The sequence below is a fragment of the Geovibrio ferrireducens genome (assembly GCF_026226615.1).
Classification (GTDB): domain Bacteria; phylum Chrysiogenota; class Deferribacteres; order Deferribacterales; family Geovibrionaceae; genus Geovibrio; species Geovibrio ferrireducens.
Genome location: NZ_JAJAPB010000002.1, coordinates 1 through 385049 on the forward strand (window position 1 = coordinate 1; position 385049 = coordinate 385049).

Sequence of the window (385049 nt, forward strand, 5' to 3'; positions counted from 1 at the left end):
GACGTAAGCTGCTGTCATTGCGAACCCTGAAAGGGGGAAGCGTCTGTACTGACAACATAAATCCGGACATCCTGTCGGATTTATGTACACGCTCGCGGCGGGGTAAACCCGCCTTCGCTGCGCACGGCGCAGCCCCTGTCCGTGGGGCTGTTTACGTCATTTTGAACCCTGAAATCTCTATACATATTGAGAGACTGCTTCGTCACTTTGCTCCTCGCAGTGACGTAAGCTGCTGTCATTGCGAACCCTGAAAGGGGGAAGCGTCTGTACTGACAATCCAAAATTTGCCATACATGGAGTTGATGGAATTGCATGGTTAATTTCTGTTAATCATCACCATCTTAATCGTCATCATATCTTCCATGGCGAATTTAACGCCCTCTCTGCCGAGACCGGAGAGCTTGTTGCCGCCGTACGGCAGATGATCGACCCTGAAAGTGGATGTATCATTTATCATCACTCCGCCAACATCAAGTTCATCAACGGCTTTCATCGCCTTATTTATATCTGTGGTGTATATACCCGCCTGAAGTCCGAAGTCCGAATCGTTCACTTTTGCCAGTGCATCGTCAAAGTTATCATACGCAACAATGGACACTACAGGTGCGAAGGTTTCCATGCACATTACCTTCATGTCCTCCGTAACGTTCGTAAGCACTGCGGGGTAATAAATCATGCCTTCCGCCCTGCCGCCTGCCGCCAGTACAGCACCCTGAGCGACTGCCTCCTTAACCCACGCATCTATACGGTTAAGCTCTTTTGCATCTATCATGGGCCCAACATCGCACGCCTTATCCATTGGATCACCGACTTTCAGAGCTTTTGTCTTTTCCACAAACAGCTTAGTGAACTCATCCGCACATTTGCTGTTTACATATATCCTCTGGAGGGAGATGCACACCTGACCGGAGTTTGAAAAAGCGCTGACAACGCATCTGGCGGCGGTTTTCTCAAGATCCGCATCCGGCTCAATGATTGTTGCCGAGTTGTTGCCGAGCTCCAGCGTAACCTTCTTGATTCCGGCCTTGCGCATTATCTGATCCCCTACTCCGGGCGAACCGGTAAAGGTAATCTTCTTGGTTTTCGGGCTTATAACTATAGTGTCTCCCACAGTTGCGCCTGAACCTATAACCACATTCAGCACTCCTGCGGGCAGGCCTGCTTTTTCCATTATTTCAGCGAGAATTATGGATGAGAGAGGAGTTGATGAGGCAGGTTTCAGCACCACAGTGTTTCCTGTGGCAATAGCCGGAGCAACCTTATGAGCCACAAGGTTAAGGGGGAAGTTGAAGGGGGTTATGGCGCCTATTACACCTACAGGCTCACGCAGAAAGTAGCCCATGCGGTTTTCGCCGAACTTGCTGGCATCCACCTGAATTGTTTCGCCGTGGATGTGCTTTGCTTCCTCGGAGGCGAACTTGAATGTCTCCGCACTGCGAAGAACCTCGTTCATGGAGAACTTCCAAGCCTTGCCGGCCTCAAGGCAGATTATCTCTGCTATCTCATCTGCACGTTCAAGTATGCCCTGCGCTGTCTTTTCCAGTATATCGGAACGCTTGTGCGCAGGCATTCTGCGGAAAAGCCTGAACGCCGCTTCCGCTGCGTCTATGGCCTCGTTGGTGAGCGTTTCATCAGCCTGAGGAACATAAGCAAAGGTTTCACCGCTGAATTTATTCTTTACTTCCAGTCCCTTACCAGTTTCAATCCATTTTCCGTTTACAAGTGTTCTGTAATGTTTGGGCATCTTTTCACCTCTCACGCTGTTTAACTTACAGCGTTATCAGGTGCAATAAACATGCCAGATCAGGGAGTGCGCTTTTTAAGACGTTTGTGGAGAGCCTGTTTTGATATGCCTAAGAGCTTTGCGGCCTGACTCATGTTTTCGGAAACCGCAAGAGCCTCGTTAACTGCGTATTCGGAAACCTCGTCCAGAGTGGGAAAGCGCCCGAAGATTTTTTCAAGGGAACTGACGGTCTTATCATCCGGAGTCTGTAAAGCTTCGGCTCCGCCCAAGCGTCCGGCTATGATATTCTCTGTGATTACGCCGTCTGTGCAGCGCACAACAGCGTCATAGATATATGTTTTTAATTCTCGGATATTTCCCGGATACGCATGGGAGGTGAGCAGGCTCATAGCTTCCCTGCTGATTTCCGGCTTAGGCTTGCTGACGGTTTTAGCTGCCTCTTCCGCCAGATAATCCGCTATCAGCGGAATATCCTCCCTTCTCTCGCGAAGGGGAGGAACCTTTATGAGATGAGTGCTCAGCCTGTAATATAAATCCCTGCGGAACCCGCCGGAGGAAGCGGCGGAGCTGAGGTCTTTATTCGCCGCAGCGATTATTCTCGCCTCGCATCTTTTCGGTTTGTCAGAGCCGAGGGGATAATATATCCGCTCCTGCAAAAGACGCAGAAGCTTCACCTGAGAAACCTCGCTGAGATCCCCTATTTCATCCAGAAAGATTGTGCCCTGCCTTGCCCTTTCTATCAGTCCCGAACGCACGCCGTCCGCGCCGGTGTAGGCTCCTTTGGCGTGACCGAACAGGGTATCGGAGAAAAGCGTATCATCCAGACCGGAAACATCCACAGCCACAAACTCACCAGTGAAGCCGCTGACATCATGCACTGCACGGGAAAGCATCTCCTTGCCGGAGCCTGTTTCACCCAGAATAAGCACAGGCTGACCGCTGACCGCTATGGCTTCGATATACTGAAAAATACTGTGCATTTCGGCACTTCGGGTGACAATGCGGCTGAAAACATCTCTCCTGCGCAGACCGCCGCCGAAGTTAACCCCTTTCATTGTGAGAAGCTCGGAACGAAGAGCGCCTATCTCATGGGCATTTCTCAGCGCAGAACTGAATGTGTTCATATTTATCGGTTTTACAAGATAATCATGGGCGCCCAGCTTGAGACACTCAACAGCCACCTCGATCTCCGAATTGGCGGTGCAGATTATGACGGGAACCTGCGGCATCTGCTCTTTTATCTCACGCAGGACATCCTGTCCGGACTTGTGAGGCATATTGAGATCCAGAAAAACCACAGGAAAAGACATTCCCCGCAGGGTGTCCATAACCTCCCTTGAATCCTCAAGGGTCGTAATATTTTTAATTCCCATTGTCTGAAGCAGAAAGGAATATGCCTCAAGCTCGTCCTTCTCATCATCCACCAGAAGAATGCTTGAGCCGTAGTTGTTGAAATTTATCATTCAGCCTCTGAGTGCTTCGGCAGGGACACAGTGAAAACTGTTTTCCCGTCACCGCTTTTTACGGTTATTGTGCCGTGCATTTCATTCTCGACAATCATCTTCGCCATGTAAAGCCCCATGCCGGTGCCGGAGGCTGTGCCTTTTGTTGTAAAATAAGGATTGAAAATCTTCGGCATCATGCTTTCCGTTATGCCGCAGCCTCTGTCTGTGATGTGTATCATAACATTGTTTGCGAGGTTCTCAACATCGATTTTTATCTCTCTCGAATCCGCATCAGGATCAGAAGATAATTTTTCAACAACTGCATCCCGTGCGTTGGCAAGGATATTCACTATGACATGCACAAACTCACTTCTGTAGCCGTATACCACAAGTGCCGCATCATCAGGCACATTCAGCTTCATTACGATTCCGCTCTGCTTGAAGTTTGGCTGCATGAGCTTCACCGAACTGTCCACAACATCCGCTATGCTGAAATGCTCCTTATTCTTGCTGGGTTTGAAGAAGTGACGGAAATCGTCTATGGTTTTGGACATAAATTGAATCTGTGAGTCTGCCGCGGTAACAAGCTTCTCAACAAATTCCTTAGAAATCATATTGTTGTAAAAGGCGGACTGTATGCTGACGACATAGGTGGAAAGAGTGTTAAGCGGCTGACGCCACTGGTGGGCTATAGCGCCCAGCATTTCGCCCATTGCTGCCATTTTCTGCGCCTGCCTGAGCTGCTGCTCGGCATTCACACGTTTTGATATATCCCTGATACTTATGAGGATAAACTCCTCCTTATTAAGATGCTGGCTCTTGAGGTTAACCTCGCAGGGAAACTCTGTCCCGTCAGAGCGGAGAAAGCTCCACATGAATGACTGCTGCTCACCTTCACTGGCTTTGTTAATGATCCGCCGAACCTTTTCAAGGCTTACCTCGCCGTCAGGCTGAATCTCAGGAGAGAGATCAAGCATGTTATTTCCGATTATGCCGTAGTGGTTTACTCCGAAGACTTCCTTCGCCTTCTCGTTGCACTCGACAATGATCATCCCCTTGCTGATGAGTATCGCATCATTTGCGACATGGAAAAGGGTCTGATAATGGGTTTCAACCTCCTTGCGCCTGTTTATGTTCCACGCAAGATCCTGATTCATACCGCTTATCTGTTCAGCATGCTGCAGCACTGTTGACTTATAGCGGCGGTTGTAAATAAAAAGCAGAAAGGCACTCACGCCCACAACAGACATAGTGAGCAGAACCATAAACCCCACAGCCCTGAGAGCGGATTCCGCAGCAAAAAGCATGGAAGTGCGCTCAGACAGGGCGTATGCCTCTTCCTTTGTCATGGTGGTGCAGAGATACCAGCCGACACTTGAGATAAGCTGATAGGCGAGGATATTCTCCTGTCCGCCGATTTTATATGAAAAAGTGCCTGAATCAGAGCTTTTGAAGTGCTCCATCACCCTTCTGAGAGTCGGGTCTGTGTCCTGAAGACTGTGAGTAAGCAGGAGCTCCTGATCAGGGTGCACCATGAATGTCCCTTCGGAGTTGACTATGAAGGAGTAGCCTGTTTCCGCCGCCTTCACGTTCATTACGTTCTTCACCAGCATGTCCAGAATAATGTCGTTGCTGATTACGCCTATTACCCTGTCGTCCCTGTAAAGCGGCGCAGACAGGGCTATAACCATCTCTCTGGTTGTCATGTCTATATACGGGGGTGAAACTGCCATCTTGCCCTTTTCCACCGCATTTATGTACCATGGGCGGACTCTGGGGTCGTACCCGGCAGGGGGAACCCACTCCGCTCCGTCTATCATGGTTCCGTCCTCAAGACCTATGTAAACATCGCTGAAATCCCCTGCGGCCAGCGCCATTTTCAGAACAGGCATGGAACTGGCTTCTGTTATGGGGTCTATTTTATTGATTTGGTCAATGGCAGAATCCACAACTTGCATCTGATGTTTAAGCCACATTTCAGTTGTGGCCGCAGCCTGAGCCGCCACATTCTGCTGGTGGGCAAGCACGGTGCTTTCTATTACCACATTGGCACTGTGATAGGTTACGCTCACCAGAACAATTATGGCGGCGAGAAGAACAGCAAGAACAATTAATGAATTTCTCAGTTTGATTATCATCGGTTTACCTGTCCGTTTATTCAGGTATTTTGATGCAAATAGCGTGCCAGTTTTATTTTTCAAGGCAGATCTATTCCTGCTTTTTTTGCCTGAGATCTGTGGAGCTCACGGCGGAGAGTGTACAGTTTTCCGCCCTTGCGGAAGTGTCTGCCCGTCTGCCTGAAATTAAATGATATGCCCGCCGCCCTGCACTGCTCGCGTATTGAGAGCACCCAGTCATAGCTGCATTCCCTCGCCTCAATGCCTGACTCACCGCCGACTATGACGCACTCGATGGAAGGTTTCAGGTAAGCAGATAAGTCTATAGCTTCAAGCAGCGGTTCGCATATGACAGACTTATGCTTCACCGGAACTTCCAGAAATAAGGGCAGACGGAAGTCAGCCATTTTCTGATTCTCCGTGGTGCAGGCGATATGAACATTTTCATAGCCCTCACCCCAGTCCTCCGGGAGAGAGACATGGAAACGGTCAATACGCTTGGTTATGATGAAGAATGTGAGATCCGAACGGAAGCGGATCATCTCCCATATATCCCTGCGCCACTCATCCGCCTCTTCCAGAAAAAAGTCAGATGTGAAACAGGTGTACACCAAATCGCTCCCGGTGAGCTTATAGTCTCCGCTTCTGGTGCATTTCAGCGGCAGGTTGAAGTTTCCCGTTTTTTCAACCTTGGAGCTGTCTTTATTGTGAACGGCATCCATGCGGTAAACGTAGCAGTTATCGCATCCGGGGCTGATTTTTGTGCATCCGTGCCATGGGTTCCAGATAGGCAAAGGGGTTTTCTCCGTAAAAAGTCCTGAGATAATGTATAGTTCAAAAAAACCGCCCTTTACACGGGCGGTTTCGAAATCTCTGTCTGTTACTTTATGAAAGAGCAGCAGTAGTCAGCAGGCTTGGAGACTCTCAGTGTGAAGCTTGAGTTTGCGGGCACTTCAAATGTGCATTCGCCGTTTATTATCAGAGGTTCTCTCCTGTCAGGCAGATCAACCTCCAGTTCGCCGCTCATAAACTCCATAATCTCCGCCTCAGCAGTGTTGAAGGTGTATTCCCCTGCCTGCATGAAGCCAAGAGTTTTCACTGAGCCGTCCTCAAACCTAACCGTGCGGCTCACTACCTTGCCGCCGAAATATACGTTAGCTTTTTTCACCACAGAAACATTTTTAAATTCGTCCATTATCTCCCCCTGCTAAGAGTTTTATTCAGGAAAAGATAGCCTGAATCACGGGAATAATCATCATTTATTTGCTGAATATGCCCGCTGTGCCGCCGCTGATCAGGCTGGCCACGCTCTTAAGGGCGGCAGGCAGGGCAAAGATGCTCTGCACGGCTATGTATCTCGGTTCCCACTGCGGCTTGAACTTTTCCTTATAGCTGCGCAGACCTTTGAAGTTGTAGAACCTTTCCCCGTGTCTGTACATCACCCCAGCAAGCCTGTTCCAGAAAGGGGAGAAGGAGTGAAGCTCAAAGCCGGAAAGAGGCGCCATGCCAAGGTTGAAAAACTCATGGCCTTCATCCTTTGCATACAATATGAGCTTGATGAACAGGTATTCCATAACCCCTTTAGGCGCATCATTTCCGTAGCGCATAAGGTCTATTGAAAGTTCATGCTTTGAGTCTGTCATCCATATATTTGCAAAGGCAACAGGTTTTTCATCCTTCATCACGGCGGCAAAAGGCATGCGTCTGAGGTAGTCCTCATTGAAGCAGCCGAGGGAAAAACGCTTCTCCCTGCTGTTCTTGGTTTGCATCCATTCATCCGAAATCTGCCTGAAAACAGGCAGCATGGCGGACACCTCATCGCCTGAGAAAATTTTCAGGGAGCAGCCTTCCTTCTCGGACTTCTTGATTGTGTTGCGCATACCGCTCCAGTGGCTCCCCTCCAGTGAGAAACCTGTCAGCCTCACTCTGGCCTGTTCGCCGATTTTGAATATTTTAAGCCCCGCATCCATATAGTGAGGTATGTAATCTGCGCCGATCTCATAAAAAACCGCCCTGCATCCGTGCTCCTCACTCATTTTACGGAAACGGAATATAAGCTCCGCCGCTGATTCCTCCGGCCCCACAGGGTCGCCCATGCTGATGAAGCTGCGCCCCTCAGTGCCGTACATAATAAAGCTTCTGCCGTCTTCCCCGAAGATGTACTGCTTATCCGGCAGATAAGCCAGATACGCTGTCGTATCATCACTTCCTGCCACTACAGGCTCAATGAGCTTATTTATATCATCCGTATACGGCACAAAGGCAGGCTTTGACGGCTGAATAAGCTTGAACACCGCGAGTGCGGCAATGAGGGTAAAAAGACCCACCATAGCCCGGAGAAAGCGCGGAGCCTGATCATCAAAGGTGAATGTCCACCAGAGCTCGCTGCGGTACTCCACATGCTTGTAAGAGAAAAAACCCAGCCATGTGAAAACAAAGAAAATGACCAGAATGGTAAACAGCCATTCCTTTGTCAGAACCTCGCTGAAAAAAGAGCTCTTTTTACTGTAAAGGCTGCGTGTGGGGAACAGGGCGAAGATTATAACCCCCTGCAAAGCAAAGGTTTCTATCTCCGCACCTTTGAGAAGCGAAAGCACAGCGCCCGCCGTAAGCAGAATAAGGGTAAGCTGGTAGGCAAGGTCTATTTTTTTGAAAAGCCCTCTGGAAAGTATAATAAGCCCCATCCCGGCGAGGCTTGCCAGAAAGTGGGACGACTCCATGAGGCTCAGCGGAATTATCTTCGCCAGAAAAGGCAGTCTGTCAGGGTTGACAGGTGTTGCACCGCTGAAAAGCAGGTAAGCGCCTCCAATGAAAACCACAGCCGCCATAAGCATAGGTGTTACGGCGTTGTACATTCTGCCGGCAAAAAGTATAGGCTTCATCATGGCTGATTTCAGCCTCAGAACCTCTGAAAACCCCATAAGGCAGGCAGCAGCAAGAAGCGGCAGAATATAGTAGGTTATCCTGAAAACAAGCAGTGCGCTTATGGCAGAACTGATAGTTCCCTGCGGGAAGAAAGACAGCAGCACTGTTTCAAAAACCAGAAGCCCGCCCGGAACATGGCTGATGAGCCCCGCAGCCTGTGCCAGAATGAACATGCCCAGAAAGCTGAAATAACTAATATTCACCGAATCAGGCAGCAGAACATAAAGCACCGCCGAAACACACAGCCAGTCAGCACATCCCACCAGAATCTGCATCATGCCCAGCGTGGGCGAAGGCAGTGAGATGGGCATGCTGTAAATGCTGAAAGGCTCTCTGTATCTGAAAAGCAGAAATATGTAAGCAGCAGAGAGAATCAGCAGAAATGCGCCGATATAGTACAGGTTTATGAAAGGGATACCCCATGAGGCTGATACGGACGGAGGGCGGCTGACAAACATTATGCCGCTCAGGGTCACAAGCCCCAGCCAGAGAGTGGCCGAAGTGAAGACTATTACCTTTGATATGTCACCGAAGCTCAGTCCGCAGGCGGAATAGTACCTGTAGCGCACGGAACCGGAAGCCAGAACGGAAAGCCCGATGGAGTTTCCGAAGGCGTAGCTTGTGAAGGAGGCAAGCATAACCTGCTTTCCCGCCACCTTTACACCAGCATACCTCAGCCCCATAAAATCATACAGTGAGAGAACGCCAAAACTCACAAGGGTGAGCCCCACTGCGAGAATTTTTTTATAAGCAGGTATAGCGTTGAGATCCGCGGCTATTTCGTGGATGCTGTGCTTATGCAGAAATGAATGGAGAAAAACTGCAAGGAGAACCGCAAGGACTGAATAAAAGGCGAAAAGCAGAAAGTGTCTGTTTTTCATGTATTTGATCAACTGCATAATGAGATATTAGCACAGTATGCGGCTAAAAGTGCATATGAAATATCAGAGAGCGGACTATGCAGCCCGCCCTCTGCCTGTTTTATCTGATAACTTCCTGAGCGGGAACAACCGCACCCTGATACTTCTCCTCTATGAAGGCCTTAACCTCAGGTGAGGCAAGCACTTCCGCAAGCTTTACAAGGGCCTCTTCGTTCGCCCTTTCGGCTTTTACAACAAGGATATTTGAGTAAGGCGACTCCTTATCCTCTATGACGATAGCGTCCTTTGAAGGGTTGAGCCCCGCCTCAAGAGCGAAGTTGGTATTGATCACCGCTCCGGAAACATCCTCAAGCACACGGGGAAGCTGAGCAGCGTCAAGCGCTCTTACCGTAATCTTTTTTGGATTTTCGGTTATGTCCTGAACTGTCGCCTTGATGCCCGCACCCTCAGCCAGCTTAATAAGCCCAGTTTTCTCAAGGAGAACAAGAGCACGCCCGCCGTTTGTGGGGTCGTTGGGGATTGCGACTACAGCGCCCTCAGCAACTTCATCAATCGACTTAACCTTAGCGGAGTAAAAGCCCATAGGTTCAATATGCACCTTTGCCACAGCCTTGAGGTTCAGCTTATGATCTGCGCTGAATGACTCAAGATACGGAAAATGCTGAAAAAAGTTCGCATCAAGCTCACCTTTGTCCAGTGCGAGGTTCGGCTGAACATAGTCAGTGAATGTAATTATTTCCAGATTAACACCCTGCTCCGCAAGAATGGGCTTTGCAAACTCAAGTATCTCCACATGGGGAACGGGGGTCGCGCCTATTTTCACTGCGGCAGTCTGCTGTTCAGCGGAAACAGCCTCGCCTGCGGCCTCTTTCTCTTCCTTTTTGCTGCATCCTGCGAAAAGAACCGCGGATGCGATCAGAACCGCCGCACCGAGCAGCAGTTTTCTTAAAGTAACACCTTTCATGTACTCCTCCTTACTTATATCTTTCTTCCGTAGCTGTAGCGAACCGCCAGCCTCATACCCAGTGTCTGGATAAGCTGAACAATTATCACCAGCACCGCCACGGTTATTATCATCACGTCTGTCCTGAAACGGTTGTACCCGTACTGAATGGCAAGATCACCCAGACCGCCGCCGCCCACAGCGCCTGCCATTGCCGTGTAGCCCACAACATTGATCGCTGTGATGGCAGCACCCAGAATCAGCGAGCTTCGGGATTCGGGCAGAAGCACCTTTGTTATTATCTGCCGGAGGGAAGCACCCATGGACTGCGCCGCCTCTATCACACCAGCGGGAACCTCTTTCAGAGAGGTTTCCACTATCCTTGCCACAAAAGGTGCGGTTGAAATAACAAGGGGGACAATAGCCGCAGTTGTGCCGATGGATGTGCCCACAACTGCCCTTGTAAAGGGTATGAGCGCCACCATGAGCACTATGAACGGAGCGGAGCGGAGAATATTGATCACCGTGCCGAGGGTTTTCTCCACCAAGGGATTGGGGAGTATGTGCCCCTTGGAGGACACCACAAGGTAAATCCCCAGCGGCAGGCCGATGATATATGCCATTATGCCGGACGCGGCAACCATGTACAGAGTCTCCCACACTGCGGGGGAAACCAGACTGAGCATTTTCAGCAGGTAAACAGAATCAGGCATCCGCCCCTCCCCTGTTCAGATATGAAAAAATGAGGTTATTCCTTTTGAGATATTCGTGAGCCCGCCCTCGTTCGTCTTCCGTTCCCCGTATTTCCAGTATCAGGTTGCCGAACAGGGATGAACGCAGATGCTCAATGCTGCCGTAAAGAATGTTTATCTGTACGCCGCACTCGGTTATGAGCCCGTTTATTATAGGCTTTGAGGCAGTGTCGCCGAGAAAGTTAATCCGCACAAGCTCCGCATCAGCGTGAGTTGAAAGCTCCCTCATAAGATCAGCAGGCAGTTCTGCGGGGAAAACGCTGGAAACAAACTCCTTTGCCGTTTCGGACTTAGGTGAGGTGAAAACCTCTTCCACCGCGGCGTCCTCAACACATTTTGAGTCATGAAGAACGGCAACATGTGTGCAGATCTCCTTTATCACCTTCATTTCGTGGGTGATTATGACTATGGTGAGCCCAAGCTCACGGTTTATGTCTTTAAGCAGATTGAGAATTGAGAGAGTCGTCTGCGGGTCAAGGGCAGAGGTGGCCTCATCGCAAAGGAGAACATCCGGCTTGAGGGCAAGCGCCCTTGCTATGCCCACTCTCTGCTTCTGTCCGCCGCTTAGCTCCGAAGGATAAGCGTCCGCCTTTTCAGAAAGGCTCACAAGAGGGAGAAGCTCCGCAACCCGTTTTTTTATATCTGCCTTCTTCATGCCGTCTATTTCCAGAGGGAAAGCGATATTCTCCGCCACTGTCCTTGAGGCAAGGAGGTTGAAATGCTGAAAGATCATCCCTATTCTGCGCCTTGCTTTGCGGAGTTCAGCGCCTGAAAGGGATGTGAGATCCTGCCCGCTGACAAGTATCTGCCCTTCCGTGGGTTTTTCCAGAAGGTTCAGGCAGCGCACCAAAGTGCTCTTGCCCGCTCCGCTGAGGCCTATAATCCCGTAAACGGAGCCCTTGGGAATATTGAGACTTACCCCTGCCAGAGCGCGCACAGAGCTTCGCCCTGTGGAGTAAACCTTGCTTAAATTGTTAATCTGAATCATCAATTTCCTCTGCCATTACCGAAAAAAGCGTCCCAAAACAAAAAGGCTAAGAGCTTTCCCGAAAAGGAACCGCTTAGCCTTGGCTTTCATATATATATCCACTTCACCTATATTTTTTATAGGTTAAAATACGTGTGCAAAAAAGTCAACTTGTTTGTTTTAACATGAATGCACTATACGCACAGCCGCGTCATGTGTGAAGCTGAAACTCAGAAACCGAGCAGATTCTGAACCTCATCAATTGAGGGCATTCCGTCCTGTGCGCCGTGCTTGGTGGTGGAAATGGCAGCAGCAGCGTTAGCAAACCTCACCGCCCCCGCAAGCTCCATCCCTTCGCCGAGGGCATATGCAAGCCCTGCGTTGAATGTGTCACCCGCCGCAGTGGTGTCCACAGTATTTACCTTAAACCCTGCGACATGGGCAAGCCTGCCTTTCTCATATATGTAAGCTCCGCGGCTTCCGGCCTTCATCACGGCGGTTCTGACCCCTTTTGATGTGAGCGCTTTTCCCGCGGCTGCGAACCCTGCCTCATCATCAGGGCGGATTCCGGTCAGCGCTTCCGCCTCTGTTTCGTTAGGCGTTATTATATCCACAAGCTTAAGAAGCTCGGAGGGAACATTCCCCGCCGGAGCCGGATCAAAGATTATCTCAGTCCCTGCGGCTTTTGCCGTCCTTGCCGCCTCAAGCACCGCCTCCATGGGAATCTCAAGCTGGAGCAGAAGAAAATCGGCCTTTGCGATAAGCTCCTTCTTCTCTTTTATATATGCCGCATCCACCCTTCCGTTTGCGCCGGGTATAATGATTATCGAGTTTTCCCCGTTTTCATCCACAGTGATAACCGCTATGCCGGTTGAGGTTTCCTCACGGGTTATGCCTTCGGTGCTTATGCCAAGCTTCCTGAAATACTCCATGTACTGCGCAGCGTAAATATCATTGCCCAGCTTGCCTGTCATTACCGTTTCAGCGCCCAGTTTAGAGAGAGCAACAGCCTGATTTGCCCCCTTGCCTCCGGTGAAGGTGGAAAAGGATTCGCCCTGAACAGTTTCTCCCTGTTTCGGAAAACGCTTTGTTCTGGTAACAAGGTCTATATTGAGGCTTCCCGCCACGCAGAATCTGCTCATAAATCCTCCTTAAAGTCCCTGATGCTTCTGACGCTCTTTCTTTCTATAACTTCGCCGCCTATCATTATCTTTTCATAGGGCATGCGGCTCCCCTCTTTTATTCTCTGAGTAAGAAGGCTTACCGCCTTTGAGCTTATCTTCTTCTTGGAAACGCTCACGGTACTCAGCGGGGGTTCGGTCATGGATGCTGCGGGCAGGTTGTCAAACCCCACAACGGAAACATCTTCCGGAACTGCATACCCCTTTTCCCTGAGGGCGCGGATGCACCCCATGGCTATTATATCATTCACGCAGAACAGAGCGGAAGGCATCCCTGCTCCCGAACTGAGTATTTCAAGCATATCCTTATACGCGCCTTCATATCTGGAATCAGCAGTGAAAAAGAAGCGCTCATCCGGAGTAATTCCCGCAAGCTCCAGAGATTTCACGAAGCTGCGCTTTCTGTGGGCGAAGTTGCTTGTCTCCCTTTTTCCGGTGACAATGCCTATCTCCCTGTGCCCCATACGGACAAGGTGGGTGACAGCATTATAAACGGATGAATCATTATTCATATCCACAAAGTCAAAAGGCATGTGCGGGTAGAGAAGATCTATAAAAACCAGCGGTATGTGCGATTTCAGAAAATGGGCAATGTCCTCTTCGTCAAGCTCGGTTCCGAGTATTACCGCGCCGTCAGCGCCGGAGGAGTTAAGATAAGAGGTAACCTCAGAGGGATTAAAGGAGGAAAACGCCGTGACTTCAAGGGAATAGCCCTTACTGCCCGCCTTCATCTGCGCTCCGTCTATATAGTCGGCTATGAATGCCTTATGATTTTCGTTAAGTATTTGCCCGTGTTTAACAATATTAACAAAGAGCAGTGCCCTGTGCCTCTTTCTCGGCATTCCGCCCTCAAGCCCCTTGTAGTTGTTTTCGCGGGCTATTTTAAGGATGCGCTCCCTTGCCTCCGGCCCCACGCCGGGCTTGCCGTTCAGCACGAGGGACACGGCGGCGGGTGAAACATCTGCAAGCTTTGCGATTTCTGCGACTGTTATATTTTTTTTCATTATCATTCCTGAGGTGGGCGGAACATATTTGTTTTATACTTATTATATCACATTTTAGTAGCGTTCAACTAAATTTTTAGTAAAATTTTACTAAAATATTTACTTGATCTCTTCTTACCGTCTGGTATCATTATTTTATAAAGGGTGCTGATATGAAAAAGGGACAGCTTCTCAACAGCCGTATTTCGGCAGTTATTTCGGAAATGGGGCACACGGATACCATAGTTATAGCAGATGCAGGTCTGCCCATACCCGCTTCCGCGGAAAGGATAGACCTTGCCCTCACCACCGGAGTGCCGGATTTTATCACCACCCTGCTTAATGTCCTCTCCGAGCTTCAGGTGGAGAAAATCACCATAGCCGAAGAGATAATCAAGGCTAACCACACGGTCTGGGACATGATAACCGCTGTGGTGAAGAAAACCGCAAAGGCTCAGGGCAAACCCATTGAAACCGCCATGGTTTCCCATGAAAGGTTCAAGGAAATGACCAAAAACGCTAAAGCCGTAATCCGCACAGGGGAGTGCACCCCTTACGCCAATATAATCCTGCATTCCGGAGTGGTATTCTGATGAACGCTGCCCCCCTGCTTGAGATGAAAAACATCACCAAGACATTCCCCGGAGTAAAAGCTCTGGACAATGTTTCCCTGCGCATTTTCTCAGGTGAGGTGATGGCTCTTCTCGGTGAAAACGGGGCGGGCAAATCGACCCTGATGAAAATACTCAGCGGTGTTTACACAATGGATTCAGGGGAAATGACTTACGACGGCAAAAAGCTCATGGTGCGTGACCCGAAAGACGCGCAGAATAAAGGCATAGCCATCATCCATCAGGAGCTTAACCTTATACCCGAACTGACCGTGAGTGAGAATATATTCCTCGGCCGTGAGCCTGTAAACCCGTTCGGCAAGATAAAATACGCCGAAATGAACGCTCTGGCGGCGGAATACCTCACACGCCTCGGCGAAAAAACATCCCCCTCTGCGAAGGTTTCGTCCCTCAGTGTCGGTCAGGCGCAGATGGTGGAGATAGCCAAGGCGCTTTCCATGAACGCAAGAGTGATAATAATGGACGAACCCACGGACGCTCTGACTGATGTGGAGACGGAAAACCTTTTTAAAGTAATAAATGAGCTTAAAAACGACGGCAAAGCGCTTGTTTATATTTCACACAAGCTTTTTGAGGTGTTTGAAGTCTGCGACAGGGCAACAATCCTCCGTGACGGTACGTTTGTGGATGAAAAGCCTGTCTTTGAACTTGATGAGGAGAGCATAATCCAGCTTATGGTGGGCAGACCTCTTCTTGAAAGATACCCTAAGTCTGAGTGTGCGCAGGGAGAAGTTGTTTTCGAGGCGGACAGTCTCACCAACCATCTTGTAAGCGACATCAGCTTCAAGGTGAGGCAAGGCGAAGTTGTGGGCATAGCCGGGCTTATGGGCTCCGGCAGAAGCGAAGTCGCCAAAACGGTCTTCGGTGTGCTCCCGCTCACTAAAGGGGAGATCAGGCTGAACGGAAAGCCGCTCAAAATAACCCATCCGGCCGGAGCAATAGCAGAAGGCATATCATATGTATCAGAAGACAGAAAACAGCTCGGCCTCATACTCGGCATGACAATAAAAGAGAACATCACCCTGCCCGCCCTGAAAAAATATCAGAATGCGTTCAGGCATGTTTCATATGATAAAGAGACCGAAACCTCCGAGGAATACATAAAGAAAATGTCCATAAAAACCACAGGCCCGTCACAGAAGGTAGTAAACCTCAGCGGTGGAAACCAGCAGAAGGTGGCAATCGCCAAGGGAGTGGTCACCGAACCGAAGGTGCTTATTCTGGATGAGCCCACAAGAGGTGTGGATGTCGGCGCAAAGAAAGAGATATATGAGCTGATAAACCTGCTCAAGGCCGACGGAATGGCTATTATACTCATTTCATCCGAACTGCCGGAGGTTCTGGGCATGAGCGACCGCATACTCGTCATGAGTGCCGGGCGCATAGCGGGCGAACTCAGCAGAAGTGATGCCACACAGGAAAAAATAATGACGCTCGCCATAAGCGGGCTTACGCAGACCGCCTGATAAATACATTAAAGACGGGGTTATTTATATGAAAATGACGGTTAAGGAATTTCTGATCAGGTTCAGGCCGCTTCTGGGTCTGCTGATTCTTGCTGTGATAGTTTCGCTTCTGAGTCCGAGATTTCTCACCGTCAGCAATATCCTCAACGTCCTGCGCCAGACATCCATTAACGCAGTCATGGCAGCAGGTATGACATTCGTCATCCTCACAGGCGGCATTGACCTTTCTGTTGGTTCCATACTCGCCATTTGCGGCGCTGTTGCCGCATTCATGATCTCAAGCGGGTTTGACCCTTATATAACCATAGCGACCACCCTTCTTCTGGGAACTGTTCTGGGAGTTTTCGCCGGGGTAATCATCACAAAGGGAAAGGTGCAGCCGTTCATCGCAACCCTTGTGGCTATGACTCTTCTCAGGGGCGCAACCCTTGTTTTTACAGACGGCAAACCCATATCAACCGGATTTGACGAAGGCTCGGATGTTTTCGCATGGTTCGGAACAGGCTATGTTCTGGGGATTCCCGTTCCGGTTTTTCTGATGATTCTTGTTTTTGCCGTTTCTTACTATGTGCTTAAGTACACCCGCTTCGGAAGGTATGTTTACGCTGTCGGCGGAAACGAAGAAGCCTCCAGACTCTCAGGTGTCAGGGTCAGCAGGGTCAAGACCGCAGTTTACGCCATAAGCGGCCTTCTCTCCGCACTGGCGGGGATAATCCTCACCGCCCGCCTCTCCTCCGCGCAGCCCACAGCGGGTGCCGGGTATGAGCTTGATGCCATAGCTGCTGTCGTGCTCGGCGGAACAAGCCTCGCAGGAGGCGTGGGAACAATCTTCGGAACTCTGATCGGCGCACTGATAATCGGCATACTTAACAATGCACTTAACCTCATGAACGTGTCCTCATACTACCAGATGATCGCTAAGGGGGCGGTGATTCTCATCGCGGTCCTTATGGATAGAAAGAAATAACACTTATAAAAGGAGAGTCGGCATGAAAAGGATCTTAGCTATCGCGGCGGCTTTCATTGCAATCACTGCAATGTCCGCCTTCTCTGCACAGAAACCCGTGGGGCTTGTTGTTTCCACACTTAACAACCCGTTCTTTGTAACGCTCAAGGACGGAGCCGTGGCAAAGGCAAAGGAGCTCGGTGTTCAGCTCATTGTTCTTGACTCGCAGAACGACCCCGCAAAGGAAATTGCAAACGTTGAAGACCTTCTTTCAAGAGGTGTCGCTGTTATACTCATCAACCCCACTGACTCTGACGCTGTGGGCAACGCAATCCGCATCGCAAACAGGGCGAAAGTTCCCGTTGTCACCCTTGACAGGGGCGCAAACGCTGGTCAGGTTGTTTCGCACATCGCCTCAGATAACGTAGCCGGCGGCAAAATGGCCGGCGAATACATAATCAAAAGCCTCGGCAAAAAAAGCAATGTTGTGGAACTTGAGGGAATACCCGGAACATCCGCAGCCAGAGACAGAGGCAAAGGCTTCAACGAAGCGCTTAAAGGTTCGCAGATCACTGTTATCGCCCGCCAGACAGCGGACTTCGACAGAACAAAAGGGCTTAACGTAATGGAGAACATCCTTCAGGCTCAGCCCGTGGTTGACGCTGTATTCGCCCATAATGATGAAATGGCGCTCGGCGCTCTCAGAGCTATTCAGGCTTCCGGCAGAAAAATCATGGTTGTGGGTTTTGATGCCACTGATGACGCTGTGAAAGCTGTTAAAGACGGCGCACTTTCCGCAACTGTCGCTCAGCAGCCCGCTTTCATAGGCGCTAAGGGTGTTGAGACCGCCAAAGCTGTTCTTGACGGCAAAAAGGTTCCCGCAAGCATACCCGTAGGGCTCAAACTCGTAACAAAATAATACTTACATACATCACCACCCTTGGGCGGGGGAAACTCCGCCCTTTTTTGCATTTTTTGCGGCTTTTTCCGTCAGACTCATGTATAAATAAGAATAAATCTAAAAAGAACAAAGGGTTTCCCCATGAATAAGACAAACGATCTGTTCAGCAAATCCGCAGGAGAATACACTTACGGCGGCAGAGTCTGGATCGACAAAGGCGGAAAAAACTTTCTCGGACTGGGCAAAATACACTTTCTTGAGCTTATCAAGCAGCACGGTTCCATGTCAAAGGCTGCTTCTATCCTCAATATGTCATACAGCAAGGCGTGGGGTATTGTTGACTCCATGAACACTCTGGCCAAAAAACCTCTGGTTGTGAAGAAAACAGGGGGCGCAGGCGGAGGCGGAGCAGAGCTCACCGAGGAAGGGGAGCGGGTGCTTGAACTTTACTGGGAGTTTTCAAGGAACTTCGAACTGTTTCTTCTGGAACAAAGAGAAGTTATAGAGCAGCTTTAAAAAGGCCTCCGCAGCAGGTGTTCTGCGGAAGCCGCATGTTGTTTTCAGTGGTTTCCTGTCTCAGGATTCAGGAATTTTTCAGATATATCTTCTTTACCTTCTAGGCTGCCTGTGCGGCAGTGAACATGTACGAGTGGGCGCTCTTCGCTACCGACATTTTCTAAGCTGCCTGTACGGCAGTGAACCAAGGACCCACTTCTCGACAATCAAATACAATTTTCTAAGCTGCCTGTGCGGCAGTGAACCGGCTCAATCCCCATCGCCCGAAGCAGCTTGTATTTCTAAGCTGCCTGTGCGGCAGTGAACATTAGGCACAACCACAAAACCGCATTTATCAGTTTCTAAGCTGCCTGTGCGGCAGTGAACGTTTCTCCTGCGCCTTCGGGTCCGTGTGTTGATTTCTAAGCTGCCTGTGCGGCAGTGAACTCTTTCCGCAAGAGTCAGATTCATATGCCTGAGTTTCTAAGCTGCCTGTGCGGCAGTGAACAGCGGTCATTGACGCTTTCAGGCATCGGATTATTTCTAAGCTGCCTGTGCGGCAGTGAACCGTAGACAGAATAGCAAAAAATTTTATCTATAAACAAGAAGCAAATTTTCAGCATAAAAAACCCTTTTATTCAGTCCTTTTTGAAACAACTGGTATAAAAGGGTTTTTAATTTTGCTAAAAAAAAGGGTCAAAACCAGGGAACAGTAGAAACAGAGCTTAGCCCGTATGTGCTGAACCCTTTTCCGGCTCCCGCGCCTGCTGCCTCTTCATGGCGGATGTAGAGGCGGAATTTCTGCCCGGTGCTTTTACTGTTCAGAGTTATAAAAGGCAGATCAAGCATCTTCGCTTTTGAGTCCGGAACCTTTAGCTTTGCTTCTTCTTCACTCATGCCAAACTTCCTGATGCTGCGTCTGCGGAGCCTTTCCGGGCTGCTTTTTGCCTGTACCCTGCTTACTATGCAATAGGCAGCATTATCCGGAACCTGGCGGATGCGCCCTATATCCGCATAGTCGGCCATGCGCCCCATAGCCTGATGCGAAATGACGCTCTCTAAAGACTCTTTTTCTCCGTGCAGCCGCATAACTTTGCCAAGGTTTTTCTGTCCGTTTTTTACATCGGGAAAACTTATGCCTACATCCCCTCTTGCCTGTTCAGCAAGAACAAGATGCAGCTTCTCAAAGAGCATATTCAGTATAACCTAATGCCAATCCTGTTTCTCCATAAAAAACGGCCGTTTGCTATGTTAAAACCAAGGAATAGTTGCGGTATTGCTAAGCCCAAAAAAGTCGAAACTGCCAAATGAAGGTTCAGTTTTTAACTCGCCAAAATTAATGTATCTGCGATGCTTATGCCCGTTTGAGACACTATCTAACTCAAGATATGGAAGCTCCAAACCCTTTGAAAACATTTTAGCTTTATAATTCTTTATGTCTTCTTCAGATATCGAGCCCCTATTTATTAGCCTACGAAGCTTTGACATGCTCATTGTAGGCTGTACTCTTGAGACAACTCTATACATAACGCTTTCAGGGACAGGGTTTATCTCTGAGATAAGGCAATCTAGCTTCAATTTATCAAGCCATTCTCCATCCTCAAATTTTTTAAGCTCGCCTGCATTTCCATGTATACGAATAGTGTTCCCAAGCTTTACTTGATAATGAGGAAAGCTAACCCCGATTTCAGAACTCTTCATGTCATAAAGTTGTTTATGTAAGCATGTGTATGTTTTATTAAGCAAACAGTTTTCAGGTATATCTTTATTTGGAAGTAGCGTAACTTCAATATAATGCTTCATATTTTTTACCTCTAACGAATTTTTGAAACATATGCTAATCCCTTCTTGCCAAGGTAAAAACTTGAAACACCCGCATGGTCTATAAGAGTGGATAACTCCTGCGCTCTCTCAGAACTTACATCAATATTGATGGTAAGACTCCCGCATGCTTTCCTCAGCGTATAAACAACCTCCCCCTCCCCTTTCAATCTCTCTTTTGCCATGTAGGGGTTGCCCCACACTTTTTTTTGCTCACATTTTGCATGGAATTTCATAAAATCTTTTTTCGTCAGCATCATTTTTGATATTCCGCTGATACAATTCTTTTTAGACAGGGCACTTGAAATGTCATATTTAGTTTTTAGACGTTCAAGTTGAAGATAAAGTGCAGAGCAATAAAGGTTTAAAGGTTTTAAATTGCCTTTAGAATCAGCATATTCAACATCCTTAAAGCAGTTCTTCAATACATTAACGGCCAATGCGGCTAAACCTTCATTTTTGACACTTTTTTCTTTGTTTAACTTTTCAAGTCTTTCAACAACTGAAATAGGATTCGGCTCTAAAGAAATATCTCCGGTAATATTTTCAATAATAAATCTGCATAATTCTTCGAAGTTTAAATATATTATTCCCCAGAGTTCTCCGGAATAGTCAGAGTTAAAAATTGGTGAATCTGTTTTGATAATACCGGAAAAAGCATTTTGGTCTGTGTTGCCGCTCATATTTCGGAGATATACGACTTCGTTTGTAATTTTGGCTTCATCCGTGAATGTCACCTTATCTTCAATATCTTTAAAGTAATATTTACCATATTTCTCCTCATTTCTTGATTGATACAGTTTTTTCTGATCTCCAATAAGACGGCAGAGTATTCCCATAACCGTATCGTGGGTAACATCTCGCCTAAGATAGTTTTCTTTCTTTTTTTTCATACTCTGTATAGAACCCACATAACTGCGGTCGTCCTTGGGCAAGGGTTCGTTATTGCTTCCGTCAAGAAATGAATTTCGCCATGATGATTCATATTGAATGAAAATCCGCATGAGTTCACCTATTTCTTATAAAAATAAACAGCATAAGCAGATTCCGGCTTTTCTGAAATTAGACTCTCATCATGCTTGATACGCATCATTTTGTTGCTGTCGTTGTAGTCCACCAGAACAGAGTCGACAAACATATAAGATTTTGCCTGTCTGATGGATAAATCTTTGATTTTGCTGATAGTAAATTCAATTAAGCATTGTATGGCTATATCGTCTAAAAGAATTCCAGCCTCACCTTCTTCAAATATTGTTCCTCTTCTTACGTAGTTAGAGTGAAATTCTGCTTTAGGACTCAAATCAGGGTTAATTGACTTTATATATTGCTGGACTTCTGCTGCAACCTTTGCCCCATCATGATCTTCTATTTTCATTGCAGCACGATCAAACTTTGCATCTAAAGAAATAAACTGTAACTGTTCTATACTGATTGAACCGTATGAAATATATTTTGTATCGCCGAATGTTGTCTTTGAAAAAAAGGATGAACTGTCTCTGGTACCTGCTTGTCCAAATTGTTCAAAATTACCGTTACCGAGCTGATCAACAAAATCTTCCAGAAGAAGGGGACTGGTTCGCTTGTTCTGTGATTTAGGTACAACATACCCTCTTATTAAACCTGTTGCAGATGCAATAACTTTTTTCATGCCCTTATCTGATGCATAGTGGATATCAAATGCCTGCTCCCTAAATAAATGGTGACGAATACAATTCTGACTTATATAGAGGGGGGTGTCCTTGAAGTTAATATCTGTTGATTCTTTTTTATACTTATATCCATTATCTTTAACTTTTCCTGTCAGATTAGAATAACCGCGCAATTTAGGCAAAGTGTGATTTTCAACAGTTTTGCCATCTTCACCAGTAAGTACTGTGGGGCCGTTCCAATTAACAACGCCGTGACCGAGTGCTTCGATTTTGAAATCAACACTTTTAATTCCTGTGATTTTTTCCATACTAATCTCCTTTTCCACTAATTTTACTGATATCTAAATAGCCAACAGGCTGAGTATCAGACATGACATAATAAATTGAATTAGGATGCGGTGCTGAATTTATTTTGTTAAGATCTTCTGGTGTATAACTAAGATAGATGGGTTCAGTTTGTTTTCTGGCATTATTAAGTAACGAATTATCGTTATATGATTTCTTTGTTCCTTTGATATTATGGTGTTTTTTTGCCATAAAAGTTAAAAGATTTTTCCTGCTGTCTCCATTTCCACATATAACATGCATAGGAGCTGTGAGGAAATCAGCGTTGTCTTCTTCACTTACAGCGTAGTCATTTTTATACTCTATACTCTGTAAAGAAGCCGCAGAACAAACTGCCATTTGTACAAACCTGTTTTCTCCTCTTAAAGAGTACTTTTTAATTTTTATTTTCACTTTTTTTGTTTCAGGAAAAGAAACAGGATCGAGAATTTTTGTATTAATGAGCTCAATACCTGTATTAAAAGACATAAGCAAATCTTCCTGAATAATTTCGTTTGAACTTTTATCTTGATAGAATTCGTTGTATATTTCGTATAATTCTTTGATAGTGACAGACTTATTAGTAATTCTATTTTTGATAAACTGATACCATCGTACAGCAGAACCAAAACAATTCTGTGAATTCAGAAAACGAGCGCATCTACTCTTTTGTCCTCCTTTTAAAATGCCTTCCGGGGCTGCATAGATGTAGATATTTTCTGCTGTACTTTCACCGAATCTATCTAACCTGCCTAATCTTTGCAGAAAATTTTCAGCAGTTGTGAATTCTGAAATCATTGCAGAACAGCTTATGTTTAGTGATGCCTGAATTATCGGTCCACTACGCACAACATCATATTTCTTCGTACCGCCATAACAAAAATTTTGATATACCTTATCAAATAGGTTATCTCTATCCTTTTTCAGAAATTTTGAATGAAGAAGAAGAGAATTCTCATTTTTATGATTCATAATGAAACTGATTTGAGCCGTTGTTGCGGTGTTGCTGATAACGAAGGTATCTTTTAATGGTTTGCTATAAAATGGGTTTAAATCATCATGCGCGCTTTCATCGTATTCAACAAATTGAATACGGTATGGGTTTGAGTTAAAACTCTCTATTCCTATTACGTCTTCACAATCTATATCCAGAACATCTTTAACAAAAAGATAGTGAGGGGTTGCAGAAACTAGAAGCGTATGAGCATATTTCCCTTTGAGTTTTTTACATTCAATCAACTCCATAAAAAGAAGATTAATTCCTGGAAGATTAATAAGTTCATGAAATTCATCAAAAATAACATGAGAATTCATAAATTGATTCAGACTGGTTACGTGATTATGAGTTGTTATAGTGTTAATTATTTGGTCAACTGTGGTTATAACAATATCACCTGAAAACTGTTCAGAATGTTCTATCTGCTGTTTCTTTCCGTTTTTAATTAAGTACTTGAATTCTCCAGTATTAATTTCGATAGAAATTCCTGGAAGATAATCATTTGACGATAAGTCATTTAACAGACCCATACAAACATGAATTCGCGGGCAAACCCATACTATTTTATCGGCATTTGTTAATTTCGCCCACTCTAACGCAATCTTCGTTTTTCCACACCCGGCAGGACCATTCAGTACTGAAATATTTCCAGATAATGAAAGTTTTCCTGCGGCTTCGGACTGCAAAACGTTCCTATTGTTAAAAGGATATCTTGCCTCAAACCCTTTGATACAATTTTCTATATGTTCTCTAATATTTGACTTATGGCTAAATATATTTTCAACTAATTTATGCAAAGATTTATTTTTGATAAACCAGCTTAGTTCCTCATTCTTAAGAGCAGAAACTATTCTGTCTGCTGAAATTACAGAAGACCGTATAAGACTATTTTTTGCATTTTTGAGAATCGTGCGTCTATAATCTAAAAAGGATGATCTTTTACTGTATTGCTTATATTCAGGAAGCTTCATACCATCTAAAGATGCAAAAGGAACTTTATCTTGTGTTCTGTGGAAATCAGGTAATCTATTTGGATATCCGTAATCGTCTGCTATTGAATTCACATTATCAACAATATCAGATGATAAAATAAACAAATTATTTAGTTCATTTTCTCCTATATTTTTCAATAGCATACTAAAGATTGTTGCTGCATCCTGAAAATCAGCCTTTCTTATGGGTTTTGCGTGGTGCCAGAATATAGCATGCTTTATTCGTTCAAGATTTTCTTGGTTAATTTTGTCAGAACGAGCCTGAAGTACAAAAAGCAAAAATGATATTTCGTTATGTCTCGGATGTTTTTCAAAAAGAGATTGTTTGTTTATGTGCTCCCCATCTTCCGGTATTTCCAAAAAACTCTTCGACAAATTATCAGAAACCCATTTGGAGTATACAGGTTCAACTTTTCCAATATCGTGGAGTGCTCCTCCGTAATATGTTGATTCGCATAGTTTTTCATCTTCCGGGACAGAAACAGATATAATTTTGGATGCAATATAGCCAACAGCAAAAAGATGCTCAGCTAAATCCTGTTTATTTGTATTTGCGTACATTCTGTTATTGGAATTATTTCTTATAGGTGACATATCAATATTTCCATTCTATTTTCATTATACATTCTGCACATTTGAAATCTGTCCCAGAGCCCGTTTCAGCATGGTTTCATTAATATCAAATCTTTTTTCGTCAAAAAACCTGCTGTTAATCCATTTTTTACCTATCAAACCGATACGTGCTGTCTGGAACATTTTTGCTGCCTCAAGCCGCAGGGTATCATCAAACCAGAACTTAGCCCAAGCCTGTAAGTACTCTGTGGGGCGGTATTCAGACTGCGGAGAAAACCACACAATGTCCGTGTTCATTTCCATCGCGCTGAAAAGAGGTGTTCCGCCGCCGCCACAAAAGCCAACCATTACCCCGGCTTTGGAAAGCTCACGCACAGCAGCCTGTGTCAGCGATGTGCCGGAGCCGAGAAGAATCACAGTTGTATTGGCAATGGGAATATTGTAGTAATGCGATTCCTTGCCCTTCTCCACCACATACTCGACCCGTCCGCCGTTTACAAGAACGCGGCAGTGTTCCAGATAGTAGAGATTTGCCCGCTTTGAAATAAGAATTGTTTTCATTTCAGAAGGAGTAAAAGTCTTCACAGATCTATCCTTAATGCTTTTTGGATATTATAGCATATCTGCAAAAAAGTTTGCTTTTCGTTATTCACTATTTGTCTTTGAGGCGGTGAACAAAAAAAAAATCAAAAACATTCCATAATCAGGTTGAAAAATCCTGTATACCTTATATTGTATATACAAGAGGTGCGTCATGAGCTATGCAAAGGTTTTTAAAAGCGGAAACAGTCAGGCTGTGCGGCTTCCAAAGGAATACAGTTTTGATGTTGAGAAAGTTCGTATAAAGAAAATAGGCAGCATGATCATTCTGGTGCCAGAAGGCGATGTCTGGGAAAATTTCAGGCTCTCTCTTGATATGTTTGACAGCTCATTTATGAGTGAGAGAAACCAGCCTGAAATTCAGGAAAGAGAGGTCTTTTAATGTACATGCTGGATACGAACATCTGCATTTATATCATTAAGCAGAAGCCTATGGAAATTGTTGATAAGTTTCAGTCATTCCCTCTGGGTTCAATCGGCATTTCCGTTATAACCCTTGCTGAACTTGAATACGGTGTAAGTAAAAGTCAGAGCATTCAAAAAAACAGAGACGCCTTAGCACTGTTTGTGACGCCGCTTGAGATTCTGGATTTTGACAATGCAGCAGCGGCTGTTTATGGAGAAATACGAGCCGAACTTGAAAAAAAAGGAAATATCATAGGTTCAATGGATATGCTCATAGCCGCTCATGCAGTTTCAGTTAATGCAACTTTGGTAACAAATAACACAAAGGAATTTGAGAGAATAAAAAAACTGAAACTCGAAAACTGGGCGCAGAAATAGCTGCCTGTGCGGCAGTGAACAGTAGTAGAGCGTTGAGAACACCCATTACAATCTTTCTAAGCTGCCTGTACGGCAGTGAACGGGTTGATGAGCAGTACTCAAAGCTGATTCTCTTTCTAAGCTGCCTGTGCGGCAGTGAACACTTACGGTAGTGTTTGTCAGGGTCACTGATATTTCTAAGCTGCCTGTACGGCAGTGAACCCTCAAAGGAACTTACGATAACGGCTTTTCGTTTTCTAAGCTGCCTGTACGGCAGTGAACATTATATCGGCTCTACAGCCACCGCGATTTTCTTTCTAAGCTGCCTGTACGGCAGTGAACCAGAAAATCTTCAAGCTCGCTCGCTTCCATCGTTTCTAAGCTGCCTGTACGGCAGTGAACTTGCGCACTCTCGTTGCCCGCGGGGCGATACTTTTCTAAGCTGCCTGTACGGCAGTGAACCTCCATAGCGGCTTCATATCTCGCTTCCATGCTTTCTAAGCTGCCTGTACGGCAGTGAACTAGGTTCTCTCTGGTGTCAGTTAAACACCGTTTTTCTAAGCTGCCTGTACGGCAGTGAACTCAAAAAAGCCTGCACACAAGCCGGACGCTTAATTTCTAAGCTGCCTGTACGGCAGTGAACTTCTGACCGTGCGCCCTTCGGTCTTACTTTCATTTCTAAGCTGCCTGTACGGCAGTGAACTGAATTGCTAAAAGCAAGGGACGATCTTCGATTTTCTAAGCTGCCTGTACGGCAGTGAACTCAACCACCGTGCCTTCAAAACTGGTATCTGTATTTCTAAGCTGCCTGTACGGCAGTGAACATAGCCGGACTGAACTCATGCAATTTTGCTGATTTCTAAGCTGCCTGTACGGCAGTGAACGTTTTGATAACATATACACGCTATCCTTTGGATTTCTAAGCTGCCTGTACGGCAGTGAACGCCTTCCAAAAACGCCTGAATACGATAACAACTTTCTAAGCTGCCTGTACGGCAGTGAACTCATATTCATTATGGTTGATGTAATAGCGCAGTTTCTAAGCTGCCTGTACGGCAGTGAACCTCAGCTATCGACTGAACCGTTTCTTCATAGCTTTCTAAGCTGCCTGTACGGCAGTGAACATGAGCCCGATTATCGAATCCGATGATGAACTTTTCTAAGCTGCCTGTACGGCAGTGAACGGAGTCAAGTCATTGCGCCATTTGCCCGGCACTTTCTAAGCTGCCTGTACGGCAGTGAACAAACGCCGGAGTTGTTGAACCTGTTCCGACTTTTTCTAAGCTGCCTGTACGGCAGTGAACATGACTTGGCAAAAGCTGTAATGCTGCGTGAATTTCTAAGCTGCCTGTACGGCAGTGAACCTGCCCGAACTGCGGTTTCAGCAAGTGCGGAGTTTCTAAGCTGCCTGTACGGCAGTGAACGAACAAAATCATAATCCCCCTGAGTGTAAACATTTCTAAGCTGCCTGTACGGCAGTGAACCCGGCAGACCGGAGGAAAGGTGGTTAAGGCGATTTCTAAGCTGCCTGTACGGCAGTGAACCAGATTGCCAGTATATCCGCCAGCTGCAAGTCCTTTCTAAGCTGCCTGTACGGCAGTGAACGATGCTATGATACAATATCAGGTGCCGTTTGATTTCTAAGCTGCCTGTACGGCAGTGAACGATAATGAGATTGCCCGCATGGGCATGCTTTCTTTCTAAGCTGCCTGTACGGCAGTGAACTTCCGTTATCGTCTATCACTTCCCAAGGAACATTTCTAAGCTGCCTGTACGGCAGTGAACTAGCCATGTTTACCTTACCTCGTTTTTTTAAATTTCTAAGCTGCCTGTACGGCAGTGAACGGAACATCATATCGGCGTATGGCATGAAGGCATTTCTAAGCTGCCTGTACGGCAGTGAACCGGCTGTGACTGCTGTACCTGCACCAGATACCTTTCTAAGCTGCCTGTACGGCAGTGAACCTATAAAAAAATAACATTTTTTATTTTTGTATTTTCTAAGCTGCCTGTACGGCAGTGAACCATTAACCTCATATTCAGTCAATTCACGTATATTTCTAAGCTGCCTGTACGGCAGTGAACTGATTACATAATATCAGAACATATTAACGCAAAACAGAAAATATTTAAAACTGCATTAAAACCCTTTTTTCTGCACCTTAGCTTCTGCATTGATAGTAAAGGGATAAATTCACGCATCAAAAAAAGGGTCAGAATACACAGGCTCTCTTCCAGTGCCTCACCACTTCGTTTCATATAAAAAACAGAATGGCTGAATTTTTTTTAAATATTCTTAACCATCATTTTCAGCCTCATAAATAACTCGTTGTAACCTAGCTAACAATAAACAGCGTTTTGAAAAAGTATGTGTTTATTTTTTAATTATTGATAAAATGCTCAAAACTTTTCATTATGGTTAACTCAAAAAACTTTGCTGAAAGCGGCATTTGCTCAATATGCCCTATCCTTTTTTTATAATATAAAATCCATTCAATAATAGCTTTTGTTATCTTCCAAACAGAAAAAGATAAGCTTTGTAATAAATATTACAATTACAATGGGTCATTACATACCTCCCCTCAGTGAACTTCGGAGCCATCCAAACCCATTGACATCTCATTAATGTTCAGTATAATGAACAGCATAGTGAAATAAAAAAGAGGTATATTTTGGACTTCGGCAAGAAAGTTAAGGAATTGAGACATGAGCGCAAAATGTCTCTCCGTGACATGGCAAAAGTCAGCGGATGCAGCATATCTTTCCTTTCACAGGTTGAGCGGAACCTTGTTTCACCCACTGTTGCCAGCCTTCGCAAAATATCCGAAGCGTTAGGAGTCACCATAACCTCTTTTTTTGATGTAGCCGAAGGGGAAAAAGATACTGTTGTCGTTCGAAAAAATGAACGGGTTAAGTTAACTTCCAAGGCTTCCAAAGTTGTTTACGAATCCCTTAAGCCGAAGGGAGCCAACTCCGTTCTTGAACCGCTTTACCATATACTTGAAAAAGGTGCGTACAGCGGAAACGACTACAACCTGCATGTTGGGGAGGAGTTTGTATACGTACTTCACGGTCAGGTGGAGATAACGCTCGACAAAAAGACTATGGTGCTTAATGCGGGCGACAGTGCCGTGTACAACTCCAACATTCCACATAGATGGAGAAACACTTATGACGGTGAGACCATACTCCTATGGGTCAATACTCCGCCGACTTTTTAAAAATCGGAGAAAGAAATGTTTAACACATTAATTGCGAACTCCATGCCTTACATGCCGAAAGCGCTGGTTGGTTTTTTTGCAAAAAGGTACGTCGCAGGCGCACTGCCTGAGGATGCCTTCCGCATGACCAAGGCTCTTAACGCTGAAGGGGCTATGGGAACTGTTGATTTGCTTGGCGAGTTCACGGACGACATTAATAAAGCCAAACAAACGGTCGAAATGTACAAGCTTGTCCTCGACAACATTGAGGCGCAGAACCTTGATACGAACATATCCATCAAGCCCACTGCGTTTGGTATTCTCCTCAATGAGGAAACATCCACCAAGTACATGACGGAAGTAATAAGCTATGCGTACAGCAAAGGAATCTTTGTCCGCATAGACATGGAAAACCACCCCTACACAGACTACACAATTGACCTCTACCTCACACTCAGCAAGGAAATGCCCAAAAGCTGCGGAACAGTTTTACAGGCATGCCTTAAACGCACACTGGACGACATAAAACACATAACAGAATCCACAGACCGGGCAAACATCCGCCTTTGCAAAGGTATTTACAAAGAACCCGATGACATAGCCTACAACAACAGAAAGAAGGTTCAGGAAAATTTCCTTGCCTGCCTTGAACTGCTTTTCCAGAAAAAAGCATACGTCGGCATAGCCACACACGACGATGTTCTTGTGAACGGCGCTATGGAACTCATCAAAAAATATAAACTCGAAAAACATGAGTACGAATTCCAGATGCTTCTCGGAGTGCGCTCTGAGCTTCGTAAAAGACTTCTTGCCGAAGGACACAGGCTCCGCATCTACACTCCTTTCGGAGAAGACTGGCTTCCGTACAGCATCCGCAGGCTGAAAGAAAACCCCGCCATAGTCGGCTCGGCTATTAAGGGCTTCCTCACCGGCGGTAAATAACCCTCTAATAATGAATACAAAAGGAGCAGCGAATGAATAACGGCGTGTTTAACGTACCATTCCCCCAGAACGAACCGGTATTTGAGTACCGTGAAGGCAGCAAAGAGAAAAAAGAGCTCAAAGCCGCTCTGAAAGAGCTTTCTGAAAAATATACAGAAGTCCCCGTAATTATAGGCGGAAAAGAAATCAAAACAGGCAACACTGTTGAAATAACCGCCCCCTTTGACCATTCCATAAGGCTCGGCAAGTACCACAAAGCAGGCCAGCCCGAAATACAGCAGGCAATAGACGCCGCTATGGCAGCCAGAGAAGCCTGGGGCAAGATGCCTTGGTTCCACAGAGCGGGCATTTTCCTTAAAATCGCTGAGCTCATCTCCACCAAATACCGTGCGCAGATGAACGCGGCTACCATGCTTTCCATCGGTAAAACCGCTGTTCAGGCCGAAATAGACTCCGCATGCGAGTTGATCGACTTCCTCCGCTTTAACGTATATTTCATGCAGCAGATATATGCAGAGCAGCCCCTGCACAACTCAAAAGGCGTGTGGAACTCTCTTCAGTACCGTCCTCTTGAGGGCTTCATACTCGCTGTTACGCCGTTCAACTTCACGGCTATTTCCGGCAACCTGCCCCTTGCTCCTGCGATGATGGGTAATGTGGTTCTCTGGAAACCGTCAGGCGACGCAGCCTATGTCCCAAATCTTCTTATGAAGATATTCAAGGAAGCGGGACTGCCGGACGGCGTGGTTAACTACGTTCCATCCGATGCGAAAGACATATCAGCAGCAACCTTCTCCAGCCCCGACTTCGGCGGCATCCACTTCACAGGCAGCACAGGCGTTTTCAAAAATATCTGGGAAACAATCGGCAAAAACATCTACACATACAAATCATATCCGAGGATTGTCGGCGAAACCGGCGGCAAGGACTTCATCTTTGCTCACAAATCAGCGGATCTTGATGCTCTGGCTGTTGCCTCCGTCAGAGGCGCTTTTGAGTATCAGGGGCAGAAATGCTCTGCCGCATCAAGAGCATACGTCCCTATGAGCATGAAGGACGCTTACCTTAAGAGAGTTAAGGAGCTTGTGGGCGAAATCAAAATGGGCTCACCCATGGATTTCAGAAACTTCATGACTGCTGTTGTCTCAAAAAGAGCCTACAAATCAATCATCGCCTACATTGACTATGCAAAACAGGCAACTGATGCCGAGATAGTTATTGGCGGCGGATATGACGAATCCAAAGGCTGGTTCATCGAACCCACTGTAATCACCACTCAGAACCTTGAGTTCAAAACTTTCAGAGAGGAGATCTTCGGGCCCGTTCTGACTGTTACCTTCTATGAAGACGAAAAGTATGAAGAATACCTGAAACTCTGCAACTCAGGCAACGAATACGCCCTTACTGGCTCCATATTCGCCAGATGCAGAGATGCGATAATCACAGCTTTCGAGCTGCTTGAGGACGCAGCGGGCAACTTCTATATAAACGATAAACCCACAGGAGCAGTTGTGGGACAGCAGCCTTTCGGAGGCGGCAGAGGTTCAGGAACAAACGATAAGGCAGGCAGCTACCTCAACCTTATCCGCTGGGTAAACACCCGCACTGTAAAAGAAACCTTTGTTCCGCCGCTTGCGATAGGCTATCCTCATATGGAAGCAGAGTAACTTATTGATTATTCAGGTCGGGCGTTGACAAAAGGAGTTTTTGTGAAATGATATTCTAATCAACGATCAGACTATCGATTGATAGAATACAACACTAGTTAGCAGGAGGAAGCTATGAAAAAACTGTTTAGTCTGTCACTTATGCTGATGGTAAGTGCGTTTTTCGCTGTTGGGGCGTTTGCAGCCGACACCATCAAAATCGGAGTACAGGCACCTATCACAGGCGAGTATGCAAACGAAGGACAAGGTATTGACAACGCTGCAAGACTTCTTGCAGAACAGTACAACGCCAAAGGCGGACTGCTTGGCAAAAAACTTGAAGTTTTCACATGCGATGATGAAGCTCAGGCAATGAAAGCAGCTATCTGCGCCAAAGAACTCGTGGAAAAAGGCGTCATCATGGTTATCGGTTCTTATACTTCAAGCGCTGCTGAAGCTGCACAGAGAACCTACTACCGCGCAGGCGTTCTTCAGACAACTGACGGCACAAGCGACTCTCTCGTAAAAGAAGGCTACTGGACTTTCTTCAGAAACTCCAACCCCAACTCAGCCGCAGCTGAATTCACAGCAGACTACATGGTAAACGTTGCAAAATTCAAACGTATAGCAATCATCTCCGACCACTCCAGCTATGCATCAGGACTTGCTGACGCTGTTACCGCTGAAGTGAAAAAACTTAAAGGCAGCATAGTGTATTCCGGCAAAATCAAAGCTAACAGCCAGAACTTCACACCTGTTCTCACAAGCATCAAAGCCCTTAACCCCGATGTAATCTACTTCGCTGGCTACTATGCTGACGGCGGTCTTATCCGCGCTCAGCAGAAACAGCTTGGCATCAATGCTGAATTCATCGGCGGCGACGCTAACGACAACGTTGACTTCTTCAAACTTGCAGGCCCTGCCGCAAAAGATGCGAAAATAATCAACGTTCCCACTCCCGACATGCTTCCTTATGACAGCGCGAAAAAATTCCTCGCTGCATACAAAGCAAAATACGGAAAAGAAATTCCTTCTATATGGTCTCTGCTGAACGCTGACGGTATGCTTGCATTCCTTACAGCAATCGAAAAACTTCAGACTACAGATACCAAAAAAATCTCTGACTGGCTGCACAAAAACGAACTTAACGGCTATTCAGGCAAACTTAAATGGGACACAAGAGGCGAGCGTATAGGCTCTACCTTCATGGTTTACAACATCAATGCTGATGGCAGCTACGGCGTTGCATACCCCAAACAGTAACAACCATTTCCACAAAATACAGGGCGGCGCATGCCGCCGCCCTTTTTACTCATTATTCCCATAGGGGGTTTCATCTTTCTAGGTAAAGGAAAGATACTTGCTTCCCTATACTTAGAATGACGAAATATTAAGGAAAAGCGTATGGATATATTTCTTCAGCAGGTAGTCAACGGTTTAATAATCGGCAGCATTTATGCTCTGGTAGCCCTCGGCTATACAATGGTTTACGGAGTTATGAAGCTCATTAACTTCGCACACGGCGATCTCGTTGCCTTATCGGCCTACATCGGTCTTATGTTTTACACTCAGCTTATAGGCATGGGTGTTATGCCACAGTCCATGGTGGTTATTATGGTATTTGTGCTGACGGCAATTGTCGCTGCCGCTGTTGCGCTGCTTGTTGAGAGAGTGGCATACAGACCGCTGCGCAATGCACCGCGGCTTTCTGCGGTTGTTTCAGCCCTCGGCGCATCTATGATGATCCAGAACGGCATAATGCTTATCTGGGGTCCCAACATAACAATCTTTCCATCTGACATCCTTCCGGCAGCAAGCTGGACAATATACGGCATAACAATAACATTTGTTCAGGCCGCAATGATAATAATCACATTGCTTCTTATGGTTTCCCTCACTCTCTTCATCAACTACACCAAAATGGGAACAGCCATCAGAGCCAGCGCCATCAATCAGGATGTGGCAAAGCTGATGGGTATAAATGTGAACATGATAATAATGATCATCTTCGTGGTCGGCGCTGTTCTCGGCTCCGTTGGCGGTCTTTTTATAGGAATGTACTACAGGGGAATCAGCTTCAACCTTGGATGGATTTACGGCCTTAACGCTTTCATAGCCGCAATTCTGGGCGGTATAGGGAACATTCCCGGCTCCATGGTGGGCGGCTATCTCCTCGGTCTTTTCACCGCTCTCATTGCAGGGTATGTTTCATCCACATGGGCAGAGGCGTTCACTTTCATTCTGCTTATCCTCATACTTATTGTGCGCCCCACAGGAATCCTCGGCGAGCGCGTAGCGGAGAAAGTATAATGAAAAACAAAGCAATAATCGGATACGCGATCCTTTTCGCAGTTCTGGCTCTTTTCCCGCTGGTGAACGACCCCAGATGGCTTACGGTGATAACTACCTTCTGCATATATTCCGTGGTGGCACTCAGCCTTGACATAGTTCTCGGCCGCGCCGGAATGTTTGACATGGGGCACGCGCTGTTCTTCGGTCTCGGCGCTTATATTACGGCAATCATGAATGTTCACTTCGGGCTTAATGTCCTTTTTGCCATCCCAGTGGTAATAGTTATTCCCGCTCTTTTTGCCATTGTGCTTTCCACTCCCATTGTTCACCTCAGGGGCGATTATCTCCTTGTTGCGACAATAGGCATGAACATAGTGTTTGAACAGGCTCTTAAAAATGACCTTTTCGGGCTTACAGGCGGCCCTAACGGAATATTCGGGCTTGATGCAAAAGTGTTCGGTTTTTATCTGGACGACAGTCTCACAATATACTACATAGCGTTCTTCCTTCTCCTTATCACGCTTCTGCTGATCAGAAACCTTGAAAAAAGCAAGGTGGGCAGAGCACTTCATTATATTCAGGAAGACCCCATAGCGGCGGAAAGCTTAGGGATCAGCACAAGGTTCTACCGTGTTTTCTCATTCGCACTGGGCGCTGCCATTGCCGGTCTTGCCGGTTTCGTATTCTCCATTCAGTACGCTGCCGTCAGCCCTGAGGCATTCAACTTTATGACATCGGTAATATTCTTCGCCATCATTCTTGTGGGCGGAAAAGCATCAATCCCCGGAATTCTGGCCGGAACATTCATAATGTTCGTTCTCCCCGAAATATTCAGGGAGTTCGCCACGGCAAGGTACTTTGTATTCGGATTTGCGATGGTGGTGTCCATGATACTCCGTCCGGAAGGAATGCTCCCCGCAAAATACGGCAGACTGCCGAAATACGTAACGGAGGATAAGGCATGAGTCTGCTTGAGCTTAAAAACGTTACTAAGGTTTTCGGCGGCGTTGTCGCTATGGATAAGCTCTCCTTTAAGGTTGAGGAGGGGGATATATACGGGATAATAGGCCCCAACGGTGCGGGAAAAACCACTGCGTTCAACTGCATCACCGGGATTTACAAACCTGAGGAAGGCGAAATAATCTGGAAAGGCGAAAACATAGCCGGAATGCACCCCTGTGACATAGCAGGAAAAGGCATTGTACGCACATTCCAGAACATACGCCTCTTCGGTAAGATGAGCGTTGCGGAGAATATTATCTCCGGCCGCCATCAGAAATCAAAACAGACATGGTTTCAGGGACTTTTCAGCACCCCCTTCTACAGAAAGGATGAAAAGGAAAACTGGCTGAAAGTCAAAGAGATCATGAAATTCATGGGGCTTTTGGAATACGCCACAATCCCCACCCAGTCACTTGCTTACGGCATACAGAGGCGGGTGGAGATAGGCAGAGCCCTTGCAACCGACCCGGAACTCCTCATTCTTGACGAACCGGCAGCGGGGCTGAATGAGAAAGAAACGCATGAGCTTATGGAGCTCATAAAGAAAATCAAGGAATCAGGCATTACAATACTTCTGATAGAGCATGACATGGATATGGTTATGCAGCTTGTAAACAAGATTACTGTAATTAACTTCGGCAAAAAAATAAGCGAAGGAGATCCTGACTTCATACAGAACGACCCGGTGGTTATTGAAGCTTACCTCGGCAGCGAGGATGATGACGAGGAGGCAAACTGACATGGCAGAAAAACTCTTGGAAGTTAAAGACCTTTTTGTCAATTACGGAAGTATTCAGGCCATAAAAGGGATCGGCTTTGAAGTGAATAAAGGGGAGATTGTCTCCATACTCGGTGCGAACGGCGCAGGTAAATCAACCACTCTTCGCACAATAAGCGGCCTTATTAAGCCGAAAGCAGGGCAGATTCTCTACAAGGATGCTGATCTCGCCAAAATGCCCGCCCACAAGATAGTAAGGCAGGGTGTTTCCCACTCGCCCGAAGGCCGTCAGGTTTTCGGCACGCTCACGGTGGAAGAGAATATTAAAATCGGCGCTTTCGTGAAAAGCAGCATAGATAAAGACACTCTGGACTGGATATACGCCCTCTTCCCCAGACTTCTGGAAAGGCGCAAACAGCTTGCCGGAACTCTCTCCGGCGGTGAGCAGCAGATGCTTGCCATCTCCAGAGCGCTCATGTCCAAGCCTCAGCTTCTTCTTCTGGATGAGCCCTCGCTCGGCATAGCGCCTATACTTGTTAAGATGATTTTTACTGCGATAAAAGAGATTTCTAAAACAGGCGTTACTGTTCTCCTTGTTGAACAGAATGCAAAAGCCGCACTCAAACTGGCGGACAGAGGCTATGTTCTTGATGTGGGCAAGGTGACAATCTCAGGCAATGCCTCAGACCTGCTCAACGACCCCAAGGTTCAGGAAGCATATCTCGGCAAGAAAAAGTAGAAAAACAGTTAATTTAAGATTGTTTTAGTCTCTTTTGAGGTGTATAATAAAAGGTATAGTGTTTGACATAAAGAAATATGCGATCCATGACGGCCCCGGAATCCGTTCAACGGTATTTTTAAAGGGCTGTCCGCTCTCCTGCATTTGGTGTCACAACCCGGAGAGCAAGGGCTTTGCCATTGAGCAGATAAAGAAGGAACTGAAGCTTGACGGCAAAGTTCTGGAAAGCATGGAGACCGTAGGAAAGGAGATGACCGTCAGAGAAGTCATGGAGGAGATCGAAAAAGACATTCTCTTCTATGAGGAATCAGGCGGCGGGGTAACCTTTTCCGGAGGCGAGGCTTTTGTTCAGCATGAGTTTCTGCTGGCTCTCCTGAAAAGCTGTAAGGAAAAAGGGATAAAAACCTGCGTGGATACCTCAGGCTATGTTAACAGAGGCATACTTGAAAAGGCCATTCCCCTCACTGACCTGTTTCTTTATGACATAAAGCTCATGGATGATGGGCTGCACAAAAAATACTGCGGTGTGCCGAACGGACAAATCCTTGATAACTTCCGTGTCATATTCGAAAGCGGCACGGAAGTGAGACTGAGGTTCCCTGTTATCCCCACTATCACGGATACGGAAGACAACCTCAGAAAAACGGCGGAGTTCGCGGCACAGTTCCCCGGAGTTCCGCTGGATCTCCTTCCCTATCATAAGATCGGAAAGGACAAATACCGCAGATTAGGACAGGAATACCTTATGGGCGGCATAGAAAAGCCGTCTGACGAATATATGCACCAAATTGCCGCTTTCTTCAACGGATACGGCATAAGGACCAAAATAGGAGGCTAAGCATATGACTGACAGGATTAAAAGACTCCGCGAAGAGAGCCTTGACGCAGTCCCCACTATTTCTTCTGAAAGGGGAGTTTTGTTAACAGAGTTTTTTAAAAGCGGTGAGGCGGACGGTCTGTCTGTTCCTGTTCAGCGAGCGAAAGCCTTCCACTACATAATGGCAAACAAGGAGCTTTACTTTCAGGACGGCGAACTCATAGTCGGCGAAAGAGGCCCAGCACCCAAGGCTACACCCACCTACCCTGAGGTGTGCATACATTCCAAAGAGGATTTTGACATCCTTCACTCAAGACCGAAGGTCTCCTTCAAAGTTGATGAGCAAAACAGAAAACTCCACGATGATATTGTCTTCCCGTTCTGGTCGGGCAAATCTCACAGGGAGAAAGTTCTTGAGCACATGACAGATGAATGGATGAATGCCTATGAAGCCGGTGTTTTTACTGAGTTTCAGGAACAGAGAGCGCCCGGACATACGGTTCTCGGCAAAAAAATATTCAGAACAGGGCTTAACGGACTGAAAGAGGAAGTCAGACAGGCTATTAAAGAGCTCGACTTCTTTAACGATCCCGAAGCCTTCAATAAAAATGAAGAACTCAAGGCAATGCTCATCGCCGCAGATGCTGTCATAAACTTCGCTGAGCGCAATGCTCAGGCACTGAAAGAGATGGCAGATAAGGAAAAAGACCCCAAACGCAAGCTTGAGCTTCAGGAAATGAGCGTGGTCTGCTCCAAAGTTCCCGCAAACGCTCCGGAAAACTTCTGGGAGGCATTGCAGCTTTACTGGTTCGTGCATATCGGTGTAATAACCGAAACCAACCCATGGGATGCCTTTAACCCCGGCAGGCTTGACCAGCATCTTTATCCCTTCTACAAAGCGGATATAGAATCAGGCAAACTCACGGAGGAAGGCGCCAAGGAACTGCTCCACTCATTCTGGATCAAGTTCAACAACCACCCTGCCCCCCCGAAAGTGGGCATAACAGCCAAGGAATCCAACACCTACACAGACTTCGCCCTCATTAATTTGGGCGGCGTAAAAGAGGACGGCTCCGACGGAGTTAACGAACTCTCATACGTGCTCCTTGATGTTATTGAGGAGATGAGGCTTCTCCAGCCCAGCTCAATGGTGCAGATCTCCAAAAAAACACCTGACAGATTCCTGAAAAGGGCTCTGCATATCATAAAAACAGGCTTCGGCCAGCCCTCCATATTCAACACGGATGCGATCATTCAGGAGCTTATGCGTCAGGGGAAAGATATAGTTGATGCCAGAAACGGCGGCGCATCAGGCTGCGTTGAATCGGGCGCATTCGGGACGGAAGCATACATCCTCTCCGGCTATTTCAACCTGTCCAAAATACTTGAGCTCACCATCTACGGCGGGTATGACAAATATACTCAGAAACAGATCGGGCTTGATATTCCTGCTGACTTCAAATCCTTTGAAGATCTCATGGAAGCCTATAAAAAGCAGCTTAACTACTTCATAGACATCAAAATACGCGGCAATATAGTTATTGAGCGTCTTTTTGCCGAATACATCCCCGTGCCTTTCCTCTCCATACTCACTGAGGACTGCATCAAAAACGGCATGGATTACAATGACGGCGGCGCAAGGTACAACACCACATATATTCAGGGTGTGGGTCTCGGTTCTGTGACAGACTCCCTCGCATCGCTGAAATATAATGTTTACGATCAGCAGATAATCAGCCTTGATGAAATGAAAAAGGCTCTGGACGCAGACTTCGCAGGATATGACGAACTGCGTGCCCAGTTCCTTGAAAATACGCCCAAATACGGCAATGACGATGACTATGCAGATGATCTGATGCGCATGGTTTTTGAAATCTTTTTTGAATCAGTAAACGGCAGACCGAACACAAGGGGCGGAGTGCACAGAATCAACCTTCTGCCCACCACCTCTCACGTGTATTTCGGCAGCGTTATAGGCGCACTGCCGGACGGACGAAGGAAAGGCATTCCCCTTTCGGAAGGCATATCCCCGGTTCAGGGTGCGGACAGACACGGACCCACGGCTGTTATAAAATCAGCCTCCAAAATCGACCACCTGCGCACAGGCGGCACTCTGCTTAATCAGAGATTCGCTAAGGAATTTATGTACACTGAGGAAGGCATAGACAACGTTTGCAGGCTCGTCCGTTCATACTTCCGTATGGACGGCCACCACATTCAGTTTAACGTTGTGGATGAAAAAATACTCAGGGAAGCTCAGACCAAACCTGAAAACTACAGAGACCTTATTGTAAGAGTCGCCGGCTACTCCGACTACTTCGTTGACATAACCGACGAATTACAGGAAGAGATCATCAGAAGGACAGAGCACCAGCATTAACACATTCCCATGACGGGAACGCGCCGTGCGGAGCGAAGGCGGGTTTACCCCGCCGCGAGCGTGTGGGTAAAAAACACAGGATGTAGTTTTTTACCCCATAAAATAGACGAGTTGCAGGAAGAGATCATAAGAAGGACAGAGCATCAGCATTAACACATTCCCATGACGGGAATGTGCCGTGCGGGCAAAAAATGACACATAGCTGTGTCACTGCGAGGAGATGAAGCGACGAAGCAGTCTCTGAATATACAGAGAGATTGCTTCACACTTTCAGGGGTTCGCAATGACGCAGACAGCTAAACCTCCCTCAATCGGGAGGTTTTTTTATGCCTAAGCCCTGCTTTTTATTATAAGGATGGCTATGCCCAGAAACAGGCAGGTGATGCCCATTCCGACCATGAAATTGATCTTTTCGCCGACAAGGAATATGCCGAGAATAGTTGCCGTAAGCGGTTCCACCAGCGAAAGAGTGGCAGTTGCGGAAACCGAAACAGTCCTGAGTCCTTTCGCAAACAGTATATATGACGCGGTTGTGGTTATAAGCCCCAAATGAACAGCAACCGCCGCGCCCTGCCAGCTCATAATCCAGCCTGTTTCAGAAACAAAAAGAATCGGCGAAAGCAGTACCGCACCCAGAAAAAATATTAAACCCACTGCGGCAGTTCCGTTATGATCCTTTATAAGCAACTTGGTGAGAAGCGCATAAAGCGCATAGGAGAACCCCGCCCCGAAGGCGCATATTATTCCCGGCAGACTGATCTGTATATCCCCGCCGCCGGAAAGTGCAAGGAGCGCACATCCCAGAATAGCGAGGGCTGAGGAAACGTACCACCGCATCCTGATTTTTTCATGAAGAATGAAATAGCCCAGAATACCCGCGCTGACAGGTGCGGAACCTATTGCGACTATGGTTCCCACTGCAACTCCGGTGAGCTTGACCCCTGTGAAAAAGGTAACCTGATACGCCGCAACAGCAAGCCCTCCCAAAAGCACATGAAGCCTGTTCCAGGGCGCACCGCCCTTGAAGCTGCCGGAAAAAACAGCAAGCAGAAGAAGTCCTGTTCCGCCTACCAGAAGTCTGAAAGCCCCGACTGTCATGGGGGATGCCCCTTCAGGGGCAAAAAACTGCGCAGTGCCTGTAGTTCCCCAGAGAACCGCCGCCGCTATGATAAAAAAAACGCCTTTGCTCATAAAAATACCTTATATTTTAAACAATTAGTAACATTAGGAGAATATTCTCTTTAAGAATTAAAAGCAACATTAAAGAATATAGGATAATTTTGAGCACAAAAAAAAGCCGATCGCATACGCAATCGGCTTTTCAGAAATCGGGATGACAGGATTTGAACCTGCGACCACACCCACCCCAAGGGTGTACGCTACCAAGCTGCGCTACATCCCGCACTCTTTCCTGTTGGGGAATCCGTTTATATCAAAGAGAATAAGGTTAGTCAATAGCTTTTCTGTGTTTATGTAAAATTGTCCCATTTAATGTCGAAAACCCAGCTTGTGCCCACTTTCGCACCCTGTTAGGGTGTACGCTCAGACCTCAATAGCACTCCATCTGGATGGCACGTCAGCAACATGTTTACAAAGCTATTCAGAGAAGTCGGCTTACATCAGTTCACTGGAACGTATATTTTCCGCTATACGGTGATAAGCCTGCTTATCTGTGAAGGGTGTACCGCCGAACAGGTAGCTCTAGCTGTAGGGCACGCTACGCCAGACACAACTATGAAAATATATGCAAAAATCCATTCAGAATATAAGCGGGAAATATTCAGTAAGTTATCGTATTGAGATTAAAATATTAGATTAGCTTCTTATCTACTAAATCCCAATAAAATTCTCCTAATGTTGTTAAACGACAAGATTTACTTTCCATTGCAGCAAAGTACATATGATCCGCCCCTTCTGGTACAATTAAGTTAAGTCTATTCAATTTTTGGAGTAATTTAAATATTTCTTCTTTGTTTTTATTTCCCTCATCTGGACCTTTGAAAATAGCTTGATTTTTTGTAGGTTCGAAATCAGGATCAAGTTCAATCATTAGACTTTTATCGGAAAAAAGCTGGTACATTCTTCTCAAATCATCATGACTTACATTAGCAACAGATTTTCTTAGCCATACAAATTCACTTACATTAGTTTTGAACACAGGACGCTGATCCCATGCCCCCAATGATTTATCAATGTGTGCGTACACTGAACCCATAGTTATTTCACCAAAGAGATTAGCCGCACTTCCTGATAATGCATCAACAAATAGTTTTGTAAAAACACCTGAACCGTGCTTTTCCATAGAATACTGTTCTCTGGTTGCAGCAGCAAGAATTGTAATACCTGTTGGAAGAATTGACCCATCAATAAATGGGGTTTCACCTGCTATCCCTGCATAGCAACAATCTAATATTATTATCTTATTCCTAGCTTTCGAATTAGATGCAGAGTGCAACAAATAGGTCATGGGAACGCCATCATCACCGCTTTTAATTTCTGATGAAGATAAAAAGCCCCCTACTTGAGTTTTGGCAGCATGACCAGAAAAGTAGAATAAAGCAACACTTGGTTCCCCTGCAAACACATCATCAATACATGATTGCAAATATACTTTAGTTAAATGGTTGTCACAATTGTTACTTATCTCAAGACGTACATCGAAATTGCGTGTACCATCTGCGTTTCTTTCAAGTAGAGATGCCATTGAAATTGCATCGTTGACACATCCATGCAAACATGGAGCGTGTGTATAGTAGTCATTTCCAATTATAATTGCTTTTCTTGGCATTTCATTCACCTGCACAACTCTTGTATAGCTTTAACAATAGATGTTGTTTGCCACTTGACAATTTTATCAGCATTATCTTTTACAGTTCTTGATGTGCGTTCACTTCCCCAGTATTCTATTGCAATAATTGGCTTGTTCATGTCATTTGCTATTTCAATCTCAATATTTATCCATTTGCTATAAGTTGCATAGACACCAGCAAGGATTAGCACACAACTAACTCCTCTCATTTTTGCTTCAATCGCTTCTTTTAACTCTCTATCTGTCTTACTATGCACAGGATCATTTTTGGGAACTGAGTGGTTAAAATATTCAAAATTATGAGCGCCATTGAGGAGTTTAATTAACCCATCGTACTTATCTGAGTAACTCCATGAATGACTAATAAAAAGTCTGTAAGTCATAATTGTATCCCCCTGTGTTTTTATGTTTAGTATAAAAAGAAATCAACTAACCGTCAATAAGCTTCAAAGAGAATATTTATAGAAATTCAAAATAAGCATACGATAACTAAAGCTACTTTTATCCTTAGTTTTTCTTGATTTCAGTACTCAGTTACGTTAGAAACACTTAAACAAGAAAGGGCAACCACACCCACCTCAAGGGTGTACGCTACCAAGCTGCGCTACACCTCGTTACTCTAGCTTTTCTGTATTTATGTAAAAATGTTCCGTTTTGTCTTGAAAATGCCGGAGTACCCCTCCTGAGCCATTTTTCTGAGGTAACTGCATTCACCCTTGAGTAGAATTTATAATCCGCATTGCGGCACACGCGGCGCCGAAGCCGTTGTCTATATTAACCACTGTTATCCCGCCTGCGCATGAGGTCAGCATGCCCAGCAGAGCGGAGATTCCGCCGAATGCCGCTCCGTAACCCACAGAAGTGGGCACGGCGATCACCGGCTGGGAAACAAGGCCGCCTACAACACCAGCCAGCGCGCCTTCCATTCCCGCTGTGACAATAATCACCCTCGCTTTGCGTATATCCTCCAGCTTATCAAAAAGCCGGTGTATGCCCGCAACCCCCACATCAGAAATAAGTTCTGCCCTGCACCCGAACATGCGGCAGGTGACAAGCGCCTCCTCTGCAACAGGCAGATCGGATGTTCCGGCGGTGATTATGCGGATTTCGCCTTCTTTGTAGTGTATTGCATCCTTAATAAAACTCAGGGTGCGTCCAAGCTTATTGTACTCAGCACCGGGACAGGTTTTCATCACATACTCCGCCGTCTCAGCGGAAACGCGGGTGGCAAGCACATTGCATTTATCCTTGAGCCCGCAGAAAATATCCCCGACCTGCTCCGGAGTTTTGTTTTCTGCGTAAATAACTTCGGGAAACCCGTTCCGGAGCTCTCTGTGAAGGTCAAACTTGGTATGCCCCACATCGGCGTATGGAAGATCGCGCAGTTTCGCCAGCCCCTCCTCCACACTCGTCCCGCCTTCTTTTATGCTGTTTAGGAGTTCTCTCAGCCTGTCCATTATTTCCTGCACTTCCCTATCTGCGTGTAAACTTCCCCAAGGGGGATTCCGTGCTGTTCAGCCAGCTTTCTGCAATCCTCAAATTCCGGTTTGGAGCGGATTATTTTTCCGTCCATAACGGCATTTTTCATCGCTACCGTGCCGAGGGGTGTTTCCAGCTTTTCAAATGATATTTCAAGCGTGTCTTTGCGTACCAGCGTGCTTTTTATGCCCAGTGTTGTTGTATGGAGAAAAAGAAGCTTCCTGAAACGGGCTGCATCCTCTTCCGGGCATAAGACGGAAACTGTAACGGCAGGGCGGTTTTTCTTCATGATAATCGGTGTAAAATGCACATCAGACGCACCCTCTTCCATCAGAAGATCCATGGCTGCGCCCAGCATTTCAGGCGTCATATCGTCTATATTGCATTGCAGAAGAACAGCCTCACCTTTCAGACCGCTTTCGGCCTCAGCAAGAAAAACACGGAGAACATTCGGCACTTCGTTATCATTATGCCCTATTCCGTAGCCTGTTTTCTGTATGGTAAAGCCTGACACACCGCAGAATTTATCCGTTAATGCCGTCAGAATCGCCGCCCCGGTGGGTGTGCAGGTTTCTTTATTAACCTTGCCGAGGGTAACAGGCACACCCTTCAAAATCTCCGCTGTTGCCGGTGCGGGCACAGGCATAAGCCCGTGGGCACATTTAACCATACCTCCGCCCAGCTCCACAGCCGAGGAACGCACCTCATCAACACCGAGTGCATGGAAGCATATGGCAGCGCCAACTATATCCACTATAGAGTCTGTGGCTCCCACTTCATGGAAGTGTACTTCGTACACCTCTTTTCCGTGCACTTTGGCTTCGGCTTCGGCAACTTTGAGGAAAATATTCAGAGCGGTACTCTTCACCCTGTCATCCAGTGCGCTGCCGTTGATCACAGCTTCTATATCCTTCAGATTCCGGTGATGATGGTGATGCCTGTGATCATGATGATGTTTCAGCACGACATCAACCCTTGTCCCTGAGATGCCTTTGCGCATGTCCCTGCATGTTCTGAGCTCAAATTCTCCATCAAGGCCTAGTTTTGAAAGCTCAGCACGGAGAAAATCCGCATCCACACCGAGATCTATCATGGCGGCAAGGTTCATATCCCCGCTGATGCCTGAAAAACAGTCGTAATATAATATCTTCATGCCGCCTCCGGCTTTTATCTTTTAAGGCTGTCCACAAACATTTTTATCACTCCTGCCGAGCGCTCCTCAAATCCCTCGCCCTCAAACTCTGCGGCAACTTCCTTAAGCACATCGGGAATGGGTATGAACTGCGGACATTTGTCAATGCATTCCCCGCAGGAAACGCACATTGATGCATACCCCTTTTGCCCTTCCGCCATAATGCCGCTGAGGCCGAGAATGTAATGGAAGCTTGCACCTTCCATCCCGGTAAGGAAGGCGAGGTTGTAGCAGTTAAAAGCTCCCGGAATATCCACACCGACAGGACACGGCATACAGTAGCCGCAGCCTGTGCAGCCAACTTTCATAAGCTCCTTATACTTCTTACCGACACGGTCTATTATATTAAGTTCTTTTTCACTAAGCGAATCCGGAAATGAGCCGCAGGCGGAGGCGATATTCTCGTCTATGTGAGTCTCCTCATTCATGCCGGAGATTATAACCTTTACCTCCGGGTGGCTCCATATCCAGCGGAGTGACCAGTCCACATGGCTGCGCTTTGTGTCCGCCTCGTCCCATATCTGCTGAATCTCAGCGGGAGGAGTGGCAGCGAGATAGCCGCCCCGGAGAGGTTCCATGACGATAAGCCCCAGACCTTTTGAGGCAGCGTATTTGAGACCTGCTGTGCCCGCCTGAAATTCCTGATCGAGAAAGTTGTACTGTATCATGCAGAAATCCCAGTCATAGCTGTCAACTATCGGAGCGAAATCCGCCCCCTGACCATGGAAAGAGAAGCCTGCATTCACAATACGGCCGTCTTTTTTTGCCTGATCCAGAAACTCCCTTACTCCGAGATCCTTCACTGTTTTCCACAGTGTTCCGTTCAGGGTATGAACAAGGTAATAATCTATTTTATCAGTGCCGAGTTTATCAAGCTGGGCATTAAGATACTTGTCCATATCCGCTCTGCTCTCAAGCAGCCATGAGGGAAGCTTGGTCGCCAGCTTCACCTTTTCACGGTATCCGTCTTTAAGGGCTTTTCCAAGGACAATTTCGCTCTCACCGCCGTGATAAGGCCATGCGGTGTCCACGTAGTTCACTCCTCTGTCTATGGCACTGCGTATCTGGCTGATGGCTCTTTCCTCATCCACTCTGCCGTTCTTCATCGGCAGACGCATACACCCGAAGCCGAGAGCAGAAAGCTCATCGCCCGATTTCGGCATTGTTCTGTACTGCATAAAACACCTTCTGATTTTAACTGAATTGTACACACGCACATTGCGTATCTGAACTTAAGTTTATGATTAATTGTAATAAATGCAGAAATGATTGCAATATACGTTTCTGTCTTAATATTGCCTGTTTCTGCATTCCGGTGCTTGCCCTGAAAGCAAATTAGGATTAAAATGGTTTTATTCACCTGTTCAAAGCAACATTTGTTTTATATCTCCCGCTTTTTGTGTATAATGCTTTATGTTACTTTTAACAAAACAGAAAATATAGTCAGAAACAATTATAAAATATATTTTTTTACGCTTTGAGGGCAAAAATGGTCAGGAATCTGCTCATAAGAGTTTCAGATTTAAAACCGGGCATGATCGTAACTAAAACAGATAAGGAAGGGATCTACTTTCCTTATTACGGGGCACCCATAGAAAATGATGAACCCATAAAGCTCCTGATCGAATCAGGTGTGGAGAGGGTCTTCATACGTGTTGATGTTAATGATCTGCCCGCCGAAAAAAAGCCTGAGCGTGAAAGCGTTATCATCACCGAGCTGCAAAAGCAGACCGATCCCAACATTGATTTCAGCATTATCAAAGAGTTTGCCCCTACAATAGAAGAGGTTATAAAAGCCGAAACCATACATAAAAGAACAAAAGAGGTCACGAAAAAAGTCCTCACAGATGTGCGGATGGGTAAAACGCTGGACACGTCAGCAACAAAAGAGGTAGTGAACGAGCTTGTGCTTACCTGCCTGAACAGCCCGAATGTTTTCCCTAATATGACAAGGCTTAAGGACTTTGATGACTACACATTCACCCACTCGCTCAATGTAAGCATAATAAGCATAGCCATAGGCCGCAGACTGGGGAAATCGCCTTCCGAGCTTAATCTGATAGGCACAGCGGGGATTATGCATGATCTGGGCAAAATGAAAATCCCCGAAAAGATACTCAACAAGCCGGACAAGCTCACGGACGAAGAGTTCCGCATTATGAAACAGCACCCCGTGCGCGGTTATGATCTGCTTAAATACTATTCCAAGCTGCCGGAAGATGTTCTGCTTTCGGTTTTGCAGCACCATGAAAAAGCGGACGGTTCAGGCTATCCCGGCGGAATAAATGAAAAACAGATTAACCCGATGGCAAAAATAATCGCAATTGCCGATGTTTACGATGCTGTCACCAGTGACAGGGTGTATCATCAGGGCAAATCACCCGCAGAAGCCCTCAAGCTTATTTTTGAAGGTTCGGGCAAGCACTTTAACGAAACTCTGGTCAAATTCTTCATAAATATCATGGGCATATACCCTGTAGGCACACTTACAATGCTTGATACCCATGAAATGGCCGTAGTTTTTGACAGCAGGCAGGATGATATATTAAAACCTGTGGTGATTGTGATCAGCAATGAAAAAGGAACTCGTGTTCAGCCTTATCTTCTGGATCTGAAAAATCAGGACAGCAGCACTTCAACTAAAAAGATTATTTCATCAATAAAAAGCGACAGCTACGGCGTGGACACGAACGGAATAATTGAATCGTTCGTAAAGGAACATAAACTCGCCCACCCCCTGAACAAATAGAGCGGGCGCAAACACAGGTATAGAGATTACTTGCAGCAGTTGCCCTTCTTCTCAAAGCAGAGTTTTCTGTCCCTGAACTTTTCAAAAAGGATTCTCTTCGCAACATAAACCGGAACTTTTGAAAGGAGTGCAAAACGCACAGCATCGGAGGGTCTGGCATCCACAGAGCGTTCCTCTCCGTTTACAATGATAAAAACCTTGGAAGTAAAAACTCCGTCCTCATAGCCGTCAATGACAACCCTTTCAGGAAATGCACTGCCCAGAGAAGAAAGTATATCCGTGGTAATGCCGAATATACTCAGATTCTCAGCTTCTTTACCGCAAAGAAGCGAATGCAGGGTATTCGCGCTCTCCTCTCCCACGGGTATGGGCAAAATTTCCAGACCCGAAACTGATTCAAGCAGAATCATGCATCTGCCTGTAAGCGGCTCCCGCATAACACACTTTAAGCCGACTTCTATCATTTAATCCTCCGCTGCCTCACCGAAAAAACTGTTGGGTTTCGCTTCATTTATTATAACATCAGTAATATCGCCCACGGATAAAACTTTGCTGCTGGTAAAATTTACTACCCTGTTCTGCCTGTTTCTTCCTGTATACACACCGCCGTCACGTTTGCTGAAGCCTTCGGTCATAACCTCAACCCTTCTGCCTGTGTAGCTTTCGGATATTTCCGCGCTGATTTTCTTCTGCAAATCAAGCAGACGGGCTAGACGCATTTTTTTGTCAGCGGGCTTTACATCATCCTCCAGACTTTCCGCCTTAGTTCCGGGGCGGACAGAGTAGGCGAAGGCGAACAGCGATTCATAGCGGATCTCCTCCAGTGCGGCGAGTGTTTTTTCAAAGTCTTCCGCTGTTTCACCGGGAAAGCCGACAATAAAATCAGAAGAAAGAGCAAGCGAAGGGACAAGTTCCTTGGCTCTCAGCACCTTATCTCTGTATTCCTCGTAAGTGTATTTTCTGTTCATACGTTTCAGAACCCCGCTGCTTCCTGCCTGCAAGGGTAAATGCAGACTTTCGCATACCTTGTCCAGATCACGCATGGCGTATATAAGCTCATCGGAAAAATCCTTGGGGTGCGAGGTGACAAACCTGATCCTCTCGATCCCGCTTATATCATGCACCTTATATAAAAGTTCCGTAAAATTAATATTTTCGTCAAGGTTTTTTCCGAATGAGTTCACATTTTGTCCCAGGAGGGTTATCTCCTTGACCCCTTTGTCAGCGAGGAATTTTACCTCATCCAGAATTTCCGCGGAGTGTCTGCTTTTCTCACGTCCGCGGACATAAGGCACTATGCAGTAAGAGCAGAAGTTATCACACCCTTTCATTATAGTCACAAAGGAACTGTGCCCCGCCTGCCGTCCGAACACGGGAACCTTAAGCTCGCCCCCTTCAAACTCGGTGTAGCAGACCTTCTCCCCATTCTCCACCATCTCTACAGCCTCACCAATGCGGGCGATAGCATCCGTTCCCAGAACAAAGTCAGTCTGCGGATAACGCTTAAGCAGGGCTTCACCGTCCTGCTGCGCCACACATCCGCAGACACCGATTTTGAGGTTCGGGTTTTTCTTCCTGATTTTCTTAAGTCTCCCCAGTTCGCTGGATACTTTATGGTGGGGTTTTTCCCTCACGCTGCATGTATTTAAAAGTGCGTAATCAGCTTCTTCCGGTGTTTCCGCCTGAGTAAAGCCCATGGCGGAGAAGAAGGAAGCCAGCCTTTCCGAGTCGTACTCATTCATCTGGCATCCGTATGTGCTTATGTAAAAACTTCTGCTCAAAACTAATATGCTCCTTCTTTTTTAATCACTGCCTTCACTGTCTTTAAAATTATCATTATATCAAGCCATATGCTCCAGTTTACAACATACCAGCTGTCAAGCCCCACACGGAAGGGGTAGTCGGTGTCGCTCCTTCCGCTGACCTGCCACAGGCCTGTAATCCCCGGCCGCACCATGCAGTAGTATTCGCCGTCCCTGCCGTAATATTCATCCAGCTCTGTCCTGATAATAGGCCTTGGCCCCACCACGCTCATATCCCCTTTCAGTACGTTGATGAACTGGGGCATTTCGTCTATGGATGTTTTTCTTATAAATCTGCCCACTTTTGTAACTCTGGGGTCATCCTTAAGCTTGAATGAGGCTTCCCACTCAGCCCGCTTTGCAGGGTCGCTTTCCAGAATCTCTTTCAGACGGACATCGGCATCCTTATACATTGAGCGCATCTTCAGGACTCCGATGAGTTTTCCGCCCCTGCCTATGCGCTTGTGGCTGTAGAAAGGCGAACCCTTGGACTCAAGACGGATGGCAATTGCCGCAGTTATTATTATAAGCCCTGCAAAAGGGAGCACAAGGAGGGTAAATGCTATATCAAAAGCCCGTTTTGCTATCTTGTTGGCTGTTGAGACCAGATTGTTTTTTGATTTCAGCACAAAAAGCTTGTTATTAAAGAGGTAATGGAACTCACTGTTCATCATCGCCGCCCTTCCGGGTTCCGGCACGGTTATTATCTTGCCCACTCTCCGCCTTACGCTGGTGGTCAGGGCGGTTATTTCATCATGGCTCATCTCGTCTTCAACGAAGACAACCGCAGAAACATCATCCAGCAGTTTTTCTATATCACCGCCAAGAACAGGGTAGGCAGCATTTCTGACCTTCACAGTGTCCGTGCTGCTGCCGCTTACAGGGTAAAAGCCTTTAAGCTCATAGCCGTACCCTTTTTCAGCCAGAAGCGCGGCTGCTGCCTCGGAAGCGGATTCCCCTGTGCCTGCTATGATTATTTTTTCAGTACCCAGACCCATTGAAAAAAGGAATCTTTTGCCTATTCTCCGCACCAGAGGGAAAAGGAAAATACCGTAAAAACACATGAATACAAGGGTAAGACGCGATACCATATCTGTCATTTTACCTACAGAAACTATGGCAAATATAAGTACAAGGCTGAACACGACTGCGCTTATCAGCCCTCTGGTTTCATCGAAAGTGGTTAGTCTTCTGGTATACAGCCCTTTGTAGGCAATCACGGAAATAACGATAACAGGCATCCACCAGAAGCCCGCAAAATACATGAAGGAGAAGCCGAATCTTGTGACCTCAGGGAAGAGAATATCGACTGTATTTCTGGATATTACCGCAGCTTCGAGGGTGATGTAATAAGTGAGCAGGTCAATGAGCATGACAGCGGGTGCAAAAGTCCATCTCATAGTTTAATAAACCTCCCGGCGGCCTCGAAGACTGAGTTCACTGATATTTCATCCATAGATCTGCCCTCTTTCTCCTCAAATCCGAGGCTGATATAGGGCTCCGCACACGCAAGCGAAATGGAATTTTCGCCCGCAGCACCCCATCTTTCCGGACGGACAGCACCGCATATGTCCACCACAGAGCAGCCAAGAGCGGATGCAAGGTGCATTATGCCTGTATTTACACTGATTACAAGTGAAGAAGATTTAAGCAGACGTGCAGTCTCCGCCAGAGAACACCCGGCAGCATTCACAGCCTTTGAGGCGGAAGCGAACCCTTCCGCACGTTCAAAATCAGCCTCTGAGCCCGTGACGGTTATCTCACAGCCTTTTGCTGTCAGCCTTCCGGCAAGCTCAAGCCATCTCTCCTGCGGCCACTCCTTAAGATACCAGCGTCTGCCTCCGGAAAACATATGAAAAACTACGGATTTATCCTTAGCTTCCGTTTCGGTGAAATCTATATGAGGATTTGAGCCTGTGGTTATCCCCGCTGCGCGGGCCAGACTCCGGTAATTGTCAAGCTCATGGACATTCTGCGAATGCTTCACAGATATATCATAGCAGTAATGCCTGTACTGGTTTTCGGTATTAAAGCCTGCGGTAAAAGCGGAATCAAAGCATGAGGCAATAAACGCATCAAAGCGCGGCCACGAGCCGAAATCCAGAACGAAATCGAAATGCCCCAGCCCTTTCACCGTCCTAGCAGCGTTCACCGGGTTTTTATGGTTTATAATAATGACCCTGTCAGAGGGCATAAACATTTTTACTATGGAAGCGTTATCCGCCCCGCAGACAAAAACAAGCTCAGCATCAGGGTAAGTTCTTCTGAAATCACTGACAATTGCGGATATAAGAACAGTGTCCCCTATTGCGGCGGTTTTAAGGAAGGCAGCCCTGCGGACTTCACCCTTTAAGGCTTTCTTCCTTCTGAAAAGTGATTTGGCATAAAGCAGAACCGGACCCGCATATTTGTCAGCATTGCGGATTAGGGAACCTGTACGGAGGTGTTTCATAAACTATTTTATGTAACCGCCTGTCTTTTCCAGAACATCAAGATAAGCACCTACCCCCTGCTCCAGCGAAAGAAACTCAGCCGCATATCCGGCTTTCCTCAGGTTAGTGAGATCGGCCTGGGTATATTTCTGATATTTTCCTTTAAGCTGTTCGGGGAAAGGAATTATCTCCGATTCAAAATTTTTGCCGTATCTTGCCTTGAAAACTTCCGCTATATCAGCAAAACTTCTGGCCTTCCCTGTGCCGCAGTTAAAAATGCCTGAAACACCGGGGTTCTCATAAAGGAACATATTCACCGCAACAACATCGTTTACATGAATAAAATCCCTGCGGAACTCCTCACTCCCTTCAAAAAGCCTGACCTTAGCGCCTTCCTTATGCTGATTAAAGAAATGGAAGGCTACGGAAGCCATTTTCCCCTTATGATTTTCCTGCGGGCCGTAAACATTAAAATAGCGGAGACCAGCAACCTGAGTGCCGACATTCTTTATATTGCGGAAATAGTTATCAAACGAAAATTTTGAGAAAGCGTAAACATTCAGCGGGTACTCGCATTCGGGCTTCTCCGCAAACCCCTCATCACCGTTGCCGTAGACAGATGCGGAAGAGGCGTAAATGAACCTTGCGCCGCGCTCCATGCTGTAATGCAGAAGCTCCTTGCTGTACTCGTAGTTGTTCTGCATCATGTATCTGCCGTCTGTCTCCATTGTGTTGGAGCATGCGCCTTCATGGAAAAATACTTTTATGAAAAACCTGTCCTCTCTGAGAACGGAGAGAAAATCTCGTTTATCTATAAAATCATTGTATTTAAGCTTATTCAGGTTCAGGTGCTTCGCGGGGTTATCCAGACTGTCAACAATAATGATATTGTCCTCACCCATATCGTTAAGCCCTTTTACTATGTTGCTCCCGATAAATCCTGCTCCGCCTGTTACAACTATCATAATAAACACCTTCCTTTTTAACTAACCGAAATTCCTGCGTCCGGTGAAAAACTGTTCCGCATGCTTCTCAAATCCCCCTCTGTCCCCCTTTTTTAAAGGGGGAAGTGACTCTTCACCCTTTCAGGGTTCGCAATGACGCTCATATGAGTCACTGCGAGGAGCAAAACGACGAAGCAGTCTGTCCTTAATAGCTGCAATTCCTACATCCTGTGGAATTTCAGCACACGCTCGCGCCTTGTTAAACAAGGCTTTTCAGCAAGCTTGGTACAGAAACCGCCGAAATCAAAACGGCGGTTTTGCTCCGCACGGCGCAGTTCCTTCCATGGAACTGTTACCTTTTACTCTTCTCCAGTATTGACGTTGTCGAATACCCGTTAACGAAGCTTATGAGGACAGTTTTTCCGGCGTGTTCACGGCCGATGACATCCTCTATTTTATAGTCTGCACCCTTAACAAGTATGTCGGGGCGTATTTTGCTTATCAGTTCGAGAGGTGTGTCCTCACCGAACTTAACAACATAATCCACGGATTCCAGTGAGCAGAGAACCTCCGCCCTGTCATCCTCTGAGTTGACTGGTCTTGACGCACCTTTGAGCCTGCGGACGGAGTCATCCGTATTCAGACCAAGAATAAGAACATCCCCAAGCTTTTTCGCCTCTCTCAGGTATGTGACATGCCCTTTATGAAGTATATCAAAGCATCCGTTGGTGAACACTATGGTTTTGCCCGCTCTTTTCAGGTTTTCAGCTATGCGCAGCATGGCATCAAGCGATGTTGCCGCATGGCTGCTGCCTTCATCATTAAGCTCATTTATATAAACAGGCGCAGTGCCTATTTTGCTCACTACTATTCCGGCGGCTTTGTTGGCTGTGCATGATGCGGCCTCCATTTCATAACCCTTCGCGAGAGATACCGCCAGAGTTGCGACAACAGTATCCCCTGCACCGGAGACATCGAAAACCTCTTTCGCCTCGGTGGGGATATGCTTCACACTTTCAGGGGTGACAATGCTCATCCCCTTGTGAGAGCGGGTTACGAGAAGACACTTAATGCCGTATTCTGCCAGAATTTCCCGTGCGGCGGCGGTGATTTCATCATCAGCATTTTCAACGCTCCTGCCTGCCGCTTCGGCAAGCTCGTTGACGTTGGGCGTAACAATGTCCGCACCCTTGTACCTGCTCCAGTCATGCCCCTTGGGGTCAACTATAACCTTTTTACCGTATTCTGCGGCTTTTTCGATCACATACCGGCAGACTTCATCGGTGCAGATACCTTTCCCGTAGTCTGAGAGAACCACAGTTCCGCATTCCGCGGCGGCATTATCTATAAAATTTTTATATTCGTCACTGAGGCTGACCGGAACAATCTCTTCAAAGTCCAGCCTGACAACCTGCTGTTTTTCACCGATTACACGGAGCTTTGTCACTGTGGGAAGCTCACGTTCAACAAAGCAGCACTCAGCACCCAGCTCACCCAGAAGCCCTTTCAGGGTAACGGCATTATCATCCCTGCCGCAGGCTGAAAGCATAACACCCTTTGCCCCCAGATGGGTTATATTGCTGAGGACATTCCCCGCACCGCCAAGAGTGAGTCTGGTGTCCTTCACCCTCACAACGGGAACCGGAGCCTCCGGTGAAATTCTGCGGACAGAGCCGAAATAATATTTATCAAGCATAACATCCCCTACTACGAGGACTTTAGTGCCTGTAAAGTCATAGTTTGACATGAAGATTACCTCTAAGAAATCTGACGTGTTTTTAGCATTTTTTAACGTGCGCACGCAACGGAATTAATTAAGCCTTGCCCTGAGTTCGCCCAGTTTTTCTGCCGCATCCGTGTATTCAGTCTGTCCGGATTCCACCTGCTCGAACCAGTAGATAGCGTCGTACAGTTCCGCATTAGAAACATCCGGCAGGTCTCTCAGGCTGATGTAGACATCCATGCCCGCCTTGTATGCAGCGGAGCTTCTCATCGCCTTGCCTTCGGGGGAGAGAGCTGACAAACGGTTGAAGCTTTCGAAAGCCCTTCTGTAGTTGCCCTGTTCGTAAAAGCTTTTCGCCCTGCGGTATGCAACGTCCGGAGCCTTATTCAGAAGCGGCTCCGCATCACGTGATATGCGTTCAATAAGCCTGTCCGCATTCTCTTTGGAGGGAGCAGTGGAAGGAACCCTGTCCAGAAGTTCAAGGGCGCGGACAATATTCACCCTCGCCTGATCGGAGTTGCCCTGCATGGCGAGGTTAACAGCCTCTTCATAAAGGCGTGAAGCTTCCCTGTAGTTCTCCTCTCCGGTTACTATGTCGTAAAGCTTTGCCTTAAGCAGGATAGCCTTCCGGTTGAGGATATTTTTATCCATTGATTCCTTTACTTTTTCGTGAGCCTCAAAATATTTCTTCTGTTCATAAAGCTTTACCGCTTCATTATACAAAGCATGACTCTCATCTGACAAATAGTTGTAAAGCAGAGCACCGAAAAAGACCGAGATCAGCACGAAGCCTATGAGAAATTTTTTCATTTTATCTGTCCGCTTAAATAAGCCTTAAGTTCGGCACTTTTTATTTTCTGCGCCGCGGCGGATGCCTTGCTTCTGTCCCCCATCCCTATGTGGGCAAGGGCAGCGTAATAGTAATCACGGTCATCCGTACCTTTGGAGGCGACTTCCAGAAGGCGGCCGAACCTTTTTTTACGGTAAAGAAGCTCAGCTATATCAAACTTATTGGAACAGGCGGCAAACTCACCGAAGGATTTGCCGTCATACAGGTTTTTATCTATCATATAAGGCACATATTCGCATACGCCGCGCACTGCCGAACCGAAAGCATCCACATCTGCATCAAGGGGGGTTTTGCCTGATTTGATAAGGCATGCTGTCTTTGTTTTGGCAAAATCAGCGTTTTTCTCCTTGATGCATCCGTCCAGAAGCGCACAGTCAAAATCCGCTCCGGTCTGTTTGTATGACTCAATGGCACGGCAGAAGGCTGCGGATTCAAGTCCGTAGCTTTTGCGGTTTGCCTCAAAGCTTGTTATATATGATTTGTAGTCCTTGATATTCCAGAGCCTGTCCAGAGCGAGATTAACCATGTCCGCATCCTTATAAACTCCGTAAACCTTCCAGAAATAGTCATAGTTGCCGTTTTTATAGAAGAGAACTCCGAAATATTTTGCCTGCTCGGCGGTAAGGTTTTTGGGGTTAATGCCTGAGAACAGAGCCTCAGCGGCTTTCGGGTCGCCCTGAGATTTCCCTGCGGCGGCAAGGAGCACCTTGGAATCGTTTGATGCGGAGGCAACAGCCCTGGCAGCGGCGGAATCCATCGGGCAGGATGATTCGGTATAAACCGCAGCACCTGCGGCGGATGTGCCGGAGATAAGCTCTTTTCTCGCCTCTGCGCAGTCTCTGCGGATCAGAAAGCGCATCTTATCCCCTTTGATCACATTCTGATCGAAGCGGGAATCAGCCACACTCTCAATTTTGGCAAAATATGAGTACGCCCCGTCCGTGTCCCCATCTTCAAGGAGGATGCGGTACATGAGATACTCTGCGTAATGCCTGTTAGCCTGATCAGGAGAATCGGCCAGATAAGCCTCAAAGCCCATTCTGGCAACGCTGTTCAGTCCGTCCTTATACGCGTTCAGACCCATAAGGTAGTCCCCTTCATCCGCACCGGCGGAACCAAAGGCGAGCACACTTACAAGCAGAAAGGCTGTCAGTCTTCCAAACATTCCTTAAGCACCTCAACCGGGTGTTTTACTGTTTTACTGCCCAGATGCTGCATCTGGATTGTGCAGGTGGGGCAGTCCGTCACGCCGTAATCGGCCTCGGATTCGTTAAGCTTGTCCAGCATCGGCTTGCCGATCTTTGTGCTGAGCTCAAAGTTGTCCGCCTTCATCCCCCAGCTTCCCGCCATTCCGCAGCAGTTGCTGTTAAGGTCTGTCACCTTAACTCCGGGAAGGGAGGCAAGCATCTCCACAGAGCAGTTGTTGTCTGCCTGCACTTTCATATGACATGATTTATGATAGGAAAGTTTCAGATTTTTCTCTTTAACTCTCAGCCGGTTTCTGCGCTGATTCACAAGGGCGGTGACATGGATGAGCTTTTTGCTCACCGCCTCCACCTGAGAATCGCTCATAAGAAACTTCCATTCCTTAAGGAGCGACAGCCCGCAGGAAGAGCATGAAACCACAACATAGTCCGCCTCTTCCATTGCTTTGCCCCAGCTTGCGAGGTTCTTCTTAACCCTCAGCTTCGCATCCTCGGTCATCCCTTTTGAGAGGAAGGGGATACCGCAGCAGAACTGCTCCGGCAGGACAACCTCACAGCCTATGTGCTCCAGCACATCCATTGTGGCCATGCCCAGTCCGGGGTTGATATAGCTGGCGTAGCATCCTGCAAAATAGACAACCTTAAGCTCGCCTTTTTTACGGAAAGCGCGGCTCTTTGCCCTCTCGAAGAGCGATTTGCCCTCAAATCCCACAAAAGGACGCTCAGCGGTGACTCCGGTCATAACTTCCACAACCTTGCGGTTGAGCTTGAGCTTCATAGCCTTAGTGATCAGCGGGCTTATCTTATGGGTATATTTTCCGAGAAGATCACAGTTAGAGATTATTTTATTATCAAGCCCCGCACCGTACTTTTTAACATACATCGCCTTTGCTTCAATGGAGAGTTTGGGGATATTGACATTGGACGGACATTCCATCACGCAGCTTCCGCAGTTTACACATTTGTTGATAACGTTCTGGAAAGCCTCCTCGTACAGGGAATCATTGTCTATAGTGCCGCTTATAAGCGCGCGGAGAACATTCGCCTTCGCCTTCGGGGCGGCGGTTTCGTCCCTTGTGGCTTTATAAACCGGGCACATCCTTGTTGCGGAGGTAACGGTTGTGCACTTTGAACAGCCGTGGCATTTTTCAGCCTCGTCAGTGAAGCCTTCGTTCCATACAAGGTGCTTTCCGCTTAAGTCCATGCTGCGGTAGTCGGAACCGAAGCGGAGGAATTTCATCATCTGCTCATCGTCACAGACGGTTTTTATATCGGGGTTGAGGAGATCCTCAACATCAAAAGCCGCTTTTGTTTCAAGGAAAAGCGGGTAAATATCCTTATACTGTTCTTTGATATATGCGCTTCTCAGTCTGCCGTCTCCGTGCTCGCCGCTTACAACTCCGCCAAGGGAGTTCACAAGCTTAAACACATCATCTGCAAGGATTTTCAGCATCTCTATATCATGCGGGTCTTTCAGATCAAGGAGCGGTCTGGTGTGGAGAAGCCCCTTTGCTATATGCCCGTAAATGACAAACTCCGCCCTGTGGCCTCTCAGTATGGCGTACAGACCTTTGAAATAGTCCACCAGCCTGTCCGTAGGCACTGCCGCATCCTCAATGAGGGCGAGGATCTTCTTGCGCCCTTTAAGCTTATAGAGTATAGGCACAGCCGCCTTGCGCACAGCCCAGAACTTCGCCGCCTCCTCTTCCGATGCCGCCACGGAGGCAGACGAGGAGAGATCCTTAATATCAGCCATGGCCTGTTCGGCCAGTCTGCGCACCTCTTCCCTGTCATAACCGTCGTACTCAATCATCAGAACGTTGTCCACACCTTCGGGTATGGCTTCCTTAAGTTTAGCGTCCGATTCTCTGGCAAGGTTGAGGAGTGATTTATCCATTATTTCAATGCCGGAAGGTGCGGAAGGCAGAACCCTCTGCACAGCCTGAGCGGACTTGACTATATCATCGAAATAAGCAACCACGAGGCTGTCAAAATCGGGCTTTTCATGCAGACGGAAGGTAAGCTCCGTGACTATGGCGAGTGTGCCTTCCGAGCCGCCCAGAAGCTTGCCTATGTGCAGCCCGCCGTTCTCTGTCAGCCCTCTTAAATTGTAGCCGGAAACATTACAGCGGATTGAGGGGTAGGCGTTCTCTATCTTCTCTTTATTATCTTCATAAAGCCTGTACAGCTTTTTGAACTTAGGCGGAAGCTTGTCAAACGGGGTGGTTTCAAGGGTTTTGATGGTGGTTTCCGTTCCGTCTGCGAGGATAAGCTTTGCATCTTCTATATAGTCGGAAACATTGCCGTATTTAACGGAGTGCGCTCCGCTGGCGTTTGTTCCGTACATCCCGCCGAAGCTGGCATATTCGCCGCTTGAAGGATCGGGAGGAAAGAAAAGCCCCTTTCCCCTGAGCTCAACTTCAAGCTCGCCGAAGCGGTAGCCCGGCTGACAGGTAAAGGTTTTCCCCTTTTCATCCAGTTCCACAAGGGTGTTCATGTATTTGGAAAAGTCAAGTATCAGCCCCTTCCCCACGGCAGAACCGCAAAGGCCGCTGCCTGAACCTCTTGTGTGGATCGAGAGCCCGTAGCGGGATGAGAACTTCACCACTGTTTTAATGTCGTCTTTATCGCGAGGATACACCACGCAGGCCGGCTCCACCCTGAAAATGCTGCCGTCCGTTGAGTGCATGTATCTTCTTATTTTATCGGTGTAAACATCACCCTTAACATTTTCCGAAAGCTCTTCAAAAATATTTTTGGTCAGTTGAGGCATTGTTTCTCCTGTTGTTTATGGGTTCTGTAACCTATAATAATAGATGATCTCCTGAAAATATAAAGACATAATTTATCAAAAAATAATAAGGCAGGGTTATGGAAAAGCTAACATATGAAAAGAAAAACAGAATAGCTTATATCACCTTGAACAGACCGGAGGCACTGAACGCCCTTGATGAGGAGCTTAACAGGGAGCTTGAAGAAGTATGGGACGATTTTGCTTTATGCTCCGAAACGGACATAGTGATCATAACCGGAGCGGGAAAATCATTCTGTGCCGGGGCAGATCTCAAGACATTCATACCAAAATGGAAAAAAGCAGACCTCTATTCACTCAGGCAAAACGCCCAAACAGGCCTTGCCGGGGGGATAACCAGAGGAAAGCACAGAATATACAAGCCAGTAATTGCCGCTGTTAACGGTCATGCGATAGGCGCGGGATTTGAACTTGCCCTCGCATGCGACATACGGATAGCATCTGAAAAAGCAAAATTCGGAGTATTTGAAACCCGTTATGGTCTGCATCAGGGGGACGGAGGTTTGGTTCGCCTCTGTGCAATTGCAGGAACAGCCGTCGCCGCTGATCTCTCCATGACAGGCAGGGAAATCAGCGCTGAGGAGGCACTGAAGCTTGGTCTGGTGAGCAGGGTTGTTCCCGCAGAGGAACTAATGAAAACAGCCGAGGAATACGCCGGGATGATACTGAAAAACAGCCAGCGTGCCGTACGCTCAGTAAAAGAAACCATAATTAATATTCAGGGGTGCTCCTTTGATGACGCTTTACGGCTCGAAGCGATAAACGGATACTCATGCCTCGGTGATTTTTCGGAGGCGGAAGAAAGGTTAAAGGCCTTCATCAAAAAACAGTAAACGCCGCCCGCAAAAAAAGCAGCCGCGGAAAGTATAGCTTGATAAATCATCCGCTTCGGTATTATCTTCTGCCTATGAAAAAAACTGTAATCGGAATCACAATCGGCGACCCTGCCGGAATAGGCGCTGAAATAGCCGCCAAATACGCACTGAACCAGCCGGAAAGCGTGAGGACAGTCTTCATAGGCTACCGCTTCATACTGGAAGATGCGTTCAGGAATATACTGAAAACGGAAATGCCCGAAATAGAGATCATTGAACCGGATGAAAAAGCGGACTTTGAAATAGAATACGGAAAAATAAAGGGCGAATACGGAAAAGCATCCATGCTTTTTGTTGAAAAAGCTGTGAGAATGGCGCAGTCAGGGGAAATTGACGCCGTTGTCACCTGCCCCATTAATAAAAAATCCATTCAGCTCGGCGGGTACAGCTTCCCCGGACACACTGAATTTTTAGGTTATCTCACTGATACAACAGATTTCTCCATGCTCCTTGTCGGGGACAGGGTGCGCACTCTCCTTGCCACAACCCATGTGCCCCTGTGCAACCTGACAGCTAAGCTGGATGTTCATACGGTGCTCACCGCCATACGCAACGCCCATAACGCTGGCAGATTCTTCTGCAAGGGTGCGCCGAAAATCGCTGTTCTTGGACTTAACCCCCACGCCGGAGACAACGGAGCCCTTGGGGACGAGGAGCAGAGCATAATTTCCCCTGCCATTGAGCAGGCAGTAAAGGAAGGCATAAACGCAGGCGGGCCATACCCAGCGGATTCGCTTTTCCCGAAGGTACTCAAGGGCGAGTTTGACTTTGTGGTGTGCATGTACCATGATCAGGGAATGATCCCTGTTAAGATGGAATCCTTCGGCAATGCTGTGAACGTTACCCTCAACCTGCCAATTATACGCACCTCCGTAGACCACGGAACCGCATTTGACATAGCCGGAAAAAACACAGCCTCCCCCTCCTCTTTATACAGGGCGGTGAAGGTGGCACAGGAAATGGTGATTAATGCTCGATCTGCTTAAACTTTTCAAAGAGGAACAGGGAAGAACGAAAAAAGCGTTCGGACAGCACTTCCTCACCAACACGCATATACTCGATCTCATAGTGAGCGCAGCAGAAATAGAGAAAGGCGACCATGTTCTTGAGATAGGCCCCGGCTGCGGTGTACTTACCCACAGGCTGCTTGAGGCGGGCGCAAACGTGACCGCAGTTGACATAGACGGCGAACTGGTTTCATTCCTCAAGCGCTATCTGCATGTTTACAAAAACTTCCGTGTAATCCATTCGGACTTCATGGAGTTTGACACTTCCCTCCTTGAAACGGACAGGCTGAAAATAATCGGCAACCTGCCGTACAACGTGTCCGTGGACATCACAGCCAAATGTACTGAACTGCACGGCATAACTGACCGCATGATATTCATGTACCAGAAAGAGGTCGCGGACAGAATAGCAGCGAAATCTGGCTCAAAGGCATACTCATCCATAACCGTTATGACCGATTACTTCTATGATAAGAAGAAAATAAAGGACATTTCCGGCGGCAACTTTTATCCCAACACAAAAGTGTTTTCATCGATCCTGAAATTCACTCCCCATGCCAAGGAAAATGTCGGTAACGAAAAGGAGTTCCTCGCTTTCCTGCGGAGGTGCTTCACTCAGAAGCGCAAAACACTCCGCAATAACCTCATGGGGGTCGAAAACCCCGAAACGGTGATAGAAAAAGCAGGGCTTAAGCCTTCCATCCGTGCGGAGGAGATGAATCTGGAAGATTTTATACGCCTTTTCAGGATAATAAATGATTAATAAACCCATCGAGGAACTGACCTTTACCGTATTTGACACGGAAACAACGGGCATGTCGCCGGAAAAAGGCTCAAGGCTGGTTGAGATCGCCGCAGTGAAAATCGAGCCTAACCTCACACTGAACCTCCAGAACCGATTTGAAACCCTCATAGATCCCTGCTGCGAAATACCCTATCAGGCTTACAAAGTTCACGGCATAAGCCGCTCTATGGTGCGGGGCAAGCCCACTGCTGAAATAGTTATACCCGAATTTGTCAGCTTCGTGGGGGACAGCATAGCCATAGCCCACAATGCGGGATTCGACTGCAAATTTGTTTACCACACACTGGAAAAATGCCAGCCTTCACATAGTTTTACAAAAATAATAGATACAATAGGCCTCGCCAGACTTGCGTTTCCCGGACTGACAAGCTATAGTCTTGACAACCTGATGTCACAATTGGAACTGGATATTCCCGTTCCCGCCGCATACAGGCACAGGGCACTGTTTGACGCTGCGCACACGGCGCTTCTCACCGTGCGCTGTTTTGAGGCTCTCCACGCAAAAGGTGTGCGCACAATGAAGGATCTCCTCGGCAGACAGGGGAGACTGTTCTATAAATGGCTGTAATACAACAGGAAAAAACAGACCTGTTGCATAAAATACAAAAAAACAATAAAATCATCAGTTGTGTTTGATTGTTTTGAACACAGGATGCAGTTTTTGTATTATTACGGAAGGCACAGGAAGTGCCGCCGCCGTGCGAAGCGAAGGACGGTTCATCCGTCCGCGAGCGTGTATGCAAAAAACGCAGGACGCGGTTTTTTGCATTATTAAATCAGAAGGAGACTAACCCATATGGGAATAACCGACTTTTTGTTGGAAAAGATCACCAAAGTCAGCTCTCAGAAAAAGGACATGAAAGAAAATATATGGAGCAAATGCTCCGGCTGCGGGGAAATAAGCTACCGTCAGGAAATAGAGGACAACTACCAGTGCTGCCCCAAATGCGATTTTCACTTCCCCGTTTCTGCAATGCAGAAGATAGAGTACATCATAGACCCCCATTCCTTTATAGAGTTCGACGCAGGCATCCGCTCCCTTGACCCGCTGAAATTCAAAGACAGTAAAAAATACCCGGACAGAATAAAAGCCGCAGTCAAAAAAATGGACATGAATGACGCATTCGTGGGCGGCATGGGAAAAATCAACGGCCGCGAAGTGAATATCGGCGGTATTGAGTTCGGATTCCTCGGCGGCAGCATGGGCAGCGTTGTGGGCGAAAAAATCACCAGACTGGTGGAAAACGCAGTGAAGCACCGCAGACACGTTATCACCATATCCTGCTCAGGCGGCGCGAGAATGCAGGAGAGCATACTCTCCCTCATGCAGATGGCAAAAACATCCGCAGCCCTCGCCAAACTCCGCATGGAAGGTCTTGGGCATATATCACTCCTCACTGACCCCACAACAGGCGGCGTTACTGCAAGCTACGCCATGCTCGGCGATGTGATAATAGCTGAGCCCAAGGCTCTGATCTGCTTTGCAGGACCCAGAGTTATAGAGCAGACAATCAGGCAGAAACTGCCCGAAGGCTTCCAGCGTTCGGAGTTTCTCCTTGAGCACGGCATGGTGGACATAGTTTCCCACCGCAAACGCTGGAGAAAAGACATGACAAGGGTTCTGGACTTCTTCGGCTACAACTGACAAGGAAAAAGCCATTAACGCTTTTGAAGAATATTTCAGAAACACGGGTGAGTTCAAAAACCTTGAGCTCACCCTTTCGCGTATTGAGGGTGCACTGGCCGAAGCCGGTTTCAGGGAAGAGTCACTGGGCAGAATAATCCATGTGGCCGGAACAAACGGCAAAGGCTCCACATGCCGCTTCACAGCGGACATGCTCAAGGCATGCGGCTATAAAACAGCCCTGTTCACCTCCCCGCATATTCTCAAAGTCAATGAACGCATCGTGTCTGACGGGCGTGATATAAGCGATGCGGATTTTGACCGCATATTCGCCGGATGCGTACCGCTTATAGAAAAATACCGCCTCTCATATTTCGAAGCGCTTACCCTCATTGCTTTTATGTATTTCTCAGAACTTAAGCCGGATTTCTCCGTCATAGAAACGGGGATGGGGGGAAGGTTCGATTCTTCAAATGTTCTGAATGTCAAACTGCCTGTCATCACTGCCATTGCCAAGGATCACGCCGCTTTTCTGGGAAACAGTATTTACCGCATAGCTGATGAGAAGCTGGCGATAATTAAGGACAACAGAACCGTTATGCTGGGGATGAATACGCCCTCCGTCACGGAATACATCAGAAAAGCACTGCCTGATAAAAAAATTATATTCACAGAAGAGGCAAGCTCAGAAGTGCCTGCCCCATTCGGGAAAAACCTTGCTCTGGCGGAGAATATTGTGAAGGAGCTCACAGGGAAGCTGCCCCTGAACTTTGTTCCGGTGCTTCCTCCGTGCAGAATGGAACGGATAGGAAGATTCATCCTTGACGGCGCGCACAACCCGCACGGCATGCATGAACTGGTGAAGTCTGCCGATGCATCGAAGATAGGCAGTGTGCTTATCTCCTCCACTGCGGACAGGGATATAAAAAAGCTCGTCGCCCTTCTCTCCCCTAAGTTCCGGAATATCGTAATAACCGAAATTCCGGATAACGAAAGAAGCCTGCGCCTCCCCCTTGACATAGCGGGAACCGTGCAGGAAAAGGACGCTGCAAAAGCGCTCAACATAGCGGTTGAACTTGCGGGAAATGCTGATATACTTGTCAGCGGCTCACTTTATTTGTGCGCCCATATAAAAAAGCTTCTTTCGGATTAATATTTAAAACCTGTGTGCCGCCCCGGCGGAAATGTGTTAAGAAGGGAAACTCGCGTGATCAGACTATTGCTTATTATTCTTTTTACTTCATATATATCCGCAAATGCAGCGGAAATCTTTGTCCCCTCTGGCACTAAGGCGGACAATATCACCCTTGAGGCGGACGAAATGTTCGCGCCGGACAACCTTACCTTTGAGGCCACAGGAAACGTTGTAATCATGCGTGACAATTCCACGCTCACAGCAGACAAAGTTATATACAACAGGGAGACAGGCGTTTTTGATGCCAGCGGGAATGTCCGCCTGAGAGAAGGCGGCAACTTTTTTGACTGCACAAACCTCACATATGACTTTGCTCAGGAAAAAGGAACATTCATTGATGTCAAAGGCTTTGTTGAGCCCTATCATTACCTTGAGGCGGAAAAGTTTGAACGCACCGGACAGGATAACTTCCTGATCGAGAAAGGGCGCTTCACCACATGCCCCGGAGAGGTTCCGGACTGGTCATTCACTTCAAGCCGCGCCACCATGGACATAGGCCACTATATAAAAGCAACCAACACCACCGGCTGGATAAAAAGCGTTCCGGTGCTCTACACCCCCTACATGATTTACCCTATCAAAAAAGAGCGTGAAAGCGGCCTCCTTATTCCAAAAATAGGTTCAAACTCCGAAAGGGGAACCATGATAGGCCTCAAGTATTTCCGCGACATCAACATAGACAAGGATGCCACCATCGGCACAAATATATATTCAACTGGAATAGTCCACTATCTCGGCGAATACAGATACGCCAAGAGCATGAACGAGAATATTTACATTTACGGCGAATATATTGATGACTGGGAGAGCGAATCGGACAAAAGAAACAGGTATCTGCTTTATCAGGACTCCAACTTTAAAATAGGCGATAATACCGAAATGTACATTGAGATGGATTATGTCTCGGATTACAGGTATTTGAGAGATATAGCAGACACAGAAATGGTGGATGACTATGACAATCCGGATAACAAATTCTACGCAGATTTCAGGCTGATTCACAGAACAGAATATGCTGATTTCGGAATCCGCTTTAAAAACGACATGCAGTTCACAGATATAGACAACGGCTACAAAAAGACGGAGGTTTACAGACTGCCGAATCTTTTTGTAAGAAAAAACCTCCGCCAGGGCTTTCTCGGCCTCAATTACACAGCCGATCTTGACCATGTTCTCTACAGGGAAAAAACCATTTACCCGGCCTCAAGCAGTAATGATTTGATTGTGGAAGATGAATATCAGCGCCTGCACCTCACAACGGAAATTTATACCCCCATCAACCTCAGAGTAGCCACATTCAAGCCATATGCCGAAATAATGGCTACAAAGTGGGAGGGAATAGCCGAAGCTCCGAATGTGAAAAACAGCAGGGGAACAAGCATAGCGCAGATAAATGCGGATGACAGCTCAATAGAGCGTCTCTCATACAGAATCGGTTATGAAATAGCACTGAACGAAATCTACAGAAAATATGATAAATTCTCCCACTCCATATACAACACATTCAGGTACGAACAGATACCGGAGCTTGACCACTCAGCCATCCCTGAGAGAATAGAAGGCGACCTCATAGAAGGAACAAAAAGCTACACATACTTCTTTAAAAACTATTTTGACGCAGAAAAATGGAATCTGGATGCCTCCCTTGAGCAGACATACGATGCAATGCTCAGCGAAGACCGCCTGAGACCGATAATAGCCAAAATAAACTACAACTATGACAAAAGGCTGAATGTTTACCTCAGGCACGACTATGACCACAGCGATGCGGACACATCCCTCCTCAACCAGAGGATTTCCTTCTCCACAGGCTTAGTGACATTCAGCGAGGAATATCTTTACGAAGATATGGACTACACCGATGAAACCGAGAACACATCCCTTGAATTCAGCGTGAGTCTCAACTTCAGAAAATTTGAACTTGCTTTTCAAACCAAAACATCAGGTAAAAACGAACATATGTCACTCAATAACCTGCGCACAATAAGCAACTCCATCTACGGCACATATAAATCAGGCTGCTGGCACATGGGGCTTTCCGTCACACAGAAGGAGTATAACCCCATTGATGACAAAGGCGGCTACTCCGGCAGGGAGCAGATAATATACTTCGTAATCGGCCTCCAGGGGCTCGGCACTTTCAGAAGCCCTGTATCATCAACAAGATCTGCGGATAGAGTTGACAACTTCTTCTAATACGGGTTAATAATGAATCTTATGAAAAAAACAATTTTCTGCTTATTAATTATTGCGGCAGTATTTGCATCCGCACAAAACGCTCACGCTGTATTTGTAGAGGGCAGCGCCGGCGCTGTGATCCATGAAGGAAATGTAAAAGCTGCCGAACAGGCTGCCAGAGAAGGCGCACTAAAAAATGCGATGAGAAACTTTTTTTCATCCGCGGACAATACATCAGTTCCCGAAATCACAGCCGAGTTTCTGAAATTCATTACCAGATACAAAATCACAAGCCGCTATGTTAAGGACAATACAGTTTTTTACTCTGTTTCCGCAGATGTTGATGAAATTGCCATGGGCAACCTGAACTACTACATCAGGGAAGCAACCAACTCCGTTGTGTTTGACATAACCGGTAAACTTAAGGAAGACCTTAAACCGACCCTTCTGAAAACAGCATCAGAAGCGCTCCAGCAGTACAGGTTTACAGCGGGGAACAACCAGAATTTCCTTGCGGAAATGCCTGATAACCCCAAACAGACCGATATGCTGGCTGCTTTCTCCTCCGGTCCGGCGCAGTTTCTTTTCATCTTCACGCTCAATGCATCCACCAAACCCGAAGGCGAAATATTCAACTGCGAAGCTGAGCTCTATGTAAAGCCGTACTCAAGGGACAAAGAATTTACCGCCGTTAAAGTTACCGGAAAAGCAGTTCAGGAAACTGATGACCTCTGCATTACAGAAGCGTTCAGGTCATCTGTTCTCACCGCTGCGGATTATATAAGAACAAACTTCATCCCTCTCCCGGAGACAGTGAACACTGTTACGAAATACAGCGTCAGAGCAGTGCATTTCAGCAAGTTTGCAGACGTAAAAGCCTTCATGGACTTCCTTAAACGCAGGGAGATAGTTAAGGATTACAATATAAAAACCTTCTCCCTTGAAGAAGCTATATTTGACGCTGACACAGTGTTCAGCAGAGATTCGCTCCTGCGCAATCTGGATGAACTCAAAGGGAGATACGGCTACACCGCGCGGATCGAAGGGGATGAACTCCTTCTGGATTTCTCCGCCGGGACCGAGTAGAAACGCATATGATAGAAAAAATACTGCTGGACGTTAAGCCTTTCCGCAAGGTGCTGATTCTCACCCACAACAACCCCGACCCCGATACCATAGCGGCGGCTGCGGGGATGAAGATGATCCTCAGCAACAAGCTGAAAAAACGCTGTACCATAGCCTATCACGGTATTATCGGCAGGGCGGAGAACAGAGAGCTCATCAAAACATGTAAGATTGATATGCATCTCTCCACCAAGCTCAACTTCGCCAGATATGACTACCTCATAGTTGCGGACACTCAGCCGAACGCAGGGAACGTATATATACCGAAAAATATAATGCCCAATGTCGTTATAGACCACCACACTTTCCGCGCGCAGACAAAATCCACGGAGATTTACGATGTCCGTCCGGGCACGGGCAGCACAAGCACCATAATAGCAGAGTATATGAAGGCTCTGCATCTGGAACCTGATGCGAACATAGCAACCGCCCTTTATTACGGCATGAAAACAGACACCTTCGGCTCCGGCAGGAGCATAACCCAGCATGATATGGATATGATGGCCTACATATTCCCCCACATATCCACACAGAAGCTCCAGAAGATAGAAAACCCCGAACTTCCCCGCTATTACTTCAAGACCATGAAAAAGGCAATCGAACAGGCCGAAATAATAGACAATCTCGTATTCTGCGATCTGGGTGATGTTCGCAACCCCGATCTTATTGCTGAAACAAGCGACTTTGTTCTCAGAATGCGTGATGTGAAATGGACTTTCGTAATAGGCCGCATAGACAGCCAGTGCTACTTCTCCCTGCGCTGCAAGTCATCCAAACAGCTTGTGGGCAGGATCGCAAGCCGCATAGTGAAAGGCATAGGCACTGGCGGAGGGCACATGAAGTCCGCAGGCGGGCAGATAAACCTTGAGAACATGCCCTATGAACAGGCAGTTCCGGAACTCAAAGCGCGCCTTCTCCGCAGAACAGGCATAACCGACACCGAAGTCAAAAAGATTTAACCTTTTATCTGAAACCGCTGAAAACGAAACAAGGAAAACCTAAATAAATTACAGGTCGTATATCGGACTTGACTTGTACTAATTGACTATTATAGTTTAGGTATCATTTCTAATCCACAAGGAGGACTGCTATGAAATATGTATGTACAGTGTGCGGATGGATTTATGACCCTGAAGTGGGCGATCCCGACGGCGGCATCGAACCCGGAACAGAATTTGAAGACATCCCCGAAGACTGGGTCTGCCCCGAATGCGGAGTAGGCAAAGACAGCTTCGAGGTTTACGAAGACTAATAAACGAAATCACCGGCCGTCCGGCTTGTCCGGGCGGCTTTTCGTTTGCACCTCCTCTCAAAATCATTGCTTTTTCAATACCCATGAACTATTCTTTAAAAGATAAAATTTATCTCTTATACGGGAGGCCATATGAACTCATTCAAAGTTGCAGACAACGTCCACTGGGTCGGTGTCAGAGACCCTGAGCTTGAAATTTTTGACGTAGTAATCCCCACAGAACACGGAACCACATACAACAGCTACCTTGTGCAGGGTACAAAAAAGAAAGCGCTCATTGAAGCCAACAAGCTTCTTTTCAAAGATACATACATCCAGACTGTAGAGGAGATCTGCCCCGTCAGTGAGATCGACTATATAATCCTCAACCATAATGAGCCGGATCACTCAGGCTGTCTGCCTGTTCTTCTGGAAATGAACCCGAATATTGAAGTTATCTACTCCAAAACGGCTAAAACCTTTGTGGATAATATAGTAAACGGAGAATACAACGGCCGCGCAGTGGGTGATGATGATGTGATTGACCTCGGCGGCAAGACCCTCCGCTTCTTCCACACCCCCTTCCTCCACTGGCCGGATACCATGTTCACCTACCTTGTGGAGGACAAGATCCTCTTCCCGTGCGACTTCCTCGGCGCGCACTACTGCAGCGGCGAGAAGATATTTAATGATGAACTTGAGAGAAAAGATGATGCCATGGAGGCTTTCAAGTTTTACTACTCCATGATCATGCGCCCGTACAAGGAGCATATACTCAAGGCTCTTCACAAGATCAAAGACATAGAAATAACAATGGTCTGCCCCTCTCACGGGCCTATTCTCCGTGAGAATCCCGAAAGATATATCGAGTGGTATAAAAAGCAGGCGGACAGATATTATAAAAATATGCAGGACAGAAGGGTCGCTATAGTTTACGCCACCGCCTACGGAAACACAAAGATGCTGGCGGACAGCATTAAAGCAGGTGTGGAAGAGACAGGGGTGAAAGCTGTCCTTCTGGACGCTGCTGCCCTCCCCGTCGGCGAACTGATAGACGAGATAGAGATTTCCTACGGCCTTCTCATAGGTACGCCCACGCTTAATGCAAAGGCTCCCAAGCCCATACTTAACCTTTTTGCATACTTTGTGGTGCTTAACATGGTAAACAGACTTGCTGGCGCTTTCGGCTCATTCGGCTGGAGCGGCGAAGGTGTGAAGGTCAGTGAGGATATTATGAAAAGCATGAGGATGAAGCTTCCGATGGAGTCCTTCAAAGTCAAAATGACTCCTTCGGCGGAAGACCTCGAAAAAGCCTATGCATGGGGACGTGACTTCGGCATGGCTGTGCTTGAGGCCAACTAGAGACATTTAATTCAGTCTGAGATTCTTCACCCTTCGGGCTCAGAATGACGCTTGATATAACGTCATCATAAACGCAGTGAAGGATCTCGGACAGAGGTTTTTATTATGGATTTCATCAAAGCGGCAAAGACAGAGGACTTCTCAGGCACAAGCTGGAAAACTGTTAAGATTCTCGCCAAAAACATAGGCATATTCAAAAGGGAGGACGGCTCCTTTTATGCCATGGAGATAAGCTGCAAGCACCAGCAGGCAAACCTTCTGGCAAACGGACTCCCGAAGAGCGGCAGCATAATCAAATGCACACGCCACGGCTGGGAGTATGATCTTGCGACAGGCAGGTGTCTTACACATCCGGACGGACATGCAGATCTCCGCTTCTACGGCACAAAGGTTGAAGAGGGTGTAATTTTCATATCCGCCGCGCCTCTGCCCAAAGATTAGGCAAAAAAAGCCGGAACAAGCTGGGTAAGGAAAAAAGCCATGAGCACGGCGAGCGCCGCGCGGTAGTAAGTTATACCGTTAAGGTAACTGAACGCAAAAATGCCTATGCTGAGATACCAGCCCACATAAAGCCCCATAAAGACCTTAAGCATTACACCTGAAAGAAGAAAACTCACCGGACTTATGACAGCCGTCATCTCCATCGCCAGAACAATTCTCAGAAGAGGCAGAAAAGATTCCGCCTTGCGCCTGCACAGCATGAACATGAACAGAAAAAAGAACCCTGACATGAGGATTCCTTCCAGCATATTCTCAAAATTAAAGAACTCCGCCTCACCGGTAAACGGCGAACGGTAAGGGATAAGGTATGCTGCCAGCATGATGGTGATCAGGTTGAAAATATGGAGCCTGTTGAGGATAAGGTTGTAGAGCGCCCGTCTGTTAAACAGGATGAAATTGGCGGCAGTGTACGCCGTGTTCAGAAGAGAAGGATATTCTGCGCTACCAGTCTTTTGATCCGTTTTCCCATCCGTTCCCATCACCGTACCACCATTCGTAATATCTCGTTTCCAGAATGCTTTCCGCAAGCTGTATGCCCTTCTCTGTCTTAAGGCGCTTCACTGCTGATTTCAGCCAGTTTCCCGCCTGTTCGTTCCCTTTGTCGAGCTGCTCCTTGAGGAACATAATCAGTTCAAGAACATCGGCTTCCTTGGCGATTTTTGCTTCCAGAGTCTTCTGCTGTGCGTATTCATCTATGAGCTCCGTTACCTCCGCCTCAAGGGGAAGCCCCTTCAGAGCATCCCGCAGGGCTTTCTGATCGTCAGATTTGACATATCTCTGCTGGAGGTAGTTAAGGTCTCCGGTTCTGGCTTCCTCAAGGTCGTGAAACAGGCACATTTTCAGCACCTTGTTCACATCAGCGCCAAGCATGGCTGCCATTGTGTAGCCTATCACGGTGACGCGGAAGCTGTGCTCCGCCACGCTCTGCTTTCCGGAGCCGAGATATGGGATTCCAGTTCTCTGCAGGTTCTGGAGAAACCCCGCCTCAAAAAAGAAATTAATTATCCTCTGGTCGTCCTTCATGTTATTCCGGCTTGCGGTTGTCTATAACCCTTTTAGCTTTGCCTTCAAAACGCTCAAGGGTTTTGGGCATTACAAGCTTAACTCTGGGTTTTATGAGTATCGCCTGCTGGAAGACACGCACAAGCTCCTCCATCAGTGATTTCTGTTTTTTCATCTCATCAAAGAACAGCGCCTCGCTGACCTCAATCTGTATCTCAAGTTCATCCAGAACGCCCTTCTTGCTCACTATCATCATAAAGTGAGGCGAAGCGCCGCTCACCGATTCGAGAGCCTCGGCAACCTGTGACGGATAAACGTTCACACCGTTTATAATCAGCATGTCATCGGTTCTGCCTCTGGGCTTCTCCATCTTAATGAGTGTTCTGCCGCAGGCGCATTTCTCTCTGTAGAGTCTGGTTACGTCTCTTGTTCTGTAGCGTATAAGGGGCATTGCCTCCCTTTTCAGGGTGGTGATGACAAGCTCGCCCTTCTCGCCGAGGGGCAGAGGTTTGAGTGTTTCCGGATCTATTATCTCAACATAAAAATGGTCTTCGTTAACATGCAGGCCGCTTTTTTCCAGACATTCCCCAGCGATTCCGGGGCCCATAAGCTCGGAGAGACCGTAGTTGTCCACAGCGTCAATACCGAGTTTTTCCTCTATCTCCTGCCTTATCTTCTCACCCCACGGCTCACTGCCGAAGAGTCCTGTCTTAAGGTGCAGGTCGTTTTTATTCAGTCCCATCTTGCTGAGGGTTTCGGCTATGTGCAGGGCATATGAAGGGGTACTGACAAGCACTGTACTTCTGTAGTCCTGCATTATGCCTATCTGCCTTGCCGTGTTTCCGCTGGAAACGGGAATAACGGACGCGCCTATATGCTCCGCCCCGTAGTGAAGCCCGAAACCGCCTGTGAAAAGCCCGTAGGTGAAGGCAACATGAACTATGTCCTGCTCATCCGCTCCGCCAGCTATTATTATGCGCGCCACAAGGTCTTTCCAGTTTTCCAGATCCGCCCTTGTGTAACCCACTACTGTGGGCTTGCCTGTGGTTCCGCTGGATGAATGTATGCGCACTATGTCCCGCAGGGGCACTGCGAACATTCCGTAGGGATAATTATCTCTCAGATCCTGCTTCGTGGTGAAGGGGAGGTTCGCTATATCAGTAAGTTCTTTGACGGAATCAGGCTTGATACCTGTCTCATCAAACTTTTTCTTATAGAAATCCACATTTTTATAGGCACGGTTAAGGGTAGACTGAAGACGCTCAAGCTGAAACGCCTCTCTCTCCTCAACACTCATCGTTTCTTCACGTTCCTGCCAGTATTTCATTCTATCTCTCCCACTTCTCCTTGTATTCCTTTCCGAGGTAAGCCCGCTTAACCTCGTTGTCGCCGAGAAGCTCTTTAGCGCTCCCCTGAAGAACTATGCGCCCGTTCTCAAGCACATAGCCTCTGTCGGCGTATTTCAGAGCCATGGCAGCATTCTGCTCCACGAGAAGAATCGTAAGACCTGTCTTGGAGAGAGCAGCCAGTTTTTCATATACATCTTTTATCACAAGGGGCGCAAGCCCCATGGACGGTTCATCCATCAAAAGCAGCTTCGGTCTGCACATAAGCGCGCGCCCTATGGCAAGCATCTGCTGCTCACCGCCGGAAAGCATGCCCGCCTGCTGGCTTTTACGCTCCCTAAGCACAGGAAACATCGAATAAATCTCTTCGATTTTATCGGAGTTTTCCTTTGAGCTTTTGGAAAAGCCGCCCATAAGGATATTCTCAAGCACGGACATATTGGCAAAAACCCTGCGCCCTTCGGGAACAAGTGCTATGCCCTTTGCCGCCGCCTGATGCACCTTCATTGCCGCTATGCTCTCACCCATAAACACAGCTTCGCCCTGCTTAGCTGGAACTATACCCATCACAGAGTTCAGCAGGGTTGTTTTCCCTGCTCCGTTGCTGCCGATGAGGGAAACAAACTCTCCCTCGCTCACGTGCACGGAAACGTTGGAAAGCGCCTCTACAGCGCCGTATGAAACACAGAGGGACTTAACCTTAAGCATCTTCATCCCCCAGATAAGCCTTGAGAACAGCCTCATTGTTCCTTATTTCGTCATATGTGCCGCAGGCTATCTTCTCGCCGAAATTGAGGCAGACCACATATTCGGCAAGGCTGGAGATAAACTGCATGTCATGCTCAACCATGAGAATAGTTATGCCGTCGGCAGAAACCTTGCGCACTATGCCTGCCAGACGTTCCTTCTCAGCCATGTTCAGCCCCGCCGCAGGTTCGTCCAGCAGGAGAAGCTTAGGCTTTGAGATAACCGCTCTGGCCATCTCAAAGTTTTTCAGCACGCCGTAAGGCACGGAAGACGGCCTGTGGTGCTGAAAGTCCTGCACGCCCGCAAACTCAAGGAACGTGTCTATCTCTTCCGATGTTTTTTTCCAGTATGACTTATTCAGCCGGAATGCGCTTTTCAGCACGGAGGGTTTGTCACGGCCTATGATGCCGAGATACATGTTCTCACGCAGTGAAAGCTCAGGGATTATGTTCAGGTTCTGGAACGTGCGAGATATTCCGGAATTAAACACCCTGTGCGGCCTTGCCTTTGTGATGTCTTTATCCATAAACCGCACAGAGCCCGCGACAGGGGTCACAAACCCGGTCACAACATTAAACATGGTGGTTTTTCCTGCCCCGTTGGGGCCTATGAGTGCGGAAATGCTCCCGTTCTTCACAGTAAAACTCACATCAGTAAGCGCTTTTACCCCGCCGAAGCGGACGGATATATCCTTTACCTCAAGCATCTTTCTTCCTCAGTTTAGAGAGGGTTCCGGCTATGCCGCCGGGAACAAACATAACACAAACGGCCAGAAGCCCGCCGTAGATAAGCATTTCATAATCCTCGGCAGAGGCGAAAAGCTCCGGCACAAGCCCAAGAATCACTGCGCCTATCACACCGCCTGTTATGTAGCCGAGCCCGCCCACGGTGGCCATCGCCACAAGCTCTATGGAGTACTTGAGGCTGAAAGAGACAGGGCTGATGAAATGTGCGAAGAAGGCATACAGTGAGCCGTTAAGGGCTGTGAAGCCCGCCACAAAAGCAAAAACAAGCAGCTTGGTCTGCACAGTGTCCAGTCCGTAGCTGTTTGAGGCGGATTCGGATGATTTTATAAACTTAAGCTTGTAATGCAGAAATGACTTATCAAAAAGCTCCAGAAGAAACAGCACAATCACAAAATAAACGGACATCAGCACAAAGTAAGCCTGATCCAGCCCGAAATACAACCCGAAGAACTCTATGTCCCCTATCCCCATGAGGCCGGAGGGGCCGCCGGTTATGAAGTCCATCTCGTTCATGAGTATGTAGACGATCATTCCGAAACCGAGTGTAGCCATAGCCAGATAATGCCCGTGGAGTCTCAGTACCGGCCAGCCTATAACATAGGCTATGATAAAGCATCCGGCGAAGGAGACAGGGAATGTCATAAGCGCATTCCAGCCGTAAGTGGCTGAAAGAACGCCCGAAATATATGCTCCCAGACCGAAGAACGCAGCCTGCCCTATGGAGATTATTCCCGTGTAGCCGAGAAGTATATTAAGACCCGTAGCGTTCAGCGCATGGATCATTATAACCACCGCAACGCCGAGATAATATTCGTTGTCAACCGTGAGACCCACTGCGGCAAGCACAAAAGCCGCAATAAGCGAAGGAAAAGGATTTATCTTTCTCATACGCGCTTAGCCATCCTTTTTCCGAACAGACCCGCAGGCTTCACAAACAAAATCAGAAGTATGACCACAAAAGCTATGGCATCCTTATAACCTGAGGGCATTATTGTTGCGGCAAAGCTTTCCAGAAGCCCCAGAAGAACACCGCCCGCCACAGCGCCCCAGAAGCTGCCCAGACCGCCGAGAATGGCGGCGGCAAAGCCTTTGAGACCTATCATAACCCCGTCGTCATAGGTTACAAAGGTAATGGGGGAGATAAGCACCCCGGCGGCAGCGCCCACAGCAGCGGCCACGCCGAAGCTCATTACACGCACCATCACTGCATTTATCCCGCAGATTCCAGCCGCTGTCATATCATCGAAACAGGCGCGCATCGCGCGTCCGTATTTGCTTTTTTTAAGGAAAAGGTGCAGCACAAGGGCAATAAATGCGCCCACTGCGATAACCATTATGCTCTGGTTTGATATAACCCCGCCGGGAAGCTCAATGCTTTTCACAGGCATGAACTCGCCCACCGTCACCGTATCTCTGCCCCAGATGTGCATTGCAAAATCCCTCAGCAGGATGGACGCGGCTATGGTAACAGTAATAAGGTTTATATCGTTTTTCACCCGCACAAGATTTATAAACACTCTCTCAAAAAGAAGTCCGAGAATAAGTGCGGTAACCACAGCCAGAGGGAACGCCAACAGAACAGGCATGCCCATGACAGCGAAGAGAGTGTAGATCAGCATTCCGCCCAGCATGACAAATTCACCCTGAGCGAAGTTGATAAGCCCCGTCGTGTTGTAGATGATGTTGAAGCCGAGGGCTACCAGCGCATAAATACTGCCGCTGGTGAGCCCCGAATACAGGAATTGCATTATTTCGCTATCTCAAATTTTCCGTCTTTTATTTCGACCATAATAAACGCATCAGAGGAAAGACCGTTGTGATCCTGCTCTGTCATGTTGAACTCTCCGGCTGTGCCTTTGAACCCTTTTATTCCGGCAAGTGCCGAAACAAACTTTTCAGTATCTGCACCTGATTTTTCATAGGCAAGCTTAAACAGATAGAAAGCATCATATGCATGACCGCCGAAAGCGGAAACAGGCATGTTGAATTTGCCTTCGTAGTCTTTTTTATACTTCATAAGAACAGGCTTGAACGGGTCACTGTCTGCCAGTCTGTCGGCAACAATAAGCCTTCCGGCGGGCAGCCTGATTCCGTCAGCGGAAGCGCCCGCAAGCTCAATGAACTTCATTGAGGCAACGCCGTGGCTCATGAAAAGGTTCTGTATACCCAGATCTTTGGCATTTTTCGCAACAATTGCGGGAGCAGGTCCCACTCCCCAGCAGATAACGGCATCAGGCCCGGCAGCTTTTATTTTGCTGAGCTGGCTTGTCATATCCTTATCCTTGTCGCCGAACTTTTCATCGGAGACAATCTGAATCCCCTGAGCCTTGGCTCCTTCGATCAGCGCATCCCTTCCGGTCACGCCGAACCCGTTCTGAGCTGTGAGGATTGCGGCTTTTTTCATGCCTTTTGATTTCATGTATTTAAAAATTGTCTCAGCGGCGTGGATGTCGCTCTGAGGTGTTTTGAAAACATACTTGTTAACAGGAGTGACAATGGCTGCACTCGCTGCACAGCTTATGAGCGGGGTTTTAAACTTGTCCGCAAGATCTTTAACCGCAAGGCTTGAACCTGTGGTGGTGGGTCCGATCACGGCAAAGACTTTGTCCTTTGTCACCAGTCTTTTGAAATAGTTAATCGCTCTCTGCTCATCCCCTTGTGTATCGTAGGACACAAGAACCACCTTGTCTCCGTTGATGCCGCCTGCGGCGTTGATTTCAGCCACAAGCATTTCAGCAGTGAGCTTTTCAGGATGCCCCAGATATGACGCAGGGCCTGTTTCAGCAAACAGAGCACCAAGCCTGACCTCTCCGGCGAATGCGGTAACACTCACCAGAAGAAAGATTAAAACCGTCAGAATACGAACCATTTTCCACCCCCGATTTATTTTTATGAGTTTCCGTTTGGGAAACAACAACTTGCAGGTAAGTCTCACCTAATAACTGGCGTTCAGAAAGTCCTCATTCCGAACGCAGTGAAGAATCTGAAGCCTCAGCCAAAGCTTATACCTTAAATAGAGATCCTTCACCCTTCGGGCTCAGGATGACAAGCAACGCAGTTTGTGTTGCCTATATCTCGTAAATCTGTTCGCCCTTCATTAGTTTGTAGCCGTTTGCGGTGAGGGTGTCCACGGCCTTTGCCGTGTCATCAAAGCGGAAAATCATCACAGCGCTGTCTGTGCTTCTCTCCACGAGGGCGTACATGTATTCAACATTGATGGATGCCTTGCTCAGTGCGCCGAGGACACCTGCAAGCCCGCCGGGATTGTCAGGAACCTCAACAGCCAGAACCTCTGTCCTGCCCACAGTGAACTCATTCTCCCGAAGAAGACGGTAAGCCTTGTCAGGCTCATTGACAATGAGGCGGAGAATGCCGAAATCGGAAGTGTCAGCAAGGGATAATGCCCTGATGTTTATATTGTTATCTCCGAGGAGCCCTGTAACCTCGTGAAGTCTGCCTGATTCGTTTTCGATAAACACTGAAATCTGGGTGATTTTCATTCCTGCACCTCATATTTTCCTTTTATCGATAACACGCTGAGCTTTGCCCTCGCTTCTGGCTATCGATTTGGGTTCGACAAGGCGCACCTTGCAGGTGACGCCGATCATATCTTTTATATCTTTCTCTATCTCTCTGGTGAGTCTCTGGAGTTCCTTGATTTCATCACTAAAGAAGGAACCTTCCACCTCAACCTTTACTTCAAGAGTATCAAGATTATCAATCCTGTCAACCTCAAGGAGGTAATGCGGAAGCACGCCTTTTTTCTCCACAAGGACAGCCTCGATCTGCGATGGGAAGACATTCACGCCGCGGATTATAAGCATGTCATCACTTCTGCCCATGACTTTGCTCATGCGCACAAATGTTCTTCCGCATTTGCAGGGCTGGCGGTTGATGACTGCTATATCCCTTGTCCTGTAGCGGATAAGGGGTATGGCCTCTTTTGTGATAGTAGTGAACACAAGCTCGCCCGGTTCGCCGAAGGGAAGAACCTCGCCTGTTTCGGGGTTTATGGTTTCTATTATGAAATGATCTTCGTTTATGTGCATACCGTTTTTCGCCTCGACACATTCAAAGGCGACACCGGGGCCGATGATTTCACTGAGTCCGTATATATCAACGGCATCTATGCCCCATTTGGCTTCGATCTCATTCCTCATCTCGTTTGTCCATGGTTCTGCGCCGAAAACACCGACCTTGATAGGCATGCTTTTCACATCATACCCCTCTTCCTCCGCAATCTCGAAGAGGCTCAGTGCGTAGCTGGGCGTGCATGAAATGGCAGTGGAGCCGAAATCCTTCATTATCATAAGCTGGCGCTTTGAGTTTCCGCCGGAAATCGGGATCACTGACGCGCCTATTTTCTCCGCGCCGTAATGAGCGCCGAGACCGCCTGTGAACAGGCCGTAGCCGTAGGCATTCTGGAGTATGTCCCCCTTGCCTATCCCTGCGCCGCTGAGGGTTCTGGCCATCAGTTCAGACCATGTGTCAATGTCCCTGCGGGTGTAGCCCACAACTGTAGGCTTGCCTGTGGTTCCGCTGGATGCGTGGATTCGCACTACCTGCTCCTGAGGAACGGCAAACATTCCGAAAGGGTAGTTGTCACGCAGATCCTGCTTATATGTAAAAGGAAACCTGTTAAGATCACTGAGGGTTTTGAGGTCTTCCGGCTTTATTCCGCATTCGTCAAATTTGGCTTTATAAAAAGGGACTCTGGCGTAAACAGTCTCCAGCAGCGATTTGAGCCTGCGGAACTGTAATGCCTCAAGTGCCTCTCTGGGCAGTGTTTCGTACTCTTCGTTCCAGATCATCTGCACAACTCCGGTAAAAATGAAAACTAAAATCTGTGCCTGATTTTGTATCAGGTTTACATGGTTTAGTCAAACCAAATTTAACAAAGTTTAGCCTTTCGTAACAGGCACAAAGGCGTGTGTATATGCATAAAAACGAAAAACAGAGAGGGTTTACAGATTTCCAATGTCCGTAATGAAGACAGGCGGACAAACCCTGGTGTTCAGTTGTCCGCCTCTGATGATTTACTTATAATAAAACTGTTTATTTTCCGCAAAAATAGAGATTAATCTTCCGGGCTTTGTATTCCTCGGTGCAGGCATAGCCGTAGTTTTTTTCCGCTTCCCCTATGTCTTCCGGGTGAGCAATGATAAAAACCTTCCTGCGGTTACGGAAAAACTCCTCAGCGTCATTTTCGTTATCAATATAGTACTTTCTGTACTCACTGTCCTTTTCAAACTGGATTTCCCGCTCTCTGGAAAGTACCATGGGCACAATTTCCTGACGGTAAAAGCTCACCGAGGGGATAAAAGTCTTGTAGCATACAGCCTCAATCCTTTCACCGTACTTGTCTGTCATCGAGGCTTCCGAGAGGAGCCTGAACCCTTTGGCATTCTCCTCAACTACCGGAACTATGGCATAAACCGGAATACTTATTACCAGAACTGTCCATGCAGAAGCTATGACAAAACCTCTCCCGAATCTGTACCCGCCGAGAATCGTTATATAAACAGCCGCAGCCACAAGGGTGGAAAGCATAAGCGGCAGCCTGTAAGGCTGAAGATAGTCTAGAACATAGCCGGAAACGGCAGGGGTAAGAATAAGCGCCGACATATACAGATGACCGAAAAAAAGCGGAAGGTGCGATCTGAACCTCATCACCGCGGAAGCCGCAAGAATACCCAGAAGCGGGGTAAACGGAGCAAGATACGAAGCAAGCTTGCTTTCTGAAACCTGAAAAACTATGAAAGGCAGAAAAAAGAAGAGCCAGAGCGAATATCTGCCCGTAAACCTTTCGCTCAGCATGCCGTAAAAAGAATATATGAACATAGGACAGAGTCCGAAAAGCACAGCAAAGTAAAAATACCACGGCTCCGCACGGTTAAAAACCTCTGTGGTCATACGCTCAACAAGCTGATAGCCTACGAAATAGGACACTATTCCCTCATAATGAGCGGCTATGTACAGATACCACGGCAAACCGGCAATGAGAAACACAGCCAGAGAAGAGAAAAAGAAAACCGGATTAAAAAGATTGCGGTAGTTTTTATTGTAAAGCGCAGCAGCGCAAGCCGGAATAACAGTAAAAAGAAGGACAACGGGCCCCTTAAGCATAAAACCCGCACCAAGCAGCAGCCCGAACAGAATGCCCTCGAATATGCCGTTTGACCCTTTAGCAGCGGAAAAAATGACATATAAAGCGATTATCACCACCGTTGTCAGGTAAATATCAATGGCCACAATCCTCGAAACAGACAAAAACAGCAGGCTGGAGCCGGCTGCCAGTACAGCACAGTCGGAGGTGTTGTCATCCCTTGTGAGGAGGTAAGCGGTCTTTCTGGTAAAAACAAGTGCGACAGCCGAAAAAATAATCCCGAAAAATCTTGCGCCGAGGGCGTTTACACCGAAAATTTTCATACCCGCAGCTATAAGCCAGTACACAAGAGGAGGCTTGTGAAAATGGGTTATGCCGTTAAATTCCGGAATCATAAAATTACCGCTCACCAGCATTTCCCTTGCTATTTCAGCGTAACGGCCCTCTGTGGATTCAAACAGGGTCATGTGGTATGAGGTTATAAAAGCAAGGATTACAAAGACGGCTACAAAAAAAAGATACCTGCGTTCTCTACGTTCGTTAAGCAATGGCGGATGACCTCTCTTTATGAATAAAGTAAAGATTTCTCAAATAAATCAGAATACCGGCTATCTGACCGACGGTAAAAACTATATCATGCACAAGAACCGAATAAGCTAAAAGCAGGACACTCCCCGACAGGCTGAAATACCAGAATGCCACAGGGATAACGCTCTTTCTGAGTTTTTCGGTGTAAAGCCACTGAACAAAAAACCTCATGAAGAAAAAACACTGCCCACTTAAGCCCAGCGCATACAGCATAAAAACATGGGCTGCCTCACGTTCTGGCCTGAAAGCCGGAGCATACCAAGCCAGTATGCATGCTGCTGACAAGTATATTATAACAAAAAAAGCTGCGGAACAGGCAAAAACAGATTTTTTTACACCTTTTTCAACAGCTATAAAATACAGGTTCCTGAGATAGATTATAAAACCAGCAGACTGTCCGGCAATAAAAACCGGATCCTTCACCACAACGGCATACGCCAGAAGGATAAAGCTCCCCGCCAGACTCAGATACCAGAACGAGACAGGGACAACGCTCTTTTTCTCTTTTTCGGAGTTAAGCCACTGAACAATGAATCTGGAAAAGAATACAGCCTGTCCGGCAATACCTGCAAAAATAACAGCGCTTTCAAAGCTCATGGGAGGGAATACCGCTCTGTGAAATCATCATGCAACTCCTAACATAAATAGCCGAATCATTCAATATTTTATTAATTCATCTAAAAGGCTTTACAAACCTGTCGGCAATTATGCATACTTAACATGAAGATTCTATGAATGGGCGTCAAATTCCGGACAGGGCATGCTTAATTTAAAAAGGAACATTTTCACGAACATACTGATTTCCGCCGCAGTTCCTGCACTCATCTTCATTGCTTTTGCAGTGGGGGAAAACATGAGAGCAAAGGAAAAGCTCGCAGCCGGGGAATATTCCGGCGCCCTGAAAATATCCGCATCATACCTTGAAAACTATCTAAGCAGCCGCATAAACGATGTAACCCTGCTGGCTGAAACCCCTACCCTGAAAAGCATGGACTGGGAGTCCATACGCCCTTTTCTTATCAGTGAAACAGAGCGCCGCAGAGGGCGGTATGACAGCTTTATATTATCCCCTGCCGGAAACAGAGACGGAGCATTTTACTCCACCAAATACGGCAACCCTTTTCAGGGCGGTTTTGTGAGCATTGACGACTCATCCCCGGAATCAGAGCTTCTCAGCCTCAGAGATAAACAGTTCTGGAAAAGCACTGTGGGTGAAAACTCTTCCGGCAGAAGTGTTTATACTTCTGTCCCCGAAACATTCTATTTTTCGGATGAGCAATACCTGATCACCGCCGCTGCAATACCGGATAAAAACGGCAGCACAGCAGGGATGCTCGCCGGAAGCATAAATATGACCTCATTTACTGATGAGATAGAAGACAGCATACTGCACCCTGTTCTGTCCAAAGGAGCAGTCAGTGTAACAATAACCGATCTGGCGGGTAAAACAGTCTACAGCAACAGCAAAACTGAACCGGAAAATGAAATACTCCCCCTAATAGGCAGAATGTTCAAGGAGAAATCCGGCGTTATAAGCTCCGGCGGGAGCGGTGAAAAGCGCCTCCACTTTTTCGAACGGGTTGACAGTGCTGGGCTGGTCATAACAGCTTCTGTCCCTGCCGCATCCGTATTTTCCATGCAGAGAACACTGCTCACCTCTGTTCTGCCTTCTGCCGCTGCAATAATTCTCAGCAGTCTTCTCATTGCCTTTGTCATGTATAAACGCCTTGAGAGGAAGCTTTCAGCCCTTGCAAAAACAATCAATCCGGAAACACTCACACTTGATGACAAATTCAGCGAAATGGAAAATGAGCCTGAGTTTGCGGAGCTTGCCGGAACCATCAGAAAAATCGCCGAAACCGGGAAGGACTGCCTTTACTCATCCGGAATAATAGCCTCCGGCATTAACGGCATGGAATACTGGCTGGCCTCTGACGGCGGCATCATATTCATATCCTCCGGGTGCTATGAACTCACGGGCTATACAGAGGAGGAACTGCGCAAGACACCCTCTCTGGTGGACAAAATGATATATGAGACAGACACAGAAAAGTGGCTGACTCAGAAATACGGCGCGGTTTCCGTTCAGGAGCCCTTACGCATGAGGCTCAGAAGGAAAAACGGTAAAGTAATCTGGGTGGAAAGCACCGTAAAACAGGTAAAAAACAGACAAGGTCAGGCGGAAGGAGTCCGCGGCTCCCTGATAAATATAGACCGTTTTGTCATAGCGGAGAATATGTTTAATGAGAACGAACAGCTTTTCAGAAAGGTTTTTATAAAAAACACCGCCGTCATGATGCTTATAGACCCGGTAAGCGGGATAATACATGATATAAATAACGCTGCCGAAAAGTTTTATCAGACAGATAAGGACAGGCTGATCAACAAAAGCATAATGGACTTCATACACGGCAAGGATAAAGGATTCAGCTTTTCCCTCGAACGCTTCATGCATCGGGGCTCCGTAACTCAGGAACTGCCGGACGGAAGCCTGAGGGAAACGGAAATACACTCCACACTTCTTAAATTCAAGGATCATGTTCAGCTTTTCCTAATCATATACGACATAACCAACAAGGTGGAGCTCCAGAAAAAAATATCCGAAAGCGAACAGCTTTTCCGTACCCTTTCCGAAAAGGTTCCCGTCGGTATTGTGGTATTCAGCGACAAAATACACTACGCCAACCCCATGGCATGCGAAATTTCCGGTTTTTCGCACAGGGAGCTCGAATCTGTGAGTCTGTGGGAGCTTGTTTCTCCGGAGCAGCAGAATATAGTTAAAAACTCATGCTTCAGCGTAACAGGCTCAAAAGGTTTCACCAAGAAGCTTCAGGACATCAGGCTCAGCCGGAGGGACGGGGTTCATAAGAATATTTTCATGACAATAAGCGGCATTAACTATGAAGGCAAACAGGCCGCCCTTGCGACCTTCACTGATATATCGGAAATAAAGGAAGTTCAGCACCAGCTTGAGCGTAAAATAGCCGCCGAGGTTGAAAAACACCGTCAGCAGGAGATGGTGTTCATGTCTCAGTCACGTCTTGCCGCAATGGGGGAAATGCTCGGATCCATTGCTCACCAGTGGCGGCAGCCGCTCAACACCATAGGCCTTTATGTGCAGGATATGGAAGATGCATTTGAGCACGGGCAGATCAACCCGGAATATATCAGGGAAACCGTGCAGAAAACCATGCTCCAGATAAGCATGCTGTCAAAGACCATTGATGATTTCAGCGGCTTCTACAAACCGATGGACGGCAGGACTGTTTTCAGCGCTGTCACAGCAGCAGCCGATGCGGCAAGGCTGATCACCGGAAGGCTTATAAGCGACAAAATAGCCCTGAGCCTCATTACAAAAGGCACAGAACAGAAAACATACACCGACATAACCGCAGGAGTGCTCCTTGAGGATAATTCGTTTCTTGTGCAGGGCTATCTCTCCGATTTCAAGCAGGTTATCCTTACTGTTCTGAAAAACGCAGTTGACTCAATCAATGAGAAAAAGGCCGCCAAAGACCCCGGCTTCGCCGCTGAAATCATAATCGAAGCGGACAGAACCGACTCTGAGGTGATCATAAGAATAAGAGACAACGGCACAGGCATAGCACCTGAAAACATTGCAAAGGCTTTTGACCCCTATTTCACCACAAAAGAACAGGGCAAGGGAACCGGGCTCGGCCTTTACATGTCCAAAACAGTAATCGAAAGCAATATGAACGGACAGATCACACTTGAAAACACCGAAGACGGTGCAGTCCTCACAATCATCCTTCCCAAAGCCGCCTGAAAAACCTTCTTACGTTCTTTTTTTAACCATAACTGCTGAATTTTTGACCACCTGAGCCTCCGGAGCCCGCGAAAAACGCTGGCGGAACTTGGCACGTCTCTTGCATGGTGTTAGGGCGAACAGGAGGAGTTATGAAAATTTTAGCAGGTGTATTAACACTTCTTTTATCTGTAACGGCATTTGCGGGCGAAGGCGAAATCAATTCGGGCGATACTGCGTGGGTTCTCACGTCTGCGGCACTTGTTTTGTTTATGCTGCCCGGTCTTGCAATGTTTTACGGCGGTATGGTGCGTACAAAAAACGCCCTTAACACCATGATGTTTTCCTTTATAGCAATGGCGGTTATCGGCATTCAGTGGGTTCTCATAGGCTTTTCCATAGCCTTCGGCGACAGCGGTTCTTCCGTTTGGGGAAGCTTCCAGTATGCACTCATGGGCGGATCATTTGCGAGCGAGCTCAGCGGAACAATTCCGCTTTCAGTATTCGCCATGTTTCAGGGTATGTTCGCCATCATCACCTGCGCTCTGATAAGCGGAGCAGTTGTGGAAAGGATGAAGTTTTCCGCATTCATAGTCTTCATAGCTGTTTGGGCGACAATAGTTTATGCTCCCATTGCCCACTGGGTCTGGGGTGCGGGCGGCTGGCTCCTTGAAAGAGGCGCGCTTGACTTCGCGGGCGGAACCGTTGTTCACTTCTCATCCGGTACTGCGGCACTCGCACTGGCAATAGTTCTCGGCAACAGAAAGGACTTCATGAAGAGCGCAACAATTCCCCACAACGTCGGCTACACACTGATCGGCGCGGGAATACTCTGGTTCGGCTGGTTCGGTTTCAACGCAGGAAGTGCACTCAGCGCAGGTGAAGGCGCAGGCGTTGCTTTCGTGAACACTCTTGCTGCTCCCGGTGCGGCCGGTCTCGGCTGGCTCCTTATGGAAGCCCTTAAATCAAAACCCAGCGGTATAGGTCTCGCATCAGGCATAGTTGCTGGTCTCGTTGCCATAACTCCCGCAGCGGGCTTTGTTGAACCCTGGGCAGCCATAATAATCGGCTTCGTGGCAGGCATACTCTGCTTCTACGGATGCAGACTTAAATTCATCTTCAAACTTGACGAGTCTCTGGATGTTTTCGGCATACACGGCATAGGCGGCTTCTGGGGCGCAATAGCCACAGGTATCTTCGCCACTGTCGGTGCGGAAGGCCTCATAAAAGGGAATGCTTACCAGGTATGGCTCCAGTTTGAAGGCGTAATGGCAGCGGGCATATACTCTTTTGTACTCAGCCTTGTGATAGCACTGATAATAAAATATACAATGGGAATCAGAGCATCTGCCGAAGCTGAGACCGAAGGTCTTGACATCAGTCTCCACGGCGAACATGTAATAAAACTTTAAAAATCACCCGGATTTTTATATAGAAAGAGCCCCTTTGTCATCTGACAAAGGGGCTTTCGTATTTAATAACACCAAACTGTACATCCTGTCAGTTTGATGTACACGCTCGCGCCGAACCAGGTTCGGCTTCGCTCCGCACGGCGCAGCCCAGTCCTTGGGGCTGTTAGGGGTTAATGCTTTCAGACAAAGAAATTGATCGGCGGTACTTCCTTAATCGCCCCGTATTTACGGGCGTAGCTGTAGAAGCGCAGAAGCCCCTGAACATGCCTGTCAGACAGGCTGTAGTCCATCGTCTCCCAGTAATCAATAATCTGGTAAGAGGTAAGCCCTTTCATTGAATAATGATCCAGAAGAGCGGCGAGGTTTGACTTGCTGTCCTTCTTAATCTCCTCAAGCTGAGAGGCGAACAGCTCGAAATCCGCCCTTTTTGCGGCCACAGATTCCTTTCTGGCTATCCAGAGGGCAAAAACGAACGGCAGACCCGTGAAAGCGTTCCAGAGGGTGCAAAGGTCATAGATATACTTATTCTGCCCGTTATACAGCTCAAAAAGCGCCTTATCCCCGATGAGCACCTTTCCGTCCGCCCCTTCCTGCTGGTCGGTAAATTCCGGCTGAAAGCCGTACATCTCGCTAACCAGAATCCTGAACAGGACAACGCTTGTGCCTGATTCCCCGGTGAGGAAGACCTTGCGCCCCTTCAGTTCTTCAATAGGCACATCAGAGTAAAGCATTACACTCTTAACCCTGTCGGTGCTGCTGATTGAAATTCCGGGAATGAGGATGTAATCCTCAAATGACTTGGCGTATTCGATGCTGCTGCACGGTGAAAGGTCTATCACCCCTTCCCTGAGAGCCGTGTTGAGATAGGAGGGAACCCCTTTTACGAACTTGTATTCCTTGTGTTTGTTAAGCTGATGAAAAATGGGGTAGACATTTGCATAGTCTATCTGCCCGATTACAAGCATATTTTCCTCTCCAGCCCTGCGAAGTCCAGCCTCCTGAGTACATCGAAAGTGACTATGGAGACAGTATTTGCTATGTTCAGGCTGCGCACATTGCCCGTGGTGGGTATGCGGTAGCTTCTCTCAGCGTACTTCGTCAGGATTTCTTCCGGCAGCCCCACTGTCTCCTTTCCGAAGACGAGCACAAGGCTTCCGTCATTTTTTGCGGGTATTTCCGTGTAGATCTTTTCTGCCTTTTTAGAGAGAAATGCAAGGGTGTATTCGGGAGTATTGTATTTGTTAAAAAATTCACTAAGAGTATCAATGCGCTGCAGACGCACTTTTTCCCAGTAGTCCAGCCCGGCTCTTTTCATGTATTTGTCATCCATGGAAAAACCGAGCTTTCCCACAAGGAGCAGTTCGCAGTCCGCTCCCACGCATATCCTGCCTATGTTGCCTGTATTCTGTGGTATTTCAGGTTCGATGAGGGCGATTTTGATCATCGGGCTTATTTCTGCGGAGCCTCGATAAACTGCGAAGCGTCTATTTTTGAGCATCCGCCCCAGATAGCTTCAAGATTGTAATAATTTCTCTCATCCTCGCACATGATATTCAGAAGGATGTAGCCAAAATCTATGCAGATCCATTTTGAAACTCTGTAGCCGTCAAGCGCCTGAGGCTCAACTTTTTTGCCTTTCAGCTCATGGAGAATGAAATCCGCCAGAGAGTTTGCGTGTGTGTTTGAGTTTGCGGTGGCAATCACAAGAAAATCCGCCAGAGAGCTTTTCTCTGCGATTTTGTAAATCTCGATGTGCTCCGCCTTTTTGTCGTCAAGGTATTTTAATATGTCTCTTAAGAGTGTGTCCTCAGCCATTGGCTCTCCTGTATAAATTGTTTGTGCGTATAAACTCGTAAACGTCTTCCGGCAGGTTCGCCTTCCGGTATTCAGCGTCCAGCATGTCCCTTATCTCCGTGCTGGATATATCTATCTCCGGCATTTCGTAAAGGATTATCCTGCCGTATTTTTCCCCTTTGAAACCTGCCGGAGCAACCACCCTTTCATGCAGGGAAACGGGAATGCGGCTCATCAGTTCATCAAAGCTCACCGATGACCTGTTCACCACTATGAAATTGGAGAGACCGAAGAGATCCCGCCAGTACTGCCATGACTCTATGGTAGCAAATATATCAGTACCTGCAATGAAGAATATCTCCGCATCAGGATAATCTGTTCTGAATTTTTTCAGGGTTTTATATGTATAAGACACTTCCGGCGAATTTACTTCAAAATCGGAAACCTCGAAACCTGCTCCCAGTTTCTCCGCCACAAGCTGAACCATCTCATACCTGAGCTCAGGGGAGATTACACCCTTGTCCTTTTTATGGGGTGATATGCTGGATGGGATTAACAGAAGCCTGTCCAGCCTGAAATCCCTGAAAACATTGCCCGCAAGAGTAACGTGTCCCAGATGTATAGGGTTGAATGTACCGCCGAAAAGCCCCAGACGCATCTTATTCCCGGATGTGGCCGTCGCCGTAAACCTGATATTTTGTTGTTGTCAGGTCGAAAGCGCCCATAGGCCCACGGCAGTGAAGTTTCTGCGTGCTGATGCCTATCTCGGCCCCAAGTCCGAACTCCCCGCCGTCGTTGAATCTTGTTGATGCGTTCACGAATACGGCAGAAGCGTCCGCCCTGTCCATGAACTGTCTTGCGCTTGTGTAGTTTTCGGTAATAATCGCTTCCGAATGACCGGAGCCGTATCTGTTTATATGTTTAAGCGCCTCTTCCATGGACGAAACAACCTTAACCGACAGAATCAGATCGAGGTACTCCGTACTCCAGTCCGCATCCGTGGCAGGCTTGACATCTATGAAGCTCAGTGTCCTTCCGCAGCCTCTCAGTTCCAGCCCGTCCTTCTGCGTAAGCTCCGCAAACGCGGGGAGAAACGCTCCCGCCGCATCCTCATGCACAAGAAGAGTCTCCGCTGCATTGCACACGCCCGGACGCTGAACCTTGGCGTTACGGACTATTTTGAGCGCCTTCTGTATATCCGCATCCCTGTCCACATAAACATGGCAGATGCCCGCATCGTGCTTAACAAGGGGCACATGGGCGTTTTCAGAGCAGAACTTAATCAGCTCCGCGCCGCCTCTGGGGATGATTATGTCTATATATCCTTTAGCCTGAAGCATTTCCATTACCCGCGCCCTGTCAGTGTCCGGAACTATATTAACCGTTCCGTCGGGGAGCCCCGCTTCTTTCAGAGCCTCCTCCATTATTCTGCCGAGGCAGGTGTTTGAATGAATAGCCTCTTTTCCGCCTCTGAGAATCGAGACATTGCCCGATTTAAGGCAGAGAGCGGCAGCATCTATTGTAACATTCGGTCTGGATTCGTATATGATCCCGACAACGCCGAGAGGAACGCGCACTTTGGTTATATAAAGCCCGTTGGGGCGTTTGTAGCCGTCCACAACTGAGCCCACGGGGTCGGTCTGCTCTTTTATCTCATTTACAGCCTTTATCATGGAGTTCACAGCCTTGTCATCCAGCCTGAGCCTGTCAATAAGGGCGGAGCTCAGTCCGGCTTCACGTCCGGCCTTGAGGTCTTTTTCGTTTTCGGATTTTATCAGTTCGCGGTTTTCGTCAAGCTTACGGGCTATGGCAGCCAGAGCTTCATTTTTGACTTTGGTGTTCAGGTTCATCAGCTTATAGGAAGTGCTTCTGGCTTTTTCAAAAAGTTCCTTCATCCGTGCCCCCTCTCCGCAGATACCACAAGGTCGTCCCTGTGGATTATTTCATCGGAGAATTTATAACCGAGTATGTCAAAAATCTCTGCGGATTTTCTGCCCATGATCTGGCGCATATCCTTGCTGGAATAGCGGGTTTTTCCCTTTGCCAGTTCCCGCCCGTCCGCATCGGCAACGGAGATTATATCGCCTATACCGAAACGCCCCGTGACATTCACCACGCCGGAGGGAAGCAGAGACTTTTTCATATCCACTATAGCCTTAACAGCGCCCGCGTCAATGGAAATAGTGCCTTTGACACTGGCTGCGTGGGCGATCCAGAATTTCCTTATGCGGTAAACATCTTCCGTGTGGGAGAAATAGGTTCCCACAAGCTCGCCGTTGATGAATCTCTGAATGTTTGCCGTGTCCCGTCCGTTTATTATCCCCACGTGGCATCCTGCGTTCAGCGCCTTTTTAGCAGCCTTGAGCTTGGAGCCCATGCCGCCTGTGCCCACACCGCTGACGGATTCGCCTGCGGCGCTCATGAGGTTTTCGTCAATATACTGAACATCGTGTATCAGCTTCGCATCGGGATAAACCGAAGGATTTTTATCGTAAAGTCCGTTAACATCAGAGAGAATAAGCAGAAGATCCGCCCCTATCAGACCGGCAACCAGAGCCGATAGGTTATCGTTATCCCCGAAGGATTCAAAATATTTAAGCTCGTCCACGACTACGGTGTCGTTTTCGTTTATGATCGGCACAACACCTAATTCAAGCAGGCGGCGGATCGCATAACGCGCATTGAGGCATCTGCGGCTGTTTGAAAAATCATCCTTAGTGATCAGAATCTGCGCAACACTCTTGCCGAAGTTCTCAAACTCTTTCTCATAAAACCATATGAGGCGCGCCTGACCGATGGCTGCGCACGCCTGTCTGTCGGTGATGTTTTTCGGTCTGGATGAAAAGCCCAGATGCCTGAAACCAGCACCCACAGCACCGGAGGAGACGATTACAATATTTTTGATTTTTTTATTAACATCGGCAAGCACGGATGTGAGAGAACTGATGAATTCAAGGTTAACCCCATCGTTCTGTCCGAGGAGAACATTGCTACCAATTTTAATGACGAGGGTTTCTATTTCAGGTAAATGTCTCATACTTTATTATTTAAAACGTACATCCTGTGGTTTTTACAGCAAGCTCTGCGCATTCGCACCCTTGGGGCTGTTTGCGTCATTGCGAACCCTGAAAGGGTGAAGCAATCTCTCATTCGATAGCATCAAACTGCACATCCTGTCAGTTTGATGTACACGCTCGCGCCGCTTAAAAAGCGGCTTCGCTTCGCACGGCGCAGCCCCTTCCATGGGGCTGTATATCTCTGTATATTCAGAGACTGCCTCATAGTTTCAGCTCCTCGCAGTGACACAGCAGTGCGCCATTCCGGGGCATCAGCCGAAGAATCTATGACTTAACAGGAAAAAACCTGCACGTCCCTCAGTTTTCAGGCAGGTGCATACCGCCCCCTGCGCCATTGGGTTCTGTACCATTTATATCGGGCGTTTGTCAATAATTTAACCGCTCTCAAACCCACCCATGAAAACAAAAAAAGAGGAGTATGCAAATCATACCCCTCTTAAGGAAATATTTACTGAATATACGCCTGTGTCTATACTGATTCCCCGGATTCCGGAGGCCGGATTTGGCATACGCGGGATCTTGTGATAAAGTGGCTGTTTTCTCCCGCCGCAATAGAGAAGCCTTCCGGCTCCCCTTCCCCGACATCTAATATAAGCTGAGTATGCTTCCATACCTCATACTGACGGAAGTCAATATAGAACGGACAACCTCCGACCTCACCTAACAGGACATCGTTGTCGCCGATCATAAACTCCCCCTCTTCAAAGCACATAGGCAGGCTGCCGTCGCAGCAACCGCCGGACTGGAAGAAGAGAACAGATCCGCGCTCCTCCCGAAGGCGTTTTATTGCTTCAAGGGCTGCGAGCGTGGCCACAACCGCGGGTTCTCCGTCAGGCATTATTATCATACGGGTCTCCTGTTAAAAGAAACCAAGAGCATTCGGACTGTAGCTCACCAGCAGGTTTTTGGTCTGCGTGTAATGCTCAAGCATCATCTGATGGTTCTCCCTTCCGATGCCCGATATTTTATACCCGCCAAAAGCCGCTCCGGCAGGGTATAAGTGGTAGCAGTTAGTCCAAACACGTCCGGCTTTTATTGCCCGCCCCATGCGGTAGGCGCGGCTGGCATCTCTTGTCCATACACCGGCTCCCAGACCGTAAAGGGTGTCATTTGCTAACTCCAGCGCTTCGGCTTCGTCCTTGAAGGTGGTTACAGCCAGAACAGGCCCGAAGATCTCTTCCTGAAATACGCGCATCTTATTGTTGCCGCGCAGAACAGTAGGCTGAAAATAGTAACCGCCGGACAGTTCTCCGCTCATCATGTTGCGCTGGCCGCCTATCAGGCATTCCGCGCCTTCCTGTCTGCCTATTTCAACATAGCCTGTTATTTTCTCTATCTGCTGCACGGATACCTGAGCTCCGAGCATAGTTGATGTATCCAGCGGGTTGCCCTGAGTAATCTTTCTGATGCGGTCAAGGCAACGATCCATAAACTTATCATAGATTGATTCCTGAATGAGCGCGCGTGACGGGCATGTGCAAACCTCACCCTTATTGAAGGCGTAAAGAACCAAGCCTTCAACCGCTTTGTCCAGAAATGCATCATCCTCAGCCATTACATCGGCAAAGAATATGTTGGGAGATTTTCCGCCAAGCTCAGTTGTGGACGGAATAAGGTTCTGTGCCGCATACTGCATTATCAGCCTGCCCGTTGCTGTTTCACCGGTAAAGCCTATTTTGGCTATGCGCGGGCTGGTGGCAAGGGCTTTGCCTATTTCGCCTCCGGGGCCGGTTATGATATTGATAACTCCGGGGGGAACTATATCTGCGATAACTTCCGCAAATTTCAGAATTGACCACGGAGTCGGGGATGCGGGTTTAATCACCGTGCAGTTGCCGGCAGCAAGGGCGGGAGCAATCTTCCACGCTGCCATAAGAAGAGGGAAGTTAAAAGGTATGATCTGCCCCACCACGCCCAGCGGTTCATGAAAATGATAGGCCACGGTGTCTTTGTCGATTTCAGTGAGCGTACCTTCAAGTGAGCGGGTGGCTCCTGCAAAATAACGGAAATGGTCAACCGCCAGCGGAATATCAGCCGCGAGGGTTTCGCGCACAGGTTTGCCGTTTTCCCAGCTTTCCGCCACAGCCAGCATTTCCAGATTGGCCTCAATGGCATCAGCAATGCGGTTAAGAACTGCGGCACGCTCAGCGAGTGATGCTGAACCCCATGCGTCTTTTGCCTTATGTGCCGCATCCAGTGCCTTGTTGACATCTTCAACAGTTGATTTCGCAACTTCGCAGAAAGGTTTTCCGGTAACAGGGCTGATGTTGGGCATATACTGCCCTTTTTCGGGGGCTACCCATTCACCTCCGATGAAATTGTTGTAACGAGATTTTAGTGATACGATACTTCCTGCATTTCCGGGTGCTTCGTAAATTTTTCCCATCAGTAACCTCCAAAGGTTTTTACGGGGGGTTGACGCTGCCGCACTGAAAGCCAGTAGAATACATATGTCCGTAGTTAGCCATCTCGAACATAGTTATCATAGAATACTTAAAATATACTCCCCCTGTCTGCAAAGTCAAGGCATAGAGATTTACCCTGCTGCGGTTGATATTCAACGGAATACCGCTGATTTGAAGTTGAAAATATCCAGATACAGAAGGATGTTAGTTGTGATTTCCGGGGAAGATTTTATAATGAAAAAGCCAATCAAGAGATATGTAAAAAAATGTTAAATATATTTTGTGTCAACAGAACAGCGGCGGGTTGTTTTAAGAAAAATGGCAGGGGTAGAAGGACTCGAACCTACAATACACAGTACCAAAAACTGCTGCCTTACCAATTTGGCTATACCCCTGTAAGGAAAAAAGAACTTATAAGTTTTTAATGCATTTGTCAATATTTTTCACCGCCGGAGCAAAGCCCGCAGCGATGAATTACTTAATGACACGGAAAAAAAGAGAAGCAGGGGTGGAAGGACTCGAACCCACAATACACGGTACCAGAAACCGATGCCTTACCATTTGGCTACACCCCTGTAAGTTGGGAAATCGTATTTATAGCTTTTTTACTCCTGTGTCAACCAATTTTTATCAAAGACATTAAAAAAGATGCATCTGCTCTCAAAACCCTTGACTGAACCAGACTGTGTTTGTATGATTAGACGGAATCCTAAGTATTTTTATTTAGTTTAAACTGACACAGGGACTGAATCTTTTAATTTGATAAAAAGAAGGAGTTACATATGAAAGTTACCAGAGCCAGTGATTACGCGATCCGCTCACTCATCCACATAGCAAAAAAACAGGAAGGAACGGTTTTTATGCGCTCTGAACTGTCCAAGGCCTGCGATATACCGGACAGCTTTCTGGGCAAAATTCTCCAGAACCTCGCCAAGGCAGACATACTAAGCTCCGAGCGGGGCAAAAAAGGCGGATTCAGGCTCAACAGACCCACCCAGGACATCACAGTCTATGACATAATCAAAGCAATCGAAGGCGAACTCAGTTTAAATGAATGTATTTTTGATGACAGTTTTTGCAGCATAGTTAACACCTGCTCAGCACATAAAATGTGGGGCAGCATACAGGACTCCCTTCTTCAAAAGCTCAAATCCTATACCCTTAAACAACTTGCGGATGATGAGATGAGAGGGCAGAAAGAACACGTTCAGCCGTAAACGGCATTAGACGGGGCTTCCAGCATAAGTAGCTTATAATAATGAATAAATTTTATTATTTTTTTATTTGACGAACCCCCATTCATGCTTTAACATATATCTCATGGGCGGTGCGTATCTCCTTTTCATGCCCCCGGTTAGCACAGACTGCTGAAATATCCTTTACCTTTAGACCTGTTTATTTTTATCGGTGCTCAAGGTTGCGTTGCGGCTGTTTTGTTAACCCTATATCAACTTTTCTATGGTAAAGGTGTTGTTGTGGCTTATCACCATGGGGTCGGAAGCATTTCTTTTTTAAATTCCGGTAAGCAGTCTGCTTTTTCCCTGTTCGGGGTGATTATTCCTTCAATAAATTAAAAAAATACTTGGGAAAAATACTTTCCCCTATATTTTAATTAAAATGCGGATCTGCGGGTCTGCGTTATTTGTTTGTACAAGACGCTTTTGCGTCATTATTTGAAAAAAACGCTAACCCGCTGCCTCTCCAGCTGCGGGTGCGGAGGTTGTATGCTTAACACCGAGGAGATTGAAAAGGTTCTCTCCCGTGAACCGAAACTTTCGGCAAATGCTGTTACCGTTCTTAAGAAGAGGTATTTAAAGAGGGATAATAACGGTAATGCCACGGAAACGCCGAAAAAAATGTTCCAGCGTGTGGCGCTGAACATTGCGGAAGCCGAAAGAAAATTTGACGAGAAGGCGGATGTTCTCGCCAAAGCGGCTCAGTTTTACGATCAGATGATTGATCTCAAATTCCTTCCCAATTCTCCCACTCTTATGAACGCAGGAAGAGAGCTTCAGCAGCTTTCCGCATGCTTTGTTCTTCCTGTGGATGACACGCTCGAAGGCATTTTCGATGCGGTTAAGAACACCGCTCTTATTCATAAATCCGGCGGAGGAACAGGTTTTTCCTTCAGCCGCCTCAGACCGAAAGACGATGTGGTAAAAACCACCAAAGGCGTATCCAGCGGCCCAGTATCGTTCATGAGCGTTTTTGACGCAGCCACGGAAACCATCAAACAGGGCGGAACAAGACGCGGCGCGAACATGGGGATCCTCCGTGTGGATCACCCTGATATTATGGACTTTATCTACGCCAAGCAGGACAAAACAAAGCTCACTAACTTCAACATCTCTGTCGGCGCAACAGAAGCCTTTATGAACGCCCTTGAGTCAAGCGGCAATTTTGACCTTATAAACCCCAAAACCAAAAAGAAAGCAGGCTCCCTCAACGCGAAAGAAGTCTTCGATCAGATGGTTCAGCTTGCGTGGGAAGGCGGAGATCCGGGAATCATATTCCTTGACAGAATAAACGCCGAAAACCCCACCCCGAAAGAGGGTGAAATAGAGAGCACAAACCCCTGCGGCGAGCAGCCTCTTCTCCCTTATGAATCATGCAATCTCGGTTCAATAAACCTTGGCAGGTTTGTGGAAGACGGCAAGGCGGACTGGAAAGCCCTTGAAGAAACAGTGAAAACTGCCGTCAGATTCCTTGACAACGTAATCGAAATGAACAAGTACCCCATAGTTCAGATCGAAAACCAGACAAAAAGAAACCGCAAAATCGGTCTCGGCATCATGGGCTGGGCGGATATGCTTGCCATGCTTGAAATCCCCTACAACAGTGACGAGGCAATAGACTTTGCTGAAAAAATAATGAAATTCATCCGTGACAAGGCAAGGGAAGCCTCCGCAGAACTCGCTAAAGAAAGAGGAAACTTCCCCACTTTCAACGACAGCGTGTACCCTGCCATGGGCTTTAAAAACATGCGCAACGCCACAGTCACCACCATTGCCCCCACAGGCACAATATCGATCATCGCCGGATGTTCCAGCGGAATCGAGCCCTATTTTGCCATAGCCTTCTACAGGTTTGTTATGGATAACAACAAACTGCCGGAAGTATGCCCCGTTTTCAAGGATATAGCCAAGAAAGACGGCTTTTACTCTGATGACCTCATGGAGAAAGTGGCCGATACCGGGCATGTGCATGACCTTGAGCAGGTTCCGTCAAAATGGCGCAAAGTGTTTGTAACATCGCATGAAATAACACCCCTTTGGCATATCAAAATGCAGGCGGCATTCCAGAGATATACTGACAATGCAGTGAGCAAAACAGTTAACTTCTCCAACGAAGCCACAGTGGATGATGTACGGAACGCTTATCTCCTCTCATACAAACTCGGCTGCAAAGGAACTACAATCTACCGTGACGGAAGCCGCACGGGGCAGGTTCTTAACGTTGGCACAAAAGAGAAGAAGGAAGAAGCAGTTGCTGCTCAGCAGCTTCCCAATAAACCCAGACCCAGACCCTCTGTGCTGGTGGGACGCACTATAGAGATGATGACCGGCTGCGGCAAACTTTATGTAACTATAAATCAGGATGAAAACGGCGAACCATTCGAAGTTTTCACCAGCATGGGCAAAGCCGGCGGATGCGCACAGAGCCAGTGCGAGGCAATAGGAAGGCTTATCTCCCTCGACCTCAGAAGCGGCGGCGATATTGACCTGATCATCAAGCAGCTTAAAGGCATATCATGCCACATGAAATACGGTTTCGGCCAGAACACTGTGCTGAGTTGTTCCGACGCTGTGGGCAAAGCCCTTGAGCTTGCTCTCAAAGCCTCGGCACTTGAGATAACTGTTACGGGCAAGCAGGAAAAACTCAGCGTTGACAAGCTCCTTGAAACAGTGAGTGTTCATGAGGAAGAGCATAAGGTGAAAAACGGCGCCTGCCCCGAATGCGGCAGCCCCATAGAACACGTAGAAGGCTGCGATATTTGCTACTCCTGCGGCTATTCGCACTGCAGCTAAGGCAGGCAGTATATATTACCGAAGAATCTTCCGTAATCCAGACTCAAGGCCGCAGTATAAGACATGCTGCGGCCTTTTTTTTCATATTTTTCTCAATTTCGCTGTAATTCAGCAAAAAAATACTTTAAGATCCATTCATACGGACGATAACTATATCAGGTGGTTTTAGGGCATGGATGCCCGTTTTATGACTAGGAGGTCTTATGAAGTCCAGCGAAGAATTCCTGAGCAATGTTTTTGCCGTTCTCGGACATATAAATCAGGCTATAGAGCGCAATGTGTCCATTCTCCTTGAAAAGAAAGTCGAAGGAAAATCATCTCACTTCAATGTAATTCTCAAAGGCGAAAAAGAAGGCGAAGTATTTGTAATGGCTTCCGATCTCACCGAAGAACAGCTTAAATGGTATGTGTTCGGGCTGGGTGACGGACTGGGGCTTACCCCCGAACAGCTTAAAAATCACACAAAACAGCAAAAAACCGCCTGAAAAGGCGATTCCCTAAAAATTATTTATACCGCTTAAGTTCCAGAGAGCGGCGGGCTTCGAAAGAGCCCGCCGTTTTTTTATAAACTATTCAGCCGGTACGCCTCCCCTGCCCTGCATAGGCTGAAAAGGATACTGACCAAGCATTACACCGTTAGGGGTCAATGTAAGGCTCATTTTGTTGCCGCTTTTATCAGTAACCGGAGCCGACCACACTGTGAAGCCTCTGGGGGTTGTGAAGCCTTCCAGTTTGCCAACCTGATAGCCTTTCAGATTAGCCGCAGCGTAATCATTAATAATCTTCCCGGCTTCTGCCTCTGTGTACTGAGTAACTGCCTTCGGCCCTCTCTGAACATTAGCCTGAGCCATCATTTTTCTGCCTTTAAACTGACCGCCCTGATAATTCATGCCCTGATACTGTCCGCCAGCCTGAACACACTGTGCGTAGCCCATACCGCCGCCCATACGCGCGTATGCTGATCCGGCGAATGCTATCGTAAGAATTGCCGCCATTGCTATAACTGTTTTTCTCATTTTATGCCTCCTTAAATGAGCTTTTACAGTTAATAAAGCAAAGTCCGTTCCCAAAGTGCCAAACAGAAATTATCTTATATAACAGCACCTAACCCGAAACCATGATTTTCATCCGCAGTTAATATTCTGCACAGATGAGCAGAAACTGCACAATATCCCGTCTGCAGTCCGGATTAAAAAATTGACCCTGACTGCTTAGTCTGCTATCTTTCAAAATACTTGAAAACACGGTGTAAAATGAAATTCCTTCTCATACAGCTATACCAGACAGGAGACGTAGTTCTTACCACGCACATCCAAAGAGAAATAAAAAACGCGTACCCTGATGCGGAAATAGATTTCCTCACATTTACAGCCAACAAACCTGTTCTGGAAAACAGCCCCTATCTCAGAAATATCTTAACTACTGACAGAAAAAGCGGACTGAAAGGCCTTATTAAAATCATCATACAGATACGGAAAAATAAATATGATGCAGTGCTGGACTTCATGAACAATCCACGCACAGCTTTGATAAGCCTTTTCAGCGGGGCAAAAAACACAGTGGGCTACGCCACAAGCAGAAGAAGGCGGTTCTACAACACTCTGGCCTCCAGACTGGAAGGCAGCCCCGGAGAGACCAAGCTTTCGCTCATAGCTCCGTTTATCAGTGATTTCAGACCCGAAACCCATAACACACGCCCTGAACTTTTCACATCAGAAGCAGCAGATGAAAAAGCCGCAGAGGTTCTCAGCAGCTTCGGAATCAAAGACAGCGACTTCATAGTAACCATGTCCCCCACCCATAAACGTGATACCAGAAGGTGGAAACTTAAGCATTTCATGAACATTGCCTCTTTTGTCACCGAAAAATATGATGCAAAGGTGATTCTTACCTATGGTCCGGGCGAAAAAGGGTATATAACTGACAATGTACCGGTGATGCCTGAAAATGTTTATCTTATGCCGCAGCTTTCACTCGGTGAGTTTACAGCACTTATAAAAAGAGCAAAGCTCCATATAGGCAATGATTCTGCACCGCACCACATAGCAACGGCGTTCAAGATACCAACATTCATCATTATCGGTTCCTCCCATACAAGCTGGGTGTTCAGCTCTCCAGAGCACACCTGTATCACCAAAGGGATGGACTGCCAGCCCTGCGGCAAATCAGTATGTGCAATCAGCGGGGAGATACCCTGCATGGAGAATCTGACCGCGGACGATGTTAAGCCCGCGCTGGAGAGGTTTATAAAGAATGTTTTCCGCCTTTAAATCAGTACCTGTTTTAAGTTATACAAGTATTTCAGATAAAAGCGACATCACAAAAGAAGACTTCAGAAGGCAGATGAGGGTTCTGGCGCGCGGCGGGTACACCCCTGTTTCCGCAGTCAGGCTCCATGAGTTTATGCTCGGTGACGGGGATTTGCCCCGCAGACCTGTTGTAATCACCTTTGACGGCTGCCTTTTTGACAACTGGGTAAACGCCATGCCCGTTCTGGATGAATTCGGCTTTAAGGCGGTTTTTTTCTGCATAACTGGCTTTCTTCATGACACGCCCAGAAGACCGCAGCACGAAAACCAAACACTGCCGGACAGAGATCAGGCTTTTGAACAGGCGCTCTGCAACAAAGACTTTTCCGGCTTCATGAGCAGGCAGGAGGTTTATGAAACAGTCCACGGACTGGGGCATGAGGTTTACAGCGGCTCTGTCACACACCCTATGATTTTCAGTTCAGCCAGCCAGAACGGCATCTTCCCTGACAAGCAGCATTGGTGCTTTCACAGCATATGCGGCAAATTGCATAAAGGTGATAAGGTATATGACATAGGCTCCGCCCTTGCTTACAACGGCTACGTAATCAAAGACGGCTCACCCGTTCTGAGGGGCATGGACGAGAGGGCAAAGCTGTGCCGATTCGAGCTTGAGGAGAGCAAAAAGGAGCTTGAATACCTTCTCGCACGTCCCTGCGGATTTTTCAGCTGGCCCTGCGGTCAGTATGATAAGCTTTCGCTGAGCATTCTTGAGGAAACAGGGTATAAAGGAGCATTCACCTTTGACAGAGGCTCAAACGCCCGTAATACGGATGTACGGTATATAAAAAGAATAAAAGTCAAAGGAAGAAGACCGCTCATCTGGCTGCGCAAGAAACTCGGAATCTACTCCAACTCAATAACCGCCAGCCTTTTCGGCAGAAAATTCAAACTGAAAATCTAGATACAAAAACGCCCTCCTGAGGGAGGGCGCCAGGCTGATTACAAAAACAGCAACTGACTTGTTCATACATATAAAATCCCCCTCAATCCCCCTTTATCAAAGGGGGAAGTTACTGTGATTAAAAGCAGAATACCCTCCTTTAGCAAAGGAGGGCAGGGGAAGATTTATGCAAAGGGCGCTTAGCTTTACATAGTAGGAACAGTTTTGGAGGCGTAAGCCGCTTTTACAAGCACCTCATCCAGTCTGGAGGCGTAGTATTTTGTTGTGTCCTGAAACTCCGCGACTTCTGCCTTCGGAAGTTTCGGCGCTGGAGCCTTGAACGTCAGCGGGTTTATGTACGTGTTCCCTTTTCTCAGACGGTAGTCGACATGGGGACCGGTGGATATGCCTGTACTGCCGACATAGCCGATGACCTCACCCTGCCTGACATACTTGCCTACATTCATGCCGTTTGCGAATCTGGAAAGGTGGAGGAAAAGAGTGTGGTAGTCGTTAGTGTGACGGAGACCGATGTAGTTGCCGTTATATTTTCCGTAGCCTCTCTTGCTCACGTAACCGTCAGCAGTGGCGTATATGGGTGTGCCCACGGGCGCGGCGTAATCCACTCCGAGGTGGGGTCTGACTTTGTTAAGCACAGGGTGGAGCCTGTTGTAGCTGAATGTTGATGAAACCCTGCCGAATTTAAGCGGAGCCTTGAGGAATCCTTTTTTAAGAGCGTTGCCTTCGGGGGTGAAGTAGCCCCTTGTCTTGCCGTTTTCATAGTAGAGTGCGCGGATGTGACGGCCGTTGTTGAAGAAATCAGCCGCGTGAACTCTTCCGTAGCCTGCGAACTCACCCTTGATGAAGCGTTTGTCCACAAGGAGGGTGAAGCTGTCACCGTGGCGTATGTCTTTGAAGAAGTCGATCTCCCATTCGTAGATCTCTGCCATTTTCATAGCCAGAGAGAAGTCCTCCCCGGTTGAGGTTATGGCGTTGTAGAGGCTGCTTTCAATAGTGCCGGAAACATAGGCTGTTACAGTTTCCACGGGATATTTTACCGCTTCAACCCTGAAACCGTCGCCGTCTTTCTCTACACGAAGCTCTTTATCCATACTGAGTTTAAAAAGCACCGAGTTTTCATCGGTAAGAAGAGTGGCTCCCGCTTTCAGAGTAAAATCGGGCAATTGGCTTTTAATTTCTTTTACGATTTCCACAACCTGCGCAGAATCGAAAATCCCCCCAAGGATCGAGTACAGAGTTTCGCCGAATTTCACAGTCCTTTCAATATAAGGGGAAGCATGGGAAACCTGAGCCGTAAAAATAAGCACGGCGGTAAGCACGGAAAATACAAATTTTTTCATCATCACACAGCCTTCTTTCTCTTTTTTTGAAAATAAAAGTAGCACACAATAATAACGGCTACAAAAACAAGCAGTAAAATACTTATCGTCTTTAATTTACTGTGCATTAGCTCAGGATTGTTTCCGATGAAAAATCCCACCCACGCAAGCACGACAACCCAGATTCCCGCGCCCAGACCTGTGTAAAAACAGAACTTAGGGATATTCATCCCGGCGAGTCCTGCCGGAAATGAAATGTACTGTCTTATCACAGGGATGAGCCTTCCGGTAAAAGTTGTGACCTCTCCGTGTTTCAGGAAAAAGCCATCAACCTTAGCAAACTTTTCCTCGTTAAGAAAAAGATACCTGCCGTACTTTTTAAGAAGCCCTCTGCCCATGTAAACGGCAATAAAGTAATTTACCAGTGCCCCTATCACGCTCCCCGCCACGCCGGAGAGCACAACAAAATATATGTTCATCTTCCCCTGCGCCGCCAGATACCCCGCCGGGGGAACCACAACCTCGCTGGGAAAAGGAACAAACGAGCTTTCAAGAGCCATGAGGAAAACTATCCCCCAATAGCCCATGCCGTGAACGGCATCCAGAACAAAATTAACAAACGCGCTAAGCATTGCCACCCCTGCCTGTCAGAAGTTCTTTCGCCTGCTCAAGGGAGGAAGGGGTTTTTTCTCCCGCTATCATCAGCGCGAGAACCTCTTCCCTTTCATCATCACAGAGCGCTTTCACATCGGTTCTGGCCTTGTCGCCGTCTGTACCTTTTGAAATGTGGAAGTGTCTGTTCCCCTCTGCCGCTACAACAGGAAGGTGAGTGATAACTATAACCTGCTTGCCGCGGGCTATGCTGCCCAGTTTTTTTGCCACCTGCTTCGCCGTTTTTCCGCTTATGCCGGTATCTATTTCGTCAAACACCAATGTGCCTACACGGTCAGACTCGGCAAAAACATCCTTAAGCGAAAGCATAACCCTTGAAATTTCCCCGCCTGAGGCCACTCTTGCCAGAGGAGCCGGAGGAAAGCCGGGGTTTGTGGATATATAAAACTCTGTGCGTACACCGCCCAGTTCGTCAAGTTCGTCCTGAGGAAAAAACTCAAGTTTAAAGACCGAGTTTTTGAGTTCCAGTTCACTTAAATTTTTAATAATTTCAGCAGAAAGTTTTTCGGCAGCCTTTTTTCTGGCAGAGTTGAGTTCATCCGCCTTTTTCTGTGCCTCTGAGTGAAGCGCGGTGACCTCCTTTTCCATTCTAGACATTGAGTCCTCGTCCAGAAAAAGGTTGTCCAGCCGCTCTTTTATAACCTGCCCGTGGCGTATTACCTCATCCAGCGTACCGCCGTATTTCTTCATCAGGTTAGCTAAACGGAACTTCCTGTCCATGAGCCTGTTAAGCTCTTCGGGGTCAAGCTCCTGCATATCCAGCATCTTTTCCAGAAATGCGGTCACATCCGCTATCTTATATCCCACATCGGCAAGGCTGTCCGCGGCGGAAGCCAGCTCCGCACCGTAATCCGCAACAGAGGACATAAGGGAGGAGGCGTTTCCTATCAGCTCCGAGGCGTTTATTTCGCCGTCTTTCAGATAGTTCAGGGAAGTTGCCGCCGCTTCGCGTATCTTCTCCATATGGGAGAGCATCTTTATCTTTTCCTCAAGCCCTTCATCCGTACCGGGGTCGATACGCATTGATTCTATCTCGTTAAGCTGAAATTCCAGAATATCCTTTTCTTTCAGTGTTTTTGCTATGTCAGACTTGATATTTTCAAACTTTTTCTTTTTTTCCAGATATTTACCGTATGCCGCAAGATAAGCGTCTTTCGGCTTCTGCTCCACAGCGGCATCCAGAAACTCTATATGGCAGGCAGGGTTAAGGAGCCTCTGGTGCTCATGCTGCCCGTGTATATCGGCGAACCCTTCCGCAACTTCCTTAAGCTGAACAACCGTTGCCAGTTTTCCATTGAGATAAACACGGTTTTTCCCTGCGCTGTCTATCTCTCTGCGGATTATGACTTCGTCCTCAATTTCGAACTGCTCTCTGGTGTCACCTGTAAGGTGAGAGAAATCACCGCTGAAAAGCCCTTCCACCACAAGCTTTTTCTCCTCATCACGAAGAAGGGTTCTGGCGAAGCGTTCACCCAGCAGAAGCTTTAAAGCACCTATAAACACAGATTTGCCCGCTCCGGTTTCCCCGGTGATGATGTTCAGTCCTTCCCCGAACTCAACCGTGGCGGACTCAATAACAGAAAGATTTTCAACACGAAGCATATTAAGCATCAGGAATCGCCCCAGCCGAGTTTTTCCCTTAGAAGGGAGTAGTAGTTTTTATTTTTCGGAACCACCAGAACGGTGGGAGATTGAGCTTTTTTTACGGATATGGTCATTGTCGGGTCTATGGAACGCCACACCTGACCGTCATAGGTGATGGACACATTTTCGTCCCTGCTTCTGAGTTTTATGGTTATGTTGCTGTTGTCGCTTATAACTATCGGCCTGTTGGTGAGTGCATGGGGGCAAATGGGGGATATGATTATTGTCTCCGTCTCAGGGTGAACAATGGGCCCTCCGGCTGCAAGATTATACGCTGTGGAGCCTGTGGGGGTGGAGATAATCAGCCCGTCCGCCCTGTAGCGGTTCACGAAATCTCCGTTTATGTAGACTTCCATCTCTATTATTCGGGCAAGGTCAGATTTATTGAGAACCACATCGTTGAGAACTTCTATCTCAAGAGTCTTCCGCCCCTCCTCCTCGATGTGGCAGTGGAGCTTCATCCTCTTTTCCAGCCTGTAATTATCGTTCAGGAAATCATCAAGAGCCGCGACAGCTTCGTCCACCCTTGTTTCGGTAAGAAAGCCTAGTCTGCCGAGGTTCACCCCAAGCACAGGCGTTTCTTTGCTGCCCAGAAGGCGTGCGGCGGATATAAGGGTTCCGTCCCCGCCGAGGACTACAACAAGGTCTGATTTTTCTCTGATTTCATCATGGTCTGCGGGCTCAGCACCCATTACTGCGGCGGCTTTCTCCTCAAAGAGGATGCAGACACCTTTTTCGGCAAGGAAAGCGCATACTTTTTCAAGAGTCTGTCTGACTTTCTCCCCGTGAGGCTTTGCTATAATAGATATAGTTTTCATCCGCTACCCGTTTGATAATCTCCGTAAGTCCAACGAAGTCTGACGGGCAATTGTATACAAAATACGCAGGATATTCAAGATTTCCTTTTGCTCCGCGTATCGGGGACTGGACAAGCCCGCGGAAGAATAATGATGATTCCTCCGCAGCCCTTATCACGGATTCTATAACACGGACATGCACGGATGTATCTGATACTATTCCGTTTCGGCCTATTTCACCCCTTTCCGCCTCAAACTGGGGCTTAATGAGGAGCACAGCCTCAGTGCCTTCGCGGCAGAACTGTACGCAGGAGGGAATAATCATTGAAAGGGAGATAAATGATACATCGGAAACGATTATATCAGCCTTTTCGCCTATGGTTTCAAACGGAATTGTGCGGAAGTTGGTCTGCTCAAGGTTTATGACACGGCTGTCTTTCTTAAGCTTTTCATGGAGCTGGTTTGTGCCCACATCAACAGCGAACACCTTCTTTGCCCCCTTCTGGAGAGCAAGATCCGTGAAACCGCCGGTGGAGGCGCCTATATCCAGAACTGTTTTATTCTTAAAATCAAGTCCGAAGGCGCTTACCGCCTTCTCAAGCTTCAAACCGCCCCGGCTGACATACGGCAGGGTTTCCTTCAGCCTCAGCACGGCATCGCGGCTTATCATCTGACCGGGCTTATCGATCCTGTGATCGTCTGCGACTGCGAGCCCCGCCATTATCAGGCGTTTTGCATGCTCCTGCGATTCCGCCAGCCCGTACTCCACCAAAAGCAGATCGAGGCGTTCCTTTTTCATAATCCGCCGTAAACGGATTTCACTTTCTCAAACATCTGCTCAGCGGTTAAGCCGCAGATCTGTCTGAGTTCCTTCACTGAGCCGTGCTCTATGAATATATCAGGTATGCCGAAGCGGACAACCCTCGCCCTGCTTCCGCCGTCCATAAGGACAGACTGAACCTCTTCCCCTGCTCCGCCTTTGACGGAACCCTCCTCCACAGTTACCACAAGCTTTTTCGAGCCTATGACGCCGCACAGGTATTCCTGATCCAGAGGCCTGAGAAAGCGGAGGTTTATGAGTGATACCTGCCCGTACTCCTCTTTCAGGTTTTTCCAGAGCTTGTACGATTCCTCAAAAATATGTCCGACTGAGACTATTGCTATCTCCCCTTCCGCTTCTATCACTTCCGGTCTGCCGTATTCAACAGATGAAACGGGCAGTTCGGGATAATGGTGAGCCTCGCCTCTGGCGTATCTCACCGCTGAGGGGCCTTTGAGCGCCATTGTCATTTTAAGCATGGTCTCAAGCTCATAGCTGTCCTTAGGGAGCATGATGGAGATGTTCGGTATCATGCGGAAATAAGATATGTCAAACACACCGTGGTGCGTCGGGCCGTCAGCACCCACAAGCCCGCCTCTGTCCACACAGAAAACAACGGGAAGGTTCTGCACTGCCACATCATGAATTATCTGATCAAAAGCGCGCTGGAAGAAGGTGGAATATATGGCAACATACGGGCGTATTCCGCTTATGGCAAGCCCCGCGGCAAATGTCACCGCATGCTGCTCCGCTATGCCCACATCAAAGAACCTGTCGGGGCATTTCTGTTCAAACTCGCACAGCCCCGTGCCGTCCTTCATGGCGGCACTTATCGCGGCTATTTCTTTATTTTTAACGCCCATTTCGGCAAGAACCTTTCCGAAGACATCAGTGTATGATTCGGCGCTGCCCAGCTTGGAGGAACAGCCTGTACTGACATCAAACGATGAAACACCGTGAAATCTGGACGGATCTTTCTCGGCGTGCCCGTACCCCTGCCCTTTTTTGGTGGAGACATGGATTATCACCGGCCCGTCCTGAAGCATGGCGTTCTGAAACGCTTTGTCCAGATCTGCCACCTTGTGTCCGTTCACCGGGCCTATGTATCTGAGCCCCAGTTCCTCAAAGAGGATTCCGGGTGTGAAAAGGCCGACTATCCCCTCCTCCATCTTCTTGGCTATTTTCAGAAGTCTGGGACCGAGGGGGCGTTTTTCCAGCAGGCTCTGCACATCCTTTCTGAAACGGGTGTACATTTTGCCTGTCATAAGGTTTGAAAGGTAATGGGAGAAAGCGCCCACATTGCTGCTTATGGACATTTCATTATCGTTCAGGACAACTATCATCCGCTTGTCAAGATGACCGAGGTTATTGAGCGCCTCAAACGCCATACCAGCAGTCATGGCTCCGTCACCTATGACGGCAACGACTTTTCTGTCCCGCCCCAGTATCGAATCAGCAACTGTCATACCGAGACCGGCGGAGATTGATGTGCTGGTGTGCCCTACCCCGAAAGCATCGAATGAACTCTCGGAGGGTTTGATGAAGCCTGATATACCCTTGAACGTGCGCAGGGTGTGGAATCTGTCCTTCCTGTCGGTAAGGATCTTATAAGCGTAGGACTGATGCCCCACATCCCACACTATGCGGTCGTACAGGGGGGTGAAATTGCGCAGAAGGCTTATTGTAAGCTCCACAACACCGAGGCTGGGAGCCAGATGACCGCCGTTTTTTGAAACAGTGCCGATTATTATCTCCCTTGTTTCGGCGGCGAGTATTTCAGCCTGCTGATAATCAAGCTTTTTTATATCATCCGGAAGCTTCAGTTTTTCGATTGTCCCCATCTAGTTCTTACGCTCCAGTACGTACTTGGCTATCTCTATGCACGGCCTTGCAGCCTTGCCGTAAGGCTCTACTATGGCTATTGCCTCCGCTGTGAGTTCGGAGGCGATTTTCATCGACCTTTCAACCCCGTAAAGGGCAGCGTATGTCGCCTTGCCCTCTGCCTCGTCCTTGCCTATGGATTTGCCCAGTTCCTCGGACGTGGAGGTGACATCAAGCACATCGTCCACCACCTGAAAGGCCAGCCCTATTTTCCTGCCGTAGGCTTTCATGTTCGCTTTGTCTATATCTTCCCCGTAGCCGAGTATAGCGCCAAGCTCTGCGCAGTAGGCAATGAGGCTTGCTGTTTTGTGCATGTGGATATAGTCCACGGTTTCAGCCTCCGGGTCTGTTCTTTCTGCCTGCATATCGGCAAACTGGCCGCCCACCATCCCCTTGTCACCCGCGGCTAGTGCCAGTTTAAAGGCTGCTTCCGCCATAAGCGGGGCTTCAATATCGGGATTGATCTCTTTATTCAGCATTATCTCAAACGCCTTGGTAAGCAGCGCATCTCCGGCAAGAATTGCCGTAGCCTCACCGAAAACCTTATGGTTAGTGGGCTTGCCCCTGCGGAAATCGTCATTATCCATAGCGGGAAGATCGTCATGAATGAGGGAGTAGGTATGCAGAACCTCAACAGCAGCGGCGTACGGGGTTACTTTATCAAAATAGTTGTCGAATATGCCGAAGGATGAAAATATCACCGCGGGGCGCATACGCTTGCCCCCTGCGGACAGGCTGTAGTTCATGGATTTCAGAAGTCCTGACGCATGAATATCAGCGGGAACCATATAGCTTTCGAAAAATTTTTCAACACGCTCCGCCCAGAAGCCAACATAGCCTTTCAGGTTGAAATCATTCATCGGCGGGCTCCGTGCGGATGTTCCCTTCGCTGTCAGCGCTGAGAACCTTGTTGACCTTTATCTCTATTTCATCAAGCATTTTGCGCGATTCCCTGCCAAGCTGCATCCCTTCCTGAAAGAGAGCCAGCGTGGTTTCTATATCAAGCTCAGAGTTCTCAAGCTTTTCCACTATTTCCTCAAGCCTTTTCAGCTTGGTTTCAAAAGCGCCTGTCTCTTTCATCTCAGTTCACACAGCACTTTTTCCGCGTGCCCTTTTGCCCTGACGTTTTTAAACGCCTTAAGCACTGTTCCGTCAGTATCTATGACGAAGGTGGAACGGATTATACCCATATATTTCACACCGTAGTTCTTCTTTTCACCGTATGCGCCGAAAGCCCCGGCGCACGCTTTATCCGGATCGGAGAGGAGCAGAATCTCAAGCTCATATTTTTCCTTGAATTTCTTGTGGCTGGCTGCGCTGTCCGGACTGACACCGATTATCCTGTAGCCTTCTTCGGCGTATTCCTTAGCAAGCGCGGTAAATTCGCGGGCTTCCGTTGTGCAGCCCGGAGTGTTGTCCTTGGGGTAGAAATAGAGAACGATTTTTTCTCCGCTGAAATCAGAGAGTGAATAAGACCTGCCGTCATCACCTTCCAGAGAAAAATCCGGGGCGGGATCACCCGCTTTGAGTTCAGCCATTGTCATCACCTTTTTCCTTTGCCGTTTTGGCGTAAAGCTGCCCGCAGGCTCCGTCAATGTCGCTTCCGAGGCTCTTTCTGATAAAAGTACCGATCCTCTCTTGTATCAGATATTGCTGGAATTTTAAAGTTTCTTTTTCCCCGGAGCTTCTGAACTCACCGTCCTTGGAGTTGTTGTATGCGATGAGGTTTACCTTTACAGGCATGCCTCTGATAAGCTTTGCAAAGGCTCTGGCATCCTCCTCGGAGTCATTAAACCCTTTGAGAAGAACATACTCTATCATTATCATTTTGTGCTTGCTGACAGGAAGTGACCTCACCACACGCATAAGCTCATCCAGAGGGAACTTTCTGGAAATGGGCATTATCTTCTCCCTCTTCGCCTGAGTAGGCGCATTGATGGAAACGGCAAGATTCACAGGCTTATCAAGCTCGAAAAGCTTCGGCAGCTTATCGGTGAGACCGGAGGTGGACACTGTTATCCTGCGGTATGAAAAGCCGTAGCCGTTATCATCCAGCAGAACAGTAATCGCAGGCAGAAGGTTTTCAAGGTTGTCCAGCGGTTCGCCCATCCCCATGAAAACAAGGTTGGTCAGCCTGCGCCCCTCAGCACGGAGCATGTTGTCCATGGTGCGTACCTGAAGGAGTATTTCCCCCACAGTGAGGTTGCGGATGAAGCCCATCTTCGCCGTGGAGCAGAAGACACACCCCATGCGGCAGCCAACCTGAGTGGATATACAGCCTGTGGCACGGTCAAAATCGCGCAGGGTTACAGCCTCAATCATGTTTCCGTCACTAAGGCGGAAGAGGAGCTTCATGGAGTCGTCCTGCATGGAGCGCTGCTCTTTTATCACCTCAAACTGAGTGAACCCGCATTCGGCTGTGAGTTTTTCACGGAGCTTTTTTGAGAGGTTCGTCATCTGCTCAAAATCGAGCACACGCTTATTATGAATCCAGTCGAAAATCTGATCGGCACGGAATTTTTCAAAGCCGATCTCCGCGAAATATTCGCGCATCGTCTCTTTGGACATAGAGTCCAGCATTATTAAGTCAGTATTGATTTGCGGCATCAGCCTTCCAGAATAGTACCTGCTGTTTCGTCCGTGGGATGGATGCTGAAAAGTCTGTGCAGGTTGGTACTGTCGAAAATTTTATTAATCTCTTCGCTTAGGTTGGTGAGGAAAAGAAGCTTTCCCCTTTCTTTCAGAAATTTTAATATCTGAATCAGCTCACGCAGCCCTGAACTGTTAAGGTAGTTTACTCTGGAAAAATTGACTATAACGGCATCATACGAATCATGTTCGATGATGAAGGTTTTCATTTCCTCCCCGTTATAAGAGTCAATTTCGTGGAGAGGGTACAACACTTCCACCGTTTTTCCGCTAAAATCCTTAATTTCTCTGCTGAACGCCATTATTAGCACCTAGCCTATGAGTTTTCTCAGTTCGAGCTGTCTTTTAAAAACATATTTAATTACTTTATCTCTGTCAACAGTGTTCATTCCGAGGAACTTAAGCCCGGCCTCATATCTCTGGTCCTCATGAGCCACACTGCGCATTACAGCTGCTCTTGCAGATTTAAGTTCAGGAACCATATCACCGAAGTATATCTCAACTTCCTGCCCGTGTTCAAGCCTGTATCCGGCAGTAACCCTCATTCCGCCTCCTGATATATCCTGCACGTAAGCATCAAATACATCATCAACGGGATTGCCCCTGCCATCCTCATATGAAGCGAGGATTTTCACCTTGGCTCCTGTGTTTATCCTGAAAAACTCTCGCAGTTCCTTCCTGAAAACAACCGAGGGTTTCTCTAACTCAAGCATGGGGATCTGTTCCTTAAGCCTTGACAGCACCTTGGACTGAAAGCTGAAACGGCCGCCGTCGCCGACGTATGAAACATTTACACTGACCCCGACTGCCAAAGGCACAGGAAAACCTTTTTGGCTGGGCATGGTTATATATATACTTTTATTCTTAATATCCTCAATGCGGGAGTCAAACACGCCGGGATACTCCCCAAACTTTACGTCCAGAATAATTTTCTGATTTATTATCAGAAATTTGTCAACATTTGTATATTTTTCCACTGATACGTCACCGTCTATTTAAAACGAAACTGGTATGATTTATATTAGTCTATACGATTTATTTGTAAATTAAAAATATTAAGGAGGGGGAAGAGCCTCCTCCTTAATATATCGGTTTGTTTTTAAAAAAATTTAAGCCTTGAAGTTCCTGCTGCCGGGTTTTATGGCAGGAGTTCCCTGTCTGCACAGGGGACAGTCCGCAGGGTCGTATGTATGAACATCTATCTGGAGAAGCGAAATGAACGGAACATCAAACTGGGCTTCGCCGCTGCTTCTGTCAACAAGGCTCACAACAGCCTGAATATCCCCGCCGGCATCACGGACAGCCTTCATGCATTCTTTTGTGGATTTACCTGTGGTTACAACATCTTCTGCTATAACAACCTTTTCATTCGGCTTCATGACGAATCCCCTGCGGAACTGCACGACATCATCCACCCTTTCAGTGAAAAGAGAACGCTTCCTGAGCTGTCTGGCAAATTCATAACCGAAGCGTATGCCGCCTATGGCGGGGCTTACCACCGTGGTAAATTCCAGATGATAGGTCTGGAGCACGAGATCGTTAATGAGTCTTTCGGCTATTGCCGGATACTGCATGATCAGCGCGCACTGGAGATACTTGTCGCTGTGGAGGCCGGAGGAGAGCAGAAAATGCCCTTCAAGGAGTGCGTTGTGCTTGTTGAATACTTCCAGAATCTGTTCGTTTGTCATTATCTCATTTCCTCACTTATTCTGACTGCGGCAAGATACGGATCTTCCGCTTTGGTTATGGGTCTGCCGACCACAATATAGTCTGTACCTAGTTTTTTCGCATCAGCAGGGGTTACCACCCTTTTCTGATCGTCCGCAGAAGAATCAAGAGGTCTTATACCCGGTGTGACAGTTATGAAATCTGCCCCCAGAGCTGTTTTTATTATTCCGGTTTCCCTTGCGGAGGAGACAACTCCGTCAAGCCCCGCTTCCTGCACTGTTTTTGCCAGATGCAGAACATAATCAGCGGAACTGCTGAAACCTATATTGTATTTTTCGAGGTATTTTTCATCCAGACTGGTCAGGAGAGTTACAGCGATCACAAGAGGAGCCTTCACGCCTCTCCTGGCACATTCCTCTCTCATGGAATCAGCGGCGGTTTTCATCATCTCAACTCCGCCCTGCGCATGCACATTCACCATATCCACGCCGTATTTCAGGGAGGAGTGCATCGCACCTGCAACGGTATTCGGGATGTCATGAAACTTGAGATCAAGGAAGATGTTTTTGTTCTCACTCTTAAGAAACTCAAGCGCTTCCTGCCCGTGTGAAACAAAAAGCTCCAGCCCTACCTTATACCAGCTTACGGCGCTGCCTATCCTTCTGACTATCTCTTTAACTGGTTTAATATCGCTGTAGTCCAGCGCTGTAATAATCTCCGGTTTCACATAATCACCTACATCTTAATAATACGTCTGAATTTATTCTCTGTTTTCAGCGGTACGCACATGGTTTTTATTATGTCGGAAAGAAGCTCCTCCGGATGGGCGGCTTCCTTGCGGATCTTGTCCGGTTTGGAGCTTTTCAGAATCTCCGCCGACCAGACCACCTCGCCTGTTTCTATTCTGATGAGCTTTGCGGTGAGGTGGGCTTCGGAGTACACCCTTTCCCGCCCCTTAAAGTCCTGATTAAATGATATAAGCTTTCCTGTGAGGAGAGTGTCGGCTCCGATCTGCTGGAGTTTCTGGACTGTTTTATCATCCAGAGTGCCTATCTCGGAATTTTTAAACTGGTAACCCACCTCTTTCATAACCTTGTCCACATCTTTTCTGTCCACAACGGTGAAAAGCTCGGAGCCCACAAGCTCCGCAGTGAACCTGTCAGCTATGTTTGATGAGTCATACCTCAGACCGTTAACAACCGTAAAATCAAGCACGGCAACCCTGCTCATAATCGACGGGGAAAAGTTTTTTGAATAGTTGACTTTCTCAACATTGGTTTTTGCCCCGCATCCGAAAATGAACAAAGCAAGAGCAAGCAGAAGGATTTTTTTCATCCCCGTTCCTCCGAAAAAAAGGTTAAATAACGATGGTTAAAACGACTTATGATAGGTCAGCGGAAGGGGTTACGTCAAGGTACTTTTTTACTCTTTTTCCATAGTGAGGCGAATCAGTTTTTTCTTTAACTCATTCTTTTTTCTGGAGTTTTCGGAGCCGTCCTCAACTGCGCTCTCTAAAAGGTTTGTATTTTCAATAATGCGTTTTATTCTTTCGGCAAGGATTCTGCCCATGGTTCCGCCCGTACCGCCGGAGGAATCCTCTGCGTACTGCTCATTCGCGGTGATAATCATATCGCTCCTGAGATTGAAAAAAAGACTGCTGACCTTATAAAAATTACTGAGCCTGTTCAGAAGCGCAATCTTGTTTTCCAGAATGAGTTCCCTGTCTAAATATTCAGTCATATATAACGGCCGCCTCCGTGCATATCCGTAAAGAGCTAAGAGGATCATCGAAAAAAACAGCCGATACTTGAGGAAAAAAATGAAAAAGCCGCCGGAAGGCGGCTTGAGGCTGATTGCAAACGATAGTTTCTTTTTTCTGTCATTCTGAACGCAGTGAAGAATCTCTTATCAGACATGTTCGTGAGAATCTTCGCTTCCGATCAGAGCAACGCCGCATAAGTTTACTGTCACTGCGAACGAAGTGAAGCAGTCTCAAAGCGGTTTAAAACTTTTTTATCGCCTTCGTGGGGCAGACTTCCTCACACTTTCCGCAGTTTATGCAGATGTCAGGGTCTATCACGGCAAGGAAGTTCTCCACCTGGATAGCAGTCACAGGGCAGTTTTTAACGCAGAGTTTACAGCCTATGCAGCCCACAGAACAGGCTTTTTTAACGTCCCCGCCCTTGTCTTTTGACATGCAGGTAACTACAAACGGCTTGTCCTGCTCGATAATGGTTATTATGCTTCTGGGGCATGCCTTTACACACATACCGCAGGAGGTGCATTTTTCCTCTACTATAACCGGCAGACGGTTTTCGTCCATATACATGGCATCAAACCCGCAGGCCTTAACACAGCTTCCCTCACCCAGACATCCGTATGAGCAGAGTTTGTTTCCGCCCGAAAGCAGATTTACACTGTGACAGTCACGGGGGCCGTAGTAATCATATTTTTCAGGAGCTTCCGCCCGGCCGCCTTTGCAGCGGACTCTGGCGACCTTCCGCACACTTGAGCCAAGCTCAATCCCCAGAAGGGCGGCTATCTCCGCAGCACTTTCAGCGCCGAGAACCGGGCAGGAGTTCGGGGCGGACTTGCCCTTAACTATGGATTCAGCCAAAGCGCCGCAGCCGGGAAATCCGCAGCCGCCGCAGTTTGCCGCGGGGAGCAGGTTAACCACCTGCTCAATGCGGGGGTCTTTTTCAACGTGGAACTTCTTTGAAGCTATCATAAGCCCGAAACCGGCAACAAATCCGGTCGAAAGCATTGTCAGTATTGCTGATGTCATATCTTCACCTACTTAACCAGTCCGCTGAAGCCCATGAAGGCAAGCGCAAGGATTCCCGCCGTTATGAAGGCTATGGGCACTCCTTTGAACAGGTACGGAATGTCTGAGAGCTCTGTTCTCTCCCTGAGTCCGGCGAAAAGCACAAGAGCAAGCCCGAACCCCAGAGCGGAGCCGATGGTGAACACAAGCATTGTCACAAAGCCGAAGCCTGACTGTATGTTAATGATCGCAGCACCGAGAATTGCGCAGTTAGTTGTGATGAGCGGGAGGAAGATGCCGAGGCTCTTGTAGAGATCAGGCGAAGTCTTCTCTATAACCATCTCAACGAACTGCACCAGAGATGCGATCACCAGTATGAAAACTATTGTCTGGAGGTAGCCTATGCCGAATTTATCCAGCACTGTGTACTGTATAATCCATGTTATCACACCTGCCACTGCCATTACGAAGGTAACGGCAAGGCTCATGCCTATTGCAGTGTCTACCTGCCTTGAAACGCCGAAGAACGGGCATATTCCGAGGAAGCGGCTGAGAACGAAGTTGTTAACCAGTACCGCCCCGACAAATACCAGAGCAAGCTCAGCCATTTGTCACCGCCCTGCCCGCTTTCGCGCGCTTTCTTTCCTCTATCCAGTTGTTTCCGGCCAGTATGAAGCCGAGAACGATGAATGCGCCCGGAGGCAGAATCATCAGTATCGCCGGGCTGAACCCTTCGGGGAACAGACCGAGACCGAAGAAGGAGCCGTTGCCGAGAACCTCTCTCACCGCACCGAGGAGAAACAGGGCAAAAGTAAAGCCCAGTCCGGTTCCCACAGCATCAAGGAAGGAATCGCCCACGCCGTTTTTGGAGGCGAAGCTTTCCGCCCTGCCCAGAACCACGCAGTTAACAACTATCAAAGGAATGAAAAGCCCCAGAACCTTATGAAGGTCATGCACAAAGGCGTTCATCATCAGATCAACCACCGTAACAAAGCTGGCGATGATAACGATGAAAGCCGGAATACGCACCTTAGCGGGGATAACGCTTTTTATCATCGAAACAACCGAGTTTGAACCGATAAGGACTGCCGTTGTGGCAAGCCCCATGGCTATTCCGTTCACAGCGGAGGTTGTCACCGCGAGGGCAGGACAAAGCCCCAGAACCTGTTTGAGAACGGCGTTGTTCTTAAATATGCCGTCTGTAAGGCTGGAAAGTCTCATTTTTTCACCTCCGCAAGCGCTTTGTCCATAAAGGCGAGTCCCGCCGTAACAGCTTCGCAGACAGCGCGCGGTGAAATAGTCGCCCCGCTGAACTGCTCTATGTTGCCGCCGTCTTTCTTAACGGCGATGTTATCATTTTTACTGAGTCCCTTAAAGCTGTCCCTGAACTCCGGAAACTCTATCTTGTTGCCGAGTCCGGGGGTTTCAGCATGTTTCAGGATCTCAATGCCCGTGACCTTGCCTTCAAGATCCACACCCATCAGCACGACTATGTCGCCGCTGTAGCCCTTGGGCGAAACACTCTGCACTGCGTATGCCAGAAGCTCACCGCCCATTTTAGCCGGATAAAGCATTCTGCCGTCCACTTCCACTGCCTCTTTGTCAGGCTCATTGTCAAACTCAGGCAGAACAACAGTAAGCCCCTTGAGGAAGTCTTTCCTGTATTCCTCCGCTATGCGGTCCTTTGTGAAATCATAGACAAAGGCGAGTATGAGAGCGGAAATCCCTGCGATTACAGTGAGCACCACAACCATCATAACTGAGTTACGGTTCATGACTTCACCTCGCCGAAGCTTGCGGGACGCATGTAGTTATCTATGAGGGGCGTTACAGCGTTCATGATAAGGATTGAGAACGCCACACCCTCCGGATAACCGCCGAAAAGCCTTATCACAACAGTGAGAAGCCCGCAGCCGAAGCCGAAAAGCACCTGACCCTTAATGGTCATGGGGCAGGTTACGTAATCAGTGGCCATGAAGAAAGCGCCGAGCATAAGCCCGCCCGCCAGAAGGTGCTGAACTGGGTTGAGCGTTTTCTCAGGGGATATGAGCCAGTAAAGCCCTGTGAGTACAAAAACAGTTGCCAGATATGTAAAAGGTATATGCCATTTTATTATGCGCTTCCAGATGAGGAAAAGCCCGCCTATGAGAACAGCAATTGCGGAATCGCCGCCGAGACAGCCGCTGACTGTTCCGAGGAAAAGATCCGTAACATCCGCCATTCCGGTGGAGACTATGTGCCCGCTGCTTATGATCTCGGATTTTATCTGCCCCAGAGGAGTGGCAGTGCTTACGGCATCGAACATAAAACCGCTTTTCAGTGTGGAGGCCTCAATCCATGAGGTCATCTCAGCAGGCCATGCGATAAGCAGGAAGACCCTGCCCACAAGCGCCGGGTTGAACGGGTTCTGCCCCAGTCCGCCGAAAACCTGCTTGGAGATAACTATCGCCACAAAGCTGCCCGCAAGCACAAGCCACCAAGGCGGCGAGGGGGGCATGTTCATGGCAAGCAAAATTGCCGTGACCAGTGCGCTGTTGTCCCTCACTGTGACGGGGAGTTTGCGTATTTTAAGGAAAAGAGCCTCAAGCCCCAGACAGAATATAACCGTCAGAGCGTAGGTTTTAACCGCGTAAAAGCCGTATACATAAAAGGAAACAAGTATGCTGGGCACAAGCGCCAGCACCACCAGCATCATAACCTTGTCGGTTGTCAGCGGGTCTCTTGTATGGGGGGAAAAGGAAACCAGAAATTTATTGTCAGCCATTTTTCTGTGCCTCCCGTGCCTTAAGCACCTTCATAACCTCACGCTTGGATGTTTTGAATCCGCCCGCAAGGTTGCGTCTGGACGGACAGTCGTATGAACAGCAGCCGCATTCGATGCAGTTCATCACATGCCAGTCAGCAAGGGATTCATACATCTCTCTGATGACAAACCTGTCCATAACGGAAGGAATGAGCCCCATGGGGCAGACATCCACACAGCGGCCGCAGCGTATGCAGTTGCACTGTCTTAAATCCGGCAGGTCTTCACTGCGGAAAACCAGAATGCCGCTTGTTCCCTTCATCATGGGTACATCAAGGGTGGAAAGTGCAAAACCCATCATAGGCCCGCCCATAACCACCTTGCGGGGTTCGCCCAGAAAGCCGCCGCAGTATTCTATAATATCCTTGACGGGTGTACCGATGCGCACAAGGAGGTTCTTGGGCTCCTTCACGGCTCCGGTTACCGTAACCACTCTCTCTATAAGGGGTTTTCTGTTTGCAACCGCCTCAAAAACGGCAAGACAGGTTCCCACGTTATGTACAATTACACCCACCTCAAGGGGGAGCATGCCTTCGGGAACTGTCCTGTTGAGACAGGCTTTTATAAGCTGCTTCTCGCCGCCCTGCGGGTATTTCACCTCAAGGGGGATAAGCTCAAACTTATATGCCGAAACGAACTTGCCGAAAGCGGCAAGCGCATCGGGCTTGTTCTCTTCTATGCCTATGATAAGATTTTCGATATTGAGCGCTTTGCGGATTATGTCCGCGCCTTTGATTATCTCTTCCGTTTTCTCAAGCATAAGCCTGTGGTCACAGGTGAGGTAAGGCTCGCACTCAGCGCCGTTAAGCAGCAGCGTATCCACCTTCTTGGGCGGGCTGAGCTTCACGTTTGTGGGGAATGTCGCCCCGCCGAGGCCGACTATCCCTGCCCTCAGCACGGCATCCTGAAACTTCTCCGCAGCTTCCGCCGGGAGGATTTCATTCTGATCCCCTGAGGCCTCGATTATAACCCCTGCCGTCTTCCCTGTGACGGGATGAGGCAGATCCTGCAAAGCCACAACCTTTCCTGAAACGGGAGCATGGATATTCGCACTGATAAAGCCTGCGGCCTGTCCTATCAGCTCTCCCGCCTTCACTTCCTGATTTTTAGCCACCAGCGCCTTTGCCGGAGCCCCTATGTGCTGCGCGAGGGGAACCCCGTACAGCGCACCCTCTTTCACGGGCATAACCTCAATTGGTTTGCCCGACGTCGCACCCTTATTGTAGTCAGGGTGAACGCCTCCTCTGAATCCAAAAAACGGCATGAGCCTACCCTTTATTAAATTGTTCAACTATTATATTGGTTTCCGCCAGAATCTCGTCCGCAAGAGCGTCCTCGTAATAGAGTTCGTAAACTATGCGTACTATGCCGGCATTTATGATCATTTTGGTGCAGATTGAGCAGGGTTTGGTGTTGCAGTAGAGAGTGGCGCCCTTGATGGGCACACCGTGGTAAGCAGCCTGAAGTATTGCGTTCTGTTCGGCATGGAGCCCTCTACAAAGCTCATGCCTCTGTCCGGAGGGCACATTGAGTTTCTGCCGCAGACACCCGACAGCCTCGCAGTGGGTCACCCCCGCAGGGACTCCGTTATATCCGGTGGCAAGTATATGGTTATCTTTAACAAGGAGTGCTCCGACCTGCCGTCTCAGACAAGTGGAGCGCTGTTTGGCTATATTCGTGATTTCAATGAAGTACTGATCCCAGTTAGGCCTCAATACCCTGTTCCCGTAAGAAAAAACCCTCTGATGAAGCCTTTTCCCGACTTTTTGAGCATGTTATTTTTCCTCAGATAAATATTTCCGCCATCTTTCAGCAGCAAGAGCATCAAGCTTGTCTATGCGCTTCTGGTGTCTTCCGCCGTCAAAGGGTGTGGTGAGCCATAAATCAACCATGTCCACAGCACGTTCAAAGGTGATTATTCTGCCGCCGAGGGCAAGAACATTTGAGTCATTGTGCATTCTGGACATTTTTGCCGTGTATGTGTCCCAGCAGAGGGCAGCCCTTATGCCGGGTATTTTGTTTGCTGAAATTGAAATGCCTATGCCGGAGCCGCATATCACTATGGCTCCGTCCGCTTCGCCGTCCGCAACGGCTATGCCGGCCTTTGCGCCGAAGTCGGGGTAGTCAACGGAGGCTTCGTTATCTGTTCCTAAATCTAGAACATCCACACCGTATTTTAATATGTAATTTTTTAACTGTTCTTTAAGTTCAAATCCGCCGTGGTCACTGGCTATTGCTACTTTCTTAAAGACTGAAAGACGGCTGCACATATTATCTCCCGAACAAAGGTTCGCTATATTAGCACTTATGTTCTAAAATTCAACAATTTTCGGAACCGCTTCTGAAAATTGTCAGATTATTTTAAAATATTAGTAGTTTCTGGGTATATCAAGCATCTTCTGAATACAGCGGACACCCTTCTCCCTTATATCCTCCGGCACAGTTATTACATGCTGTTTGTAAAGCAGTGCCTCGTAAAGGCTTTTCAGTGTGGTTTTCTTCATATTCTTACAGATGAACCCGTCATAAGCGAAAATAAATTCCTTATCAGGGTTCTGCTTTTCAAGCAGGTAACGCACGCCCTCTTCCGTGGCGATAATGAAACGCTTGTTGGAACTCTCGCGGCAGTATGTGTATATACCCGATGTGGAGCAGACATGATCAGCAAGCTCCACCACAGAAGGCGGGTTCTCAGGGTGAGCCACAACAAGCGCATCGGGATATTTTTCCTTAAGCTGCCTGACTTCAAGCTCGGTTGTTCTGTTATGTATGGGACACCAGCCCTGCCAGAGAATCATCTTTTTATCGGTAAAGCGTGACACATAGTGACCTAAGTTACGGTCAGGCACGAAGATTATCTCATCAGCGTCCACATGCCTGATCACGTTGACCGCGTTGGCGGATGTACAGCAGATGTCGCTCTCTGCCTTAACATCGGCAGTTGTGTTCACGTAGCAGACAACGGCGGCTTTCGGGTGCTGCTTCTTGAACTCGCGGAGCTTATCCGCAGTTATCATGTCCGCCATGGGGCAGCCCGCATTTATCTCAGGCAGAAGAACGGTTTTCTGTGGTGAAAGCATGTACGCGGTCTCAGCCATGAAGTGAACCCCGCAGAAAACTATTGTGCTTTTGTCGGTCTGTGCCGCCTGTATACTTAAACCGAGGGAGTCCCCGGTGATGTCTGCAATTTCCTGAATTTCCGCAGGCTGATAGTTGTGAGCCAGAATAACAGCGTCCATTTCTGCGGCAAGGCGCTTGATCTCTTTTCTGTAGTCCATTTACTCCCCCGATATTTCTGATATTTTTGAATAACGGACAATTTTACCGAGCGAATCATACTCGAAAAACAGGGCATTAAACACCATTTTACCCGCTTTTTCAACCTCATATTTCCTCGGCACACCGCCCAGAAACCGCTCTATCGGCGCACCCGCACTCATCCCTATGACTGAGTCAAGCCCGCCGCACATGCCCACATCGGTAATATACAGAGTGCCGTTCGGCAGTACCCTGTCATCGTTTGTCTGTACGTGAGTGTGGGTTCCGAGCACAGCTCCGGCTCTGCCGTCAGTGTACAGCCCGAAGGCGTTCTTCTCACTGGTGGCTTCCGCATGGAAGTCCACAAGGACAAAGCTTCTGCTTATTTCAGGGTAGACTGAGTCAAATTTCCTGAAAGGGCAGTCGGAAAGGGGCATGAAGACTCTCCCCATGAGATTGAACAGGGTGAATCTTTCGCCGTTTTTTTCTATGGTTATGTGCCCTTTGCCGGGGGTTCCATCCGGGTAATTGGCAGGGCGGACGAGATTTTCCAGATTTCTGATGAAATTTTCGGATTCCTTCACATCGAACACATGGTTTCCGGTGCTCATGAGATCAACGCCGTATGAAAGGATGTCTTTATAGAGAGCCTCAGTGATACCGAAGCCGTTTGCGGCGTTCTCAACGTTTGCTATTACAATGTCAAGTCCGAGTTCCTCTCGGAGGCGGGGTACGGCGGAGCGAAGCAGGCTTCTGCCTGCTTTGCCCATTATATCGCCTATATGAAGTACTTTCATTTAACTGTGTTATTTAGCATATCCCACAGAGCGGGCTTCTCTGATTACAGTAACCCTGATCTGTCCGGGGTATGTGAGTTCTTCCTCTATCTTTTTTGATATGTCTTTGGAAAGAGTCACGAGCCTTTCATCGGTCACTTTGTCGGGCTCAACTATTATGCGAACTTCCCTTCCCGCCTGAATAGCATAGCATTTGCTGACACCGTCAAACGAGGAAGCGATTGTCTCAAGGTTTTCAAGCCTTTTAAGGTATGACTCAAGAACCTCTCTCCTCGCACCCGGTCTGGATGCGCTCATGGCATCCGCGGCCTGTACAAGGACAGATTCAACGCACTTGAACTCCTCTTCACCGTGGTGCGAGGCGATGGCGTTAAGCACTCGCCAGTCCTCTTTGTATTTCTTGGCGACTTCCAGACCGATTTCGGTGTGTGAGCCTTCGCTTTCGTAGTCTATGGCTTTTCCTATGTCGTGGAGAAGGCCTGCACGTTTGGCTATTTTCTCGTTCAGTCCGAGTTCGGCTGCCATTGTTCCGCAGATTTTCGCGACTTCTATGGAGTGTCCGAGAACGTTCTGACCGTAGCTGGTTCTGTATTTGAGCCTGCCGATAAGCCTTGAAATATCTTTGTGAACGCCGTGTATGCCCAGATCAAAGAGGGTCTGCTCGCCGACCTCAAGGACATGTTTCTCAAGCTCCTCACGGCATTTGTCGTGAAGCTCCTCTATCCTCGCCGGATGAATGCGGCCGTCGGTCACAAGCCTCTCAAGGGTCATTTTGGCGATCTCTCTTCTGAACGGATCATAAGATGAAAGAATAACCGCTTCAGGAGTGTCATCCACTATGATGTCAACTCCGGTAACACTTTCAAATGTGCGGATGTTTCTTCCTTCACGGCCTATGATTCTGCCTTTCATCTCATCGCTGGGAAGGCTGACAACAGAGACGGAAATCTCACCCACATATTCGGGGGCGCATCTCTGGATGGCTGTTGCGATAATGCTCTGGGCTTTTTTCTCGGCATCCATTTTGGTCTGCTCTTCGATTTCCCTGAGCTCACGCGCCGCATCTATTTTTGCATCCTCAACAAGTTCGGCGATAAGCATCTGCTTTGCTTCCTCCCTTGTCATGGCGGCTATCTTTTCGATTTCGGCTATCATTCTGTTGCGGATCTCTTCCGCTTCTTCACGGAGCCTGTCGAGAACCTTCTGTTTTTCTTCAGCTTCCTCGTATTTTTTAAGGAGCGCATCCTCTTTCTTGGTAAGCTGATCAAGCTTGCTGTCGATGGATTCTTCTTTGGTGATAAGCCTTTTTTCAAGGGCGGCTATCTCTTTTTTCTTTTCTCTTGATTCCCTTTCAACTTCCTGCTTGCCTTTATAGACATAATCCTTGGACTCAAGTTTGCCTTCCTTGATTATCTCATCGGCTTCCTTTCTTGCTCTGCTTAAAATATCTTCGGCTGTTTTGCTGTTTCTGATATTCTCATTATCATTCTTTCTTTTCTGATATAAAAGTCCCGCGAACATACCTACTAAAAGGCTCGCGAGGGCAAGTAACGCATGCAGACTGCTCATCTGCTCCTCCTGTATATGTAATTTTCAGTTATCAGCGCATCCAAGGGGAAATCATGCTCTTCCCTGTAAACCGTGCCGACAATCTGAAATCCGTAACCCAGACCGGCTTTGACCGAAAGCTTCAGTCCGGGCAGTAGTCTGTCGTAGTAGCCGCCTCCGTAGCCAAGCCTGTACAACCCGCTGTCAAAAGCAAGTCCCGGCACAGCAACCACGTCAAAATCTGTTCTGTCATCTATCACAATCGGTTCCCTGACTCCGTAGGGTCCCGCCTGTAATCCTCCGTCATAGGGTCCGGTAACCAGCCTGCCTTCTTTTAATGCGGGCAGGTAGACTTCCGTCCCTCCGTTCATTAATTGTAGCGCAAGATTTTCCGTTTTCACCTCGTTATTTATATCGGAGTACAAAAGTACCCTCTTTGCCGATTTATACTCGGCCAGAAATTTAAGGCATATGCTGCGCGAGGCCTCCTCCACAAAGGGAACAGCCAGCTGACAGCGTTTTTCCTTCATGAGCTTTCTGAGGGCGGCTTTATTCATATTTCTTTACGCCGTCCCAGAGCCTTTTAAGGCGTTCAGCAAATTTTGCCTCAAATCCCTGTTCGGAAGGATTGTAAAAATTAAGCGTTTCCTCCGCATAATCCTGCTTCACAAAACTTCCGTGATCAAACGGATAAACATATCCGCTGCCCCCGCTTCTAAGATGGTCAGGCACTTTGGGGTTGTGTGCCTGAAGGTAATTTTTTACTTTGTGCAGAGCCATATAGCTCCTGTTGCTCTTCGGGCAGGATGCAAGGTAAGTCACCGCCTGAGCGAAGATAATGTCCCCTTCGGGTCTGCCCACGTTTGTAAACGCCTGATAAGAGGCATTCGCAAATTCCAGCGCATCGGGATAGGCGTTGCCTATGTCCTCACTGGCGGAGATGAGCAGCCTTCTGAAAACAGTTTCCGGAGCCACTCCGCTTTCCATAAGCTTCATGCCCCAGAGAAGAGCCGCATCGGGGTCGCTGCCCCTTATGCTTTTTATCATGGCGGAAAGCAGGTCGTAATGCTCGTCCGTATCGTAGCTTCCGCCTGTGACGTAGTCTTCAATGCCCTGAAGACCCAGTGTGACGCTCCGCCCGCTGAAAACACCCTTTATAACGGAGAGTTCCAGCATGTTCAGAAAGCGTCTGCCGTCGCCGAGGCTGACACGTTTAAGCTTTGTCAGGCCTTCGTCATCGGCTGTCACTTCTTCAACCCCGTAGCTTTCTTTTATGTAGGAAACAGCCTTTTCATAAAGCTGATCCAGAGCCCTGTCCCCAAGAGGATTGAACTCAAACACAAAACTCCTTGAGCGGAGCGGCTGAGTGAGGTTGAAGTAAGGGTTCTCCGTGGAGGCTCCTATAAGCTTCGCATGCCTTCCGTCGATAACTTTCAGCAGGAGATCCTGCTGGGTTTTGTTAAACCTGTGAAGCTCATCGATGAAGACAATGGCCTCTCTGCCGTAGTGCTTCGTGGATTCGATTATGTTCTTTATGTCCGAGGAACCGGAAGTGGAGGCATGCAGCCTGAAGAAGGGTATAGCAAGGTATTCTCCCACCAGTTCCGCCGCGGTGGTTTTGCCGCAGCCCGGCGGGCCAATCAGGATCAGCGAGTCAAAGTTGCCTGACTTCACCAGCTTTAAAAAGAGCGCATCCCCTTTAAAAAGATGATCCTGCCCTACTATATCTTCAAGCCCTTTCGGGCGGAGTGCTTCCAGTATCCTCATAAAACCAACCCCCGCATGCGCCGTTTGTGGAAGAAACCTAGTAGCCCTTACAATAAGGGCGGGAGTATCACGGGCGCTTCAGGCTTCCTGCAAGCAGGCATGCACACTGCGCCCAGTATCAACCCCCAGGTTAAAATTGTTGGCTGCAGTTTTCTTCCATCTTACGAACGCCGCAGGGGATCTTTATATATCTATCTCGTTCAGCCGTTCGCTGAGCTTGTCCACTTTGGCCTCGGCTTCGGCCATAAGCTCTGAAAGCTCAACACTGTCAACGGCGACTTTTAAACCTGCCATAACAACGGCACGGTGAGTATTGACTATCTTGGAGGAACCGCTCGATTCCTGAAACTTGTCCTCCAGAAGCCCTGCTGCTTTTTTCAGCACCTCTTCGTGCTCAGTTCTCAGGGAGTAGTGCCCGCCTGCGACGGTTATGTGAACTTCCTTGCTTTCAGGACTCATTCTTTTACCCTATTTTAGCCAGAAGGCTCTCCACTTTTTCCCTGACCGTTTTCCTTTCCTCAATAAGGGCGGACATTTCCGCTTCCAGTTCCGAAGCCCTCTTTCTCAGGGCTTCGTTTTCGTTTTTCAGGTTTTCCCTGTCATCTATGAGACGTTCTATCTTACTGCTTAAAATATTCAGTTTCTCAAGTAATTCCATATCAAAATTATGTCAGAGAAGCACAAGTTTGTCAATCCTCAAGAGACAAGGGGCTGATTTGCGCAAACTGTTTTCACCTCTGCTCTTTCCTGTCCTGCTGCACGCAGGTTCCGGTTATACTGTTATGAGCATATCGGAAATATTAAAACATATGCTTTTATTTTATCTGAAACTAGTTACTTTATATGATATATTATCTAAGAAGCATTTACAAAGGTAATTTTCACTTGATATTTTTTATCCTTTTGAGTAGTCCGGTTAAAAACATATCACCGGAAAAGCGGAAAAGAGGTTTATGAGCGACAGAATTTTTGTCGGAAGACAGCCGATACTTGACAGCAACGGAAACATATATGCTTATGAAATACTTTTCCGTAACGCAGAGAAAAATATAGCGGAGATAGACGACAATCTGTCCGCAACTTCATCCGTCCTGCTGCACCTTTTGCAGAACTTCGGCATAGAAACCCTTCTGGGAGCGAAGAAAGGCTTTATCAATATTGATGAATCGGTGATTGATGAAGACATAATAGCCCTTCTTCCCGCTGATAAAACTGTCCTTGAAATACTGGAAACCACAAAAGTTACCGATGATTTGGTTGATAAAATAAAAGATTACGGCAAACAGAACTACAGCTTCGCACTGGATGACTTCATATTTACCGCAAGCCATGCGGAAACCTTCCGCCCGCTCTTCGGGGATGTGAGCTTCATCAAGGTTGATATACGCTCTGTCTCCAAGATGCAGATAATAAAGAACATGGACTCGCTGAAAGCGATGAACGTCCGTCTTCTGGCAGAAAAGGTTGAAACAAGGGACGAGTTTGAGTTCTGCAAAAAACTGGGGTTTGAATACTTTCAGGGGTATTACTTTGCAAAACCCCTTGTTGTATCTGCAAAAAAAGGGATAGACCCTTCAATGGCAGGAGTGATAAGCCTGATCAACATACTGAGAGATGACAACAGCACGATGGAATTTATAGCGCGGGAGATGAAAAACTATCCGGCAATAAACCTCAACCTGCTTAAATTCATAAATTCATCCGCATTCTTCCTGAAATCTGACATAACTTCTATAAAACATGCGGCGGCGCTTCTCGGCAGAAATAATCTTTCAAAATGGCTTACCCTTCTGCTGTATGCCTCAAAAGGCAATATGGACCCCTGCGAAAACCCTTTGATGCAGACCGCCCATGAGCGTGCGTCCACCATGGAGAAAATAGCCGAAAAATCATGCCGCGATCTCAAAGAGAAGGCATTTCTGACCGGTCTGCTCTCTCTTCTGGATGTGATTCTGGAGGCTCCTTTTGAAGCGTTTATTGATCAGTTCAACGTAAGCGCGGATATAAAGGAGGCTGTTATGGGTGCGGAAAACAGGCTGGGCAAGCTTCTGAAACTGGCGGTAATGCTTGAACGGAACGAAATTGACGAATCAATACCGCTTCTCAGAGAGTTCGGACTGACCCTTGCCGATGCTGCAGAGGTGCGCATGGAAAGCTTCGTAACCAAAGATAAAGGGCTGCTGGGGTAAGTTCGCAGTTCTGTAAAGAGTTACAATTATCGGAAGCCGTCTGAAATCCTGTGCAACGTTATAGACATAAGTAACATGTTACCTGTGTCACCGGCTGATTCTGTTACCATTCTCAACGTTGCACATAATTTTACCTTGTTCTCCGGTTTTCTATTACCGGGGTTTCTCCTTTCGGGACTGTTTTGCGTCATTGCAAACCCTGAAAGGGTGAAGCAATCTCTCAGTATATTTTAGAGACTGCCGCGTCGCGTCGCTCCTCGCAGTGACACGGTAACACATCATCCGGTCAGTTTGATGCACACGCTCGCAGAGGATATAACAAAAAAAGGCTTCCATAAAGGAAGCCTTTTTTCAACGCGCCCGAAGGGAGTCGAACCCCTAACCTACAGATTCGTAGTCTGCCACTCTATCCAATTGAGCTACGGGCGCAGCAAGGAAGATATACTTAATAAATTTTTGTCTGTTTTGCAAGGTAAAATTTTAAAAAACAAAAACTTTCTATCTACGGACTATTTGCCGCAAACGGTGTTGTTGAGAATCTCCATATCCTCCCTGCGGTTAATATTTGAGAATATGGAACCGTCAAAACCTATGGAGGAAAAGAAAGCATCGTCCAGATAACGCGTATTCAGCGCGGAGAGAGCATCCCTAAGGCGGTAGTTGCCTGTTTCAAACTGGTTTACAAAAACATCCAGACAGCTCGGTGAGTAAGCCGCGATGAGCGGGTGTATTTTTCCGAAGGCATCCGGCACTGCGGCATCATAACCGCTCAATGAACCGAGAACAGCCTTTGCCGCATCAGCAGGCACACCCGGTGCATCGGTGGAGATCACAAACACCGGCGCCCTGAAATGACGCAGAGCAGTGATAAGTCCCGCCAGCGGGCACTGCTGTTCGTAAATATCCTCCACATGCTCCACAGAACCGCTGAGAACATTAAGGTACTTTGTAACGTCTTTAGAGATGACGGAAACATTGAACCCTTCACGGACAAACTTTTCGGATATATACTCAATAAGAGGTTTTCCGCGGAAGAGAGCCAGAGCCTTATCGGAGCCGAAGCGCCTGCTCTGCCCCCCCGCAAGGAGAGCTACGTTCAAAAGCATTGTAAAAAGAGATAGCACTTCTCTTTAAACATGGCAACTGATATATTGAGCATATCTAACAACAAGGTGACTGATGGAACAAAATAAAAACGGATTCGCCGAAAAGCTCAAGCTGGTGCTTATCGCAGTGATACTGCTTAACCTGATACACGCGGTAATCCATATAAAATCCTACACGAGAAACATAGAGACATACAAACACCACATAATAGACATGGGTATGAACTCTCTGAAATCGCTGGAAGGCGGAAGGCGGGCGTTCATGGTTTCCAGATATGCCGGAATGGACAGGCTGATACGCTTTGTTGAGGAACTCAGCACACAGAATTCAGTGCTGAATATGGTTATTTTCGATGAAGACGGCAAAATAATAGTCAACCCCTCCCCTGCCCACACGCCGCCTTACATGGGGGAGATAAGCGGGTACTCCATTGTTGAGAGCGGTGAAACAATAACAATTTATACATCATTCAAGACATTCAGCAATCCTAACCACGGGCACATGATGGAGCGAAGATCCGGACAGAGGATGATGGGGGAACCGCCCAATCCCGAAAACCTACAGGATATAACAGTTGCTCTTGTTATGGATTCCTCCGCTGTTGCCCTCGCAAAAAGACAGATGTACACAGGGCTTGTTCAGATAGGGATTATACTTGTTTTCCTCATAGTTGCATATGTGCTGGTAATACGCTTCATCAGGCTGCACCTGCTCCAGATTGAACGGTTCAAAAAGGTTGAACAGGAAGCAGAGATGGGCAAAATGTCCCACATCCTCGCCCATGAAATAAGAAACCCGCTGAGCTCAATCTCCGGTCTTATAAGCTTTGCCGCAAAAAAGGAGCAGAGCCCCGACATAAAAGACATTCTGGCTCACACAACAGACGAAATAAACAGGCTGAACACCATAGTAAACGACTTCCTCACTTTCGGCAAAGAGCTCAAGGCGGACATGCAGAATATTTCCGTCGGCGCGCTGGCGGATAAGACGATTAACCTTCTTTCCGCTGATTTTAAAAGCAAATCAGTCCGCATAGCGATCAACGGCGAGGATGCCCTGATAAAGGCTGATGCAGACAAAATGCTTCAGGTGCTGTTCAACCTGCTTCTTAATGCCCTGCAAGCATCGCCGGAGCATGGAACAGTGGAGATAGACTACAGCGAGAAAGGAATCACAGTGAAAAACGATGTGGCCGGAGAAGCACCAGAGAAAAACAGGCTCTTTGAACCATTTTATACCACAAAGGCAAAAGGTTCGGGGCTGGGGCTCGCGGTGGTGAAAAGGATATGCGCCCTCCACGGGTTTCAGGCGGACGTTAAAAGCACAAACCCTTTTATTATAGAAATAAAATTCGGCAGGTAACTAGAAATGGCTGGCAGAATACTTATTGTTGATGACGAATCCAACCACAGACTGATGATTAAGCTTCACCTTGAAGACAACGGATATAAAACCGAGGAAGCAGCTAACGGAGCTGAGGCTCTTATTAAGCTTGATGATTTTGAGCCTGATGCAATCCTCCTCGACATGAAGATGGATATAATGGACGGCCTTACCTTTCTCACCCATGTGAGCAGAAGGGGGCTGACTGTGCCTGTCATAGTGATAACCGCATTCTCCAGCGTTAAAACCGCTGTGGAGGCCATGAAACTCGGCGCTGCGGATTATCTCACCAAACCTGTGGATATAGACCACATGCTTGAAACAGTGGCAAAAACACTGATTGAGAAAACTGTTATACCCCCCCTTGAATACGCTGAGGAGTACAGCTTTGAAGGTGTTTACTCCGCAGACGGACTGGGGAAAATCATAGAACAGCTTAAGATGGTGGCTCCTCTGAATGCAACTGTTCTGATCCTCGGAGAATCTGGCACGGGGAAAGAGCTTATTGCCCGCTCAATACACGCCAACTCCCCCCGGAAGAATAAGCCGTTCGTAGCAGTGAACTGCGCCGCACTGAATGAAAACCTCATAGAAAGCGAGCTCTTCGGCCACATGAAAGGCGCATTCACCGGAGCATCCGCAAACAAAGAGGGACGTTTTGAGCTGGCGGACGGAGGCACAATATTTCTGGATGAGATAGGCGAGCTTCCCCCGCAGGTGCAGGCAAAGCTGCTCCGTGTACTTCAGGACAGAACATTTGAGCGTGTTGGCGGAATCCGCACACTGACCACGGATGCGCGCATTGTGGCGGCTACAAACAAGGATCTGAAAACACTTTCGGAAAGAGGGGAATACAGGGAGGATCTGTATTTCAGGCTGTCGGTGTTCCCTGTGAATCTCCCTCCGCTCAGGGAAAGAAATCAGGAGATTGAGCCTTTGGTGAACTTTTTTATATCAAAATACGCCCAGAGGTTCGGGAAACTGATCAAGGGAGCGGAAAAAAGCTATATTGATAAGCTGAAAAAATATCCTTTTCCCGGCAACATAAGGGAGCTTGAAAACATAGTGGAAAGAAGCGTTATTCTCTCAAAATCAGAAAGGCTTACCCCTGACACCCTGCCGCCGCTTGAAAACAGAAACGGCTGCGGTTCGCTGGACATGCGGGACAACGAAAAGGATCTTATAATCAAGGCGCTGGAAAAAACAGGCGGAAACAAAACAAAGGCGGCTGAGGTTCTGGGAATTTCGCGCAGAACACTCCACAGCAAAATAAACGAATTCGGCATTAAATAATGCCTGTATCTGTTACACCTGTTCCGGGTGTAACAGTTGCTTTAAGCTTATTTTACTGGAGAATGCCCATCAGGCAGAGAAAACCGAGCACAGCCAGACTGAAAGCGAATATGCCAAGCCTTACTTCATTATGTTCGTTGCGCACTTTATAGTTACTGTTCATATCATTCCTCCGGATAATCATTGACTCTTTCTGCTTATTATAATACTACTTTCCTGATACAATAACAGATGCAGATAACAGAAATTTCAGGTATAACAGATGGGTGATATATGACGGCTGATGACGGAAAATTCCTTTACGAAGAGATACAGGAACTGATCCTTGAAATGGTGAAAACAGGCAAACTGCAATCAGGAGGAAAGATTCCCTCCCTGCGGGAAACAGCACAGAAGCTGAAAACCAGCGTCACCACCGTCATGAAAGCTTATATGGAGCTTGAGCGCAAGGGCTTCATAGAATCACGCCCGAAATCAGGCTACTTTCTGGTAAACACTCAGATGCGCAGACTTCCTCAGCCGGAGGCCACAAGCCCCTCCCCCGTGCCCAACCCTGTCAGCAAGTTTGACCTTGTCATGCAGCTTTACTACACCATGGGGAAGACCAGCAAAATCTCATTCGCAGTAGCAGAACCATCCTCCAAGCTTCTGCCCACTGACGAACTGGCGAAGATGATGAAAAAAGCCATGGCACAGACACCCAACCATTCATCATACGAAACAATAGGCGGCCTGCCAGAGCTCAAAAACCAGATAGCCTACCACATGCTCTCCAGCGGAATCACCATGCCAACGGACAAAATGATCATCACCTCCGGCGGTTCGGAGGCGATTTACCTTGCCCTCAAAATACTCACAAAGCCGGGGGACAGCGTTATTGTGGAATCACCCTGCTATTTCGGATATACAAACATTCTCCACGCCCTTGGGATATACGCCCTTGAGCTCCCTACCCACCCTGTAACAGGGATAGACAAGGAAGCGCTCCGCCGTGCCCTGATGCGGGATGATGTGAAGGCGGCGATAATTCAGCCTAACTTCAACAACCCCCTCGGCTGCCTTATTCCTGAAAGCGACAGGCAGGAGATAACAGATATGTTCCGAAAAAGCGGCGCAGTTATAATAGAGGACGACATATACGGCGACCTGCCCCACGAGGGAGAGCGCCCCTCCACACTGTACCAGCATGACAGGGAATCTGTTATATACGTCTCCTCCTTCTCAAAAACAATTGCCCCCGGATACAGGGTTGCGTGGATGTGCTCCGAAAAATACCTCACCCCTATGTTCAAGTACAAAGCCTCCACCACAGTGGACACAGTGCGCCCCACCCAGCTTGCGCTGGCGGAGTATCTGGCATCCGGTAAATACACACGCCACCTCAAGAAATTCAGAGGCACATGCTCATCACTTGTGGCCTCATTCACCAACGCCATTTCCAAATATTTCCCCGAAGGAACCAGAATCACCCGCCCGAAGGGAGGGTTCATCCTCTGGCTGGAGCTTCCCGAAACAGCAGATACTCTTGCCATATACCAGCGCGCCTCGCACGAAGGCATAGGCTTCGCACCGGGGACGGTTTTCTCATCGCAGGATAAGTATAACAACTGCATGCGCATTAACTGCGCCGTGGTGTGGAATGATGAAACGGAGATGTATCTGAAACGTCTGGGTGAACTCTGCCACAAGGCGCTTAAGGGATAAAAAAAACAGCCCGGAGAAATTCCGGGCTGCCTTTTTTGAAGAAAGATTATGAAAAAGTGTAATTGCTTATGTTATTCAACTATGCACTGAGCATTGCTGAATTTCACGTGAGCGTCAAGGAAGTGGAGTCTTTCCTTCTGAGCAAACTTGCAGTCCTCTATGAGGCCGAAATACATTTCGCCCGCTCTGCCGCCTGAGGCGCAGTGGAAAATCAGATCCCCTTCTTTCGGAAGAAGAGAAGTGACAGCCTCGCAGCCTTCTTTGTACATTTTGTTCACGTCAATGTTTATTGCGCCTTCAATGTGGCCGTTCTGGAATTCAGCGGGAGTCCTTACATCAACAATAATGATATTAGCAGGTCTGGAAGGAACAAGTGTTTTGAAGTAATCCTTGTCAACAGAGCCGGGTTCAGCGCCCTGCTTGATTCCTGTTGCGGGAGCAGCAGCGGCAGCGGCTTTAGGAGCGGCAGCAGTCATTGTTCCGCCCATTTTTTCCCATTCGGGAAGGCCGCCCGCGTATATAAGCGGTTTTTTATAGCCGAGCTTCATAGCCTCTTCTGCAACAACGTGCGATTTAACGCATTCGTAACCGCCGCAGTAAACAACGAATGTCTCGTTTTTGTCAGCGGGAAGAAGGTGTTTGAACTGCTCAAACTTGTTGTCCGGAACATTTACGGAACCGGGGATTGTGCTTTTTTCAAAAACTCTTTCGGGACGGGCATCAACGAAAAGCGCTTTGCCTTCGGCCTGAAGTTTTTTTGCTGTTTCAAAGCCTATTTCGATAGCCTGACCTTTTTTTGTCCAGTCGGGCATGCCGTCAAGATAGATTTTTATGTTAGTGTAGCCTTTGTCTTTGAGCATTTTAGCGTCATCAAGACTTTTTATGCAGTCCACACCGCCGCAGTAAGTGATTATGTATGTGTCTTTTGTCACTTTCTTTTCAGCGAGAACAGGGAAAAACTGCTCAAATTTGTTGTCAGGGATGTTGACTGAGCCGGGGATGTGACCCTGATCAAATGTACGCTCAGGTCTGGCATCCACAAGAACGCCTCTTGAAGCGTTGAACATGCCGTCGCCGACAACTTTTTTAACTTCGTCAAATTTGACCATTTCGAAACCGGATTCGGCTATCTGCTCCGCAACAGACTTAGCCTTCACTGCCTCGGCGGGGGCTGCTGCCTCCTTCGTTGCCGTTCCGCAGCCAACAGCAAAAAGAGCCATGCTGAGCACGGCAGTCATGAGAATTCTGCTTAACATACGCATTAAAAAATACCTCCATCGGGGTTAATTAAAATTTATAACTCTGCCTGCCCCTTCACTCTTCCGCTTGATGAATACACGGGAACAGGTCTTTGTTATCAAAGGCTGCATCTGCATTTTTCGTAAAAGTTAAACTAATAAATTATCAACAAACAACTAATTTATTATACTCATTTTTACGAAATTTACAATTTTAAAATCAAATAATGAATACAATTTAACCAATAAGCATTCTAACTATTTGAAATTAAAAAAGCAAATTACCAAGTAATTAGCTATGATATATATCCATAGATAAAATCTATAGTACTGACAAATATTTATCTATACACCTGTATATAGCAATTAATAAATATCTGCCATCCTCCATAAGCAGTATTGCCCGCACAGCCCCTTTTTTCAGTGAGCCGTGCGGGCAGTTTTCAATCTCTAATGGTGGCTCTCCGTCTCAAGATTCAGGAACTTCTCCGCTGAGAAATACAGCAGGAAAAACACACCGAAGCCGAACATATAAACAAGCCATTCAAGTGCCGAAGGGCTGTACATAGCAAGTCCGAGCGCATCGGTAACTACTCCTGAACCGGGGAAGCCTTCCCTCATAGGAGGAAGCTGACCCGCAACCACAAAGTCAAACCTTGTGAAAAACAGGCCGATGAGGAAAATGAATCCGGCAAGGCTCAGCTTTTTCACGCTGCCTTTAGCAGTCACTATGAGCGCGAGGGGCAGAACAACCGCCAGAAGCATTTCGCCTATCCAGAAGTTGAACGCTAAAGGCCCGGAAACAAGTGCCATGACAGACATATAAGCGTCCCCCGGCTCAGTGAATATTGATGAAAGCATCTTCCACAGGTAAAGGAACATCATCACCCCTATTCCGCCGCCCATGAGCTTGCCGAGGGAGAGCATAGAGGGTTTGAGTTCTTCGGGAAGGCTGCCTTTATAAACTATATTGTGCACGAGGATAAGCAGTGCTGCCCCGGCTGTTACCCCTGAAACCACAAGGAAAGTGGAGAAGTATATGCCGTGATACCAGTCCCTGGCGTTAAGCGAACCGAAGACATAGCCAAGGTTGCTGGTCGCAAGCACACCCACAAGAAGAGCAAGAAAGCCCGCAACAGCAGCAAGCTTATGATCGCTTTCTGTCTGGTTCGGTTTGAATATCAGGTAAAGCTCAAAGGCGAGTATCACAAGCTCAATACCGTAGAACATACCCATCCAGAAGATGGGAGCCTTGAAGTTCGGGCTTATCATCATGTAAACCATTCTCAGCGGGTTGCCTATCTCCATAAGGATCTGCGTGAAGCCCGCAAGGAGAACAATTGTAGCCAGAACAACTATCCTTTTGCTTATCTTCGCATATTTTTCATATCCGAAAGCATGCCCCAGACCGCCTATAAAAGCTATCCCGGTGGAGATGATAACAAAATAGGCATATGAGGAGATCAGAAGCCCCCACGGAACCTGTCTGGTTACGCCGTAGGATTCATGGTGTCCTTTTACGAACACTGTAACAACCGCAACCGCCCCCACAGCGCAAAGTATAAGGCCGAGGACTATGAAAGGCATGGCGGGAATGTCCTTATTATTAACTATAAGGGACTTCAAAAAAGATTTTCCGTGGTTTTCCGTATGTGCTGCCATCAGAACATCCCCCTTATTTTATATAGTGCAGCCGGGGTCTGGTATTCTTCTCCGGCTTAAGCTGATAAGAATGGTTACGCGCAAGCACTTTGCTTGCTTCACTTTCGGGATCGTTAAGATCACCGAAAACCCTTACCCTTGTGGGACATGTTTCCACACAGGCCGGTTCCCTGCCTTCGGGCTGACGCTGGTAGCAGAATGTGCATTTGTCTATGGCGTGAAGATGAACGTTCTCGTATCTCGCGTCATAGGGGCATGCGGTCATGCATGCTTTGCAGAGAATGCACTTATCATAGTCTATAAGCACAACACCTTCCGGCGATTTATAGGTTGCCTTGGTGGGGCAAACGCTTGCACAGGGTGTGTTCTCGCAGTGCTGACACTGTGAGGGCTGGTATTCCTGCGAGAGGTTCGGGTAAGTGCCCTTAAGCTCAAGCTCGCTGACCCATATTCTGTATTCGCTGTCACCGGGGTGGATCATATTCTCAAACTTGCAGGCAACGGTGCATGCCTTGCAGTTGAGGCATTTTCTGGCATCAAGAACAATGCCGAATTTTTTGGTAGCCATCTGCCGTTACCTCCTAAGCCTTGCTTACGGTTACAAAGGTTTCATGCATAGCTGCATTACCGGAAATGGGCTCTATGTAGTCCTCAAGAATTGCTGCCTGTGAGGCGCCCTTCTGATAAACAAGGCTCATCCCTTTTGAAACGCGGCCGAACCCATGTGCGTAGTAAACGCAGTCGGGGCGGATCTTCTCTGTAACTTCGGCTCTGAGCGTCTGTTCGCCCACTGAGCTTTTCACAACAACTCTGTCACCGTTTTTGATGCCGAGTCTGAAAGCCTCCTTGGTATTGATCCAGAGGGTATTTTCCTTCTGTATCTCCCAGAGGTATTCGTTGTTCTGTGTCCCGGTGTGGGTGTTCCAGCCGTGTCTGCCGAGGATAAAACGGAACTGACCGTTCTGGGGCTGTCTTGCTTTTCTGTAAACAGGAAGGGAATCAAGCCCTTTTTCGGGGTATTTCACGTTGGTGAATTCTATTTTCCCGCTTCTGGTTTTGAAGCGGAAGCCCTCTCCTGAGGCTGTGCCGTAAACGCCTTTATCGGTTTTGTAGATCACGCCCTCTTTAAGGAGCCTTTCATAACCGTTTTCATAGCCGCTGACCTGATACTTGATGTAATCCTGTATCGGGGCATGGAGAATAGCCTCAATGAAGTCTTCCTTGAAGTACTCAAGTTCTTCCTCGTCTGTATCATCCCAGAGCTCAGGAATTTTCAGCATCTCATCCACTATTCCCGCTGTTATCTCAAACATTGACTTGGTCTGGTAAACAGGCTCAATACACGCCTGACGGAAGGTAGCTATGGGCCAGATTCCCGCAAGACTGTGCACCACGTCCCATCTTTCCAGATAGGTGGATTCGGGAATAACCAGATCCGCGTAGTAGGCGGTGTCTGACATCTGAATATCTATCATGCAGATAAAGTCCATCATCTCCATCATTTTCAGGGTTTTCGCCCTGTTTGGAGCAGCTTCCACAAAGTTCTGCTTGTAGATCATCATCATTTTTACGGGATAAGGCTCACCCTTAAGGACAGCCTCGCGGAAGCGAATCCAGCTTCCGTCCTTCTCACCGAGGTACGCAACGGAATCAAGGGGAAGTCCCGCCTCTTTTCTGGCATCATCCGGGAGGTTGTTGTCAAACTCGCCGAAGGATTCCACATCGAGCCTTTCCTCAACCATATCGTAGAAAGGATACATGACATCAGGGGTCTTGAGGGGAACACCGGCTTTGGGAACTATGCCGCCCGGAACATCCCAGCAGCCGCAAAGGGCGGGGAGGATGGCACAGGCTCTACGGAAGGCAACGTCATCCACATACCACGATGTTCTCCTGCCGGGGTAAACCACGGAGCGGGGAGCATATTTTGCAAATTCGCGGGCGCACCAGCGAATCTCAGAGGCGGGAATTTCGCACTCCTTCTCTGCCCATTCCGGAGTATACTGCTGAACATGAGCCTTGAGTTCCTCAAAGCCTTCGGTCATATTCGCCACAAACTCTTTATTATAAAGCTCTTCGTTGATTATCACGTTTATCATGCCGAGCATGAAAGCCATGTCAGTGGCGGGCTTAACCGGATACCACTTATCAGCTTTCGCGGCAGTGTTTGTAAATCTGGGGTCCAGAACCACAAGCTGCTGACCTTTGGGCCTGTAGCGGAGGAAGTCCATAGAATCGGGTGTGACAATCGCTTCCGCCCTGTTGGCGCCGGGCATTATAACAAACATGGCATTAGCCAGATCCGCATCAGGATAAACTCCGTAAACAGATGACCAGCCCTGAATTGTGGATGAGAGACAGAGCGAAGGGTGACGCACGGTGTTGGTTGAGCCGTAGGTCTGTGCCAGCATATGGAAGCTGCCTTCCTGAAGCCCTTCTGAGGAGAAGAAGGCCACGGATGAGCGGTTTTCATATTTTGCCTTGGCCTCTGCGAGCTTCTGAGCGACGATCTGGAAAGCCTCTTCGTATGAGATTTTTCTCCATTTATTCTCGCCTCTTTCACCGTCCCTTACGAGCGGTGCTTTAAGCCTTTCGGGGTTGTAGGGTTCCTCCGCGCCTGCATTGCCTCTTGCGCAAAGCATTGAGCGGCTTTTAAAAAAATGGGGGTTGGGGTTAAGCTTTTTGATGCGCCCGTTAACCACGTGGGCATAAAACCCGCATTTGTTAACGCACATTTCACAGGATGAAGCGACGTGTTTTTCGCCCTTTTCCCCTGTCTGCGCATCACCGTGTCCGCTTTCCGCAACCGCCGTGAGGGATGAAAGATTCGCTGCCGCCACTGCCGCCGCGAATGCCCCTCCGGAAGCTGCAAGAAACTTCCTGCGACTGAGCTTCATATGAATGGACCTCCTGTTATATCACTAATCTAACCGACAAGTTCGTTTACTAACCGACTGTACACTGTATACAATATACACTTATATCTATATCTGTTTTCCCTAATATTCGCAAGTATAAATATTTAAAAATTATAACATCGTTAGAATACTATCTGTCTACTGGGAAAAGGCGCTAAATTCTCTATGACCAAAATCTTATGTGCGGACATGAAGCGGAACAAAGTTTGCAGCAAGGTCATTTATAAGCCTTAAAGCGGGAGCCCCGGAAAGAGCCCCCGCATAAAATTTTTAGAAACTGTAAGTAAAGGAGCCGTAGAATTTCTCAACCTTATCAACAACAGGCATCATAGCGTGAAGACCGTTTACGTCGTCAATCTTGGTGGGCGCACCCATGGGGTTGCCGCTGCCTGTGTATTCATAGTCGAAATACTGATAGCCGATTGTGGCGAACAGCTTGTTGTCAACTATGGGCTGATGGTAGTAAACCTCGTAAACCTTACCTCTCACTGCGAGTTTGCTGCCCACAATGTCATCCTCGCCCGCGGTGAAGTTTATCCAGTTTTTGCTTCCCTGGTTGTATTCAAACCCAAGCTTGCCGCCTGTTACGGGGAGTGCGGGAGTTGTCACGCCCACCCATACCATGTTGCCGTGCTTGCTGCTGTCTGAACCGAGAAGCTTGTCCTGATCCATAAACTGGAACATGGGGTTGTTTGACCTGCCGTCCGGGTGGGTCTGGCTGAGGTTGTATGAGGCAAACCAGTTAAAGCCGAAGTTCTCACCCTGAACAAGGAAGGCGTGCATTTCTATGTCGCCTATTTCCGCTGTGGGCTCAAACCTTGAGGCGTAGCCGCCGTAGTTGGGGTTAAACGAATATTCGTCGTACTGTCCGTCCATGTTGTAGTCTTTGCCGCTTATATAGAAGGGCATAGCTACCATTCCGGTGAAGCCGTCTGTCACGCCGAATCCTCTGGCGTAGTTGTACCAGACTTTGTACTGCTCATCGTCATAGAACTTGACAATGATTCCGCCGAACTCAACATCGTCCACATTAGGATTGGAAATGAGACCGTTGTTGGCAGAAAGAGCGTTTGCTGTACCCCACTGACCTTCAAATCCTTTGCCGTAGCAGAATTTTATGAAGGAGCCGGGAACCCATTCATCAAAGTCAAACTGGAGTGACGCGCCGTCGAAGTTCCACTGGATGATGGAAGCCACGGGAGAACCGCCGAGAACGGAGTTCTCATGGTTTTCATAACCGGGGCCGTAGGTGGAGGGGCGGCGTCCGAATGAGAAGTGGTAACCCACATCGCCTATATTGTTTTTGTAAACAAAGTAGGCTCTCTCAACATGTACAGAGTCATCCGTGGGAACAGCAGCGGAGTTGCCGTCAAGATACATGCTCTTGAATGTTCCGTCGAAGAACCTGATGTTGTTGGAATCGCCCCATGATTTATACATAACAAGCCTGCCCGCGAAGCTGAGGTTGTTGTTGACCTTGCTGTTGAGACGCAGACGGAGTTTGTTGGTGAACATAGAGCTGTTTTCGGCGCTGTACTTTCTGGGTTTTACACCCTTGAACATAGATTTCACTACCGCAGCCTCTGCAGAGGAGAGAGTGTTGTCGTTCATAAGGTAAGCAAAGGCCATCATGTTTGCCATCATCTGCGCCTGAGCCGCCTGAGCCGGGTCGTTCAGATCCAGACTGTTCATGGTGGCAACGGCTATAACAACGTCCTGATAATCCGTAACGCCGTTCATGTTGCCGTCTGCGAGGCCTGTCATGCCTGTAAACTCAATCATACCGTCTACCCAGTCGGTATTGCTGAAATTACCCATGCCGTCACTGCCGATAAGAGCACCGAAATTCATCTGGAATTCCTGCGCAACCGCTGAGGTTCCCATAAGCTCGCTGTAAAGAGCTCCGAATTCCTGCTGATAATTCTGCATGAAAGCATCGTTCCAGAAGTCGCCGTTTGTGTCCCATGCGGAACCGCCGGCACCGGAAACCAGTGTACCCTGAAGCCAGAGGCTCATCATGTCGTTGGCGTATGCGGGAAGCGCACGCACATCGTCATAGCTGATGGAGTCAAGCCTTGTCCTCAGTTCAACACCGAGAGTTGTTTTGTCAAGCGCCGTGTGACGTTCTGTCACGTCCACACGCTTGCTGATTGTGTCTATCTCCTGCTGGAGTGCGGTTATCTGGTTTTTGAGATCCTCAAGGGAAGGATCGGCCGCAAAAGCAAGAGAGACAGACATGAATACTGTTAAAAGCGCAACGAGAAGCTTATTCATAAACTGCCCCCATAAAAGGAATGAAAATTTATATAAACCGTGCCGAAGGGAGCACAGGTCTATACCTAAGTGCTTATGCACTTAAGGCAGGCATTGAAGGGAATGCCTGCCGTGCACATATATTTTCCTTAACCGCAGGTTTCAGGCTGATCGCTGTCCAGCGCGTGGTTTTTAAGATATTCGTACATATCTTCCCAGTCGCTGGGCTGAAGAGCTTCATGAGAAGCGCCTTTTGCCTTGTGAGCAGCATCAATCTTAGCGTGGTTGCCGTCAAAAAGGGCTTTCCACTGAGCCTGTGTTTTTGAAACGGGAGAAAGATCAGAAGCTTTGCTTCCGTCATGACATGCCGTGCGGCAGCTTTTCTTCCATGTTCTTTTACCTTTTCTTTCATTTCCCGCAGCAAAAGCGGTAGCAACCGCAAAAGCGAGAATCAGAGCCACTGTGAGAGCCATAACAGCTTTTCTTTTCATACTAGACCTCCAAAATTTAACGGGCTTTAACCCTTTAGTTTTTATTTTTATCCGAAGATAAGCTCTTCGAAAATCTGTTCTGCATCAGCAAGAAAGCCCTGAACAAGCCTTCCGGCGGTTTTGTAAAACTCCTGCTCTGCCTCCTCTGTCACCTTAGCGGCAAAAGAGCCTGCAAAAGCAGGGAAAAAATCCCTCATGATCTCAAGCAGGGTAAAAAAACTGCCGACACTGCATGAACCGGAACCGGCGGCTATCTTTTCTGTCAGCACGGAGCAGAACTCAAGCACAACACTGATATGATCCTCAAGCTCGGTCACTGGCGCACTCATAACGAAACCTTCCGCCTCCATAAGCTCTTTCAGGCGCATCATTTTATCGCCCCAGAGAAGCTTTTCCTCGCTGAGCCAGCAGGAAGCATAGGGATTGGCTTTCATGCCGCCGGGAGCGTTGATGAAAAGACGCACGTAGTCATATTCCATCTCACGCCTGTCAGTGAGCTCAAGGGTTCCGGCGGAATATTCATCAGCAAAAGACTGAAAATCAGAAATGTATTTCAGGAGAGTGTCGTATACAGGCGCATCCGGATACCTGTAAACAAGGGAAAGGAACATAAAAGCGGCGGAAAGGCTCACCAGACCGTCATTATCAGGGTTTGTGCCGGAGAGAACATCAGTGGCTCTCTCATAGTTATTTTCCGCAAAAGCGTTTTTCAGACCTGTCATTGAACTCATAATAAAAAACCTCAGGACTCAACTTTGATTAATCTATATTATCTATCTGATATTCACCATATTCTAAGATTGGAATATAGCTACTATACCTATGTATTAAAAAATGTAAAGAGTTTTTTGTATACAATATACATTTTAATTCATCTCATAAATTATAGTTACATAATATGTTTTCCTGATATTTAAAAGACTAATTCCGACATATGTTACTTTTTTGTTACGTAACTTATTTATCACTAAAGAGTTTAGCATGGCAATATTTTAGAAATAAAACATCAAAATAAGCTGTCTGAACAAAATCAATGTCAATTCATAGTAAAGTTGAATAATCAAAATATTGTGTTTTTTGAATCAATTTCTTTTTTACAGGATTCGGCAAAAAAAAACCGCCGCGGAATGCGGCGGCTCATTAATTCATTTTATCATGTCAGTATATCCGACCAGATACTCAGCGCCCAGTCATCCGCATGCTTCGCATAAAGCTCGGAGCGCGCAGGAGAAAGCCCGCCGCCTCTGCTGGTTATCAGCTTTGTGCTTTCATCATAGTCGTAAACACCGGAGATGAATATGGCTTCCCTGTCGTTAACCATGCTGTAGCAGGTATTCACAAGGTTAGGTTTCAGCGGCTCCCTGCCGTTCAGCTGGCTGACCACAGCAGCGGCGGCCACCTTACCCATGGAGTTGGCAACAAAACCGGACTTTGGCACAGGCCCCACAGTTCCCGCATGGGTGGAATCGCCGAGGACAAACACATCCTTAAGCGCCTGTGATTCCAGAGTAAACGAATTAACCTTAACCCAGCGTTCCGTTTCAGGCAGAAGCCCCGCTTTATATGCGAATAAACCTGCCTTCATGTCGGGAATTATATTCGCAACCCCGCCCCTGAAATCCCCATTGGTGGTTTTCACGGTTCTGCTCTTAACATCCACACCCTTCACAACTGTATCGGGGACATACTCTATCACATCCTTATAATAGTCATCCCACGCGGCGTGGAAAAGCTTGCCCTTGGAGGCTATATCCTCATTGCCGTCAATAACTATCAGCTTTGAGCCTTTCTTATTGTTCTTAAGATAAAAGGCTATCTGGCATGCCCTTTCGTAAGGTCCGGGCGGGCATCTGTACGGCGCAAGGGGTACAGTGAGAAGCACATTCTCACCGTTTTTAAGATTTACAAGCTGTTCACGGAGGAGGATAGTCTGTCTGCCAGCCTTGTAAGCATGGGGGAAAACATCCTCAGCCGATTTTGACCAGCCCTCAATCTTTTCATACATAAACTCAACACCGGGGGAAACGATAAGCTTGTCATACTCTATACGCCCTGCCGCGGTGTGAAGCTGCTTTGCGGCGGCATCAAGCCCAGTGGCCTCGGTCTTAATTATTTTTATGCCGTAGTTTTTTGACAGGCTGTCATAGGTGAAGGTGATCTCCTGAATAGTTCTCAGACCTGACAAAACAAGGTTGCTCATCGGGCAGGAGACAAAGTTGTCCAGCCTCTCCACAATAACAACCTCAATGGACGGATCGCACAGCTTAATGTACTTTGCCGCGGTCAGTCCGCCCCAGCCGCCGCCAAGCACAACAACCCTTTTGCCGGATTTAGGCAGGATGACCTGTTCCTGCTGTTTATTTATATTGAGGCTCAAACCGCCCGCACAGCCGGAAATGCCCGCAGCGGCTATCACTGCGGCGGAAGCCTTGACAAAGTCTCTTCTCGATAAACCGCTCATCTGTTCCTCCCCAGTTCTGTGAGATAGGAAACCATGGCATCTATCTCAACTTCGCTGACATCCTTAAGGAAAGCCATTTCGTCCGAGGGGATAAGCCCTGCCTTATACTTCATCAGCACATTTTTGAGGTAGCCGGGAACCTGACCTGCTATTGCGGGTGTTTCCCCCTCCCCTTTGCCGTTGTCAGTGTGACAGCCGAAGCAGGAGTAATCCTCAATGAGCCTGACAGTTGCGCCCATATTGTAGCTGTTTACCTTAACTCTGGAATCGACCCACTTTTTATCTGCCATCCATTCGGATATGGCGGCAAGCTGTTCCTCTGTGTAGCCGGAGGCCATCAGGGACATCTCCACACTGTGGGAGCGTTTCTTCTCTTTCAGTTCAAGGAGAACTTTTTTAAGATACTCGGCATTCTGCCCGCCGATAATGGGAATGAATGCGCCGGGCGAGGCTCCGTTTGTTCCGTGACACCCTGCGCACGTTTTCGCGGTTCTTTCCGCGGTGTCTCCTCCTGCTGCTGCCCACACACTGAGGCTTGAGAGCACAAGGATAGAGAGCAGATAAAGCGCTGACCTCTTCATTAATACCTCCGTTCTTCTTAAGGGAAGAAGACAGGTAACCGCCTGAGACTATTTCAGAAGTTTGGTGAATGAGCTCCCGTCGGCATATCCGTAAACATCAGCCGAACGGACAGCCACCACACCTGCAACACCTGCTTCGCCTTCAAGAATTTCCACCAGAGAATCGCGTGACATCTTCATCACCGGTTCGCCAGCTAAACTACGGTTCCCATACAATGATACACCTTTATTTGCATAAGCCAAATTCTTTGTGAGAGTAAAATTGTCCACTTTTGTATTTATCGAGGTCAAAGTCTCTCTGTAAGCCACGAAGAGATCTATTATCTGCTTGTATTTTTCTTCTATTGCTGCGTTTCTGCGGTTTATTATCTCTATATTCTGCTTCACCTCATCAAACTGAACAGTGAGTTCGCCCAGACGTTTTGAGTTCTCCGTTTCACCGCCGGAGGAGAACCCGGCAAGGATTGTCTGCCCTGTTTCAACCTTCGGCTCCTTGGCTCCACATGCGGCTAAAAGTGTTGATATACAAATAACATAAGTAAGTTTTCTCATATAAAGACGCTCCGTGACACAAAATATTTTAAAATACGGCCTTTAATAATGCTCAAACCCCTTGACTAAAGAGGTTTCTTTTGATATACATCACCTCTTACAAAAATACTAGAGGTGAAAAGTGGCCCACACACTTTGTGCTAACAAAAGAATCAGACAGGACAGAAAAAAAGCTCTGGCTAACAAAGCTTATAAATCCAAAATGAGAACTGCCGTTAAAAAATTCCTTTCGGCTGTTTCAAGCGGAGATAAAACTGCGGCGGCAGAAGCTTTTAAAAGCGCTGAAGTTACAATAAGAAAAGTCACAACTAAAGGCGTTATTCACAAAAATCAGGCTTCCAGAAGAGTTTCCAGACTCGCTGTCCGTCTTAACGCGATGGGGTAGTTTTCAGATAATATATACCCCGGCTATCATCAGATGTCGGGGTTGTTGTCTGATTTCTTCTCTCCCTACTCAATCCCTACGTTTACTTTAACAGGCTTAAGCACTCTTTCCATATCCTTGGGATCAATAATAACCAAGAACCCTCTTTTTCCCCCGTTTATCAATATTTTATCAAGCTCGAATATACTTTCCTCAGCATAAACGGGCATCTGTTTCTTTGTGCCGAACGGGGACGTTCCGCCGACCATGTAGCCGGTGTGTTTGTTCGCGGTGTTCGGATCGCAGGGATGGAGTGTCTTTGCCCCTATGAATCTGGCAAGGTTTTTCAGGGAAATTTCCCTGTCTCCGTGCATCAGGACAACCATTGGCTTCCTGTTTTCATCTTCCACAATAATGGTTTTCACCACTATGTGCTCCTCGACTCCAAGCTCCTTTGCGGACTGAGCAGTGCCGCCCTTTTCAACATATTTATAAAGATGCCCCTCAAAGGGAACCTTTGCCGCTCTCAAAACGCGTATCGCCGGGGTAACGGGTAAATCAGACATTATGCGCCTCTCCAAACTGAAATAATTAACAATATAGCAGATTTTAAAGACTATGACAAAAAAACTTATGATTGCCGCGCAGCGGTTTGGTTTTTGAGGAGGTTCGGGGGAACTTTTGCCTAAAAGTTCTCCTTTCTAGGCTGAAATTATATCAATACTTCCTGAAAGCATCCAGAAGGCGGCGTGAGGCGGCGGAGGGGGCGGTTATCCCCTTGGCTACAGCCTCCTGCACCTGCGGGAAGATGCCTTTTACGTTTTTGTTACTGAGAAAGAGGGTTTTGAGGTCGTCCATCAGCAGGCTCCACATCCAGTCCACAGACTGGCTGCGGCGTTTTTCCTCAAACTCGCCGGATTTTTCCATAGCCTCACGGAAGCTCATCAGCATTGTGCGTACGTCCTCCATCCCTTCGTGTTTAAGGGCGCTCACTGTGAGCACCGGAACCGACCAGTTCCGGCTTTTTGGGCGGAGGATATGCAGAGCGGTAATGTACTGTGATTTTGCGAGTTCCGTCTTGTTTCGGTCGATGTCCGCCTTATTGATCACCACAGCGTCCGCAAGTTCCATTACACCTTTTTTGATCCCCTGAAGCTCATCCCCCGCTGTTGCCAGCTGGAGCAGCATGAAGAAGTCCACCATCGATGCCACAGCAGTTTCCGACTGTCCCACACCTACGGTTTCGACTATGACTATATCATACCCTGCCGCCTCGCAGAGGAGCATTGTCTCCCTTGTGCGTCTGGCGACTCCGCCAAGTGTATCTCCGGCGGGTGAAGGGCGAATGAATGCGTTAGGATCGCGGGAGAGCTCCTCCATTCGCGTTTTATCGCCGAGGATGCTTCCGCCTGTTATCTGGGAGGAAGGGTCAACGGCAAGCACCGCCACTTTGTGCCCCAAAGAGGTGAGATGCCTGCCGAAAGATTCGATGAACGTGCTTTTACCCACACCGGGAACACCCGTGATCCCTATCCGGAGAGACCTGCCGGAATGCGGCAGGAGCCTGTCCAGAAGCCCGGCCGCCTTTTCGGCGTGTTCGGGCTTGCGGCTTTCGATCAGGGTTATCCCTTTGCCGATAGCCCTGATGCTGCCGTTTAAAATCTGCTGTGTGAGTAAGTCCAAATCCATTATGAGACTTTCTTTTTCCTTATGGCTTCCAGAGTTTCTCTGGCTGATTTTGTTATGGGCGTACCGGGGCCGAATATGCAGGACGCTCCGGCGGCATACAGCGCGTCATAATCCTGACGGGGGATAACCCCTCCGCAGACAATGACAACATCATCAGCGCCGAGCTTGCGAAGCTCTTCTGCGAGGTGAGGCACAAGGGTTTTGTGCCCTGCCGCAAGGCTTGACACACCAATGGCGTGAACATCGTTCTCCACTGCCATTTTTGCCGTTTCAGCAGGTGTCTGGAACAGAGGCCCCACATCCACATCAAAACCGGCATCAGCAAAGGCCGTGGCAACAACCTTCGCGCCTCTGTCGTGTCCGTCCTGCCCCATTTTGGCGATGAGGATTCTGGGTCTGCGCCCTTCCTCTTCGCTGAATGAGTCTATATCTTTTTTGATTTGCGCAAAATCTTCACTTTCTTCAAACACTTTGCCGTATACTCCGGATACAAGCTTAATCTCCGCCTTGTGCCTGCCGAAAACCTTTTCCATCGCGTCTGACATTTCGCCCACTGAGGCACGTTTTCTGGCGGCATTCACACATGCCTCAAGGAGGTTGCCCTGTCCGGTTTCCGCTACCCTTGTTATCTTCTCAAGGGCTGCGCGGCACTCCGCCTCGTTACGCTCCGCACGGAGCTTATGAAGGCGTTTTATCTGAGCTTCGCGCACCGCAGTGTTGTCAATATCAAGCACGTCAATGGGATTTTCCTTAGTGAGCCTGTACTTATTCACACCGACTATGACATCATCGCCTATATCGATCCTTGCCTGTTTTCTCGCGGCGGACTCCTCGATCTTAAGCTTAGGCATACCGGACTCGATAGCCTTGGTCATGCCGCCGAGGGTATCTATCTCTTTTATGAGCTTACGCGCCTCGCTGATCAGCGATGCAGTCAGTGATTCAACATAATACGAACCGCCCAGAGGGTCAACCACATTGCATATGCCCGTCTCCTCCTGAATAACAAGCTGAGTGTTTCTGGCTATGCGGGCTGAGTGGTCGGTGGGGAGAGCTATTGCCTCATCCAGTGCGTTGGTGTGCAGAGACTGGGTTCCGCCCAGAACAGCGGCCATGGCCTCTATTGTGGTTCTTATGACGTTATTATACGGATCCTGCTCCGTTAGGCTCCAGCCGGATGTCTGACAGTGGGTGCGCAGAGCGGATGAGAGTGCGTTTTTCGGGCTGAACTGGCTCATAAGCTCCGCCCAGAGGAATCTGGCTGCGCGGAGTTTGGATATTTCCATGAAGAAGTTCATGCCTATGGCGAAGAAGAACGAAAGCCTCGGCGCGAACTGATCCACCTCAAGCCCTTTAGCGATAGCGGCTTTCACATACTCAACACCGTCAGCGAGGGTGAAGGCGAGTTCCTGAACATTGTTCGCTCCGGCCTCCTGAATGTGGTAGCCGCTGATGGAGATTGAGTTGAACTTCGGCATGTATTTGCTGGTGTACTCGATGATGTCCGAAATGATGTTCATGGACGGTTCAGGCGGATAGATGTAGGTGTTGCGCACCATGAACTCTTTGAGAATGTCATTCTGGATTGTGCCTGAGAGCTTATCCTGAGTTACGCCCTGCTCCTCGGCGGCGATTATGTAAAGCGCCATTATGGGCAGAACCGCTCCGTTCATTGTCATGGAAACCGAAACATCCGCAAGGGGGATGTCCTTGAACAGAATCTCCATATCCAGAATGGAGTCGATGGCAACCCCTGCCTTGCCCACATCACCCACCACTCTGGGATGGTCAGAGTCGTAGCCTCTGTGAGTGGCGAGATCGAATGCAACGGAAAGCCCCTGCTGCCCCGCAGCGAGGTTGCGGCGGTAAAAAGCATTTGACTCCTCCGCAGTGGAAAAGCCTGCATACTGGCGCACAGTCCACGGGCGTCCGGCATACATAGTGGCCTTCGGACCCCGCATAAATGGGGCAAAGCCGGGAATTGTATTTATATTTTCGAGTTTTTCAAGATCTTCAAGCGTGTACAGCGGTTTTACTCTTATGCCTTCCGGAGTGTCCCACATGAGGGATGAAACGTCTTCCTTCTTGATCTCCTTGGCGGCGAGCTTTTCCCAGTCCTGTAGGGTCTTTTTATCAAAACCTGCCATGTTGTTTTCTCCGTTTAAAAAAGCGATGGGAGAACCGTTCCCGGCTCTCCCTTCAACTATATCATTACAAGTTTAAATTTTAAACTCCGCCTATTCCACAACCGCGAGCTTATCTCCGGCTGCAACAGTCTGATCCGGCTTAACGAAAAGCTCCTGAACCACTCCGTCCTTAGGTGCTTTGATCTCGTTTTCCATCTTCATTGCAACGAGGATCATAAGCGGCTGCCCTGCCTTGACTTCCTGCTCAGGCTCCACAAGAACCTTCCAGATCATTCCGGGCATCTGCGCCTCTATAACCTGACGGCCTTCAAGCCCTGCCGATGTGCGGAGCTTCATGAGACGCTTCATCTCATCCAGAACCTCAACATCAAAATGGTCGCCGCCCATGAGAACAGAGAAGTTGTCTCCTTTTTCGGTTATGTCTATATCGTAAGAGCGTCCGTCAATAATGATCGAGTACAGATTGTCGCCCATGCGCGCGAAGTCAACCGTGCTTGTTTTGCCGTCAATACTGACGGTAAACACATTCGAGGTTTCCTCCACAATGTCTATGGTGTATTCCTGCTCGCCTTTATCAACCGTTGCGAAGTACTGTCTTTTAGTTATCATTATCCACCCCTTATCCGAGCCTGTTTCCGAGGCTTGTCAGCCTTCCGAAGCGTTTCCAGTTGCTTTCGCCCACATCCCTTCTGGTGACGGAGCGCTGGGCTGAGATCTTCTCACTCAGAAGCTGCTTGATAGCAGCAGCGATGAGCGCAACAGAGGGATCCTTCTGTTCTTTACGCTGAAGATCTTCCATGTCGAACTTAGAATCGATGAAGCCGGTGTCATAGTTGCCCGCAAGGAAAGTTTCGTTCTTAAGCACACGCTGGTGGAACGGTATGGATGTTTTAATGCCCGATACCTTGTATTCTGTGAGTATCCTTTTCATGGCTATGATAGCGCTCTCTCTTGTTTTGCCGAAGGAGCACACTTTAGCTATCATAGGGTCATAGTAAAGGGGAACTTCGTAGCCAGCGAAGGCTCCGCTTTCCACCCTTACGTTCGGACCGCCCGGAGTTTCGTACACGGTGATGAGCCCCGGTGAGGGAGCAAAGTTGTTGCTGGGATCTTCTGCGTAAATCCTGCACTCAATAGCGTGTCCGTTCCTGACTATCTCTTCCTGCTTGTAGGTGAGGGTTTTCCCTTCGGCAACCTTGATCATTTCGGTCACTATATCGACCCCTGTGATCATCTCCGTTATGGGGTGCTCAACCTGAAGCCTTGTGTTCATTTCAAGGAAATAGAAGTTCTGATCCTCACCGACGATGAACTCCATGGTTCCTGCGCTGTAATAGCCGATAGCCTTAACAGCCTTCACCGCAACATCATACATCTTCGCCCTTGTGGCATCGTTTATGAAGGGTGACGGAGCCTCTTCTATGACCTTCTGGTGGCGGCGCTGGATTGAGCATTCACGCTCAAAGAGGTGAAGCGCATTGCCGTGCTTATCGCCCAGAACCTGTATCTCAACATGGTGCGGGCCTATGATGAACTTCTCAATGTACATATCCCCGTTGCCGAAGGCGTTTGCAGCCTCGGAGGAGGCCATACGGAAAGATGACTCGAAGTCTTCCTCACTCTTAACAAGCCTCATCCCTTTTCCGCCGCCGCCGTGAACGGCTTTCAGCATTATGGGATAACCGACTTCGCGTGCGGTTTTCTTTGCCTCTTCAACATCGCGTATGGCGTTCTTGGTTCCGGGAACAACAGGCACGCCCGCCTCAACCATTGCGTTTCTTGCGCCGGTTTTGGAGCCCATGAGCTTGATGTGCTCGGCGGAGGGGCCTATGAAGATTATACCTTCCTCTTCAAGACGCTGAACAAACGTGGGGTTCTCAGAGTAAAACCCGTAGCCGGGGTGAATTGCCGCACCGGCCTGCTTTGCGATTTCGATTATTTTATCAGCTTTCAGGTAACTGGTATCATTATCAGCCTCAGAAATGCAGTAAGCCTCGTCAGCATACCTTACGTGGGGGGCTGTTCTGTCTGCGTTGGTGTAAATGGCAACGGTTTTTATGCCCAGCCTGCGGCAGGTTCTGAAAACCCTTATGGCTATTTCGCCTCTGTTGGCGACAAGTATCTTTTTAATATCAGGCATTTTGTCCTCCTCTTAAAGCGGCAGATTGTCGTGCTTCTTGGGCGGGTTAGACTGCCTTTTGTTCGCAAGAAGCTCAAAAGCCTGAATTATTTTCGGTCTGGTCAGTTCGGGCAGAATTATTTCATCTATGAAGCCCAGTTCCGCAGCCCTGTAAGGGTTGGCAAAGGTTTCCCTGTACTCGTCAACCTTCTGTTTCTGCAGGGCGGCGGGGTCACTGGCACTGGTGATCTCTTTTTTATAGAGAATCTGCGCCGCGCCGTCCGGCCCCATAACTGCTATTTCCGCTGTGGGGAAGGCATAGTTAATATCGCCTCTTACATGCTTGGAACTGAGAACGTCATATGCGCCGCCGTAAGCCTTTCTGGTGATTACAGTAACTTTCGGCACAGTTGATTCGCAGTAAGCGTAAAGGAGTTTTGCGCCGTGGCGGATGATTCCGCCGTATTCCTGCGCCACGCCGGGCATGAAGCCGGGCACATCCACAAGGGTAAGCAGAGGAATGTTGAAAGCATCGCAGAAACGGACGAACCTTGCCGCTTTGACTGATGAGTCGATGTCAAGAGCACCGGCCATAATCGCAGGCTGGTTGGCAACTATGCCCACTGTCCTGCCGTTGAGGCGGCAGAAGCCTATGATGATGTTTTTCGCAAAATGCTCCTGTATTTCAAAGAAGTTGCCGTCATCCACAATTTTCTGGATGAGTTCATGCATGTCGTAAGGTTTGTTGGCATCAACAGGTATTATATCGTGAATTGAAATTTCGGTTCTGTTGGGGTCGTCCTTAGTGGGGACGATAGGTGCTTCCTCCATGTTGTTGGAGGGGATGAAGCTGAAAAGCTCTCTGATTTTAAGAAGACAATCCTCATCATTCTCAGTGGCGAAGTGAGCAACCCCGCTTTTTGAGTTGTGGGTCATTGCTCCGCCAAGCTGCTCTTTTGTCACATCCTCACTGGTAACGGTTTTAACAACCTCAGGACCGGTGATGAACATGTAGCTTGTGTCCTTAACCATGAAGGTGAAGTCCGTAAGTGCGGGAGAGTAAACCGCGCCGCCTGCGCAGGGCCCCATGATAGCGCTTATCTGGGGAACAACACCTGAGGAAAGGGTGTTTCTGAGGAAAATGTCGGCATAACCGGCAAGGGACATAACACCTTCGTGAATCCTTGCGCCGCCTGAGTCGTTAAGACCGATGACGGGGCAGCCGAGTTCGATGGCTTTGTCCATGATTTTGCAGATTTTTTTGGCGAACATTTCGGAAAGAGAACCACCGAGAACAGTAAAATCCTGAGAGAAAACAAAGACAGTTCTTCCGTTGATCTTTCCATAACCTGTAACAACACCGTCGCCGAAGACTTTGCTCTTTTCCATGCCGAAGTTGGTGCATCTGTGAACCACGAACTTATCAAGCTCAACGAAAGTACCTTTATCAAGGAGTTTATCGATCCTTTCGCGGGCGCTGAGCTTGCCCTGCTCGTGCTGTTTCTTGATCCTGTCCAGGCCGCCTCCCAGTTCTGCAATACTGTTAAGCTCCTGGAACTTTTTGATTTTCTCTTTCATGAAAGTCCCCCATTTTTTTCTTATATGGCTCAAATATAAAAACATAATTTATTATAAGTGTCAACTGGCAATATAAGTTTTCATAATATAATCAAACACTTTTTCTTTGTTTATATACCAGTTATTTATGGAAACCGATCATTCATAACGTCATTATGAAAGAGGATAAGTTAAACTGTTATTATGGTTTTTAACACCGGAAAACAGCGATATTTTCCATAATCTGAAATGGTTTGCAGACTTTTTAAAATAGCACAAGAGTTATTGTTTATCAGGTTTTTAGAACTTAAGGACTGTTTTAGAATGTACTTTGAAAAAAGGAAGCTAAAGAACGGAAAGCGGACTTAATATCCCATTCCTGATTTATTCTTTCACCGCAATAGTTTGAAACACTTCTTGCCTGCATGACCTTCACACCGCAGCGCAGAGCGGACAAGCCCACCGGAGCACCCTCCATATTCTCCACTACTGCATTTGTTTTATTATAATAGATATTTGCAAGCAGATCACACGAACTGAGAAGTGACACAGTATTGGATTCGGCATTGCTCAGAGAAGGTATTTTTTCAAATTTAGTAAAATTATTCTCACATACCGGAAAGCCCTCCTCACCAAGAAGCCTTATTTCAGAGTCTATTAACAATGCCTCATCCGCAAACCAGTCTTTAACTACGCTCACAATATCCCCCGTTTTCAGCCCGCTCTGCCTGTAGGCGCCGCATATTCCCGCCAGAATAGCCTCTTCGGGATGTATTTCAGAGAAAATTAAGGCAGAGGCGAAGGCAGCATTAGTTTTGCTCACCCCTGTGACAAAAACACGCATCCCGCGCCACTCGCCGCATGGAATGCCGTATTTCCATTCATTAAGAGTGATTTTGCCCAATGAGCCGTATAGTTCGTTCACCGTGGGAAAAAGCAGAATCATTAAAACTCCTCATAAAAATCAGGGTATTTATCAAGCATACCGCGTGTACGGAGGAATTTCTCTGTTTCATCAACTCTTGCAAGAAGTTTTCCCTTATCCCTCGGCAGAACGCCTTCAAGGGGTACAAAGTTTGACACATGGTTGGAGCGGAAAATCATTGCGCCTTCATTAATACCGGAAACGAAACGCCTGATTTCATCAATAAGATCACCTATGCGCGGTTTTTCTATGCTGTCAAAATAGTCGCGTCTGCGTCTCAGGAAAAGTGTCAGGAGCGACACATATTTAGGCTTCGCAGCGTTCAGCCATGCCGTAGTTTCTTCCATATGCTGACGGCTGAGTATTCTTCCGCCGCCGCCAAGAATAACCATGACCGAAAAATCGATCCCCTGCTCTTTAATTAACTGAACCTTAGGGAGAAGTTTGTCCGCTTTCATCCCTTTATTCATCAGTTCCAGCACTCTGTTGTCAGCGCTCTCTAGACCGAAATAAAGAAGCCTGAGCCCTTTCTCCCTGAGAAGTTTCCATTCCGCAGCGCTCTTTTTCATCAGAGCCTGCGGGCCTGCGTAGCTGCTTATTCTTCGTAAGGAAGGGAATTTTACAGTGAGAGCATCCAGAATCACAGCCAGTTCAGCGGTGGGGTAAATCACTCCGTCACCGTCTGCAAGAAAAACCCGGTGAACATGGCGGGAGTAAGATTCGGGTATTCTGTTAATCTCTGAGAGAACATCATCCAAAGGCTTTATGCGGAAAGGCTTATCAATATACATGCCGCAGAAGGCGCACTTGTTGTATGAGCAGCCTTCCGTTATCTGAAATATAAGGGAGTCCACCTCGCTGGGCGGCCTGTAGAGGGGTTCGGTATGATGGGGCATGTTCATTAAAACAGCCTCTTGAGAACCTCTTCCGTTGCGCCGGAGCGGTTTAGGGTATAGAAGTGGATGCCCCTCACACCGTTTTTCCAGAGGCATTCGCACTGTTTAACAGCATAGTCCACACCTAGGGAGAACATATCCTCATCGCTTTTCCCCTCCATAGCACTGACAATTGAGGAGGGAACCTCAACACCGCACATCTGGGTAAAACGGATGACCTGTGATATATTGGTGATAGGCATAACACCTGCAATTACCGGGATGGTTATCCCTGCCTTTTCACACTTTTCGATGAACCTGTAGAAGTAGTCATTCACAAAAAACAGCTGGGTTATTGCAAAATCTGCACCAAGATCCTGTTTAAGCTTAAGATGTTCCAGCTCCTTATCCAGATTTCTTGTCTGCACATGCCCTTCGGGGTAGCATGCCACGCCGACGCTATAATCCCCGCTTTTTTTCAGGAATTTAACCAGATCTGATGCGTACTCGAACTCCTTGCTTATCTCATCCGGGTTCATATCCTGCGGAACATCGCCCCTGAGAGCCAGAATATTCTTAACGCCTATTGAGTTAAGCTCGGATGTGACAGACTGTATCACCTCACCCGTTGCGGCTATGCATGTGAGGTGCATCATAACCTCAAGACCGTAATCCACACGGGTTCTGCGTATCCATTCCACAGTTTTTTCAGTGGTGCTCCCCCCTGCACCGTAAGTTACGGAAACAAAATCGGGGTTGTATTTTTTTAACTGAGAAATTGTATCAAAAAGAACTGATTCCGCCTCCTCTTTTTTTGGGGGGAAAAATTCGAAAGATATTGTGCGTTTTGAATTTATTATATCAATAATTTTCATGGGACTTCTCCGGATGTTTAATGAAAAATAACCGCAGAATGCGTTGACTGCAAGAAATATTTATGAAATAGTCATTACAGATGAAGCTTATCTCTATTTATAAAAAAATCCTGCTGGCGTTTATCCTCTATGTCTTCCTGCTGAATACATGCACATTTCTGACCACCCTTAACCCCAAAGCGTTTCTAAACCCTTTTCATATAAAGACAAGAACAATCAGCGTGTATCATCTTGTCCGTCATGTCGTGCTGGTTTCGGGTGTGGCTTTCAGAGAAATACCCAGAGAGCTGATAAACGAAAAAGCTGAACATTATTCCGATAAATACGGGGTAGACCCTGACCTTGTTAAAATAGTGATCGATGTGGAATCAAAGTACAATAAGTTTGCAATATCCAGAACCGGAGCTATGGGGCTTATGCAGCTTATGCCTATAACCTTCGGCGATATGGGCGGGCAGGATCCGTTTGATATGGACACAAACCTTGAAGCGGGGATAAAGTACCTCTCCATCCAGCTAAGAAGGTTCAATAATACAGAACTGGCTCTTTCCGCATACAATGCAGGGCCTTACACTGTTTCATCCAGAGGCAACAGAGTGCCCGATTTCGGGGAGACGCAGCGGTACGTCAAAAAAATAATGTACCGCTACAGTCAGGTTGCAGGGCAGGACTAAACCAGTTTCCTCACCACATAGTCAGCATCCGCCTCAAACGGGGTGGACTTCATATTCGGTTTACCCAAAGCATAAGCGGCCATCACAGACTTTTCCTCCATACTGAGAACGCTGCTGAGAGACTCAGCACCAAGCCTTTCCAGCCAGAAATCCAGATCAAAGCCATGCTTCTCAAACAGTGACGGAATAACACCGAACTTCTGCACGCCTTTTTCACGGAGCATTTCCATAAAACACGGAATCAGCATTGCGTTTGCTGTACCGTGATGGATTTTCTTATTGTTTGTCAGGTAATAACCCAGACTGTGCAGGAGGGTGGTTCCCGTATGCAGAATCACAGTGCCCGCAAGGGACGAAGCATACATAAAATTAGCCAGCGCACGGTCGTCCTTGAGATCTTCCGCCGCCGAAAGAGTTGCCAGAATGAGCTCCATTGAAGTCATGGCGCACATATCGCTGAAAGGGTTTGCACGGAGGGAGATAAGCCCCTCCATTGAGTGTGTGAACGCATCAAACACAGTGGCAAGGAGTGTGCGCTCATTCAGGGTTTTCAGCAGTCCGGGATCAAGCACAGCCCATTTTGGGAACATGCATGGCTTGGTGAAATTTATTTTATCGGTCTTCTCGGCATCGGTAATGATGGAATAAGCGTTCATCTCACTGCCTGTGCCGCATGTGGTGGGTACGGCAAGCACGGGCAAGGGTTTGTTGGGCATATCTTTTTTTGCCAGAAGCTCATAGAAGCTGTCGTTATTTGCAGCAAACACCGCTATCGACTTCGCAGCATCCAGAGGGCTTCCGCCCCCCACTGCTATCACAGCCTCGCATCTGGCGCTGCGCATGAATGTGCCGCCGCGTATTATCGTATTTATGGACGGGTTTTCCTCCACCTCTGAAAAAAAGTGAAGCTGCTTACCCGCAAGCTCAGCCTCAAGAAACGCCCTCATCCCTGTGGCATCAAGGGAAGTCCGCCCTGAAACTATGCCTATGGTTCTGAATGGCGCCATCAGTTCTTTGATTTTTTCTATGCTGCCGAAGCCGAAAAAAGCCTCCACAGGGCTGTGGAACGAAAATATATAGCTCATGGCTTACATACCCGTAAATTTTCCGTTTTCAAAAACAAGCCTTCCGTCCAGATAAGCCTTTCCGTCTTCCATAGCCTTTATCATGTCCCAGTGAATGCCGGATTTGTTTTTCCCGCCCGCTTCGGGGTATGAGGCTCCGACAGCCATATGGATTGTGCGGCCTATTTTTTCATCAAACAGGATGTTTTTTGTGGGTTTGGTGATGGATTCGTTAAGACCGAAGGCTATCTCGCCTATGAAGCGCGAACCTTCGTCTGTTTCAAGAACAGACTGGAGAAAGTCGTTCCCTTTTTCGGCGTGAGCCTCCATGATTTTGCCTTTTTCAATTTTGAGGGTTATTCCGCCCGCTTCCACACCCATGTAAGATGTGGGTACGTCAAAGTATATGGAACCGTTTACTCCGTCCTCCACGGGGCTGGTGAAAACCTCTCCGTCCGGCATGTTGTGGTGTCCGTTGCAGTTAATCCATTTGCGGCCGTCAACATTGAATGTGATGTCTGTCTTGTTTCCCACTATGCGGAGCTCCTTAGTTCCGTTGAGGAGGCCTGTTATTTTCTGCTGATATTCATCAACGGATCTCCACGCGGCTACCGGGTCGTCCTCGTGCAGTCTGCATGCGCGGTAAACAAACTCAGTGTACTCATCCAGAGACATTTCCGCATCCTGCGCCATCGCTGCGGTGGGATAAGGGCAGAGCGACCAGCGGAACTCACCTTTCTGTTCCCTGTCCATAAGCACCTCACGCACTTTTGCGTATGATTTGGCGTATGCGGCTATCTTCGACTTATCAGCCCCAGTAAGCTGCTTTGTGTTGTCAGTGGCATCGATGTATATTGATGCGGTTACATTGTGAGTATCAGCCCACACACTCTGCGGTATGAACTCAAGCTGGTCTTTTTCCGCATGTTTGTAAAAAACAGACTGCTGACCGGAAAATGCCAGACGCAGAACAGGATAAGCTCCGGTTTCAAGGGTTTTTGCATATATTTCCTTTATAAGAGGCTCACTCACCGTTTCCGCACGGATGAGAAGTATATCCCCTTTTCTTAAGGACAGGCTGTATTCGCATATAAGTTTGGCTAATTTCTTTTCAAGACTCATTGTAAGCTCCCCGTAGTTTTTCTTCTGACATAACATAATCCATTTTGTTTAATAAAAAAAGGGAAGGCTGAAAGACAGGTGCAGTCGTACATGCTTTATTAAAAAGAAATGGATCTGTTTTTGAGGGGACTGGTTTAATCATGCCTATCAAAATCCCCCTCTGCTCCCCCTTTGCAAAGGGGGAAGTTATTGCTGATAAAACAAAAAACCCCTCTTTACAAAGAGGGGCCTAGGATATTTTCAGCAAAAGTTTTTCGCACACGCTCGCGGGCGGGTAAACCGCCCTTCGCTCCGCACGGCGCGCCCGCTTCCTGCGGGCGCGGGGAAACGTCTATCTCCTTTTGAGGTTATAAAAAGAGCCGAGCCCTTTATACACCCCTTGATCAACGAGTTCTTCCTCGATTCGGAGGAGCTGGTTGTATTTGGCGATGCGGTCGGTTCTGGAGGCAGAGCCGGTTTTGATCTGGCCTGCGTTTACAGCAACTGCGAGGTCGGCTATCGTCGTATCCTCAGTTTCGCCGGAGCGGTGAGAGATAATGTTTGTATAGCCCGCTGTTTTGGCTGTTTCAATTGTATGAAGGGTTTCTGTAAGCGTACCTATCTGATTCAGCTTAACGAGAACAGAGTTTGCAACCCCTTTTCTGATTCCTTCCTGAAGACGCTTAACGTTGGTAACAAACAGATCATCCCCCACAAGCTGGATTTTGCTTCCCAGAGCGTCAGTGAGTTTTTTCCATCCGTCCCAGTCGTTTTCGTAAAGGCCGTCCTCTATTGAGATGATCGGGTATTTTCCGCAGAGGTATGAGTAGTACTCAACCATGTCATCAGCAGATTTCTCAGGGTTCTTTTCTGCCGCCATGAAGTATTTGCCGTCTTTATAAAACTCGCTCGCAGCCGCATCCAGCGCAAGGCAGATGTCCTCGCCGGGTTTGTAGCCTGCGCTTTCTATGGCGCGGAGAATAACTTCTATGGCTTCCTCGTTTGACTTAAGATCTGGAGCAAAGCCGCCCTCATCACCCACCGCCGTGTTGTATTTTTTCTCATGGAGCACTTTTTTCAGGGCATGGAAAGTTTCAGTGCCCATCCTGAGAGCGTCACGGAAGGTTTCAGCGCCCACAGGCATGATCATGAATTCCTGAATATCCACGTTGTTGTCTGCGTGCTGTCCGCCGTTGATGATGTTCATCATAGGAGTGGGAAGAGTGTGGGCGAACGCGCCGCCTATGTATTTATAGAGAGGGAGCGAAGAAGCATCCGCAGCGGCCTTCGCGCATGCGAGTGAAACACCGAGGATGGCGTTTGCGCCGAGTTTGGATTTATTGTCTGTTCCGTCAAGGTCTATGAGTATCTCGTCTATGAGTTTCTGCTCAAGGACATCTATCCCCTCAAGCTCGTCAGAAATAATTTCGTTAACATTCTGAACGGCTTTCAGAACACCCTTGCCGAGGTATCTGCTTTTGTCGCCGTCTCTGAGTTCAACAGCCTCATGCTCGCCTGTGGAAGCACCTGAGGGAACGGCAGCCCTGCCTAAAAATCCGCCGCTTGTAACAACCTCTACCTCGACCGTGGGATTGCCTCTGGAATCAAGGATTTCCCGTGCATAAACCTCAATAATATCTGTCATTTTCTACTCCCGGATTTATATTTTTTTCATTACGGTTATTTGGTGCCGTAAGTATATATTGAAAAATTGCGAAAATACAATATGATTTGTTTTCCCGCATTTCCTACGGCGGGCTTTCCGTGCGTGTTCTCAGGGGATGCGGCGGATTCATTAAACAAGGCAGGTACTATGTACGATATACCAAGTCTGCTGTTTGCGGACAGACAGGGCAATATATATGACCACCCCAGCCTGAAAATGGCTGTGAGAAGCGAAAATTATAACTTTGTTCCGTATGAGACGGAGCTTATTGAACTCCCCGAATCCTCCAGACTGTATTTCATGCCGAACACCCACCCCATAGCCTATAATCAGGACACGGCAAATATGGAAACGTTCTCCGGCGGCATGGCTGTCAGCGCATTTCTGGCTCCGGGGTTTCTGCGCCTGTTCCTTCCGGCATATAAAAAGCTGGATACGGAAATCCTTCCCCTTTACGCATACACTGCGGTGGGTTGGATGAACGGCAAGTTTGTTGTTCCTGCCATTAAGATAGACGATGATTCAAAGTGGAACCCGTGTCTTTATGACTACTCGGACGCTTTCAAGCCGAAAGTTCAGGCATACCTCGGCAAATACCCGGAAAACAGGCTGTACAGACAGCTCGCCAAATGCGCACTGGAATACCACTGCACAGCGGCAAAAAATGTTTTCATGGGCAGATGGGAATGCCCCATCCCCACTGCGCCCTCATGCAACAGCAGGTGTCTGGGCTGCATATCCAAACAGCCTGCGGAGTGCTGCCCCTCCCCTCAGTCCCGCATTGAATTTGTCCCCTCCCCCAAGGAGATAATAGAAGTGGCGCTGAACCATTATGAAACAGCGGAAGAGCCGATAATCAGCTTCGGTCAGGGCTGCGAGGGCGACCCCATAACAGAGGCCGAAACCATAGCAAAGGCTGTTTCCGTCATTAAGAAAAAAGCGCCGAACATGACCATTAACTTCAACTCAAACTGCTCAAGCCCTGAAAAGCTCAAGCTCCTTCTGGACGCAGGGGTTGACAGTATAAGAGTGAGCATGAACTCCGCCAACCATACAACATATGAAATGTACTACTCACCAGTGAACTACGATTTCGGTGATGTGCTGAAAAGTATCGAACTGGCAAATAAATATAAGGTTTACGTTTCCCTCAACCTTCTCACCATCCCCGGCGTGAATGACCGTGAAGGTGAGCTGAATACGCTCCTTGACTTTCTCGGAGCTTACAATATTGACCTTATCCAGCTTCGGAACCTTAATATTGACCCGGATTTTCTCTTCTCAAAAATGAAGTTTAAAACAGAGGAAATTCTCGGACTCAAAAACATGCTAAAATTAATTAAGCGTAAAAACAAAAATGTCAGGTTCGGTTATTTCAACCGCACGAAGGAAAACTTTTTTAAAGACTTCGGATTCCCTGACCTTAAAAGGAGATAAACCATGAAGAAGCTTCTTGTATTGGCAATCGTCATCTGCTTTGCGGCAACCGCTTTCGCTGATGACATCAAACTCCGCCCCGGCATGACCCAGAGCGATTTCAAGACCTTCACCAAGGAACTCGGCTCAGTTATTTCGTTTGACCCCAACAGCCCCGCAGACCCTCTCGGCATACTGGGCTTTGACATAGCCGCCGAAGCGTCATTCAATATAATTGACACCGGCATATGGGACAAGGCCGCCTCCGACGGCGATTCGCAGGAAGCTCTCGTTATGTACAGACTGCACGCTCAGAAGGGACTCCCCGGCAAGATTGACATAGGCGCGATGATAGGCCAGTCTGCAAACTCTGACCTCACAGTTGCAGGTGTTTCAATAAAATACGCCATACTTGAAGGTACAATGGCAACACCTGCCCTCTCTCTGAGAGCGGCCTATTCTCAGGTTGTCGGTCACGACGAGATAGACGCATACAACGCCAACATAGGCCTTTTTATCAGCAAGGGCATACTTATTGTCAAACCCTATGCGGGCATAGTCGGCTCTATGAGCTACCTGAAAGAAAGCTCCGATGCGGTTGATCTGGACGCTGAAACAGCGTACACCGCAAAGGGCATACTCGGCGTACAGGTTACCCCGTTCCCCTTCCTTAAGTTCAACGCTGAGGCGGGAATAGGCGAAATAAACCAGCTGAGCCTTAAGGCGGGCATACGCTTCTGATGAATAAAAAACGTTTCGATTACATAGTGCTCGGCAGCGGCGTGGCAGGTTTGCGCGCCGCAATCGAGCTTGCCGGTCACGGTGATGTGGCACTCATAACCAAATGTGTTCTGGGTGAAAGCAGCTCCGAATACGCTCAGGGCGGGGTTGCTGTCGCTCTGAGTGAAGAGGACGACATAGTCCTCCACTATGAAGACACCCTGAAAGCCGGTGACGGCCTCTGCGTGAAGGAAGCGGTGAAGACCCTTGTCGCTGAAGGACCTGAATATATCACCCAGCTTATTTCATGGGGCGCAAAGTTTGATACAAAGGAAGGCGCACTCTCCTTCACGCGTGAGGCGGCGCACAGCGTAAACCGCATAATCCACGCCCACGGTGACGCCACCGGACACGAAATAGTCCGCACACTGAAAGAATATTCCCTCAAGTTCATAAATATCTACAGGCTTGACTACACCTACGCCATTGATTTCATAAAAGACGGAGACAGAGTCACTGGAGTTCTTGCGCTGGATGAAAAAACCGGCGAACTCACTTCTTTCTTCTCAAAGGCTGTCGTTGTCGCCACAGGCGGAGCAGGAAGGCTTTTCACACGCACAACCAACCCGGATGTATCAACAGGGGACGGCGCTGCCATGGCTTTCAGAGCAGGTGCGGAGCTTGAGGATATGGAGTTTTTCCAGTTTCATCCCACCGCGCTTCACTTTCCCGGCGCTCCGGCGTTTCTCCTCAGTGAATCCATGAGAGGCGAAGGCGCTGTCCTGCGCAACAATGCCGGGGAAAGATTCTGCTTTAACTACCACGAAGACGGCGAACTCGCCCCCAGAGATGTGGTGAGCCGCTCAATATTCTTTGAAATGAATAAGACAAAAACGAATCACGTCTACCTCGACGTGACTCATCTTGATAAAGAGCACATCCTCCACAGGTTTCCCAAGATATACAACACCTGCCTCGGTTACGGAATCGATATTACGCAGGACTACATACCCGTCAGCCCCGCAGCACACTACTACATGGGCGGAATAAAGACCGATCTTGACGGACGCGCGAGCCTGAAAGGGCTTTACGCATGCGGTGAGGCTGCCTGCACAGGCGTACACGGCGCGAACAGACTTGCCAGCAACTCGCTCCTTGAAGGGGTGGTATTCGGCGGAAGAAGCGCAAAGGCGGCAGTGTCCGATTCCCTGAATATGGAAATCACCGAGCAGGAAGTACAGACGGAAGAGAAATATACCGAAACCGATTACACCGAATCATTAAAATTCATTCAGGAAACAATGTGGAAGTATGTCAGCGTTTCCAGAAATGAAACCGGGCTCAAAACCGCAGTCAGTGAACTGGAAAAATTTCTGAAAAAGTTTGAAGGCAGAATCCCCGCTGACCGCAGAACGGCAGAGCTTAAGAACCTCGCTCAGTCCGGGCTTCTGATGGCTTATGCTGCGCTGGCAAGAAAAGGCAGCCGCGGCGGGCATTACAGAGACGACATGCCGGAAAAAATAACCGAAGACTACCATATATATTTCAGCAATGCCGAATTTAATCCTCATCTCAGGTGATAAGAAGCCGATCTCCACGGGGGACGGCTCCATATCATTCTACAACCTCACATACAAACAGGCTTACCACGCAAAAAGCATAGGCACTTTCACCGAAAGCCTGCACAAGTTTGTAATCCCTTCGGAAATTGTGGAAAAGCTGAAAAAAGGTCATGTACGCCTGCTGGACATCTGCCTCGGAATCGGCGCTAATCTCGCTGTGACATTTCATGAAATTGAAAAGCTTGATATTCCGAAGGAGCACAGACTCCAGATAGTAAGCCTTGAGAAGGATCACAGCCTTGTCCAGCTTATACAGAAAACAGCTTCGCTCTCCCCGCCGGACGGGTACAGAATTCTCCGCAGACTGCTTTATGAAGGAACATGCGGCAGATACGGGCTGGATGTTATGTACGGTGATGCGGTGAACAGTCTGGACAGGCTTGAGGCTCCGTTTGACGCTGTGTACTTTGACCCTTTCAGTAAGAGAAAGAACGCGGAAATGTGGACAGAGAGCGTGTTCAGGAATTTACACAGAATACTTAAGGATGACGGAAAAGTCGTTACCTATTCATGCGCTAAAGGGGTGAGGGAGGATATGAAGAAGGCGGGGTTTGCCGTTTCAGACATTCCCCGCCTTCCTGATGGCTTTCAGTCAGGAACTGTAGCTATGAAAAACTAGTCTGCACACTAGTCTGCATGTTGGGATTTGTAGTAAACAGCAGTCCAGAAACCTGCGATAGCCGAAACACAAATGATACCTAAAAGCATTGCCATTTCTTCCTCCATACGCAGAACGTGTTTCCGGAAGTTTTTTAAGCCGGAAAACTGCGTCCGTTTTTTTTATTCTCTGTGGTCTGAGATAATAATAGATCCCTGAAAAAATAAAACAACTCTAATTTTTGTCTCTAATTAACTGTTCGTAGAACAAAACGCGTTTTATTGTTATAATTTGCTATTAACTATGAATTTATTTGTTAATCAGTTTACTTTGCATACAAAACAAATAACTTCTTTTTAAAATCAGACACCTTGAATCATATGTTAACGGGAGCAGATCTCATTACCTTACCCGCAGGTATTTCAGCACCTCAGATTTAATTATGAATTACAGTTCATAAGCAAAAAATGCAGTCAGAAGTTATTTTCATGCATCCGGAACTTTGATATTGCGCATGCATCTGCTATGGTCTAATTTTACTGATTACGCATTGGCAGGTGATGTTTGGAGCTGATGTTAATTCTTGCGGCAGGCTCTTTTTTCTGGGCGCTCCTGATAAACGCCTTCGGCAGGTTTGAGAGAAGAACCCTTTACATGTCCCTTCTGGTGGCTTTTGCCGCAGGTTCCGCTGCATACCATCCGGCAGCATGGCTGAATACCCTCTTTCTTGACACCGCAGGTATAGAGATGAACGCCGTCAACCTGCCGAAATCCGCCACAGCGGCCTACTCCGCCTTCGTCGGGATAAACGAGGAATTTCTCAAATGCATTATAACCTTTCTTATCATCAAGGATTCTGATAACTACCGCAGACCGCTCCAGGGATTCATATACGCAGCCTCAGCAGGACTGGGCTTTGCCGTGATTGAAAACATATACTACCTGAACGGGCTGAACACCCAGATGCTGCTTATGCGCCTTGGTATTTCCACACCTCTGCACATCGTCCTTGCATTAATCTGGGCAGCCGGAATGAACGCGGCAAAATTCGGCGGATGCAGGTTCCTTCACTGCACAGCGGGCTATATCTTTGTGGCTGCGGCGCTGCACGGAACATATAACTATCAGGCGCTGTACGCACGTTCAGTGGGCGAAAGCGCAGTGAAAACACTGACAGTTCTCACTGTTTCTGCGGTTACGGCATTCTTTTTCATAAGGCATCACAAAAACAGATAAAGGTTATTATTACCCTTTTACTAAGTGATAGATTATGGTAATTTATTAAACATTGCGTTTTGAGCAAATGATAAGGCTGTGAATACTATGAGCTTGTTCAACCCTGACGAACAGAAAAAAACTGAAAACCCATCAGGAAGCCATCTGCCGGAGGACGGGGGCTGTTCCCTGTTCAGAGCAGTATTTGAACAGAGCGCCGACGCAGTTATCATAACCAGCCTTAAAAGCGAAATCTCCTTCTTTAATCCCGCAGCAGTCCGCATGTTCGGAATGAACTCAGAACAGCTTTCCAGACAGAATATTAACTCCCTCGCATTCGGCCGCAGGATAATTCAGAATGATGAACTGAAAAAGCTCACCAAAGGGGAATATCCGGAAGGACTGAGGACAGAAAACCTTTACATGAATAAGAACGGCTTTTTCTGGGGGAATACAGCCATATCCCTGATCGCAGGGCAGAAAAATGAAAAAACATATTTAATGTTTGTCATCAGGGACATAACCACGGAGAAAAATCTCAGGGAAGAGCTCTTCACCAGCAGGGAGCAGCTCCAGAACATGCTGGACTTTGTAAACAGCATGGTTGTTGTAACCAACGGCACAGAGATGCGCAACTGCAATAAAAATATGCTCAGCTTCTTCGGCTATGACTCTCTGGCGGATTTCAGAGAGCATAACGGCTGCATATGCGACATGTTTGTACCTCAGGACGGTTATCTCACTGAAAACAGGCGGGGGCACTGGCTGAAAAAGGTTCTGCGGAACAAGGCTTCCTCCGGTGATACAAAAGTTGCCATAAAAGACCCGAAGACATCATCCATCCGCTTTTTTATGGTGGATATTCAGCCCTTTCCCGGCGAAAAGTATTACTACATAGTTTCATTCACCGACATCACTGAGCTTGAAAACCAGAAAAAGCTTCTGGAAGACACCAACATATCCCTGGAAGAGAAGATAAACCGCCGCAGCAGGGAACTTTTTGAGAGCTACCGCAAGCTGGCCGCCAATGAGGAGATACTGTCCGTTATATTCAACATGGCCAGCATCGGAATAGCGATGGTGGATGACAAAGGCCGGTATGTGCGCGTAAACAGCCGCTTCTGCGAGATGTACAGGCTGAAAGAACATAATGTTATAAACTCCGGCTTTGAAACAGTTCTCCACGAAAGCCTGCGGGAGGACATGCGCAGACTGTTCATAAAATACCGTGACGGACAGGTCCGGCGCATAGCCTCAGAATGGAAGATAAAGCGTGTTGATGAAACCGTTATGGACATGCTGATGACAACCAAGTGGGTGACAATGTATGACGGCAAGCGCTATCTTATCTCCACCCATCTTGACATAACCGATAAAAACAAACTGCAGCAGAAGCAGAGAGAGCAGGAAAGGATGCTTGTCCAGCAGTCCAAAATGGCAGCCATGGGCGAAATGATCGGAGCTATAGCACATCAGTGGAAACAGCCCCTGAACGCCATTGCCCTTATTGCTCAGTGTTTTAAGGATGACTATGACTATAAGGAGCTCACCCTTGAGGCGGTGAATGAGCATGTGAACGGCATACTGAAGCAGGTCGGCTTCATGGCGGCCACTATTGATGATTTCAGAAACTTTTTCAAACCCGCCAGAAGCATGCAGTTCTTTGACATTTCAGCCGCAGTGGGGGACATAGTCAACCTTATGCTGCCTCAGCTTAAAGTAAACTATATAGCAGTGTACATAGACAATGCAGGCACAGAGAAATACGGTTCGGAAGTATCAGGCTATCCGAATGAGTTTAAACAGGTGATCCTGAACCTCATAGCAAACTCCAAAGATGCCATTGCCGAAAGAAGAAACCGGAAAACACTGAAAAATTCGGAAGCAGGCACAATAAACATCAGGATAGAATCAAACGAAAGACAGGTAAAAATCACATTCTCAGACAACGGAGGAGGAATACCGGACGAGGCTATGCACAGGCTTTTTGAGCCCTACTTCACAACAAAGGGCACAGGTTCGGGTATAGGCCTGTATATGTGCAGAACAATTATTGAAGGGAAAATGAAGGGAAAAATCAGCGCTCGCAATATCACAGACGGAGCTGAGTTCACTATCGTGCTGGAAAAATTCATTGAGGGGAGTCAGTTATGAAAAATCTGAAGGACATCAGGCTTCTTTTTGTGGAGGATGAGCTGCTTATGCAGAAATCCATCGAAAAGATACTAGCCAAACACATTAAGGAGTTCCGGCTTGCCGTAAACGGGGAAGAAGGGCTGAAAATCCACGGCGAAATGAAACCGGACATCATAGTAACAGACCTTGATATGCCTGTTATGAATGGAATCCAGATGATTTCTGCGATCAGAAAGACAGACATCGTAACACCGATCATCATAATCACAGCCTTTGAGGATCAGGCGGAAGTGGCCAACGGAGCCGACTTCTCACTGATTAAGCCGATCCTCAAGAAAAGACTGTTCGAGCTTCTTGAACTGTGTGTGGAGAAGCTGAACAAAAACTGATCAGCGCCCTCCGCAGCCGTGGCTGTTTTCACATTCACTGTTATCGGTGTGCCCGCCGGAAGAGGCGCAGCAGTCAGCGCCCTTTCCGCATCCGCACGAGGCATTTTTTCTCTTCGCGCTCAGCACCGAGAGAAAAAATACCGCAAAGGCTATTAAGGCCGCCGCAAGGGCGGCCGCAAATACTTTCATTACAATCTACCCGCCGAAGTCATCAAAGTATATATTCTCCGGTTCAACACCAAGCTTATCCAGAAGGTCAAGCACTGCGTCTATCATAACAGGGGGCCCGCAGAGGTAATACTCGCAGTCCTCCGGCGCAGGATGGTTTCTGAGATAGGCATCATAGGCTATGCAGTGCACAAAGCCCTTGTAGCCAGTCCAGTTATCCTCCGGCAGGGGTTCACTCATCACCACATGCCAGCTGAAATTCTCAAACTCCTGCTCAAGCTGCTTGAAGTCTTCATCATAGAAGAGCTCGGCAACACTCCTTGCCCCGTACCAGTATGATATTTTGCGTTTTGTTCCCTTTCTTTTAAGCTCATCGAATATTATTGAGCGTAAGGGAGCCATGCCCGCCCCGCCGCCGAGGAATATCATCTCGGTATCGTTATCAGTGGCGTGAAACTCGCCGAAGGGTCCGGTTATTGTAACCTTATCCCCCAGCTTCCTCGTATGAAGATATGTTGAGCCTTTTCCGGGCGGAATATCCACACTTTTCGGAGGCGGAGTTGCTATGCGCACATTGAGCTTGATAACCCCTTTCTCCTCCGGGTAATTAGCCATGGAGTAGGCACGCACCACAGGCTCATCCACCACGGACTTATATCGGTACATGCCGAATTTTTCCCATGTACCGTGATATTTCTCGCCCACATCTATCTGCGTAAAGTCTGTCTGATGGGGGGGAACCATAACCTGAATATAGCCGCCCGCGCGGAAGTTCACGTCCTCCCCTTCGGGAAGTTTCAGAACTATCTCCTTTATAAAGGTAGCCACATTTCTGTTTGATACAAGCTCGCATTCCCACTGGCGCGCGCTGAAAACCTCCGCCGGAACCTCTATTTTCAGATCGTCTTTAACGGTAAGCTGGCAGGAGAGCCTGTAGCCTTCCCTCTCCATTTTCCTGTTGATGTGGCTTTTTTCCGTGGGGAGGATCTCTCCTCCGCCCTGCTGAACCACAACCTTGCACTGTCCGCATGAACCGCCGCCGCCGCAGGCAGAGGAAACAAATATTTTTTCATCCGCCAGAACGCTCAGGAGCTTTCCGCCCCTCTGCACACTCAGCGCCTTGTCCTCGCTGCCGTTAATGACAATGCGAACATTCCCTGCGGGCACAAGCCACTGCTTTGCAGTGAGGATAAACCCCGCCAGAAAAAGAATAATTGCTGTAAAAAGGGCAACGCCTAAAACTATCTCTATCACGTTTCCCCCCTTAAAGCTGTATGCCGGAGAAGAGCATGAACGAAATCGCCATGATCCCCGCTATTACGAATACAATGCCCAGATTATCCAGCCCTTTGGGGACATCGGCATACTTCATCTTCTCCCTGATTCCGGCCATTGCTATTATGGCAAGCGCCCAGCCCGCTCCTGAGCCGAAACCGTAAACCACGCTCTCCCCGAAGGTGTAATCGCGCTGAACCATGAACAGCGTACCGCCGAGGATGGCGCAGTTAACCGTTATAAGCGGCAGGAAAATGCCCAGAGCGTTGTAAAGCTTAGGAACGAACCTGTCCAGCCCCATCTCAAGCACCTGCACTATGGCGGCTATTACGCCTATGTAAGTCACAAGGCCTATAAACGTGAGATCCACATTATCAAGCCCTGCCCATGCCAGTGCGCCGTCCTTGAGTATATACTGATAAATAAGGTTGTTTACCGGAACAGTAATGGTCTGCACAGCAATAACTGCAATGCCGAGCCCCGTTGCCGTCTCCACCTGCTTTGAAACCGCAAGGAACGTACACATGCCCAGAAAGAAGGCAAGCGCCATGTTTTCCACAAATATTGATTTAACCAGAAGGCTTAAGTAGATTTCAATCATGCTTTAACCTCCCTGGATATTATAAGCTGAACACCCCATATAATGAGCCCTATGAGGAAAAAGGCGCTGGGAGCCAGAAGGAAAAGCCCGTTCGGCGTGTACCAGCCTCCCTCCGTGGCGAGGGGGAGCACCTGAAAGCCCAGAAGCTTGCCCGCACCGATGAGTTCACGGACAGTACCCACGGCTATAAGCACAAGGCCGTAGCCCGCACCGTTGCCGAGACCGTCAAGAAGGCTCTGGAACGGAGGGTTCTTTATGGCGTACGCCTCAGCTCTGCCCATGAGGATGCAGTTTGTTATTATAAGCCCCACGAAAACCGAAAGCTGTTTGCTGATCTCAAAGAAATAAGCCTTTATAAACTGATCGGCTATGATAACCAGAGAGGCGATTATTGTCATTTCCACTATTATCCTTATGCTTGAAGGGATGTAGTTCCTTATCACACTGAGAGACAGGTTGGAAAGCCCCAGAACCACAGTAACTGCAAGCGCCATGACAAGAGTTGTTTTCAGGTTTGACGTAACAGCCAGTGAGGAGCATATCCCCAGAACCTGCACAGCGATGGGGTTATTCCTGAAAATGGGGTCCGTAAATATTTTCATTGTGCTGTCAGCCATTGAACCCCTCCTCGTTTATTCTGGAAAGAAATCTGCCGTAGCCGTTTTCACCCAGCCAGAAGCGGACAAGCCCGTTGACTCCTCTGCTTGTGAGGGACGCACCGGATATGGAGTCAACCAGATGCGCAGAATCCGGAGAGGCAGGATCAACTTTTCCGTTGCCCACACCGAGTTTAAGGGAACCGTCATCACCGTAAACCTGTTTTCCCGGCCACTGGGCTTTCCAGTTGGGGTTGTCAACCTCACCGCCCAGACCGGGGGTTTCCTTCTGGTCATAGAACGTGAGCCCTGCAACAGTTTTACCGTCCCCTTCCAGTGCGAGAAAGCCGAACATAGTTGACCAGAGTCCGCTGCCGTAAACATGGAGAATTATTTTATCCGGCTTTCCATCCTTCATTACTATATAAACAGGCTGCTCCTTAGCTATACTGGCTATGCCTGCTATGTCCTGATCTTTTGCGAGGCGGACGGATGTGGCGCCTGATGTGCTGAGGTTTTTGAAGTCCTTGAAGAAGGCCGCATCAAATCCCGGCTGTTTTTCAAAGCTTCCGTCCCGCACATTCACTGCCAGAACAGAGATATTTTTAAATGTGTCTTCTATGTCCGTGCTTTCGCCGAGAAGCCCCGCCGCAGCGAGAACATTCTTCTGCCTGTCAAGCTCACGGTTTTTGTCCTGAATCGGCTTAAGGGAAACAGCCGCCGCGGAAACCAGAACCGAGCAGACAACGGAAAGGACGAGAGAGACTATAAATGTAAATTTTCGGGAATTAACATCCGGCATATCTGCGCCCCCTCCTTCTTATATTCGCTTTTATAACATACTGGTCAATGACAGGCGCAAAAACGTTTCCGAACAGCACCGCAAGCATTGCTCCTTCCGGGAACGCAGGGTTAACAACCCTGATGAGCGCCGTCATAGCGCCGATTAAAAATCCGTAGATGTACATGCCCGTTCTCGTCATGGAGGCGGAAACAGGGTCTGTGGCCATGAAAACAGTGGCGAACGCATATCCGCCCAGAACAAGATGCCACTCAGGGGAGAGGTTCATCATGGGGTTTGTTTCGCTCCCTATCAGGTTAAAAAACAGCACAAAGGAAACGAGTCCCGCAACACTTGAAAGCATTATCCGCCATGAGCCTATGCCTGTGGCGATCAGCACAGCCGCCCCGAACAGACACGCCAGAGCGGATGTTTCACCCATCGAGCCGGGCATGAAGCCGAGAAAAGCGTTCATCCAAGTTAAGCCTGAATCATTACCCAGAGCCATAGAACCCAGAGGGGTTGCATATGTCATAGCATCCGCGGGAATCCATATTCTATCCCCCGTCATAGCCGCAGGGTATGAGAAGAAGAGAACCGCCCTGGACATAAGCGCAGGGTTGACAAAGTTGCGCCCTGTTCCGCCGAAGACCTCCTTGCCCATGACAAGACCGATGGAAATGGCCACCCCGGCCTGCCAGAGAGGAATAGTCGGAGGAAGAATCAGCGGGAAAAGAAGGGATGTAACAAGGAATGCCTCCCCTATCTCATGTTTTCTCACCACCGCAAAAAGCAGTTCCCAGAAACCGCCCACAGCAAGGGTTACAATATAGACAGGCAGAAAGTAGAGTGCGCCGTGAAGGAAGCATGAACCGACAGACGAACTGTCCGCCCCGCCTGCTGCGGCCATTACACCAAGCCGCCACCCTTCCGTAAGTGTGCCCGCCTCCGCTGCATAGTTGGCCTGAAGCCCTGTATTGTAAAATGCCATAAGAATACACGGAATAAGCGCCAGAACCACGGTGGTCATTATCCTTTTGAGATCAAGCCCGTCCCTTATGTGCGTATATCCCTTTGTCACTTCGGGGGATGTGTACAGGAAAGTGTCGGTCATTTCAAATACCGGATACCACTTTTCCAGCTTTCCGCCCTTCTTGAAGTGATGCTCATATTTTTCCAGAAAATTAAGCAGCCCTTTCATCAGCCTTCCTTCTCCAAAGTATCAAGCACCTGCCGGAGCATGGGCGCATAGTCCTGCTTGCCGGGGCAGGCGTAAGTGCACAGGGATAAATCCTCCTCCAGAAGCTCAAGACAGCCGAGCTTCTCCGCCGTTTCGAAATCCCCCACTGAAACAGCCCGAAGGAGATAAGTGGGCAGAATATCCAGAGGCATCACGTCCTCGTAGCTCCCCACGGGAACAATGGGACGTTTGCCGCCGTTCAGGTTTGTATTGAAAACAGGTCTGCCTATGCCGAAGCCGCTGAGAAACGAGCGTTTCACTGAATGCATGTCCGTTCCCGGCCCAGCCCAGCCCATGAACCGCCTGTCCCTGCCTTCGGGAATGAGCGTAACCTGATTTATATATCTGTGGAGATAGTCCGCAGGGGCAACCGCCTTGCGTCCGTGGAGTGCGCTTCCGCTTATCACGCGGACATCCTCCGCGTTGATTTCGTTTTTAAGGAGATCGCCCAGCCATGCGCCGCGTATGGTTCTGATAAGCCGCGGCTTAACAGCGCCTGTCCCGCAGAGCGATATTACTGTCTGAACAGGTATCTTCCCTGTGAGAAAAAACTCGCCGATTGCCGCCGTGTCCTGCCAGCCTATTTCCCATGTGCGGTTTCCGGCGTGAGCAGGTGAGAGGAAGTGAATATGAGTTCCCGCAAGCCCTGCCGGGTGCGGCCCTTTAAAGCACACGTACTCAATCTTCCCGCCCTGAACCGCAGGAACGGAATCCTCCGAACCGACACAGACATAAAGCTTCTTGCCTGCCAGCTTCTCAAGGAGGCTGACACCCGCTGCAAAAAACTCCTCTCTGCCCTCAATGGCGGTTTTTACATCCGCACACAGCGGGCGGGTATCCGCAGCAGTGACATAAATATAGTCGGCAGATGCATCCGCAGCGGGAGTTTTGCCGAAGGGGCGGCTGATGAATGATGTCCAGAGTCCCGCATCATTTACGGCACTCCTGACAGTGTCACTGCCGATGATTTTAAGCTCCGCAGTGTTAAAAGCCCTGAAGCCGCCGCCTTCTGTGCCTTCAATCTCTATCTCAAGTGAGAGAAACCTGCGCTTCTCGCCCCTGTTGACAGCCAGAACCCTGCCGGCAAAAGGGGAAACGAACTTAACGCCCGCATTTTTTTTATCGGTGAAAAGCAGATCACCCGGCTTCACCGAATCCCCTTCCTGAACATTCATAGTGGGTTTGAGGCCGATATGATCGTCTCCGATGACGGCATATCTGCTTACAGTTCCCGATGCATAAATTTTCTGTTCGGGAGCTCCGCCCAAAGGAAGGTCAATACCTTTCTTAAGAACTACATTTTTCATACCGCTCAAAAAACACCTTCACACACAAAATATTTTAAGACTATTTATGCCTTATAATACACAACGACTTATAAATAAAGCATAATCCTAATAACGTCAGAGTCAAGCTAAGTCGTCCGGTTTAGTATCCGGCTTTGGTTTGGCGATGAAGAACCCTTGGGAATAGTCAATTCCGAGCTCATTTACGGCATCAAAAATTTCCTGACTGCTCACAAATTCCGCCACGGTTTTTATTTTCATACCGCCTGCGAATCCTGTTATGCTTTTCACCAGCCTGTTTGTGTACTCATCGCGGTGAATGTTCTGAATCAGACTGCCGTCAATTTTCAGATAATCAAAATCAAGGTTCATCAGGTGCGTAAAGTTGGAGTAGCCTGTGCCGAAGTCGTCAATAGCCACTTTGCAGCCCAGCCTTTTAACCTCACTTATAAACTCCCTGATCTCCTCGTAATTGCCTATGTTGTCCGTTTCGAGAATCTCGAATATCACATTGCCTGCGGCATCCGTCTCCCGGAGAAGATTCTGGATATAGAGCACTATATCCTTATTGAGTATATCCTCTGTTGAAATATTTATTGAAAATTCGTTATTTCCGCCTCTGAAATGTTCCACCGACTTGCGCAGCATTATTTTGGTAAGCTGCGGGTACAGTTTGGTCTTTTTAATAATAGGCAGAAACATCCCCGGAGAAACCACACTCCCGTCCGCCTCCTGCATCCTTATGAGGCATTCGTATTTGCGTATTTCCCCTGTGCGGTTATCCACTATTCCCTGAAAATAGGGTATAATGCGATCCTCTTTTATGGCCAGCTTCACCTTATTCAGCCAGAAGAAGTTGTTTGACTGATGCTGGCTCAGTTCCATGCTTTCGTCAAAATGCATGTAGGCTCTTTTACGCTCTCTGGATATTTTCAGTGCCATGTCAGATGACTGGAGCGGCTTTTCCCTGTTTCCGGATATGCCGATGCTCACTGAAATGGAGATCTCTATCCCCTGATAGTCAATCAGTTCCGAATCCGTCTTAACGGATATGGAGTCAGCTATTTTTTCCGCCAGTTCCATCCTTGATTTAAGCAGAACAACAAATTCGTCCCTGCCCAGCCTGTAGAGAACGTATCCGCCCGCAATCTCAGGATAAGCCGATTCCAGTGAGGAAAGATAATCTCGCAGGCACATGGAATATTCCTTCAGGACATGGTCTCCTGCGCCTATGCCGAAAACCTCGTTAACCTCTTTGAAGCGGTCAATATTTATCAGAATCATCACAGAACCGGAGGAGGAGCCGAGATCACTTAAAAGAGCATTCCTGTTGGGAAGCCCGGTGAGCGCATCGGTTCTCTGCTGAGCGGAAAGGTTCTTTTTGCCCTCTTCTATTTCCCGGAGCATAGAACGGAAACTGTAGTGCAGAATTGCAGCAGCAAGTATAAGGAATGCAAGCACCACAAGCGCCAGATAAAACCTTGCGTTGCGGTAGTCCCTCACCTCAGCGTTTATGTCCTGAGCAACCACGAGATATGCAAACGGTTCCCCGGAATGCTCCCTCAGTTCGTAAGCCGTATGAAAGCTGTAGTATGTTCCGTCAATTTTTTTGACGAGCATTGTCCGCTCAGGCACAAACTCTGTATCCAGCGCCTGAAACAAATGCTCATCCGTTCCGGCTATGTAGTAGTTTCCGCCCTCAATCATTCCGTCTCTGCTGTTCAGAATCTCCGCGTATGATTTCTTTAAAAAGAGTGCACTTCTGAACTGAAAATGCTTCGCCACCGCTTCGACAACAAAATCCGCATTAATTCCAAGATCAAGCATTCCGGCATATTCACCGCCGGAAAATATCGGAACCATAATCCGGTAGAATATACCGTTCCTTCCGGCTTCGAAGCCGGAAGCGGCACTGCGGTTTTCATTCACCTCACGGACAAGAGGACGAAGCTCCGTGAGGCTGTCACCGTAAAAATCCGGTCTGTGCATACGCAGGACAGTCACACCGTTTTTGTCTATGAAGTGCATTACATGAAAGAACGGGTTCTCTGCAGTCATCTCTCTGTAATATGGAATAAGCTCCAGAAAAAGCTTCTCTCTGTCCCCTGCCAGAAAAGAATCAAGAATCCTTCCCTTCTGGAGGAGGCTGTGCGCCGCGTTAAAGTATCTGCGCTCGGTTTCTGTCACGGAGATTTCGAATGAGCGTGCAAGCTGCGAGTCGAACCTGCGGAAGGAGTAATCAAGATATTTTTCATTAAAATAATTGCCCGCCAGAAGAAAAATAACGGAAAGAGAGAGCATCAGCATAGTAACAATGAGCATGGCTCTCATGCGGACAGTCATAGTATTACCACCTTGGTTTTACAATAATTTAAACCGTAATACAGATATTCGGAAACCCGGCGGCGGTTCATGCAGAAAAAATGTTCTCTCTCATACATTAAAACACTCCGGGAACAAACAGCCGTTTAAATAATATTTAACTACTATTCATTATACATTTGCAGAAGAAGAACCGCAACTTAACCTTAGCATTAAAATGAGCCTCAAATAAGGCGGAGCTAAACCGCTCTGTACAAGATCTTCAACTTGACATTTGGCTTTCTCAGGTTATGATCACTTAAATTAATAAGAATTTTTAGCAGGTACACATGAAAATCTTGATAGCCGATGATTCCAAAATTGCAAGAAAGGGGGTTCTCAAGTCCCTGGCCACGGCTTTTTCAGGAGAGTTTGATTATCGCGAGGCAGCAAACGGCTGTGAAGCGGTGGAAATGTTCACCTCTTACACGCCTGATCTCGTATTTATGGATCTTACCATGCCTGAAAAAAGCGGCATTGAGGCGCTGGAGGAAATAAAAGCTATTAATCCGGCGGCAAAAGTTGTTATAATCACAGCAGATATACAGAAAAAAACAACCGAGATGGTCTCTGAACTCGGAGCTGATGAAATACTCAACAAGCCTGTGACTGCGGAGAAAATATCGCAGATTATCACTAAACTGGTTTAACGGCTGATTTATATGATGAATATTCTGAATGATGACAGGAAAGATGCGCTCACCGAAATCATGAACATTTCTTATGGCATGGCCACTGCCATAATATCTGATTCCATTGAGGCTCACGCCAATCTGCACGTTCCGAAGATTCATGTGGTCGGCACGGAAGGGCTGGAAAACTACGTAAACAGCAAGACATCCAAAAATAATGATTACTTCGTCTCCGTTCAGGTTTTTATAAACAAGCTGGACGGGGAAAGCATCTTCATCATTGACAGCGGTTCCTCGCGCAAAGTTGCCGGCATCTTCATGAACGACAGCGGTGAGCAAATAGAAAGCGAAGACGACATAGTAAGCTCTATCCACGAACTCTCAAATATCCTGACCTCCGCCTGTGTGGGTAAAATTGCAGAACTCCTTGAGCTTGAGGTGTTCTTTCATCCTCCCGCAGTGGACAAGCAGAGCGGCGAAAAAATAGCCGAATACAAAAATTTCGAAAATTTCAGCAAAATCATTGTGGTGGAAACTGTCCTGGATTTCAGGCAGGAAAAAATCAACGGACTTCTCATATTTCTTTTGAAGGAGAGTTCTTTTGAGCATTTGCTCATAGCACTGGATAAATATATTGAACAGTATGAAATTTGAGACTGACCCGGCTTATTTTCTGGACTCCATTTACAACGGCGCCTGCATTCTGGACGATGAACTGACGGTTCTCTTCTGGAACAAGTGGCTGGAAGCGCACACTTCCCTTTTCAGAGAACAGGTTACAGGCAGAAAAATAACAGAGCTTTTCCCCGAAATTAACGTAAACCAACTGAAAAGAAAAATACGTTCAATGAAAGCCCTCAAGTCCCACACCTACTACGATGCGGGCACGGACGGCTGGCTTTTCAAAATAAAATCCGCTAAATTCACCAACTCTATTTTTGAATACATGAAACAGAATGTGGTCATATCCCCTTTTGACAAGGAGCTTAAGTACGCTCTTGTGATGGTTTACGACCAGACAAGGCTCTTTGAAACCCAGAAGAAGCTTGAAGAAAGCGAATCCTTCCAGCGCGCTGTATTCGGCAGGAGCGCAAGCGGAATTGTCATTCTCAACACTGACAAGTCAATACTGACCACGAACGAGTCTTTCCGCAGAATGGCAAATATTGAGGAAGATGACATCAAAGGGATGGATTTTGAGATGTTCCTCAGCCCTGAGCACCTCGACCTGTGCCGTGAATGCTTCGGTAAACTATTTACAGGTCAGCAGGATTCCGTAACGGAAGATGTAAAACTCAAGACACCCGGAGGCAAAAGCTTCTGGAGCAGAGTTGCGGGGTCTGTCATCTTTGACCAGAGCGGAAAGCCGGAATACATAGTCTGCGTTATGGATGACATCACCGAGCGAAGAAACTTCCTCAACGAACTTGAAAAGAAAAGTGAATATGTTCAGAAAATTCTGGATTTCCAATCCAATATTATAATAGTCACCGACGGCGAACTTCTCCTTAACTGCAACAAAAGCTTTCTAGATTTCTTTCAGGCAAAAACCCTTGACGAGTTTAAAGAACGCAAAAAGGATCTGTCCGAATATTTCATGAAAGAGCAAGGGCTTATAGTTGGTGAAGATGAGCAGGGATGGCTTGAGGAGGTTTTTCAGAACTTCCGCATGGGCATGGACAGCAAGGTAAAAATGCGTGATCCCTTCGGTGCTGTCCGCACTTTTCAGGTAACTTTCCGCATCCTGCCCATGACAGCAGGCGAGTACATAGTGTCCCTGACGGATATAACCGATCTGGAGAACTACCACAAAATACTCAGGGATGCCAACCGCATACTGGAAATCATAGTAAACGAACGCACCGAAGAGCTGAGAAACGCCAACAGAATGCTGGAAAGCAGCCGTCAGCAGCTTGAACAGGCGCAGCAGATAGCCCGTATCGGAAGCTGGGAATGGACAGGAGCAGACAAAAAGCTAAACTGCTCAGATGAGCTTTACAGGATATTCGGTCTGGATAAAACGGAAGTGATCCTCTCCGGCAGCAATTTCCTCGATATGATCGCTCCGGAAGACCTGCCTCTGGTTCACACCATGGTTTCGGAAAAATCCATAGCCCGCGGCAGCTTTGACGAATATATACACATAAACCGCATAGACGGGGAAAGGCGCATACTCAGGGTGCAGAGCCGCATAAGAACAGATGCGGCCGGACACATAAACATACTGGGCACAGCACATGACATAACCGAGATAAAACGCACGGAAACGGCACTGCGCCAGAACGAGCAGCTTCTCTCCTTCATATTCGAGTTTGCCAGCTTCGGTATATGCCTTGTGGATCAGGAAGGAAATTTTGTCAGGTTTAACAGAAAGTTCAGCCAGATACTGACGATTCCCGAAGATACACTGAAAAATCAGAACTTTTTTGAGCTGTTCCCCGAAGCAGACAGGGAAAAAGCACCCCACACAACAGAGTGGAAGCATGAACCGGACAGCGGCAAGCCTCTTGATCTTCTTGTTACCGCAGGTGCGGTGAAAATGGAGGAGGAAAAGCTCCATTTTATTTACTCAATAGCAGACATAACGGAGAAAAACAGAATAGAGCGGATACACCGAGAACAGGAGCAGATGCTTATTCAGCAGTCCAAGCTGGCTGCACTCGGCGAAATGATAGGCGCCATCGCCCACCAGTGGAAACAGCCTCTCAACTCCGCCAGTCTCTATGTTCAGCTTATTGAGGACGATTATGACTTTAATGAGCTTACCAAGGAAAAACTCAGTGAATATGTAATTGAGATAATGAACCAGCTTAACTTCATGGCGCACACGGTTGAGGACTTCCGCACCTTCTTCACACCGTCCAAATCCCTCGGTGAGTTTTCAGTCAGAAAAGCTCTGAACGATGTCACAGCGCTGATGAAATCATCCCTTGAAAAGCATAAGATAAATGTAAAAATCACCACCGAAGGCGGTGATCCGGACAGCATAGTTCTTTTCGGCTACGCCAGCGAATTTAAACAGGTTATGGTGAACCTGCTCAGCAACTCGCGCGATGCGATAGATGCTAAAAGGCTCTCCATGCCCCCGCTTCAGAGAAAATCAATCGGCAACATAGAAGTGGCGGTAATTGAAACCGACACGGAAGTCATTGTCGAAACAAGGGACGACGGCGGCGGCATACCGGAAGAAGCGCTGAAAAAAATATTTGAATCCTACTTCACCACCAAAGGGGATGAAGGAACGGGAATCGGTCTTTATATGTCCCGCATGATCATAGAAAACCGCATGAAAGGAACGATCTCCGCCTCCAACAGTGAAAAGGGCGCAGTGTTCTCCATGCGTTTTCCGAGAGAGTTTCTTTAGATAATCCCCATCTCTGCCGCTTTTTCACAGGCTTTGAGCGTTTTTGTCTCGCCCGCGGCTGCAAGCTCCTCAATGGAGGCAAAGGCAAACTTGTGGGCATTCCGCAGAGTATCACAGCAGAGAATATAGTCCTCATATATCACAAATGCCCTGCCGAACCCCTCATAACCCAGATCAAGGGCAGCATAGCAGAGTTTTCCGATATTCTGCTCGGTGAGCATGGCAACAGCCTCGTAAAACATGCGTATCTGCCACACAGTCTGGATGTCCACAGTGCCTGATGTATCTATCTTTTTTCTGTCCTCACGGCTTTTCACATAGCGGCTCAGAACCTGCGTGTCATCAAGTTTTTTCCATGAGCCGTATGTGTCAAACGCCCTCATTTTTTTGACAAGGGTATCAGTAAAGCCGGAGACCTCCCAGCCTGTTCTCTGGGAAAGAGACATGCCTGCCATGCTACTTGACCTGTATCGCCTTTCTCAGCCATGGCGGAGGAGAATCATTAAGCTTTTTCACCAGACTGTCCAGAAGCTCATCGATAGATGTTTTGTCGTCCACCTTTACGGGGTGAATCTTGTTGCGCACCACTACCGCAGCAGCGGGTCCGCCTATCTCAGTGAGATAAAGGATAGAACAGTCGTTAAGCGCCTCAACCTTTGTATTAATATCAATCTTGTGATTTTCCTCAGCGTCAATTGGAATAAATGTGCGCAGTTCGGCAAACTCCGAACCTTCAGTGTCCACATCATAAACAGCGACGGAAGTTGCTCTGCCGAAGTGTTCGTCCACCTCTTTCATACTGTTTGTACAGAACGCTACCTTCATAAACTCCTCCTGTAGTTCTCTGTCTGCTCCTCCCATGATTCGTGCTCATCACGTTCAAGGAGAATGCTCCCGATCTCAGAGGCGAAGTACGCCGCGCCCCTGTAGCAGGTGTAAACCTTTATAAACTGCCCTATCCTGTCCTTCACCGGAATACCCATCCTCAATAATGGAGCGTGCACTATCTCCGAGGTTAAATGGGCATTGGTGTTTGAAATGACAAGGGAGACTCCTCCCCCCTTTAGGGCTACATCTTCCAGATCACCCTTAATCACCTGTTCCGCCGGTACATCCTTAAGAAAAGGGGAAGAAAAGGTGGTGATGCCGATTTGCACAGTAATGCCCAACTCATCATGAAGAAACTTTGATACGCCGAGCAGGAGATCCGGCTCAATGGCGACAGCGGCCTTTTTACCGCCGAAATTGAAGTGTCCGTCAAGCATTACATCTATTGCTGTTCTGCGCTGCTTTTTGATTCTGGCAGGAACATCCGCCCTGCCGGAAAGCTTCATAAGCAGCTCTATGAATCTGTCTGTTTCAGTGATCCCTATGAGAGAATCGAAGGTTACAAAAGGAACATCAGTAAGCTCTTTCAGCTGTTCCGCTATCTCACCCATTGTCCTGCCGACCGCTATGTTCAGTTCCGCTGCTCCGGCAGTTTCTATATCCTCAACAGTGCACCCGCCGGGGGCTGTGCTGTAGAAGAAATCCGCACAGCCGGACATGCTTTCTGAAATATCCGGCAAAAACACCGGGCGCAGTCCGAATGATTCCGCAACATCCCTTATCTCGTCTATGTCCCCGGCGGTCATGGCGAATGCGGGAAGAATGTTCACACGCCCCTTTTCGGTTTCCATCTTCGCCGGAGCAAGCTGCCTGAATATTGCTTTCAGCGTATTTGTGTAGCCGAGGTGAGCATCGTCCACGAAATCGGGTGTCGTGGAGTAAACAATTTTCGTTCCCGCATATTCCGGGTATTTCTTCCTGAAATCCTTTATGCTTCTTTCAAAATCGTCACCTCTGGTGTCGGAGATTCCGGTGGAAAGCAGCACGAGGAGTTCGGGCATATGCTTTTCTATTACGTTTTTCATGCCTTCAAGCAGGTTCCAGTCCTCACCCATAATCGTTGCTATGTCGGTGAGGGCTGTGGTCTGCATGGGGACTATCTCCCTGAAATGCTGAGTGAGAAACGTTTTGGTAAATGCCGTGCACCCTTGCGAACCGTGGTGGAGAGGCATAGCCCCTTTTATTCCGAGGGCAGCCAGACTTCCGCCCAGCACCTGACTTTTTTTCAGAGGGTTGGTCTGTCCGGTTTTTGCTGTTGTTTCCATAGACCTACTCCCACGGAGCCTTGCGTCTTGCCACTTCCCAGACAGGGGAAGTGAGGGTGTATGCAAGCTGTTTTGCCAGTTCGACCATGCCTGTGTAGCCAGCGTAGCCGTGTATTCTTTCCTGATTCACGTCCACAAAAGGGTATCTGCCTTTGATGGAGGTGTACATGTTCCTCCCTCCGGCAAGGAGCAGATCCGCCCTCTCCTTCTGAAGAATGTTCAGAAGGATGCGGCCGTCCCCTTTTTCAAGGAGCATTTTCTGTGTTCCTTCAAAGTGTTCCCTGATTTTTTCTATGTCCTGCTCAGTCGATTTCCTTGTGCTGGTTCCTATTACTTCCATGCCGAGTTCCTCAAGCTGATAAATTGTTGACCAGCTTTTCACCCCGCCCGTATAAACGAAAACTCTTTTTCCTTTGAGGACAGCGGCATAGGGTGCTATCTCAGACAGAGTCTCAGCGTTTTTCCTTTCAACATAGCTGTGAATTTTTGCCCTGAGTTCATCAGAGCCCAGCATGTCCGCAACGGAGAGCAGAGTTTTCTCTATTTCACCCAGTCCGTAGAATGAGCCTTCTGCGAACGGTATTCCGTATCTGCGTTTAAGACCTTCCGCCAGAGTGAGCAGAGCCTTGCTGCATATGACAAGTGTGCATTTCGCCCTGTGGGCACAGGCAATTTCATCGAATGAAGTACCGCCTGTTAAGCTTGAGAGAACATTTATCCCCAGCTCCCTGAAAACAGGCATCATCTGCCAGAGTTCACCGGCTATGTTATAGTCGCCTATGATGTTTATGTCGTATTCTGTGGTTTTTTCAGGCTCTTTAGTGCCTATTACGTACTCAAGAAGAGCATCGCCTGCTATCTTGTTGCCGAAGTTTTTATTGCCGATGAAGCCGGGGGATTCCACGGGTATCACGGGGATTCCGGTGAGTTCCGCCGCCTTTTTACAGGCAGTGGGTACATCGTCCCCTATCATGGCGGTGACGCAGGTGGTGTAGACAAAGATCGCTTTTACCGGGTATCTGCCTGCTATCTCCACGCATTTATCAGTAATCTTCTTCTCTCCGCCGAAAACAACGTCCATCTCGGTGACATCTGTGGAGAAGCCCATTTTATAATACTGACCGTGAAGATTCCTGCTGCCCCTGTTGTTCCAGTTCTGGCTTACGCATGTGGCGGGACCGTGAATGAGGTGTACTGCATCCCCCACGGGAAGGAGAACGATCTGTGCCCCGTCAAAGGCGCACCCGCCCATTGTGGCGCCGGGTGTGGGTTTGGCACATTTTTTTGCTTTCTCTGCGGTGCTTTTCTTTTTATTTTCAGAACAGCTGTCAACTTCGGTCAGATGGTCAAATTTTGCAGCCATGGCACATTCCTTCTATTTAGAGAGTACTTTAGCCTCGAATGTAGCCGGGAGTTTGGGCACTTCCTCCAAAGCGGGAAATTCCAGAACCCAGCCGTTGTCAAGTTCAAACACTCCGCCCCATGCCCCTGCCTGCTCTATTTTGATCACGTGCGCTTCGATGTCCTTCTTGGGAACGTAAATATTAATGCCTTTCGGTGTTTCTCTAACTGTTACTTTCATTTTGCAGCCCTACCTAAAAAAATAATAATTAATTAGTTAAAAGCGGGGGGCGGACTTTTGCCGCCGCCCCGCAGCGGTATATACCTTTTGTTATTAAACTGTTTCCTATCTTATTACGTCGTAGCTCGTGGTGTACATCGTTTTCCATTTTCCATCGCCGAACCTGCGTCCTGCGGTTCGGCTGAAACCGCTCGCGCCTTGCAAAGCAAGCCTTCGCTCCGGCACGGCGCAGTTCCGTCCATGGAACTGTGACACTATCTGATTACATCGTAGCTCGTGGTGTACATCGTTTTTCTGTCTGTTTCGTCAAGGATTGTGTTGACGATCCAGTTGAGGAGGTTCAGGCCGCCCATGTACCCTATAGTGGGGTATCTGTGGAGGAACTGCCTGTCAAACATGGGGAAACCGATTCTGATAAGCGGAATGCCCGTATCTCTCATAAGATATTTTGCGAAGCTGTTACCTATGATGAAATCGCAGGGGTCAGTGGCAAGCAGTGAACGGAAGTGCCACATATCCTTGTTTGAGTAAACTTCTGCTTCGCTGCCCTGAGGATATGAAGCAAGCAGCGCTTTAGTGTCCGCTTCCCAGTCTTTTGTGCCGTTGGTGAGCAGAACATGCTTGATCTCCCCGCCAAGCTCCATAACCATGCGTGTAAGACCGAAGGCATAGTCAGGGTCAGCGTTCAGAGAGAAGCTTTTGCCGTGTACCCAGTAGTATGAGTCGCCTATGGCATCAACAAATCTGCCTCTTTCGTTTTCGATTTCAGCAGGAATCTCTTTGCCTGTAAGCTCGGAGATTGCCATCATAAGGTCATCTGAACCTTTGATACCGAAGGGGTTAACCACTTTTACAGGGTGAGCCCATTCCTTTTCGATGAACTCAATCGTTTTGGCTGTGGCATATTTCTGAAGAATCAGAGTTGCCTTTGAATTGGGTGCATCTTTCAGGTCAGCAATCTTAGTTCCGCCGTTGAACATTTTGTAATGTCCGTCAGTGGGTGAGTCAAGGTTGTAGGAAGGATCGCTCAGGAGGATGAAATCCACTCCGAACAGACCGAGAATCCTTTTTATCTCACGGAAGTTGCCTATATAAGTATCAAAGCCGAGTATTACGTTGATTCTGTCTTTCACTTCGCCTGTTTTCTCGCCGACCTGAGCAAGCATGCTTGAGAGCATGTTGTCATAGCCTGTGATATGTGAACCAACGAAGGAAGGTGTGTGCGCATGTGTAATGATCGAACCTTCCGGAACATTGCCCTGATCTTTGGCATTTTTAACGAAGTTGTTAAGGTCATCCCCGATAACTTCAGCCATACATGAAGTGCATATGGCTACCATGCCGGGTTTGTAGAGCTTGTAAACGTTATCAAGCCCCACGTACATGTTGTTGTGTCCGCCGAAAACCGCAGCGTCTTCCGTCATGGAGTCGGAAACAGCGGGGAAAGGCTCTTTAAAGTGACGGCAGAAATGTGAGCGGAAGTAAGCCGCACAGCCCTGTGATCCGTGCACATAAGGCATAGTGTCGTCAAAACCTATGGCAGCATAAAGCGCGCCCAGAGGCTGGCATGACTTAAGAGGGTTAACAACAAGGTGCTCCCTTTTGAAGTTAAGCTCCTTGTATTCCTCACCGAGTGTCCACTCAAGGGTTTTTGCAACCTCTTCCTCAGTTGCTGCGTTCTCATAGAGAGCGCGTTTTCTCTTGAACATCTCTCCGAAGCGCTCGTCCTCGAAAAGGGTTATATGATCTTTTACTTTAATATCTTTGCTCATGATTTACCTCTCTTGTACGGCTCTGATTATCAGCTTTTCCACGGAGCTTTGATGTTTTTCCAAACGGCTCCGTTAATTGCCATGTCCATATCTCTGGCAAATACTCCGAAACCTTCCACACCGTGGTAGGGGCCTGAGTAGTCCCATGAGTGCATCTGCCTGAAAGGGATGCCGGACTTCTGTGTCTGGTATTTTTCTTTAATACCTGAACCGAAGAGGTCGGGTTTGTACTTCTCAAGGAAGTTGTCCATCTCGAATTCTGACATGTCATCAACCATGATGGTTGTGCTGTCGAGGTATTCAAGGGTACGCTGGTAGTCGTCACCGTGGGCAAACTCATACCCTGTGAGCAGTATCTCAACACCGAGATCCTGAAAGGCGGGCATTGTGTGTCTGGGTCTCAGACCGCCAACGAAAAGCATTGTCTTTTTCCCTTCAAGTCTGGGTCTGTATTTGGCAACAATTTTTTCAAAGTAAGGCTGATATTTTTCAGCGATGACTTTTTCCGTCTGCTCTTTGATTTTGTCATCAAACATAGCAGCAATTTTGCGCATGGATTTGATGATCTGTGTGGGGCCGAAAAAGTTGAACTCAAGCCACGGCACATTGTACTTTTCTTCAATGTAGCGTGAAATATAGTTCATTGAGCGGTAGCAGTGGATAAGAACCACTTTCGCCTGAGCAACGTTGGCAAGCTCGCTGAACGTACTGTCGCCTGTTGACTGAGCAACAAGGTTAAGCCCCATGTCCTCAATAATTTTCCTTGATGACCATATATCGCCGCCTATGTTGTAGTCTCCTATGAGGGCTACATCGTAGGGGCCTTTCTCGAATTTCTGGCCGACCATATCTTTTTCATATATCCAGTCACGGATAGTGTCGTTTGCTATGTGGTGACCGAGAGACTGGGAAACGCCTCTGAAACCTTCACAGCGGCAGGGGATAACAGGCTTGCCTATCTCCTTGGAGATTTCTTTTGAAACCGCTTCAATATCGTCACCGATAAGACCGATGGGACATTCAGAGAGAACACTGAGCCCTCTGTTGAGCGGGAAAAGCTTGTTAGCCTCAAGAAGAAGAGCTTTCAGCATTGCATCGCCGCCGAAAACTATGTCTTTTTCCTGAAAGTCAGACGTAAACTGCATTGTACCGAAACTGTCCACACCTGTTGTTCCGTTATAGTAGTTACGTCTGGATGACCAGGAGTACTGGCCGCAGCCCACCGGGCCGTGGCTTACGTTGATAATATCCTTTATGGGACCCCATACCACGCCTTTGGCGCCTGCATATGCACATCCTCTCATGGTGATAACGCCGGGGCGGGATTTCCTGTTGGACTTAACGCCGCACTTTTCCTGTCCGGGTTCAACAACCTCTATGTGGGTCTTCCTGTCCTTATACGTTTTCTCCTCATACTGGGAGATGACCGACTCTATAAACTCCTCGGCCTGTTTTTTATCTATAGTGCTCATGCTGTCTACCTCGTTTTATTGGGGTCAAAAAGTCTCGCGTTCTTGCTTTCCCCCCGCAGTCAGGCCGCTTCTGTGTCGCTTTTATAAAGCATGAGCGGCCGCGGCCGAAAAGAAAGCGGGCATCCTTGCGGAATTAAGCGTTTTTCGCTTTTCCAACCTCTGCGTCATCCTCCTGAATGATGCCGAACTCCATAAGAAGTCCTTCAAGCTCATCCATTGTAAGAGGAGTGGGTATGTTGAACATTTTGTTATCGTTTATCTTCTGCGCAAGGGCTCTGTACTCGTCAGCCTGTTTGCATGTGGAATCGTATTCGATAACGGTCATTCTTCTGAGCTCAGCGTGCTGAACGACGTTGTCTCTGGGAACGAAGTGGATTCTCTGAGTGTTTATTCTTCTCGCAAGCTCGCTGATCAGTTCGTCTTCTCTGTCAGTTTTACGTTCGTTACAGATAAGACCTGCAAGACGAACGCCGCCTGAGTTAGCGTATTTAAGGATACCTTTGGAGATGTTGTTGGCAGCATACATAGCCATCATCTCACCGGATGCAACTATGTAGATCTCCTGAGCTTTGCCTTCCCTGATGGGCATTGCGAAACCGCCGCACACAACGTCACCGAGAACGTCATAGGAAACAAAGTCAAGCTCTTCTTCGTATGCGCCTTCTTCCTCAAGGAAGTTGATAGCCGTGATAACGCCCCTTCCCGCGCAGCCTACACCGGGCTCAGGACCGCCGGACTCAACGCATTTAATGCCGAGGAAACCGGCTTTGAGAACATCATCAAGCTCAAGGTCTTCCACTGAGCCTTTTTCAGCAGCAAGCTCCATAATTGTTGCCTGTGCTTTGGAGTGAAGGATAAGACGCGTGGAATCTGCCTTGGGGTCGCAGCCTACGATCATTATTTTTTTGCCCATCTCCGCAAGAGCGGAGATAGTGTTCTGGGATGTGGTTGACTTGCCGATACCGCCTTTGCCGTAAAAAGCTATCTGTCTTAATTTAGCCATGATCCGAAACCTCCGGTTTATTATCTGCGTTAGTATAAACAAGAAGCGTGCCAAGATTGTAAATAGCTGATAAACAAGGATTGTAATCTTTTGGAAGGATTTATGTTTTATTAATTGTAAGGTTTTTGTATGGTTTGAAGGGATAAGCTGACAATAGTCAGAGGTTCAAATGCTTTTTGAGTTCGTCAATGAGTCTTGTTGCCCAAGGAGAAGCATCGAAAACAAGCTGAGGATCAATCAGACCAAGCAACTCAAAAGAATGTCCTCCTTTGGAATATTCACCTTTTTGCGTGTCTTTTGTAGCCAGCTTAAGCTTTTGGTATAAATCAGATTTTGCTATATTTTCAACATCAGGTCGTTTTGGCAGGGTATTTACTTTAAAATTCTTACCGTAATATTTCTCTAAAGCGTTTTTGTCTGAAATAAGCCATGTTTCCATACATACAACCATGAGATGTGCGTGCTTATCTTCTGCATTGTCAGGTTTCTGCCAATTGTCAGTTTCTCTTTCTTTAAGAAAGCTCCAAACATCCTCAAACCTCTGAGGAGCAGCATCTTCTGAATCAACCAGAAGGAGAGACATTTGTTCCTGATTATCCGTTCTCACAGAAGTACAAAAATCACGATAAGCCTGATTACGTCTGCCGCAAGGGATGACAGAAGGCATCATTCCGACAAAGCCGGCTTTTTCAAAAAAAAGTTTAAATGCTTTTCTGCATTCTATTTCAAGATACTTATTATTATTTCCTCCGCCTTCAACATAAATCTTAATTTTCATGCTACCAACGGTTCCCTCCTATCTCACCCTTGCGCCAAAGCTCTCCAAGAGAATATTCATTCAGCCATTCTTTCAATGGCTCTCTTTCAAGGCGTTTAACAGATGTAACCCCATTGTGCTTTTCAAAAACAAGCACGTCTTCAGGAGAATCACTTAAAGCATCAATAAGAATATCTGAATGTGTGGTAATAATTAATTGAGTCTTTTGAGATGCTTCTTTCAAAAGTTTAGCAAGAGTAGGAATCATATCAGGATGCATTCCCAACTCCGGTTCTTCAATACATATAAGAGCCGGTGGTTTTGGATGGCACAAAATAGCTAAAAGACAGAGATAACGAAGCGTACCGTCAGATAGCCTTGTCGCAGGTATCTGATAGTCGTTTTCCTGTAAGTAAAGCTGTATTTGTCCCATGTTGAATGATGTTTCAAAATCCTCAATTCCACTGTAAAATTCTTTAAGCAGCCGTTTAATTTCGTTTTTTGATTTTACATCCATTTTGAGATTGTTTAAAACAAGAGCAAGGTTGGAAAAGTCTTCCGCCAGAAAATCGTTCCTCGCATCCACAGGCTGCGGCTGTCTGGTTATTGTATTACGACCGAAACTCCAGTCCCTATATATTTTTATACTTTCAAAATGCTTGCCAAGAAAGGATAGAACACGGTACGAAGAACCCTTTAACTGAGATAGTACAGACTGGTCAATATTTATTTCGTTATAATCAAGTTTCGTAATCTTTCCACCAACCAGCAATTCTCCTTCAACAGAATCATAGTAAACCTTGTCTCTATTATTGTAATTACTGATGATCTCGTGCATTCTAATAAAAGCAGTATCTGCAATATTTATATAGTAGACAAGAGGCTCATCTTCATCATGTAAAATAACATCAATATATGATGTTACTGTCTCAATACGAATCTGCTGATTGTTATTTTCGCTATTTCTCCATACCCAGCTTTGAAATCCTCCACTTTTTCTAAAAGGAGCATCAATGTCTCTAGGCGCACTTTGTAAGATACTTATCACATCAATTAAATTTGATTTACCTGAGCCATTTGCACCGATGAGGACATTTAAGCTATTCAGCTTTATTTCGACCGGATCCTCACCAAAGGACAAAAGATTCTGCATCTTGATTGATTTTATAAAATTGTTTCCTGACATCGGACACCTTTAAGCAATTAAAGAATAATAACATTAATAGAATTTAATGAAAAGAGTATTTGGGCTACAACAAAATCACGTTCATAGGGGCATTCAGCAGATCTTCGGTCTGTTTTGTAATAAGCCTTACAACATCCTGATCCAGTGCTTTCAGCCACCGCTGGGGTATGCCGTCCATACCGTAAAGCGCGCCCGCCAGCATGCCGGCTATAGCGCCGTTGGTATCTGCATCCCCGCCCTGATTAACTGTTCTGACAATAGTTTCGTACAGGTTGTCCGAATCAAAGAAGAAGTGCATAACAGTTCTGAACGTGTCCTTAATGTAACCGGATGCCTCGCCGTTGTACTTTGAGTGTGAGAATGAAGGGTCTTTTCTGATAAATCCGGACACTATATCGAGGGCGGCTTTTTTGTCCCCTGTTTCCAGAAGAACCTTCACAACCTCGCCGAGAACAACGGTCGCCATGTCGGAAAGTTCGTTATTGTGAGTTATATGACACTGGGAGAGAGTTATCTCCTCAAACCATTTCCAGTCCTTGAGACAGTACAGAACAACGGGCAGATTCCGCATGGCAGCGCCGTTTCCAGCAGAGAATGTTGAGTACAGAGACACCACAGAGCCTTTTGTAAGATAATTGACAATCCCCCTTCTCACTGTGCTGCCTATGTCCACAGGCTTCTTTTTCATCCACCTTGCGAAGTGATCCGCCGCTCCCTGAACAGTGTAGCCTCCGTTTTCCATGAGGCTGTCGCCGAGGGCGAGTGACATCTCCGTATCGTCTGTTACGTTTCCGGCTTTGAGATGCAGCCAGCCGCCGCCTATTATTTTGTCATGTATGTCATATTTATCTTTTATTTCTCTGGGGAGCATAAATTCCGTAGTGGCTCCGAGGGCATCACCGACGGCAAAACTGAGATAAGCTGCCAGTGCTCTTTCAAAAACATCATTTTTCATTTGCAAACTTCCCTTTGTCTTGGCATATTTCGATTATGATAAATCTTGATGAAAGCCACAAGGCAGGCGTTTATTACCACAGCACGAATAAAATCAATATTCCAGCGAAACTTTTCGTGAGCAGGGAATATAATGTCGGCGTGATCCCCATCACAATTGACGGCGTTCTTGAGTATCACCGCAGACTTTTTGAGATTGTCGCCTCCGCAGGAAGCATAGACGAAGCCTCCTTTTTCTTTGAAAGCTACATGAACGAGCTTTTCGCGCTGGAGGAAAGGGTAAACGGGAAAAAGGTCGGCAGCTACATCAGACTTCTGAAAAGCTGGCTCTTTGATTCCAATAACTCCGCCGGAGCAGTGCTCAAGGGCTGGGTGGAAAACCGGTTCGGGCTTATACCCTTTTACCACGGGCAGAGCATTCCGGGGCTTTATTCCAAGGAGTATTACGATTATCTTCAGGAGTGGATGAATTCCAGAACGAATAAAAACAGCATGTTTTCGCAGCTCGACCTGCTGTACACATACACCCAGACAATAATTAAGGCATACTGCGAAAATCATGTTCCCACCATAACCCTTTACAGGGGCGTAAACGACCTGAGCGATCACATAATAATCAGCCAGCTCTCAAAAAGAAAATACTGCATCGAACTGAACTCCCTCTCCTCTTTCACTTCGGAAAAGGAGATAGCAGAACAGTTCGGCAGTAAGATAATTAAGGCAGAAGTGCCTTATACAAAGATAGTGTACTTCTCAGAAGCCCTGCCCAGCAGGTCATTCAGCGGTGAGCTGGAATATCTGGTGATAGGCGGGCGCTACGATGTTGAAACCGTATTCTGAGAGCCGTCTTTCTTAACTTTTATCCAGACCATCTCGTCCGGATCGTAATCTTCGATAATTTCAAGCTCATGCTTCCTGAAACCGACTTTTTTGTTGGTTTCAAGGAAATGAACCACAACAACAGGCTCAAAGAGGAACTCCGTAATCTGGCAGACAAAACCTTCCTCTCCCTCTTCGGCAACCACCTTTCCGCGGTTGCAGCCTGCGCAGGTTCCGTCACTTTTTGTGCAGCCGAGAACTCTGACCTTCTGGTTTTCTCTGAATTCCATATTACGCCTCCATAGGTGCGTGGGTGAAACACTTCTTCGGACAAGCAACAGCACAGGCCTTGCAGCCTACACAGGCATCGTCGTTTTCGAGTACCATGTAGCGTTTCGCTGAATCGTCATCGTCATCTTCGTGAAGTGAAAGGCAGCTAAAGCTGCAAGCTTTATAACAGCGTCCGCAGGCGATACATTTTGAGTTGTCGACATCCATAACATATTCAGGCGTCCATTTGCCGCCGCCTTTTGTAACTCCGGTGATATAGGCCATTGTGTTCCTCCTTAAACTTTTCAGTTACTGTTGCAAGCGGCGTGCCAAATATGAAGAACCGTTTTATCAGTAACTTAGGAGGAGTTATTCCTGCCTTGTTCAGTTTTTGTAATCTTACCTACACTTATTGTAGGGTTTGTGTTTGTTATATTCTTTTCACTTCAATGCCGAATTTCATTATGCGGTAGTTGATCTGGCGCACTGTCATCCCCAGAAGTCTGGCAGCCTTTGCCTGAACCCAGCCTGTTTTTTCGAGAGCATCTATAACCATCTGCCGTTCATCATCAACGGCAAGGGGCATTTCCGTGTGCGGTTTCGCCGTTTTTGCGGGCTCTTCTGCTGCTTTTTCGCCAGATTTGGGGTAATGCTCGCAGAAAAACTTCTGTTCTCCGCCGGACATATCCATATTGAGCGACTCAATACAGACAGCATGCTCTCCGCAGCCTGCGTGACCGTTGTTTTCCAGAAGCTGGGCGAGACAGACCTCCCCTCTGGAACAGGTGAACTCGGCAGGCGTTATCTCATTGCCGGTAACCGAAAGCGCAGCGCGCTCTATACAGTTTTCAAGTTCGCGTATGTTCCCCGGCCATGAGCATTTCATAAGCAGCGGAAAAACATCCGGTGATATTTTAAGCTTTGTGCCGTAGTTTGTATTGAATTTTTCAAGGGCTGTTTTGGCAAGTTCGGGGATGTCCTCCCTGCGTTTTCGCAGAGGGGGGAGGAAGATGGAGACAACGTTCAGCCTGTAGTAGAGATCCAGCCTGAAATCGCCTGACCGGACAGCGTTTTCGAGGTTTCTGTTTGTGGCCGCTATTACACGCACATCCACCGGGGTTGACTCAGAACCGCCGATGCGCTCTATGCTCATCTCCTGAAGAACACGGAGCAGCTTGCTCTGCGCTTCAAGGGGCATGTCCCCTATTTCATCCAGAAATATGGTTCCGCCGTTTGCAAGTTCGAACTTGCCTTTTTTATCCGCATTGGCTCCTGTGAACGCTCCCTTTTTATAACCGAAGAGTTCACTCTCTATAAGCTCCTTGGGAATTGCGGCACAGTTTACTGCTACAAAAGGCTTCTGCGAACGGTCGCCGGAGTAATGAATGGCCTTTGCCACCATCTCCTTGCCTGTTCCGCTTTCGCCTCTGATAAGGACAGTTGTCTTGGTGCGGCAGACCTGCGAGATCCTTTTGAAGACATCCTGCATAAGCTTGCTGCCGCCAACAAGCCCTTTTACGGAAAATTTCCCTGCAACCTCACTGCGGAGACGCTCTTTTTCCTCTATGAGCTCTTTCTTTTCACTGTTTATCAGCTTCATTTTATGCATGAACGAAGCTACAAGGGCGGAAATCATTTTGAGAATGTCCACCTCTGCCTCATAACTGACCACCTCACGGTAGTGCTTATCCACAGCGAGAACTCCTATTCTCTCATTTCCGTGGCTGATGGGAACGGCAATGAAGCTGGTTTTCTCCTCATCCCTGCGCTTGATTTTATCCTTAAAGTCAGGCTCAAGGCTTATGTCGTGCAGCATTATGGGAAAGCCGTACTTAAACACCTTACCCACCATACCTTCGCCGCTTTTGTACACCATTTCGGCGAGGGCGGCTCTGCTGAGGCCGTGGGATGCCTTCGGCATAAGCAGTCCCGTATCGGGGTCGGTGATCAGAATCGTGCCGTTTTGTATATGAAGGTTATTGCTCATAATGTTCATAACATTCTGGAGCGCAGCGCTTTCACTGACCTTGGAGTTCAGTTCAAGGCTTATGTCGTATATCGTATTCAACAGAAGTTTATAGTAGCTTAATCTCTTTTCCATGGAATGTAACAAGCAATGCCTGTGCCATAGTGAATCCGGCGTAAAAAGGGCGTTTGGGAGGTTTATTACATTTCGGGTGGTTAAATATTAAGCATTTAAAATTACATTTTTTACAATTTTATCAGCTTTGTTTTATTTCAATCATAAGCTCTTTTATTATAAATAATTTATATAGCATACTCACTGGTTATATTTTATACATTTACGAAAACTTATTTGCTGTTTTTTGTTCGGGATCAATTATAGAAAAATCTTTGCGGCTATTATGCTTTTAAAGATTTATTCAAGAGGAGTTTTTTGATGAAACAGTTTCTGAGCGGTTTTGCTCTTTACCTCAGGTCGGATAAAACGTCAGTCAGGCGTTTGATCCAGTATATCTTCCTTGCCTCAACGATTTACGTGGGCATAAGGTTCTATTTTTATCTGTCTGCCCTTGGTGCGGGGGATATGTCCGCAGTGAAGCCCGGAGGCGTGGAGGCATTTCTCCCTATAAGCGCGCTGATGGGGCTTAAGCGCCTTGTTTTCAGCGGAAACTATGACATGATTCACCCGGCGGGACTGACTCTTCTCATTGTCTTTCTTTTAATCAGCATCATTTTCAAACGCGGCTTCTGCGGATATATCTGTCCGGTGGGGCTGATCTCCGAAACTGTAGGCGCAGCGGGGAAGAACATCAAAATACACAGATTCATAGCTTACCCCCTGTTTCTTCTGAAATACCTTCTGCTGGGCTTTTTTGTTTACATCATACTCATACAGATGTCTCTGCCCTCCATAGAAGGCTTTCTGAATGCGCCTTACAACAAGGTTTCAGACGCGAAGATGATGGACTTTTTTGCTGACCCCTCACGCACAACGCTCATAGTTCTCGCTGTGCTTATGATACTCGGCCTTCTGTTCAGAAACTTCTGGTGCAGGTTTCTATGCCCTTACGGTGCGCTGATGGGGCTTGTCTCCCTGCTTTCACCCTTCAAAATCAAGCGTGATAAAGATGCCTGCATAAACTGCATGAAATGCACAAATATATGCCCCATGGACATACAGGTGCACAAGGCGGTGACAGTCCATTCCCCGGAATGCATAGGCTGTCATGACTGTGTGAGAGTGCGGGCGAATGACAAATGTCTTAAAACTTACAAAACTGATTACAGATACCTGACACTGGCGGTTTTCCTGCTGTTCTGGGCGGCTGTGGCAGCTGCCATGCTCACAGGCTTCTGGCAGTCGGAGGTTTCAAACGAGGAATACCGCTTCTGGCTGGAAAGGCTAGGTCAGCTCAGTCACTGATTCAGAAGTCTGGTAACGCAGGAATAAACATCCGCAAAACTTATAGGCTTAAACAGGATTTCGCAGTCTTTCAGGGAGTCGGTTTCCTCCCTGAAAGCTGTGGTTATTATAAATTTGGTGCTGCCTCCCTGCTCCCTGACCTTTTCCACAAGCTGGAATCCGTCCAGATACGGCATGGAGAGATCGGTTATAATCACATCAGGCTTTGCCGACATAAAAACCTCAAAGCCCTCCCGCCCGTCGCCGGCCTCAAAAACATCGGAGAAATAGAGTTTAAGCTGGCGCACCATGAGCATTCTGGTGAGCGCCTCGTCTTCGATGTAGAGTATTTTTGCTTTAACAGTCTCAGCCGCCATTTTTCACCGCCGCTCTGAGAACCAGCCTGAAAACGGCACAGCCGTCCCTTGATTCAGCGCTCAGATAACCTTTCATATGCTGTTCGACTATGTTTTTAGACATATACAGACCGATTCCGGTTCCTTTCCCCTCTTCCTTTGTGGTGAAGTAGGGGTCAAAAACCTTTTGTATAACATCAGCGGGTATTCCGCCGCCGTTGTCCTTAATGCTGAGAACAACATTATCTCCCCCTGCATCCAGATCAAACTCGATGAATCCCTGAAAATCCCCGGCTTCTTTTTGTTTTCTTTCAATTATGGCATCACGGGAATTATGGATAATATTCAGCATAACCTGCTTAAACTCCCCTTCATAACCGCTGACAAGGGTTTTAAGATGGAGACATTCGGGACTTTCCACAGAGTTTTCGCTGAAGTACGATTCATCACCGCATCTGCATATAATTCGGAAGCTGATATTGGATGCGGTAAGCTGCGCGCTGACAAGCCTGATTGTCTCCAGCACGGAACGGATAACCTCAAAGGCCTCAGCGCTTTTATCCGGAGCGAAAAAGCGCCTGAAATCATCTATGGTATCAGACATATGGTTGATTATATGCATGCAGTCCTTCTCTATCTGGCCGACATACGCATCATCAAGCCCCTGACTGAAATAAGTTTCGCGCATATCCTGAACATAGAGCCCAAGGGCATTGAGCGGCTGCCGCCACTGATGGGCAACTGCGTTTATCATCTGCCCCATGTCCGTGAACTTTTTCTGCTCCATCATGATTTTTTCGCTGAAAAGCCTGCGCTCGGTCTCCTGCTCCACCTGTTTTTCCAGTGCTTCATTGAGTGATTTCAGCCTGTTTTCTGCATCTTTTCTCTGGGTAATGTCCTGCACCACCGCCATCATCACTTCACGTCCTTCCACGGAAGTTTTCTGAGTATGTATCTCCACCGGATAAAGAGTGCCGTTTTTACGCCTGTGGACAGTTTCGAACACTACAGTTTCCTTCTGCCCCTCTGCTACAGGCATAATCTGCTGCCTGAGCTGCTGATAGTTCATCTGCGGCTTTATATCCAGCGTTGTCATCCGGAGTATTTCATCATGAGTGTAGCCCAGATTTTTGCAGGCTCCGCGGTTAACCTCCACAAAACGGAGGGTGTCCATATCATAAATAAAGATTTCGTTCAGGGAGTTGGCAATTATCTCACCCAGATAGTTCTCCCTTGATTTGCTTTCGTTGTATCTTTTCTCAAGGTCGCGTATTATCCGCATGAATGAATTCTGCATGAGAAAAACAGTCAGAACTATGAAAATGACAGCCATAACAAAAGCCAGCCTGAGAAACTGGCTGATTGCGGTTTTCTCACTTGTGATGTCCTGAAAGGTCACAAGGCTGGCTATCTTCTGTCCGTCATAACCTGTGAGAAAATGATCCATATGGACACGGAAGGTTTTGCCGTCCTCCTCCACTTCCTTCACAACACTTCTGGAGAGGTCGGCCTTATTGAATATGCTTATGAAATCGTCATTGGAAACGTTGATCAGCCTTTCCCCGTCCAGACTTTCCGCTCTGGGTGTAAAGCAGAGCCCCTCCGCCTTGTCCGCAGGAATAAACAGCCCCATTTCAAGATCGAGTGTGTTTTTCATAAGGGAGAGCAGGTAGTCCACACCTATTCCTATTTCAGCCACGCCCACAAACACGCCCAGATAATAAACGGGCTCTGCGTACCTGTAATGCAGACCGTAGCAGCCCAGATCAAATCCGGAGCGGGGTTCTTTTTTCTCCACCACTTCCTTTATCATCTGTCTCTTGTAGCCTTGGTAATTAAGATGTCCGGGGGCATGCATCCTCATGAAGGAGTTTCCGTCAGCGTCATGAATATGCACAATTATTTCGGTGTGGTACTCCGCCACCAGGGCGCTGTATTTTTCATTAAAATAGCGTCTGATTTTCTCTCTGTCTCTGGAGGCCATAACCTCGCGCAGATAGTAGTCGGAAAGAAGCGATCTGAACCTGCTTCTGAGGGTGCGTTCAAGCTGTTCTGACTGATAATTCAGCATGTATTCGATTTTTTTGTGTTTGTATTCTATGGCAGAGGAGAGATCATTCCTGACATGCACGACAGACAGAGCCGTGAACATAAAAATAGCCAGCAAAACAATAAGGACGACTCCCAGAGTTGTCTGACGTGCAACGGACAATGAAAACTCCCCTGACATATATTCAAAAAAAGTTACCCTGCAAGGAACCAAGGTAAGTATTATTTAAAATATATATCCATGCAGCTACTTAACAATAAATATTAACATCAGAAATCTGATATATCAGTCAAAAGGACTATCAGACCGAATTATTCATAATTTTTACTGTTTTCTTTCAGTCAGACGCTTGAAATCCTCCATAATAGAATAGGCGCTGGGAACAAAAAGAAGCGCGACTACAGTGGTGAAAAGCACCCCGAAGGCTATGCTCACCGCCATGGGAATAAGAAACTGAACGTGAATAGATTTTTCCAGTATCATAGGTGCAAGGCCGAAAAATGTGGTAAGCGATGTCATTATGATTGGTCTGAACCTTCTTTTTGCTCCGCTCATGATGATTTCGTCATTGACATAGCCCTTTTCCCGCCCGAAACGGTTTATGAAGTCCACCAGAACAAGGGAGTTGTTCACCACAACACCGCTTACTGCCACCATTCCGAAGATGCTCATAAGGCTCAGTGTCAGCCCCAGCATCATGTGCCCGGCCGCCGCCCCCACAAGCCCCAGAGGGATGGAAAACATTATTATTAAAGGCTGAACATAGCTGGCCAGAGGTACAGCAAGCAGGGCATAAACTATCAGAACAGCAAAGGTCATGTTGTATTTCAGGCTCTCCATGGACTCCCTGCGGCTCTCCTCCTGCCCTTCAAACTTCCACTCCAGTCCGGGGAAAAGGCTCTGGATCTCTGGCATTGTTCCCGCTGAAAGATCTCTCATTATTTCCTGCGGGTTTGAAAATACCCCTGCTGTGGCAATAACATTGACCACTCTGCGTCTGTTGGTGCGGTTTATCTCGGTCAGATCCTCAGTAAAATAGACTTCTGCCACGGAGCTTAAAGGAACCTTGGAACCGGAAGGGGTTTTGATATTAACTGCGTATACATCCCCCTGATACTTTCTGCTGTAGTCGGGGTATTTCACCCTTACCGTAACCTCATCCTGCCCTCTCTGGTAGGTGAGAGATTTTATCCCCAGAAATGCCGGAGAAACCTGAGAGGCTATCATTTCATTGGTAAGTCCCAGAGACCTGCCGTAGCTGTTCAGTTTATAATGGATCTCCTGCTGCTTTGAGGCAAAGGAGTCTTCAATATCGTAAACCCCGCCGTATTCGGCCAGCCTGTGCTTTATTATTCCGCTGGCCTCCCTCAGCACCTCTTCATTGTCATGATCCAGACGCACGGAGATGTTCGCCCCGAAGTTTCTGAGCTGCGAGTCAAAGCTGACGGATTCCGCTGAATTTATTGTACCCACTGCTCTGCGCCACTTCTCCTCGAAAAGGCCTGTGCGGAATTTGCGGATTTCATATTCATACAGCATAACATTAACAACGGCGCTGCCGTCCCTGCGTATGCCGCTGTTTATGTATTCTATGAAGCTCCCGCTGCTGCCCATCTCCTTCATAAGTTCGGCATCAACCCTGAGCGCAGCTTCCTCAAGCCTTTTCACAACTCTTTCGGTAACTGCCGGGGCTGTGCCCGTGGGCATAACGGCAGTGGCCCGCACCCTGTCGCCCTCAAGAGGGGACATGAAGCGGAACTTAAGGTTGCCCGAACCCACAAGGCCTGCAAAAACTATTGTGACAGCGATAAAGGCCGCCACTGTTGCATATTTATACGTAATGGTAAGCCGGAGAAATCTGTCAAAAGGCCCGTTGATGAACCTGTCCAGAGCACTCCTTATGCCGTCTCTTATGCCCAGTGAAAACCGTGGTTTGCCGTCTCTTTCCCTGCCGGTGTTCATGTGTGCGGGGAGAATAAAAAAAGATTCCACAAGAGATACCATAAGAACGGAAATAACCACCACAGGAAGAGTGTTCATGAGAAGCCCCATGCTTCCTTCTACAAAAAGCAGGGGCGCGAATGTGGCAACTGTTGTGAGAACGGAGAAGGTAACGGCACTGAGCATCTCCTTTGTGCCGTCTACTGCCGCTCTGTATCTGGTTTTGCCTGACTTGTAATGGGTGTGTATGTTCTCGCCCACTACTATGGCGTCATCCACTGCAATACCCAGCGTCATTATGAAGGCAAAGGTTGTTATCATGTTTATGGAAGCGCCCGCCAGATGAAGAAAATAGAATGAGCCGAAAACCGATATGGGTATTCCGAGGGACACCCAGAGCGCCACACGGGTTTCGAGGAAAACCGCAAGGATGAGTATCACAAGGGTCAGGCCGAAAGCTGCGTTTTTCATAAGAAGGTTTATGCGGTTCTGAAGCTGTTCTGACCTGTCATCCCATATTGTCACCTTCACCGCCTCAGGGAAAGATGCGGTTATCTTATCGACAGTTTCATGAACCTTTGCAGACACACTTGAAGGAGTCTGTTTGCTTACCCTGTAAACATCTATGGAGACAGAGGGCGCACCGTTGAAGCGCTCCAGTATGTCCTGCTCCTCGAAGCCGTCTCTTATCTCCGCTATATCACCCAGCAGAACCATACCCCCGCCTACGGAGGAGATAACGGGAATATTCCTGAACTCGCTCCCGGTCCGGCGTTTGTCGTACATTCTGAGTTTTATATCACCGGAAGCGGTTTCCAGCGTTCCTGACGGGTAGTCTATGGAGTTGTTTCTCAGGGCGTTTGAAACATCCCTGAGAGTGAGGTTATATTTTCTGAGGGTGTCCTCCGGTATCCAGACGGATATTTCCCTGTCCTTCACCGCAACATATTCAAGCTGGGTTATTCCTTCCGCGGCAAGCAGCCCGTTCTTTACTCTGTCGGCGTAATAGCGCAGAGCCTCTTCGCCCACATTGCCGTATATGCTCACGGTGAGCACTTCGCGCCGCCTTACCTCAAGCTCAACATCTGGTGTTTCCGCCTCATCAGGGTAGGTGGAAATTTTGTCAACCTCCGATTTCACATCCTGAAGCGCCTGCTGTTTATCAACACCCTTGATCAGTTCTATGCTCACAGAGCCGGAGCCCTCTCTGGCTACGGATGTTATTTTGTTTACGAAATGAAGGCTGCTCACAGCGTCTTCCGTGGGAAGAATCATCCCCTCTTCTATTTCAGACGGGGAAGCGCCTGTGTATTTAAAGGTGATATTGATTATATCCCTTTCGGAATCGGGAAAAACCTCCTGCTTCATATTCAGCATCATGAATATGCCGCCCACAAGCAGGAAAAGCATCAGCAGATTGGACGCAACCTTATTTTTTGCCATCCATGCCACAGCACCGCCCCTGAGCATCATTTAGAGCTCCCGGAAAGAGTGGAGTTATCCGCCTCGCGCACCGTTACATCCATTCCGTCAACAGCGCCGCGAAGCCTTGATATGATCAGTTCCTCGCCTCCTTCAAGACCGGAGGAGAGTATAACCCTGTCACCTTTGTAGGAGTGTACGGAAACAGGAATCACACGGAGCTTACCGCTATCCACAGCCCAGACCTGCGAGCCTTCCCTGAGAGCAGCCTCGGATATTACGATCCGTTCCTCCGGCTCTCTGGTACGGAGGACAGCCTTTATATTCATCCCTATAGCGGGAACGGGTTTTTCGTTAAGATTGGTTTTTGTAAGCGGTATTCTGACCACAGCCCTGACCATGCCTGTTGTTTCATCCGCACCGGGCAGGAGTTTGGCCAGGTATCCCCTGTACTCCCAAGTATTCCGCCCGTCTTTCAGTATTACCGACACGGGGGACGCCTCCGCCTCGCTGAGCGAGAAACGGAAATCCACTGACACGGAAGCAGGGAAAGGCACAACAGCCTCATAGAGACTGTCCCCGGCAAGGGAGCCCAGAACATCGCCGGATCTGACCACACTGCCTGTTTCCATGGAAGAAGAAACAACAACAGCGCTGAACGGGGCATAATAAACGGTTTTGGCAAGGTTGCTTTTTGCGAGCCGGAGGTTGTTCTCAGCCTGATTAAGCTTTGCCTGCGCCTCTGCCTTCTGGAGAGCATAGTCCGCAAGCCTGCCCGGCTTTTCCGGGTTGTCCCTTCCATCGTTCCAGAGCTCCCATTCTCTGGCAGTTATGTCTGCCGAGTGCTCTATTTCAGCCAGATTCAGCTTTGCCGTGGCGAGAGCGGTTTCCGCCGCGCTCAGTTCCGCCTCATATGAAACAGATTCGATCCTGAACAGGACATCACCTTTACTGACTCTGCCGCCAGCTTCAAACGCGGGGTTCTTATATATTACTGTTCCGCTTGTTTCTGTTTTTATATCAATTGTCTTCTCAGCCTGAACCCTGCCGAATCCCTCTCTTTCCAGCGGGATAAAGGTCTTGGTACAGACTTCTGTGATCACCACAGGGGGAATGCGGACGGGTTCGGTTTTTTCAGGAACGGGGATGTTGGACATATAATACTTCCACACCAGAAGCGAAGCTCCGATGATCACAACCGGCAGCAGAATTTTTACTATGTTCTTCCTCATTTCCCGTCTCCTGATTTTTCCTTGTCAGCTATAAATTTTTCTTCCCAGCCGCTGCCCAGCGCACGGATAAGGCTTATCCTTGCACTCACCAGTTCACGCTCTGCGCCCAGAAGGGAGGTTTCCTGCTCCAGCATGCTTATTTCCGCTGAAATAAGGCTTCTAAGGGGTATAAGCCCGCCCCTGAACTTAAGGCTGCCCAGTTCATAAAGCGACCTGTTTTTTGCAGCAGTGCGCTCAAGCTCGGTGATTGATTTTTCTCTGTAGGCGTTTTCAAGCAGCCCTTTTTCTATGTCATGAAGTGCGGTGAGCACAGTCTGTCTGTATTTCAGTATGTATGAGTCAAGCTCAAGCTCCTTCACTGTGACAGCGGTTCTCTTTTTTCCGCCGTCAAAAACGGTGAACAGGGCATCAGCTACAAGGGAGAGGGCAAAGGCCTCCGGTCTGATAAGATTTGAGAGACTGTCCGAGCTGTAAACACCCGCTGCGGATATTGAGAGTGACGGGTATCTGTCCGCAATGGCAGAGGCAAGCTGCCTGTCTGTGCGGTAAATGGCATATTCGGCGGCTTTTATGTCTGCTCTGGCAGCAATCACCTCAGCAGGTATGGCGTAAGGCACATCGGGAATGCGCACATTCTTCCATCCTGCGGGCAGTTCGGGCAGTTCCGCCCCGCGTCTGGCCAGCATGAGGCCTATCTCCTCACGGAGGCTGTTTATGGATGATTCGGATGAGGCTTTGTTTATGCGCACAGTCTCAAGCTTTTTTTCAGATTCATATACGTCCTCAAGGGTTCCGAGTCCTGATCTGAAAGCGTTTCTGTCTGCTGTAACCAGCTTTTCGTATAACTTTTCGAGGGAGGTGAGCTTTAAGAGGCGTTCTGTTTCATAACGGTAGAGGAAATATCTGTCTGCAAGTTCTGCTGAAAGGGAAAGGTACTGACCGCGGAGGGTCATTCCGGCATATGCCGCATCATATCCGGCGGCTGAGACAAGGCTTGAGCTCCTGCCCCATATATCCGCCTCCCACGAGGCTCTGGCAGAGAGTTCATACTCATCCTGCCACCTCCTGCTCCCGCCTGTTTCGCGGGATATGTCCGAAGCGCCCGCTCCCGCTGTAACTCTGGGGAGTCTGTCTGCACGGGCGGACTGAACCCCTGCGCGCTTTATCTCAAGGGACACGTAGGTGTCCTCAAGCTCGTAATTTGCGGCAAACATTTCACGGATGAGTCCGTCCAGAGCAGTGTCATCAAAAACACGCCACCACTCCGCAGAATAATCCGGAACATAGCCGGAGGAAACACCCGCAAAACTTTCAGGAACGTCGGTTTTAAGCTCTTGCACCTTCACCGACTGCTCTTTCGCTCCGCAGGCAGTCAAAGCCGCAGAGACAATAATTACAAAGGCAATCACATACTTCATCTTCATCCCCGCGGAATAATGAAAAACATTATACTGACATTGACAGTTTTCATCAAAGAAAGTCTCACTTTGTTGGTAAATTTTTGTAAAGTGCCGTCTGCGCTTAACTTAAATTAACGTGATTTTATGAAGTTTTACTTTTATAATTGTAACTATGAATTTTATAAATGCAAATATACTAATCGTAGACGATGATACGGAACTTTGCGAACTTCTTGAAACCTACCTGAGAGAGGAAAGGTTCAGGGTGGAAAGCGTACATGAAGGCAGAACCGGCCTGAAAAAAGCACTCGGAGGCGGCTTTGCTCTTATTATTCTGGATGTCATGCTCCCCGGTATGGACGGCTTCGCAATCCTCCGTGAGCTCCGCAAAACAGACGATACCCCTGTCTTCATGCTCACTGCCAGAGGTGAAGAAACAGACAGAATATCAGGAATAGAAAACGGCGCGGATGACTACCTGCCGAAGCCCTTTAACCCGCGGGAGCTCATTGTCAGGATAAAGGCAATTCTCAGAAGAACCGGAAGACAGATCACAGGCGAGACCATCGAAGCAGGTGCTTTACGCATAAATACCTCACTGCTCAGTGCATTTGCCGGAGAGCAGGAACTCACTCTCACCTCGGCGGAGTTTCAGATCCTTGAAATGCTCATGCGCAACGCCGGCAGAACCGTGAGCAGGGACGAAATATCAAAATTTGTCTTCGAGAGAGAGCTGAACTCCTTTGACAGAAGTATAGACGTCCACATAAGCAACATAAGAAAGAAGATAGGCAATCCGGACATAATAAAAAGCATCCGCGGGGCAGGATACATACTGACAGCGGAGGCAAAAAGTTGAGACTGAGCAGAGGGGGGATATTCCTCAAGATATTCATCTCATTCTGGGTGAGTCTCATAGCTTTCAGCATACTGAGTATTTTCCTTTACGTCGTGTCTGACAAGGACTTCGTGCGTATACTCTCAATCAAGGCTCAGCACTCAAACGAAATCAACCTGAACATCCTCTTTGTTGATAAAAGCCTGTCAATGGATACAGACAGCTTTATAAAATATGTCAGAAAAACCTCATCCGGCTCAAATAACAAATCCTACATCTTCAATAAAAATTTTGAAGAGGTCACAGGGCAGCCCTTCCCGGAGGAGGCGATGGAGACAGTGACTACCCTTGCCAAACAAAAACTCCGTGTTATAAGACAAATAAGCGAAAGCAACATTTTTAATGCCTTTGTTCTGCGTGACTCAGCGGGAAACATGCCCGAAAACGCCTCTTATCTCCTCACCGTATACAGCAGACCGGATCGCAGAACAGTAGTTATGGTGTGGGTTAAAGAGTATTTTCAGGAAATCGTTCTGCACATCATAATAATATCCCTCATCAGCTTCTACCTTGCAAAACACCTGACCATACCGTTAAAGGAGATTAACGAAGCATCTGACAAAATATCGCAGGGCTCCTTTGACATCTCCCTCAGCAGCGTTGCCCAAAGAAATGATGAATTCGGCGAACTGGCTTATAAATTCATGATAATGGCCGAACGCCTCGAAGAGAACAGACAGCAGCAGATAAGAATGTTCCGCGATATTTCCCATGAGCTGAGATCCCCGCTGACAAGAATGCGTCTGGCAATAGAGCTGGCGCTGGCCAAGGCTGACCAGCCCACAGCCAAGCTCCTTAACCGCATAGAGACCGAGTGGAACCGCATGGGCACGATGATAACAGATCTGAAAGCAATCTCAGACTGCACTGGAAAACAGATTCAGTTTGAGTATTTCGACATATGCACACTGATAGAAAACCTTATGCCTGACTTCCATTTCGAGGCAGAGGCCTCCGGCAAGAGAATCATATTCAGCGGGTGCTCCTGCTACAAAATTCAGGGGAATAAGAGGCTGCTCTCCAGCGCCATTGAAAATGTGGTGAGGAACTCACTGAAATATGCCCAAAGCAGGATAGAAATAAATATAAGCGCGGATGATTCCTTTGTTTCGGTTGAGGTTACAGATGACGGTCACGGTGTGCAGGAAGAAAACCTTGAGAGAATCTTCATACCCTTCTTCCGCGAAAATGCCGACAGAGACAGGCAGACAGGAGGGACAGGGCTTGGTCTTGCCATAGCCAAACGCGCTGTTGACCTGCATAACGGTACAATCAGCGCCGCCAATACTGACGAAGGGTTCAGAATTATACTGAAACTGCCTGTTTAAGCTCTGTTCCGCCGTTAAGGCCTGTCCGGAAAAGGCGGTGGTGGCGGCGGCCCGAAACCATTCATGGGCGGTGGCGGAGGAGGATTCCTCTTAAATCTCTCATGGAGTTCATACAGCTTTTTCATCTGCGCGTCATCAAGCACATCATCCATATTCCTGAAAGTTTCTTCGAAAATACTGTCCGCTTCCTTCTTGGTTCTGTCCCTGAGAGCATCAGCCTTGGGACGGGCTTCATCAAGGATGCGCCTGATTTCGGCGGACTGCTCCGGTGTGAGCTTAAGCTCTCTTTCAAGCATGGAGTGTATCTTGGCCGCTATGTCGTGCGGCTCCTTGCGCATATTATGAAACTGGGCAATGCGGTAAATATTCATAGCTATTGCGCCGGTTACAAAACCGATAAGAAATATAATCAGAATATAAACATATTTTTTCATGGGATACCTAGATTATAACGCCTGACACACCGGCAACCAGCAGTTCCATGAGATAAATGGTTTTTTCCTGCACCATATAATTTTCGGTGACGAAAAGCACAGCCAGAAGAACGCAAAGCACAGGCACAAGCACCGCGAAAGCGGATGTTTTCACAACAGAGCATTCCGTTCCTGCGGCAAGAGCCTTTCTGTAGGCTCTATCGGCAAAGTATTCACCCGGAATGACGTTTCTCCCTGATCTGCTTGCTTCGGCAAGTTCGTCCATCAGTCGTTTTTTATTATCCATAGTTACTGTCCCTGATTCCCATTCTCTTAAGCGCGTCAGAAAGTTTTCTTTTGGCACGAAAGGTTCTTACCTTAACCCCTGCCCTTGTCATATTCATAACATCCGCCGCCTCAGCCGCGGAGACACCGTCGAAATATACCAGTTCTATAAGTATTCTGTCCTTCGGAGAAAGCACCAGCATCGCCCTGTCGAGAATCATCCTGAGATGCATCTGCCTGTTTTTTCTCTCAAACTCATCGCCCGCGCTTTCGGATTCCAGCTTTTCTATCAGGTTTCCGCTCTCATCGTTCAGGCTGCTGAGGGTTGTTTCATTCTTTCTGTACTCACGCCGCCAGTAATCACAGCAGCAGTTTATGCTCACTTTTTTAAGCCAGCCTCTGACTTTTTCAGAATTATCCAATGTTTTCAATGACTTGTAAACCTTTATAAAAACTTCCTGTGCAATATCCTCGGTCATATCCTCCGGAACATGCCTCCCCACGGTTTCAAAAACCAGCGACTCGAATCTTTTGATGAAGATTCTGAAATGCTCATATTCCCCGTTCACAAGGCTCTTTATAAGCTCACTGTCGGAAATATCATGCTCTGATTTACTGCACATTCAATATAATATTCTTCCGCTTTTTTGTTTTCTCAGTCAATCCATAATTTATCGGGGCGGAAGGGTCTGTCGGAGCCCTGTCCGCCCCTTTTCGGGTGGTGTGCGTCCTGTCCGAAATTTTGCGTCATCTTAACTGTCATTAATCCTTAGGCTTCGCTGAAGAGGAGCGAGTTCATCATCATAGAGTATCTGTACTCAAAAGAACCCTTCTCATCATCTGTTGAGGTCATTTTTTCCAGCGCACTGAGCAGCATCTGCGAAATCCGGCTGAGATCCTCTTCCTCCGCTGCTGCCTGCGCCGTCTCTTCGGCCTCTTCTGTTTCATCCGCTTCTGAAATACTCAGAGCTGTGTCAGTTTCTGAATCTTCCTCGGCTTCTGCGAGCGCTTTCAGAAGTTCCAGAAGTGATTCCTCTGTGCTTTCGGCAGATTCATCTGCCTGTGGTGTTCCACCCATAGGTGGCGGAGGGGGTGTGCCTCCTTCCATAGGCGGTCTTCCGCCCTGCATGCCGTACATCCCGCCCGCAGGGGCATTCTGCTGCATGCTGTAAGCCTGCTGAGCCATTTCAGCAAGGCTTACGCCCTGCTCTTCTGCGTAGGCTTTCAGTTCGTCCGAAGCTGAGTCCGCAACGCTTTGCGCATCGAACTCTTCTTCGCTTTCCGCTGCTTCCTTGATGGCGTTTCTGAAGTCTTCCATGTCTGTCTGAAGTTCTTCGGGCATATTCACCATAAAGCTGCCCATTTTGCTTATCTCAGCCCTGTCCGATGAGGAAAGGGAAGCAAAACGGCTGTTCTGGCTGTTTTCTTCGGTTTTGCTGCCGGAGGAAACCTGGGTCAGCCCGCTGATCTTCAGGTTTTCGTAAAGACCGCTTGAAGCAGTAATTATCATGGGTCATCCTCCCTGAAGTCTTATTCGGCATCCTGCCTGATACATCACAAGACGAAGCGCTGTTTTCTGCGGTTACATATATTTTGATCTGGTAAAATTAAATTATTAAATTATTTATCTGCTGTTGATCTTGACTGATTACAGATAAAGAATTAATATCAATTTATAATGATTACAAAGTTGTTTTCATTATAGCAAAGAAGGGGTAGATGAAGAACACCAACGAAAACACAGCGGCGGAACTGGCAGAAAAGAATATCAGACCCTCATTTCAGAGGGTGCGCATTCTGGCCTACATGAAAGAGAACCTCTGCCACCCCACAGTGGAAAAAATCTATCACGATCTTCACACAGAGATCCCCTCGCTCTCAAAAACCACTGTGTACAACACTCTTAATCTCTTTGTCGAGGCCGGTCTGGTGCGGGTTCTGAACATTGAGGACAACGAAACAAGGTACGACATAGTTATGAAAAGCCACGGACACTTCAAATGCGAATCCTGCGGGGAGATATTCAACTTCAGGATTAATCTGGACGACTTTGCCGCCGATGAGCTCGGCGGTTTCAGAATAAACGACAGAAACGTTTATTTCAAAGGCATATGCCCAGCATGCCAGAAAGCGAAAAATAAGGAGGTAGAATAATGGACAAAAAGAAGAAACAGAAACTGACAACCGTTGCCGGCGCTCCCGTTGTAGACAATCAGAATGTTCAGACCGCAGGCCCCAGAGGCCCTATGCTGCTCCAGGATGTATGGTTTCTTGAAAAACTTGCTCATTTTGACCGGGAAGTGATACCCGAAAGAAGAATGCACGCCAAAGGCTCCGGCGCATTCGGCACTTTTACCGTTACACACGATATAACCAAGTACACCAAGGCTAAGATATTCTCCAAAATCGGTAAAAAGACTGATATGTTCGTCCGTTTCTCCACCGTTGCCGGAGAAAGGGGCGCTGCGGACGCGGAAAGGGACATCCGCGGATTTGCCATGAAGTTCTACACCGAAGAGGGCAACTGGGATCTCGTGGGCAACAACACCCCGGTTTTCTTCCTGCGCGACCCGCTGAAATTCCCCGACCTTAACCATGCTGTTAAACGCGACCCCAGAACAAACATGAGAAGCGCAAAAAACAACTGGGATTTCTGGACATCGCTCCCCGAAGCTCTGCATCAGGTGACAATCACCATGAGCGAAAGGGGCATACCGCAGTCATACCGCCACATGCACGGCTTCGGCAGCCATGCATTCAGCATGATAAACGAGAAAAATAAGCGGGTATGGGTGAAATTCCACCTTGTTTCACAGCAGGGGATCAAAAACCTTACTGACGGAGAAGCGGAAAAAGTAATCGGCAAATGCCGTGAAAGCCACCAGAGAGACCTGCTTGAAAGCATAGACAAGGGTGATTTTCCCAAATGGAAAATGTACATCCAGGTTATGACGGAAGAGCAGGCCAAGAAAATGCCCTACAATCCGTTTGACCTTACAAAAGTCTGGTATAAAAAAGACTTTCCGCTTATCGAAGTCGGGTATTTTGAACTGAACAAAAACCCGGAAAACTACTTTCAGGATGTTGAGCAGGCAGCCTTCAATCCCGCAAATATTGTGCCGGGGATCGGCTTTTCACCGGATAAAATGCTTCAGGGCAGGCTGTTCTCATACGGCGATACCCAGCGTTACAGGCTCGGCGTGAACCACCACCAGATTCCCGTTAATGCACCGAAATGCCCCTTCCACAGCTACCACAGGGACGGACAGATGCGTGTTGACGGCAACCGCGGCGCAACACTTGCCTATGAGCCCAACAGCTACGGAGAATGGCAGGAGCAGCCTAAATTCCGTGAGCCTGAGCTTGAACTTCAGGGCGGGGCATGGAACTGGAACTTCCGTGAGGATGATGATGACTACTTCACTCAGCCCGGACTGCTTTTCAGGCTTATGACACCCGCTCAGCAGCAGGTGCTCTTTGAGAACACAGCAAGGGCTATGGGTGACGCACCGGAAGAGATCAAAATACGCCACATCGGCAACTGCATGAAGGCAGACCCCGAATACGGCAAAGGCGTTGCCAAGGCTATGAAAATCGACATTAAAAAGGTTAAGTGACCTGAGACTGCTTCACTTCGTTCGCAATAACGGCAGGTTACGCCGCTGCGTGGAGTGCAGCCGATGAGGAACTCTAAGCTTTACGAGAACAATTCAGGGGCGGGCAGAAAAGTCCGCCCCTATTTTAAACAAACATAAAAAAATCTTATATCTTCTCTGCCGGGCTCAGGAACTTTTCCATCTCAAAATCTATCTTTTCGCCCGATCTCAGCATGTTTCTGATACTCAGGATTTTTGCGTCATACGCTTCCAGAACGGAGAGACTGACTTTCTCCTTAGCACCTGTCTCAATCACAGCGGCAATTCCGCCGTTGCTGATTGCAATGCGCCTGTTGCCCATAAGCGCCAGAATCGGGTCGTGGGTGGACATGAGCACGATCTTCTCTTTCTTCACAAGTAGATCCAGAGCCTTTTTCCTGTCCACTCCCGCATTCTCTATTTCATCAATTAGAACAATCGGCGATGAACTGAGCAGGGCGGTATCCGCTATCATCAGCGCTCTGGACTGGCCGCCTGAAAGCTGAGTCAGCGCCGTTGTGCGCTCGAACTTCTCACCAGCAAGCTCATTGGCACACTCTATAACAGATGCCACCGTGCCCTCTATATCCACAACCATGCGGCTTGAGGCGTGCATGGCGACAAAGCTTTCCACATTGAGATCAACCACAAAGTTCATATTCTGCGAAAGCTGAGCCACAAGCTTGTTCTCGAAACGGAAGCGCTCCTCCTGCGAGGGTGTTTTCCCGTCTATAAGGATTGTTCTTCCCGTGGGTGTGTCCTTCTGCGCAAAGCATTCTATATCCGCCAGAAGGCGGCTTTTGCCGGAACCTGTGGGGCCGACTATGCACATTATATCTCCGGGACGCAGCTCAATTTCCACATTTTCGGCGCGGCCGCTCTTATCCGTTCCGCCCACAACCGTGAGCGAATTAAGCCTGCGTCTTGAGCCCTTCACAAGCGCTGCCGCCTGCTCCATAAACTCAAGAAAATGTGTGCGCATCTGCTCATGCGACAGACCCGCATCCTCCATTGTCTCCTCATCCACGGATTCTATAAGCTCCTCAGGAGTCTGGAGACTGTCCTTCCATGAAAGACCGATGGAGCGGAAATAATCCCCCGCGTAGGGGTGCTCCTGAAGCAGTCTGCCGAAAGGCACTTTCAGAAGGTGCTTACTCATAGGGAACCGCCTCTTTGAATGTCATCTTCTTCACATTACCTTTCTGGTGGGCGACACCTATATCCGTTTCTCCCACGCAGTAAGGGCAGATGGCAGCGGGAATCGAGAAGCGGAGCCTTGCACCCTCAAGGGATGAAACCTCTGAGGCTTCATCAAATGAGAAGCTCAGATCATAAGCCCCTTGCCCTGTGATTCCGTTTACGAACATAACTGCCGCCTTGGGGTTAGCCTGACGCACACGGAACGCGAAAACCTCCCTTTCTGCCTGAGAGACTATGTCCCCCTTGGTGATTACCGCTATGTCCGCGTAACGGAGCATAGGCCCTATCTTCTGCGGTGTGTCCACCCCTGAGAGGCAGTCAATGACACATACGGCTGTAACGCCTTTTATATGAGGCGCACAGCGGTTGCAAAGTCCGGCGCTTTCGCTTATTAGCACGTCAAAGCCCTTCTCTTTGCCCCACTGAACACAGTCGTCAATATTGCTTACGAAGTAGTGGTCAGGGCACAAATTTCCGGACAGCCCTGTCACAACTGTAAGTCCGGCCTGAGTATAAAGCCTGTGGTCAAGGGCTGAGAGGCAGTCAAATTTTACTATGCCTATCTTCCCTTTGTATTTGCTCAGGTATTCTGCTGTTTTTATAATAACCGAGGTTTTCCCCGCTGACGGGGGCCCGGCAACTGTAATAAGCTTCATCTGTCTTCCTTTCTCTTTTCAGCGGATAACAACATGCAGTTTTTTGCCCTGCTCTTTTTTACGCTGTCTGAGCTTTTCCATAAACCTGTCGTTCAGGTCATCAGAGAAGGCTTTCATGTCCCTTTCCCTTATGAAATCCCAGCCGAGCCATTTGATTTTCGCCCCTTCGGGCAGGCTGTTCTCAGCTTCCGGGTGAACGGAGGGGAAAAAAGAGGATGACATAATGGATGCCAGTTCCTTTCCTGTCATATAGTCTATGACAGGCTTAAGCCTCTCTTTTTCGCTCTTTTTGACAAGCATATACATGGGGCTTGCCATTGCTCCGTCCTCCGGCCAGATTATCTCAGTGTGTTCGGTATTCGGGCAGGATTTAGCAAAAAACCAAGGCAGAACATATATCGCAGCGCCGTTTGACATGGAGCTGCCCGCCGCTTTTGCCATCTGTGAGGCATGCCAGCCGTCCCTTATATTGGGAAGCAGCCTGTCCAGCCCCTCCTGCCCGTAATCCTTCCAGATATTCACAAGGAGAACCTCGCTGATATAGTCGTCACTGCCGCCGACGATGATGTTGTTTTTGTATTCCGGCCTGAGCAGATCGCTCCAGCTTCGGGGAACAGGGAGATCTTTAAGCTTCTTGTAATCCACAAGAATTACGTAGGTATAAACCGCATAAACTGTGTAAACACCAAGCGGATCTTCTATCCCTGCTGAGGCAAACGGTTCGGGCATGGGCTTCATCTGGCAGGACTCATAGTAACCGCTGTCAAGAAAGCGGGATGTGAACTGGCTTCTGTAAAATGAGCCGAAGCCTATGGAACCAACTATATCGGGCAGTTCGTCAATATTGTGCGACTGCCATATATCCTCGTAAGGGTCTGCCCCGCCGCAGCCCATCGGCACGAAGCTGACAAACTTTTCACCTGTCTTCTCAAGGTGCTTAAGCATGGCCTCTTCGTATGATTCCTTGAAAAGGTGCTTCACTGGGCAAACCATGTAACCGAGGAAATCCGGTTTAACAGGGGGTGCATCCTCCGTGTAGAGCATCGGAGTTTCACATGCCTCTATGCGCTTTTCCAGCAGTGGGAGAAAAATTTCGGGGTTAAGCTCCCTCATCTTCATAAACGAAGCAAGGGTAAGGGTTTTAAGGAATGAACCGTTCGAAGCGAACACTCCGAGTCCGTTCATCATGAACAGTTCCTTTGTTTCGGGAAAATCCGCAAAAATGTCTGAAATACTCATTTCAGGCCTGATATTTTTCAAGACTGCCTCCTTGAAACCGCGCGGGATGACGCACGGAGATAATATAGCCTGATCCGTCACTTATAATAACGACATCGCTATGAAGTAAACTATATAGCGATGATATTAAATTATCAATAAAAAACCTGTGTATCGTTTTATCCGGTGAATAGTATATATTTTATCCTTTTTGCACTGTTTGTCCAGTAGCTAAAGTTATTTTTCATCAGCAGGGATGAGCACACCCGCGGTTTTCCGCAGTTCAGCCGCAGTGAGAAGAAGGTTCAGCCTTGCGGCCTTCATGTCATAAACTGCCTTTTCCGCCGCCGCGCCTGTCTGCATGTATTTCGATTCGCTAACCAAACCCGCCTTAAGCCTGTCCTTCATCTGGCGGAAGTTTTCCATTGCCAGCTCCGCAGCCTTTTCCGCGGTTTTCAGCGCGCTAAGGGCATATTCCTGTCTGCCGTTCAGCCTGTTCAGTTCAACATCCAGCCTGCCCCGGACATTCCGCAGGTTTTCGGAAGCCTGAATGACCTGAGCGTTTCTTTGACCTAGTACGCCCTTGCGCTTGCCCCAGTCAAAAACATTCCACTCCGCCTGTACGCCGAAGCTGGTTATACTGCTGTCCACAAACGGAACCCCGTCCTGATACGTGTGGCGGACAAACAGCCCCAGATCGGGTATGTATTCGTCTCTGGCTGCGCCTCTGGCACGCTGAGCTTTTTCCAGAGTGTATTCCGCCGCCCGGATGTCAGGGGAGGTAAGACAGGCCTCGGCGGAAGTGATATTAACCCGCTCCGGCTCATCCCCGAACGTATCAGACAGAGTAATTTCAATGCCTGCCGGAAGATTCAGAAGATCCCTGAACTGAGCCCTGAGATCTGAAAGCCTTGTTTCTGCGGCTGTCACATTCTGTCTGCTGTTCAGCAATCCGGTTTCTGTCTCCAGAACCGTTGACTCAAGCACATTGCCCGCCTCGAAAGCATCGCGGGCTTCCTTCAGTGAATGCTCAAAGGCGGCAGTGTAAACCCTGTAAACTGCTGTCTGCTGCTCAGCCAGAATAATGCCGTAATATAACTGGCGCACCGCAAAGGCTGTTTCGTTCCGCGCCTTTCTGTGCCTTGCTTCTGCGGCTTTCAGTTCAGCATCAGCAGCACCGACCCCTTCATTTATTTTAAAAAGCTGGGTAAGCGGCTGTTTCACTGTGGTGTTCACTATGAACAGTGAATCGCTCCCCTGATCTATCTTCAAATCCTCCGTGGGGAAGCCGCCCAAACCGGGCACTGTGCCGAGAGCACCCTTATCTATAGTAACTACGCCGTTGTTGGTTGTATCGGTATACATGGCATCCACGGAAAGCATAGGAAAATAGCTTGCCCGTGCGGACATCTTCACCGCCGCATGCTCCTGTATCACAGCTTCGGTTATCTTAAGGCTGCGGCTGTTTTTAAGGGCATATTCCTCAGCCTGTTTCAGAGTGAAGGTTTCTGCATGTGCTGTGCCGCTGATCAGAAACAAAGCCAGAGCGGCTGCGGCTGTTTTTGTTCCGCCTTTTCCTGACATTACAACCACATACAGAACAGGAACCACAAGAAGTGTAAAGAACATGGAGAATATCAGCCCCACGGCTATGACACTTGCAAGGGGGCTCCACAGGCTCGAACCGGAAAGAATCATCGGAGTAACCCCCACAGCGGCTGCCATTGTGGTGAGGAATATGGGGCGGAGCCTGCGCTCTCCTGCCTCTGTGGCGGCAAGCTCAATGCTGTGCCCTTCGGCGGTTTTCTCTTTTATGTAATCCACCAGAATTATGGCGTTTCTAACCACTATTCCGCATAGGCTTATCAGCCCCATGAAGGCGGTGAACCCGAAGGGGTTATTGGTGATGAAAAGCCCGAACATAGCCCCCGGCAGTGCCAGAGGTATGGACGACATAATAACAAGCGGTTCACTTATGTTCTTAAACTGCACAAGCAAAACGAAGAATATGGCTGCAAGGCTTATGCCGAGGGCGACCATCATCTGGGGGAAAGTCTCCTCACTGTTCATGAGCTCGCCGCCGTAACTGATTTTATATCCGGCGGGCAGCTTAATCCCCTCCACGGCAGGGCGCACCTCATCCAGAAGGGCAGAGGCGTAATATCCTTCTTTCACAAATGCCCTTACGGTAAGTGTCGGAACTCCGTTTCTGCGGACTATGCGGCTTGTCTGAAACTCCGGCTTAAGCTCCGCAAAGGAGCGCACCGGAACCTTAGCACCCGTCACGGGGGAGGTTACGTAATAATCGCCAATATCAGCAAAGCTTCTGCGGTTTTCCTCGCCCAGCCTCAGCACAACGGGAATCACCCGCTCCCCCTCCCTGTAGTCCGTAACAGATAAACCGTCAAACCCGCCGTAGAGATAACCTGCAATGGCGGATGAGGGAATCCCCAGCCTTGCGGCGGCATCAGTATCCACTGCCACATCTATCAGTATGGAATCATTGAAAAAATCGGTATGCACATAGTCGGAATAAGGCACTGCGGATACTATTCCGCTTATCTGCGCGCCTATCCGCTTGAGCTCCTGAATGTCATACCCGCTTATGCGGATCTCCACCGGAGCCTCCAGCAGATTCCCCTGCTGAAGCTCTTTGACTATCACAAGTGCCTCCGGCGCTGTTTCGGTCAAGGTTCTGCGCAGTTCATAAACCAGCCCCACGGTTGCATCCTCCGAAACAGTGTTCACTATAAACTGGCCGTATGCGGGATCAGGCTGCTGAGGGTTTACGTTATAGTAGAATCTGGGCGCACTCCTGCCCGCAAAGGCAGCGAAATGGCTCACATCCTTATGACTGCCGAGGGATTTCTCTATGCGGCGCATAACATCGTCAGTGGCCTCTATTCTGGAGCCCTGCGGCATCCATACGTCAATAACAAACTGGTTGCGCTCCGCAGAGGGGAAGAACTGCTGAGGAACATATCTGAAATAGAGAGCCCCCAGAAGAACAGCGGCTACCCCGACCACAGCGGCAAGATATTTGCGCTTCATGAATATGCTTATTGTAACGGCGTAGGCATTCTGAACCCTGTCCAGAACGGTGCGCCTTTTCTTTTTCCCGGCTGTTTCATCATGCAGCCCTTTTTTGATGAAGAACCTGCAAAGTATAGGCGTAAGCATAACCGCCACAATGAACGAAACAGAGAGTGCTATGGAGACGGTTTTCGGAAGAGCCGAGATAAACTCGCCCACCGAACCTGAAAGAATAAGCAGAGGAAGGAACGAGAATATGATGGTGAGAGTCGCCGTGAGCACAGGCACAAAAACATCGCCCGCAGAGCGCCACGCCACATCCTCCTTCGGGACTTTTCTGTCCATAAGTTCCACGTAGTTATCAGCTATTACTATGGCATCATCCACCACAATCCCCAGCACCATAATAAGCGATGCTATGGAAACCTGATGGAGAGCTATTTCAAAAGTGTTCATCAAACCCAAAGTGGCGCAGAGAGTTACAGGAATGGCAACAGCTGCGATGACCGCCACCCTTATGGGCAGCAGGATTATTGTGACAAGTATCACAGACGCTATTGCCAGCATGAACTCATGGGTGAGCGTGCTCATCCTCTTTTTTACTACCGTCGGCTGATCTGCTATGAGATCGAGTGACAAATCCGGCGGCAGAACGCTCTTAAGCTCCGTAAACACAAGGCTGATGGATTCGCCGAGTTCTACAATGTTTTTCCCTTCCTGCATCTCAACTGACAGCAGAAGAGCGGGTGCGCCGTCATACCGCACCATAAACGAAGGGTCTTCGTAAACACGCTCAATATCCGCCACATCTTTCAGATAAACCGGATGCCCCGTTGTGCGGGAGACATCTATGAGCGTGTTCCCCACATCTTCCTCGGCACTGAAAAGCCCGCCTGTCTTTATGGGAATCCTGCCTTCCGGCGATTCAAAACTGCCGGAAAATCCTGTGACATTCCTCTCTCTCAGTGCGCGGGCAATTTTCATGGGGTCAGCGGAATATGCTGACAGCCTTTCGGAATCTGTCGTGACCTTTATCTGCTCCTGCTGCTTTCCGTAAACGGCGAGTTTGCCTATCTCCCGCACGGAACGCAGGCTGTCACTTATTTTATCCGTGTAATCGCTCAGTTCCCTGTAGCCGTAGTTTTCACCGTGTACGGCAATAAGCATAGCCACTGTGTCACCGAAATCGGAGTTTACCGAAACGCCGAGAACTCCTTCGGGAAATTCCGAACGGGCTTCAATAAACTCGTTACGGAGCTTAGCCCAGAAAACATCCGCTTCTGTAACATAGTCCTCAAGCTCAACATTTATAACAGCAATGCCGGGGCGGCTGGTGGAGTAGGTTTTTTCCTTTCTTATCTCAGGAAATTTAAAGATATGCTCCTCAAGCTTTGAGGTAAGCTGACGCTCCACCTCATCAGATGTCGCTCCCGGATATATGGCAAGCACAAGGCCTGTACGGATGGTTATGGAAGGGTCTTCCGTCCGGGGCATCTTCATAAATGCATGGATGCCCGCAATCACTACTGCAAGGGTGATAACAACTGTAACTATCGGGTGGTTCAGGGAACTTTTAATAAACTTCATCTCTGTCACTCCGCAGCGGTTTTAACGCTGTTTCCGTCCCTGAGCCTTTCCTGCCCGGCGGTGACTATGGTTTCGTCCCCGGTGAGGCCGCTTTTTATCTCTATGTCGGTATTATAAAGCCTGCCTGTTTCAACCCTGACGGCGTATGCCCTGTTCTCCTTAACCGCAAAAACAGCCGGAGCACCCTGAGCATCCCTCACCACAGCATTAAGCGGCACAGTAAGCATATCCGCCCGTTCGTCCGTGCTGACGGAAATATCCGCCGCCATGCCTATTTTCAGCAGCCTGTCCGGATTATGAACCTCAGTTTTCACAAGATATGTGCGCGTAGCGGGGTCAGCCGAAACATTCACAACCCGCACCCTGCCCTCAAAAACCTGTCCCGGAATACCTGCCAGACGCACCTTGACGGTCTGGCCTGTGCTGATAAGCCGTATATCCTTTTCAGGAACACCCGCGCTTACATCCACAGGATCAAGCCTGACAGTTTCCACCACAGGATAACCGGAGGAAACCGTTTCACCCGCCGCAATGAACCTTTTGGACACATATCCGTCACTTAACGCATAAAGCTTTGTATCATTAAGACTTTTAAGGGCAGATGCCAAAGCGGCCTCAGCCTGTTTCAGTGCTGCTGCGGCCTGTTTTTTATCCTCTTTCTGTCCGCCGTTCTTAGCCATTTCGTACTGGTTTTCGGCGGATTCGTAAGCCGCCCTGAATTTCAGGTAATCATTGGGAGCAAGACTGCCGGAATCATAAAGCATTTTCATTCTGGCGTGCTCGTCTTTTGCCCGTTCATAGGCTATACGCGCCTGTTCAAGCTGCTCCGGTCTTACGGAGCTTTCTGCCTTTTCGGACGCAGCCAGTGCCATATCCCTCTGCGCTTGTGCTCTCTGCAGTGCGAGTATATAGTCAGCCGCGTCAATCTCTGCGATAAGGTCGCCCCTGCGGACAAAATCCCCCTCTGCGGGGATAATTCTGCTCACTCTGCCGGAGGCCAGAAATGAAAGCTTGACAGGGGCATCCTGCGAGGTGATGCTTCCGCCCGCCGAGACTGTGACATTATCATTAACACGCTTTACTTTTGCAGTTTTCACAGGAATGTATGCTTCCTCTGCGGTTTCGCTGTTTTTCCCGCATCCCCACAAAACAAACAGAATCATAAACAGTGTCAATGACTTTCTCATATTTTTACCTCGCAAGCTTCTAAACCATGAAAACAACAGGCTGTACAGTATTTATATCATCGCACTTTAAACCTGTCATTTCAATAACTTCGTCAATAAAGTTGTCAATATCGACTCCGGGAAGCGTGATATTTTCATCATTCATAAACTATGGAAATATCCGTAATCACTTAAATATACCACTGAATATGCAGATTATATGTGAGTTATTATTTTCATATGACTATTAATATAATCATATGATTCGCGTTAAAATGATGTTATAGTGAACATATTTTATTTTTCGAGGATGGTCATGAAAGTTTCATTCAGAATGAAAATTCTGCTTCCGGTGGTTGCAAGCGTCATAATCGCTTTTCTGCTGACGGGTATAGCCTCCTACAATGCTGTCAACAGGGAGACAGTGATCATAGCGCAGAACGATGTGCGCAATATGACTTACAGGTACGGTCATCTGATTAAAAGCAGCGTGGAACAGGCGCTCAGCACCTCGCTGGCTCTTTCCGCATCGGCTTCGGCTATGTCTGAGAACGGCGGAGCAGTTCAGCGCAGAAAGGTGGCCGAAATGCTGAAAAAAACCGTTGAGGATAATCCGACGCTTTTTGACGCGTGGATAGTCTGGGAGCCTGACATGTTCGACGGGAAAGATGCCGGGTTCGATGGCACAAACACCGCCGGAACGGGAGAAAACGGTCAGTTCGCCCCCTTTGCGGTTCGCTTGGGCGGTGCAGTGCGCCTTGCCGCGGCGGGCGGGATGTATGAATCCGACTGGTCATCGGACTGGTATCAGAAGCCGTTTCAGAGCGGAAAACCCCACATAGGCGAACCCATCACCCGTGACATAGGTGACGAAGTTATCACAACTGTATCGATCGGAGTTCCCTTCACGGTTAACGGGAAAAAAGCCGGTGTAGCCGGAGTGGACATATCCGTGGAACTGTTTGATGAACTGCTTTCAGGTGTGAGCGTTTACGATTCCGGCTACACATTCATGCTCTCAAACAACTACACAGTGCTTGCCCATCCGGTCAGTGAGCTTGTGGGAACCAGAGCGCGTCTGGCAGACACCATCAGCCCTTATCTGGACAACGGTGAGGAATATTTTGTGGAGACTGTCTCCTCGCAGACGGGCAAAACATCATACACCCTTTACTCCCCCATCAGTATAAACGGAACAGACTACAGCTATTTCATAGGCTTAAGCGTCCCCATAGATGAAATAATGAAAGCTGTCAAAGTTATAGAAGTCACCATAGCCGCTGCGGCCGTCATTGCGGTCATTGTCATTATTGCTGTTATACTCCTCATAGTCGGCTTTCTCATCCGCCAGCTCGGCGGTGAGCCGCATGAAGTGGTGGAAACGGTACACCGCATAGCCGGAGGCGACTTCACCACAGATATAAAAACCGCCAGAAATGACAGTTCAAGCCTTGCTTACGCCATCAAAGAGATGGTAGCGGGCTTAAGCGGAATGATAAATAACGTAACCGAAGCGGCGGACAGGCTGCGGGAAGCCAGCGCGAATCTTTCGGCAGGCGCACAGCAGCTATCCGGCGGAATGACGGAGCAGACAGAGCGCTCAGGCCTCATTACACTGGCGTCAAATGAAATGAGCTCAACAACGGGCGACATAGCCAGAAACCTCACTGAGATAACAACCTTTGCCCAGCAGACCACGGAAAAAGCCGTAAACGGCGACAAAGTGGTGAACAGTTCGCTGAAAGCTGTGGAAAAGATAAAAGACACTGTGGATCAGTCCGCTGTGCTTGTGCATTCACTCGGTGAGAAATCTCAGGAGATCAAGGATATTGTCAGTGTAATCAGTGATATAGCTGACCAGACCAACCTGCTCGCCCTTAACGCCGCCATCGAGGCCGCAAGAGCGGGTGAAGCGGGAAGAGGCTTTGCTGTGGTGGCGGACGAAGTGCGCAAGCTGGCAGAACGCACACAGAAGGCCACAACGGAAATATCAGGTCTGGTGCACGGAACACAGACAGAAATGAACAATGTTATTGAGTCGATGGAAGGGGTTACAGCGCAGGTTCATCAGGGAGTGGAATCCTCACGTCTGATAGGTGCTGTACTTGCGGAGATACAGGAAGGGGTGGCCATGCTGCAGTCTATGGTGGAAAACATATCCAGCGCCACACAGGAAATGGCCTCCACAAGTTCGCAGATTCAGCAGGATATAAGCTCCATAGCCTCCGTTTCAAACGAGGTGAAAACCACATCAGACCATCTGGCGGAAAGCGCCTCCGGCCTTGAGCATATAGCAGACAGCCTCAGAGATCTCATGAGCAGATTCAGGCTGAAAAGATAAAGCAGCTTCAAAGCCCCTGATGCAAAGCGCTTCAGGGGCTTTTTTTATTTTGATCCTCAAATTATTTTCCTCCTTCTGCGTTTTATTGATTGACTTTACCCCCGTATCATTTATCATAACATATGAACATATAAGCATACGTTATGATATATCGGAGCAGCAGAATGGTAAAAGAAACTGAAAAAGACTTATGTGAAGAAAGATGCATCCACCCTCAGACCATATGTCTGGTAAGGCAGAATATGCTTGATGAGGGAACAATATACGACCTTTCGGAAATGTTCAAGGTTCTCAGTGAACCATCCCGTATACGCATTCTCCACGCACTCTCAAGGCAGGAACTCTGTGTCTGCGACCTCGCTGACGCGCTGGGCATGAACCAGTCCGCCATATCGCACCAGCTAAGAATACTGCGCAATGCAAGGCTGGTCAAATTCCGCAGGGAAGGCAAGGAAGCATGGTACTCGCTGGACGATGAGCATGTAATAACCCTTATGTGCCAAGGCATAGAGCATATTTCACACGGAAGGGAAAAATGAGTCTGAATAAATTTAAGCAGCTTAACAACAAATGCACCGATGCATGCTGCTCAGGCATACATAATGAACACGAAGCAGACATAGCAGAGCCCGTTCAAAGCGGCGCAACGGTTTTCAGCCTCTCCGGACTTGACTGTGCGGACTGCGCAGCCAAGCTGGAAAAACGCATAGCCATGATGAAGGGCGTGAGCGCCGCCAAGGTTAATTTCAGCACATCCAAAATGACCGTGACCCACTCAGTAAGTGAGCGGGACATAATCACAACGGTTCAGCAGGCAGGCTATCAGGCTGTGAGGCATGGCGGGAAAATTATCTCAAACCCATGGTGGCAGCAGCCCAGAATGCTCGCCGCTGCCGCATCAGGCGTCCTCCTTACAGCAGCGCTGATAATTGACAGAGCCGGACTGAACGCCATCCCCCTTTACATTATGGTTATGCTCACGGGCGGTTTTCATGTGGCAAAAAGCGGCTTCTACGCCCTGAAAAGCATGACTCTGGACATGAACTTCCTTATGATCACCGCAGCACTCGGAGCCGCAGCAATAGGCGAATGGAGCGAAGGAGCCACAGTGGTGTTCCTCTTCGCCTTCGGAAACGCTCTTCAGGCATACACAATGGACAAAACCCGCAGCTCCATAAGATCACTGATGGAGCTTGCCCCGCCGGAAGCCCTTGTGCGCATAAACGGAAATGAGATACGCACCCGTGTGGAAGAGATCAGCATAGGCGATACTGTTATAGTAAAACCCGGTGAACGCATAGCCGTGGACGGAACAGTTTCCGGCGGTTCATCCGCTGTGAATCAGGCTGCCATAACAGGGGAGTCCATGCCCGTGAATAAACAAACCGGCGATTCAGTATATGCAGGAACAGTAAACACCCACGGCGCACTTGAAATAACCGTCACCAGAAAGGCCGGGGATTCAACCCTCGCCAAAATAATGCATTCAGTCGAGGAAGCTCAGGCACAGAAAGCCCCTATGCAGCAGTTTGTGGACATTTTCGCAAAATACTACACCCCTGCGGTGATACTGTTCGCAGTATTAATAGCCGCTGTACCGCCTTTGTTCTTCGGTGCTGAGTTCGGCACATGGTTCTACCGCGCGCTGGTTCTGCTTGTTATCTCATGCCCGTGCGCCCTTGTTATTTCCACGCCTGTATCGATAGTTTCCGCCATCGGCAACTCATCAAGGAACGGTGTCCTGATAAAAGGCGGCGTGTTTATGGAAAGGCTCGGACAGGTTAAGGCTGTTGCCTTTGATAAAACAGGAACACTTACCCACGGCAGACCTGAGATTACCGATGTTCTCCCCTTTGAACCGTCATTTACTGCGGAAAAGCTCCTCACTCTCGCTGCGGCGGTGGAGAGGTGGTCTGAACATCCGGTGGCAAAAGCAGTAACTGCAGGCGCGGCAGATTACACTGCCCTGCCCTCCGAAAACTTCATCGCCTTCCCCGGCAGAGGGGCAAAGGCGGATGTTAACGGGCAGACGGTTTATGTCGGCAATGCGCGTCTTTTTGAGGAATCAGGCTTCAATACAGGCAGATATGACACTGATGTCAGCAAACTTGAGGAGCAGGGCAAAACTGTGATATTCATCGGCTATGCAAACACAGTCTGCGGTGCGGTCGCCGTGGCTGATACACTCAGGCACAACAGCAGGGAAGCGGTGCAGGCTCTGAGAAAAGCCGGAATAAGCCATATAACGATGCTCACCGGAGACAACAGCAGAGCCGCAGCCGCAATATCCTCAGTACTTGATACCGACGGCGTTTACAGCGGACTCCTGCCGGAAGACAAAGCCGCTGCCGTCAGGGAACTTAAAAGCAAATACGGCACTGTCGCCATGATAGGGGACGGGGTAAATGATGCGCCCGCGCTCGCACTTGCGGATATAGGCATAGCCATGGGCGTGGCAGGGTCGGACACTGCACTTGAAACAGCAGATATTGCACTCATGTCAGATGAGCTGAACAAGCTTCCGTATGTTATAAAGCTGAGCCGCAAGACCCTTGCCGTTATCAAGCAGAATATCACCTTCTCCATAGGCTTAAAGGTGCTCTTCATTGCCGGAACCTTCTTCGGGTTTGTTAACCTCTGGCTGGCTGTTCTGGCGGATATGGGAGCCTCGCTCATCGTCACGCTCAACGGAATGAGGCTTATAAGGAAAATATAGGCACACAGCGCCCCCGTTAATCAAAACCGGGGGCTTTTTTTCTTTTCGGAAACATATTTTTATGCGGCAATATCACTCAATGTGGTAGGCTATATCATAAAATATACACATAAATACGTACAGGTGATTAATGCCCCACACCGAGGAAGCGCTGAACTCATTGAGCAGACAGGATCTCACCGAAGCTCTCTGTTTCATGGACAGATGCCTGAAATGTGAGAACAATAATGACTTCAACAGACTGCTTAAAGATTTCGGAGCTTACTTAGGGTTCGAGTACATCCTCTGCTGTTACATGCACTCCATCTACCGAAGAACAAACAAGGTTAACATAATCAATGTATCCAACCCCGCCGAATGGATGGAGGAATACGAAAGAGAAAACTACATCTGGCATGACCCTGTCCGGTATGAGATTGAGCGGCGGCTAGATAAAAACGAACCGGTTTCATTCATCATATGGGACAGTTACGACTGCGAACTCTCAGCGCTGGAGCAGAAAATTATCGAACGCAGAAACCTCTTCGGGCTTAATTTCGGCTGCTCGGTTTACACCAATTCCCAGTCCAAGGACTTCATGCTCCTCATCTCCTTAGCCAGCAGGACAAACAGGGCGGATAAAAAGACGGAAATACTCTCCGGGCTGCTTATCCAGCATATGATGACCGCCAGAAAAAGGCTGGACACAACTGCGCTGGTAAGCTCACTCACCTACAGGGAAAAAGCCGTGGCAGACTGGATTCTGGACGGCAAAACCAACTGGGAGATAGCAACAATACTCAACATCAGCGAAAACACAGTGAAATACCATGTCAAAAATATCTACAGCAAACTGAATGTCTCAGGCAGACAGGAAGTTATCGCCGTTATGCTGGCGGTGAGATACCTGAGCCTGTAATTGACGGCAATTCAGTCAGACTTAGCCTTTTCAAATTTTTTTTGCAGTTTTTAACCTGCGTCAAGTTAACTTCCCCTGTCCAGTGCTATTTTCCCTTTATCACATTACGGAGGATGCACCATGAAAATCACAAAGGAAATGACAGTCCACAAAGTTGTCTCACAGTATCCGCATCTGAAAGATATTTTTATAGAATCCGGCTTTAAAAGCATTACAGACCCCATTAAGTTCAGCACTGTCGCTAAGGTTATCAGCCTTGAAAACGCATGCAGGATGAAGGATGTTGACCCGGCAGCCTTCCTTGAAAAGCTTAATAATGCTGTGGGCGGAGGTTATGACAAATCATCCGAAATGGAGCGCCATATTGAGATCGATAAAAACAGGGCGGAGAAAATAGCCGCCATAGTGAGCAAATTTTTTGACGGGGCGGACAGGGTTCTGCTGCAAAAAGAATATGATGCGATAGCGCCTGTCACTGCGGCGGAATTTGCCTATGCGGAACAGCTTATATCCGATGCCGGAGCGCCGGACAGCAAGTTTGAGAACGAGATAGGCGGAGTTCTGGCTCTTTTCCGTTCTTCCCTTGAGAACAACACTGTGCCTAATCTGCCTGCGGGGCATCCGGTTTCCACATATATAAAAGAAAATGCCGAGATACTCAGACTCACAGCAGAAGTCAGAAAAGAGCTTGAAACAATCACCCCTGACAGGGAGAACCTGCTCCGGCTTTATAAAAAGCTGAAGGATGTCAACCTCCACTTCGTCCGCAAGGAGACACAGCTTTTCCCCTACCTTGAGAAAAAAGGGTTCGACAAGCCAACAACCGTTATGTGGACGCTCCATGACAGGATAAGAAAAGGGATCAAAGACAGCATAACAGCACTTGAGCACGGAAGGATTGATGAATTTCTCAAGATACAGGAATCACTGCCAGAAGAGATAGACGGAATGACCTTCAAAGAGGAAAAGATCCTTTTCCCCACAGCGCTTATGATGCTGAGCGAGGATGAGTGGAAGCAGATAAGAAGCAACGAAAAAGATCTTGAATACTGCTTCATAGAACAGCCCGAAAGCTGGGGAGACAGCCCTCAGCCCGTGTCTGCACCTTTAAACGGGCTGGCATCGCTCATAGAAGGCGCATTATCAATCGAGCAGCTTAATGCTGTTTTCAGCCACCTGCCGTTCGATATATCATTTGTGGATGAGAACGACCGGGTAAAATTCTACAACTCCGCACCGGACAGAATATTTCCCCGCAGCCCCGATGTCATAGGGCGTGAGGTGAAGTACTGCCACCCGCCGAAAAGCGTTGCCACAGTTATGGAAATTCTCGACTCATTCAGAAACGGGAAAAGGGACAAGGCTGAGTTCTGGCTCACTCTGGGCGGCAGATTCCTCCACATCAGATACTTCGCAGTAAGAAGCGGAGACGGCAGATACATGGGGACACTGGAAGTAATGCAGGATGTGACCGAAGTGAGGAAGCTGGAAGGAACAAGAACCCTGCTCTCATGGGAGTAGCAACAGCTTTTTCCCCTTAGCTTATTGCCTTGATAATCAGACATTTAAAAGAGTATAGTAAACCATACTATCACGGATTATCAGGGTGTGCGGCATGGGGAAAACAACCGGGGCTTTGTTAAAATACACGGCGGCTTTTATGGCGGCTGTCCTGCTGACTGCCGCCCCGCAGAAAGCCTCCGCATGGCCGGACGGCCCGAACGGCACGCTGAGCTTTGTCATAGAAAACGATATTTTCTACAGCGACCAGTATTATACAAACGGCGTGCGCGCCTCATGGACTACCGCGGCGGACAAAAGGCCTGAATGGGCGCTGAACGCCGCCCGCCTCTTCCCCTTCTTTCCGGATAACGCCTCAGTGCGGACAAACTACGCAATAGGGCAGAATATGTACACTCCGAAGGAAACGGATATGGAAAATCCGCCTTCCGATGACCACCCCTATGCAGGCTGGCTTTACGGCTCTGTGGGCTTAATAGCGGAAAACGGCCGCCAGCTTGACCAGATAGAGTTTACCCTCGGCGTTGTTGGTCCGGCATCCCTTGCGGAACAGACGCAGAAGTTTGTCCACAAGGTCAGAGGCATTGACATACCGCAGGGCTGGGACACACAGTTAAAGAACGAACCGGGATTTATCCTCACTTACCAGAGAAGCTGGCGAAGCTATGTTTCGGAATCGTTTCTCGGAGTGCCGTTTGACATCACACCCCACGCAGGCGGCGCATTGGGCAATGTTTTTACATACGCAAACACGGGGATAACCCTGCGCTACGGGGAAGGACTTCCCGTTGACTACGGCCCGCCCAGAATCCAGCCCAGCCTGCCCGGCTCCGGCTTCTTTATCCCGCAGAAACACCTGAGCTGGTATCTTTTCGCAGGTATCGAAGGCAGATACGTTGCCCGTAATATATTCTTAGACGGCAACAGTTTTACCGAAAGCCGCAGTGTGGACAAGGAGCGGTTTGTGGGCGATCTTCAGATGGGTGTCGTAGTCAGCAAAGGCAATGTGCGGCTGGCATATACCAAGGTTCTGCGTACACGTGAATTCAAAACCCAGCCCGCCGACAGACAGGACTTCGGCGCACTGAGCGTTTCCGTGCAGTTCTGAGGGACTTGGTGGGGGGCTATTTATAGACCGTGCTGTGATCTCCGATATTTATAGGAATAATCTTTTCTTCTGAAATAATAAGCTCAATCGTTACCCGATATTGCAGGTTGATGCTTACTGAATACAGATCGCTGTACTTACCCGAAAGCTTGTGCAGTCTTAATGAGTTATGAAAAGGGTTTATCTCAAGCAGTAAAAGAGCTTTTTTATAAAGCGGCACTATCTCCGGATGCTTTTTCAGAAAACGGGCGGCTTTTTTATTGTAGCTGTCAGTATAAAGAATCCTATACGGCATCTAAAACTCTTTTTATGTGTTCATCAACAGACTCTGTTTTGTAGTCCCCCTTTTCTATGTCATTGATACTGTCCGAAATGGCTTTATCAAGCTCGCATTCCCTGAGATAGTTATAGGATTCAATGTCCAGAACGATGAACTTTTCTCTGCCTCTGACAGTGATAAGAGTTTCATTTTCCAAAGCCCCTATCCCCTTTGTTTTTATCTCATTTGCAGATATTTTCAACATAACAGCCTCCTGATAGAGTTAATAATAATAATATTATAAATCGTACTGTCAAGAGTGTTGTGAATTATAATATTCTGCCTTGGTAGTGTACAACTTGCTTTTAAATTAAATTTTTTCTTATTTTTTGTTCTTATCTTTGCTAACCTATATTGAGGTCAATCATAGCAACTGATTATAAAAGCTTTAAAGAAAAAGCATTGTCCAGAGCAGATGTAAAAGCCGAATATGATAGACTTGCCCCTGAATATACTCTTGAAGGGCAGCTAATTAAAGCCCGCATAAAACAGGCTTGACCCAGGAAGATGTGGAAGAGCGCATGAGAACAACAGACAGTGCCATAAGCCGTCTGGAGAGTGTAAATTCTAAGAACTCACTGAGCATAAACACTCTGGCCAAATATGCTGAGGCTGCGGGAACTGAACTCAAAATAGTTGTGGCTGATGAGCTCAAAAGGCGGAGCTTGCAGCTTCGTTAGGGGTAGTTATTACAGGGGGCAAACAATGAAAGATAAATTTATTGAACAGTTTAAAGAAAGAATAGTATCGATAATTCTAGCACCTGTTTCCATTTTCTTTTTGTGGAGTTTGCAGCAGCTTACCAATGGCCTATATGAGAAGATGGAACCTATTATCCTTGAACATATCTCAAAAAGATTGCTTGGGGTCGCTGTAATTATGGAAGCAGTAATGATTATTATATTACTATTCGTTGTTTATATCCTAAAACCAAAGGGAATGAGCTTAAAATATGCTATCTATTGGGATAAGGACAAGAATCCTCATTGTCCAAGCTGTAAAAAGCCTCTGAATAGCTATGATGACTACGGTATAAGTGGTATTGGATTTTATTGTAATAGTTGCAACTTAGTTCATCCAATGTCCAAAAAAGGAATTTATTTAACAATTTCTGAGGCAAGGAAAATAATGGATAATATGTAGAAAATAACAAACTGTATACACAAAGAAAAGACGCATATTTCTCTGAAAATGTGCCAAAAGTGTGCCAAATCAAAAATGATCGCTGTAGATAATTGATATATAAAAGAGAAAAAATCGGGGAAACAGGATTCGAACCTAAAAAAATGGTTCTATGTAATACAAAAAAACCTATAAACTCAAGAGTTAATATTACCATCTATTACATAATACCTCTGAAAATGTGCCAAATAGTGTGCCAAATTTACAATAATATAGATGCTAATGATTCCCTCGATGTGAACAAAAGCTCCAGAATCTAGGAGACGAGTCTGATCAAATCATCAACCAGTTTTTCGCTAATTTCGTTGCCGGATTGTTCGTAAAGAGTGGTTATTAGTTTTACCTTTTTATCCACAGAGAGAGCATGAAAAATATTTTCATATTTCTCGCCATATAATGTTTTGAATATTTGGGAAAAGATATTTGAATCCTGTCCGGGCACCCTTTTGCCATTCACGATATAATCAATACTAAGTTCGCACTGCAAGCATGCCCCAACCAACAGATCCATGCTGATCGTGTTTTTCATGCGCCACTGAGAAATGCTTCTCGGGTGTGTTCCGATCTTTTCTGCTAATTCATTATCCCTTTGAACAGACAGGGACCCTTTCAGCCTTGTTATAATTCCCTCTATATCAAATTGAGTATTCTTACCTTTCATCATAACTCCTTCAAAACACAACAGAGCAATTATCTCTGTACATCTTAAATACAATACAAAATAACTCGCTGCAACACAGAATATCTTTTAAAGTTTATAAACTACATTTTACATTGACAAAAGTAAAATACAGTTTATCTTTTTATGAAAATATAGTTTTGGATAAAAAAGACACAAAAATGACCCGGGAATCCAAGTAAGAATATACATCAGCAAGGAGGTACATGGTGACTGAGCTTGACGTAAAAATATTAGAAATCAAATCCCTTATCGATGATTTACAGGACATTGCATCTGACGACGAGATGGCTGAAGCACTCGATGATATCGGGAGCCACATCGAAGCCTTGCAAGACCTGTACGGTTAAAATCACAGCGGGCCCCCGCCCTTAATAAAGCGCTGGTTCTGTTTGGCCCCAGCGTCTTATTAAGGTGGGTATAGCTCAAGTGGTAGAGTACGTGCTTTGGAAGCATGTTGTTGCAGGTTCAAATCCTGTTACCCGCATATTTGTTTTCGGTTCGGTGCAAGTCCGACTACGGGTATTTAAATAGCCCTATGGCCGAAGAGGTAAGGCAACGGATTTTGATTCCGTGATGTGTAGGTTCGAGTCCTACTAGGGCCGTTTATTTTAATGGAGGTTAAGATGTCTGTAATCCACGGAGTTGTATGCAATCGATGTGGTGAAGTAATAATTTGGGAAGTAAACCAGAACAGTGGCTATGTTGTTGCACGAGCCAAAGAAAATGGATGGAAAGGCGGGTACCGTATAACAGATGAACACTTTTGTCCAGATTGCGTGGACGCGGGTTTTCATAAAGATAAGAAATCGTGAGCGAGCAGAATAATGGCAAGAATAGGTCTCGTAGATGTGGACAGCAAGATCCCGAATCTGGCCTTGATGAAGCTTAGTTCATGGCACAAGGCTCAAGGTGTCTCGCTTCTTGCCGGGAAGTAAATTCTTTATACGTTTCCACTGTTCATTCGTTAATTGCTGTTTGTACATCAAAAACTCCGAAAGGTTACTGATATACTTATCGGATCAATTACGAATGATAACAGCCTCTAGGACAGCCCCAAATTTAATGTCGGAGACGTACAGGGAGCAAACATTAGCGAGGTATAAAGTTCACTTTTACAGAGAAGCATTTTTCTGTGCAGGCCTTTATGCATGTCTGACACCCAGAACAGAAATCAGAGCTGTAGACTACCCTTCCGTCACTAAGACTTAAAGAACCCGTGGGGCAAAGCCTTACACACAGGCCGCATCGAGAACATCGGGACTCATCAATATCCATTTCACACACCGGGAGATTTCTGTCATAATGAAAAGGATTAGAAAAGTTCCCTTTCAACACGGTTAATACTGCCAGTAAAAGCATCTGCCGTTGAGAAGGTTTTTTTCTGTTACCGCTGAAGCTGACAGGTTTATACTCCTGTGCAGAAAACACATCCAGAGTGTTGGCCAACCCTAACGTCATTTCCATACCGATATGTTTAAAAAAGCCTCTGCGGTTAAGATTAACAGGTCCGGCTGCTTTGACACTAGGGAAACCCTCTGCTGTCAACACAATTTTATCCTCATGAGTTTCAACTGTTAAATTTACCCCGCTGAGGGATTCACACAAATTCCTGATACTGTCAATCTGTTTGCCCAGTATATCACAACCGTTTTGCAAGCGGCACTCACTGCAAGCACCGTGGTGAAAGAAAAAGGAGGATATCCCTTTGGTCAGAAGCCACAAAAGGTTTACAGCGTGCAGTTCACCCAGACATTCCAGCCTGTAAACCCGTTTGATGATTGTTTCCCTGCAGGATAATTGCAATAGGCCACTTTTTGCTTTATCAAGCATAAATGAACAGAAAATGTCCTCAGTGGTGCCACTCCTTTTAAATGCTCCGTAAGCACAGACTCCTACGCATTTCCCACAATTTATACACTTCGTTTCATCAATTGAGATTCCCGTTCCGGGGCGGCCGATTATTACAGCGTCTTCAGTACAGGCATCCAAGCAATCTCTGCATTCTGCTTTTTTGTGGTACATTCTAACGCAAAACGCCGAATCAGGTTTTACCGTTAAGATTTTATTTGCTCTTAAACCGAACATTTATAGAACTCTATTGGCCACCGTTCTCTAGGTATTCGACCATTTCACTGACATACGAATAATCTACTTTTACAAAGCCCATTGTCATATGTGCAAGAGCGGCGTAAAAACCATCGGCATCGGCAGAAAGTAAATCTCTTCCTAATAAATGAACCCACCTGAGGAGATGCTGTTCCATAAACTTACGGTGTGCTTTGAGTATACTGACTGCTTCATCCAGATTACCTTCCTCAAGGCTCCTGTAAACCAGTTCATTAAGTTTCTGTAGAAAAGCTAATTCCACAGCTATATGATCTTCCGGCTCTTTAAATTCTTTTGTTACCCCAAGCTGAAATTCTGCATAAAGCTCTAAAACTTCATCTCTCTGCTCCTGCATGACCAGGTTGTTTGGCGACAGATAAACTGATTCATATGGATGAACGTGACTTACTACATCATTAGGTGATACGTTTAAAAAAAGAGTTGCATATTTAAATGCCAGCTCTTCAGCTAAATCAGAAAAGCTGTCAGCTTTACTGAGCAGATTTCGCATTGTTTCAATGCCTTTGGAAAGCATTTGTTCATTTGTATTGGTGTTGTAGTCTGATAATAAATCCAGGTTATTATTCATGTCTGAGAGATATTTCTCGTCTGCTTCCTTCAGGTAGCCTCTTGACAGGAAGCTATAGACAAAATCCCTTAGTCTGGTTGCATTTTGAAAAACATTGAGTTCCACTTTTCACCTCGTTTAAAAGTTTTTAACAGAAAGCACTGTAAGCTATAAATATTTTTCTAAAACCGGAACTTTACCGGCTAAGGTCAGTTCTTTTATCATTTTTAAATCCCTCATTAAAAACGATACGGCTTTGTCTTTTTTAACTATAATATCGTAAAGATTCTTATATTTCAGAAACTCAGGCCGGCCCATTACTAAGCTGACCATGCAGCCTGTATAGTAGACAGACAGTATGTTTTGAAGGTATGTATCCAGGCTCTGCTCTGCCCCAAGGTTCATTTTAAGAATCTTTTCGACTGTTCTGTAAGCGAAGTCCCTTAATGGACGGTCTGCAATGTCGTCTATTAAAGCATGATTAAAATCGGTCCGGAACTGAAGCGAATGAGCAAGCTCAAGCATCGGTTTATAGAAAAAAAAATTGGAATTATTGCAGAACATTTTAGCTATGACCAGTCTGACTATTTCTAAGTAAATATGGACAGTGTTCCGGCCCACCCATACATTTGGATAAGGATAATAAAAGTTCCTCATGGGGATAAATTCACCTATGGACTTTTTGGAAATATTCGTGCCTGGGTAAGGGTTAAGGAGAAATATATTAGATTGGACTCTAATATTATCCAGTGCAGAACTGTGCTGCACTGTTTTTGAAAATTCCTGTAAAAGCTTGCGGGAGTAGTCTGCCTTTTCGTACGGAGATATAATATATCCAATGTAGATTTCTTTAGACAGCTGATTTTTTCCTGAATTAAGATATTCCATAAAGTCAAGAATCATATCTAACTCACGGTCAAGCTCTTCTGACGATCTTAGTTTTCCGTTACACTTTCTGCCGATAAAATCATCCTGTTCAATTCTGTCCCGGCCTATGAAAAAATTATGTATGCCGAATTCATCAACAATATCGTAGAATTCTTCATCAAGATCTGTTGGGTCTGCGAAAATGTTCATGCCGTCAAACTGTACTCTTCCGGTTTGTCTGCGCATATAGTCAACCGTCTGTTTTCTGTTGATTTTATTAAAAGGGGCGCTGTCAGATAAAGAAAGAATCACCTTTTGTCCGGTTTCTTTCTTAACGGCATCAGCAGAATCTTCAACCCAGCTTATAAGTTTCGGCCAGTACTGAAAAATAGTGCCGGAAGGTTGTATAAAGCAGTAGTCACAGGCATTAGGGCAGCTGTCATTGAGAAGGATTCTTATATCGGCATAATCCTTTGTTGAACCTATCAGGGGAACTATGGGTAAGGTAAAACTCCCTCTTCCCTGCCCCTGAATTTCTGAATTATTCAGATAAAATGCTCCTTTACCTAAGGCAGGGCCTGACATATTAATAACATCGTCTTTTTTATGTATTTTTACACTTTTGTCAACAACAGCCAGTTTAATAAATTCCAGAAAAGTTTCGCCTCCGCCTCTGAAAATAATGTCAAACTCGTCCTCTTTTAAAGAGTAATTCACCTCCTCCATAGAATTGAAATGAACCCCGCCGGCTACTATTAAAGAGGCAGGGTGGCTTTCTCTTATCATTGCGGCAAAATCCGAAGCGACAGCGTATGTGCTTGTCCAGCATGAGATACAAAATACAGGAGCAGTATTCCTCTCCAGAAATTCAGCGAATTGCGTATAAATGGTGCCGGCATATTTATCTTCCTCAGAGGCGGGGAAAACGGCAATATCCTTAATGCCTGATTCCTGTATATAGTATATCAGGGTTGTCGCCGCTGTATCTTCTTCCACAGAGTGAAAAAAGGTTGAAGTCTCTCTAAGAACAATGAAAATTAACTCATGTGTATGTATCAAAGGACAGCTCCTTTAGCAGACTGAGCAGTGAGATTGCTATCTTTTGCAATTTTAAGAACTTTCATATGCATAATTTTATGGTTTAAATTTCTGATGACATTCTGTTTCTCAGGGAAGAGATTTTGCAGACATTCAAGCATCACTTCATTGTAGAAAATATCATCATCTTTATTCATATCCACGATCAGCTCATAGGCTTTTTCAAAATTTCCTGATTTGGCATATGTATAAGCCAGTTTAATCAGGGTTTGCTCACTGGAATCTGACTTATGATAGTAGTCTGCTGCCTCTTTGTATTTGCCGGCAAATGCAATAATATCTCCAAAGGCTTCAGCAGTTCTATGAGGGTCATGAGTGTAGCTGAGCATAGCCTGAAAGCATCTCTCAATTTCTGTAAATTTGTGCATTTTTGAATAATAAGATACTAAATTAAGAAAAATATGAGGCATTTCAGAAAGCCGGCTGTAGGATGTACTTTTCAGAGCCAGAAATAACAGAAGTTCATTGCTGGACCTTTCCAAAAGCTGAAAAGTTAAGTAACTATAGTTATGCTGCGAATACTTTCCGTACAGCTGATTTATATTTTTTACTTTGACCCTGTCAAATATCCTGATTACAGTAACAATCAGGCTGACATTTGTCCCATCGTCCAGCCTGACCCTTTTGGACTCCTGTACTTTCATCCCTTTCAGAACGAACTTGGGAAACCGACTTCTGAGATCATTGAGTCCGGGTTTGAGAATATGTTTTTCGGAAACATCGCCGCCTTCGTATTGGCAAAATACAATTGCACGGCTGTTCTCCTGTATTCTATCAGATTCAGTATATATTTCTGCCTGTTTAAGAAGCTGGGATATTCTTGCTTTATCATTTGAAATATGCCGCCTGAAACCTTCAATACACTCCATCATTATTTCTTTATCTTCAAGCAGTGATGCAAGGTAAAGCAGGTATTCATAAAAGCGCTGTTCTTTTTTAAGCATTTCTCTGTTTGTTATCAAAAAATCGATTGTATGGAAAATATTTATATTATTTTTTATATTATACTCGGTTTCTGCATTATAAAGAGCCCAGACCGCCTGCGTGCCTTTTATATCCTGTGTTGTCATTGAACAGGTTTCATACTCATGCCAATAAGAAAGATACCTGGGCAGGTATTTGCTGCTCAGTCTGAATTTAAACTTTTCAGGGTTCTTCCCGTATATGGAACCGTAAGTGAGCTGAAGCTGCTGTGCACATGAGTTTGCGTATATAGGTATGTTATATTTCTGAACAACAGTGATTGTCTTTCTGGCATCTTCATAGGTTTCACCCGGCTGACCGTACATGGAGAAAAGTTCAACCCTTAAACCGATGGACTGTGCGTAACTGACCATTTCATGAAATCTGTTTACAAATACCCCTTTATTCATGTTATCAAGAACATTATCGCTTCCTGACTCAAGCCCAAAGCCAATACAGTGCAGACCTGCCTCTTTCATTAGCCTCAGCAGTTTCTTATCAACCATATCCACTCTGGTTTGGCACCAGAAAGGTATTCTTATTCCTTTATTTATTTTCTGTTCCATCAGTTCAGCAGTCCGGTTTCTGTATGCGGTAAAGTTAGGATCACCTATCCAGAGACTTTCCATACCTGCTGATTCAAGATATTCCATTTCTTCTAAAACATGCTCTATCGAGTGAAAGCGTATCTTTTGACTGTTAAAAAAAGGGGTCACACAAAAATTACACATATGCTCACAGCCTCTCGAAGTAAAAACAGAGGCTGTTTTTTTCATGCTTAGATCAATAATACCGCTGATATACGGCGATGGGTAAATATCAAGATTGTCCGGCATACACTTCGGAACCTGAGTGGTGAAATATTTATCGGAATCTTTGAATGAAATCCCGGGAACATTTTTCAGGCTGTCTCCATTGCAAAGTGCCTCTACTATCTCCAGTGTTGTTATTTCTCCCTCGCCTCTGTTGCAGATTATATCAAAATCCTGGAGATCAACAAGTCCTTCTTCCGGCATGAAAAGAGCCTGAGGTCCACCCAAAATTATTTTTGTTTCAGGATAAAACATTTTTATAAACCCTGCAAAAAAGCGTATACGTTCCATAAGATAATGATAGCCGCAAAAACCCACCAGACCGGGCTGAAACTCCTGCATATATCTATTTAATTTATCTAGTGTAAGAGGAACATCTTTTACATCATCTAGAATTACACTGTCATGCTTGTTCTTTTTAAGATAAGAAGCTATATATCCTTGTTGTATTGGAATTGTATTCGTAGATACTATCGGATCGAGTTGATTCATATTAATAAAAGCTGTATTCATAATTCCTACATAATTAATCATATGTACAGGCAGAGAATAAACTCTGCCTGTACGAATGAGCTATTTCTTTACAAAGATAATATTTGGTCCGAGCTCAGTACCGTCTGCAAAGTCATCAGGGTCCATTGCCGAGGCTTCCACAATGTTTTTTCCAAAACCACCCCATTTATTTCTGAGCTGATCAATTGGCCCTGCATCTAAAGCTCTGTTCAGACAGCTTGCTACACATGCTGGTTTAAGACCTTCTTTAATTCTGTCCAGACACAAGGTGCACTTGGTCATCTTTGGTCTGGCAGGGTCATCCTGATCAAATTCGCTGTAGTCAGGTGAGTAAAATTGAGGCGCATCCCACGGACATGAACTCTTGCATTTGCCGCATGATATGCATCCAGATGTGTTTACAAGAACAATGCCGTAATCCTTCTCCTTATAGATGATACCCATCGGACAGGCCTTAGCACATGCAGGTTCACTGCAGTGATTACAGGCAACAGATGCATGTTTTACGGGAAACGGATATGCTCTTTCATTATGATTGACCCTTCTCCATTCCTCCTTCATATAATACTTTCTGTTCTGCTCATAGTTGGTTTCACCGGAGCTGTTCAAATAAAAGGATTCCTGATCCATTTGATTTACATCCACAACATAAGTGTCAGATGTGTACCAGTCGGTATCCGGTCGCATACTATCTTTATTTATGCTGTAGTCTCCTCTTTTGTCATCGTTCCAGTTTTTACAAGCAAGCATGCAGGCCTTACATCCAACACATCTTGTCTGGTCAAAATAAAATCCCCATTGACTCATTGTTTACCTCCACAACTTTACTAGTAATCTGGATGATTTATACTAACTTCACAAAGGTTCCCGTTAAAATGGTTGTCGCCAACCTGTCCACATAACGGATCTTTAGGGCTTCCAAAGTCTTTATCGTGAGTTAAAGTATTTTCACAGCCACCAATATCAACGTTAACTATATACTTATAGTAAGTTGTTCCTTCATCGTCAGTTTTGCTGTCAACCGAATTACCAAGATCGATATCATACCAAGCCTCGTATGTCTCACTTCCTTTTCTATACCAAACACCGTGCGGAAGGCTAACAACACCTTCTCTTATTGTTGGCGAAATACCTACCCCCACTTTTAAACAACCCCAGTCATTATAGATATATACCATATCACCATCTTTTATACCTCTCTTAGAAGCATCTGCAGGGTTCATAATTGCACGTTTTGGGTAATCAAACTGATCGCGTATCATGGAAACATTGTCATAAACAGTATGCACTCTGTTTCTCGCATGTTTCGTTGTGAACTGCAATGGATATTTTTTACCTTTAATTCCAATGTTGTCGCCCGCCATGATTTTGTCGTAGCCTTCATAAGGCTCAACATACTTGACCCGTGGGGTCACTCTAGGTGCGCCAATCTGATTATCCAGGTCGCAAGCATCTCTATAGTAATAAAATGGCGAGAAAAATTGAATCTTACCAGTTTCAGTAGTGTAAGGGAGATACCCCATCAAGCCAACCATAGGGTTTGCAAGGTTACCGCTGACTTCCTTCTGAACTACACCTTGTTCTTTTAATTCTGCAAAAGTAGGCTTAGCAATATCTGTTACACTTGCTGTTTCCCACGCTTCTGCACAAAGCTCTTCATCAGTTTTTCCATTTCTGCTGTATGAAACAGTTATGCCTCTGGAATTGAGTTTTTCTGCAAGCAGAATATCAATATCAACATCTGACTTAGTATCATACATAGGTTCAATGAGTTTATTCTGATAATATGTACCCTGACCTGAAGTAAAAAATGGTTTTTCATGGTGTGAGCACGCAGGCAGAATGACGTCTGCATAAGCTGCTGTAGGAGTCATATACTGCTCATAAATGACATAATGCTTGATTTTGTAGCCACTACCGTTTTTCTGAGTGAAAATATTCACAGCTTTGTTTGTATTTGGGCATGTATTGAATGAGTTAGTAATATGGTAGGATCCCAAAACCATATCAACTTCAAGTTTAGCTTCCGCAGGCGAGCCAAGATCAACACCGTAAATTGATTTAGTGTCATTATAGAACTGTTCAGCTGTTCTTCCATCTCGTCCTGTGACAACAAGATCTACAAATTTATTAGCATCTACTGCAATAAACGGGTAAGTTGTGCCACTGCCAAGCTCAGGGTAAGTTAAACCACCTGGGAAGCTCACAGGGTTAGATTCACCATCAGACGAGTTTACACCTAGGTTACCACCTTGTTTAACTGTGTGACCACACATCGCTGCCAAACATATCATCATCCAAACATTATGCATGCCGTTATTTGTTTTTTGTCCGCCGTTATTTCCGTTTTCCAGAAATACATCTCCAGCGTGTGCAAATGCATCTGCCAAATTAAATATTGTTGACTCATCTACACCAGTCAACTGGGATGCCCATCTAATAACAGCTTCTTCCTTTTTATCAGGATCTAAACCTAATTCGTGAGCTTTCTCAACTCCTAAGCCATCCAGATATTCAACAAATGACATTCCAGCAGGGACATGGACATCTTTACCAACAAGTCCTTCATCTGCATAAGGGTGCTGTTCTTTAGTAAGTGGCGTCTCAAATGAAAAGTCAAGCTTTGACATAACGAATCCGGGATGCTTAGGCGGTGCAACGACTGTAAAAGAATTCCCATCACTATCTACAGGATTGCCTTGTGTCGGATAAAATCCAAAACAATTCGACTTTATAAATGTATCATCATGCCAACCTCTTTTGTAGATTATATATGCCATAGCAACAGAAAGTGCAGCATCCGTTTGTGGTCTAACCTGAATAAACTGGGGTAAATTGTACTCAGGAAAACCTGTAGAAAGAATAGAAGCAGTGTCAGTGTATTGAGCGTCAACAGTAACTATAGGAACACCAGCTTCTTTTGCTTTGGTCAGAAAGAACGTTTTATTTGGTTCTTTTACAGCGGGATCCGCTCCCCACTGTATGATAAAATCTGAGTTTTTATAGTTATACACAGAGTTTCCGCCAGCTAGCCCAGGAAGCACCCCAACTGATCCTACAGCTGCAAAAAGCATGTTTTCGAATGAAGGTGCTCCAGTAGGAAGTATTGTAGGTCCGAGATACTTTGATAAAGTAGAACCTGCACCTTCAGCAAATCCCATAAATGCCATACCTGCGAACATCATACGATTATGTAATCCATTTGGAGGACCTGCAACCATAGGAATATACGGCAGTTCACCACTGTCAAATCTGGAATAAACATCAGCAATCTTATCAGCTACTATGTCGAGAGCCTTATCCCAACTTACTCTTTTAAAACCAGTGACATCTCCTCGTTCTTTTGTCTGGATAAGCGGGTATTTCAATCTGTCAGGCGAATATGTCCTTTTTATCTGAGCATAACCTCTGACACAAGCCCTTGTCTGGACGAATGATGTAGATTCATCTGCTTCCAGTGAATTTTCTCTGGGAATATCACCTGCAGCTGTTAGTTTGGCAATTCTTGCCTGTGGAGTTCCATGCCCTTTTACATAAAATTTAAAAGGACATCTTCCACCACAGTTATGAGGATGTGTACCCATAACTTCTTTCAGTGTCCTGTCCATAACTAAATTTTCATCAGGAACAATCACTTCATCCGTATAGGCTTTCGGATTGCTGTCTCCGCCGCAGCCATAGGTAACAGCTGTTGCGCTGAGGGCTGAAGCCCATTTCAGAAAGGATCTTCTGCTTGTTTTTAGTTCGCTTTTAAGACTCATATTATCCTCCTTACTAGTATGCGTTGGGCGCATGCGCCGTTTTGTGGCATACAAAGCATGTGTTGTCCTGCACGGGGTAGTGGCAGTTGTTGCAGTGTCTCTGAAGGCTCGCTCCCGAACCGCCCCAGCCGGGTCTGTGGCTCGAAGGGGGAGTTACGCTGTGATGTAAGCATCCCTGAAAATTTTACAGCTTAAAATTAGAGTTTTCCTGTAGATTAATAACAGGAGGACTTAATGAAACGCAGTCGATTTTCAGAAACTCAGATCGTAAAAATACTCAAAGAAGCCGAGTCCGGCAGACAGGTAAAAGACATCTGTCGTGAGTACGGCATCAGTGACGCCACCTACTACAACTGGAAGTCCAAATACGGAGGCATGGAAGCCTCAGACATCAAGAGATTAAAAGAGCTTGAAGAAGAGAACCGTAAACTGAAGCAGATGTTTGCCGATCTTAGCTTAGAGAATACAGCTCTGAAGGATATTCTCTCAAAAAAGCTTTAAAGCCGTCGGAGAAACGTAGTTTAGCAGATTACTGTAGAGCAACTTACGGCATGAGCGTAAGTCATGCTTGCCGTACAGTCAGCATCAGTCGTCCGGTTTATTACTATCAGCCGGATGTAGATAGAGACAACCATGTTATAGCTGTTCTGCTTGAGTTATGTGAGAAATATCCGGGATATGGCTTCGGAAAGCTATTTGCCATCATCCGTCGGCTTGGACATAGATGGAATCACAAGAGGGTTCACAGGGTTTATTGCCTTTTGAAGCTTAACATGCGCCGCAAGGCCAAGAAAAGGCTTCCAAGCAGGAATCCTCTCCATATCAGTGTACCTGAATCCATCAACCAGTGCTGGTCTATAGATTTCATGAGTGACAGCTTATACTGTGGGAGGAAATACAGGACATTTAATGTCGTTGATGACTTTAATCGAGAAGCTCTTGCCATAGAGGTCGATCTCAATCTTCCGGCAGCAAGAGTAATAAGGGTTCTTGACAGGATTGCTTCGTGGCGAGGATATCCGGCCAAACTCAGAATGGACAATGGCCCTGAGTTTATCTCAGTAAAATTGGCTGACTGGGCGGAATACCATGATGTTGAGCTTGAGTTCATACAACCTGGCAAGCCGTTTCAGAATTCATATGTGGAAAGATTTAATCGGACGTTCAGGAACGAGGTGTTGGACAGACATTTGTTTTTCTCTTTAAGCGAAGTTCGGGAAGAAGCTGACCGATGGATGGTTGAATACAATACAGAAAGACCGCATGATTCTCTGGGGAAAATGACTCCGGAGGAGTATGCTGAAAGAGCGGAAAACTCTAAATATCTGCTGTAAGAAAAGAGGGACGCTTACAGACCAACTCATATCCAAATGTTCATAAAACAATGTAATCTTAGCCCAAAATCTATTTCAAATATTATAGGCGTATTACATCAAATCCTTGATAATGCTTACAACGATGAACTGTTAAGCAAAAATCCTACAAAAGTAATTAAAAAACCAAGAGTCGAAACAAGTGAAGTCGACCCCTTTAATATAAATGAAGCAGAGTCAATAATTAATTGGATGCAGGAACACCATCCACAGATGACTATATTTTTTGCGCTTGGCTTTTACACCGGCATGAGAACAGGTGAATTGCTTGCGCTTAAATGGAGTGATATTGATTTTTCAAAATATACTATTACTGTACAAAGAACCATCACTAAGAATCGTATAAAAGAAAGCACTAAAACAGAAAAATCAAGAACAATAGATATTATTCCGGCGCTTGAAGCATATTTAAAAAACCATAAGCAATACACTTTTCTTAAATCAGATTGGGTTTTAACGACTTTATATAACCAGCCATTTATGAAGACAGAGAATATTAATAGGCTCTACTTTACCCCTTGCTTAAAAGCTCTTGGATTTCGATATAGAACGATTTACCAAATGAGGCATAGCTTCGCATGTATGATGATCGATGCAGGAGAGAATTTGAATTGGATCAAATCCATGCTTGGGCACAGAACACTGTCAATGATTTTTAAACGTTATGGCAACAAAATCAATCGTCAAGATGGCACACGAAAAGGCGTAATCTTTTCTGAGAGTGTGCCAAAAGTGTGCCAAATTAAAAATGACCGCCGCAACTGATTGATACATAAGGTGTAAAAAAATCGGGGAAACAGGATTCGAACCTGCGACCCCCTGTGCCCAAGACAGGTACGCTACCAAACTGCGCTATTCCCCGATTATTTAAGGAAGGGAACTATACTATTCCCGTTTATCTCTGTCAATAGATAAAAAAAGAGGCGGAAGCACCCTGCCTCCGCCTTATGTATTCCTTATCAGACAAGCTCTTCGAGAAGCCCTGTCACATCTCTTTTGCGAACCTGCGCCTTTTCGATTTCGGGGTGCATCTCGTTGTATGAAGGCCGCCCCTCAACCTTGTAAAAAAGCCCGATGGGGAGCTTATCCTTTGTTTTGGAGAGGGCAAGCGCCGAGTCAGCGTCAGTCACATCGTGGTTTTCGATTTTAACAACCCTTTCCTGATAATACTCATACTGGTATTTTCCGCCGAAGGTCACGCACGGCTGAAAAACATCTATCAGCGCAAAGCCGTTGTGGTTCAGCCCGCCGAGTATAAGTTCCGCAAGCTGCTCCGAATCGCCTGAAAAGCCTCTGGCAACATAAGTCGCTCCGGCATCTATGGCTATAGCGATGGGGTTCAGCGGCTCATCCACAACGCCGAACGGCGTGGATTTGCTCGGTGAGCCTATCTCATTGGTGGGGGAAGCCTGTCCGGTTGTGAGGCCGTACACCTTGTTATTATGCACAATATAGGTGAGGTCGACATTGCGGCGCATTGCGTGAACAAAATGCCCCACACCCATGCCGTAGCCGTCCCCGTCGCCGCCGTTTACCAGAACCTTCATCTCAGGGTTTGCAAGCCTTATCCCAGTGGCAACAGGCATTGTTCTGCCGTGCAGACCGTGAAAACCGTAAGCACGGACATGGTTTATCATTTTCCCTGAACAGCCTATGCCTGAGACAAGCGCAAGCTTATGCGGCTCGATTCCGGCTTCTGCGAGGGCTTTCTTTATACCGTTCCAGATGGCGAAGTTCCCGCAGCCGGGACACCATACGGGTTTTTGCGTTGTGTTGTAATCCAGTGCTTTCATTTCGCCGCCTCCTCTGCAAAGCTCACAATCTCTTCATTGAAAAACGGTCTGCCGTCATACTTGAGGAATGTTTTCTCAATAATTATGCCTGTGTTCTCGGCGATTATGCCCCTGAGCTGAGCGGTATAGTTGTTTTCCATAACGCAGAGGTTTCTGCCCTCAAGCATTTTCTTAACCTTTTCCCAGTTAAGGGGGTTTACGGCAGGGAAATGTATGAAATTGAATTTGTCAGTATGTTTCATGGCCTCAAGGAGCATCATCTTCACAGAACCGAAGCAGACGAAGGTAAGCGGTGCGTCCTTTTTGCCGAAAAGCTCAGGGTGCGGCATATCATCAGTGAGAGGCTTCAGCTTGCGGAAGCGCCTTTCCACCTGACGCTTGCGCACATCCGCCTTGTCGCTCACGAAGCCCTCGTCCGTATGCTCGTTGCTGCTGGCTATGTAGAGCCCGCCCTTTGTGCCGGGGATAACGCGCACGCCCACGCCGTCTTTCTTTTCGGCAAAGCGGTTGAAGTAAGCCATAGGTTCTTCTTCATTCCCTTCAAAGAGATAGCCCCTTTCGACATCACCTGTTTCAGGCATTTTCTCCGCCATGAAGTGGGACTCGGAAAGGAATTTATCCAGAAGCACAAAAACCGGAATGTGATATTTTTCCGCAAGGTTCAGGGCATCGAATGTGAATTTATAACACTCCTCCACACTGCCGGGGGAGTAAACAGCCCTGATAAACTCACTCTGAGAGGAGTTTATGACGTATTTCAGATCACCCTGCTCCGTCCATGTGGCCATGCCTGTTGCGGGGCCCGGTCTCTGTGAAACAGCAAGAACGATGGGAACCTCGGTTATAGCTGCCAGCCCCAGCCCTTCGTTCATGAGGCTGAAACCGCCGCCCGCAGTGCCTGTCATGGCTCTTGCACCAGCGAAAGCCGCACCGACAGCCATATTTATGCCCGATATTTCATCTTCCGTATGCTTGACCACGAGGCCGTGCTCTCTGGTGCATTTAGCGAGGTAATGAAGGATAGACGATGCGGGGGTCATGGGGTATGTGCTGAAAAATGTCAGCCCGCCTGCAATTGCGCCGATTGAAGTCGCCTCGTTCCCTGTGACATAGAGCGCGGGTGCGCATTTGTCCGGGGCGGGTTTACAGACAACGGAATAACGCTCTCTGACGGATTCGTAACCCTTTTTAGCAGCCTCGATATTTATTTTTGCCACTTTTTCCTTGTAAGCCGCCGTGAGGTTTTTCTCAAGCAGTGCGAAATCAAGACCGAGAAGCGCAGCCGCCGCACCGAGTGCCACGGAGTTTCTCATTATGTCCGGCCCGTCCAGTTCCTTCACTATACCCATGAGCGGAACATCAATCTTTTTGGCTTTAATGTCTCCGGCATTTTTCAGATTGGCGAAATCGCCTATAACATAAGTGCTTTCCTCAAACTTTTCCCTGTTAAAGCATTCATCGGAAAGTGCAACGTACATATCGATCTTTTTGTAGGGAGCAGTAACCTCAGTGTCACCGAACGCAATCTGGTAGCAGTTGTAGCCGCCTCTCACAAGCGAAGGGTACTCCGGGTAACCGTGTACATGGTATCCGCTCGCCTTGAGGACTTTAGCGAACATTGGTCCGGTGGTCATAATGCCGAATCCGGCAGGACCGCCGATTTTCCAGACGTAAACAGAACTCATGGCCTCTCCTTATTTGTTTTGATTTGCTTACCCATTGGATATTATAACATAAAATTTATTGTTTGATCTTCACCACAGGCAGACCCCACTTTTTGCGGAGGGAAATCATCCTCAGACTGAAAACAAATGATGTAACCAGAATAAAGCTGACACTCTTGTTCACTCCGGCATAATGACACAGGCAATAGATTATTCCGCCGAGCATAGCCGCGCTGGCGTAAATCTCCTTCTGGAGGACAAGGGGTATCTCCTTTGAGAGTATGTCCCGGAACATTCCGCCGAAGGTTCCTGTGATAACAGCAAGCATTACAGCACCAGCCCAGCCCACATCATAAGCGAGCCCCACGGAAACACCTGTCACAGTAAACACGCCCAGACCCAGAGCATCCATCGTGAGGAAAAGATGCATCTTGCTCTCAAAGTGCTTATGATAAAAAAACACTGCAAATGACATAATTACTGAAACTATCAGATAGTTATAATCAGCAAAAATGATAGGCGGAATTTTACCCACCATTATATCACGGGTGGTTCCGCCCCCGACAGCGGTCACAAGGGCGAGAAAGGTCACCCCGTAGAAATCCATCTCTTTACGCACACCCACCAGCGCACCGCTGACGGCGAAGGCGACTGTTCCTATCATGTCCAGAATATACGGTATTGTCATAAGGATATTGTATCAGGACACTCTGTTTTTGAAAACGGGGAAAATATTTATGGGAAATTAAAAAATGACGGTATAAAAATTGAGGGAAGTCAATGTTCAATCCGGCGGGAATATATTATTATATACACCATGAAGAAGGAAAAGCGGATAATTAAGGACGAAAAGATATTACGCCGTTTCATAGGCGTGTTCTGCCGAGAGAACCACGGCGGAAAGGAGCTTTGCCCTGAGTGTGCGGAGCTTCTTGCCTATGCGCTCAAACGGAATGAGAAATGCCCCCTTGACCCTAAGCCCAAGTGTAAGGACTGCAAAATCCACTGCTATAAGCCGGAAATGCGCAGGAAGATAAGGGAAGTGATGAAGTTCAGCGGTATCTGGCACATTAAACGCGGGCGACTGGACTGGGTTCTGCATTATTTTTGGTGAAGATGTTTCTCAGTTCTTCAATAACACAATGACTGCTTGGTTTTATAGAGTTTAATGTTGATGCTGCTGTGGCAGCCCCAATGACGGGGCTACGCCGTGCACAGCGAAGCCGAACTGTGTTCGGCGCGAGCGTGTACATCAAACTTACAGGGTGACGTATTACCGTGTCACTGCGAGGAGCGAAGCGATGAAGCAGTCTCAAAATATACATAGAGATTGCTTCACCCTTTCAGGGTTCGCAATGACGCAAAACTGCCCCGAAAGGAGAAATCCCTGTCAGATCCCCCTTTACAAAAGAGGAAGTCATTGCTGTTAAAAACCCCCGTTTAAACTCTATTTCCTGATAAAAACCTCAACCGACTGATGAAGCTGATCCATGGAGTCCTTCATTTCGGTGAAGATGGCGAGGAGATCGTTCACAGTGGCAGTGCTCTGGCTTACCATAGCACCGGAGCTCTGCACCATCTCGTTCACACTGCCGATTGCCCTGTCCCTCTCGTTAAGCGTCTGCTGCATGGCTAGGAAGGTAGAGTTCAGAGATTCGCCTGATTTCACTATCCCTTCAAAGACCTCCCTTGTTTTCGCCATAACCCCGGCGCCCTCCGCCACTTTCTCCTCCGTAACCCGCATATCGCCGAGGATTCCGGTTATATCAGCGTTGAACCCGCCTATTATGTCGCCTATATTCTTGGTGGCATTGCGTGTTTTTTCCGCAAGCTTGCGCACCTCATCAGCCACCACGGCAAAGCCTCTGCCGTGTTCCCCTGCCCTTGCCGCCTCAATTGCGGCATTGAGCGCGAGAAGGTTTATCTGGTCTGTAATGTCATCTATAACGCTGAGAATGCTCCCCACCTCGCGGGAGGATTCGCCGAAACGGAGCAGTTTCCCGCCCAGCTGCTCAACAGAATCTCCTATCCCTTCCATCTGTTCGGAGAGAACAGTCATATTCTTACGTCCGCCGGATGTGCGTTTCTCTGTTTCCTGAGTAACCTGCCTTGTCAGATCAAGGTTGCGGTGCATCTCAAGCCCTGCGGCCTTGACCTTATCCATCTCCCTCAAAAGGAGCGACAGATTCCCCTCCTGTCTGCCCAGAACTTTAGTGAGCTCTGTCTTTTTACTGTCAAACTGCCGGAAATCAGCCTCTGTCCGCACTGAGATTTCATAAATCTTTGTCACCAGTTCATCCAGCCTCTCCAGAAAGCTGTTCATGTGGTTGGATATATTGGCTATCTCATCCTTATAGAAAACAGGGATGCGTCTGGAAAGGTCGCTGCCTATTGAGTTTATCTCTTTCCCTATGAAATCCAGCCTTTTAAAGGCTATGCGGTTGAACATAAGATAAAGAACAGTCAGTATCACAATAAATGTCAGCCCCGCGTAGAAGAAGACACCGCCTATGAGGCTGTGTATCTGCGCCAGCATCTGGCTTCTGTCCATCTTGATTACGATGTCAAAGCTCTTGCTTAAGAACTCGGCTCTCTCCTTGGAAAAAATGTAGCCGTTTCTGCCTATGCCTGTTATCTCCTCCGTGAGAGAGGTCTGCGGCAGTGCGGCAAACTTTCTGGTTTCAGCATCGTCCGCACCTGCCGGCATGTTCATAAGCAGGCCTGATTTGTCAAAAAGGCGCAGATAAGTGTGTTCGTCTATCTTTTCCGGCAGAAGGGACATGACAGTGTCCCTGCTGAGGGTAACAATCACGATCCCCGTGCGTACATCATTTGCGTTTATGTGTCTGGCCATATATGCCACAGGTCTTCCGCCGTCAATCTCCGATGTTTCAAAATCTGTAAAAATCGTCTCAGTAACAGGCATATTCAGCGCCTGCCTGAATGTTTTGCCCAGAAAAGTGTCTTTGTGAACACCGGAACTGAGGTTAGTGGCAAAGGCATGGTTTTTATCGGAGGAGAAGACAATTACACCTTCACTGTCAATAATATACATAGAGTATATATGATAAGGCTCCATCAAAAGCCGGAAGCTGTCATAATAATTTGAATAGACAAAGTTGAACTCCACGGGAAACTGCATTGTTTCCATCTCGTCCAGCCCTGCAATGTTGGTATATTGCAGCACAAGCTGGCGGAAGTCCGCATCTGTGGTAAAATCAGCCTTGTCCATCCAGCTAATCATCTGCTTATTGCCTGTTTTTTCAAAGAAAGCTCTGAGTCCGGGCGCCATGAGCTCCGGGTCGAGGGAAGGACGTCTGTTCAGCTTGTAATATGCCGAAGTTATGCTGTAGAACCCTTCCGTTACATAATCATTTTTTACAAACCCTGTCAGAAACCTGTCCACAGAACCGAGATACCCGGTAAATCTTTCCGACATAACTTTTTTAAGAATTTCCGCCTGCTGTGCCTTGCTTTTAGCCAGTTCCCTCTTCCCCTTCTGAACCAGCACCGCAGATGAAACAAATGTAATCAGCAGAAGCGAGCAGACAAGCATGGCACTTATCTTCACTTTCAGACTCAGGTTTCTGATTATCCCTTTTTTCATGTATATCCCTTCCGTAACAGCTTTTGTTATTACAATGTTATGAATGGGATCGGAAGTTATCAGAGAAATGTCAAATTAATGCAAAATATTGATAATTAAGACTTATTCAGTATTGAATAATATAAGGCGGGCATTGCTGCACCGCCTGTATATAATGGGGGGGTATGGGCAGGATTATTTATCTGCTTTTATTTCGCCGTCGGGCACGTTTTTGATAACTTTCCCCGTTGCGTAGTAATATGAATGCTCTGCTATGGTCACAGCATGGTCTGCCGCCCTTTCGAGGCATCTGGTGATGAAAATGAAAGATACGGTTTTATCCGCCCTGTCGCCGAAGGCAGCCATATTTTCCACAGCCTTTTTCAGGATTTTTCTGTGGAGCCTGTCCACCCTGTCATCCCTTTCTATAATCTCAAGAGCAAGCTTGGCATCGCACTTGTAAAACGAGTCTATGCTGTCCTTGATCATGTTCGCTGTTTCTCTGATCATTTTGGGAAACCGCTTCATATCAAACTCATAAAGAGGACCGCCCGCCCGGAGAACTTCCTTGGCGATGTCGGTGCAGTAGCCGGCTATAGCCTCCAGTTCGCCTACAATGTTGAGCGAGGCTATCACGTAGCGGAGATCATTTGCCTTGGGCTCAAACAGTCCAAGGAGTGATATGCACACTTTGCTTGATTCCCCTTCCAGTCTGAGGGCAGTTTTCCCCTCTTCAACAATTTTTCCCGCCAGTTCCTCATCATATCCGTTAAGAAGGACACTCACATCCTCAACTATGCCGGAAACAAGTCCTGTGAGCCTGTTAAGGTTCTCTTTCAGGGCTGTATACTGAATTTCAGCGTTATTCATGCCGCATCCTCCCTTAACCGAATCTTCCGGTTACATAATCCTGAGTCTGCTGTTTGTCAGGGTTGGTGAATATCTTCTCCGTGGTGTTGTACTCCACCATTTCGCCCATATAGAAGAAAGATGTGTACTCGGAGATCCTCGCAGCCTGCTGCATGCTGTGCGTAACTATGATAATGGTGTATTTCTCTTTGAGCTCGAATATAAGCTCCTCAATTTTTGCAGTTGCGATGGGGTCAAGTGCTGAGGCGGGTTCGTCCATAAGGAGAACATCCGGCTCCATGGCTATAGCTCTTGCTATGCAGAGCCTCTGCTGCTGACCGCCGGAAAGGGTTGTTGCCATGTTTTCCAGCCTGTCGGAAACCTCATTCCAGAGCCCTGCCTTTCTCAGGGCGTGTTCCACAAGGTCATCCATATCGCGCCCTTTTCTCACTCTGCCGTGAATCTTGGGAGCGTAGGCGATATTGTCATATATGCTTTTGGGAAAAGGGTTAGGCTTCTGAAAAACCATGCCCACTTTTGTGCGTATATCCACAACATCAATAGCGCTGCTGTAAATATCTGTATCATCGAGAAGTATTGTTCCGTCAACCCTGATGCCCGGCACAAGGTCGTTCATGCGGTTAAGGCAGCGAAGCAGTGTGGATTTCCCGCAGCCGGAAGGCCCGATCATCGCCACCACGTGCTTTTCGGGAAAGTCGATATTAACGTTTTTAAGGGCGTGAAAATCACCGTAATAAAAGTCCAGATCACGCACGGACATTTTCATTTTAAGATCTTTCATCTGTTTGATTTTTTCAGCGGGAGCCGCCTGTATGCTCATAGGTTTAAACCTCCGGGATTACCATTTGCGTTCATATTTGTTTCTGAGCCAGATTGCCGTGAAGTTCAGCGCGAGAAGAACAGTAAGCAGAACAATGATCCCCGCCGCTGTTCTTTCAACATAAGGACGGAGACTGGTTGCCGACCATGTGTATATCTGCGCGGGAAGAACAGTTGTGGCGCTTGTTATTCCTGTGGGCGCGTCCGGGATGTAAGCCATCATACCAACAATGAGCAGCGGCGCTGTCTCTCCCATTGCCTGCGCAAGACCGATGATCGAGCCTGTGAGTATTCCGGGCATGGAAACAGGCAGAACATGATGCCATACCACCTGCCAGGGGGATGCACCAACACCGTATGCCCCGTGGCGTATTGATTCCGGAACCGCACGCAGAGCCGCCCTTGTACTTATTATAATTACGGGAAGCGTCATAAGAGCAAGCGTAAGACCGCCAACAAGTGCAGATGAACGGGGTACGCTGAAAAAGTTGATGAATATGGCAAGACCCAGAAGACCGAAAATAATCGAAGGGATAGCTGCGAGGTTATTGATATTCACCTCAATAAACTGCGTAAATTTATTATCCGGTGCAAACTCCTCAAGATATATGGCGGTCATTACCCCAAGCGGCACACTGAGCACCATTGTGATTATCAGGACATAAATCGTTCCTATGGCAGCGGAAAGAATACCTGCTATTTCAGGCATTTTAGAATCGCCCATTGTAAAGAAGCCCGTGTTGAAGGCAAGACGAATGTCACTGCCCTCTTTAAGCCTGTTTACGAACTCAGTCTCTCTTTCGGTAAGCCTGTTGGGTTTGCTTTTCATATACTGATCGACATCCCCTTTGGCAACAACCCATAGAGTCTGCGTTGTGTTCATATACTCAGGGTGCTCCTCGACAACCTGAGGGAGAATACGCAGGAACCCCCTTGAAAGAACATCCCTGTACTCTTTGGCTACAGCTCTGTTCGGCATTTGCAGGGTTTCCTCATTGAAGGTGACTTCAACTCTGATCTCAGCCTGAGAAAAAGCCGTATATCCGGTTTTGATTATGTCGTAAAAAAAGAATATAAGGAACAAGAGCGCAAGAAGCAGCGCCGCCTTGCCGTAAAGCTGGAAGCGTTTTTCCGCTGCGTATCTTTTCCTGAGTTTTCTGTCGTGTTCTTTTGAATAAGCCATCACGTCCCCCTTACTCGTAATTCTTGCGGTATCTGCGGATTATGTATGTGGAGACAAGGTTGATACACAATGTAAACACAAGTAGCACAAGCCCCAGACCGAAGGCGGACAAAGTTGCAAGGCTGTCAAAGGCCTGATCGCCTGTGAGCGCATCCACTATCTGCACGGTAACTGTCGTCATACCTTCCAGAGGGTTCCATGTGAGGTTCGGGCGGAGACCGGCGGCCATCACCACAATCATAGTCTCACCCACAGCGCGCGACACAGCAAGGAGTATGGCAGAAACTATGCCCGGCATTGCGGCGGGGAGGATTATCTGCTTTATTGTCTCTGACTTGGTAGTGCCGAGAGCAAGACCGCCTTCCCTTAAACTCTGGGGAACAGAGTTGATAACGTCGTCAGAAAGGGATGATATGAAGGGAATAATCATAATTCCCATCACAAGCCCCGGTGCAAGAGCGTTTGTATAATCGGCATTGAAACCGAAAAATCCGGCAATTTTAACAACCAGAGGGCTCACGGTGAGTGCTGCAAAGAAACCGTAAACAACAGTGGGAATGCCGGCGAGTATTTCCAGTACGGGTTTGAAAATTTTCCTGAACCTGTTTGAGGCGTATTCCGAAAGAAATATTGCCGCGAAAAGGCCGACAGGAACCGAAACAGAGAGAGCAATGATTGTGATCATAAATGTTCCGGCAAATATGGGCGCGGAACCGAACTCAGGCTTGGCGGCATGATCCGTTTCCCTGCCTGCGCCTTCAAGAAACGCCGTGTCCGGGTTCCATGAGGTTCCGGTGATAAAGTCGATTATGTTTACATGCTTGAAAAATATAATTGCCTCAAAAAGGATCGAGAAAACTATGCCCACAGTTGTGAGAATGGACACCAGAGAGGCGGTTATCAGCAGATACCTGATGTTTTTTTCAACTACAACTCTGGCATTTAAAAGAGGCGAAAACTTCTTTGAAGAGATAATGAAGCCCGCAGCAACAAGCAGAGCGGAACAGACAAGAACCACGGAAGGCGGGACAACGGCTATCCTGGTGGTTTTAAGTAAAAGCGCTGCGATAAGAAGCAGCCACGCGGGAAAAGTGAACTTTATCACAGCGTACCACGCGTAGTGACCGGGTCTTGAACTCAGCCGCTGCTTGGAATCCTCCCACACTCTGGCCCTGTAGGCTCCGTATGCGAATGATAATCCAGACAGCACCGCAAGTATTATGATTATTGTAATCAGCATCAGCAATGCGCTCCGATGTAGTTTATGTTTTTACGCAATAAAACGGATCGGGAAACTCTCCGATCCGTTTCATTATAGTCCTTATTGCAGTATCTTACTTCACGTCGTTAAGAGTAAGAGCCTTGCGGGCTTTCCAGTCTGCTCTTACTTTTTCCCTTTCTGCTTTCGCAAGGGGGATAAGACCTATTTCAGTAAGGAAACCGCCTTCGCCTATCATTTTTTCAGAGAGGAAAAGGTCAACATACTGCTCTATGCCTTTTATTTTGCCAAGGTGGTCGCCTTTCACGTAGAAGAAAAGGCTTCTTGATATGGGGTAAGTGTTGTTAAGTACGTTCTCAGGAGAGGGAAGAACACCGTTCACGCTGACGCCTTTGATTCTGTCTGCGTTTTCCTGAAGGAAGCTGTAACCGAAGATACCTATAGCATTTTTGTCTTTAACAAGTCTCTGAACTATAAGGTTGTCGTTCTCGCCGGAGGGAACATAAACGCCATCCTGACGGATTTTTTTGTAGGGTTTGCCGTATTCTTTGATTTTACCTGTTGCGCCTTCCATAACAAGCTCTTCGAAGGCATCACGTGTGCCGGAAGATGTGGGGGGGCCGTAAACAAGTATGTCTATAGAGGGAAGGCTTTTATCTATATCAGACCATTTTTTGTAGGGGTTTTTTACAAGCTGACCGTTAACAGGAACTTCTTCCGCAACTGCGAGAGCAAGCTGAGCAAGAGTAACATTGAAATCAGCAGCGCTTTTGTTGTGGGCTATTGCGATTCCGTCATAACCGATTTTAATTTCGATTACAGACTTGATTCCAGCATTAAGATCCGCCTCAAGCTCGCTTTTTTTGATTCTGCGTGATGAGTTTGCGATGTCGGGAGCGTCATTGCCAACACCTGCGGCAAAAAGTTTGTGTCCGCCGCCGGAACCAACTGATTCAACAACGGGAGTGGGGTTCTTGGTTGTTGCGCCGAATTCTTCAGCAACATAGCTTGAAAAAGGGAATACTGTGGAAGATCCTACTATCCTGATCTGATCGCGTGCGAATGCGAAACCCGCAGTAAGTGCCGTCATAAGAAGGGCAACTGCGATGAGCCTCATTGTTCTTTTCATTTCCTACCTCCGAGTGAGATGACTTTTGAAGTCAGGTATATAAAAGTTTATTTTTGTGAGGTTCTGATTACGAAAATGTCAGAAAAAAGTTAAAAAAAAGGCCGCTCCATTGAAAAGAAGCGGCCTTAATCTGTCGTATATTTTATTTCCCTAAATCTATAAGCTGTTTATATATCTAGCTCTCCATGAACTTAATCAGGTTGTCCGCCATAGTCCATACACCGCAGGGGCAGACTCCGGCGCAGATTCCGCAGCCGATGCACTTTGAAGCATTTGACACATATTCAAATCTGCCGTCCGCCTCGGTTCTTGTTATCGCCTGCTGGGGGCAGATGTCACGGCAGAAACCGCAGTCACGGCAGAAGCCGCAGCTCATGCAGCGCTTGGTTTCGTCCTCCGCGGGCATTTCCTCAAGGCGGGTCTGGTTCATGGGGTGATAAAACTCATCCTTAACCTTATCCTGAGGGATCATGGGCGCTTTTTTAAACGCATCCAGAGGTCTGCCCTTAAGCAGCCTGTCTATGTTGATCGCAGCCTTGCGTCCGTCGCCCAGAGCGTGGGTGAAAAGACCCTGCTTTATGGCATCGCCGGTGATGAAAACCTTTTCATTTGCCGGGGACTGCATGAACTCGTTCACAAGCGTCATCCCTCTCTCGTTTAGGTATTCCCTGCCGAGAAAGGAAACATCCGGTCTGTCGCCTATGGAGATTATAACAGTGTCCGCCTCTATGAATGAGCCGTCTTTGAAATGAACGCCTTTTTCCGTTACCTTCTCGGTGAACACAGGCCAGAGGATCTTCGCACCGAGTCTTTCGGCATGCTCGATCTCTTTCTCAAAGGCGGCGGGTTTCTGTATATCCACTGCGGTGACTTCCTCAGCACCCATCTGATAAGCGCCGATAACAACATCCATAGCGGCGTTGCCCGCACCTATCACCACAACCTTTTTGCCCGCCGGGGGGTTCTCGCCCCTGTTGATTTTTTTGAGGAAATCAAGACCCTTCACAAGCCTCTCATGCCCCTCAAAAGGGATAACCACAGGGTTGTGCGCACCCACAGCAACCACAACTGCATCGTAGCTGCCGCAGAGTTCTGCAAACATATCTTTATCAACACGGGTGTCTGTCTTCACATTCACGCCTGTATCAAGTATTCTTTTTATCTCGGCACTGAGAACATCTCTAGCCAGCCTGTCTTCGGGGATAACCTGCATCAGCTTGCCGCCGATTACGCTGTCCGCCTCAAGTATGTCAACTGCGTACCCCATCCTTTTCAGGTGAAAGCCCGCAGTAAGACCCGCAGCGCCCGCGCCTATCACAGCCACCTTGCAGCCGTTCGCGGCAGCGGCGGCGGGAAGTGTGACATCCCTGCTGAGCATGCCCATTTCCTTTATCTTGACAGGCACATCAACATTAAGCCTGCTGCATTCGTCCTGACAGAGGTTCGGGCAGACCTGTCCGCACACGGAAGCGGGGAACGGGCTGTGCTCAAGCACAAGCTCCAGAGCCTCCTTAACCTTGCCCTGACGGAGCAGAGCTATCCTCTTCTGAGTGGGGATAAACACGGGGCAGTTATATTCGCACGGCGCTGAGTATTTGGAATTGCGCCATTCGGGTATGCGCAGCCTGTTTGCTCCGGTTTCCACATAGTCGGTAACTTTGAAGTCTTCCTGAACCAGATCACCGAAGATGCCGCCTTCCACCCACTTTTTCAGGCGGAAATCCCTTGCGGACATATATCTGACTTCGTGCCTCTCCTCATGGGTTTTGGCGACTATTTTATGCCACTGCCCCATATCGGAAAGTTCGTTATAGATCTCAGGTTTCTCTATCTTTTCAAGGAAAACACTGAGCCCTTTCGTGAGGAATTCCCTGTCAGCCTCATCAAGCTCAAGCATCCAGACTTCATCCGAAAGGCCGCTCACATGACCTCTCACATACACGGTTCCGCCCACCATGCCTACACAGCTTCTGTCACCGAGGACAGATTCGCCCTCCGCAACACCGTAACCGCAGATTATGGCGTAGCCGCCGCCCATAAATTCAAAGCTGAATGAGCCCACCCTTTTCAGCACCCAGAACTCAGGCGCAGAATAGCGGGGGTCATACTTCATGAGCGCGCCGGAGCGTGTTCCGGTTTTACCCGCAACATATATTTTGCCGGATGCGGCGCAGTGTGCTGTGGTATCGCCGCCGTCACCCTTGAGGATTATTTCGGCTCCGGCATTCAGCCAGCCCACGTCAGCAGGTGCTGAGCCCTCAACTATCACCGTAGTTCCGGGCATACCCATCGAGCCGACCCTCTGTCCGGGGTTTTTCACTTTAAACGTAAGATGCTCGCCGTTTTCCGCCCAGAGAGCGCCGCCTATGTTATGCTGACCGGACGCGTCAACTTCAAACTCGCGAACGCCCGCGTCAAGGTCTTTATATATCTCTTTAAGAAGGTTCTGGGTCGAAACCCTTTTATCGTTTATTACGCCTTTGATATGTGTTTTTCCGCTCATTTCAGCACCCCCTAGCACGCATACTGGATCTGGAGTCTGTCCGCCACAGCCTTGTCCTCGCTGATGAGGCAGTCTGACCTGCCCACGGGGAGCGAACTGTTGCCGATGGGTGCGAGGAGCTTTTTAAGCTCACTGTCAACGGAGAGGAAGTAGTTGACTATGTTCTCCGCCACTCTGTCTATATCAAGCCTCTTGACCAGAGTCGGGTTCTGTGTGGTTATACCCACAGGGCACAGGCCTGTGTTGCAGGCGTTGCATTTGCCGTGGTCATTGCCCACGCAGCCCGCGAGCTGGAGCATGAGTTTTCCGGTGAATACCCCGTTCGCACCGAGGGCTATCATCTTGAAGGCATCCGCAGCGAGGTTGCCCGTCTGCCCCAGACCGCCCGCACCCCAGAGAGGTATCTGCGACTGTTTGCCCTGATGCGTGGCAGCGAGGTAACAGTCACGGAGCTTGGAGACTATCGGATGACCTGTGTGATCAAGGGAAACCTCGTTCGCCGCTCCGGTTCCGCCGAGTATGCCGTCCAGAAAGAAACCGCCAACTATGTTGTACGGATCGCGCAGTAGGTTATTGTAAACCGAAACGCTGGTGGCGCTTGCCGCAACCTTGATAGCCACCGGAACCTTGAACTTGAACGCTGAGTTGAACGTGAGGAACATCTTCTGCACGCTCTCCTCAATCGAGTAAAGCCCCTGATGGTTCGGGGGGCTGAGAAGATCAGTCTTGGGAACGCCTCTGATCTCCTGAATATGGCTGGCAACCTTTTTAGCCTGAAGCAGACCGCCGTCACCGGGTTTTGCGCCCTGACCTATTTTGATCAGCACACCGCCGGGGAGTTCCTGCATATAAGGCATGGAGTTTATGATCCTGTTCCAGCCGAAGTGACCGGAAGCGATCTGGAGTATCGTATATTTAAGGAATCTTGATTTCAGAAGTCTTATGGGAACGCCGCCCTCGCCGCTGCACATGCGCACGGGGAGTCCGCATTCCTCGTTAAGGTAAGCTGTGGCTATTGCCATGGCCTCCCACATCCTCCATGAAAGTGCGCCTATAGACATATCGCCTATGATAACCGGATATATCCAGTTCATAGGGGGGAGAACTGAGGAATCTATTTTCAGCCTTCCGTTTTCCAGCGTGAAAGGAAGCTCGTCTGCGGGAAGAATCCTGCCGAAAGGTGCAAGCATGTCAAAGGTGTGTCTGGATGCGTCCAGAGAGGGGTCAGTCATCTGGCTGATTCGCCCTACCCTGATTTTGTCCAGCGTGCGCACGCCTGTGGAAAGGTTAGCTCTTCCGCCCCTCTTGAAGGGATCAGCAAGCATGCCTCTGTATTTTATGGTGAATCTGGCATCTTCATTACGCACGGGCTTGATTGCGGTGTTCGGGCATACCCGCTCACACACTCCGCAGCCGCGGCAGAACTTATATACATCCACCTTCTGCTTTATAACAGGCACAGCCTTGAACTCCACCTTGGGCTCAGGAGTGAGGTAGTCGCTCACAACTTTTCTGCGCTTTTCCATTCCGGCCTCTATGGCCTCAAAGGGACATGCCGCAACGCAGCTTCCGCACATCGTGCATCTGTCGCTGGAATAGTTTATCTGCCAGTCAAGGTCATCCCTTGATATTTCGTTCACTCTCATTGTTGCCATCTCTGCACCTCAAGGTTGTTGGTGATAACAACTGTCTCTCTTTCGTTGGTGTATATATCCTCTTCCCAGTTTCTGCCGGGAAGAACCTCGTTTATGCCTGAGACCTCGGAGGTCATGACCACTGTTCCGTTATGCTTTCCGATAACCGTAGGGCGGAGCTTCTTGGCATCGCATGTGTTAAACAGAGTGCCGTCCGGCAGAACGCCTATGATAGTGTTGGGTCCGTTTATCTCAAGGTTGGAAAGGGATGAGCGGATGTATCTGAGCGCTTCTCCGTCCTCCCTTTTTGACATATCCTCAAAGGGGAGCGGCGTTATGGCATGTTTATAGTATTCCAGCGGCCATTTGAGTATTTTGTGAATGTAGTGAAGAGTATAGAGGAAGCACTGTGAATCGGACTCAAAGCCTAAGTAGCCTTTGTAAAGCCCTTTCTGAAAGTTTTTGTTTTTTTCGTAAAAAGTGTTCTCGCCGTTGGCAAGGGCTGTGTACCCCTGAAGGAAGAAAGGGTGAGCGGCGTAGCGCACTATGTCATAGTTGGTGTTCTGGCGGCACTGAGCGGTGATAACCTTCGCAGTAAAATCGTTATCCTCTTTCCAGAGGCCGAAATAGGTTCCGATGTCCTGCGGGTCGCCTATCTCCTTGAGCGTCAGCACATCCGGCCAGAAGGAATAGACATAACCGTCGTCACTCTCCTCCAGAACGCTTCTGAGCCTCAGCCTCATATCAACCAGAAGCTCCTCTTTCTCCTCCTGCGGAGCATACTTGAAGCTTCTGGGGTACTGAAACACCTGAAAAACGTAGTTCGGCATGGGCTCTATATTAAGCTCGTCACGGAAGTTTATCTCCGGTGACCACTGCATAACCCTGACGAAGCCTTCTTTATGAAGAATATCCTCCGCAATCGCCATGCCTCTGTCCGAGCACGCCATTGAGAGAATGGGAAGATCTTTATAGTCTGCGAACCTGCCGCCCAAGTCCTGCATAACCATTGCAAAACCTGAGTTATCATGCCCCTTCTGCTGTGAACGCATAAGGAGCAGGGCTTTTGACGGATGAAAATAATCCGTGGATTTGATAGCGCCTATTCTGCACATATCCTGCCTCCAGTATGAAAGCAACTTACATTGCAATCTAAGTTTATATGACCGTTTAGCCTTATAAAATAATAATCAGGGCGGACTGCCTGAGCAGCTGAGGGGTTGAGTGAAAATAAAGCTGCTTTCGGAATAAAACTTCCGGGAGGGAGGTTCTCCTTATTCTTTGGGGGCGTTGTGAAATAAACCGTTGCCCTTAATAAACTGCGCCTGTATGTGCCGCTGCGGGAATGACTCCGCTCCGGTAAATACGGTAAATCTCCCTTTTGTGTTTTACCGCCATAAGAACTTATAATATGAGTCAAAACAGATGTCAATGATTAGAAACGAAGGTTAAAGCCCCATGACAAATATTAAAATAATACTTGAATACAATTTTAAAATTATCAGAACACGCAAAGTCATTGTCATGTTTATGACAATTCGATTTTAGCATTTATTATCAAATATTTGAAAAGGCGTAAAAGTATCGGGTGTGTTTTAGGAGCAAAGATAAGCGCGGTTTAACAATTATAAGGAAGGCTTAAAAAAAATTAATTAAATATCATTTTTGTCTGGAGGTAAAACTCATCAGAACCGTCCCTTATTTTATCAAGCTGGTTTTTTGTGAGGTTTATCCTGTTTTTCATAAGGAAGGTCGCCGCTATATCCTGTTCCGGTATGCGGAAATATTCATGAAGGATTTTGGCCATCTTAAGAATCTTAGCCTCATTCTGAAACTTGCATTTAAAAGGTTCGTCCTGAAACTGAACAGGCATATAGAACTCAGGCTTGAACTTCCATTTCATAAGCAGGGCGATACCTGCATTCACGGAGTTATGATCCGCAAGACGCTTGTAGTTTTCGCTGTCTTTGGCATCAACACTTTCCCCCTCCAGATAATCAGAGAGAACGGCAAGAAGAAATATATAACCTATGCGGTGGATCATTCCGATAGAGAAAACAATCTTTTTACCTGAGAATTTAAGGACATCGGCCAGAACATGCGCTATGCAGCCTACCCTTATGCTCTCTTCCACTGCATCGCTTATCTCCTTATGGAACATAAGCTCCTTGTTTGAAGCAAGTGCAACGTTTATATAATTGATAAGGAACATTTTTATATTCATGGTTCCAATGCGGACTATGGCGCTTTCAATATCCTTTATATCAGTAAAAAGCCCGCTGTAGTGAACAGAGTTGGCAAGCTTGATAAGCCCTGCGTGTATGCCCGGATCGGTTCTGGACATTACAGCTATTTCCTGAATTGTCACATCGTCAGACTCAAGAATGGGCAGCATCTGGAAGGCTATGTCCTTTTTCATGGGGAGGATTACATCCCCCTTATCCAGAATCTTTTTAATGTAATCGAATATGCCTTCCTTATTCTTCTGGGGAGCTGCGGCCTCAAGGGGTCTGCAAACCTTGCCCGCCACAAGAACCTGCTCGAACGGGCGCATTACCTGATTATGGTAAATTATTTCGTAGCTTTTATGCATGAAGTATTTATCAAGCTCTTTATCCGCCAGAATCATGTATATGCTCTGGGTGGAGTCTTTAATATGATCCTGAAGCTTGGAAAAGCTTATAAACTCGTTTTTATCAAGAAGAACTATAAACACATTGCGGAAGCCCCGCGTTTCAAGCAGCCTGCGGAAGCCGCGGGTGAAGAATGAAAAAGCCTCATGCTCGACTCCGAGTATTTCAAGCATTGAGCTGTAATAATTAAGAATCTTTCTTTCAGAGCAAATAAGTATGGTATCAGCCATTTTCTTCCTTTAAATAAGCTTATTCTTCTTACTGCTGAAGGCTCGGCAGTTCGATCCTGAAACATGCCCCTTTGTCCGTGTTGCGAACATAAAGCCTGCCGGGCATGCTGTTCTCCACTATCATTTTAGACATATACAGCCCTATCCCCGTCCCCTTCCCTTCGGGTTTCGTTGTGAAATATGGCTCGAATATTCTTTCCAGAAGATCTTCCTCTATTCCTCCGGCGTTGTCCTCTATCTCCGCAACTGCTCTGCCGTTTTCATAAAAAACACGGGCAAGCACATGGGGCTCAGCTATATTTTTCTCACTCAGCGCGTCTTTGGCATTGTTGAGAATATTGAGAAAAACCTGAGCAAGCTCGCCGGGATAACCCATAACCGTGAGTTCACTGTCCACACGGAGATCAACCGTTATCCGGTGTTCCTCAAAAAATGCCTGTACAAGATACAGAGCCTTTCTCACACAGTCTGCGAGGAGAAACTCGGTCTGCTCCTTGTTCTCCCTGAAAAAGTTGCGGAAATCGTCCACAGTGGCAGACATCTGCTGTATCAGGGCGTTCACCCTGTCCAGTATATCCCGGAGCTTGTCGTCAGTAAGCTCACCGGAGTCTTTTATATATTTCAGTTCAAAGAACGAAAGATTCAGCGCATTCAGCGGCTGGCGCCACTGGTGGGCAATATTGCCGAGCATCTCGCCCATTGCGGCCAGCTTGGACTGCTGAATAAGCAGTTTTTTATGCTCCATATTCCTTTCGACTTCCAGCCTGACCTTATCTTCCATCAGTGAATAAAGCTCCATGAGCTCTTCCTGCATGTATTTTCTGTCCAGCACATTCACAAGAATTTCACTGACTATGGTAAGCAGGGAGACAATATCATCGTCCCATTCCCTCTCTTTTTCAAGAGATGAGAAGGTCATGAAGCCTATGGACTTACCCTCTTTAATCATAGGCACAATAATAAGCGACTTAACCCCCATGGAGTTTAAATAATCACGCTCATACTCTGAGCATTTTTTATAGCCGCTGAGGGATGTTATATTAATTATCTCTCTGTCCGCAAGCTTTTCTGAGAGCAGTTCCATATTAAGCAGGGAGACGGACTTCATCCTGTTCATCAGACTGGGCACACCGGGGGCTGTCCATTCATGGGTGATGGAGGCCTTCATGCTGTCCTTATCCATACTGAATACACAGCAGCGCTCGGCATCCACGAATGTACCTATTTTCTCCAGCGCACTGTTTATACCGGAGTCCACCCCTTCCGCGGAAAGGTTTATGAACCCGGCTGAGATCTCCATGATCTGCTGCTCAAACCACAGCCTGTTCTGTATCCCCAGTTCTGCATTTACCCATGTGGTTATATCATCATGTATGGAGACTATGCCAGCAAACACTCCGCGTTCGTTTCTGACCGCGGTTTTTGTTATGTCAAACCAGCGGAACTCACCTGTGGTGTTTATGTAAACCGTTTCAACATAGTTGTAGCTGGAGCATCTGCCCGCGGCTATTTCTCTGTCGCCTTTGGAAAATCTGTCGTACTCCTCGTCATGAAAAAGGTTTTCGTCCATCCTGCCGATAATCATTTCGCTGCTGTGGACACCCGCGAGATCAAGAAAGCTGCGGTTGCAGCCTGTGTAGCGGAGATTTTTATCCTTCCAGCAGACCGCAGCGGGAAGACTGTCTATAACGTTCTGCAATACTTTCTGGTAGCCGCTGCCGCCGGAGAAGGAGGTGTAGTCAGGGCAGTTGACCTTGCGGATTATCCCCTCGAACCCTGCGGCTTTTCCTACAGAATCACGGATGATGAATACGCTTTCCGTAGCATTCACCTCTTGCCCTGTGCGGGTTACAAGGGTGACAGCAACCTCCTCCGCCAGCCCTTCCCTGAACAGGGAATCCTCAACCGCTGTCCTCACGGACGGATATTTGTATAGGCTGTCTATGGTTCTGCCGATGAGCTCCTCTGCGGAATATTCCAGAACACGCTCTGTTCCTCCGGAAACTTTGATAATTCTCCTGAGAATGTCGGTTTCGTAAAATATTTCACCTGAAAAAACTGAAAGCCTCTCAAAGGGCATCGGTAAACCTCTTCTGAACCTGCTGTCTGAAATTATTATTAAATAATACACACAATTATCTATAATAACAAAACCTAAATGTTATGCCCGTTCTAAAGTGACACATTTATTTTCATTATTACATAGAATTGAAGTGACTTTTTATTCGCAAAGATCTATATTCTATTTTTTGAATATATAGTTCCATGGAGATCGAAATGTCAGCAACCGCAGCAGATGCACTTTCCGGCAGCAGGCTCAGGTTTTTCCCCATAACACTTTTTGCAACGGTGATGGGGCTTACAGGCCTTGCCATAGCTTTTCTGAGATTTGACCACATAATGCACACCCGGACATACGCAGGCGGATTTCTGCTTGCCGCTGTGACGGTGTGGTTTGTGTTTCTTCTTTTTACCTATGCTCTCAAATTTTACCGCTACCCGGATGAGGTAAGGGAGGAGTTCCGGCATCCGGTGAGGATAAATTTCTTCCCCACTGTTTCCATCTCCATGCTTCTGTTAAGCATAGGATATGACGGAGTTTACCAGCCGCTGTCATCGGCCCTGTGGCACATAGGGGCTCTGGTGCACATAAGCTTCACATTTGTCATACTGAATATCTGGTTTTTCAGCGATTTTAAGGTTCAGACCAAAAATCCGGCATGGTTTATCCCTGTGGTGGGAAACATACTCGTGCCTGTGGCGGGTGTTACGCATGCAAATTCTGAAATAAGCTGGTTCTTCTTTTCTGTGGGTATAATACTCTGGATAGTGCTGTTTTCTATTGTGTTCTACAGGCTGATTTTTCACGAACAGCTTATGGTCAAGTTTCTGCCGACTCTGTTCATACTGATCGCACCGCCCGCAGTGGGCTTTCTTGCATATACCAAGCTGACGGGAGGTCTGGATTCCTTCGCCCGTATTCTTTACTACTTCGGTCTGTTCACAGCATTCATGCTTTTCAGCATGTTCCGCCATTTCAGGAAGGTTCCGTTCTTCGTTTCATGGTGGGCGTACACCTTCCCCATGGACGCACTGACGATCTCCACACTCCTGATGTATAAACTGACAGGTTACGGGCTTTTCAGATGGATGTCCGTGCTGTTCCTCTCCATGACTGTGGCGGTGATACTCACTGTGGTTTACAAAACAATCACGGCGGCTGTTAATGGCAAGGTTTGTGTACCGGAATAAGAAAAGGCAGGTTCAAAAACCTGCCTTCAGAGTGCTTAATAGCCTGCTGTAAAGCGTTTTCTGATGTGCTTCGGAGCTTCCAGTTCATCCAGAACCGCCGTAGCATAGTCTCCGGTGGTGATACTGCTGCTGCCGTCCTTATCAACCAGAAGTTCATCGGAGCCGAGCCTGAATGCGCCTCTCTTTTCTCCGTCTGTAAACTCCGCCGAAGGGCTGAGAAAAGTCCAGTTCACGTCATCAAGAGTCCTGAGATATTCAAGAGCCTTCGCCATTTTTGATGCAACAGTGTAATAAGCCGCCGGAAAATCAGGGAGAGTGTAGATCTCTTTTCCGTTCACCGTGAGAGTGCCTGCTCCGCCGATGAAGAAAAGGTACGGCTGTTTGCCGCTTTTTTTCGCCTCTCCGACAAGATATTCCGCTGACTTAAGAAAAAGATTCTCCTCGGCAGTGAAATCAGCAAAGGCGTTAACCACTGCGTCAAAACTGCCTAACTCAGCCGGGGTCAGTCTGAAAAGATCCTTCTCTATAACATTCAGCGATTGATCAGTAAGCTTTGCCCTGTTTCGCACAACCGCTGTAACCTCATGCCCTCTGGCTTTTGCCTCAGCCGCTATTTTTGATCCGGCTTTTCCTGCTGCGCCTATTACCGCTATTTTCATAATATCCTCCTGCTGTTTTCTGCTAATATATGCACGATGCGTCAGGAATGTAAGACGGCACTATTTTATTATCAGGTTACCTTAAGGTTACTTTTGTATTGAGTGTTGACTTCGGTCTGTTTGCGGTCATAATTTTTATATAAACGCACAGAGGTACGATGAATGTTTGTGTTTAACTTCAAGGAATTTGAATGCCCGTTCAACTGCTTTGCCGAAATCATAAAAGGCAAGTGGAGGACAGGTATAATTCTCAGTCTCAGCGGCAGCCCTAAAAGGTTTTCAGAGCTAAAGAAAGAGCTTGCCGGAGTAAGCTCGAAGGTTCTGGCGGATAATCTCAGGGCGTTGGAGAGCGGCGGGCTGCTCAGCCGTACGGTTTTCCCAACCGTTCCGCCCGCGGTGGAATATTCACTCACGGAGCAGGGACAGGAACTTTCAGGAATCATGGACAGCATAAACAACTGGGCGGGTATTTTTCTGAATAAAGGAGAAGCCGTTACTTATACGGAATAATCGGAGGCTAAGCCATCCTCTCATTTAATAACATCAAACTGCACGTCCTGTCAGTTTGATGTACACGCTCGCGGCGGGGTGAACCCGCCTTCGCTTCGCACGGCGCAGTCCCTGTCCTTGGGACTGTTTTGCGTCATTGCGAACCCTGAAAGGATGAAGCAATCTCTCTGTATATTTTAGAGACTGCCACGTTGCTGCGCTCCTCGCAGTGACATAAACTGTTGTCATTAAACCGCGCAGCCCTGTCAGTTTGATGTACACGCTCGCGACTGTTTTGCGTCATTGCGAACCCTGAAAGGGTGAAGCAATCTCAGCTTTGTGCAATGCCAAGCCTGAAAGGTCAGGGGAGCTTCCGCTCCCCCCTCATTTTACAGCTTAAACTTTGTTATAAGCTCCTGCAAATCAGCAGCCAGACGGCTAAGCTGCTCGACTGCGTCTGCAGATTCGGAAGCGGCGACAGAGTTATCCTTAGTAACACTGGATATGTTCTCAATACTTCTGGTCATCATATCCATAGCGCTTGCCTGTTCATCTGTCGCACGGGCAATAAGCGTTACCTCGCCGGAAACGTTTTCGACCTCACTCAGGGTCTTATCAAGGGATTCCGTGGCTTCCTCGGCTTTTTCCTTGCCGATTTCGACCTTTTCCACCCCTTCACGCATTCCCGCGACTGCGCCGCCGGTATCTGCCTGAATGTGCTGTATCATTTCAGCTATCTGTTTGGTAGCAGTGGTTGTTTTTTCTGCCAGCTTGCGCACTTCATCAGCAACAACAGCAAAGCCGCGCCCGTGCTCCCCTGCTCTGGCTGCTTCTATTGCGGCATTAAGGGCAAGAAGGTTGGTCTGGTCGGCTATTTCGTCAATAACCTGAATTATAAGCCCTATCTGCTCGCTGGATTTGCCCAGTTCCCGCACTGTGGCTTCGGTCTGGATAACAGCCTCGGCTATTTTCTCCATCATTACCTTGGTCTGGCGGACTATCTTATGGCTGTCCTCAACGGAATGTCTGGCGTTCTCTGCGCTTACAGCAACGTTTTTCGCATTCTGAGAAACTTCAATAACGGTTGCGTTAACCTCTTCCACTGCGGAAGCTGTGGCTGCGGCCTCCTCTGCCTGAGCGACTGCTCCCTGAGCTATGTGCTCTGAGGTGCTGGAAAGCTCTGCGGAGGTTGAAGCCAGATTGTTGACCGACTCTATCACTGTTTCAAGCACATTCCGGACGGAGGCGCTCATTTTATCAAGAGAGGAGTAAACCTCGCCTATTTCATCATTACGTGTGTTTGCGGACATCAGCCTGAAATCACCGGCAGCAATTGTGGCAAGACGCTTGTTGACCTCTTTGAGCGGCAGGAAAATAAGCAGCCTGTTCACCATTATGACCAGAATAATGAGTATGCCTATTACAACAAGCAGTGCGAGATAATTGCGGAAAGCATCCATCCTTGCGCCGTCGATTATCGGCGAGAGAGGTATCATGATCTCAAAAGCTCCGTGAATCTCCCCTGCGCGCCAGTTTTCCATCTTTACGCCTGTGGGGTCAAGCCCCTGATCATTGCCCCAGAGTTCCATTGATGTGGCCGGATCTCCGTGACAGATCTCACATTCCTTGGTAAGGCGCACTGCCTTGTAATAGCGGATTATGTCCTGATCTTTGTCTATTATGTAATGTTCCGGCGTGCTGCCCGTCCCTTTATCCAGACGGGTAAGCATATCCAGAACTTCCAAATCAGTTTTATCGGGTTCGTTAACGGAATTTCGGGGGGAAACCTTGGGGACCTTCATCTTAACGCCTATTTCATCCGCTTTGGCCTTAAGAACATTCATGGCCACAGAAATAGGCACTGTATGGAGGAACTTGTCCACGCTGCTCCGTGCAGCTTCATAGTCATAAACACCGGCTCTTCCGGCATCAGCTATCGCCTCTCTCACTGCTTCGGCTTCAAGCACCAGAGCTCTCGCTTTTGAGACCTCAAAGTTGATCCAGTCATTTTTCTGTTTGATGTAGCTTCCGTAGAAAAGCGCGCTCATTCCGAAGAATACAATCAGAAAAATAATAATTGACAGTTTCTGGCTGATTTTCATCAATAACTTCCTTCAGGGCAGTGATAACAAAACCCTGTAATCCGGGCATTCTATCCCTATCAGGATATAAATACAATAATTATCCTTTTAAGAAGCCCGCGTTTTGCTGCGCACTCATAATGATATGCGCAGTAAAACACATCACTGATTAATATATCGGCAGTATTTCAATATTTTTTATGCCTTAACTTACTTTTTCTTCTTTATATGCTTTTCAGTGAAAGAGAAACCACACACTCAACATGGTGTGTTCCGGGGAACATATCCATGATTGTAAAATCTTTTATGCTGTACAAGTCCTGAAGCTTGGCTATGTCCCTCGCCAAAGTTGTCGGGTTGCATGAAACATATGTGACTGTTGCGGGCTTTTTATCCTTTATGAAATAGATTACGCTTTTCTCAAGCCCCGTGCGCGGGGGATCGGCAAGGAGGTGATCAAACCTGCCCTTGGAGGTTTTGAGGAACTTGGTAACATCCCCGGCAACCCATCTCACGTTAGCAAGCTCAAGTTTCTGTCCGAGCCTGACAGCCTCCTTGGATATTTCAACTGCCGTCACGGAGCGGAACTTTTCAGCAAGACTGAGAGTGAAAAAGCCGCTGCCGCAGTAAAGCTCAAGGGCATTCACACCGGAAGCGCTGTCGGTGGCTTTTTTCTGGAGATCCCCCATGAGGAACCTGTTGCTCTGGAGGAAGCTGTCGCCCCCTATGAGCATAGAACCCGCAGGGGTGTCCATCTCGATAGATTCTTCACCGATTATAAAGTCTTTGCCGGAAACTCCGTCAAAACTCACAAATTTCACATCGTCCGAATCCAGCCCCTTCACTGAGGCAAGGCATTCCCCTTTTCCGTTTTCAACAGCGTAGAGTTCATATATCTCATCTGCTGCGTTTGCCTCCGCAAACCCGCGGCATTTAGCCACAAGAGTTTCGCTGACCAGCGGACAGTCCCCCACTTCGATAAAATCACGGCTTTTGAAGCCGTAAAAACCGAGCTTTCCGCTCTTAACCTTGAAGGTCACTCTGTTTCTGTAGCGAAGCTGCTCACCGGAAACCACTTCCGAAGGCACGCTGCATTTTATATTTCTGAAAGCCTGACGGACTATCCTTGCCTTTATCTCTTTCTGTGCTTCATAATCTATGTGCCCGAAGGAGCAACCGCCGCATACGCCTATGTGCGGACAGTATTTCTCACCTCTTTTGGCTGAAGGGGTCACAACCTCCACCAGATTGGCGTAAATAAAGTTTTTTTTGTCTTCGGTCATCTCGGCAATGACTTTGTCACCCTCTACCGTAAACGGTATGAAGGCTGTCCTTCCGTCTGTGAAGGTTCCTATGCCGTAACCGCCGTATGCCGTGTCTCTTATCTCTGTTTCAAAGCGCACCTGTTATTCTCCTCATCTCTTCTGTATATTCGCCGTTAATTCTCATAATAAGGGGCGGCTCAGTGATTAGCTCCGCCTTTCCGTCTCTTCTGAACTCTATCAATGCTGTCCTCGCCACAGTCTGCCCGTCCGGGTGGACAAGGCGCATCCTCTTAGGCTCAAGTCTGTTCTTCCGTGCTGTCACAAAAACATCAGCCAGAAGGTCGCTGTCTATGCAGACAGACAGGCTCCCGCCGGATTTCAGAAAGCTTTTGCAGAACCCGAACAGATCGTCCAGACTCATTGTCCCGTTAAACCTTGCCGTCCTTTCTGTGAGTGTCGGGGGAATTTTGCCGGAGCTCTCTTTTCTGTAAGGAGGGTTGCAGACTGCCGCATCATAATGGAACTCCGGCCTGTAGCTGCGCAGATCCCCCAAAACAGGCCTGACTACCCCTTCCAGAGCGTTTTTCTCCACTGTTTCACACAGGCAGGAGAACATATTTTCCTGAAGCTCAAGGGCATCTATATCCGTGTAGCCTTTAACTTTAGCAAGAAGCGCAGCAATAACGCCGCTGCCGCTGCCTATGTCTATGGTTTTTGATTTTGCGGACGGACGCACGAAATCTGCCAGCATGACCGCATCCACAGAGAAGCGGAAGCCCTCTTCCGGCTGGCATATGACAATGTCCCTGCGGACTATGGAATCGTAGGTTTTGTTCATTGACGTATACTAGTGCAAATCCCCCATTGTTGAAATATCTTTTACACAAAAAAACGCAGAATACATTATTATCTTTCACTGTACAAGGCAGCATAATAAAGCTTAAAATACTGAACACCCGTAAGACTGAAATTCAGGCAAAATGTTTGACTGCTAATAAAAATACTGTGCGGAAAAAAACCGATGAAAATATTAAAAACAGCAGACAGCCGTATGATCTCGAACATCGGATTTTCTCTGATGTTTTCATTTACGCTGTCCTTTCTTTTTGAGGGGCAGGTATTCTACGGTCTTGCCGGACAATTCGGCTCCGACCCGGAAAAATACATTTTTTCGGGTATTCTGGCACAGTTTGCCGGTCTTTTTTCCTGCGGCTTTTTTGTGAGGAATCTGAAACAGGCAAGCAGAACCGCCACAGCAGGGATGGCTGTCTGCCTGCTTACAGCCGTTCCGTTCTTCTTTGAACCCTCTGTTTTGTGGTCTGTATGTTTCACAGCCGCTAACTACGCCTCCGGCTGCGCACTGGCATCATGGGGCTATTTTCTTATGATTTTCACTCCGAAAAACCAACGTATAAAATCATGCGCGGATCTTCTTATCTTCTCAAATATACTTATGATAATCGTGAATATAACAACAGAGCACACATCTCCCTCTGCGGGGCTTGCTCTGGCACTGCTATTTCTGGCAGCGGGCTTGACCGTTATCCTTAATCTGAATCCCGCACATTTCACTCCTGAGACAGAAACGGTAAAAAGAAAAGAAACGGTCAGAACTAAAAAACCTATGATAATGCTGTATCTTTTTATTTTCATCATAACGATTAACTCAGGCCTGATGTATCAGGTTGTCAATCCTGCCTTTGCCCATCTCTCGGAACTGGCAAGCCTTTACTGGTCGATACCCTATATCATCGCTCTGACTGTTATGCGCAGCTTCTACTCAAAGATGAAGCGCTCCGTTGTTTTATATACAGGCATGGCTACACTTGGAGCCTCCTTTATCTGCTTTATACTGCTCGGCAGAAATGCTGCCGACTATCTGATTGTCAACACCCTTATGCTTGGTGCTTTCGGTATTTTTGACCTGTTTTGGTGGAGCATTATAGGAGAGATACTTGATTACACTGACAACCCTGCCAAAACCTTCGGTATCGGGCTTTCTGCCAATGTTCTTGGGATTCTTCTGGGCAGAACAATCGGCATGACAGTGACTTCCGCCCGCCTTTCTGATGCGGAAATAGTTGTAATTGCCCTGTCTGTCGTGTGTGTCACCCTCGCTCTTCTGCCGCCTCTGAACCGCATGCTTGTTGCCCTGATTAAGAAACATGTCTACCTGTCTGATGAGGAAAGCATGGCTGATTATGAATACAAACCCGCCACAGGACAAAGCCGTGTAACAGAACCGCTGACAAGCCGTGAGACAGAGGTTCTGCGGCTTATTCTCACAGGCAAATCCAACAAAGCCATAGCGGATGAACTGTTTATCAGTGAGAGCACAGTAAAAACCCACACCCGGAACATCTTCTCCAAATACAATGTTAACAGCAGATCTGAGCTGTTCAGCATTCTTCTCAACAATAGAACAAATATTTAGCCATTATCCATCAAACCCTTCCCTGATAAGCCTTCTAATACTTTAGGACGAGACAGTTCTTTTGCATTTTCATCCTTTCGGTCGATGTTTTTTCTCCCTGAATTTTCTAAAATATAATAGTCAGTTAAAATATCGGAGGGAATAGAAATGAGAAGACTTTTATCGGTTTTTGCGGTGATTCTGCTAGCTGCTCTCTTTACAGGCTGCAACGGCAGTTCAGGCAGTAAGCAGCCAGCGGAGCACCCTTACAAAGGTTATTACACAGGTGTATATTCAAGCCCGTCAGTTTCCGGTTTATGGGAATTTACCGTTAACAATGAGGGTAAAATTTCCGGCATTGCAGAAGATCACAATAACTCCTACGCCCTGACAGGCAGTGTTGACAGTTCGGGCAACGCCGAAGTCGAAGGAGTCACGGCTTTTTCATCCTTGAGAGACACAGGGGATATTTCTTTCAGCCTGAACCTTAGCTCAGGGACAATAACAGGTACATGGAACAGCGGAGGAAGCTCCGGCTCCCTTGTGGGGCTGAATAAGACAGAAACACGCCCGGCAGGCAACTCAGCTCCGGTAATAAGCGGCACTCCACAGACCGGAGTTACCTCAGGCACTGCATACAGCTTCACTCCAATATCCTTTGATGCCGATGATGACACACTTACCTTCCGCATATCGAACAAGCCTTCGTGGGCGGAATTTGATAATACAACAGGAACCCTCAGCGGAACACCGCAGACTGCGGCGGAACACAGCAGCATAATAATAACTGTATTTGACGGTAAAGGAGGTTATGCCTATCTGCCGCATTTCAGTATAACGGTCAATCCCGCTAATACTGCTCCGGAAATATCAGGAACGCCGCAGACCGCCATAACTGCCGGTTCCGCATACAGTTTCACACCCACGGCCAATGATGCGGATCATGACACCCTCACTTTCAGTGTTAACATTACTCTCCCCGCATGGCTGAGTTTCAGCACATCCACCGGAGCACTCACGGGAACTCCTTCAAACAGTGATGAAGGAACGATCAGCAACATAATTATAAGCGTATCTGACGGGCACGGCGGTTCTGACTCACTTGCCGCTTTCAGCATAACCGTTAACCGCCTGAACACAGCTCCCACAATAAGCGGTACGCCTGCCGCAACGGTAACTGTCGGTTCAGCCTACAGTTTTATACCAACCGCAAGTGATGCCGATGCGGGAGACACCCTGACTTTCAGTGTTAACATTACGCTTCCCGCATGGCTGAGTCTGGACAACTCCACAGGTATACTTTCAGGCACGCCGACCTCCGGAGACACAGGCACTGTAAGCAACATAATTATCACAGTATCAGACAACCACGGGGCAACCGACTCACTCGCTGCTTTCAGCATAACGGTTGAGCCCATTCCCGTGTTTACCGTTAAACAGACAGGTCAGACAGCAACCTACGCAGATTATGACGATGGTTGGTACAGCGCAGGAGCAGCTCCGGACTACACCAGAGCAAACAATGTAGTAACAGATCATGCAACAGGGTTTATGTGGCAGGATGATACGGATGCATGGGACAACGCAGCCAGAAAAACACTGCCGGACGCAGTGAGCTACTGCGATAACCTCACTCTTGGAGGCTATGACGACTGGAGAGTGCCCAGCTTCCGCGAGCTTGAGTCAATAGTCGACTACGGAAGAAATGAACATACAATCGATCCGATCTTTCAGAATATTGCTCCTAATGATTACTGGCTCACATCCTCATATCTGTCATCAACAGCTTCATCAGCCAGTGCAGGCGATCAGCATATCTTACTCTTCACAAGCGGTCAGCAATTCTCATACATGAACAACGGGGCTTACTTTGTCCGCTGCGTGAGGGGTGCTGAGCTGCAAAGCAGTTTCACCAGAAGCAACGATGATATTGTAACTGACCATGCAGCAGGTCTGATGTGGCAGGATAACAGTGAAGCGGCAACAACTCATCAGGTCTGGGAGAATGCCATTAACTACTGCGAAGCCCTCACACTAGGAAGCTACAGCGACTGGAGGCTGCCTAATATCAGAGAACTGCAAACAATAATTGATTTCAACACATACAATCCATCTATTTACTCTGTTTTTCAGAATAAGGCCCCATACACATACTGGTCATCAACCGGACAAACAGCTTCTAATGAGCAAGGAGCCTGGAAAATTTCATTTTATAACGGATTAGCAGACGTAAGCTTCAACACAGACGGCTTCTATGTCCGCTGCGTACATGACATGATTGAGTAAACAGATAAGCGCCGCACCTCTCACAGGGTGCGGCACTTTTTTTGAAACCTGTAAACACCATATAAAGATTTCCGCACAGTGAGCAATATCATGCAAGATTCCTCATAAAAATATGCTATACATATTCGCATGAAGCAGAAAGAGATCAGAAATATAACATATGACACCGATCTGAATATTGAAGCCTATAACTTTCAGGGAATTATGCAGAAATTCCCGAACCACTTCCATGACTATTACGTGATCGGCTTCATAAGCGAAGGCAAACGGCGGATGCTGTGCAATAACTGCTCCTACATCATAAGTGAAGGAGATCTGATTCTTCTGAACCCCAAGGACAATCACGCCTGCGAACAGATCAATGATGAACCCCTTAATTACAAATGCATTAATATTCTGCCGGAAGTCATGCAAAAATGTGTCTCAGAAATTACCGGCAGTGAGCGGCTTCCGGTATTCGATGAACCGATGGTCTGCCGCAGTGCTCTTACGCCCAAGCTTGCGGAACTTCACATGATGATTATGAACGGAGAAAATGATCTTATAAAGGAAGAGACCTTCCTCCTTTTCATTGCACGGCTCATTGAAGAGTACGCAGTGAAGGCATCAGCTGCCGCAAATATTCACCGAAGCAAAGCCTCAAAGCTTGTTTGCGACTACCTTGAAGAAAATTATTCAAGGAACATCAGCCTCGATGAACTCAGCAGGCTCGCAGGAATGAGCAAATTCCATCTGCTGCGGTCATTCACCAGACAAAACGGCATATCCCCCTACGGCTATCTCAGCACCGTAAGAATCGATAAATCAAAGAAAATGCTTAAAGAAGGGCTCTCTCTGGTAGACACAGCCCTTGAGACAGGTTTCAGTGATCAGAGTCATTTTTCTAACGTTTTCAAAAAATTCACAGGGCTTACACCCGGTCAGTACATGAAAACATTTTCAACTGGTGAGTAGAGAAAAACAGGCAGCATTGATGAATGTAAGATATTGCTGGACAGAGATTTTATAAAAAAGGGGCGGTGTTTGCCGCCCCTTTCTCTATTACTTATATTTTTCAGCAATCTGAATCTTGGTGAGCTCGACTTTAAGTCTCGCTTCCATGTTTCTGAAGTTCTGCGCATCCTGCTGACGCTCGTTTTTCAGAGCACTTTCAGCCTGAAGCTTGCGTTCGATGGCTTCCTGAAGGTTAATTTCACGGCCAAGCTCAGCGGCATCGGCGAGAACAATAACCTTGTCGGAGCTGATCTCGATGAGACCGCCTCCTTCAATAGCGACATATTCGTTTTTGCCGCCTTTCCTGTACGTCATTTCGCCAACACGCAGAGCGGAGAGAAGCGGAGTGTGACCGGGCAGAACGCCGAGGTCGCCCTCAACACCCGGAACAATAACTTCTTCCACGTCTTCGCTGAGAAGCAGACGCTCAGGAGTAACCAGCTCAAGCCTTATCATATCAGCCATGATTATGCACCCTTCTTAAGTTTCTCCGCCTTCTCGTAAACCTCGTCAAGGTTTCCTACAAGGTAGAAAGCCTGCTCAGGAAGATCGTCGCAGTCGCCCGCGAGTATCTTTTTAAAGCTTTCGATAGTCTCGTTAAGCGGAACATATTTGCCCGCAAGACCGGTGAACTGCTCGGCAACATGGAAAGGCTGAGAAAGGAATCTCTGAATCTTCCTTGCCCTTGCAACCGTGAGTTTATCCTGCTCTGTAAGCTCTTCCATACCGAGGATCGCGATGATGTCCTGAAGCTCTTTATATCTCTGAAGAACAGCCTGAACAGCCCTTGCTGTTTGGTAGTGCTCTTCACCCACTATGTTGGGGTCAAGAATCCTTGATGTTGAGTCAAGGGGGTCAACCGCGGGGTAGATACCAAGTTCCGCAATCTGACGTGAAAGAACCGTAGTCGCGTCGAGGTGTGCGAAAGTAGTAGCGGGAGCAGGGTCAGTAAGGTCATCCGCAGGAACGTAAACCGCCTGAACAGATGTGATTGAACCCTTTTTGGTAGAGGTAATCCTCTCCTGAAGCTCACCCATCTCCGTACCGAGTGTAGGCTGGTAGCCCACCGCAGAAGGCATACGTCCGAGAAGTGCGGACACTTCTGAACCCGCCTGAGAGAAACGGAAAATGTTGTCAACAAAGAGAAGAACATCCTGTCCCTGTACATCACGGAAGTATTCCGCGATTGTAAGACCGGTAAGCGCAACTCTCATCCTTGCTCCGGGGGGCTCGTTCATCTGGCCGTACACCAGGGCAACTTTATCGATAACGCCGGATTCCATCATCTCAGCGTAAAGGTCGTTACCTTCCCTTGTTCTTTCACCGACTCCGGCGAAAACAGAGTAACCGCCGTGCTGTTTTGCGATGTTGTTGATAAGCTCCATGATGAGAACCGTTTTACCAACGCCCGCACCGCCGAAAAGGCCGGTTTTACCGCCTTTTGTATAGGGTTCAAGGAGGTCGATAACTTTAATTCCCGTTTCAAGAATCTCGTAGTTTGTGTCCTGCTCATCCATTGTGGGAGCGGGTCTGTGGATAGGCCAGTAGTCGTCAGCGACCACAGGTCCTTTTTCGTCAACGGGCTGTCCCGTAACGTTAAGGATACGTCCAAGCGCGCCTTTGCCTACCGGAGCGGCTATTGCTTTTCCGGTGTCAACCACGTCAGTGCCTCTCATAAGGCCTTCTGTGGATGTCATGGCAACACTGCGGACAGTGTCTTCTCCGAGGTGCTGTTCAACCTCGCAGACGATCACTCTTCCGTTTTTATCGGTAATCTCGATGGCGTTGTAGATGTGAGGAAGGTTGCCGGGGGCAAACTTCACGTCCACAACAGGGCCGATTACCTGAACAATTTTACCAACATTATTTGCCATTGTTGATTCACCCCAATATATCGATAGTTCGTAAAAACTTACATCCTGTAGTTTTTTTCAGCAAGCTCGGAACAGAAACCGCTGGAACCTAAGCTGCGGTTTTCTCACTCGCAGTCAGCGGAGCAAAGCTCCTTGCTGCTCTCGCTTCACTGGAACCTTGCAGAATGCTCTGCTCCGGTTCGTTCCGCGGGCACATCAGTGTGCCTTGGAAGGAAGCCTGCTCTTTCTTATATCTGTACCTTGTTAGCCGTTGAGAGCCTCAGCACCGTTTAGGATGTCAAGAATCTCCTGTTTTGCCGGCACAAAAACAACGTCCTGTGTTTTTGTGCTACACGCTCGCGCCGTGGTAAACACGGCTTCGCTGCGCACGGCGAAGGTACATCCTGTACCTTGTTAGCCGTTGAGAGCCTCAGCACCGTTTACGATGTCAAGAATCTCATTGGTGATTGAAGCCTGACGCACTTTATTGTAAGTGAGCGTCAGTTTGCCGATCATGTCGGATGCGTTTCTGGATGCGTTGTCCATAGCCATCATCCTTGCACCGTGCTCACCCGCTGTGGATTCAAGCAGAGCCTGAAAAATCTTGTAGCGGATGTATCTGGGCATAAGTTCGTTCAGAAGCATTTCGGGTTTAGGCTCGTAGATATATTCCACAAGCTGCTCGCCTGTCTCCTCAACTTTCAGCGGAAGAAGTTTTTCCGTAACCGGTGTCTGCGATGCTGTTGATCTGAACTCGTTATAGAGTACGTAAACATCGCTTATACCGTTATTAAGGAACTGCTCCACAACAACATCGGCTATGCCGACAGCGTCACTGAAAAGAACCTTGCCTGCGAAATCGGCATATTTCTCAATTATTTCAAAGTCTCTCTTTCTGAAAAACTCGTAAGCTTTCTTGCCTATGCAGACAAGCTTAACCTTTTTACCGGGGTGCTCGGAAGCAAACCGGGAAACGGCTTTCAGAATGTTGTTGTTGAAAGCGCCGCAAAGCCCTCTGTCGCTGGTTACGACTATAAGGCCTATGGTATCCGTGTTTTCATTACCTGCGAGAAACGGGTGAAGCTCAGGATTGGCTCTCTGAGCCACATCGTGAACCATCTCCGTAATCTTGCGGGCAAAGGGTCTGGCGGCTGCCATAGCGTCCTGCGCGCGGCGCATCTTCGCAGCGGAAACCATTTTCATGGCTTTCGTAATTTTCTGCGTGTTCTTTACAGATGCAATTTTGCGTTTTATATCACTGGTTCCGGCCATCTAAAAGCTCCTTAGCCAGCGGCGAACATCTTTTTAAATTCTTCGACAGCGCCTTTAAGTTTATCTGTAAGCTCGTTTGAGAGAGCTTTTTCTGTTCTTATGCTGTTAAGTATGTCGCCTTTGCTGTTTTTGAGGAAAGAAACAAATTCTTTCTCAAATTTGCCGAGAGCGGCAGTGGGTACATCATCAAGCAGACCGTTAACACCGCAGAAGATGACTGCCACCTGCTCCTCAACGGGAACGGGTACATACTGAGCCTGTTTGAGGATTTCAACAAGCTTCTCACCTCTTTTAAGCTGTGCCTGAGTAGCCGCATCAAGGTCAGAACCGAACTGTGCGAAAGCAGCAAGTTCACGGAACTGTGCAAGGTCAAGCCTGAGACGGCCTGCAACCTGTTTCATAGCCTTAATCTGTGCGGAACCGCCAACCCTTGAAACTGAGAGACCAACGTTAACCGCAGGTCTGATACCTGAGTAGAACAGGTTTGTTTCAAGGTAGATCTGTCCGTCCGTAATTGAAATAACGTTGGTGGGAATGTACGCCGAAACGTCGCCCGCCTGAGTTTCAATTATGGGAAGAGCCGTAAGAGAGCCTGCGCCTTTTTCCTTGCTGAATTTTGCCGCCCTTTCAAGAAGTCTTGAGTGAAGGTAGAAAACGTCGCCGGGGTAAGCCTCACGTCCGGGAGGACGTCTCAGAAGAAGTGACATCTGTCTGTAGGCTGTTGCCTGTTTGGAAAGGTCATCATATATAAGAAGCGCATGTTCGCCTCTGTCTCTGAAATATTCGCCCATTGTTGTTCCCGCAAGAGGTGCGATGAACTGAAGGGGAGCGGGGTCTGAAGCTGTCGCAGCCACAACTATGGTGTAATCCATAGCGCCGTGTTTCTCAAGAGTGTCAACCACCCTTGCAACTGTGGAGCGTTTCTGACCTATAGCCACGTAAACGCATATAACGTTCTGGCCTTTCTGGTTGATTATAGTATCGATAGCGACTGCTGTTTTACCTGTCTGACGGTCGCCGATGATAAGTTCCCTCTGTCCGCGTCCGATGGGGATCATTGCATCGATTGCTTTGATACCTGTCTGGAGGGGTTCGTGAACTGACTGTCTGTCAACGATACCGGGAGCGATTTTCTCGATAACGTCCGTCTCGGTTGTTTCGATGGGACCTTTACCGTCAATGGGCTGTCCGAGGGGGTTAACAACCCTGCCTACAAGCGCTCTGCCCACGGGAACAGATGCGATCTGTCCTGTACGTTTTACTGTATCCCCTTCACGGATGTGTGCGTACTCACCCATGATAACGATACCGACATTGTCTTCCTCAAGGTTGAAAACAATACCGTATACTCCGCCGGGAAACTCAACAAGCTCTCCGGCCATAGCCTTATCAAGACCGTAAACTTTTGCGATACCGTCACCGGCGGTGATTACAGTACCGACCTCCTGCATTTCTACTTTCTGGTCAAAGTTTTTAATCTGGTCTCTAATGATCTGGCTTATCTCTTCAGCTTTGATCTGCATCAGCCAAACTCCTTAAATTATTGATCTTGTATTCTTACGAGATCAGACGATCTCTGATTTTATTAATCTGCCCCCGGATGCTGGCATCGTAAAGCGTGCTGCCCACTTTTGCCACTACACCGCCGAGGATGCTTTTATCTACGGTAACAACCGCAGTAATTTTTTTGCCTGTGATTTTGCTGAGGGCTTCCTCAAGGCTTTTCACAGCGTCTCCGCTGAGTTCCGTAGCCGAGGTAACCTCTGCCACTGCTTCGCCTTTTTCTTCCATAGCAAGTGTTTTAAGATAACCTGAGATTTCATCAAGAAGCTCAAGCCTGTTTTTCATGGCAAGCATAACAAGGAAGGAGGAGGTGAATCCGTCCAGCATTCCTTTATCATTAAGGCTTCTGATTACAGTCGCTTTGTCTTCCTTGGAGATAACGGGATTTTTGACAAAAACGCCGAAGTCCTTAGAATCGCCAGCGAGTGCGGCAACCGCGTCCAGCTTCTCAATAACGGAAGAGAGGCTGCCTGCTGATCTGGCTTCTTCATAAAGGGCTGAGGCGTAACGTCTTGCTGCTACCTGTGTTCTCACCTGATCACCCCTAATTTCTTTATGTAATTGCCGAGGATCTCGTTCTGCTTCTCAGCGGTCAGTTCCTGACCGAGCTTAGCCTGAGCAGCATTAAGAGCGGCTGCGACCGCCTGTTTTTTAAGCTCTTCGGAGGCCTTTTTGTAATCAGCCTGAATCCTGCTTTCTGCGAGACGGCCAAGCTTTTCGATCTGCTTTTCAGCATCTTCGATTATAGCCTTTTTCTCGTTTTCGGCTGCTTCAAGTGCTCTCTGCTTCATGGTTTCAAGATCTTTCTCGAAGCCTTTCATCTTCAGCTTGTAGCTTTCGATCTCCGTTTTGGCGGTATCGTTGGCTTCCTTAGCTGTCTGAATGGACTTCTCAATCTCTTTTGATCTCTTGTCAAGAAACTCAAGGATAGGCTTTTTAAGAAGCTTAAAGAGAATGATAACGAAAAGAACAAAAACAAGCACCCTGTAGCCGAAGTTTTTGAGCATAGCGCCCATGTCTACGGTTCCGTGTCCGTCACCGGCTGCGAAAGCGCTGAGTGAAACTGCCGCGAGGATCAATGTAAAAATGATTTTCTTCACTGTCATTCCCCCTACGCAGACTTAAGAATTTTCTGAACTATCAGATCGGAGAGTTCGCCGACCATTGAGTCCATGTTTTTAGCTGCGGCTTCTTTTTCGCTTTCAAGCTTAAGCAGCGCCGCCTCAACCTTTGCGTCTACCTCTGCTTTGGCCTGAGCAACCTTCGCTGCTGCATCCTTAGAGGCTTCCTCTCTGATTTTTCTCTGGTACTCAGCCATTTCAGCTCTCATGGCATCCATCTTCTCTGCGTAGCTTTTTCTTCCCGCCTCAACCTCAGCGCGGAGCCCTTCCGCTTCATCCGTGAGGGATTTAATGCGGGAGTCTCTGGACTGGATAGTTTTGAGCGTCGGGTCAAGAATCAGTTTTTTGCTGATGAAGATAATGAGAAGAAACTGAATGATCTGAATAACGATTGTAAAGTCAACGTATACCATTAATGACCTCTGCTTGATTAAGACTGCTGCATTCCTGTGCTGTTTTGACCGAAAATACAAAACGACCGTAAAAACGGCAGTCCTTTAACGATAAACCCCAGGGGTATCAAAACCTACACATGCCTGTCATTAAAATAACCGGTCACAACTGGTTAAAGTTTGGCTAAAACCTTTGTGTGAAGCGGAATGCAATACATTCAGGACTGTATACAGTGTACAGTCAGGAAGGAAGTTATCAAAACTTGTTTCCCTTGTCAATACAATTTATTACGCATTAATACAGCGTTCTGAGCGCATTTTCCGGGCAGGTTTTCCACCTGCCGCTTTGTGCTATGCTTTTACACTTTTTAGCAGGTTAAATCAAGCAGACAGTTTTTTCGTTCATGAAATCAGCTTTATTAATATATCATTCTGCATTATAATAAATCATTATTACATATGGGTGGAAGATGGCTGACAAAACCATTGAATATTATTCTGAAAGTTTGAGTCCTATAATCAGAGACATCCTCAAACAGATGTCAGAAAAAAAGATAAACCTTACAGACAAAACGCTTAACGATGCTCTCATCGCCAACGAAAACTTCAACAAACTGTTTCAGTCCACATGCAGACCGGTTTATAAAATATCCATTACCAACAGAATGCTCCCCTACATAGACACACTCAAAGGATATGTGAGCGACAGGGAGCTCTCAGAAGTTTTTGCGATGATTAATAATGAAACAGACATTGAAGACATCACCGATGCTTTTCTGGGCTCAATCGCAAGACAGATTATAAAAAATGACAAACGGCTCTCCACCCTTACCGAATTTGTCGAGTCTCTATTCAAAAAGGTACTCTCAACACAGGATAAAATGTCAGATAACCTTGAGGACAACATCCGCTTTGTTGAAGAGGATATAAATCAGGACAAAGAGCTCATGAGCAATGCAGAGGAGATCGAACAGATTCTCCGGGAGGAGGGAATTGTTTTCCCCGGCAAACCCTTCACCAAGTTCATGGAAGCCTTTGACTCCAAACTCGCAGGAAAGAAAGACAAACTGGAAAGCATGACCGAGAGCTATTCAAAAATAGAGAGCGAACTCACCGAGTACAAGAAAGAGGTCGCCCAGCTTAATGAAAACATCCGCAAATACAGGCAGGAAACCATAACAGACCACCTCACAGGCCTGAATAACCGCAAATACATGGACATCAAGCTGGCAGAAGAGATAGTCCGCTTCGGAAGGCACGGTCAGCCGTTCTGTATTCTGCTGCTGGATATAGACAACTTCAAAAGAATAAACGATGTGTACGGCCACATAGTGGGCGATCAGGTAATAAAGCATCTGGGCGGCGTGGTTAAGACACACATACGCAAGTCCGACTTCTCGTTCAGGTACGGCGGAGAGGAGTTTCTGGTGCTTCTTCTTAACACAGACATTGAAAACGCTGTCCGCATAGCAGAACAGATACGCAGCAAGGTGGAAACAACAAACTTTACCCTGAAGGACAAGACATTCGTAATTACCGTGACTATAGGTGTTGCTCAGTATATGCAGGGAGAAAGCGTTGAATCGTTTCTGGAGAGGGCAGACAAGAACCTCTATAACGGTAAGCGGTTCGGCAAAAACAGAGTGGTGGGCTAAAGCGCCCTACTTTATCTCAAACCCGTCATAGGAGCAGATTGTGGCGGGGAATACCTTCTTCGCCTCTTCGAACATGGCATCAAGCTCGGCATCTTTATAATCGGGGTTATGATGGTAGAGCACAAGATTTTTAATATCTGCCTTCTTCGCAAATTCAGCACCTTTAATATAAGTTGAGTGCCCCCAGCCCTTTTTGGCAGTGCCGTCCCTTTTCCCTTCGTAGTCCTCAGGCGTGTATGTTGTGTCAAAGACCAGATAGTCGCAGCCGCAGCCGAACTCAATGAGAAAATCATCCCTCTCCGTTCCGTGCTCAAAGTCGGTGGCGAAAAGGGTAGTTATATTTCCGTCCTTAATCTTATACATCAGCGCGCCGTCAGGATGGTTCCCTTCCGCGGCGAAAACAGTAATATCGCCGAAGACAAAATGCTGCCCCCCTCTTATGAGGTTGAAGCGGATGTTTGATTTAAGCATTGTTCTGGGAATGGGAAAAAAGGGCGGATTAAAAAGTACTTTAAGAAAATCTTTTGAAGTAAGCGTGCTCTTATCCTCAAGGTAGAGAAAAATATGTTTTCCGGGAGTGTAAAACGGCCTGAAAAGCGGCAGCCCGCATATGTGATCCCAGTGAAGGTGTGTGAGAAATATATGGTATTCCTCGAAGCTCCCCATGTTGTTAAGGTTATATATGCCTGTTCCGCCGTCCAGAACTATGCACTTTTTCTCATCAACGGGTATCATGAGGCAGGCGGTATTTCCGCCGTATTTGGAAAATTCAGCTCCGGAGACTGATATTGTCCCTCTGGTTCCGAGAAAGCGAATCATTAGAACCTCTTAACAAGTTCAACCCTGTTTCCGACATCATTATAAACAACATCGTCAAAATACATTCTTGTTATAAGAATACCACGTCCGTGCAGTTTGAAAAGTCCTTCCTGCATGGTCGGGTCGGGAATGTCATCAACCTTGAATCCGCTCCCCTGATCTTCAATAGAGATTCTTACCTCTGAGTTGTTAATAATGTAAGTGAAAGTTACCTTTTTACCCTTGTATTTTTCGTCCTTAAGCCTTTCTTCAATCAGAGTGTAATAGGTTCCGTTCTCGGTGGCTTCCAGCTTCTGATCGCCTGAGATGCAGAGATTTCCGTGTTCGATCGCGTTGGTGATCATTTCCGCAAGTCCGATGCGGATTTTCTCAAGGGAGTTAAAATCAAGAAAATATATGAATTCCTTGGTGAGAAGATAAACTATGCGCTCAACACTGAAAATATCGTTCGCCACATGAAATGTTTTTGCTATGGAAACCGGACGCACCGATGAAATACTGTTTTCCATATTTCCGTTATGGCAGACAGCATCAACGAGATAACGGAGCTGAACATGGTCAAACCCGGTATCCACTGTAAGGATGCATTCCGAAAGCTCGCCTCTTTTACCGATGAAACAGAGCGGAACATCCTCTCGAAAACCCTTTACCGTATCGAAACAATCCGTTATGAATACAATAACGGAGATGTCCAGCTCGCATTTCTCCTCCTTATAATTAATAAGGGTGAAGCGCTCAGCCGAACAGAAATCCGACAGACGTTCTAAGAAACTGTTATCATTGATAAAACAGGCTATTTTCTTCATGTAGGGATTATAGCACAGTTTTTTTAAAAATAAATACAATAATACTTACAAAGCATAACGGAGTATGCCTTGATAGAAGCTTCAATTTTCAGGGATTACGATGTCAGAGGCACTGTGCCGGACAAACTTTCATACGATGCGGCGGCGTTGGTGGCAAACGCATTCGCGTTAAAACTGTTCAGAGAAAAAGGGCGCAGATGCAAAGTTGCCGTGGGCAGGGATGTGCGCCCGTCCTCCCTTGAGCTTTTCAGACGCACGGTTCAGGGGCTTACCGATGCAGGCGCAGATGTTCTTGATGCCGGAGTATGCCCCTCCCCTGTAATTTACTTCACCTCAAAAACCACAGATGCGGACGGTTATATAATGATAACCGGAAGCCACAACCCGCCGGAATACAACGGAATGAAGTTCGGCAGTGACAAAAAAGTTTATCACTCCCACCTGATTCAGGAAATATACCGCAGCATACTTGAGCGCGGATATATTGAGGCAAAGGAAAAAGGTACGCTCACTTCAAGGAATATGACGGATGAGTATATAAAATGGAGCCTTGAGCACTTTGCCGGGCTCAGGGAAAAAATAAGCCGCCTTGCCAGGAGACCGAAAGTTGTAATCGACTGCGGAAACGGCGTTGCCTCGAATATAGCGCCGCTGCTTTTTGAATCTCTCGGAGCAGAGGTGATACCCCTGTTCTGCGAGGAGGACGGCACGTTCCCGAACCATCACCCCGACCCCACTGTGGACAAAAACCTCAGTGATGCCATAGCGGCTGTCAGGGCTCACGGAGCCGATTTTGCCGCAGCTTATGACGGCGATGCGGACAGGATAATCGCAGTGACAAACTCAGGACATATAATCAGGGGAGACATGCTGCTGGCTGTTTTCGCACAGGATCTATGCAGGAGAGAGAAGAACCCTGTGGTAATAGGCGATGTGAAGGCCTCGAAGGCGCTTTATGACATGCTGGAAGACTGCGGCGCACAGGCGGTTATGTGGAAGGCGGGGCATTCCATGATAAAGGACAGAATGCTTGAACTGAATGCCCCTCTTGCGGGGGAAACAAGTGCGCATATATTCTTCAATGACCGCTTCTTCGGGTTTGATGACGGCATATACGCATCACTGCGTTTCTTCGAAATATACGCGGACAGGCTGCTCTCAGGCGAAATCGAAAATGCGGACGGGCTTATTAAAAATTTTCCGGAATACATAAATACGCCGGAAATCAGGCTTGATTTCCCGGATTCTGAAAAATTTTCTTTTGTTGAAAAAGTCAAAAGAGAATTTGAGTCTATGAGCAAAACAACAGATTTAATCAGAGACATCAACGGAATAGACGGTGTGAGAATCACTTTCGATAAAGGCTGGGCATTATTGCGCGCAAGCAACACTCAGCCTGCCGTGGTTTTACGCTTTGAAGCTCTGGACAAAGAAACCATGGAGGGATATATTCTCCTACTGGAAAAAGTAACAGGAATGAAAATTGTTCTACCGGATTAATACAAAACAGATTGCAGTCGGCAGTGTCAGGATAGGCGGCGGCGCACCGGTATCAGTGCAGTCCATGACCAACACTGACACCAGAGACACGGAAGCCACAATAGAACAGATTAAGCGTCTGGAGGAAGCCGGATGCGAGATAATACGCGTTGCTGTTGTGGATGCCGAGGCTGCGGCGGCTATCAAGACAATAAAAAATAATATAAACATACCCATCATAGCGGATATTCACTTCGACCACAGGCTGGCCATAGCAAGCTTTGAAAGCGGAGCAGACTGCATAAGAATAAACCCCGGCAACATAGGCGGGGAGGACAAATGCATAAAAGTGATTCAGGCGGCTAAGGCCAACGGAAAATCGATCCGCATCGGAGTGAACTCAGGATCAATTGAAAAAGAGATCAGAAAGCAGTACGGTGTGAGCGCGGAGGCCATAGTGCGTTCCGCTGCGGAGCATGTGCGGCTGTTCGAAAAACATTCCTTTACCGATTTTAAGGTTTCCCTCAAGGCAAGCAGTGTAAATCTGTCTGTGGCGGCATATACCCGCTTTGCGGAAGAATTTCCCTACCCCCTGCATGTGGGCATTACTGAGGCCGGAACAATTTTCACCGGAACGGTGAAGTCCTCGGCAGGCATAGGTGCAGTACTCTCCCGCGGCATAGGGGACACCATAAGGGTTTCTCTCACCGGAGATCCGGTTCAGGAAGTGCGCGTGGCATGGGAAATACTCAAATCCCTCGAACTCAGACAAAGGGGGGTGCAGGTTATCTCGTGCCCCACATGCGGCAGAGCCGAGATCGATCTCATAAAACTTGCGGAAGAAACGGAAAAAGCTCTCTCTGCATTCACAACTCCCCTGCATATTGCCGTTATGGGCTGTCCGGTCAACGGTCCGGGTGAGGCAAGAGAGGCTGACTACGGCATAGCCGGAGGCAGAGGACAGGGTCTGCTCTTTAAGAAAGGGGAGATCGTGAAAAAAACGGAAGAAAAAAATCTTTTATCCGAACTTCTTAGCATTTTAAAGGAAGACGGTGTAAAATAGTCTGTTGAGAGCCGTTATCTCAACACGGCTATTGAGAGAAAGCTGTGTGCATTTTACCGAGTGAGCCTTGCCATTTATTTGACATCCACTCCCTTGTCTTTGCTTTTCCTCATAAAAATAGTTATATATAATGGCATTGTTACAATCCATACAGGGTACGGCTGAAAAAATTTATGAAAAGCATAAAGCACTACATACTCGCTTCAACTCTTCTGACCGCGTTTCTGGTTTTCGCGGGTGTTTATACCATCAGCTCCTACTCCTATAATAAACTTCTCTTCGGCTACGCTGACAAGACCGCGCGGGTGATGCTTGAGCAGACATTCAACTCCCTGTACGTGGCTATGGAGCGCGGCGCATCGCGGGAGGAGCTTGAGTACATCATAGAGAACATCACAAAATCCTACGACAGCAGCGACATGAGCATAGAGATACACAGAGGCTACGCCGTGAGCGAGATGTTCGGCTACGTCCGCCAGAACGACCAGGACAGCCTCGTGAACGAAGCTTTCCGCTCCGGAGTTATGCGCACTCTTCATACCAGTGATTCACTCACCGAGGTTATGCCCGTCATCGCCGAGAAAAAATGCCTCACCTGCCATGACAATGTCATAGAAGGGGATGTTATAGGGGTGATTAAAACCACCCAGAATTTCTTTTTTCTTCAGGATAAAACAGCGCGGAACATAAGACTTCTGCTGATGATAATACTCCCCGTCCCTCTTTTTATCGGCATTGTTATATCCTTCTTTGTCTCCCGCAGGCTTAAACAGATGCTGGATAAGCTCCACTCCAGCATAAGCAACATTAACTCTGTGGAGGATCTGAAATCGGTCAGTTTACAGCGCAGCGACTACAGCCTTATGGAGGTTGCCGCCATAAACGAGGAGATTGAGGAACTGGCAGGAAGGCTGAGGAGCATAGCAACGGACAACGATACTCTCCAGTTTCAGATAAGGCTCATGGAACGCCTGGTCATCACCGCAGAGGCGATCACCGACTGGGTGGACTACACCAAGAAGCTCCTGCGCAGCGTAAACTCAGTTGTTTACTGTCAGGCACTTTTCGCTGTTTTCAAAACTGACGATACCTACGAATTTTTTGTTTTCTGGAACCACAACCCGGATACCGAAACAAAAATGGCCTTTGAGGAAGCCGTTTTTGATATACCCATGCTGAAAGCTATTTTCAGCGACAGCCCCCCGTCCATAAAACACTACGTGGCCGAAATGGGTAAGGACATAGTGCGCATGAGTAAGGAAGAGATAGCCTCCCAGCTTAAAAACCTCACCTTCCCCGAAAGGCGCATCGGCAACATAACGGGCATAGGAATACAGACCCCTTTTAATGAGGATAAATCAAAATCGATCGTTGTGGACAGCATACTCACCACCCTGATGAACGTTGTGGGTTCGGTGAAGGCTATCCACCTTTACACCAAGGATGTGGAATTTTTCGCCACCAGAGATCCCCTGACAAACCTCCACAACCAGCGCATGTTCTGGGATCTGCTAAAGGCTGAAACCAAGCGTGCGGAAAGGCATAAGTCATGGTTTTCCCTTGTGGTTCTTGATTTTGACAACTTCAAGCTGATTAACGATGTTTACGGACATGCCTTCGGCGACAAGCTCCTCCAGAGGTTCGCTGAGAGACTCAGAAGCACCAGCAGGGAGGAGGACATAGTAGCCCGTTACGGAGGTGATGAATTCACACTCATCCTCCCCGAAGCGGATGAGGAAAATGCATACACAGTAGTTCAGCGGATTAAGGAAAACCTTGATGCAGTGAACGTTCTTGCGCCTGACGGAAAAAACATAAAGGCCACGACCTCCATAGGAATAGCCAGCTACCCCTTTCATGCAGATGAGGACAAGAAGCTTTTCCTTGTTGCCAGCAACATGATGTATAAAGCGAAAAGAGAAGGAAAAAACCGGATCTGCGCCCCCACCGGAGAGGATATTATAAATAGCCTCAAGGAGATGGGCGTTAAAAACCAGATTATTCTCAATGCGATAGAAAACAAAAGCCTTATCCCCTATTTCCAGCCCATAATGTCGCTCACGGATAACAGTGTTTCCGTTCATGAGCTTCTCATGCGCATACCGGTAAACGGGCGTATAATGCCCGCAGCGGAGTTTATAGACGATGCGGAAGCCATGGGTGTCATGCACAGAATGGATCTTATGCTTATGGAGAAAGCATTCGCCGAAATCAGAAAAGCGGGTTATAAAGGCTTCCTGTTTATCAATCTCTCACCGAAATCCCTGATGATGGAGGAATTTGCGGTGCAGATACTCAGCCTTACACTAAAATACGGTATAGACAAATCAAAAATAGTGTTCGAAATAACGGAAAGAGAGACTGTAAAAAACATATCTCTCCTTGCACATTTTATAATGAAGCTCAAGAACGAGGGGTTCATGTTTGCCATTGATGACTTCGGCTCAGGTTTCTCTTCCTTCCATTACATAAAGAATTTCCCCATTGACTTCATAAAGATAGAAGGGGATTTCATACGCAATATCCTGAGCGATGACGTGGACAAAGCCTTTGTAAAAAGCGCGCTGACACTCGCTGAGGAACTGAACATACGCACCGTTGCCGAATATGTGGAAAACGGCGAGGTTCTCGCTTCCCTGAAGGAACTGGGCGTGGATTATGCTCAGGGCTATTTTATCGACAAACCCGCGCCCGCTCTTCTGGAAAACAACACTTTTAAAACCTTCTAAGCCCTGCGGAGCCTGTAGGAGGCAGATTCAAGAGCCTCATAAAGAGCCTCCGGGAGCTCCCCGCTGTTTCTCTCTGTCTGTTTCAGCGCCTCTGCCAGAGAATCTGCAAGACGGAGCAGATCCTTCCCGCCGGAAGCGTCCTTCACCATATCAAAAAGCCTTTTAGCCACAGAGTCCACACTGTAGTAGCCCCTGCCCTTTACAAGGTCTTCCAGCCTGTCCAGCTCGCCGTCATCCCCGCCGAAGCCGTATTCATCCTCAAACCAGCTTTCATCACCGCCGGATAAAAGCTCCTCATAGGCAGACCATGTTTCCGCCATTTCATCGAATATTCTGGCCGCTCCGGCTATAACTGCCGCCTGGGCCTCTTTGAATCCGCTGCCTGTTTTTTCAAGAAGAATTTCTTCAAAATCAAGACCTTCCGTCTTCTGCTCCTTATGGGGAGAGGAAACGGTATTGTCCTGCTTCAGACCTTTAATGGTCTGATTCAGCCTTATGTCCATTTTTCACCTCAAAATACTGTCCGTAAAATCCCGTCGGTGAAGGTTGCGCCGAAATCATCCTCCGGGATCGATCCAATCGGCGATCAGAAAGCTGATCTTTAAGAATAATTTACGATCATGCGTTAAAAAAGATCATGCCCGGAGTTTAAGCTTTTAATGGAAATAGTTTGCAATGCCTGTTGAAAACAGTGCTTAAAAATTATATGGTGGTTGAGAACACGGAGGGGATCATGAGCCTTGGCGAAGAACTGAAGAATGTTGAGCTTTTTTCAAAGATTGAATCAAACAAGCTTGAAAAAATAGCCCAGTCACTCAAAACCAAAAAGTTCAATAAGGAAGAAACCGTTCTTCATAAAGGGGATGCCGGCACTGAGCTGTGCATTGTTCTTTCCGGTTCTTTCCGTGCCGTTCTCATTGACGAGGACGGGGACGAAATCCTCCTGCACCGCTTCGGCAAGTATGACATATTCGGCGAGTTCAGCCTCATAGACCAGAAAGAACGCGCCGGGACAATCATAGCAGATGAGGAGTCAAGCCTCTGCAAAATAGGCAGAGAGCCATTCCTCCGCCTTATGAGGGAGGAGCCGGAGGTTGCCATAACCATGCTCCAGATCCTTGTGGGCAGGCTGCGGAAGGCGGATGAGCTCATAGAGTCCCTCGCGTTTCTGAATGTTAAGGAAAGGATATTAAAGCAGCTTTTTGACATTGCCAAGGAAAACGGCGAGAAAAACGGCAGCTATATCAGGATAAAAAAGCTCACCCATCAGGAAATAAGCTCCATGATCGGCGCGTCCAGAGAATCTGTCACCAAGTGCATGAAAATCCTGAACCTTGAAGGGCATGTGAAAATGAAAGGGGACAACCTTTACCTTAAGGAGCCTTCTCTTTTTTATTAGCTTTTTCGGTGAAGTACTGGCAGGGCATGCCGGAAGATCTGAAAACGGAGAGCGAGGGCATAAGCTTTGACTTGAAACCCAGTATCCTGCATCCGTGGGGCATCCCCTCTTCCCATGTCACGTAATAGCCTTCGCACTTGTAGCAGTTCACTCTTTTCATCTTTTTAAAACCTGACCCCTTGTATCTGATTTCAGGGATGATATATTATCAGTAATTCAAAATAAGTTAAAGAGGTTAAAATGTTTGCCCTGTATTCCCCCGATATTCTCAGCAGTAAAGACAAACAGATAAAAGAAGCAATAGATAACGCAAAACAGCTTGCAAACGAGCTTTGCAGGCAGGAAAACCCCACTTACGACAGCTTTATGAAGCCTCTGGAAAAGACAGGTGCGGAAATCTCGAAGCTGTTCTTCCCTGTTGGGCACTTAAACAGCGTATGCAACAGCAAAGAAACTCAGGAGCTCTACGCCGCCTGCATCCCTCTATTAAGCGACTACTCCACATGGTTTAACCAGAACGCGGAGATAATGAAAGCGGTTAAAAGAATCGCGGAAACAGAAGACCTCACCCCCGCAAGGCGTAAATCCGTTGAGGATTCCCTCCGCAGTTTCAGGCTGGGCGGCGTTGACCTGCCTGAGAATAAAAAGCAGCGTGTAAAAGAGATCGCCCTTGCACTGAGCGAACTCGGAAACGCCTTTTTCCAGAACCTGCTGAACGCCACAGCGGCATATGAACTTGAGATAACCGACCCGGCGGACATGGAAGGGATACCTGAAAGCGACCTTGCCGGAATGAAGACCGAAAACGGCTGGAAGCTCACCCTCCAGATGCCTGTCTACATTGCCTACATGACCCACGGCAGAAACAGAGAAATAAGGGAAAAGCTCTACAAAGCTTACTGCACAAGAGCGCCCGAAAACGGCGGTGTTATAGAAAACACAATGCGTCTGCGCCATGAACTGGCACAGCTCACAGGATTTGAGAACTATGCGGAATACTCCCTCGCATCAAAAGACGCAAACAGTCCGGCGGATGTGCTCAGGCTCCTTGAAACACTCCTTGAGCGCGTGAAAAAACCTGCCGAAAAAGAGATTGAAGAACTCAGGACATTCTTCGGGCAGGAGATTGAGAGCCATGACTTCATGTTTGTCTCTGAACAGTACAAGAAGCACCTTTACGGATTTGATGAAGAACTCTACCGCCCGTATTTTGAAAAAAACAATGTCATAAACGGAATGATCAGCTTTCTGGACAAGGTTTTCTCTCTCAGGTTTGAGAAGAAAGATGTTCCCGTATGGCATGAAAGCGTAACAGTTTACGATATTTCAAGGGACGGGCACGAATTTGCCCGCCTCTACATGGACATGGAAGCCCGCAAAGAAAAGCGGGACGGAGCATGGATGAACGACTGGGTGACAAGACACACAGAGGACGGACAGGTTATTCCCGCCACTGCAATCATAGCCGCCAACTTCCCCTCCGCAAAGGACGGCCGTCCGTCGCTCCTCAGACACAGGGATGTGGTAACTCTCTTCCATGAAATGGGGCACGCCCTGCACCACCTTTGCAGCGAGATTGACGAGGCGGATGTGAGCGGCATAAACGGTGTGGAGTGGGATGCAGTGGAATTTCCTTCACAGTTTCTGGAGCTTTTCGCCTATGAGGAGGACGTACTGTCCATGTTCGCAAAACATTATCAGACAGGGGAAATCATCCCCGCTGAGATGGTGGGAAGGCTGAAAGATGTACGCAGCTACCATGCGGCGCTTGTTATCCTCAGACAGATAGAATTCGGCATGTTTGACATGCTGATACACCAAAAACCCTGCACAGAGGCTGAGGTTCAGGAGATTCTTGACAAGGTGCGCGAAAAAACATCGCTGATAAAGCCGCCCTCATACAACAAATTCCAGAACGGATTCAGCCACATATTCTCCGGCGGGTACGCCGCAGGCTACTACAGCTATAAATGGGCGGAGCGCATGAGCGCGGATGCCTTTATGGAATTCAGAAAACAGGGAATCTTCAACAGGGAACTGGCTGACAGATATTTCGGTATCATCCTGAAAAACGGCGGCAGCCGCAAAGCCATGGAACTCTACCGTGAGTTCATTGGCCGTGAGCCCGGTATTGAAGGGATGCTCGAACTGGAAGGGATTAAGGCATAAGCCGCTGTCACTTTTTTATCATCAACAAAAAAACCCCTCCGTTAAGAGGGGTTTTCTGTATAATTCAGATTTTTATCGGTTCAGTTCAGATCATCAGGCTCACAACATTGTAAGCGATGATTGATACAACAAATGCGAACACAGTATAGCCGACAAGAGCAAAAGCCGTCCATTTTCTGCTGCCTGTCTCCTTGTTTATGACAGCGAGTGTCACGAAGCAGGGTGAGTAAAGCATTGTAAACAGAAGGAATGCCACTGCTGTTGCAATTGACCATGAGGGGTCGCTGGCGAGTCTGGCTGACAGAGGCTCTGATTCCTCAGCATCAACCTCACCGAGAGAGTATGCAGTGCCGAGGGTGGAAACCACAAGCTCTTTCGCTGCGATACCTGCAATGATAGAGATGTTTGTTCTCCAGTCAAATCCGGCAAGCTGTGTTACAGGCTCAAAGAAAGTGCCTATTCTGCCTGCGTATGAGCCTCTGAGTTCCTCGGAAAGCGCGGCGTTTTCAATTTCAGCTATGGCTTCCGCCTGAGCTTCCTCGTCTGCTACTGTGCTTTCAACCTGAGCTATCTGGTCTTCATAGTACGCGCTTCTCTCTTCGCTCATTCCGGGGAATGTCATCAGAGCCCACAGGATGACAGACACAGCAAGGATTATAGTACCTGCTTTTTTGACGTACATCCATGTCTTTTCCCATGCGTGAAAGAGAAGGCCTTTAACTGTGGGCATCCTGTAAGGGGGAAGCTCCATAATGAAAACCGACTGCTCGCCTTTCACTATGGTAAGTCCGAGAACCTTCGCCATGAGAAGAGCAAGCGCCCAGCTTCCCAGAGTGATGCCGAGCATCATTCCGCCTTTGTTGCCGGGCCAGAATGCCGCTATAAGAAGAGCATAAACCGGAAGCTTCGCACCGCACGCCATAAAAGGAGTGGTGAGAATCGTCAGGAGTCTTTCTTTGGGGCTTTTGATAGTTCTTGCAGCCATTACACCGGGGATTGCGCATCCGCCAGCTATACCGCCGCCGACTATGTAGGGAACAACAGAGCTGCCCTGAAGGCCGAAAGCACGGAAAACACGGTCAAGCATGTAGGCAATCCTTGTCATGTAGCCGGTGTCCTCAAGGATGGCAATGATGAAGAACATGAACAGAATCAGCGGTGCAAAACCGAGAACCCCGCCTACGCCGTCTATAATACCTGAAATAACAAGCGATTTAAGCAGACCGTCGGGAAGAAGCGCATCAGCAGTATCTCCCATCCAGCCGAAGAGGCTTTCAAGCCAGCCCACGGGTGTTTCGCTTGCCCAGAATGTAAATTCATAAAGACCATAGAGAACGGCAAGCATTATAAAGGGGCCGAGAACTCTGTTAGTGAGCACCTTATCAGCCTTATCAGAAAGATAAAGCCTCTCCATTTCGTTCTCTTTTTTAACCACGTCTTTCAGAACGGATCTGAGGTAGCCGTATCTGTAGTCCGCTATGATTATTTCGGGGTAAGTGTCGAGTGTTTTTTTAAGGTGCTTTTCAACTCTTTCAACTATTGCGGTGAGTTTTCCGTGAACATCGGCGAACGCTTCGCCCTTTTTCATTATTTCCGCATCGTTTTCAAGATATTTAATGGCAGTCCACCTTGAGGGGTAGCTGTCTGTGAGGAAGGATTTCTCATTGATGATCGCTTCCATTTCCTCAAGTGCAGGGTCAAGGTCGCTTCCGTAGGATATTCTGAACTCTCTTTTTTCGGACTTGAACTTAAGAATGCCCTCAAGAAGCTCTTTTTTGCCCACGCCGTCCCTTGCTATTGTTTTAATAACCGGAACACCGAGTTTTTTAGAAAGAAGCTCAGCATCCACACGGATATTTCTCTTCTCCGCCATGTCTATCATGTTGAGCGCCACAACCACAGGCTTGTTAAGCTCCATAAGCTGAACAGCAAGGTAAAGGTTACGCTCAAGGTTTGAGGCATCAACAACATCTACTATAACATCAGGGTTAGTGGTGGTGATAAAGTCTCTGGCTACCACTTCCTCAAGGGAATAAGCGGTGAGAGAGTAGGTTCCGGGAAGGTCAGTGAGGATGATTTCGCTTCCGTCGTAGCTGATTCTGGCTTCCTTCTTCTCAACTGTAACTCCGGCATAGTTCGCCACTTTGTAGTGCGTGCCGGCGATAAGGTTGAAAAGGGTTGTTTTTCCGCTGTTGGGGTTGCCCGCCAAAACTGCTTTCAATGCTGACATATAATTACCCCTTCACTTCAACGTAGATATTGTCCGCTTCGCTGTTGCGGAGTGTAACCACAGTATCATTAACTTTCAGCGCAACCGGGTCATACAGAGGAGCTCTGCCCGTAACAAAAACCTCCGCTCCGACAGAAATACCTATGTCTCGGATGCGGCGGCAAATCTCGCCTTCACAGTTTATTTTTGTTACCGTTCCTTTCTGGTTTACTTTCATATTTCTTAATAAGACTTCCAAATTAACCTCCTCCAATTTTACTTAGAGTGCCTATTCAAATTTTGGATTCTAAAATTAATTAGTGCTATATAACTATGTATCATCTATGTCAATAGAGAAAATTCAATTGAAAACACATATCAATCAGCTTTTTGAAGTCTTTTTGAACCCTAGTTCCTGACATATATCTTCTTTTTTCACCAGTGCAATTTTTTTGGCTGCTGCATAAATATAAAATTACCAAGAATTTTATTGCCACATTCAAACTTATATACTAAAACCTAAATTTATTATCTATATCTAACAAAGAAAGAGATACCAGGTGAAGCATGCCGGAAACTGAAATTCTGACATTGTCCGAGATGAAGACAAACGAAAAAGCACGCATAAAAAACTACAGCGCGAAAGGGCTTCTGAAACAGAAGCTTTACAATATGGGGTTCATCCCCGGCTCGGAGATACTCATGGTGCGCACTGCACCCCTGATGGACCCTATTGAGGTTATGGTTCAGAACTACTTCGTAACTATCAGGAAAGAAGAAGCCGGAATAATAGAAGTGGAACTGATATGATAAAGGTTGCCCTTGCCGGACAGCCCAACTGCGGCAAGTCCACTATATTCACAATGCTCAGCGGAGTTAATCAGCACATAGCCAATTATCCGGGTGTCACTGTGGATAAAAAAACCGCTGTGATGAGCCACGGCGGAACAAAGATTGAGCTTGTTGACCTTCCGGGAACTTACTCCTTCAGCTCATTCTCCCTTGAGGAGCGCGTGGCTAAGGATTACCTGATAAATGAGAGCCCCGATGTCATCATCAACGTAATAGATGCCTCCAATATCAAACGCAGCCTGTATTTGACCTTCCAGCTTCTGGAGCTTGGGATTCCGGTTGTGCTTGTGCTTAATATGGCTGATGTCGCCAAAAGACGCGGCATGGAAATTGATGTGAAAAAACTGTCCGAACTGCTCCGGGTAAAAGTTGTTGAGGCTGTGGGCTCCAGAAACATAGGCAGAAAAGAGATACTCAGCGCGGTCACCGATGTCGGTTCATGTGGCGCTGTGGATTTTGAAATAAACTATGAAGAGCTTGAACAATACATAGCGAAATACACAGGCAGGATTAAGACTGATTCGGCAATATCTCCCAGATGGTTTGCCATAAAAGCCCTTGAGGCTGATGAGGCTGTACTAGCGAAAACTGGCATAACAAAGGAAGAGATGGAGGATGAGTACAGAAAGATACATTCAGCCCACGATCTGGATATTGATTCCTTCCTCGCTGCAATAAGATACCAGAGTGCTGACTACCTCTACCACAAATGCGTAAAGGAAACCGCGGCAGGAAAAGAAACCCTCACCTCAAAGGCGGATAAAATAATCCTGAACAGATGGCTTGCCTTCCCTTTTCTCGCCGGGGTAATCTATCTGGTTTACCAGCTCTCCATAGTTATGGGATACAAGCTAACGAACTACACATGGCCTTATCTTGCCATGCTGAAAAACCTTATAATATCCGTTCTGCCGGAGCCTCAGTTTATCGATGTACCGATACTCACCGACTTCGGAATCTGGATGACGAACAGCGCCCTTGCCCTTCTCAACTATGTGCCTATCTTCCTCATCCTCTTTGCGCTGATCGCAGTCATTGAGGACATAGGCTACATGCCCCGCATTGCCTTCATACTGGACAGGGTTTTCAAACGTTACGGGCTGCACGGTCAGTCCACCCTTCCCCTTGTTCTCGGCGGCGCTTTTGTGGGCGGCTGCGCTGTTCCCGGAGTCATGGCTACTAAAGGGATAGCGGATGAACGGGCGAGGCTCGCCACTGTGCTTACCGTGCCTTACATGAACTGCCTGGCAAAAGTTCCGTTTTATGCCCTCCTCCTCGGTGCGTTTTTTGAGGAGCAGATGACGCTTATGATGTTTTTTATCTCCACAGTAACTATCTTCATAGCCCTCACTGTGGCGCGTCTGCTTACCCTGACATTTCTCAGAAACAGGGAGACAGCCCCCTTTGTCATGGAACTTCCCCCTTATCATCTGCCTACATTGAAAGGGGTTGTGCTCAGGGCATTCCAAAGGGTCTGGGTATATATAAAAAAGGTGGGCGGCATAGTTCTCGCAGTTGCTGTGGTACTGTTCGTTCTATTGCAGTTTCCGGGTATTTCACCTGAAAAAGAGGCTGAAATAAACGCTCAGGCTGATGCAGCAATGCAAAAATTTGCGGATAATGCCGGAAAGACCCAGTATGCGGAAATTCTGGGAGAGAAAGAGAATATCCATAAGCTGATAAACCTTTACAACACATACAGGGCGCAGAAAATGACAGCATCCTCCCCCGAAGCAGCGGAGAGGATTGATGCGGCGCTGAAAGCGGAACACCCGCTTCTGACAGGTTTCATCGTGCCGGAAAACGATGAGCAGAGAGCAGTCAGCAGAGAGGTCAGAACCCTTTCCCGCACGGGGCAGACACTTCTGAACGAAATAAAGACAGAGAAGATACAAACCTCCTTTCTGGGCATGTTCGGCCGCTCATTAGAGCCGCTCACACAGTTCGCAGGATTTGACTGGCGTGTGAATGTGGCATTTCTAAGCTCATTCGCCGCCAGAGAAAGCGCTGTCGCAACCCTCGGCTCAATATACGAAACAGGCATGGCTGATCAGAGAGCGGAAGAGGCCATGTCGTCCGACGGGCTATATACACCGCTGCACGCTGTCGCCATGCTGATATTCATGATACTGACCCCGCCCTGCATAGCCACAATGATCGTGGTGCGCATGCAGACAGGCTCATACAGATGGATGATGTTTGCCATTTTCTTCCCTATGGTTCTGGGCGTGGCGGCAGCATCTGTTTTCTTCACCCTTGGCGGAGCTTTCAGCCTGACAGGGGTGGAAACCATGCTGGCGTTCTATCTCCTCATGGCGGGCTCAGCACTTACTGCAGGCTTCATAAAGGGCAGACCCGTCAACTGGAAAGGCGGCTGCCTGAAACAGGACTCATAAAGCCCCAATGAGGGCAGAAATAAAAAAGAGGTGGACTCATGAAAAAATTAATCATCGTTCTTGCGGTAGTACTCACCGCGTCAATGGCTTTTGCCCATACTGCACTTATGGCATGCTTCGCAGAAGGTGAAGGCAAAGTGACATGCGAAGGCGGTTTCAGTGACGGCAGCAGCGCAGCGGGTTCAAAGTTCCGCGTTGAACAGAACGGAAAGACAGTATTCGAAGGCAAGTTTGACCAGAACAGCGAAATAACCTTCGCCAAGCCTGCCGGAGAATATCAGGCTGTGCTTGACGCTGGTGACGGTCACAAAGTTATCGTGAAAAGCAAGGACATCAACTAGACAGTGCTTCTGCCTGCATCCTGCGGCATAAGCACACACGCTCGCGCCGTGATGAACACGGCTTCGCTTCGCACGGCGAGGCATACATCCCTGTATGCCGGGGGAACAACCAGACAGTGCTTCTGTCTGCATCCTGCGGCATAAGTACACACGTTTTCAGGTCATCCTGAACCCGCAGGGGTGAAGGATCTCAATCTGAGAAAGCGTAGTTACCTGTTACGGAGCTTGAGACTCTTCACTCTGTTCAGAGTGACTCATGAATGGAAAATTGAAAACCGGAAACAAAAAAGGCGGGGTCATGCCCCGCCTGTCTCTCAAAGTCTGAAAATATCTTAGAACTTAACTTCCGCGCTGGATTCCCACAGACCGTGGATGTTACAGTAGCTTACTGCCACAAGTGTTCCGGGGGCGTTCAGCTTAACTTTAGCCGTGCCGAAGGGGTCTGTGTAGGCGGGTCCCTGATTGGCGCCTTTTGTGGATTCGCCGTGGGCTACAAATTCGAATTTGGCAAGCTGGGTAACAGGGCCTTCACCTTCGGGTTTGAAGTAGAGGGCTATCCAGTTGATGAAGTGCTCTGTCGTGTTGGGGTGGGCGATCTCTTTTCCCACTGAAACCGTAACGAAGAAGGGCTCACCGGCCTTTACATCAGCGGGGAGTTCGATAACCGGAACGTGTTTTTCGCTCTTGAAGTCTGCGCTTTTAACAAATTGTCCTATTGCCATTTTGCTGCCTCCTTGTAATTTATACATTTTAGTAAGTATATCACTTAAACTTGATGCATACATCCTATCCCGCAATTAATATTTTTGCAAGATATTAATACTAATTTAATCCTGTTTCCTATCTATTTTATAACAAAGTACTTCGCATGGCGGTTATGAACCACGATTGCGCTTGTGGTAAATTCGGGAACCATCTCCCCGTTTTCCGTAACGTGTATGCCCAGCATATCCGCACTCAGCATATCCGCAATCACCGCATTGCCGTCCAGATCGGGGCATGCGGGATAGCCGAAGCTGTATCTGCGCCCCTGATACTTCATGGAGATAATGCCATCCGGCGTTTTTGCGTCCGCTCCGTCTATGCCCATCTCTTTTCTCATAACCTTGTGCCAGTACTCGGCCAGAGCCTCGGTGAACTCGGTGAAAAGGCCGTGATACATGAAATATTTTTTATAATCCCCAGCGGCATACAGCTTAGCGGAGAACTCCTCCGGCTTTTTGCCTATGGTGACAAGGCTCAGACCGACAACATCAAACCCCTTTTCCTTCGGCAGGAAATAATCCGCAAGGCAGAGCTTCGCGCCCTTGGTCTGGCGGGGGAGGAGAAAGCGGGTTTTCTCCGTCTTTTTATCTGCATCGTAAATAACCAGATAATCTCCGTCCGCATGGCAGGGAAAATATCCGTAGGAGACCGCAGGGTTCAGAAGCCCCTTTGCAATGGCGTTGCCGTAAATCTCCCTGTATTCAGGCAGGGCGGTTTCCATTATGAGGCGGTCGAACTCCTCTTCCGTCAGCCCTTTCTTTTTATATGACCATCTGTTTGTGAAAAGAGTCGTTTTATTGAGATATTTTTCCGGCCCGGCGGGGTCAATATCGAAAACAATTTTGCTGCCGTAAAAAGGCACTGACGGGATTTCTCCGAAAGTAATTGGCTCTGCCTGCTCCTCCACCGAGTCAAATGAGGCCTTCGCTCTGGCGGGTTTAGGGGCTTTTTTCGCCTCTGCCCTGCCGTCCAGAACCTTGAGTGCATCAAACGCGTCACGGCAGTAAAAAACATTGCCGGGCATTATGGTATCACATTCATTGGCGACAAAGCCTTCCGTAAGCGCCGCTCCGCCGAGGAGAATCTTCTTCTCCAGACCGTGTTTTTTAAGCTCTTCTATGTTCTCTTTCATTATAACCGTAGATTTTACAAGGAGGCCGCTCATCCCTATGGCATCCGCCCCCACCTCAACGGCTTTTCTGATCATCTCCTCCACAGGAACCTTGATCCCAAGGTTGTAGACGGTGAAGCCGTTGTTGGAGAGTATTATATCCACAAGGTTTTTGCCAATGTCGTGCACATCGCCTTTAACCGTTGCGAGAACAATTTTCCCTTTGGATTCTGTTTCATTCTTCTCCATGAAGGGTTCGAGGATTTTCACACCCTCTTTCATAACCTCTGCGGACTGGAGCACAAACGGAAGAAGCATTTTGCCGCTCCCGAAAAGCTCGCCCACCTCCTGCATTGCGGGAAGCATGAGATTGTTTATTATATCAATGGGCTTACGCTCCGCCATCAGAGCATCCAGAACCTCTTTCAGCCCCTTCTTTTCGCCGCGCAGAATCATGCGCCCCACCCTTTCGGACGGGGAGAGATCAGCGCCGGAACTGTCGTCCCGCACGTCTTCCCTGCCCTGAAAACGGTTTATAAATGCCGTGAGCGCGCCCTCTTTGCCGTGAATGAGATCAAGGCTCAGGCGCATGTCCTCATCATCTATCATTGCTGGCGGGAGAATCTTCCCGGCATGGACAATAGCCATGTCAAGCCCTGCCTTCACAGCTTCATGGAGGAAGACGGAGTTAAGAACGGGTCTGCTCTGCGCTGAAAGCCCGAAGGAAACATTGCTGAGCCCCAGAACTGTTTTAGCGCCTTTCAGCCTCTCTTTTATCATCCTGATGGCGTTCAGCGTTTCCACTGCCGCCATGGTCAGTGTCTCGTCCCCGCTGCCTATGGAGAATGTGAGGGGGTCGATTATTATATCCTCCGGCGGAAGCCCGTATTCGCCGCTCCATGTGTTATAGAGCCTTTCGGCTATGGCGAACTTTTCCGCCGCGGTCATTGCCATACCTTTTTCATCTATGGTGAGTGCTATTGAGGCCGCGGGAAATCTTTTTATCATCTTCAGGATAATGTGCAGTTTTTCCCCGCCGTCCTCGAAGTTTACGGAGTTGATAACCGGTTTTCCGCCGCAGAGTTTCAGCGCTTTTTCAATCACAGGCGGCTCAGTGGAGTCTATCACGATGGGAACGGTAAGCGTCTTGTTCAGCTCAAAGATGAAACTGCCCATGTCATGCGCCTCGTTCCTTCCTGCGTATGCCACGCACGCATCTATGAAATGTGCGCCTTCTCCTTCCTGATTTCTCGCAACGGACAGCATCCCGTCAGCGTCACCCGCAAGGAGCAGTTCGCGGAAGGCCTTGCTTCCGTTGGAGTTTGCCCTTTCGCCTATGAGGGATGGGGCAGGGTTCTGGCTGAGGGGCATGGATGAGTAAAGGCTGGCGCATACGCCCGTGTATGGCTTCCGCACAGGCTCCCTTCTTTTTTTGCCGTTAATCATCCCGCGCAGAGCCTTTATGTGCGCAGGGGTTGTTCCGCAGCAACCGCCCAGTATATTCACCGGATATTTATCCATAAGTTCGCCCGCTATAACGGCAAGCTTTTCCGGAGTCATGCTGTAGACTGTTTTTCCGCCTATATTTTCCGGCAGACCCGCATTAGGTATGCAGGATATGTCGCCGTTCCAGTTCTCTGAAATTGTCTTTACGGGGCCGAACATCATGTCCGGTCCTGTGGCGCAGTTAAGCCCCACGGAGTGAACAGGGTAGCCGCTGAGCACTGTGCACACCGCAGAAAGGTCGGTTCCCATCAGCATGCTGCCTGTGCTTTCCACAGTCACCGAAACCATTACGGGCAGATCCGCCCCCTTCTCCCCAAGGGCATCAAATACGCCGAGGAGCGCGGCCTTAACCTGAAGCAGATCCTGACAGGTTTCTATTATGAGCAGGTCAACTCCGCCCTCTATAAGGCTTTTTGTCTGGCGGAGATACATCCGGTGCATATCGTCAAAGGAGATTTGCCCAAGGCTGGGAAGCCTTGTTCCGGGGCCTATGGAGCCTGCGGCGAATTTTCCGTATTCCCGTGCGGCTTTTACCGCGATCTGAGCGCCCCTGAGGTTAAGCTCATCCACCATGTCCTCAAGGCCGTACTCCCGCATTACAAGCTCGGTTCCGCCGAAGGTGTTTGTCTCCGCAACATCCGCTCCGGCTTCCAGATAGCTTTTGTGGATAGATTCTATGATATGCGGCGCTGCGATGTTAAGCCATTCGCTGCAGCCGCTTTTTCCCTGCCATATATCTTCGCCGATGTCAAAATTCTGTATGGACGTGCCCATGGCTCCGTCAAAGAGAACTATATTTTCCGAGGCGAATTTTCTGAACATAACTGCTCCTTTGCATATGCGTGCGCTTTTAATTGAGGGGTGATTATAGTATCATTATAAAATAAAATACGGCAACTGTTTATAGGTGACAGATGATACAGGGCGAAAGGATTGTCAGCCTGAATAAGCCCTCTGCGGGCGGAAAGTACATTCTCCTCTGGATTCAGCAGGCGCAGAGAACAAGGTTTAACCATGCCCTTGAGTTTGCGGTTAGGCAGGCCAATGAGCTAAGACTGCCTCTGTTTGCCTGTTTTGTGATAACTGACGGCTTTCCGGGGGCAAACCTCCGCCATTACACATTCATGCTTGAGGGTCTGAAAACGCTGGAGAAAAACCTGAAACAGCGGGGAATCAGCCTGATTTTCCGTAAGGGGAACCCGCCGGAGGAAGTGGTTAAGCTCGCCCGCAATGCTGAAATGATCGTAATGGACAGAGGATACCTGCGCATCCAGAAGGAGTGGCGGCGGCAGATAGGCAGAAATGCACCCTGTTCCGTGGTTCAGGTGGAGAGCGATGCCGTGGTTCCGGTGGAAACAACAAGCGGCAAAGAGGAATTTGCCGCCTATACCATCAGGCCGAAGATAAAAAAACAGCTTGATAAGTTCCTTGCCCCGCTTGAGCAGAGGGACTTAGTTATCAAGGATTTCAGACCGGACTGCGAAAGTACTGAGCCTGATGTCAATGCGCTGGACATTGACAAAACCGTTGCCCCCGTCTCCGCATTCATAGGCGGGGAGGATGAAGCGGCACAAAGGCTTAAAAGCTTCATCAGTGATAAGCTGGAAACATACGATGAGCTCCGCAATGACCCCGCAGAGGATGCGCAGAGCGGGCTGAGCCCTTATCTCCACTTCGGAAATATATCAGCAGTTGAAATAGCCCTCGCAGTTAAGGAGCATCCCAAGTCCGCCTCATTTCTGGAGGAGCTGATAATCAGGCGGGAGCTTGCCATGAACATGGTGAATTTTAACCCTGAGTATGACAGCCTCAGTCCCCTGCACCCTTGGGCTGTGCAGACGCTTGATGAACACAGAAATGACGCAAGACCATACATTTATACATTTCAAGAACTCGAAGGCGCACAGACCCATGACCCGGCGTGGAACGCGGCGCAGAGAGAGATGGTTCTCACAGGAAAAATGCACGGCTACATGCGTATGTACTGGGGTAAAAAGATAATCGAATGGACAGAATCACCGGAAGAGGCATACAGAGCAGCCATAACCCTGAACGATAAATACAGCCTTGACGGGCGCGACCCGAACGGCTTTGCGGGTGTTTTATGGTGTTTTGGCAAACATGACAGGCCGTGGCAGGAGCGGGCGGTTTTCGGCAAGGTGCGTTATATGAATTTTGCAGGACTCAAGCGTAAGTTTGATATAGAAAGCTACATCGGCAGATTTGCCTAGTGGATTCTGTCCCGCACTTTTTCAAGGTTAGCCCGGATTCGCCTTACAAGGGGGTGGGCGCTGCCGAAGGATGATTCCGCAACGGTATAAGCCTTTTCCAGAACATCGGATGCGTCATCCACTTCCCCTTTCCTGAAAAGGACATCGCCGAGGTTGTTCAGGTTAACCGCCATATCCTGCGGGTTCTCCTCATCTCTCATATTCAGTGCGCCTCTGCACAGAGTTTCCGCTTCGGCTAAATCACCTTTGCGGGAAACAACATAGGCAAGGTTAGCCATGTCCGTTGCCGTCTCCGCAGATTTCTCGCCGAATGTATTTACACTCTGCTCCAGAACTTTGCGGAAAAGAGCTTCCGCCTCTTCCATCTCCCCTTTCCTGAACTTGAGCGCAGCAAGGTTCGCAACACCGGTAAGGGTGGAAGGATGGGAGACTCCGAAGTTTTTCTCTTTTATTTTAAGAGCTTTTTCGTACATAACCTCTGCTTGGCCGTATTTTTCACGGCAGTAGTAAATATAGCCTAAGTTGTTGCAGTAGGCGGCAATAAGCGGGTGGTTGCCGCCGAGCTGTGCCTCTTTGGCCTCAAGCGCCCTGTAGAAAAGCGGTTCAGCAGAATCATACTCGCCCCTTCTGTAAAAGTAATAGGCAAGCTGGCTCAGGCTTTTAGCAGTTTCAGGGTGGCCGCCGCCGAGGGATTTTTCTCTGATTTCAAGGACTTCCTTAAACAGTTCGCATGCCCGTTCAAAATCGCCCGCCATTTCGCTTATGGCGGCCAGTTCGCCCATTGCCTTCACTGTCTCCTGATTTTCCCTGCCCAGCCTCTGTATATGCAGACGGAGAGAGCGTTCGCCTATATCCGCCGCTGTTTTGTAGTCCTTATTTTTCATGGCAAGAAGCGCAAGCTTCTGGAGATAGCGCAGGGTTTCCGGATGATCAGGCCCTTCTGTGCGCGATTTTATTTCGGCGTTCTTACCCATCATCTCAATGGCGGACTGATAGTCACCCTTGGCGGAATACATGGATGCAAGCCTGTTGCGGCTGCGCACTGTGTCCTGACTTTCCGCACCGCTCAGCTTTTCACGGATATTCACCATCCTCTTAAGGAGCGGTTCCGCCCTGCCGTAATCTTCCACATTCACATACATCTGCGCCAGCTTTTCCATGCAGAGGGCAGTGTAGGGATTTACAAGCCCCATCAATCCTTTGAGATACTCCACAACCTCGCCGTGGAGGTGTATCCAGAAGCCCATTTTGTCATTGGAAAAATGTTTCGCGTGGGAATCCATGAACCAGTCCACAAAGCCTTCACCGTCCAGAGCGGATTTTGCGTGGTAAAAGCATTCGCGGAAGCTGAGATAAAAGCCGTATGTCTTAAAAGAGCCTTTTTCCCTGTCTATCTTTTTGAGGTAAAAGTTGAAAAGTGCGTAATGCACATTATCTTTCTGGTCACTGTTGAGGGATGCGTAAATCTCATCCCGGAAAGGCTTTTTGAGAGCCGCGCAGTCCTGCCCGATGTTCGGGCTGACAGACGGGAGCATGCAGTAATCGCTGAATGTAAAGCTTACTCCTTCCGGCAGAAACTCGTAAACAAGGTACTCAAACACCTCTTTATTGAAGCAGCGGCACACGGAGAGAATGCGCGCCATATCCCCTTCCCGCCCTTCGGAAGAGGCGTTGTAGAAAAGTATGATCTCCTTTGCGCCGTACTCGACCTGATCCGGCTCCGGTTCCTTCCCCGTCTCCTTCTTCAGAGCGGAAAGCCCCGCGGCAAGAAGGGTGGTGAGCAGTTTGTCCCCCCTTGCGGAAGCAAAAACGGCATCGCACACTTTTTTATCTTTAATATCGTAATATCCTAGAAGGTATGCGGCATCATCCCTGTCAAAGGTTCCGGTCTCAAGCCTGCAAAGCTTCTCAGGGGCTTCATTCTCCGCCCATTCGGGCAGTTCACGCCCGGAAAGCACGAAAGTTACACCGGGCAGAAGAGCCATAAGCTCCTTCACCCACCTGTCTGCCCCCTGCTTTCTGCCGGAGCCGTTCTCACCGTATATATTTTCAAAGGAATCTATGGTCATTATACATTTTCTGCCCTGAAGAGCCAGACTGAGGTCTTTAGCCCACTGAGCGGTCAGCTTTCTGCGGACAGCCTCCGGCGTTTCCTCCAGCAGTCTGTTGAGTTCCGCTCCGCCGTCATTCTTCCACCATTCGGTGACCGCCGGTTTGCCTCTTTCCACTGTGAAGTAGAGCTTGTTTACAAACTCGTTCCCCTTTGCTCCGGCAACTCCCAGAACCTCGTTTATTATCTTGCTGTTGGTGTATAAATCCAGATCACGGTCCAGCTTCTTGTTCGGGTTTATGCGCACCAGATACAGCGCATAAGCCACATCAAAGAAACTGAAATTGATTTTATAATATTTTATGAGCTCATTGCGCAGGGCAAGCAGCCCAAGCTCACTGTCAATATTGACCTCAAGGGATAAGTCTATGGAAGCTGAAACCACGGACGGATCAGCAACTTCGGGCATAAGTCTCAGAGCGGAGAGAACCTCACTCTTGCCGGAGCCGCCGCTGCCTGAGATAAGTACAGTACCGCCTTCATTTCCGGTAAAAAAATCACGGAAAGCACCAGTATACTTCCCCATGCCCCTCAGTTCAAAATCCCGCATTAATCCTCTTTTTTCCCGCTTTCTTCCGGCAGTGTCCGTAAATCAATATATGGGCGGGAGAATATTCCGGCGGCAAGGGATGTGATCTCCTCAGGTTTCATGCCGCTCATCTTATTAAGAAAATTATGATAATATCCGGGAATGTCAAGTGTATAGGAATAGCCGATGTCCCGTGCCTCGCTGGAAGCACGCTCCCTCTGAAACGCTATCTGGCTTTTCAGCCTGTTCTCGCATTTTTCAAGGCTCTTTTTATCCACGAATTTATCCACGGAGGCTATAACCTTAAGGATAGCATCCTTCACTTTTTCACTGTTTCCGACCGGGCATGTGTAGGTAAACACGAAAGAACCGCCGTGCTTCATCCCCAGATAACCGGCGTTGATGGAGCTTGCCAGTCTCAGTTCGTTTTTAACTATGGTGCTCAGGACGGAGTATTCGCCTCCGGAGAGTATTTCACCCAGCACTTCGTAGGCAAATATATCCTCCTCGTTCAGTGCGGCAGCGGGAAAGGCTATAACCCCTGTTTCCTGCACCACCTGACGGTAAAAGTCCTTCCTGTGGGCTTCGGTATATATCCTCTGGGCGCTGCCTTCATATCGTTTGCCGCGTCCGTCTTTGGTTTTGCTGAAATACTTCCGCCCAAGGGCTTCCGCCGTTTTCCTGTCTATGTCCCCCGCCACAACAAGGGTCATGTTCTGCGGGTGGTAGTATCTGCCGTAGTAGTCAACAAGGGTGTCACGGGTAAAGGAATTCACCGTTTCCTCCGTGCCTATTACCTCCATTTCGTAAGGAGAGCCCCTGAAAAGAGCTTCGTACAGATATGACCACATGTCATATGTGGGCTTGTCAAACTTGCGTTTGATCTCCTGCACCACCACGGGCTTTTCCTTCTCTATCTCGTCCGGTATGAACTTCGCATCAAAAAGCATCTCGCTGAGAACCTTATAGGCAGTCTCAGCATTATACGAGGGGAGCGTTATGTGGTAAAAGGTGTAGTCCTTGCTTGTGGCGGCGTTCATGCTCCCTCCGGCGCTCTCCACCACCTCATCTATGGCTCCGGGGGCGTATGAGGCCGTTCCCTTGAAAACCATGTGCTCAAGGAAATGAGATATGCCGTTGTTCTCCACATTTTCATTCACAGAGCCGGTCTTCATCCATACATGCACGGAAACAACCCCTGTTGAGGGAATGTTTCGGTAAACCATTTTAACGCCGTTATCAAAACTTACTGTATCCACCGCGGCAAGCACCCGCACCCCCGAAATTACATAAACTATCAGCAAGAAGAGGACTTTTTTCATCCACCCGCTCCGTATTTTTCAGCCACATTGGCGAAGGATTCTATCATCACATTAAACGGAACGAGAGAATCTATCTCGTCCTTTGCTGCCGAATCCATAAACTTATCATAGTTTTCTACAAAGCGCTTTTCAGTGTCAAGCAGATTTTTCAGCCACCCCTTGTTCCCCGCGCTGTAGGCGAAGGCAAGGTTCATCTGAATTTTTTTGAGCTTAAGCAGGAGCCCGTCACGGTTTATGCGCTCCCACTCATCTCTTATTTTTATATGCTTCATCTTGAGAGTGAGCATATTTATTCCGAATCTGCCGCCAATCTCATAGTACCGTTTGAGAACATCTTTGGCATCCGCACCTGTTTCGGCGGTTATGCGGAAAACATCAAACGCAGGCTTGGAGTAGCGCACAACGCACACAGCGGTCGCAAGGGAGGCGGGCAGACCGCCTTTTCTGAACTCTTCCGTCATGGCTGTGTACTTTTCTTTCATGCCAGTTGTCATATATTTGGTAACAAGGGGGAATATTTCTCTGAGAACATCCCCTTTCCTCTTATAAAGGTTCATATTGCGCGGGTCAATCAGCCACTCAACAGCGACTTTCAGGGTTTTATCAAGCTCTATGAGCGCCCTGTACTGAGCCTCCGTCTCCGCTTTGCCGTCAAGGGCGCATATCTCATCCCTGAGCCTGCGGCAGCCGACTATCTCCTCAGCGAGGAGGTAGCACTCCAGTATCTCGTTCAGCGGTCTGTTCGTACCTTTCAACAGCTCATAGAAAAAGGATATGCCTGTCTGGTTCAAGGCCCTGTTTACCGTCACAGTGGCGGCTATCTGCCTGAACAGCTTGTGGCTGAAAAGCTTATCGCCGAACTTTTCCACAGTATCCTTCGGGTAGTAATCCAGATACTCCTTCCTGACCAGCGGGTTATCAAGATTCAGCGTATTCTCCACATTGTTGTAGAGGTATATTTTCATATATGCCAGAAGCACGGCAAGTTCAGGAGATGTCGCACTTTTATCCTTATTGGGGAATGCGAGTTTTTCTATGCGGAAATCAAGCAGACCTTCGTTTCTCAGGTGTTTTGCGGCCTCGCGGAATGTCACAGGATTGGAGCCGTAGCGTATCAGGTCGCTGCTAACCGCCAGAGACTGACGGTAGTTTGTGGCAAGCACAAGATCGGTCACCGCAGGGGTGAGCTTTTTGATATATGCGTTGCGCTCCTTCATATCCTTAATGGTTTTTGTTTCCACAAGGTAGTTGAAGATGATTTTGAGGTTAACCTCATGGTCGGACATATCAACCCCGCCGGAGTTATCCAGAGCATCGGTGTATATGTGTCCGCCGTCTTCTGCGAACTCTATCCTTGCTGACTGGGTGAAACCGAGGTTTCCGCCCTCACCCGCAACCTTTACCCTGAGTTCGCTGGCATTCACACGCACATCATCATTTGTGGAATCGCCCACATCCCTGTCTGTCTCGCCGGAGGCCTTCACGTAGGTTCCTATGCCGCCGTTCCAGAGCAGTTCCGCCTCAGCCTTAAGAATAAGACGTATCAGTTCCGCCCCGGTGACAACTGTTTCGCTGCACCCCAGCATCAGGCGGACTTCCGGTGAAAGCTCAATGCGCTTGGCTGTTCTCTCGAACACGCCGCCGCCCTTTGAAATGAGTTCAGTATTGTAGTCCCTCCATGTGAGTGAGGGGTTTTTGAAAAGCCTCTGCCTTTCGGCGTAACTTTTATCTGCATCCGGAGCGGGATCAAGGAATATGTGAACGTGGTTGAACGCGGCAAGGAGGTTTATCTTAGTGGAGAGCAGCATTCCGTTTCCGAAAACGTCACCAGCCATGTCGCCTATGCCGATTACGGTAAATTCCTCTTTCTGAATATCTTTTCCGAGTTCGCGGAAATGCCTCTTAACACTCTCCCACGCGCCCTTGGCGGTTATTCCCACCTTTTTATGGTCATAGCCCACACTCCCGCCGGAGGCAAAGGCATCACCCAGCCAGAAGCCGTAGCTGACGGATATTCCGTTGGCTATGTCACTGAAAGTCGCCGTGCCCTTATCCGCAGCCACAACGAGGTAAGGGTCACTCTCATCATACATGCGCACCCTGTTCGGATGAACTATCTTATTCCCCTTGTAATTGTCGGTTATATCAAGCAGACCTTTAATCAGCGTGCTGTACTGTTTTATAGTATTCGCCCTATCCTGCTCCCTGTCCTTAAAGCGCTTCTTCACTATAAAGCCGCCCTTTGAACCGACGGGAACAATGACGGAGTTTTTAACCATCTGGGTTTTCACAAGCCCCAGAATCTCCGTGCGGAAGTCGTCATTACGGTCACTGAAACGGATTCCGCCTCTGGCGACCTTGCCGCCTCTGAGGTGCACTCCCTCCATCTCGGCACTGTGGACATAAACCTCAAACATCGGTCTGGGTTCTGCGATAATCGGCATCTCACGGCTTTTCACCTTGATCGAGATGTAGTCACGCATGGGCTGCATAAAATAGTTTGTACGCACTGTGCCCTGAATAATGCGTATGAAATAACGGAGCGCCTTGTCCTCACTCACTGAGATTACGCCCTCTATCCGGCTCAGAATATCCTGCTCTATCTCCGCTGAGGATGTTTTCCTGCTCTCAGGGTCAAACTTAGCCTCGAAGAAGTTAACCAGTTTCTCGGCTATCTCCGCATTATTGATAAGTGCGGACATGAGCGATTTTATCAGGAAGCTGCTTTCAATCTGCTTGGCGAAATATACAAAGGTGCGGAGTATATCCGTCTGCCGCCATGTGAGCTTTCTTGTTACGCTGAGGGAGTTGAGCCTGTCGTTCTCAGCGCGCCCGGAGATTACCGCTGTTATCAGCTCCGGCAGAATTACTCTGTAAGTTTCCGCAAAGCTCCCCGGATCGTCTATATTGGTGAGGTAAACCACGTTTATGTAAAGTCCGTGCCCGTCTGCGGATGGTTCAAAGATGTCCTGTTCGTAAACGTTCAGCCCAAGGTTGTCTATGATGGGCATAAGCTCGGTGAGGAGAAGGCGCTTTTTGGAATATATCCTAAGAACAGCCTTGCCTCCGCTGAAATGCAGCAGGGATGATGTGTCCTCCTGTCTGCGGATGCGAACTATGTCAAGGTACGCATCCTCCGGCGTGTTTTTGCTTTTGTACGCCTCGCCGAAATATGATTCGAACCCGGCGAAAACTTCATCGCACTCATGCCCCAGCCTGTCCCGCAGAACTTCATACAGTGCGGAATCCCAGTCCTTAAGCATTGATGTAATTTTGTTTTTAAGCTCTTTTTCATCTATGTGCTCAAGTACATCAACATCATTCAGCATCATGTGGAAATGCAGGAAGCTGCGCTTGTGCTGATCCTCGCGGATAGAAATATCCATCATTCTGCCGCCGAAGTACTCCTCAAGAAAATCCTTAATGCTCATCACAAGCTCGGATGAATAGCGGGAAAGCGGCATAGCCATGAAGAATATAAGATTTTTCAGGGGGCGGAAGTCATGGTAGGAGATGCGTATCTGGTTTGCCCCCTGCATGGTGAGAATAAGCTCCAGAAGCTCGGTCAGAGCACGGCTTGAAAGGTTAAAGATCTCTATCTTCGGGTATTCGTCCAGAATGTCCCGTATCCATTTATAGTCGTGCGAACCGGTGACAAAGTTGAAGTAATCAAGGGTGGCTTTGATTTTGTCCCGCAGAATGCTTATTTCATAAGGCGGGCATTTGTGCGCCTTGCTGGAGAACAGCCCCGCAAGATAAAAGAGGCGGATTTTTGTCCCCTGCCTGTCAACAAACATTACCCTGTCAAAGTTGGTGCGGCGCTTAACCTTGCTTATGCCCACAGCCTTGTCCACTATAACCGGGTAGCCGTCCACTGTGTTAAGCCTGCCGTCCTTAACAGAACGGGCAAGCAGCGCATAGTTCGGGTCCTGCCCCATAAGGGTGAACACGCCTGTATCTGAGAATGATTTAAAATCCTTGGACTCATCAATCTCCACAATGCGGGTTCCCTGAAATATGAAGTTTTCGTCCATCAGCCACTGAATAAACTTTGCCACATCCCCGTTGCGCTCGCGGTATTCCATGAAAAGGGCGCTCATCGCCTCTTTCATTTTCGGGAAATCGTCCACGGCTGCGGCCACGTTTTCATATATGGAGCCTATTTCTTTCTTTATATCAGAAACTTCGTTCTTGTTCAGCCCTTCGAGGAATACCACCACGAATGACTCATTGCTTACTCCGAGGCGTGACTCGCTTATTTTATCAATTTCACCGTTACGCCCTCTTTCTATACCGAATATGGGGTGTATCACGAATATTTTATGTTCACGAATGTTTTGCAGGTATTCCCAGAGAGAATCGAATATGAAAGGCCTGTCATCAGTCACAATGGAGAAAATGCAGAAATTGCCTATGAAAAACGGCAGATCCTCCGTCATATCCGCACTGACGGCTATCTTTTTCTTTTTTCTCCCCTCAAGGCCGGAATAGAGGTGTCTGTAAAGCCCCACCATGTCCTCATCAGAAAGGAAGCCCACAAAATTCTGCGGCAGATGGCTCATAAGAACCTTGGCAAATTCATAAAAAGGCGTGCCTTTGTATTCCGCAAAAACCTTTTTATGTCTTTGGTCAAACTGGGTTCCTTTGTATTTGGCAAGGTCATTTCTGGTGAGGCAGGAGATAGCCGAAAAACTGTTCATAAAAACACCCCGTTACATCAAGTTAATAAGACGCGGACAAAATACACCCGTCCGGCGTATTTACACTAAAATGATGTTAACACAAGGAGATTACTTTGAAAACAATATAAGATCAGAGCGGGTTTCATGCATACTGTTAGCTTTTTTGGTTCATAATACCTGAAAAATAAATGTAAAATTTCCCAAGGAAAAGAAGATTAAGGCAGATTCAGAAATAAGAATAAGGAAGAAAGAAAACCGCAGAGGAAAAAATAATGTTCTGACGTAAATTTTTTTTATTTTTTCAGCAAAAACTGTGTCTTTCTGAGATTCACGATAAACCAATTTAACCAAGGGTTGAATTATTTTCACATGAAATAACAGAAGGAACTAAGACCCCACAGAGGTCAGTACGTATTCGCAATGACACACAGCCCCAAGGAAAAACTTAAATAGACTATACTTTTTCTTTCAGGGCAACTTCGAGAACGAATATCTTATTATTGAGATGGAACTTAACGCCTATGCAGATAAGGTTAGCGGGGCGCTGGATGGTGTGGCCTTTACCGACGATTACGTTAGGGACGGATATATTGAATCTTCTGCCTTTGTCAGAGAAGTGTTTCTTTGTGCTGCCTGCTATCATGTTTATAAGCTCACCGACGGCATCCCCGGCATCGTTATTAAGCTCTGTAAGGGGTTCGCCTATGAACTTGCTGGTGACTTCCAGCGCAAGGTCTTCCGGAAAACTTATGGAGACGAAGCCTATGAAATCCCCAACAACGCCGATTGCGCCTGAGATGTCATAGTAAAGCCGTTCGTCCGACTTTATGTAAAGATCCCCTTTTTTTACCTCAAATCCGACCATAGTGTCGAAAACACTGATTGTTGAAGATATAAAGGGATTTACAAGTTCGGCCTTCATCGGGTCCCCCTCCGTAAGGTTTTAGATAAACTAAATCAAAAAAATCTAAATGTCCAATGCTTTTATGCTTCTAAGAAAGTTATCAACAAACTTGGCTGTGAGACCCCAGATGATGTCATCGTCATATCTGTGGAAATATACCGTTCTGGCCTCGCCCTCTCTCACCCATTTTTCTGTCCACGATGTGCGTGTGTCGGTGAAATAAGCCACGGGAACTTTGTAGATGCGCTCCACTTCATCAGGGGAGACATTCATATTAAACGGCTTGTTTATGAGCCCTACAAACGGAGTGACACGGAAGCCCGCCTTGGAAAGCTGGTCATCAAGAGCGCCGATAATTGAGATCTGCTCTCTTTTTATGCCCACTTCCTCAAAGGTTTCCCGCAGGGCGGTTTCTTCTAGGTTTGCGTCCTCAGGCTCGCAAACTCCGCCGGGGAAAGAGACTTCCCCTCCGTGAGCATTGAGCATAACGGGACGCTTGGTAAAAAGTATCTCCGCACCGCAGCCGCCTGATATAACAGGCAGCAGTACAGCGGCCCTGACAGGGGTTTCGGGCAGGGTACGTCTTTTATACCCCGCCAGCGCCTCTTTTATATCCTCAGCCGAGCATTCCTTCAACAATGCCTTTCACCGCAGAGAGAGCAGCATCGGTCTTGCCGGGGTTTTTACCGCCTGCCTGAGCCATATCCGGCCTGCCGCCGCCGCTTCCGCCTGCTATTGCGGCAACCTCTTTTATGATGCTGCCTGCTTTTATTTTATCCGTGAGGTCTTTAGTAACCCCGCAGAGGAACATTACTTTCTCGCTGTCCGCTGATGCGGCAACCACAACGCCTGAGCCCATTTTGTCCCTTGCAGTGTCCGCAAAGTTGCGGAGGGAGTCAACATCAGCGCCGTCCATGCGGGAAACAAGAAGCTTAACACCCTTCACTTCCACAACATCTTTCATCATATCGCCAGCTTTGGCGGAGTTCAGTTTGTCGGAGAGTTTGCGGATCTCTTTTTCCTGCTCTTTTATGGTGGCGTAAAGCTCGCTTATTTTATCCTCTATCCCTTCCACACCGGCTTTGAGGGTGAGGGAGACGTTTTTAAGCACTCTCTCGCTGCGGCTGACATGCTCAACCGCGCCCGCGCCCGTGAGCGCCTCAATCCTGCGCACGCCGGAGGCTACGGAGGTTTCAGTAACTATTTTAAACAGACCTATGTCGCCTGTTCTGTCAACGTGGCAGCCGCCGCAGAGCTCCACGGAGAATCCGGGAACCTCAATAACGCGCACAGTGTCGCCGTATTTCTCACCGAAGAGAGCCATAGCCCCCTTCTTCATGGCAGCTTCCTTGGTCTCCAGAGCGGCGCTTACGCCCCTGTTTTCCATTATGCGTCTGTTGACTATTTCTTCTATTTTTTCAATCTCTTCCGCTGTAACCTGAGTGTAGTGGCTGAAATCGAAACGGAGCCTGTCCGGGGAAACCATTGAGCCCGCCTGACGGACATGATCCCCAAGCACCATCTGAAGCGCCTTGTGGAGAAGGTGAGTAGCTGTGTGGTTGCGTTCCGTTGCCTGTCTGGCTTCTTCGTCCACAGCGGCGAAAACCTTGTCACCTGTTTTTATGGAACCGACTTCCACCACTCCCTGATGAACAATCAGCCCGTCACCGAACTTTTTGGTATCAGTCACACGGAAAAGCGATGTGGCTGTCCTGATAACGCCCTTGTCGCCGGTCTGGCCGCCGCCTTCGGGGTAAAACGGGGTCTGTTCAAGGACAATCTCCGCCTCTTCGCCGTCCTTTATCATGTCGCAGGTATCGCCGTTTCTGATGATGACGCTTACTGTTTCTTCCGCCTCAAGCTGCTCATATCCCACAAACTCGGATGAGATTTTTGATTTGAGCTTCCTGTATATAGTGGATACGCTCTCCTCTCCGCTTCCTGCCCATGACTTTTTCGCCCTTTCCTGCTGTGCGGCCATTTCAGCGTTAAAGCCCGTGACATCAAGCTCAAAGCCTGCGTCCTCGGCTATATCGGTAAGCAGATCCGTCGGGAATCCGTATGTATCGTAAAGTCTGAAAATTTCTGTTCCGGGAATGAGTTTCTGAGCCTGATACTTAACAAAAAGCTCATCAATAAGCTTCATTCCGATGGCAAGGGTTCTGCCGAACTGCTCTTCCTCTGTTGAAACAACCTTCTGGACATAGCTTTTCTTGTCCGCAAGCTCGATGTAATGCCCTTTCATGAAGTCCGCAACGAAGCCGCAGACCTTATTGAAGAATGTGCCTTCAAAACCGAGCATTTTGCCGTGGCGCATCGCTCTTCTCATTATTCTGCGGAGAACGTAGCCTCTGCCTTCGTTTGAGGGGAGAACACCGTCAGAGATAAGGAAAGTGGTTGAACGCGCGTGATCCGCAATAACCCTGAGGGAAACATCACTCTCCTTGTCTGCGCCGTATTTAACTCCGGCAAGTTCCGCCGTGAACTGTATTATAGGCTGAAAAATATCAGTGTCGTAGTTGCTGGTAACACCCTGAACAACAGAGGCGATGCGCTCAAGCCCCATGCCTGTGTCTATACTGGGTTTGGGAAGCGGTGTCATAGTGCCGGAGGCATCACGGTTGAACTGCATGAAAACAAGGTTCCAGAGCTCAAGGTGGCGGTCACAGTCGCAGTTGCGGTCACACTCAGGGCGTCCGCATCCTGTGCCTTCGCCCTGATCTATGTGGATCTCCGAACAGGGGCCGCAGGGGCCGGTATCGCCCATTGACCAGAAGTTGTCCTTCTCGCCTCTGCGCTCTATGTTTTCTTCCTTAACGCCGATGACATCGCGCCAGATTTTAAACGCTTCCTCATCATCAAGGTATATAGATACGAACATTTTATCAGCGGGAAGACCCATACGGTTCACAAGGAAGTCCCAGCCGAATTTTATGGCATCCTCTTTGAAGTAATCGCCGAAGGAGAAGTTGCCGAGCATTTCAAAGAATGTGTGATGGCGTGATGTTCTGCCTACGTTTTCAAGGTCGTTGTGCTTTCCGCCCGCGCGCACAACCTTCTGGCATGTGGCCGCTCTGGTGTAGCTGCGTTCGTCCAGCCCAAGGAAGGTGTCCTTAAACTGGTTCATTCCTGCGTTGGCGAAAAGAAGCGTGGGGTCATTATGGGGAACGAGAGAGGACGAAGCTACAACCTCATGCCCCTTCTCCTTAAAATATTCAAGAAACTTAGCTCTGATCTCGCTGCCTGTCATCTATGTTCTCCTTATCTTTGAATCCGCTGAGGTAATCCTCCCACTCAAGGGGGAGCAGGTATTTCTTTTTACTGTTGCATTCCTTGCAGGCGGGAACAACATTTCCCTTAGTGCTCATTCCGCCTCTGGCTATGGGCACTACGTGATCCATAGTTATCTCCTCAGGAGGAAATTTCCTGCCGCAGTAGTGGCATATGCCCTGATCAACCTTGCCGCGCCACCATTGTTTGCGCCGCAGTTCACGGGCTTTTTCTTTCTCCCTGCGGATATGCTTTTCATCCGCAGTATCAAAAAAGTGTATGTCCATTGTATATCCGAAAACTCAGCAAAAGCACATAGGTACGCATGTGCCTGTTTATGTAATCGATGAGTATATAATAGAGGTTTAACATTATCAATACCTTAATTTAAAAGCCTTTCAGCATTCAAAATCCTTGATTGCCAAATATTTAACACAGCGGTATAAAAAAATGCCAAAAAAATGCAAAATCATTACGATTTTCTATAGATCAGAAACAAGTAATCCGCTAGAATCCGTTTGCCTTTTTCAGACCACAAAATAACCTTGGAGGGGTTTATGAAAACCGAACATACCGGACTTGAGGAGTACGGTTTCAGGAACCTGGCTCGCATAAACTGGAATCTGCCTACGCCCGCCCTGTATGAGCAGATCATTATGAGAAAGGAAGCTATCCTCTCTCATCTCGGCCCAGTTGTAGCCAGAACCGGACACCATACCGGCCGCTCGCCTAACGATAAATTCGTGGTGGATGAGCCTACTACGACCAACGATGTATACTGGTCAAAGGATAACAAAAAATTTACCGAAGCGCAGTTTGACAAGCTCTTCAGCAAAATGGCCTCATACCTGCAGACGAAAGAGGTTTTCGTTCAGGAATGCTACGCAGGTGCAGACGCAAACACCAGACTGAAAGTGCGCGTTGTAACCGAAACAGCATGGCACAGCCTTTTTGCGAGAAACATGTTCATCACAGAAAGGGATCAGGAAGTTCTTAAAGACTTCGCACCCGATTTCACAGTGGTAAACTGCCCCCGCTTCCACGCAATTCCCGAAGAGGACGGAACAAATTCCGAAACCTTCATAATAGTAAACTTTAAAAGAAAAATCGTCATCATCGGCGGTACAAGCTATGCGGGAGAGATCAAAAAATCGATCTTCACCGTTATGAACTACCTGCTCCCCAAACAGGGCGTAATGAGCATGCACTGCTCCGCCAACATAGGCGAAGAAGGGGATACGGCTGTATTCTTCGGTCTTTCAGGAACGGGCAAAACCACCCTTTCCACAGATCCCGAAAGATACCTCATCGGCGACGATGAGCACGGCTGGAACAATGACGGCGTTTTCAACATAGAAGGCGGCTGCTACGCCAAGGTTATCAACCTTTCCAAAGAAGCAGAGCCCGATATTTACGAATGCACAAGAAAATTCGGCACTATCCTTGAGAACGTTGCCGTTGATATGACTTCAAGAGCAATCGACCTTGACGATAACAGCCTTACGGAAAATACAAGGGCATCCTACCCCCTGAGCCAGCTTCCTAAAATTGTGGAATCAGGCAAGGGCGGACATCCCAACAACGTAATTTTCCTTACTTACGATGCGTTCGGAGTGCTTCCTCCCGTTTCAAGGCTCAGCATTCCCCAGGCTATGTACCACTTCATCTCCGGCTACACAGCAAGGGTTGCAGGCACTGAAAAAGGGGTTACAGAGCCCAAAGCTGTTTTCTCAACATGCTTCGGCGCGCCTTTCATGGTATGGCATCCCTCCGTTTACGCAAAACTCCTCGGTGACAAGGTCAAAGAGAAAAATGTTCAGTGCTGGCTTGTTAACACAGGTCTCACAGGCGGACCTTACGGAGTGGGCAAACGTTTCTCCATCAAGTACACAAGGGCGATAATAAAAGCTATCCTCACAGGTGAGCTCAACAAAACTGAGTTCAAAACCGATCCCATTTTCGGATTCGGCATCCCTCAGTTTATCCCCGGCGTACCCGCGGAGGTTCTTGATCCCTCCTTCGGATGGTCGAGCAGACAGGCATACGATGATATGCACAGAAGCCTCGCCTCCAAGTTTGCCGAGAACTTCAAAAGATTTGAAGACGGTATGGATCCCGAAATTACAAAAGGCGGACCTACCCTTTAATGAATACGAAGCGGGCTTAACAGCCCGCTTCACTTTTTTATCTGTTTATTTCTTTGAAAGCCTCGTTGAAAAGACAAACCTGCCCGCTGGATGTATTGTCACCGACACTTCCGCAGCCTTGTTAGCCGAATCGTAATAATATCTTATAATCTTAAGCGCCGGAGTTGAGGCATCCGCCTGAAGGACATCAACAAGATGTTCCGGCACTGTTACTGCGTATATGTCCTGTTTTATACTTGAGATCCTTCTTCCGTACCTTGTTTCAAGAAGAGAGCTGACAAGCATTTCGGGAGACTCTTCCATAATAGCAGGCAGCTCGGTGTAGGAAGGATCAACATAAACATCAGTCCACCCCACAGGCGGAGTATCGCCCTCGTCAAGCCTCAAGCTAGATATGCGGAGCTTGCGCACGCCGGGGGAACAGGCAATCTCTTTACTGAGTGTCTGATCAACTACAATAGTTTCTATTTTCTGAACAGAACGTTTGTGCCTTGTACCGAAGTCAGAGAGTTCTTCCTGCGATGCCAGTGAATAGCTGTATTTAGAGGATGTGGAGGCTTCTTCTATTTTAGTTCCTGCTTTTTTATTTCTGGATACAAGCCCAAGCTCCTGAAGCTCTCTTATCGCCGCTCTGATTGTGTGGCGGCTAACCTGAAATTCTTTGCATAACTCCATTTCAGTGGGAAGAAGAGAGTCCTTCGGATAGTGACCGGAGGCAATTCTTTCAGCAAGAATGCGTGCGGTCTGCACGTAAAGTGCTTCTTTCATTATGTTTTCACCTTATCATTTGTTTCTGAGAAATAAGATAACAAGTAACTTGACAGAATGTCCAGTCATAATATAGTATATTATGTACGTACAAATTTTATTGTATGGACATGCGCAGTCCAAACAGGAGCAGATCTGATGATGAACAACAAACATCAATCAACAACCGTAATGGATTCTATCCTTTACAGAGATGCATTCGGAACTTCGGAGATGAGGGATATTTTCTCCGACTTTTCGCTGATCAGACGTTATGTGGAGGTGGAAACTGCACTTGCCAGAGCAGAGGCAAAATGCGGAGTCATACCTGCTGATGCGGCACAGAAAATTACAGAGCTAGCCGACATTGAAAAGCTTGATTATGACCTTCTGCGTCAGGAGACAGACATAGTCGGTTACCCTATTCTCCCTCTGGTGCATCAGCTTGTGAAGCAGTGCGGTGAAGCCGGCAGATACATCCACTGGGGAGCTACAACGCAGGATATAATGGATACGGCAGTTGTTCTTCAGGTTCGTGACGGGCTTGAAGTAATCGAGCGTGACATCAATGAGCTGCGCAGAATTCTTACATCACTCACAGAGCGATATAAAGACACAATCATGGCGGGGCGTACCCACCTTCAGCATGCGCTTCCCATCACCTTCGGTCATAAAACATCCATCTGGCTTGCAATGTTTGACAGGCACTCAGAAAGGATAAAACAGCTCCGCCCCAGAGTCCTCACGGGAGAATTCGCAGGGGCAGCAGGAACACTTGCATCTCTTGATAATAAAGGACTTGAAGTTCAGAAAGCACTTATGGACGAACTAGGTCTCGGCGTGCCGCAGTCAACATGGCATGTGGCAAGGGACGGTTTTGCCGAAGCGCTGAATTTTCTCGGTCTGGTGACAGGCACTATGGGGAAAATTGCCTACGATGTGATGATTATGGCATCCAATGAATTTGGTGAGGTTTTTGAACCCTTCGTCACAGGAAGAGGCGCCAGCAGCACAATGCCCCAGAAACGCAACCCTATTTCAAGCGAATTGATGCTTGCCAGTGCCAAAGGGGTGAGGCAGCACGCAGGACTTATGCTCGACTCCATGATTCAGGACTTTGAAAGAGCAACAGGTCCATGGCACACGGAATGGATAGCAATCCCTGAAAGTTTCGTACTCACAGCCGGAGCGCTCAAACAGGCAAAATTTATGCTTGGTGGGCTTATTGTTGATGAAGACAGAATGAGGAAAAACCTTGATATAACAAACGGGTTGATAGTGGCTGAGGCTGTTATGATGGGTCTTGCCCCCTATACGGGAAGGCAGCAGGCACACGATATTGTTTATGCAGCGTGCAGAACAGTGAATGAGAAAGGCGGGAGTCTTTCTGAAGCACTTGCCGATGTGCCGGAAGTCACTGCTCACCTTAAACGTGAGGAGATAAATGAACTCACTAATCCGGCAAACTATCTCGGTGTAACCTCTGAGATGATCGAGCACACTCTTGCTTACTCAAAAAAGCAGGGCTTTTAATTCATTTAACGACAATCGGACCGGGAGGTCAATATGTCAGGTAAATTAAAAAGTTCATTATCAGCGGCAGTTCCACTTGCGGTCCTTGCTGTATTATGGTTAATTCCTGCTCCGGAAGGGCTTACGGCTCAGGCATGGCACATGTTTGCCATATTCATCGCAGTTATCATAGCTATACTCACACAACCTCTTCCCTCCGGTGCAATAATGCTCATAGGTCTTTGCGTTGCAATCGTAACAACCACTCTTTCGCAGGCTAAAGCCCTTGCAGGTTTTGCCAGCGGCACTGTATGGCTTATTTTCAGCGCATATGTGCTTTCTCTGGGATTCGTGGAAACAGGGCTGGGACGACGCATAGCATACAAGATGCTCTCAATGTTCGGCGGCAGCAGCCTTGGTATAGCTTACGCCCTCGGAATAGCGGATCTGTTCATAGCACCCGCCACACCTTCTGTGACTGCACGTTCCGGCGGGGTTATCCTGCCTATAGCAAAATCAATAAATGATGCACTGGATTCCAAGCCGGGTCCCACAGGCAAGAAGATAGGCGACTTCCTTATTCTCTCCTGCTTCCAGATCACCCCTGTGACCGGTGCTATATTTATGACAGGGATGGCGGCAAACCCCCTTGCCACTAGCCTTGCAGAAAAGACGCTTGGTATAGAGATAACTTGGGCGGGCTGGGCAGCGGCGGCTATTGTCCCCATGCTTCTGTGCTTTGCCGTTACTCCTTATGTTATTTACAAGCTTGTTAATCCGGAAATGAAACACACGCCGGAAGGCAAGGAGATGGGCAAAAAATCCCTTACATCTCTGGGTTCAATGAGCAGGAAAGAGGTAGCCCTCACAATCATATTCCTTCTGGCTCTTCTTGGTTGGGCAACAAGCCTAATAACCAAACTCAGCGCAACAACCGTCGGTTTATGCGTTGTCGCACTGCTGTTTATTTTCAGAGTTGTTGACTGGAAATCAGTTCTCCGTGACTATGCAGCGTGGGATACAGTTATATGGTTCGGAGCAATTATCAGCCTGGCAACAGGTCTTTCAGATCTCGGATTCATATCATGGATGACGAACTACTTCGGACACATATTCTCAGGCTGGTCATGGATTTGGACATTCATAGCTCTGGGTCTGATTTATATCTATATTCACTATTTCTTCGCAACAGCCAGCGGACACGTCGCCGCTATGTACCCCATGTTCCTCGCCACAGCAATAACAGCGGGTGCGCCGTCTGTAATGGTGGCTATATGTTTCGGTATCTTCGGTAACCTGATGTGGGGTCTTACAGAATACGGCGGAGGACCCGGTCCTATCTATTTTGCTCAAGGGTATTATGAGCGTCCGAGGTTCTATAAACTGAATTTCGCCGTTGTAAGCATTAATGTTCTTATCACTTTCACAGTCGGTCTTGCATGGTGGAAGGTTATCGGACTCTGGTAGCCGCTGTCATGTATTGAGTTCATCTGACATTGCATTCATCTGACGTAAGGTGATATATCTGAAGAGCAGACTCCCTGACGGGGGTCTGCTCACTTATTTTCAAGGAGTATGAAATGTACAACTGCTCAAACTGTAAATCAAATGTGTGCTATCAGGGAAAAGACTGCGCAAAAGGGTATGACTTCAGTTATGCTGCCGCAAAGGCACGTAATATATACGAACAGGAGGAGGATAATAAAATCCTCACTGTTGCAGGGAGAATTGAAGTTGAACATTATATGAAATACACCCGTCTGGAAGAGATAATGGAGTTCTGCCGCCTGATGGAATACAGAAAAATAGGCATAGCATCATGTGTGGGGCTCTCTGCGGAAGCAGATATTCTGACAAAGATTCTGTCGAAGGAATTTGAGGTACACTCCGTGTGCTGCAAAAGCGGAGGAATAAATAAGGACGACTACGGCATTCCCCATCTGAAAAAGGAAAGATATGAGGCAACCTGCAATCCTGCCGGGCAGGCGGAAGCGCTCAACAGTATAGGCACGGATATTAATCTTATAGTCGGTTTATGCGTGGGGCACGACATTTTATTTTCCAAATACTCCAAGGCTCCCTGTACGACCTTTATTGTGAAGGACAGGGTGCTGGCGCATAATCCGGCTGCCGCCATATATTCAAACTATTACAAACGTAAGCTGCTGTAAAAAAAGCTTATTCAAAAACCACGCTTTTGTAAGGCTTAAGCTCCTCTATCTGCTTGTGAATGGCGGGTTCATCCACCCATTTGTGGGCACGCTCAAGGAGGTACTTTGCCTGTCCGGCGAGCTTTTCCCTCTGGTTCGTGTCATCATTGGCTTTTTCCAGCATAACTATAGACTGTCTGCACAGGCAGGAGACCATGTAGCGGATCTGCTTTGCCTTGTCCACCTTGAGAGCAAAGCGGATTATCACCGCTGCGAGAAAGAGATGAGCCGCCCAGATGAACACATTGAAAGGCAGGGTGACCAGATAGACAGTGATAACAAGCAGAATGGACATGACTATTGCCACTGTCAGTCCGGGAACCCCGACAAAAAAAACGGGAACGTTCCTGCCCTGTACGCTTTTGTAATATTTAAAAGGCCTGAATGAGCTTCCTTTGCTCACAGTGTCTGATGCTTTGCACAGGTTTTCCAGTTCAGCGACTATATTGATTTTTTCCATCCGTTCATTACCTCCGCTTTCAGGCATGATAAATGAATACTGATTTTTCGCAAAGGGGAAAATGCCTTTGCCCTCTGCGTTTGTTTGTGTAATATAACATCATGAAACTGTTGGAACTGAAAGACACAACCAAAATCTACACAGCCTTTGAAGGGCTTTTCGCAGGCTCAGGCACAAGCTTCAAAGCGGCAGACGGCATAAGCCTCACCCTTGAGCACGGAAAAACCCTCGGAATAGTGGGTGAATCTGGCAGCGGGAAGACAACCACTGCAAAAATCATCTGTGATATAATCCGCCCGGACTCCGGGGAAGTTTTGTATAAGAGCGAAAACATCCGCACACTTGGCAGAAAGTACGGGGAATACAGAAAAAACGTACAGATGATTTTTCAGGACCCGTACACCAGCCTGAACCCGAAACTGACCGTATTCTCCGCTATGTATGACGGAATAGCTGCGCACTCCCCCCTCTCCAAGGCGGAGATAAGAGCAAAATGCGAAGCCCTCATGGAGATGGTCGGCCTTGAGAAGGAGCATCTGGACAGGTTTCCCCATGAGTTTTCCGGCGGGCAGAGGCAAAGGGTGGCAATAGCCCGTGCTCTCAGCCTTGAGCCTGAAATTATTGTGGCTGACGAACCGGTGAGCTCGCTGGATGTTTCTGTTCAGGCGCAGATACTGAACCTGTTGAAAAAATTGACAAAAGAAAATAATATAACTCTTGTCCTCATTTCCCATGACCTTGCCGTGGTATCATTTCTTTGTGATGAAGTCATTGTGATGAATAAGGGAAAAATTGTGGAAAGAGGAACAGCGGAAGAAGTGATCCGCAGACCGAAGGAAGAATATACCAAAAAGCTTCTTGAAGCCTGCGTTTACCGCTGATTAATGAGAGGTGGGCAATGCTCAGGGTTTTCAATACATTAAAGAAAGAAAAGGAAGATTTTCATCCTATTAACGATAAAAAAGTCGGTATGTATGTGTGCGGGGTCACTGTTTATGATCTCTGCCACATAGGCCACGCCAGAAGCGCAGTGGTTTTTGATGTCATACGCCGTTACTTTGCCTTCAGCGGCTATGATGTCACCTTCGTGAAAAACTTTACAGATATAGATGACAAAATCATAAAAAGAAGCAACGAATCCGGCACGGACTGGCGCGAGCTCACCAAAACATACATGGAAGCCCATGACGCTGATATGGATTCCCTCAATGTTAAAAGGCCGGATCAGGCGCCGAAGGCCACTGACTTCATCCCCGAAATGATCGCCATGTGCGAAAACCTCATAGCCAAAGGGCACGCATACGTTTCAGACGGCGATGTATACTACAGGGTAGAAAGCTTCAGCGAATACGGCAAGCTCTCCCACCGCCATCTTGATGAAATGATGGCCGGTGCGCGGGTCGAGGTGAATGAGCGCAAGGAAAACCCTTACGATTTCGTACTCTGGAAAAGCTCCAAACCGAACGAACCTTCATGGGAAAGCCCGTGGGGACCCGGCAGACCGGGCTGGCACATTGAGTGCAGCGTCATGAGTGAGAAAATCCTCGGCCTCCCCTTTGACATACACGGCGGCGGCAAAGACCTTGTTTTCCCCCACCATGAGAATGAAATAGCCCAGTCTGAGGCGGCCTGCGGATGCGAATTTGCCCGTTACTGGATGCACAACGGATTTGTGAACATCAACGAGGAAAAGATGTCCAAATCCCTCGGAAACTTCTTCACTATCAGAGATGTCACGGCTAAGTTTGACCCTGAGATTATCCGTTTCTTTCTCCTCACCACACATTACAGAAGCGCTCTGGATTTCAGCGATGAGAAACTGAAAGATGCGGAAAGCTCGCTGGACAGAATATACACCATGCTTGATGAGCTTAACGGATTTACAGCCGGGAAAAAGGGTGTAAATGCAGTAAACGCTGCCGAAACCGTGGCGGCTGAGTTTACCGCCGAGTTTGACCGGGCAATGAATGATGACTTCAACACGCCCGTAGCCCTTGCCGCCATATTTGAGGCTGTGCGCAAAATAAACAAGATTCTCGCAGATAAACCGGACATGGATTCGCTGGAGGCTCTCCGCAAAGCTGCGGAAAAAGTTTTCGGCGCTGTTCAGGAAGTGCTCGGCGTTATAGTTAAAACACCCGAAGAGTGGTTCAAGGCTAACCTTGAAATACCCCTCAGTGAGCTTGAAATATTTATCGAGGAAAGGCAGATCGCAAGAAAAAACAAGAACTTTGAACGTGCGGATGAGATACGTAATCTTCTGTCGGCAAAAGGGATAGAGCTTCTTGATACTCCGGCGGGAACAAAATTCAGAGCAAAAAAGATAAGGGATTAGAAAATGAAAAGCAGGCCTTGCGGCCTGCTATTCCATAATATAACCTACAGGGGAAATATGCGGTTTTACCCGCGGGAAAGTTCAGTTTATAAAGCTAAGATAGATCACTTCTATAATAGTTCAATCAGAATTTTAATATTTTTTTTATTTCTCATCACAGTTTTTTACCTTATATTTAATTAATCTCTATTATCAATAGCTTATCCTCTGTAATAAATATTACATCCATATTGAAAATTCTGAACGGAAATGCGGACTTTTTTATACCGCATCAGCAGGGTTGCCCCGAAAGGGTTATTGTTATAAGATTTTATTTCCGGAGGAATCATGGAAAACTATTTCAGAAGATACAAAAGACAGATGATAATTGAAAATTTCGGTGAGGAAGCACAGCTCAGACTGAAAAACGCCTGTGTATTCATAGGCGGCATAGGCGGTCTGGGCGGAACAGCCGCAGCTTACCTTGCCATGGCGGGAATAGGGAAACTGGTCATAGCGCACTCCGGAAACCTTACAGAAACAAATATGAACCGCCAGATACTCATGGACTGCGCCCGCATAGGCGAACCGAGGGTGGACATAGCTGCGGAGGCCTTCCGGAAGCTTAATCCCGACATGGAGACAGAGATGCACAATGTGCGCCTTCTCCCGGAGAATACTGCCGGGCTTATCAAAGGCTGTCAGGCGGCGGTGTCCGCCAGACCGACTTTCTATGAGCGCAAAAACCTCAACAGGGCATGTGTGCAGCAGAATATACCCATGATAGAAGCCGCGATGGACGGAATGACCGGCTACCTTTTCACCGTAAACCCCGGAAAGACCGCCTGTCTGGACTGCATGGTGGAAAAAGATGTGGACGACTGGCAGGAATTCGGCTTCGGTGTTCTCGGCGCAGTTTCGGGAACCATAGGCTGCCTTGCGGCAATTGAAGCTATCAAGCTGATAACCGGCTTCGGAGAGCCTCTGGGCAGCAGAATGTTCTATATGGACATGACAGACAACAGAACAAGGCATGTGGAACTGAAACGCAATCCCGAATGCAGAACCTGCGGCAGCAGAACCTAGAAAAAGTCTATTGAGGAGTGGTCGTTCTCGTGAGCCATTATGTCAATGATTTCAGCGGATGAGCGCCCTGCTTCGAAATCAGGATCGGAATACATAGATTGAGGTATCTTCCGTTTCAGATTGTCAAAGCTTCTTTCGAACAGCCTGTTGATGTCTGCAAAGGATCGGTTTATCTTCGCAAGTCCGCCGTTTAAATGCTGCATAAATTCATCACCGGAGAATTTTCCCCTGAAATGCTCAAGCTCTCCGTCAAGTTCACCCGACTTTTTAAGCAGGTTGTCTATATGGTCATCCGAGTGGAGTTCCCGCAGACGGCTGATATTGATATTTGCATCCCTAAGAACACTGACAAAGCCGTTTTTAAGCTCGCCCCAGAGCTTGAGACTTACGGAAAGCTTATCCACCAGACTCATGAGTATGCGCTCAGTCTCGCTCATTGAAACCACAACGCTCTCAAGGCTTGTATCACCGATTCTGGCCACCTCAACGGCTGTTATAACCACAAGGTTGCGGAATGATTTGCCGAATTTTCTCAGCGTCAGGATTCCGTTCTCGGCGTTTTTAAGCTCTTTTTCCGTGAGCTTTATCATGCTGATCAGCCCGCCGACTATTGATTCTATGGAATCGCTGTATTCCTTGGCCGTCTCAAACTCCATCTTCACAAGGTTTGCACGGCTGACTATATTCTGTATGTCGGTGTTGATGTGGTAGAGGAATTCCTTTATCACATCCGTAATCTCAGTAAATACTTCTGTGGTTTTTGCCTGTACCTCGTCCATTTTTGCAATGGCGAGTTCATGCACCCCGTAGCTTTTGCCGAGGCAGAAGGGGTCTTTATCCGTACATTCTGTCAGGGCGCTGCTTATGGCATCTATCTCCTGAATGATGATGTCATGAAACTGGCTGCACTCTATGAGGCGTGAAATATCCGAACTCACCTCAAGCGGCTCTTCCTTCGCATCGGTTCCGCCAACCATAAGCTCAACCTTGGAACTGTTTGCGCTGAAAGTGGCGTTTATCTCACGGAAGTCATCATAAATACTTGTAAAGGTTTGGGAAATATTCTCCAGCAGGTTTTTGGCAATAGTGGAGTTTTTCTTAATCTCCTTGCTGATGTGGGCAATTGTAGCCCCCTTTGCTCCCAGAGACATGGTGGTGCATATTGTGTTGTAGGAAAGAAGCTCAAGGTCATCGGTTATTTTAAGGAAGGTTCCGGAGGCTTCGGTTATTTCATCCTTCATGCTCTTGATGTCTATGCTGACTATCTTCTTGTTCAGATCCTCAGAAATTTTAGCGATCAGAACGGCAGTGTCGTCTGTGAAGTTCTTTGCCGATTTTTCAAGGTATGAATTAATCTCAAGCATACTCTCGAAGCTGCTTCCGCGCAGCTCCATAAGCTTATTAATAATATCGACTATTTCGATAAAGTATTCTGTAAGCTCGTTTTTAAGCTCGTTAAGATGAATCATCTGGAATATTTTCCCACAATTTCCTTCAGCATATTTTCAGTTACGGGTTTAAGAATAATTGTGTCAAACCCGCCCGCCCTGAGCTGTGATGTTTCTGACACATCCGCAGTGAAGGCGATGCACTTTGCCGAGCTCCATTTGTATTTGTTTTTAACTCTGTCCAACACGTCCAGACCCGTTTCCGTGGGGCCCAGCCTGTAGTCTATAAACAATATATCAGGGATTGTATCATTTTGCAGAGTAAAATCGTCCAGTTTTTTTAAAGAATCGAAAATATATACTTCATGCTCAAGCTTTGTAAGTATAAAATTGCACATTTTCAGGTGCAGACCGTTGTCATCGATAATAAAAATCTTCATAGGTTCTCCGTTTTCTAAATAAGCTTGTTAGTATTGAGAACCAAAACCGCCTGCCCGTCTCCCAGAATGGTAATACCGCCGACATATGACAAATGTGCGAAATATTCAGGAACCGGCTTGATAGCTATATCTATGCGGTTTATAAGTTCGTCCACCATAAGGCCGACTTTTCCCATGTCGGTGTTGGTGATAACTATGCACACCTCTTCGGGCAGCTCTCCGGGTTCTTCGTCCAGAAGCCCCTTCATGCTGTAAAGAGGCAGCACCATCCCCCTGTAATGAACTGCAAGGCCGTAGTGCAGATCCTTGATTTTTTCTTTGGGTAATTTGATTGTTTCCGCTACATTTTCTATGGGTATGGCATAAACAACTGAACTGAGTTTAACCAGCAGAGCAGTGGAAACGCCTATGGTTACAGGTATTTTCAGCACAAACCTTGAGCCTTCGCCCATTGTGGACTGTATATCTACAAAGCCGCCCAGGTTCACAACGCATGTCTTCACCACATCCATTCCCACACCGCGGCCGGATATATCCGTAACCTTTTCCGCTGTGGAGAAGCCGGGTTCAAGTATAAGCTGCATTATCTCCTTCTCACTGAGCTCTGCATCCGCAGCTATCAGCCTGTTGGATATTGCCTTCGCCCTGACCCTTGCGGTGTCTATCCCCTTGCCGTCATCAATCACTTCGATATAAACAAAACTTCCTTCCTGATAAGCCTTAAGGATAATAGTGCCTGATGGGGTTTTCCCGGCCTTCTGTCTGTCCTCCGGCATCTCCACCCCGTGGTCGCAGGAGTTGCGGAGGAGATGCACAAGGGGATCACTGAGCAGGTCAGCCACTTTTTTATCTATCTCAGTGTCCTCGCCTATTATACGCAGGTCGATCTGCTTGCTCTGTTTTCTTGATATATCTCTGACAACTCTGGGGAATTTCTGAAAAACCTGCCTGATGGGAATCATCCTGAGCGACATTATATCCCTTTGCAGATCCTGAGAGATCCTCGCAATGAGATTAGCATTGTCCTTAAGCTCCTTCACAAGGGCGGAAGGAAGGCCGTATTCTCTGGCTATCTTCTGGATCAGGTATTCGTTGGCGTTCTTGGCCACCACAAGCTCGCCTATGGTGTTGGTAAATTTGTCTATCTTCTCCTGTTCCACCTTCATTGTGCCGCTTCCGGCGTCCTGCTGAGGCAGTCCTGCCGCCTGCTGCTTGGCAGATGTGGGTACGCCTTCGCGGGCGCTGCCCGCCACGGCTTTCATAACTTCCTGTTTTTTCAATACCTTATCCAGATCTTCCTTCTCCAGCTTGCCCTCTTCGACAAGTATGTCGCCGAGTTTTTTCTGCTTGCTGAGAGCATCCTGAATATCCCCCTCAGTGATTTTACCGTCACGGATAAGGAGCTCGCCCAACATTCTGGGCGGTGATTTAAGATCTTCAAGGTATTTGAGAATCCTTTCCATATGCGCGTCAAACGGTTTGGATTCCTTTATACATTTTTCAAGGTCTTCTGCTATTGCGTACAGATCATCAAAGCCGATGAATCTGGCTGCGTTTTTCAGGCCGCCCGCTCCCCTGAGCACTTGCCTGACATCTATCTGCCCGTCTTCGGAGGCTATATTTATGATTTCGATGAACTGCTCAAGCTGCTTGATGAATATTTTCACTTCCTCATTCACAACGGTCATGGAACTTTTCATGGACTCAAGGCTTGATGTGAGGTTTTTAAGCGTGCGGTATGAGGAAGGAACAGGTGTGGTTCCCTTCTTGGTGAGGTTTGAGAGCATCTCCCTTATATCACTGACCACAGCGAGGATAATGTCCGCCGCTTTTTTGTCGAACATAATACGTCCGCTTCTGATGTCATCCAGAACACCTTCCACAAGGTGCGCAAACTCCTCCAGAAAACGGAAGCCCACATAGCCGCAGTCACCCTTTATTGTGTGGAAAACGCGGAAAAGATCGTCAATGCCGGGGCCTGAGCCGCTGCCGCTCTTCTCAAGTTTAAGCGTTACAGACTCTATGGATTCGAAATAATCTTCAATACTGGAAGCCAGTTCACCCAGAAGCTCGGCGTCTATGCCCTCCATTGTTATATCATCTCCGTGGGAGACGGGAGCCGCCGGAATGTCTTCTTCCGTGCTATCCGCCGCTTCATCAGCTTCCGCCGCAGGGGCAGGTTCATCAAGGGAAGCTGCTGAGACAGTCACGACTCCGGGCTCAAACCCGAAGTCAGCCAGATCGGCCGCATCAAGCTCGCTTATTATGTAAACCTCCGGGCGGAGGTAAATTTCAAAGGGGTTAAGCTTATCCAGAGATGGAACAGCCGCTGCATCCGTTTTGCAGAAATATTCGGCAGAGCTCATTTTCAGGTTGGACATGACGGGAACAGGGTCATAGCCGTTTTCAAGCATTTCGGATGTGAAATGGAAATCAGCCCTGTAGATGCTGCCCTGCTTCCTTCCTGCTGCGCGGAGCTTTTCCCGTATATCAGTGCAGGAAACATAAGCAGATGCCCCGTCCGCACTCTCCGCAGGTGCAGTCCCCTTCGTCTCCGGTGCGGTGTCAGCCTTCTGGTTCATGTAACTTTCAAGCTCGGCTATTATCCCTGCCTCATCAACAGAATACTCCCTGCCCTCTTTGGCGGCTGTGACCATTTCGTAAATCCCGTCTGCTGCTTTGAGAATACTGTCAACAAGTTCGCCCGATACCTCAAGCTCCTTGTTGCGAAGCCTGTCCAGCAGGGTTTCAAGGTGGTGTGTAAATGCTGATATATGCTCGAAGCCGAAGCCTGCGGCGCTGCCTTTTATTGTGTGAATAGAGCGGAATACGGAATTAACAAGCTCCGGATCGTCATCCGCCTCTATCTTAAGAACATCCTCGTTTACCTGTTCCAGAAGTTCCGCCGCCTCGTCAAGGAACGACCTGCGGAACTTTTCCATATCAATTTCGACCATACCCCACCCCGTCAGGAAATACCGAGAAGCATTTTTATGTTGATTATAAGTTCCTCAGGTTTCACAGGCTTGGTTATGTACAGGTTTGCGCCGGACATATAGCCTTTTCTGCGGTTTTCCGCTTCTTCCTGAGTGGTAATAATTATTACGGGCGTTTCTTTCCCTGTTTTTCTGAGCTCTTTTATAAAGGTGATTCCGTCCATTCTGGGCATGTTCAGATCGCACAGAATGAGGGAAAATGAGCTTCTCACAGCTTTCTCAAGAGCGTCCATGCCGTCTATTGCCTGTTCGGTGTCAAAACCGGCAGACTTGAGAATATTGGCGTGAAAGTGCCTCACCATGTCCGAATCATCAACTATCAGAACTTTAAACGCCATCGTCTCACCCCTTGTAATAAACGACATTTCTGCCGTACCGCTTGATGGAGAAAGCTGTTGTTATGCGGCCGACTGATTCGCTGTGGCCAAGAAAGATGTAGCCGCCCCTGTTGAGGGCTATGTAGTAGTGATCAACAACCTGCTTTCTTGAGATCTCATCAAAATATATAAGCACGTTCCGGCAGAAGATGAAGTCAAAGCCTCTCTGCCGTCTCATCTGCATTTTATCGTTAAGGTTTATATGCTCAAAGCGAACCATATCCCGCACGGGTTTTATGGGAATGTGGCAGCCGTCAACGTAATTGAAGTACTTTGAGTAGTACTCCTCCGGCACATCCTTCACGCTTCTGTCGTCATAGCGGGCACTTTTCGCCTTTTCCAGAGCATTAAGGTCAATGTCCGAAGCGAGTATCTCCACGTTCCAGTTTTCATGCCTGTCCAGAAGTTCGCGCACTATGATCGCCAGAGTGTAAGGCTCCTCGCCTGTGGAGCACCCGGCAGACCATATGCGTATGGTGTCGTCTTTATCCTTCTCCTTTTTCTCCGCTATCTCCTGAAGGCAGAATTCGGCAAAGACCTCCAGTGTGGAAAATTCCCGGAAAAAGTAAGTCTCATTCACGGTGAGAAGGTTCATCAGCTCCTGAAACTCCTCCCCTTCACGGTCTTTGAATTTGAGAAAGCGTATATAATCCCTCGCAGATTCTATACCGAGGGAGGAAAGCCTTTTTTCAAGCCTTTTATTAATGAAATAGCGCTTCTTATCCTCAAAATTTATGCCGGACTTCTTGTAGATAAAAGCCGTTAAATCTTTGTAATCCTCCAGGGTAACAACGAACATCTACTGCTTCGCTATCAGCGCCCTGAGGCTGAGAAGCTCTTCCTTGGAATCACCTTCAGCAACCTTAAGCCTGCGTTCAATTATTTTAAGCGTTTTTTCCCTGTTGAGTCCGGCCAGCTTGTCCAGCGCGGCAAGCATCACATTCATATCATCCTCACCGGCGAACTCTTCAAAGATCTCTTCCTTGTCCTTGATACAGAGCCTGTAGGCAATGCCCATAAAGGTTATGCGGTTGTCGGAATCAAGGTTCTGGTTTTTGACTCCGTTGATAACGTATTTTTCATATTCGTAAGGGAGCACATCAACATTGTCCCGTATCATTATCTTAAGTATTGAGCCCGATATTTCATTAAAGAAAAGGGTATTCCTGTTGTTAAGAAAACCGAGCAGAAAAGGCAGATGCTCTCTGGAGCCGCATTCGGCGACCATCCGGAATACAGACGGCTTATAAAAGCTGTCCATATTCACACCGCCGAGTATATCGAGCACCGTATCCACCACGCTGCGTTTGGCGAGGTGGGTGAAAGTCTCTATGCAGGATATGCGGAGCATGGGCTCATTCGATGTTTCAAAAATTTCCAGTATATCGTTCAGGGATTCCTCGTCATTTATCTTGCCGAGGTACTCCACTGCGGTTATCTGCACATTAGGCGCTTTATCCCTCAGAGCCGCACGCAGGGCGGGAATACAGTATTTGGAGCCGGTGGCAACAAGGCTGTCCAGAATGAGCTTACGCACCTCTTTGTCGGAGTGATCCATAATAGATGTCAGGTAAGGCACAGCATCCTCACCCTTTGAGCCGAAGATTTCTATTGCGCAGTTTCTTATGAAAGCATCTGTGGATTCGAAAAACTTGGCCACGGAAGCAAAATGCGGTGAAACATCAAGAAGTTTCAGCCCCTCCACTATGAGTTCCTTCACCATGCGGCTCTCCTCCTTCCGGAGTGCAGCTATAAGTTCAGGGATAAGCTCATCTGCGCGCAGGCTTATCACATCCTCCACGGCATACAGCCTTTCGGTTTCATCTTCATTCAAAAGAGAGGCTTTTATGCTCTGAATATCCATAACGCATTTCCCCGTGCGTCCGACAAGGCTGTCAGGGCACTATTTTTTTAACAACGGCAAGCAGATCCGCAGGTTTAAAAGGCTTCACAACCCATGCCTTGGCGCCTGCTTTTCTCCCCTCTTCCTTCTTCTCCGCCTGAGATTCCGTAGTGAGCATGATGATCGGCGTAAACTTGTGCTTCGCCAGATTCTTCACTTCCTTAATAAGGGTTATGCCGTCCATATTGGGCATGTTAAGGTCGGAGATGATCAGGTTAAACCTGTCATTCTCAAGCTTTGTGAGTGCGTCTTTGCCGTCGCGGGCATCAACCACTTCATAGCCCGCGGATTTCAGCGTGGCGGCGACAAGCTGCCTCATGGTTATGGCATCATCGACTATCAGTATTCTCTTCACGCTGTTCCCCCTGTCATATAACCAGCCCGTAAAGCCCGATGACCCTTGAGACTTCACTGCTTTTTCCTGTTATTTCGTATTTTATTCCCTTCTCTTTCAATGTGTTCAGGAGAGAGACGAGTATATTTACAAAAGTTGTGTCCATCGTGCGCACAGCGGAAAGGTCAATCTCCGCAGCGGGTCTGGAATACAGATCCGCCCCTTTGAGCGCCTCCAGTGCTTCATCAGCCATGAAATTTTCGCACTCTTCGGGAAAAATGATTCTGACTTTTGATTTAAGAGGCTTTATATCCATATCACCATCCCTTTTTGACAACTCTGTTAAGTTCCCACGCTATCTTGCCGCTGGGGAGCACAACATCCGCCCCTCCGCGGTCTATGGCTTCCTTGGGCATACCGAAAACTATGCAGCTTTCCTCTGATTCGGCTATGGTATAGCCTCCTCCCTTTCTGATTTTCACCATGCTGTCTGCGCCGTCGTCACCCATGCCGGTCATCAGAATGCCGACTGTTCTTGCGCCGAAGCAGTTTCTGACGGAATCCATCATTACATCCACACTGGGTACAAAGTGGTGTTCAGGCTTTTTTGTGAGCCTTATAATAATTTTGCCGCCGGGCTTTTTGTATAGTGTCATGTGGAAGCCGCCCTTGCCGAGATAGCATACACCGGGGCGGATCTCCTCCCCTGCTTCGGCTTCCTTAACATGTATCTTGCAGTATTCGTTCAGTCTTTTTGCATAGGTCGCCGTAAATGTAGGCGGCATATGCTGAACCATGAACAGTGCCGCGGGAAAGTTTTTGTCCAGTTCAGGCAGCACATCAAAAATAGTCTTGGGCCCCCCGGTGGATATTCCTATGCACACCGCCGGGTAGTCATCCAGTTCAAGAGGCTCAGGCTCTTCCGCTGTTTCCACGGTCAGCTTTTTCTTCATCGGTTTGGAGGTCTTCCGCCTGAGCTTCTTCACCCCTGTACCCGCTGCGGCCTTCACTTTCCATATGAGGTCGTCCATGACCTCGCCTATATTTACAGATACCGTTCCGCCCGGTTTTGCCACATAGTCAAACGCACCAAGCTCCATAGCCTCGAACGTGGTGGCCGCCCCTTCCTGAGTCAGAGAGCTCAGCATGATAACCGGACATATCTCTTCTTCTATGATAATGCACAGGGCAGTCAGTCCGTCCATGACAGGCATGTTTATATCCATGGTGATGACATCCGGCCTGAGAGCACGCGCTTTTGTCACACCGTCCTGTCCGTCTCTGGCTGTTCCGATAACCTCTATGTCCGGATCGGATTCCAGCATTTCCCTGACTTTTTTCCGCATCAGAGCGGAATCATCCACAATAAGAACTTTTATCATCCGGCAACCCGCAGAAGTTTTTTAAAAGTCTCTGATGTATTTTTTATGATCCTATTTTCTCAAGCTTTTTCTTTTCCGCTTTGCTGAAAAGCTCATCAACATTAAGCAGAAGAATCATCCTCTGCCTGCTGCTGAGATTGACCACGCCGTCCAGAAACTGGCTGTCCACTCCGGCACTGAGCACAGCGGGCACGGAATCTATGCTGTCTGCCGGAACCCGGAGCACTTCGTCCACAAAATCCACAACAAAGCCTACGCGTATATTCGCAAGGTTTACTATTATGACTCTGGTGAACTCATCCTTCTCACGCACGGGGAGTTCAAAGCGCCTTCTTAAATCTATAAGCGGCATAACCTCACCGCGGAGGTTAATTATCCCCTCCACAAAGGAAGGTGTTTTCGGCACTTTGGTAACATTGGTGTATCTGTTTATTTCCTGCACCTTTTCAATGAAGATTCCGTATTCCTCATCCTCAATGGTAAAGGTGACTATCTGTTTCTCCTCATCAGAAGAAGCTGATGCAGCGGTCATAGGGAAATTCCCTCCTTCCTGTCCGGCAAGTTTTTTAAGGGCTTCCACCTCTTTTTCATGGAGCAGGTTGGCACACTCCAGAATCATAACGAGCCTTTCACCCTGAGCAGCCTTGATTATGGAGGAGATCTCAGAGGCTCCGTTTCCTGCGAACACCTTCGGGGGCTCTTCAATGCAGGACTCCGTCACACTGAGCACTTCGCTCACTTTATCTGCTATGAAACCGACAAGGGTGTTTTCAATCTCGATTATTACTACTCTGGTATCTTCCGTTTCGCTTCTGTCCTTCTTCCCGAACTTTCTGTGGAGGGACATAAGCGGGATAACCCGCTCTCTCAGGGAGAAAATGCCCATTACATAGCTCTCCAGTCCCGGAACAGCCACATAATCAGGCAGGCGTATTATCTCATTTATTTTGTGAATCTCTATTGCGTAGCCGTGTCCGTCTATTTCGAAACTGATGAAGCGCCTGTAATCGGAGGTTTCCTTTTCAGCCGCGTCATTCTTGACGGCAAGCCCTCTCTGCGGGGAGCTGTCATCAAGCCTGCGCTGGATTTCCGCTATGTTCACAAGCTCTTTGGAATCCAGAACCTGAACAAGCCTTATGCCGTCCTTTGTGCTCATCTTGAGAACGCCTGAAATAAACTTTTTATCCGCGCCGCTGTTCAGCACCTCCGGCAGCTCTTCATATGTGCCGGATTCAGTGGATTTCACCTCGCTGACGGTTTCAACCACAAAGCCTATTTCAAGTCCGTTTTTTTCTGTGACAATCACCCTTGTGTCCTCTCCGCAGGTGCACGGGGTCTGATACCCCAGACGGAGAGAAAGATCCAGCACAGGGAGAACACTCCCCCTCAGATTGCTGATGCCGAGCACAAAGCCCGGCATTTTAGGCACACGGGTAATTTTAGGCATACGTATAATCTGCCTGACTTCATCTATTGCTATTCCGAAATACTCTGAACCAACAGTGAACGAAACATACTTTTTATCGGTATATTCCGCTCCGTCTACAGCCGCTGCCGGGCTCATTTCAGCCATGATGCGCTCCTATAAAAATCAGTAAGCCTGCATCTCGTCTGCGAGAGAAGCAACCTCTTCCGATGCGGCGGCTATTTCGTTAAGCCCTTTCACCTGCTCATCGGCTGCGAGCTTGGCTTCGTCTGTAAGTTTCCTGAGTTTTTCAGCAACTCCCAGACTCTCACCGCAGGCAGTGTTGACTCTCACTACCATCTGACCGCCCTCTTCAAAGAATGCCTGAGAAACCCTGCGGGTTTCGGCGGCCGCAGCCCTGAGCCTTACAGTTTCCACAAGGTTCACCACTGCCACCTCAGACTTTTCGATCTGCACGCGGATAAGCTGACCTATCTCATGGAGCTCTGTCTGAAAGTTGTCAGTCTGCTCATACATCTCTTCAAGAATGTCCTTCATCTTATCAGCGTTATCGGCGGATTCGCTTGCCAGAGAGCGGATGTCTGCGGCTACCACGGAGAAACCTCTGCCGAATTCGCCGGAGCGGGCTGCCTCTATACTGCCGTTAACGGCGAGCATATTTGTCTGTATAGCGACATTATTTATGGTATCAACAATTTTTCTTATATTGCTAAATGATTTATAAAGCTGTTTAACCTCAGCGCTTATTTCCCTGATGCTTTCTATACTTTTGACAAAGCCCAGTGCCACAAGCTCTATACCGTTATGGAAGCCTCTGTATTCTTTTTTAAAGCCGTCAACTCCGGGAAGAACCTTGAGTTTAAAGACCTCCCTTGCTTCGCCGAGTTTCCCCTCTGCCATAAGCCGGACTATCTCTCCCGCACCGAGGTGAACATGGTTGTGAGGCTCACGGATTGAGTGATAGCATTTCTCTTCATCATGGTCGTGGGGCTTATAGGTAAGATACCATGCGCCGAACGCGCATTTTGTCGGGTCAAGCTGACCTTCAAAGGGCGTGTTGTTGTTGATAGCCGCTTCAAGCTGGTTTATGAAAACAATATGGTCAAGCGCTTTGATTTCCTCAAGATCCACAAGGATTTTCTCGCCTTCAACCATCATAATCGCCCAGCACTCGTTCCCTTCGTCAAGGAGTTTCTGCATGGTGTTGAACTCATGCTTGATGCCGTCGAGTTCATCCCCCATTTCCTGAGTGCCTGTATCTATCTGGTCTATGGCCTTGAGTATCTCTTCCGCAGATGCGTTAAGTTCTTCTATCGTGGCCGAAAGCTCTTCTGCTGCCGCTGCCACTTCCTCGGATGATTTTGACATATCTGTCGAGTTTTTAAGCTCCTCTGACATTTCAGCTATTTCATTGGCGGCTGCGGTAAGCTCTGCGAATGCCTTTGCCTGCTCTTCGGTAAACTTGCTCACTTCCTCGGAGGCTGTGGCGTTCTGCTCCGTAGCGGCGGCAAGACGGTTCACTATGTCGAGGGATTTTCCGGATTCGATGCAGATGCTCTCTGAATCCTTCTTGATTTTCCCGACCTGCTCACGCATTATTTTGGCTGCTTCGTTTATGGCGATGCATTTATTGCTGATAAAATCCGCCTTGAAAAGGTTGGTTTTTGAGCCTTTTGTAAAGGTATTCACCTTTTCCACCACCCGGACAACCTGTTCAAGGGAGGAATCGATTACTATTTTAATATCCTTTGCCGCTCCTTCAGAGACTTCCGCAAGGGTTCTCACCTCATCAGCCACAACGGCAAAGCCTTTTCCGTGTTCACCCGCTCTGGCGGCCTCAATGGCTGCGTTCAGCGCAAGAAGGTTGGTCTGATCCGCTATTTTTTTTACAACCTGAACTATCTGCTCTATGGAGCCGGCCTTCTCTTTAAGCTGCTCCACAAGGGATGTGGATTCCACAACCTTGTTGGTGGTGTTGTCCACGCTTTCCCTGAGCTCCTTAACGGCGCCGACAGTGTTCTCCACGCGGTCGTTCATTTTGCTGATAGCAACATCATACTTGTTTGAGTTGTCATAAACCTTACGGCTCACCTGCTCAAGCTGAACAGTTTCGTTTTTGATGTTGTCGGAGGTTCTGCTGACCTGAGCAGAGGCAACCGTAACCTGAACCATAGCATCGCCAAGCTGATTAGCCGCACTGCTTGACTGTTCAATGGCAGAGGCCATCTCCTCAGATGCGGCGGCAAGCCTCTCCGCGTTTGCCTGCTGTTTGGCAAGGGTTCTGGTGCGCGCTTTTTCTGCGGCGGTTCTTTTGGCTTCATCACGCTTTTTCTGAAGCTCGACTCCCTCTTTTTTCACAAGCCCGGTTCTGCCTTCAAGGCTTGACGGCTTAGCCAGTTTTTTCATAGTTTTCCTCCGAATAATTTCAGAATATTTCCAATGTATTCAAAATTTCGTTTTCGATTTTAAGCCTGAGTGTGAAGTCTGTTTCTTTTTCATTGCGGACATCTCTGGCCTTGACGCTTATTATTCCGCTTTCGTCGATCATAAATGAAATATCAATTAAAGGCTCGCCGTCTTCCGGCACATCCAGTTCCACCGAGAACCTGCCCAGACTGACGAAGTGTTCGGGATTCTCCCTGACTGAATCCCCTGTATTAAGTGAAGATTTTGCCATATCCTGCAAAACATGAACAGTAATATTTTTCCGTTCCGGCTCAGAAGTGGTGAAAACCATACTGAACTCCACGGGGTAAACCTCGTTTTTCTTTAATATTACTTCGAAATTTCCGCTGTCATCCTCTATGCCGAGGTTATGGGAAGTGACATCATGGAACACCTTGTCGCTTATGAGCCCGGAAAGCATGGCGGCATTCACCGCAGCCCCGCTTACCACGGCCTCCTCCGGGTTCATGTCTTTTCTCACTCTGTCACCGAAAATGTCCGAAACAAGTCTGCGCACGCTGTGTATGCGTGAAGCTCCGCCCACGGGCAGAACTCTGGCTATATCCTCAATACTGAGGCTGTTTGACTCAAGCAGGCTGTCGATAATGCTCTTTATCCCCTTGGTGAGGGGGGCTGTTATTTTGTCAAAGGTTTCTCTGGTTATTGTTTCCTTGAAATGGAGTGCGCCGTTTTTGGTTACTGTGATGTAGGGAACCACAAGGTTAACCTCATTCAGGGAGGAAAGCTCCATCTTGGCTTTTTCGGCCTGAAAAAGAAGCTGCTGATAGGCTATGGGGTCGCTTTTAAGGTCTATGCCGTGCTGTCTGCGGAAGTTCTCTATGAAATAGTCCGCCACCATGACATCAAAATCCACTCCGCCGATTTCGGTGGAGCCTCCGGTGAAAAGCACCTTGCAGCAGTCCGCCTTCATCTCGATAAGGCTTATATCCAGCGTGCCGCCGCCCAGGTCAAAAACCATGCACACGTCACCTGTGTTTTTCCCTATGTTATTATAAAAAAGAGCAGCCGAGGTGGGCTCATTCAAGAGGCGCAGGACATTAAACCCAGCATTCTCAGCGGCTGAGCGCACCGCTTCCCTCTGGTAATGGTCAAAATAAGCGGGAACAGTGACAACCGCGTCCGCCTCTTTCTCGCCGGAGTAATCTTCAAAGCTTTTCTTAAGCTTGCGGAAAATAAGCGAGGCGAGTTCCTCCGCCCTGTACTCCCTTCCGTAAAGAGGGAACAGCATATCTGTTCCCATGTATCTCTTTATGTTGGCAATGGTATGCTCTGATTCGAGAAGCTGCATACTCTTTGCATTATCGCCAATTACAGCCTCGTTTTCGTTTTTGAAATATATCACAGACGGCAGGTATCTCTTGCCGCTTTCGGAGCTTATTATGTCTATTATTCCGCCGTCCCTGCATACGGCTATCATGGAGTTGCTTGTTCCGAAATCTATCCCGACGCAGCGTTTCATTTCTTTGCTCCCGCTTCTTCCTCGATTTTACTGAGGATGTAATCGGTCAGAATGCTGAAATCCATAGCCCCTCTGCTGGCGGGAGCGTAAAGATTCATGGGAAGCCTGGCCTCCGGCGCCTCGGCGATTTTGACATCGCTCCTTATTCTGGGAGTTACCATGTCCTCCCCGAAGTTTTCATAAAGCTCCTTCATAACCTTTTTGGCGTGGTTGCTTCTTATATCATGCTGATTGGGGATGATGCCCATAATCCGCAGATCCGGATTGTGCGCCATGTTTATGCGGTAAATATTCTGGGCAAGCTGCGCCAGCCCTTCAATGGCAAGAAAATTCAGGAGAACGGGAATAAGCACGAATCTGGAAGCCACAAGGGCGTTCAGCGTGAGCACCGCAACAGTCGGGGGCGTATCAATGAGAACATAGTCATACTTCTCTTTGATATTCATGAGACATTTTGTGAGCTTGGCCTCTACGCTTACTCCGTCAAGGAGCCTGCGCAGGTCATGGTGAGAGAAGCCCGTGGATGCAGGTATAATGTCATACAGCCCGTGAGGGGGTCTGAAAACCGCGTCCTGCGCGGAATATTCACCCAGCACCGCACCGTAGATATTGGGATAGGTGTCATAGGTGTTCACGCCGGACCAGTAGGAGAGATGCGCCTGCGGGTCAAGATCTATGAGAAGAATCTTTTTCCCCCTGCCGCCTGCCGCCGCGCCTATATTAAGAACAGCGGAGGTTTTGCCGCTCCCTCCTTTTTTATTTGCGAAAGTAATTATTTCTCCCATAATGTCTGAATAATAGCATGCCGAAGGTGTTCCGCGCAAGATAAGTATGCCCTAAGCCTCTGGAAAAAAAGGCATAGTTTATGATGTGAGTTTAGCATCACTATATCACCATAAGCTATTACTTCTCTGTTCAATCTGTAAAATATCCCCCTCGCGGGATTATTTCTTGACAATGATTTTGCCTTGTTATAGAAGTTTTTCTCACGCCCTCGTAGCTCAGGAGGATAGAGCGATTGATTCCTAATCAATAGGCCACATGTTCGAATCATGTCGAGGGCGTTTAAAAAGCGGGCGGGCTGTTCCACCCGCTTTTTTTTATCTCTGGGTAACATCTCTGACAATTGCGGTGAATCCCGCGCTTTTACCTTCCTGTTCAATAATCTGCATACTGAACTCTATTATAAGCTTTTCGCCGTCTTTCCGTATGGCCGGAACCTTGAGCATTCTGCCGGAATAGGCTGTCCGCCCGGTTTCAAGAACCTTGTAAAAACCGTCCCAGTGTCTTTTCCTGTGTTTTTCGGGGATAATAATATCAAGATTCGCCCCCGCGGTCTCAGCGGCGGAAAAGCCGAAAATTCTTTCACAGCCTCTGTTCCAGTAAGCAATATTTCCGTCCGCAGTTACATACATTATTCCGTCGTCCGCCTTCTCAGCCATCTGAAAAATAATATCCTTCATCTGCCGCCTCTCTTCTCTGACCTTTTAAGGAAAAATATCAGCAGCACCGACAAAGCCGCCATCAGGGTATAAACCATGAAGCCCTGTCTGTAGCCCGCGTCGCCGTTTCTGCCCACATATGAGGCGAGAACAGGGGGCAGCACAAAGCCGCCGAAGGCTCCAAGTCCGCCGACCCAGCCCGCCGCACCGCCTATGGCTTCGGGAATATATTTCGGAACGAGTTTGAAAACTGCCGCATTATTAACCCCCATGCCTATCGCCATAAGCATTATGCCGAAAACGGTGAGAGCGAAGTTTCCGGTGAACACCACAATAACCGAACCTGCGCCCAGAACGGCAACAGATATGAGCGATGCCGCCGTTCCCCCTATTTTATCAGCAAAACTGCCCCCCGGCACACGGAAAAGCGAAGTGAGCACCGCATAAAACGCAGTGAGGAAACCTGCCGCAGTGACGGAAAAGCCGTACAGCGACTGCCAGAATGTCGGGAACCACGCAGTGAGTGCGATAAACCCGCCGAAGGTTACGAAATAAAGCAGCACGAGCATCCACGTATACGGATTGGAGGCTGATTTGACAAGGGTGTACACCACGCCGCCGGAAGGGAAAAGCTCCTGCTTCTGCGAAGCCTCAGAGTAAAGGTCAGCGGCAAATCCCTTCGCATCCTCGGCTGAAGCCCCCTGTGACAGTGCCTGAAAATACGGCGCATTGAACGCGGTAAACCAGTAAACGCACACCCCGGTGAGGAGGATCAGGCTCCAGACGACATAAGCAGCAGGAAGGGACATTACGGATAAAGCCAGAGGCAGCAGGAACGAAAATATCCCCGGAGCGAGGTTCCCCAGCCCGCCGAAGGTTCCAAGAGCCCAGCCCTGCTTCTTCTGCGGAAACCAGTAGGCCACCTGACTTATCCCCACTGAGAATGTGGCTATGCCGCAGCCGCTGAGAAAACCGAAGAAAAGGATCAGCGGGTAAAGTTCCGCTGTCATGTTGTCCGGGTATCTGGTGAGAAAAAGGGCAGACAGCCCCACCATTCCGGTAAGCGCAAGCAGAAGGAGAACCATAAACGGTTTCCGCCCGCCGTCCTTATCCACCCATGCGGAAAAAGGGATGCGCAGAAGCGAGCCGGACAGGGCGGGGATAGCCACCAGCAGCCCCACCTGCGCAGGGCTTATGCCCATTATCACCTGCAGTTTTTTTGCCGTCGGCCCGAAAAGGGCAACCGCCGCAAAACCGAAGAAGAAACCAAGAGTGGCTCCCGTAAGCCCCTTGAGGGGTGAGCCTTTTGCTGTGTAGTTCATAGCTGCCTCTCCTTATTTATTCCATCTGAATATTATGTGCGGGCGGAAAGGATATTTCAGCGGCACGGCAAAAACATGAATCAGCCTTGTGAACGGCAGAGCCGCAATAATCAGGAACATGTTAAGAACATGGAGCCTGACGACAAGGGGCAGAGCGGTTATCACATCCCCCTGCGGGCTGAATTTCAGCACGGAGAGAACATAAACAGAGGCGTTCGAGGCATACCAGTTGATGCCCCATTTGTGAAATGCCGAAATATAAAGCCCGCTGAGCACCTGAAAAACAAGGAGTACAAGCACAAGCCAGTCTCCCGCCTGAGTCTGGGAGAGTGCGTATCTGTCCGAAAGTTTCCTCAGAATCAGCGCGCCAAGCCCGAAAAGGCAGAGAAGACCCGCCGAAAAGGCAAGGGTTTCAAGGGCTGCGAGCACCCCCAGATTTCCAGTGAGCCTCAGCACAAAAGACGGCGCAATAATTCCGATCACGTGTCCGGTGAGGACAATGATTATTCCGTAATGCCACGGAACAGAGCCCCACAGCTTTCTGTTTTCCAGAAACCCGCCTGCGCGGGTGCTTATTCTGTACCTGTTGTTCCCGTAAGCAGTCACTGTACCGAAAACAGCAGCGGCCAGAGCAATATATGGGAATATATTAAAGAATGTGTTCCAGTTCATCTTCCCCTCCCTTGAGGCATTCATCAGCAAATTTCTGCAAAGAGCGGTAAATCAGCCCGTAGGCGCTTTTTTCAACAGCAGATGCGGAGGCGATGCATTCCGCCGCGCGGGAGACCGCCTCTGTCAGCTCCGTACATTCCCTTTCTCCCCTGAAACTTATAAATTCCAGCAAAATCGGGATGTAATCCGGCAGTTCGCCCTGTGTCCGTTCAAAACCGGCAGAGGCGTATTTACCCGCCAGTTCCGCCATAAAGCCCGCCCGCCTTCTTTCATCGCTGAAAAGGTGAAAGGCGGCATAGGGCGCTGTGTCCTTTCCGAAATCGAAAATCCTTGTAAACTCCTCCTGAAGTGCGCCTGTATCCGGCGGTATAAGGGCGAAGCACCCTTCCGCCAGCCCTGCGTATTCCAGTCTGCGGCAGTGTTCCCTCACAGCGGACAGGTCAGACGGATAATCCGTCAGTACGGAGAAGGATTTAAATATATTTTCAGCGCTTGTTTTTTCCATGGTTCAAAAACCCCTCTGCACCCTGCATTTCGTATGAGCAGCCGTTCTCCCTGCGGGACTTGGGTATCACGAATCTTCCTGCAAAATTGGTAAGGGACGTAAGCCTGTAAGCCTTTTCGAGATCCTGCCCGTTCCAGCCGGAAAGAGACACGCCCTTTTCCATAAGCTCATTGTCATCAAGCCCCTTGCCGCGCATGTAACTCCTTATGCCCAGCAGTTTTTTCAGCGTATCCTCCACAGCAGCCTCGTTGCCTGCGGTGAACACCGAAGCCAGATACTTAACCGGAATGCGGAAGTTTTCCATTGTCATATCCGTTTCCGCCTTGCGCAGAACAGGCGACAGGGAAGGAACATAAAACACCATGGGGAATGTCCTGAACTCCGGGTGGAGCGGCAGGGCAAGTCCGAACTCCTTCACGAAGGCATACACAGGGGAATTTTCCGCCGCCTGAATCCAGTCCGGTTCTATGCCCGCCTTTTTCGCGTTCTTTCTGACCTCCGGATCGGAAGGGTCGAGGATACAGCTTCTCAGAGCATCAACAAGGCTTTCCTCCGGCGCGTCCAGAACCTGAATGAGCCTGTCGTAATCGTAAAGGAGAACTCCCGTGTAGCGGATGCGCCCTACGCATGAATGAGCGCAGGCGGAGGGTTCGCCGTTTTCGCTTTTCGGATAGCAGAAGATGCACTTCTCCGACTTGCCCCTGTCCCAGTTGTAATAGATTTTTTTGTAGGGGCATGCGCTGACACAGTATCGCCACGCACGGCATTTTTCCTGATCGTTCAGGACTATGCCGTCCTCCCCCCGCTTATAGATCGAGCCGGAGGGGCAGGCAGCCGCGCACGCCGGATTGAGGCAGTGGTTGCACAGACGGGGAAGGTACATCATAAAAATTTTCTCAAACTCGCCGAAAAGCGCCCTGTCCTCATCTGTGAGGTTGGGGTCATTCGCCGCGTATTTCTTTGAACCGCCGAGGTCATCGTCCCAGTTGGGGCCTGCCTCAATATTCATGCTTTCGCCCGTTACGCGGGATTTGGCTCTGGCTATGGGCTGGTTAGCACTTTCCGGAGCGTCCATGAGATTGGCGTAGTCATATGTGAAAGGCTCGTAGTAATCTTTCATCACTGGCTGGTCGGGATTATGAAAAATACGTGAGAGTATTCCCCATTTGGAGCCCGCCCTGAGCACGGGGGAGCCGTCCTTTATCTCCCAGCCGCCGCGGAATTTTGCCTGATCCTCCCAGTTTTTCGGGTAGCCGGTGCCGGGACGTGTCTCAACATTGTTCCACCACATGTATTCCGTCCCTTTTCTGTTTGTCCAAAGGTTCTTGCAGGTGACGGAGCAGGTGTGGCAGCCTATGCATTTATCAAGATGAAGAACCATCGAAAGTTGCGCCCTGACATCCATAATCAGTACCTCACTTCATTAAGTTTTCTTATTTTCACAAAGGTTTCCCTGTTTACACCTATGGGGCCCCAGTAGTTGAAATAGTATGTGAACTGCCCGTAGCCGCCCGCCATGAGGGTGGGTTTGAGCCGCACACGGGAGAGGCTGTTGTGCACGCCGCCCCTTTTGCCTGTTGACGGGCTCAAGGGGACATCTATGGTGCGTTCCGGCGCATGGTACATCAGGCACATTCCCTCAGGTATGCGCACACTGACCACTGCCCTGCACACCACATTTCCGTTTCTGTTGCTCATCTCCAGCCAGTCGTTGTCGGTTATGCCCGCTTTTTCCGCGTCCTTCTCACTGAGCCATACGCACTGGCCTCCCCTTGAGAGGGTGAGCATCCTTTCATTGTCAAAGTATGTGCTGTGAATGTTCCATTTTCCGTGAGGGGTGAGGAGGTTGAGCACAAGCCCGTCTCCGCCCTCCGTTTCGCCCAGCATTTCCATATCCAGCTCAGGCTTGTAAACCGGAAGGTTTTCCCCCGCCTGAATGTACATTTCATGATCCAGATAAAACTGCTGCCTGCCCGTGAGGGTGCGCCACGGCACAAGATCCTCAACATTGAGCGTGTACGGGGCGTAGGTTCTCCCCTTTTCTATCTTGCCGCTCCAGCAGGGGGAGTTGATTATCCTGCGGGGCTGGCGGGTTATCTCGTCAAATGAAACCGAGTACTGCTCATACCCCTCAACAAGATGCGCAAGCGGCCTGCCTGTCTTGGCTTCAAGATCCCGGAACGCTTTCAGTGAAACCTGCCCGTTCCCCTCCGGCGCAAGGCGGAGAATTGCGGAAGAGGCTTTCAGCGCTGTTGACACATCAGCCATCTCCTCACCTTCCATATATCTTGAACCGTTGATCTTTTTCAGGTCGTCATATTCCTCTCTGCTGTTCCAGCTAACGCCGTGGGCGCCTATGCCGTTTTCCCTTATGCTTTTGCCGAGGGTTATGTATTTTTCGTGTATTTTTCTGTAATCACGCTCCACAAAGGTAAGCTTGGGCATGGTTTTGCCGGGTATGGGGTCTTCGTGGCCGTATTTCCAGTCGGTTACATTTTCCTGAGCTATCTCGTCCGGGGAATCGTGGGCAAGGGGGGTCGCCACAAGGTCGTAAACCGGCTTCGGGAAATGCGCCGATGCCGTTTCGGAAAATTTTTCGGCTATGCGGCGGAAGATCTCCCAGTCGCCTGCGGATTCCCAAAGGGGCGCAACAGCCTCTGTCAGCGGGTGCACAAAGGTATGCATGTCGCTGGTGTTGAGGTCGTTCTTCTCATACCATGTAGCGGCGGGAAGAATTATGTCCGAATAAACGGCGGAGGTATCCATGCGGAAGTTGAGATCCACTATGAGATCGACCTTTCCTTCCGCCCCCTTTGCTCCTTTTATGTTCTCGAATCCGAAGCCTGTCTCCTCCGCGTGGACTGAGTGATCCGTGCCGAGAACATGCTTAAGGAAGTATTCATGCCCTTTTGCGCTGGATGATATGGCGTTTCCGCGCCAGATGTACCACACGCGGGGAAAGTTCTCAGGATTGTCCGGTTCCTCTACAGCGAACCTCATCTCCCCTTTTTTCAGTTTTGAGGCGGTTATCTTCATGGCTTTTGTCTTGTCTCCGTCAGCCTCGCGGAGAACCTCCTCTGCTGCGTCTATGGAGCTTCCGCAGAACTGCGGGTAGAAAGGCAGCCAGCCCAGCCGGACAGCTTTTGCATTGAAATCCGCGGAGTGCTGTTCTTTGAATTTCTCCTTATCAGGCACTGCGAAGTAGTCGAATACCGAGCCCTCATACCTGAACTGATCCGAGTGGATGTACCAGAAAGACGGAGCGTTCTGGAGCCTCGGAGGCTTGCACCAGTCTCCTGCCATGGCAAGGGCGGACCATGAGGAGAGCATCGCCACTTTCTCCTGCCCGACATAGTGCGCAAGTCCGCCGCCGTTTACCCCGACGGAACCTGTAAGCATAAGTGCCATTATCGCTGCTCTGTACGAAAGGTCTGAATGATACCATTGATTTACGCCCGCTCCGATTATAATCATGGAACGGCCGCCCGTCTTCTCAGCGTTTTCGGCGAACTCACGGGCAACCTTAATAACCGTCTCCGGCTCTATGCCTGTGAACTGCTGCTGCCATGCGGGGGTGTACGGGGCGTTTTCGTAATAGTTTTCCCCCGCGCCGAGGCTGGCACGGAGTATGTCAAAAACGGTGGCTACATATACATCACCGTGAACGGTTTTTATCCTTTTCGCTCCCGCTTTTCTTTTAACCGGGGTGTATTCACCCTCCGCGCCGTAGCCGTCCGTGCAGAGTTCAACCTCGGCATCACTGAAGGTGAGCACGGGCGAACGCTCCGCCCCCTCTATCCCGTCTGTGCTTTCGAGATTCCATTTCCCCTTTTCCTTTGCCCATCTGTAGCCTATGGTTCCCTTGGGGGAGTAGAGCGCCCCTGTGGACTCATCCATGAGGAGCATTTTCCACGCCGCGTTCTCCTCGCCCGCAAATGCGTCAATGTCCGAGGCGCGGAGATACCTGCCCGCCTTAAAGCCGTCTTTGGTCTCCTCAAGCCTCACGAGGAAAGGAAGGTCGGTGTATTTCTTCACATACTCCGTGAAGTACGGCGTGTCCTTTTTATTGTAAAACTCATTTATTATCACGTTGTTGACAGCAAGCCAGAATGCTGCGTCCTGCCCTTTTTTTAAAGGAACCCAGAGATCCGCATGCTTAACCGCCTGACTGTAGTCCGGAGAAAGCACCACAACCTTTGTTCCCTTATATCTTGATTCCGCAAGGAAGTGGGCATCGGGCGTTCTCGTCATGCTGACGTTGGAGCCCATGAGCACAGTGTACATGGAGTTGTACCAGTCGGCACTTTCACACACGTCAGTCTGCTCGCCCCATATCTGCGGTGAGGCCACAGGGAGGTCGCAGTACCAGTCATAAAAGCTGAGGCATGAACCGCCTATGAGCTGCAGAAATCTTGCGCCCGCCGCATAGCTCACCTGAGACATGGCAGGGATCGGGGAGAACCCTGTTATCCTGTCCGGGCCGTATTTTTTGACAGTGTAAACTGTTGATGCGGCAATGATGTCAAGAACAGTGTCCCAGTCTGTGCGCCTTAAGCCGCCCTTTCCTCTTGCCTGCTGAAAGGATTTTCTCGCCGCCTCGTCCGTCATTATGGATTCCCACGCGGCGACAGGATCTGCGAAGCGTTTTCTGGCGTTAAGCCACAGGTCAAGGAGCCTCCCCCGCACATAGGGGTATTTCACCCTCAGCGGGCTGTAGAGATACCATGAGAATGATGCTCCCCTCGCGCAGCCTCTTGGCTCATAGTTGGGGATTTCGTGATCAAGCTGCGGGTAGTCCACCGCCTGGAGCTCATTGGTGACAATGCCGTTTTTAACGTAAATATTCCAGCTGCAGCTTCCTGTGCAGTTCACACCGTGGGTGCTTCTCACCACCTTGTCATAGGTGCTGCGCACACGGTAAAAATCCTCGCCCGCCCTTTCCGCGGGTTTATGTATATCCTTCATATGGTCAGTTTTTTTCACTGTCATTCCCTGCCTCCTCTGCGGCGGAACACAAACCGCAAAAATAGCGTCAGCACAGCTGCCAGAACTGCGCCCGCGGCAATATGATTAATACCGAACAGCTTTCCGCCTCCGAAATCCCTGAGCAGCTCCTCAATATCCCCGTCAGTGAGGGGTCTTGCGGCATAGGCCGCCGCCATAACCTCAATGGGGATATTCTTCAGAAAATCAGCCGCTCCCTCTGCGCCGAAATCCTCTGCAAACCCGCTTATATCGGATGCCAGATAGCCTCCCTCAAGCCCCATAGCCGAAACGGAATGACATGAAATACACGCAGGAGACCTGCCTGATGATTCAGTTAAGATACCCGCCTGAACAGGGGAAGGGGAAAAGGCCGTGAAAACCGCAATGAGTGCGGCGAGTAGAAAAATAACCTCGTTTTTCATAAATCACACCTTTAGAATTATGTTCTAAAGAAATAATATATTAGATTAGTATGAATAAATTGATCTTGATCAATTTTCCGGGTTATGCGGATTTTTATCCTTTAGAATCAACACTATCAAGAAATGTAAAGCTTGTGAAGGAAATCAAACATTGTTATCTGATAAATTTTGTCAACTGCGGTTGTCTAAATTATATGAAAGCGGCGTTTATCAGCGTCTTCGTGTACTCATTCACCGGGGATGACAAAACAGCCTCTGTCAGGCCTTCCTCAACCTTTTCGCCGTTTTTCATCACTATAACCCCGTGACAGAGTGAACGCACCAGATGCAGGTCGTGGCTGATGAAAATATATGACATATTATAGGTTTTCTGCAAACCTGCCAGAAGATCCATCACCTGAAACTGAACACTGCGGTCAAGGGATGAGGTAGGTTCATCAAAAATAACAAGCTTAGGGCGGAGTATCACCGCTCTGGCTATGGCTATCCTCTGGCGCTGACCGCCTGAAAACTCATGGGGATAGCGGTTCATCACGTCAAAAGGCAGCCCGACATCCTCCAATGCTCTGCGGGCGGCCTGTTCCGTCTTCTCTCTGTCCTTTTCACCGTGGGCAGTGAGCCCTTCTGCCACTATCATTCCCACGGTCATCCTTGGGTTAAGACTGCCGAACGGGTCCTGAAACACAGCCTGAATATGCCGCCTTCTGTTTCTCAGCGCATCCGGTTTAAGGGCGGAAAACTCCCCGTCCATAAACATAACCCTGCCGGAAGATGGTATAAGCCGCAAAACAGCCTTCATTATTGATGTTTTGCCTGAGCCGGACTCACCGACTATGCCGAGGCTCTGCCCCTCTCTCACGCAGAAGGAGACAGACTTTACCGCAGCCACATCATTCTTTTTGCCGAATTTTGCCCTGCCCTTATAGGTTACGGAGAGATTTTCGGCGCTCAGCACAACGTCTCCCGCTGTTACGGGTTCACTGATTTTAACATCGCCCCTGCTCACCAGCTCCGCGGTGTATATGTGTTCGGGGCTGCGGAAAATTTTCTCAGTGCTCCCCACTTCCGCCACGTACCCGTCCTTGACCACCACAACTCTGTCCGCGTAGGCTCTCACCACGCCAAGGTCATGGGTAATCAGCAGAACGGACATGTTCAGCTTGGCCTTAAGCTCCGCCAGAAGGTCAAGAATCTGTTTCTGCACAGTCACATCAAGGGCGGTTGTGGGCTCATCCGCTATGAGCAGCTTGGGACTTGAGGCCAGAGCGGCGGCTATCATTATCCTCTGCCTTTCACCGCCGGAAAAGCAGTGCGGAAAGTCTCCCAGACGCTTTTCGGGGTTTCTTATGCCGACAAGGCTCAGAAGCTCCAGAGCACGCCGTGCGGAATCCGCCCTGTTCATCCCCTCCACCGCGGTGAGGCGCTCGGTTATCTGTTTTTCTATGTTATGCAGCGGGTTAAGGGAAACCATGGGCTCCTGAAAGATATAGCCTATCTCCCCGCCCCTCACCCTGCGGAGGGTGTTTTCATCCGCATCGGTGAGTTCAAGCCCGTCAAAGACTACGCTTCCGTCTTCTATCACCGCTCCGGCATGCTTCATCAGCCCTGTTATGCTCTGAGCGCATACAGATTTCCCTGAGCCGGACTCACCTACCACAGCCAGTGTCTCACCCTGATTCATGTGAAAGCTGAAATTTTTTACAGCCTCCACCCTGCCCGCTTCCGTATTGAATGTTACTTTCAGATTTTTTATTTCAAGGAGTTTATCCGTCATTTTCTGTTACCTGTGTATCTGGGATCGAGAGCGTCACGCATCCCCTCCCCTATGAAAACCAGCAGACTCAGCATAAGCGAAACCGTCACAAAAGCTGAAATACCAAGCCACGGGGCATGCAGATTCGACTTGCCCGCCGCAAGCAGTTCACCTATGGAAGGCGAACCCGGAGGCATGCCGAAACCTAGGAAATCAAGGGAGGTAAGAACACCTATGGAGCCGCTGAGTATGAACGGCAGGAATGTCATGGCGGCAACAAGGGCATTGGGGAGTATGTGGCGGAACATTATGACCGAGTCCCGCACGCCGAGAACACGCGCCGCCTGTACATATTCAAGCTCCCGCCCTTTGAGGAACTCAGCCCGCACCACGCCCACAAGGCTCATCCACCCGAAGACTGACATCAAGAGAAGCAGCCACCAGAACCCCGGCCTGATCATGCTGCTGGCAAGAATAAGCAGATACAGCATGGGAATGCCCGACCATACCTCCATGAACCTCTGCCCCCAGAGATCCACTCTTCCGCCGTAGTACCCCTGCAAAGCGCCCACAAGCACGCCTATTACGGATGTAACAAGCGTGAGCATGAACCCGAACAGTACGGAAAGCCGGAAACCGTAAAGAAGCCTCGCAAAAACATCCCTCCCCTGATCGTCAAGCCCCAGAGGGTTGGAAAGGGACGGCGGTGTCGGCGGCGGTGTGTCAGTGTCGTAATTTATGGTGTCGTAGCTGTAGCGTACCGGAGTCCAGACTGCCCAGCCGTTCTCCTCTATTGATTCCAGCATGAACGGATCACGGTAGTCCGCCTCGGTATCGAAAAAACCGCCGAACTCGCTCTCTGTATATGTGAACAGAACCGGAAAATACAGCTTTCCGTTGTATGACATTATAAGGGGCTTATCATTGGCTATTATCTCCGCGCAGAGGCTCATCAGAAACAGAAAGGAGAACATGATAAGCGAGTACCATGCCCGCCTGTTGTAGCAGAAACGCCTGAGCCTTCGTTCGGTAAGGGGCGAAATTCTCATTGTTACCCCCTGTCCGCCGCTTTGAAGGAGATGCGCGGGTCAACCAGAGTGTATGTAATATCACTGATTATGCCCAGCACAAGCCCCATGAGCGTGAAGATGTAAAGCGTTGAAAACATCACAGGATAATCCCTGCTCATGGCGGCCTCAAAGCCCATGAGCCCCAGTCCGTCCAGAGAGAATATAACCTCTATGAGAAGGGAGCCTGTGAAAAACATTGATATGAATGCGGCTGGAAAGCCGGAGATGACAATAAGCATGGAGTTGCGGAAAACATGGCCGTAGAGTATGCGCTTTTCCGTTAACCCCTTTGCTCTGGCGGTGGTTACGTACTGTCTGTTTATTTCATCCAGAAACGAGTTTTTGGTCAGCATGGTCAGCGAGGCAAAACCGCCTATCAGCATGGAAACAACGGGAAGGCACATATGCCAGAGATAATCCAGAACCTTCTCCCACAGGCTCATACCGGCGAACCCGTCGGACACAAGTCCCCTCAGCGGGAACCACGCAAAATAGTTCCCCCCTGCGAAGAAGATTATGAGGAGAACGGCAAACAGAAACACGGGGATCGCACTCCCCATTATCACAGCAAATGAGCTCCACACATCAAACCTGCTGCCGTGGCGGACAGCCTTTTTTATGCCCAGAGGAATGCTGATCAAATAGACAAGGATTGTCGTCCACACACCCAGCGAAACTGAAACGGGAAGCTTTTCCTTTATCAGTTCAATCACGCTTTTATCACGGAAAAAGCTCTCGCCGAACTCGAACATCACAAAGTCTTTCAGCATTTTGAGGTAGCGCTCATGCACCGGCCTGTCGAAACCGTAGAGCTTTTTCAGCTCCTCAATGAGCTCAGGGGATATGCCGCCGCCGCGGAACATTTCAGCAGCGGATGAATCCTCCCTGAGAGCGCTGCCGCCGGATGAATCATCATCCTGCCGGAGGGCACGCTGCTCCGCTGTGACCTCTTCCCCGGTCATGCGGGCTATCATGGTTTCCATAGGCCCGCCGGGAGCCATCTGCACAAGAAAAAAGTTTATGGTGACGATCCCCAGCAGAGTGGGGATCACGAGAACCAGCCTCTTCAGAATATACGAAAGCATCACTTACCTTTTAATCAGACTGTCGATCTTTTTCTCTTTTTCAGGCTCTATCCACCATGAGCCGAAGCCGAAACTGTATTCGGGCATCTTTTCCGGTTTGCCGAACTTGTCCCAGTATGCGATCCGGTATCTGTCGGAATAGCCGGAGGGGATAAAATACCATCCGTTCAGAAGCACCCTGTCCAGCGCTTTGGAATATGTCACAAGGCTTTTTCTGTCCTTTGCGTTTATTATCATATCCACCAGTCTGTCCACAGCGGGGTCTTTTATGCGGGCGTAGTTTCTGCTGCCCGCCTCGTCCGCCGCCTCGGAGTGCCACATGTTGCGCTGTTCGTTCCCCGGTGATTCGGATTGCTTTACTGCGGTATAAATCATCATGTAGTCCTTTGCGCGCACCTTATCCACAAACTGGGTGGAATCCATGTACCTGATGTAAAAGTCTATGCCTATGCGTTCAAGGGCTTTTTTGAAGGTCATCAGTTCCTTTTCGATGGTTTTGGAGGATGTGGTTATCTCCAGATAAAGGGGCTTGCCGTCCTTCCCGGTCATTTTTCCGTTCACTGTGCGGTAGCCCGCCTGTTCGAAAAGCTGCACAGCGGTTTTCAGGTTTTCCCTGTTGTTCCCGCTGCCGTCCGTGGAGGGAAACCTGAACTGCGCCCTGAGCAGTTCATCCCCCGCATCAGGCTTAACCTGTTTTATCACGGCCGCAACATCCGCCGCGGGCACTGCGCCGCAGGCAAGTTCAGAGTTTGAGAAGAAGCTGTCGTGCCTTTTATCCTGATCGAAGTAGATGTTTTTGTTTATCCAGTCATAATCATAGGCATAGTTGAGCGCCTTGCGCACAAGTATATTATCCAGAGGCTTAAGTGCCGTGTTGAACACTATGCCTTTCATCCCCTGCGGGTTTTTGTGAGGTATCTCTTCCTTTCTGATCAGCCCCATGTCGAAATATTTTCCGGTGTAGCCCCTGTACCATCTGCGGCCGGAGCTTTCCGCAGTGAAATCGAAGTGCCCTGCCTTGAAGGCCTCAAAGGCTACTGTCTGATCCCTGAAATATTCAAAGACAATTGTATCGAAGTTATTCTGACCAACGTTAACCGGAAGCTTCTCACCCCAGTAGTCTTTGACCCGCCCGAAGGTTACTCTTTTTCCCGCTTCAAAGGAGGTGATTCTGTAAGCTCCGCTCACAGGCGGGATCTCAAGGGATGATTTGGAGAGATCCCTCGTCTGCCAGAAATGTTTGGGGATTATGGAAAGCTGACCGGCTATGAGCGGAAGCTCGCGGCTGGTCTCCCCTTTTGCGAAGTGAAACTTAACCCTGTGCTTTCCCAGTGCCTCAGCCTTTGTTATCAGGTTATAGTAATTACGGTAAAACGGGCTGACCTCCGTGATTTTCTCAAAGCTGAAAACAACATCATCCGCAGTGAGCGGTGTTCCGTCGCTCCATTTCGCTTCGGGGCGGAGGTTGAATATCACCCATGAATAATCGTCCGGATACTCCATGGTTTCGGCTATGAGGCCGTAATAACTCAGTGACTCATCAGCGGAGGAGGTCATCAGGCTGTCATGGAGATAACCTGTGGCCTTTATGGAAATACCCTTCGGCGCAAACGGGTTAAAGCTGTCATAAGTGCCGTACATGGCTCTGCGCAGCGTACCCCCTTTCGGAGCTTTGGGGTTTACAAATTCAAAATGCCTGAAATCTGCGCCGTATTTCAGTCCGTCAGTGAGCGAGAAACCGTGGGTTTTTGTGACACCTGCCTCCGCCTGAGAAAAAAACAGGCAGAGGGCAAGCATCAGAAGCAGAAGTCTATTCAACTTTTGCCTCCGGGTTGTACGAAGCAACGAAAATACGCATATCCTTCATATATTCCGCCGCAAACGCATTCACGATTTCAAGGCTCAGTCCGCTGACTGTCTCCTTGCGCTCCGCAACGGAGAGAACGGGCTCATCCCTGATAAAGTCAAAAATAAGGCTGTTAACCCAGAAGCGGTTATCCTCACCTGCTGCGTCATACTGAACATTCTGCTGGTTTTTCGCAGTTTCCAGTTCCTTTAAGGTTACGCCGTTTTCCGCTATGTCATTTATGATTCCGGCTGCTTCTCTGACTATCTCGTCCCTTCTGGCCGGGTCGCAGGTGAATGACACTCTGCCGGAGAAGACTGTTTCAGGATAGTCAGAGTAGCTTACAGCCGAGCTTATGGAGTAAACTCCGCCCATGTTCTCGCGGATGTTCTCACGCATTCTCTGATCCATCACCCGCCTTAAGAGTGACGAGATGTACCTGCCGTTTGCGGTGTACTCCACGTCCTTATCGAAGCGGATCATCACCGTGGATCTGTTTTCCACATCGCCGAACCCTTCCGCCGTGCCGGACTTATCTCTGAGCCTTACGCCCCTGTCAACCGCAGCGGCATTAACGTTCACCGCAGGCAGACCGCCCAGATATTTGCGCCCCAGTTCCGCTGTTTTGTCTCTGTCAGCATCGCCTGAGATTACAAATATGAAGTTGTTTATATCGCCGAAGTAAGCTTTATAGATCTTCATCAGCTTCTCAGGGGTGATATTGGGCAGATCCGCAGCCAGCAAATGTCCGCGTCTGTATTTGTCATTAAGCATCTTTTCCGCAACATCACGGAAAAATACGGTCTTTTTGTCCTTCTCGGCGCTTTCCAGTGAGTTGGCAGTTGATTTCATCAGCGCGTCAAATGCGTTACTGTCTATGTCCGGAGCGGTTAAATATTTGTAGATAAGCTGAAACATGGTTTCCATGTCCTCGCTGTCCCCGCCTCCGCCGAAGTCAAATGTACTGCCTGTAACTGACGGGGCGGCGTTCACCCTTTTACCTGCAAGGAATGTCTGGAGTTCTCTCCTGCTGATACCCTGAAAGCCGCTGGAGACAAGCGCTCTCTGCATGAAATCAGCGTAGAGTATCTCCTCATCCCCCATTACGGAAAAACCGCCGGGCTTCTTCGCTGTAAGCATGAAGCGGTTTTTGTCCACAGGGTTACTTTTTATGAAGAGACGCACACCGTTGCCGTAGGTGATAAGCTCGCCGTCAACATTTGCGAAGATTTCCCTTGATTTTATCACTCCGCCTTGCGGCTCTTTATCAATTATTTTATCCAGAATCCCGCGGGAGGCTTCCGCCTTGATTTCACTTTTTTCCGCTCCAGACTGGATTTTCAGGAATTTTTCCTCTGTGACGGATATTTTATCCGCGTCGCGCTCAGGCATGGTCAGAATAACCATACGGCTGTTACTCAGCAGAAGCCTGTTGAACGCTTCGTTATAGTCTTTTATATCAGTCTCGCCGAAGATCCTGTCCAGAAGCGCCTTATCCTGTGTAAACTCTGTAAGGTGTCCGCCGAACGTGTCATAGTCGGCTATCATATCAGCATATTTTGAGGACGGATATTTGTAGTCGGGGCTGGCTGCACGCTCAATGTTTGTCTTCTGGGATGTTATGAAATCCCTGAGTTCATCCGCATTGAAGCCGTAGCGTCTTACACGCTCAATTTCAGTGAGCATCTCACTTATGTCCGAATCGATTGTTTCGGGCCGTGTGGTAACGGAAAACCTTGTGAGAGCAAGGCTGTCCGTCATGCCGGATTTTCCGGCACGGAAAGAGAGGAGCTCACTTTTCTTCTCAAGTATCTTCGCCGAAACACGCTTGTTCAGCATGCTCATTGCACCGCTTTCAAGCACGTTCTGCTTAAGGTGTTCGTAGGTTTCCACTCTCCCTTCTCTGCTGAAAAGGTTGTAGGAGAGCGAAACAGAAGTCGCTTCGGGGTCGGTTATAGTCCGTACCCTCAGCCCTTCCCTGAACGGGACCGATGTATCCGCCTTTTCAGGCGTTTTCTTCGCTTTAAGCGATGTAAAGTTCTGTTTGATGAGCTTTTCAGTCTTTTCGGGGTTAATGTTCCCCACAACTATGACGGACATATTCTCAGGAGTGTACCATTTATCGTAATAGCCTTTGAGGAGTGCCTTATCAGCTGATTCCACAACCTCCATGAGCCCGATGGGGTCTCTCAGAGGATAAAGCGAGCCTTCCAGAAGATATTCCCTTGCCATATTGCGTATGCGGCTGCGCACATCATTGCGCATGCGCCACTCTTCCGTTATGACACCCTTTTCGCTCTCAATCTCTTTTTCATCAAAAGTTATGCCATCTGCCCAGTCACGCATTATTTTAAATGAGTCTGTAATAAGCTCATCTTTTTCCGCGGGAACGCTGAGCTGGTAGTTTGTGACCTCTGATGATGTGTAGGCGTTGGTGTGCTGCCCGAAGGTCAGCCCCACTTTTTCCATAAACTTGATCAGGTCGTTCCCTTCGAAGTTCCTTGTGCCGTTGAACGCCATATGCTCCACAAAGTGAGCCACACCGCGTTCGGCCTCAGTTTCGTTCAGGGAGCCGGTTCTGACATTGAGGCGCATCTCCACCTTGTCCAGAGGGAGATCATTCTGCCTGATGTAATATTGAAGGCCGTTTTCGAGTTTGCCGTAAATAATTTTATCGCTGAAAGGAAGTTTCTCCTGAACTCCCGCCTCGGAGGCAGGGCTCAGCAGACAGACACCCGCCGCTGCAATTACAAATGCGCACAGAAGCCTGCGGACATCCTTAACTGTTTTTATCATCATTTTCCTCCATATATTCAAGAAGTTTCATGGCACGTTTGCCGTATTCGCTGTTTTTTCCTGTCATTCTGAGAAAACGGCGCGCATTTGCCTTATCACCGGCCTTATAATAGGAAAGCCCGGCCATATAAGAGCCGTACGACCTGTTCCCCTCTTTTTCCGAGGCCATGGCAAAAGTTTCTGCCGCCCTGCCGTAATCCTTTTTCATAAAATAGGTGACAGCCTTTGAGCTGAGTGCCTTGTCAGAGCATCCGGAGGCTACGGCTTTATCAAATATTTTTATGGAGTTTTCAAACTGTCCGGCTTTTCTCGACACATTTCCCGCGAAAACCATATCACGGCATTCCAGACGCACCTCATTCATGGCTGCGCCGAAAAACTCAGCCGCTTCATCATAGACCTTTGCGCGCGCCAGAAGTTTCGCCGCTGTCACCTTATCCGCCCCGCCTATGTTGCCTGTGCGGGCGTATGTTCTCATGGCGGAAACACCCTCTTTTGTTTTTCCGTCCTCAAGGGCGAAGGCGGCGTAATATTTCCACCATTCGGGGTTCTGGGTCGCATCTATCCTGCCTTTCAGCATGGAATAGAAGGCATCCTTCCTCCCTGCGCGGAAAGTCGCGGCGAGAACAGCCTTCGCATCGGAATCATCCATCCCTTTAAATTCAGCCGGAGTGATCACTGATGCGGCTTTGCCCCACTGCTGGTCAGCGAAATAGACGGAAAGAAGAATCTTCTTCTGCTGCATATTCAGGCTTGTAAGTGCGGCAAGTCTGTTCAGAAGCTGCTCCGCCTTTTTGTATTCCTTATTCTCATAAGCAAGAAGAGCTGCGTTTTCCCACATCTGCGTGTTGTCCCCGAAGAAAACCGCGCTGTCCTCAAACTCCCTCATGGCGCATTTTTTATCCTGCTTTTTAAGGCATATGTTGCCCATCAGCATGCTGTGCAGACCGTGAGGCGCATCGGGGAACTGTTTTCTGTATTCCCGTACAGCTTCCTCGGCCCTGCCGTTTTCGCCTTTTTCATAAAAGCCGTGAGCCTTGTTATAGGCAGTACGGGCTTCCGCAGTGAGTCCTTTTTCGGCATCCGAAGCATAAACGCTCACGGACACCGCTGATAAGAGAATTATTAACAGCTTTTTCATCAGTATTTTTCCAGTGTAAAGTTTACAACAACTATCATGCGCACATTAACCGTTTCGCCCCCTTTGATGGCGGGGGTGAACTTCCATTTCCGCACAGCGGCAAGCGCCGAGCTCTCAAAAACATTAGGCGGTTCTGCCTTAACCGTCTGCGGGTTAACCACGTTTCCGTTTCTGTCCAGAGTGAAGCTGACAGTTACGCTCCCTTCTATCCTGTTGTTTACGGCGTATCTGGGGTAATCGGGTCTGACGTTGACAGTCTGTCTCGGTCTGTTGTCCAGTTCGTTCAGGTTGTAAACAGCATCGGAAGGGGCGGAAACAGGCTGCGAGGGAGCGCTTATACTAGGGAGCGCCGTGGGCTGAACCTTCACCTCTGAAACCTGAATACTTATCCCCGTGTCTCCGGCATCAACATCAGCCTCTATGGGCATTTCCTGCATCAGCGGCTGCTGGGTGGGCACACGCTCGGTCTCCGGTTCCTTCGGCAGTTCGTGCTTTTCCTGCTGTATTTTTTCCGCAGCCCTCTCATTCATCATCACACGGAAGGCATCGCCCCGGTCTGATGTGTCGAAATTGTGCTCGCGGTTCATCGTAATGAACAGGGAAAATACCAGCAGCGTCATCACAAAGGCCAGCAGCCATTTGAGCATATTTATGCCGAAGTAGGAGAGCCTGCTCACTGTCCGCCCTTCGCCGCCAGACTCACATGGTTTACACCTGCGAGGCGGCATTGATCCATTATTTCAACAACTGTTTCAACCCGTGCGTTTTTATCGGCTATAACAACAGCCGCCGCCTTCGGGTTGTCGGAAAGCATTACGGACACCCTGCCCCTTACGCTTCTTATATCCACTTCCTGATTATCCATGAAGATACGCCCGTCACCCGTCACAGCTATGAGCACGGAGGAATCCTCCTTCTTCTGCGCTGTGGCGGCCACGGGTTTTTCCACCTCTATCCCCGTCTCCTTCACAAAGCTTGTCGTGACTATGAAGAAGATCAGAAGAAGGAATATGAGGTCGATCATCGGTGTCATATCTATTGAGGATGAATTCCCTGAGGAACGTCTCGCTATACGCTGCATGACTGCCCTCCGATATAGGTTATTTTTTCTGCATTGATTTTGTTTATCAGCCTGATTTTAAGCCTCTGGAGAAACGGAAGCGCCACAAGCCCCGGTATAGCCGCCACAAGCCCCCACATAGTGGTGGACAGCGCGCTTGAAATGCCGTGGGCTATCATGGCGGGCTCGCCTGTTCCGCTTTCCGCCATTACACTGAAAGCTATGAGCATGCCCCATACTGTACCCAGAAGCCCCAGCATGGGGGCCGCTGCTGTGCCTGTCTTTATCCCTGAAAGCCTGTGTTCAAGCATTCTGATGTATTTGCCGATATACGGCGCAAGCTGTTTTTCGTTCTCATAAACTATGTGCAGAGCGTTCAGTTCCGCGCGCACCTTCCCGGTGATGCGGGAAACGCTGCTCCCCTTTTCGGGCAGCAGCAGCCAGCCGTATAGAAACAGCCTGTCTATTATGCAGAACCATATGTATATGTTCAGGAAGAAGATTATGGTCTGAACAGTATTATCTGTGACTACCCTGAAGATTTCGCCTATCATTTTTCGGTTCCCGCTGAGTTGAACACCTTCATGCCCGCCTCCTGAAGCCTGTCCAGAAGAGTTTCGGCGCGTCTGGCGAAGAATGTGTGCACAAGCATCACAGGTATTGCCACTATGAGGCCGAACATAGTCGTTATAAGCGCTTCGGAGATACCGCCCGCCATCAGCCGGGGATCGCCCGAACCGTACAGCGTGATCACATGGAAGGTGCTTATCATCCCTGTCACAGTGCCCAGAAGACCAAGCATAGGCGCAACAGCTGCGCAGGTTGAAAGGTGAGAAAGGTTTCTCTCTATAACCGGCACTTCCTTAAGAAGAGCCTCATTCAGTATGTTTTCTCTGGCCTGCAATGTGCATGTGCGGAAAGGGATTATCGCCATGCAGACTCTGCCCAGAGGGGATGATTTTATGCTTTCGGCGCTCTTAAGCGCCTCGTCCGTTTTTCCGGCCTCAAGGTTTGCGGCTATTTCATCCACTGTGTCCAGAGCGCCGAGCCCTTTGAAGTAAAGGCTGTACGCCCTTTCGAATGCCAGCAGCAGAGCAAAGACCGCCACAAGGATAATCGGAATTATCAGAAGTCCGCCCTTTTTAAGCTGGGAAAGGAGTGTTATTTTGTTCTCCCACTGTTTGAACACTGCACCGCCGGAGAAATCCAGAGACATATCGTCTGTTTCCCCTTTGAAATATTTATCTATGAGACTGCGCTCTTTTGAAGGAACGCCCGCAACCTTCTGGAGCCCCCCCTCAAGATTTCTGGCTAGGTATCCGTATTCGTTTCCGTCTTTATACACATCCGCAAATGTGCCGAGGGAAAGCACCTGAACGTTTTTCAGGGTTCCGTCGGTATCAGTTACAGACATATCGCGCAGGCTGACCTTTGAAGCATAGCCTATGAAATCCACATAGCTGTCCGCAAGGAAGTTCAGCTTGAAAAGGGGCTCTTCACCTTTTTTAAAGAAGTCTCCGTCCCCCGGAACAGCGTAAGAAGGATATTCCTGAGACATCACGAAAAAGTCCTGCATAGCCGCCTCCACAGCGGCCTCAATCTGTGTGAAGCTGCTGTTTTCACGCCCAAGGGCTTCCCTGTTGACGTTGATTGCCTTTATGTAGCCTTCGCTCTCCCTGCGGAGGGCATCCGCTTCCCTGTCAAGGGCTGCGAGCTGTCTTTCCAGTGCCTCAACCTCGCTCTTCATTTTCGCGCGGTCGTTTCTGAGCGTCTGGAGTTCTTTTTCTATGGTTCTGGAAACTGTTTCAGATTCCTGAACCAGATCCCTGTATATAACTCTTAAATCTTTGGCAAATACTGCGGCGGGAATAATCAGAAGAACCGCCATTACGGCTGCGAGTTTTTTCATTTTACTTCTATCCTCCCTACGGGCAGAGTCACAAGAGCTGGCATCCTTTTTCTGTTAACCAGTTCACCCGCTATGATAACTTCTCCTGAATATTTTGAATCAAGCCTTTCAAACTGCCCTGAGGAAGGGTTGAAAAATGCCGCCGTTGTTCCGTCCGGCGTTGTGAAAAAGGCCGCAAGCCCGCCTGAGCGAAGTACATAACCGTTGAGGGTTTCACCGCTCACATTCACGCTCATGGTGCGTATTTCTGCGTATCTGGACATGTCAGCCTCCACCTTGTACGCCTCCATGACTCTGCGCACTTTTTCAGCGGGGAGGACATCCGGCGCGGCGATGAAAGCGATGAGGCCTTCTATGCGGTCGCGCCTTTCCTGAACCGCAGCCTCGTCACCCGCCGCGGCTTCCGCTCCGAGCTTTTCAAGCAGGTAGGAAAGCGAAGTTTCCAGACCTGTTTTCAGCTTCTGCCCTTCGGCTATTCTCGTTCTGCTTCTTTCTGCTTCCGTTTTGAGCTCCGCTGCTGAGGATTTCAGGCTTTTCAGATAAGCCTCCTTCTCGGCAACGGCTCTTTTGAGGTGTATGTACTGCTGTTCGAGATTAATTTTCTCTTCCTGCCATTTTTCATTCTCAGAGTAGAAGCCGCTCTTTTTGTCGTGGATATTCTTCTGCAAATCCAGAATCTTATCCGCATCAGCAGCGTAAGCGCTCCCCGCAATCATTACGCATAAGGCAATAAGGGCTTTGTTCATATTTTATTCCTCCCGAATCCGTCCAGAAGCAGCAATGCGGCAACAGCGTAGATTCCGCCCGCAAGAACAAGTGCAGTGTCAAAAGGCAACGCCCTGTTCCTTGTTCCGCCGAAAATCCTGAACGCTGCGTAAAGCGCTGCCAGAACTGCGGAAAATATAAATGCGGCGTGCGGTCTGTCACTGAAATCCATGTTCAGATAGCTGCCGTACTTGTCCGGATGCTTTGTATTTATCTGAAAAGGGAACACAGTGTCATAAACTACTCTGAATGCTCCCCTTATTCTTCCTTCATATGGGTAGAAAAACTTCTTTTCAAACCCATAGTTTTTATCAGCCACATAGACATGCTCGCCGTTTTCATCAGTAATTTTCACTGTCATGTTCAGCGGATCCTTCACATATCTGAACATCTGCTCAAGAGGTCTGTAGTTCTCCACGGGAAGTTTTTTTAATCCGTACTCTTCCTTCATCATGTGGTAGACGCCGCCGTCTGAGGTTATGAGGAAACCGTAATAAGGCAGATAGTGGTTTTCCGCGACTTTGATATAGAGAATCTCACCGTCCGGTTTTATATCTGTCCGTTTTATCAAAGGCTGTCCTTTAACCTGCATAAGATGGAAAACATCCCCTGCGCCGTCCTGAACAAAGTAGCCGAAGTCATATGACTTTCTCGTTGTGGGGTTTCCGGCAACCATTCTCGGCGGGAAAACAAAGCCCGCATCCCTGAGAGCGTTTGTAAAGAGTGTGCTCTTCTCCTCATCAACAGCGTTTCTGACACCGTTTATAAACTCCATACGGGACGTTATGCGGAAGAGCTCAGAGGGCATCTCTATCTTTGTGAAGTCGCTCTCGGCCTCAAAAAGCGGGTAAAGCTTGATTCGCACCTTGTCCCCGTCTATCCAGTAGGAGTGAATATTCACAAAGTCCCTGTCATTGGATGCCTGCTCCGCCGTAATATGCTCGCCGCCCACTGTTTCGGGGTACATACCCCATTTCTGGAGATCCCTGAACTGTATGAAAGGGATAAGCTTTGTGTATTCACGCGCGCTGTATTCATTGCCTGCGCCGTCATAATATTTTCTTGAGCCTGACCTGTCCTCAAGGCTGTAGACTATGTCCTCAATCACCTTGCTGTAGAAGATTGCAGGCCTTTCAGCCCTTTTTCCGAACGTTACAGTGTAGATAAAAGGGATAAGGCTGCTGAACGAAATCACCGCGGCTATGAGGAGGAGGTATCTTGATAAAAGCTTCATCTTACGCCCCCTTCCTGAATCTGAGTGCCGGGTAAAAAAGCACCGGAACGAACATCACGGCTAATATGAAAGACAAGAGGAGAATCCCTCTGTCGGAGTTGTAGACCGAAACAGCGAAGAAACCGCTGAACGCTCCCAGCATTATGCCCAGCTTGATTTTCTGTTTCCAGACCGGTTCAAGGGTGAATGCGGAGACAAAGATGTATATCACCACCGCTTTCAGATACCAGTAGAGCATGATCACGGGAGCTTCCGAGTATATTTCATATGGGAAATAAACTTTTGAAACAAAATAAACCACAGCCGCATCAAACAGCCACACGGCACTGATGACCATGATTCCGAAGAAGAGCATCCCCGCCGTCATGGCATTTTCGTTCACCGGAAGGTGGCAGGATATGCGGAAACGCTTCTTCTCGGTTTCGGGGTAAAACTGCATTATCCCCAAGGCTATGGCGGAAACGAGGACGGGAATCTCAAACCTGCCGAAATAGAAGCTGTGCTTGTCTATTATATCCGACCATATCATGACCGGATTCATCATGGAAAATCCGCCCCTCAGCCTCAGCCAGAAATATACCGCAAGTCCGGCGTTCGCCAGAAATACGGCAAAAATAACTTTATTCAGTTTAATGAACTCTTTGGTCCAGATCTGCCTAATCATTGAAAATTACCTAATACTTTCCGGTAAGCGCGATGAACGCGTCTTCCAGTGTTATGTCAAAATATTCGGGATTAATATCCACTCCGGTTTTTGAAGTGAAGTAGGAGGGAGCATCCTTCGGGGGGATGTCGGATATTATCTCATAACCGGCGCTGGTGTGGGAAACATCGCGTATTTCCGCCTCAGCTTCCAGCGGGGTCAGATCCTGAGCGCATTTTACCCTGTAGCCGTAGAGTCCGTCTTTCAGCTCACTGAGCGGAGCGGAGCGGAGCACCCTTCCCTTGTCTATTATCAGCGCATCATCCACAAACCTTTCCAGATCCTGAACAATGTGGGATGTAATGAGGACAGTCTTTTTCCGCTCCTTCACATAGAAGTTCAGATGATCAAGAAACAGCCTGCGGTAGCCCGCATCAAGCCCCATGGAGAAATCATCCAGTATCAGCACATCTGCGTTCTGCGCCATAAGAACAGCCAGAGCCACCTGAGAACGCTGACCGCAGGACATATGCTTTATTTTATGCCTGCGGCTGAGGCCGAGCTTTTTCATGAGATAGTCAAAAATTTCCACATCCCATTGAGGATAAAAGCTTTTATAAAACTTTTCCGTTTGGTTTATGTTCATGAACTCGTAGCACAGATGCCCCTCATGCAGGAGGCCGATGCGCCTTTTCCCTTCCGGGGAAAGGCTGTGCGCAGCCTCCCCCAGAACAAGGCATTTACCCTTATCAGGCGCGAGAAAACCCATCATTATGTTGATGGTGGTCGTCTTTCCCGCGCCGTTCTTGCCGAGGAGACCGAAGGTTTTCCCCTTTTCCACAGTGAAGCTTACCCCGTGGAGCACTTTGTTCTTCCCGTAGGAATGCTCAAGATTCTCTATGCTTATGATCTTATCAGAATTCATAAGCCACCCCCGCCCAGAACTGACGTCCGAGTTCGTATTCTGTTGCAGTGCCGGAGGATTCATCGGATTTTCCTATTTTGTTTTTGGTATCAAAAACATTGTAGACTTCAACATTAAAAGTCACCTTCTGCTTGCCCTTAAGGGGCTGCACCCACGCCACAGAGCAGTCAAGGGTGTAGGAAACATCCCTCTTTTTTTCTTCATATTTATCAGCGTAGTTGTAAATAGGTTCTCCGGAACCGGGATCATATTCTCCGGTGTGTTCAACGGGATAATTGTCATCCACAAGCACTATCTGCCTGTATGCCCCTCTGAAATTAAAAACAGGGGAGATAACAAGCCTTTCGAAAAATGTTCCGGTGTAGGCGATATTGAAAACAATGGGTCTGTTGAAATTATCCTTCGGCTTGTCTTTAACCTGTATAATCTTTCCGTTGTAGACGATTAACTTCTCAAGGTCTTCCAGATCGTATTCATCGTTATAGGAGTCATTTGATGTCTCCGATTCCTGCCACATTGCATTAAACATCACACTGTGGTTTTTCCACGCTCTGTTCCATTTAAGCTGAACTGACCTGTATGTGCTTTCACCGTTATTGTTCAGATAATAGTGAAAATAACCGTCCGCCTGTGCATCTGTTCGTGTTGTGGCAAAATCATCCTTCCCATGCCTTTCAATATACTGCAGGCTGAGCAGACCGCCGAACAGTTCCTGATCCGCCCCGACAGAGTATTCATCGGTGTACGGAGTTTTAAGATCAGCATAGTTGTACTTTATATAGCTGGTATCGGTTGTCGCCATCCAGTCCACAAGCTGGTTTTGGTAAGTTGTCCTGTACTCAGTATAACTTGGTGTTCTGCCTTCCCTCAGTTTATTAAGAAGGAGCGTTGTGCCGTAGTATCTGTTGAAACCTGTGAACAGGACTGTCTTTTTGTCGCCGAAAATATCGTAGGAAGCTTTCAGCCTTGGAGCTATATCAAAGTTTTCCATATAGTCGTCATATGAGAAACGAAGACCTGCCCTCAGCCCGAACCGCCCGACAGAGTAGTCATCCTCAACATAAAAGCTGTACTCATTGAGTTCAGCCTCAACATAAGTTGCGGGTGTGATTTCACGTTTGCTGAAATACTGTTCCCCGTCAACGCATGTGTCAGTACTGCCGCCGCAGATAACATCCGCATTCAGCACCGCGCCGTTATAAACTATACCGTCATTAGCCCTGTCAAAAGTTCCGCCTGAGCGGGTTACGGAGGCTCCGTAGCTGAGGGAGTGCAGACCTGCCAGTTTAAATTTGCCGACAGTGTGATCGATTTTAAATGTTGCTGCTTCTTCCGTTTTGTCTATGCTGCCGTAGCCGCCCTCCCTGCTGAAACTTTCACCGGAACCGGATTCGCTGTCAACGGTGTAACCCCAGGGTTTGCTGCCGCTTGATATCCATGCCTTGTAAATATCATTTGCCTCTTTACTGTTTTCCGAGGCCGAAATATCAAAGTGCAGGGTCAGCTTGCTGTCGTTCTTCTCTCTCACATAATTAAGCACACCGGAATATCCGCCGGAATTTACTGTGTAGCGGCTGTTTCTGGTATTCGCGAGAAAGGTTTCTGCCTCATAGGGAGTGTACGATGCGGAGACTTCAAGATAGCTGGAGCCGTCTATGTTATGTACACCTTTTATGAAGAAGTTCTCTGATCTTCTGTAGTCATTTTCCCAGCGTCCGAAGCTTCTGAGGGGGATGGAGGATTCATTTCTGGAATAGCTCAGCAGAAAGCCTGTGTTATCAGTCACAGGCACATCAAGGGTAGCTGTGTAAAAATGCTTCTCGAACTTTGGCTGGTTTTTTGAATTGCTTGAGCTCTCAAAACGCTCACGGTTATCAGGGTCCACATGAAGCTCGGTCCATTCAGAGCGTGTTGTTCTGTAGGAGATTTTACCGCCGAACTCCTTTGCGGGCATCCTGGTTTTAACATCAACAGCACCGCCGAGAAACCCGCCGTAAGATGCAGGAACATTACTGTCAAATAATGTAATTTTTTCAACGATTGAAGAGTCTATGAAGAACTTCTGCGCATGTCCGCCCACATCGTTTACACGGTAAATGCTGTCACCCGCAGGGTCAAGAATGCTTGAGTTGTTCATCCCGTCAACCATATAAAGGTTCTGGTAGGGTTTGCCCCCCGAAATTGACAGTTCTTCCGGCTTGATCTCTCCCGCTGTCAGCGAACTGCGGTACGATTCATCAAACTGAACGGAAGGCGCCATTCTCAGAAGGTCAGTGATGTTGCCGTTCCCTTTCGGCAGAAGGTCTATGTATTCTCTGGTGATCTCCGTCTTCCCTGATACATTTTTCTCACGGAAGCGTTCTCTCACTTCAACATCATCAAGTATAAAAACATCGTCAGCGGTATATTTTTCCTCTGAGGTGTTGTCCGCGGCTGAGGCGCTCAAACAGTAAAAAGTGATAAGGAGAGCCGTTAAAACGGCTCTCCGAATATGTACTAATGCGCTCATCATTGTTTAATCCGCGTAAAATGGGGTGGTATCTGTGGTGTCCGGCTTTCCGTCACCGTCAGAATCATCGTCAAGCACAAGACCGGACGCAGCTATCTGCTCAGGAGTTGCGGATGGCAGGAAGAAGTCCGGCTTGCCGTCTTTATCCGTATCAACAAAAGCTATGGAACTGTCGGGGAAGTCATCGTGATTAGCGACAGCGTAAGCAATATCTTCAATAGCTGAATTTAAATCAGCCGTAGTCTCAAAAAGCTCTCTGGCTTTTTCGTAAGCCAGTTCAACAAGACCGAAATCAGAATATTTTCCGATAACGTATTCATAATGGTTCTTTCTTCCGCTGGCTGTTGTAATTTCCTTAGCAGTGGCCGCGGACAGTTCAAGAACATTTTTCGCTTTTTCAACCTTTTGAAGATCGTTGTACAGAGATGCCATCATGTTAAGGGCTATCACCTCTTTGGAAGCAAGAGTGTTGTCAACTGTTCCTGTGGGGTGTATACCGAGACCATACGTGATAGATACATCAATGAGCTCTTCCGCTGCTTCGGTGTCGCCGGTCATCAGCTTGTCTTTCGCCAGAATTCTGTAATAGTCAAATTTATCGATCGCAGGGTAAGATGACGTATCAATAAGCAGGTTTTTGGCGTAGACCTCGTTCGCTTTTGCTGTGTTGCCGAGCTCAAGATAATATCTCGCAGCCGCTGAGTAAGCGTTCGCTTTTGCCACAGAATCAACGCATCCGTCGACGTAGGCGTAAGCCTTGTCAACCATGGCTGCTGCCTTAACCGTATTGCCTAAATCCATATAGAGTTCGGCAAGTTTCAGATACCCGCCTTCATAGGCGTATGTATCATACCCTGAACTGGAGTAATTGCCTGCGAGACTGTTTATATATGTGTTGTAGCTGAGGCTGTTGGTATCGATATATGCCTTAAGCGCATCAAACTTCCCTTCAATATATTCAAGAGCGGCAACGGCAAGCTCAGTATCACCTGCTTCGATTGCGGAAAGCGCTATACCGGGGTTGCTTTTATTTACCCCCAGATATAGCCATGAATCGATGTAGTCGCCTATGGAAGTAAAATCGCTTCCTATGGGTATTGCTGCTTCGTAAAAAGAAACTGCGCTGGCAAAATCTTCCTCAAGAGCCTTTATAAACCCTATACCTTTTGCAGCATTCTTTTTACTGGAAGCAGTGGTAATTGTGTCAAGAATGGAAGTTGCCGTATCTTTGCCGCCTGCCCAGTAAAGGTTAACAATTATGTATGCTGTGCTGTTCTGCCAGAAGGTCCTTCCGTCGCCAACGTCAACAAGTCTTTTAGGCTCATATTTATCGTTGTAATACTGAACTGTTTTCGCCTTGAGTCCCAGAGTCCTGTAGTAGTCAAACGCATTTTTGTAGTAGCCGTAATGTGTCGCGTATTTCCCGTTTGTCCCTGTGGTCATAAGCGGCATATCTTCAAGAAGAACAAACATATAATCAGCAGCGGCCTCAGCTTTGGCAAGATCTCCGTCTGCTATATGGGACTCCACAACGGTTTTCTGAGCATTCAGAAGTCTGGTATACCCTGTGCGTTTTGTAGCCTCAACTGATATGTTGTCAACCTGAGTCTTAAGCCAAGCAGTCAGCCTTTCGGTTTCGTCACTTCTGCCAATTGGCGTAAACTCCTGCGCAATATTGGATACAAGGTTAATTTCGGCCGCAGTCGGGATATTATCGCCCCTTGCTTCATAGATTAAGCGGAAGAATGATTCCGAAGTCTGAAGAAACGTAAACGCCGCACTGTCATTTCCGTAAACAGAAGTATATTTGCCTAAGTACATATAAGCTTCGGACTTGCTTATTGATTTGACAAGGAATGCATCCGTGAGTTTTTTTGCTTTATCCAGAAGTCCCATAGACGCATATGACTCAATAACCTTGAGGTAAATATAATCGTTTATCTCATCATCAAAAACTTTGTTGATAAGCTTTCTGGCTTTATAATTTTGGTCTATGTTTGAGCTGAAATAGTAGTTCGCCCTCGCTGTGTTATTGTCTCCGGGCAGGTTTGCAGTCTCAAGAGGTACGTTGACGAACTGCACTCCGCTTTCGCTCATAATTGTGCTGAGCGCCGATGCGAAACCGTTTGCAGAGAGAAGAGAAGCAAGCTCCGCATCAAAATCCCCTGATATATAGTTATTATAGTCAACAAAGAAGCTGTTATTGAAAAGAGCAAACCTTACAGCCTGATAAATCGGGAAGCTTTCAAGAGAGAAGCTTACGCCTGATGTGTTTTCGAGCCCTGCAAGAAGCTTATCCACATTTGCAGTATAGGTATCTGAAACAGTGGCAGGCAGATTAGTTACAAGGCTTGAAACGGTTCTTCTGAATATTGCGCTCTTTTCCGCTGCCACCAGCTCTGCTATTATATCACCCTCACCGCTGAGTCCCGCCAGAATTGCCAGTGTTTCCTCAAGTTCCTGTTTGACCTCAGCATAAGACGATGCGGAGGTGAACTCAGCAAAAACAGCATCCAGAGCACCCGCAGCAAACACCCCGCCCGGAGATACAAAATCGCCGTCCTCTATTGCTCTTGATATGGCATCAAAAGGGTTTTCCTCCCCGCCGCCGTAAGTGCTACTGAAATCACGGTACTGTACAGCGATTTTAACAAGAAGATAAGAAGCATGAAGAAGCTCAGGTTCCAGTGAAGGGTCGGAAAGTATATCAACATCTGCCGCAAAGCCGAAAGCTGCCCTGACTGCGTTTACAGCAGACTGAATCTCACTCTGGCTCATCCGTGAAGTCACAGAGGAAAGGTTAGAAGTAATGAGAGAAGTAAGTGGGGAAACAACTATTCCGTCAGCATTTCCGCTGAATGCATTAAGCGGTGCTCTCAGGCTTATTGATTCAAAGCTGATACCTGTTTCAGTGTCAACTCCGCCGTGTGTTTCAATATAATAAAGAGAAAAATCGAAAGAAGAAGGCACAACGAATGAAAACACACCCGCATCATTGGTAAACCTGCGGCAGAGAAGGTTGCCCGCAACCCCGCATGTGTTAACGATTGTGTCATCGGAAATCTTTCTTATCTCAACCTGTGCCCCTGTTATAGCGGGGTCGGTAACGATGCCTGAAATGGTCTGAGTGTTGCTTCCGCCGGGGTCATCGCTTCCGCCGCCGGAACTTCCGCCGCCGCAGCCTGCTGCGAGAAGCAGAAAAAGAGCTGATAAAAGTGTTACCAATTTTCTCATTCAGAAAACCTCCAAAAAATAATGAGAAGCATAAGCTATGCGGGATTCGGAGATCCTCGGAATAATTTTAGAATGACCTAACTAAATAATACATCCCTAGTATAATAAGCAACATCTATTGTCAAGTTATTTCTGACAGGCAAGCACTCCGTAACCCTTATTTGACCATGGCTTTACTTAAAAGAATACTGCTTGCGGAAGTGATAAAAAAAACGGCGGACACAGGGAATGTCCGCCTCAGGGGTTTGAATAACAGTATCAGGATCGGCGCGGGGCAGAATCCGCGCCGCAGGGATTTACACTGCCAGTCTGCCGCATTTTTTGGCGGCATTTTTACGGGAAAGGTATCTTTTACACTGGAGTATTCTGTCGTAACCGAGCATAACACCCAGAATAAAGTCCTGTTCATCCGTAAGTTTATTCAGGGAAACACCGAACTGCCTGACAACATTCACGCAGTTTTCGTCTCCGAAAAAAATATTGAACCTCGTGTCGTCAATGTCCTGTATGAAATAGGCTATTTCGTTCCTTTCCAGCTTTTTTTCAAAAAGAGGCCTGAGCTCCGCCTTTGCAGTGTGGAGTATAAGGCTGCGCAGCCCCTTTTTGTATTCATACAGGTGATGGCTGAAAACCTGCATATCAGCCTGCGAATGATTCGCAGATTGAAGCTACCCACGCCTTGATACGCTCATCGGTCATATCCGCCTGATTGTCCTCGTCTATGGGGAGCCCCACAAACTCGCCGTCTCTCTCTGCAAGGGAAGCATCATAGTTGTAGCCGTCTGTGGAAACAGAACCCACAACATTTGCTCCTGCGGAGGAGACAGCATCATAGAGTATGCCTATTCCGTCAACAAAAGTGTCGGGATAGCCGTCCTGATCCCCTGAACCGAAGAGAGCAACTGTCTTTCCGCTGAGGTCAGAGTTTGCAAGAGGCTTCCTGAGCCCTTCCCAGTCGTCCTGAAGGTCGCCCATTCCCCATGTGGATGTGCCGAGGATTATTCCGCTGTATGAAGTAATTGTAGAAATATCTGTATCGCCTGCGCTCTGAACGTCTGCGTCTATGCTGTTTTTCTTAAGCTCTTTTGCTATTGCGTCTGCCGCGCTTTTCGTTACGCCTGTGCTGCTGCCGTAAAAAATGCCTACTTTACTCATTGGCTCCTCCTGGATTTCATTAAGCTATAATTTTTAGATCAAAATACATTAGTTCATCTTCTCTAACTTTTGAGCCGCAGAAAGTCAAGCAGTTTTTTTGTAAAATCCGGAGGGGTCACTCTTTCAGCATATCATCAGCTTCGGGCATGAGAGCAGCGGCAAACACCGCCAAAATGGAAATTGCGCCTATTACCGCTATTATCCCGGCTGCACCTGTTTTTTCGGCAAGAAAACCGAGAAGCCCGGCAAACAGCGTGATAACACCCACCATACTGTTGCTAAAAGCGGTAAAAGTAGCCTTGTTCTCCGCAGGTGTGGCATCCACGAGGTATGTCTTGCGGCCGAGCCTCACTCCTGCCTCCGCAAGTCCGATCAGCACAAATGAGGCCAGAAGTCCTGCATATACAGCCAGTTGGGATGTGAGAAAATAACAGACAACAGCAACCGCAGCCGCCGCAACGGATATAACCGCGCTCTGGATCATCACTGTCCGGCTGGTTTCATCTGCCGCACGTCCCCAGAAAGGGCTGCTGATCACCTGTGAAACCCCTATGGCTGTCATAAAGAGCCCCAGTCCTGCCTTGGATGTTCCCAGAAGCTCCGAAGCATAAAAAGCATAGAAAGGCACGGCTATCTCTATAATATTCAGCATTATTCTTGCGTACATATATTGTCTGAACCCTTTATACTTCCTGAACAGGGCAAACCCTGCCGCTGTTTCCTTAACAGCATTTCTGCCGCCTTTAACAGAACCCGGATACTCCTTTATGCTCTGAAAGAACAGTGAGGAGATAATCCACAGCACGGCGCCGAAAACAAGCAGCATATAGAGGGTCGTCAGTGAGCCGCCTTTCAGCCTGCTTATTACAAGCCCCGCTGCAATTGTGAGTATGCCCCCTGCGAATGCTCTGGCGGAGAGGAGCCTGCCCCTCTGCCCTTTGTCAACTGTTTTGCCCAGAACATCCTGAAACGCCACAGATGCTGCTCCGCTTGCCGTGCTGAAAACAATAAGGAGAAAAAGAACCGAAACGCCCGCCTTAGCCGGGGTAAAATACATGGCAGACGGAATCATGAGCAGCAGACACAAAGCCTGAATAAAGCCGGAAACAGTCCAGACTGTTTTACGTATGCTGAGCGTGCGGATGTAACCTGCGGTAATCATCTGCGGAAGAAGGGAGAAGGTCTGCTTGAGAGGCATTGCAAAACCGAGAATCCATAAAGGAGCGCCTATCGCCTGGAGTAGCCACGGAATAACCAGATTAGGCCCCGCTGTCTGTTCAGCAAGCTTGGATGCGGCTCCGTTCATCAGGTTTGCCTTGTAATTGCGCGCTGAATGTCTGCATGCCTCTTCCGGTATGCTTTTACATGCTCTGTCCAGAGAATCGTCATCCGAAAGAACTGACTTGAAAACAGCGGTTTTTCTCATGGTGGGCCTCCATGGAAAAACCTAGCATAAAACCTGATTTCTTTAAAGTTAAGAGATAATTCTAAGAATGTCAGCGAACGCTTACAGCACCGTACGGGCAGGATATGGTGCAGAGGTTGCAGCCTGTGCAGCCCACAGACTTAACATTTACAGACAGGGTGACTTCGTTCCCTTTTATGATTTCTGTGACTGGCTCAAATATCTGGAACGGGCACATACGGGCGCATATGCCGCATTTAGCGCACTTTTCAGTATTAATTTCCGCGCGTTTCAGAAGCCCTTCCTTCTGCATATTACGGATGAGAATATCTCCTCCCAAAACTTCCAGAGAATTAAGATATTCCCTGTGGGGAGCAGCAGCTTCCTTAACCTCAAGTACTGTTTTCTGGCGGTTGGAATCGTTTTCTCCGAGATAATGGAGTGTTTTCCCCACGGATTTTTCTGCCCCTGTTCTGAGGAAGCTGAAAAATTCACGGCGGCTGAGCTTAACATCCTGATTTCCGCCAAGGCGCTCTGCCAGCCTGCTCTTTTTCTTGGGGAGCGGAGCCTCATCCGGCTTTCTGATGAGGAATGCAGGTTCTTTTCCGCAGAGCTCCAGCACCTTTGACGATGCCTCAAGCTCAGCAGTCAGCATATCCAGACAGCCCCCCGCGGGGCATGCCGAACAGTCGCCGTGAATGAACTCCTGCCTTTTAGCCCCTTCGGATGCGGCTTTTATTATCTGTTTGCGGTTTATATAGGCGAGTGCGGAAACCTTTGCCGTGTTTTCGGCGGATTTTGAGCGGGCGCAGGAGTATTTAACGCTGCCGTCAGTCTTTATCTGCTCTGCCGCGGAGGCAGAAACACGCGCATCATCCGCCCTGCGGAGCGTGAATACATTATTCATGCATGCATTCACGCACTTGCCGCAGTCAGTGCAGACAGACCAGTCCACAAGCACCTTGCCGCCCGCACGGGTGATTCTCACCGCCTCAGCGGGACATACATCCGTGCATGCGGTGCAGGCTGCGTTCTTATGGCGAACCCGCACACACAGCGCGCTGTTTATGACGAAATATTCGGAAAGTTTTTCAAATACACCTTCCACAACACCCATGGAATCTATTCTCCGACAAGGTCTTCCAGAAGCAGCATATCTTCCGTAAGGAAACCTTTCAGAAGGTATGCGTAGGCAACGTAAAACTGAGTATGGAGCCTTTCGCTTTTTGATATGACTATGTCACAGAAATCGGGAATCCATTTTATTATGTGGTTGTCGTAGAACTCTTTCTGAGTTTTGAGTCTGGCTTCGGCTCCGTCAAAGTCCTCTTCCTGAATGAGCTCTGCCGTTTTTTTGCTTAAGAGTCCCATGAACTGCAGCTCAAGCGATACATGGTCTTCGATTGTTTTGTTGCCTTCCGCTTTTTTAAAGCCGTTGACGGCATAGGCTGTTTTAACTTCGCTCCATGGCTCCTGTTTAATGAGCTTTTCGGGCGAACGGTACACAGATTCATAAGCGGAAACAGAACCCTGACCGAGAACAAAAAGGAATGTGAAGTCCTTTGCCCTGTCCAGCCTGTTTTCGGCAAGCCAGCCTTCCAGATTTGATTTATCGGCAGGCAGAAAAGTATTGAGAATCTGCGCGCCTTTTTTAAGATCGCCGTTCTCGGAAAGCTCCGCAACAGCAAGCAGGTAAGCACATGTGTCAGCGGTAAGCCTGTCGGAGAAATCGTCCGGCACATCCATGAATATTCTTGAAAAAATATTGAATGTTACGTCTCTTCCCTTGTGTGTCTCACATATTTCATTAACGTTCATAACGCCACCTCATATATCTTCATCGTAGTCAAATAAAGCCGGATTAACCAAGTCTATCTTAAGCTCGCGCATGTGGGAGGATTTTCCCTCTGTTTCCACAATATTGTACGTCAGCGCCACTTCTTCAACCCCTCTGAGTTCGGAAATGTATTTAGGGTGAAACTCAAGGGCATCAGAACCTGCCAACCGCTGAAAGGGAGCACCTTTTTTGCTGAGAAACTTCTGCACCTTTCCGGCGTTTCCGCCGTAGACGCGGGCTATTTTTATAAAGAAGTCCTTTTCGGACATAACTTCAAAAGGCATAAGCTTTGTCGAGGAGTTCTGGGAATAAACCTGCGATGTCAGCTTATTTTCCAGCGAACAGTAATGCACACCCAGCTTGAGACCCTTTTCAAGAGCAAACTCAAGCAGCCGCAGGCATTCCTCCTCGCTGCCTGCAACGGGCAGACCGCCGGAATAATTGTAAGAATAAAGCACGTGGTAGGGGCGGCTTTTTATTTTAAAGCCCAGTTTTTTATATTCTTCCGCATCTGTCCACGGATAAAGGAACTCAAGTATGTTGATCCCGTCGCACCCTATCTCATCCATTTTTAACAGAAGATCCTTCATATGCTCAAAAGTTCCGGGGATAACGGGCATCTCCACCATTACGACGGGGATAAATTTTCTGGCGGTTCCGAGCTTGTCCAGAGTTTCCGCGGGGTAGCCGTCCTTATCCATTTTCACGCTTATGCGTATCTCATTAAGACCGGCAGCGGCAAGCTGTTCCGCAAGGTCATCAGTGAGAAGATCACCGTTGGTATAAAGGCGTCTGTGCGCTTCGGGATATTTCTCCGCGGCATGCTTAAAAAAGCTGACAGCGCGTTCAGGCAGAAGGAGCGGCTCACCGCCCGTAAGGGCTACTGATGAAACCTTTTTTCCCGCCATTGAAGCATCAAGCTCTTCTTCTGCGTTATTGATGTTTTGGGTGTAAAAATCATACTCTTCCTGATTCATGTTAGCGCAGAAATAACAGTCGCGGTTGCATGTCAGGGTATGGAAAACGGTTTTGGAATTTTCTCCGGTTCGGCAATCGGTGCAGGCGGGGGAGAGATAACCGTATGAAAGACTTTTTGCGTTATAGCCCTTAATCCGACTGTTTTTTAAGAGCCTCTCAGCGGCTATGCTGTTAGAGGAAGCTCCCTCGACTGCACCGATTCCCGAATCTTCAGCAAATTTCATGAAATCAGCGTACTGCAGCACATATCTTTCAGCATCCTCCCTGAAAGTTCTGTTCTTAATCAAGTCTAAGGTCTTTGCATTTATGTCTGTTATCATTGAATTTCCTTTTTAATGTCTTTACTCAGCAGACAAAATATAACTTACTCCCCCATTTCACAAGGGTTTAAAAAAAGAAATACCGCCCCCCTAAGAGGGCGGTATTTTTGGTTGTTACAGCTCCTAGTTTTTCGGTTTAAAGAAAATGGAGGGTACTGTATCTCCTGAGGTAAGGGTATTACCGTTGGAGTCCTTTGATGAATCGGGCATACCTACAGCAGTTCTCTGTGCTGTGGGGTATTTCGCGCTGATCTCTTCAACTGTGCCGAAGTCAAGGGCTCTCTGAGGGCAGGAAGCCACGCACGCGGGTGCAAGACCGTCTTCAAGCCTGTCCCAGCAGAAGGTACATTTCTGTACAGGGTGTTTAACAGCCCAGCTTGCCTTCTTAACAGGCTCAGATTTATCATCGCCGAACTGAGGAGCACCATAGGGGCATGCAACTGCGCAGGAACGGATGTTCTGGCACTTGTCACGGTCTACTATTACTATGCCGTCCTCTTTTCTTTTATAAATCGCTCCCACGGGGCAGGCTGCCGTGCAGGCAGGGTTTGCGCAGTGGTTGCAGGAAAGGACAAGGTTGAAAACCTTAACATCGGGGAAAGCGCCGCTTTCAGTAATATTCAGTTTTCTCCAGCTTGCCTTGCCGGGTTTAACATTATTCCAGTCTTTACATGCCACAACACACGTGTTGCAGCCCATACATCTGTTCTGATCAAAGTAAAATGCCATCTGTTTAGCCATGGTATTCCTCCGCCTATCCTTTTCTTATATTGATTCGAGTGTCGGCACCTAAAGTCATACCCTGACATATTCTCGAAGGACGAAGTTTTGTGAGAACATTGATAGCTCCTCCTATATCAGGTTTACCGTCAGCATTATCACCATTAGCCCAGCCGCCTTGTCCCATTGCAGGCCAGCCTGCTCTTACTCTCTGAGTCACAACTGCAGTTGCATATATACTGCCTCTCGGACTTTCAACAATTACTCTATCACCGGTAAGAATACCTTCAGCAACAGCATCTGCCGGATTAATCCATATCGGTTCATAAACATTATTGTCCCAAACTTCTCCAAGCTCACGTTCAGGATCCAGATACGCACTGTTACCGTCAGCGTCTTTTTTGAAAACTTCATTGATGTAGGCATTGTTAGAGTGTGTAGAGTGAGAACGGTAATAGATGTGCCATCCATTAAGGCAATATGGATAATTAGTTTTGTAACCTTGTGGATCTGCTGCAGAGCCATCTGCAAAAGAACCTTCAAGCATAGGAATAACCATAGGAATAGCGTACACAAATTTCCCTGTTGTTTTCCCATCGTGAAGTGGGCCCTCAAGAGTAACTCTTGCATCATCATTATCGTAAAACCTTGCTTCGTAGTCTTCTACCATAGCCTGAGAATATATTTCAAACTTTCCGGTGGGAGTATAAAGCGCACCAACATGCGGATCCGTTCTGTAGGCGGCAAGCGGATCAGTTATCCCGTATGACGAATCCATATGGAAAAGACCTTTCTCCTTCCATTCATCATAAGTCATTCCTGCGTTGTAAGCTGTAAGCAGAGGTTCAATGGCTTCTTTTCTCCAGTCATCAACAGTTTTGCCTTCGGTGTATTCGCTGAGAACACCCAGTTTATCCGCAATCTTCGCGACAATGTCATAATCAGGCAATGCTTCACCGAGAGGTTCCACTGCCTTATTCATACATATAAGCGTATCTCCGGCAAGCCAGCCTGAGCAGGCACCTTCTTTCTCAAAAGCAGTAGCAGCAGGAAGAACATAATCTGAAAATTTTGCTGATGCTGTCATAAACTGGTCAGCAGTTACAATTAACTCTACATTATTTCTGTCTTTAATAATCCCAGAAACCGTATTGTAGTCACCACATTGATTAACAAGGCAATTTCCGCCAAAATTGAGTATAGCCTTCATTGGAGTGGGAAAGTTTTTAACCTGTCCATCATTCCACATTGATTTCCCAGTTCCACCGTATTTGGCTATATCCGGCCAGAGAAATACAGGATAGGACGATCTGGTTACAGCAGGAGTATATGCAGGAGCTGTGAGCTTGCTTAAATCATATATACCTGTAAAATCCGCATATGCGTTATTTTTTCCGGTAGGGAATGTAACACCGAAAGATAACGGCTGCCTGTCGGTGTACACTCCGACATGCCTTCCGGGTTCGCCAAAGTTTTTGGTTATGACTCCAAGAGTATAACCATTCAGGGGTAATTGTTCACCTTCAGACTGCCTCTGAAAACCACCGCCAAACCAGAGTGTTACTTTCTTTTTTGCAAAAATTTCAGCAAGCTCTCTTATTTTAGCTGCCGGTATACCGCATATAGATTCAGCCCACTCAGGAGTTTTGGCAACTTTTCCGTATACTGAAACAAGTGCATCCTTAAGATTATCATTCGGATCATCGGCATTGTAGTTGTTATAGCCTATCTGTGACGGGTAAACAGATACATCTCCGTTAAGCCCTGCCTGAACAAGCCTGTCGTCAGTACCCATTATATAAGCACTGAGGGAAGAACCGTTGGGAACAATATAATCTGTGCTCCTGTCCACATCAGCGTGGTATGTTTTGGCTATTGCAGGATACAGCGTAAAAGCCTCATCATCGAAAAATCCGTGAGTATATCTGAGAATGAACTCAGCATCCAGCCAAGGATCTGCTTTCAATGAACCGTCGGTGTTCCATGTATTTACTATGAGTTCGTGCATAATAGCCTGTACCAAGGCAGCATCCGTTCCGGGAACAACTGCTATGTGTTCACTGGCATGGGATACAACAGTTTGAGAAACTCGCCCGTCAATAACAAAGACCTTTGTGCCTTTTTCTTTAATCTGCTGTATATACCATGCAGTATTTGTTCCCCAAATGCTTTCTGCGTAATTTCCGCTCCAAAGAAACAGTGCATCAGAGTTAAAAGCGTCCTGTCTGGATTTTCCCGGAGGAAAATAAAAATTCTGTCCGAAAAAGAACCAACTTGTGTGTTCAAGTGAAGGCCAGCTGTAGTCGTTGCGGTATGTCATCTGTCCGCCCATGATATTAAGCAGACGTGATGCACAGGAAGCAGCACCTGCAACTTCCGAACCATCGCCTGAAGCATAATGAGCTGAAAAAGATTTTGCGCCATACAGAGCTTTAAGGCTGGTAAGTTTAGCAGCTATTTCAGTTGCGACCTCTTCCCATGAAATCCTGACAAAACCGTTTACGTCGCCCCTTTCACCGGTTTGTTTAAGAGGGTAAAGAACACGGTCGTTACGGTAAAATCTCTGAGTATTCGACCGGCAGCGTATACATGCTCTCATCTGAGGCAAATCTTCGCTTTCACCGTTGACTATATTCAGATCGGGTGTTTCGTCGGTGACAAACCTTTTGATTACGCCGTCTTTAACATACGCCTTTGTCACACAGCGCCCGCCGCAGTTGTGCGGTGCAGCTCCTGCCACAACCGTTTCAGTTATTGCCGGAGGTGTCGGACGGTTTTCCTCATCCTCTTCCATATAAGTTTTGCCGCCGCTTCCTGAACCGCCGCAGCCGTAAACAGCAGCAGTGGCACCTACTGCGCTCACTCCCTTAAGGAAGTCACGGCGGGTTACCTGGTTAAGTTTATCTTTAAGGCTCATAATTATCTCCTTATCTAGTACGCATTAGGCGCGTGTGCCGTCTTGTGGCATACGTTGCATGTAGTCTGCTGCACCGGGTAGTGGCAGTTGTTGCAGTGTCTCTGGAGGCTTGCTCCCGAACCGCCCCAGCCAGGTCTGTGGCTGGAAGGGGGAGTTACGCTGTGACACTCTATACAGCTGTCTTCCTTATGGCAGGTGGTACATGAGCTTCTGTCCCATCTCGCCTCAAGGCCATGACCCTTCTTAGTCCATGAAGGAGTATGGTTCCTCGGTGATACTTCCTGATGACACTGGATGCAGCTTACCTGATCAGTATGGCACTGTAAGCATTCCTGCTTGTTCACCTTGCTGGCTGAACCGTGTCTGTCCATCCAGGAAATATCGTGGCTGGAGGGTTTATTCGATTCCACGGCAAATGCATATACCGCAACAAGCAGCATAGCCATTACCATGGAGAGTACTGTTATCTTCGCTTTCATACCTCTCCTCCCTAGAATATGATGTTGGCCCAGAGCTCGGCCGTGTAGTTCTTGTCAAGGCTCTTGTCAACATCATCATAGAACTCAGTATCTTCCATACTCAAATCAGCCATAAAGCTGAGAACCTTCGTAGGCTGATACTGACCGCCTATGTAGTAGCTTCTGACCGAGTCCTTCCTTCTGTCGTTTACATAGTCATACTCGTAACGGTTGAAGGAGGTTCCAGCCCATACATCCATAGTGCGTCCAACTTTCTGGCTGATCTGAACACCGTACTGAAGACGCTCACTGTCGTTCGTGTCAGGTGTGTTCTTTACATCCCAGTAGTCTACGCTGAAGGATACATACGTGTTCTCAGAGGGGAGTCCGTAGATGTCGAATTTACCTTTGATTCTTGAATAAT

General features: G+C 47.9%; 332 protein-coding genes, 8 tRNA genes, 1 other RNA gene, 2 pseudogenes and 2 CRISPR repeat arrays. Of the genes and pseudogenes, 96 read left to right on the forward strand and 247 right to left on the reverse strand.

What is annotated here, in order from left to right; translation table 11 throughout:
• Positions 1–316: 316 nt before the first annotated feature.
• The 11 genes from OSQ85_RS02000 to OSQ85_RS02050 form a co-directional block, all read right to left on the reverse strand.
• Entirely contained in the window at positions 317–1744 is a 1428-nt protein-coding gene (locus OSQ85_RS02000; RefSeq protein ID WP_265820986.1) for an aldehyde dehydrogenase family protein, read from the reverse strand.
• 59 nt (positions 1745–1803) lie between these two features.
• Positions 1804–3207 carry a sigma-54-dependent transcriptional regulator gene (locus OSQ85_RS02005; protein WP_265820987.1) on the reverse strand — a complete coding sequence of 468 codons (1404 nt, stop codon included), beginning with the start codon at positions 3205–3207 and terminating at the stop codon, positions 1804–1806.
• Positions 3204–5327, reverse strand: coding sequence for a cache domain-containing protein (locus OSQ85_RS02010; protein WP_265820989.1), 2124 nt, complete (start codon positions 5325–5327; stop codon positions 3204–3206). Before OSQ85_RS02010 ends, OSQ85_RS02005 begins: the two co-directional genes overlap by 4 nt.
• Positions 5328–5386: 59 nt before the next feature.
• A complete protein-coding gene (locus tag OSQ85_RS02015) occupies positions 5387–6100 on the reverse strand; it encodes a DUF5131 family protein (protein WP_265820991.1) in 714 nt (237 codons plus the stop codon).
• Positions 6101–6186: 86 nt separating this feature from the next.
• The gene (gene ppnP, locus OSQ85_RS02020; protein ID WP_265820993.1) at positions 6187–6501 is read right to left on the reverse strand and encodes a pyrimidine/purine nucleoside phosphorylase; all 315 of its coding nucleotides are present in this window, start codon (positions 6499–6501) and stop codon (positions 6187–6189) included.
• Between the two features lie 64 nt (positions 6502–6565).
• Positions 6566–9112, reverse strand: coding sequence for a bifunctional lysylphosphatidylglycerol flippase/synthetase MprF (gene mprF, locus OSQ85_RS02025; RefSeq protein WP_265820994.1), 2547 nt, complete (start codon positions 9110–9112; stop codon positions 6566–6568).
• A 100-nt stretch (positions 9113–9212) separates the two neighbouring features.
• Positions 9213–10076, reverse strand: a complete 864-nt coding sequence (locus OSQ85_RS02030) for a MetQ/NlpA family ABC transporter substrate-binding protein (protein WP_265820995.1) — start codon at positions 10074–10076, stop codon at positions 9213–9215.
• 14 nt (positions 10077–10090) lie between these two features.
• Positions 10091–10768: a methionine ABC transporter permease gene (locus OSQ85_RS02035; RefSeq protein WP_265820997.1), complete on the reverse strand. Its 678-nt coding sequence runs from the start codon at positions 10766–10768 to the stop codon at positions 10091–10093.
• Positions 10761–11795 (reverse strand): methionine ABC transporter ATP-binding protein, encoded by a 1035-nt coding sequence (locus OSQ85_RS02040; protein ID WP_265820998.1) that lies wholly within the window; start codon positions 11793–11795, stop codon positions 10761–10763. The genes OSQ85_RS02035 and OSQ85_RS02040 overlap by 8 nt, the downstream gene beginning before the upstream one ends.
• 209 nt (positions 11796–12004) lie before the next feature.
• Positions 12005–12916, reverse strand: coding sequence for a ribokinase (gene rbsK, locus OSQ85_RS02045; protein ID WP_265820999.1), 912 nt, complete (start codon positions 12914–12916; stop codon positions 12005–12007).
• The gene (locus OSQ85_RS02050; protein ID WP_265821002.1) at positions 12913–13959 is read right to left on the reverse strand and encodes a LacI family DNA-binding transcriptional regulator; all 1047 of its coding nucleotides are present in this window, start codon (positions 13957–13959) and stop codon (positions 12913–12915) included. The genes rbsK and OSQ85_RS02050 overlap by 4 nt, the downstream gene beginning before the upstream one ends.
• A 152-nt stretch (positions 13960–14111) precedes the next feature.
• On the opposite strand from OSQ85_RS02050, the gene rbsD reads away from it, so the two are divergent.
• The 5 genes from rbsD (at position 14112) to OSQ85_RS02075 (ending at position 18399) form a co-directional block, all read left to right on the forward strand.
• Positions 14112–14531, forward strand: coding sequence for a D-ribose pyranase (gene rbsD / locus OSQ85_RS02055; protein ID WP_265821004.1), 420 nt, complete (start codon positions 14112–14114; stop codon positions 14529–14531).
• The gene (locus tag OSQ85_RS02060; protein WP_265821005.1) at positions 14531–16036 is read left to right on the forward strand and encodes a sugar ABC transporter ATP-binding protein; all 1506 of its coding nucleotides are present in this window, start codon (positions 14531–14533) and stop codon (positions 16034–16036) included. Before rbsD ends, OSQ85_RS02060 begins: the two co-directional genes overlap by 1 nt.
• Before the next feature lie 28 nt (positions 16037–16064).
• Positions 16065–17003 (forward strand): ribose ABC transporter permease, encoded by a 939-nt coding sequence (rbsC, locus tag OSQ85_RS02065; protein WP_322874080.1) that lies wholly within the window; start codon positions 16065–16067, stop codon positions 17001–17003.
• 22 nt (positions 17004–17025) lie between these two features.
• Positions 17026–17901: a ribose ABC transporter substrate-binding protein RbsB gene (gene rbsB / locus OSQ85_RS02070; protein ID WP_265821006.1), complete on the forward strand. Its 876-nt coding sequence runs from the start codon at positions 17026–17028 to the stop codon at positions 17899–17901.
• A gap of 123 nt (positions 17902–18024) precedes the next feature.
• The gene (locus OSQ85_RS02075) at positions 18025–18399 is read left to right on the forward strand and encodes a winged helix-turn-helix domain-containing protein (RefSeq protein WP_265821007.1); all 375 of its coding nucleotides are present in this window, start codon (positions 18025–18027) and stop codon (positions 18397–18399) included.
• A gap of 97 nt (positions 18400–18496) precedes the next feature.
• Positions 18497–18946: direct repeats of the CRISPR family, unit length 28 nt; unit sequence TTTCTAAGCTGCCTGTGCGGCAGTGAAC.
• Between the two features lie 128 nt (positions 18947–19074).
• Here OSQ85_RS02075 and cas6f (OSQ85_RS02080) read toward each other — a convergent pair.
• The 6 genes and pseudogenes from cas6f (OSQ85_RS02080) to cas1f all read right to left on the reverse strand — a co-directional run.
• Positions 19075–19572 (reverse strand): type I-F CRISPR-associated endoribonuclease Cas6/Csy4, encoded by a 498-nt coding sequence (cas6f, locus tag OSQ85_RS02080; protein WP_265821008.1) that lies wholly within the window; start codon positions 19570–19572, stop codon positions 19075–19077.
• A gap of 57 nt (positions 19573–19629) precedes the next feature.
• A complete protein-coding gene (cas6f, locus tag OSQ85_RS02085; protein WP_265821010.1) occupies positions 19630–20181 on the reverse strand; it encodes a type I-F CRISPR-associated endoribonuclease Cas6/Csy4 in 552 nt (183 codons plus the stop codon).
• Between the two features lie 11 nt (positions 20182–20192).
• Positions 20193–21203 (reverse strand): type I-Fv CRISPR-associated protein Cas5fv, encoded by a 1011-nt coding sequence (cas5fv, locus tag OSQ85_RS02090; RefSeq protein WP_456152257.1) that lies wholly within the window; start codon positions 21201–21203, stop codon positions 20193–20195.
• 8 nt (positions 21204–21211) lie between these two features.
• Positions 21212–22156 (reverse strand): type I-Fv CRISPR-associated protein Cas7fv, encoded by a 945-nt coding sequence (cas7fv, locus tag OSQ85_RS02095; RefSeq protein WP_265821012.1) that lies wholly within the window; start codon positions 22154–22156, stop codon positions 21212–21214.
• A 1-nt stretch (position 22157) separates the two neighbouring features.
• A complete protein-coding gene (locus tag OSQ85_RS02100; RefSeq protein WP_265821013.1) occupies positions 22158–24755 on the reverse strand; it encodes a DEAD/DEAH box helicase family protein in 2598 nt (865 codons plus the stop codon).
• Positions 24756–24836: 81 nt separating this feature from the next.
• Positions 24837–25295, reverse strand: a pseudogene (gene cas1f / locus OSQ85_RS02105) (type I-F CRISPR-associated endonuclease Cas1f); the annotation flags it as partial.
• Positions 25296–25488: 193 nt separating this feature from the next.
• On the opposite strand from cas1f, the gene OSQ85_RS02110 reads away from it, so the two are divergent.
• The 12 genes from OSQ85_RS02110 to hypD all read left to right on the forward strand — a co-directional run bounded on the left by OSQ85_RS02110 (position 25489) and on the right by hypD (position 39832).
• Positions 25489–25716 (forward strand): antitoxin, encoded by a 228-nt coding sequence (locus OSQ85_RS02110; RefSeq protein ID WP_265821015.1) that lies wholly within the window; start codon positions 25489–25491, stop codon positions 25714–25716.
• Positions 25717–25721: 5 nt separating this feature from the next.
• Positions 25722–26117 (forward strand): type II toxin-antitoxin system tRNA(fMet)-specific endonuclease VapC, encoded by a 396-nt coding sequence (gene vapC / locus OSQ85_RS02115; RefSeq protein WP_407649301.1) that lies wholly within the window; start codon positions 25722–25724, stop codon positions 26115–26117.
• A gap of 53 nt (positions 26118–26170) precedes the next feature.
• Positions 26171–28181: a CRISPR direct-repeat array (repeat unit 28 nt; unit sequence TTTCTAAGCTGCCTGTACGGCAGTGAAC).
• Positions 28182–28768: 587 nt separating this feature from the next.
• Complete coding sequence (locus OSQ85_RS02120) at positions 28769–29317, forward strand: helix-turn-helix domain-containing protein (RefSeq protein ID WP_265821016.1); 549 nt, start codon at positions 28769–28771, stop codon at positions 29315–29317.
• Positions 29318–29332: 15 nt separating this feature from the next.
• Positions 29333–30238, forward strand: coding sequence for a proline dehydrogenase family protein (locus OSQ85_RS02125; RefSeq protein WP_265821017.1), 906 nt, complete (start codon positions 29333–29335; stop codon positions 30236–30238).
• A gap of 32 nt (positions 30239–30270) precedes the next feature.
• Positions 30271–31905: an L-glutamate gamma-semialdehyde dehydrogenase gene (pruA, locus tag OSQ85_RS02130; protein ID WP_265821018.1), complete on the forward strand. Its 1635-nt coding sequence runs from the start codon at positions 30271–30273 to the stop codon at positions 31903–31905.
• A gap of 114 nt (positions 31906–32019) precedes the next feature.
• Positions 32020–33147, forward strand: coding sequence for a branched-chain amino acid ABC transporter substrate-binding protein (locus OSQ85_RS02135; protein ID WP_265821019.1), 1128 nt, complete (start codon positions 32020–32022; stop codon positions 33145–33147).
• Between the two features lie 141 nt (positions 33148–33288).
• Positions 33289–34194 (forward strand): branched-chain amino acid ABC transporter permease, encoded by a 906-nt coding sequence (locus OSQ85_RS02140; protein WP_265821020.1) that lies wholly within the window; start codon positions 33289–33291, stop codon positions 34192–34194.
• Positions 34194–35141, forward strand: coding sequence for a branched-chain amino acid ABC transporter permease (locus tag OSQ85_RS02145; protein ID WP_265821021.1), 948 nt, complete (start codon positions 34194–34196; stop codon positions 35139–35141). The genes OSQ85_RS02140 and OSQ85_RS02145 overlap by 1 nt, the downstream gene beginning before the upstream one ends.
• A complete protein-coding gene (locus OSQ85_RS02150) occupies positions 35138–35917 on the forward strand; it encodes an ABC transporter ATP-binding protein (RefSeq protein WP_265821022.1) in 780 nt (259 codons plus the stop codon). The genes OSQ85_RS02145 and OSQ85_RS02150 overlap by 4 nt, the downstream gene beginning before the upstream one ends.
• A gap of 1 nt (position 35918) precedes the next feature.
• The gene (locus OSQ85_RS02155) at positions 35919–36635 is read left to right on the forward strand and encodes an ABC transporter ATP-binding protein (protein WP_265821023.1); all 717 of its coding nucleotides are present in this window, start codon (positions 35919–35921) and stop codon (positions 36633–36635) included.
• A gap of 58 nt (positions 36636–36693) precedes the next feature.
• Positions 36694–37473, forward strand: a complete 780-nt coding sequence (locus tag OSQ85_RS02160; protein ID WP_265821024.1) for a glycyl-radical enzyme activating protein — start codon at positions 36694–36696, stop codon at positions 37471–37473.
• A 4-nt stretch (positions 37474–37477) separates the two neighbouring features.
• Positions 37478–39832: a trans-4-hydroxy-L-proline dehydratase gene (gene hypD, locus OSQ85_RS02165; protein WP_265821025.1), complete on the forward strand. Its 2355-nt coding sequence runs from the start codon at positions 37478–37480 to the stop codon at positions 39830–39832.
• 330 nt (positions 39833–40162) lie between these two features.
• On the opposite strand, the gene OSQ85_RS02170 is transcribed toward hypD, so the two are convergent.
• The 7 genes from OSQ85_RS02170 to OSQ85_RS02200 form a co-directional block, all read right to left on the reverse strand.
• The gene (locus OSQ85_RS02170; protein ID WP_265821026.1) at positions 40163–41023 is read right to left on the reverse strand and encodes a DMT family transporter; all 861 of its coding nucleotides are present in this window, start codon (positions 41021–41023) and stop codon (positions 40163–40165) included.
• Between the two features lie 137 nt (positions 41024–41160).
• A tRNA-Pro gene (locus OSQ85_RS02175) sits at positions 41161–41234 on the reverse strand.
• 408 nt (positions 41235–41642) lie between these two features.
• Positions 41643–42620: a caspase family protein gene (locus OSQ85_RS02180; protein WP_265821027.1), complete on the reverse strand. Its 978-nt coding sequence runs from the start codon at positions 42618–42620 to the stop codon at positions 41643–41645.
• A gap of 5 nt (positions 42621–42625) precedes the next feature.
• Positions 42626–43024 carry a TIR domain-containing protein gene (locus OSQ85_RS02185; protein WP_265821028.1) on the reverse strand — a complete coding sequence of 133 codons (399 nt, stop codon included), beginning with the start codon at positions 43022–43024 and terminating at the stop codon, positions 42626–42628.
• 327 nt (positions 43025–43351) lie between these two features.
• Complete coding sequence (larB, locus tag OSQ85_RS02190) at positions 43352–44098, reverse strand: nickel pincer cofactor biosynthesis protein LarB (RefSeq protein ID WP_265821029.1); 747 nt, start codon at positions 44096–44098, stop codon at positions 43352–43354.
• On the reverse strand, positions 44098–45273 hold the full coding sequence (gene larC, locus OSQ85_RS02195; RefSeq protein ID WP_265821030.1) for a nickel pincer cofactor biosynthesis protein LarC: 1176 nt from the start codon (positions 45271–45273) through the stop codon (positions 44098–44100). The genes larB and larC overlap by 1 nt, the downstream gene beginning before the upstream one ends.
• Before the next feature lie 14 nt (positions 45274–45287).
• Positions 45288–46490, reverse strand: a complete 1203-nt coding sequence (locus OSQ85_RS02200; RefSeq protein WP_265821031.1) for an aldo/keto reductase — start codon at positions 46488–46490, stop codon at positions 45288–45290.
• Between the two features lie 311 nt (positions 46491–46801).
• Between OSQ85_RS02200 and OSQ85_RS02205 the strand changes: the two genes are divergently transcribed.
• Complete coding sequence (locus OSQ85_RS02205) at positions 46802–48061, forward strand: HD-GYP domain-containing protein (RefSeq protein ID WP_265821032.1); 1260 nt, start codon at positions 46802–46804, stop codon at positions 48059–48061.
• Positions 48062–48087: 26 nt separating this feature from the next.
• Here OSQ85_RS02205 and OSQ85_RS02210 read toward each other — a convergent pair whose 3' ends face one another.
• The 9 genes from OSQ85_RS02210 to OSQ85_RS02250 all read right to left on the reverse strand — a co-directional run bounded on the left by OSQ85_RS02210 (position 48088) and on the right by OSQ85_RS02250 (position 59790).
• On the reverse strand, positions 48088–48525 hold the full coding sequence (locus OSQ85_RS02210) for a bifunctional nuclease family protein (protein WP_265821033.1): 438 nt from the start codon (positions 48523–48525) through the stop codon (positions 48088–48090).
• Complete coding sequence (gene miaB / locus OSQ85_RS02215) at positions 48526–49842, reverse strand: tRNA (N6-isopentenyl adenosine(37)-C2)-methylthiotransferase MiaB (RefSeq protein ID WP_265821034.1); 1317 nt, start codon at positions 49840–49842, stop codon at positions 48526–48528.
• Between the two features lie 2 nt (positions 49843–49844).
• Positions 49845–51263: an exopolysaccharide biosynthesis polyprenyl glycosylphosphotransferase gene (locus OSQ85_RS02220; protein WP_265821035.1), complete on the reverse strand. Its 1419-nt coding sequence runs from the start codon at positions 51261–51263 to the stop codon at positions 49845–49847.
• The gene (locus OSQ85_RS02225; protein ID WP_265821036.1) at positions 51260–52315 is read right to left on the reverse strand and encodes a glycosyltransferase family 9 protein; all 1056 of its coding nucleotides are present in this window, start codon (positions 52313–52315) and stop codon (positions 51260–51262) included. The genes OSQ85_RS02220 and OSQ85_RS02225 overlap by 4 nt, the downstream gene beginning before the upstream one ends.
• Positions 52316–52318: 3 nt before the next feature.
• The gene (gene rfaD, locus OSQ85_RS02230; RefSeq protein WP_265821037.1) at positions 52319–53260 is read right to left on the reverse strand and encodes an ADP-glyceromanno-heptose 6-epimerase; all 942 of its coding nucleotides are present in this window, start codon (positions 53258–53260) and stop codon (positions 52319–52321) included.
• Positions 53261–53591: 331 nt separating this feature from the next.
• Positions 53592–54986 carry a D-glycero-beta-D-manno-heptose-7-phosphate kinase gene (gene rfaE1, locus OSQ85_RS02235; protein ID WP_265821038.1) on the reverse strand — a complete coding sequence of 465 codons (1395 nt, stop codon included), beginning with the start codon at positions 54984–54986 and terminating at the stop codon, positions 53592–53594.
• Between the two features lie 63 nt (positions 54987–55049).
• The gene (locus OSQ85_RS02240) at positions 55050–55772 is read right to left on the reverse strand and encodes a tetratricopeptide repeat protein (protein ID WP_265821039.1); all 723 of its coding nucleotides are present in this window, start codon (positions 55770–55772) and stop codon (positions 55050–55052) included.
• Complete coding sequence (locus OSQ85_RS02245; RefSeq protein ID WP_265821040.1) at positions 55769–56977, reverse strand: hypothetical protein; 1209 nt, start codon at positions 56975–56977, stop codon at positions 55769–55771. The genes OSQ85_RS02240 and OSQ85_RS02245 overlap by 4 nt, the downstream gene beginning before the upstream one ends.
• Positions 56962–59790 carry an anaerobic glycerol-3-phosphate dehydrogenase subunit C gene (locus tag OSQ85_RS02250; RefSeq protein WP_265821041.1) on the reverse strand — a complete coding sequence of 943 codons (2829 nt, stop codon included), beginning with the start codon at positions 59788–59790 and terminating at the stop codon, positions 56962–56964. The genes OSQ85_RS02245 and OSQ85_RS02250 overlap by 16 nt, the downstream gene beginning before the upstream one ends.
• 98 nt (positions 59791–59888) lie before the next feature.
• Here OSQ85_RS02250 and OSQ85_RS02255 point away from each other — a divergent pair, with 98 nt between their 5' ends.
• The 12 genes from OSQ85_RS02255 to OSQ85_RS02310 all read left to right on the forward strand — a co-directional run bounded on the left by OSQ85_RS02255 (position 59889) and on the right by OSQ85_RS02310 (position 71672).
• Positions 59889–60662: an enoyl-CoA hydratase/isomerase family protein gene (locus OSQ85_RS02255; RefSeq protein ID WP_265821042.1), complete on the forward strand. Its 774-nt coding sequence runs from the start codon at positions 59889–59891 to the stop codon at positions 60660–60662.
• A gap of 74 nt (positions 60663–60736) precedes the next feature.
• Complete coding sequence (pdxA, locus tag OSQ85_RS02260) at positions 60737–61690, forward strand: 4-hydroxythreonine-4-phosphate dehydrogenase PdxA (protein WP_265821043.1); 954 nt, start codon at positions 60737–60739, stop codon at positions 61688–61690.
• Positions 61674–62474 (forward strand): 16S rRNA (adenine(1518)-N(6)/adenine(1519)-N(6))-dimethyltransferase RsmA, encoded by an 801-nt coding sequence (gene rsmA / locus OSQ85_RS02265; RefSeq protein WP_265821044.1) that lies wholly within the window; start codon positions 61674–61676, stop codon positions 62472–62474. Before pdxA ends, rsmA begins: the two co-directional genes overlap by 17 nt.
• The gene (locus OSQ85_RS02270) at positions 62467–63084 is read left to right on the forward strand and encodes a 3'-5' exonuclease (RefSeq protein ID WP_265821045.1); all 618 of its coding nucleotides are present in this window, start codon (positions 62467–62469) and stop codon (positions 63082–63084) included. The genes rsmA and OSQ85_RS02270 overlap by 8 nt, the downstream gene beginning before the upstream one ends.
• Positions 63085–63312: 228 nt before the next feature.
• Positions 63313–64161 carry an acetyl-CoA carboxylase, carboxyltransferase subunit beta gene (gene accD, locus OSQ85_RS02275; protein ID WP_265821046.1) on the forward strand — a complete coding sequence of 283 codons (849 nt, stop codon included), beginning with the start codon at positions 63313–63315 and terminating at the stop codon, positions 64159–64161.
• A gap of 82 nt (positions 64162–64243) precedes the next feature.
• Positions 64244–65293 (forward strand): bifunctional folylpolyglutamate synthase/dihydrofolate synthase, encoded by a 1050-nt coding sequence (locus OSQ85_RS02280; protein ID WP_265821394.1) that lies wholly within the window; start codon positions 64244–64246, stop codon positions 65291–65293.
• 54 nt (positions 65294–65347) lie between these two features.
• On the forward strand, positions 65348–67531 hold the full coding sequence (locus OSQ85_RS02285) for an LPS-assembly protein LptD (protein WP_265821048.1): 2184 nt from the start codon (positions 65348–65350) through the stop codon (positions 67529–67531).
• Between the two features lie 12 nt (positions 67532–67543).
• The gene (locus OSQ85_RS02290; protein WP_265821049.1) at positions 67544–68599 is read left to right on the forward strand and encodes a hypothetical protein; all 1056 of its coding nucleotides are present in this window, start codon (positions 67544–67546) and stop codon (positions 68597–68599) included.
• An 8-nt stretch (positions 68600–68607) separates the two neighbouring features.
• The gene (locus tag OSQ85_RS02295; RefSeq protein WP_265821050.1) at positions 68608–69597 is read left to right on the forward strand and encodes a DHH family phosphoesterase; all 990 of its coding nucleotides are present in this window, start codon (positions 68608–68610) and stop codon (positions 69595–69597) included.
• Between the two features lie 131 nt (positions 69598–69728).
• Positions 69729–69890 carry a rubredoxin gene (gene rd, locus OSQ85_RS02300; RefSeq protein ID WP_265821051.1) on the forward strand — a complete coding sequence of 54 codons (162 nt, stop codon included), beginning with the start codon at positions 69729–69731 and terminating at the stop codon, positions 69888–69890.
• 132 nt (positions 69891–70022) lie between these two features.
• Positions 70023–71231, forward strand: coding sequence for an FprA family A-type flavoprotein (locus tag OSQ85_RS02305; protein WP_265821053.1), 1209 nt, complete (start codon positions 70023–70025; stop codon positions 71229–71231).
• Between the two features lie 105 nt (positions 71232–71336).
• Positions 71337–71672 carry a Rieske (2Fe-2S) protein gene (locus OSQ85_RS02310; protein ID WP_265821054.1) on the forward strand — a complete coding sequence of 112 codons (336 nt, stop codon included), beginning with the start codon at positions 71337–71339 and terminating at the stop codon, positions 71670–71672.
• Here the strand turns inward: OSQ85_RS02310 and OSQ85_RS02315 are convergent.
• The 12 genes from OSQ85_RS02315 to OSQ85_RS02370 all read right to left on the reverse strand — a co-directional run bounded on the left by OSQ85_RS02315 (position 71669) and on the right by OSQ85_RS02370 (position 82864).
• Positions 71669–72211, reverse strand: a complete 543-nt coding sequence (locus OSQ85_RS02315) for a hypothetical protein (RefSeq protein WP_265821056.1) — start codon at positions 72209–72211, stop codon at positions 71669–71671. The genes OSQ85_RS02310 and OSQ85_RS02315 overlap by 4 nt on opposite strands.
• On the reverse strand, positions 72174–72755 hold the full coding sequence (locus OSQ85_RS02320) for an HD domain-containing protein (protein WP_265821057.1): 582 nt from the start codon (positions 72753–72755) through the stop codon (positions 72174–72176). The genes OSQ85_RS02315 and OSQ85_RS02320 overlap by 38 nt, the downstream gene beginning before the upstream one ends.
• Before the next feature lies 1 nt (position 72756).
• On the reverse strand, positions 72757–74061 hold the full coding sequence (locus OSQ85_RS02325; protein WP_265821058.1) for a phenylacetate--CoA ligase family protein: 1305 nt from the start codon (positions 74059–74061) through the stop codon (positions 72757–72759).
• Between the two features lies 1 nt (position 74062).
• The gene (locus OSQ85_RS02330) at positions 74063–74788 is read right to left on the reverse strand and encodes an ABC transporter ATP-binding protein (RefSeq protein WP_265821395.1); all 726 of its coding nucleotides are present in this window, start codon (positions 74786–74788) and stop codon (positions 74063–74065) included.
• A complete protein-coding gene (locus OSQ85_RS02335; RefSeq protein WP_265821059.1) occupies positions 74781–75533 on the reverse strand; it encodes an ABC transporter ATP-binding protein in 753 nt (250 codons plus the stop codon). Before OSQ85_RS02335 ends, OSQ85_RS02330 begins: the two co-directional genes overlap by 8 nt.
• Positions 75526–76461: a branched-chain amino acid ABC transporter permease gene (locus tag OSQ85_RS02340; protein WP_265821060.1), complete on the reverse strand. Its 936-nt coding sequence runs from the start codon at positions 76459–76461 to the stop codon at positions 75526–75528. The genes OSQ85_RS02335 and OSQ85_RS02340 overlap by 8 nt, the downstream gene beginning before the upstream one ends.
• Positions 76458–77321: a branched-chain amino acid ABC transporter permease gene (locus OSQ85_RS02345; RefSeq protein ID WP_265821061.1), complete on the reverse strand. Its 864-nt coding sequence runs from the start codon at positions 77319–77321 to the stop codon at positions 76458–76460. Before OSQ85_RS02345 ends, OSQ85_RS02340 begins: the two co-directional genes overlap by 4 nt.
• Positions 77321–78442, reverse strand: coding sequence for an ABC transporter substrate-binding protein (locus OSQ85_RS02350; RefSeq protein ID WP_265821062.1), 1122 nt, complete (start codon positions 78440–78442; stop codon positions 77321–77323). Before OSQ85_RS02350 ends, OSQ85_RS02345 begins: the two co-directional genes overlap by 1 nt.
• A 199-nt stretch (positions 78443–78641) precedes the next feature.
• A complete protein-coding gene (locus OSQ85_RS02355) occupies positions 78642–79073 on the reverse strand; it encodes an ACT domain-containing protein (protein ID WP_265821063.1) in 432 nt (143 codons plus the stop codon).
• Between the two features lie 9 nt (positions 79074–79082).
• Positions 79083–80384: a phenylacetate--CoA ligase family protein gene (locus OSQ85_RS02360; RefSeq protein ID WP_265821064.1), complete on the reverse strand. Its 1302-nt coding sequence runs from the start codon at positions 80382–80384 to the stop codon at positions 79083–79085.
• A gap of 244 nt (positions 80385–80628) precedes the next feature.
• Complete coding sequence (locus tag OSQ85_RS02365; RefSeq protein ID WP_265821065.1) at positions 80629–82227, reverse strand: ArnT family glycosyltransferase; 1599 nt, start codon at positions 82225–82227, stop codon at positions 80629–80631.
• On the reverse strand, positions 82220–82864 hold the full coding sequence (locus tag OSQ85_RS02370; RefSeq protein ID WP_265821066.1) for a lipid-A-disaccharide synthase N-terminal domain-containing protein: 645 nt from the start codon (positions 82862–82864) through the stop codon (positions 82220–82222). The genes OSQ85_RS02365 and OSQ85_RS02370 overlap by 8 nt, the downstream gene beginning before the upstream one ends.
• Before the next feature lie 163 nt (positions 82865–83027).
• Here OSQ85_RS02370 and OSQ85_RS02375 point away from each other — a divergent pair, with 163 nt between their 5' ends.
• Together OSQ85_RS02375 and OSQ85_RS02380 are read left to right on the forward strand one after the other, a co-directional pair.
• Positions 83028–86054 (forward strand): PAS domain S-box protein, encoded by a 3027-nt coding sequence (locus OSQ85_RS02375; protein ID WP_265821067.1) that lies wholly within the window; start codon positions 83028–83030, stop codon positions 86052–86054.
• Positions 86055–86185: 131 nt separating this feature from the next.
• Positions 86186–87445 carry an ammonium transporter gene (locus tag OSQ85_RS02380; RefSeq protein ID WP_265821068.1) on the forward strand — a complete coding sequence of 420 codons (1260 nt, stop codon included), beginning with the start codon at positions 86186–86188 and terminating at the stop codon, positions 87443–87445.
• A gap of 179 nt (positions 87446–87624) precedes the next feature.
• Here OSQ85_RS02380 and OSQ85_RS02385 read toward each other — a convergent pair whose 3' ends face one another.
• The 10 genes from OSQ85_RS02385 to OSQ85_RS02430 all read right to left on the reverse strand — a co-directional run bounded on the left by OSQ85_RS02385 (position 87625) and on the right by OSQ85_RS02430 (position 95296).
• Entirely contained in the window at positions 87625–88410 is a 786-nt protein-coding gene (locus OSQ85_RS02385; protein ID WP_265821069.1) for a menaquinone biosynthetic enzyme MqnA/MqnD family protein, read from the reverse strand.
• The gene (locus tag OSQ85_RS02390; RefSeq protein WP_265821070.1) at positions 88401–88943 is read right to left on the reverse strand and encodes a tRNA (cytidine(34)-2'-O)-methyltransferase; all 543 of its coding nucleotides are present in this window, start codon (positions 88941–88943) and stop codon (positions 88401–88403) included. The genes OSQ85_RS02385 and OSQ85_RS02390 overlap by 10 nt, the downstream gene beginning before the upstream one ends.
• Positions 88895–89260, reverse strand: a complete 366-nt coding sequence (rsfS, locus tag OSQ85_RS02395; protein WP_265821071.1) for a ribosome silencing factor — start codon at positions 89258–89260, stop codon at positions 88895–88897. The genes OSQ85_RS02390 and rsfS overlap by 49 nt, the downstream gene beginning before the upstream one ends.
• Positions 89253–89897, reverse strand: coding sequence for a nicotinate-nucleotide adenylyltransferase (gene nadD / locus OSQ85_RS02400; protein WP_265821072.1), 645 nt, complete (start codon positions 89895–89897; stop codon positions 89253–89255). Before nadD ends, rsfS begins: the two co-directional genes overlap by 8 nt.
• Before the next feature lies 1 nt (position 89898).
• The gene (locus tag OSQ85_RS02405; protein ID WP_265821073.1) at positions 89899–91134 is read right to left on the reverse strand and encodes a glutamate-5-semialdehyde dehydrogenase; all 1236 of its coding nucleotides are present in this window, start codon (positions 91132–91134) and stop codon (positions 89899–89901) included.
• Positions 91131–92276, reverse strand: coding sequence for a glutamate 5-kinase (proB, locus tag OSQ85_RS02410; RefSeq protein WP_265821074.1), 1146 nt, complete (start codon positions 92274–92276; stop codon positions 91131–91133). The genes OSQ85_RS02405 and proB overlap by 4 nt, the downstream gene beginning before the upstream one ends.
• A 509-nt stretch (positions 92277–92785) precedes the next feature.
• A complete protein-coding gene (locus OSQ85_RS02415) occupies positions 92786–93154 on the reverse strand; it encodes a DUF779 domain-containing protein (protein ID WP_407649302.1) in 369 nt (122 codons plus the stop codon).
• A 21-nt stretch (positions 93155–93175) separates the two neighbouring features.
• Positions 93176–94702 (reverse strand): acetaldehyde dehydrogenase ExaC, encoded by a 1527-nt coding sequence (exaC, locus tag OSQ85_RS02420; RefSeq protein WP_265821076.1) that lies wholly within the window; start codon positions 94700–94702, stop codon positions 93176–93178.
• Between the two features lie 338 nt (positions 94703–95040).
• Positions 95041–95116, reverse strand: a tRNA-Gln gene (locus OSQ85_RS02425).
• Positions 95117–95224: 108 nt separating this feature from the next.
• Positions 95225–95296, reverse strand: a tRNA-Gln gene (locus OSQ85_RS02430).
• A gap of 207 nt (positions 95297–95503) precedes the next feature.
• Here OSQ85_RS02430 and OSQ85_RS02435 point away from each other — a divergent pair.
• The 3 genes from OSQ85_RS02435 (at position 95504) to OSQ85_RS02445 (ending at position 99234) form a co-directional block, all read left to right on the forward strand.
• Positions 95504–95938, forward strand: coding sequence for an RrF2 family transcriptional regulator (locus tag OSQ85_RS02435; protein ID WP_265821077.1), 435 nt, complete (start codon positions 95504–95506; stop codon positions 95936–95938).
• Between the two features lie 507 nt (positions 95939–96445).
• Complete coding sequence (locus OSQ85_RS02440) at positions 96446–98749, forward strand: vitamin B12-dependent ribonucleotide reductase (RefSeq protein WP_265821078.1); 2304 nt, start codon at positions 96446–96448, stop codon at positions 98747–98749.
• A gap of 203 nt (positions 98750–98952) precedes the next feature.
• Positions 98953–99234 carry a hypothetical protein gene (locus tag OSQ85_RS02445; RefSeq protein WP_265821079.1) on the forward strand — a complete coding sequence of 94 codons (282 nt, stop codon included), beginning with the start codon at positions 98953–98955 and terminating at the stop codon, positions 99232–99234.
• 84 nt (positions 99235–99318) lie between these two features.
• Here the strand turns inward: OSQ85_RS02445 and OSQ85_RS02450 are convergent, their stop codons facing one another.
• Positions 99319–99765, reverse strand: coding sequence for a hypothetical protein (locus OSQ85_RS02450; RefSeq protein WP_265821081.1), 447 nt, complete (start codon positions 99763–99765; stop codon positions 99319–99321).
• 237 nt (positions 99766–100002) lie between these two features.
• Here OSQ85_RS02450 and OSQ85_RS02455 point away from each other — a divergent pair, with 237 nt between their 5' ends.
• Positions 100003–101019, forward strand: coding sequence for a glycosyltransferase family 9 protein (locus OSQ85_RS02455; RefSeq protein ID WP_265821082.1), 1017 nt, complete (start codon positions 100003–100005; stop codon positions 101017–101019).
• A gap of 73 nt (positions 101020–101092) precedes the next feature.
• The gene (locus tag OSQ85_RS02460) at positions 101093–101962 is read left to right on the forward strand and encodes a polysaccharide deacetylase family protein (RefSeq protein WP_265821083.1); all 870 of its coding nucleotides are present in this window, start codon (positions 101093–101095) and stop codon (positions 101960–101962) included.
• A 185-nt stretch (positions 101963–102147) separates the two neighbouring features.
• Here OSQ85_RS02460 and OSQ85_RS02465 read toward each other — a convergent pair whose 3' ends face one another.
• The 32 genes from OSQ85_RS02465 to zapB form a co-directional block, all read right to left on the reverse strand.
• Positions 102148–103305, reverse strand: coding sequence for a M23 family metallopeptidase (locus OSQ85_RS02465; protein ID WP_265821084.1), 1158 nt, complete (start codon positions 103303–103305; stop codon positions 102148–102150).
• Positions 103305–103913, reverse strand: coding sequence for a DedA family protein (locus OSQ85_RS02470; protein ID WP_265821085.1), 609 nt, complete (start codon positions 103911–103913; stop codon positions 103305–103307). Before OSQ85_RS02470 ends, OSQ85_RS02465 begins: the two co-directional genes overlap by 1 nt.
• The gene (gene recN, locus OSQ85_RS02475) at positions 103906–105564 is read right to left on the reverse strand and encodes a DNA repair protein RecN (RefSeq protein ID WP_265821086.1); all 1659 of its coding nucleotides are present in this window, start codon (positions 105562–105564) and stop codon (positions 103906–103908) included. Before recN ends, OSQ85_RS02470 begins: the two co-directional genes overlap by 8 nt.
• Positions 105564–106415 carry an NAD(+)/NADH kinase gene (locus OSQ85_RS02480; protein WP_265821088.1) on the reverse strand — a complete coding sequence of 284 codons (852 nt, stop codon included), beginning with the start codon at positions 106413–106415 and terminating at the stop codon, positions 105564–105566. Before OSQ85_RS02480 ends, recN begins: the two co-directional genes overlap by 1 nt.
• The gene (locus OSQ85_RS02485; protein WP_265821089.1) at positions 106357–107193 is read right to left on the reverse strand and encodes a TlyA family RNA methyltransferase; all 837 of its coding nucleotides are present in this window, start codon (positions 107191–107193) and stop codon (positions 106357–106359) included. The genes OSQ85_RS02480 and OSQ85_RS02485 overlap by 59 nt, the downstream gene beginning before the upstream one ends.
• Positions 107190–109055: a 1-deoxy-D-xylulose-5-phosphate synthase gene (gene dxs, locus OSQ85_RS02490; RefSeq protein WP_265821090.1), complete on the reverse strand. Its 1866-nt coding sequence runs from the start codon at positions 109053–109055 to the stop codon at positions 107190–107192. Before dxs ends, OSQ85_RS02485 begins: the two co-directional genes overlap by 4 nt.
• Entirely contained in the window at positions 109056–109955 is a 900-nt protein-coding gene (locus OSQ85_RS02495; protein ID WP_265821091.1) for a polyprenyl synthetase family protein, read from the reverse strand. It lies immediately after the preceding gene.
• A complete protein-coding gene (xseB, locus tag OSQ85_RS02500) occupies positions 109948–110175 on the reverse strand; it encodes an exodeoxyribonuclease VII small subunit (RefSeq protein ID WP_265821092.1) in 228 nt (75 codons plus the stop codon). The genes OSQ85_RS02495 and xseB overlap by 8 nt, the downstream gene beginning before the upstream one ends.
• Complete coding sequence (bcp, locus tag OSQ85_RS02505) at positions 110172–110633, reverse strand: thioredoxin-dependent thiol peroxidase (RefSeq protein WP_265821093.1); 462 nt, start codon at positions 110631–110633, stop codon at positions 110172–110174. The genes xseB and bcp overlap by 4 nt, the downstream gene beginning before the upstream one ends.
• The gene (gene rlmN, locus OSQ85_RS02510) at positions 110626–111702 is read right to left on the reverse strand and encodes a 23S rRNA (adenine(2503)-C(2))-methyltransferase RlmN (protein ID WP_265821094.1); all 1077 of its coding nucleotides are present in this window, start codon (positions 111700–111702) and stop codon (positions 110626–110628) included. Before rlmN ends, bcp begins: the two co-directional genes overlap by 8 nt.
• The gene (locus OSQ85_RS02515) at positions 111702–112046 is read right to left on the reverse strand and encodes an STAS domain-containing protein (RefSeq protein ID WP_265821095.1); all 345 of its coding nucleotides are present in this window, start codon (positions 112044–112046) and stop codon (positions 111702–111704) included. Before OSQ85_RS02515 ends, rlmN begins: the two co-directional genes overlap by 1 nt.
• Before the next feature lie 9 nt (positions 112047–112055).
• Positions 112056–112721 carry a flagellar brake protein gene (locus OSQ85_RS02520; RefSeq protein WP_265821097.1) on the reverse strand — a complete coding sequence of 222 codons (666 nt, stop codon included), beginning with the start codon at positions 112719–112721 and terminating at the stop codon, positions 112056–112058.
• Between the two features lie 132 nt (positions 112722–112853).
• Positions 112854–113432, reverse strand: coding sequence for an orotate phosphoribosyltransferase (pyrE, locus tag OSQ85_RS02525; protein WP_265821098.1), 579 nt, complete (start codon positions 113430–113432; stop codon positions 112854–112856).
• The gene (gene pyrF / locus OSQ85_RS02530; RefSeq protein WP_265821099.1) at positions 113432–114139 is read right to left on the reverse strand and encodes an orotidine-5'-phosphate decarboxylase; all 708 of its coding nucleotides are present in this window, start codon (positions 114137–114139) and stop codon (positions 113432–113434) included. Before pyrF ends, pyrE begins: the two co-directional genes overlap by 1 nt.
• Positions 114140–114147: 8 nt before the next feature.
• Positions 114148–114747: a CsgG/HfaB family protein gene (locus OSQ85_RS02535; RefSeq protein ID WP_265821100.1), complete on the reverse strand. Its 600-nt coding sequence runs from the start codon at positions 114745–114747 to the stop codon at positions 114148–114150.
• Between the two features lie 87 nt (positions 114748–114834).
• Complete coding sequence (locus OSQ85_RS02540; protein ID WP_265821101.1) at positions 114835–115152, reverse strand: hypothetical protein; 318 nt, start codon at positions 115150–115152, stop codon at positions 114835–114837.
• A gap of 262 nt (positions 115153–115414) precedes the next feature.
• Entirely contained in the window at positions 115415–116197 is a 783-nt protein-coding gene (locus tag OSQ85_RS02545) for an RnfABCDGE type electron transport complex subunit B (protein ID WP_265821102.1), read from the reverse strand.
• Between the two features lie 8 nt (positions 116198–116205).
• Positions 116206–116784, reverse strand: coding sequence for an electron transport complex subunit RsxA (gene rsxA, locus OSQ85_RS02550; RefSeq protein ID WP_265821103.1), 579 nt, complete (start codon positions 116782–116784; stop codon positions 116206–116208).
• Positions 116777–117397 (reverse strand): electron transport complex subunit RsxE, encoded by a 621-nt coding sequence (gene rsxE, locus OSQ85_RS02555; RefSeq protein WP_265821104.1) that lies wholly within the window; start codon positions 117395–117397, stop codon positions 116777–116779. The genes rsxA and rsxE overlap by 8 nt, the downstream gene beginning before the upstream one ends.
• Positions 117394–117951 (reverse strand): RnfABCDGE type electron transport complex subunit G, encoded by a 558-nt coding sequence (locus tag OSQ85_RS02560; RefSeq protein ID WP_265821105.1) that lies wholly within the window; start codon positions 117949–117951, stop codon positions 117394–117396. The genes rsxE and OSQ85_RS02560 overlap by 4 nt, the downstream gene beginning before the upstream one ends.
• Positions 117948–118940, reverse strand: a complete 993-nt coding sequence (locus OSQ85_RS02565; RefSeq protein ID WP_265821106.1) for an RnfABCDGE type electron transport complex subunit D — start codon at positions 118938–118940, stop codon at positions 117948–117950. Before OSQ85_RS02565 ends, OSQ85_RS02560 begins: the two co-directional genes overlap by 4 nt.
• Positions 118933–120243, reverse strand: coding sequence for an electron transport complex subunit RsxC (rsxC, locus tag OSQ85_RS02570; protein WP_265821107.1), 1311 nt, complete (start codon positions 120241–120243; stop codon positions 118933–118935). The genes OSQ85_RS02565 and rsxC overlap by 8 nt, the downstream gene beginning before the upstream one ends.
• 4 nt (positions 120244–120247) lie before the next feature.
• Positions 120248–120694 carry a deoxycytidylate deaminase gene (locus OSQ85_RS02575; RefSeq protein ID WP_265821108.1) on the reverse strand — a complete coding sequence of 149 codons (447 nt, stop codon included), beginning with the start codon at positions 120692–120694 and terminating at the stop codon, positions 120248–120250.
• A gap of 60 nt (positions 120695–120754) precedes the next feature.
• Positions 120755–121249 (reverse strand): ribose 5-phosphate isomerase B, encoded by a 495-nt coding sequence (gene rpiB / locus OSQ85_RS02580; RefSeq protein WP_265821109.1) that lies wholly within the window; start codon positions 121247–121249, stop codon positions 120755–120757.
• A gap of 99 nt (positions 121250–121348) precedes the next feature.
• The gene (gene nadA, locus OSQ85_RS02585; protein WP_265821110.1) at positions 121349–122257 is read right to left on the reverse strand and encodes a quinolinate synthase NadA; all 909 of its coding nucleotides are present in this window, start codon (positions 122255–122257) and stop codon (positions 121349–121351) included.
• Positions 122258–123034, reverse strand: a complete 777-nt coding sequence (locus OSQ85_RS02590) for a TIGR00282 family metallophosphoesterase (protein ID WP_265821111.1) — start codon at positions 123032–123034, stop codon at positions 122258–122260. It lies immediately after the preceding gene.
• 9 nt (positions 123035–123043) lie between these two features.
• A complete protein-coding gene (gene rny / locus OSQ85_RS02595; protein ID WP_265821112.1) occupies positions 123044–124603 on the reverse strand; it encodes a ribonuclease Y in 1560 nt (519 codons plus the stop codon).
• Complete coding sequence (locus tag OSQ85_RS02600) at positions 124600–125139, reverse strand: 5-formyltetrahydrofolate cyclo-ligase (protein WP_265821113.1); 540 nt, start codon at positions 125137–125139, stop codon at positions 124600–124602. The genes rny and OSQ85_RS02600 overlap by 4 nt, the downstream gene beginning before the upstream one ends.
• Positions 125132–126349, reverse strand: a complete 1218-nt coding sequence (locus tag OSQ85_RS02605) for an AAA family ATPase (RefSeq protein ID WP_265821114.1) — start codon at positions 126347–126349, stop codon at positions 125132–125134. The genes OSQ85_RS02600 and OSQ85_RS02605 overlap by 8 nt, the downstream gene beginning before the upstream one ends.
• 4 nt (positions 126350–126353) lie before the next feature.
• Positions 126354–126531, reverse strand: a non-coding RNA gene (gene ssrS, locus OSQ85_RS02610) — 6S RNA.
• Between the two features lies 1 nt (position 126532).
• Positions 126533–126808: a cell division protein ZapA gene (locus tag OSQ85_RS02615; protein ID WP_265821115.1), complete on the reverse strand. Its 276-nt coding sequence runs from the start codon at positions 126806–126808 to the stop codon at positions 126533–126535.
• 4 nt (positions 126809–126812) lie between these two features.
• Complete coding sequence (gene zapB / locus OSQ85_RS02620) at positions 126813–127007, reverse strand: cell division protein ZapB (RefSeq protein ID WP_265821116.1); 195 nt, start codon at positions 127005–127007, stop codon at positions 126813–126815.
• Between the two features lie 295 nt (positions 127008–127302).
• On the opposite strand from zapB, the gene OSQ85_RS02625 reads away from it, so the two are divergent.
• Positions 127303–128538: an EAL and HDOD domain-containing protein gene (locus OSQ85_RS02625; RefSeq protein ID WP_265821117.1), complete on the forward strand. Its 1236-nt coding sequence runs from the start codon at positions 127303–127305 to the stop codon at positions 128536–128538.
• Positions 128539–128893: 355 nt separating this feature from the next.
• Here the strand turns inward: OSQ85_RS02625 and OSQ85_RS02630 are convergent.
• A tRNA-Arg gene (locus tag OSQ85_RS02630) sits at positions 128894–128967 on the reverse strand.
• 80 nt (positions 128968–129047) lie between these two features.
• The gene (gene mobA, locus OSQ85_RS02635) at positions 129048–129644 is read right to left on the reverse strand and encodes a molybdenum cofactor guanylyltransferase (protein ID WP_265821118.1); all 597 of its coding nucleotides are present in this window, start codon (positions 129642–129644) and stop codon (positions 129048–129050) included.
• A gap of 73 nt (positions 129645–129717) precedes the next feature.
• Here mobA and OSQ85_RS02640 point away from each other — a divergent pair, with 73 nt between their 5' ends.
• The 3 genes from OSQ85_RS02640 (at position 129718) to OSQ85_RS02650 (ending at position 134025) form a co-directional block, all read left to right on the forward strand.
• Positions 129718–131007, forward strand: coding sequence for an ATP-binding protein (locus OSQ85_RS02640; RefSeq protein ID WP_265821119.1), 1290 nt, complete (start codon positions 129718–129720; stop codon positions 131005–131007).
• A gap of 6 nt (positions 131008–131013) precedes the next feature.
• Positions 131014–132321 (forward strand): sigma-54-dependent transcriptional regulator, encoded by a 1308-nt coding sequence (locus tag OSQ85_RS02645; protein ID WP_265821120.1) that lies wholly within the window; start codon positions 131014–131016, stop codon positions 132319–132321.
• Positions 132322–132594: 273 nt separating this feature from the next.
• Positions 132595–134025, forward strand: a complete 1431-nt coding sequence (locus OSQ85_RS02650; protein WP_265821121.1) for an aminotransferase-like domain-containing protein — start codon at positions 132595–132597, stop codon at positions 134023–134025.
• Between the two features lie 71 nt (positions 134026–134096).
• Here OSQ85_RS02650 and OSQ85_RS02655 read toward each other — a convergent pair whose 3' ends face one another.
• The 10 genes from OSQ85_RS02655 to OSQ85_RS02700 form a co-directional block, all read right to left on the reverse strand.
• Positions 134097–135287 (reverse strand): rhodanese-like domain-containing protein, encoded by a 1191-nt coding sequence (locus tag OSQ85_RS02655; RefSeq protein ID WP_265821122.1) that lies wholly within the window; start codon positions 135285–135287, stop codon positions 134097–134099.
• Positions 135288–135713: 426 nt separating this feature from the next.
• Entirely contained in the window at positions 135714–136925 is a 1212-nt protein-coding gene (gene nrfD, locus OSQ85_RS02660; protein ID WP_265821123.1) for an NrfD/PsrC family molybdoenzyme membrane anchor subunit, read from the reverse strand.
• Positions 136926–136938: 13 nt separating this feature from the next.
• Entirely contained in the window at positions 136939–137493 is a 555-nt protein-coding gene (locus OSQ85_RS02665; RefSeq protein ID WP_265821124.1) for a 4Fe-4S dicluster domain-containing protein, read from the reverse strand.
• Positions 137494–137506: 13 nt separating this feature from the next.
• Positions 137507–139822: a molybdopterin-containing oxidoreductase family protein gene (locus tag OSQ85_RS02670; RefSeq protein WP_265821125.1), complete on the reverse strand. Its 2316-nt coding sequence runs from the start codon at positions 139820–139822 to the stop codon at positions 137507–137509.
• Positions 139823–140113: 291 nt separating this feature from the next.
• Entirely contained in the window at positions 140114–142117 is a 2004-nt protein-coding gene (locus OSQ85_RS02675) for a DUF3373 domain-containing protein (protein ID WP_265821126.1), read from the reverse strand.
• Between the two features lie 128 nt (positions 142118–142245).
• On the reverse strand, positions 142246–142587 hold the full coding sequence (locus OSQ85_RS02680) for a cytochrome c (RefSeq protein WP_265821127.1): 342 nt from the start codon (positions 142585–142587) through the stop codon (positions 142246–142248).
• A 47-nt stretch (positions 142588–142634) separates the two neighbouring features.
• Positions 142635–143318, reverse strand: a complete 684-nt coding sequence (locus OSQ85_RS02685) for a TorD/DmsD family molecular chaperone (RefSeq protein ID WP_265821128.1) — start codon at positions 143316–143318, stop codon at positions 142635–142637.
• Between the two features lie 422 nt (positions 143319–143740).
• Positions 143741–145048 carry an NAD(P)/FAD-dependent oxidoreductase gene (locus OSQ85_RS02690; RefSeq protein WP_265821129.1) on the reverse strand — a complete coding sequence of 436 codons (1308 nt, stop codon included), beginning with the start codon at positions 145046–145048 and terminating at the stop codon, positions 143741–143743.
• Entirely contained in the window at positions 145045–145629 is a 585-nt protein-coding gene (locus OSQ85_RS02695; protein ID WP_265821130.1) for a c-type cytochrome, read from the reverse strand. The genes OSQ85_RS02690 and OSQ85_RS02695 overlap by 4 nt, the downstream gene beginning before the upstream one ends.
• Before the next feature lie 48 nt (positions 145630–145677).
• Positions 145678–146181 carry a hypothetical protein gene (locus tag OSQ85_RS02700; RefSeq protein ID WP_265821131.1) on the reverse strand — a complete coding sequence of 168 codons (504 nt, stop codon included), beginning with the start codon at positions 146179–146181 and terminating at the stop codon, positions 145678–145680.
• A 121-nt stretch (positions 146182–146302) separates the two neighbouring features.
• Between OSQ85_RS02700 and rpsT the strand changes: the two genes are divergently transcribed.
• Entirely contained in the window at positions 146303–146566 is a 264-nt protein-coding gene (gene rpsT, locus OSQ85_RS02705; RefSeq protein ID WP_265821132.1) for a 30S ribosomal protein S20, read from the forward strand.
• Between the two features lie 65 nt (positions 146567–146631).
• Here the strand turns inward: rpsT and ybaK are convergent, their stop codons facing one another.
• The 9 genes from ybaK to metF form a co-directional block, all read right to left on the reverse strand.
• The gene (gene ybaK, locus OSQ85_RS02710; protein WP_265821133.1) at positions 146632–147111 is read right to left on the reverse strand and encodes a Cys-tRNA(Pro) deacylase; all 480 of its coding nucleotides are present in this window, start codon (positions 147109–147111) and stop codon (positions 146632–146634) included.
• Between the two features lie 151 nt (positions 147112–147262).
• On the reverse strand, positions 147263–148234 hold the full coding sequence (gene meaB, locus OSQ85_RS02715) for a methylmalonyl Co-A mutase-associated GTPase MeaB (protein ID WP_265821134.1): 972 nt from the start codon (positions 148232–148234) through the stop codon (positions 147263–147265).
• Positions 148234–150381: a methylmalonyl-CoA mutase gene (gene scpA / locus OSQ85_RS02720; RefSeq protein ID WP_265821135.1), complete on the reverse strand. Its 2148-nt coding sequence runs from the start codon at positions 150379–150381 to the stop codon at positions 148234–148236. The genes meaB and scpA overlap by 1 nt, the downstream gene beginning before the upstream one ends.
• 90 nt (positions 150382–150471) lie before the next feature.
• A complete protein-coding gene (locus OSQ85_RS02725) occupies positions 150472–150990 on the reverse strand; it encodes an acetyl-CoA carboxylase biotin carboxyl carrier protein subunit (RefSeq protein ID WP_265821136.1) in 519 nt (172 codons plus the stop codon).
• 10 nt (positions 150991–151000) lie between these two features.
• A complete protein-coding gene (gene accC, locus OSQ85_RS02730) occupies positions 151001–152521 on the reverse strand; it encodes an acetyl-CoA carboxylase biotin carboxylase subunit (RefSeq protein ID WP_265821137.1) in 1521 nt (506 codons plus the stop codon).
• Between the two features lie 12 nt (positions 152522–152533).
• On the reverse strand, positions 152534–154078 hold the full coding sequence (locus OSQ85_RS02735) for an acyl-CoA carboxylase subunit beta (RefSeq protein WP_265821138.1): 1545 nt from the start codon (positions 154076–154078) through the stop codon (positions 152534–152536).
• Positions 154079–154376: 298 nt separating this feature from the next.
• A complete protein-coding gene (locus OSQ85_RS02740; protein ID WP_265821139.1) occupies positions 154377–155003 on the reverse strand; it encodes a nucleoside phosphorylase-I family protein in 627 nt (208 codons plus the stop codon).
• Positions 155003–155884 carry a radical SAM protein gene (locus OSQ85_RS02745; protein WP_265821140.1) on the reverse strand — a complete coding sequence of 294 codons (882 nt, stop codon included), beginning with the start codon at positions 155882–155884 and terminating at the stop codon, positions 155003–155005. Before OSQ85_RS02745 ends, OSQ85_RS02740 begins: the two co-directional genes overlap by 1 nt.
• Positions 155884–156732, reverse strand: a complete 849-nt coding sequence (gene metF / locus OSQ85_RS02750; protein ID WP_265821141.1) for a methylenetetrahydrofolate reductase [NAD(P)H] — start codon at positions 156730–156732, stop codon at positions 155884–155886. Before metF ends, OSQ85_RS02745 begins: the two co-directional genes overlap by 1 nt.
• A gap of 80 nt (positions 156733–156812) precedes the next feature.
• On the opposite strand from metF, the gene OSQ85_RS02755 reads away from it, so the two are divergent.
• On the forward strand, positions 156813–157406 hold the full coding sequence (locus OSQ85_RS02755; protein ID WP_265821142.1) for a lytic transglycosylase domain-containing protein: 594 nt from the start codon (positions 156813–156815) through the stop codon (positions 157404–157406).
• Here OSQ85_RS02755 and OSQ85_RS02760 read toward each other — a convergent pair.
• The 3 genes from OSQ85_RS02760 to eno all read right to left on the reverse strand — a co-directional run bounded on the left by OSQ85_RS02760 (position 157403) and on the right by eno (position 161216).
• A complete protein-coding gene (locus OSQ85_RS02760) occupies positions 157403–158491 on the reverse strand; it encodes an iron-containing alcohol dehydrogenase (protein ID WP_265821143.1) in 1089 nt (362 codons plus the stop codon). The two genes, OSQ85_RS02755 and OSQ85_RS02760, sit on opposite strands and share 4 nt — an antisense overlap.
• A 3-nt stretch (positions 158492–158494) precedes the next feature.
• A complete protein-coding gene (locus tag OSQ85_RS02765; protein ID WP_265821144.1) occupies positions 158495–159592 on the reverse strand; it encodes an aminopeptidase in 1098 nt (365 codons plus the stop codon).
• 331 nt (positions 159593–159923) lie between these two features.
• Complete coding sequence (gene eno, locus OSQ85_RS02770) at positions 159924–161216, reverse strand: phosphopyruvate hydratase (RefSeq protein ID WP_265821145.1); 1293 nt, start codon at positions 161214–161216, stop codon at positions 159924–159926.
• A gap of 168 nt (positions 161217–161384) precedes the next feature.
• Between eno and OSQ85_RS02775 the strand changes: the two genes are divergently transcribed.
• From OSQ85_RS02775 to OSQ85_RS02805, 7 genes are all read left to right on the forward strand, one after another.
• Positions 161385–162674: a radical SAM protein gene (locus tag OSQ85_RS02775; RefSeq protein WP_265821146.1), complete on the forward strand. Its 1290-nt coding sequence runs from the start codon at positions 161385–161387 to the stop codon at positions 162672–162674.
• A gap of 3 nt (positions 162675–162677) precedes the next feature.
• Positions 162678–163394 (forward strand): hypothetical protein, encoded by a 717-nt coding sequence (locus OSQ85_RS02780; protein ID WP_265821147.1) that lies wholly within the window; start codon positions 162678–162680, stop codon positions 163392–163394.
• Complete coding sequence (gene nadB / locus OSQ85_RS02785; RefSeq protein ID WP_265821148.1) at positions 163394–164953, forward strand: L-aspartate oxidase; 1560 nt, start codon at positions 163394–163396, stop codon at positions 164951–164953. The genes OSQ85_RS02780 and nadB overlap by 1 nt, the downstream gene beginning before the upstream one ends.
• Positions 164925–165614, forward strand: a complete 690-nt coding sequence (locus OSQ85_RS02790; RefSeq protein WP_265821149.1) for a tRNA (5-methylaminomethyl-2-thiouridine)(34)-methyltransferase MnmD — start codon at positions 164925–164927, stop codon at positions 165612–165614. The genes nadB and OSQ85_RS02790 overlap by 29 nt, the downstream gene beginning before the upstream one ends.
• A gap of 552 nt (positions 165615–166166) precedes the next feature.
• Complete coding sequence (locus OSQ85_RS02795; RefSeq protein WP_265821397.1) at positions 166167–166829, forward strand: PrsW family glutamic-type intramembrane protease; 663 nt, start codon at positions 166167–166169, stop codon at positions 166827–166829.
• A gap of 87 nt (positions 166830–166916) precedes the next feature.
• Complete coding sequence (locus OSQ85_RS02800; RefSeq protein ID WP_265821150.1) at positions 166917–168962, forward strand: PAS domain S-box protein; 2046 nt, start codon at positions 166917–166919, stop codon at positions 168960–168962.
• Positions 168959–169333 carry a response regulator transcription factor gene (locus OSQ85_RS02805; protein ID WP_265821151.1) on the forward strand — a complete coding sequence of 125 codons (375 nt, stop codon included), beginning with the start codon at positions 168959–168961 and terminating at the stop codon, positions 169331–169333. The genes OSQ85_RS02800 and OSQ85_RS02805 overlap by 4 nt, the downstream gene beginning before the upstream one ends.
• Here OSQ85_RS02805 and OSQ85_RS02810 read toward each other — a convergent pair whose 3' ends face one another.
• The 8 genes from OSQ85_RS02810 to OSQ85_RS02845 all read right to left on the reverse strand — a co-directional run bounded on the left by OSQ85_RS02810 (position 169334) and on the right by OSQ85_RS02845 (position 177623).
• Positions 169334–169522 carry a hypothetical protein gene (locus tag OSQ85_RS02810; protein WP_265821152.1) on the reverse strand — a complete coding sequence of 63 codons (189 nt, stop codon included), beginning with the start codon at positions 169520–169522 and terminating at the stop codon, positions 169334–169336.
• A gap of 6 nt (positions 169523–169528) precedes the next feature.
• Positions 169529–170752 (reverse strand): NADH:ubiquinone reductase (Na(+)-transporting) subunit F, encoded by a 1224-nt coding sequence (nqrF, locus tag OSQ85_RS02815; RefSeq protein WP_407649303.1) that lies wholly within the window; start codon positions 170750–170752, stop codon positions 169529–169531.
• 13 nt (positions 170753–170765) lie between these two features.
• On the reverse strand, positions 170766–171377 hold the full coding sequence (nqrE, locus tag OSQ85_RS02820) for an NADH:ubiquinone reductase (Na(+)-transporting) subunit E (RefSeq protein ID WP_265821154.1): 612 nt from the start codon (positions 171375–171377) through the stop codon (positions 170766–170768).
• Entirely contained in the window at positions 171374–171994 is a 621-nt protein-coding gene (locus tag OSQ85_RS02825) for an NADH:ubiquinone reductase (Na(+)-transporting) subunit D (protein WP_265821155.1), read from the reverse strand. Before OSQ85_RS02825 ends, nqrE begins: the two co-directional genes overlap by 4 nt.
• Complete coding sequence (locus OSQ85_RS02830) at positions 171987–172775, reverse strand: Na(+)-translocating NADH-quinone reductase subunit C (protein WP_265821156.1); 789 nt, start codon at positions 172773–172775, stop codon at positions 171987–171989. The genes OSQ85_RS02825 and OSQ85_RS02830 overlap by 8 nt, the downstream gene beginning before the upstream one ends.
• Positions 172762–173955 (reverse strand): NADH:ubiquinone reductase (Na(+)-transporting) subunit B, encoded by a 1194-nt coding sequence (locus tag OSQ85_RS02835; protein WP_265821157.1) that lies wholly within the window; start codon positions 173953–173955, stop codon positions 172762–172764. Before OSQ85_RS02835 ends, OSQ85_RS02830 begins: the two co-directional genes overlap by 14 nt.
• Positions 173955–175301, reverse strand: coding sequence for a Na(+)-translocating NADH-quinone reductase subunit A (locus OSQ85_RS02840; RefSeq protein WP_265821158.1), 1347 nt, complete (start codon positions 175299–175301; stop codon positions 173955–173957). The genes OSQ85_RS02835 and OSQ85_RS02840 overlap by 1 nt, the downstream gene beginning before the upstream one ends.
• 102 nt (positions 175302–175403) lie before the next feature.
• Positions 175404–177623: an EAL domain-containing protein gene (locus tag OSQ85_RS02845; protein ID WP_265821159.1), complete on the reverse strand. Its 2220-nt coding sequence runs from the start codon at positions 177621–177623 to the stop codon at positions 175404–175406.
• 308 nt (positions 177624–177931) lie between these two features.
• Here OSQ85_RS02845 and OSQ85_RS02850 point away from each other — a divergent pair, with 308 nt between their 5' ends.
• The 3 genes from OSQ85_RS02850 to OSQ85_RS02860 are packed head-to-tail and all read left to right on the forward strand — an operon-like array spanning position 177932 to position 181637.
• Positions 177932–178291 carry a response regulator gene (locus tag OSQ85_RS02850; RefSeq protein ID WP_265821160.1) on the forward strand — a complete coding sequence of 120 codons (360 nt, stop codon included), beginning with the start codon at positions 177932–177934 and terminating at the stop codon, positions 178289–178291.
• A 12-nt stretch (positions 178292–178303) separates the two neighbouring features.
• Positions 178304–178927 carry a hypothetical protein gene (locus tag OSQ85_RS02855; RefSeq protein WP_265821161.1) on the forward strand — a complete coding sequence of 208 codons (624 nt, stop codon included), beginning with the start codon at positions 178304–178306 and terminating at the stop codon, positions 178925–178927.
• Positions 178917–181637 carry a PAS domain S-box protein gene (locus OSQ85_RS02860; protein ID WP_265821398.1) on the forward strand — a complete coding sequence of 907 codons (2721 nt, stop codon included), beginning with the start codon at positions 178917–178919 and terminating at the stop codon, positions 181635–181637. The genes OSQ85_RS02855 and OSQ85_RS02860 overlap by 11 nt, the downstream gene beginning before the upstream one ends.
• Here the strand turns inward: OSQ85_RS02860 and OSQ85_RS02865 are convergent.
• The 11 genes from OSQ85_RS02865 to draG form a co-directional block, all read right to left on the reverse strand.
• Positions 181634–182083: a DUF269 domain-containing protein gene (locus OSQ85_RS02865; RefSeq protein WP_265821162.1), complete on the reverse strand. Its 450-nt coding sequence runs from the start codon at positions 182081–182083 to the stop codon at positions 181634–181636. The genes OSQ85_RS02860 and OSQ85_RS02865 overlap by 4 nt on opposite strands.
• Positions 182084–182093: 10 nt before the next feature.
• Positions 182094–182462 (reverse strand): nitrogen fixation protein NifX, encoded by a 369-nt coding sequence (nifX, locus tag OSQ85_RS02870; RefSeq protein WP_265821163.1) that lies wholly within the window; start codon positions 182460–182462, stop codon positions 182094–182096.
• Entirely contained in the window at positions 182459–183790 is a 1332-nt protein-coding gene (nifN, locus tag OSQ85_RS02875; RefSeq protein ID WP_265821164.1) for a nitrogenase iron-molybdenum cofactor biosynthesis protein NifN, read from the reverse strand. The genes nifX and nifN overlap by 4 nt, the downstream gene beginning before the upstream one ends.
• Positions 183791–183794: 4 nt before the next feature.
• Positions 183795–185153, reverse strand: a complete 1359-nt coding sequence (gene nifE / locus OSQ85_RS02880) for a nitrogenase iron-molybdenum cofactor biosynthesis protein NifE (protein ID WP_265821165.1) — start codon at positions 185151–185153, stop codon at positions 183795–183797.
• Between the two features lie 12 nt (positions 185154–185165).
• Positions 185166–185372, reverse strand: coding sequence for a putative nitrogen fixation protein NifT (gene nifT / locus OSQ85_RS02885; protein ID WP_265821166.1), 207 nt, complete (start codon positions 185370–185372; stop codon positions 185166–185168).
• A gap of 254 nt (positions 185373–185626) precedes the next feature.
• Entirely contained in the window at positions 185627–187144 is a 1518-nt protein-coding gene (gene nifK, locus OSQ85_RS02890; RefSeq protein WP_265821167.1) for a nitrogenase molybdenum-iron protein subunit beta, read from the reverse strand.
• A 29-nt stretch (positions 187145–187173) separates the two neighbouring features.
• Entirely contained in the window at positions 187174–188616 is a 1443-nt protein-coding gene (nifD, locus tag OSQ85_RS02895) for a nitrogenase molybdenum-iron protein alpha chain (RefSeq protein WP_265821168.1), read from the reverse strand.
• A gap of 133 nt (positions 188617–188749) precedes the next feature.
• Complete coding sequence (nifH, locus tag OSQ85_RS02900) at positions 188750–189619, reverse strand: nitrogenase iron protein (RefSeq protein ID WP_265821170.1); 870 nt, start codon at positions 189617–189619, stop codon at positions 188750–188752.
• Between the two features lie 157 nt (positions 189620–189776).
• The gene (locus OSQ85_RS02905; RefSeq protein WP_265821172.1) at positions 189777–190397 is read right to left on the reverse strand and encodes a DUF4276 family protein; all 621 of its coding nucleotides are present in this window, start codon (positions 190395–190397) and stop codon (positions 189777–189779) included.
• 1 nt (position 190398) lies between these two features.
• Complete coding sequence (locus OSQ85_RS02910) at positions 190399–191562, reverse strand: AAA family ATPase (protein ID WP_265821173.1); 1164 nt, start codon at positions 191560–191562, stop codon at positions 190399–190401.
• Between the two features lie 64 nt (positions 191563–191626).
• Positions 191627–192517 (reverse strand): ADP-ribosyl-[dinitrogen reductase] hydrolase, encoded by an 891-nt coding sequence (gene draG, locus OSQ85_RS02915; RefSeq protein WP_265821175.1) that lies wholly within the window; start codon positions 192515–192517, stop codon positions 191627–191629.
• A gap of 35 nt (positions 192518–192552) precedes the next feature.
• Between draG and OSQ85_RS02920 the strand changes: the two genes are divergently transcribed.
• Positions 192553–193356 carry an NAD(+)--dinitrogen-reductase ADP-D-ribosyltransferase gene (locus OSQ85_RS02920; protein ID WP_265821176.1) on the forward strand — a complete coding sequence of 268 codons (804 nt, stop codon included), beginning with the start codon at positions 192553–192555 and terminating at the stop codon, positions 193354–193356.
• Here OSQ85_RS02920 and OSQ85_RS02925 read toward each other — a convergent pair.
• From OSQ85_RS02925 to nifA, 3 genes are all read right to left on the reverse strand, one after another.
• A complete protein-coding gene (locus tag OSQ85_RS02925) occupies positions 193332–193625 on the reverse strand; it encodes a nitrogen fixation protein NifZ (RefSeq protein WP_265821178.1) in 294 nt (97 codons plus the stop codon). The two genes, OSQ85_RS02920 and OSQ85_RS02925, sit on opposite strands and share 25 nt — an antisense overlap.
• A 1-nt stretch (position 193626) precedes the next feature.
• Positions 193627–193890, reverse strand: coding sequence for a ferredoxin III, nif-specific (fdxB, locus tag OSQ85_RS02930; protein WP_265821179.1), 264 nt, complete (start codon positions 193888–193890; stop codon positions 193627–193629).
• 145 nt (positions 193891–194035) lie between these two features.
• Positions 194036–195706, reverse strand: coding sequence for a nif-specific transcriptional activator NifA (nifA, locus tag OSQ85_RS02935; protein WP_265821181.1), 1671 nt, complete (start codon positions 195704–195706; stop codon positions 194036–194038).
• A 300-nt stretch (positions 195707–196006) separates the two neighbouring features.
• Between nifA and OSQ85_RS02940 the strand changes: the two genes are divergently transcribed.
• On the forward strand, positions 196007–196993 hold the full coding sequence (locus tag OSQ85_RS02940) for a 4Fe-4S binding protein (protein ID WP_265821183.1): 987 nt from the start codon (positions 196007–196009) through the stop codon (positions 196991–196993).
• On the opposite strand, the gene OSQ85_RS02945 is transcribed toward OSQ85_RS02940, so the two are convergent.
• The 5 genes from OSQ85_RS02945 to OSQ85_RS02965 form a co-directional block, all read right to left on the reverse strand.
• On the reverse strand, positions 196987–197349 hold the full coding sequence (locus OSQ85_RS02945; RefSeq protein WP_265821185.1) for a response regulator: 363 nt from the start codon (positions 197347–197349) through the stop codon (positions 196987–196989). The two genes, OSQ85_RS02940 and OSQ85_RS02945, sit on opposite strands and share 7 nt — an antisense overlap.
• On the reverse strand, positions 197339–199540 hold the full coding sequence (locus tag OSQ85_RS02950) for a PAS domain S-box protein (RefSeq protein WP_265821186.1): 2202 nt from the start codon (positions 199538–199540) through the stop codon (positions 197339–197341). The genes OSQ85_RS02945 and OSQ85_RS02950 overlap by 11 nt, the downstream gene beginning before the upstream one ends.
• A 162-nt stretch (positions 199541–199702) precedes the next feature.
• Positions 199703–202792 (reverse strand): efflux RND transporter permease subunit, encoded by a 3090-nt coding sequence (locus OSQ85_RS02955; protein ID WP_265821188.1) that lies wholly within the window; start codon positions 202790–202792, stop codon positions 199703–199705.
• Positions 202789–203973 (reverse strand): efflux RND transporter periplasmic adaptor subunit, encoded by a 1185-nt coding sequence (locus OSQ85_RS02960; protein ID WP_265821190.1) that lies wholly within the window; start codon positions 203971–203973, stop codon positions 202789–202791. Before OSQ85_RS02960 ends, OSQ85_RS02955 begins: the two co-directional genes overlap by 4 nt.
• A complete protein-coding gene (locus tag OSQ85_RS02965) occupies positions 203970–205391 on the reverse strand; it encodes an efflux transporter outer membrane subunit (protein ID WP_265821192.1) in 1422 nt (473 codons plus the stop codon). Before OSQ85_RS02965 ends, OSQ85_RS02960 begins: the two co-directional genes overlap by 4 nt.
• Positions 205392–205545: 154 nt before the next feature.
• Between OSQ85_RS02965 and OSQ85_RS02970 the strand changes: the two genes are divergently transcribed.
• Together OSQ85_RS02970 and OSQ85_RS02975 are read left to right on the forward strand one after the other, a co-directional pair.
• On the forward strand, positions 205546–206232 hold the full coding sequence (locus tag OSQ85_RS02970; RefSeq protein ID WP_265821194.1) for a response regulator transcription factor: 687 nt from the start codon (positions 205546–205548) through the stop codon (positions 206230–206232).
• Positions 206229–207599, forward strand: a complete 1371-nt coding sequence (locus OSQ85_RS02975; protein ID WP_265821196.1) for an ATP-binding protein — start codon at positions 206229–206231, stop codon at positions 207597–207599. Before OSQ85_RS02970 ends, OSQ85_RS02975 begins: the two co-directional genes overlap by 4 nt.
• A gap of 14 nt (positions 207600–207613) precedes the next feature.
• Here OSQ85_RS02975 and OSQ85_RS02980 read toward each other — a convergent pair whose 3' ends face one another.
• The 4 genes from OSQ85_RS02980 to OSQ85_RS02995 all read right to left on the reverse strand — a co-directional run bounded on the left by OSQ85_RS02980 (position 207614) and on the right by OSQ85_RS02995 (position 209807).
• Complete coding sequence (locus OSQ85_RS02980; RefSeq protein WP_265821197.1) at positions 207614–208033, reverse strand: Spy/CpxP family protein refolding chaperone; 420 nt, start codon at positions 208031–208033, stop codon at positions 207614–207616.
• 7 nt (positions 208034–208040) lie between these two features.
• Positions 208041–208319, reverse strand: a complete 279-nt coding sequence (locus OSQ85_RS02985; protein ID WP_265821199.1) for a hypothetical protein — start codon at positions 208317–208319, stop codon at positions 208041–208043.
• Positions 208312–208920 (reverse strand): RNA polymerase sigma factor, encoded by a 609-nt coding sequence (locus OSQ85_RS02990; protein WP_265821201.1) that lies wholly within the window; start codon positions 208918–208920, stop codon positions 208312–208314. The genes OSQ85_RS02985 and OSQ85_RS02990 overlap by 8 nt, the downstream gene beginning before the upstream one ends.
• 146 nt (positions 208921–209066) lie before the next feature.
• The gene (locus OSQ85_RS02995; protein ID WP_265821203.1) at positions 209067–209807 is read right to left on the reverse strand and encodes a hypothetical protein; all 741 of its coding nucleotides are present in this window, start codon (positions 209805–209807) and stop codon (positions 209067–209069) included.
• A gap of 209 nt (positions 209808–210016) precedes the next feature.
• Here OSQ85_RS02995 and OSQ85_RS03000 point away from each other — a divergent pair, with 209 nt between their 5' ends.
• Together OSQ85_RS03000 and OSQ85_RS03005 are read left to right on the forward strand one after the other, a co-directional pair.
• Complete coding sequence (locus OSQ85_RS03000; RefSeq protein ID WP_265821205.1) at positions 210017–210451, forward strand: Fur family transcriptional regulator; 435 nt, start codon at positions 210017–210019, stop codon at positions 210449–210451.
• Complete coding sequence (locus OSQ85_RS03005) at positions 210451–211914, forward strand: catalase (protein WP_265821206.1); 1464 nt, start codon at positions 210451–210453, stop codon at positions 211912–211914. Before OSQ85_RS03000 ends, OSQ85_RS03005 begins: the two co-directional genes overlap by 1 nt.
• Positions 211915–212059: 145 nt before the next feature.
• Here the strand turns inward: OSQ85_RS03005 and OSQ85_RS03010 are convergent, their stop codons facing one another.
• The 6 genes from OSQ85_RS03010 to OSQ85_RS03035 form a co-directional block, all read right to left on the reverse strand.
• Positions 212060–213091, reverse strand: a complete 1032-nt coding sequence (locus OSQ85_RS03010; RefSeq protein ID WP_265821207.1) for an ATP-binding cassette domain-containing protein — start codon at positions 213089–213091, stop codon at positions 212060–212062.
• Positions 213084–213788, reverse strand: coding sequence for a GTP-binding protein (locus tag OSQ85_RS03015; RefSeq protein ID WP_265821209.1), 705 nt, complete (start codon positions 213786–213788; stop codon positions 213084–213086). Before OSQ85_RS03015 ends, OSQ85_RS03010 begins: the two co-directional genes overlap by 8 nt.
• Positions 213789–213806: 18 nt before the next feature.
• Positions 213807–215048, reverse strand: a complete 1242-nt coding sequence (locus tag OSQ85_RS03020) for an ABC transporter substrate-binding protein (RefSeq protein WP_265821211.1) — start codon at positions 215046–215048, stop codon at positions 213807–213809.
• Between the two features lie 195 nt (positions 215049–215243).
• A complete protein-coding gene (locus tag OSQ85_RS03025) occupies positions 215244–219626 on the reverse strand; it encodes an efflux RND transporter permease subunit (RefSeq protein ID WP_265821213.1) in 4383 nt (1460 codons plus the stop codon).
• A gap of 5 nt (positions 219627–219631) precedes the next feature.
• Positions 219632–220813, reverse strand: coding sequence for an efflux RND transporter periplasmic adaptor subunit (locus tag OSQ85_RS03030; protein WP_265821215.1), 1182 nt, complete (start codon positions 220811–220813; stop codon positions 219632–219634).
• Between the two features lie 19 nt (positions 220814–220832).
• The gene (locus OSQ85_RS03035; protein ID WP_265821217.1) at positions 220833–220958 is read right to left on the reverse strand and encodes a hypothetical protein; all 126 of its coding nucleotides are present in this window, start codon (positions 220956–220958) and stop codon (positions 220833–220835) included.
• 150 nt (positions 220959–221108) lie between these two features.
• Between OSQ85_RS03035 and OSQ85_RS03040 the strand changes: the two genes are divergently transcribed.
• From OSQ85_RS03040 to OSQ85_RS03065, 6 genes are all read left to right on the forward strand, one after another.
• Positions 221109–223133 carry a methyl-accepting chemotaxis protein gene (locus tag OSQ85_RS03040; RefSeq protein ID WP_265821218.1) on the forward strand — a complete coding sequence of 675 codons (2025 nt, stop codon included), beginning with the start codon at positions 221109–221111 and terminating at the stop codon, positions 223131–223133.
• A 164-nt stretch (positions 223134–223297) separates the two neighbouring features.
• Positions 223298–223672 carry an ArsR/SmtB family transcription factor gene (locus OSQ85_RS03045; RefSeq protein ID WP_265821220.1) on the forward strand — a complete coding sequence of 125 codons (375 nt, stop codon included), beginning with the start codon at positions 223298–223300 and terminating at the stop codon, positions 223670–223672.
• The gene (locus OSQ85_RS03050; RefSeq protein WP_265821222.1) at positions 223669–225849 is read left to right on the forward strand and encodes a heavy metal translocating P-type ATPase; all 2181 of its coding nucleotides are present in this window, start codon (positions 223669–223671) and stop codon (positions 225847–225849) included. The genes OSQ85_RS03045 and OSQ85_RS03050 overlap by 4 nt, the downstream gene beginning before the upstream one ends.
• Before the next feature lie 130 nt (positions 225850–225979).
• Positions 225980–226747, forward strand: a complete 768-nt coding sequence (locus tag OSQ85_RS03055) for a helix-turn-helix transcriptional regulator (protein WP_265821223.1) — start codon at positions 225980–225982, stop codon at positions 226745–226747.
• 120 nt (positions 226748–226867) lie between these two features.
• Entirely contained in the window at positions 226868–228268 is a 1401-nt protein-coding gene (locus OSQ85_RS03060) for a PAS domain-containing protein (RefSeq protein ID WP_265821224.1), read from the forward strand.
• A 94-nt stretch (positions 228269–228362) separates the two neighbouring features.
• Positions 228363–229376 carry a lipid A deacylase LpxR family protein gene (locus tag OSQ85_RS03065; protein WP_265821225.1) on the forward strand — a complete coding sequence of 338 codons (1014 nt, stop codon included), beginning with the start codon at positions 228363–228365 and terminating at the stop codon, positions 229374–229376.
• 16 nt (positions 229377–229392) lie between these two features.
• Here OSQ85_RS03065 and OSQ85_RS03070 read toward each other — a convergent pair whose 3' ends face one another.
• Both OSQ85_RS03070 and OSQ85_RS03075 read right to left on the reverse strand, forming a co-directional pair.
• A complete protein-coding gene (locus tag OSQ85_RS03070; protein ID WP_265821227.1) occupies positions 229393–229671 on the reverse strand; it encodes a type II toxin-antitoxin system RelE/ParE family toxin in 279 nt (92 codons plus the stop codon).
• Positions 229661–229900, reverse strand: coding sequence for a prevent-host-death protein (locus OSQ85_RS03075; protein ID WP_265821228.1), 240 nt, complete (start codon positions 229898–229900; stop codon positions 229661–229663). Before OSQ85_RS03075 ends, OSQ85_RS03070 begins: the two co-directional genes overlap by 11 nt.
• Positions 229901–230189: 289 nt before the next feature.
• Here OSQ85_RS03075 and OSQ85_RS03080 point away from each other — a divergent pair, with 289 nt between their 5' ends.
• Positions 230190–230375 carry a helix-turn-helix domain-containing protein gene (locus OSQ85_RS03080; RefSeq protein ID WP_265821229.1) on the forward strand — a complete coding sequence of 62 codons (186 nt, stop codon included), beginning with the start codon at positions 230190–230192 and terminating at the stop codon, positions 230373–230375.
• A 25-nt stretch (positions 230376–230400) separates the two neighbouring features.
• Complete coding sequence (locus OSQ85_RS03085; RefSeq protein WP_265821230.1) at positions 230401–230838, forward strand: hypothetical protein; 438 nt, start codon at positions 230401–230403, stop codon at positions 230836–230838.
• A gap of 295 nt (positions 230839–231133) precedes the next feature.
• Here OSQ85_RS03085 and OSQ85_RS03090 read toward each other — a convergent pair whose 3' ends face one another.
• Positions 231134–231538: a helix-turn-helix domain-containing protein gene (locus tag OSQ85_RS03090; protein ID WP_265821231.1), complete on the reverse strand. Its 405-nt coding sequence runs from the start codon at positions 231536–231538 to the stop codon at positions 231134–231136.
• Between the two features lie 227 nt (positions 231539–231765).
• Between OSQ85_RS03090 and OSQ85_RS03095 the strand changes: the two genes are divergently transcribed.
• From OSQ85_RS03095 to OSQ85_RS03105, 3 genes are all read left to right on the forward strand, one after another.
• Positions 231766–231906 carry a hypothetical protein gene (locus OSQ85_RS03095; RefSeq protein WP_265821232.1) on the forward strand — a complete coding sequence of 47 codons (141 nt, stop codon included), beginning with the start codon at positions 231766–231768 and terminating at the stop codon, positions 231904–231906.
• Between the two features lie 64 nt (positions 231907–231970).
• A tRNA-Pro gene (locus tag OSQ85_RS03100) sits at positions 231971–232043 on the forward strand.
• Positions 232044–232089: 46 nt separating this feature from the next.
• Positions 232090–232161: transfer RNA gene (locus OSQ85_RS03105), tRNA-Gln, on the forward strand.
• Between the two features lie 487 nt (positions 232162–232648).
• On the opposite strand, the gene OSQ85_RS03110 is transcribed toward OSQ85_RS03105, so the two are convergent.
• The 6 genes from OSQ85_RS03110 to OSQ85_RS03135 all read right to left on the reverse strand — a co-directional run bounded on the left by OSQ85_RS03110 (position 232649) and on the right by OSQ85_RS03135 (position 242247).
• Positions 232649–233644: a 4Fe-4S binding protein gene (locus OSQ85_RS03110; RefSeq protein ID WP_265821233.1), complete on the reverse strand. Its 996-nt coding sequence runs from the start codon at positions 233642–233644 to the stop codon at positions 232649–232651.
• A gap of 10 nt (positions 233645–233654) precedes the next feature.
• Positions 233655–234359, reverse strand: a complete 705-nt coding sequence (locus OSQ85_RS03115; protein WP_265821234.1) for a TorD/DmsD family molecular chaperone — start codon at positions 234357–234359, stop codon at positions 233655–233657.
• A gap of 42 nt (positions 234360–234401) precedes the next feature.
• Positions 234402–236159, reverse strand: a complete 1758-nt coding sequence (locus OSQ85_RS03120; RefSeq protein WP_265821235.1) for a hypothetical protein — start codon at positions 236157–236159, stop codon at positions 234402–234404.
• A complete protein-coding gene (locus tag OSQ85_RS03125; RefSeq protein ID WP_265821236.1) occupies positions 236156–238465 on the reverse strand; it encodes a B12-binding domain-containing radical SAM protein in 2310 nt (769 codons plus the stop codon). The genes OSQ85_RS03120 and OSQ85_RS03125 overlap by 4 nt, the downstream gene beginning before the upstream one ends.
• A gap of 81 nt (positions 238466–238546) precedes the next feature.
• The gene (locus tag OSQ85_RS03130; protein WP_265821237.1) at positions 238547–239293 is read right to left on the reverse strand and encodes a 4Fe-4S dicluster domain-containing protein; all 747 of its coding nucleotides are present in this window, start codon (positions 239291–239293) and stop codon (positions 238547–238549) included.
• Between the two features lie 20 nt (positions 239294–239313).
• Positions 239314–242247, reverse strand: coding sequence for a molybdopterin-dependent oxidoreductase (locus tag OSQ85_RS03135; protein WP_265821238.1), 2934 nt, complete (start codon positions 242245–242247; stop codon positions 239314–239316).
• 234 nt (positions 242248–242481) lie between these two features.
• Between OSQ85_RS03135 and OSQ85_RS03140 the strand changes: the two genes are divergently transcribed.
• Together OSQ85_RS03140 and OSQ85_RS03145 are read left to right on the forward strand one after the other, a co-directional pair.
• Positions 242482–243581, forward strand: a protein-coding gene (locus OSQ85_RS03140; protein WP_265821239.1) for an IS3 family transposase whose coding sequence is annotated in 2 segments (ribosomal slippage) — positions 242482–242734 and positions 242734–243581 — 1101 coding nt in all. Because the reading frame shifts where the segments join, the coding sequence is not laid out codon by codon here.
• A gap of 36 nt (positions 243582–243617) precedes the next feature.
• The gene (locus tag OSQ85_RS03145; protein ID WP_265821240.1) at positions 243618–244385 is read left to right on the forward strand and encodes a tyrosine-type recombinase/integrase; all 768 of its coding nucleotides are present in this window, start codon (positions 243618–243620) and stop codon (positions 244383–244385) included.
• A 23-nt stretch (positions 244386–244408) separates the two neighbouring features.
• Here OSQ85_RS03145 and OSQ85_RS03150 read toward each other — a convergent pair.
• The 4 genes from OSQ85_RS03150 to OSQ85_RS03165 all read right to left on the reverse strand — a co-directional run bounded on the left by OSQ85_RS03150 (position 244409) and on the right by OSQ85_RS03165 (position 247765).
• Positions 244409–244482, reverse strand: a tRNA-Pro gene (locus OSQ85_RS03150).
• Positions 244483–244579: 97 nt separating this feature from the next.
• A complete protein-coding gene (locus tag OSQ85_RS03155; protein ID WP_265821241.1) occupies positions 244580–245413 on the reverse strand; it encodes a thiamine pyrophosphate-dependent enzyme in 834 nt (277 codons plus the stop codon).
• A complete protein-coding gene (locus OSQ85_RS03160) occupies positions 245410–247098 on the reverse strand; it encodes a 2-oxoacid:acceptor oxidoreductase subunit alpha (RefSeq protein ID WP_265821242.1) in 1689 nt (562 codons plus the stop codon). The genes OSQ85_RS03155 and OSQ85_RS03160 overlap by 4 nt, the downstream gene beginning before the upstream one ends.
• A 55-nt stretch (positions 247099–247153) precedes the next feature.
• Positions 247154–247765 carry a trimeric intracellular cation channel family protein gene (locus OSQ85_RS03165; RefSeq protein WP_265821243.1) on the reverse strand — a complete coding sequence of 204 codons (612 nt, stop codon included), beginning with the start codon at positions 247763–247765 and terminating at the stop codon, positions 247154–247156.
• A 129-nt stretch (positions 247766–247894) separates the two neighbouring features.
• On the opposite strand from OSQ85_RS03165, the gene OSQ85_RS03170 reads away from it, so the two are divergent.
• Positions 247895–248191 carry a nitrous oxide-stimulated promoter family protein gene (locus OSQ85_RS03170; RefSeq protein WP_265821244.1) on the forward strand — a complete coding sequence of 99 codons (297 nt, stop codon included), beginning with the start codon at positions 247895–247897 and terminating at the stop codon, positions 248189–248191.
• Positions 248192–248524: 333 nt separating this feature from the next.
• Here OSQ85_RS03170 and OSQ85_RS03175 read toward each other — a convergent pair whose 3' ends face one another.
• The 11 genes from OSQ85_RS03175 to OSQ85_RS03225 form a co-directional block, all read right to left on the reverse strand.
• Positions 248525–250684 (reverse strand): methyl-accepting chemotaxis protein, encoded by a 2160-nt coding sequence (locus OSQ85_RS03175; protein WP_265821245.1) that lies wholly within the window; start codon positions 250682–250684, stop codon positions 248525–248527.
• 174 nt (positions 250685–250858) lie between these two features.
• A complete protein-coding gene (phoU, locus tag OSQ85_RS03180; RefSeq protein ID WP_265821246.1) occupies positions 250859–251533 on the reverse strand; it encodes a phosphate signaling complex protein PhoU in 675 nt (224 codons plus the stop codon).
• A gap of 13 nt (positions 251534–251546) precedes the next feature.
• Positions 251547–252314, reverse strand: coding sequence for a phosphate ABC transporter ATP-binding protein PstB (pstB, locus tag OSQ85_RS03185; RefSeq protein WP_407649304.1), 768 nt, complete (start codon positions 252312–252314; stop codon positions 251547–251549).
• 57 nt (positions 252315–252371) lie between these two features.
• Positions 252372–253535 (reverse strand): phosphate ABC transporter permease PstA, encoded by a 1164-nt coding sequence (pstA, locus tag OSQ85_RS03190; protein ID WP_265821248.1) that lies wholly within the window; start codon positions 253533–253535, stop codon positions 252372–252374.
• 10 nt (positions 253536–253545) lie between these two features.
• On the reverse strand, positions 253546–254775 hold the full coding sequence (gene pstC / locus OSQ85_RS03195) for a phosphate ABC transporter permease subunit PstC (protein ID WP_265821249.1): 1230 nt from the start codon (positions 254773–254775) through the stop codon (positions 253546–253548).
• A gap of 94 nt (positions 254776–254869) precedes the next feature.
• Positions 254870–255883 (reverse strand): PstS family phosphate ABC transporter substrate-binding protein, encoded by a 1014-nt coding sequence (locus OSQ85_RS03200; protein WP_265821250.1) that lies wholly within the window; start codon positions 255881–255883, stop codon positions 254870–254872.
• Positions 255884–256058: 175 nt separating this feature from the next.
• On the reverse strand, positions 256059–258386 hold the full coding sequence (locus OSQ85_RS03205; RefSeq protein WP_265821251.1) for an FAD-dependent oxidoreductase: 2328 nt from the start codon (positions 258384–258386) through the stop codon (positions 256059–256061).
• An 11-nt stretch (positions 258387–258397) separates the two neighbouring features.
• The gene (locus OSQ85_RS03210) at positions 258398–260041 is read right to left on the reverse strand and encodes a glutamate synthase-related protein (RefSeq protein ID WP_265821252.1); all 1644 of its coding nucleotides are present in this window, start codon (positions 260039–260041) and stop codon (positions 258398–258400) included.
• On the reverse strand, positions 260029–261135 hold the full coding sequence (locus OSQ85_RS03215) for a class II glutamine amidotransferase domain-containing protein (RefSeq protein ID WP_265821254.1): 1107 nt from the start codon (positions 261133–261135) through the stop codon (positions 260029–260031). The genes OSQ85_RS03210 and OSQ85_RS03215 overlap by 13 nt, the downstream gene beginning before the upstream one ends.
• Before the next feature lie 533 nt (positions 261136–261668).
• The gene (locus tag OSQ85_RS03220) at positions 261669–262883 is read right to left on the reverse strand and encodes an HDOD domain-containing protein (RefSeq protein WP_265821255.1); all 1215 of its coding nucleotides are present in this window, start codon (positions 262881–262883) and stop codon (positions 261669–261671) included.
• 28 nt (positions 262884–262911) lie between these two features.
• The gene (locus tag OSQ85_RS03225; RefSeq protein WP_265821256.1) at positions 262912–264963 is read right to left on the reverse strand and encodes an ATP-binding protein; all 2052 of its coding nucleotides are present in this window, start codon (positions 264961–264963) and stop codon (positions 262912–262914) included.
• A gap of 197 nt (positions 264964–265160) precedes the next feature.
• Between OSQ85_RS03225 and OSQ85_RS03230 the strand changes: the two genes are divergently transcribed.
• Positions 265161–266135, forward strand: a complete 975-nt coding sequence (locus tag OSQ85_RS03230) for an SLAC1 anion channel family protein (protein WP_265821258.1) — start codon at positions 265161–265163, stop codon at positions 266133–266135.
• A gap of 35 nt (positions 266136–266170) precedes the next feature.
• Here OSQ85_RS03230 and OSQ85_RS03235 read toward each other — a convergent pair whose 3' ends face one another.
• The gene (locus tag OSQ85_RS03235; RefSeq protein ID WP_265821260.1) at positions 266171–266794 is read right to left on the reverse strand and encodes an NAD(P)-dependent oxidoreductase; all 624 of its coding nucleotides are present in this window, start codon (positions 266792–266794) and stop codon (positions 266171–266173) included.
• A 162-nt stretch (positions 266795–266956) separates the two neighbouring features.
• Here OSQ85_RS03235 and OSQ85_RS03240 point away from each other — a divergent pair, with 162 nt between their 5' ends.
• On the forward strand, positions 266957–267304 hold the full coding sequence (locus tag OSQ85_RS03240; RefSeq protein ID WP_265821261.1) for a winged helix-turn-helix transcriptional regulator: 348 nt from the start codon (positions 266957–266959) through the stop codon (positions 267302–267304).
• A gap of 368 nt (positions 267305–267672) precedes the next feature.
• Here the strand turns inward: OSQ85_RS03240 and OSQ85_RS03245 are convergent, their stop codons facing one another.
• The 3 genes from OSQ85_RS03245 to OSQ85_RS03255 all read right to left on the reverse strand — a co-directional run bounded on the left by OSQ85_RS03245 (position 267673) and on the right by OSQ85_RS03255 (position 271467).
• The gene (locus OSQ85_RS03245) at positions 267673–269385 is read right to left on the reverse strand and encodes a methyl-accepting chemotaxis protein (RefSeq protein WP_265821262.1); all 1713 of its coding nucleotides are present in this window, start codon (positions 269383–269385) and stop codon (positions 267673–267675) included.
• Between the two features lie 203 nt (positions 269386–269588).
• Positions 269589–270767 carry a class I SAM-dependent RNA methyltransferase gene (locus tag OSQ85_RS03250; protein ID WP_265821264.1) on the reverse strand — a complete coding sequence of 393 codons (1179 nt, stop codon included), beginning with the start codon at positions 270765–270767 and terminating at the stop codon, positions 269589–269591.
• Complete coding sequence (locus tag OSQ85_RS03255; protein WP_265821265.1) at positions 270757–271467, reverse strand: tRNA1(Val) (adenine(37)-N6)-methyltransferase; 711 nt, start codon at positions 271465–271467, stop codon at positions 270757–270759. The genes OSQ85_RS03250 and OSQ85_RS03255 overlap by 11 nt, the downstream gene beginning before the upstream one ends.
• Before the next feature lie 183 nt (positions 271468–271650).
• Here OSQ85_RS03255 and OSQ85_RS03260 point away from each other — a divergent pair, with 183 nt between their 5' ends.
• The 3 genes from OSQ85_RS03260 to OSQ85_RS03270 all read left to right on the forward strand — a co-directional run bounded on the left by OSQ85_RS03260 (position 271651) and on the right by OSQ85_RS03270 (position 276282).
• Positions 271651–273063 carry a response regulator transcription factor gene (locus OSQ85_RS03260; protein WP_265821266.1) on the forward strand — a complete coding sequence of 471 codons (1413 nt, stop codon included), beginning with the start codon at positions 271651–271653 and terminating at the stop codon, positions 273061–273063.
• 147 nt (positions 273064–273210) lie between these two features.
• On the forward strand, positions 273211–275328 hold the full coding sequence (locus OSQ85_RS03265; RefSeq protein ID WP_265821267.1) for an Lcl C-terminal domain-containing protein: 2118 nt from the start codon (positions 273211–273213) through the stop codon (positions 275326–275328).
• Between the two features lie 129 nt (positions 275329–275457).
• Positions 275458–276282: an AraC family transcriptional regulator gene (locus OSQ85_RS03270; RefSeq protein ID WP_265821268.1), complete on the forward strand. Its 825-nt coding sequence runs from the start codon at positions 275458–275460 to the stop codon at positions 276280–276282.
• A gap of 87 nt (positions 276283–276369) precedes the next feature.
• On the opposite strand, the gene OSQ85_RS03275 is transcribed toward OSQ85_RS03270, so the two are convergent.
• The 7 genes from OSQ85_RS03275 to OSQ85_RS03305 form a co-directional block, all read right to left on the reverse strand.
• Positions 276370–276786, reverse strand: coding sequence for a F0F1 ATP synthase subunit epsilon (locus tag OSQ85_RS03275; protein WP_265821270.1), 417 nt, complete (start codon positions 276784–276786; stop codon positions 276370–276372).
• 2 nt (positions 276787–276788) lie between these two features.
• Positions 276789–278195, reverse strand: coding sequence for a F0F1 ATP synthase subunit beta (gene atpD, locus OSQ85_RS03280; protein WP_265821271.1), 1407 nt, complete (start codon positions 278193–278195; stop codon positions 276789–276791).
• A 393-nt stretch (positions 278196–278588) separates the two neighbouring features.
• Entirely contained in the window at positions 278589–279446 is an 858-nt protein-coding gene (gene atpG, locus OSQ85_RS03285; protein WP_265821273.1) for an ATP synthase F1 subunit gamma, read from the reverse strand.
• 11 nt (positions 279447–279457) lie between these two features.
• Positions 279458–280969, reverse strand: a complete 1512-nt coding sequence (gene atpA / locus OSQ85_RS03290; RefSeq protein WP_265821275.1) for a F0F1 ATP synthase subunit alpha — start codon at positions 280967–280969, stop codon at positions 279458–279460.
• Positions 280970–281003: 34 nt separating this feature from the next.
• Positions 281004–281543, reverse strand: coding sequence for an ATP synthase F1 subunit delta (gene atpH / locus OSQ85_RS03295; RefSeq protein ID WP_265821276.1), 540 nt, complete (start codon positions 281541–281543; stop codon positions 281004–281006).
• Positions 281540–282109, reverse strand: a complete 570-nt coding sequence (locus tag OSQ85_RS03300; protein WP_265821278.1) for an ATP synthase F0 subunit B — start codon at positions 282107–282109, stop codon at positions 281540–281542. The genes atpH and OSQ85_RS03300 overlap by 4 nt, the downstream gene beginning before the upstream one ends.
• Positions 282110–282120: 11 nt before the next feature.
• On the reverse strand, positions 282121–282543 hold the full coding sequence (locus OSQ85_RS03305; RefSeq protein ID WP_265821279.1) for a F0F1 ATP synthase subunit B family protein: 423 nt from the start codon (positions 282541–282543) through the stop codon (positions 282121–282123).
• 518 nt (positions 282544–283061) lie between these two features.
• Here OSQ85_RS03305 and OSQ85_RS03310 point away from each other — a divergent pair.
• Complete coding sequence (locus OSQ85_RS03310) at positions 283062–284177, forward strand: GGDEF domain-containing protein (protein WP_265821280.1); 1116 nt, start codon at positions 283062–283064, stop codon at positions 284175–284177.
• 6 nt (positions 284178–284183) lie between these two features.
• Here the strand turns inward: OSQ85_RS03310 and OSQ85_RS03315 are convergent, their stop codons facing one another.
• Together OSQ85_RS03315 and OSQ85_RS03320 are read right to left on the reverse strand one after the other, a co-directional pair.
• Positions 284184–284996 carry an MBL fold metallo-hydrolase gene (locus OSQ85_RS03315; RefSeq protein ID WP_265821282.1) on the reverse strand — a complete coding sequence of 271 codons (813 nt, stop codon included), beginning with the start codon at positions 284994–284996 and terminating at the stop codon, positions 284184–284186.
• Positions 284996–285802 carry an ATP-binding protein gene (locus OSQ85_RS03320; protein ID WP_265821284.1) on the reverse strand — a complete coding sequence of 269 codons (807 nt, stop codon included), beginning with the start codon at positions 285800–285802 and terminating at the stop codon, positions 284996–284998. The genes OSQ85_RS03315 and OSQ85_RS03320 overlap by 1 nt, the downstream gene beginning before the upstream one ends.
• A gap of 69 nt (positions 285803–285871) precedes the next feature.
• Between OSQ85_RS03320 and OSQ85_RS03325 the strand changes: the two genes are divergently transcribed.
• From OSQ85_RS03325 to OSQ85_RS03335, 3 genes are all read left to right on the forward strand, one after another.
• Positions 285872–287302 (forward strand): phosphomannomutase/phosphoglucomutase, encoded by a 1431-nt coding sequence (locus OSQ85_RS03325; RefSeq protein ID WP_265821286.1) that lies wholly within the window; start codon positions 285872–285874, stop codon positions 287300–287302.
• A complete protein-coding gene (gene ispG, locus OSQ85_RS03330) occupies positions 287286–288344 on the forward strand; it encodes a flavodoxin-dependent (E)-4-hydroxy-3-methylbut-2-enyl-diphosphate synthase (RefSeq protein ID WP_265821287.1) in 1059 nt (352 codons plus the stop codon). Before OSQ85_RS03325 ends, ispG begins: the two co-directional genes overlap by 17 nt.
• A gap of 173 nt (positions 288345–288517) precedes the next feature.
• Positions 288518–291073, forward strand: coding sequence for a putative bifunctional diguanylate cyclase/phosphodiesterase (locus OSQ85_RS03335; protein WP_265821288.1), 2556 nt, complete (start codon positions 288518–288520; stop codon positions 291071–291073).
• Here the strand turns inward: OSQ85_RS03335 and OSQ85_RS03340 are convergent.
• Entirely contained in the window at positions 291070–291576 is a 507-nt protein-coding gene (locus tag OSQ85_RS03340) for a hypothetical protein (RefSeq protein ID WP_265821289.1), read from the reverse strand. The genes OSQ85_RS03335 and OSQ85_RS03340 overlap by 4 nt on opposite strands.
• A gap of 230 nt (positions 291577–291806) precedes the next feature.
• On the opposite strand from OSQ85_RS03340, the gene OSQ85_RS03345 reads away from it, so the two are divergent.
• Positions 291807–292472 (forward strand): Crp/Fnr family transcriptional regulator, encoded by a 666-nt coding sequence (locus OSQ85_RS03345; protein WP_265821291.1) that lies wholly within the window; start codon positions 291807–291809, stop codon positions 292470–292472.
• Here OSQ85_RS03345 and OSQ85_RS03350 read toward each other — a convergent pair.
• Positions 292447–292632 carry a uracil-DNA glycosylase gene (locus OSQ85_RS03350; RefSeq protein WP_265821293.1) on the reverse strand — a complete coding sequence of 62 codons (186 nt, stop codon included), beginning with the start codon at positions 292630–292632 and terminating at the stop codon, positions 292447–292449. The two genes, OSQ85_RS03345 and OSQ85_RS03350, sit on opposite strands and share 26 nt — an antisense overlap.
• Positions 292633–292712: 80 nt before the next feature.
• Between OSQ85_RS03350 and OSQ85_RS03355 the strand changes: the two genes are divergently transcribed.
• Positions 292713–294641 (forward strand): M3 family metallopeptidase, encoded by a 1929-nt coding sequence (locus tag OSQ85_RS03355; protein WP_265821295.1) that lies wholly within the window; start codon positions 292713–292715, stop codon positions 294639–294641.
• Positions 294642–294726: 85 nt separating this feature from the next.
• Here the strand turns inward: OSQ85_RS03355 and feoB (OSQ85_RS03360) are convergent, their stop codons facing one another.
• Positions 294727–296871, reverse strand: a complete 2145-nt coding sequence (feoB, locus tag OSQ85_RS03360) for a ferrous iron transport protein B (protein WP_265821296.1) — start codon at positions 296869–296871, stop codon at positions 294727–294729.
• Positions 296872–296875: 4 nt separating this feature from the next.
• Positions 296876–297109, reverse strand: a complete 234-nt coding sequence (locus OSQ85_RS03365; RefSeq protein ID WP_265821298.1) for a FeoA family protein — start codon at positions 297107–297109, stop codon at positions 296876–296878.
• 308 nt (positions 297110–297417) lie between these two features.
• On the opposite strand from OSQ85_RS03365, the gene OSQ85_RS03370 reads away from it, so the two are divergent.
• From OSQ85_RS03370 to OSQ85_RS03380, 3 genes are read left to right on the forward strand one after another with little or no spacing between them, the layout of a single operon-like run.
• Positions 297418–297660, forward strand: a complete 243-nt coding sequence (locus tag OSQ85_RS03370) for a FeoA family protein (protein ID WP_265821300.1) — start codon at positions 297418–297420, stop codon at positions 297658–297660.
• Positions 297657–300098: a ferrous iron transport protein B gene (gene feoB, locus OSQ85_RS03375; RefSeq protein ID WP_265821301.1), complete on the forward strand. Its 2442-nt coding sequence runs from the start codon at positions 297657–297659 to the stop codon at positions 300096–300098. The genes OSQ85_RS03370 and feoB (OSQ85_RS03375) overlap by 4 nt, the downstream gene beginning before the upstream one ends.
• Positions 300099–300136: 38 nt before the next feature.
• On the forward strand, positions 300137–300439 hold the full coding sequence (locus OSQ85_RS03380) for a hypothetical protein (RefSeq protein ID WP_265821303.1): 303 nt from the start codon (positions 300137–300139) through the stop codon (positions 300437–300439).
• 332 nt (positions 300440–300771) lie between these two features.
• Here the strand turns inward: OSQ85_RS03380 and OSQ85_RS03385 are convergent, their stop codons facing one another.
• Positions 300772–301161, reverse strand: a complete 390-nt coding sequence (locus OSQ85_RS03385; RefSeq protein ID WP_265821304.1) for a class II SORL domain-containing protein — start codon at positions 301159–301161, stop codon at positions 300772–300774.
• Between the two features lie 122 nt (positions 301162–301283).
• Positions 301284–304643, reverse strand: coding sequence for a methionine synthase (gene metH, locus OSQ85_RS03390; RefSeq protein ID WP_265821305.1), 3360 nt, complete (start codon positions 304641–304643; stop codon positions 301284–301286).
• 92 nt (positions 304644–304735) lie between these two features.
• Here metH and OSQ85_RS03395 point away from each other — a divergent pair, with 92 nt between their 5' ends.
• Positions 304736–306052, forward strand: coding sequence for a deoxyribodipyrimidine photo-lyase (locus OSQ85_RS03395; protein WP_265821307.1), 1317 nt, complete (start codon positions 304736–304738; stop codon positions 306050–306052).
• Here OSQ85_RS03395 and OSQ85_RS03400 read toward each other — a convergent pair.
• The 7 genes from OSQ85_RS03400 to OSQ85_RS03430 form a co-directional block, all read right to left on the reverse strand.
• Positions 306049–308688, reverse strand: coding sequence for a tetratricopeptide repeat protein (locus tag OSQ85_RS03400; RefSeq protein ID WP_265821308.1), 2640 nt, complete (start codon positions 308686–308688; stop codon positions 306049–306051). The two genes, OSQ85_RS03395 and OSQ85_RS03400, sit on opposite strands and share 4 nt — an antisense overlap.
• Before the next feature lie 23 nt (positions 308689–308711).
• On the reverse strand, positions 308712–310013 hold the full coding sequence (locus OSQ85_RS03405; protein ID WP_265821309.1) for a M16 family metallopeptidase: 1302 nt from the start codon (positions 310011–310013) through the stop codon (positions 308712–308714).
• The gene (locus OSQ85_RS03410) at positions 310010–314713 is read right to left on the reverse strand and encodes an NAD-glutamate dehydrogenase domain-containing protein (protein WP_265821310.1); all 4704 of its coding nucleotides are present in this window, start codon (positions 314711–314713) and stop codon (positions 310010–310012) included. The genes OSQ85_RS03405 and OSQ85_RS03410 overlap by 4 nt, the downstream gene beginning before the upstream one ends.
• A gap of 436 nt (positions 314714–315149) precedes the next feature.
• Positions 315150–315617 carry a chemotaxis protein CheX gene (locus tag OSQ85_RS03415; RefSeq protein WP_265821312.1) on the reverse strand — a complete coding sequence of 156 codons (468 nt, stop codon included), beginning with the start codon at positions 315615–315617 and terminating at the stop codon, positions 315150–315152.
• 45 nt (positions 315618–315662) lie between these two features.
• A complete protein-coding gene (locus tag OSQ85_RS03420; protein ID WP_265821313.1) occupies positions 315663–316238 on the reverse strand; it encodes an NUDIX hydrolase in 576 nt (191 codons plus the stop codon).
• Positions 316216–318849 carry an alanine--tRNA ligase gene (alaS, locus tag OSQ85_RS03425; protein WP_265821315.1) on the reverse strand — a complete coding sequence of 878 codons (2634 nt, stop codon included), beginning with the start codon at positions 318847–318849 and terminating at the stop codon, positions 316216–316218. The genes OSQ85_RS03420 and alaS overlap by 23 nt, the downstream gene beginning before the upstream one ends.
• Positions 318824–319156, reverse strand: a complete 333-nt coding sequence (locus OSQ85_RS03430) for an HNH endonuclease (RefSeq protein ID WP_265821317.1) — start codon at positions 319154–319156, stop codon at positions 318824–318826. Before OSQ85_RS03430 ends, alaS begins: the two co-directional genes overlap by 26 nt.
• Before the next feature lie 270 nt (positions 319157–319426).
• Between OSQ85_RS03430 and pckA the strand changes: the two genes are divergently transcribed.
• A complete protein-coding gene (pckA, locus tag OSQ85_RS03435; protein WP_265821319.1) occupies positions 319427–321016 on the forward strand; it encodes a phosphoenolpyruvate carboxykinase (ATP) in 1590 nt (529 codons plus the stop codon).
• A gap of 45 nt (positions 321017–321061) precedes the next feature.
• Here pckA and OSQ85_RS03440 read toward each other — a convergent pair whose 3' ends face one another.
• Positions 321062–321784 (reverse strand): GntR family transcriptional regulator, encoded by a 723-nt coding sequence (locus OSQ85_RS03440; RefSeq protein WP_265821320.1) that lies wholly within the window; start codon positions 321782–321784, stop codon positions 321062–321064.
• A 141-nt stretch (positions 321785–321925) separates the two neighbouring features.
• Here OSQ85_RS03440 and OSQ85_RS03445 point away from each other — a divergent pair, with 141 nt between their 5' ends.
• The 3 genes from OSQ85_RS03445 (at position 321926) to OSQ85_RS03455 (ending at position 325446) form a co-directional block, all read left to right on the forward strand.
• Complete coding sequence (locus tag OSQ85_RS03445) at positions 321926–323296, forward strand: class-II fumarase/aspartase family protein (RefSeq protein ID WP_407649305.1); 1371 nt, start codon at positions 321926–321928, stop codon at positions 323294–323296.
• A gap of 33 nt (positions 323297–323329) precedes the next feature.
• Positions 323330–324742: a DASS family sodium-coupled anion symporter gene (locus OSQ85_RS03450; protein WP_265821322.1), complete on the forward strand. Its 1413-nt coding sequence runs from the start codon at positions 323330–323332 to the stop codon at positions 324740–324742.
• A gap of 113 nt (positions 324743–324855) precedes the next feature.
• Positions 324856–325446, forward strand: a complete 591-nt coding sequence (locus OSQ85_RS03455) for a DUF1847 domain-containing protein (RefSeq protein WP_265821323.1) — start codon at positions 324856–324858, stop codon at positions 325444–325446.
• Positions 325447–325453: 7 nt separating this feature from the next.
• Here OSQ85_RS03455 and OSQ85_RS03460 read toward each other — a convergent pair whose 3' ends face one another.
• The gene (locus OSQ85_RS03460; protein ID WP_265821324.1) at positions 325454–325945 is read right to left on the reverse strand and encodes a hypothetical protein; all 492 of its coding nucleotides are present in this window, start codon (positions 325943–325945) and stop codon (positions 325454–325456) included.
• A 101-nt stretch (positions 325946–326046) separates the two neighbouring features.
• On the opposite strand from OSQ85_RS03460, the gene OSQ85_RS03465 reads away from it, so the two are divergent.
• The 3 genes from OSQ85_RS03465 to OSQ85_RS03475 all read left to right on the forward strand — a co-directional run bounded on the left by OSQ85_RS03465 (position 326047) and on the right by OSQ85_RS03475 (position 329345).
• Positions 326047–326826, forward strand: coding sequence for an ABC transporter ATP-binding protein (locus OSQ85_RS03465; protein WP_265821325.1), 780 nt, complete (start codon positions 326047–326049; stop codon positions 326824–326826).
• 17 nt (positions 326827–326843) lie between these two features.
• The gene (gene cysS, locus OSQ85_RS03470; protein ID WP_265821326.1) at positions 326844–328280 is read left to right on the forward strand and encodes a cysteine--tRNA ligase; all 1437 of its coding nucleotides are present in this window, start codon (positions 326844–326846) and stop codon (positions 328278–328280) included.
• Positions 328281–328607: 327 nt separating this feature from the next.
• On the forward strand, positions 328608–329345 hold the full coding sequence (locus OSQ85_RS03475) for a HesA/MoeB/ThiF family protein (protein WP_265821327.1): 738 nt from the start codon (positions 328608–328610) through the stop codon (positions 329343–329345).
• Here the strand turns inward: OSQ85_RS03475 and OSQ85_RS03480 are convergent.
• From OSQ85_RS03480 to OSQ85_RS03540, 13 genes are read right to left on the reverse strand one after another with little or no spacing between them, the layout of a single operon-like run.
• Complete coding sequence (locus OSQ85_RS03480; RefSeq protein WP_265821328.1) at positions 329342–330814, reverse strand: hypothetical protein; 1473 nt, start codon at positions 330812–330814, stop codon at positions 329342–329344. The genes OSQ85_RS03475 and OSQ85_RS03480 overlap by 4 nt on opposite strands.
• Positions 330811–331173 (reverse strand): response regulator, encoded by a 363-nt coding sequence (locus OSQ85_RS03485; protein WP_265821329.1) that lies wholly within the window; start codon positions 331171–331173, stop codon positions 330811–330813. Before OSQ85_RS03485 ends, OSQ85_RS03480 begins: the two co-directional genes overlap by 4 nt.
• A 14-nt stretch (positions 331174–331187) precedes the next feature.
• The gene (locus OSQ85_RS03490) at positions 331188–334130 is read right to left on the reverse strand and encodes a chemotaxis protein CheA (protein ID WP_265821330.1); all 2943 of its coding nucleotides are present in this window, start codon (positions 334128–334130) and stop codon (positions 331188–331190) included.
• An 11-nt stretch (positions 334131–334141) separates the two neighbouring features.
• Positions 334142–334507, reverse strand: a complete 366-nt coding sequence (locus OSQ85_RS03495) for a response regulator (protein ID WP_265821331.1) — start codon at positions 334505–334507, stop codon at positions 334142–334144.
• Positions 334508–334511: 4 nt separating this feature from the next.
• Positions 334512–335345 (reverse strand): CheR family methyltransferase, encoded by an 834-nt coding sequence (locus OSQ85_RS03500; RefSeq protein ID WP_265821332.1) that lies wholly within the window; start codon positions 335343–335345, stop codon positions 334512–334514.
• Positions 335346–336410: a HEAT repeat domain-containing protein gene (locus tag OSQ85_RS03505; RefSeq protein ID WP_265821333.1), complete on the reverse strand. Its 1065-nt coding sequence runs from the start codon at positions 336408–336410 to the stop codon at positions 335346–335348.
• 31 nt (positions 336411–336441) lie between these two features.
• Entirely contained in the window at positions 336442–336804 is a 363-nt protein-coding gene (locus OSQ85_RS03510) for a response regulator (RefSeq protein WP_265821334.1), read from the reverse strand.
• A gap of 13 nt (positions 336805–336817) precedes the next feature.
• Positions 336818–337099 (reverse strand): STAS domain-containing protein, encoded by a 282-nt coding sequence (locus OSQ85_RS03515; protein ID WP_265821335.1) that lies wholly within the window; start codon positions 337097–337099, stop codon positions 336818–336820.
• A gap of 1 nt (position 337100) precedes the next feature.
• Positions 337101–338165: a protein-glutamate methylesterase/protein-glutamine glutaminase gene (locus OSQ85_RS03520; RefSeq protein ID WP_265821336.1), complete on the reverse strand. Its 1065-nt coding sequence runs from the start codon at positions 338163–338165 to the stop codon at positions 337101–337103.
• Positions 338166–338208: 43 nt separating this feature from the next.
• Complete coding sequence (locus OSQ85_RS03525; RefSeq protein ID WP_265821337.1) at positions 338209–339738, reverse strand: chemotaxis protein CheW; 1530 nt, start codon at positions 339736–339738, stop codon at positions 338209–338211.
• 18 nt (positions 339739–339756) lie between these two features.
• Positions 339757–341997 carry a methyl-accepting chemotaxis protein gene (locus OSQ85_RS14135; RefSeq protein ID WP_265821338.1) on the reverse strand — a complete coding sequence of 747 codons (2241 nt, stop codon included), beginning with the start codon at positions 341995–341997 and terminating at the stop codon, positions 339757–339759.
• Between the two features lie 19 nt (positions 341998–342016).
• Positions 342017–343516 (reverse strand): Hsp70 family protein, encoded by a 1500-nt coding sequence (locus OSQ85_RS03535; RefSeq protein ID WP_265821339.1) that lies wholly within the window; start codon positions 343514–343516, stop codon positions 342017–342019.
• A complete protein-coding gene (locus OSQ85_RS03540; protein WP_265821340.1) occupies positions 343513–344301 on the reverse strand; it encodes a ParA family protein in 789 nt (262 codons plus the stop codon). Before OSQ85_RS03540 ends, OSQ85_RS03535 begins: the two co-directional genes overlap by 4 nt.
• 205 nt (positions 344302–344506) lie before the next feature.
• On the opposite strand from OSQ85_RS03540, the gene OSQ85_RS03545 reads away from it, so the two are divergent.
• Positions 344507–344580, forward strand: a tRNA-Arg gene (locus tag OSQ85_RS03545).
• 36 nt (positions 344581–344616) lie between these two features.
• Here the strand turns inward: OSQ85_RS03545 and OSQ85_RS03550 are convergent.
• The 33 genes and pseudogenes from OSQ85_RS03550 to OSQ85_RS03710 all read right to left on the reverse strand — a co-directional run.
• The gene (locus OSQ85_RS03550) at positions 344617–344979 is read right to left on the reverse strand and encodes a PAS domain S-box protein (protein WP_265821341.1); all 363 of its coding nucleotides are present in this window, start codon (positions 344977–344979) and stop codon (positions 344617–344619) included.
• Positions 344976–346280: an MFS transporter gene (locus tag OSQ85_RS03555; protein ID WP_265821342.1), complete on the reverse strand. Its 1305-nt coding sequence runs from the start codon at positions 346278–346280 to the stop codon at positions 344976–344978. The genes OSQ85_RS03550 and OSQ85_RS03555 overlap by 4 nt, the downstream gene beginning before the upstream one ends.
• Positions 346281–346292: 12 nt before the next feature.
• A complete protein-coding gene (locus tag OSQ85_RS03560) occupies positions 346293–346952 on the reverse strand; it encodes a respiratory nitrate reductase subunit gamma (protein WP_265821344.1) in 660 nt (219 codons plus the stop codon).
• Positions 346930–347457, reverse strand: coding sequence for a nitrate reductase molybdenum cofactor assembly chaperone (locus OSQ85_RS03565; protein WP_265821346.1), 528 nt, complete (start codon positions 347455–347457; stop codon positions 346930–346932). The genes OSQ85_RS03560 and OSQ85_RS03565 overlap by 23 nt, the downstream gene beginning before the upstream one ends.
• A complete protein-coding gene (narH, locus tag OSQ85_RS03570) occupies positions 347438–348862 on the reverse strand; it encodes a nitrate reductase subunit beta (RefSeq protein ID WP_265821347.1) in 1425 nt (474 codons plus the stop codon). Before narH ends, OSQ85_RS03565 begins: the two co-directional genes overlap by 20 nt.
• A gap of 2 nt (positions 348863–348864) precedes the next feature.
• Positions 348865–352446 carry a nitrate reductase subunit alpha gene (locus tag OSQ85_RS03575; RefSeq protein ID WP_265821348.1) on the reverse strand — a complete coding sequence of 1194 codons (3582 nt, stop codon included), beginning with the start codon at positions 352444–352446 and terminating at the stop codon, positions 348865–348867.
• Positions 352443–352865, reverse strand: coding sequence for a hypothetical protein (locus tag OSQ85_RS03580; RefSeq protein WP_265821349.1), 423 nt, complete (start codon positions 352863–352865; stop codon positions 352443–352445). Before OSQ85_RS03580 ends, OSQ85_RS03575 begins: the two co-directional genes overlap by 4 nt.
• A gap of 190 nt (positions 352866–353055) precedes the next feature.
• The gene (locus OSQ85_RS03585; RefSeq protein ID WP_265821351.1) at positions 353056–354639 is read right to left on the reverse strand and encodes an ABC transporter ATP-binding protein; all 1584 of its coding nucleotides are present in this window, start codon (positions 354637–354639) and stop codon (positions 353056–353058) included.
• Positions 354636–355667, reverse strand: a complete 1032-nt coding sequence (locus OSQ85_RS03590) for an ABC transporter permease (protein ID WP_265821353.1) — start codon at positions 355665–355667, stop codon at positions 354636–354638. The genes OSQ85_RS03585 and OSQ85_RS03590 overlap by 4 nt, the downstream gene beginning before the upstream one ends.
• Positions 355668–355669: 2 nt before the next feature.
• Positions 355670–356773: a microcin C ABC transporter permease YejB gene (locus OSQ85_RS03595; RefSeq protein ID WP_265821354.1), complete on the reverse strand. Its 1104-nt coding sequence runs from the start codon at positions 356771–356773 to the stop codon at positions 355670–355672.
• Positions 356774–356776: 3 nt separating this feature from the next.
• Complete coding sequence (locus tag OSQ85_RS03600) at positions 356777–358591, reverse strand: extracellular solute-binding protein (RefSeq protein ID WP_265821356.1); 1815 nt, start codon at positions 358589–358591, stop codon at positions 356777–356779.
• Positions 358584–361418 (reverse strand): M16 family metallopeptidase, encoded by a 2835-nt coding sequence (locus tag OSQ85_RS03605; protein ID WP_265821358.1) that lies wholly within the window; start codon positions 361416–361418, stop codon positions 358584–358586. Before OSQ85_RS03605 ends, OSQ85_RS03600 begins: the two co-directional genes overlap by 8 nt.
• A complete protein-coding gene (locus OSQ85_RS03610; RefSeq protein ID WP_265821360.1) occupies positions 361399–362556 on the reverse strand; it encodes a tetratricopeptide repeat protein in 1158 nt (385 codons plus the stop codon). The genes OSQ85_RS03605 and OSQ85_RS03610 overlap by 20 nt, the downstream gene beginning before the upstream one ends.
• Entirely contained in the window at positions 362556–363233 is a 678-nt protein-coding gene (locus tag OSQ85_RS03615) for an energy transducer TonB (RefSeq protein ID WP_265821362.1), read from the reverse strand. The genes OSQ85_RS03610 and OSQ85_RS03615 overlap by 1 nt, the downstream gene beginning before the upstream one ends.
• Positions 363230–363637 carry an ExbD/TolR family protein gene (locus OSQ85_RS03620; RefSeq protein WP_128467068.1) on the reverse strand — a complete coding sequence of 136 codons (408 nt, stop codon included), beginning with the start codon at positions 363635–363637 and terminating at the stop codon, positions 363230–363232. Before OSQ85_RS03620 ends, OSQ85_RS03615 begins: the two co-directional genes overlap by 4 nt.
• Positions 363625–364170 carry a MotA/TolQ/ExbB proton channel family protein gene (locus OSQ85_RS03625; RefSeq protein WP_265821365.1) on the reverse strand — a complete coding sequence of 182 codons (546 nt, stop codon included), beginning with the start codon at positions 364168–364170 and terminating at the stop codon, positions 363625–363627. Before OSQ85_RS03625 ends, OSQ85_RS03620 begins: the two co-directional genes overlap by 13 nt.
• Positions 364167–365525, reverse strand: coding sequence for a MotA/TolQ/ExbB proton channel family protein (locus OSQ85_RS03630; RefSeq protein ID WP_265821367.1), 1359 nt, complete (start codon positions 365523–365525; stop codon positions 364167–364169). Before OSQ85_RS03630 ends, OSQ85_RS03625 begins: the two co-directional genes overlap by 4 nt.
• Positions 365522–366271, reverse strand: a complete 750-nt coding sequence (locus tag OSQ85_RS03635; RefSeq protein ID WP_265821369.1) for a DUF3450 domain-containing protein — start codon at positions 366269–366271, stop codon at positions 365522–365524. Before OSQ85_RS03635 ends, OSQ85_RS03630 begins: the two co-directional genes overlap by 4 nt.
• On the reverse strand, positions 366268–367524 hold the full coding sequence (locus tag OSQ85_RS03640) for a DUF4857 domain-containing protein (protein ID WP_265821371.1): 1257 nt from the start codon (positions 367522–367524) through the stop codon (positions 366268–366270). Before OSQ85_RS03640 ends, OSQ85_RS03635 begins: the two co-directional genes overlap by 4 nt.
• 1 nt (position 367525) lies before the next feature.
• Positions 367526–368188, reverse strand: coding sequence for a hypothetical protein (locus OSQ85_RS03645; RefSeq protein WP_265821373.1), 663 nt, complete (start codon positions 368186–368188; stop codon positions 367526–367528).
• A 10-nt stretch (positions 368189–368198) separates the two neighbouring features.
• Entirely contained in the window at positions 368199–369092 is an 894-nt protein-coding gene (locus tag OSQ85_RS03650; RefSeq protein WP_265821375.1) for an ABC transporter ATP-binding protein, read from the reverse strand.
• Positions 369082–371538, reverse strand: a complete 2457-nt coding sequence (locus tag OSQ85_RS03655; RefSeq protein WP_265821377.1) for a TonB-dependent receptor plug domain-containing protein — start codon at positions 371536–371538, stop codon at positions 369082–369084. Before OSQ85_RS03655 ends, OSQ85_RS03650 begins: the two co-directional genes overlap by 11 nt.
• Before the next feature lie 69 nt (positions 371539–371607).
• Entirely contained in the window at positions 371608–374835 is a 3228-nt protein-coding gene (locus OSQ85_RS03660) for a tetratricopeptide repeat protein (RefSeq protein ID WP_265821379.1), read from the reverse strand.
• A 296-nt stretch (positions 374836–375131) separates the two neighbouring features.
• Complete coding sequence (locus OSQ85_RS03665) at positions 375132–375473, reverse strand: DUF2023 family protein (protein ID WP_265821380.1); 342 nt, start codon at positions 375471–375473, stop codon at positions 375132–375134.
• Between the two features lies 1 nt (position 375474).
• Positions 375475–375990: a flavodoxin FldA gene (gene fldA / locus OSQ85_RS03670; protein ID WP_265821382.1), complete on the reverse strand. Its 516-nt coding sequence runs from the start codon at positions 375988–375990 to the stop codon at positions 375475–375477.
• Positions 375991–376105: 115 nt separating this feature from the next.
• Positions 376106–377416, reverse strand: a complete 1311-nt coding sequence (locus OSQ85_RS03675; RefSeq protein ID WP_265821384.1) for an MFS transporter — start codon at positions 377414–377416, stop codon at positions 376106–376108.
• Between the two features lie 70 nt (positions 377417–377486).
• Positions 377487–378512, reverse strand: a complete 1026-nt coding sequence (locus OSQ85_RS03680; protein ID WP_265821386.1) for a 4Fe-4S dicluster domain-containing protein — start codon at positions 378510–378512, stop codon at positions 377487–377489.
• A gap of 5 nt (positions 378513–378517) precedes the next feature.
• Entirely contained in the window at positions 378518–379213 is a 696-nt protein-coding gene (locus OSQ85_RS03685) for a TorD/DmsD family molecular chaperone (RefSeq protein ID WP_265821387.1), read from the reverse strand.
• A 9-nt stretch (positions 379214–379222) separates the two neighbouring features.
• Positions 379223–380530: a radical SAM protein gene (locus OSQ85_RS03690; protein ID WP_265821388.1), complete on the reverse strand. Its 1308-nt coding sequence runs from the start codon at positions 380528–380530 to the stop codon at positions 379223–379225.
• 123 nt (positions 380531–380653) lie between these two features.
• Entirely contained in the window at positions 380654–381271 is a 618-nt protein-coding gene (locus OSQ85_RS03695; protein ID WP_265821389.1) for a 4Fe-4S dicluster domain-containing protein, read from the reverse strand.
• A 13-nt stretch (positions 381272–381284) separates the two neighbouring features.
• A complete protein-coding gene (locus OSQ85_RS03700; RefSeq protein WP_265821390.1) occupies positions 381285–384167 on the reverse strand; it encodes a molybdopterin-dependent oxidoreductase in 2883 nt (960 codons plus the stop codon).
• 14 nt (positions 384168–384181) lie between these two features.
• Entirely contained in the window at positions 384182–384646 is a 465-nt protein-coding gene (locus OSQ85_RS03705) for a hypothetical protein (protein ID WP_265821391.1), read from the reverse strand.
• Positions 384647–384657: 11 nt separating this feature from the next.
• Positions 384658–385049 (reverse strand): annotated as a pseudogene (locus OSQ85_RS03710) (hypothetical protein); the annotation flags it as partial.

Bases quoted from the DNA above. Each gene is read 5' to 3' on its own strand.
- OSQ85_RS02000 (WP_265820986.1), bottom strand. From the start codon at position 1,744: ATGCCCAAACATTACAGAACACTTGTAAACGGAAAATGGATTGAAACT.
- OSQ85_RS02005 (WP_265820987.1), bottom strand. From the start codon at position 3,207: ATGATAAATTTCAACAACTACGGCTCAAGCATTCTTCTGGTGGATGAT.
- OSQ85_RS02010 (WP_265820989.1), bottom strand. From the start codon at position 5,327: ATGATAATCAAACTGAGAAATTCATTAATTGTTCTTGCTGTTCTTCTC.
- ppnP (WP_265820993.1), bottom strand. From the start codon at position 6,501: ATGGACGAATTTAAAAATGTTTCTGTGGTGAAAAAAGCTAACGTATAT.
- mprF (WP_265820994.1), bottom strand. From the start codon at position 9,112: ATGAAAAACAGACACTTTCTGCTTTTCGCCTTTTATTCAGTCCTTGCG.
- OSQ85_RS02030 (WP_265820995.1), bottom strand. From the start codon at position 10,076: ATGAAAGGTGTTACTTTAAGAAAACTGCTGCTCGGTGCGGCGGTTCTG.
- OSQ85_RS02035 (WP_265820997.1), bottom strand. From the start codon at position 10,768: ATGCCTGATTCTGTTTACCTGCTGAAAATGCTCAGTCTGGTTTCCCCC.
- OSQ85_RS02040 (WP_265820998.1), bottom strand. From the start codon at position 11,795: ATGATTCAGATTAACAATTTAAGCAAGGTTTACTCCACAGGGCGAAGC.
- rbsK (WP_265820999.1), bottom strand. From the start codon at position 12,916: ATGAGCAGATTCTGCGTGGCGGGAAGCCTCAATATAGACCTTGTTACC.
- OSQ85_RS02050 (WP_265821002.1), bottom strand. From the start codon at position 13,959: ATGAAAAAAAATATAACAGTCGCAGAAATCGCAAAGCTTGCAGATGTT.
- rbsD (WP_265821004.1), top strand. From the start codon at position 14,112: ATGAAAAAGGGACAGCTTCTCAACAGCCGTATTTCGGCAGTTATTTCG.
- OSQ85_RS02060 (WP_265821005.1), top strand. From the start codon at position 14,531: ATGAACGCTGCCCCCCTGCTTGAGATGAAAAACATCACCAAGACATTC.
- rbsC (WP_322874080.1), top strand. From the start codon at position 16,065: ATGAAAATGACGGTTAAGGAATTTCTGATCAGGTTCAGGCCGCTTCTG.
- rbsB (WP_265821006.1), top strand. From the start codon at position 17,026: ATGAAAAGGATCTTAGCTATCGCGGCGGCTTTCATTGCAATCACTGCA.
- OSQ85_RS02075 (WP_265821007.1), top strand. From the start codon at position 18,025: ATGAATAAGACAAACGATCTGTTCAGCAAATCCGCAGGAGAATACACT.
- cas6f (WP_265821008.1), bottom strand. From the start codon at position 19,572: ATGCTCTTTGAGAAGCTGCATCTTGTTCTTGCTGAACAGGCAAGAGGG.
- cas6f (WP_265821010.1), bottom strand. From the start codon at position 20,181: ATGAAGCATTATATTGAAGTTACGCTACTTCCAAATAAAGATATACCT.
- cas5fv (WP_456152257.1), bottom strand. From the start codon at position 21,203: ATGCGGATTTTCATTCAATATGAATCATCATGGCGAAATTCATTTCTT.
- cas7fv (WP_265821012.1), bottom strand. From the start codon at position 22,156: ATGGAAAAAATCACAGGAATTAAAAGTGTTGATTTCAAAATCGAAGCA.
- OSQ85_RS02100 (WP_265821013.1), bottom strand. From the start codon at position 24,755: ATGTCACCTATAAGAAATAATTCCAATAACAGAATGTACGCAAATACA.
- OSQ85_RS02110 (WP_265821015.1), top strand. From the start codon at position 25,489: ATGAGCTATGCAAAGGTTTTTAAAAGCGGAAACAGTCAGGCTGTGCGG.
- vapC (WP_407649301.1), top strand. From the start codon at position 25,722: ATGCTGGATACGAACATCTGCATTTATATCATTAAGCAGAAGCCTATG.
- OSQ85_RS02125 (WP_265821017.1), top strand. From the start codon at position 29,333: ATGTTTAACACATTAATTGCGAACTCCATGCCTTACATGCCGAAAGCG.
- pruA (WP_265821018.1), top strand. From the start codon at position 30,271: ATGAATAACGGCGTGTTTAACGTACCATTCCCCCAGAACGAACCGGTA.
- OSQ85_RS02135 (WP_265821019.1), top strand. From the start codon at position 32,020: ATGAAAAAACTGTTTAGTCTGTCACTTATGCTGATGGTAAGTGCGTTT.
- OSQ85_RS02140 (WP_265821020.1), top strand. From the start codon at position 33,289: ATGGATATATTTCTTCAGCAGGTAGTCAACGGTTTAATAATCGGCAGC.
- OSQ85_RS02145 (WP_265821021.1), top strand. From the start codon at position 34,194: ATGAAAAACAAAGCAATAATCGGATACGCGATCCTTTTCGCAGTTCTG.
- OSQ85_RS02150 (WP_265821022.1), top strand. From the start codon at position 35,138: ATGAGTCTGCTTGAGCTTAAAAACGTTACTAAGGTTTTCGGCGGCGTT.
- OSQ85_RS02155 (WP_265821023.1), top strand. From the start codon at position 35,919: ATGGCAGAAAAACTCTTGGAAGTTAAAGACCTTTTTGTCAATTACGGA.
- hypD (WP_265821025.1), top strand. From the start codon at position 37,478: ATGACTGACAGGATTAAAAGACTCCGCGAAGAGAGCCTTGACGCAGTC.
- OSQ85_RS02170 (WP_265821026.1), bottom strand. From the start codon at position 41,023: ATGAGCAAAGGCGTTTTTTTTATCATAGCGGCGGCGGTTCTCTGGGGA.
- OSQ85_RS02180 (WP_265821027.1), bottom strand. From the start codon at position 42,620: ATGCCAAGAAAAGCAATTATAATTGGAAATGACTACTATACACACGCT.
- OSQ85_RS02185 (WP_265821028.1), bottom strand. From the start codon at position 43,024: ATGACTTACAGACTTTTTATTAGTCATTCATGGAGTTACTCAGATAAG.
- larB (WP_265821029.1), bottom strand. From the start codon at position 44,098: ATGGACAGGCTGAGAGAACTCCTAAACAGCATAAAAGAAGGCGGGACG.
- larC (WP_265821030.1), bottom strand. From the start codon at position 45,273: ATGAAGATATTATATTACGACTGTTTTTCAGGCATCAGCGGGGATATG.
- OSQ85_RS02200 (WP_265821031.1), bottom strand. From the start codon at position 46,490: ATGCAGTACAGAACAATGCCGAAATCGGGCGATGAGCTTTCTGCTCTC.
- OSQ85_RS02205 (WP_265821032.1), top strand. From the start codon at position 46,802: ATGGTCAGGAATCTGCTCATAAGAGTTTCAGATTTAAAACCGGGCATG.
- OSQ85_RS02210 (WP_265821033.1), bottom strand. From the start codon at position 48,525: ATGATAGAAGTCGGCTTAAAGTGTGTTATGCGGGAGCCGCTTACAGGC.
- OSQ85_RS02220 (WP_265821035.1), bottom strand. From the start codon at position 51,263: ATGAGATGGACTTTTGCACCCGCTGTCATGCTCATTGACCTGCTCACT.
- OSQ85_RS02225 (WP_265821036.1), bottom strand. From the start codon at position 52,315: ATGAAACACCTCCGTACAGGTTCCCTAATCCGCAATGCTGACAAATAT.
- rfaD (WP_265821037.1), bottom strand. From the start codon at position 53,260: ATGATAGTTGTAACAGGCGGAGCAGGATTTATCGGGAGCAACATAGTA.
- rfaE1 (WP_265821038.1), bottom strand. From the start codon at position 54,986: ATGTCAAACTATGACTTTACAGGCACTAAAGTCCTCGTAGTAGGGGAT.
- OSQ85_RS02240 (WP_265821039.1), bottom strand. From the start codon at position 55,772: ATGAAAAAATTTCTCATAGGCTTCGTGCTGATCTCGGTCTTTTTCGGT.
- OSQ85_RS02245 (WP_265821040.1), bottom strand. From the start codon at position 56,977: ATGTTTGGAAGACTGACAGCCTTTCTGCTTGTAAGTGTGCTCGCCTTT.
- OSQ85_RS02250 (WP_265821041.1), bottom strand. From the start codon at position 59,790: ATGCCTCAACTGACCAAAAATATTTTTGAAGAGCTTTCGGAAAATGTT.
- OSQ85_RS02255 (WP_265821042.1), top strand. From the start codon at position 59,889: ATGGAAAAGCTAACATATGAAAAGAAAAACAGAATAGCTTATATCACC.
- pdxA (WP_265821043.1), top strand. From the start codon at position 60,737: ATGAAAAAAACTGTAATCGGAATCACAATCGGCGACCCTGCCGGAATA.
- rsmA (WP_265821044.1), top strand. From the start codon at position 61,674: ATGCTCGATCTGCTTAAACTTTTCAAAGAGGAACAGGGAAGAACGAAA.
- OSQ85_RS02270 (WP_265821045.1), top strand. From the start codon at position 62,467: ATGATTAATAAACCCATCGAGGAACTGACCTTTACCGTATTTGACACG.
- accD (WP_265821046.1), top strand. From the start codon at position 63,313: ATGGGAATAACCGACTTTTTGTTGGAAAAGATCACCAAAGTCAGCTCT.
- OSQ85_RS02290 (WP_265821049.1), top strand. From the start codon at position 67,544: ATGAATCTTATGAAAAAAACAATTTTCTGCTTATTAATTATTGCGGCA.
- OSQ85_RS02295 (WP_265821050.1), top strand. From the start codon at position 68,608: ATGATAGAAAAAATACTGCTGGACGTTAAGCCTTTCCGCAAGGTGCTG.
- rd (WP_265821051.1), top strand. From the start codon at position 69,729: ATGAAATATGTATGTACAGTGTGCGGATGGATTTATGACCCTGAAGTG.
- OSQ85_RS02305 (WP_265821053.1), top strand. From the start codon at position 70,023: ATGAACTCATTCAAAGTTGCAGACAACGTCCACTGGGTCGGTGTCAGA.
- OSQ85_RS02310 (WP_265821054.1), top strand. From the start codon at position 71,337: ATGGATTTCATCAAAGCGGCAAAGACAGAGGACTTCTCAGGCACAAGC.
- OSQ85_RS02315 (WP_265821056.1), bottom strand. From the start codon at position 72,211: ATGGGAACGGATGGGAAAACGGATCAAAAGACTGGTAGCGCAGAATAT.
- OSQ85_RS02320 (WP_265821057.1), bottom strand. From the start codon at position 72,755: ATGAAGGACGACCAGAGGATAATTAATTTCTTTTTTGAGGCGGGGTTT.
- OSQ85_RS02325 (WP_265821058.1), bottom strand. From the start codon at position 74,061: ATGAAATACTGGCAGGAACGTGAAGAAACGATGAGTGTTGAGGAGAGA.
- OSQ85_RS02330 (WP_265821395.1), bottom strand. From the start codon at position 74,788: ATGCTTAAGGTTAAGTCCCTCTGTGTTTCATACGGCGCTGTAGAGGCG.
- OSQ85_RS02335 (WP_265821059.1), bottom strand. From the start codon at position 75,533: ATGCTTGAGGTAAAGGATATATCCGTCCGCTTCGGCGGGGTAAAAGCG.
- OSQ85_RS02340 (WP_265821060.1), bottom strand. From the start codon at position 76,461: ATGAGAAAGATAAATCCTTTTCCTTCGCTTATTGCGGCTTTTGTGCTT.
- OSQ85_RS02345 (WP_265821061.1), bottom strand. From the start codon at position 77,321: ATGCAATTCCTGTATTCGGGGCTCACCAGCGGCAGTATTTATGCGCTG.
- OSQ85_RS02350 (WP_265821062.1), bottom strand. From the start codon at position 78,442: ATGGTTCGTATTCTGACGGTTTTAATCTTTCTTCTGGTGAGTGTTACC.
- OSQ85_RS02355 (WP_265821063.1), bottom strand. From the start codon at position 79,073: ATGAAAATCACCCAGATTTCAGTGTTTATCGAAAACGAATCAGGCAGA.
- OSQ85_RS02360 (WP_265821064.1), bottom strand. From the start codon at position 80,384: ATGATCTGGAACGAAGAGTACGAAACACTGCCCAGAGAGGCACTTGAG.
- OSQ85_RS02370 (WP_265821066.1), bottom strand. From the start codon at position 82,864: ATGAGCTTTGAAAGCGCTGTTATTTTTGCAGGTATTGCCGGACAGGCT.
- OSQ85_RS02375 (WP_265821067.1), top strand. From the start codon at position 83,028: ATGCTTAATTTAAAAAGGAACATTTTCACGAACATACTGATTTCCGCC.
- OSQ85_RS02380 (WP_265821068.1), top strand. From the start codon at position 86,186: ATGAAAATTTTAGCAGGTGTATTAACACTTCTTTTATCTGTAACGGCA.
- OSQ85_RS02385 (WP_265821069.1), bottom strand. From the start codon at position 88,410: ATGCTTGTAATCGGGCAGATAGACTATGCAAATGTCTACCCCATTTTT.
- OSQ85_RS02390 (WP_265821070.1), bottom strand. From the start codon at position 88,943: ATGCTCAAAAATAGACGCTTCGCAGTTTATCGAGGCTCCGCAGAAATA.
- rsfS (WP_265821071.1), bottom strand. From the start codon at position 89,260: ATGGCTGAGGACACACTCTTAAGAGACATATTAAAATACCTTGACGAC.
- nadD (WP_265821072.1), bottom strand. From the start codon at position 89,897: ATGCGTCTGGGGCTTTTCGGCGGTACATTCAACCCTATACATCTGGGA.
- OSQ85_RS02405 (WP_265821073.1), bottom strand. From the start codon at position 91,134: ATGAAGGAACTTTTTGAAAAAGCCAGAAGCACTTCCTATAAGCTGATG.
- proB (WP_265821074.1), bottom strand. From the start codon at position 92,276: ATGAGACATTTACCTGAAATAGAAACCCTCGTCATTAAAATTGGTAGC.
- OSQ85_RS02415 (WP_407649302.1), bottom strand. From the start codon at position 93,154: ATGCCTGACGGAGAACCCGCGGTTGTGGCCACGCTCGCAGCCCTTGAA.
- exaC (WP_265821076.1), bottom strand. From the start codon at position 94,702: ATGGGAAAAATTTACGAAGCACCCGGAAATGCAGGAAGTATCGTATCA.
- OSQ85_RS02435 (WP_265821077.1), top strand. From the start codon at position 95,504: ATGAAAGTTACCAGAGCCAGTGATTACGCGATCCGCTCACTCATCCAC.
- OSQ85_RS02440 (WP_265821078.1), top strand. From the start codon at position 96,446: ATGCTTAACACCGAGGAGATTGAAAAGGTTCTCTCCCGTGAACCGAAA.
- OSQ85_RS02445 (WP_265821079.1), top strand. From the start codon at position 98,953: ATGAAGTCCAGCGAAGAATTCCTGAGCAATGTTTTTGCCGTTCTCGGA.
- OSQ85_RS02450 (WP_265821081.1), bottom strand. From the start codon at position 99,765: ATGAGAAAAACAGTTATAGCAATGGCGGCAATTCTTACGATAGCATTC.
- OSQ85_RS02455 (WP_265821082.1), top strand. From the start codon at position 100,003: ATGAAATTCCTTCTCATACAGCTATACCAGACAGGAGACGTAGTTCTT.
- OSQ85_RS02460 (WP_265821083.1), top strand. From the start codon at position 101,093: ATGAGGGTTCTGGCGCGCGGCGGGTACACCCCTGTTTCCGCAGTCAGG.
- OSQ85_RS02465 (WP_265821084.1), bottom strand. From the start codon at position 103,305: ATGATGAAAAAATTTGTATTTTCCGTGCTTACCGCCGTGCTTATTTTT.
- OSQ85_RS02470 (WP_265821085.1), bottom strand. From the start codon at position 103,913: ATGCTTAGCGCGTTTGTTAATTTTGTTCTGGATGCCGTTCACGGCATG.
- recN (WP_265821086.1), bottom strand. From the start codon at position 105,564: ATGCTTAATATGCTTCGTGTTGAAAATCTTTCTGTTATTGAGTCCGCC.
- OSQ85_RS02480 (WP_265821088.1), bottom strand. From the start codon at position 106,415: ATGAAAACTATATCTATTATAGCAAAGCCTCACGGGGAGAAAGTCAGA.
- OSQ85_RS02485 (WP_265821089.1), bottom strand. From the start codon at position 107,193: ATGAAAAAGGAACGCCTCGATCTGCTTTTGGTGGAGTACGGGCTGGCG.
- dxs (WP_265821090.1), bottom strand. From the start codon at position 109,055: ATGGGGACAATCGAAAAACTGAAGCTTCCGGATGATATAAAAAAGCTT.
- OSQ85_RS02495 (WP_265821091.1), bottom strand. From the start codon at position 109,955: ATGAATGATTTCAACCTGAAAGGCTATGTTGGCTTCTGGGCGGAGCGT.
- xseB (WP_265821092.1), bottom strand. From the start codon at position 110,175: ATGAAAGAGACAGGCGCTTTTGAAACCAAGCTGAAAAGGCTTGAGGAA.
- bcp (WP_265821093.1), bottom strand. From the start codon at position 110,633: ATGGCTGAACTCAAAGCGGGTGATCCCGCCCCGGATTTTTCTCTGGAA.
- rlmN (WP_265821094.1), bottom strand. From the start codon at position 111,702: ATGCCGCAAATCAATACTGACTTAATAATGCTGGACTCTATGTCCAAA.
- OSQ85_RS02515 (WP_265821095.1), bottom strand. From the start codon at position 112,046: ATGGCGTTCAGCAGAGAAATTAAGGATTTTAGCGGAAAAACGGTGGAA.
- pyrE (WP_265821098.1), bottom strand. From the start codon at position 113,432: ATGACAAACGAACAGATTCTGGAAGTATTCAACAAGCACAACGCACTC.
- OSQ85_RS02535 (WP_265821100.1), bottom strand. From the start codon at position 114,747: ATGAAAAAAATCCTTCTGCTTGCTCTTGCTTTGTTCATTTTCGGATGC.
- OSQ85_RS02540 (WP_265821101.1), bottom strand. From the start codon at position 115,152: ATGACTGAATATTTAGACAGGGAACTCATTCTGGAAAACAAGATTGCG.
- OSQ85_RS02545 (WP_265821102.1), bottom strand. From the start codon at position 116,197: ATGACATCAGCAATACTGACAATGCTTTCGACCGGATTTGTTGCCGGT.
- rsxA (WP_265821103.1), bottom strand. From the start codon at position 116,784: ATGGCTGAGCTTGCTCTGGTATTTGTCGGGGCGGTACTGGTTAACAAC.
- rsxE (WP_265821104.1), bottom strand. From the start codon at position 117,397: ATGAGACTTTCCAGCCTTACAGACGGCATATTTAAGAACAACGCCGTT.
- OSQ85_RS02560 (WP_265821105.1), bottom strand. From the start codon at position 117,951: ATGAACCGTAACTCAGTTATGATGGTTGTGGTGCTCACTGTAATCGCA.
- OSQ85_RS02565 (WP_265821106.1), bottom strand. From the start codon at position 118,940: ATGGCTGACAATAAATTTCTGGTTTCCTTTTCCCCCCATACAAGAGAC.
- rsxC (WP_265821107.1), bottom strand. From the start codon at position 120,243: ATGCCGTTTTTTGGATTCAGAGGAGGCGTTCACCCTGACTACAATAAG.
- rpiB (WP_265821109.1), bottom strand. From the start codon at position 121,249: ATGTGCAGCCGTCTTTCAGTCTTTAAGAAAGTAGCAATAGCCAGTGAC.
- nadA (WP_265821110.1), bottom strand. From the start codon at position 122,257: ATGGACTACAGAAAAGAGATCAAGCGCCTTGCCGCAGAAATGGACGCT.
- OSQ85_RS02590 (WP_265821111.1), bottom strand. From the start codon at position 123,034: ATGAAAGTACTTCATATAGGCGATATAATGGGCAAAGCAGGCAGAAGC.
- rny (WP_265821112.1), bottom strand. From the start codon at position 124,603: ATGAGCAGTCTGCATGCGTTACTTGCCCTCGCGAGCCTTTTAGTAGGT.
- OSQ85_RS02600 (WP_265821113.1), bottom strand. From the start codon at position 125,139: ATGAATAAAGCCGCCCTCAGAAAGCTCATGAAGGAAAAACGCTGTCAG.
- OSQ85_RS02605 (WP_265821114.1), bottom strand. From the start codon at position 126,349: ATGAGGATACTGGAAGCACTCCGCCCGAAAGGGCTTGAAGATATAGTA.
- OSQ85_RS02615 (WP_265821115.1), bottom strand. From the start codon at position 126,808: ATGAGTCCTGAAAGCAAGGAAGTTCACATAACCGTCGCAGGCGGGCAC.
- zapB (WP_265821116.1), bottom strand. From the start codon at position 127,007: ATGGAATTACTTGAGAAACTGAATATTTTAAGCAGTAAGATAGAACGT.
- OSQ85_RS02625 (WP_265821117.1), top strand. From the start codon at position 127,303: ATGAGCGACAGAATTTTTGTCGGAAGACAGCCGATACTTGACAGCAAC.
- mobA (WP_265821118.1), bottom strand. From the start codon at position 129,644: ATGCTTTTGAACGTAGCTCTCCTTGCGGGGGGGCAGAGCAGGCGCTTC.
- OSQ85_RS02640 (WP_265821119.1), top strand. From the start codon at position 129,718: ATGGAACAAAATAAAAACGGATTCGCCGAAAAGCTCAAGCTGGTGCTT.
- OSQ85_RS02645 (WP_265821120.1), top strand. From the start codon at position 131,014: ATGGCTGGCAGAATACTTATTGTTGATGACGAATCCAACCACAGACTG.
- OSQ85_RS02650 (WP_265821121.1), top strand. From the start codon at position 132,595: ATGACGGCTGATGACGGAAAATTCCTTTACGAAGAGATACAGGAACTG.
- OSQ85_RS02655 (WP_265821122.1), bottom strand. From the start codon at position 135,287: ATGCGTATGTTAAGCAGAATTCTCATGACTGCCGTGCTCAGCATGGCT.
- nrfD (WP_265821123.1), bottom strand. From the start codon at position 136,925: ATGGCAGCACATACGGAAAACCACGGAAAATCTTTTTTGAAGTCCCTT.
- OSQ85_RS02665 (WP_265821124.1), bottom strand. From the start codon at position 137,493: ATGGCTACCAAAAAATTCGGCATTGTTCTTGATGCCAGAAAATGCCTC.
- OSQ85_RS02670 (WP_265821125.1), bottom strand. From the start codon at position 139,822: ATGAAGCTCAGTCGCAGGAAGTTTCTTGCAGCTTCCGGAGGGGCATTC.
- OSQ85_RS02675 (WP_265821126.1), bottom strand. From the start codon at position 142,117: ATGAATAAGCTTCTCGTTGCGCTTTTAACAGTATTCATGTCTGTCTCT.
- OSQ85_RS02680 (WP_265821127.1), bottom strand. From the start codon at position 142,587: ATGAAAAGAAAAGCTGTTATGGCTCTCACAGTGGCTCTGATTCTCGCT.
- OSQ85_RS02685 (WP_265821128.1), bottom strand. From the start codon at position 143,318: ATGAGTTCAATGACAGGTCTGAAAAACGCTTTTGCGGAAAATAACTAT.
- OSQ85_RS02690 (WP_265821129.1), bottom strand. From the start codon at position 145,048: ATGAGCGGTTTATCGAGAAGAGACTTTGTCAAGGCTTCCGCCGCAGTG.
- OSQ85_RS02695 (WP_265821130.1), bottom strand. From the start codon at position 145,629: ATGAAGAGGTCAGCGCTTTATCTGCTCTCTATCCTTGTGCTCTCAAGC.
- OSQ85_RS02700 (WP_265821131.1), bottom strand. From the start codon at position 146,181: ATGAGAAAACTTACTTATGTTATTTGTATATCAACACTTTTAGCCGCA.
- ybaK (WP_265821133.1), bottom strand. From the start codon at position 147,111: ATGTCTGATTTACCCGTTACCCCGGCGATACGCGTTTTGAGAGCGGCA.
- meaB (WP_265821134.1), bottom strand. From the start codon at position 148,234: ATGGATTTGGACTTACTCACACAGCAGATTTTAAACGGCAGCATCAGG.
- scpA (WP_265821135.1), bottom strand. From the start codon at position 150,381: ATGGCAGGTTTTGATAAAAAGACCCTACAGGACTGGGAAAAGCTCGCC.
- OSQ85_RS02725 (WP_265821136.1), bottom strand. From the start codon at position 150,990: ATGATAACTAAAAGACAGTACTTCGCAACGGTTGATAAAGGCGAGCAG.
- accC (WP_265821137.1), bottom strand. From the start codon at position 152,521: ATGCCTGATATTAAAAAGATACTTGTCGCCAACAGAGGCGAAATAGCC.
- OSQ85_RS02735 (WP_265821138.1), bottom strand. From the start codon at position 154,078: ATGAAAGAGAAAATCAAAAAGTTCCAGGAGCTTAACAGTATTGCAGAA.
- OSQ85_RS02740 (WP_265821139.1), bottom strand. From the start codon at position 155,003: ATGATTCTGCTTTTTCCCACGGTGAACGAACTATACGGCTCATTGGGC.
- OSQ85_RS02745 (WP_265821140.1), bottom strand. From the start codon at position 155,884: ATGAACATGCCCCATCATACCGAACCCCTCTACAGGCCGCCCAGCGAG.
- metF (WP_265821141.1), bottom strand. From the start codon at position 156,732: ATGAAAATTATTGATATAATAAATTCAAAACGCACAATATCTTTCGAA.
- OSQ85_RS02755 (WP_265821142.1), top strand. From the start codon at position 156,813: ATGAAGCTTATCTCTATTTATAAAAAAATCCTGCTGGCGTTTATCCTC.
- OSQ85_RS02760 (WP_265821143.1), bottom strand. From the start codon at position 158,491: ATGAGCTATATATTTTCGTTCCACAGCCCTGTGGAGGCTTTTTTCGGC.
- OSQ85_RS02765 (WP_265821144.1), bottom strand. From the start codon at position 159,592: ATGAGTCTTGAAAAGAAATTAGCCAAACTTATATGCGAATACAGCCTG.
- eno (WP_265821145.1), bottom strand. From the start codon at position 161,216: ATGACAGATATTATTGAGGTTTATGCACGGGAAATCCTTGATTCCAGA.
- OSQ85_RS02775 (WP_265821146.1), top strand. From the start codon at position 161,385: ATGTACGATATACCAAGTCTGCTGTTTGCGGACAGACAGGGCAATATA.
- OSQ85_RS02780 (WP_265821147.1), top strand. From the start codon at position 162,678: ATGAAGAAGCTTCTTGTATTGGCAATCGTCATCTGCTTTGCGGCAACC.
- nadB (WP_265821148.1), top strand. From the start codon at position 163,394: ATGAATAAAAAACGTTTCGATTACATAGTGCTCGGCAGCGGCGTGGCA.
- OSQ85_RS02790 (WP_265821149.1), top strand. From the start codon at position 164,925: ATGCCGAATTTAATCCTCATCTCAGGTGATAAGAAGCCGATCTCCACG.
- OSQ85_RS02795 (WP_265821397.1), top strand. From the start codon at position 166,167: ATGTTAATTCTTGCGGCAGGCTCTTTTTTCTGGGCGCTCCTGATAAAC.
- OSQ85_RS02800 (WP_265821150.1), top strand. From the start codon at position 166,917: ATGAGCTTGTTCAACCCTGACGAACAGAAAAAAACTGAAAACCCATCA.
- OSQ85_RS02805 (WP_265821151.1), top strand. From the start codon at position 168,959: ATGAAAAATCTGAAGGACATCAGGCTTCTTTTTGTGGAGGATGAGCTG.
- OSQ85_RS02810 (WP_265821152.1), bottom strand. From the start codon at position 169,522: ATGAAAGTATTTGCGGCCGCCCTTGCGGCGGCCTTAATAGCCTTTGCG.
- nqrE (WP_265821154.1), bottom strand. From the start codon at position 171,377: ATGATTGAAATCTACTTAAGCCTTCTGGTTAAATCAATATTTGTGGAA.
- OSQ85_RS02825 (WP_265821155.1), bottom strand. From the start codon at position 171,994: ATGGCTGACAGCACAATGAAAATATTTACGGACCCCATTTTCAGGAAT.
- OSQ85_RS02830 (WP_265821156.1), bottom strand. From the start codon at position 172,775: ATGCCGGATGTTAATTCCCGAAAATTTACATTTATAGTCTCTCTCGTC.
- OSQ85_RS02835 (WP_265821157.1), bottom strand. From the start codon at position 173,955: ATGAAAGGGCTGCTTAATTTTCTGGAAAAATATGAGCATCACTTCAAG.
- OSQ85_RS02840 (WP_265821158.1), bottom strand. From the start codon at position 175,301: ATGAAAAATGTAGTTCTTAAGAAAGGTATTGACCTTCCTTTGGGCGGA.
- OSQ85_RS02845 (WP_265821159.1), bottom strand. From the start codon at position 177,623: ATGACTGTCCGCATGAGAGCCATGCTCATTGTTACTATGCTGATGCTC.
- OSQ85_RS02850 (WP_265821160.1), top strand. From the start codon at position 177,932: ATGAAAATCTTGATAGCCGATGATTCCAAAATTGCAAGAAAGGGGGTT.
- OSQ85_RS02855 (WP_265821161.1), top strand. From the start codon at position 178,304: ATGATGAATATTCTGAATGATGACAGGAAAGATGCGCTCACCGAAATC.
- OSQ85_RS02860 (WP_265821398.1), top strand. From the start codon at position 178,917: ATGAAATTTGAGACTGACCCGGCTTATTTTCTGGACTCCATTTACAAC.
- OSQ85_RS02865 (WP_265821162.1), bottom strand. From the start codon at position 182,083: ATGTCTCTTTCCCAGAGAACAGGCTGGGAGGTCTCCGGCTTTACTGAT.
- nifX (WP_265821163.1), bottom strand. From the start codon at position 182,462: ATGAAGGTAGCGTTCTGTACAAACAGTATGAAAGAGGTGGACGAACAC.
- nifN (WP_265821164.1), bottom strand. From the start codon at position 183,790: ATGGAAACAACAGCAAAAACCGGACAGACCAACCCTCTGAAAAAAAGT.
- nifE (WP_265821165.1), bottom strand. From the start codon at position 185,153: ATGGCTGCAAAATTTGACCATCTGACCGAAGTTGACAGCTGTTCTGAA.
- nifT (WP_265821166.1), bottom strand. From the start codon at position 185,372: ATGAAAGTAACAGTTAGAGAAACACCGAAAGGCATTAATATTTACGTT.
- nifK (WP_265821167.1), bottom strand. From the start codon at position 187,144: ATGAGCAAAGATATTAAAGTAAAAGATCATATAACCCTTTTCGAGGAC.
- nifD (WP_265821168.1), bottom strand. From the start codon at position 188,616: ATGAGCACTATAGATAAAAAACAGGCCGAGGAGTTTATAGAGTCGGTC.
- nifH (WP_265821170.1), bottom strand. From the start codon at position 189,619: ATGGCTAAATTAAGACAGATAGCTTTTTACGGCAAAGGCGGTATCGGC.
- OSQ85_RS02905 (WP_265821172.1), bottom strand. From the start codon at position 190,397: ATGAAAATTAAGATTTATGTTGAAGGCGGAGGAAATAATAATAAGTAT.
- OSQ85_RS02910 (WP_265821173.1), bottom strand. From the start codon at position 191,562: ATGTCAGGAAACAATTTTATAAAATCAATCAAGATGCAGAATCTTTTG.
- draG (WP_265821175.1), bottom strand. From the start codon at position 192,517: ATGAAAAATGATGTTTTTGAAAGAGCACTGGCAGCTTATCTCAGTTTT.
- OSQ85_RS02920 (WP_265821176.1), top strand. From the start codon at position 192,553: ATGATAAATCTTGATGAAAGCCACAAGGCAGGCGTTTATTACCACAGC.
- OSQ85_RS02925 (WP_265821178.1), bottom strand. From the start codon at position 193,625: ATGGAATTCAGAGAAAACCAGAAGGTCAGAGTTCTCGGCTGCACAAAA.
- fdxB (WP_265821179.1), bottom strand. From the start codon at position 193,890: ATGGCCTATATCACCGGAGTTACAAAAGGCGGCGGCAAATGGACGCCT.
- nifA (WP_265821181.1), bottom strand. From the start codon at position 195,706: ATGGAAAAGAGATTAAGCTACTATAAACTTCTGTTGAATACGATATAC.
- OSQ85_RS02940 (WP_265821183.1), top strand. From the start codon at position 196,007: ATGAAACAGTTTCTGAGCGGTTTTGCTCTTTACCTCAGGTCGGATAAA.
- OSQ85_RS02945 (WP_265821185.1), bottom strand. From the start codon at position 197,349: ATGGCGGCTGAGACTGTTAAAGCAAAAATACTCTACATCGAAGACGAG.
- OSQ85_RS02955 (WP_265821188.1), bottom strand. From the start codon at position 202,792: ATGATGCTCAGGGGCGGTGCTGTGGCATGGATGGCAAAAAATAAGGTT.
- OSQ85_RS02960 (WP_265821190.1), bottom strand. From the start codon at position 203,973: ATGAGGAAGAACATAGTAAAAATTCTGCTGCCGGTTGTGATCATCGGA.
- OSQ85_RS02965 (WP_265821192.1), bottom strand. From the start codon at position 205,391: ATGAAGTATGTGATTGCCTTTGTAATTATTGTCTCTGCGGCTTTGACT.
- OSQ85_RS02970 (WP_265821194.1), top strand. From the start codon at position 205,546: ATGAATTTTATAAATGCAAATATACTAATCGTAGACGATGATACGGAA.
- OSQ85_RS02980 (WP_265821197.1), bottom strand. From the start codon at position 208,033: ATGAAAAAATATGTTTATATTCTGATTATATTTCTTATCGGTTTTGTA.
- OSQ85_RS02985 (WP_265821199.1), bottom strand. From the start codon at position 208,319: ATGGATAATAAAAAACGACTGATGGACGAACTTGCCGAAGCAAGCAGA.
- OSQ85_RS02990 (WP_265821201.1), bottom strand. From the start codon at position 208,920: ATGTGCAGTAAATCAGAGCATGATATTTCCGACAGTGAGCTTATAAAG.
- OSQ85_RS02995 (WP_265821203.1), bottom strand. From the start codon at position 209,807: ATGATAATTACTGCTTCAAGCGGTCTTTACGAAAACCTGAAGATCAGC.
- OSQ85_RS03000 (WP_265821205.1), top strand. From the start codon at position 210,017: ATGAAGAACACCAACGAAAACACAGCGGCGGAACTGGCAGAAAAGAAT.
- OSQ85_RS03005 (WP_265821206.1), top strand. From the start codon at position 210,451: ATGGACAAAAAGAAGAAACAGAAACTGACAACCGTTGCCGGCGCTCCC.
- OSQ85_RS03010 (WP_265821207.1), bottom strand. From the start codon at position 213,091: ATGAGTAAGCACCTTCTGAAAGTGCCTTTCGGCAGACTGCTTCAGGAG.
- OSQ85_RS03015 (WP_265821209.1), bottom strand. From the start codon at position 213,788: ATGAAGCTTATTACAGTTGCCGGGCCCCCGTCAGCGGGGAAAACCTCG.
- OSQ85_RS03025 (WP_265821213.1), bottom strand. From the start codon at position 219,626: ATGAAGTTTATTAAAAGTTCCCTGAACCACCCGATAGTTACAGTTGTT.
- OSQ85_RS03030 (WP_265821215.1), bottom strand. From the start codon at position 220,813: ATGAGAAAGTCATTGACACTGTTTATGATTCTGTTTGTTTTGTGGGGA.
- OSQ85_RS03035 (WP_265821217.1), bottom strand. From the start codon at position 220,958: ATGAATGATGAAAATATCACGCTTCCCGGAGTCGATATTGACAACTTT.
- OSQ85_RS03040 (WP_265821218.1), top strand. From the start codon at position 221,109: ATGAAAGTTTCATTCAGAATGAAAATTCTGCTTCCGGTGGTTGCAAGC.
- OSQ85_RS03045 (WP_265821220.1), top strand. From the start codon at position 223,298: ATGGTAAAAGAAACTGAAAAAGACTTATGTGAAGAAAGATGCATCCAC.
- OSQ85_RS03050 (WP_265821222.1), top strand. From the start codon at position 223,669: ATGAGTCTGAATAAATTTAAGCAGCTTAACAACAAATGCACCGATGCA.
- OSQ85_RS03055 (WP_265821223.1), top strand. From the start codon at position 225,980: ATGCCCCACACCGAGGAAGCGCTGAACTCATTGAGCAGACAGGATCTC.
- OSQ85_RS03060 (WP_265821224.1), top strand. From the start codon at position 226,868: ATGAAAATCACAAAGGAAATGACAGTCCACAAAGTTGTCTCACAGTAT.
- OSQ85_RS03065 (WP_265821225.1), top strand. From the start codon at position 228,363: ATGGGGAAAACAACCGGGGCTTTGTTAAAATACACGGCGGCTTTTATG.
- OSQ85_RS03070 (WP_265821227.1), bottom strand. From the start codon at position 229,671: ATGCCGTATAGGATTCTTTATACTGACAGCTACAATAAAAAAGCCGCC.
- OSQ85_RS03075 (WP_265821228.1), bottom strand. From the start codon at position 229,900: ATGTTGAAAATATCTGCAAATGAGATAAAAACAAAGGGGATAGGGGCT.
- OSQ85_RS03085 (WP_265821230.1), top strand. From the start codon at position 230,401: ATGAAAGATAAATTTATTGAACAGTTTAAAGAAAGAATAGTATCGATA.
- OSQ85_RS03090 (WP_265821231.1), bottom strand. From the start codon at position 231,538: ATGAAAGGTAAGAATACTCAATTTGATATAGAGGGAATTATAACAAGG.
- OSQ85_RS03110 (WP_265821233.1), bottom strand. From the start codon at position 233,644: ATGTTCGGTTTAAGAGCAAATAAAATCTTAACGGTAAAACCTGATTCG.
- OSQ85_RS03125 (WP_265821236.1), bottom strand. From the start codon at position 238,465: ATGAATCAACTCGATCCGATAGTATCTACGAATACAATTCCAATACAA.
- OSQ85_RS03130 (WP_265821237.1), bottom strand. From the start codon at position 239,293: ATGAGTCAATGGGGATTTTATTTTGACCAGACAAGATGTGTTGGATGT.
- OSQ85_RS03135 (WP_265821238.1), bottom strand. From the start codon at position 242,247: ATGAGTCTTAAAAGCGAACTAAAAACAAGCAGAAGATCCTTTCTGAAA.
- OSQ85_RS03145 (WP_265821240.1), top strand. From the start codon at position 243,618: ATGTTCATAAAACAATGTAATCTTAGCCCAAAATCTATTTCAAATATT.
- OSQ85_RS03155 (WP_265821241.1), bottom strand. From the start codon at position 245,413: ATGAAAGCACTGGATTACAACACAACGCAAAAACCCGTATGGTGTCCC.
- OSQ85_RS03160 (WP_265821242.1), bottom strand. From the start codon at position 247,098: ATGAGTTCTGTTTACGTCTGGAAAATCGGCGGTCCTGCCGGATTCGGC.
- OSQ85_RS03165 (WP_265821243.1), bottom strand. From the start codon at position 247,765: ATGACAATACCGTATATTCTGGACATGATAGGAACAGTCGCCTTCGCC.
- OSQ85_RS03170 (WP_265821244.1), top strand. From the start codon at position 247,895: ATGAAGAAGGAAAAGCGGATAATTAAGGACGAAAAGATATTACGCCGT.
- OSQ85_RS03175 (WP_265821245.1), bottom strand. From the start codon at position 250,684: ATGAAAAAAGGGATAATCAGAAACCTGAGTCTGAAAGTGAAGATAAGT.
- phoU (WP_265821246.1), bottom strand. From the start codon at position 251,533: ATGAATAACGCTGAAATTCAGTATACAGCCCTGAAAGAGAACCTTAAC.
- pstB (WP_407649304.1), bottom strand. From the start codon at position 252,314: ATGAAAGATCTTAAAATGAAAATGTCCGTGCGTGATCTGGACTTTTAT.
- pstA (WP_265821248.1), bottom strand. From the start codon at position 253,535: ATGGCTTATTCAAAAGAACACGACAGAAAACTCAGGAAAAGATACGCA.
- pstC (WP_265821249.1), bottom strand. From the start codon at position 254,775: ATGCTGATTACAATAATCATAATACTTGCGGTGCTGTCTGGATTATCA.
- OSQ85_RS03200 (WP_265821250.1), bottom strand. From the start codon at position 255,883: ATGAAAAGAACAATGAGGCTCATCGCAGTTGCCCTTCTTATGACGGCA.
- OSQ85_RS03205 (WP_265821251.1), bottom strand. From the start codon at position 258,386: ATGAGCGGAAAAACACATATCAAAGGCGTAATAAACGATAAAAGGGTT.
- OSQ85_RS03210 (WP_265821252.1), bottom strand. From the start codon at position 260,041: ATGGCAACAATGAGAGTGAACGAAATATCAAGGGATGACCTTGACTGG.
- OSQ85_RS03215 (WP_265821254.1), bottom strand. From the start codon at position 261,135: ATGTGCAGAATAGGCGCTATCAAATCCACGGATTATTTTCATCCGTCA.
- OSQ85_RS03220 (WP_265821255.1), bottom strand. From the start codon at position 262,883: ATGGCTGATACCATACTTATTTGCTCTGAAAGAAAGATTCTTAATTAT.
- OSQ85_RS03225 (WP_265821256.1), bottom strand. From the start codon at position 264,963: ATGCCCTTTGAGAGGCTTTCAGTTTTTTCAGGTGAAATATTTTACGAA.
- OSQ85_RS03230 (WP_265821258.1), top strand. From the start codon at position 265,161: ATGTCAGCAACCGCAGCAGATGCACTTTCCGGCAGCAGGCTCAGGTTT.
- OSQ85_RS03235 (WP_265821260.1), bottom strand. From the start codon at position 266,794: ATGAAAATAGCGGTAATAGGCGCAGCAGGAAAAGCCGGATCAAAAATA.
- OSQ85_RS03240 (WP_265821261.1), top strand. From the start codon at position 266,957: ATGTTTGTGTTTAACTTCAAGGAATTTGAATGCCCGTTCAACTGCTTT.
- OSQ85_RS03245 (WP_265821262.1), bottom strand. From the start codon at position 269,385: ATGAAAATCAGCCAGAAACTGTCAATTATTATTTTTCTGATTGTATTC.
- OSQ85_RS03255 (WP_265821265.1), bottom strand. From the start codon at position 271,467: ATGAACAAAACCTACGATTCCATAGTCCGCAGGGACATTGTCATATGC.
- OSQ85_RS03260 (WP_265821266.1), top strand. From the start codon at position 271,651: ATGAAAATATTAAAAACAGCAGACAGCCGTATGATCTCGAACATCGGA.
- OSQ85_RS03265 (WP_265821267.1), top strand. From the start codon at position 273,211: ATGAGAAGACTTTTATCGGTTTTTGCGGTGATTCTGCTAGCTGCTCTC.
- OSQ85_RS03270 (WP_265821268.1), top strand. From the start codon at position 275,458: ATGAAGCAGAAAGAGATCAGAAATATAACATATGACACCGATCTGAAT.
- OSQ85_RS03275 (WP_265821270.1), bottom strand. From the start codon at position 276,786: ATGGCTGATATGATAAGGCTTGAGCTGGTTACTCCTGAGCGTCTGCTT.
- atpD (WP_265821271.1), bottom strand. From the start codon at position 278,195: ATGGCAAATAATGTTGGTAAAATTGTTCAGGTAATCGGCCCTGTTGTG.
- atpG (WP_265821273.1), bottom strand. From the start codon at position 279,446: ATGGCCGGAACCAGTGATATAAAACGCAAAATTGCATCTGTAAAGAAC.
- atpA (WP_265821275.1), bottom strand. From the start codon at position 280,969: ATGCAGATCAAAGCTGAAGAGATAAGCCAGATCATTAGAGACCAGATT.
- OSQ85_RS03305 (WP_265821279.1), bottom strand. From the start codon at position 282,543: ATGGTATACGTTGACTTTACAATCGTTATTCAGATCATTCAGTTTCTT.
- OSQ85_RS03310 (WP_265821280.1), top strand. From the start codon at position 283,062: ATGTCAGAAAAAAAGATAAACCTTACAGACAAAACGCTTAACGATGCT.
- OSQ85_RS03315 (WP_265821282.1), bottom strand. From the start codon at position 284,996: ATGATTCGCTTTCTCGGAACCAGAGGGACAATATCAGTCTCCGGAGCT.
- OSQ85_RS03320 (WP_265821284.1), bottom strand. From the start codon at position 285,802: ATGAAGAAAATAGCCTGTTTTATCAATGATAACAGTTTCTTAGAACGT.
- OSQ85_RS03335 (WP_265821288.1), top strand. From the start codon at position 288,518: ATGAAAAGCATAAAGCACTACATACTCGCTTCAACTCTTCTGACCGCG.
- OSQ85_RS03340 (WP_265821289.1), bottom strand. From the start codon at position 291,576: ATGGACATAAGGCTGAATCAGACCATTAAAGGTCTGAAGCAGGACAAT.
- OSQ85_RS03345 (WP_265821291.1), top strand. From the start codon at position 291,807: ATGAGCCTTGGCGAAGAACTGAAGAATGTTGAGCTTTTTTCAAAGATT.
- OSQ85_RS03350 (WP_265821293.1), bottom strand. From the start codon at position 292,632: ATGAAAAGAGTGAACTGCTACAAGTGCGAAGGCTATTACGTGACATGG.
- OSQ85_RS03355 (WP_265821295.1), top strand. From the start codon at position 292,713: ATGTTTGCCCTGTATTCCCCCGATATTCTCAGCAGTAAAGACAAACAG.
- feoB (WP_265821296.1), bottom strand. From the start codon at position 296,871: ATGTCAGCATTGAAAGCAGTTTTGGCGGGCAACCCCAACAGCGGAAAA.
- OSQ85_RS03370 (WP_265821300.1), top strand. From the start codon at position 297,418: ATGCCGGAAACTGAAATTCTGACATTGTCCGAGATGAAGACAAACGAA.
- feoB (WP_265821301.1), top strand. From the start codon at position 297,657: ATGATAAAGGTTGCCCTTGCCGGACAGCCCAACTGCGGCAAGTCCACT.
- OSQ85_RS03380 (WP_265821303.1), top strand. From the start codon at position 300,137: ATGAAAAAATTAATCATCGTTCTTGCGGTAGTACTCACCGCGTCAATG.
- OSQ85_RS03385 (WP_265821304.1), bottom strand. From the start codon at position 301,161: ATGGCAATAGGACAATTTGTTAAAAGCGCAGACTTCAAGAGCGAAAAA.
- metH (WP_265821305.1), bottom strand. From the start codon at position 304,643: ATGTTCAGAAAATTCGCCTCGGAAAATATAGTTCTCTTTGACGGAGCC.
- OSQ85_RS03395 (WP_265821307.1), top strand. From the start codon at position 304,736: ATGATACAGGGCGAAAGGATTGTCAGCCTGAATAAGCCCTCTGCGGGC.
- OSQ85_RS03400 (WP_265821308.1), bottom strand. From the start codon at position 308,688: ATGGGGAAGTATACTGGTGCTTTCCGTGATTTTTTTACCGGAAATGAA.
- OSQ85_RS03405 (WP_265821309.1), bottom strand. From the start codon at position 310,013: ATGAAAAAAGTCCTCTTCTTGCTGATAGTTTATGTAATTTCGGGGGTG.
- OSQ85_RS03410 (WP_265821310.1), bottom strand. From the start codon at position 314,713: ATGAACAGTTTTTCGGCTATCTCCTGCCTCACCAGAAATGACCTTGCC.
- OSQ85_RS03415 (WP_265821312.1), bottom strand. From the start codon at position 315,617: ATGAAGGCCGAACTTGTAAATCCCTTTATATCTTCAACAATCAGTGTT.
- alaS (WP_265821315.1), bottom strand. From the start codon at position 318,849: ATGACAGGCAGCGAGATCAGAGCTAAGTTTCTTGAATATTTTAAGGAG.
- OSQ85_RS03430 (WP_265821317.1), bottom strand. From the start codon at position 319,156: ATGGACATACACTTTTTTGATACTGCGGATGAAAAGCATATCCGCAGG.
- pckA (WP_265821319.1), top strand. From the start codon at position 319,427: ATGAAAACCGAACATACCGGACTTGAGGAGTACGGTTTCAGGAACCTG.
- OSQ85_RS03440 (WP_265821320.1), bottom strand. From the start codon at position 321,784: ATGAAAGAAGCACTTTACGTGCAGACCGCACGCATTCTTGCTGAAAGA.
- OSQ85_RS03445 (WP_407649305.1), top strand. From the start codon at position 321,926: ATGAACAACAAACATCAATCAACAACCGTAATGGATTCTATCCTTTAC.
- OSQ85_RS03450 (WP_265821322.1), top strand. From the start codon at position 323,330: ATGTCAGGTAAATTAAAAAGTTCATTATCAGCGGCAGTTCCACTTGCG.
- OSQ85_RS03455 (WP_265821323.1), top strand. From the start codon at position 324,856: ATGTACAACTGCTCAAACTGTAAATCAAATGTGTGCTATCAGGGAAAA.
- OSQ85_RS03460 (WP_265821324.1), bottom strand. From the start codon at position 325,945: ATGGAAAAAATCAATATAGTCGCTGAACTGGAAAACCTGTGCAAAGCA.
- OSQ85_RS03465 (WP_265821325.1), top strand. From the start codon at position 326,047: ATGAAACTGTTGGAACTGAAAGACACAACCAAAATCTACACAGCCTTT.
- cysS (WP_265821326.1), top strand. From the start codon at position 326,844: ATGCTCAGGGTTTTCAATACATTAAAGAAAGAAAAGGAAGATTTTCAT.
- OSQ85_RS03475 (WP_265821327.1), top strand. From the start codon at position 328,608: ATGGAAAACTATTTCAGAAGATACAAAAGACAGATGATAATTGAAAAT.
- OSQ85_RS03480 (WP_265821328.1), bottom strand. From the start codon at position 330,814: ATGATTCATCTTAACGAGCTTAAAAACGAGCTTACAGAATACTTTATC.
- OSQ85_RS03485 (WP_265821329.1), bottom strand. From the start codon at position 331,173: ATGAAGATTTTTATTATCGATGACAACGGTCTGCACCTGAAAATGTGC.
- OSQ85_RS03490 (WP_265821330.1), bottom strand. From the start codon at position 334,130: ATGGTCGAAATTGATATGGAAAAGTTCCGCAGGTCGTTCCTTGACGAG.
- OSQ85_RS03495 (WP_265821331.1), bottom strand. From the start codon at position 334,507: ATGGCGTTTAAAGTTCTGATAGTTGATGATTCGGACATGGTGAGGCAC.
- OSQ85_RS03500 (WP_265821332.1), bottom strand. From the start codon at position 335,345: ATGTTCGTTGTTACCCTGGAGGATTACAAAGATTTAACGGCTTTTATC.
- OSQ85_RS03505 (WP_265821333.1), bottom strand. From the start codon at position 336,410: ATGGATATTCAGAGCATAAAAGCCTCTCTTTTGAATGAAGATGAAACC.
- OSQ85_RS03515 (WP_265821335.1), bottom strand. From the start codon at position 337,099: ATGGATATAAAGCCTCTTAAATCAAAAGTCAGAATCATTTTTCCCGAA.
- OSQ85_RS03520 (WP_265821336.1), bottom strand. From the start codon at position 338,165: ATGATAAAAGTTCTTATTGTGGATGATTCCGCTCTGATGCGGAAAAAA.
- OSQ85_RS03525 (WP_265821337.1), bottom strand. From the start codon at position 339,738: ATGGCTGAAATGAGCCCGGCAGCGGCTGTAGACGGAGCGGAATATACC.
- OSQ85_RS14135 (WP_265821338.1), bottom strand. From the start codon at position 341,997: ATGAAAAAACTGGCTAAGCCGTCAAGCCTTGAAGGCAGAACCGGGCTT.
- OSQ85_RS03535 (WP_265821339.1), bottom strand. From the start codon at position 343,516: ATGAAACGCTGCGTCGGGATAGATTTCGGAACAAGCAACTCCATGATA.
- OSQ85_RS03540 (WP_265821340.1), bottom strand. From the start codon at position 344,301: ATGGGAGAAATAATTACTTTCGCAAATAAAAAAGGAGGGAGCGGCAAA.
- OSQ85_RS03550 (WP_265821341.1), bottom strand. From the start codon at position 344,979: ATGAAGGATATTATTTTTCAGATGGCTGAGAAGGCGGACGACGGAATA.
- OSQ85_RS03555 (WP_265821342.1), bottom strand. From the start codon at position 346,280: ATGAACTACACAGCAAAAGGCTCACCCCTCAAGGGGCTTACGGGAGCC.
- OSQ85_RS03560 (WP_265821344.1), bottom strand. From the start codon at position 346,952: ATGAACTGGAACACATTCTTTAATATATTCCCATATATTGCTCTGGCC.
- OSQ85_RS03565 (WP_265821346.1), bottom strand. From the start codon at position 347,457: ATGGAAAAAACAAGCGCTGAAAATATATTTAAATCCTTCTCCGTACTG.
- narH (WP_265821347.1), bottom strand. From the start codon at position 348,862: ATGGATGTCAGGGCGCAACTTTCGATGGTTCTTCATCTTGATAAATGC.
- OSQ85_RS03575 (WP_265821348.1), bottom strand. From the start codon at position 352,446: ATGACAGTGAAAAAAACTGACCATATGAAGGATATACATAAACCCGCG.
- OSQ85_RS03580 (WP_265821349.1), bottom strand. From the start codon at position 352,865: ATGAAAAACGAGGTTATTTTTCTACTCGCCGCACTCATTGCGGTTTTC.
- OSQ85_RS03585 (WP_265821351.1), bottom strand. From the start codon at position 354,639: ATGACGGATAAACTCCTTGAAATAAAAAATCTGAAAGTAACATTCAAT.
- OSQ85_RS03590 (WP_265821353.1), bottom strand. From the start codon at position 355,667: ATGAGAATTTCGCCCCTTACCGAACGAAGGCTCAGGCGTTTCTGCTAC.
- OSQ85_RS03595 (WP_265821354.1), bottom strand. From the start codon at position 356,773: ATGCTTTCGTATATTCTGAAGAGGCTGGTTCTCGTGATCCCCACTCTG.
- OSQ85_RS03605 (WP_265821358.1), bottom strand. From the start codon at position 361,418: ATGATGATAAAAACAGTTAAGGATGTCCGCAGGCTTCTGTGCGCATTT.
- OSQ85_RS03610 (WP_265821360.1), bottom strand. From the start codon at position 362,556: ATGAAAAAGCTGTTAATAATTCTCTTATCAGCGGTGTCCGTGAGCGTT.
- OSQ85_RS03620 (WP_128467068.1), bottom strand. From the start codon at position 363,637: ATGCAGCGTATAGCGAGACGTTCCTCAGGGAATTCATCCTCAATAGAT.
- OSQ85_RS03625 (WP_265821365.1), bottom strand. From the start codon at position 364,170: ATGATAGGCGAAATCTTCAGGGTAGTCACAGATAATACTGTTCAGACC.
- OSQ85_RS03630 (WP_265821367.1), bottom strand. From the start codon at position 365,525: ATGAAAAAACTCGCAGCCGTAATGGCGGTTCTTCTGATTATTCCCGCC.
- OSQ85_RS03635 (WP_265821369.1), bottom strand. From the start codon at position 366,271: ATGAACAAAGCCCTTATTGCCTTATGCGTAATGATTGCGGGGAGCGCT.
- OSQ85_RS03640 (WP_265821371.1), bottom strand. From the start codon at position 367,524: ATGAAGCTTTTATCAAGATACCTCCTCCTCATAGCCGCGGTGATTTCG.
- OSQ85_RS03645 (WP_265821373.1), bottom strand. From the start codon at position 368,188: ATGATTAGGCAGATCTGGACCAAAGAGTTCATTAAACTGAATAAAGTT.
- OSQ85_RS03650 (WP_265821375.1), bottom strand. From the start codon at position 369,092: ATGAATTCTGATAAGATCATAAGCATAGAGAATCTTGAGCATTCCTAC.
- OSQ85_RS03660 (WP_265821379.1), bottom strand. From the start codon at position 374,835: ATGAGAAAATTGGTAACACTTTTATCAGCTCTTTTTCTGCTTCTCGCA.
- OSQ85_RS03665 (WP_265821380.1), bottom strand. From the start codon at position 375,473: ATGCAGGTTTTCAGCCATCACCTGTATGAATACAAAAAGGGGCTGCGC.
- fldA (WP_265821382.1), bottom strand. From the start codon at position 375,990: ATGAGTAAAGTAGGCATTTTTTACGGCAGCAGCACAGGCGTAACGAAA.
- OSQ85_RS03675 (WP_265821384.1), bottom strand. From the start codon at position 377,416: ATGAGAAAAACCGCTGTTTTCAAGTCAGTTCTTTCGGATGACGATTCT.
- OSQ85_RS03680 (WP_265821386.1), bottom strand. From the start codon at position 378,512: ATGGGTGTTGTGGAAGGTGTATTTGAAAAACTTTCCGAATATTTCGTC.
- OSQ85_RS03685 (WP_265821387.1), bottom strand. From the start codon at position 379,213: ATGAACGTTAATGAAATATGTGAGACACACAAGGGAAGAGACGTAACA.
- OSQ85_RS03690 (WP_265821388.1), bottom strand. From the start codon at position 380,530: ATGATAACAGACATAAATGCAAAGACCTTAGACTTGATTAAGAACAGA.
- OSQ85_RS03695 (WP_265821389.1), bottom strand. From the start codon at position 381,271: ATGGCTAAACAGATGGCATTTTACTTTGATCAGAACAGATGTATGGGC.
- OSQ85_RS03700 (WP_265821390.1), bottom strand. From the start codon at position 384,167: ATGAGCCTTAAAGATAAACTTAACCAGGTAACCCGCCGTGACTTCCTT.
- OSQ85_RS03705 (WP_265821391.1), bottom strand. From the start codon at position 384,646: ATGAAAGCGAAGATAACAGTACTCTCCATGGTAATGGCTATGCTGCTT.